The following is a 461,373-nucleotide window of genomic DNA, read 5'->3' on the forward strand; positions in this document are numbered from 1 at the left end:
GAACTCAGTAGTGAAACGATGCATCGCCGATGGTAGTGTGGAGTTTCTCCATGTGAGAGTAGGTCATCGTCAAGCACCTATACCAAACCCCCGATCTTCGCAAGAAGGTCGGGGGTTTGACTTTGGGCCGTGGAAAAGTTGGTGCAGCGGACGTCCTGGACGCAGTCTTAGGGCTATATCGTTTCATCTCGATCGGCTCCTTTTCTATGCAATCCCTACCTGCATGGCTATGATGCCTGCCTCATTCTGAGGCGGTGCGCGCATGCTTACCTTGTTGAAACTTCTACAGGATGGCCAGTTCCATTCCGGTGAGGCCTTGGGGCGTGTACTCGGCATAAGTCGCAGTGCTATCTGGAAACAGCTGCAGCAACTCGAACTCGATTACGACCTGCCGATTCATAAGCTCCGTGGCAAAGGGTATCGGCTTGCATCACCGCTCAGCCTTCTTGATCCTCTCAAGCTGAACGATGCTGTCCCTGGTTGGGCTAAAACCGTTGTGGAGACCATCGATTCCACGAATGCAGAAGTCATGCGACGGATTGCCGCTGAAGAAGAACCTCCCTTTGCTGTTCTGGCGGAGCATCAGAGTGGCGGTCGCGGCAGGAGAGGGCGGCAGTGGGTCAGTCCTTATGGCCAGAACCTTTACTGCAGTGTCGGGTTGCGGATCGAGGGTGGGGCGCGTCAGTTGGAGGGGCTCAGCCTTGTTGTGGGGCTTGCGGTCCTTCGAGCGCTACGTGCGAAAGGGCTTTCGGGAGTTGGGCTTAAATGGCCTAACGATATTCTGGTCGGTAATCGCAAGATCGCAGGAGTACTCCTTGAGCTCATAGGCGACCCTGCGGATATCTGTAGCGTCATCATCGGCATTGGCATTAACGTCAACATGCGCAGTCCTGATGTGCAGATAGATCAGCCCTGGACCTCAATGCTCCTTGAAGGAGGAGCGCTGGTCGATCGGAGCGAGCTGGCTGTGAGTGTCTTGGAGCAATTGGACCTTTGCCTGGCGCAGAGTGCCTATGGCGGATTCAAGACGCTGCGCGCTGAGTGGGAGGCTGATCATCTTTGGCAAGGGCGCAGCGCCTCTCTGGTGGCGGGACAGCGTCGTATCGATGGCGTGGTGTTAGGTGTAGACGATAGCGGCGCCCTACGTATGGATGTAGAGGGTGTTGAAAATGTTTTTAGTGGTGGAGAGCTCAGTTTGAGGCTGCGTGATGATTCTTGAGCTTGATTGCGGTAACAGCTTCATCAAATGGCGCGTGATATCTAATCCCGAGGCGCGCGTTGTGGCGGGAGGCGTAGTCGGTTCTGATGAAGAGTTGCTGCAGGTGCTGTCTTCATCTCCCGGGGTGGAGCTAAGTCGCTGCCGTCTAGTAAGTGTCCGTAGTGATGAAGAGACCCAGCAATTGACGGGCAAGCTTCAGCGGGCGTTCTCCATAGACTCGGTTTGTGCGGAGTCGGCGCAGGAGATGGCAGGGGTCCGTAATGGCTATGACGAATTCCAGCGTCTCGGCCTTGATCGCTGGCTTGCCGTGCTAGGCGCCTATCACTTGTCGGGGCGTGCCTGTTTGGTGCTGGATCTCGGCACTGCGGTAACTTCTGACTTCGTTACTGCAGAAGGCAGTCACCTAGGCGGCTTCATCTGTCCTGGCATGCCGCTCATGCGCAACCAGTTGCGCACACACACTCGCCGCATCCGGTATGGCGATGATGCTGCTGAACGGGCTTTGCAGAAGATGATGCCTGGACGCTCCACGGTTGAGGCCGTTGAGCGGGGCTGCCTGCTGATGCTGCAGGGGTTCGTGCAGACGCAGGTCGAGCAGGCCGAGGAGTGGTTGGGTGGGGCTTACGAGCTGTATCTAACAGGTGGAGACGCATTTATGGTTAGGGACGCGTTTCCTCAGGCAAAAGTTCTTCCGGATTTGGTGTTTGTTGGTTTGGCGATTGCCTGCCCGCTCTCTTGAGGTTAGTCATGCGCTGGATGTTTCTACTGCTCCTGGTTCTTAACCTTTTCTACTATGTCTGGCATCAGCAGCAGGCCCCTCTTCGCGCAAAGGAGGTGGAGACACTCTCTCTTTATAAGGGCGGGCAGCAAGACATTCGCTTGTTGAGTGAGTCGAAGGATGCAAAGCCTCGGCGCGAAGAGCTTCCTGGTTCTCCTGCTTCCGCTCCGGAGACCGCATGCCTCTTCTTGGGAAGTTTCGAGCAAGAAGCTCAGGCCAAGGAGGTTGAGCAGCGGCTCATTGCGCTGGATATCCAGAGCAAGGTGCAAGAGGTCGATGCGGCGGCAGGGGTCGATTATTGGGTATATCTCGCTCCCCTTGCTTCCCGGCAGGCCTCCTTGCGCCAGCTGAAGGAGCTCCAGGCTCGGAAAATTGATAGCTATATAATCAGCCAGGGTGACCTGCAGAATGGGATTTCACTCGGGATTTTCCCGCGAATGGATTCCGCCGAGAGCGTAATGGCTCGTTTGAAGGACGCAGGGTACGAGCCTGCAATGCGCGAATTGTCACGCTCGCATCGAGATTTCTGGGTCAGAATCGCCCCGGAAAGCAGGCGCCTTGCGGATGACGCGTTGCTCGGTGAGCTGGCTCGGGACTTCGGTGGATTGCAGCATAAAATAATGCCGTGCGAAAACGTTGCATCCTCTAGATAGTTTGAATAGAATGGCGCCCGCTTCGCAGGCAGGCTGAAAAAGTGGAACTGCGAAGCTGCTGTCAGAGTTAGCTAACCTCAAGATTTAAATGAGAAAAAGCTTGACAGTAGGGTGGCAGAAGTTGAAAATGCCGCCTCCCAAATGGAGGGATTCCCGAGCGGCCAAAGGGATCAGACTGTAAATCTGACGTCATAGACTTCGAAGGTTCGAATCCTTCTCCCTCCACCAGATTCAAGCGTGAGCGACAGGCTCCGCGGGTATAGTTCAGTGGTAGAACCTCAGCCTTCCAAGCTGATGATGCGGGTTCGATTCCCGCTACCCGCTCCAAGTTTGGCGTTTGTGCAATGTGTTTGGCTCATGTAGCTCAGCTGGTAGAGCACACCCTTGGTAAGGGTGAGGTCAGCGGTTCGATTCCGCTCATGAGCTCCATCTCAACAAAGGCAGATATGTAAATATCTGCCTTTGTTTTAATGGTGGCGTGACTCGCTCAACTCTTTGATGGGAGACGTTCTCGATGGCTAAAGAAAAATTTGAACGTAACAAACCGCACGTCAACGTTGGCACCATTGGTCACGTTGACCATGGCAAAACCACTCTGACCGCTGCTCTGACCAAGGTCTGCTCCGAGACCTGGGGTGGTTCTGCTCGTGCGTTCGATCAGATCGACAACGCGCCGGAAGAGAAAGCTCGCGGTATCACCATCAACACCTCCCACGTTGAGTACGATTCGGCGATCCGTCACTACGCTCACGTTGACTGCCCTGGTCACGCTGACTATGTGAAGAACATGATCACCGGTGCTGCTCAGATGGACGGCGCGATCCTGGTTTGCTCCGCTGCTGACGGCCCCATGCCGCAGACCCGCGAGCACATCCTGCTGTCCCGTCAGGTRGGCGTTCCTTACATCGTCGTGTTCCTGAACAAGGCYGACATGGTTGACGACGCCGAGCTGCTGGAACTGGTCGAAATGGAAGTTCGCGATCTGCTGAACACCTACGACTTCCCGGGCGACGACACTCCGATCGTTATCGGTTCCGCGCTGATGGCGCTGGAAGGCAARGACGACAACGAAATCGGCGTTTCCGCTGTTCGTAAGCTGGTAGAGACTCTGGATACCTACATTCCGGAGCCGGTTCGTGCCATCGACCAGCCGTTCCTGATGCCGATCGAAGACGTGTTCTCCATCTCCGGCCGCGGTACCGTGGTTACCGGTCGTGTTGAGCGCGGCATCGTCAAGGTCCAGGAAGAAGTGGAAATTGTTGGTATCCGTGATACCTCCAAAACCATCTGCACYGGCGTTGAAATGTTCCGCAAGCTGCTCGACGAAGGTCGTGCTGGTGAGAACGTTGGTATCCTGCTGCGCGGCACCAAGCGTGACGACGTAGAGCGTGGTCAGGTTCTGGCCAAGCCGGGCACCATCAAGCCGCACACCAAGTTCGAGTGCGAAGTGTAYGTACTGTCCAAAGAAGAAGGTGGTCGTCACACCCCGTTCTTCAARGGCTACCGTCCGCAGTTCTACTTCCGCACCACCGACGTTACCGGTAACTGCGARCTGCCGGAAGGCGTGGAAATGGTAATGCCGGGCGACAACATCAAGATGGTTGTCACCCTGATCGCTCCGATCGCCATGGAAGACGGTCTGCGTTTCGCGATTCGCGAAGGCGGCCGTACCGTTGGTGCCGGCGTGGTTGCCAAGATCTTCGAGTAATCGAAGATCCTGTTGAGGAAAGGGGCCCTTCGGGCCCCTTTTCTTTTGGTTGGTCAAAAGTTGACACCTTTCCGGAGCATCCGTACAATCACGCCTCCTTTTAACGGGCGTAGTCCGTCCGTTGGGGAAGCAGAGATAGAGTCTGAGGTCAAAATGCAAAACCAACAAATCCGTATTCGGTTGAAGGCTTTTGACCATCGCCTGATCGATCAATCCACCCAGGAAATCGTGGAAACCGCGAAACGTACTGGTGCTCAGGTGCGTGGTCCGATTCCTCTGCCTACTCGCAAAGAGCGGTACACCGTTCTGATTTCTCCGCACGTCAACAAAGACGCGCGCGATCAGTACGAAATTCGTACCCACAAGCGTGTTCTGGACATCGTCCAGCCGACGGATAAAACCGTCGATGCGCTGATGAAGCTCGACCTTGCGGCAGGCGTGGAAGTGCAGATCAGCCTCGGCTAATAACCTTCGGGTTCTTAGTCGTGTAACGCTCTGAAATGGGCGGCCATAGCGGGTGAAAGCCCCGTACACTCATGAGGTTTACAACATGACTATTGGTGTAGTCGGTCGTAAGTGCGGCATGACCCGCATTTTCACCGAAGAAGGTGTCTCCATTCCGGTTACGGTCATTGAGATCGAGCCGAATCGTGTCACCCAGTTCAAAACTGAAGAAAGCGATGGCTATCGTGCAGTGCAAGTCACTGTCGGTGAGCGTCGTGCTTCGCGCGTGACCGCCGCTCAGGCTGGTCATTTCGCCAAGGCAAACGTTGCCGCTGGCCGCAGTGTCTGGGAATTCCGTCTCGAAGACGGCGAATACCAGGCTGGCGATCAGATCACTGCCGAAGTTTTCCAGGCTGGTCAGCTGGTCGACGTTACCGGTCAGTCGAAAGGTAAAGGCTACGCCGGTACCATCAAGCGCTGGAATTTCCGTGGTCAAGACAATACCCACGGTAACTCCGTTTCCCACCGCGCCCCGGGCTCCATTGGCCAGTGCCAGACTCCTGGTCGTGTCTTCAAGGGCAAGAAAATGTCCGGTCATCTGGGCGCTGAGCGCGTGACCGTGCAGTCCCTGGAAGTTGTGCGTGTCGATGCAGAACGTAATCTGCTGCTGGTTAAAGGTGCCGTTCCCGGCGCTACCGGCGGTGATGTCGTTGTGCGTCCGGCTGCCAAGGCTCGCGGTTAAGAGGGGAAGCTGAGATGCAATTGAATGTAAATGGCGCTCAAGCTATCGAAGTTGATGAGCGCACTTTTGGCGGCGAGTTCAACGAGACCCTGGTTCACCAGGCTGTCGTCGCCTACATGGCTGGTGGTCGTCAGGGCACTCGTGCTCAGAAGACCCGTTCCGAAGTGTCCGGTGGCGGCAAGAAGCCCTGGCGTCAGAAGGGCACTGGTCGTGCCCGTGCTGGCACCATCCGCAGCCCCATCTGGCGTTCCGGTGGTACCACTTTTGCTGCCAAGCCGCAGGACCACTCCCAGAAGCTCAACAAGAAGATGTATCGCGCAGCTCTGCGCTCCATCCTCTCCGAGCTGGTTCGTCAGGACCGTCTGATCGTGGTTGCCGACTTCGCAGTTGAAGCGCCGAAAACCAAGGATCTGCTGGGCAAGCTGAATGGCCTGGGTCTGACTGACGTCCTCATCGTTTCCGATGATGTCGATCAGAACCTGTACCTGGCTGCTCGCAACCTGCCGCATGTTGATGTTCGTGACGTGCAAGGTTCCGACCCGGTAAGCCTGATCGCCTACGACAAGGTGTTGATCACCGTGTCCGCCGTGAAGAAATTCGAGGAGCTGCTGGGATGAACCAGGAACGCGTATTCAAAGTGCTGGTTGGTCCGCACATCTCCGAGAAGGCTACCGTCCTGGCGGATGGCAAAAGCCAATTCGTTTTCAAGGTTGCCACTGATGCAACCAAGCTGGAAATCAAGAAGGCCGTAGAAAGCCTGTTCAGCGTGAAGGTAGAAGCTGTCCGCACTGTCAACGTACAGGGCAAGACCAAGCGTACCGCTCGCGGCCTGGGCAAGCGCAACGACTGGAAAAAGGCGTACATCGCCCTCCAGCCGGGCCAAGATCTCGATTTCGCCAGCAGCGCTGAGTAAAGGGGTGCATCATGGCAATCGTTAAATGCAAACCGACTTCCGCAGGCCGCCGTTTCGTGGTCAAGGTTGTCAACCAAGAGCTGCACAAGGGCGCCCCCTACGCACCGCTGGTTGAGAAAAAGTCGAAGTCCGGTGGTCGTAACAACAACGGCCGCATCACCACTCGCCACATCGGCGGTGGTCACAAGCAGCACTATCGTCTGGTCGACTTCCGTCGCAACAAGGATGGCATTCCTGCCACCGTTGAGCGCATCGAATACGATCCGAACCGTACTGCTCACATCGCTCTGCTGAAGTATGCCGACGGCGAACGTCGCTACATCATCGCGCCGAAAGGCGTGAGCGCTGGCGACCAGCTGATCTCTGGTGCTCACGCGCCGATCAAGCCGGGCAACAGCCTGCAGCTGCGTAACATCCCGGTTGGTAGCACCGTTCACGGTGTTGAGCTGAAGCCGGGTAAAGGTGCTCAGATCGCCCGTTCCGCTGGTGCTTCGGCTCAGCTGGTCGCTCGTGAAGGTGCCTATGTAACCCTGCGTCTTCGCTCCGGCGAAATGCGCAAAGTACTGGCTGAGTGCCGTGCGACCCTGGGCGAAGTCTCGAACTCCGAGCACAGCCTGCGTTCGCTGGGTAAAGCTGGTGCCAAGCGCTGGCGTGGCGTTCGCCCGACCGTTCGTGGTGTTGCCATGAACCCGGTCGACCACCCGCATGGTGGTGGTGAAGGTCGTACCTCTGGTGGTCGTCATCCGGTGTCTCCGTGGGGCTTCCCGACCAAGGGCGCGAAGACCCGTGCGAACAAACGCACCGACAATATGATTGTCCGTCGCCGTAAATAATCGAGGATACGACAGTGCCGCGTTCTCTGAAAAAAGGTCCTTTTATCGATCTTCACCTACTGAAGAAGATCGAAGTAGCGGTAGAAAAGAACGATCGCAAGCCGGTGAAAACCTGGTCGCGCCGTTCCATCGTTCTGCCGCAGATGGTTGGTCTGACCATCGCTGTACACAATGGCCGTCAACATGTACCCGTTCTCGTGAACGAAGACATGGTCGGTCACAAACTGGGCGAGTTCGCCGCTACCCGCACCTATCGCGGGCATGCAGCTGACAAGAAAGCCAAGCGTTAAGGGGTAAGGAACGATGGAAGTAGCCGCTAAGCTGTCGGGCGCTCGAATCTCCGCCCAGAAAGCCCGCTTGGTCGCCGACCAGATCCGCGGGAAGAAGGTGGGCGAAGCGCTCAACCTGTTGACCTTCAGCAGCAAAAAAGCCGCTGAGATCATGAAGAAAGTGCTCGAATCGGCCGTGGCCAACGCCGAGCACAACGAAGGCGCAGACGTGGACGATCTCAAAGTCTCCACCGTTTTCGTCAACGAAGGGCGTTCGCTGAAGCGCATCATGCCGCGTGCCAAAGGCCGCGCTGATCGCATCGTCAAGCGGTCTTGCCATATCACTGTCAAGGTTGCGGACAAGTAACGGAGTCGATCAGATGGGTCAGAAAGTACATCCCACTGGCATTCGCCTGGGAATCGTCAAGGAGCACACCTCCGTTTGGTACGCAGATAAGCGCACTTATGCCGACTATCTGTTTGCCGACCTGAAGGTTCGTGAGTACCTCCAAGACAAACTAAAAAGCGCGTCCGTAAGCCGTATCGATATTCATCGCCCGGCTCAAACCGCACGCATCACCATCCACACCGCTCGTCCCGGCATCGTGATCGGCAAGAAAGGTGAAGATGTTGAGAAGCTGCGTCAGGACCTGACCAAGCAAATGGGTGTGCCCGTGCACATCAACATCGAAGAGATCCGCAAGCCGGAGCTCGACGGTATGCTGGTTGCGCAGAGCGTAGCTCAGCAGCTGGAGCGTCGCGTTATGTTCCGTCGCGCCATGAAGCGCGCTGTACAGAACGCCATGCGCATTGGTGCCAAGGGCATCAAGATCCAGGTAAGCGGTCGTCTTGGCGGTGCTGAAATCGCTCGTACCGAATGGTACCGCGAAGGTCGTGTGCCCCTGCACACCCTGCGTGCCGACATCGACTATGCAACCTACGAAGCGCACACCACCTACGGTGTGATCGGTGTGAAGGTTTGGATCTTCAAAGGCGAGGTCATCGGTGGCCGCCAGGAAGAGCTCAAGCCCCAAGCGCCCGCTCCTCGTAAAAAAGCTGCTAAGTAAGGAGTACGCAAAATGCTGCAACCTAAGCGTACAAAATTCCGCAAGCAGATGACTGGTCACAACCGTGGCCTGGCTCAGCGCGGTAGCAAGGTCAGCTTCGGCGAATTCGCCCTGAAAGCTGTCGCTCGTGGTCGTCTCACTGCTCGTCAGATCGAGTCCGCACGTCGTGCGCTCACTCGTCACGTTAAACGTGGCGGCAAGATCTGGATCCGTGTGTTCCCCGACAAGCCCATCTCCAAAAAGCCTCTCGAGGTTCGTATGGGTAAAGGGAAGGGCGCCGTCGAGTACTGGGTAGCCCAGATTCAACCGGGCAAAGTCCTGTACGAGATCGAGGGTGTTTCCGAAGAGCTGGCGCGTGAGGCATTCGCCCTGGCTGCTGCAAAGCTGCCGCTCGCCACCTCCTTTGTTAAGCGGACGGTGATGTGATGAAAGCGAATGAACTTCGTGAAAAATCCGTACAGCAGCTGAACGAGCAACTGCTCGGCCTGCTGCGCGACCAGTTCAACCTGCGTATGCAGAAAGCAACTGGCCAGTTGGGGCAGTCTCACCTGCTCTCGCAAGTGAAGCGCGACATCGCTCGCGTCAAGACTGTGCTGAACCAGCAGGCAGGTAAGTAATCATGGCTGAAGCTCAGAAAACTGTCCGTACGCTGACCGGTCGTGTCGTCAGCGACAAGATGGACAAAACCATCACCGTCCTGATCGAGCGCCGCGTAAAGCACCCGATCTACGGTAAATACGTGAAGCGCTCGACCAAGCTGCATGCTCACGACGAAACCAACCAGTGCCGTATCGGCGACAAGGTCACCATCCGCGAGACCCGTCCGCTGGCCAAGACCAAGTCCTGGGCACTGGTGGAAGTCGTAGAACGTGCCGTGGAAGTCTAAGGACTAAGGGTCGGAGAAAGATATGATTCAGACTCAATCCATGCTCGACGTCGCTGACAACAGCGGTGCTCGTCGCGTTATGTGCATCAAGGTCCTGGGTGGTTCGCACCGTCGTTATGCTGGTATCGGCGACATCATCAAGGTCACCGTCAAGGAAGCGATTCCGCGCGGCAAAGTGAAGAAAGGCCAGGTAATGACCGCTGTTGTGGTCCGTACCAAGCACGGCGTACGCCGTCCTGACGGCTCGATCATTCGCTTCGATGGCAACGCTGCTGTTCTCCTGAACAACAAGCAAGAGCCCATCGGTACCCGTATCTTCGGGCCCGTGACCCGTGAACTTCGTTCCGAGAAGTTCATGAAGATCGTCTCGCTCGCCCCCGAAGTGCTGTAAGGAGAAGCCGTCATGCAAAAGATTCGTCGTGACGACGAGATCATCGTCATCGCCGGCAAAGACAAGGGCAAGCGTGGCAAGGTGCTCAAGGTTCTCACTGACGACCGTCTGGTCGTTGGTGGGATCAACCTGGTGAAGCGCCACACCAAGCCGAACCCCATGTCCGGTGTACAGGGCGGTATCGTCGAGAAGGAGGCGCCTCTGCACGTCTCCAACGTCGCCATCTTCAATGCTGAAACCAACAAGGCTGATCGCGTTGGTTTCAAAGTAGAAGACGGTAAGAAAATTCGTGTCTTCAAGTCGACCCAAAAAGCGGTTGATGCTTGAGCACTGCTAGGTAGAAGACCATGGCACGACTAAAAGAGATTTATCGGAAAGAAATCGCGCCCAAGCTGAAAGAAGAGCTTCAGCTTTCCAACGTGATGGAAGTTCCGCGCATTACCAAGATCACCCTGAACATGGGTCTGGGCGAAGCGATCGGCGACAAGAAAGTCATCGAACACGCTGTAGCTGATCTTGAGAAGATCACCGGTCAGAAGGTCGTTGTGACCTACGCCAAGAAATCCGTTGCGGGCTTCAAAGTCCGTGAAGGTTGGCCGATCGGTGTCAAGGTAACCCTGCGCCGTGATCGTATGTACGAGTTCCTGGATCGTCTGCTGGCCATCTCCCTGCCGCGCGTGCGTGACTTCCGCGGCCTGAATGCCAAGTCCTTCGACGGTCGTGGCAACTACAGCATGGGCGTGAAAGAGCAGATCATCTTCCCGGAAATCGATTACGACAAAATCGATGCACTGCGCGGTCTGGACATTACCCTGACCACCACTGCCCGTAACGATGATGAAGGTCGTGCCCTGCTGCGCGCCTTCAACTTCCCGTTCCGCAACTGATTGGAGTAGGAACATGGCCAAACAGAGCATGAAGAACCGCGAGCTGAAGCGTCAGCAAACGGTTGCGAAGTTCGCTAAGAAGCGCGCTGAGCTGAAAGCTACCATTGCCAACCCGAACTCCACTCCGGAAGCTCGTTGGGAAGCACAAGTAGCTCTGCAGAAGCAGCCCCGTGATGCAAGCGCCTCGCGCCTGCGTAACCGCTGCCGCATCACCGGTCGTCCGCACGGCGTTTACCGCAAGTTCGGCCTCGGCCGTAACAAGCTGCGTGAAGCCGCCATGCGTGGTGACGTTCCCGGCCTGGTCAAAGCCAGCTGGTAATGTCGCTCTGGATGTCGGGATGCAAGTCCCGGCCTCCGCCGAGTGGTATCAATCAAGCCCCTTTTGGGGCTTGATTCGTTTTTGATCAATCTCTAGAATATTCGGCTCGCCGGAGTCAGGCCTTGTTTGCCTGCGCTTTGTCGCGATTCTAGTCGCAAGGCTATTTCTTTTGTATTTAGGAGCAACTAGCCCATGAGTATGCAGGACCCGTTAGCGGACATGCTAACTCGTATCCGTAATGCCCAGATGGCTGAAAAGTCTGTCGTAAGCATGCCGTCCTCCAAACTGAAGGTGGCAGTGGCCAGCGTTCTCAAGAACGAAGGCTACATCACGGGATACCAGATCAGCAGTGACATCAAACCTCTGCTGTCTATCGAGCTGAAGTACTTCGAAGGCCGTCCGGTTATCGAGGAACTCAAGCGCGTAAGTCGTCCTGGCCTGCGCCAGTACAAATCCGTCGATCAGCTGCCGAAAGTTCGTGGCGGCCTGGGCGTATCGATCGTTTCCACCAACAAAGGTGTGATGACTGATCGTGCTGCTCGCGCTGCTGGCGTTGGTGGCGAAGTGCTTTGCACTGTGTTCTAAGGGGGGATAAGCATGTCTCGCGTTGCTAAGAACCCCGTCAAGCTGCCCGCTGGCGTCGAAATCAAGATCGCCGGTCAGCAGCTTTCGGTGAAGGGTGCCAAGGGCGCTCTCGAACTGAACGTGCATCCGTCCGTGGAAGTTCTGCAGCAAGCTGGTGAGCTGCGTTTCGCTGCTCGCAACGGCGACCAACAGAACAGGGCCATGGCCGGTACCACCCGTGCGCTGGTCAACAACATGGTAGTCGGCGTCAGCCAAGGCTTCGAGCGCAAGCTCCAGCTGGTGGGCGTTGGTTACAAGGCGCAAGCCAAAGGTCAAGTGCTGTCCCTGGCTTTAGGCTTCTCGCACCCGGTGGATTACGAACTGCCGCAAGGCGTTACCGCCGAAACCCCCAGCCAGACCGATATCCTGATCAAAGGTATCGACAAGCAGCTGGTTGGTCAGGTGGCGGCCGAGATTCGCGACTTCCGTCCGCCGGAGCCTTACAAAGGCAAAGGTGTGCGTTACGCCGACGAAGTCGTCCGTCGTAAAGAAGCTAAGAAGAAGTAGGGCATAGCAAATGAGCGTAAAGAAAGAAACTCGTCTGCGTCGCGCTCGCAAGGCACGCCTGAAAATGCGCGAGCTGGAAACCGTACGCCTCTGCGTGTATCGCTCTTCCCAGCACATCTACGCCCAGGTCATTTCGGCCGACGGCGCCAAGGTTCTGGCCACCGCCTCGACCCTGGACAAAGAACTGCGTGACGGCGCCACCGGCAACGTCGACGCGGCCAAGAAGGTTGGTCAGCTGGTTGCCGAGCGTGCGAAAGCAGCTGGTGTCACTCAGGTGGCGTTCGATCGTTCTGGCTTCAAGTACCACGGCCGCGTCAAGGCGCTGGCTGATGCTGCTCGTGAAGGCGGGCTGGAGTTCTAAGTTATGGCAAATAACGAGCAAAAGCGCGACGAAGGCTACATCGAGAAGCTGGTTCAGGTTAATCGCGTTGCCAAGACCGTTAAAGGCGGCCGTATCTTCACCTTCACCGCGCTGACCGTGGTAGGTGATGGTAAAGGTCGTGTTGGCTTCGGTCGCGGTAAGTCCCGCGAAGTGCCGGCCGCTATCCAGAAAGCGATGGAAGCAGCTCGCCGCAACATGATCCAGGTAGACCTGAACGGCACCACCCTGCAGTACCCCGTAAAGTCCGCTCATGGCGCCTCCAAGGTGTACATGCAGCCGGCTTCCGAAGGTACCGGTATCATCGCCGGCGGCGCCATGCGCGCTGTCCTGGAAGTGGCTGGTGTGCAGAACGTTCTGGCCAAATGCTACGGCTCGACCAATCCGGTGAACGTGGTTTACGCCACCTTCAAGGGTCTGAAGAACATGCAGTCCCCGGAGTCCGTTGCAGCCAAGCGTGGTAAGAGCGTCGAGGAGATTCTCTAATCATGGCAACTGTCAAAGTAACGCTGATCAAGAGCGTTAGCGGCCGTCTGGCTAACCATAAAGCTTGCGTCAAGGGCCTCGGCCTGCGTCGCATTGGTCACACCGTTGAAGTTCAGGACACCCCTGAAAATCGCGGCATGATCAACAAGGCTTACTACCTTCTGCGCGTCGAGGGTTAATCCATGAAACTGAACGATCTGCGTTCCGCGCCGGGTGCCCGTCGCGAGAAGCACCGTCCGGGCCGTGGTATCGGCAGCGGTTTGGGCAAGACTGGTGGCCGTGGTCACAAAGGTCAGACCTCCCGCTCCGGTGGCACCATCGCTCCGGGCTTCGAAGGCGGTCAACAGCCGCTGCACCGCCGTCTGCCGAAGTTCGGCTTCGTTTCCCTGAAAGCCATGGATCGCGCAGAAGTGCGTACTTCCGAACTGGCCAAGGTTGAAGGCGATGTCGTATCCCTGCAGTCGCTGAAGGATGCCAACGTGATTAACCAGAACGTACAGCGTGTGAAAATCATGCTGTCGGGCGACGTTACTCGCGCAGTCACCCTGAAAGGTATCGCCGCCACCAAGGGTGCGCGTGCGGCTATCGAAGCAGCTGGCGGTAAGTTCGAGGACTAAATGGCTAAGCAAGGTGCTCTCTCCGCGCTCAGCAATGGCGGGTTATCCGAGCTCTGGGCTCGACTGCGTTTCCTGTTCCTGGCGATCATCGTCTACCGGATTGGCGCGCACATTCCAGTGCCCGGGATAAACCCTGACCGGCTGGCCGAGCTGTTCCGGCAGAACGAGGGGACCATTCTTAGCCTGTTCAACATGTTTTCCGGCGGCGCGCTGGAGCGCATGAGCATTTTTGCACTGGGGATCATGCCGTACATCTCGGCGTCGATCATCATGCAGCTCATGACCGCTATCAGCCCGCAGCTGGAGCAGTTGAAGAAGGAAGGTGAAGCTGGCCGTCGCAAGATCAGCCAGTACACCCGCTACGGCACTGTAGTCCTGGCACTGGTGCAGGCAGTCGGCATGTCCGTCGGCCTCGCCAGTCAGGGCGTCGCTTTCTCGACTGATTTCGGCTTCTACTTCGTGGCTGTCACCACCTTCGTGGCTGGTGCGATGTTCATGATGTGGCTTGGCGAGCAGATCACCGAGCGCGGTGTCGGCAACGGTATCTCGATGCTGATTTTTGCAGGCATCGTGGCCGGTCTTCCGAGAGCGATAGGGCAGTCTTTCGAGTCTGCACGTCAGGGCGATATCAACATCTTCGCCCTCGTCGCCATCGGTTTGCTGGCGGTAGCGATCATCGGTTTCGTGGTGTTCATTGAGCGTGGCCAGCGTCGCATTGCGGTGCACTACGCCAAGCGTCAGCAGGGCCGCAAGGTCTTCGCTGCGCAGACCAGCCACCTGCCGCTGAAGGTGAACATGGCGGGCGTAATCCCGGCCATTTTCGCCAGCAGCATCCTGCTGTTCCCTGCTTCGCTGGGAGCCTGGTTCGGTCAGTCCGAAAAAATGGGCTGGCTCCAGGACCTGTCGCAGGCGATCGCCCCCGGTCAGCCGTTGAACATTCTGCTGTTTAGTGCAGGGATCGTTTTCTTCTGCTTCTTCTACACAGCGCTGATGTTCAACCCGAAAGACGTGGCGGAGAACCTGAAGAAGTCCGGTGCCTTTATTCCGGGTATCCGTCCGGGTGAGCAGTCTGCACGCTATATCGATGGCGTACTGACCCGCTTGACCATGTTCGGTGCTCTGTACATGACGGCTGTTTGCCTGCTTCCCCAGTTCCTTGTGGTTGCAGCCAACGTTCCGTTCTACCTTGGCGGGACCTCGTTGCTGATCGTTGTCGTGGTTGTTATGGACTTTATGGCCCAAGTACAATCCCACCTCGTTTCGCACCAGTACGAATCCCTGATGAAGAAAGCCAACCTGAAGGGCTACGGCGGCGGAATGCTCCGCTGACCCGGTTCCGTAAGGTTCTAGGAGTTACTGATGAAAGTTCGTGCATCGGTGAAAAAGCTGTGCCGTAACTGCAAGATCGTTCGCCGCGAAGGTGTTGTTCGCGTGATCTGCAGCGCGGAACCGCGTCACAAACAGCGCCAAGGCTGAGTGTGATTCACGCGTTATGAGCCCGGCAGCTAGTGCGCTGCCGGGTTGATTATTCGTTTCTACAGCGTTAATATCGCGCGCCCTATTTCTTGGCTTCCGGGGCGTAGGTAGCTGTCAACTGGAGTTTCACTGAATGGCCCGTATTGCAGGCGTCAACATTCCAGATAACAAGCACACTGTTATCTCGCTGACCTACATCTACGGTGTTGGTCGCACCACTGCACAGAGCATCTGTGCAACCACCGGCGTAAATCCGGCGGTAAAGATCAAGGATCTCTCCGACGAGCAGATCGAACAGCTGCGTGGCGAAGTCGCGAAGCTCACCACTGAAGGTGACCTGCGTCGCGAAATCAACATGAACATCAAGCGTCTGATGGACCTGGGTTGCTATCGCGGCCTGCGTCACCGTCGTGGCCTGCCTGTTCATGGCCAACGTACCAAGACCAACGCGCGTACCCGTAAGGGCCCGCGTAAGCCGATCCGCAAGTAATTGCGCCCGCGAATCGACAGGAACTAAGTCATGGCTAAGCCTGCTGCTCGTCCCCGTAAGAAAGTCAAAAAGACAGTGGTTGATGGGATCGCCCACATCCACGCGTCTTTCAACAACACCATCGTGACCATCACTGACCGTCAAGGTAACGCCCTGTCCTGGGCCACCTCCGGTGGTTCTGGTTTCCGCGGCTCCCGTAAAAGCACTCCGTTCGCTGCCCAGGTAGCTGCTGAGCGTGCTGGTCAAGCTGCCCTCGAATACGGCCTCAAGAACCTCGACGTCAACGTCAAGGGTCCGGGTCCGGGTCGCGAATCCGCCGTGCGTGCTCTGAACGCCTGCGGCTACAAGATTGCCAGCATCACCGACGTGACGCCGATCCCGCATAACGGGTGCCGTCCGCCGAAGAAGCGTCGCGTGTAATAGGAGACAGTGAGAAATGGCTCGTTACATTGGTCCCAAATGCAAACTGTCCCGTCGTGAAGGTACTGACCTCTTCCTGAAGAGTGGTGCCCGCGCGCTCGAATCCAAGTGCAACATCGAATCGGCTCCTGGCCAGCACGGCGCTCGCCGTGGTCGCCTGTCCGACTACGGTACTCAGCTGCGCGAGAAGCAGAAAGTACGTCGTATCTACGGTGTTCTGGAGCGTCAGTTCAGCGGTTACTACAAGGAAGCTGCCAGCCGTAAGGGCGCTACCGGTGAGAACCTGCTGCAACTTCTCGAGTGCCGTCTGGACAACGTCGTATACCGCATGGGCTTTGGTGCTACCCGCTCCGAATCCCGTCAGCTGGTATCGCACAAAGCCATCAGCGTGAATGGTCAGACCGTCAACGTACCGTCTTTCCAAGTCAAAGCCGGTGACGTGGTAGCAATTCGCGAGAAGTCGAAGAATCAGCTGCGTATCGTTCAAGCCCTTGAACTGTGCGCCCAACGCGGTCGCGTTGAGTGGGTTGAAGTCGACAGCGAGAAGAAGTCCGGCGTGTTCAAAAGCGTTCCGGCACGTGCTGATCTGTCCGCCGACATCAACGAAAACCTGATTGTCGAGCTCTACTCCAAGTAAGGGCTAGAAAATAGGTGCATCCATGCAGAGTTCGGTAAATGAGTTCCTGACCCCCCGCCACATTGATGTGCAGGTGGTCAGTCCGACCCGCGCCAAGATCACGCTCGAGCCTCTCGAGCGCGGTTTCGGCCATACCCTGGGCAACGCGCTGCGTCGCATCCTGTTGTCCTCCATGCCTGGCTGTGCAGTAGTCGAGGCCGAAATCGACGGCGTACTCCATGAGTACAGTGCCATCGAAGGTGTTCAGGAAGATGTCATCGAAATCCTGCTCAACCTGAAAGGTCTGGCTGTCAAGCTGCACGGTCGTGACGAAGTAACGCTGAACCTGGTCAAGAAGGGTTCGGGCGTGGTCACTGCTGCCGATATTCAGCTGGATCATGATGTCGAGATCGTCAATGGCGACCACGTGATCGCTAACCTGGCGGAAAACGGCGCACTGAACATGAAGCTCAAAGTGGCTCGTGGTCGCGGCTATGAGCCGGCTGACGCGCGTCAGAGCGATGAAGACGAGAGCCGCAGCATTGGTCGCTTGCAGCTCGACTCTTCGTTCAGCCCGGTCCGTCGTGTTGCTTACGTGGTGGAAAACGCCCGTGTCGAGCAGCGTACCAACCTGGACAAGCTGGTCATTGATCTGGAAACCAACGGTACCCTGGATCCTGAAGAGGCCATTCGTCGTGCCGCTACCATCCTGCAACAGCAGCTGGCAGCGTTCGTCGACCTCAAAGGTGATAGCGAGCCCGTAGTAGTCGAGCAGGAAGACGAGATCGATCCGATCCTGCTGCGCCCGGTTGATGATCTTGAGCTGACCGTACGTTCGGCCAACTGCCTCAAGGCGGAGAACATTTACTACATCGGTGATCTGATTCAGCGCACCGAAGTGGAACTGTTGAAGACTCCGAACCTGGGCAAGAAGTCCCTGACCGAGATCAAGGACGTCCTGGCCTCCCGTGGTCTGTCCCTCGGTATGCGCCTCGACAACTGGCCGCCGGCAAGTCTTAAGAAGGACGACAAGGCGACTGCCTGATCGTCGTAATCACCGAACGTGAGTTTGGTAAGGAATTGAACCATGCGTCATCGTAAAAGTGGCCGTCACCTCAGCCGCACCAGCGCACACCGCAAGGCCATGTTCCAGAACATGGCGGTTTCGCTGTTCGAGCACGAACTGATCAAAACCACCCTGCCGAAAGCCAAGGAACTGCGCCGCGTTGCCGAGCCGCTGATCACCCTGGCCAAGGAAGACAGCGTTGCCAACCGTCGTCTGGCCTTCGACCGCACTCGTTCGAAAGCCATCGTGGGCAAACTGTTCAACGATCTGGGCAAGCGCTACGCCAACCGTCAGGGCGGCTACCTGCGCATCCTGAAGTGCGGTTTCCGCGCTGGCGACAACGCTCCGATGGCCTACGTTGAGCTGATCGACCGTCCGGTCGGCGGCGCAGCAGTAGAAGCTGCCGAGTAAGTCGTACGCTACAAGAGAAAACCGGGCCTAGTGCCCGGTTTTTTCGTTTCAGTCCTATGGTTTTCTTCTTTACGCATCCCGCCCGGAAGTGCTTCGGAACCTCGTTGGAAATAATCGATTCGGGCCTACAAGTCGAAAGATAATATCTATCGATCGCTTTCCCTTAATGCATTGGCTCTGCATCGCCGGCTGCTTCATCCTGTTCCTCGTTGGCTAGTAACTATCCGTGAGGAAGCAAGATGATGGACAAGAAGACCTACCTGACCACCGCCTCTGGCGCCCCTGCCGCCGACAACCAGAATTCCCGTTCTGCCGGTCCGCGTGGCCCGCTGCTGCTCGACGATTTCCACCTGATCGAGAAGCTCGCCCATTTCAACCGCGAGAACATCCCCGAGCGTCGCGTTCACGCCAAGGGATCGGGTGCTTACGGCACCTTCACCGTCACTCGTGACATCACTCGCTACACCAGCGCCAAGCTGTTCGACGCCGTCGGCAAGCAGACGCCAACCTTCCTGCGTTTCTCCACCGTGGGTGGCGAACGCGGCTCGGCAGACACCGAACGCGACCCGCGCGGCTTCGCCCTGAAGTTCTATACCGAAGAGGGCAACTGGGACATCGTCGGAAACAACACCCCGGTGTTCTTCATCCGCGACCCGCTGAAATTCCCCGACTTTATCCACACCCAGAAGCGCCTGCCGCAAAGCAACCTGAAGAGCGCGCAGATGATGTGGGACTTCTGGTCGCATTCGCCCGAGGCGCTGCACCAGATCACCATCCTGTTCTCCGATCGCGGCATCCCGGATGGCTACCGTCACATGCACGGCTTCGGCAGCCACACCTACAGCCTGGTCAACGCCCAGGGAGAGCGCCACTGGGTCAAATGGCACTACAAGACCCAGCAGGGCATCAAGAACCTGGCGCCGGCCGAAGCGGCCCGCCTGGCCGGGACCGATCCGGATTACGCCCAGCGCGACCTGTTCAACGCCATCGAGCGCGGTGAGTTTCCCAAGTGGAGCGTGTGCATCCAGATCATGAGCGAGGCCCAGGCCGAAGCGCACCACGAGAACCCCTTCGACGTGACCAAGACCTGGTCGCAGAAGGAGTTCCCGCTGATCGAGGTGGGTGAGCTCGAGCTCAACCGCAATCCGCTGAACTACTTCGCCGAGGTCGAGCAGGCCACCTTCGGGCCGAGCAACATGATTCCGGGCGTCGGCCTGTCGCCGGACCGTATGCTGCAGGGCCGCGTATTCGCCTACGCCGATGCGCACCGCTACCGCGTGGGCACCAACCACCAGCAACTGCCGGTGAACGCGCCGCGCTCGCCAGTGAACAGCTACCAGCGCGATGGCTCCATGGCGTTCGGCAGCAACGGTGGTGCTGCGCCCAACTACGAGCCCAACAGCTACGCGAATGCCCCCAAGCAGGCACCGCAGTACGCCGAGCCGCCGCTGCCGCTGAATGGCGCCGCTGCCCGCCACGATCATCGTGAGGACAGCGACTACTACAGCCACGCCGGCGCGCTGTTCCGCCTGATGGGCGCCGAGCAGAAGGCGTTGCTGATCAGCAACATCGCCGGCGCCATGGCCGGTGTCACCGAGGATGTGGTGCAGCGCCAGCTGCAGTACTTCTTCAAGGCCGACCCGGCCTACGGCGAAGGCATCGCCAAGGCGCTGGGCGTCCAGCTCGGCTAACCCTTCACCGGGCATGAAAAAGCCCCTGTCACCTCGCGGTGGCAGGGGCTTTTTCATTGCGTGCCGGACTCAGGCGCGATCACGCTCCAGCAGCGGCTTGAGGAAGTGCCCGGTGTGGGACTGCTTCATCTTCGCCACGTCTTCCGGCGTACCGGTGGCGATGATCTGGCCACCTTTGGAGCCGCCCTCGGGACCCAGGTCCACCAGCCAGTCGGCGGTCTTGATCACATCCAGGTTGTGCTCGATGACCACCACGGTGTTGCCGTGGTCACGCAGGCGGTGCAGCACATCGAGCAACTGCTGGATATCCGCAAAGTGCAGGCCGGTGGTCGGCTCGTCGAGGATGTACAGCGTCTTGCCGGTGTCGCGCTTGGACAGCTCGCGGGACAGCTTCACCCGCTGTGCCTCGCCGCCGGACAGGGTGGTCGCCGACTGCCCCAAGCGGATGTAGGACAGGCCCACGTCCATCAGCGTCTGCAGCTTGCGCGCGATGGCCGGCACGGCATCGAAGAACTCCCGCGCTTCTTCGATTGTCATGTCCAGCACCTCGGTGATGCTCTTGCCCTTGTAGCGCACCTCCAGGGTCTCGCGGTTGTAGCGCTTGCCCTTGCACACGTCGCAGGGCACGTAGATGTCCGGCAGGAAGTGCATCTCCACCTTGATCACGCCGTCGCCCTGGCAGGCCTCGCAGCGGCCGCCCTTGACGTTGAAGGAGAAGCGCCCTGGCCCGTAGCCACGGGAGCGCGACTCCGCCACGCCGGCGAACAGCTCGCGGATCGGCGTGAACAGCCCGGTGTAGGTCGCCGGGTTGGAACGCGGCGTACGGCCGATGGGGCTCTGGTCGATGTCCACCACCTTGTCCAGGTGCTGCAGCCCATCGAAGCTGTCGTGCGGCGCCGCCTCCAGCGTCGTGGCACCGTTCAACGCGGTGGCGGTGATGGGGAACAGGGTGTTGTTGATCAGCGTCGACTTGCCCGAGCCCGACACGCCGGTGATGCAGGTCAGCAACCCGACCGGGATCTCCAGGTTGACGTTCTGCAGGTTGTTGCCACGCGCACCCTTGAGCAGCAGCGACTTCTTCTTGTCGCGCGGGGTGCGCTTGGCCGGCACGGCGATCTTCACCCGGCCGGAGAGGTACTTGCCGGTCAGCGAGTCGGGGTGCGACATCACCTCGTCCGGGGTGCCCTCGGCGACCACGCGGCCACCGTGCACGCCCGCGCCCGGGCCGATGTCCACCACGTAGTCGGCCAGGCGGATGGCATCCTCGTCGTGCTCGACCACGATCACCGTATTGCCGATGTTGCGCAGGTGGGTGAGGGTGGCCAGCAGGCGCTCGTTGTCCCGCTGGTGCAGGCCGATGGAGGGCTCGTCGAGGATGTACATCACGCCCACCAGGCCCGCACCGATCTGGCTGGCCAGGCGGATACGCTGCGCCTCGCCACCGGAAAGGGTGTCGGCGCTGCGGTCCAGGGTCAGGTAGTCGAGGCCGACGTTGACCAGGAACTGCAAGCGCTCGCGGATCTCCTTGAGAATCTTGTCGGCGATCTCGCCCTTGCGGCCGGGCAGGCTCAGCTCGCCGAAGTAGTCGGCGGCATCGCCCACCGGCAGGCCGGTGACCGCCGGCAGGGTTTTCTCGCCCACCCACACATGGCGCGCTTCGCGGCGCAGGCGGGTACCCCGGCAGTCCGGGCAGGGCTGGGTGCTGAGGAACTTGGCCAGTTCCTCGCGCACGGTGTTCGATTCGGTCTCGCGATAGCGACGCTCCAGGTTGGGGATGATCCCCTCGAACGGGTGCGAACGCTTGACGATATCGCCACGGTCATTGAGGTAGCGGAAGTCCACGTCCTCGCGGCCGCTGCCGAAGAGGATCGCCTTCTGGTCCTCGGCGGGCAGCTCGTCGAAGGGCTTCTCCAGGCTGAAGCCGTAGTGCGCGGCCAGGGAGCCGAGCATCTGGAAGTAATAGACGTTGCGCCGGTCCCAGCCGCGGATCGCGCCTTCGGCCAGGGTCAGCTCGCCGTTGACCAGGCGCTTGGCGTCGAAGAACTGCTTCACGCCCAGGCCGTCGCAGGTGGGGCAGGCGCCGGCGGGGTTGTTGAAGGAGAACAGCTTGGGTTCCAGCTCGCTGATGGAGTGGCCGCAATGGGGGCAGGCGAAACGCGCGGAGAAGATGATCTCATCGCCCGGCTCGTCGTCCATGGGCGCCACCAGGGCGATGCCGTCGGCCAGGTTGATCGCCGTCTCGAAGGATTCCGCCAGGCGCTGCTGCAGGTCGGCGCGGACCTTGAAGCGGTCCACCACCACATCGATGGAGTGCTTCTTCTGCTTGTCCAGCTTGGGCAGCTCGTCCATCTCGTAGATGCGGCCGTTGACCCGGGCCCGCACGAAGCCCTGGGCGCGCAGTTCGTCGAACACCGCCAGGTGCTCGCCCTTGCGCTCGCGGATCACCGGTGCCAGCAGCATCAGCTTGCGGCCCTCGGGCATCGCCAGCACCTGGTCGACCATCTGGCTCACGGTCTGCGCTTCCAGCGGCACGTCATGGTCCGGGCAGCGCGGCGTACCGGCGCGGGCATAGAGCAGGCGCAGGTAATCGTAGATCTCGGTGATGGTGCCCACGGTGGAGCGCGGGTTGTGCGACGTGGACTTCTGCTCGATGGAGATGGCCGGCGACAGCCCTTCGATGGTGTCGACATCCGGCTTTTCCATCATCGACAGGAACTGCCGGGCATAGGCCGACAGCGACTCCACGTAGCGGCGCTGGCCCTCGGCGTAGAGGGTGTCGAAGGCCAGCGAGGATTTGCCGGAACCGGACAGGCCGGTGATCACGATCAGCTTGTCGCGCGGCAGGGTGAGATCGACGTTCTTCAGGTTATGGGTACGGGCCCCACGGATCAGGATCTTGTCCACTGCTGCCTCGTTTGGCGTGCGGGAAACCCGCGATTATACGGGGCGTGCCTAGCCTGCGGCAAAGGCGCGCGACTGTGCTGTAGACCATCGGGACTGTTAGAATGCGCGACATTTTTTGGCGCCGGCACAGGCCGGGCACCCAGGGTCGGGTGCGTGCGCCGCCGAGGGGCACGACGCATTTCCCCGTATCCGTTTCCCATGAGGAATCTATGCACGACTCCCATTCCGAACGCATGAGCGGCCGCGAGACCCGAGCGGCCAGCGGCCTCGCCCTGGTGTTCGCCTTCCGCATGCTCGGCATGTTCATGGTGCTGCCGGTCCTGGCCACCTACGGGCAGGACCTGGCCGGCGCGACCCCCGCGCTGATCGGCCTGGCCATCGGCGCCTACGGCCTGACCCAGGCGGTGCTGCAGATCCCCTTCGGCATCGTTTCCGACCGTATCGGCCGCCTGCCCGTCATCTATATCGGCCTGCTGATCTTCGCCGCCGGCGCAGTGCTCGCCGCCAACGCCGACTCCATCTGGGGCGTGATCGCCGGCCGCGTGCTGCAGGGGGCCGGGGCGATCTCCGCCGCCGTGATGGCCCTGCTCTCCGACCTCACCCGCGAGCAGCACCGCACCAAGGCCATGGCCATGATCGGCATGAGTATCGGCGTCTCCTTCGCCGTCGCCATGGTGGTCGGCCCGCTGGTCACCCGTGCCTTCGGCCTCTCCGGCCTGTTCTGGGTGACCGCCGTGATGGCCCTGGTGGGCATCGCCATCATCGCCCTGGTGGTGCCGCGCGCCGACCACCCGCTGCAGCACCGCGAATCCGGCGTCGCCCGCCAGGCGCTGCTGCCCACCCTCAAGCACCCCGACCTGCTGCGCCTGGACTTCGGCATCCTCGCCCTGCACGCCGTGCTCATGGCCAGTTTCGTCGCGCTGCCGCTGGCGCTGGTGGAGAAGGCCGGCCTGCCCAAGGAGCAGCACTGGTGGGTCTACCTCACCGCGCTGCTGGTGGGCTTCTTCGGCATGGTGCCCTTCATCATCTACGCCGAGAAAAAGCGCCGGATGAAGCGCGTGCTGCTTGGGGCCGTCAGCGTGCTGCTGGCCTGCGAGCTGTACTTCTGGGCCTTCGGCGACACCCTGCAGGCGCTGGTGATCGGCACCATCGTCTTCTTCACCGCCTTCAACCTGCTGGAAGCCTCGTTGCCGTCGCTGATCAGCAAGGTCGCCCCGGCCGGCGGCAAGGGCACCGCGATGGGCGTCTACTCCACCAGCCAGTTCCTCGGCGCGGCCCTTGGCGGCATCCTGGGGGGCTGGTTGTTCCAGCATGGCGGGCTGTCGGTGGTATTCATCGGCTGCGTCGTTGTCTGTGCGATTTGGCTCGCCATTGCTGTTACTATGCGCGAGCCTCCGTATGTCACCAGCCTGCGCCTGCCCTTGTCGGCAGCGGCCCTCGGCGATGCCGGGCTGGTGGCGCGATTGCTGGCATTGCCCGGAGTGGCGGATGCCGTGGTGGTCGCCGAAGAAGGCGCCATCTACATCAAGTTGGATACCGAACAATTGGACCGCACGTCCCTGGAGCGCCTGATCAACGCGGCGCCCGAACGTGCTGAAGCCTAGGAGAACGTTATGGCCCGTGGGGTTAACAAAGTCATTCTGGTTGGCAACGTCGGTGGTGATCCCGAAGTTCGCTACATGCCCAACGGCAATGCCGTGACCAACGTCACCCTGGCCACCAGCGAAAGCTGGAAGGACAAGCAGACCGGCCAGCAGCAGGAACGTACCGAGTGGCACCGCGTGGTGTTCTTCGGCCGTCTCGCCGAAATCGCCGGCGAGTACCTGCGCAAGGGCTCGCAGGTCTACGTCGAAGGCACCCTGCGCACCCGCGAGTGGGAAAAGGACGGCGTCAAGCGCTACACCACCGAGATCGTGGTCGACATCAACGGCCAGATGCAGCTGCTTGGCGGCCGTCCCGGCAACGATGGCGATTCCGCCCCGCGCGCGCCGCGCCCGCAGCGTGAGCCGCAACAGTCCGCCCCGCGTGAGCAACAGCAGCGCCCGGCTCCGCAGCCCGCCGCCCAACCGGCGCCGGACTACGACAGCTTCGACGACGACATTCCGTTCTGATTCGAGCCGTTCGGCACAGACAAAGGCGCAGCCCCCCGGCTGCGCCTTTTTCGTTTCGGGAGGAGGAAAACGGCACCCGACGCCTGGGTTATCCACAGCCGGCTTTCGGCTTCCGGATCAGCCTGCAGCCCGCGTGGGGCGGGACTTTGTGAATGCAACATCACATTCGGGCCGGGCTCTGGACGCTGGCAAACCGCCTCTATAGGCTTGCCCACCATTCCATCGACCGCCCTCCCGGAACCCACCATGAAACTCAACGGACTGACCGCCGTTCTGCTTCTGGCCGGCCTGCCCCTGTGCAGCATCGCCAGCCCCTACCAGACCCTCGCCCGTGACGCGGAAAGCAGTGCCCGCTGGGGCCTGCTCGGCAGTGCCGCCGAGCAGTACCGCGCCATCCTCGCCGACCCGAGCCTGAGCGCCAGCCACCCCCGCGCGCGCCTGGCCCTGGCCAAGGTCTATGCCGACGCCCTCGACTACCCGGCCGCCAAGGCCGAGCTGGCGCGGCTCAAGCAGGACGCCCCCGACTCCGCGGAGGCCAAGGAAGGCGCCAAGCTGGCCAAGCGCATCGCCAGGAAACTCAAGACCCACACCTTCGGCGGCCGCGTCGCCGTGGCTCGGGTGCATGACACCGACACTGCCAACGCCAGCGCGGGCATGACCCAGGACCCCTCGTTCGATGACGAGGACGACGAAGACATGGACGACATGGCCTTCGAGGACGACGACAGCCTCGACGACCTGCTCGACGACATCGACCTGGACGAGGACGACCTGGCCGACGACGGCGAGGAGGACGACGACACCGCGCCCACCCCGGTCGCCAAGCCCAAGTCCACCGTCCACGACAACCGCTGGCAGGCCGCCGGCAGCCTGCGCTACGGCTACGGCTTCGACGACCGTGGCAGCCGCTGGAACCTCGGCGCCAACATCGCCCAGGCCCGCCAGGACGACCGCGGCGAACTCAACCGGCAGACCTGGACAGTCTCCACCGGCCCCACCTTCGTCATCCCGGCCTGGCGCCTGAAGCTCAACGCCGCCGTCACCTACCTGCAGCTCTACAAGGACCACCAGTACGACCTCTCCAGCACCATCTGGTCACTGGGCGCCAGCCACAAGCTGAACCGCGTGCTGGAGCTGTACACCCGTTACAACTACGAGAACCGTGGCCTGGAAAACGACAGCCCGCTGGACATCGACGTCGACACCTTCAAGGTCGGCACCCGCTTCAAGCCCACCGGCAAGGACAGCTTCGACCTCAGCTACTCGCCCAAGGTGGAAGACAACGACACGCGCAACAAGGACAAGGAGCAGCAAGGCTGGAAGGTCAGCTACGCCCGCAAGCTGCCCTGGGACAGCTTCGCCAGCGTCGCCTACAGCCGCCGCCACACCGACTTCGAGCACGACCCCTCCGGCAAGGAAGAGGACGAGACCAAGCACGTCGTCACCCTCGGTCACAAGCTCACCAAGGACCTGGTGATGACCCTCAGCTACGAGCACAAGGACAAGGACTCCAACCTGCCCGGTCGTGACAAGAACAACGAAAGCACGGCCCTCGGCCTGAGCTATAAGTTCTGACCGAAAGCGGCTCGCCGCCCCTCGCGGGCGCGGGCCGCACTGGCGCGCCGGGCCTGCCGCTTGCGCCACCAGATGACCACGCCGGTGACGCTCAGCCCGGCGATGGCCAGCCCCAGCAGCGCGATCACGATGCGCCCCGGCAACCCCGCGATGCGCCCGCCGTGGATCGGTGCCTGCAGCCGGTAGAAGCGTTCACCCGGCGTGCCGCGCCCGGCGATCTCCTCGCCGATCAAGCTGCCGTCGGTGCCGTGGAAGAACAGCCAGGACTTATCCATCGGGTTGGCCTCGTGGCCCCCGAAACCGGCGCCGAAGAAGTTGTACTCGAAGCTGTAGTACAGCTCGCCGATCTCCCCCTCGATGCCCAGCCGCGCTCCTTCCGCCTGCGCCAGCCGGTAGATGCGCTGGTAATCCATCTGTGTCTCGCCCAGCTGTTCGCGGGGCATCTGGCTGCGCTGCTGGTAGGTGCTCGGTGGCGCCTCGGAGAACAGTGACACCACCGGCTTGAACACCTGCTCCGGCAGGTTCATCGCCACGCTGCTCACCGCCACCGGCAGGAGCAGCAGCCACAACCAGAGCCCACCGGCCCGGTGCAGGTCGAGGTTGCGCCGGTAGCGGCCGGCACCGCGTTTGAGCGTCCAGGCCGTCCACCATTTCTTCAGGAAGGGCCGGCCACGGGGCAGGGTCAGCCAGGCGCCAGCGAAGCAGTCGATGACCCAGAGGATCGCCACCAACCCCATCAGGATCAGCCCCCAGTTGCCCGGCAGCGCCAGGTTGTAGTGGAACTCCAGCAGGAAGGGGATGACGTTCTGCGCCTGCAGGCAGCAGGCGCCCCACTGGCGCATGCCCAGCTCGGCGCCGCTCACCGGGTCCAGGTAGATCACCCGGTGGTGCAGGTCGTAGGGCACACCGGTGGCCGGGTCGGTGCGCGGCACCGCGGCCATCAGCGCCGCATGGCCGGCCTCGTCCGGGTACTCCATGTACCAGACCTGCAGGCGCGGTTCGGCGCCCTCGATGCGCTGCACCAGTTCGCCGGGGGACAGCAGCGGCCCCTGCGCGGGGGCGTGGTAGAAGGCCGGGTTCAGCCATTCGTCGATCTCGTGCTGGAAGGCCAGCAGGCTGCCGGTGAGCCCGGCGAGGGCGAGGAACAGCGCGGTGGCCAGGCCGAGGTAGCGGTGTAGCAGGACGAGAAGAGGGCGCATGGATGCTCTCCTGTGGATAAGTCGATCACGCAAACGCACGAGCCCACCCCGGTGCCGGGGCGGGCTCGTTCAAGCACCGGTCAGAACTGGTAGCTGAGGGTGGCGGTGACGTTGCGCTGCTCGCCGAAGTAGCAGAAGTCCAGGCTGTAGCAGGAGGCGATGTAGTCCTCGTCCAGCAGGTTGTTGGCGTTCAGGCTGAGGTCCATGCCCTTCAACCCCACCTTGCCCAGGTCATAGCCCACCAGCGCATCGATCAGGGTGTAGGAGGGCACGTGCAGGGTGTTGGCCTTGTCCGCCCAGCTCTGGCCGACGTAGCGCGCGCCGAGGCCGGTGCGCAGGCCGTCCAGGGCGCCGGCGTCGAAGCTGTACTCGCCCCAGATGGAGGCCATGTGGCGCGGCGCCTGGTTCGGCGTATTGCCCTGGGTGCCGTCCAGCGACTTGGAGTAGGTGATGTCGGTGAAGGTGTAGCTGGCCAGCACTTTGAGGTTTTTGGCCACCTGGGTGTTGGCTTCCAGTTCCAGGCCCTGGGAGCGCACCTCGCCCACGGGGGTGTACCAATCCTGCTGCGGCAGCTTGGAGGCGACGTTCTGCTGGACGATGTGGAACAGCGAGGCGGTGTACAGGCTGTCGCTGCCCACCGGTTGGAACTTCACCCCGGCTTCCCACTGCGTGCCCTCGGTGGGTTCCAGCGGCTTGCCGGCCTGGTCCGAATAGGCGTTGGGGTTGAAGGATTCGGAATAGCTGATGTACGGCGCCACGCCGTTGTCGAACAGGTACAACGCGCCGAGGCGGCCGGTGAACTTGCTGCGGCGCTCGTCCGACTTGCTGCCGGCGGTCACGTTCTTGTCCGAGACCTCCACCCAGTCCTCGCGCAGGCCGATGGAGAAGCGCCACTGGTTCAGGTCGATCAGGTCCTGCAGGTAGAGGCCGGTCTGCTCCAGGCGGCGGTCGTGTTCCACCTGGCCGTAGCCCACCAGCGCATCGTTGCCATACACCGGGTTGAAGGCGTCGATCGGGGCGAGGGCGGCGGAGCCCCATTCCACGTTGGTCTTGCGGTTCTGGTAGTCCAGGCCCATCAGCAGGGTGTGACGCAGGGCGCCGGTGTCGAATTCGGCCTGGACCATGTTGTCGACGATGTAGGCCTTCAGGTCCTCGGTGGCATCGGTGTAGTAGCGGTTCAGCTCGGTGGGGGAGGCCCAGCCGTAGGCGTACGCCTGCTGCATGCTCACGTCGGAGCTGAGGTAGCGGAAGCTCTGGCGCGCGGTCCATACGTCGTCGAAGCGATGCTCCAGCTGATAGCCGAACATGCGCTGGGTGCGGTCGAAGGCTTCCAGGCTCGGCTCGCCGTCGAAGAAGTCACGGCCGATGCGCTGGCCGCTGCGCTGGTACAGGGTGCCCTCGGCCGGTACGCCGCCGTGGTAGCCGCCGTTCGGGTCGTGCTGCAGGTAGCTCTGCAGGGTCAGGCTGGTGTCTTCGCTGAAGTCGATGGAGAGGGTCGGCGCGATGGCGTAGCGCTCTTCCTTGATGTGGTCGAACTGGGTGTCCGACCCCTCGCCCAGGCCCACCACGCGATAGGCGATGCGCTTGTCCTCATCCAGCGGGCCGCTGAAGTCGAAGCCCGCGCCCTTCTGGCCCATGTTGCCCACGGTGGCTTGCACCTGGTGGTAGTCCTCGTAGAGCGGCTTCTTGCTGGTCAGTGCCACCAGGCCACCCGGCAGGCTGCGGCCATAGAGCACCGAGGAGGGGCCCTTGAGCACGTCGATGCGCTCGAGGAAGTACGGGTCCACCTGCAGCGAGCTGTAGGTGCCGCTGTCGCCCATGGTCTTCAGGCCGTCGAGGTAGACGTTGTCCACGCTGTTGTCGGCGAAGCCGCGCATGACGATGTAGTCGTAGCGGTTCGAGGCGCCCACCTGGCCGGTGAAGATGCCGGGTGTGTAGCGGATCGCCTGCTGCACGGTCTTCGAGCCCTGGTCCTCGATCTGCTCGTGGGTCACCACCGAGACGGTCTGCGAGGTTTCCAGCAGCGCCTTGCTGGTCTTGGTGGCGATCTGGCTGTGGGTGGCCAGGTAGCCCGCCTCGCTGCCCAGCGCGTTGCCCAGGGCGAACACCTGGGTGGAGGGCACCTCCAGCGCGCCCTGGGTCTTCACCTCGCGCAGCACATAGCTGCCATCGCCCAGGCTCTCGGCCTGCAGCGGCGTGTCGCCCAGCAGGCGGCCCAGCGCGCCGTCCACCGACCAGGTGCCGCTCAGGCCGGGGGACTGCAGGCCACGGGTCTGCTCCGGGGTGGCGGAGAGGTTGATCCCGGCCTCACGGGCGAAGCGGTTGAGCACCTCGTCCAACGGCCCGGCGGGGATGGCGTAGCTGCGGCTGGCGCTGGCCGCGGCTTCCTCGGCGAAGGCCGGTGCGCCCAGCAGCGGGGCGACCAGCGCGGCGGAAAGCAGGGCGCCGCGTACGGCAAGGGCGAGGCGGGAGGCGCGAGGTGCGGTCATGAAGGCTTCCGTGAAAGGCAAAGGTTAATGGGATTCATTCCCTTTGCCGGACGTTGCGGAAAAACCCGCCAAAAAAGATTTCAGGCCCTGGCCTGTACCGTCACCCACCAGCGGGTGCGGTAGTGCACCTCCACCGGCAGCGTGCGGCTCAGCAGCTCCAGCAGCTTGTCGGTGTCGTCCAGGCGGTACACGCCTGAGAGGCGCAGGTCGGCGATGGCCTCGCTGCAGGCCAGGCGGCCGTTGCGGTAGCGCGAGACTTCGGCGAGGAAGTCGGCCAGGCGCATGCCACGGGTGACGATCAGCCCATCGGCCCAGGCGGCTGCGTCCATGTCCGCTGCTTCCAGCGGGCGCGCGGCGTATTCGTTGATATCGAAGCGTTGCCCGGCGCGAGCGACCAGGGCGCCGGTGCCGGCCAATGGGGCGATGCTCACGGCCCCTTCGGCGACGCTCAGGCGGGTGGCGGCCTGCTCCTGGAGCACCACGAAGCGGCCGCCCAGGCTCTCCAGCAGGCCGTGGCGGGTGCGCACGCGCAGGGGGCGGGGGATGCCCGTCGTGGCGTCAGAGCCGCTGTCGACGAGGATCTCGCCACGGTCCAGCAGCAGCAGGCGCTGGTGCTCATCGAAGCGCACATCCACTGCGCTGTCGGTGTTCAGGTGCAGTTGCGTGCCATCGGCCAGCGCCACGTGGCGGCGCTCACCGACGGCGGTGCCGTAATCGGCGGTCAGGCGCGGCCAGGGCGTCAGGTCGCGGGCCAGCCACAGCGCAGAGCCGCTGACCATGGCCGCCGACAGCAGCTTCAGGGCCTGGCGGCGACGCAGGCGCTGGGCCGAGGTTTCCAGGGTCTCCATCACCGTGCCGGCGCCGGGCACGGCTTTCAGCGAGCTGGACAGTTCGTCGTCCAGCACCTGCACGCGCTGCCAGGCCTGTTCGTGGTCCTGGTGGGCGGCGCGCCAGTGTTCGCAGGCGCGCTGCAGCTCCGCATCACCGCTGGCGGAGCGCAAGCGCACCAGCCAGTGGATGGCCTGGCGCACCACCTGCGCATCGGTCTGGGGCGAGGCGCTCATTCGGCGAAGCGCAGCTGGTAGCAATGGAACAGGGCGTCGGCGACATGGCGCTCCACCGAACGCAGGGAGATGCCCATGCGCTCGGCCACCTGCACATGGGTCAACCCCTCGCACTGGGCCAGCAGGAAGGCGGTGCGCACCTTCGGCTTCAGGCCATCGAGCAGGCGCGCGATGCGCTCCAGCAACTCGAGGATCTGCTCGCGCTCCTCCAGGCTAGGCGTCTGCGCCTCCGGCAGGTGGGCGAGGGATTCCAGGTAGGCCCGCTCCAGTTCCTCGCGGCGCCAGTGGTCGATCACCAGCCCCCGCGCGACGGTGCGAAGGAAGGCGCGTGGCGTGGCGATCTCCAGCTGCTCACGGCGGGCGAGCAGGCGCAGGAAGGTGTCCTGGGCCAGGTCGGCGGCATCGGCGGCGTTGCCGAGGCGGCCGCGCAGCCAGTTCTTCAGCCAGCCGTGATGGTCGCTGTAGAGGCGTTGCACACTGAGGTGGGGAGACGACATGGGGTCACCGAAGAATCGGTAGCAAATGAAAATTAATCGCATTTTCTTGATGCGCGAAGGGATTTGCAACGTTGGCGTGCAGGAAAAGGGCGGCCGGTCATGCCGAACCGTCCGCCCTTGCTTCGCGTCCTGCCAGGTGCTGGTGCCGCCTCAGCGATACCAGCGCGGGGTGTACACCCAGTCCTGGCCGTTGGGGCGGGGAATGCGCCGGGTCAGTGACGAACCGATGATCACCAGGGTGCGCATGTCCACCTGTTCCGGGCGCAGCTCGCCGAGGCTGGTAAGCGTCAACGCCTCGGCCGGGCGGCCGATGTCGCGGCCCAGGACCACCACTGTTTCCGGGCGGCGGTGGCGGGCGACGATTTCCAGTGCGCGGGCCAGCTGCCAGGGGCGAGCCTTGGAAATGGGGTTGTAGAAGGCCATGGCCAGGTCGGCGGCGCCGGCGTGGTCGAGGCGCTGCTCGATCACTTCCCAGGGCTTGAGGTTGTCCGAGAGCGAGATCAGGCAGAAGTCGTGGCCCAGGGGCGCACCGGCCTTGGCGGCAGTGGCCAGGGCGGCGGAGACGCCGGGGAACACCTGCAGCTCCACCCGTTGCCAGTGCGGGTCGCGGTTGTCGTCCAGGGCTTCGAGCACGGCGGCGGCCATGGCGAACACGCCCGGATCACCCGAGGACACCACCACCACCCGGCGCCCGCTGGCGGCCAGCTCGAAGGCGTGGCGGGCGCGTTGCAGCTCCTCGCGGTTGTCGGTGCAGTGCACCACCTGCTCGGGACGGAAGGGCCCGGCCATGCGGATGTAGGTCTCGTAGCCCAGCAGGTCCTCGGCCTCGTCCAGGGCGCGGCGCGTGGCCGGGACCATGAACTCGGCGGCGCCCGGGCCCAGGCCTACCACCGTCAGGCGGCCACGGCGCTGGCCGATGCGCTCCACATCCAGCGGCCGCTCCGCGCGGTACAGGCGGACGCCGGAGAGGTGCTGGTGCAGGGGCGGCAGTGCCTGTTCGTTGACCACGAAGCGCAATGGCACGCCGAGTTCGTCGGCGCAGGCGGCCAGCGTGGTGTCGGTCATGCGCTCGGGGTCGGCCAGCAGGCAGGCGAGGGCGTCCTTGGCCAGCTTGGCATCGGTGAGGGTTCGGAGCACGACGCTGGCGTCCGCAGCCTCGTCGATGCGTACCGCCACCACGCGGGGGTGGATCAGCAGCTCGTCACCGGCATCGGGACGTTGCTCGGCGGTGATGTGGATAACCCGCTGCGCCTGTTCCGCCAGGGGCAGGTTGGCGCTCTCCAGCCAGGGCGCCTCGCCCTCGACGCGGACGGGCTCGCCGCCCAGCAGGTCGGAGACGAAGCGCTTGCCCTGCTCGATATCGGCCAGGGCATAGCCGGCTGGCGGTTCCAGCAGGCAGGTGCCGAAGCGCAGTTCGCCGCTGGTGGTGATGGCCGGGGCCACCTCCAGCTGCGCGGCGATCTCGCGGGCCATGCGGTTGACCCCGCCGAGCCCGCCCAGCAGCGGCACCACCGCGCTGCCGTCCTCGGCCACGGCCAGCACCGGCGGCTCGGCGCCCTTGCTGGCCAGTTGCGAGGCGAGGCTGCGGATAAGGATGCCGGCGGCGCACAGGGCGATGATCGGCCTGTCGTCGCGGTAGAGCCCGCGCAGGGTCTCGCCGAACTCGGTGTAGGTTTCGTCGGCGTCTTCCACGCGCCCGGCCAGGCCGAGCACGCGGGCCTGTGGATAAAGCGCCTGGATGCGTCGGGCTACGGGCAGGCCGCCCTGGCCGAGCAGCAGGATGGCCGGGGCCTTGCGCGCGTCCATCACCCTCTCCACTTCTGGCCGGGGACCAGGATCATGGAGAAGTAGGGCGAGGCCATCGGGTCCACCTCGTGCAGCGGCAGGATGCGTTGGTTGCCCATGGTGGCGCGCTCCACGTAATGGGCACGGCCATCCAGGCCCAGCTCGCCGAGCACCCGGCGCACCTTGTCGAAGTTGCGCCCGAGCTTCATCACCACCGCCGCCTCGGCGTCCGCCAGGCGCGCCTTCAGCTCCGCTTCCGGCAGCACGCCGGAGAGCACCGAAAGGCTCTGGTTGCGGTACACCAGCGGCACGCCGAGCACCGCGGCGCTGCCCAGCATGGAGCACACGCCCGGAACCACTTCGGCCTCGTAGCGCTCGGCCAGGCGGTCGTGCAGGTACATGTAGGAGCCGTAGAAGAACGGGTCGCCCTCGCAGATCACCGCCACGTCGCGGCCGGCGTCCAGGTGCTGGGCCACCTGCTGGGCGGCGGTGTCGTAGAAGTCGCTGATCACATCCTCGTAGGAAAGCGGCGGCTCCAGCTTCTCGGTGGTCACCGGGTAAACCAGGGGCATGCGCAGCTGCGACTCCACCAGGTGCTGCTCGATGATGCCGAAGGCATTGCCGCCCTGGCCCAGGTTGGCCTTCGCCTTGGCCACGAAGTAGCCGACTACTGGGGCCGACTGCAGCAGGCGCAGGGCCTTGAGGGTGATGAGTTCGGGGTCGCCGGGGCCCACGCCCAGGCCGATCAGCCGGCCTTTGCCGGAATGTTCCTGCGCACCCATCACTCTACCTCCGTGGCCAGGGCGTTGATCGCCGCCGCCGCCATCGCGCTGCCGCCACGACGACCACGCACGATCACGTAGGGCACGCCACGGCTGTCGGCGGCGAGCATGTCCTTGGATTCAGCCGCGCCGACGAAGCCCACCGGGAAGCCGAGGATCAGTGCCGGCTTCGGCGCGCCGGCATCGAGCATCTCCAGCAGGTAGAAGAGCGCGGTGGGTGCGTTGCCGATCACCACCACGCTGCCTTCCAGGTGTTCGCGCCAATGCTCCAGTGCCACCGCCGAACGGGTATTGCCCAGCTCGCGGGCCAGCTCCGGCACGCCGGCATCGTTGAGGGTGCAGATGACCTTGTTGTCCGCCGGCAGGCGCGCGCGGGTCACGCCCTCGGCCACCATGCGTGCATCACAGAGAATCGGCGCGCCAGCGGCGATGGCGGCACGGCCGGCGGCACCGGCACCGGGGGAGAAGCGCAGGTCCTGCACCACGTCGACCATGCCGCAGGCGTGGATCACGCGCACGGCGAGCTTCTCCAGGTCCGGCGGGATGGCGGTGAGGTCCGCCTCGGCGCGGATGATGGAGAAGGAGTGGCGATAGATCTCCTGACCATCGCGGATGTAATCGATCATTCGGTGGAGCTCCAGCTGTCAGGCGTGGCGGCCAGCCAGGCGGCCGCCGCGTGTATGTCCAGGTCGCGCGCCAGCGGGCGGCCGAAGCCACCGGCGCCGTCGTCGCGTCGATAGAGGTCGTAGTGGCCGTCGCCCGTGGCCAGCAGGGTCAGCGGCGCCACGTTGGCGGCGGCGCAGGAGCGCGGGCAGCCGCACAGGTGCACCTGGGCACCGTCGGGCAGCACGGCGGCCAGGGTCAGGGCGTCGGCTTTGGTGTCGGCCAGGCCCTTGGCGCAACCGGCGGAACCGGTGCAGGCCTGGATGCGCGCCAGGGGCGCGTCGATATCGGTGTACAGGCCCAGGGCCGCGAGCTCGGCCAGCAACGGAGCAGTTTCCTGCCCCGGCACGTTGGGCAGCAGCACGGATTGCCAGGGGGTCATGTGCAGGCTGCCGTCGCCGTGGCGCTGGGCCAGTTCGGCGAGGGTCAGCAATTGGCTGGCCTGCAGGCGCCCCAGGGGCGGGATGGCGCCCACCAGGTACAGGCCGGCCTGCAGTTGCGGCAGCACGCCGACGGGGCGCAGGTCGCTGGCAGCGCGGCGCCAGTTGCCCGCGTCGTGCAGCGGGAAGGGCAGGCGCTGGCGCAGTTCGGCCAGCAAGCGCTCGGCGCCGAGGCTGCCGAGCAGGTCGCGCATGCGGGCCTGCTGCGGCGTGGCCAATTCGAGGAACAGGTCCAGCAGCGCCTCCACCAGGGCCGGCACCCGGGCGCCGGGTACCGCCGCCAGGGCGGGGGCGTCGCCGGTTTCGCGGGGCGGGCAGCCGGCCAGGCCGAAGGCGAACAGGCCGTCCTTGCCGGGCTCCATGGCGGCCAGCCAGATGTCGTTGGGGTGGTCGAGCATCGCCAGGGCTTCGCCGCCGTCCAGCAGCAGGGCGAACTTCGGCGAAAGCACGTGGAAGCGCGAGTTGTCTTCCAGCAGGGCCAGCAGGCGCGTGGCCAGGGGGCGGATGTCCTGCAGCGCCTGCGGGTCGAGCCCGGCGGCGGGGCTGACCATCAGGTTGCGCACATCGTCCGCGCCCGGTGTGGCGGCGCCCAGGCCGATGGCCAGCAGCTCGGTGATCAGCGCCTGTTCGTTGCCCGGGGTCACGCCACGGATCTGCAGGTTGGCGCGGTTGGTGGCTTCCAGCACGCCGCCGGAATGGCCATGGGCGGCGATCGACAGGGCTTCGGCCGTGCCGGCCTGCAGGCGACCGCAGGGCAGCTTGATGCGGCAGATGCCGCCATCCTTCGCCGGGACGATACGCAGCAACCCCGGGCAGGCCGAGGGGCGGACGGATGGAGCGCTGGAGGGAGCCTGTTTCACCGTGGTCACCGGGTCAGTTGCCGCGGCGACCGTGTTCCCCGCACGGGGAACCCTGGCACCGAGACACCCCGCTCGATGCGTGCACACGCGACTGGTGTCACCGGCAGGTCTCCTGGCTGGCAGGTCAGTGTCCGTCGCGGCCTTCCCGGTTTCCCAGTGGCACGGATCGCGAGAACTCGCTGCATACAGTTGCGGGGGCAGCCACGGCGTGGACCGTGTTCCCTCTTAGGCCGGGCGCAGTGGGCGCTCCGGCAACCGGTGAAGGGCGCTATTATGCCCGCTTTGCGCGGCTGTGGGATGCGGCTGGTTGTCGGATGCCCAACGGACGCGGCACGGTCGGATACGAGGAAAAACGCATGCAGCCCTGGCTGACGCTGGTGGGGATAGGCGAGGACGGCTACGCCGGCCTGGGCAAGGCCGCGCGCCATGCGCTGCTGGCCGCCGAGGAGGTGGTGGGCGCCCCGCGCCAGCTGGAATTGCTGCCCCATTGCATTCGCGCCCAGCGCACGGCCTGGCCCAGCCCCTTCTCCCTGGAGCCGCTGCTGCAACGCCGTGGCGCGCCGGTCTGCGTGCTGGCCAGCGGTGACCCGATGCTGTTCGGCGTCGGCGCCAGCCTGGCGCGGCAGTTGCCTGCCGACGAGCTGCGTGTGCTACCCGCGCCCTCGTCCACCTCCCTGGCTGCCGCGCGCCTGGGCTGGCCGTTGCAGGACACCACCCTGGTCTCCCTGGTGGCGCGGCCCCTCGCTGCACTCAACCTGCACCTGCATGACGGCGCACGCCTGCTGGTGCTGAGTAACGACGGTGCAAGCCCCGCGGCCATCGCTGGCCTGCTGAACGAACGCGGCTTTGGCCCCAGCGCCATGACCGTGCTGGAGCACCTGGGCGGTCCGGCCGAGCGGCGCATCGACGGCATCGCCAGCGAGTGGCCGGCCATGGAGGTCGCCGCCCTCAACCTGGTGGCCATCGACTGCCGCGCCGGCGAACAGGCCCGGCGTCTGCCGCTCACCTGCGGCCTGCCCGATGACGCCTATCGCCACGACGGCCAACTGACCAAGCGCGACGTTCGCGCCATCACCCTCGCGCGCCTGGCGCCGCAACCCGGGCAACTGCTCTGGGACGTGGGCGCCGGCAGCGGCTCCATCGGCATCGAATGGATGCGCGCCCATCCCACCTGCCGCGCCATCGCCGTCGAAGCCGACGAGGGCCGCCAGGCGCACATCCGCCACAACCGCGACGCCCTCGGCGTGCCCGGCCTGCATCTGGTGGCCGGCCAGGCCCCCACCGCCCTCGACGGCCTGCCCGCGCCCGATGCGGTGTTCATCGGCGGCGGCGTCACCGAACCCGGCGTGCTGGAGCGGTGCTGGAGCCAGCTCAAGCCTGGCGGCCGCCTGGTGGCCAATGCCGTGACCCTGCAGAGCGAGGCGGTGCTGGTGGCCTTCCGCGAAGCCCATGGCGGCGAGCTGACCCGCATCGCCATCGCCCAGGCCCAGCCCCTGGGCGGGTTCGACACCTGGCGCTCGGCACTGCCCATCACCCTGCTCGAGGTGCTCAAGGATGCCTAGGTTGGCGCCGAGCGCCGCCGAGTCCTGCCCTGCACGACCCCGCCATGCGTGACGAAACCCCCGAACAGCCGGCGCCCCTGCGCAGCGGCTACACCACCGGCAGTTGTGCCACCGCCACCAGCCTGGCGGCGGCGCGCCTGTTGCTGGGCGGCGCGGCGAGCGATGCGGTGGAGATCGTCCTGCCCAAGGGCCAGCAGGTGCTTATGCGCCTGGAGTTCTGCCGCCTGATCGAGGGTGGCGCCGAGGCGGGCACCCTGAAGGATGCCGGCGATGACCCGGACGTGACCCACGGCGCGCTGATCTACGCCCAGGTGCGCCTGGCCGCCGAGCCGGGGGTGCGCTTCCATGCCGGGCCCGGCGTCGGCACCGTCACCAAACCGGGCCTGACCCAGGCGGTGGGCGAGCCGGCGATCAACCCGGTGCCACGGCGGATGATGACCGAGCACCTCACGAGCCTGGCCCAGGAGCGCGGTCACGCCGGCGGCTTCGAGGTCACCGTCTGCGTGCAGGGCGGCGCCGAGCTGGCGCTGAAAACCATGAACCCGCGCCTGGGCATCCTCGGTGGCCTGTCGATCCTTGGCACCACCGGCATCGTCCGGCCCTTCTCCTGCTCGGCCTATATCGCCTCCATCCACCAGGGCATCGACGTCGCCCGCGCCAACGGCTTCACCCACCTGGCCGCCTGCACCGGCAACGCCAGCGAGGACGCCATGCGCCACCGCTATGGTTTCGACGACACCGCGCTGATCGAGATGGGCGACTTCGCCGGCGCCGTGCTCAAGCACCTGCGCAAGGCACCGGTGGAAAAGCTCAGCCTCTGCGGTGGCTTCGGCAAGATCAGCAAGCTCGCCGCCGGCCATATGGACCTGCACAGCCGCAGCTCCAGCATCGACCTGCCACTGCTCGCCGAATGGGCCGCCGGCCTGGGCGCCGATGCCGAGCTGCAGGACGCCATGCGCGGCGCCAACACCAGCCAGCAGGCACTGGCGCTGGCCCACGCCGCCGGGGTGCCCCTGGGCGATACGGTCTGCGCCCACGCCCTGGCCTTCGCCCGTCGTACCGTACCCGCCGGCGTCAGCCTGGAAGTCTTCGCCATCGACCGCCAGGGCAACCTGGTGGGCCAGGCCCTGGAGCACCCATGACACGCATCCTGCTGCTGGGCGGGGTCACCGAGGCCCTGGCCCTGGCCCGGCGCCTGGGCCCCGAACACACCTACAGCCTCGCCGGCCTCGGCAAGGTGCCGGCCGACCTGAGCTGCCAGGTGCGCGTCGGCGGCTACGGCGGTGCCGAGGGGCTGGCGCGCTACATCGAGGACAACGGCATCGGCCTGCTGCTCGACGCCACCCATCCCTATGCCGCACAGATCAGCCACAACGCCGCCCGCGCTGCCGAGCTTGCTGGCGTGCCCTGCTGGGCATTGCGTCGCCCCGGCTGGCGCGCCGGCGAGGGTGACGATTGGCGCGAGGTTGCTGATTGGGCCGAGCTGCTCGACGCCCTGGCCGCTTTCCAACGCCCCTTCTTCACCCTTGGCCGCGAACCCCTGGAGCACCTGGGTGAAATCCCCGCCCACCAACACTGGACGGTGCGCTGCCTGCAAAGCCAGGCGCCCGGTGAGCGCTTCGAGGTGATCGGTGCCCGTGGCCCCTTCGCCCTGGATGAGGAGCGCGCGTTGTTCGATCGGCTGCGCAGCGACGTGCTGATCAGCAAGAACAGCGGCAGCCAGTCCACCGAACCCAAGCTGCAGGTGGCCCGCGAGCGTGGCCTGCCGGTGCTGATCCTCAAGCGCCCCGAGCTGCCCCCCGTCACCCGTGAATTCGACTCGCTCGATGGCCTCTGGCAGGCCCTCGTCCCCTACCTGGAAACACCATGACCGCTACTTCCTACGCTCGCGTGTTGTTCGCCGGGCCCGATCTCGATACCGGCTCCTTCGCCGAGCTGTTCCGCCGCCAACTGAGCGCCCTGCGTGGTGAGGCGGCACTCGCCGACATCGTCGACACCGGCGCCGGCCTCGATGCACTGTTGAGCGCCGTGCAGGCCAGCCCGCGCCCGCTGCTGGTGATCGACCTCGACCCGGAATCAACCGCTCAACACCTCGACTGGCTGCGCAGCGAAATGGGTCGCCTCGACGCCCCCGAGCAACTCTTCGTCGCCAGCCTGCTGGGCCAATACGACAGCGACCCGGCCGGCGCCGCCGTCGCTCTGGTCGAGCGCAGCGAGGTGCACCTGGCCTGCGTCGGCGTGCCGGAGCTGCCGGGCAGCCACGCCTGGTCCTGCATCCCGCCCCACGCCCGCCGCCTGCTGCTGTGCAACGGCCCGCGCTGCACCCGCCGTGGTGCGCTGCCGCTGTGGAAGAAACTGCGCGAGACCCTCAAGGCCGCCGGCAAGCTGGAGTGCGAAGGCGGCGTGCACATCACCCGCACCCAATGCCAGTTCCCCTGCGACCTCGGCCCCACTGCCAGCCTCTACCCGGAAGGCGAGTGGTACCGCATCCGCGATGAAGCGGAGGTGCTGCGCTGGGTGCAGGAACGAATAGTCGAAGAACGGGCGGTGCCGGAGATGCTGACCCACGCGGGCGGTTGATCTGGTTTCAGTTTTTCTGGCTTTTCACCGCGCGAAACGCCCCGCCGTCAGCGGTGCCGAGAGCATCAGCGCGCCGAGGATCATGAAGGCCGTGACCAGGCCCAGGCCCTGGGCGACGAAGCCCACCAGCGCAGGCCCGGCGAGTACGCCGGCGTAGCCGACGGTGGTCACGGCGGCCACCGCGAGGTTGGGCGGCATGGCGCTCTGGCGGCCGGCGGCGGTGAACAGCACTGGCACAATATTGGCCGCGCCCAGCCCGACCAGCAGGAAACCCGCCAGCGCCAGAGCGGTGTGCGGTGCCAGCAGCATCAGCGCGAAGCCGGCCGTGGCCAGCAGGCCGCCGCCCACCAGCACGCGGTACTCTCCCAGGCGGGCGATCACCCGGTCGCCCGTCAGCCGGCCGCTGAGCATCGCCAGGGAGAACAGTGCGTAGCCGATCCCTGCCTGGGCTGGGTCGAACTGGCGGGTTTCCACCAGCAGGATGGCGCCCCAGTCCAGCAGCGCGCCCTCGGCCAGGAACATGGCGAAGGTCAGCGCCCCCAGTAGCAGAACGATCCCGCGCGGCAGCACGAACAGCGGCCCTTCGCTGCCCGAGCGGGTGCGCAACAGGCGTGGTGCCGCGAGGGCGAGCCCGAGGATGACCACCAGCAGGGCGACGAGAATCGCCGGCAGCGGTGCCAGCCCGGCGGCCAGCAGCCCGGTCATGCCGAGGGAACCGACGAAGCCGCCGAGGCTGAACAGGCCGTGGAAGCCCGACATCAAGGGAACCGGTGCGTCGTTCGCCACCTCCACGGCGTGGATGTTCATCGCCACGTCCATGGCTCCCAGGGAGGCGCCGAACAAGGCCAGGGCCAGGGCCAGCACCGGGCTGGAGTCGGCACCGGCCAGCAGCGGCATGGCGCAGCACAGGCCCAGCCCGCCCACCAGGATCACCGGGCGTACGCCGATCCGCCCGGCCAGCACGCCGGCCACCGGCATGGACAGCATCGAGCCGGCCCCCAGGCACAGCAGCAACAGCCCCAGCACCGCCTCCTCGATACCCAGGCGCGCCTTGGCGTAAGGCACCAGCGGCGCCCAGCAGGCCATGCCAAAGCCGGAGACGAAGAACGCCAGGCGCGTGGCGAGACGGGTGGCTGAGCTGTCGGTGCAGGGCACGGCTTGGTTCATCGGGCATTCCGCAAAGAAAAGGGGCGGACCTTAACACGCGCCCGGGGCGGGCGACGTTCGACCATCTGGTTGATGGACGATCCAGGGCGCGGGTGGTTCAGGGGGGGCGGTGGAAAACTCAAGCCTGGAGAATGACGGGGGCTTCCCAGGCCAGGACGCTCAGGCACCTGTCCACGCCGGAGACCAGATACTCCTTCAGCGCCCGGTCGCCACTGAGGAAACCCGGGCGAAGGCGCTCCTGATCGAACCAGCCGCCGGCAGTGATCTCGTGCAGCCAGCCATCGGAACACTGCGGCCAGAACTCCAAGAGGTCGCCTTCATCCAGCATCCGGAAACCTTCCACCGCCGAGATACGGACCTGCACCACCCACTGTGTGCCAAGGTCCTGAAGCTGCAGTGTCAGGGTGTCGAGGTCGTAGTCGAGGTGGTGCAGCTCCATCCGTGACCCACCGGCTAGGCGGAACGCGGCCACCGCTCGCAACTGTTCGTCGTTACTCATGCTCATTCCTTGCTGTCGTGCTTGCCGAGTTGGCTCCCATTGGTGGACCGGTAAAGCGTGGTCCACCCGAAGTCGCATGCCATTCACGGGTTCCCCCGCGGGTAGGGTGGACATCGCTCTTTATGTCCACCAAGCGGTGCCTATTCCGAGCGCATCCGGCTCAGTCCGACAGCGCCTGGTATTCCGCACCCAGTTCCTCGGCCAATTGGCGGGCGCGGCCGAGGCGGATGGGGCCGCCTTCGATATCCACCAGCAGCGTGTCGCAGCCCAGCGGCTCCAGGGCGGGCCAGTCCTTGAGGCGGCCATCGGTGAGGATAAGCACGCGCTGGTGCTCCGCGGGCTTCTGTCGTTGGCGGCGCTGCAACCAGTCACGGGCCAGGTGCAGGGCCTCGATCAGCGGGGTGCCGCCACCGGCGCCGAGGCCGTCGAGCCATTGATGCAGTGGCGCCGAGGCCTTGCTGCCCTGCCACAGCCAGCGCGGTTCGCGGCCGGTGGCGTGGAGCACGGCGAGGCGGGCGCGCTGGCGGTAGGCGGATTCGAACAGCCCGGCCAGCAGGCCCTTGGCGCGGGACAGGGCGCCGTGGCGGCGGGTGGAGGCGGAGGCGTCCACCAGCACCAGCCAGAGCGCATCGGGGCGTTGGCCTCGGGGGCGGCGGACCAGGTCGTCAGCCTTGCGCGGGCGGCCGCGCAGCAGGGTCGGCAGCCACTGGATGGCACCGTCGCGCCCGCCACGGGCCGGGCCGCTGCGGCCGTTGGCGAGTGTCCCGGGGCCTGGTCTGGCATCCGCGCCCATGACCCGGCGCGGGCGGATGCTCAGGGCTTTTTTGGCCAGCCCGGCAGCTCGCGTCGGGTGTCGGTGGGCACGGGGTGCGCGGGCAACTCGCCCCACTGGCCTTCGGCGCCGGCGGCATCGCTGGGCGCCGGCGCGGAGGCGGGCGATTGTGCCGGCGGGGCCGAGGGTGGCGTTGCGTGGCGACGGCGATGGGCCAGGGCGAAGTGCTCGACGGCGTCGATATCCTCCGCCTCGATACGTGGCGCGCCACGCCAGGCGGCATGGGCGCGGGCGGCGCGCAGCCACACCAGGTCGGCGCGCAGGCCGTCGACGCCGGCGGCGAAACAGCGCTGGGCGATCCGGTCCAGGGCGCTGTCATCCAGGGGGATGGCGGCGAGGCGTTCGCGGGCGTCCTGGCAACGGCGCGCGAGGGCCTGCTGCGGGGGGTCCCACTGGGCGATGAAACCCTGCGGGTCGGCGTCGAAGGCCAGGCGGCGGCGCACGATCTCGGCGCGCTCGGCCGGTTGCGGCTGGCCATCGAGGGTGACCTTGAGGCCGAAGCGGTCCAGCAGTTGCGGGCGCAGCTCGCCTTCCTCGGGGTTCATGGTGCCGATCAGCACGAAGCGCGCGGCGTGGTGGTGGGACAGGCCGTCGCGCTCCACCAGGTTGACGCCGCTGGCGGCGACGTCCAGCAGCAGGTCCACCAGGTGGTCGGGCAGCAGGTTCACCTCGTCGACATAGAGCACGCCGCCGTGGGCCTTGGCCAGCACGCCGGGGGAGAACTGCGCACGGCCTTCGCCCAGGGCCGCGTCGAGGTCAAGGGTGCCGACGATGCGTTCCTCGCTGGCGCCCAGGGGCAGGGTGACGAAGATGCCTTGCGGCAGCAGGTCGGCGATGCCCCGGGCCAGGGTGGACTTGGCCATGCCGCGCGGGCCTTCGATCAGCACACCGCCGATGGCCGGGTCGATGGCTGCCAGGTACAGCGCGAGCTTCAGCTCGTCGGCGGCGACCACGGCGCTCAAGGGGAAGTGGGGGAGCTCGGACATGACGGGTTCCTGAAAACGCATCGCGGCATGGTAGCGAAAGGCCGAACGCGCCGATAGAAATCAGTGATTGAACGGCGGCCGGCGATGCAGTAATTTGGCCAGCATTCGCTTTGGAGATCGTCATGCCGCACCTCGCTTCCACTCCGCTCACCGCTTGCCAGGCCCAACGCCCGGCACGTGCGCGCGTGGCTGCTGCGGCCAGCTATTTCTATGGGTATTGGTTTAGCCACGGGCTGGCCTGATACCTGATCAGGCGGCCCACTCCAGCAGGGTCGCCAACCAAAGCTCCACAAAACCCCCGGTCGGCAACCCGCCCGGGGGTTTTTGTTTTTCCAGGGCCCACAAGGCCAAACGCACGTAATCCGAGGATCGCACCATGATCAGCTACCGCACCTACGCCACCTATTACCGCAACTCCGACTGGCGATTTAGCCGCTTCGCCGCCGCACTCACACCCCTGAATCGAACACCCAGTTAGAGCGCCGCGCGCGGACCGAACCGCGCCGGCCGAGGATGCCCGTCATGAATTCCGTTTCCGTATCGCCCATCGCCGCCCAGCCCCTCCACGCCCTGCCGCTGGAAAGCCTGGCGTCCCCCTCGCGCAGCACCCAACCGCTGCCCACTCCCGCCGAATTGCGCCAGCGCCTGCCGCTGCACGATGCCCTGGCCCGCCAGGTCCGTGCCCAGCGCGATGCCGTGCGCGCGGTGCTGGATGGCGACGACCCGCGCCTGCTGGTGGTGGTCGGCCCCTGTTCCATCCACGATCCCGAATCCGCCCTCGACTACGCCCGCCGCCTTGCCGCGCTGGCGCCGGAGGTGAGTGACCAGCTGCTGCTGGTGATGCGCGCCTACGTCGAGAAGCCGCGCACCACGGTGGGCTGGAAGGGGCTGGTGTACGACCCGCACCTGGATGGCAGTGGCGATATGGCGGCCGGCCTGGCCCTCAGCCGCCGGCTGATGCTGCAGATGATCGAACTGGGGCTGCCGGTGGCCACGGAATTGCTGCAACCCCTGGCCGCGGGCTACTTCGATGACCTGCTGGGCTGGGCCGCCATCGGTGCGCGCACCAGCGAATCCCAGGTGCATCGCGAGATGGTCAGCGGCCTCGACCTGCCGGTGGGCTTCAAGAACGGTACCGACGGCAGCCTCGGCATCGCCACCGACGCCATGCGCTCGGCGGCCCACGCACACCAGCACTTCGGCATCGACGACCAGGGCCGCCCGGCGCTGGTGCAGACCGCCGGCAACGCCGATACGCACCTGGTGCTGCGTGGCGGCCACCAGGGCCCGAACCATGACGCAGCCAGTGTCGCGGCGGCACGGGCGGGGCTGGAGAAGCTCGGCATCGCACCGCGCATCATGGTCGACTGCAGCCATGCCAACAGCGGCAAGGACCCGCTGCGTCAGCCGGCGGTGCTGGCGGACGTGATCGACCAGCGCCTGGCCGGCCAGGACGCCCTGCGCGGGGTGATGATCGAGAGCCACCTGTTCGACGGCGCGCAGTCGCTGTCCTGCGACCTGCGCTACGGCGTGTCCATCACCGATGGCTGCCTGGGCTGGGACGGCACCGAGCGCATCCTGCGGGAGGCGGCGGCGCGGTTGCGCGGGTGATAGGGGGGGCGGGGCGTTGCCCCGCTTGGCGACTGAAGTCGCCCCTACAGGTGCCTCGACGTACCGATGGACGAGCATCGCGAATGAATTCGCTCCCACCGGGCATCAGGCCGGGGGCTACTGCTCCTCGATATCCAGCAGCAGGTTCTCGATGGCTTCGCGGTAGTCGCCGGGGTGTTCCCAGAGGCCGCGTTGCTGGGCTTCCACCAGGCGCTCGGCGATATCGCGCAGTGCGTCGGGGTTGTGCTGCTGGATGAAGTCGCGGGTTTCGGCGTCCAGCAGGTAGGCGTCGGCCAGCAGTTGGTACTGGTGGTCGTCGATCAGCTCGCTGGTGGCGTCGAAGGCGAACAGGTAGTCCACGGTCGCCGCCAGCTCGAAGGCGCCCTTGTAGCCGTGGCGCTTCATACCGGCGATCCACTTGGGGTTGGCGGCGCGCGAGCGCACCACGCGGCCGAGTTCTTCCTTCAGCGAGCGGATGCGCGGCAGGTCCGGCTGGCTGTGGTCACCGTGGTAGCTGGCCACTTTCTCGCCGCGCAGGGTTTCGGCGGCGGCGAGCATGCCGCCCTGGAACTGGTAGTAGTCGTTGGAGTCGAGGATGTCGTGCTCGCGGTTATCCTGGTTCTGCAGCACCGCCTGCAGCCGCTCCAGGCGCTGGGCGAAGCGCGCCCGCGCGGGTGTGCCGGCATCTTGGGCGCCGTAGGCGTAGCCACCCCAGTTCAAATACACCTCGGCCAGTTCGGCGCGGTCCTGCCATTGGCGCTCCTCGATGGCGCCCTGCACGCCGGCGCCATAGGCACCGGGCTGGGCGCCGAAGATGCGCCAGCCGGCCTGCAACCGCGCATCGTCCACGGCCAGCCCCTCGGCGGCGAGACGGGCGCTTTCCAGTTTTACCCGCGCGGCCAGGGGGTTCATGTCCTCGGGCTCGTTCAGCTCGGCGACGGCCTGCACGGCGGCATCGAACAGGCGGATGAGGTTGGCGAAGGCATCGCGGAAGAAGCCCGAGACCCGCAGCGTCACGTCCACCCGGGGGCGGTCGAGCAGCGACAGCGGCAGGATTTCGAAGTCTTCCACGCGCTGGCTGCCGGCCTGCCACACCGGGTGCACGCCCATCAGCGCCAGGGCCTGGGCGATGTCGTCGCCGCCGGTGCGCATGGTGGCGGTGCCCCACACGGAAAGGCCGAGCTGGCGCAGGTGGTCGCCCTCGTCCTGCAGATGGCGTTCCAGCAGCAGGGCGGCGGACTGGAAGCCCAGGCGCCAGGCGGTGGGCGTGGGCAGATTGCGCACATCCAGGGTGAAGAAGTTGCGCCCGGTTGGCAGGGTGTCGAGTCGCCCGCGACTGGGTGCGCCGCTGGGGCCGGGCAGCACGAAGCGACCTTCCAGGGCGGCCAGCACGCCGCCGATCTCGGCGGGACCGCAGGCGTCCAGGGTCGGGGCGACGACCTGGCGCAGGCTGTGGATAACCAGGTCGCTGGCGGGGCCCACGGGCGGATGATCGGTCGCCCGGATCATCTCCAGGGCCAGCAGCTCCAGGCGCTCGCGGGTGTCGCCGTTGCTGCGCCAGGGATCGACGCTGACCCGCTCCAGCAGCGCCGGGCGCGGGCCTTCCCAGGCTTCGGCCCAGTTGCAGTCCAGTGGGTCGCGGCCCAGTTGCAGGTCGGTGGCGAGCGCACGCAGCAGGCTGGCGTTGGCGCCCTTGCCGTCGCCCCGGGGGATGCGCACCAGGGACAGCAGGGTGTCGTCGCGCAGGCCGCCGACGGGGGATTCGCCGAACACATGCAGGCCGTCGCGGATCTGCGACTCCTTGAGGTCGCAGAGGTAGGCGTCCAGCTGCGGCAGCCAGCTTTCGGGGTCCTCGCTGATGCTCAGCTCCAGCTCGCGGTCCAGCGCGGTGGCCTTCACCAGTTCGAGGATCTCGCCGCGCAGTTGCACGGCGCGGCGCGGGTCCAGCAGCGAGGCGTCGTAGTACTCGTCGGCCAGGCGCTCCAGGTCGCGCAGCGGACCGTAGTTCTCGGCGCGGGTCAGCGGCGGCATCAGGTGGTCGATGATCACCGCCTGGGCGCGGCGCTTGGCTTGGGCGCCTTCGCCGGGGTCGTTGACGATGAAGGGGTAGATGTTCGGCAGCGGGCCCATCACCGCATCCGGCCAGCACTCGGCGGAGAGGCCGACGCCCTTGCCCGGCAGCCATTCCAGGTTGCCGTGCTTGCCGACGTGCACCAGCGCGTCGGCGCCGAACACTTCACGCAGCCAGAAGTAGAAGGCCAGGTAGCCGTGGGGCGGCACCAGCGCGGCGTCGTGGTAGATGGCCGCCGGGTCCAGCTGGTAGCCGCGCGCCGGCTGGATGCCGATGAAGGCCAGGCCGAAGCGCAGGCCGGCGACCATCATGCGCCCGGCGCGGAACATCGGGTCCTGCTGCGGTTCGCCCCAGCGCTCCGTCACCGCCCGCTGGTTGGCCTCGGGCAGGCGGGCGAAGCAGGCGAGGTAGGCGTCCAGCGCCAGGCTTTGGGCGCAGGGGCGCGCGTCGAGGCTGTCGAGGTCGTTGCTGACGCCGCCCAGCAGGTTGTGGATAAGTGCCGTTCCGTTCTCCGGCAGGCCGGCCAGGGGGTAACCCTCGGCCTCCAGGGCGCGGAGGATGTTCAGCGCGGCGGCCGGGGTGTCCAGGCCCACGCCGTTGCCGATGCGGCCGTCGCGGGTGGGGTAGTTGGCGAGGATCAGCGCCACGCGCTTGTCGGCGTTGGCCTTGCGCCCCAGCAGCAGCCAGCGGCGCGCCAGTTCGGCGACGAAATCCATGCGTTCGAGGTGGGGCAGGTAGCACACCACATCGCTCTGGCTGCGCTCGCTGCGCCAGGCCAGGCCCTTGAAGCTGATGGGGCGGGTGATGATGCGCCCGTCCAGCTCCGGCAGGGCGATGTGCATGGCCAGGTCGCGCGGGCCGAGGCCTTGCGGGTTCTCTTCCCAGAGCGGCTGGTTGTCCAGCGAGCAGATGGCCTGCAGCACCGGCACGTCGCGGCGGAAGGGACGCTGGCCGGGTGAGTCGGGGTTGGATTGGGCGAAGCCGGTGGTGTTGATGATCAGCTCGGCGTCGGCGGCGTCCAGCCAGTCCTCGACCACGGCCAGGCACTCGGCTTCCTTGAGGCTGGCGACGGCGATGGGCAGCGGGTTGATGCCGACGGCGGCGAGGCGCTCGCAGAAGGCGTCGATGAAGGCGGTGTTCGCCGCCTGCAGGTGGGTGCGATAGAACAGCAGGGCCGCCACCGGCTGGCCCTCCCGCCAGTCGGCGCGCCAGTGGTCGAGATGAGCAGGGCGCTGGTGCGGGTGATGCACGGCAACGCGGGGCAGGGTGCTGGGCGCCTGCCAGGGGTAGTCGCGGCCCAGGCAGCGGCTGGCGAGGCTGGCGAACAGCTGGCGGGCGTTGTCCAGGCCGCCCTGGCGCAAGTACTGCCAGCAGCGCTCGGCGTCTTCTTCCGGGACGCTGCACAGGCGGGCCAGCTCCGGGTCGGGGCGGTCGTCGCCGGGCACCAGGATCAGCTGCGTGCCGCGCTCGGCCAGGGCCACCAGTTGCTCGATGCCGTAGCGCCAGTAGCCGACGCCGCCATGCACGGAGATGAGGATGACCTTCGCGTGCTGCAGCACCTCGTCGACATAAAGGTCCACCGAGGCGTGGTTCTGCAGCTGCATGGGGTTGGCCAGGCGCAGGCTGGGGTAGTCCGCCGGCAGCTCGCGGGCGGCCTCGGCCAGCAGCGCCAGGTGCGAATCACCGCTGCAGAGGATCACCAGCTCGGCGGGCGTCTGGGCCAGGTGGGCGATGCCGTCGTCGGGGACGAAGCCGCCAGGTTGGGTGCGCAGCAGGTGCATGGCTCGGGCCTTGGCTCGGTGGTGCGGCCCTCTCCCGGGGGAGAGGAGCCGGTTCGGCGGTTACGCCAGGGCGGTGCGCAGTTCGTTGGCGATGGTGGCCTGGTCCAGCTCCTGGCCGATCACCACCAGGCGGGTGGCGCGGGGTTCGTCGGCCAGCCACTTGCGGTCGAAGTGCTTGTCGAAGCGCTTGCCGACGCCCTGTACCAGCAGGCGCATGGGTTTGCCGGGGATGGCGGCGAAGCCCTTGATGCGCAGCACGTCGTGGCGCTCCACCAGTTGGCCGAGGGCGGCCAGCAGGGCGGCTTCCTCCACTTCCGGCAGGTCGACGTGGAAGGAGTCGAACTCGTCGTGGTCGTGGTCCTCGTGTCCTTCGTGGTCGTGGTGGGTGGCGCGGCTGTCGATGTGCGCCTCGGCTTCGGCGTTGAGGCCCAGCAGCACGGAGAGCGGCAGCTTGCCGGCGCTGGCTTCGACGATCTTCACCGCCGGCGGCAGCTCCTCGGCCACCTCGGCGCGCACGGCGGCCAGGGCGTCGGCGTCGAGCAGGTCGGCCTTGTTGAGGATCACCAGGTCGGCGCTGGCCAGCTGGTCTTCGAAGAGTTCGTGCAGGGGCGACTCGTGGTCGAGGTTCGGGTCCTGTTTGCGCTGCTCGTCCACCTGCTCGGGGTGGGCGGCGAAGGTGCCGGCGGCCACGGCTGGGCTGTCGACCACGGTGATCACCGCGTCCACGGTGCAGGCACTGCGGATCTCCGGCCACTGGAAGGCTTGCACCAGGGGCTTGGGCAGGGCCAGGCCGGAGGTCTCGATGAGGATTTGGTCGAGGTCGCCACGGCGTGCCACCAGTTCGCGCATCACCGGGAAGAACTCCTCCTGCACGGTGCAGCACAGGCAGCCGTTGGCCAGCTCGAAGACGCGGCCCACGGCCTCTTCCTCGCTGCAGCCGATGGAGCATTGCTTGAGGATTTCGCCGTCGATGCCCAGCTCGCCGAACTCGTTGACGATCACCGCGATGCGGCGGCCCTCGGCGTTGTCGAGCATGTGGCGGAGCAGGGTGGTCTTACCGGCACCGAGGAAGCCGGTGACGATGGTGACGGGGAGTTTGGCCAGGGTTTTCATGCGCGGCAGCCCTTTGCTGGGAGTCGATCGGATCGGCGGGCGCGCGGGACGAGGGCACGGAGGGCCCGATTCGCCACCGGATCACCCCGCCCGGTTGTATGGAAATTCGCCGAGGCAGGTCTCCTGGCTCACAGCCTGGCGCGGTGCGCCGTCCCTCCGCCTTCCCGCCCGGTGGGCAGTGGCTGTGGATGGGACCTCAGCTGTTCACAGTTGCGGGGGCAGCCACGGCTTGGCCGTGTTCCCTCTTAGCCGCGGCGCACGGCCGCGGAACCTCGAAGGGCCGAAGGCTACGCAGGGCGGGGGCGGCGGTCAATCGCGGCGGTTGACGGCCAGTCGGACTCGTGATGTTCTTGTGCGGTTTTTTCAGGTGTCTCGCGCCGTCGCGCGCGAGGTGAAACGGGAAGTCGGTGTGCTCCAGGGCGAGTCCGACGCTGCCCCCGCAACGGTAAGCGCACGTAGGGATCTGTAGGCCACTGTGTCCGGCGGACATGGGAAGGCAAACCCGACCAGCCATGGCTGGCGTCGCAAGCCCGGAGACCGGCCTGATCACTTTTTTGGCAACCCGCGGTGGGCGGGCGCACGCCGGAAATGCGGTCCCCGCGCGGCCGCTTTCTTCGCACGCGTTCCTCTTGCCGACTCACCCGCATCGCAGAGGAAGCACCATGTCCAGCAGCACACTGAGCCATTCGGCCGCCGCCGTCCCCCTGTCCAAACGCCTGGCCATCGCCATCGGTGCCAGCCTCCTGGGCCTGTCGCTGGTGTACTTCGCCGGCTTCTCGCACATCGAGGCGGTGCACAACGCGGCCCACGATACCCGCCACAGCTCCGCCTTCCCCTGCCACTGAGAGGCGCGACCGTGATCAAGCGCATCGCCCAGACCGCCGGGTTCGCCGGTCTCTTCGCCGCCATCGTGCTGACCCTGCTGCAAAGCCTGTGGGTCACCCCGTTGATTCTCCATGCGGAAACCTTCGAGAACTCGGCACCGGCCGAGCAGACCGAACACGCCCACGAGCACGCCGCCGGCGCGCCCGCCCATGAACACGACGCCGAAGCCTGGGCTCCCGCCGACGGCTGGCAGCGCACCCTGTCCACCGGTGGCGCCAACCTGGTGGTGGCCGTCGGCTTCGCCCTGCTGCTGGCCGCGCTGTTCAGCCTGCGCGGCCCGACCCGCGCCTGGCAGGGCCTGCTCTGGGGCCTGGCCGGTTTCGCCACCTTCGCCCTGGCGCCGTCCCTCGGCCTGCCGCCGGAGCTGCCGGGTACCGCAGCCGCCGACCTGGCCCAGCGCCAGGTCTGGTGGATCGGCACCGCCGCCTCCACCGCCGCTGGCCTGGCGCTGATCGCCTTCGGCCGCAACTGGGTCCTGCGCATCGTCGGCCTGGTACTGCTGGTGATCCCCCATGTGGTCGGCGCACCGCAGCCTGAAGTGCATGCGAGCCTGGCGCCGGAAGCGCTGGAGCACGAGTTCATCGCCGCCTCGCTGGTGACCAACGCGCTGTTCTGGGGCGCCCTGGGTTGGGCCGCTGCCTGGCTGTACCAGCGCTCCGCGAGCCAAGACCTGGCGTGAGCCGGGCTTCGCTGCCGATCGACCCCGCGCAGGGCCCGGCCCTTCGCGGGGTTTTGTTTTGTGAGGCCGGGCGATGACCCTGGTGGCCGGCCTCGGCTGCCGGCGCGGCTGCTCGCAGCAGGAGCTGCGCGCGTTGCTCGACGCTGCCCTGGCCGAGCTGGGACTCGTACCTGGCCATCTCAGCGCCCTGGCCAGTGTCGACAGCAAGGCCGATGAGCCGGGGTTGCAGGCCCTGGCGCTGACCCTTCGCTTGCCCCTGGCGCTGTTGCCGGCGGCGCAGCTGGCGGCCTGCGAGGGGCGCTTGTCCGGCCTGTCGGCCATCGCCCTGCGGGAAACCGGCAGCCCCGGCATCGCCGAAGCCGCCGCGCTGGTACAGGCCGAGGCCCTGGCTGGCCGCCCGGCGCGGTTGCTGGTGGAGAAACGCCGCAGTGCCAACGCCACCTGTGCGCTGGCCTGCACCCTTGAGGATGTGGATAACCCATGACGGTCTATTTCATCGGCGCCGGTCCCGGCGATCCGGAGCTCATCACGGTCAAGGGCCAGCGGTTGATCCGCAGTTGCCCGGTGATCCTCTACGCCGGTTCCCTGGTGCCGGAACCGGTGCTGGATGGGCATAGCGCCGAGCGGGTGGTGAATACCGCCGAGCTGCACCTGGAGGCGATAGTCGCCCTGTTGGCCGAGGCCCACGGGCGTGGCCAGGACGTGGCCCGGGTGCATTCCGGCGACCCCTCGCTGTATGGCGCCATCGGCGAGCAGATCCGCCACCTGCGCGCGCTGGGCATTCCCTATGAGGTGGTGCCCGGCGTCACCGCCACCGCCGCCTGCGCCGCGTTGCTCGGCACCGAGCTGACCCTGCCGGATATTTCCCAGACGCTGATCCTCACCCGCTTCGCCACTCGCACGCGGATGCCCGAGGGCGAATCCCTGGCGGAGCTGGCGCAGCACCGCGCGACCCTGGCCATCCACCTGGGCGTCAGCCACCTGCCGCGCATCGTCGAAGAATTGCTGCCGCACTACGGCGCCGATTGCCCCGTGGCCGTGGTGCACCGCGCCAGCTGGCCCGACCAGGACTGGGTGACCGGCACCCTGGCGGACATCGAGGCACGGGTGGCGCAGAAGGATTTCCGCCGCACCGCGCTGATCCTCGTGGGGCGGGTGCTGGCTGCCGAAGGTTTCACCGATTCCTCGCTCTACCACCCCGATCACGCCCACCTCTACCGCCCAACGGAGCCTCCGCAGAGCTGAAGTGGCGTGCCGCATGGCGCGCCACTAGTGACGCAGCGCCGGGAAATAAGCAGAATGCGTCTTTCCCGGTCGGAAACGGCCGCTGGCTTGCGTGCCCGATGTCCCCGTCACGGCGATCCTCCTGGTCACAGGGAGGGCGCTATCGCGGGACGACGGCTGATCGTTAACACCCACTGGCTTTAAGCGACCTTCTGTCTATGCGTATGCGCTTGATGCTCCTGGGCGGTGGCAATGCCCTTGGCCAGGCGCTTATCCGCCTGGGGGCCGAGGATGATGTAGGGTTCCTCGCCCCGCGCCCGCCCGAACAGGGCTGGGATGCCGCCAGCCTGACCCAGCTGCTCGATGACACCCGCCCCGATGCGGTGATCAACCTCGCCTACTACTTCGACTGGTTCCAGGCCGAAGAGGCCAGCGCGGGCCGCTTCGCCGCGCAGGAACGCGCGGTGGAACGCCTGGCCGAGCTCTGCCAGCACCACGGCATCGTCCTGTTGCAGCCTTCCAGCTACCGCGTTTTCGACGGCGCCCGGGCCACCGCCTACAACGAGAAGGACGAGACCATCCCCCTCAGCCTGCGCGGGCAGTCCCTGTGGCGCATCGAGCAGAGCGTGCGCGCGGTGTGCCCCAAGCACGTGCTGCTGCGTTTCGGCTGGCTGCTGGATGACAGCAACGAAGGCATCCTCGGGCGCTTCCTCGCCCGGGCCGAGCGGGACGACGAGCTGATGCTGGCCGACGACCGTCGTGGCAACCCCACGCCGGTGGATGATGCCGCGCGGGTGATGCTCGCGGTGCTCAAGCAGCTGGACTGCGCGGCGCCGCTCTGGGGCACCTACCACTATGGTGGCCACGAGGCGACCACCACCCTGGCGCTTGGCCAGGCGGTGCTGGCCGAAGCCCGCAACCTGCACACGCTGAAGGTGCAGGAAATCACCCCCCAGGCCCACGCTGCTCGTCCCGATGCAGCGGACGAACCGCAGCACGCGGTGCTGGCCTGCAAGAAAATCCTCCATACATTCGGCATCAAGCCCCGCGCCTGGCGCGCGGCGTTGCCCGCTCTCCTGGATCGTTACTACCGCCATGGCTGATTCCCCCATCCTCGTTACCGGCGGCGCCGGCTTCATCGGCTCCAACCTGGTGGACGCGCTGCTGGCGCGCGGGCATTCCGTGCGCATCCTCGACGACCTGTCCACCGGCAAGCGCGACAACCTGCCGTTGCACGATTCCCGCGTCGAACTCATCGAAGGCAACGTCGCCGACGCTGCGCTGGTAAGCCGTGCCATGGCCGGCTGCAAGGCGGTGGCGCACCTGGCCGCCGTGGCCTCGGTGCCGGCTTCGGTGGACGACCCGGTGGCTACCCACCAGGCGAACTTCATCGGCACGCTCAATGTGTGCGAAGCCATGCGCGAGCACGGCGTGAAGCGCGTGGTGTTCGCCTCCAGCGCCTCGGTCTACGGCCAGAACGGCGAAGGCCAGGCCATCGACGAAAACACTCCCACCGCGCCGCTGACCCCCTACGCGGTGGACAAGCTGGCCAGCGAGCAGTACCTGGATTTCTACCGTCGCCAGCACGGCCTGGAGCCGGCGGTGTTCCGCTTCTTCAACATCTTCGGCCCGCGCCAGGACCCGTCCTCGCCCTATTCCGGGGTGATCAGCATCTTCACCGAGCGCGCCCTGGCCGGCACGCCGATCACCCTCTTCGGTGACGGTGAGCAGACCCGTGACTTCGTCTATGTCGGCGACCTGGTGCAGGTGCTGGTGCAGGCCCTGGAAAACCCCAGCGTCGAAGCCGGCCCAGTGAACGTCGGCCTGCAGCGCTCCACCAGCCTCAAGGACCTGCTCGCCGCCATTGGCAGCGTGGTGGGCGAACTGCCGGCCATCAGCTACGCCGAAGCGCGCTCTGGTGACATCCGCCACTCCCTGGCGGACAACGGTCGCCTGCTGGAGCGCTTCGCCTTCCCCGAGCCGACGCCCCTGGCGGTCGGCCTGGCCCACTTGCTGGGCCGCTGAGCCGAATGGAAAAGGCGCCCGCGAGGCGCCTTTTTTCATTCCGCTTCAGCGAGCTGCGATACCAACGAAAAAGGCGCCCTAAGGCGCCTTTGTTCATTGCGGTCGGGCTTAGAACTTGTAGCCCAGGCCGACCATGTAGACCCACGGGTCGACATCCACGTCCACCTTGGCGCGTACGCCCAGGGCGGTGTTGTCGACGTAGGCGCGGGTGTCGATGTCGATGTAGCGCACCTGGGCGTTGACCATGATGCTGTCGGTCAGCATGTAGTCGGCGCCGACCTGCCAGGCCAGGCCCCAGGAGTTCTTCACGCGGAAGTTGTCGAAGCCGGCTGCGGTTGCGCCGCTGCCCACGTGCTCGTCATAGATCCAGGTGTAGTTGATGCCGGCGCCCACGTAAGGCTGGAAGGCCGACTGGGATTCCAGCGGGTAGTACACGACGCTCAGGGTCGGCGGCAGGTGCTTCAGCGAACCCAGGCTGCCGTTGGCGGCGTCGAGGGCGGTGCCCTTGAGCTTCACTTCGTGCTCGAAGGGGGTGGCGGCCAGCAGTTCCAGGCCGAAGTGGTCGGTCAGCATGTAGGCGAAGTTCAGGCCCAGCTGGGTGTCGCTGTCCATGGTCGCCTTGCCGCCCAGGTCGGCGCCGGCCAGGGGGCCGCGGTCTACCTTGACGCTGGAGCTGTCGGCTTTCGGGTTGACGGTGATGGCACCGGCACGAACGAGGATGTCACCCGCCTGGTGAGCCTGGGCCAGAGGGGCGGCCACAGCGAGGGCGAGAAGGGAGGCGGCTAGGAACGGCGTTTTCATTTATTGGCTCCGAGGTCATGAGCTTGTGTTGGCTGGGCTCAGTTTCGGGGAGCGCGAACCACGGCACCTTGATCTAGCTCAATGCCGTGGTGAGTTCGTTAGCAGGCTTGCTTATCAGCTCTCGGGGATCTCGTAGGGGTAGATCTTGCTGGCTTCCATCTGGTAGCCGGCCTCGGCCAGTTCGCTGGTGCTGGACTTCACCTGCAACGGCCCTTCGATCCAGAACGGCTGGTAGAGCGCGTCCATCAGCACGCCGAGTTCGCTGGTGACGTGGACGATCTGGTTCGACGGCGGTGGCGGCACGTGGATGCAGGCACCGAAGTAGGGGACCAGCAGGAAGTCGGTCACCCGGCCTTCTTCGGTCACGTCCAGCGGCACGATATAGCCGGGCAGCTTCACTTCCAGGCCATCCAGCGTCGGCACCACCGGAGCGGTCGGCGACTGCTGCATGGCGGCCGGGCCCGCCTCGGCGGCCAGGGAGTCGGCCAGTTGCGAGAGGTCGTGGATGGGCGCGGGGGGCGGTGGCGGCGGAGCGTCGGCGGGGATCAGCTCGGACCAGGTCAGTTCGCGGACCTCACCGGCCCAGAGGCCGGTGGCAGTCAGCAGGATCAGGGCCGGAAGGGCCAGCAGGGCGCGTTTCATCGTGGGCTCACAGGCGAATGGACAGGCCGTCGGCCAGGGATTGCCGATAGGCGCGCCAAGCCGGCACGGCGCCCATCAGCAGGGCGGCGGCCAGGATACCGCCCAGCAGCGTCCACTCATAGCGGCTTGGCAATGCCAGCGGCAGGTAGAGGCCGTAGTTGGCCTGCACGTAGCCCTGGGCGAGGGCGATGCCGAGGTACAGCACCACCAGGCCGAGCACTGCACCGGCCAGGGCCAGGGCGAAGGCTTCCAGCACCAGCAGGCTGGCGATATGCCAGGGCCGTGCGCCCACCGAGCGCAGGATGGCCATCTCGCGGCGGCGCTCGTTGAGGCTGGTGAGGATGGCGGTGAGCATGCCGATCAGCCCGGTGAGCACCACGAACAGCGAGACCACGAAGAGCGCCTTCTCGGCCGTGCCCATCAGGCTCCAGAGTTCCTGCAGGGCGACGCCGGGGAGGATCGCCAGCAGCGGCTCGCCACGGAATTCGTTGATCTCCCGTTGCACGGCGAAGGTGGCGATCTTGCTGTTGAGGCCGAGCAGGAAGGCGGTGATGGCCTTGGGTTGCAGGTCCAGGGCGCGGGCCTGCTCGGCGCTGACCTTGCCGGCACCGCGGGCGGGCACGCCGTTCTGCCAGTCGACGTGCAGCGCCTCCATCCCCGCCAGGGAGATGTGCAGGGTGCGGTCCACCGGCGTGCCGGTGCGTTCGAGGACGCCGACCACGGTGAAGGGTTTGTCGTCGTGCTGCACCAGGCTGACGGTGCTGACGCCGTGGGACAGCACCACCTTGTCGCCCAGCTTGTATTTCAGGGCTTCGGCCACTTCGGCGCCGAGCACCACGTCGAACATGTCGGCGAAGGGTTTGCCTTCGGCCAGCTTCAGCGGCTGGGCGCGGCCGTAGCGGTAGTGTTCGAAATAGGCCTCGCTGGTGCCCATCACCCGGTAGCCCTTGTGGGAGTCACCCAGGGAGATGGGGATGGCCCACTTCACCTTGGGGTTGTGGGCGAGGGTTTCGAAGCTGTCCCAGCGGATGTTGTTGGTGGCGTTGCCGATGCGAAACACCGAATAGAGCAGCAGGTTCACCGAACCGGAGCGGGCGCCGACGATCAGGTCGGTGCCGCTGATGGTGCTGGCGAAGCTGGCACGGGCCTCGGTGCGCACCCGCTCGACCGCCAGCAGCAGGCAGACGGAAAGGGCGATGGCGAAGACCGTGAGCAGGGCGGTGAAGCGGCGGTTGGCGAGGCTCGCCAGGGCCAGGCGGAACAGATACATCTCAGGCCTCCTGCGGGCGCGCGGCGCGGTTCAGTTCCAGCAGCGACAGGCTGCGATCGAAGAGCGGTGCCAGGCTCTGGTCGTGGCTGACGAACAGCAGGCTGGCACCCGCCTCGCGGCATTCGCCGAAGAGCAGCTGGAGGAAGCTTTCCCGGGCGTCGGCATCCAGGGCCGAGGTGGGTTCGTCGGCGATCACCAGTTCCGGCTGGCCGATCAGTGCGCGGGCGGCGGCGACGCGCTGCTGTTGGCCGATGGACAGGGCATCGGCGCGGCGTTCCAGCAGGCTGGCGGCCAGGCCCAGGTGGCCGAGCAGGGTGGTGGCGGCCTGGGCCACGCTGCCGTGGCGCTGCTGGGCGCGCTGGGCCCGCAAGCGCGAGAAGTGGCAGGGCAGCTCGACGTTCTCGCGCACGGAGAGGAAGGGCAACAGGTTGAACTGCTGGAAGATGTAGCCGGTGTGGTCGACGCGGAAGCGGTCGCGGGCGCCAGAGGCCATCTTGCCCAGGTCGCGGCCCAGCAGGTTGACGCTGCCACGGCCGGGGGTCTGCACGCCACCGAGCAGGCCCAGCAGGGTGGTCTTGCCGCTGCCGCTGGGGCCTTTGAGGAAGAGGGTCTCCCCGCTTTGCAGGGCGAAGGCGGGGATGTCGAGCAACTCGGCGTGGCCCGGCCAGGCGAAGCCCAGGTCGGTGATTTCGATCAGTGTCTGGCTCATGGGGTGCCGGCCGGGTTGCCCCGGCCGGTTCATCGGGTTCAGAAGCTCAGGGAAGGGCTGGCAGGGGTCAGTTCGGCGCCTTGCTGGCCCTGCGGGCCGATCAGTTGTACCTGAATTTTCTGGGTGGCGGGGAAGCGCGTGAACAGCGCCTTGAGGTCCAGGGTCTTGAGGTTTTCGGGCTTGGCGCATTCCAGCTGGTAGTGGGCGTGGATCTCGCTGTGCTCGTGGTGGTGCTCGTGGCCTTCCGTTTCATCGTGGTCGGCGTCTTCGTGTTCATGCTCGTGTTCCGGGGCATTGCCGAACAGCGGGCTTTCCAGCTCCTGGCCAGCCACCTTGCAACCGGCGACCAGGGGGATGGCGAACAGGTCCAGGGGCTTTTCCAGCTGGGCGCGGGCGGCGGCGACCTTGGCCTTGTCGGCGTCGCTGTTGGCGGCGTGCTCGAAGCCCACCAGGTTCATGGCCGGGCTTTCCAGCTCCAGCTCCAGGCTGTTGCCGTCCAGGGCGACGTTCATCCGCGCCACGCCGTGTTCGTGGGCGCCGAGGCTGCCGTGTTCCTCGTGTTCGTGGTCATGAGCCTGGGCGGCGGCCAGGGGCAGCAGGGCGAAGGGCAGGGCGAGCAGCAGGCGGCGCATGGGGCACTCCGGGGTGGGGGCTGAAATGAGGTGTTACGTTATAACAACTTTGCGTTGGCCATGCCAGTGCTGCTTGGCGCCTCGTGGAGGGGCGTGGGAGCATTGCCCGATTCAAACCCGGGGAACTGGACATGCTGCGAATTCGTGGACGGATCGGCGATTGGCCGGTCGACCTGACGGTGGAGATGGACGAGGAGGACTGGCAGCGCCTGGGCGGGCAATTGCAGGTCAGCGTCGAAGCGCCGTCGGCTCCTGCCCCTGTCGCCACGCCTGCCGCGCCGAAGCGCAACGATGCCCTGTGGGATGCCGCGCTGGGCCTGTTGCAGGGCGCCGGGCGCATCGAGGGGCCGCGCCTGCTGGTGGAGCTGGAAGCCCTGGCCGGTGGCGCCGCTGCCGGCAAACGCCTGCTGGTGCGGCTGCGCCACAGCGAGCAGGTGCAGCTGGAGATGGGCGGCGACGCGCCCGTCTATATCTGGAAGGGATAAGCGCCGTAGGTTGGCGCCGAGCGCAGCGAGGCCCAACGTGATGGATGTGGGCTCCGCTGCGTTGGGCTTCGTACCTCAGCCCAACCTACGTGGGTTAGGCGATCAGTAGATCGCCTGGTACAGCTTGCGGCGGTAGGTGGTGACCAGCGGGTGGTCGTTGCCCAGCAGGTCGAACACCTGCAGCAGGGTCTTGTGGGCGATGCCTTCGGCGTAGCTGCGGTTGCGCACGAACAGCTTGAGCAGGCCGTCCAGCGCCGGTTCGTACTGCTGGCGGGCCAGTTGCTGGATGCTCAGCTGGTAGCTGGCTTCGTCGTCCTCGGCGTTCTGTGCCAGGCGCGATTTCAGGTCGGCGGCTTCCGGCAGGTCGGCGGCCTGGCGCAGGAAGGTCAGCTGGGCGCGGGCACCGGCCAGGGCCTGCTTGTGCTCGTCGCTCTTCACCGCATCCAGTACCGCCTGGGCTTCGCCCAGCTCACCGCGCTCGGCCAGGCAGCGCGCGTAGAGGATCAGCGCGGCGGCGTTGCTGTTGTCTTCGGTCAGCACCTGCTTGAGCAGGGCCTCGGCATCGCCGATACGGCCTTCGGTGAACAGCGCCTGGGCGGTTTCCAGCGGGTCGGCAGCGGCCGGTGCGGGTTGCTGCACATGGGGTTCGAGCATGGCGCGGATCTGCGATTCCGGTTGCGCGCCGGCGAAGCCATCCACCGGCTGGCCGTCCTTGAACAGCACCACCGTGGGCAGGCTGCGGATGCCGAAGCGCATGACGATGTCCTGCTCGATGTCGCAGTTGACCTTGGCCAGCAGCAGCTCGCCCCGGTACGACTCGGCGATCTGCGCCAGCAGCGGCATCAGCGCCTTGCAGGGCGCACACCACTCGGCCCAGAAGTCCACCAGGACCGGCTTGTGGAAGGAGTTCTGGATCACCGCCTGGTCGAAGTCGGCGGCGGTGGTATCGAAGATATAGGGCGTGTCGCTCATCGGGGTTCTCGAGTGCGCAAGGGATGGGCGAATGATACGGCTGCCGCCTGCAGCCGCCTACCGGGGCTCGTCGTTATCTCACTGCGTGATACAGGCTCACGTGGCGGAATTCCTCGGGCTCGGCCAGGTCCGGCCAGGTGCAGGCTTCGAGCATGGCCAGGCGGTTGTAGTGCGGGTGGGCGAAGTCGCGGACGCGGGAGTCGGCCACCAGGGCTTCGCGGCCACGGCTGAGGAAGTGGTCGAGCAGGGGCAGGTTGGCGCGGTCGTAGAGCACGTCGGCGACCACGATCAGGTCGAAGCGGTCCGCTTCGGCGAAGAAGTCCTCGGAGTAGCCCAGTTCCACGCCATTGAGGGCCGCGTTGGCGCGGCAGGACTCCAGGGCCAGCGGGTCGAGGTCGCAGGCCACCACCTCCGCCGCACCGGCCTTGGCCGCGGCGATGGCGGCGACACCGGAGCCCGCGCCGAAGTCCAGCACGCGCTTGCCGGCCACCCAGTCGGGGCGCTCGGCGAACCAGCGCGCCAGGGCCAGGCCGCTGGCCCAGCAGAAGCACCAGTAGGGCGGCTCTTCGAGGATGCGCCGGGTTTCCTCGGGATCGAAGGCGCGATCCATGTTGGCGCCGTCGATCAGCCACAGGCGCAGGTCGGTGCCCGGCAGCGTCTCGGCACTGAGGCGGGCGTCGCCGAGCAGGTCGCCGAGGGCGCGCTGCAGGCCTTCGGGGGGTGTCATGGTGCGCGCTCCAGCTGCAATGGGCCGAGGGCCTGGCTCTCGGCCTGGAGGATGCGCTGCGGTGCCAGGCGCTGCACCAACTGGCCGGACTGGCTGACCCGGGCGCGCAGCTCGACGCGCCGGCCCTGGGGGAATACCTCGGGGTTGAAGGTCAGCTTGAAGGGCAGGGCCTGGCCGGTGCCGGAGAGGCGCAGGCTGGCCAGCAGCTGCTGCGGGCGGTCACGGTCGTCGATCACCAGCAGGGCCATTTCCACTTCGCTGCCGGCCGGGGCGCCGAGCAATTGGCCCCTGAGCTCGCGCAGGTGGGCGGGCGTGGGTTCTTCGGCCTGCTGGCGAGGCGCGGCCGGCTTGGAGGCTGACGTGGGCGCGACGGGCGGCTCGCTGGAGCAGGCGACCAGCAGGGCGGCGAGGGAAAGGACGGAAAGGGCACGCATGGATGACTCCTGGCCTTTGTTGCGGAGGGCTCTGGGCGGCCTTATAACGCAAAGCCCGCGGCTTGTCTTGCGGGGGAGATGCGCTACCATGTGGCCTTCTTTTTCCGCAGTTGTCGCCCACCATGCACTGTCCCTTCTGTGGCGCCCATGACACCAAGGTGATCGATTCGCGACTGGTCGCCGAAGGCGATCAGGTCCGCCGCCGCCGTGAATGCCTGGCGTGCGAGGAACGCTTCACCACCTTCGAGACCGCCGAACTGGTCATGCCCCGGCTGATCAAGCAGGACGGCAGCCGCCAGCCCTTCGACGAGGAAAAGCTCCGCGCCGGCATGCAGCGCGCACTGGAGAAGCGCCCGGTGAGCATCGAGCGCCTCGAAGAGGCCATCGCCCATATCAAGCACAAGCTGCGCGCCACCGGCGAGCGCGAGGTGAAGTCCCGCGTGCTCGGCGAGCTGGTGATGCTGGAGCTGCAGAAGCTCGACGAAGTCGCCTATATCCGTTTCGCTTCGGTCTACCGCCGATTCCAGGACCTCAACGAGTTCCGCGAGGAAATCGAGCGCCTGGCCCGTGAGCCCTCGAAAGACTAAGGCATGACCCAGAACGATCAGGCCTTCATGGCCCGCGCACTCGAGCTGGCCCGCAAGGGCCTGTATTCCACCCATCCGAACCCCCGCGTCGGCTGTGTGATCGTCCGGGACGGGCGCATCGTCGGCGAAGGCTGGCATGCCCGCGCCGGCGAGCCCCATGCCGAAGTCCACGCCCTGCGCCAGGCCGGCGACAAGGCCCGTGGCGCCACCGCCTACGTCACCCTCGAACCCTGCAGCCACCATGGCCGCACGCCGCCCTGCGCCGATGCCCTGGTCAATGCCGGTGTGGCGCGGGTGGTGGCGGCGATGCAGGACCCCAACCCAGAAGTCTCCGGCCGCGGCCTACTGCGCCTGATGCAGGCCGGCATCGCCGTGCAGAGCGGTGTGCTGGAAGCCGAAGCCCGTGCGCTGAATGCCGGCTTCATCAAGCGCATGGAACAGGGCCTGCCCTTCGTCCGCGTCAAGCTGGCGATGAGCCTGGACGGCCGCACCGCCATGGCCAGTGGCGAAAGCCAGTGGATCACCGGGCCCGATGCCCGCGCCGCCGTGCAGCGCCTGCGCGCCCGCGCCAGCGTGGTGCTGACCGGGGCCGACACCGTGCTCGCCGATGGCGCGCGCCTCACCGTGCGCCCGGACGAGCTGGGCCTGAATGCCGAGCTCACCGCCCTGGCGCTGGATCGCCCGCCGCTGCGCGTGTTGGTGGATGGCCGCCTGCGCGTGCCGCTGTCCGCCCCCTTCTTCCAGGCCGGGCCGGCGCTGGTGGCCACCTGCGCTGCCGCCGCCGCGCGCGACCGCTTCCAGGACGATGGCCACGAACTGCTGGCGGTGCCGGGCAGCAACGGCCACGTCGACCTCAAGCGCCTGCTGGCCGAGCTGGCCTCGCGCGGCGCCAATGAAGTGCTGGTGGAAGCCGGCCCCCGCCTGGCCGGCGCCTTCGCCCGTGCCGGGCTGGTGGACGAGTACCAGATATTCATGGCCGGGCGCATCCTCGGCTCCAGCGCCCGCCCGCTGCTGGACTGGCCCCTGGCACGGATGGCCGAGGCGCCGCAGCTGAAGATCGTCGAGATGCGCGCGGTCGGTGACGACTGGCGGATTATTGCGGTGCCGGTCGCAAGCTCGAAGCCTGAAGCCTGAAGCCTGAAGCCTGAAGCCTGAAGCCGGCACACTTGTCGCTTCCAGCTTCCAGCTTCCAGCTTCCAGCTTGGCGCTTTCCCCTCCTTGTGTTAAAAAACCGCCTCGGCTGCGCAAGTAGCCGAATCGTTCTCAGGGCGGGGTGAAAGTCCCCACCGGCGGTAATTGCGCATTGCGCATAGCCCGCGAGCGCTTGCTTAGTCGCAAGGTCAGCAGACCCGGTGTGATTCCGGGGCCGACGGTCATAGTCCGGATGAAGAGAGAACGGGATTGCCTGCCTGGGCGTGTTTCTGCGCGCCTGCGAAGTCCCTTTCGATCCAGCGTGCCCTGTTTTTTCATAAACAGGAGTTCAACGATGTCCCATACCTTTCTCCCGGCTCTCGCAGCATCGTCTGCGTGGATGACCGCGAGCGCATCCCGGATGCCTATAATGCGCTCCCGGGCCTTGCGCCCCGGCCATCCTGTTGCAGTGGAGGTTCCATGTTCACCGGCATAATCGAAGCGATCGGCAGCATCCGTGCGATCACCCCCAAGGGCGGTGACGTGCGCGTCTACGTGGCCACCGGCAAGCTCGACCTGGGCGACGTGAAGCTCGGCGACAGCATCGCCGTCAATGGCGTCTGCCTCACCGCGGTGGAACTGCCCGGCGACGGCTTCTGGGCCGACGTCAGCCGCGAAACCCTGGCCCGTACCGCCTTCATCGACCTGAAGACCGGCAGCAAGGTCAACCTGGAAAAGGCCCTGACCCCCACCAGCCGCCTCGGCGGGCACCTGGTCAGCGGTCATGTCGACGGCGTGGGCGAGATAGTGGCGCGGGAAGACAATGCCCGTGCCGTGCAATTCAGGATCCGCGCACCGCGTGAACTGGCGAAGTACATAGCCCTGAAGGGGTCGATCACCGTCGACGGCACGAGCCTGACGGTGAACGCGGTCAATGGCGCTGAATTCGAGCTGACCATCGTCCCGCACACCCTGGATGAAACCATCATGGCCGACTACCGGCCGGGCAGGCAGGTCAACCTCGAGGTCGACCTGCTGGCGCGTTACCTGGAGCGCCTGCTGCTGGGCGACAAGGCCGCCGAGCCCGCCGCCTTGGGCCTGACCGAAAGCTTCCTCGCCGAACACGGCTACCTCAAACACTGAATTCAAAAGGAGGGCCCATGGCTCTCAATAGCGTTGACGAACTGATCGAAGACATCCGCCAGGGCAAGATGGTCATCCTCATGGATGACGAAGACCGCGAGAACGAAGGCGACCTGATCATGGCCTCCGAGTGCGTGCAGGCCGAGCACATCAACTTCATGGCGCGCTTCGCCCGTGGCCTGATCTGCATGCCCATGACCCGCGAGCGCTGCGAGACCCTCAAGCTGCCGCTGATGGCCCCGCGCAACGGCTCCGGCTTCGGCACCAAGTTCACCGTTTCCATCGAGGCCGCCGAAGGCGTCACCACCGGCATCTCCGCCGCCGACCGCGCACGCACCGTGCAGGCTGCGGCCGCCAAGGGCGCCAAGGCCGACGACATCGTCAGCCCCGGCCACATCTTCCCGCTGATGGCCCAGCCCGGTGGCGTGCTGGCCCGCGCCGGCCACACCGAAGCGGCCTGCGACCTGGCGCGCATGGCCGGCTTCGAGCCGTCCGGGGTGATCTGCGAAGTGATGAACGACGACGGCACCATGTCCCGTCGCCCCGAGCTGGAGGCCTTCGCCGCCGAGCACGGGATCAAGATCGGCACCATCGCCGACCTCATCCACTACCGGCTGATCCACGAGCGCACCGTCGAGCGCATCGCCGAACAGCCGCTGGACAGCGAGCTGGGCCAGTTCAACCTGGTCACCTACCGCGACGCTGTCGAGGGCGACGTGCACATGGCGCTGACCCTGGGCACCATCAGCCCGGAAGAGGCGACCCTGGTGCGCGTGCACAACATGGACCCGCTGCGCGACCTGTTCATGGTCAACCAGGAAGGTCGCTGGAGCCTGCGCGCGGCGATGAAGGAAGTGGCCAAGGCCGGCAGCGGCGTCGTGCTGCTGCTGGGCAACCCGCTGACCGGCCCGCAGCTGCTGGCGCACCTGGAGCGCCAGCTGGGCAGCGATGCCAAGGTCACCAACCCCGCGACCTACAGCACCGTCGGGGCCGGCTCGCAGATTCTCCGCGATCTCGGTGTGCGCAAGATGCGCCTGATGAGTTCGCCGATGAAGTTCAATGCGATATCCGGTTTCGACCTGGAAGTTGTAGAATACCTGCCCGCTGAATGACCCGTAGGGCGCGTCACATGCCGTGAACGCGCCCTCGCTCTTTAATGAACGAGAACCCGCCATGACCCTGAAGACCATCGAAGGTACCTTCATCGCCCCCAAAGGCCGCTTCGCCCTGGTGGTCGGCCGCTTCAACAGCTTCGTCGTAGAAAGCCTGGTGAGCGGCGCCGTAGACGCCCTGGTACGCCACGGCGTGAATGAAAGCGACATCACCATCATCCGTGCCCCGGGTGCTTTCGAAATCCCGCTGGTGGCGCAGAAAGTCGCCCAGCGCGGCGAGTACGCAGCGATCATCGCCCTCGGCGCCGTGATCCGTGGTGGCACCCCGCACTTCGAATACGTCGCCGGTGAGTGCACCAAGGGCCTGGCCCAGGTGTCCATGGAGTTCGGCGTACCGGTTGCCTTCGGCGTGCTGACGGTCGACTCCATCGAGCAGGCCATCGAACGCTCCGGCACCAAGGCCGGTAACAAGGGCGCCGAAGCTGCCCTGTCCGCCCTCGAAATGGTCAGCCTGCTGGCGGCCTTGGAGGCCAAGTGAGTTTCAACAGCGACATCGACAACCCGGACGAAGCCAACAAGCCCGTCGCCAAGGGCAAGACCGCTGCGCGCCGCCAGGCCCGCAGCCTGGCCGTCCAGGCCCTGTACCAGTGGCATATCGCCGGCCAGACGCTCAATGAAATCGAGGCGCAGTTCCGCGTCGACAACGATTTCTCGGCGGTCGACGGTGCCTACTTCCACGAGATCCTCCATGGCGTACCGCGCCAGGTGACCGAGATCGACGAGGCCTTCACGCCTTGCCTGGATCGGCCCCTGGCGGAAGTCGACCCGGTCGAACTCGCGGTGCTGCGCCTCTCCACCTACGAGCTGCGCAACCGCGTCGACGTGCCCTACCGTGTGGTGATCAACGAAGGCATCGAGTTGGCCAAGGTCTTCGGCGCTACCGACGGACACAAGTTCGTCAACGGCGTGCTGGACAAGCTGGCACCGCTGCTGCGTGCCGCCGAGGTCCGTGGCGCCAAGCGCTGACCGAGGAATGGGTGAGTTCGAGCTGATCCGCCGTTACTTCGTCGCCGCTGCCTGTGCAGCGGCTGGCGAGGGCATCGCGCTGGGTATCGGTGACGACTGCGCCCTGCTGCAACTCCCCGCCGGTGAACAGCTGGCGGTCTCCACCGATACCCTGGTCGCCGGGGTGCATTTCCCCCTGGACTGCGACCCCTTCCTGCTCGGCCAGCGCGCCCTGGCGGTTTCCGTCAGCGACCTGGCCGCCATGGGCGCCACGCCCGTCGGCTTCACTCTCGCCCTGACCTTGCCGGCCGCCGATGCGGATTGGCTGCAGGGGCTCGCCCGTGGCCTCGACGCCATGGCCCGCGACTGCGCCATCGCCCTGATCGGCGGCGACACCACCCGGGGCCCGCTGAGCATGACCGTTACCGTGTTCGGCCGCGTGCCCGCCGGCCAGGCCCTGACCCGCGCCGGTGCCCGCCCGGGCGACCTGCTCTGCGTCGGCGGCAGCCTGGGTGACGGTGCCGGCGCCTTGCCCCTGGTGCTCGGCGAGCGTGATGACGACAGCCATGAAGCCCGCGCGCTGCTCGCCCACTACTGGTCGCCGCCGCCGCAGATCGGCCTCGGCATCGCCCTGCGTGGCAAGGCCAGCGCGGCGCTGGATATTTCCGATGGCCTGCTCGCCGATTGCGGGCACATCGCCGCCGCCTCCGCTGTCGCACTGATGGTGGAGCGCGAGCGCCTGCCGCTGTCCGCCGGCCTGCGTGCGCTCTACCCGCGCGAGCCGGCCCTGAACCATGCACTGGCCGGTGGCGACGACTACCGCCTGGCCTTCACCCTGCCGCCGCAGCACCTGGCCTCCCTGCAGGCCGCCTGGCCCGAGGTGGCCGTGATCGGCCGCGTCGAAGCGGGCCAGGGCGTGCACCTGCTCGACGCCGATGGCGGGGATATCCGGCCGCCGGCACGGGGCTTTCAACATTTCGGGAGTCAAGGTGACTGATCATCCGCAGCAAGAGCCGGTGCCACCGGCCCCGCCCTCGGTCTGGCGCAACCCCTGGCATTTCCTCGCCTTCGGCTTCGGTTCCGGGACCCTGCCCAAGGCCCCCGGCACCTGGGGTTCGCTGGTGGCGCTGCCGTTCATCCCGCTCTGGCAGATGCTGCCCGACTGGGGCTACTGGCTGATGCTCGGGCTGACCATGCTGTTCGGCTTCTGGCTGTGCGGCAAGGTCGCCGATGACCTGCGCGTGCACGACCACGAAGGCATCGTCTGGGACGAGATGGTCGGCATGTGGATCACCCTCTGGCTGGTGCCCGAAGGGTGGCAGTGGCTGCTGCTAGGCTTCCTGGTATTCCGGTTCATGGACATCCTCAAGCCCTGGCCGATCCGCTGGATCGACCGGCACGTCCACGGCGGCGTCGGCATCATGCTCGACGACGTGCTGGCCGGCGTCTTCGCCTGGCTGGCGATGCAACTGATCGTCTGGGGCGTGGGCTAGCCGCCAGACCTGGACTCGGCAGGGAGCGGAAGGGGAGTGATGATGCGCGGCTGGTTGGTCGGACTGCTGGCAATGATGCTGGCGCCCTGGGCGCTGGCGGTGGACGCATCCCCGGGCAACAAGCCCGAAGCGAGCGCGACGGAAGTCGTGATCGCCGCCGAAACCTGGGCCGCACACACCGACGCCGACGGCAGCGGCCTCGGCTGGGACATCCTGCGCAAGGTCTTCGAACCGGTCGGCGTGCACCTGCGCACGCGCTCGGTGCCCTACACCCGCTCCATCGGCCTGGTGAAGCGCGGCGAGGCCGACGCCTGGGTCGGCTCCTACCGTGACGAAGTGCCCTGGGCCATCTACCCCCACTGGAACTACGACGCCGACCGCATCAGCGCCCTGGCCCTGAAGGGGGCACCGGTGCCCACCCTGGCCAACCTCGGCGAACACCGCCTGGTGTGGATGCGCGGTTACGGCTACGAGCGCTACCTGCCGAACCTGGCGCATTTCCAGGAGATCGAGCGGCGCGGCGGCATCCTCTCGATGCTCGACCTCGACCATGCCGACTACTACATCGACGCCCGCACCGAGGTCGACGACGTCCTGCGGCAGAGCCCCAACCCGGAAAACTACCGCATCACCTACCTCACCCAGCTCAAGCTCTATGTCGCCTTCGGTGACACGGCACGCGGACGCGAATTCGCGGAGCTGTTCGACGAACGCATGGCGCGCCTGGTGGAAAATGGCGAGCTGCGCCCGGTCTTCGCCCACTGGGGGCAGCCGTACCCCTTCGACCCGGAACCGGAGAGCCACCATGCGTCGCCTTGATCTGTTCTGCGCCAGCCTGCTGCTGGCCTGCTGTGGTGCCCTCCATGCCGAACCCCAGGTGCAGGTGGTCGGCCTGTTCCCCAATGCCGCGGTGCTCAGCGTCGACGGCCAGCGCAAGCTGGTGAAGGTCGGCCAGACCGGCCCCGGCGGCGTCGAGGTGGTCAGTGCCAGCAGCCGGGGCGCGGTGCTGCGCATCGGCGGTATCGAACGCACCTACGAGCTTTCCCGCGAATACAACCAGGCCGGCGCCAGCGCCCCGCAGAAGACCCAGATGAGCATCGCCCGCGGCAACAATGGCCACTTCATGGTGGCCGGTGCCATCGAGGGCCACCCGGTGCAGTTCATGGTCGACACCGGTGCCTCCACCGTCGCCATGAGCGAGAACCAGGCGCGCATCCTCGGCCTCGACTACCGCGTCACCGGCAAGCCGATGACCGCCAGCACCGCCTCCGGCACCGTGCGTGCCTGGCGGGTGGTCTTCGACCGGGTCAAGGTCGGCCCGCTGGAAGTGCTCGGCGTCGAAGGCGCGGTGGTCGAGGGCGATGCCCCGGTCGACGTGCTGCTGGGCATGAGCTTCCTCAACCGCGTGCGTTGGCGCGAGGACCAGGGCGTGTTGCTGCTGGAATCGAAGATCTGAGGCTCGATCGTCCAAGCGTTTCGATCCTTATCCCCAACTATTCAGTCTGACCGGCCGGTTAATGCTGCTGATACAATGCCGGCCTTTCGAAATCCCAGGAGATCCGTGGTGTCCGTCGTCTTCGTCGCCGCCTCCCAACTGCCCACGCCCTTCGGCCTCTTCACCATGCATGGCTTCCTCGACCAGGCCAGCGGCAAGGAACACGTTGCCCTGACCATGGGCGAATTCGCCGATGGTGCCCCGGTGCTCGGCCGCCTGCATTCCGAATGCCTGACCGGCGACGCCCTGTTCAGCCTGCGCTGCGACTGTGGCTTCCAGCTCGAGGCCGCCCTGCGCGCCATCGCCGAGGAAGGCCGTGGCGTGCTGCTGTACCTGCGCCAGGAAGGCCGTGGCATCGGCCTGCTGAACAAGATCCGCGCCTATGAGCTGCAGGACGGCGGCGCCGACACGGTCGAGGCCAACGAGCGCCTGGGCTTCGGTGCCGACCAGCGCGACTACGCCATCTGCCTGCCGATGCTCGACCACCTGGGCATCTCCGGCATCAAGCTGATGACCAACAACCCGCGCAAGGTGAAGGCCCTCGAAGGCTTTGGCATCCGCGTCGCCGAACGCGTGCCGCTGCAGACCGGCCTCAACCCGCACAACAAGAAGTACCTGGCGACCAAGGCCGGCAAGCTCGGCCACATGCTCGGCAGCCTGCACCAGGGCGAAGTCGAGCTATGACCCGCAACCAGGTGCGCCGCAAGCTGGGCCTTGAATGGTGGGCCTACCTCGCCATCGCCCTGGCCCCGCTGTTCGTGCTCAACCTGCTGTTCGGCTCCGGCGAACCGGTGTTCGCCGCCCTGGAGATGCCGCTGTTCCTGGCGGCGCTGATCTCCATGTTCATCAGCCTGCCGCTGTTCCGCGGCTACAAGCGCGCCCTGATCGCCACCGAGGAAGCCCTCGACAGCGAAGAGGAGCCCGCCGCCTGGATCGCCCTGGCCCGCGCCCGCCGCGTGGCCTTCCTCGGCGCCGGCCTGCCGGCCTGGATCGGCGCCGTCGCCGTGTTCGCCGGCCTTAACGCCGTGGCCCTGGTGCTGCTGGCCCTCGGCAGCGTGGTGATCTTCAGCCTCTACCGCATCCCGCGCCAACTGGGCTGATGCGCAGCCTGCTGGGCGCTTTGCTGCTGTGCCTGGCGCTGCCCGCCATGGCGCAGCTGCGCGTGGTCAGCCTCGCCCCTTCCCTTACCGAACTCATGCTCGACCTGGATGCCGCCGACCTGCTGGTGGGCGTGCTCGATGGTGGCGAGCGCCCGGCCGCTCTGGCGGGGCTGCCCAGTGTCGGCCGCTACGGCCAGCTGGAAATCGAAAGCCTGTTGGCGCTGAAGCCCGACCTGGTGCTGCTGTGGCCCGACAGCGTCGGCGCTGCCGGCCGCGCACAGCTCAGGCGCACCCCCATCGAGCAGTTGCGGGTGGAGCCCCGGCAACTGGATGACCTGGCCGGGGTGTTCGCCGAAGTGGGCCAGCGTGTGGGGCGCGCCGAACAGGGCCGTGCCCTGAGTCAGCGCTTTGCCGCCGGGCTCGCCGAGCTGCGTGGGAAATACCGCCGCGAGGTGCCGCTGGCGGTGTTCTACCAAGTGTGGGACAAGCCGCTCTACACCCTCGGCGGGCGGCAGATCGTCAGCGACGCCCTGCGCGTCTGCGGCGCCGAGAACGTCTTCGCCGACCAGCGCCTGCCGGCGCCCCAGGTCAGCATCGAGTCCATCCTGCAGCGCCAGCCACGGGTCATCCTCGTCAGCGAACCGGCCCAGGCCGCCGCCTGGCAGGCCTGGCCGCAGCTCCCCGCCGTCGCCGCCGGCCAGGTGTGGCCGGTGCCCGACCGCGGCCTGGAGCGCCCCAGCTTCCAGATGCTCGACGCCACCCGCAAGCTCTGCGAACGCCTCGCCACCGCTCGTTGAGCGCCGCCTACGAAAGACGCCATCCGCAGCGAGCACCCAGCGGGCTGTAGGGTGGATGACGCTTCACCCATCCACCATGGGCAGGCAGGGATCTATGGACCTGGCACCGAGGCTGATCGGTACCTCGATGGTGGATGAAAAGAGCGTCATCCGCCCTACGCATCACCTATCTCATTCGCGATGCCGGCTCCGTGCCGGGCATCGATGGGTTTCGCTGCGCTCTACGCCATCCTACGAAAGCCGCCATCCGCAGCGAGCACCCAGCGGGCTGTAGGGTGGATGACGCTTCACCCATCCACCATTGGGCAGGGCAGGGGTCCATGGACCTGGCACCGAGGTTGATCGGCACCTCGGTGGTGGATGAAAAGAGCGTCATCCACCCTTGCATCGCCTGGCTTCAAAAGGAGCATCAACGCCCCGCCGACATGGCCACCGCCGCCGCTGCGGTGCGGGTTTCGACGCCCAGCTTTACGTAGACGTGCTCCAGGTGCTTGTTCACCGTGCGTGGGCTGAGGCCGAGGATGTCGCCGATATCGCGGTTGGTCTTGCCGCAGGCCACCCAGTGCAGCACCTCCATTTCCCGGCCGGTGAGCTGGAAGCGCGAGGCCAGCGCCTCCTGGGTCTGCTCGTCGTCCAGCGCCGGGCGTGACGCCGGGGCGTTGCGCACGGCCTGCAGGGCGCGGGCGGTGCGCAGGTGGGCGGCGACGCGGGCGAGCACCTCGTCGGGCTTGATCGGCTTGGTCACGTAGTCGATGCCGCCGGCGGCGAAGCCTTCCACCACGTGCTCGCTGTCGGTCAGCGCGGTCATGAACAGCACCGGGATGTCCGCCGTCTCGCCGGTGGCCTTGAGCCGCCGGCAGGTCTCGAAGCCGTCCATGCCCGGCATCATCGCGTCCAGCAGGATCACGTCCGGCTGGCTGCGCTGGGCGCGCTCCAGGGCGCTGGTGCCGTCCAGCGCCACCAGCACCCTGTAGCCGGCGGCGTCGAGGGCATCGCTGAGCAGGGCGAGGTTGTCCGGGGTGTCGTCGACGATCAGCACCACGGCGCTGTCACGGCTCGAGCTGTGCATGGGCTCCTCCTGTCGGGTCGCGCGCCATGTCGACGCGGGGGGTGGGGCTGCCGGCCGCTTTCAGCAGCGTATTGAATTCGTTGAGTTGGAAGCGCCGCGCGCGTTGTCGCAGGCCGGCGAGGACGGCGGTGCACCCGGGCTCCTCGCGCTCGATGGCGTCCAGGCGCTCGAGGATGCCCTTGACGTAGCCCATCTCGCTCAGCTCGCGCAGCGCCTCCAGGGCGGCGGGCGAGGGCCGCGCGCCGTCCGCTTCGGTACCGGGGGCCATGGGCGGACGCTTGAGCCATTCCAGGCCCAGGTGCTCCTTGATCTTCTCCAGCAGGGCCGGGGTGTGCACCGGCTTGGCCAGGTAGTCGTTGCAGCCGGCCGCCACGCTGCGCTCGCGGTCGTCGGCGAAGGCGTTGGCGGAGATGACGATGATCGGCGCCCGCGACTGCACGTTGCGGCGGATCAGGCGGCTGGTCTCCCAGCCGTCCATGTGCGGCATCGACAGGTCCATGAGGATCAGGTCCGGGTGCAGCAGGGCCACCTGGCGCACCGCCTCCTGGCCATCGGCGGCCTGGACGATCTCGAAGCCCAGCGGCTCCAGCATGCCGGCCAGCACCCGGCGGTGCTCGATATGGTCGTCCACCAGCAGCACGCGGCGGCGCGCGCCCTGGTAGCCGATGATGTCGTGCTCGACATGCACCACCGCCTGGGGCACGCGCACCTCGGACAGGAACAGGCGCACCTGGAACGAGGTGCCCTGGCCCGGCCGGCTGTGCACGCGGATATCGCCGCCCATCAGCGCGATGAGCATGCGGGTGATGGTCAGGCCGAGCCCGACGCCGTTGTCCTGGCGCAGCGGGTCGCCCCGTTCGAAGGGCTGGAAGATGCGCTCGATCTGGTCCGGCGCGATGCCGATGCCGGTGTCGATGATCTCGAAGGTGGCGGTTTCGCGCAGGTAGCTGACCCGCAGCCGCACCTCGCCGCTCTCGGTGAAGCGCACCGCGTTGCCCAGCAGGTTGATGAGGATCTGGCGGATGCGCTTCTCGTCGCCGCGCACCACCACCGGCAGGCGCCCGCTGGGCTCGTAGCGGAAGGCCAGGCCCTTCTCCTCGGCCTGCGGGCTGAACATGTGCTGCAACTGCTGGAGGAATTCGGGGAAGGGGATCTCGCTGGGCTCCAGTTGCAGCTTGCCGGCCTCGATCTTGGCCACGTCCAGCAGCCCGTCGATCAGCGACAGCAGGTGCGAGCCGCTGCGGAAGATGGTCGCCAGGGCCTCCTTGTGCGGCTCCGGGGTGAGGCCGTCGCGCTGCAGGATCTGGGTGTAGCCGAGGATGCTGTTGAGCGGCGTGCGCAGCTCGTGGGACAGCCCCGTGACGTAGCGGCTCTTCGCCGCGTTGGCCGCCTCCGAGGCTTCCTTGGCCTTCTGCAGCGCCTCGTCGGTCTTGCGGTGGGCCTCGATCTCCTGCATCAGCAGGGTGGTCTGGCGGTTCGACTCTTCCAGCGCCACGTGGCGGCTCTCGCGGGTCAGCACCACCCACCAGGCGAGTATCGCGGCGAACAGCGAAAGGGTCAGGAAGGCCTTGAGGAACGCCTGGTAGAGCGTCTGCGCGGCGTCCGCCGGGGCGTGTTCGAGGCCTTGGGAAACCTGGCTGTAGATCAGCGCCAGGGCACAGAACAGCAGGGTCACGATCACCACCAGCACACCCAGGTAGTGGGCCAGGCGCGTGTGCAGGCGCGGCACCGAGGCATTGGGCAGCAGCCAGCGCACCAGGTCGTCGAACTGCTCCGAGAGCCGCGCCCGGGGCTTGCAGGCATCGCCGCAGCGGGCGTCCAGCGAGCAGCACAGGGAGCAGATGGGCGCGCCGTAGGCCGGGCAGAAGGCGGTGTCCTCGCGCTCGAAATCGTTGCTGCACAGGGTGCAGGTGACCTTCTCGCGCAGCGGATGGAGCAGCGCCGGGTCGCTTTCCCGGGCGATGTAGTAGCGCCCGCCGGTGAGCCAGGCCAGCAGCGGCGCCACCGCCATCGCCGAGACCAGCGCCACCATGGGCGAGGCCGCCTGGGCGATGCTGCCGAGCAGCCCGGCATGGGCCAGCACCGAGAGCAGCGAGGCGATCAGCATGGCGCCGACGCCCACCGGGTTGATGTCGTAGAGGTGCGCGCGCTTGAACTCGATGTGCCGCGGCGACAGGCCCAGCGGCTTGTTGATCACCAGGTCCGCCACCAGGGCACCGATCCAGGCGATGGCGATGTTGGCGTAGAGCCCCAGCACCTGCTCGATGGCCTCGAACACGCCCAGCTCCATCAGCATCAGTGCGATGGCCACGTTGAACACCAGCCAGACCACGCGGCCGGGGTGGCTGTGGGTGATGCGGGCGAAGAAGTTCGACCAGGCCAGGGAGCCGGCGTAGGCGTTGGTGACGTTGATCTTCACCTGGCTGACGATGACGAACAGCACCATGGCGCCGAGCGCCCATTGCGGCGAGGCGAACACGTAGTTGAAGGCCACCAGGTACATCTGCGTCGGTTCGGCGGCGCGCTCCAGGGGGATCTCGTGCTGCAGGGCGAGGAAGGCGAGGAAGGCGCCGCCGAGCATCTTCAGTGCGCCGGGGATGATCCAGCCGGGGCCGGCCAGGAGCATTGCCGCCCACCAGCGCTTGCGGTTGGCGCGGGTCTTCTGCGGCAGGAAGCGCAGGTAGTCCACCTGTTCGCCGATCTGCGTCACCAGCGCCAGGGCCACGGTGCAGGCGGCGCCGAAGTGCAGTGGGTTGAAGGTGCCGGCCTCGCCGTCGCGCCCGGCGAAGCTGGCCAGGTCGCCGAGCGCCCCGGGATTCCTGGCGATGACGAAGACATAGGGCAGCAACAGCAGCACCAGCCACACCGGCTGGGTCCACATCTGCAGGCGGTTGATTAGGGTGATGCCGAAGGCCACCAGGGGAATGATGATCACCGAGCAGATGACGTAGGCCAGCGCCAGCGGGATGCCGAAGTACAGCTCCAGGGCCAGCGCCATGATCGCCGCCTCCAGGGCGAAGAACAGGAAGGTGAAGCTGGCGTAGATCAGCGAGGTGATGGTCGAGCCGATGTAGCCGAAGCCGGCGCCCCGGGTGAGCAGGTCCATGTCCACGCCGTAGCGTGCGGCGTAGTAGCTGATGGGCAGGCCGGTGAGGAAGATCACCAGGCTCACCGCCAGCACCGCCCACAGGGTGTTGGTGAAGCCGTAGCTGATGGCCAGGGCGCCGCCGATGGCTTCCAGGGCGAGGAAGGACACGGCGCCGAGGGCGGTGTTGGCGATGCGCAGTTCCGACCATTTGCGGAAGGAGCGCGGCGTATAGCGCAGCGCGTAGTCCTCCAGCGTCTCGTCGGCGACCCAGCTGTTGTAGTCGCGGCGGATCTTGGCGATGCGTTGCGTACCGGTCTGTTGCACGGCGGCGCTCCTGGGCGGCGATGGGCGTGTGCAGCAACTTCCATGCCCCGCCCCGGCCCCGGGGGCGCACCGCTCTGGCACGGCCTTCCCGGGCGGTCGCGCGCGTCCTTGCGCCTGTCTGCGAGCGCAGCATGCCCCAAGCTGGCGCAGCGGCCACTACGTCAGATGACGTATGCCGCTACGTCAATGTGCGTATACCCCCGCCCCCTGGCCGAACGCATCCTTGCCCCGAACCGAGGCCGGTACCCGCAAGGCGAGCCGACCACGCCAACCACAGAGGAGCAGGACCATGGATTCAAGCTTGATGACGGGTGCGAAACGCTTTCTTCCGCGCCGGCTGGCGCTGGGCGCCGCCGCGCTGTCGCTGATGGCCGCAGCGGTATTCGGCCAGCTGGCGGTGGCCGCCGACGCCAACACCACCGGCCTGGCCGTGACCGACACCGAAGTGACCGTGGGCCAGCTGCACTCGGCCACCGGCACCATGGCCATCTCCGAGACCGGCTCGATCCAGGCCGAGCGCCTGGCCATCGAGCAGATCAACGCCTCCGGCGGCATCCTCGGCCGGCAGATCAAGATCATCCAGGAGGACGGCGCCTCCGACTGGCCGACCTTCGCCGAGAAGGCCAAGAAGCTGCTGGTGAACGACAAGGTCGCCACCGTCTTCGGCTGCTGGACCTCGGCCTCGCGCAAGGCGGTGCTGCCGGTGTTCGAGAAGGAGAACGGCCTGCTCTACTACCCGACCTTCTACGAAGGCCTGGAGCAGTCGAAGAACGTCATCTACACCGGCCAGGAGGCGACCCAGCAGATCCTAGCGGGCCTGGACTGGGTGGCCAAGGAGAAGGGCGCCAAGACCTTCTACCTGATCGGCTCGGACTACATCTGGCCGCGCACCTCGATGAAGATCGCCCGCAAGCACATCGAGAACGTGCTCGGCGGCAAGGTGGTGGGCGAGGAGTACTACCCGCTGGGCAACACCCAGTTCGGCTCGCTGATCAACAAGGTCAAGCTGAAGAAGCCCGACGTGGTCTTCGCCGCCGTGGTCGGCGGTTCCAACGTCGCCTTCTACAAGCAGATGAAGGCCGCCGGCGTCACCGCCGCCAAGCAGACCCTGCTGACCCTCTCGGTGACCGAGGATGAACTGCTCGGCATCGGTGGCGAGAACATGGCCGGCTTCTACGCCTCCATGAAGTACTTCCAGAGCCTGGACAACCCCAACAACAAGGCCTTCGTCGAAGCCTTCAAGGCCAAGTACGGCAAGGACGCGGTGATCGGCGACGTGACCCAGGCCGCCTACCTAGGCCCGTGGCTGTGGAAGGCCGCCGTGGAGAAGGCCGGCAGCTTCGACGTCGACAAGGTGGTCGCCGCCTCCCCGGGCATCGAGTTGACCACCGCGCCGGAAGGCTACGTGAAGGTCCACGACAACCATCACCTGTGGAGCAAGACCCGCATCGGCGAGGTCCAGGCAGACGGCCAGTTCAAGGTGGTCTACGAGTCCGGCCTGATCGAACCCAATCCCTTCCCCAAGGGGTATCAGTGAGTGGAGAGCGGCAAGCGGCAAGTTTCAAGCTGCAAGAGGCAAGCGAGAAGCGAGAAGCGAGAAGCGAGAAGCAGCTTGAAGCTTGAAGCCTGAAGTGGGGTCGGGGTTTGTCTGACCCCCGTTTCACCCTGAATCCAAACCCCGGCGGGCGGCGAGGCTGTCGCCCGCTTCCGGAGAACCTTATGGAATGGCTATCTGAGTTCGGCGCCATTGCGGCCATGCAGGGCTTCAACGGGCTGTCGGTGTTCTGCGTCCTGCTGCTGATGGCCCTGGGGCTGGCGATCATCTTCGGCCAGATGGGCGTGATCAACATGGCCCACGGCGAGTTCCTCACCATCGGTGCCTACACCACCTACCTGCTGTCGGCACTGACCACCCACTACGCGCCGGCGATGCAGCCCTATTACTTCTTCTTCGCCATCGTGCTGTCGTTCTTCATCGCCGGGGCCATCGGCTGGCTGGTGGAGTGGGCAATGATCAGCAAGCTCTACCAGCGCCCGTTGGACACCCTGCTGGCCACCTGGGGCCTGTCCCTGGTGATGCAGCAGGCGTTCCGCTCGATCTTCGGTGCACGCGAGGTCAGCGCCACCCTGCCGGAATGGCTGATGGGCTCGTTCAACCCCACCGAGAGCATCGACATCCCGCGCAACGGCCTGTTCGTCATGGGCCTCACGGTGCTGCTCACCGCCACGCTCTTCCTCATGCTCTACCGCTCGCGCTGGGGCCTGCAGGTGCGCGCCACCATGCTCAACCGGGTGATGAGCCGCGCGGTGGGCATCAACACCAAAAGGGTTGACCGCATGACCTTCGCCCTCGGCTGCGGTGTCGCCGGGGTGGCTGGCGCGGCCTTCACCACCATCGGCTCCACCGGCCCGACGGCCGGCTCGCTGTACATCGTCGACACCTTCCTGGTGGTGGTCTTCGGCGGCGCCCAGAGCCTGTTCGGCACCATCGCCTCGGCCTTCACCATCGCCCAGACGCAATCCATCTCCGAGTTCTTCATGAGCGGCTCGATGGCCAAGGTGCTGACCCTGTCGGCGGTGATCCTGATCCTGATGCTGCGCCCCCAGGGGCTCTTCTCCATCAAAGTCCGTAAATGAGGGGCGGCAGATGAACGCAATCGACAAACTCCTCGGCGGGCGGCAGGGCACCATCGGCCTGCTGATCCTCGCCGCGCTGATCCTGGTGGTGTTCCCGCTGGTGCTGGATGCCTTCCGCTTGAACATGGTCGGCAAGTACCTCACCTACGCCTTCGTCGCCGTCGGCCTGGTGCTGTGCTGGGGCTACGGCGGCATCCTCAGCCTCGGCCAGGGGGTGTTCTTCGGCCTCGGCGGCTACTGCATGGCGATGTTCCTCAAGCTGGAGGCCTCCGACCCGGAGAGCACCAGGATCCAATCCACCCCCGGCATCCCGGACTTCATGGACTGGAACCAGATCACCGAGCTGCCGCTGCTCTGGCAGCCCTTCCACAGCTTCGGCTTCACCCTCGTCGCGGTGCTGGCGGTGCCCATGCTGCTGGCGGCGGTGATCGGCCTGGCGATGTTCAAGCGGCGCGTGGGCGACGTGTACTTCTCCATCGTCACCCAGGCCATCGCGATGATCCTCACGGTGCTGATCATCGGCCAGCAGGGGCTCACCGGCGGGGTCAACGGCATCACCGACCTGAAGACCCTGATGGGCTGGGACATCCGCACCGATGGCGCCAAGCTCGTCCTCTACTTCATCAGCGCCTTCCTGCTGCTGGGCTGCATCGTCATCGGCAGGTTCATCCTCGCCTCCAAGCTCGGGCGCCTGCTTATGGCCATGCGCGACAAGGAGGAGCGGGTGCGCTTCTCCGGCTACGACGTGGCCAGCTTCAAGATCTTCGTGTTCTGCGTTGCGGCCGGTTTCTCGGCCATAGGCGGGGCCATGTTCGCCCTGCAGGTGGGCTTCATGTCGCCGAGCTTCGTCGGCATCGTGCCGTCCATCGAGATGGTCATCTTCGCCGCCGTCGGCGGGCGCATGTCGCTGCTCGGCGCGGTGTATGGCGCGTTGCTGGTGAACTACGGCAAGACCTACTTCTCCGAGAGCTTCCCGGAGCTGTGGCTGTACCTGATGGGCGGCCTGTTCATCGCCGTGGTCATGTACTTCCCCAACGGACTCGCCGGGCTCTGGCAGAGCCATGGCCGCCCACGCCTGGAGCGCCTGCTGGCCACCCGCGCCAAGGCACCCGCCGCAACTGTGACGACGCCCGCCGCGAGCCCGAGCCCGGCCCCGAGCACCACCCGTGAACTGGAGCGCACACCATGAGCCCGAGCGGATTCGAAAGCCCGAAACCGGTGCTGGCCATCGAAGGCCTGACGGTGTCCTTCGACGGCTTCAAGGCGGTCAACGACCTCAACCTCTACCTGGACCGCAACGAGGTGCGGGTGGTGATCGGCCCCAACGGCGCCGGCAAGACCACGGTGCTCGACCTGATCTGCGGCAAGACCCGCGCCACCGCCGGCAGCATCCAGTTCGACGGCCGCGAGCTGACCCGCATGCGCGAGTACGACATCGTCCGCGCCGGCGTCGGGCGCAAGTTCCAGAACCCCTCCATCTACGAGAACCTGACGGTGTTCGAGAATCTGGAGATGTCCTACCCGGCCGGGCGCAAGGTGCTCGGCGCGCTGTTCTTCAAGCGCAGTGCCGAGGTCATCGCCCGGGTCGAGGCGGTGGCCGGGGAAATCTTCCTCAGCGAGCACCTGCACCGCCAGGCCGACCTGCTCTCCCACGGCCAGAAGCAGTGGCTGGAGATCGGCATGCTGCTGATGCAGGACCCGGAGCTGCTGATGCTCGACGAGCCGGTGGCGGGCATGAGTGTCAGCGAGCGCGCGCAGACCGCCGAGCTGCTCAAGCGCATCAGCCAGGGGCGTTCGGTGCTGGTCATCGAGCACGACATGGAGTTCGTCAAGAGCATCGCCCACAAGGTCACCGTGCTGCACCAGGGCAAGGTCCTGGCCGAAGGCAGCATGGAGGCGGTGCAGAGCAACCCGAAGGTGATCGAGGTGTACCTGGGGCATTGAGCCCCGGGCCAGCCATCAATGGAGTCCAGCATGTTCCAGATCAGCAAGCTCACCTCGGGCTACGGCCAGAGCCAGATCCTCCACGACCTCGACCTGAACGTGGCCAGGCAGGAAATCGTCGCCGTCATGGGGCGCAACGGCATGGGCAAGACCACCCTGTTCAAGAGCCTGATGGGCATCCTCCCGCAATGGGGCGGTGAGGTGCGCGTCGATGGCCAGGACGTGTCGGCCCTGGAGACCCACCAGCGCGTCGAACGCGGCATCGCCTACGTGCCCCAGGGGCGGATGATCTTCTCCCACATGACGGTGCTGGAAAACATCCAGACCGGCCTGCCGGCCTCGGCCAACGGCCAGGTTCCGGACGATCTCTACGCGCTGTTCCCGGTGCTCCACGACATGCGCTCGCGCAAGGGCGGCAACCTCTCCGGCGGCCAGCAGCAACAGTTGGCCATCGCCCGCGCCCTGGCCACCAACCCCAAGGTGCTGTTGCTGGACGAACCCACCGAGGGCATCCAGCCGTCGATCATCAAGGACATCGCCCGCAGCCTGAAGGAGATCCGCACCCTGCGCGACCTGACCATCGTCGTCTCCGAGCAGGTGCTGTCCTTCACCCTGGAGATCGCCGACCGCTTCCTGGTGATCGAGAAGGGCCGCTTCGTCATCGAGGAAACCCGCGACCGGGTCGACGAGGCCACCATCAGCCGCTACCTGTCGGTGTAGCCCGCAGCCGGGCCGCGGCCCGGAATCCCCGCCAAGCCGTCCCCGTGCCCGCGCACGGGCGACGGCTTTCGCGCGCCCGCCCGGGCGCTTCCCACCTACGTAATTCGACGTATTCCCGATCCCGGCCAGGCGGCCAAGACTAGCTCCCAGCGCGGCCCAGACCGCCCGTCCAACACTTGGTCCCAAGGAGCACCGTCATGACCGAAACGCTGATCAAGGTCGACCTCAACCAGGCCGCCACCGAGAACGAACAGATCCACAACCGCTGGCACCCCGACATTCCCATGGCCTGCTGGGTCAACCCGGGGGATGACTTCATCCTCGAGACCTACGACTGGACCGCCGGCGCGATCAAGAACAACGACGACGCCTCGGACGTGCGCGACGTCGACCTCTCCACCGTGCACTACCTCTCCGGCCCGGTGGGGGTGAAGGGCGCCGAGCCGGGCGACCTGCTGGTGGTGGACCTGCTGGACATCGGCGCCAAGCCGGATTCCCTGTGGGGTTTCAACGGCTTCTTCTCGCGGCAGAACGGCGGCGGCTTCCTCACCGACCACTTCCCCCTGGCGCAGAAGGCAATCTGGGATTTCCACGGCCTGTTCACCAGCTCCCGGCACATCCCCGGCGTGCAGTTCGCCGGGCTGATCCACCCCGGGCTGATCGGCTGCCTGCCTGACCACAAGATGCTCGCCGACTGGAACAGCCGCGAGCAGGCGCTGATCGACACCAACCCGACCCGCGTGCCGCCCCTGGCCAACCCGCCGATGGCGCCCACCGCGCACATGGGCAAGCTGCGCGGCGAGGCCCGCGACAAGGCGGCCATGACCGGCGCGCGCACCGTGCCGCCGCGCGAGCATGGCGGCAACTGCGACATCAAGGACCTGTCCCGCGGCTCGAAGATCTTCTTCCCGGTCTACGTCGACGGCGCCGGCCTCTCGGTGGGCGACCTGCACTTCAGCCAGGGCGACGGCGAGATCACCTTCTGCGGCGCCATCGAAATGGCCGGCTGGGTGCACATGAAGGTCGAGCTGATCAAGGGCGGCATGGCCAAGTACGGCATCAAGAACCCGGTGTTCAAGCCCAGCCCCATCGTGCCCAACTACAAGAACTACCTGATCTTCGAAGGCATCTCGGTGGACGAGTCCGGCAAGCAGCACTACCTGGACGTCAACATCGCCTACAAGCAGGCCTGCCTCAACGCCATCAACTACCTGACCAAGTTCGGCTACTCGCCGGCCCAGGGCTACGCGCTGCTTGGTTCGGCGCCTGTGCAGGGGCATATCAGCGGGGTGGTGGACATCCCCAACGCCTGCGCCACGCTGTGGCTGCCGACGGAAATCTTCGACTTCGACATCAACCCCAACGCCTCTGGCCCGACCCGCTTCCTCGACGGCAGCGTCGATCTGCCCATCGCGCCGGACAAGTGAGTTCACCGCCCCGGCGGGAGGTTGCTCTGGACGGCGTACCTCCCGCCGGGACGGCGGACATCGAACGAAGACGAGGACCCCAACATGCCCATCTACGAATACGACTGCACCACCTGCGGCGACTTCACCGCCCTGCGGCCCATGGCCGAGCGCGAGGCCCCCTGCGCCTGCCCGGTGTGCGACGAGCCGGCGCCGAGGGTCATCCTCTCCGCACCCGGCCTGGCCACCCTGGCCGGCAGCCAGCGCCGCGCCATCGCCGCCAACGAGCGCAGCGCCAACGCGCCGCAGACGGTCGAGGAGTACCGCGAGAACCGCAAGCACCCGAAAGGCTGCGGTTGCTGCACGCCGAACAAACCCCTGGCACCCACCAAGGCCCACCCCCACGCGCTGAAGACCAAGCCCAGCGCGCGGCCCTGGATGATCAGCCACTGAACGGAAGGAGAACCCCATGCGTCACGGTGATATTTCCAGCAGCCCGGATACCGTCGGCGTCGCCGTCGTCAACTACAAGATGCCGCGCCTGCACAGCAAGGCCGAGGTGCTCGACAATGCCCGGCGCATCGCCGAGATGATCAAGGGCATGAAGCTCGGCCTGCCCGGCATGGACCTGGTGGTGTTCCCCGAGTACAGCACCATGGGGATCATGTACGACCACGACGAGATGATGGCCACCGCCGCCAGCATCCCCGGCGAGGAGACGGCGATCTTCTCCGCCGCCTGCCGCGAGGCCGGGACCTGGGGCATCTTCTCCCTCACCGGCGAACGCCACGAGGAGCACCCGCACAAGGCGCCCTACAACACCCTGGTGCTGATCGACGACCGCGGCGAGATCGTGCAGAAGTACCGCAAGTGCATCCCCTGGTGCCCCATCGAGGGCTGGTACCCGGGCGATCGCACCTACGTCAGCGAAGGGCCCAAGGGTATGAAGATCAGCCTGATCATCTGCGACGACGGCAACTACCCCGAGATCTGGCGCGACTGCGCGATGAAGGGCGCCGAGCTGATCGTGCGCTGCCAGGGCTACATGTACCCGGCCAAGGAGCAGCAGGTGCTGATGGCCAAGACCATGGCCTGGGCCAACAACTGCTACGTGGCGGTGGCCAACGCCGCCGGCTTCGATGGCGTCTACAGCTACTTCGGCCACTCGGCGATCATCGGCTTCGACGGCCGCACCCTGGGCGAATGCGGCGAGGAGGAGATGGGCATCCAGTACGCCCAGCTGTCGGTCTCGCAGATCCGCGACGCGCGGGCCAACGACCAGTCGCAGAACCACCTGTTCAAGCTGCTGCACCGGGGCTACACCGGCGTCTACAACTCCGGCGGTGGCGACCGCGGCGTGGCCGATTGCCCCTTCGAGTTCTACCGCACCTGGGTGCTGGATGCGGAGAAGGCCCGCGACGATGTGGAAGCGCTCACCCGCCGCACCATCGGCGTGGCCGACTGCCCGGTGGGCGAACTGCCCCATGGTGGGCGCGAGCAGGTCGCGGGCTAGCGCGACGGCGCTCCGTGAACGGGGCGGCCTTCCGCCCGTGATTCCCTGAACCGAGGAGCCCGGATGCCCTTCGTCAACGACCTGATCGAGCACAACCGCGAGCACCTGGGGCGCGGCGAGGTGCCGGCGGCGCGCTTGCAGTCGCGCTTTCTCTTCGAGCCCGACACCGTCATGGCCCTGCTGCGCACCCGCATCGTCGGCCAGGACGCCGTGCTGGAGGCGGTGGAGGCCCTGCTCAAGGTGGTCAAGGCGGACATCGGCGACCGCGAGCGGCCCCTGGCGGTGAACCTGTTCATGGGCCCCACCGGCGTCGGCAAGACCGAGCTGGTGCGCCTGCTGGCGCTGGCCCTCCATGGCCGCGCCGACGCCTTCTGCCGCATCGACATGCAGACCCTGGCCCAGGAACACTACGTCGCTGCGCTCACCGGTGCGCCGCCGGGCTACGTGGGCAGCAAGGAGGGCGCCACGCTGTTCGACGCCGAGGCCATCCAGGGCAGCTTCGGCCGCCCCGGCATCGTGCTCTTCGACGAACTGGAGAAAGCCGGCAAGGAGGTGGTGCGCAGCCTGCTCGGGGTGCTGGAGAACGGCCAGCTGACCTTGAGCGCCGGCAGCCGCCGCCTCGACTTCCGCAACAGCCTGATCTTCCTCACCAGCAATATCGGCGCCCAGGAGGCCTGGCAGTTCCGTGAGCGCTATTCGCGTGGCTGGCGGCGCCTGTTCGGAGTCTCCCCACGGGACGAGGCGCGGGTGCTGGAGGCGGCCTTGCACCGCCACTTCGACCCGGAGTTCCTCAACCGGCTGGACCGCGTCGTCTGCTTCGAGCGCATCGGCGAGGACCACCTGGAGGCCTTGCTCGACATCGAACTGGCGCGCCTCAACCAGCGCCTGGCCCGCCAGGGGCGGACGCTGGTGCTGGAAGAGGACGCACGCAAACTGCTCTGCCTCGGCCATGACCCGCGCTACGGCGCCCGTGACCTGGGGCGGCGCGTGCGGGTGCTGCTGGAGCCGGCGCTGGCCGAGTGCCTGCTGGCGTCCCCCGGCGCGACCCGCCTGGTGGCGGGCTGCTGCGAGGGCGGCCTGCGGGTGAGCGCGGGCGAGGCAGCCTGACTAGAACTGCGGCGACCACTTGAGGGTCATCACCACCTTGCGGCCTTCGTCCTGGTAGCCGCCGTACTGCTCGATGGTCGGGTCGACGACGTTCACCGTGTTGCTGCTGGTGGGCGTGCCATCGCCGAAGGGGTAGGACGACGAGGGGTTGGAGCTGGAGACGTAGCGCTGCTCGGTGATCTGGCGGTTGCCGATGTTCTCGACCCGGGTCTCCACCTTCAGGCCCTTGAGGAAGCTCCAGCCGGCACGGATATCGATGCGTCCGTAGCCGGGGGTCTTCTCGGTGTTCTCGGCGTCCACGTAGCGGCTGGAAACCCCCGTCCAGCTGAAGCCGAAATTGTAGTCCCCGAATTTCTTGTCCACATCCAGCACCAGGGTGCGCCGTGAGCGGCCGGGCAGGGTATGACCGGTGTCCCGGTCGCGCGGGTCCACCAGGCCCAGGTTGAGGTGGGTGTTCCAGCCCATGAAGTCGCGGGATGCGCTGAGGTCCATGCCGTTGATGCGGGCCTTGCCGACGTTGCGCATCTCGTTGACGAAGAAGGGGTTGAAGTCCAGGACCGGGGAGATGAGGTCCTCGATGTCGGTGCGGTAGACGCCGAAGCTCCAGTCGGTGTCGTAGTGTGAACCGCGCAACTGTGCTTCCCAGGTCTTCGAGTGCTCGGGGTCGAGGTTCGGGTTGCCGGTGGGCTGGAAGGGCGCCGGCAGGTACAGCTCGACCATGTTGGGCACGCGGAAGCCCTCGGCGTAGCTCAGCACCAGCTGGGTGGACATCGGCAGGTCGAAGTCCAGGGCGGCCCCCAGGCTGTTCTCGCTGCCGTACTGGTCGCTGCTGTCGTGGCGCAGGCCCAGTTCGGTACCGAAGGGCGCGGCGCGATAGCGGTGCTGGGCGAACCAGGCCTGGTTGCGGCGCTCCATCTCGCTGAGCGTGCGATTGGCGGTCAGGCGCTCCTCGTACCACTCGGCGCCCAGCAGCACCTGTTGGTGCTCGTCCAGGCGCAAGGTGTTCTGCCATTCCACCGAGTCGCGATAGGTGGCGAATTCCTGATGGGTGGTGAAGAAGTTGCGCACCGTGTCCAGCTGGCTCCTGTTCTCCGCGTGGCCCAGTTGCAGGCGGCTGGTCCAGCGCGGGTCGAGGTTCGCCTCCAGGAACGCCGAGGTGCTGTTGAGGGTGAACTCGTCGGTGGGCTGGCCGGGGTACCAGAGAGCGTTCTCGTCGAGGTCGCTCTTGCCGCGCTGGTCCAGCAGGTTGAGGCCGGCACGCCACTGTTCGGTGAGGCGGTGTTCCAGGCTCAGGTTGAAGCCCCGGTTGCGGTAGGTGTCGTCGTCGGTGTTGGCGCCATCGATGTCGTCGGTGCGGTCGCTGTGCAGCTCCAGCAGGCTGGCGCCCAGGTCGAAGCGGGTCCGCTCGTCGCCGCCGGAGAGGCCCAGGCTGTGCTCGTTCTCGTCGCTGTCGCCGAGGCTGAAGTCGAAGCGCGGCTCCAGGCCGGCGCCCTCGCCACGGCGGGTGAACACCTGGATGACGCCGCCCATGGCATCCGACCCGTAGAGGCTGGAACGGGCGCCGCGGGTGACCTCCACGCGTTCAACCTGCTCCAGGTTCAGGTATTCGAGGCGTGACAGGCCATCGGAGAGCGAGCCGATGCGCACGCCGTCGATCAGCACCAGCGTCTGGTTGGCATTGGTGCCGCGCAGGTAGAGGCTGGTGCGGCTACCACGGCCGCCCTGCTGGGCGACCGACATGCCGGGTACACGGGTGAGCAGGTCCGGCACGCTCTTGGCTTTGAGCCGGGAGATGTCCTTGCGGGTGAAGATGCTGGTGGCGGCGGTGGCCTGGGAACGGGGCTCCAGCGCGTTGCCCGAAGTGGCCACCACATAGGGGCTCTTCAACGCGTCGAGGCTGTTCAGGGGGATTTCTTCGGCTGCCGCGAGGCAGGGGGCCATGGCGATGGCCAGGGCCAGACGGGAACGCATAATCGATGACTCCTCAAAAGATCCATGACTTTCGAGAAGGGCGGGACAAGAACGACTGCGCGATCCGGTGATCGCCTGTGCTTGACGGTGCAGCCCCTCCGCAACACACGTCGTACGACGAGAACCGTTTCCACGTGCCGCCCCGCACCGCGCCGACGACTCTCTGGTCGTTCGACGACATCCTGCACGTGAGGCCGGGAGCCGGAACCGCCTGTCGCGGGCTCCCCGTGGTGGGCTGGGCTGGTCGCTCTGCGGCGCCTGGCTCCTGGCCCTGGTGTCTCGGGCAAACAAGCGCCGCGCCCTGAGGCGCGGCTTATGGTTCCGGCAGTCTAGCTGGCGGAACGATCCAGCAAGGCCAGGCGTTCGCGGATCGAGGTTTCGATACCGCTGGCGTCCAGGCCGCACTCGGCGAGCATCTGTGCCGGTTTGGCGTGCTCGACGTAGTAGTCCGGCAGGCCCAGGTGCAGCACGGGCAGCAGGATGTTCTCGCGGGCGAGGAACTCGCTGACGGCGGCGCCGGCACCACCCATCACGCTGTTCTCCTCGACTGTCACCAGCAGCGTGTGGCTGCCGGCCAGTTCACGCACCAGGGCCTCGTCCAGCGGCTTGACGAAGCGCATGTCGACCACGGTGGCGCCCAGCGTCTCGCCCACCTGCAGGGCCTCGGCCAGTTGCACGCCAAAGGCGAGGATGGCGACGCGGGTGCCTGGGCGGCGAACCACGGCCTTGCCGATCTCCACCGGCACCAGCTCCTTGTCGATGCTGGCGTTGGGGCCGCTGCCGCGCGGGTAGCGCACCGCTGCCGGGCCGGGGAACAGGTGGCCGGTGGTCAGCAGCAGGCGCAGTTCGTTCTCGTCGCTTGGGGTCATCACCAGCATGCCGGGGATGCAGCGCAGGTAGGAGAGGTCGAAGCTGCCCGCATGGGTGGGGCCGTCTTCGCCCACCAGGCCGGCGCGGTCGATGGCGAACAGCACGTCGAGGTTCTGCACCGCGACGTCGTGGATCAGCTGGTCGTAGCCGCGCTGGAGGAAGGTCGAGTAGATCGCCACCACCGGCTTGGCGCCGTCGCAGGCCATGCCGGCCGCCAGGGTCACGGCGTGCTGTTCGGCGATGGCGACATCGAAGTAGCGATCGGGGAAGCGCTCGCTGAAGGCCACAAGGTCGGAACCTTCCTTCATCGCCGGGGTGATGCCCACCAGGCGCGGGTCCTGCGACGCCATGTCGCAAAGCCACTGGCCGAAGACGCTGGAGTACTTGGGCCCGGAGGCCTTCTTCGGCGCTGCCGGGGCGTTGATCGGCTCCAGCTTGGTGATGGCGTGGTAGCCGATGGGGTCGACTTCCGCCGGGGCGAAACCCTTGCCCTTCTTGGTCACCACGTGGAGGAACTGCGGGCCCTTGAGGTCACGCATGTTGCGCAGGGTGGCGACCAGGGTGGGCAGGTCGTGGCCGTCGATGGGGCCGATGTAGTTCCAGCCGAGTTCTTCGAACAGGGTGCCGGGAACCAGCATGCCCTTGGCGTATTCCTCGGTGCGACGGGCGATCTCCCAGGCGCCGGGCAGGCGCGAGAGCACCTTCTTGCTGCCTTCGCGCATGCTCGCGTAGGTGCGGCTGGAGAGGATCTTGGCCAGGTAGTTGGACAGGCCACCGACGTTGCGCGAGATCGACATGTCATTGTCGTTGAGGATCACCAGCATGTCGGCCTGCACGTCGGAGGCGTGGTTCAGTGCCTCGAAGGCCATGCCGGCGGTCAGCGCGCCGTCGCCGATCACCGCGATGGACTTGCGCTCCGAGCCCTGCATGCGGGCGGCGATGGCCATGCCCAGTGCAGCGCTGATGGAGGTGCTGGAGTGGCCGACGCCGAAGGTGTCGTACTCGCTCTCGGCGCGGCGGGGGAAGGCGGCGACGCCGTCCTTCTGGCGCAGGCTGCCCATCTGCTCGCGGCGCCCGGTGAGGATCTTGTGCGGGTAGGCCTGGTGGCCCACGTCCCACACCAGTCGGTCGTCGGGCGTATCGAAGACGTAGTGCAGGGCGATGGTCAGTTCGACCACGCCCAGCCCGGCGCCGAAGTGCCCGCCGGTCTGGCCAACGGTATAGAGCAGGTACTGGCGCAGTTCGTCGGCCAGGGTTTCCAGCTCCGCTTCACCCAGCCGGCGCAGCTCGTCCGGCGTCGCCGCGCGGTCGAGCAGGGGCGTGAGCGGGCGCTCGCGGGGGATCTCATGGAACGTCGTGGGCATCAGGCTAGTCGTTATGGGTGCAAAAAGATGCGGCAGTTTACCTGATGCCGCTTTGCCTGCCCAAGACATGGTGTCGGATGCCGTCGCGGTCCGGCAGGGTCACCCACCAGAAGGCCAGCGCCAGCAGGCTGAGAGCCGCGCCGAGCAGGCACACGGCGGCCCAGCCGGCCCAGGCATAGAGCTGCGTGGCAGCGAAAGCGCCCAGGGCACTGCCGGCGGCATAGAACAGCATGTAGAGGCTGATCAGCCGGCTGTGGGCGGGGTTGCCGCTGCTCAGCACCAGGCTCTGGTTGAGCACGTGCAGGGCCTGGCCGGCGGCGTCCAGCAGGAGGATGCCGAGCAGCAGCGCCCAGAGCGATTGCCCGGTGAAGGCCAGCGGCAACCAGGCCAGGGCCATCACCAGCAGCGCCAGGCCACTGGCCTTCTGCGCCTGGCCTCGGTCGGCCCAGGCGCCGGCCCGCGTCGCCGCCAAGGCCCCGGCCGCACCGACCAGGCCGAAGGCACCGATGGCGCTGTGGCTCAGTGCCAGGGGCGGTTCGCTGAGGGGCATCACCAGTGCCGCCCAGAACAGGTTGAACACGCAGAACAGCAGCAGCGCGAGCACGCCGCGCACTTGCAGCACGCGGTCCTCGCGCAGCAGGGTGAACATCGAGCCGAGCAACGCCGGGTAGCGCATCCGCGAGTGGGGCCGGGCCTCCGGCAGGCGCCACCAGAGCAGGGGCAGCAGCGCCGTCATCAACCCGGCTGAAAGCAGGTAGACCGCGCGCCAGCCGCCCAGGTCGGCCATCAGCCCCGCCAGGCTGCGGGCCAGCAACAGGCCCACCACCACGCCGCCCTGGGCGGCTCCCAGCACCCGGCCGCGCTCCCCGTCACTGGCCAGGCTGGCAGCGAAGGCCAGCAGGCCCTGGGTCATCGCGGTGCCCAGCAGGCCGAGGCCGAGCATGCCCAGCAGCACCAGGGCCGGCTGGTGGGCGAGGGCGACCAGCAGCAGCGAGCCCACCAGCAGGAGGAGTTGCCCCGCCATCAGCCGGCGCCGCTCCAGCAGGTCCCCCAGGGGCACCAGCACCAGCAGGGCCAGGGCGCTGCCCACCTGGGTGAGGGTGATCACCCCGCCAACAGCGGCACGGCCGATGCCCAGGTCAGTGGCGATCGCATCCAGCAACGGGTGGGCGTAGTAGACGTTGGCGACGCTCAGGCCGCAGGCCACGGCCAGCAGCCAGACCAGCGCCGACGGCATCGGGGAAAGGGTGGGCATGCCGAAAGTCCTCGTTGTGGTTTCAAAATGAAACCATTTGAAGGCTATCGATACAGGTTTTAAACTGCAACCACTTTTCGCGAGCCGGAGGTGGTGCATGAAAGACCCGCAAGCCGAGGAGCATTGCCCGGTGGCCCGGGCGCTGGACGTGATCGGGGACCGCTGGTCGATGATGATCGTGCGCGACCTGTTCGACGGCCTGCAGCGCTTCGGCGAACTGCAGAAAAGTCTCGGCGTGGCCAAGAACATCCTCAGCGACCGCCTGCGCAAACTGGTGGCCGACGGCGTCCTTCGCATTGAGCCGGCTGCCGATGGCAGTGCCTACCAGGCCTATGCGCTTACGCCCCGGGGCCATGACCTGTTCACCCTGGTCGTCAGCCTGCGCCAGTGGGGCGAAGCCCACTGCTTCGCCCCCGACGAGGTGCATTCCGAACTGCTCGACACCGCTGACCAGCCCCTGGCGCGGCTGCAGGTGTGCGACGCCGCCGGCCACCCCGTCAGCCCCGCCGACACCCGCGTGCGCAAGGTCGACGTCGCGGCGGGTTGACCGAGCAGCAGGACGTGGGAATTCATTCGCGATCGGGGGCAGCACCGGCGCCACGTCTGTGCATTGCAACGATAGGTTTCGCTTCGCTCTACACCATCCTACGGGGTCGGTTCACGGGCTTGGCATCGGAGCCGATCCATACCCCTCGTAGAAGGGGGCGGGCGGCGCTACGCGAGATTCGTAGGATGGGTAGAGCCGTGCGAAACCCATGCTGGGGGGCGGCACCCTGCCCGGGCGTTTCAGAGCCCTCGGTAACGCGGCACCTTGTCCCACTGCATCCACAGCTCACCTTGCCAATCCAGCAGCACCAGCCGGCGGGATTGCCAGTCCAGCATCACGCGCCGTGGCTGGTGACGGCAGCCCGTGTACTGGTCGCGCAGGGTGGGGACCACGTCGCGGGCGAGCCACTCTTCCAGGTGCTGCAACTCGGGGTGGCCGAAGCGGATCATGGCCTGGTAGAGGCCGCCTTCACTGACGAGATGGACCTCTTCCTCGCTGCCGGTGGCATAGGTGAAACGGGCGCTGCGAATCTGATAGGGGCGCAGGCGGCGGTGCAGCGCCTGGGGATGGTGCAACCCCAGCAGGCGGGCGAAATCGTAGGCGCAGAACCAGGGCTGGTCGTCGATCATCACGCCGCGCAACGGGCGGTTGTGGCGGTAGAAAAAGATCGGGGTGTAAGCGTCGTGCATGGCGTTACTCCGTTTGCCTGTCCATGCCTCCGTCATCGTCGTCATTCGATGGGTGGAGGATCGCGTGGGGTTGACGAACCGGGCAAACGGAGCCGGCAGACCGCAAGGGTCTCCCCACGCGATCCGCCATTAGATGATGCAGTCCTGAAAACTGCATGCGAGCCGGTTCCCGCTGGAAACGTACGTCGTTTCCCGCAAGCCCCGTAGGCGGCATCGCGCCGTTAGCTTCAGGTCGTCAAACCCGGCCGCGGATTGACCGCGACCGGGCGAACTTAGGGAGTGGGCTGGAGGCGAACAAGGGGTTGCGGCGGGTTTGGGAAATTTCCCTGCGATGAGCGGGCATTTGATGGGTTTCGCTGCGCTCTACGCCATCCTACGACCCCGCCTCTGCCCACAGTTTCTGTGGAACAGCCTGTGGATATCTTCTGGGTGGATCGCTGCGGAGCAGGCGGGGCGGTGGTTCGGCGTGGTCGCTCGAAAATTCGTCAAGCCTGGGCAGTGTGCTGCCGGGCGAAGTCGATGATGGCCTGGATGGCTGCCCGCGCCTGGGGGCTGTTGTGCCAGCAGGTGGAGCCCATCATCCGGGAAATCTGCAGGGTCAGGTCGACGGCTTCGCAGTGGGCCAGTTGCTCCAGGGTGTGCAAGCCGATTTGTTCCAGGCGGCTGACCACGGTCGAGCCGACGCCTTTGAGCGCGACCAGTTGGGCGCGGGTTTCCGGGGTGAAGCCCTGTGGTTGGGTCATGGCGCCTTCCTTCGCTTCATTCCGTCGTGGTCGTTGCGGCGGGCTCTTCCATCTCGGCCATGCGCTGGCGCAGTGCGGCGAGGTCGCGGGTGGGGATGACGAAGGTGTAGGCCCAGATATCGCCCAGGCGCTGGGCATTGCTGGACCAGATGACGGCGATGGCGGCCGGCAGCGAGCCGAGGATGAAGGGGTTGGTTTCCACCAGGCGGAAGGCGCTGCGGACCAGCACCTGCATCAGTTGCGGCGGCTCGCCGTTGGGGGCGATGACCCGGATCCGGCAGATCCATTTCCCTGGGGTGAAGCCACGCAGCAGCCACTCGCACAGCGGGAAGTACAGGAGCACCGGCAGCACGATCGCGAGCACGTGACGTGTCTGTTCGTAGAGGAGAGCGACCAGGCTGATGATCAGTGCCTTGTCGATGATGAAGGCGAGGCTGCGCAGGGCGAGCATGCGTGTGCGGGAAACGTCCATGTTGCTTGGAACCAGTGGTGAAAAGGGGCGGGCAGGATAAACCAATCCCGCTGGAGCGGTGGGGCGTGTGTCACGAGGGTGGCCTGGATTTCCCGGGCTGAAGCCCGGGCTACCCAAACACTGCCCACAATTTCTGTGGGGCAAGCTGTGGATAAGTTTTGGATGGATGGCTGTGGAGCCTGCCGCCTGGGAGGTTCAGGCGGCTGGTGGTTTTTCCGCCACTACTGGTATTCGCGGCACCAGGTTTCGCCGTACTCGGCCAGCATGGCCTGTTCCAGCACCTTGGCGTCGGCGGCTTCGGCGAAGCGGAACAGCACCCAGGCGAGGGAGCGCACGAGCTGGTCGCGGGTCTTGTAGTTGGGGATGTCGTGCATGGCGTCGGTGGCGTGCTTGAGCCAGGCGAACAGCTCGCGCTGGTCGGCTTCGTCGGCGCCGAGCAGGTAGATGAAGAGCATGCCGACCAAGGGCAGGCTGAGGTCGAAGTTGTCGCGGTTGAAGGTCAGGCGAGCGAAGGGAACCGCGCGCAGCACGCGGGCGATTTCGCCGTGCAGCCAGGCGTCGCCTCCGAACTCGGCCTTGAGCTTCTGCTTTTTCGCCAGCATGCCGGGCTGGTGGGCGAAGCGGCCGACCTGGGCCAGTAGCGCGAGGCGGCGGGCATGGGCGTCGAGGGTCATCTCGCCGTCGAACAGCAGGACCATTTCCCAGCGGTTGAGGCGGCAGCGCGGGTAACCGTGTTCGGCCAGCACCTGGGCGGCATCTTCTGCGGCACGGGCGAGCAGGCCGAGCTGGAGTTCGCTGGTGGTCGGCGGTGTGCCGCCATTGAGCAGCAGGTAGTAATAAAAGGTCTGCAGGGTGGCGTCATCGAGCTCCTTCGGCGGCTTCTTCACCAGCGGGGTGATGCGGGGGTGGTGGCTGCAGTAGTAGCTGTTGGAACTGTTGGCTTCGGCGAAGTCGGCTGCGCCGGAGGCGATGAACTGCTGGATGATTTCCGTCTTGCTGGACATGGGCGTTCCCCGGTTGGCGGCGCCAGGGAGCATAGAAGGGCTGGGGGGATTTTTCCGTGCGGCGGGTGGTGTTCCAAGGGGCAAGGCATCGCCCCGCAGGCCGCCGATGGGCGCGGCCGACAAGCGCGACGCCACGCTGATCGGTTGCCCGCTCAGCCGTACCGACGCCCTGGGTGCATGCCCACCCGGGGCAGAACTGCCGTTCGGCCTTCCTGGCTGCTGGGGGACGGCGCTGCTGGACAGGGGCGACCCTGCTGTCGGGCTTCGCCGAGCCCCGTCCAACCTACGCTTGATTGGCCAACTGGCGCTGTGCCCTCTCCAGTGCATCGAGAAAGCCTGCCAGGGTGGCCTTGGGGGCCTGGCCCTGGCGGGTGATGCAGTGGAAGGCCGAGCGATAGGCCAGTTGCCCGGGCAGTAACGCACGCAGTTGGTTTCGGTCCACCCAGTGAGCGGCGTAGTGCGTGGGCAGGTAGCCCAGGTAGGTGCCGGAGAAAATCAGGGTGGCGATGGCTTCCATCGCGTAGGCGCTGACCGTTTGGGTGAAGTGCAGGCCGTGGGGCCGCTGGTTTTCCGTCAGGTAGCCACGGCCTACGTACTCCGCCGCGCAAATGTCCGCCAGGCTCAGGTCCGCTTCGGCGCGGTGGAACAGGGGATGGCCGGCGGAGCAGTAGAGGTTCTGCTCTTCCTCGAACAGCGACTGGTAGTTGAGGCCTGACAACTGGTGATGGAACGCGCCGATGGCCAGGTGCAGGCGTTCTTCCAGGACCGCGCGTTCCAGTTCATCGGGGCGCAGCATGTGCAGGTTCAGGCGTACCTCGGGCAGGCGCTGGCGGAACAGCCTTATGGCCAGCGGCAGGGGGGCGCGCTCGAAGCTGATGAGGCTGTCCACCGTGCCGATCTGCAGGCTTTCCCTGGCCATCCCCCCGAGGCGGTTGGCCTGGGTACGGAAGCGTTCGATATCGCCGAACAGCAGTTGTGCCAGGTCGAACAGTTCCTGGCCTTCCTCGGTCAGCTGGAAGCCGCTGTTGCCGCGCCGGCACAGGGAGCATCCGAGGCGTTCTTCCAGATCGCGGACCACCACGCTCAGGCGCGACAGGCTGGTGTTGAGGCTGGCCTGGGCCGCTGTGAAGCCTCCCGCGTCGACGATGGCGCAGAAGACCCGCAGCATGCGGAGGTCGATATCGGAAATGTTGCCCAGCATGCCCACCTCCAGGCCGGTTGCCGGGGCCGTCTGTGGCGCGGTCCCGGCATGAGCCTACCAACTCGTGGCGGTGGGGTCAGCGGGTCGCGATGGCGTCGGCGAGGATGCACATCAGTTCGAACATCATGGTGGCGCCCACCAGGGCTGTCGCCCCGCCCTGGTCGAACGGCGGGGAGACTTCCACGACGTCGGCACCGATCAGGTTCAGGCCACGCAGGCCGCGGATCATTTGCTGGGCCTGGAGGGTGGTCATGCCGCCGATTTCCGGGGTTCCGGTGCCGGGCGCGAAGGCCGGGTCGAGGACGTCGACGTCGAAGCTGATGTAGGTGGGGCCGTCACCCACTACCCGGCGTGCCTCCGCCAGGGTGGCTTGGACGCCGAGTTCGGCGAACTCCTCCATGTGGATCACGCGGATGCCGCATTCCTCGGCGAAGGCTTCGTCCTCGGCAGAGTAGATGGAGCCGCGAATACCGATCTGCACGGTGCGCTTGGGGTCCAGCAGACCCTCCTCCACGGCGCGGCGGAAGGGGGTGCCATGGGTGTAGGGGTTGTCGCCGAAGTAGCGGTCGTTGGTGTCGGAGTGCGCGTCGAAGTGGATCATGCCGATGGGGCGATGGTGGGCCAGGGCGCGGAAGATCGGCAGGGTCACCAGGTGGTCTCCGCCCACCGACAGGGGCACGGTCCCCGCCTGGTGGATTTCACGGAAGAAGCCCTCGATGCGCTTGAGCGAATCGAGCAGGTCGATGGGGTTGACGGGGCTATCGCCGAGGTCGCCGATGCGCACCAGGTCATAGGGTGCGATGCGGCTGACGTGGTGCACCTTGCGCATCAGGCTGGACATGTTGCGCACTTCGCGCGGGCCGTGACGGGCGCCGGCGCGGTTGGTGGTGCCGCCGTCCCAGGGAACACCCACCAGGGCGAGTTGCAGGTCGGCCGGGTCGTCGAAGATCGGCAGGCGCATAAAGCTCGGGATGCCGGCGAAGCGTGGTATGAGCGCGGCATCGAGCGGCTGCGGGAAGTCATGGGTCATGGGCTCTATCTCACGGGTAGAGGGCGCCGCGTGGGCGCCCTGGATGGTTTCAATCGGTTGCGGTGCGCAGGGCAGGAGCGGGTTGGGTCAGCAGGCTGGTGGCCACGAAGGTCAGCAGGCTGACGAGGAGGCCGTAGTAAATGGGGGTGTTGGCCAGGATGCCGTCATGGACCATGAAGGCGATGACGGTGAGGCTGCCGGTGACCATGCAGGCCATCGCGCCCACGGCGGATGCGCGGCGCCACACCAGGGCGCCCATGATCGGTACGAGCAGGCCGCCCACCAGCAGGTTGTAGGCGATGGAGAGGCCGGCGATGACGTCGTTGACCAGGCAGGCCATGGCCAGCATCGCCGCGCCGAGGGTGAAGGTTATCCACCGGCTGCTGGCCAGGTGGTCTTCGCCGTTGCGACTGAGAAAGCGGCTGTATATGTCTTCCTTGAGTACGGTCGCTGCGGCCAGCAGGCAGGCGCTGGCAGTGGACATGATGGCGGCCAGGGCGGCAGCCACCACGAGGCCGCGCAGGCCGGCTGGGAGTAGGTTGCGGGTGATCTCGGCGAAGGCGTTCTCGGCCACCGACAGGTCCGGCAGCAGCAGCCGGGTGGCGGCACCGATGAGCGCGCAGGCGCCGCCATAGAGCATGCAGTAGACCCCTGCGCCGAGGCCTGCGTAGCGCACCACGCCCTCGCTGCGGGCGGTGAACAGGCGCTGCCAGATGTCCTGGCCGATAAGCGCGCCGAAGAAGTAGAGCAGGAAGTAGGCGGCGATGGTGTCCAGGCCGATGTTGCCCAGCTCGAAGAAGCCCGCCGGCAGGTTGGCCTGCATCGCCGCCAGGCCACCGGCCTCGCCCACGCTGATGGGCAGCAGGACGAAGAAGATGCCCAGCGTCATGATCACGAACTGGATGATGTCGGTGAGCGTCAGCGACCACATGCCGCCGATCACGGAGTAGAAGATCACCAGCCCGCCGCCGCAGAGGATGGCGGGGATGCGCGGAATGTCGAATACCACCTCGGTGACCGAGCCGATGGCGATGGTGGCGGTTACGGCCACCATCAGGTCGTAGGCCACCATGACGATGCCGCCGATCAGGCGCGAGGAGGCCTGGTATCGCTGTTCGAGGATCTGGGTGACGGTGAAGACCCTCAGCTGGGCTATCTGCCGCGAGAACACCAGGCTGAGTACGATGATGCCCAGCCCCAGCATGAAGACCAGCCAGAGACCGGATACCCCGTACTGGTAGCCCAGGCGCACCGAGCCGATGGTGGACGCCCCGCCCAGCATCACCGCCGAGAGCGTGCCGAGGTAGAGGACTGGCCCGAGGCGTCGCCCGGCCAGGAGAAAATCATCACGGGTCCTGGCCTTGCGCATGCCCCACCAGCCGAGGCCCGCCATCACCAGCACGTAAATCAACATCGTCACGTAGTCGACCGCCATGGTGCTGCTCCTTTGTTGTTTTTCTAGTTCGGGTCCGCCCTGACGGCGGGTCTGGCGAGGATAGGAGGGGTGGCGTGCGGAACAACATCACCGCGATGGCAAGCTGGGTTGCGCCAGGCGGCAAGTAGGGCAGGTGGTGAGTGGAAGAAGCGGGATTCAGCCGAGGCCAGGCTCCTACGAGCGCAGCGCGCGGGTGTTCCCGTGCGGGTCGTGCAGTGGGCCCGCGCGTTCGCGAGGGTGACGCCGTGAAGGTGCCGGGGCGCGGACCGGCTCGGCGGCGCTGGTTTTTCCCTGGGCGCTATGCGCAAATGCCTGCCGACTTCCCACACCATACGGCTCCTTTCCATGCGCAAGGCCGATCGCCTGTTCCAGGTCGTCAACCTGATCCGCACCCACCAGCCCATCACCGCCCAGCGCCTGGCGGAACGGCTGGGGGTTTCCACGCGCACCATCTATCGCTACGTGGACGACCTGTCCCTGAGCGGCATCCCGATCTACGGCGAGGCCGGCGTGGGGTATGCGCTGGACGAGCATTTCGAGCTGCCGCCCCTGGCACTCAACCGCGACGAGCTGGACGCCCTGCTGCTGGGCGTGGAGCTACTGTCGCGCACCGTGGGCGACGAGATGGCCGATGCCGCGCGCTCGCTGCTGAGCAAGATCCAGGCGGTGGTGCCCGAGCATGCCCTCGACCCGCAGAGCGCGCCGGTGCGGGCCTTCGTCAGCCCCTTCACCCCGGAGCAGCTGCGCCATTGGGACAGCCTGCGGCGTGCCATCGGCGAACAGGCGGCGGTGCGTATCGACTACCTGAGCCTGGACGACCGCGCTTCGCAGCGGGTGATCTTCCCACTCGGGTTGTTCTACTGGGTGGGCAAGTGGACGGTGGGTGCCTGGTGTGTGCTGCGTGGCGAGTACCGTGACTTCCGTGTCGACCGCATCCGCAACCTGGCGCGTCTGGCCGATGCACCGCCGGCGCCCGAGGGGCTGAGCCTGGCCAGCTACATGCGCCACCGCAGTTGCGAGGCGCAGTTGCAAGAGGCGCAGGCCACTGACAGAACGTTGTCAGCAGAGGAGGCATAGGCTGGGCCGTCTCAACCAACGGAAGGGCGATCGCCATGCAAGATTCTTCGGTATTGGAACTGGTGCTGTTCAAGACTAAACCCGGCCGCGAAGAGCGCATCGCCGAAATCCGTGCCGGTGTGCGCGAGGCGCTGAAGACCTGCGACGGCTTCATCGGCTTCCGCAGCTTCATCTCGGTGGAAGGCAGCCATGTGTTCGCCGACCTCGCCGAGTGGTCCTCCCATGAAAGCGCCCTCAGCGCGGCCCGTGCCTTCAACGGCGCCGACCCGCGCTTCCAGCCCTACATGCGGGAGATCAAGGAGGTGATCTTCATGGGGCATTTCAGCCCGGGCGAGTGACCTGGTGTTAAGACGGTGGTTACCGCAGGCATGGAAAAGCCCGGCATATGCCGGGCTTTTTGCTGCCTGAGAAGGGCTCAGACCTTGCGCACGAATTCCGACTTCAGCTTCATCGCGCCGATGCCGTCGATCTTGCAGTCGATGTCGTGGTCGCCATCCACCAGGCGGATGCCCTTGACCTTGGTGCCGACCTTCACCACCAGGGACGAGCCCTTGACCTTGAGGTCCTTGATCACGGTGATGGTGTCGCCGTCCTGCAGGACGTTGCCGACGGAGTCCTTGATCACCTTGCCTTCATCGGCCGGCGCGTCGGCGGCGTTGGCGGACCATTCGTGGGCGCACTCCGGGCAGACCAGGTTCTGGCCGTCTTCATAGGTGTATTCGGAGTTGCATTGGGGGCAGGGGGGCAGGGTGCTCACGGCGTATCTCGCAATCGGGTGAAAAAAAGACCGCAGATTATATAAGGTTTTAGTGGTCGCTGTCGGGGGTGGCGTAATGATGGCCCTTGTATCGGACTGCTTACCGGCTTGACCAAGGCTAAATATTTCCCGGCTGCCGCCTTGCTAGCCTGCCGCAGGTAAACCCATGCCCAGGACGTACAAGGCGTGGAACCAGTCCGATGGCGATGGAGTGCCTGCCGTTCCTGCGGGGGGGAATCGATGTTTCAACGTGTCCTGTGGAAGCTCATGCCGAAGTCGCAGCGGGCCTTCCTGCTGGGGCGGATGGCGGTGGTCGACCGCGCCGCCGTCAACCGCTCCATGTCGGGCAACCTGCGCTACCCGGAGCCCTTCCGGCGCCAGGGCTGCCTATTCATCCACGTGCCCAAGTGCGCTGGCTCCAGCGTGGGCGATGCGCTGTTCGGCGGCTGGCGCGCCGGGCACCTGCCGCTGTACTGGTACGAGCAGCAGTTCCCTACCGAATACGCCACGGCCTTCAAGTTCAGCTTCGTCCGCGACCCACTGGAGCGTGCCTTCTCGGCCTACGTCTACCTGCGTGGCAACGAACTGCGTCCGCGCCACCAGGCGGCCAAGCGGTTGGTCAGCAGTTACCAGGGCTTCGATGACTTCGTCGCCCGCTGGCTGCATGTGGATAACGTGCGGCGGCAGATCCACTTCGCCCCGCAGACCGACTTCCTGATGGATTCCCTCGGCCACCTGGCGCTGGATTTCATCGGCTATCAGGAACACCTGGAGCGCGATTTCACGGCGCTCTGCGAGCTGCTAGGCTGCAATCGGACGCTGCCTCACTCCAATCCCTCGCTACGGCGCGAGGCGCTGCCGGTGAAGGACATCTGCACGGCGCGCACGCGGGAGATCGTGCGCCGGGTTTACCAACGTGACTACGAGTTGCTCGGCTATGCATAAGCACGCACCTTCCGCCCTGTTGCCCTGGATCCGCCCCTACAACCTCGCCCTGCCGCGCTCGGCACGGGCGGCGATCAAGCACCAGAGGCCCTGCTGCATCTGGCTGACGGGGCTTTCCGGCTCCGGCAAATCCACCCTGGCCAACGCCCTGGAAGTGGAGCTGAACGCACGTAACCTGCACACCTTCGTGCTCGACGGCGACAACCTGCGCAACGGCCTGTGCCGTGACCTGGGCATGGACGATGCGGCGCGCCGGGAGAACGTGCGGCGCATCGCAGAGGTGGCGCGGCTGATGGTGGATGCGGGGCTGGTGGTGATAGTCGCCGCCATCTCGCCGTTCCGCGCCGACCGCGAGGCGGCACGGGCGCTGTTCAGCGTCGACGAATTCCATTGCGTCTACGTCAGCACGAGCTTCGAGACCTGCGCCCGCCGCGACCCCAAGGGCCTCTACCAGGCGGCGATGCAGGGCCGCATCAGCAACTTCACCGGCCTCGACAGCCCCTACGAAGCCCCCACCGACGCCGATTGCGAGATCGACACCGACGAGGTGGACGTGATCGAGGCGACCTCCTGGTTGATAGCGCTGGTGCTGGGGGAGTAGCCCCTCCCAGACGACAGCACCTTGGAGGGTGGATGACGCTCTTTTCATCCACCAGGCGAGGCCGCAGGCGGCACCCAGCTGGGCCTGCTTTGGCGACTGAAGTCGCCCCTACAGAAGAGCGCGCCGTTGCCGTTTGTGCGTTCCTTACCGTTGATCAATACACCGTTGCCGGTTCCGGCAGGCTGAGCAGGCCGGCTTCGTTGAAGCGCACGGTGTTCCAGAAGCCGCCGCCGAGCTTGCCGCGCACGGTGTAGGGGACGCCGGGTTGGCGGCCGGTGTCGTGGCTGTTGGCCAGGCCCCAGGCCTGGCGCATGGCGGAGAAGGCGGAGATGGTCACGGGGACGCTGACCAGGGCTTCGCTGAAGCGCGGGATTTCGCCGGCCTGGTCGCTGACGCCACTGGCCAGGGGCTGGTTGTTGATGTCGAGATCGAGGGCGATGCCGTTGTAGCGGATGGCGGTGTCGTTGGGGTTCTGCACCCGCAGCTTGACCATGAAGCGCATTTCCAAGCCTTGGCCGGGCACCGGCTCCATGCCCACCAGGTCGATGCGCACCGGGTCGCGCGGGGCCAGGGTGCTGCAGGCAGAGAGGCCCAGCATCAGCAGCAGGCAGCTGGCGAGGCGCAAGGTGGAGCGGATGATTGGGGTCATGGCGTACGTCCGATTTGTGCAGGTGGTGCACCGCTAGAGACCGGCGAAGACGCCGTTCATTCCGCGTTCTCCGACGAAAGTAGCCCACGGGACGGCGTCGCGAAGGGGCGTTCGGCCAGGTATTTCCGGCTGCCAAGCGGAGCGGCGGCGTCTATCCCAGGGGCTGCTGCCGTCCGTCGGAAGGCACGCGCCAGGCGCGTTGCCTGAACTCAAAGGCCGCTATGGCGTCCATTGCCCTTGTATGGGGATGAAAACAAGCGAGCAGGCAGATGATCCGTTCTCTGGGGTTGAGGAATGTCGGGTGGCGCACCATCGTGGTCCGCACCGTGACCGAGTTCATCGATGACGAGCTGCCGACCTATGCCTCGGCGCTGGCTTTCCAGATGTTTTTCTCGCTGTTCCCCTTCCTGTTGCTGCTGATCGCGGTGATCGGCTTCCTCGAGTTGCCCGAGTTCTTCGACTGGCTGCAGGCCCAGGCGACGCTGGTGCTGCCGGGGGCGGCGATGGACCTGGTGCTGCCGGCCATCGAGCAGTTGCAGACGCAGAAGCCGGGGTTGTTTTCCATCGGTGCGGTGGTGGCGCTGTGGTCGTCGTCATCGGCCATCCGCTCGAGCATGGATGCGATGAACCGCGCCTATGACGTGGAGGAAGGGCGCCCGACCTGGAAGCGCATCCCGCTGTCGGTGCTCTACACCGTGGGCGTGGCGGCCTTCCTGCTGGCGGCGGCAGGGCTGATGGTCACCGGGCCGCAGGTGATGAACTGGCTGGCCGGCCAGCTGGGCATCGAGGACGTGGTGGTGCTGCTGTGGAACTGGCTGCGCATCCCGGTGGCGGTGCTGCTGCTGATGATGGTGGTGGCGTCGGTCTACTACCTGCTGCCGGATGTGAAGCAGGAGTTCCGCTTCATCACGCCCGGCTCGGTGCTGGCGGTGCTGGTGTGGCTGGTGGCGTCCATGGGCTTCAGCTACTACGCGAAGAACTTCGCCACCTACAACGCCATGTACGGCAGCATCGGCGCCATCATCATCCTGCTGCTGTACCTGTACATCTCCGCCGCCGTGTTGCTGTTTGGCGCCGAGCTCAACGCGGTGATCGAGCACCATTCGCGCGAGGGCAAGAAGCCCGGCGAGAAGAAGGCCGACGAGGGGGCCGTTGTGCAGTTGCCCGAGTAGCGGTGCGCCGGTTCAGCCGCGCAGCAGGCCTTCCAGGCGCTCGCGCAGCCGGGGCTCTTCCTCTTCGCTGATGCCCAGCAGGAAGTAGTGGCGCAGCACGGCGATGGCTTCGTCCGCGCTTTCCAGCAGGCGCTGGTTCACCTGGCCGTCGGCACTGCGGCGGTTGAAGGTGCCGTTGCGCAGGGTGAAGCGCTCCGTGCCCTGGGTGCGGGCGGCCACCAGCATCTGGCGGAAGATGCTGTCCGGGTGGGTCGAGGTGTACCAGTTGCGGGGCACGTAATCGACCCAGTGCTGGGGCTGCAGGTCGAAGCGGTAGACCGGCATCCAGGCATCGCCCAGGAAGGTTTCCAACTGATGGTCATCGTGCCCGGCGTCCGGCGCCAGCAGGCGGAAGGGCAGCTCGCCGAGGTCCTCGTGGCCCTGCAGGGACAGCGAGCGGGTGGGGTTGGCGGAGCCGAAGCCGACATCGGCGATGACCGGGCCATCGTCCAGGTCCACCCGCAGCAGCAGGTGCGAGGTGATGGTCAGCGGCGCATCGTCCGGCAACCCCCAGCGCACCCGCGCCGCCAGCAGGGTGACGCGAAAGCCCAGGGCCAGCAACAGGCGCCCGAACAGGCCGTTGATCTCGAAGCAGTAACCGCCACGGCTGCGCTCCACCACCTTGGCGAACACCGCCTCGGCGTCGATGGATATGGGGCGGTCGAGCAGGACGTCGACGTTCTCGAAAGCGACCCGGTCCAGGTGGGCCTTGATCAGGCGGTCGAGGGTGGCGCGGTCGGTGAGGGTGGGGGCCGGCTGGTCGATGTGGGCCAGGTAGGCGCGGGTCTGCTCAGGGCTCAGGGCGTGCATGAAGAGGCTCCATGGATGACGGGAGGAGGCTAGCAGAGCTTTGGCGGGCTGGCTGCTGTTCTGCTTTTGCAACGCCTCCTGTAAAAAATAAGGAACTGATGGGTTGGCGCTGGCGAAGAAATGATTGGTGCATCAACGGGTTGTCCGACAATCCGAAGGCGCGCCTGTCGTTTTTTGTAGTCATTTGGCTTGTAACTGTTTGACATATTTGACGGCTTTGGCAGACTGCTCGCCCGTTGCGGCAGGAGGTCGCGGTTGCCGTGCAGGGCTCCTGAAGCCATGACGGATGATCCCGCCCGGTTGTGACGCGCCTAAAACAAAAATTCTGTCAGTCGCGGCGACCCTGGGTGGACACAGGTCCGGCAGGCCAGACGACGGGCGAGCCACTGGAACTCACACATGCTGATCTGGTTTGTTGCGGTCTACCTGCTGATCACCGTCGGTGTTGGCTTCTACGCCTCCACTCGCGTCAAGAACTCCAAGGATTTCGCGGCAGGCGGCCGCAGCATGTCCTTCCCGCTGGTGGCGGCCATGGTGTTCGCCACCTGGTTCGGCTCCGAAGCGGTGCTGGGCATCCCCGCCACCTTCATCGAGGAAGGCTTCGCCGGGATCATCGAAGACCCGTTCGGCTCCTTCGGCTGCCTGATGCTGGTGGGCCTGGTGTTCGCCCGCCCGCTGTACCGCATGAACCTGCTGACCATCGGCGACTTCTTCAAGAAGCGCTTCGGGCCCAATGTCGAGCTGATCACCAGCCTGGTGATCATCGGCTCCTACCTGGGCTGGGTGGCAGCGCAGCTCACCGCGCTGGGCGTGGTGTTCAACGTGCTCTCCGACGGCTCCATCACCACCACCCAGGGCATGCTCATCGGCACCGGCATCGTGCTGCTGTACACCCTGTTCGGCGGCATGTGGTCGGTGGCGCTGACCGACTTCATGCAGATGATCATCATCGTCGCCGGCCTGCTGTACCTGACCTGGCTGATCGGCGACATGGCCGGTGGCGCCGAGGTGGTGATCAGCCACGCTGCCAGCGAGGGCAAGTTCGCCTTCATGCACGGCTTCGAACCCCGTGACATCGTCGCCTTCCTCGGCGCGGCGGTGACCATGATGTTCGGCTCCATCCCGCAGCAGGACGTGTACGCCCGGGTGATGTCGGCCAAGACCGAAAACATCGCCGCGCGTGCCTCCATGGCCGGCGCCTGCTTCTACCTGGGCTTCTGCATGCTGCCGATCTTCCTCACCTATGCGGCCTCGATGATCGACCCGGCGATGGTGCAGAAGTGGCTGGCAGAGGATGCGCAGATGATCCTCCCGCACCTGATCATGGAACGCACCCCGCTGTTCGCCCAGGTGATGTTCTTCGGCGCGCTGCTCTCGGCCATCATGTCCACCGCCTCGGGCACCCTGCTGGCGCCTTCGGTGACCTTCACCGAGAACGTGCTCAAGCGCTTCCTGCCGAATATGGACGACCGCCAGTTCCTGCTCGCCATGCGCCTGAGCGTGCTGGGCATGACGGTGGCCACTTCGCTGTTCGCCCTGTATTCGGACGCGAGCATCTACGAGATGGTCGGCAATGCCTACAAGGTGACCCTGGTCGCCGCCGTGGTGCCGCTGTTCGCCGGGCTGTTCTGGAAGCGCGCCACCACCCAGGGCGCGCTGACCGCCATCGGCTTCGGCCTGGCCTCCTGGGTGTTCCTGGAGATGAATTACCAGGAAACCGACTTCTGGCCGCCGCAACTGGCGGGCCTGCTGTTCAGCGTGCTGGGCATGCTGCTGGGCTCCCTGCTGCCGCAGCTGAGCCGCCCGCGCGGTGAAAGCGTCGACGCCATGATGGCGCCCGCCGGCAACTGACCCATTCCGGGCCCTCCTGTTCTGGAGGGCCCGCCCTTCTTCCCCGTGCCGGTCCCGGCACACCCCGTACGGAAGCTGTGATGCAGTCGTGGTTTCTGACTGCTCGAACAGGTTCCGAACTGGTGCATCCCTTCCTGGCTGTCCTCCCGCATGACCGGCCCCGGGCGCTGGCAGCTGCCCGAGGGGCGAGGCCTGGCGGTGGATTTCTTCCTTTAGTTGACCTATGCGTCAATTTGGATGTGCGCTCACCATAATGGTGAGAAAAATATTATTTCGATGAAAATCAGTGGCTTGTGATTAATTCAGAGCCGCTTGCCAGCGTCGCACTCCTTGCTCTAGGTTTCACGAACCTGTCATTAGAGACAGGTTATCGTCTCCCCCGGTGACTGACCGGCTCGGTAGTGCTCCCCTGTGCTGCCGGGCCGCCAGTGCACCACCGTGCAGCCCACCGCACGGTGCGCCCGCCCTGGGCGCCTCGCCGTAGATCAATCGCAACAGACATCGCCTGGTTTCGTTTTTTCCACCCGAGCGCTTCCCGCCGTGGGAGGCCCGCACCTGCAAGGAAGAAAAAGCAATGAAACGTATCGCCCTCCTGCTGTCGCTTTGCTGCGTCCCTTTCACCTCGGCCTTCGCCGCCACCGTCACCCTGAGCAAGGGCGGCTACAACCTCACCTACGATTGCGACAACCACACCGCCTTGCGCTACGAGTACGTGCTGACCACCGACACCGGTTCGGCGGCGAGGCCTTCGTCCTTCTACCTGGATCCGGACCTGCCCAGCGGTTGCGCCGGCCAGACCAGCACCTCGTCCTACGCCAGCGTGGTATCGGGTTGGGACCGTGGCCACCTGGTGACCTCCAACCACATGGACTACAACGCCACCTACATCAAGCGCGCCAACTACATGAGCAACATCGTGCCGCAGGTGGCCAGCTTCAATCAGGGCATCTGGGTGGCGGCCGAGAATGTCGCTGAGTGCTACCGCGACCTGGCCACCGTCTATGTGTATGGCGGGGTGGTCTACAACGACACCTCCAACGACTACTTCCTGTCGTCCCACGGCATCCGCACGCCGGATTACTTCTGGAAGACCATCGTCACCACCGATACCGCCACCGGGCAGACCAAGGCCATCAGCTGGTACATCCCCAACCAGGCCGGCCTGGGCAGCCTGAACAGCTACATCAAGAGCATCTCCGAACTGGAAAGCCTGATCGGCACCAGTGCCGTGGGCATCAGCGTGCCGGCCAGCGTCAAGGCGCAGAAGCCCACCGCCACCTGGGCGACGCCGAGTGGCTGTGATTTGAGCTGATCATCGATTGGGTATTAGGTAGGGGGCGGGGAGGCTGGGCCCTTCTTCCAGCTTCACGCTTCCGGCTTCCAGCTATCCAGGCCCCTCACATGCATAGGCTGGGCACCCACTCCCAGCCACTCAGAGTAATGCGTAGGGTGGGCTTCAGCCCACCGCTCTTCGCTGCGCAGCCCTTGGTGGCTCACTGTGGATTTTGGGTGCGCGGGGCGTTCTCGGTGCGCGCGGCACACCCTACGCGGGGTTGTGGCTGCTGCGGCATTCTGGGGGGAGCGAAACCTATCGATGCGGTGCTTGGGCGCTACGATGTGACCATCCTGGCTCTTGCCCGACTCCGCCTTCAACCCACCGGTAACGTCGCTGGTGGGCTGAAGCGGAGCGCCGCCCGGCCCACCCTACGGGGGTCACCCACTCCCAGCCACGCTTGGGCTCTTCTTCCAGCTTCACGCTTCCAGCTTCCAGCTATCCAAGCCCCTCACATGCATAGGCCGGGCACCCACTCCCAGCCACTCAGGACCCTTTCTTGCCGCTTGCAACGTGAAGCTTGCCGCTGCTTCTAAGTCGCCAGGCCGATGCCGCGGAGGATGACGGCGGTGACGGTCTGCACGGCGCGTTCGAACTGCTGGTCGTTCAGCGGCTGGTGGTTGTTGAGCACCATCACCTGGTGGTCGAAGTCGGCGTAGTGCTGGGTCGAGGCCCAGATCATGTAGAGCAGGCTGGAGGGTTCGACCGGGAGGATGCGCTTGCTCTCGACCCACTGGCGGATCTTTTCTTCCTTGAGCTTGGCCCAGTCGTAGAGGGGGCCGTCGAGGGCTTCCTTGAGCTGCGGGGCGCCGTGGATGACTTCGGCGGCCCAGACTTTGGAGCCGTGGGGGCGGGTGCGCGAGCGGTTCATCTTGGCGCGGATGTAGCTGGTCAGCGCGACGCTGGGGTCGTCGAACATCTCGAAGCAGGTGCCGTCTTGCTCCCACTCTTCCAGCAGGCTTTGCAGCACGGCGCGGTAGAGGTCTTCCTTGGTCGCGAAGTAGTAATGCAGGTTGGACTTGGGCAGGCCGACTTCCTGGGCGATGTCTTGCATGGAGGTGGCGGCGAAGCCTCGCTCGGCGAAGACCTTTTCGGCGGCCAGGAGGATCTTCTCGGTGTTCTTGATGCGGATGCCGATCTTGCGGTTACTGCTCATCGATCCCTCGGGCTGCACGGACTGAAGCCGGGCAAACATATCACCGAACCCGGCGCGGGCACGAGCCCGACGCGCGAGGTGCCCCGCCGCCGTGGAGGCGGCGGGGCGGGGCTGGATCAGAAGTGCACTTTGACCAGCAGGCTGGCGGTGTTCTGGTCGGTGCCGCCGAGGATGTCGTCGCCGAGGAAGCTGTCGTCGTCGATGCCGTACTTGTTGCTCCAGTAGTCGTACTCGACGCCCACGTAGAGCTGCTTGGCGCCCAGGTTCATGGCCTTGCCCAGGTCGTACTTGATCTGCGGGTTGAAGTGCAGGTTGGCGTGCAGGTCGTTCGGGCGGCTGCTGGTGGCGTCCTTGTTGTTCCAGACCCAGTCCATGAAGCCGTCGATGAGGATGTCGGAGTCGCCCACCGGCAGGGTGTACGACCACACCGGGGTGACCTGCCACTGGCCGGACGGGTTGTTGGTGATGCCGTCGGGCTTGCGGTAGTAGAAGTTCAGCTGGAAGTAGTCGAAGCCGGGGATGGCCAGGTCGAAGCCCGGGCCCACCAGGTAGTTCTGGTTGCGGTTCTCGCCGCGCTCGTAGGTGGCGGCCAGCAGCACGTCGGTCACCGGGCCGAAGGCGATCTTCTGGTCGAACAGCTTGCCGAAGGACAGGCGCGGGGAGATTTCACCGTAGTAGGTGTTGTTGCCCGCGTTGGCGTCGGCCTTGCCGTTGTAGTTGATCTGGTCGGCGAAGATGAACAGGTCGCCCCAGGTCCAGCCACTGGCGTGCTCGAAGGTGAAGGTCTGCTGGATTTCCGGGTTGACCTTGAAATCCTTGCCATACAGGTAGGTGACGCTGTTGTTCTGCCACAGCAGGGGGCCGTCGGCCAGGGCTTGGCCGCAGGCCAGCAGGCCACCGGCGAGCGCGAGAGCGGAGAGGGTACGGTTCATTCGGGTTGGGCTCCTGGTGCTTGGTTATCTTTCTATCTGCGTAGAAGTTGTCTGATTGGTCAGGCTTGGCTGCCAGAGCAAGAAAGGAGCCAGTTTTCTCCGACACCTTCCCCGGGCGCGGGATTATCTGGATAAACCCCGATGTTTCAAGCGGTTGTTTCGTGACCAACGGGTTTTTCCGACTTGCGGGAGGCTTGCCCGTGCACGGTTATGGGCGCGCTTACCTGACCGATCGAACAGTCCTGCATCAACTTGGGGCGGCTGCGGGCGACGGGGGACGGAGCGTTCGGCGCCTGCTGCGGTTTTTCCCCAGCCCATAAAAAAGCCCCCATCAAGCTTGATGGGGGCCTCGCGCAGCAAGGGTGGCCCAATCCATGGGCCTGGACACGCGAATCAGGATTGCGGGTTGGCCGGTGCCGCCTGGGCGTTGCCGGTGCGTTCGTTCCAGCCACCGCCGAGGGCCTTGTACAGGTTGACCTCGCTGGTGAGCTGGTTGAGGCGGTCGCTGATCAGCTGCTGGCGCGCGCTGAACAGCTGGCGCTGGGCGTCGAGCAGGGTCAGGTAGCTATCCACACCGGTGCGGTAGCGGCGCTCGGCCAGGCGGTAGTAGTCCTCGGAAGTGCGCACCAGGTTGCGCTGGGCGGTGAGTTGTTCCTCGAAGGTGGTACGTGCGGCGAGGCCGTCGGCGACTTCCTGGAAGGCGGTCTGGATGGCTTTCTCGTACTGCGCCACCTGGATGTCCTTCTGCACCTCGGCGTAGTCGAGGTTCGCCTTGAGGCGGCCGGCGGTGAAGATCGGCAGGTTGATCTGCGGCTGGAACAGCCAGCTGCCGGAGCCACCGTCGAACAGGCCGGAGAGCTCGGCGCTCTTGGTCCCGGCATTGGCGGTGAGGCTGATGCTGGGGAAGAACGCAGCGCGCGCGGCACCGATGCTGGCGTTGGCGGCCTTGAGCTGGTGCTCGGCCTGGAGCACGTCCGGGCGGCGTTGCAGCAGCTCGGAGGGCAGGCCGGCGGGCACTTCGGCCAGTTGGTCGTCGCCCAGCACCTCGCCTTGCGGCAGGTCACCGGGTACGCCCCTGCCCAGCAGCAGCGCCAGGGCGTTGCGGTCCTGAGCCACCAGGCGGCTGTACTGCGCCAGGGTGACCTGGGCGCTTTCCACGGCGGTGCGCGCCTGGCTCAGGGCCAGGGCATCGGCGACGCCGACGTCGAAGCTGCGCTGGGTGAGGGCGAAGCTTTCCTGGTAGGTCTTCAGGGTGTCGCGGGTCAGCTTGAGCAGCGACTGGTCGGCCTGCAGGGTCAGGTAGGCATTGGCGACGCTGGCCACCAGGCTGATCTGCGTGCTGCGACGGGCTTCCTCGCTGGCGAAGTACTGCTCCAGGGTCTGCTCGTTGAGGCTGCGCAGGCGGCCGAAGAAGTCGATTTCCCAGGCGCTGACGCCCACCGTGGCCGCGTACTGGCCGCTGGTGGTGGCGCGGCCGCTGCTGGACAGGTCCGCCGGCAGGCGCTGGCGGGTGCCGCTGCCGTCGGCCGAGATGCTGGGGAACAGCTCGGAGCGCTGGATACGGTACTGCGCGCGGTAGGCGTCGATGTTCAGCGCGGCGACGCGCAGGTCGCGGTTGTTGGCCAGGGCGGTTTCCACCAGGCGTTGCAGCGCCGGGTCCTTGAAGAACTCGCGCCAGCCCAGGTCCACCGCAGCGGTGGTGGTTTGCGCGCCGCTGGCGTTGGCGGTGTAGGCCTCGCCCAGGGGCCAGGCGCCGTCCACCGGCGCCTCGGGGCGCTGGTAGTCGGGGATCAGCGAGCAGCCGCCGAGCAGGACGCTGGCGACCGCGAGGGACAGCAGGGACTGCCTCATTCGGCGGCCTCCTTGGTCAGTTCGTCTTTGCTGCGCTTGTCCTTGAACAGCGAGCAGACCAGTACGTAGAACAGCGGGACCCAGAAGATCGCCAGCACCGTTGCCGTAAGCATGCCGCCGATCACGCCGGTACCGATGGCGTGCTGGCTGCCCGAACCGGCGCCGCTGGAGATGGCCATGGGCACCACGCCGAGGATGAACGCCAGCGAGGTCATGATGATCGGACGCAGGCGCATGCGGCACGCCTCGATGGCCGCGTCGAACAGGCTCATGCCCTGCTCATGCAGCTCCTTGGCGAACTCGACGATGAGGATGGCGTTCTTCGCCGAGAGGCCGATGGTCGTGAGCAGGCCCACCTGGAAGAACACGTCGTTGGAGAGCCCGCGCATGCTGGTGAACAGCAGCGCGCCGAGGATGCCCAGGGGCACCACCAGCATCACCGAGAAGGGGATCGACCAGCTCTCGTACAGGGCCGCCAGGCAGAGGAACACCACCAGCAGCGACAGTGCATAGAGCGCAGGCGCCTGGGCACCGGAGAGGCGCTCCTCGTAGGACAGGCCGGTCCAGGAGTAACCGACGCCGGCCGGCAGTTGCTTGATGATCTCCTCGACCGCCGCCATGGCTTCGCCCGAGCTGTGGCCGGGCGCCGCTTCACCGAGGATCTCGATGGCCGGCACGCCGTTGTAGCGGGCCAGTTTCGGCGCGCCGTACACCCACTCGCCGGAGGCGAAGGCGCTGAACGGCACCATCTCGTTCTGGTCGTTGCGCACGTACCACTTGCCGAGGTCGTCGGGGTTCATCCGCGCCTCCGGTACGCCTTGCAGGTAGACCTTCTTCACCCGGCCACGGTCGATGAAGTCATTGACGTAGCTGGCACCCCAGGCGATGGACACGGTGTTGTTGATGTCCGCCAGGGAGACGCCATGGGCACGCGCCTTCTCGTCGTCGATCTGCAACTGGTACTGCGGCTCGTCGTACAGGCCGTTGGCGCGCACGCGGGTCAGCACCGGATTGTTGTTGGCCAGTTCGAGGAACTTGTCACGGGCGGCGTTGAGCTGCTCGTGGCCGACCCCGGCACGGTCCTGGAGGAAGAAGTTGAAGCCGGTGGCGTTACCCAGTTCCAGCACCGCCGGCGGGGCGAAGGCGAAGACCATCGCGTCGCGGAAGCTGAAGAAGTGCTGCTGGGCGCGCTGGGCCAGGGAGAACACGCTGTGCTCAGCGCCGGGGCGCTCTTCCCAGGGCTTGAGCATGATGAAGGCCATGCCCGAGCTCTGGCCGCGACCGGCGAAGTTGAAGCCGGTGACGGTGAACACGGATTTGACGGTGTCCTTCTCCTTGTCCAGCAGGTACTCGCGCATCTGGTCGACCACCACCTGGGTACGCTCGGCGCTGGCGCCGGCCGGGGTCTGCACCTGGGCGAAGAGCACGCCCTGGTCTTCCTCGGGGAGGAAGGCGGTGGGGATGCGGGTGAACAGCCAGGCCATGATCGCGACGATCACCAGGTACATCAGGATGTACGGCGTCTTGCGCTTGAGGATGGCGCGCACGCCCCGCTCGTAGCCGTTCACGCTGCGGTCGAAGGTGCGGTTGAACCAGCCGAAGAAGCCGCGCTTGGGGGCGTTGTGACCCTTGGCGATGGGCTTGAGCATGGTGGCGCAGAGGGCCGGGGTGAAGACCAGGGCCACCAGCACCGACAGCGCCATGGCGGAGACGATGGTGATGGAGAACTGGCGGTAGATCACGCCCGTGGAGCCGCCGAAGAAGGCCATCGGCAGGAACACCGCCGAGAGCACCAGGGCGATGCCCACCAGTGCGCCCTGGATCTGGCCCATGGACTTGCGCGTGGCTTCCAGCGGCGACAGGCCTTCCTCGGCCATCACCCGCTCGACGTTCTCCACCACGACGATGGCGTCGTCCACCAGCAAGCCGATGGCCAGCACCATGGCGAACATGGTCAGGGTGTTGATGGTGAAGCCGAACATCGCCAGCACGCCGAAGGTGCCGAGCAGCACCACCGGCACCGCGAGGGTGGGGATGATGGTGGCGCGGAAGTTCTGCAGGAACAGGAACATCACCAGGAACACCAGCACGATGGCTTCGCCCAGGGTGTGCACCACGCCTTCGATGGAGGCCGAGACCACCGGGGTGGTGTCGTAGGGGAACACCACTTCCATGCCGGCGGGGAAGAAGGGCTTCAGCTGGTCGATGGTTTCGCGGATCGCCTTGGCGGTGTCCAGCGCGTTGGCGCCGGTAGCCAGCTTGATCGCCATGCCCGAGGCCGCCTTGCCGTTGAACTGCGCGCTGATGGCGTAGTTCTCGCCGCCCAGCTCGACGCGGGCGACGTCGCGCAGGCGCACCTGGGAGCCGTCACGGTTGACCTTGAGCAGGATGGCGCCGAACTGCTCGGGCGTCTGCAGGCGGGTCTTGCCGATGATGGTGGCGTTGAGCTGGGTGCCGGGGGAGGCGGGCAGACCGCCGAGCTGGCCGGAGGACACCTGCACGTTCTGCGCCTGGATGGCGCTCTTTACGTCCACCGGGGTCAGCTGGTAGTTGTTCAGGCGCGAGGGGTCGAGCCAGATGCGCATGGCGTACTGCGAGCCGAACACCTGGAAGTCGCCCACACCTTTGGTGCGCGAAATCGGGTCCTGCATGTTGGAGACGATGTAGTTGGACAGGTCGTTCTTGTCCATGGAGCCGTCTACCGACACCACGCCGATCACCAGCAGGAAGTTCTTCACTGCCTTGGTCACGCGGATGCCTTGCTGCTGCACTTCCTGCGGTAGCAGCGGGGTCGCCAGCTGCAGCTTGTTCTGCACCTGCACCTGGGCGATGTCAGGGTTGGTGCCCTGCTCGAAGGTGGCGGTGATGGTCATGCTGCCGTCGGAGTTGCTCTCCGAAGAGATGTAGCGCAGGCCGTCGATGCCGTTGAGCTGCTGCTCGATCACCTGCACCACGGTGTCCTGCACCGTCTGCGCCGAGGCGCCGGGGTAGGACACCTGGATGCCGACGGCGGGCGCGGCGATGCTCGGGTACTGGTTGATCGGGAGCTTGAGGATGGCCAGGCCGCCCGCGAGCATGATCACCAGCGCGATCACCCAGGCGAAGATCGGCCGGTCGATGAAGAACTTCGACATGGAAGACGCTCCTTATTGGCTTTTCGCCAGGTCGGGATCCACCGACTTCGATTCGGCGACGTTGGTCGCGGGGGCGGTCTTCACTTCGGCGCCGGGGCGGACGAACTGCAGGCCTTCGGTGATCAGCTTGTCACCCGGGTTGAGGCCCTTGGTCACCAGCCAGCGATCGCCGACGGTACGGTCCGCTTCCAGCTGGCGCAGCTCCACCTTGTTCTCGGCGTTGACCACCAGCGCGGTGGCCTGGCCCTTGAGGTCGCGGGTCACGCCTTGTTGCGGCGCGAGGATGGCCTGCTGGTTCACGCCCGAGCTCAGCTGCGCGTGCACGAACATGCCGGGCAGCAGGCTGTGGTCGGGGTTGGGGAACACGGCGCGCAGGGTCACCGAGCCGGTGCCTTCGTCCACCGATACCTCGGAGAACTCCAGGGTGCCTTCGTGGCCGTACTCGCTGCCGTCTTCCAGCATCAGCTTGACCTTGGCGGCGTTGTCGCCGGCCTTCTGCAGCTGGCCGCTCTCCAGGTCGCGGCGCAGGCGCAGCAGGTCCTTGGTCGGCTGGGTGACGTCGACGTAGATCGGGTCGAGCTGCTGGATGGTCGCCATGGCGGAGGCCTGGCCGTTGTTCACCAGGGCGCCCTCGGTGACGCTGGAGCGGCCGATGCGGCCGGAGATCGGCGCCAGCACCTTGGTGTAGCGCAGGTCGATGCGGGCTTTCTCCAGGGCGGCCTCGGCCTGCAGGCGCGCGGCCTGGGCTTCGTCATAGGCCTGGCGGCTGACGGCCTGGTCGGTCACCAGGTCCTTGTAGCGGTCGGCCAGGGAGCGGCTGGAAGCGAGGGTCGCCTCGGCGCTCTTGAAGGTCGCCTGGTACACGGATTGGTCGATCTGGTAGAGCTGCTGGCCGGCCTTCACTTCCGAGCCTTCCTTGAACAGGCGCTTCTGGATGATGCCGTCCACTTGCGGGCGAACTTCGGCAATGCGGAACGCGGTGGTGCGGCCCGGCAGCTCGGCGATGAGCGTGAAGGGCTCGGATTTCAGGGTGACGATGCCCACTTGAGGTGTCTGCGCGGGCGGCGGCGCGGAGGCCTCCTTGCAGCCGGCGAGTGTGAGCGTAGCCAGAGCGACGGCGGAAACCATAGCTGCGAAGGCTGGCTTCTTCTGCATCTGAAAAGACCTCGTTCGATACGTTTGCCCGGGCGGGCGGTACCCATGCAGGGAGCGTGGGTGGATTGTTTAGTCAGCTAACGAATATACTTACGTACGTGAACGTTTGTAAACGAATCTTCTCATCTCTCTGTCAGATAATGTGTCGAGGGTGAGGCGTTCTTTCGCTGCTGTCCCCACTCTCAGAGTCACCTGCATGGCCAGACGAACCAAAGAAGAAGCCGAAGCGACCCGTGTCCAGATCCTGGATGCCGCCGAACAGGTGTTCTACGACAAGGGCGTCTCACGTACTTCCCTGGCGGATATCGCCGCCCGGGCGGGCGTCTCCCGCGGGGCCATCTACTGGCACTTCCAGAACAAGGTCGACGTCTTCCAGGCCATGCACGAACGCTTGCGCACCCCGCTGGAGGAGCTGGCCCGCGCCAGCGAGAGCGAGGACGAGCCCGACCCCCTCGGCCGCATGCGCCAACTGCTGGTGCGCCTGCTCAAGCGGGTGGAGCTGGACCCGCGCAGCCGGCGCATCAGCGAGATACTCCAGCACAAATGCGAGTTCACCGACGAACTGGGCGACCTGCGGCAGAAGATGCAGAGTTTCAGCCTGGAATGTGACCAACGCATTGCCCGCGCCCTCGCCAACGCGGTGGCCAGGGGGCAGCTCCCCGAGGGGCTCGACTGCACCCGCGCCGCGGTCACGCTGCACGCGTACATCGACGGCCTCCAGGCGCACTGGCTGCTGGCGCCCGGGCGCTTCCCCCTGGCCGAACAGGCCGAGCAACTGGTGGATGCGTTGCTGGACATGCTGCGCGGCAGCGTCGCGCTGCGCGGCTGAGAAGGGTCTGACAGACCCGGGGTTCATGGCTTTCGCGCCCCGGGAGCCGCGTCCCAAAGGCCGGTGGATCTGTGCTAGGCCCGGGCGCCGGTCAGGCGCGCCTGGATGAAGTCGAGAAAACACTGGATGCGCAGAGCCAGCTGCGAGTTGCGGTAGTACACCGCATGGATCGGCTGGCGATAGTCGCTCATGTGCTCGGCCAGCACCGCCACCAGGCGGCCCTCGGCCAGGTCCTGGTCGGTCATGAAACTGGCCAGGCAGGTGATGCCCTGGCCGGCCAGGGCCAGCTGGCGCAGGGTCTCGCCGCTGGAGGCGCGCAGGTTCGGCTGCACCGCTAGCTGCGTACCGCAGGCGTGGCGCACCGGCCACTGGTTGAGGCTTTCCGGCTGGGTGAACCCTAGCAGGCTGTGGGCCTTGAGCGCTTCCACGCTCTCTGGGGCGCCGTAGCGCGCCAGGTACTCCGGGCTCGCCACCAGGTGCAGGCGGCTGGCGCCCAAGGGCCGCGCATGCAGGGTCGAATCGCTCAGCGGGCCGATGCGGATGGCCAAGTCGGTGCGGTGCTCCAGCAGGTCGATGATCTGGTCGTTGGTGTTCAGCTCCAGCTGGATGTCCGGGAACAGCTCGCGGAAGTCGCCGATATGCGGCACCACCGCATGCAGCATGAACGGCGAGGCGGCGTTGATGCGCAGGCGCCCGGCGGGCTTCTGCTGGCGCAGGGCCAGGCGCTCCTCCAGGGCCTCCATCTGCTGGAGGATCTCCTTGGCGCTGTTGAAACAGAAGCGCCCTTCCTCGGTCAGCTCCATGCGCCGCGTGGTGCGGTTCAGCAGGGTGGTGGCCAGCTTCTCTTCCAGGCGCGACAGGGTGCGGCTCACCGCTGACGGCGTCAGCCCCAGGTGCTCGGCGGCGGCGCTGATGGAGCCGCACTCGACGACGCTGACGAAATGCTGGAGCTCATCGGAGGTGGCTTTCATGTCGGCCTCATTCTTGATCGGCAAGCAAGGCCGAAGGGCGGATAGCGCTTTTTTCTGCGGGGAATTGTAGGCCTCTCTGGGGGACTTATTCATTGCCCATGCGGTGCTAGCCGCCCCACGGAGCAAGAGGCTTCTGTCTATGGAGAGAGAGGTGAGCCCCAGCGATGTTGGGCCGACGACATGGATTTCGCGTTGCTAGCGGATAGGCGCCTGCTTCATGGCGAAGCCGGCCCATGTCCACCCGCAAAAAGGGCCGCATCGCGGCCCTTTTCCTTTACTTCACCAGCCGTGCATCCAGGCTGTTCTGCGCCAGGCGCCGGGCCTGTTCCTCGCTCATGCCCAGGTGTTCGTGCAGGGCGAAGAAGTTCTCGGTGACGTAGCCGCCGAAGTAGGCCGGGTCGTCGGAGTTCACCGTCACCTTCACGCCACGTTCGAGCATGTCGAGGATGTTGTGCTGGCTCATGTGGTCGAACACGCACAGCTTGGTGTTGGACAGCGGGCACACGGTCAGCGGGATCTGCTCGTCGATGATGCGCTGCATCAGGCGCTCGTCCTCGATGGCGCGCACGCCGTGGTCGATGCGCTCGATCTTCAGCAGGTCCAGGGCCTCCCAGATGTATTCCGGCGGGCCTTCCTCGCCGGCGTGGGCGACGGTGAGGAAGCCTTCGGCGCGGGCGCGGTCGAACACGCGCTGGAACTTGCTCGGCGGGTGGCCCATCTCGGAGCTGTCCAGGCCCACGGCGACGAAGGCGTCGCGGAAGGGCAGGGCCTGGTCGAGGGTCTTCTGCGCCTCGTCCTCGGAGAGGTGACGCAGGAAGCTGAGGATCAGCCCGGAACTGATGCCGAGCTGCTTGCGGCCATCGTCCAGGGCGTGGCGGATGCCATCGAGCACCACCTCGAAGGGAATGCCGCGATCGGTGTGGGTCTGCGGGTCGAAGAAGGGCTCGGTGTGGATCACGTTCTGCGCCTTGCAGCGCTGCAGGTAGGCCCAGGTCAGGTCATAGAAGTCCTGCTCGGTGCGCAGCACGTCGGCACCGGCGTAGTAGAGGTCGAGGAATTCCTGCAGGTTGCCGAAGTCGTAGGCGCGGCGCAGGGTTTCGACGTCATGCCAGGGCAGGGTGACCTTGTTGCGTTCGGCCAGGGCGAACAGCAACTCGGGCTCGAGCGAACCTTCCAGGTGCAGGTGCAGTTCGGCTTTGGGCAAGGCATTGAGCCAGTCGTACATGGTGGTTTCTCGTTATCAGGCAAGGTCGCCTGCAAGTTTAACTTCCCGGACAGGATTTCGCCGAGCAGCCACCTGAACGGTGTTGCCCCAGGGGCCACCCGGCGGCCCCTGGCGAACGGCACTCGCCCACGCGCTCAGGCGGTTTCTTCGCGGCGGTAGGCGTAGGTGTCGGCGAAGCGCGAAAGCAGGTACTCGGCGCTGGTCACCGCCGGGTATTTCGGCGGGTTGTCGGCGCTGGAGCAGTTGGGCAGGCAGCTGATTTCCGTATCCGGGTGCGGTTCGGCGAAGAAGGGCATGGAGTAGCGGTGCACACCCAGGGGGCTGATGACCCGGTGCGGGGTGGACTTGTACCGGTCGTTGCTCCAGCGCGCCATCATGTCGCCGATGTTGACCACGAAGCTGCCGGCGATCGGCGGTGCGTCGATCCACTGGCCGCGCACGTCCTGCACCTGCAGGCCGCCGGCGTCGTCCTGGTAGAGCAGGGTGACGCAGCCGTAGTCGGTGTGCGCGCCGGCGCCCTGTTGCTCGGCGGAGCTGGCGGTGTGGCGCGGCGGATAGTGGATCATGCGGAACACGCTGATGGGTTCGGCGAAGCGCTGGTCGAAGAATTCGCGGTCGATGCCCAGGGCCTGGGCGATGGCCCGCAGCAGGGTCTGCGCCAGGGCCTGCATGTCGGCGTAGTGCTGCTCCATCAGCGGCGCCCAGCCGGCCTGTTCGGGGTGGCGGTTGGGGCCGCGCAGGGGCTTGCCGGCCAGCACCTCGGGGTGGTTCGCGTCCATGTGGAAACCCATGTCGAAGGTCTCCTTCAGGTCGCTCGGCTTGCTCGGGTCGAGCTGCTCGGTGGCGATGGCGCCGTAGCCGCGATGGTGCGCCGTGCGGGTGATGTCGATCTTCAGCTTCTCCGCCTCGGGCTGGGCGAAGAAGGCCTTGGCCGCCGCCAGCAGTGCCTCGATGCGCGCGGGGGCAATGCCGTGGCCGGTGATGTAGAAGAAGCCCCAGTCGCGGCAGGCGGCGTCGATGCGCGCCGCGACCTGCTGCCAGGCCTGGTGGTCATCACCGTAGAGCGCGGTGATGTCGATGATGGGGAGCTGGTTCATCGGTGATCCTTGGATCCTGTGGGAGAACACCCTCTCCCCGGTGGGGGGAGAGGGGCTGCGCTTACTTCGGCAGTTCCGCCTTGATGCCTTCGACGTAGTAGTTCATGCCGGCCAGGTCGGCGTTGGTGGCGGTCACGCCGTCGGCCAGCTTGATGGCGCCGCTCTGGTCCTTGATCGGGCCGGTGAAGGGGTGGAACTCGCCGCTCTTGATGCTGGCGATGATCTTCTCCGCCTCGGCCTTCACGTCGGCCGGCACCAGGTCGCTGATGGGCAGCTGGATGGTGTCCTCGGCCAGGCCGCCCCAGTAGTCCTGGGATTTCCAGGTGCCGGCCATCACGCCTTCGGCGGCCTGGACGTAGTGCGGCCCCCAGTTGTTGACGATGGAGGTGAGCACGGCCTTCGGGCCGAAGTGGGCCATGTCCGAGGCGTAGCCCACGGAGTACACGCCACGGCGCTCGGCGGCCTGGATCGGCGCCGGGCTGTCGGTGTGCTGGAAGACCACGTCCACGCCCTGGTCGATCAGCGCGTTGGCGGCGTCGGCTTCCTTGCCCGGGTCGAACCAGGAGTTGACCCAGACCACCTTGATCTCGGCCTGCGGGTCGTACTTGTTCAGGGCCAGCTGGATGGCGTTGATGTCGCGGATCACTTCCGGGATGGGGAAGGAGGCGATGTAACCGATCTTGTGGCTCTTGGTCATCTTCGCCGCCAGGTAGCCGCCGACGTAGCGGCCCTCATAGGAGCGCGACAGGTAGGTGCCGAGGTTCTTGTCCTGCTTGTAGCCGGTGGCGTGCTCGAAGGTGACCTTGGGGAACTGCTTGGCCACCTTGGCGGTGGGGTTCATGTAGCCGAAGGAGGTGGTGAAGATCAGGTCGTAGCCGCCCTTGGCCATGTTGCGGATGACCCGCTCGGCATCAGCGCCCTCGGCGACGTTCTCGACGAAGCTGGTCTCGACCTTGTCGCCCAGCTTGGCCACCAGCGCCTTGCGGCCTTCCTCGTGCTGGTAGGTCCAGCCGTGGTCGCCGATGGGGCCGACATAGACGAAGCCGACCTTCAGCGGGTCGGCGGCGGAAGCGCCGAGGGTGGCACTGAAACCGATGGCGGCGACGAGCGTGCGCAGCAGGTTCTTCTTGGAATCGAACATGGTGGATGGGGCTCCTGGTCTGTTGTTCTTTGCTGTGCCCTGTGGGCTGACCAGGCGATTGCAAAAAATTGACCAACTGGACAAGCCGCGCGCAAAGCCGCGTGCCAGGCCCCTCGCTGCAGGCGTTGCGCACCATCCGCGAGCGCGGATGGTGCACGGCGAGCGCTGCCCGCCGCCTGCTGGTGCGTCACCAGGCAATGGTCTGGCCCTGGTAGTCGATGTAGTGATGGCCACCGCGACCGGCGAAGGCTTCGATCTGCTGCACCAGGCCCTGGACGCTGGTGCCGACGTCGATCTCGGCTGACTCGCCGCCCATGTCGGTCTTCACCCAGCCCGGGTGCAGGCTCAGTACCGTGGGCGACGCGTCGCCCCATTCGGCCACCAGGCTGCGGGTCATGGTGTTCAGCGCAGCCTTGCTGGCGCGGTACAGCGACAGGCCACCGGCGTCGTTGCCGGCCACGCTGCCCAGTATCGAACTCATGAAGGCCAGGGTGCCGCCGGGCAGCAGGTTGTCGCGCAGGCGCAGGGCCAGGCGGATGGGCGCCACGGCGTTGGTGAGGAACAGCTGGGCGATCTCGGCCTCGGTGGCCTGCACGGCGGACTGGTGCACCGGGCCATAGACGCCGGCGTTGACCAGGATGAGGTCGAAGGCGCGGCCGTCCAGCTCAGCGGCCAGGGTCTCCAGGCCGGCGACGCTGTCCAGGTCCAGGGTTTTCACCTCGACGCCCTCCAGCGCGGCCAGGTCGCCGGCGCCCTGCGGGTTGCGCACGGTGGCGGTGACCTGCCAGCCGGCGGCCTGCAGTTGCTTGACCAGGCCCAGGCCGATGCCCCGGGAGGCGCCGATGATCAATGCGGTTTGTGTGCTGCTCATGTGCGGTCCTCTGCATGTGAAGACCGGCAAGAGTAGCCGTTTATTGAGTGCGTGTGCCTGGGCTTCCCGGACTGAAGTCCGGGCTACGCTTCGCACGGCCCAACCCTGTAGCCCGGGCTTCAGCCCGGGAGTGATGTCCGGTCAGTGCCCACCCTTCCACGGCTGGCCCAGGGACACGGGGGCGAACAGGCGGGTGCGCACGGCATCGCGGGAGAGCAGCACCAGCACCAGGATGGTCGCCACGTAGGGCAGCATCGCCAGCAGGTTGGCCGGGATGGCCAGGCCGACGCCCTGGGCCACCAGGTGGAGGATGCTGGCCAGGCCGAAGAGGTAGGCGCCGAGCAGCACGCGGAACACCCGCCAGCTGGCGAACACCACCAGGGCGAGGGCGATCCAGCCGCGCCCGGCGGTCATGTTCTCCGCCCACATCGGCGTGTACGCCAGGGACAGGTAGGCTCCGGCCATGCCCGCCATGGCCCCGCCGAAGAGCACCGCCAGGGTGCGCACGCGCAGCACCGGCAGGCCCATGGCGCTGGCCGCATCGGGGTTCTCGCCCACGGCCTGGAGCACCAGGCCGATGCGGCTCTTGAGCAGCGCCCAGGCGATGAGCGCGAACAGCGCGAAGGACAGGTAGACCATCAGGTCCTGGCTGAACAGCATCTTGCCCAGCAGCGGAATGCCGCTGAGCAGCGGGATGGCCACCGGCTCGAAACCGGACAGCGGCTTGCCCACCCAGGCGGCGCCGACGAAGGACGACAGGCCGATGCCGAAGATGGTCAGCGCCAGGCCCGTGGCCACCTGGTTGGCGTTGCAGCCCAGGGCCACCAGGGCGAACAGGGCGGACAGCAGCATCCCGGCGGCCATCGCCAGCAGCACGCCAATCCACAGGTTGCCGGTGCTGATGGCGGCGATGAAGCCCACCACCGCACCGAACAGCATCATCCCTTCCTGGCCGAGGTTGAGCACGCCGCTCTTCTCGCACACCAGCTCGCCCAGGGCGACCAGCAGCAGCGGCGTGCCGCAGCGCACCATGGCGTAGAGGATGTTGGTCAGCAGATCTAGATCCATGGGGAAACCTCGGTTTTGTAGCGGGAAGCTGGATGCTCGAAGCTGGAAGAAAAAGCGCCGTTCATGTCTGTTGCACCGTCTTCAAGCTTCCGGCTCTCGGCTTCCAGCTCAACGCAAAGCGTGGCCGGTACAGAATCAGCACGTCGCAGGTGAGCAGGAGGGACAGCACYGGTTTTGTAGCGGGAAGCTGGAAGCTCGAAGCTGGAAGAAAAGGCGCCGTTCATGTCTGTTGCACCGTCTTCAAGCTTCCGGCTCTTTGCTTCCAGCTCCACGCGAAGCGTGGCCGATAGAGAATCAACACATCACAGGCGAGGAGGAAGAACAGCATCATTCCCTGGAACAGCTGGGTGATGGATTGCGGCAGGTTGAGGGCCATCTGCGCGTTCTCGCCGCCCAGGTAGAGCAGCGCCATCAGCAGCCCGGCAACGAGGATGCCGAAGGGGTTGAGGCGGCCGAGGAAGGCCACGGTGATGGCCGCGTAGCCGTAGCCCGGCGATACCTGCGGCACCAGCTGGCCGATGGGGCCGGTGACCTCGCCGACGCCGGCCAGGCCCGCCAGGCCGCCGCTGACCAGCAGCGCCAGCCACACCAGGCGCTTCTCGCGGAAGCCGACGAAGCCGGCGGCGCGCTTGTCCAGGCCCAGCACCTTGATCTGGAAGCCGAGGAAGCTCTTGTGCAGCAGCACCCACACCGCCACCAGGGCGAACAGGGCGAAGTACAGGCCGATGTGCAGGCGCAGGTCCTCGACCACCGGCGGCAGGCGCGAGGCATCGCCGAACATGGCCGACTCGGGGAAGTTGAAGCCTGCCGGGTCCTTCAGCGGGCCGTGCACCGCATAGAGCAGCAGGTTCAGGGCCACGTAGTTGAGCATGATGGTGGTGAGGATCTCGTTGGCGTTGAAGCGCGTGCGCAACCAGGCCGCCAGGCCGCCCCAGGCGGCACCGGCGAGCATGCCGGCGGCCAGCACCAGGGCTAGGGCCCAGCGGCTTTCCCAGTCGATGATGTGCACCGCCACGGCGCTGCCGGCCAGGGCGCCCATGAGCAGCTGGCCCTCGGCGCCGATGTTCCAGATGCGCGCCTGGTAGGCCACCGCCAGGCCCAGGGCGCAGAGCAGGATGGGCAGCGCCTTCACCAGCAGCTCGGAGATTCCGTAGAGGTCGCTGATGGGCGCCACCAGCAGGGCGTGCAGGGTTTCCAGCGGGTCATGGCCGAGGGCGACGAACAGCGCCGAGCCACAGGCCAGGGTCAGCAGGCCGGCCAGCACCGGGGACAGCAGGAGCATCGCGCGCGACTGCTGCGTGCGGGGTTCCAGGGATAGCAACATGAAAGGCTCCGGGCGCTCAGGCGGCTTGGGTCGAATCGAACTGGCCGGCCATCCAGCGGCCGACCTCCTGCGGGCTGGTGGCGACCACGGGCTTGAGCGCCGACAGCTCGCCGCTGCACAGGGCGCCGATGCGGTCGCTGATCTGGAACAGCTCGTCGAGGTCTTCGGAGATCACCAGGATCGCCGCGCCGGCATCGCGCAGGGCGATCAGCGCGCGGTGGATGGCGGCGGCGGCCCCTACGTCCACGCCCCAGGTGGGGTGGGCGGCCACCAGCAGCTTGGGTTGCTGGAGGATCTCGCGGCCGAGGATGAATTTCTGCAGGTTGCCGCCGGAAAGGCTGCGGGCGGCGGTGTGGGCGTCCGGGGTCTTCACCGCGAAGCGCTGGATGATCTCGTTGGCGAAGGCCAGCACCTGGCCGCGGCAGATCATGCCCCGGCTCAGCAGCCCGCGCTGGAAGCCGGTGAGCAGGGCGTTGTCGGCCAGGCTCATGTCCGGCACCGCGCCGTGGCCCAGGCGCTCGGCGGGGACGAAGGCCAGGCCGCGGGCGCGGCGGGCGTCCGGTGGCAGTTGGCCCACCGGCTGGCCGGCGAAGCGGATGGCACCGGCCTGGGCGGCGGGCAGGCGGCGCTCGCCGGAGAGCAAGGCGAGCAGTTCGTCCTGGCCATTGCCGGCGACCCCGGCGATGCCGACGATCTCGCCGCTGCGCACATCGAGGCCGAGGTGCTTCAGCGACATGCCGAACGGGTCCGGGTTATGCCAATCGAGCCCCCGCAGGCTGAGGAAGGGCGCGCCGCCGCTGGCCTTGGGGTAGCTGGCGGCCAGGCCTTCGGCGTCGCCCACCATCAGCCGCGCCAGTTCCAGGTCGCTGCATTCGGCCGGCACGCAGTGGCCGGAGACGCGGCCGCCACGCAGCACCGTGGCGCTTTGGCAGAGGGCGCGCACTTCGCCCAGCTTGTGGCTGATGAACAGGATGCTGCAGCCCTCGGCGGCCAGGCGGCGCAGGGTGACGAACAGCTCGTCGGCCTCCTGCGGGGTGAGCACCGAGGTGGGCTCGTCGAGAATCAACAGGCGGATGTCCTGCATCAGGCAGCGGACGATCTCCACCCGCTGGCGCTCGCCGATGGACAGCGCGTGCACCAGGCGCCCGGGCTCCAGGGCCATGCCATAGCGCTGGGACACCTCGCGGATGCGCGGCTCCAGTTGTTTGGGTGTGCCGGCCTCGCGGCCCAGGGCCAGGGCGATGTTCTCGGCCACGGTCAGGGTTTCGAACAGGGAGAAGTGCTGGAACACCATGCCGATGCCCAGGGCGCGGGCCTGGGCCGGGTCGCGCACGCGCAACGCCTCGCCCTGCCAGCGGATCTCGCCGGCATCCGGCTGTACCACGCCGTAGATGATCTTCATCAGCGTGCTCTTGCCGGCGCCGTTCTCGCCTAGCAGGGCGTGGATCTCGCCGGGCTCGATGCGCAGATCGACGCGGTCGTTGGCCAGGCAGCCGGGGTAGCGCTTGGTGATGCCGAGCATCTCCAGGCGCGGTGGGGGAGTGGGGCTGTTCATCGTGGTCTTTCCCGGAAAGAGAGCTGGCCAGACAAAGCAAAAAGCTGGCCACCGGGTCAGGAAGGCCCGCACGCGCTCGCGTGGCTGGGCGATGCGGGGGAAATGCAGCCGTCGATGGGCATTGCCGGGGCATTTTCCTGCACGCTTTCGGGGCGCCGTGGCTCCCGATGGCGCAGCGGCTATTGGACGAATTTCGACCACCGCCCCGCAGCGCCCGTGGCCACTGGCGCGGAGAAGTTGTTCCCAAGGTTATCCACAGGAATGTCCACGGCCCGTGTGGACAATGGCGGTGCACCGCGCCGGTATCCCGGCGCCCGGGTTTCTGGCAGGTGAAAATAAAGCTAGACCCTTCAGGTGCTTACGCGGTAGACACGGGTCCCCACGCGCACTGGTCACGAAACGAGCAGCTCCGGCGAAGCGGCGGCCGGCGGCGCTCCGGGCGATTGCTCAAAAGGTTATCCACAGGCTTGTCCACGCTTTATGTGGGTGGTTACAAGGCGGATTCCGGTCGCTCCCGTAGGTTGGCGCCAAGCGCAGCGCGGCCCAACGTTGTGGGGATAAGGGACGTGGCGGTGTGGATGGCTGAGACACCGCACGGTGGACCGGTGGAGCGGGGTCCACCCTACGAAGTCCCTCGCCTCCGGGAAGACGGTAGCCCGGGCTTCAGCCCGGGAGCAGGGGCAATCGTGTCGCGGGGGAGGGCCCGGCACCGAGTGGCGCCGGGCGGCGGGTCAGAAGCTGAATTCCATGTTCAGGGTCGGAGTGGAGGTGCGGCTGCCGCGACCGCCGTCGACGCCGAACTTGTTGTGCCAGTACTCGTAGCCAACGCCGAACCAGAGGTTGGGCTTGATGTTCTTGCCCGGGCGCGCGGCGACCATCAGCGAGGTGCGCATCAGCGTCTCGGCGGCGGTGTCCTTGTTGTTGTAGTCCTCGCCCTTCTCGCCCACGTGGTTGATGTAGCCCTGGAACTTGGCGGCGTGGTCGCCGACCTGGAAGGGGCGCAGCCAGGTGAGGTTGAGGTTGTAGGTGCCGTCGAAGGTCATTTCCTCGTGGCGCGCGCCGGGGATACCGGTCTGGTTGCGCTCGCGGTAGTAGAGCAGGCTCAGGTCAAGCACGCCGACGGTGTTGAACTTGAGGGTCGGGCCGAACACGATGGCGCGCTTGTTGGAGGAGGCGCGGTTGTTGTTGCGGTTGACGTCGAAGCCGGCGGTGAAGGCGTAGTCCTTGATCAGGCCGTCGCCCTGTTTCTGGTCGAACACCCGCGAGGCGAACAGCTGGTGGCGGTACACCGCGTAGACCTCGCTGCCACCGTGGTCGGTGCCCTTGCGCGGGTCGCGGTTGTCGGAGAGGAAGACGTCGAGGTTGAAGAAGTTGCTGCCGTACTGGTACCCGCTGGCGTGGGTGAAGCTGTAGATGCGCTTGGCGAACTTGTTCGGGTTGTTCGGGTTGGTGAACTGCTGGCCGTAGCGGAAGCCGACGCTGTTGTTCATCCATTCCAGTGCGGCCGCTTCGCCGGCCGAGAAGAGGGCGAGAGCGACCGTGGCTCCCTGCAGTGCTTTTTTCATTGTTATGGGCTCCTGTTCCTGGGTTCTCGATGCGTGGGCTCGGGCACCGAGGGGCGCAGTATCAGCACATCCGGATTGATCACCAAAGAACAGAATGTAGAGCATCCCGATGCCGATTCGGCATCACGCGACTGACTCAAAAGTCAGTATTTTCAGGGCTTTAGCGGGATTGTGTACAAACCGCAAAAGCCGATGGCTCTAGCGCGCGGGCTGCAGCCGGGCGCCCCGTCCAGAGCCTCGACAGGGACAGTCATGAAAAAGATAGTCGGGAATGCGGCCTACGGCCGGTTGCCGGGGGCACTGCGGGGTGGTGGCCGCTCTTCGCGCTCACGCAGGGTGATTTCCTCGGTCAGCTGGCGTGCCAGCGCATCCACCGCCACGGGCAGGTAGCGGCCGCCGCGCACGTAGAGCCCGAGGTCGTTGAAGATGCCGCCGTTGTCGGTCAGCGGCAGGTGCACCAGGTCGCCGGCCTCGAGGTCGGCCTCGATGCCGATGCGGGTCTGGAAGGCCACGCCCATGCCGCGTTTCACCAGTTGCCGGGCCAGCTCCACCGAGCTGCTTTCCAGCGCCGGCTTGCCGGGCAGGTTGAGGCGTTTCTGCAGCGGGCCGAGCAGGTGGTGGATGGACAGTTCCTGCTTGGCCAGGATCAGCCCGTGCTCGGCGCAGGTGGCGAAGCTCACCTCGTGCAGCGAGGCCAGCGCATGCCCGCGCGGCACGATGGCGCCGAGACGGAAGTGGCCGACGCTGAGCTGTTGCAGCTCGGCGCTGCGGGGCAGGAAGAAGGCCAGGCCGAGGTCGGCGGCGCCACTCAGCACCGCCTCGGGGATGGCCTGGGAGCCCATGGCGGTGACGCCAATGGTGACCCGTGGGTAGCGCTCATGCATGGCCTTGAGCACCCGGGGCAGCAGGTCGATGGTCACCCCTTCGACGGTGGCGATCTCCACGTGGCCGGTGCGCAGGCCCTGCATGGCATCCAGCTCCGAGCGCACCCGCTCGACGTCCTGCAGCACCACGGTGATGTGGCGGGTGAGGATCTCCCCGGCCGGGGTCAGGCGCAGGCCGGCGGGCAGGCGGTCGAACAGCGGCGCGCCGATCTCGTCCTCCAGCTTGAGGATCTGCCGGTTCACCGCCGAGGAGGCGACGTTGAGCCGGCGCGCCGCCTCGCGGATGGAGTTGCAGCGGCGCACCATGTCGAAATAGTGGATGGCCGGCGAGTGGATGCGCAGCTTGCCGGTCATGGCGTGTCGTCCTCGATGGCGGCGAGCTGGCTGCGCCCACGGCTGATGTCGCCGAGCAGGCGTTGCAGCGGTTCCCGCTGGGCCTCCGGCAGGGCCAGTTGCAGCCAGGCGCCTTCGGCGTCGTAGTCCTCGCCTTCGAGCTGCGCCTGGAGGTCGGCCAGGCGTGCCTTGAACAGCGCCAGTTCGGCGAAGGCCAGGTGGCAGCGGAAGCGCGACAGGCGCAGCAATGGCAGGCGCTCGCCGCCTTGCAGGCACTTGGCGGCGCTGCCTCCGTAGGCGCGGGCGAGGCCGCCGGTGCCGAGCTGGATGCCGCCGTACCAGCGGATCACCACTACCGCGACCTGGTCCATGTCCTGGCCCTCGATGGCCGCGAGCATGGGGCGCCCGGCGGTGCCGCCGGGTTCGCCGTCGTCGCTGAAGCGGTACTGCGTACCCACCTTCCAGGCCCAGCAGTTGTGCGAGGCGGCGGGGTCGCTGGCGCCGGCGATGAAGGCCTGCGCCTCGGCCGCGCTGGTGACCGGCGCGGCGAGGGCGATGAAGCGGCTCTTGCGGATTTCCTCGCGGTATTCGCAGGGCGCGGCAAGGGTGAAGGGCATCAGCTGGCGGGTGTCGGCGGGGTCAGGCCGCAGCCCTTGAGGATGATGTGGGTGAGGCTCTGTGCGGCGACTTCGAAGTCGTCCTTGGTCAGGCGCTTGCGGCCGCTGACGCGGCAGATCTGCGAGCCGAAGTCGGCGTAGTGCTGGGTGCTGCCCCAGAGCAGGAAGATCAGGTGCGTCGGGTCGATCGGGTCCAGCTTGCCGGCGGCGATCCAGGCTTCGAACACCCCCGCGCGGCCCTTGAACCAGTCGCGGTAGTCCTGATCGAAATACTTCTCCAGGCAGGCGCCGCCGCTGATCACTTCCATGGCGAAGATCTTCGAGGCCAGGGGGAAGCGCCGCGAGAACTCCAGCTTGGCGCGGATGTAGCGGGCCAGCGCCTCGGCGGGGTCGTCGTCCACGGTCAGGGTGTTGAAGGTGCTGTCCCACAGTTCGAGGATGTTGCTCAGCACCGCCACGTACAGCCCCAGCTTGTTGCTGAAGTAGTAGTGCAGGTTGGCCTTGGGCAGCCCGGCACGCACGGCGATGGTGTTCATGCTGGTGCCTTTGAAACCGTGCTTGGCGAACTCTTCCTCGGCAGCAGCGAGGATGGTCTCTTCGTTCTTCTGGCGGATGCGGCCGGCAGGCTTGCCGGTGGAGCTGGGGCTATGGGCGGGGACCAGGACAGTCATAGGTCATCCAGAGGGGTCAGGAAGCGGGCGAATGCACTGATAACCCAAGCGCGGGGCGGTCGACAAGCCAAAACTGTTGCGGCGGTCAGGTTATCCACAGGTTTTGTCGGGCCTGCACCATGATGGGTCGGTTTTTTCGTGCTGTGCACCGCGCCAAGCACCGCCCCGGGCCTGGCGCGGCGTGGTTCAGGCGCGCTCGGCGGCACCGTCCGTCCGGTTGGCGCGTTTCTCTTCCGGCAGCACCAGGCTCAGGACGATGGCGGTGATGCCGCCGCAGGTGATGGCCGAGTCGAACAGGTTCTGCACCAGCTGCGGCATCTGGTGCAGGAGGGTCGGTTGCGCGGCGATGCCCAGGCCGACGCCGAAGGAACCGGCGATCACCAGCAGGCTGCGGCGGTCCAGCGGCGCCTGGGCGAGGATGCGGATGCCGGCCGCCGCCACGCTGCCGAACATCACCAGGGTGGCGCCGCCCAATACCGGCTTGGGGATCTGCTGCAGCACCGCGCCGATCAGCGGGAACAGGCCGAGCACGAACAGCACGGCGCCGATGTACAGGCCGACATGGCGGCTGGCGACGCCGGTGAGCTGAATCACCCCGTTGTTCTGGGCGAAGGTGGTGTTGGGGAAGGCGCTGAAGGTGGCCGCCAGCATGCAGCTGACGCCATCGCCCAGCACGCCGCCCTTGAGCCGCGCCTCGTATTCCGGGCCCTTGAACGGCTTGCGCGAGATCATGCAGTTGGCGGTCAGGTCGCCCACGGTCTCGATGGTGCTGATGAGGTAGATCAGCGCCACCGGGATGAAGGCCGTCCAGTCGAAGCTGAAGCCGAACCTGAAGGGCACCGGAACGCTCACCAGGGGCAGGTCCGGCAGCGCCTGGGGCACCAGCTTGCCGCTGAAGAAGGCGGCCACGCTGCCCACGGCCAGGCCGATGAGGATGGACGACAGGCGCACCCAGGGGTTGCTCGAGCGGTTCAGCAGGATGATGGTCGCCAGCACCAGGCCGCCCAGGGCCAGGTTGCCCGGCGCGCCGAAGTCCGGGGCCTTGAAGCCGCCGCCGATATCGGTGATGCCGACCTTGATCAGGCTGACGCCGATCAGGGTGATGACGATGCCGGTCACCAGCGGGGTGATGACCCGGCGCAGGTGGCCGATGAAGCGGCTGAGCACGATCTGCACGAAGGCGCCGAAGAAGCACACGCCGAAGATCATCGCCAGGATGTCCTCCGGGCTGCCGCCACGGCTCTTCACCAGGAAGCCCGCCGACAGCACCGCACCGAGGAAGGCGAAGCTGGTGCCTTGCAGGCAGATCATCCCCGCGCCGATGCCGAACGGGCGCCGCGCCTGGAGGAAGGTGCCGACGCCGGACACCATCAGCGCCATGCTGATCAGGTAGGGCAGGTGCGCCCCCAGCCCCAGCGCGCCGCCGATCACCAGCGGCGGGGTGATGATGCCGACGAAGCTGGCCAGCACGTGCTGCAGCGCGGCACAGAACGCCAGCAGCGGTTTCGGCTTGTCGTCCAGGCCGTAGATGAGTTCGGAGTTGCGTTCTTCTTCAGCGTGCATGCTGGCCTCGGCAGGTTGGGGCGGCGAACCGGAGCGGCTCGCCGGGGCAGATGCCGGGCTATTGCAAAAAATTGACCAAGTGCGCAGGTTTTTTCGCTTTCCACTCTGCGAAGCCCAGGGTTGGTGGGCGCTACGGGATAGGTGTATGGGCTGCGCTAGGTATGACCGAAGGGGTTCTCCTGCACCAAATCGGGGTCGCCCGCTTCATTGCTGGGCGTTCGGTGGCGCTCATTCTCTCCTACGATTCAGTTCAGAGCGCGGCTTCGTAGGGTGGACCACGCTTCACCGGTCCACCAGGCGGAGTGGAAGGGGAACTCAAGCGCTCCGCCAGCCCGCTATCCCCCGCGAACACACCTCAGCCCGTCGCAGCCAATGCCTCCAGGAAGCTCTCCAGCACCAGGTGCGGGCGGCGGCCCTTGCGGGTCACGGTGGCGAGGCTGAGGTCGTAGAAGCGCTTGCTCGGCTTGAGCGCACGCAGGCGGCCCTGCTGCACCCAGAAGGTGGCGTAGTGGTCCGGCAAATAGCCGATGTAGCGCCCGGTGAGAATAAGGAAGGCCATGCCCTCGCGGTCCGAGGCGCTCGCGGTGCAATGCAGCGCCTGGTAGTGGGCCTGGATATCGGCCGGCAGGCGGAAGGTGGGGGCGATGGCCTCCTGCTCGTTCAGGCGCGCATCGCTGAGCTGGGCATCGTCGGCGTAGAACAGCGGGTGGCCCACGGCGCAGTAGAGCAGCGAGCGCTCGTCGTACAGCGGCTGGTACTCCAGGCCCGACAGCGCCACCGTCTGTGGCACCACGCCCACGTGCACGCGGCCGTCGAGCACGCCCTGTTCCACCTCGCTGGGCGGGGTCATGCGGATGTTGATCACCACGTCCGGCCCGCGCTCCTTCAGGCGCGACAGGGCATGGGTGATGCGCATGTGCGGCAGGGTCACCAGGTTGTCGGTGAGGCCGATGTTCAACTCGCCACGCAGGTGCAGGTGCAGGCCGTTGACCTCGGTACGGAAGCTCTCCAGGGCGCTGAGCAACTGCAGCGACGACTGGTACACCTCGCGCCCCTCCTCGGTCAGGGCGAAGCCGGCGCGGCCGCGCTGGCACAGGCGCAGGCCGAGGCGCTGCTCCAGGTCGCTCATCTGCTGGCTGATGGCCGAGCGACCGATGCCCAGCACGCTCTCGGCAGCGGAGAAGCCACCGCACTCGACGACGCTGCGGAAGATGCGCAGCAGGCGGATATCGAAGTCGCTGACCTGGGCCAGGGCTTCCGGGCGACGGGTGCTCATCAGTTTAGTAGTCCGTGATCTGAAGATATGAAAAGTTGAATTTTCATGACTTTATGCCCGTGGCAATGTCGACTGCAAGAACCACCGGGTTCTCCCCCACAACCCACGCCCCATCGCGAGGCAGACAAGAATGAACATGCCGCAGACCGCCACCCCCTCCCTGGCCAGCCAACTGAAGCTGGACGCCCACTGGATGCCGTTCTCCGCCAACCGCAACTTCCAGCGTGACCCGCGTCTGATCGTGGCCGCCGAAGGCAGCTGGCTGATCGACGACCAGGGCCGTCGCATCTACGACAGCCTGTCGGGCCTGTGGACCTGCGGCGCCGGTCACTCGCGCAAGGAAATCCAGGAGGCCGTGGCCAAGCAGCTCGGCACCCTCGACTACTCCCCGGGCTTCCAGTACGGCCACCCGCTGTCGTTCAAGCTGGCCGAGAAGATCGCCGACATGACCCCGGGCGAGCTGAACCACGTGTTCTTCACCGGCTCGGGCTCCGAGTGCGCCGACACCGCGGTGAAGATGGCCCGCGCCTACTGGCGCCTGAAAGGCCAGGCCACCAAGACCAAGCTGATCGGCCGCGCCCGTGGCTACCACGGCGTGAACATCGCCGGCACCAGCCTTGGCGGCATCAACGGCAACCGCAAGATGTACGGCCAGCTGATGGACGTCGACCACCTCCCGCACACCCTGCAACCGGGCCTGGCCTTCACCAAGGGCATGGCCGAGACCGGCGGCGTGGAGCTGGCCAACGAACTGCTGAAGCTGATCGAACTGCATGACGCGTCGAACATCGCCGCCGTGATCGTCGAGCCCATGGCCGGCTCCGCCGGCGCCCTGGTGCCGCCGGTGGGCTACCTGCAGCGCCTGCGCGAAATCTGCGACGCCAACAACATCCTGCTGATCTTCGACGAAGTCATCACCGCCTTCGGCCGCATGGGCAAGAACACCGGCGCCGAGTTCTTCGGCGTGACCCCGGACATCATGAACGTGGCCAAGCAGATCACCAACGGCGCCATCCCCATGGGCGCGGTGATCGCCAGCCGCGAGATCTACCAGACCTTCATGAACCAGGCGACGCCCGAATACGCCGTCGAATTCACCCACGGCTACACCTACTCCGCCCACCCGGTCGCCTGCGCCGCCGGCCTCGCCGCCCTGGAGCTGCTGGAGAAGGAAAACCTCATCCAGCAGGCCGCCGACCTGGCCCCGCACTTCGAGAAGGCCATCCACGGCCTGAAGGGTGCCAAGCACGTGGTCGACATCCGCAACTGCGGCCTCGCCGGTGCCCTGCAACTGGCCCCCCGTGACGGCGATGCCATCGTCCGCCCGTTCGAGGCCGGCATGGCCCTGTGGAAGGCTGGCTTCTACGTTCGCTTCGGTGGCGACACCCTGCAGTTCGGGCCGACCTTCAACGCCAAGCCGGAAGAACTCGACCGCGTGTTCGACGCCGTCGGCCAGGCCCTGCAAGGCATCAACTGATGAGTGCACGCCCCCAGGCCGTGCCCACCGTGCAGGTGGACAACGCCGACGTCATCGTCACCGAGTGGCGCTTCGCCCCCGGTGCCGAGACCGGTCGCCACCTGCACGGCCACGATTACGTGGTAGTGCCCATGACCGGCGGCACCCTGCTGCTGGAAACCCCGGAGGGCGAGAAACGCGCGCCCCTGGTGGCCGGGCAGAGCTACTTCCGCAAGGCCGGCGTCGAGCACAATGTGATCAACGCCAGCGACCACGAAATCGTCTTCATCGAAACCGAAATCAAATGACGTCCACCCTCTCCCCGTGAGGAGAGGGCGGGTGCGCAGCCGCTGCCCGCGCCCCAGGACCACCCCGACAAAGCCCTACAAGAGAGATGACCATGAGCACCATCCAGCACCTGATCCACGGTGAGCTCGTTACCGGCGAAGGCCGCACGGCCGACGTGTTCAACCCGGCCACCGGCGAATCCACCCGCAAGGTCGCCCTGGCCAGCCGCGCCACCGTGCAACAGGCCATCGACTCGGCCAAGGCCGCCTTCCCGGCCTGGCGCAACACCCCGCCGGCCAAGCGCGCCCAGGTGATGTTCCGCTTCAAGCAGCTGCTGGAGCAGAACGAAGCGGAAATCTCCCGCCTGATCAGCGAAGAACACGGCAAGACCCTCGAAGACGCCGCCGGTGAACTCAAGCGCGGCATCGAGAACGTCGAATACGCCAGCGCCGCCCCGGAAATCCTCAAGGGCGAATACACCCGCAACGTCGGCCCGAACATCGACGCCTGGAGCGACTTCCAGCCGCTGGGCGTGGTCGCCGGCATCACCCCGTTCAACTTCCCCGCCATGGTGCCGCTGTGGATGTACCCGCTGGCCATCGCCTGCGGCAACTGCTTCATCCTCAAGCCCTCCGAGCGCGACCCGAGCTCCACCCTGCTCATCGCCGAACTGCTGCATCAGGCCGGCCTGCCCAAGGGCGTGCTGAACGTGGTGCACGGCGACAAGGAAGCCGTGGACGCCCTGATCGAAGCGCCGGAAGTTAAGGCCATCAGCTTCGTCGGTTCGACCCCCATCGCCGAATACATCTATGCCGAAGGCACCAAGCGCGGCAAACGCGTCCAGGCCCTGGGCGGCGCCAAGAACCACGCCGTGCTGATGCCCGACGCCGACCTCGACAACGCCGTCAGCGCGCTGATGGGCGCTGCCTATGGCTCCTGCGGCGAGCGCTGCATGGCCATCTCCGTGGCCGTGTGCGTGGGCGACCAGATCGCCGATGCGCTGGTGCAGAAAATCGTCCCGCAGATCAAGGGCCTGAAGATCGGCGCCGGCACCAACTGCGGCCTCGACATGGGCCCGCTGGTCACCGCCGCCGCCCGCGACAAGGTGGTCGGCTACATCGACGACGGCGTCGCCGCCGGTGCCGAACTGGTGGTGGACGGCCGCGGCTACCGCGTCGCTGGCCATGAAGATGGCTACTTCGTCGGTGGCACCCTGTTCGACCGCGTCACCGCCGACATGCGCATCTACCAGGAAGAAATCTTCGGCCCGGTGCTGTGCATCGTCCGCGTCGGCAGCCTGGAAGAAGCCATGCAGCTGATCAACGACCACGAATACGGCAACGGCACCTGCATCTTCACCCGCGACGGCGAAGCCGCCCGCCTGTTCTGCGACGAAATCGAAGTGGGCATGGTCGGCGTCAACGTGCCGCTGCCGGTACCGGTCAGCTACCACAGCTTCGGCGGCTGGAAGCGCTCCCTGTTCGGCGACCTGCACGCCTACGGCCCGGACGGCGTACGCTTCTACACCCGCCGCAAGGCCATCACCCAGCGCTGGCCGCAACGCGCCAGCCACGAGGCCGCGCAGTTCGCGTTCCCGAGCAACAACTCCTGAGTGATCGGGTGAGATAAGAGAAAGGCCAGTCGAGAGACTGGCCTTTTTTGTTTCCCTTCCAATGCGGCATGTGCCTGCTCATTGGGTGATGGGTTTCGCCAAGCTCTACCCATCCTACGACGATGAATTGGCGCCGCCGTAGGATGGGTAGAGCCCGCGAAACCCATGCTGCCGGTCCGGCGCCTGAGCCAGGTCTGTGCCCGGAATTGATGGGTTTCGCTCCGCTCTACGCCATCCTACGGAGGTGCCTCGGTGTCTCGGTGTCTTCGTAGGATGGGTAGAGCACCGCGAAACCCATGCTGCCGGCCCTGTTCAGCCGGGATACATGGGTAACGCTTGTCGGGGGACATGGGTAACGGGTTGCTGGTCGTTACTTCTTCTCTCTCAGGTCGAACTGGCGGATTGTCTTATGGATGAAAATCACATCGTAGACACCATCCACACCGGTGGGGCGTATTGCGATTCGCTCGCCCAATAACCCACCACCGACGAACCGGCTTTTCCCTTTGAATTGCACCTGTCCGGTTCCCCCTACCTTGAGCACCTTGTCCTCCGGCTCGTACTCGATTTCCGGCAATTGCTCCGGGTACGCCCTTAGGCTTGGCTGATAGCGCGATATCGGTGGTAACTGGCCCAGTGCCTCATGAGGTCGTTGTTGGTTGTACTGGTCTCGCCATTGGTCCATCACGCGCTGGCAGTGCTCCATGTCACTGAAGCTGCGATGCAGCAGCTCACGCTTGAGGGTTTGATGGAAACGCTCGAGCTTGCCTTGCGTCTGCGGGTGATAAGGGCGGCTATGACTGACATCGATACCCAGGCGCATCAGCCAGACTTCCAGGGCGGATAGGCCGCCCTCGATGTTYGAGCCCCAGGGCGGGCCGTTGTCGGCCGTTATCCGGCATGGCAGCCCATAGCGACGGAAAACCGCGGCCAGCTTGGGGCGMACCAGTTYCAGGCGYTCCCCTTCACAGCCCTCCAGGCAGAGCGCAAAGCGTGARTGGTCATCGAGYACCGTCAGCGGGTGRCAACGTGGYGAGTTACGGTCCGAAAGRTGGAAGTTGCCYTTGAAGTCGATCTGCCAGAGCTCGTTGGGYYGCTTGTGCKCGAAGCGTTGGGTGGCCGGTGCCTGKGCGTCTTCGGCGTGATAGCGCACCTGGCAGCCATGGCGCCGGAGAATCGCATCGAGGGTGCTGTGATGAGGGCGATCCATRGCCTTTGGCAGCAGRTGRAGCAGCTTGCGAGCGCCCCAATAAGGGAATTGGTGATGCAGGCGCACCACCTCTCGCTCCARCTCGGCGYTGCTGCGTCCAGGACTCGTCAGMGGACGACGGGACTGATCCTGCAGGCCGGAATCACCCAGTTCTTGATATCGCTCCAGCCATTTGTAAGCCGTCTTGGGGCTGATGCCATAGCGTCGACAGAGCTCCCGGATGTTGCTCTGCGGGTGTTGGGCCAACAGTACGAATTCACGTCGTATCGACATGGTGGTGCACTCCTGCCACGGCATCGCTCGAACTCCTCTTCGAAGGATTCCGTAAGCCTAAATGCGTTACCTATGTCTCCCGACACCTGTCACCTATGTCCCCCGGCTGAACACACGGCACACCCTACGGCACGCGTTCATCCTGCCGAGTCCTCAGTTCTGTAGGAGCAGCCTCAGAGCGCCTTTTCGAAGATCTTCGAATTGCGCTGGTAGTTGTAGAGCGAGGCGCGCGCCGCCGGCAGGCTTTCCACGCCGCTGGGCTGGAAGCCGCGCTCGCGGAACCAGTGGGCGGTGCGGGTGGTGAGCACGAAGAGGGTCTTCAGGCCCAGGGCGCGGGCGCGGTCCTCGATGCGTTCCAGCAGCTCATCACCACGGCCGCCGTGGCGGTATTCCGGGTTCACCGCCAGGCACGCCAGCTCGCCGGCTTCGGAGTCGGCGATGGGATAGAGCGCCGCGCAGGCGATGATGTGGCCGTCGCGCTCGACGATGCTGAACTGGCCGATCTCGCGCTCCAGCACCTCGCGGGAACGGCGCACCAGGATGCCCTGGTCTTCCAGCGGGGTGATCAGGTCGATCAGCCCACCGACGTCCTCGATGGTGGCTTCGCGCAGGGATTCGAACTGCTCCTGGTCCACCAGGGTGCCGCCACCGTCGCGGGTGAACAGCTCGGTGAGCAGCGAGCCGTCCTCGGCGTAGCTGACCATGTGGCTGCGCTTGACCCCGCTGCGGCAGGCCTGGGCGGCGGCGTCCAGCAGCTCGGCCTGGTAGCTGTTGCCCAGGCGCACGAGGTGGCTGGGCACCTGCTGCGGGCGCAGTTCGCGCACCAGCTTGCCGGCTTCGTCGATCAGCCCGCGTTCGCTGCCGAACAGCACCAGCTTGTCCGCCCCCAGGTCGATGGCGGCGCGGGTGGCGACGTCTTCGCAGGCGAGGTTGAAGATCTCCCCCGTGGGTGAGTAGCCCAGGGGCGAGAGCAGCACGATGGAGCGCTCGTCCAGCTGGCGGCCGACGCCCTTGCGGTCGATGCGGCGCACTTCACCGGTGTGGTGGTAGTCGACGCCATCGACCACGCCAATGGGCCGCGCGGTGACGAAGTTGCCGCCGGTCACACGCAGGCGCGAGCCCTGCATGGGCGAGGCGGCGATGTCCATGGACAGGCGCGCCTCGATGGCGATGCGCAGCTGACCCACGGCGTCGATCACGCATTCCAGGGTGGGGCCGTCGGTGATGCGCAGGTCGCGGTGGAAGTGCGGAGTGAGCCCGCGCGCGGCCAGGCGTGCCTCGATCTGCGGGCGCGAGCCGTGCACCAGCACCAGGCGCACCCCCAGGCTGTGCAGCAGCACCAGGTCGTGGACGATGTTGCCGAAATTCGGATGGGCGACGCCTTCGCCGGGCAGCATCACCACGAAGGTGCAGTCCCGGTGGGCGTTGATATAGGGCGATGCGTGGCGCAGCCAGTTGACGTAGTCGTGCATGGATTCCGTGAGCCTGTGAACGTTGGCGAAATGAGCGGTGCTACTCCGGAGACGGAGTCGGGGGCGTCGCGTTTATCGTCGTCGCAGGAACATCAACGGATTCCCTCCACATCAGGCCTTGTCGGCGGGGTTCAGGCAGTAGTGCTGGATGAGCTGGCGCAACAGCGCCACGGTAGGTTCGATGCGTGACAGTTCGAGGTGTTCATCGGGCTGGTGGGCGCAGGCGATGTCGCCGGGGCCGAGCACCAGGGTCTCGCAACCAAGCTGCTGAAGATACGGGGCTTCGGTGCCGAAGGCCACCGCTTCTGCGGCATGCCCGGTAAGACGTTCGGCCAGGCGCACCAGATCACTTCCGGCGGGCTCCTCGAAGGGCGGCACGGCGGGGAACAGCGGTTGGTAGTCGATGGCCACGCCATGGCGCTCGGCGAGCGGCGCCAAGCGCTGCCGGATGGCCGCGCGGAGCATTTCCGGCTCCATGCCCGGCAGCGGGCGCAGGTCGAACTCCAGGCTGCACTGGCCGCAGATGCGGTTGGGGTTGTCGCCACCGTGGATGCAGCCGAGGTTGAGAGTGGGCTGGGGCACATTGAACAGCGGGTTGTTGAACGTGCGCTGCCACTCACCACGCAGGGCCACCAGCGCGGCGATGCTCTCGTGCATCGCCTCCAGGGCGCTGCGCCCCAGGCTCGGGTCGGAGGAGTGGCCGCTCTGCCCGAGGATGTCGATGCGCTCCATCATCACGCCCTTGTGCAGGCGGATCGGCTTGAGGCCGGTGGGCTCGCCGATCACCGCGGCGCGGCCCAGGGGCTGCCCGGCGGCGGCCAGGGCGCGGGCACCGGACATCGAACTCTCTTCGTCGCAGGTGGCCAGGACGATCAGCGGGCGGCGGAAGGGCTGGTCGCGCAGGGTGCGCACCGCCTCGATCACCAGGGGGAAGAAGCCCTTCATGTCACAGCTGCCCAGGCCGTACCAGCGGTCATCGGCCTCGGCGAGCTGCAGCGGGTCGGTCTTCCACAGCGCGGCGTCGAAGGGCACGGTGTCGCTGTGCCCCGCCAACACCAGGCCGCCGGGGCCGCTGCCCAGGGTGGCCAGCAGGTTGGCCTTGCCGGGCGCCACCTGCTGCACCTCGCAGCGGAAGCCCAGCTCGCCCAGCCAGGCCGCCAGCAGGTCGATCACCGCCTGGTTGGACTGGTCCCAGCCGGGCTGGGTGCAGCTCACCGAAGGGGCGGCGATCAGCGCGGCGAACTGGCTCTTCAGGTCTGGAATGGGCATCGGTTACCTCCACGGACGAGGGCTCATCATAGGGACAACGCTCCACCGGCGAAACCGCCCGGCAGGGCGCCTCGGCGTCCTGTAGACTTCACCGCCTCGGCAGCCATCCCGTGCTGCGACTGATAAAACTCCGGCCATGCAAAAAGAAACCGAAATCAAGCTCCGCGCCAGCCGCGAGACCCTCGAAGCCCTCCGCGACCACCCGCTGCTGAAGAAGCGCAACAAGAGCGGCTGGGAGAAGCGTGAGCTCTTCAACCAGTACTACGACACCCCCGAGCGGGATTTGTCGCGCGCCAAGGTCGCCCTGCGCCTGCGCCGCGACGGTGATCAATTCATCCAGACCCTGAAGAGCCGTGGCCAGAGCGTGGCCGGCCTCTCCGAGCGCAACGAGTGGGACTGGTACCTGACCAAGGCCAAGCTCGACCCGAAGAAACTCGGTGACGACTGCTGGCCCGCCAGCCTCGCCGAGCTGGACAAGAAGACCCTGGCACCGATCTTCACCACCGACTTCGTCCGCGAGCGCGCCGAGATCGCCTGGGGCCGTGGCAAGGCCAAGGTGGTGGTGGAAGCCGCCCTGGACCTGGGCAAGGTCATCGCCGGCAAGGCCGAGGAAGAAATCTGCGAGCTGGAGCTGGAACTGCGCCAGGGTGAGCCCGAAGCCCTGCTGGAGCTGGCCCGTGAACTGGCCGCCGACCTGGCCCTGATGCCCTGCGACATCAGCAAGGCCGAGCGTGGCTACCGCCTGTTCGACGCCAACAGCTACAGCGTCACCCTGCCGGCCCCGGCGCTGGACGCCGAGATGCCCCTGGACGACGCCATAGCCGCCATCGCCTGGTACCTGCTCGGCAGCAGCCAGCGCCTGGCCGAGCAATACCGTTTCAACGGCCACTGGAAGCTGCTCGGCGAATGGCTGCAGCAACTGATCGACCTGCGTGCCCTGCTCGGCAGCCTCGGCCAGGCCGCGCCGCGCGCCAGCAGCCACAGCCTGCGTGAAGCCCTGGACGCCCTGATCGGCGACTGGCGCCCGCGCCTGGCCGCCGGCCAGGACGACGAAGCCGCGCGCCAGGCCGCACCACAGCAGTTCGCCGACGAACTGGCCGGCACCCGCTGGGGCCTGTTCTCCCTCGAAGCCTCCAGCTGGCTGCTGGCCCGTGGCTGGGCGGCCAACCGCAACGACCGTGGCAACCGCCAGGGCAAGGCGGCGCTGGGCAAATGGCTGCCGCGCCTGCTGGGCGACGAAGCCCGCGACCTGCAGTTGGACCGCTACAAGCGCCAGCCCGAAGACCTCGCCGAGCAGCTGCCGCGCATCGAGCGCTTGCTGGTCTGGCTGCGCCTGGCCCGCAGCGTGCTGCTGGAAATCCCCGAGACCGACCGTTGCTACGGCGAGCTGAACAAGCTGGCCGAACTGGCGAGCCAGCCGATCGACGAGGAAGCCCTCGAAGCCCGTGTCACCCAGGCCCACCACGTGCTGACGCTGAAGAGCTGGAAACAGCTGCTCAAGTGATGCGACCCGGCACCGCGCGCCCGCGCGGTGCCGACGAGGAACCCACCCGATGTTCAAGCAAAGCTTCCGATCCCTGCTCGGCACCTGGCTGACCGGCCTGCTGGCCCTGCTGCCGCTGGTGCTGACCCTGGCGCTGCTGGCCTGGATCGTCAGCCTACTCAATCGCCTGGTGGGCCCCTCGACGCTGATCGGCCAACTGCTCGCCGTCCTCGGCCAGCCGTTCGCCAGCAACCCCTACCTCGCCTGGTTCGTCGGCACCCTGGTGCTGCTGGCCAGCCTCTATCCCCTGGGCCTGGCCGTGCAGCTGGGTCTGCGCCGGCCCCTGGCCTGGCTGTTCGACCAGACCCTGCGGCGCACCCCGCTGATCGGCAACGTCTACAACATCGCCGACCGCTTCGTCGGCATGCTCGACAAGGAAAAGAACGCCGACATCACCACCATGAAGCCGGTCTGGTGCTTCTTCGGTGGCGACGGCGCGGCGGTACTCGCCCTGCAGCCCAGCTCCGCGCCCATCGAGCTGGAAGGCCGGCCCTACTGCGCCATCCTGGTGCCCACCGCGCCCATCCCGGTGGGTGGCGGCCTGCTCTACGTGCCGGTGGACTGGGTGCGCCCGGCCGACATGGGCGTCGACGCGCTGACCAGCATCTACGTCTCCATGGGCCTCACTCCGCCGCCCACGGCCACACCGCCCGACGCCTCGCGGGGCTGATCCGCCGACGCGCTTGGCCAAGGCGCCACCACGCTGGTTACAATGCGCGCCCCGCTCTTCATTCGTCTGTCCGAGAGAGTCCGCCATGGTTTTCAAAGTGTTCGTAGATGGTCAGGAAGGCACCACCGGCCTCCGCTTGCTCGACTATCTGTCCGGCCGTGCCGACATCGAGCTGCTGCGCATCGCCGATGACAAACGCAAGGACCCGCAGGAGCGCGCGCGCTTCCTGAATGCCGCCGACGTCGCCTTCCTCTGCCTGCCCGACGTGGCCTCCCGCGAGGCGGTGTCGCTGGTGACCAACCCGAACACCTGCATCATCGACGCCAGCACCGCGTTCCGTACCGATGACAGCTGGGCCTACGGCCTGCCGGAACTGGCCGCCGGCCAGCGCGAGAAGATCCGCACCAGCAAGCGCATCGCCGTGCCCGGCTGCCACGCCAGTGCCTTCATCCTCGCCGTGCGCCCGCTGATCGACGCCGGCCTGCTGCCCGCCGACTACCCGCTGTCGACCTTCTCCCTCACCGGCTACAGCGGTGGCGGCAAGGGCATGATCGCCCAGTACGAAGCCGGCAACGACGCCGCCCTGATGAGCCCGCGCCCCTACGCCCTGGGCCTGGAGCACAAGCACCTGCCGGAAATGCGCGTCCAGGCCCGCCTGGCCCAGGCGCCGGTGTTCAACCCCATCGTCGGCCCCTTCCTCAAGGGCCTGGCGGTCACCGTGCCGCTCTACACCGAGCGCCTGGCGCGCAAGGCCAGCTCCGCCGAAATCACCGAGATCTACCGCCAGCACTATGCCGGCGAACAGTTCGTGCGGGTGATGCCGGCCGGTGACGAGGGCAACCTCGACGGCGGCTTCTTCGACGTCCAGGGCTGCAACGACACCAACCGCGTCGACCTCTTCGTCTTCGGCTCCGCCGACCGCCTCAACCTGGTCGCGCGCTTGGACAACCTCGGCAAGGGCGCCGCCGGTGCCGCGGTGCAGTGCATGAACGTGCACATCGGCGCCGACGAGGCCACCGGCCTCAACGCCTGATCCGCACCACCCAGAAAAAGCCCCGCCGATGCGGGGCTTTTTCATGGGTCAGTCCCGTGAATCGAGTGCATAAAACTCCTGGAGCTTGCGCTGCAGCAGCTCCTGATCCGGCAACTGAGTTCGATACTCGGCCACCAGCGCCGGAGACAGGGAACGGTTGAGGGCGTACTCCACCACCTCATCATCCTTGCTGGCACACAGCAGCACACCGATGGCGGGCTGCTCGTGAGGCTTGCGTTCATCCCGGTCCAGAGCCTCCAGTAGAAATCCAGCTTCCCCAGGTATTCCGGCTCGAAACGCCCCACCTTGAGTTCGATGGCCACCAGGCAGTTGAGGCCTCGATGGAAGAACAAGAGATCAAGAAAGAAGTCACGGCCACCGACCTGCAACGGGTATTCGGACCCAATGAAGCAGAAGTCCCGCCCCAGCTCGATCAGAAAGTCCCGCAGGCGGAACAACAAGCCACGATGCAACTCCGCCTCGCCGTGCCCAGGGGACAAATCCAGGAACTCGAAGACATAGGCATCCTTGAAGGCATCTATGGCATCCGGTTGCCGTTGCCGCAGGGTTTTCGATGCGCAGGCAGGCCGGTTCAGCGAGCGTTCGAACAATCCAGCCCGACACTGCCGCTCCAGCTCACGGCTTGACCAGCGTTCCCGTATCGCCAGTCGCAGATAGAAACCGCGCTCCTCGGGGGTACGGCACTGGCCAAGCACGAGCAGATTGTGGGTCCAGGGTATTTGTGTCAGCAGCGCTGACACTATTGCCTCATCCGGCCAGGCATCGTGGAACTGGCGCATGCGAAACAGGTTGCGCCGGGTGAATCCGCGTAGCCCCGGCTGGGTGCGAGCCAGGTACTTCGCCAGTTGCTCGACGACCCCTTCGCCCCACTCCGACGACTCCAGCTTCTCGCTGATATGACGCCCGATTCGCCAATAGAGCGTGATCAGCTCGGCATTGACCGATTGATAGGCACGCTGGCGGGCACTGGCGATCATCAGTGCGATGTCGCCAAAGGCGGTATCCAGCGTTGATCCTGGCGTGTTCATGACATGGCTCCTGGCTGATAAGCCAGTCACCATCGCGTACCTGTCATGGCATGAAAATCCGGCGCTCGCCGCGCCATGCCAAGGGAACCGTCCCATACCTCTCGCTGGATCGCGCAGCGGCCCCATCGTGACCTCGAGGGGCGGACCTACGGCCCGCTTGGCGACTGAAGTCGCCCCTACAAGGGTGCCCATGAAGGCCCCAGCACTACCCGCCCACCGGCAAGCGGGTGGTGGACTTGATCTCCGACAGGGCGACGATGGAGTTGACCTCCTGAATGCCCGGCACCAGTGACAGCTTCTCGAAGAAGAAGCGCTCGTAGGCCTCGATATCCTTGGTGACGATGCGCAGCATGAAGTCCACTGCGCCCATCAGCACGTGGCATTCCAGCACCTCGGGGAAGCCCTGCATGGCCTCGGCGAACTCGGTGAGGTTGGAGCGGCCGTGGGCGTTGAGCTTCACCTGGGCGAAGATCTGCGCGTTGAGGCCGATCTTGCGCCGGTCCAGCAGGGTCACCTGGCGGCGGATCACGCCTTCCTCCTTGAGCCGCTGGATGCGCCGCCAGCAGGGCGACTGGGACAGGCCGATGCGCTCGGCGATCTCGGCGGTGGCGATGCTGGCGTCCTCCTGCAGCAGTTCGAGGATGCGGCGATCGTAGGGATCGAGTTCGACAGGCATGAAAAACCCCAATATTCGGATATCGGGGAAATTCTATTCCTCAACAAGCCGAAAGGACCAATAAACAGGCAGAAATTCTCCGCTTGGCGCCCGGAAAATAGGCCGTCGCCTCCGGAGCCGCCAACATGCTCGATCTCGAAGAATCACCCCGCGTCACCCTGCCACCGCCCTTCACCGCCGCCCTGGCGTCGCGGGTAGACGTGTGGAGCAAGGCGCAGCTGCCCGGCCAGGCGCGCACCCTGAGCTTCACCATCCTCGCCGAGGCCGACGCGGACATCCTCAGCCGCCTGCTCGGCTACTTCGCCCAGCTGCAACTGGTGCCGCAGTGGCTGGAGTCCAGCCGCCAGGGCGACGAGCTGCTGCTGCGGGTGCGCCAGGACGGCCTGACCCTCCACCGCGCCGAGGTCATCGCGCAGAAAATGCGCTCCCTGGTCAGCGTGTTTTCGGTGGATGTGCAGCCTGCGGCATCCTGACCACGCCGTTCGGTGCACCCGATCACGCAATGCCCTTCGCCCCGAGGCGCCGATTCGGGCATCCTGTGCCCCCTCCACGGAAGAGTGCGTTGGCTACTCTTCCCTGACCGGGATCGCGTGACCAAGGAGCCTGCATGTCCGCTTTTGCCTCAGCCGCCCAGGATCGCTGGCTGGACCTCAACGACCTCCTGCGGGAGCTGGTGAACCAGGGCCGGATCGCCCAGGACACCGCCGAGCAGTGCATGGCGATTCGCCGCAGCGCGGTGAACAACCAGCAGCACCCGCTGGAATTCCTCGCCAGCCAGCAGGTCGACGACCTCAAACGCCCCGGCAAGAAGCTCGACCTCGAAGCCCTGACCGTGTGGCTCTCCGAGTACGCCGGCCAGCCCTACCTGCGCATCGACCCGCTGAAGATCGACGTCGCCGCGGTCACCCCGCTGATGTCCTACGCCTTCGCCCAGCGCCACAAGATCCTCGCCGTGGCTGCCGACAGCGAGAGCGTCACCATCGCCAGCGCCCAGCCCTTCGTGCACAGCTGGGAGGGCAACCTCACCCACGTGCTCAAGCGCCCGATCAAGCGCATCGTCGCCAACCCGGCAGACATCCAGCGCTTCACCGTGGAGTTCTACCGCCTGGCCAAGTCGGTCAGCGGCGCCAATGCCGTGGACCAGAAGATCAGCGGCGTCGGCAACTTCGAACAACTGCTGAAACTGGGGGCGAACGACCAGGAACCCGACGCCAACGACGCGCATATCGTCAACATCGTCGACTGGCTGTTCCAGTACGCCTACCAGCAGCGCGCCAGTGACATCCACATCGAGCCGCGCCGCGAACAGGGCACCGTGCGTTTCCGCATCGACGGCGTGCTGCACACCGTCTACCAATTCCCGCCCCAGGTGACGATGGCCATCGTCAGCCGCCTGAAGAGCCTCGGCCGCATGAACGTGGCGGAGAAGCGCAAGCCCCAGGACGGCCGGGTCAAGACCAAGACCCCGGAGGGCGGCGAGGTGGAACTGCGCCTGTCGACCCTGCCCACCGCCTTCGGCGAGAAGATGGTGATGCGAATCTTCGACCCCGAGGTGCTGCTGAAAAGCTTCGACCAGCTGGGCTTCTCCCAGGACGACCTCAAGCGCTGGCAGAGCATGACCAACCAGCCCAACGGCATCATCCTGGTCACCGGCCCCACCGGCTCGGGCAAGACCACCACGCTCTACACCACGCTCAAGCAGCTGGCCACCAGCGAGGTGAACGTCTGCACCATCGAAGACCCCATCGAGATGATCGAGGGCGCCTTCAACCAGATGCAGGTGCAGCACAACATCGACCTGACCTTCGCCAGCGGCGTGCGCGCCCTGATGCGCCAGGACCCGGACATCATCATGGTCGGCGAGATCCGCGACCTGGAGACCGCCGAGATGGCCATCCAGGCGGCGCTCACCGGCCACCTGGTGCTCTCCACCCTGCACACCAACGACGCCCCCAGCGCAATCACCCGCCTGCTGGAACTGGGCGTGCCCTACTACCTGCTGCGCGCCACCCTGCTCGGGGTCATGGCCCAGCGCCTGGTGCGCACCCTGTGCCCGCACTGCAAGGCGCCCATCGAGCTGGAAGAAGAGGACTGGCAGAACCTCACCCGCCCCTGGAGCGCACCGCTGCCCACCGGGGCGCACCGCGCCGTGGGCTGCCTGGAATGCCGCGACACCGGCTACCGGGGCCGCGCCGGGGTCTACGAGATCATGCTGCTGTCGGACTCGGTGAAGAGCTATATCACCGCCGACACCGACCTGGTCGGCCTGCGCCGCAACGCCTTCAAGGAAGGCATGCGCAGCCTGCGCCTGTCCGGCGCGCAGAAGGTCGCCGCCGGCCTCACCACGGTCGAGGAAGTGCTGCGGGTCACCCCGCAGAACGAACAGAAGTAACCACCGCCGCCCGGCGCAGAATCCGGGCGGATAACCGAGAAAGGCCGCTGCCGGCACTCACCTACAGGGAACAGTCATGGGCATCACCACAGTCGTACTCCTCTTCGTCGCGCTCGCCGTGGCCATCGTCTTCATGGGCTTCAAGGTCGTGCCGCAGGGCTACGAGTGGACGGTGGAGCGCTTCGGCCGCTACACCAACACCCTCAAGCCGGGCCTGAACATCATCGTCCCGGTGATGGACCGCATCGGCCGCAAGCTCAACGTCATGGAAGCCGTGCTGGACATCCCCCCGCAGGAAGCCATCAGCGCCGACAACGCCATCGTCGAGATCGACGCCGTGTGCTTCTTCCAGGTGATCAACGCCGCCCAGGCGGCCTATGAGGTGAACAACCTCGAGCACGCCATCCGCAACCTGGTGATGACCAACATCCGCACCGTGCTCGGCTCCATGGAGCTGGACGCCATGCTCAGCCAGCGCGACGCCATCAACGAGCGCCTGCTGCGCACCGTCGACGAGGCCACCGCGCCCTGGGGCATCAAGGTCACCCGTATCGAGATCAAGGACATCAGCCCGCCCGCCGACCTGGTGGAAGCCATGGCCAGCCAAATGAAGGCCGAGCGCCTCAAGCGCGCGCAGATCCTCGAGGCCGAAGGCTCCCGCTCCGCCGCCATCCTCACCGCCGAAGGCCACAAGCAGGCGGAAATCCTCCGCGCCGAGGGCGAACGCGCCGCCGCCTTCCTCGAAGCCGAGGCCCGCGAACGCGCCGCCCAGGCCGAAGCCGAGGCGACCCGCGTGGTCTCCCAGGCCATCGCCAACGGCAACGTGCAGGCGGTGAACTACTTCGTCGCGCAGAAATACGTCGAGGCCTTGGGCAGCCTGGCCAGCGCCAACAACAGCAAGGTGATCCTCATGCCGCTGGAGGCCAGCCAGGTGATCGGCTCGGTGGGCGGCATCGGCGAGATCGTCAAAGCCACCTTCGGCGACAAGAAGGTCTGACCATGCTCGGCTACCTGCAGACCCTGTCCTTCTGGGACTGGCTGGCCCTGGGCACCCTGCTGCTGATCCTCGAAGTCTTCGGCGCCGGCGGCTACCTGCTGTGGATCGGCCTCGCCGCCGCCGCGGTGGGCGTGCTCACCTTCCTCGTGCCGGGCATCCCGTGGGAGGTGCAGTTCATCCTCTTCGGCGTGCTCTCGGTGTGCACCGCCGTCTACTGGTGGCGCCGCCAGCGCAGCGCCGCCAAGCCCTCCGACCAGCCGGGGCTGAACCGCCGTGGCCAGGAATTCGTCGGCCGCCAGTTCGCCCTTCACCAGGCCATCGAAGGCGGGCGCGGCAAGATCAAGGCCGGCGACTCGGTGTGGCTGGTCGTCGGGCCCGACCTGCCCGTCGGCGCCCAAGTCCGCGTGGTCGGCCAGGACGGTGTGCTGCTCAAGGTGGAACCTGCCGGCGACAACTGACGCAAGCCTTGCACGGGCTCCCGCCCTGACGTCCAATAGCGCGTCGCCCAGGAGCCCGTCATGCCACGTCCCGCCACCACCCGCAAACCCCGCGCCAGCAGCCAGCTGCGCATCGCCGGGATTCTCGACGCCGCCCGCGCGCTGCTGGCCGAGGAAGGCGTGGCCAACCTGTCGATCTACAGCGTGGCCGAGCGCGCGGAGATGCCGCCCTCCTCCGTCTACCACTTCTTCGCCAGCGTGCCGGCGATCCTCGAAGGCCTCACCGCCGAAGTCCACGCCGCCTTCCGCGCCTGCCTGCAGGAGCCGGTGGAACACGGCCGCCTGGGCAGCTGGCGCGACCTCTCGCGCCTGGTGGAAGAACGCATGCTGGCGATCTACGCCGAGGACACCGCCGCACGCCAGCTGATCCTCGCCCAGCACGGCCTCACCGAAGTGACCCAGGCCGACCGCCAGCACGACATCGAGCTGGGCCGCCTGATGCACCGCCTGTTCGATCGCCACTTCGAACTGCCGGCGCTGCCGGATGACATCGACGTCTTCGCCCTGGCCATGGAGCTGGGCGATCGCGTCTATGCCCGCTCGGTGCAGCTGCACGGCGAGATCACCCCGCGCTTCGCCGAGGAAGGCATGCGCGTGTTCGATGCCTACCTCGGCCTCTACCTGCCGCCCTTCCTGCCCAAGCGGGCCATCGGGCTTGCCGATACCCCCTGAAATCGCTCGATTTTTATCCACCCTTAATCCGATAAACATCCGTTTTATTGGCGATAATTTTCTTTTTACCGATTTAAATCGCTTTTAAAGCAGATTTTTATCGATTATAAAGTCGCCATCCCCGGGCGACCTGCGCCCGTTCATCGACAGCAATCGTCCTGACGAGGTGTCTCCATGTCCCGCATCGTTACCGTCGCCGCCACCCAGATGGCCTGCTCCTGGGATCGCGCCGCGAACATCGCCAACGCCGAGAAACTGGTGCGCCAGGCGGCCGCCAGGGGGGCGCAGATCATCCTCATCCAGGAGCTGTTCGAGACCCCCTACTTCTGCCAGAAGCCCAACGCCGACTACCTGCTGCTGGCCACCGCCACCGAGGTCAACGCCGCCATCGCCCACTTCCAGAAGGTGGCCGCCGAACTGCAGGTGGTGCTGCCCATCAGCTACTTCGAGCTGGCCGGGCGCGCGCGCTTCAACAGCATCGCCATCATCGACGCCGACGGCAGCAACCTCGGCGTGTACCGCAAGAGCCACATCCCGGACGGCCCCGGCTACCACGAGAAGTACTACTTCAACCCCGGCGACACCGGCTTCAAGGTGTGGAACACCCGCTACGCGCGCATCGGCGTCGGCATCTGCTGGGACCAGTGGTTCCCCGAGTGCGCCCGCAGCATGGCGCTGCTGGGCGCCGAGATCCTCTTCTACCCCACCGCCATCGGCAGCGAGCCCCACGACGCCAGCATCACCTCGCGCGACCACTGGCAGCGCGTGCAGCAGGGCCACGCAGGCGCTAACCTGATGCCCTTGGTGGCGTCGAACCGCATCGGCCGCGAGGAGCAGGACGGCTACGACATCACCTTCTACGGCTCCTCCTTCATCGCCGATCAGTTCGGTGCCAAGGTCGAGGAGCTGAACGAAACCGAGGAAGGCGTGCTGGTGCACAGCTTCGACCTCGACGCACTGGAACGTACCCGCAGCGCCTGGGGCACCTTCCGTGACCGTCGCCCGAACCTGTACGGCCCGCTGAAGACCCTGGACGGCTCCCTGGAGTCCTGACACCCCTTTCCAGTGGCCCCCGCCAGCGCGGGGCCCACTCAACAGCCACCGCAGCGCCCCTCGCCGGGCGACCACAGGTAACCCCCATGAAACCTCTGAACAGCACCCCCCGCGCCGATGGCTTCCGCATGCCGGCGGAATGGGAAACCCACAGCCGCACCTGGATGGTCTGGCCCGAGCGCCCGGACAACTGGCGCCTCGGCGGCAAGCCCGCGCAGGCGGCTTTCACCGCCGTGGCCCGCGCCATCGCCCGCTTCGAGCCGGTGACCGTATGCGTCAGCGCCGGCCAGTACGAGAACGCCTGCCAGCGCCTGGACGAGCCGAACATCCGCGTGGTGGAAATCACCACCGACGACGCCTGGGTGCGGGACACCGGCCCCACCTTCGTGACCAACGACACGGGTGAAGTGCGCGGCGTGGACTGGGCCTTCAACGCCTGGGGCGGCTTCGACGGCGGCCTCTACTCGCCGTGGAACCGTGACGACCAGGTGGCCTCGAAGGTGCTGCGCATCGAAGGCTTCCAGGGCTACCGCACCGAAGGCTTCGTGCTGGAAGGCGGCTCCATCCACGTGGATGGCGAAGGCACCCTGATCACCACCGAGGAATGCCTGCTCAACCGCAACCGCAACCCGCACCTGGGTCGCGAGGAGATCGAGGCAGTGCTGCGCGACCACCTGGCGGTGGACAGCATCATCTGGCTGCCGGACGGCCTCTACAACGACGAGACCGACGGCCACGTCGACAACTTCTGCTGCTACGTGCGCCCGGGCGAAGTGCTGCTGGCCTGGACCGACGACCCGGCCAACCCCAACTACCCGCGCTGCCAGGCGGCGATGAAGGTGCTGGAGCAAGCCCGTGACGCCAAGGGCCGCCAGCTGGTGGTGCACAAGATACCGATCCCCGGCCCGCTCTACGCCACGGACGAGGAATGCGCCGGCGTCGACCTGGTGGCCGGCACCCAGGAACGCGACCCGTCGATCCGCCTGGCCGGCTCCTACGTCAACTTCCTCATCGTCAACGGTGGCATCATCGCGCCCAAGTTCGACGACCCCAAGGACGCCGAGGCCGAAGCCATCCTCAAGCGCCTGTTCCCGCAGCACGAAGTAGTGATGGTCCCCGGCCGCGAAATCCTCCTCGGCGGCGGCAACATCCACTGCATCACCCAGCAACAGCCGGCACCGCAGAAGCGCTGAGCCGAACCCGGATGAACGAAGCCCCGCGAAAGCGGGGCTTTTTCATTCCGACACAAGGCACCAGCTACCCGTAGGATGGGTAGAGGTACGAAACCCATCATTGGTGTGCCAGGAACCGTATGGGTTTCGCTTCGCTCTACCCATCCTACGAACCACGCCTCTGTGGGAGCGAATTCATTCGCGAAGGATCGCGCAGCGATCCCGGTCCTGCCGGGCGGCCCTGCGGTCCGCATCGCGAATGAATTCGCTCCCACACGTGCCCCCAAACGAACGAGCCCCCGCATGCGCGGGGGCTCTTCATGTCGGCACAAGGCAGCTGACGCAACCTCATCCAGCGGGTCACAGCTTGGCGATGGACACCTCGGTGGATTTCACGAAGGCGATCACTTCGGAGCCGATGCCCAGCTCCAGCTCGCGCACGGAACGGGTGGTGATCACCGAGGTGACGATGCCGGCGGCGGTCTGCACGTCGATTTCCGACAGCACCGGGCCTTCGATGATTTCCTTGATGGTGCCTTTGAACTGGTTGCGGACGTTGATGGCTTTGATGGTCATGGTGTTTTCTCCTGGGGTCGAAAATGAGCTGTAAGCCAGAAGCTGAAAGCTTGAAGAGGACTGCCTGCTTCAGGCTTCCGGCTTCGAGCTTCCGGCTGCTCTTAGAGCGCCCAACGCAACTGCGTGGGCAGGGGTGAAAAGGGTTCCGGCTCCGGTGGCGAGGCGGGTTGCGACAGCACCCGCTCCAGCACCTCGGCCCCCAGTGCCGCCAGCCGTGCCGAACCACGGGCGCGGGGGCGGTGCAGTTCCACGGCCAGGTCGAGGCCGACCTCGCCGTCTTCGATCAGGATCACCCGGTCGGCGATGGCCACGGCCTCGCTGACGTCGTGGGTGACCAGCAGCACGGTGAAGCCGTGCTTCTGCCAGAGGCGTTCGATCAGTTGCTGCATCTCGATGCGGGTCAGCGCATCCAGCGCGCCCAGCGGTTCGTCCAGCAGCAGCAGGCGCGGTTCGTGGATCAGGGCGCGGGCCAGGGCCACGCGCTGCTTCTGGCCACCGGACAGCGCCGCCGGCCATTCCTGGGCGCGGTCGGCCAGGCCCACGGCCTCCAGCGCTTCCAGGGCCTTGGGCCGCCAGTTGCCGGAGAGGCCGAGGCCGACGTTGTCGATCACCCGTTTCCACGGCAGCAGGCGGGCGTCCTGGAACATCAGGCGGGTGTCTTCGCATGCGTCTTCCAGCGGCGCGGAGCCGGCCAGCAGCTGGCCACGGCTGGGCTTGTCGAGCCCGGCCAGCAGGCGCAGCAGGGTGCTCTTGCCGCAGCCACTGCGGCCGACCACGGCGACGAACTGGCCGGCGGGGATCAGCAGGTCGATGTCCTTGAGCACTTCGCGCTCGCCGAAGGATTTGCCGATGCTGCGTATCGCCAGCGGGATGCCGCGCTTCAGGCGTTGCGGGGTGGACAGGGCATTCATGCCGCACCTCCCTTGGCCTGGTACGCCGGGTGCCAGCGCAGCCACAGGCGTTCGAGGCCACGGGCGGCGACGTCGGCCAGTTTGCCGAGTACCGCGTAGAGCAGGATCGCCAGCACCACCACATCGGTCTGCAGGAACTCGCGGGCGTTCATCGCCAGGTAGCCGATGCCGGAGCTGGCGGAGATGGTCTCGGCGACGATCAGGGTCAGCCACATGAAGCCGAGGGCGAAGCGCACGCCCACCAGGATCGAGGGCAGCGCGCCGGGCAGGATCACCTGGCGGAACAGGCCGAAACCGGAGAGGCCATAGCTGCGCGCCATTTCCACCAGTGCCGGGTCGACGTTGCGGATGCCGTGGTAGGTGTTGAGGTAGATGGGGAACAGGGTGCCGAGGGCGACGAGGAAGATCTTCGCCGACTCATCGATGCCGAACCACAGGATCACCAGCGGGATCAGCGCCAGGTGCGGCACGTTGCGGATCATCTGCACCGAGCTGTCGAGCAGGCGCTCGCCCCATTTCGACAGGCCGGTGATGAAGCCCAGCAGCAGGCCGATGCCGCCACCGATGGCGAAGCCGATACCGGCGCGCCAGCCGCTGATGGCCAGGTGGGTCCAGATTTCACCGCTGGAGAGCAGGTGCCAGCCCGCCGTCACCACGGCGCTGGGCGCCGGCAGGATGCGGGTGGAGAGCAGGCCGGTTTCCACGGCGATCTGCCAGACGGCCAGCAGCGTGAAGGGCAAGGCCCAGGGCGCCAGGCGCTGGAGGATGGATTGGAGGTTCATCTGCGCATCCTCAGCTCTGGGAGACCTTGAGGCGACGCTCGGGCAGCGCCTCGTTGGCGACCATCTCGCCGAAGGGGCTGACGAAGGCCAGGCCATCACCCGTCTGCGGGCGCGCCACGTCCAGGTGAGGGAACAGCAGTTCGGCCACGCGGTAGGACTCTTCCAGGTGCGGGTAGCCGGAGAAGATGAAGGTGTCGATGCCCAGGTCGGCGTATTCCTTGACCCGTGCCGCCACCGTGGGGCCATCGCCCACCAGCGCGGTGCCGGCACCGCCACGCACCAGGCCGACGCCGGCCCAGAGGTTGGGGCTGACCTCCAGCTGGTCGCGGCGGCCGTTGTGCAGGGCAGCCATGCGCTGCTGGCCGACGGAATCGAAACGGGCGAAGGCGGCCTGGGCCTTGGCGATGGTCTCGTCGTCGAGGTTGGCGATCAGGCGGTCGGCGGCGGCCCAGGCCTCTTCGTTGGTCTCGCGCACGATCACGTGCAGGCGGATGCCGAAGCGCACGCTGCGGCCGAGCTTGGCGGCCTTCTCGCGCACCTGCTCGATCTTCTCCTTCACCGCGGCCGGCGGCTCGCCCCAGGTCAGGTACAGCTCGACCTGCTCGGCGGCGAGGTCCTGGGCTGCTTCGGAGGAACCGCCGAAATACAGCGGCGGGCGCGGCTGCTGCAGCGGCGGGTAGAACAGCTTGGCGCCCTTCACCTGGATGTGCTTGCCGTCGTAGTCGACGGTCTCGCCCTCCAGTACGCGGCGCCAGATGCGGGTGAATTCGACGGAAGCCTCGTAACGCTCTTCATGGTTCAGGTGCAGGCCATCGGCGGCCAGCTCGTCCGGGTCGCCCCCGGTCACCAGGTTGAACAGGGCCCGGCCACCGGAGAGGCGGTCGAGGGTGGCGGCCTGGCGTGCGGCGACGGTGGGCGAAATGATCCCCGGGCGCAGGGCCACGAGGAACTTCAGGCGCTGGGTCACCGGGATCAGCGAGGCGGCGACCAGCCAGGAATCCTCGCAGGAACGGCCGGTGGGGATCAGCACACCGCCGAAACCGAGGCGGTCGGCAGCCTGGGCGATCTGCTGCAGGTAACCGTGATCGACAGCGCGGGCGCCCTCGGATGTGCCGAGGTAGTGGCCGTCGCCGTGGGTAGGCAGAAACCAGAAGAGGTTGAGGCTCATCGCAATAACTCCAGAGTGAGCGCGCCGGCGTGGCGTAGCCGCGCGATGATGGTTCGTTTACGGGTATCAGGACCTTCCCCGCGCCGTCCTGGCGCGGGGCAAGGCGCACATCACGGCTGCTGGGCGACCTTGGCGGGCGGCGTCCAGATCACGTCCTTGATGCTGAGTTTTTTCGGGATCAGCTTCAGGTCGGTGAAGGTGTCGGCGATCTTCTGCTGCGCGGCGACCACCTCCGGGGTGAGGAACTGCGCGCCGTAGCCCTGGCGCTTCACCGCGATGGCGGTGATGTCCTTGGGCAGGCCGAGCAGCGGCGCCACCTGTTCGGTGACCTTGTCCGGGTCGGCCTTGGAGTCCTCGCCCACCGCGCGCACTTCCTCCACCAGGGTGCTGATCACCTGCGGGTGCTGGGTCGCGTAGTCGCGGGTGGCCAGGTAGAACTGGTGGTTATCCACGAGCTGGCTGCCATTGCGCAGGGTGCGCGCCTGCAGTTGCTGCTCGGCGGCGGCCTGGAAGGGGTCCCAGATCACCCAGGCGTCGACGCTGCCACGCTCGAAGGCGGCGCGGGCATCGGCCGGGGGCAGGTACACGGGCTGGATGTCGCTGTACTTCAGGCCGGCGTCTTCCAGGGCACGGACCAGCAGGTAGTGCACGTTGGAGCCCTTGTTCAGGGCGACCTTCTTGCCGGCCAGTTCCTTGACCGACTGGATGGCCGAATCCTTCGGCACCAGGATCGCCTCGCTGGTGGGCGCCGGCGGCTCATAGGCGACGTAGAGCAGGTCGGCACCGGCGGCCTGGGCGAACACCGGCGGGGTCTCGCCGGTGACGCCGAAGTCGATGGAGCCGACGTTGAGGCCTTCCAGCAGCTGCGGGCCGCCGGGGAACTCGGTCCATTTCACCTCGATGCCCTGGTCGGCCAGGCGCTTCTCCAGCGAGCCCTTGGCCTTGAGCAGCACCAGGGTGCCGTATTTCTGATAGCCGATCCGCAAGGTCTCGGCCTGTGCCTGGGTGATGGCGCCGAAGGTGATGGCCGCTGCAAACAGGGCGACCAGGCTCCGACGCAAAGTGATGGTGCGCATGGCGCTCTCCTCGAACTCTGCTTTGGGTGTTGGTTGCGCCTGCTTGCCCGTTGGCGGGCGAGTAAGGCTTTGTTCTTGTCACCCCCGAGGGAGTGTCGTGTCGTCTTGCTCAGATGCTCCAGCGCGCATTGCGCAGGGCATCCGGGGCCAGGGGCCGCGGCCTTCTGGCCAGGGCCCGCTGGAACTGCTCCAGCGATTCATCCAGGCGCTGCTCCAGCGACGGAGCCAGCTGCACGCCACCGTTCTGGCGCTCCACCTGGCTGTCGTCGGCGAAGATGCCATGCAGCACTTCCTCGGCCTTGAGGGCCGTCAGAACGGGCCGCAGTGCGTAATCCACCGCCAGCATGTGGGCCTTGCTGCCACCGGTGGCGATGGGCAGCACGACCTTGTGTTCCAGGGCCCGCTCGGGCAACAGGTCGAGCAGGGTCTTCAGGGCACCGGCGAAGGACGCCTTGTACACCGGCGTCGCCACCAGCAGCCCGTCGGCGCGGCCGACCTGTTCGATCAGGTGCTGCACCTGCGGGCTGTCGAAGCGTGCGTGCAACAGGTCCTCGGCCGGGAAGTCCCGTACCGCGAAGCCCGCCAGTTCCACCCCATGCCGCTCCAGCCACTGGCGGGCGCGGGTCAGCAGGGCTGCCGAACGCGACTCCAGGCTGGGACTGCCGGAAAGGGTTACCACCAACATCGGGACTGTTCCTCTTCGATAAAAAACGGACCGGCGCACCGGTCCGAACCCTGCTCGTCAATCCATTCGCCCGGGCCTGCTCGTGCAGGGCTGGGCGCCCGCATCAGCGGTTGGGCTGCGGGGTCAGGCGCAGGTAGGGCTTGACCGCCTTGTAGCCACGGGGGAAGCGTTGCTTGATTTCGTCCTCGTCCTTCAGCGAAGGCACGATCACCACGTCATCGCCGTCCTGCCAGTTGGCGGGGGTGGCGACCTTGTGGCTGTCGGTGAGCTGCAGGGAGTCGATCACCCGCAGGATCTCGTTGAAGTTGCGCCCGGTGCTAGCCGGGTAGGTGATGATCAGGCGCACCTTCTTGTTCGGGTCGATGATGAACAGCGAACGCACGGTGAGGGTGTCGTTGGCGTTCGGGTGGATCAGGTCGTAGAGGCCGGAAACGGCGCGGTCGGCGTCAGCGATGATCGGGAAGTTGACCACGGTGCGCTGGGTCTCGTTGATGTCGTCGATCCACTTCAGGTGCGAGTCCACCGGGTCCACCGACAGGGCGATGGCCTTGACGCCACGGGCGGCGAATTCGTCCTTGAGCTTGGCGGTCAGGCCCAGCTCGGTGGTGCACACCGGGGTGAAGTCGGCGGGGTGCGAGAAGAGCACGCCCCAGCTGGCGCCCAGCCACTCGTGGAAACGGATGCGGCCTTCGCTGGATTCCTGCTCGAAGTCGGGGGCGATGTCGCCGAGTCTGATGCTCATCTGTGCAGCTCCTTGAGACTGAATTCGTCGTTCTGTGCGCCCACTATGCCCAGCCTCGAAGGAAATCAAAAAGAATAAATAAAAATTTATTTATAACTTTAAGAGCTATATATCCCCACCCACCCGAACACCTGACCAGCACGTGTAGCAGGGGTCGGGCGGCGTTCCGCGAGCGGCGCAAAACCCATGTGGTCGCCGGATACTCCGCCATGATGGGTTTCGTACCTCGCGGAACGCCGCCCGACCCATCCGACGAAAGCCGGAGCGACGCCCTTCTCCAAATCGCGCCCACAAAAAAGCCCCGCCTCCGCCAGGGGCGGAAGCGGGGCTCGGTGACGCTGCTTACAGCAGGGTCAGGGTGTAGCTCACGATCAGGCGGTTTTCGTCCTGGTCGCGGGTGGTGCCACCCACGTCGCTGCGGAAGGCAGCGTTACGCCAGGACAGGCCCAGGCCTTTCAGCGGGCCGTCCTGCAGGGTGTAGTCCAGGCGGAAGTCACGCTCCCACTCGCCGAGGTCGCCACCGGTGGCGTTGTCGATGCCGCTGCCCTTCAGGTAGGTAGCGATGGCCTTCAGGCCCGGCACGCCGGCCTTGGTGAAGTCGTAGCCGTATTCGGCCACCCAGGTGCGCTCGCCGGCGCTGAGGAACTTGCCGATCTGACGGTCGGTGATCAGGTACGCGGTACCACCGTCACCCTGGTTCAGGAAGGGGAAAGCGCTGTCGCCGGACACCTGCTGGTAGCCCAGGCTGGCGGCATGGCTGCCCAGGGTGTAGGTGAAGAAGCCGCTCCAGGTGCGGTTGTCCACTTCGCCACGCAGCGGATCGTTGCTGGCCCACTTGCCGGCACTGCGGTAACCCTGGCTACGACCGGCAGCGCTGGAGTTCAGGCCGTCGGAGGTGCTGTAGAAGTAGCGCAGGTCGGACTTCAGGGAGCCCGGGCCAACCGGCAGCACGTGGGTGAGGCCCAGGAAGTGCTGCTTGTAGAACTCGTCGAGGTTGCCGTAGTAGTACTGGGCGGTCAGGTCTTTGGTGACCTTGTAGTCAGCACCGGCGTAGTAGAACTTGTTCTCGAACTTGCCGGTCTGGGCGTTGTTGGCGCCACCGATGGACAGGCCACGGGCGTCGCTGGAGTTACGGCCCTTGGCGTGTTCGAGCTGGCCGCCGATCAGGGTCAGGCCGTCGATTTCGTTGGAGGTGACCTGGCCACCTTCGAAGGTCTGCGGCAGCAGGCGACCGTCGTTGAAGGTCACGACCGGCAGCTTGGGCTGCAGGGTGCCAAGGCGGCCTTCGGTCTTGGAGATACGGACCTTGCCGGTCACGCCGATGCTGCCGAAATCGTCCACGGCACGGCCATCGCTGTCCGACGGGAACACGATGCCGCCGTAGTTATCGCTGCCGGCGTTGTAGTGAGTGCCCTTGCCGGAATCCAGACGCACGCCCAGCAGGCCCAGTGCGTCGACGCCGAAGCCTACGGTGCCTTCGGTGTAGCCGGAGGTGTAGTTGAAGATGAAGCCCTGGCCCCACTCTTCCTGCTTGGAGGGGTTATTGGTCCCTTCGCGGTTGTCCTGGTTGATGTAGAAGTTACGCAGGCCGAGGGTGGCCTTGCTGTCCTCGATGAAACCGCCTGCGACGGCCTGTTGGGCCAGCAGGCCGCCAGCGATGGCCAGGGCCAGGGTAGATTTGTTCATGCAATGCTCCAGTGGTGCGTGTTTCTAGGTTGTTCTGATGGGTGAGGCGGACAACGCTATATACACAAGTAAATAGCGAAGCGGTATGACCCGCTGGTCATAAATTTTCCGTAGCGCCTTGCCAGCAGGCCTGCCTCAGGTGGCGGCCAATCTAGGACAAGGGATTTAATTCTTAAAAAGAATTTATCGTCACGTTCTTGTAACTAAATCGCATAAATAAGCCGATAACCTCCCTCTGGCGGGGAGCTGCCCCTGGGAGAGGCGACTTCGGTTACTCGAAAGGGCGCGCAAATTACCGACTTTGGCCGTCTTGCGCCATCCCCAATGACGCAGCAGCGGACGGAATTCGCAGTCCCACACCTCTCCTGGCCTGTAAAGGCGCCGGCACCCTGACGGCCGCTCATAAACTAATAACCAAATAGTATTTATTGAGAGGGTTTTTAGATCATTTAGATTTCGCTTCACCGGACCACCGGACACCCTGAGAAAACCCCGATTCCCGTCCCGTGGCCCGGCCTCCAAACCGGCCCGTCGCCTGTTTAGGAGCACCACCATGATCAGCTCTCTGTTCCCCCGTCGCCTGCTGGCGGCACTGACCCTCGGCGGCCTGGCCATCACCGCGCAGGCCGCGGACTTCACCGTCGCCTACCAGACCACCGTCGACCCGGCGAAGGTCGCCCAGGCCGATGGCGCCTATGAAAAGGCCAGCCACTCGAAGATCGACTGGCGCAAGTTCGATGGTGGCGCCGAAGTCATCACCGCCGTCGCCTCCGGTGACGTGCAGATCGGCTACGTCGGCTCCAGCCCCCTGGCTGCTGCCGCCACCCGCCAGCTGCCGATCCAGACCTTCCTCATCGCCACCCAGATCGGCGACGCCGAAGCCCTGGTCGCCCGCAACGGCGCCGGCATCAGCAAGCCCGAAGACCTGATCGGCAAGAAGATCGCCGTGCCCTTCGTCTCCACCGGCCACTACAGCCTGCTGGCCGCGCTCAAGCACTGGAAGATCGACCCCAGCAAGGTGACCATCCTCAATCTCGCGCCGCCGGCCATCATCGCCGCCTGGCAGCGTGGCGACATCGACGCCACCTACGTATGGGACCCGGCCCTCGGCGTGGCCAAGTCTTCCGGCAAGGTGCTGATCAGCTCCGGCGAGCTGGGCAAGCTGGGCGCGCCCACCTTCGACGCCTGGATCGTGCGCAAGGACTTCGCCGAGAAGCACCCCGAAGTGGTCAGCGCCTTCGCCAAGGTCACCCTCGACGCCTACGCCGCCTACCGCAAGGACCCGCAAGCCTGGCTGGCCGACAAGGCCAACATCGACAAGGTGGTGAAGCTCTCCGGTGCCAAGGCCGAAGACATCCCGCTGCTGCTGCAGGGCAACGTCTTCCCGCTGGCCGCCGATCAGGCCACCGCCCTCGGCGCGCCGACCACCCAGGCCATCACCGAGACCGCCACCTTCCTCAAGGAGCTGGGCAAGGTCGAGGCAGTGCTGCCGGATTACGCCCCTTATGTAAGCAGCCAATACGTCACCAACTGATCGGCTGCGCGTCGGCGGGGCGTTGTTGAAAACGACCTTGGCTTGCTCACTTACAGACGTAAGCTCCGCAGCCTCGGTCGTTTTCGCCTAGCCCCGCTCTAGCTCGCTCGATCAGACTCATTTAGAAGAGCGCAAAAGAAAATGGCCTTACTCCAGCTGGAGCGCATCAGCGCACAGTACCCCGGCACGGCCGAGCCGGTACTGACCGACATCTCCCTCAGCCTAGGGCCACAGCAACTGCTGGTCGCCCTGGGGCCTTCCGGCAGCTGCAAGACCACGCTGCTCAACCTCATCGCCGGCTTCGTGCCGCCCAGCGACGGGCAGATCAGCCTCGACGGCAAGCCCGTGCAGGGCCCCTCCGCCGAGCGCGGCGTGGTGTTCCAGGACGACGCCCTGCTGCCCTGGCAGAACGTGCTCGGCAACGTCGCCTTCGGCCTCGAACTGGCCGGCGTCCCCCGCGCCCGGCGTGAAGCCAAGGCCCGCGAGATGCTCGCCCTGGTGGACCTCGCCGGCTTCGACACGCGGCAGATCTGGGAACTCTCCGGGGGCCAGCGCCAGCGCGTCGGCATCGCCCGCGCCCTGGCCGCCGACCCGCGCGTGCTGCTGATGGACGAACCCTTCGGCGCCCTGGATGCCTTCACCCGCGAACAGATGCAGGAGCTGCTGCTGCAGGTCTGGCAGCGTGCCGCCAAGCCGGTGTTCCTGATCACCCATGACATCGAGGAAGCGGTATTCCTCGCCACCGACCTGATCCTGCTGTCGCCCAACCCGGGGCGCATCAGCGAGCGCCTGAGCCTCGACTTCGGCCGCCGCTACGCCGCCGGTGAAAGCGCGCGGGCGATCAAGTCCGACCGGCGCTTCATCGAAACCCGCGAACACGTCCTCGCCCAGGTCTTCGCCGAACGGCAAAGGAGAAGCGCATGAGCAGCCTCGACCTGCCCCTGCTGGAAAAAGCAGCGGCGCCCGCACCGCGCCCCTGGCGCCTCTCCACCTTCGCCATCAGCAGCCTGACCCTCGCCGGCCTGCTGCTGGCCTGGTGGGCCGTCACCACCGCCGGCCTGGTGGAGCCGCTGTTCCTGCCCAGCCCCCAGGCGGTGCTGCGCAAGGGCTGGCTGCTGGCCACCCAGGGCTATATGGATTCCAGCCTCTGGGCGCACCTGCTGGCGAGCCTCGCGCGCATCGGCACCGCCCTGCTGGCCGCCGTGCTCACGGCCATCCCCCTGGGCATCGCCATCGGCCGCAACCGCGTCGCCCACGGCATCTTCGACCCGCTGATCGAGTTCTACCGGCCGATCCCGCCGCTGGCCTACCTGCCGCTGATCGTCATCTGGTGCGGCATCGGCGAGCTGTCCAAGGTGCTGCTGATCTTCCTCGCGATCTTCGCGCCCATCGCCATCGCCACCGCCACCGGCGTGCGCAACGTCAACCCGGCGCGCCTGCGTGCCGCGCAGTCCCTCGGTGCCACCCAGGCGCAGCTGGTCCGCCACGTGGTCCTTCCCAGCGCCCTGCCGGACATCCTCACCGGCGTGCGCATCGGCCTCGGCGTCGGCTGGTCGACCCTGGTCGCCGCCGAGCTGGTGGCCGCCACCCAGGGCCTGGGCTTCATGGTCCAGTCGGCGGCGCAGTTCCTGGTCACCGACGTCGTGGTGCTCGGCATCCTCGTCATCGCCCTGGTCGCCTTCGCCCTGGAACTCGGCCTGCGGGCCCTGCAGCGCAAACTCGTGCCCTGGCACGGGCAGAACCACTGATTCGAGACAACCGCCATGAGCCTGCACATCACCCCCCTCAGCCCCGCCCTCGGCGCCCTTATCGGCGGCGTCGACCTGCGCGAGCCGCTGAGCACCGAACACCGCGACGGCATCGAAGCCGCCCTGCTCCAGCACCAGGTGCTGTTCTTCCGCGCCCAGCCCCTGGAACCCACCCAGCAGGCGCGTTTCGCCGCCCAGTTCGGCGACCTGCACATCCACCCGATCTACCCCAACATCCCCGAGCAGCCGGAAGTGCTGGTGCTCGACACCGCCGTCACCGACGTGCGCGACAACGCCCTCTGGCACACCGACGTCACCTTCATGGAAACCCCGGCGCTAGGCGCCGTGCTCAGCGCCAAGCTGCTGCCGCCGGTGGGTGGCGACACCCTCTGGGCCAGCAGCAGCGCCGCATTCGAGGCCCTCTCCGCGCCCCTGCAGCGGATGCTCGAAGGCCTCACCGCCACCCATGACCTGGCCCGCTCCTTCCCCGAGGAACGCTTCAGCCTGACGACGGACGAACGCGAGAAGCTGGAAGCGGCCAAGCGCAAGCACCCGCCGGTCAGCCACCCGGTGGTGCGCACCCACCCGGTCACCGGGCGCAAGGGCCTGTTTGTCAGCGAAGGCTTCACCCCCCGCATCAACGAACTCACCGCCGCCGAGAGCGACGCCCTGCTGCGCTTCCTCTTCGCCCACGCCACGCGCCCGGAATTCACCTTGCGCTGGCGCTGGCAGGAGAACGACGTGGCCTTCTGGGACAACCGCATCACCCAGCACTTCGCCGTCGACGACTACCGCCCCGCTCGCCGCGTGATGCACCGCGCCACCATCCTCGGCGACAAGCCGTTCTGACCCGCACCATGACCGATCCCTGCACGTTCACGTCCGTTCCCTGCAACCAATGGCCGCACCCGCTGGTCTAGGCTTTCCCCTGCCGGCAGAATGCGCGCCGGAATACCTCTGGAGAGCCCCATGACGGACCGCGTCCCCGACCATCTCGACCTGCCCGAACTGACCCTGCGCGGGCTGGTCCTCGGCGCGCTGATCACCCTGGTGTTCACCGCCTCCAACGTCTACCTCGGCCTCAAGGTCGGGCTGACCTTCGCCTCGTCGATCCCCGCTGCGGTGATCTCCATGGCGGTGCTGCGTTACTTCAAGGGTTCGAACATCCTCGAGAACAACATGGTGCAGACCCAGGCCTCGGCGGCCGGCACCCTGAGCTCGATCATCTTCATCCTCCCCGGCCTGCTGATGATCGGCTACTGGGCGGGCTTCCCCTTCTGGCAGACGGCGGCCATCTGCGCCATCGGCGGCATCCTCGGCGTGCTCTACACCATCCCCCTGCGCCGGGTGATGGTGGTGCAGAGCGAACTGCCCTACCCCGAAGGCGTGGCGGCGGCGGAAATCCTCCGCGTCGGCAGCGACGACGAAGCCGAAACCGACGGCAAGCCGACCACCCGTGACAAGAACGAGCCCGGCCTGCGCGACATCCTCGGCGGCGGCCTGGTGGCCGCGGCCTTCAGCCTGTGCAGCAGCGGCTTCAAGGTGCTGGGCGAAGGCATCAGCGTCTGGGCCACCGCCGGGCAGACGGCCTTCCGCTTCACCACCGGTTTCTCCTTCGCCCTGGTGGGCGCCGGCTACCTGATGGGCATCACCGCCGGCATCGCCATCCTCGTCGGCGTGCTCATCTGCTGGGGCGTCGCAGTGCCGCTGCTCACGGTCAACGCCACCCCGGCCGCCGGCCAGGCCATCAGCGAGCTGGCCACCCAGATGTGGAGCTCCCAGGTGCGCTTCCTCGGTGCCGGCACCATCGGCATCGCCGCGCTCTGGACCCTGGCCACCCTGTTCAAGCCCATGGCCCAGGGCGTGTGGACCTCGCTGCAGGCCGTTCGCGGCAAGGGCGAGATCAGCACCGAACGCACCGAGCGCGACATGTCGGCGCGGGCCATCCTGCTGCTGGCGGGCATCCTGCTGCTGGCGCTGTTCGGCGTGTTCGGCTTCTTCCTCCACGAGGCGGCGCCGGAACTCACCGGCCTCGGCTTCTGGGGCCTGGTGTCCGGCTGCGTGCTGTTCGCCTTCTTCTTCGGCTTCCTGATCGCCGCCGCCTGCGGCTACATGGCCGGCCTGGTGGGTTCCTCCAGCAGCCCGATCTCCGGCATCGGCATCATCGCGGTGATCCTCGTCTCGCTGCTGATCCTCGGCATGGGCAGCCTGGAATCCGGCCTGCTGCAACTGGCCGGCGGCAAGGTCGCCATCGCCCTGGCCCTGTTCACCACCGCCGTGGTGCTGGCCATCGCCGCGATCTCCAACGACAACCTGCAGGACCTGAAGACCGGCTACCTGGTGGGCGCCACGCCCTGGCGCCAGCAGGTGGCGCTGATCGTCGGCTGCCTGGCGGGCGCCCTGGTCATCCCGCCGGTGCTCGACCTGCTCTACAACGCCTACGGCTTCGCCGGCGCCCTGCCCCGTGAGGGCATGGACCCGCAGCAAGCCCTGGCCGCGCCCCAGGCGACCCTGCTCACGGCCATCGCCAGCGGCATTTTCAAGAACGCGCTGAACTGGAACATGATCCTCATCGGCGTGGTGCTGGGCGTCGCCCTGATCCTCGTCGACCTGGCCCTGCGCCGCACCAGCAAGGCCAGCCTGCCGGTGCTGGCGGTGGGCCTGGGCATCTACCTGCCGCCCACCATCGGCATGACCCTGGTGATCGGCGCCGCGCTGGGCTGGCTGATCGACAGCCGCCTGCAGAAGCGCGCCATCGCCGCCGGGCAGGACCCGGAGGCCTATGCCGAAGTCCCGCGTCGGCGCGGCGTGCTGCTGGCCTCGGGGCTGATCGTCGGCGAGAGCCTGATGGGCATCCTGCTCGCCGGGCTGATCGGCGGCAGCGGCAAGGACGCGCCCCTGGCCCTGGTGGGCGTGGGCTTCGCAAGCACCGCCGAGTGGCTTGGCCTAGTGATATTCGTCATCGTCTGCGTAGGCTTCTGTCGTCATGTGCTGAGGTCGCAACGCAGTTCCTGAAACGCGTGTGAACCCTTTGGCAAACCTGTTCGTTCCCCCCTTTTTCGGGGGGAACTGTCGCTATGCTGGCTGCCTAATCGGAGTGAGAGCCAACATAGACAGGGCCCGTCAGCCATGAGTGCAGCCATCTACATAGTTCCTGAAAAGCCCCTCGCGGGCATCGATGACTTCGTCAACGGCAAAGCCGTGGCCAGCGTGGACGAGGTCGAGCTCGACGAGCTGTGCAAACGGCTCAAGGTGAAATCCCTCTGGGCGTTCGTCAGCCAGGACCCGGGCGACTTCGCCGACCTGCTGGAAGAAGGCGAGGCGCTGGACCTCAGCGACAGCCTGCCCGACGAGCAATGGTTCGCCGCCGAGGACGGCCTCAAGACCGTGCGTGCCCTGCAGGGCCACCTGGTCACCGAGCCACGCGCGCTCTCCAATTCCACCGACGTCCTCGAAGACCTGCAGGAATACGAGTGGGTGCTCAACGCCCTCGCCGAGCAGGAAATCCGCTGGCACTTCGAAGTGGATTTTTAATTCACCCGGGAGCGCATGAACCGCTCCCGTAGCCCGTGGCCGCCAACCCACGCAGCTTTCGTAGGATGGGTAGAGGCACGAAACCCATCAATGCGGAGTGCCCGGCAGCAGCATGGGTTTCGCTTCGCTCTACCCATCCTACGAGCTTCAGTCGCCAAGGACCGCGCAGCGGTCCCATGCCCGACAGGGCAGACCTTCGGCCTGCTGGGCGAATGAATTCGCCCCTACATCGATCATTCCGCGCCCCACATTTTCTGTAGCCCGGGCTTCAGCCCGGGACCGTCGGCGCCTCGGCCAACCCCCGCAGGTATTCCCAGGGATAGATCCCGCGCTCGTGCCCGTCGCTGAACACCAGCTGCACGCCGTAGCCCTGTGGGTGGATGGCGGTGAGGCGCACGGCCTCGTCCACCAGGGCGATGGCGCCACGCAGGCGCGCCGCCTTGCACTGCGAGCAGGGGCAGGCGCCGCGCAGGCGGGCGTGGCTGATGGCCTGCTGCTCGCCATCGCGCCATTCCAGGGTCAGGCGCCCTTCGCTGCGGGCATTGCGCAGCCCGGCGGGGGCGTCCATCAGGCCGCCCCTTGCAGTTGCACCAGGGCGATGCGCACCGCCTTGCGCACTTCCGGGTCGCCGTCGGCTTCCGCCGCGCGCAGAGCCGGCACGGCCCAGGTATCCCCCAGCTCACCCAGGGCTAGCGCGGCTTCCTTGCGCAGGTTGGCGATGCCGTGCACCAGCAGCCCGGCGAGCCCCGGCCCGGCCGGGCGGTGGCGCAACCGGCCGAGGGCGCGGGCGGCGCGCAGGCGCACCTGCCAATAGGCGTCATCCAGGGCGGCGAGCAGGGCCGGGCCGGCCTCGTCCAGGCCCACCTTGCCGAGGGTGGTGGCGGCTTCTTCGCGCACCTGCCAGGCCTCGTCGGCCAGGGCCGCGCGCAGGGCCGGCAGCACGCTGGCGTCGCTGGCCAGGCCCAGGGCGCCGGTGGCGGCGCGGCGTACGTCGGTGTCCGGGTCATCGCTGGCCAGGCGCGCCAGGGCCGGCAGTGCATCACTGCGCTTGAGCCAGCCGAGGATGCCCACCGCCTCGCGGCGCACCCCGGCTTCGGCGTCGTCCAGGGCATACAGCGCCGGCGTGGCGGCGGCGTCCAGGCGCAGCTCGCGCAGGGCGCGCAATGCACTGGCGCGGACGAAGGCGTCGGCATGGCGCACCCAGGGCAGGATCAGTTCCCCCGCTTCCGTGCTCTTCAGTTCGCTCAGGCTCTGCGCGGCGGCCAGGCGCACGGCTTCGTCGCCATCGGCCAGGGCGGCGCAGAGGGCCTGCACCACATCGGGCTCTTCCCAGGCTTCCAGCAGGCGCGCGGCCTCGGCGCGCACCTCGGCGGCGGCGTCGGCCACCAGGGCGTCGGTGAGCCAGGGCAGGCCTTCGGGGTCTTCCAGGTCGGCCAGCTCGATCAGGGCGATGCGGCGCACGCCGGCGTCCTCATCGGCGAGGCGCGGCAGCAGGTCAAGAATCTCGGGGTTGTCGGTTTCACGGTGGGTCATAGGGCGACTCGCAAGGGCGGGTGGTCGGTGGGCAGGCCGAGGGGGGTCAGGCGCGGCAGTTCGCGGCCTTCCTCGTGGCGCAGCAATTCCAGGCAGTGGCGCTTGAGGTGGGTGAAGCCGGGGCTGGTCAGCAGGCTGGCGCGGCGCGGCCGTGGGAAGTCGAGGCGCAGGTCCTCGATAAAGCGGCCGGGGCGCGGGCTCATCACCAGGATGCGGTCGGCGAGGAACAGCGCCTCGTCGATGTCGTGGGTGACGAACACCACCGTGGTGCGGATGCGCGTCCAGATATCCAGCAGCAGCTCCTGCATGCGCGAGCGGGTCTGCGCGTCGAGGGCGCCGAAGGGCTCGTCCATCAGCAGCAGGCGCGGCCGGTTGATCAGCACGCGGGCGATCTCGGCGCGCTGCTGCATGCCGCCGGAGAGCTGCGCGGGCCAGCGCCCGGCGAAGTCGGCAAGGCCCACCAGGCCCAGGAACTCGGCGGCCTGGCGACGGCGCTCGTGCTTGCCGATGCCCTGCATCTTCAGGCCGAAGGCAACGTTGTCGAGCACGCTGCGCCAGGGCAGCAGGGTGTGGTGCTGGAACACCATGCCGCGCTCCGGCGAAGGCCCGGCCACGGCGCGCCCGTCCACTTCCAGGGTGCCGGTACGCGGCCGCAGGTGCCCGGCCAGGGCGCCGAGCAGGGTGGACTTACCGCAACCCGAGGGACCGAGAATGCAGACGAACTCCCCGGGGGCGATGGAGAAGTCCACCGCCTGCACGGCGTCGAAGGCCTGGGCGCCCTCGCCGAGGCGGATGGACAGCTGCCGGCCCTCGATGCGGCCGGATTCGACGACCTGTTCGAAGGCGCTCATCAGGCGTTCCTCCGCGTGCGGTACCAGGGCGTGGCGAGGCCGCCGAGGCGCTTCACCAGGCCGCTGCTGCCCATGCCCAGCAGGCCGATCAGCAGCATGCCGACGACGATGTCCGGGTAGTTCTGGATGGTGTAGGACTCCCAGGTGTAATAGCCGATGCCGAACTGCCCGGAGATCATCTCGGCGGTGACCAGGCAGAACCACGAGGTGCCCATGCCGATGGCCAGGCCGGTGACGATGCTCGGTGCGGCGCCGGGCAGGACCACCTCACGCAGGATGGCCAGGCGCCCGGCACCCAGGCTGCGCGCCGAGGCCACCAGGCGCGGGTCGACGCCTTCGACGCCGTGCACGGTGTTGAGCAGGATGGGGAACAGCGCGCCGGTGAAGGTGATGAACACCATCGACAGCTCCGAGGACGGGAACATCAGGATGGCCAGGGGAATCCAGGCCACCGCCGGGATCGGCCGCAACACTTCCAGGGGCGGCAGCAGGCTGTACTCGGCCCAGCGCGAACGGCCGATGGCCAGGCCCAGCAGCACGCCGACGATGGCGGCGGCCAGGTAGCCGGCGAACACCCGCGCCAGGCTGCTGGAAAGGTGCGCCAGCAGCTTGCTGGAATGCACCAGCTGCCAGGCGGCCTCCAGCACCGCGCCCGGCGTGGGCACGTAGCTGAAGGTGATCAGCCCCAGGTCCAGCCGCGCCGTGGCCGCCAGCTGCCAGAACAACAGGCAGGCGGCCAGGGAGGCGAGGCGCAGGGGCCAGCGAAAGAAGGATGTCATGGGCTTCTCCTGCAGGTTGGCGCCAAGCGGAGCGCGGCCCAGCAGGGCCCCGCTCAACACCGACCTACGTATTCAGCGGCTGGCCAGGGCCTGCTTCTGGTTGGCACTGGTGAAGTCCAGCGCGGTGCCGCCATTGGCCTGGGCGTAGCGCTCGGCCTGGTCCTTGAGCAGGAAGGCGGAAAGCTCGCCTTTGTCGTTGCGCACGAACCAGGCCTGGTTGGCCAGCAGCTTGATGCCGCTGTCGGTGGCCTGGGCGTAGATGGCGCGGATGTCCTTGCCCTCCTGCTCCAGCTGCGCCAGGGCAGCCAGGGCCGCTTCCGGGGAGGCGTAGTGGCGCACCTTGTCTTCGCCGCGCACCCAGATCTGCGCCAGGCGCTTGAAGTCGGTGATCGGCTGGCCGGTGGCGGCGTCCTTGGCCACCAGCGGCAGCGGGGCGTAGTTCTTCAACGCCTTGTCGTAGTCCTGCCCGGCGTCCTTGAAGGCCGCGCGGATGAAGCGGTCATCGATGAACTTGCCGGTGTCCAGGCCGCGGTCGGTCTTCTTCAGCAGCTTGAGGGTGTCGATGGAGGTGGCCACCGCCTGGCGGTATTCCGGCTTCCAGGTGAGGTCGCGGGTCTGCAGGCCGAGGGGGCCGTGGAACAGGTAGTTCACCTCGGCCTCGATGCCGGTGACCTTCTCGATCAGCTCGCTGTACTTCTCCGGCTCGGCGGCGAACAGGCGGTCGGCCTCCAGGCTGGCGCGCAGGTAGGCGGTGACCACTTCCGGGTACTTCTCGGCGTAGGCGGCGTCCACCAGCGCGCCGTGGAAGGTCGGCGCCTCGGCCTGGGAGCCGTCGTAGATCTTCCGCGCGAAGCCACGGTTGGGGAACAGCTCGGCGAAGGGCACGAAGTCGGCGTGGGCCTCGATGCGGTTGCTGCGCAGGGCGGAGCCGGCGATCTCCGGCGGCTGGGCGATGATGCGCACGTCCTTCTCCGGGTCCCAGCCCTGGGCGGCGATGGCGCGCAGCAGCATGCCGTGGGCGGTGGAGGCGAAGGGCACGGAGATGGTCTTGCCCTTGAGCTCGGCGATGGACTGCACGCTGGATGAGGCCGGCACCACGATGCCGTTGCCGCTGCCCCGGGTGCTGCCCGAAAGCACGCTGATGAACAGGCTGCGCTTGCCGGCGTCGAGGTGGGCGACGCCGTTGAAGGAGCCGGGGAAGTCGGCCATGGCGCCGAAGTCCAGCTTGCCGGCGACCATCTCGTTGGTCAGCGGCGCGCCGCTGGTGAAGTTCTTCCACTCCACCTCGTAGTGGGCGTCCTTGTACTTGCCGTCATGGGGCAGGTACTTCTCCAGCAGGCCCAGCTCGCGGATCAGCAAGCCGCCGGTGGCGCAGTTGATGGTGGTGTCCTGGGTGCCGATGGCGATGCGGATGGTCTCGGCGGAGGCGGACGCGGTGGTAACGTCCAGCGCGAGGCCGGCGATGGTTGCACGTAGGCTCATGGTTCCCCTCGAATCATTGGTCTGGTTGTCGTCTCCGCCACATCGTCGGTGGTGGGAAACGAGGGGTCTTGCAGGCAAGGCGTCCGGCGGCGGGCCGGATGGCGGGTGTCGTTTCTTGTGGGTGAAGCGGATCAGCGCAGCAGGTAGGGGATCTCCACCTTCACCGCGCCGGTCGGGCAATCCTTCTCGCAGGGCATGCAGTACCAGCACTCGTCGAAGGCCATGTAGGCCTTCTGGGTCGCCGGGTTGATGGCCAGCAGGTCCATCGGGCAGACCTCGACGCACACGGTGCAGCCCTTGTGGGCGATGCACTTGTCTTCGTCGACCGTCACCGGCGCGCTGCTGCGGAAGAAGATTTCCTGGGGTTGAAAGGCCATGTCACGGGTCCTTGGAGCCTTGGGCTCTCTGTTTTGTAGGGTGGGCTTCAGCCCACCGGGAAAGCCCTGCGTAGCGCCATTGGTGGGCTGAAGCCCACCCTACGGCTCGACGCCTCGTCAGGCGGCTTCGGTCTTCACCCGCAGGCGGTCGTAGGCGCTTTGTTCTTCCGCATCCAGGGCGATCAGGTAGGGCTCCACCGGTTTCTTGAAGCTGGTCATGGCGCCGTCATCGCCCTTCTTCAGGTGGCAGTGGCAGAACCACTCGGCGTCGTTGCGCTCGGGGTGGTCGACGCGGTGGTGGTAGAGGCCCCAGCGGCTTTCTTCGCGGAACAGCGAGGCGCGGGCGGCCATCTCGGCGCAATCGCGGATCACGCTGACTTCCATGGCACGCATCAGCTCGTGGGGGTTGTTGGCCTTCATCTGCCCGAGGTCGCGTTCGATCTCGGCGAAGCGGGTCAGGCCGATCTCCATCTTCCTGGTCACCTTGGGCGGCTGCAGGTAGTCGTTGACCATGCGCCGCAGCTTGTACTCCACCTGGGCCGGCGGCAGGCCGTGCTCGCGGTTCAGCGGTGCGTAGACCCGCTCGCGCTCGCGCTCCACCTGGGCCGGGTCGACGGCGGCGAAGTCACGACCGGCCACGTAGTCGGCGGCGTTGATGCCGGCGAACCAGCCGTAGGTGAAGGCGCCGAGCATGTAGTTGTGCGGCACGGCGGCCATGTCGCCGGCGGCGTAGAGGCCCTTCACCGAGGTCTCGGCCTTCTCGTTGACCCACACGCCCGAGGCGGAGTGGCCGGAGCAGAAGCCGATCTCGGAGATGTGCATCTCCACCATCTGCTGGCGGTAGTCGGTGCCCCGGCCGGCGTGGAACTGGCCACGGCTGGGGCGCTCGTTGCTGTGGAGGATCTCCTCGATGGTCTGGATGGTTTCCTCGGCCAGGTGGTCCAGCTTGAGGAACACCGGGCCGTTGCCGCCTTCGAGCTCCTGGTGGAACTCCCACATCATCTGGCCGCTCCAGTAGTCGCACTCGATGAAGCGTTCACCCTTGTTGTTGGCCGTGTAGCCGCCCAGGGGGCCGGTGACGTAGGCGCAGGCGGGGCCGTTGTAGTCCTTGATCAGCGGGTTGATCTGGAAGCACTCGAGGTTCGCCAATTCCGCCCCGGCGTGGTAGGCCATGGCGTAGCCGTCGCCGGCGTTGGTGGGGTTCTCGTAGGTGCCCATCAGGTAGCCCGAGGACGGCAGGCCCAGGCGCCCGGCGGCGCCGCAGGCGAGGATCACCGCCTTGGCGCGGATCACCTGGAAGTCGCCGCTGCGGCAGTCGAAGCCGAGCACGCCGCAAGCGGCGCCCGCCTCGTCCAGCAGCACGCGGGTGGTGACCAGGCGGTTGGTGATGTTCACCCGCGCACGCTTGAGCTGGCGGTAGAGCACCTTCTTGATGTCGTGGCCCTCGGGCATCGGCAGCACGTAGGCGCCCATGTGGTGGACCTTCTTCACCGCGTAGTCGCCGGTCTCGTCCTTCTCGAACTTCACCCCCCAGCGGTCCAGCTGCTCGATGGTCGCGAAGCTGTGGGTGGCATAGGCGTAGACGGCGGCCTGGTTGACGATGCCGTCGTTGGCCACGGTGATTTCCTTGGTGTACTGCTCGGGCGTCGCGTGGCCGGGGATGATGGCGTTGTTCAGGCCGTCCATGCCCATGCTGATGGCGCCGCTGCGCTTGACGTTGGCCTTGTCCACCAGCAGCACGCGCAGCTCGCGGTTCTTCTCCTTGGCCTTGATCGCGGCCATGGGGCCGGCGGTGCCGCCGCCGATGACGACGATGTCGTATTCCTGCTCCAGGGTGTTCATGCCTGTGCTCCCTTCTGGCGGTCGATGCGCAGGCGGTACTGGAAGGCATCGCCGCGGTAGTAGAGGTGTTCGAAGTCCAGCGGCGCGCCGTCGGCGGTGTGGGTTAGGCGCTCGATGCGCATGATCGGCGAGCCCTCCTCCACCTCCAGCGCCTGGGTCAGGTCGCTGTCGGCGAGTACGGCATCGATGGCCAGGTCGGCGTGGCCCAGGGGGATGCCGCAGTCGTTCTCGAGGATGAGGAAGATGTCGCGGGTGACCAGGTCGGCCTTCTCCAGCTTCTCGCCCACCGCCAGGGGCAGCCAGGTGAGTTCCAGGGACACCGGCTCGCGGTTGATCAGGCGCACGCGCTTGATCTCGATCACCGGGCTGCCCTCCTCCACCTGCAGCCGCTCGGCCACCAGCGCGCTGGCCGGCACCTGCTTGAAGCTGCGCAGGCGGTTGAGCACCTCGTAGCCCATCTGGGTCATGGACTCGGCCAGGCCCTGCAGGGTGGAGACGTTCTGGAAGGCCTTGGGCTTGGCGACGAAGGTGCCCTTACCGTGGATCTTGAAGATCAGCCCTTCCTTCTGCAGGTCGCCCAGTGCCTGGCGCACGGTGATGCGGCTGACGTCGAAGGCCCTGCCCAGCTCGCTTTCCGAGGGCATGCGACTGTGGGGTGGATAAGTGCCATCGAGGATGCGCCCGCGCAGCAGCTCCTTGAGCTGGCTGTAGAGGGGCACCGGGGAAAGGGGAAGCAGTTCGGACATGTCGTTCGCTCGCGATCCTTACTTGTTATAACAAGTCATGGCGCGAGGATAGCGAGCATAAGGACCGCAGCGGAAATACCGTTATCGAATAAGAATAGAAGCCGGCCAACACGCTTTTTGTAGGGGCGACTTCAGTCGCCAAGCAGGCCGAAGGCCTGCCCTGCCTGGCTCCCAAGGGGCGGCTGTGCCGCCCTGGGCGAATGAATTCGCCCCTACAGGTTCAGCGTTCCCCGCCTCGTCAGAGGCTATCCAGCGCCTGCACGAAGTCGGCGACGATGTCCGCCGCATCCTCGATGCCCACCGACACGCGGATGGTGCCGTCGTGGATGTCCAGCTCGGCCAGGGCGTCCTGGGAGAGGGCGCGGTGGCTGGTCTTGCCGGGGTGGGTGATGCTGCTGGCGACACCGGCCAGGGACGGCGCGAAGGCGGTGTTGCGCAGGGCGCGGATCAGGCCGTCCACCTCCGCCAGGCCGCCCTTGAGGGTGAAGGCGAGCATGCCCGAGGCCCCCTTGGGGAACAGCCGGCGGGCCAGTTCGAAGTCCGGGTGCGAGGGCAGCCCCGGGTAGAACACCTTCGCCACCTTCGGGTGGGCCTCCAGCGCTTCGGCCAGGGCCTGGGCGTTGGCGGAGTGGGCCTTCATGCGCAGGGCCAGGGTCTTGGCGCCACGGAAGGTCAGCCAGGCTTCGAAAGGGCTGGAACTGCCACCGGCATTGATCTGGAAGCGCCGCGCCTGGGCGATCCACTCGGCGTCGCCGACGAGGATGCCGCCGGTGGCGTCGCTGTGGCCGTTGAGGTACTTGGTGGTGCTATGCAGCACCAGGTCGGCGCCGGCGGCCAGGGGGTTGTAGAGCGCCGGCGAGAGGAAGGTGTTGTCAACCAGCAGCTTCAGCCCACGCGCCTTGGCCAGCCTGGCCAGGGCGGGGATGTCGCTGACCCGCACCAGCGGGTTGGACGCGGTCTCGGTGTAGATAAGCCGAGTGGCCGGGGTGATGGCCGCCTCCACCGCCGCCAGGTCGTTGATCTCCACCAGGGTGGCGCTGATGCCGAAGCGCGCCAGCTCCTTCTCGATCAGGCTCTGGGTGGTGCCGTACAGCTCGCGGCTGGCGATCAGGTGGTCACCGGCACTCAACCGGCCCAGCAGTGCGGCGCTCACCGCGGCCATGCCGGAGGCGGAGAACAGCGCCGCCTCGCCGCCTTCCAGGTCCCGCACCAGGTGCTCCAGGGCCGCCTGGTTGGGGTTGGCGATGCGCGTGTACATGTAGTTGTCGGGGTTGCCGGCGAGGAAGTCGTCCACCTGCTCCAGGTTGTCGTAGACGAACACCGAGGATTCGTAGATCGGCAGGCTCTTGGGCCGGGTGACCATCTTGCGGTCGACGTCGTTGCCGCTGTGCACCGCGCGGGTGGAAAGGCCGGGTTTGGATTCGGGCATGGTTGCCTCCGAGGAGTCGTGCGGATGTAGGGGCGAATTCATTCGCCAAGGACCGCGCAGCGGTCCCAGGCCTTGCAGGGCGCGCCTGCGGCACGCATTCGCGGATGAATCCGCTCCCACGGGCCTGTCGCCCACCACAAAAAAGAACGCCGACGATAGTCGAGACTCGTCGGCGTGAGGAGAGGCGTGGGCACAGGCGGTGCCCACACCATCGTGGCTCTGGGGTCGATCAGAAGGCCGGGACTACCGCGCCGGAGTACTTCTTCTCGATGAAGGCTTTGACTTCCGGGCTGGTCAGCGCGGCGGAGAGTTTCTGGATGGCGTCGCTGTCCTTGTTGTCCGGGCGGGCGACCAGGTAGTTCACGTAGGGCGAGGTGCGGTCTTCCAGCACCAGCGCGTCCTTGGACGGGTTGAGCTTGGCTTCCAGCGCGTAGTTGGTGTTGATCAGGGCCAGGTCGACCTGGTCCAGCACGCGCGGCAGCAGGGCCGCTTCCAGTTCCTTGAACTTGAAGTTGTGCGGGTTCTCGGCGATGTCCTTCGGGGTCGCCAGGGCGTTGCTCGGGTCCTTGAGTTTCAGCAGGCCGGATTTCTGCAGCAGGAGCAGGGCACGGCCGCTGTTGCTGCCTTCGTTGGGGATGGCGATGGTGGCGCCGTCCGGCAGTTCCTTCAGGGATTTGTACTTGCTGGAGTAACCGCCGAAGGGCTCGACGTGCACGCCCTTGACGATGACCAGGTGGGTGCCCTTGCCGCTGTTGAAGTTGTCCAGGTAGGGCTTGGTCTGGAAGTAGTTGGCGTCCAGGTGCTTCTGGTCCACCTGCAGGTTGGGCTGCACGTAATCGGTGAAGACCTTCACTTCCAGATCCACGCCTTCCTTCGCCAGCTGCGGCTTGATCAGTTCGAGGATCTCGGCATGGGGCACCGGGGTGGCGGCGACGGTGAGTTTCTCGGCGGCGCTGGCCAGGGAGGCGAAAAGGGCGGCGGCCAGGGCGGTGAGGAGCAGGGTCTTCTTCATGGTGGTCCTTGGTGTTGGCAGGCTCCGGCTGGATCGTCAGCCGCGAGCGATGTGTCGGTTTCCCGGTCTGGGTGTAGCCGGGTTGGAAGCGACACTACGGTGAATTCTTATAACCAACAAATACCGTTTTATTATTCTCATATTCCATAAAAACAGGTCTCACCAGGGCCGGCCGGTCGCCTGCGTACGCACTGGATGTCGCCTCTGAGAATTGCTCTCAAAGCCGTCGCTCACTAGAGTGTTGCCCCATCCCCCGTAACACGAAGTCCCGCCATGATCGCCGCCGCCCTCGCCCGCTTCCCCCGCCTCGAACTGGTCACCGCGCCCACCCCGCTGGAGAAGCTCGAACACCTCTCGCGCCGGGTCGGCCGCGACATCTGGGTCAAGCGCGACGACATCACCCCCTTCGCCCTCGGCGGCAACAAGGTGCGCAAGCTCGAATACCTGGCCCAGGACGCGCTGGCCCAGGGCGCGGACGTGCTGGTCACCGCCGGCGCCATCCAGTCCAACCACGTGCGCCAGACCGCCGCCCTCGCCGCGCGCCTGGGCCTGGGCTGCGTGGCCCTGCTGGAAAACCCCATCGGCACCGCCGACCGCAACTACCTGGAGAACGGCAACCGCCTGCTGCTGGACCTGTTCGGCACCGAGGTGCAACTGGTGCCCAACCTCGACACCGCCGACCAGCTGCTGGCCGAGGCCGCCGAGCGCCTGCGCGCCGCTGGCCGCACCCCCTACGTGGTGCCCATCGGTGGCTCCAATGCCCTGGGTGCCCTGGGTTACGTGCGCGCCGGCCTGGAGCTGGCCGAACAGATCAAGGCGAGCGGCCTGCAGGGCGCCGCCGTGGTGCTGGCCTCCGGCAGCGCCGGCACCCACGCCGGCCTCGCCCTGGCCCTGGAACACGCCCTGCCCGGCACCCGGGTGGTGGGCGTCACGGTGTCGCGCCCCGATGCCACCCAGCGGCCCAAGGTGGAAGGCCTGCTGCAACGCACCGCCGACCTGCTGGGCGCCCCGCTGCCCGCGGCCCTGCGCGTGGAACTCTGGGACCAGTACTTCGCCCCGCGCTACGGCGAGCCCAATGCCGGCACCCTCGCCGCCATCCGCCAGGTCGCCTCCAGCGAAGGGCTGCTGCTCGATCCCGTCTACACTGGCAAGGCCTTCGCCGGTCTGCTCGATGGCCTGGAAAACGGCGCCTTCGAGGGGAATGGCCCGGTGATCTTCCTGCACACCGGCGGCTCGCCCGCGCTCTTCGCCTATCACCCCGCACAGGGGGCCGGAGCCTGAGCGCTGCTTATTCCCGAAATAACCGCAAACCAAACTTATTATTATTTTATTGAATAAAGCGACATCCCCAGAATTGCCACACTTTCGCCACCTGTCTCGTGAGGCTCACCCATGAAATTCGCAACCCTGCGTCGTCAATTCCTCATCGGCACCCTGGGCCTGGCCCTTGGTGCCAGCTTCATCGGCAACAGCGCCGTGGCCGGTGAACTGCTGCAGCAGATCAAGGACAAGGGCTCGGTCAAGGTCGGCCTGGAAGGCACCTACCCGCCCTTCAACTTCCAGGACGAGAGCGGCAAGCTCACCGGCTTCGAAGTCGAGTTCGCCGAAGCCCTGGCCAAGGAGCTGGGCGTGAAGGTCGACTTCCAGCCGAGCAAGTGGGACGGCATCCTCGCCGCCCTGGAATCCAAGCGCCTGGACCTGGTGATCAACCAGGTGACCATCTCCGACGAGCGCAAGAAGAAGTACGACTTCTCCACCCCCTACACCGTCTCCGGCATCCAGGCACTGGTGCGCAAGGGCAACGAAGACAGCATCAAGAGCGCCGCCGACCTCGCCGGCAAGAAGGTCGGTGTCGGCCTGGGCACCAACTACGAGCAGTGGCTGAAGGAAAACGCGCCGAAGGCCGATATCCGCACCTACGACGACGATCCCACCAAGTTCCAGGACCTCAACGTCGGCCGCATCGACGCCATCCTGGTGGACCGCCTGGCCGCCTTCGAAATGGTCGAGAAGACCGGTGGCCGCCTGGCCGTGGCCGGCGAGCCCTTCTCCCGCCAGGAGGCCGGCATCGCCCTGCGCAAGGGCGACCCGGAACTGCTCGCCGCCCTCGACAAGGCCATCGCCAAGCTGAAGGCCGACGGCACCCTCAAGGCGATCTCCGAGAAATGGTTCAAGGCTGACGTGACCCAATGATCGAAACCAGCCTGCAACTGGCGCTGGACTCCGCACCCTTCCTTCTCAAGGGTGCGGTCTACACGGTGATACTGAGCCTCGGCGGCATGTTCTTCGGACTGCTGCTGGGCTTCCTCCTCGCGCTCGCCCGCCTCTATGGCTTCGCCCCCCTGCGCTGGGCCTCGCGCATCTACGTATCGTTCTTCCGCGGCACCCCGCTGCTGGTCCAGCTGTTCATGATCTATTACGGCCTGCCGCAACTGGGCATCCAGCTCGACCCGCTGCCCGCCGCACTGATCGGCTTCTCGCTGAACATGGCCGCCTACACCTCGGAGATCCTCCGCGCCGCCATCGCCTCCATCGATCGCGGGCAGTGGGAAGCCGCCGCCAGCATCGGCATGAGCCGCAGCCAGGCGCTGGTCCGCGCCATCCTCCCGCAGGCCGCGCGCACCGCCCTGCCGCCGCTGGGCAACAGCTTCATCTCCCTGGTCAAGGACACCGCGCTGGCCGCCACCATCCAGGTGCCGGAGCTGTTCCGCCAGGCGCAGCTGATCACCGCGCGCACCTTCGAGATCTTCACCATGTACCTGGCCGCCGCGCTGATCTACTGGGTACTCGCCAGCGTGCTGTCGCACTTCCAGAGCCGCCTCGAAGCGCGGGTCAACCGCCATGAACAGGACACCTGATGATCACCGTCCGTAACCTGACCAAGTCCTTCAAGGAGCAGGCGGTGCTCAAGGGCATCGACCTGACCATCGAGCCGGGCGAGGTGGTGGCCATCATCGGCCCCAGCGGCTCGGGCAAGACCACCCTGCTGCGCTGCCTCAACCTGCTGGAAGAACCCAGCGGCGGCAGCATCCGCGTGGGCGACATCGAGATCGACGCCAGCAAGCCGCTGAAGCCCCAGCAGGCGCTGATCCGCCGGTTGCGCCAGCACGTGGGCTTCGTGTTCCAGAACTTCAACCTGTTCCCCCACCGCACCGCGCTGGAGAACATCACCGAAGGCCCGGTGGTGGTGAAGAAGGAACCCCGCGAGCGCGCCACCGAACGGGCCCGCGCCCTGCTGGCCAAGGTCGGCCTGGCGGGCAAGGAAGACGCCTACCCCAAGCGCCTCTCCGGCGGCCAGCAGCAACGGGTGGCCATCGCCCGCGCCCTGGCCATGGAGCCCGACGTGATCCTCTTCGACGAACCCACCTCCGCCCTCGACCCCGAGCTGGTGGGCGAGGTGCTGGCGACCATCCGCGGCCTGGCCGAGGAGAAGCGCACCATGGTCATCGTCACCCACGAGATGAGCTTCGCCCGCGACGTGGCCAACCGCGCGATCTTCATCGACAAGGGCGTGATCGTCGAACAGGGCGACGCCAAGACCCTGTTCAGCGCCCCGAAGGAAGAACGCACCCGGCAATTCCTCGCCAAGTTCCTGGTGGGGTGAGCTGGAGGGTGAGCTGGAACGCCTGAACCTGCTCGACTGTCAGGTCATTGCAAGGGAAAGCGCGTAGAATCCGCGCCCCTCGCAAAACGCCCCACCACCGGAAACACCATGAATCCAGGCACCCTCCTCTCCCTGCCGCTGCTGGCACTGGCCCTTGGCGGCTTCGTCGTCGGCAGCAGCGAATTCATCATCATGGGCCTGCTGCCCGAAGTGGCCCAAGACCTCTCCGTGAGCCTCTCCGACGCCGGCCTGCTGGTCAGCGCCTACGCCATGGGCGTGGTCATCGGCGCCCCTCTGCTCGGCCCGCTGCTGGGTCGCCTGCCACGCCGCCAGGCCCTGCTCTGGCTGATGGGCGCCTACGCCCTGGGCAACCTCGGCTGCGCTCTGGCACCGAACTACGAATGGCTGATGGCCGCGCGCATGTTCACCGCCTTCAGCCACGCCGGCTTCTTCGGCTGCGCCACCCTGCTGGCCGCCGAACTGGCGCCGCCCCACCGCCGTGCCTCGGCCATGGCCCTGGTGCTCAGCGGCCTGACCATCGCCAACGTCCTCGGCGTCCCGGCGGGCGCCTGGCTCGGCCAGGCCACCAGCTGGCGGGTGACCTTCATGGTGGTGGCGGCCCTGGGCTTCCTCACCCTGCTGGCGCAGTTCCTCTGGCTGCCGGCCACCGCCAAGCCGCAACCCAGCGCGGCCGGTGCCTGGGACGGCATCTTCCGCCGACCGGTGCTGCATGCGCTGGGGGTGTGCAGCCTGTCGTCGGTGGCGCTGTTCGGCGTGTTCACCTACATCAGCCCGCTGCTGCGTGATGTTTCCGGCTTCAGCCCCGAGCATGCCAACTTCGCCCTGCTGCTGTTCGGCATCGGCCTGACCCTCGGCAACCTGCTGGGCGGCCGCCTGGCGGACAAGGGCTTCCGCTTCGCCCTGCCCGGCGCCTTCGCGGTGAGCACCCTGTGCCTGCTGGGCCTGTTCGTCTTCGCCCAGGTGCCGGTGCTGGCCCTGGCCTGCCTGTTCCTCTGGGGCGTGGCCAGCTTCGCCATCTCCTCGCCGCTGCAGTTGCTGCTGGTGGAGCAGGCCGGCGAATCCGCCAGCCTCGCCGCCACCCTCAGCCACGCGGCCTTCAACCTCGGCAACGCCAGCGGCGCCTTCGTCGGCGGCCTGTGGCTGAGCACCGGGATGGGCCTGGCCAACCTGCCGCTGATGGGCGTGGGCGTGCTGGTTGCCACCCTGCTGGTATGCCTGCCCCTGCCGCGCCTGCGCGCCACCCGCGAGCGCCTCCAGGCGGCCGGGCAGATCCATTGACCCAGGCCCCGTGAGATGAAGCGCCCGTAGGTGGGTCGCGCGTCTCCGATCCACCGTCCAGCCCCGAGCCGCGCCGCGCATCGGGGCGATGGGCGTTATGGCGGTTGGGAGGGTTCGCGGTACGGAACATCGGGAGCTGCGGTATCGGTCCGGGCGGGCTAGGCTCTGGCCTTTCCCACGCGACAGGAGCACGGACATGGAAGCGGAACGCCAGGCCATCGAGGCGGTGGTACGGGATTACGTGGAAGGCATGGTGCGGGCGGACGCGACGCTGTTGCGCAGCGCCTTCCACCCCGACAGCCGCATCGTCGGGCACTTCGGCCCGGACCTGCAGTGGCTCTCGCCGGAAGCCTTCATCGCCGGCCTGCAGGCCAGGGGCCCGGTGGTGGCCGAGGGCGAAGCGCCGGTGTGGCGTCTGGAGTCCCTGGACCTCACCGGCGACACCGCCCTGGCCAAGGTCACCGACGTCTACGCCGGCCTGAACTTCACCGATTACCTCTCGCTGCTGAAGATCGACGGCCGCTGGCGCATCGTGCACAAGCTGTTCCACCTGCACGGCTAGGGCCTGCCTCCGGGTGGGGCACAGCTCGTCGGTCCAGCCCTCGACGCCCTACCCCGCCAGCACCTCGGCGAACAGCTGCCGCAGGTTATCCACATCGTTGGCGGCAAGCTGGCGCAGCTGCAGCGCGAGCTGTGCATAACTCGGCGCGGGCGGCAGGTTGAGGTGCTGCGGTAGCACCTCGTCGCCGTCGCTCACCAGCAGCGCGAAGTGCACGCTGTTCTCCAGCTCGCGGGTGTTGCCCGGCCAGGGGTAGCTCTCCAGCGCGGCCTGGGCGGCGGTGCTGATCAAGGGCAGCGGCAGGTCCAGGCGCTGGGCGTAGATGCCGAGGAAGTATTCGGCCAGGGGCAGGATGTCGTCCGGGCGCTCGCGCAGCGGCGGCAGCTCGACGCGGCCTTCATCCAGGTACTGGTACAGGCGCTCGTTGAACTTGCCGGCGGCCACCGCCTTGGCCAGGTCGATGCTGGTGGCGGCCACCAGGCGGGCGTCCACCGGGGTCGGCTGGGCAGCGCCGACGCGGGTCACCTCGCGGCTTTCCAGGGCCGCCAGCAGCTTGGCCTGCAGGGGCAGCGGCAGGTCGCCGATCTCGTCGAGATAGAGGGTGCCGCCGTTGGCCGAGCCGAACCAGCCGGCGCGGCTGCTGGCCGAGCCCGCATGGGCACCCGGGGCGTGGCCGAAGAGTTCGGCCTCGGCGTAGACCTTGCTGATGGCGCTGCAGCTCACCGCCACGAACAGCCCCGGGCGTTCGCTGCCCTTGTGGATCTGCCGCGCCAGCAACTCCTTGCCGGTGCCGGTCTCGCCCTGGATCAGCACCGGCACGGTGGCCGGTGCCAGTTGCTCCACCTCCTCGCGCAGGCGCCGCGAGCGGGCGTCGACGAACACCAGCGCGCGGGCGCGGATGCTCAGGGGGCTGCGGTCGGCATCGGCGAAGCTCAGCAGGGGCTGGCCGGTATGTTCCTGGGTCATGAACGAAATCTCCCGCCGGGCCCTGGCTGCGAAGCAGCGGGCCCTGGCGTCACATTGAAAAATGAACCTGTTCGGGATCGAGCGAGCTGGAGAAGAACAAGGCGAAAACAGCCGGGGGCGCGAAGTTCACGAGCTGCAAATGGGCAAGCCGATCCTGGGCAGGTGCTCAGGCGCGCTTGCGGGTCAGTTGCTCGATGCGACCCTGCAGCCGGTAGAGGTAGGCGAACCCCTGCTCCCAGAGATGGTGGCCGGACTTCACGTTGATATGCCCGGCACCGGCGAGGATGGCCGGCTCGGCGCCCCACTGGCGCGCCAACTCCAGCGCACGCGGGGTGCTGGCGGCGTGGTCGTTGTCCGAGCCCACCAGCAGCGTGGGGAACGGCAGCGAAGCCCGGGGAATCGGGGCGAAGCCCTGCAGCGGTTCGGGGCAGCCGGGGCGCTCGACGTCGGCCGGCGCCACCAGCAGTGCACCGCGTACCCGGCGCAGCACGTCCGGGTCGGCCTGCCGGGCCCAGTGGGCGACGGTGACGCAACCGAGGCTGTGGGCGATGAGGATCACCGGCGTGCGCTCGGCATCGATGGCGCGCTCCAGCGCCGCGACCCAGGCGTCCCGCTCGGGCAGGTCCCAATCGGCCTGCTCGACGCGGCTGGCGTTGGGCAGGGTGCGTTGCCAATGGCTCTGCCAATGCTCGTCTGGCGAGCCCTGCCATCCCGGCAGAATCAGGTAACGAATGGCCTGGCTGCGCATGGCGAGCCCTCCTTGCAATGTTTCGACAGGGAGGAGTCTAGGGGCTGCCCATATATCTGTTAAGGAATAAGAATTTATTTACTTATGCATTATTAGCTTATTCACTAAAGGTCCCATCGGGTTCGCGGGCGCGAACTTGTAGGATGAGGGCTTCGCTCAATCACCCGGACCGGGACGCGGTGCCATGCAGATCGACGACGAACTCACCCTGAAGAAGCTGCAGACCTTTCTCGCCTTCATGCGTAGCGGCAACCTCTCCCGCGCAGCGGCCGAGCTGAACACCAGCAACGTCAGCGTGCACCGCGCCATCCACTCCCTGGAGAGCGCCCTGCGCTGCCCGCTGTTCAAGCACGAGGGGCGCAACCTGACACCGCTGGAGAGCGCCTTCGTGCTGGAGGAGCGTGCGCAGAAGCTGGTGCAGGACGTGCTCGAGACGGTGCGCCTGACCCGTGAAGCGGCAGGCTTCTCGGCCGAGCGCTTCAAGCTCGGCTCGCTCTATTCGCTGACGGTGAAGACGGTGCCGCAGCTGATCATGGGGCTGAAGCTGCGGCGCAGCGAGCTGAACATCGACCTGATCCTCGGCTCCAACGTCGATCTTTTCTACAAGCTGAAGAACATGGAGCTGGACGCCATCCTGGTGTCCCTCGACGAGGGCGTGAGCGATGGCGATTGCGAGCAGCTGCCGCTGTTCTCCGACGACATCTTCCTCGCCGTGCCCACCGACTCGCCCTTCGCCGGCCAGCCCGAGGTGGACCTGGCGGACCTGGCCGACTCCACCTTCATCACCCTGACCCAGGGCTTCGCCACCCACCGCGACGGCGGCCGGGTGTTCCAGCAGGCGGGCTTCGAGCCGAAGGTGGCGATGCAGGTGAACGACATCTTCACCCTGCTCAGCATGGTCAGCTCCGGGGTGGGCTACGCCCTGCTGCCGGGGCGCATCGCCGCGGTGTACGAGAACCGCGTGAAGCTCATCCCGCTGCAGGCGCGCTACCGCCTGCAGCAGCACATAGGCGTGGTCTTCCTCAAGGCCAAGGAGCGCGACCCGAACCTGCTGGCGCTGCTGGCCGAATGCCGGATGTACAGCCTGGCGCGCGGGGGTTGAAGGCGGCGCCAGAGACGTAGCCCGGGCTTCAGCCCGGGAGCGCCGAGCGCCCCCTTAGAGCATCACCCACTGCAGCACCGCCAGCAGCGGCAGCAGCACGGCGCAGGACCAGAGCAGGTAGCCGAAGAAGCTCGGCATCTTCACGCCGCGCTGCTCGGCGATGGCCTTGACCATGAAGTTCGGCGCGTTGCCGACGTAGGTCATGGCGCCCATGAACACCGAGCTCATGGAGATCGCCAGCAGGGTCTGTGGCAACTGCTCCATCATCACCTGAGCGTCGCCGGAGGCGAGGTTGAAGAACACCAGGTAGGTGGGTGCGTTGTCGAGGAAGCTGGACAGCACCCCGGTCATCCAGAAGTACATGGTGTCCAGCGGTTGGCCATCGGCACCGGTAACGGCGGCGACCACCGCTGCCAGGTGTCCGTCGCGGCCGGCGCGAAGGATGGCGATCAGCGGGGTGAGGGTGATGAAGATGCCGGCGAACAGCTTGGCCACCTCGACTATCGGCCCCCAGTTGAATTCGTTGCCCTTGCGTGCCCAGCGCGGGGTCAGCCACAGCGACAGCCCCGCCAGGGCCAGCAGCAGGCCGTCGCGTACCAGGTTCTGCAGTTCCACGCGGGTGCCCAGCAGGTCGAAACCGATGCCCGGCTTCCACACCCCCGAGAGCAGCACCGCACCGACCACGCCGGCCAGCAGCAGGAAGTTGAACTGCCCATGGACATAAAGCGGCGCATCGGGGGTGGGGTCGGCGGGAGCCAGTTCGTCTTCGCGGCTGAAGAGGTAGCGATCGATCACGTAGAAGATCGCCAGCAACGGCAGCGCCATGGCCAGCACCGGTACGGCCATGTGCTTCAGGGTCCAGAAGAAGTCCACGCCCTTGAGGAAGCCGAGGAACAGCGGCGGGTCGCCCAGGGGTGTTAGGCCGCCCCCGACGTTGGCCACCAGGAAGATGAAGAACACCACCACATGGGCGTTGTGCCGGCGGTTGTCGTTGGCGCGCAGCAGCGGGCGGATCAGCAGCATGGCCGCGCCCGTGGTGCCCATCACCGAGGCCAGCAGCGTGCCCAGGGCCAGCAGCCGGGTGTTGAGCCCGGCCGAGCCGTGCAGGTTGCCCTGCACCAGGATGCCGCCGGAGATGGTGAACAGCGCCAGCAGCAGCACGATGAAGGGCAGGTACTCGCCGAACAGCACGTGCACGCCCATGGCCAGCGTCGCGTGGGCGCCGAAGCTGGCGACGAAGGGCACCAGGAACAGCAGCGTCCAGCCGGCAGTGATCTTGCCGAAATGGTGGTGCCAGAAGTCACTGGCGATGATCGGCAGCAGCGCGATGCTCAGCAGGATGCCGGCGAACGGCAGCGCCCAGAGCAGGCTCAGGCTGGCGCCGTCAACCTCGGCGGCCTGGGCGATGGCGGGTAGAAGCAGCAGGGGGATGAGCAGGCATGCACGCAATGAAGGCATCGGAAGCAACCAGGCTGGGCGAGAGGAAAACGGCGCGGTGCTCCAGCGGGCCGCCGCACCCCGAAAGACGCGGGATGCTAAACCAAAGCGGCGCCCGACCCCAGCGCCGCTTGTAGGACAAGGCTTCAGCCCATCAGCCCACGCATGGCGAAGAACAGCACCGACGGGCCCATCAAACAGCCCAGCGCGGTGTAGAAGGCGGCGGTCAGGCAGCCATAGGGCACCAGCTTCGGGTCGGTGGCCGCCAGGCCGCCGGCCACGCCGCTGGAAGTGCCCATCAGGCCGCCGAAGATCACCGCCGTGCGCGGGTTGTTGAGGCCGATCAGCGGCGCCACGAAGGGCGTCGCCACCATCACCAGGATGGCCTTCACCAGGCCGGCGGCGATGGACAGCGCCATCACCTCGGAGCTGGCACCGATGGCCGCACCGGTGACCGGCCCGACTATGTAGGTGACCGCCCCGGCGCCGATGGTGGTGAGGCTGACCACGTCCGTGTAGCCGAAGGCCAGGGCCACGCCGACACCGGCGACGAAGGAAGTGCCGATGCCGACGAACAGCGAGATCACCCCGGAAACACCAGCGCGCTTGAGCTCCTCGATGTTCACCCCGAAGGCCGTGGCGACGATGGCGAAGTCGCGCAGCATGGCGCCCCCCAGCAGGCCGATGCCCGACAGCAGGGAGATGTCCACCAGGCCCTTCTGCCCACCGGTGACCACGCCACCCACATAGGACAGCACCAGGCCGAGGAAGATGGCGATGGCCGAGCCGTGCAGGCGCCCACGGGTGAGCTTGTCGGAGAGCCAGTAGGACAGCCACATGGTCACGCCGATCACCGCGAAGCCGCTGATCAGCCCGTAGCCGTTGATCACTTTCAACATGGATTCGTACATGGCGGTCACCGTTGCGCTTGGGTCAGGGGCTCAGCGGGGGCCGCCGAGGGCTTCTTTTGTCCGAGCCTGTCCAGCACCGGAACCATGGCGAAACCCAGCACCACCGCAGCGACGCCGGCGAGGATCGCCATCGGCCCGCCGGAGAGCGCGCCGAGCACGTTCTGCTGGGCGGCCATGGCGACCACGATGGGGATGTAGACCGCGCTCCAGAACTCCACGCCCTGTTCGGACTTGGCGCTCATCAGGCCGCGTTTGTTGAGGTAGCTGCCGATGAAGATCAGCAGCAGCATGGCGATGCCCACGCCGCCGACGTTGGCGGGGACACCGAGCAGTTTGCCCAGCAGCTCTCCGATGAAGAGGCCTGCCAGGGTGCACAGGGCGAGAAAGGCGACACCGTAGATGATCATTGTTGTTGTCCTCGGTTCTGTCGAAGTTGTTGTTCTTGTGCTTCGAAACGCGCGGGGGGTCAGGGCGTTCGACCTACCTCCCGACGCAGCAGGGCGTCCAGCGTATCGCGGCGGGTGCCCTGGAAAGCGATCACCGTACCTTGGTCGAATACGCGCCGCGCCAGGCCGCTGAGCACGGCACCGGGGGGCAGTTCGATGTGCAGGCGCACGCCGCGTTCGTAGGCGTTGCGCAGGGTGCCGTGCCAGTCGACGACGCGGCACATGTTGAAGGCGAGGTCGTCGCGCAGGCGTTCGGGGTCGTGGATCGGCCGCGCGGTGGTGCCGCTGAGGTAGCCGATGGCTGGCCGGCGCAGCTGCACCTCGGCGAAGGCCACAGCCAGCTCGCGGGCCGGTGCCTCCAGCAGCGCGCAATGGGACGGCACGCTGACCGCCAGGCGCTTCGCCAGGCCGGCGCCCAGGCCGCGGGCGCGCGCGGCGACGGCGGCCATGGCGGCGTCGCTGCCGGCAATCACCTGCTGGTTGTCGGCGTTGATATTGGCCAGAAACACCGGGCCTTCGGCCTCCGCGATCAGGCGTTCGAGGGTGCCCAGGTCGAGCCCGCCGATGGCGGTCATGCCGAAGCCCTGTGGATAAGCCTGCTGCATCAGCTCGCCGCGCAGGGCCACCAGGCGCAGCGCATCTGCGAATTCCAGGGCACCGGCGACCACCGCCGCCCCGTAGGCGCCGATGGACAGGCCGGCCACGTAATCCGGCGCCGGGCTTTCCTCCAGCAGCAGGCGTGCGCAGGCAACGCCGGTGATCAGCAGGCACAGCTGTACGGCACGGGTGCCTTGTAGCGCCTCGGCCGAGTCCAGCGCCAGCACGTCTTCGCCCAGCGCTGCGCTGGCCTCGTCCAGGCAGGCGCGTGCCTCGGGGGGCAGCTGGTGGAGCATGCCCACCTGCTGCGCGCCCTGGCCGGGGAAGGCGAAGAGGCTGCTCACGCCGCGTGCTCCAGGGCCTGCCAGGGGTTATCCACAAGGCGCGCGCCCTCTGCGCACTTGAGCAGCACGCGGCGGGAATCGCCGGCCCATTCACGCAGGGCGACGGCACCGAACGGGGTTTCCAGTTGCAGGTCGATGCGGCAGCAGGCGCGGTCGAGCAGCGCCAGCAGCTCACGGGCACGCTGGCGCACGAAGGGTTCGGGGGTGCGCAGCAGCAGGTCGAGATCGCTCTCGGCATGCAGCACCGGCACGCCGGTGGCCAGCTCGAACCCGACGCCGCCGGTGGGGCCCCAGGTGAGGCCGGTGGCCTCCAGCACGGGGGCAACCTCCACCAGCGCGCGCAGCGCCGGCCAATGCCCGGCTGTACGCGGGCGCAGCTGTTCCGGGCTGACGCAGCGCTGGATGGCGGCAAGGGGCATCAGCGTGGCGAAGCGCTGTTCGCGGCTGGCGCCACGCACACCCACGGCAACCCGGCCCGGCTCGCACAGGGCGCGGCGCACCACCACCGGCAGGCCGGCGGCGAGCACCTGCCGCGCCCAGGCCGGGGCCTCGGCGGGCAGCTGCTCCGGGGCGAGGCCCCAGAGAAGATCGTGAGGATGATTGGCCTTCATGGTCCGCTCCTGTGCGAGGGCCTTACCACTGCGCCCGCAGCATCGCCCGCACCTTCGCCGAGGCCGCGCGGTTCTCGGCGCCGAGGCGCCCGCGCAGGTCGGTGGTGGTGCCGATATCCGCCACCGCCCGCACCAGGCAATCGCGCACCCGGGCGACATCGGCGGCAGCGGGCTGCTCGACGTTATCCACAGCCAGGCGCTCCCAGAGCAGCCCGAGGGAGGCGTAGTTGTCCAGGTCGTAGGCCATGGGCGGGATGGTGGCGGCGAGGGCTTCGAGGTCGTCGACGCTGCGCAGGGTGATGCGCGCGGCGGCGGCCTTGCCCATGGCGTGGACCATCACCCCGGCGTCATCCAGGGCGATCAGGCGCTGGGCCTGGTAGCCGTGGGCGAGGAAGGCGCCGGACATGGCCTTGCCCACCAGCAGGCCGATCACCGGGTGCCCGGCGAGACGGGCGCGGGCGTAGGCGTCCACCGCGCCGGCCAGGGCCTGGTGGATGCCCAGGGCCTCCTCGCGGCGGCCGTAGGCCTGGCTGGGTACGTCCACCACCGCCACCAGCACGCGCTTGGTGCCGCGCCCGGCATCGGCCTCGATGGCGTCATCCACGGCCTTGGCCAGGCCCCAGCCTTCCAGCAGCCCCACCTCGCCGTTGCGGGCGCGGGGGAAGGGGTTGGCGGCATCCGCCACCACGGCGATGAAGCGCGCCGCGCGGCTGCCCACCTCGCCATCGATGACCTTCACCGAAGCCGGATAGCCGGCTTGTTCGCTGTCGCCTGCCAGGGCGTGCAGCCACTGCATTCCACGGCTCATTGCGGTTCTCCCGTGTAGAGGGCGCGCACGGCGGCGGCGTCCAGTTGTGCACAGTCATCGCCCAGGCGCGCCAGGCGTTCGAGGAACCAGGCGTGCCGGCGGCTGCGGGGCAACGGCGGCTCGTCGCTGGCCAGCAGGCCGCCGAGGGCCTCGCGGATGGCGTCGATATCGTCGGCGACATAGCCATCCACCAGCTCGCTGGCCATGCGCTGCTCGCCACCGGTGAGGCTCCAGATGAAGGGCCGGTCGCGGGAGTCGTATTCCTCGATGCCGGCTTCCTGCTCGATCACCTGCGGGCCGTTGAGGCCCAGGCGCGCTTCGCGGGTCACCAGCAGGTGGCTGCACAGCCCGGCGGCGATGGACATGCCGCCGAAGCAGCCCACCGGCCCGGCCACCAGGCCGACCACCGGCTGGTACTGGCGCAGCTCGACGATGGCGGCCTGGATCTCGGCGATGGCCGCCAGGCCCAGGTTGGCCTCCTGCAGGCGCACGCCGCCGGTTTCCAGCAGCAGCACGGCGCAGGTGGGAATGCCCTTGCGGTTGTCCTCGGCGGCCAGCTCCAGCAGGCCGGCGATCTTGGCGCCGCCCACCTCGCCCATGCTGCCGCCCTGGAAGGCGCCCTCGATGGCGGCGATCACCGCCGGCAGGCCATTGATGCTGCCCTTGGCCACCACCACGCCGTCGTCGGCCTGGGGCACGATGCCCTGGCGCGGCAGCCAGGGGGAGACCAGCCGCTCGAAGGGCCCCACCAGCTCGCGGAACGAGCCCGGGTCGAGCAATTCGCGGGCGCGCTGGCGGGCGCCCAGTTCGACGAAGCTGCGGGTGGCCAGCAGGCGTGCGTTGTCAGTCATGGGTCACCTCCTCCAGGGCCTGCTCCAGGCGCAGGCGCACCACGCCGGGGGTGGCGCCGAAATCGTGGATGTCGATGCACAGGGCCGGCAGCGACTGGCCGGCGAACATGCGCTCGAACAGGTGCCGCCAGCGGGCTTCGCTGCCGTTCACCGAGGTCACCACCTGGATCGACAACTTGCCGGCGAGGCCGGGCTCCAGCAGCACTTCCAGGTCGCCGGAGCCGACGCAGCCCACCAGCGCGCGGCCAAAGGCGGGTTGCCCGGCGGGGAATTCGAAAGACAGGGTTTCCATGGTCAGCTCCCGACTCGGTCGATGAACAAACAGGCGGCGAGCAGATCGGCCGCGCCGCCCGGCGAGGCATTGAGCCCCAGCAAAGAGGTTTCCAGTTCGCGCAGTCGGCGGCGCCCGTCGAGGCTGGCGCAGCCCCCGGCGTCGAGCACCGCGCGGGCGCCCTGCTGCATGGCGGCGAGCCCTTCCGGGCCGGCGCGCCAGAGCACGCAGGTGTCGGCCAGCTCGGCCATGATCGCCAGCAGCGCATCGAGCCGGGCGTTCTGCTCGCCGCTGCCCTGGGCGCGGCTGCGCTGCAGCTGCGGCAGGCCGTGCAGGCGCACGGCGGGGAAGCCGAGCTGGGCCTCCTCCCGCGCGCCCCGGGCGCCGTAGCGCTGGGCGACACGACTGCCGTGGCTGTCTTGCCGGGGCGCAGCGCGGTCGTCGATCAGGGCGATGCGTGCGGCGCGGGTGGCGATGGCGGCGGCGTCGGCCTGGCCCGGCTCCAGCGCGACGGCGGCCACCAGCAGGCCGAGGGCCCAGATGGCGCCACGGTGGGTATTCACTCCTCCGGTAACGGCGAGCATGGCGGCCTCGCCTTCACGGCCGATGCGGCCCAGCGCCTCACGCAGCGGCTGGCCGACTTCGCCGAACGCCACCGCCGCCTCGGCCATGGCCTTGAAGGCCGGCCACAGCGACAGCGCCGAGGCGTGCATCAGGCCCAGGTGCAGGTCGCTGTGGGCGCCGCTGCCACGCCGGTCCACCAGCGCGGGCTTGGGCGAGAGATCGGCTTCGTCGATCAGCGCATCGACGGCCTGGTCCGCCAGCCACTCGGCCAGGGGCAGCCCGGTGCTTTTCGCGATCAGTGCACTCATCACCAGCTCCTGAACTTGGCCGGGGGGTTGTAGAGGCCGCCGGACCAGTCCACCAGCTCGGCGATGCTCTTGGCGGCGAGCAGTTCGCGGGTCGCATCGGTGCGGCGGATGCCAAGGTCCTCGGGCAGGGCGATCAGCCCTTCGCGACGCATGCGCTCGGTGTCCTTGGGGTCGTGGCGCAGGCCGATGGCGGTGACCCCGGCAACGGCGGCGATCATGGCGCGGCGCTCTTCCACCGTGCGTGCCTTGTACAGGTAGGCGATGCCTTCCTCGGTGAGCAGGTGGGTGACGTCGTCGCCGTAGATCATGATCGGCGCCAGGGGCATGCCGCTCTTCCTGGCCACATCAACGGCGTCCAGGGTCTCGACGAAGGTGGGTTTGCCGCCCTCCTGGAAGGTCTCGACCATCTGCACCACCAGCTTCTTGCCCCGCGCCAGCAGGGCCTCGGGTTCGGGGCGCATGTCCAGCCAGGCCGGGGTGGAATGACGACGGCCGCGCGGGTCGTGGCCCATGTTCGGCGCGCCGCCGAAGCCCGCCAGGCGACCCCGGGTGACGGTGGAGGAATGGCCGTCGCCGTCCACCTGCAGGGTGGCGCCGATGAACAGGTCCACCGCGTACTGCCCGGCCAGCTGGCACATCATGCGGTTGGAGCGCATGGAGCCGTCGCGGCCGGTGAAGAACACGTCCGGACGCTGGGCGATGTAGCCCTCCATGCCCAACTCGGTGCCGAAGCAGTGCACGCTTTCCACCCAGCCGGTCTCGATGGCGGGGATCAGCGTCGGGTGCGGGTTGAGCGTCCAGTTGCGGCAGATCTTGCCCTTCAGCCCCAGGGATTCGCCGTAGGTGGGCAGGATCAGTTCGATGGCGGCGGTGTTGAAGCCGATGCCGTGGTTGAGCGACTGGACCTTGTGCTTCTCGTAGATGCCGCGGATCGCCATCATCGCCATCAGCACGTGCACCGGCTTGATGTGGCGCGGGTCGCGGGTGAACAGCGGCTCGATGTAGAAGGGCTTGTCGGCTACGACCACGAAATCGACCCAGGAGGCGGGGATGTCCACGCGCGGCAGGTCGCCGACGTCATCCACCAGCTCGTTGACCTGGACGATGACGATGCCGTCGGAGAAGGCCGTGGGCTCCACCAGGGCGGGGGTGTCCTCGGTGCTGGGGCCGGTGTAGATGTTGCCGTGGCGGTCGGCCATGAAGCCGGCCACCAGCGCGACGTTGGGGATCAGGTCCACCAGCAGGCGCGAGTACAGCTCGATGTAGGTGTGGATGGCACCGACTTCCAGCAGGCCGTCTTCCAGCAGCTGGCTGATGCGCAGGCTCTGCGGGCCGGCGAAGGAGAAGTCGAGCTTGCGGGCGATGCCGCGTTCGAACAGGTCCAGGTGCTCGGCGCGGCTGACGCTGGGCATGATCATGTGCAGGTCGTGCAGGCGCCCGGGGTCGGCCTTGGCCAGGGAGCGGGAGAGGAAGTCCGCCTGCTTCTGGTTGTTGCCTTCGAGCACCACCCGGTCACCGGGGGCGATCAGCGCCTCCAGAGCGGCGACGATGCGCTCGCTGGGCAGCACCACGCCGTCGGCGAGGGATCGCACCTGGTCGAGGCGACGCTGCTTTTCCGCACGCCGACGCGACCATTGCGGCGGTGGGGAGATTGTCGTTGTCATTGGATGCTCCACGGGTTCCGCTGTCGTGGAGCGAACCTTAGGAGCGCGACCGGTGGGTCATCAATCAAGCCCGGGGACGGATCGTTACGGCGAGGTTAACGATCCGCTGCGGTGCGCCTTGTTGTTGTGGGAGCGGATTCATCCGCGATGGAGCGCAACGCGCTCCCGCTTTTTTACGGCGCCTTGCATGCGGCGAGGTCGATCGGTACTCCGCTGGTGGACGTGAAGAGCGACGTCCACCCGCAGGCCTTCAACTGCTTGTGCAGAGGGTTCGGGATCGCCGTGTTGGGCCTCGCTGCGCTCGGCGCCAACCTACGGTCATGCACCGTGCTCGGTGTGATGCCGGTGGACCCCGCTTCACCGGTCCACCGTGCGGGGCTGATCGGGGCTTAGAACTCCAGGGTGCTGGAGAGCTGCACCAGGCGCGGGTCGCCGACCGAGACGTTCCACTGGTTCACCGAGGAGCTGTAGTAGGTCTTGTCGAAGATGTTCTTCAGGTTCAGCTGCAGCTTGAGACGCTTGTCGTTACCCAAGGGCGTCTCGTAGGCGGCGAAGGCGTCGGCTACTGCGTAGTGAGGCAGGTTGAAGCTGTTGGCGACATCGCCCTCACGGGAGCCGATGTAGCGACCACCAAAGCCAGCACGCAAACGATCACCCTCGAACACCTGGCCGAAGTCATAGACCGCCGACAGCGAGCCACTGCGCTTGGCAACGTTCTGCAGTTCGTTGCCCTTGTAGAGCGGGTCCTTGGTCAGCTCCGCATCCAGCCACGCAAAGGTGCCGATCAGGCTGAGGTTGTCCGTGACCTGGCCGGTGACATCCAGCTCAATGCCACGTGAGCGGACTTCACCCACTGCTCGGTTGGAGCCATCGAGTTCGGTCACGGCGACGTTCTCCTTGACGATATCGAACAGCGCCAGGGTGCCGGTGATGCGGCCCGGCATATCCAGCTTGGCGCCGATCTCCCAGCTCTTGCCCTCCTCCGGAGCCATCGCGTTCACCGATCCGGTCCCGCTCAGCGGCGCAATGGTGGAGTTCGGTTTAAAGGACTCGGTGTAGCCACCGTAGAGGGACAGCTCGTCGGTCATCTTGTAGACCAGGCCAACACGGGGCACCCAGAGCTGACCGTCGATATCGGTGTTCTTGGTGAACGGACGGCCGCGACCGGCGAGCTGGTCGTAGAGCTGGTAGCGAGCACCGGCGATGAAAATCCATTGGTCATTGAGGTGTACCGAGTCCTGGAAGAAGGCGGACTGGCTCACCACGCGATCGGTCTGGTCGCTGTCGCTGGCCACGACAGTGGTGGGCACGGGTACCTGGCCGTAGACCGGGTTGTAGGGGTTGAAGCTGACGCTGGTGTTCTGGCGGATCAGGTCCTCGCGGTAGAACTTGCGGTACTCGTGATCCACGCCCATCAGCAGGTCGTGCTGCATGCCGGCCAGTTGCACCTTGCCGTCCAGGTCGAAGGTGGCGAAATGCTCGGTGCTCACCGCGCCCCGGGTGCCATCCAGGCGACGCCTCAGCGTGCCGTTGGCGTTCTGGCTTTGCACCCGCGCCTGGTAGTCGTCGTAGGTGTCGCGGTTGTAGCTGTAGGCGAAGTGGGCTTTCCAGGCCTGGTTCAACTGGTGTTCGAGGTCGAGGATCATCAAGTCCGAGCGGCCCTCGGTGACGTTGTAGGGCTCGTCCAGGCGGCGGGTGGCCGGCACTGCCAGGGGCTTGCCGTTGATGAAGACCGTGCCGCGGTCGAAGGGCACCGAGTACTCGCGGTGCTCGAAGCTGAGGTTCACCGTGGTGTCTTCGCCATACCAGGCGAAGGACGGGGCGAAGGTCTTGTCGCGGTTGTGACCGAAGTTGCGCCAGTAGTCGGCGTCGTCGTAGTCGGCGATCACCCGGTAGGCCAGGCCGGAATCCCCCAGGGGGCCGGTGACGTCGAGGGTGCCGCCGCTGCCGTTCTTGCCATCGCCATAGGTGGAGGCGCGGCCGGTGATGGCGCGGTAGTCCTCCAGCAAGGGCTTCTTGCTGACCACGTTGATCACGCCGCCCGGGTCGAGGATGCCGTAGAGCATCGACGAGGGGCCCTTGAGCACTTCCACGCGCTCGGCGGTGGCGGTGAAGTTGCGGCCCTGGATGGTGCGCATGCCGTCGCGCAGGATCGAGCCGTCGCGGTTGTCGCCGAAGCCGCGCTTCATCACCGCATCCTGGGTGCTGCCGAGGGTGTTGGCCTGGGTGATGCCACTGACGTTGGCCAGGGCGTCGTCGAGGTTCTGCGGCTGCTGGTCGAGCAGCGCCTGCTGGGGCACCACGGCCACCGCCTGGGGGATCTCCAGCAGCGGCGTTTCCGAACGCATCAGGCGCGTGGTGGGTGGCGGCTGGTAGCTGGTGGCGACCAGCTGGCGGGAGTTGATGTTCACCGCATCGAGGTTCAGCGCGCCGTCGTTGGCGCGGGGCACCAGGGTGAGGGTGCCGGGGTTGACCTGTGCATAACCCAGCCCGCTGCCGGCCAGCAGCTGCGCCAGGGCCTGCTCGGCGCTCATGCGGCCGTTCACCGCCGGCGCCTGGACCTGGTAGGCGGCATCCTCGGTGTAGACCAGCGCCAGCCCGGTGACGCGGGTGAAGGCGGCCAGGGCCTGGGGCAGCGGCTGCGCAGCGATGGCGAACTCATGCACGCTGGCCAGCGCGGCGGCGGGCGCCTCGGCATCGGCGGCATGGGCCAGCGGCAGCACGCCCACGTGGCCGAGGGCGAGCAATGCCGAAACCAGACTGAGGCGCTTGAATGCGCCGCCCTGCAACCGCGATGTCCTGTACTTCATGGGTATGACCTGCCCCCTGGCTGATGGGTTTCTTTGCGAATAAATCGCATTCCACCTCCTACACGGAGCCCGCGCGCGGATACCTCACCTGAAATTGAAAATATTTTTCAAATAATGGAACAGGCCGGCTCGGTGCACCGGCGAGCGGTGCCTCCAATAAGCGAATAGCCGAGTAGGAACCGTGGGAGCGAATTCATTCGCGAAAGGGTCGCGAAGCGTCCCCAGGCCTCAACCCCGGGGGCAGCCTTGCAGGCTGCTTCGCGAATGAATTCGCTCCTACAGGAAGGCGCCCCTGCGGCTTCCCCGCCAATCAGCGCAACACGATCAACCGGCCCAGCACCTCGTGCTGGCGGAAACCGACCACGGCGCGCAGGGAGTCGAGGATGGCGTGGGGGTCGTTGCTGGGGAAGCTGCCGCTGATGCGCCGCGCGGCCAGTTCGTCATCCAGCAGGACGATGCGCCCCGGGTAGTAGCGCGCCAGCTCAGCCAGCACATCGGCCAGGGGCGTCTTGTAGAAAGTCAGCCGCCCTTCCCGCCAGGACAGCTGCGCCTGGGCGTCCACCGTCCAGGTCTCACCGGCCTTGCCTTCGCCATAGACCAGCTGCTGGTTGGCGGCGAGCACGTCCTGGGGCTGGCCGGGCGCGGCGGTGACGCCCACCCTGCCCTGCTCCACCGTGACCCGCGCGCCGCCGTGGCGCAGCCGCACGCCGAAGCGGGTGCCGAGCACCCGGGCTTCGCCACCGGCGGCGTAGACCACGAACGGCACCTCGCCATGGCTGACCTGGAAGAAGGCCGCACCGCGACGCAGTTCGACATGGCGTTCGTCCGCGCGCAGCTCGACGCTCACCGCGCTGTCGGCATCCAGGGTGATCACCGAGCCGTCGGCCAGTTCCACCGTGCGCACCTCACCGGGCGCGGACACGTAGTCGGCGCCCAGGTCCTGCAACCAGTCGACGGGCTTCCAGCCGCCGCCCCAGACCACCAGGGCCAGGCTCGCGGCCATCGCCAGCAGGGCGCCCCAGCGCCGCCCACGAGCAGGCGGCACGGCCATGCGCTCCAGGTACTGGCGCAGGCGCGCGTCTTCCTCGGCGGCGATGGCATGGGCCGCGGGCCAGGTACGGCGCCACAGCTCCTGGGCCTGGGCGTAGGCCTCGATATGGGTGACATCGGCATAGAGCCAGCGCTCGAAGGCTTCGCGCTGGGCCGGCGAAGGCCGCCCCTGCATGCGCCCGATCCACAGCCAGGCCGCCTGCTCGACGGCATGCTGGCTGCTGGTGGCGGCGACGGGCCGCTGCTGATCGAGACTCATGGTTTCGCGCTCCCCGGCGAGATGGTGGCCGGCCTGTCCTGCAGGCTGGCCTTGCAGGCTTCCAAGGCACGCATCATATGTTTTTCCACGGCGGACTGGGAAAGCCCCATGGCGCGCGCGATGTCGCCATAGGTGCTGCCGTGGATGCGGTTGAGCAGGAAAATGTGGCGTGTGCGCTCCGGCAACGAGCGCAAGGCCGCTTCAACGTGACGCAGGTCGTTGCCGGCCTCCAGCGCCGCTTCCGGGGGCGGCGCCTCGTCCTGTTCGAGCAGCAGGCCGGCCTCGTTGCGGGTGCGCGCGCCTTCGCTGCGCATGTGGTCGATGGCCAGGTTGTGGGCACTGCGCAGCAGGTAGGTGGCCAGATCCTCCACCGGTGCCGCCGGGCGGCGCCAGAAGCGCAGGAACAGGTCCTGGACCAGGTCCGCCGCCGTGGCGCGGCACCCTACGCGGCGGCTGACCAGCGCCTCCATCCGCTCCCGCTGGGCGAGGAACACGCGCAACAGATCCTCGCGCCGCACGGGCTCGTCAGGAGAGTGCGGCCGGGGTTCGGCCAGGGCGTCGGGTTCGGACATCGGATCACTGCTGAGGGACGCGCCCCGGATATGACCGGGGCGTCGAATGGCAGCGAATGATAATTCTTATCAAGAAGCCTGCATAGAAAACCGCCGCGCCGGCCGTCCAGCGGTGCGGCGAATCCTCAGGCCAACCCTTCTGCGGCCAGTGCTTCGCGCACGGCCGGCCGGGCGAGGAAGGCCTGGCGCAGGCGCGCGACGGCGGTGAGCTGCTCGAACTCGCCACCGATGCGGGCGATCCACAGGCTGAACACACCCAGGTAGGCGTCGGCGAGGGTGAAGCGCTCGCCCACCAGCCACTGGCGGTCCTCGAGGTGGCGTTCGATGTGCTCGAACGCGCGGTACAGCTGGACCCGTGCCTGGGCGCGGATGCCGTCGTGGGCGCCGGTGTCGGCGGAATAGCGTTCGGGGCGGTTCAGCGGGCGGAAGGAGGCGGTGTGCACCTCCGCAGCCAGGTAGCCGAGCCAGCCCTGGATCTGAGCACGCTCGACGCTGCCGGCCGGGGCGAACAGCGGAGTGCCCGGCACCTGGTCGGCGAGGTACGGAAGGATCGCGCTGTTCTCGGTGAGCACGGTGCCGTCGTCCAGTTGCAGCGCCGGTACGCGGCCCAGGGGGTTGATGGCGTGGATGGGCGAGTCCGCGGTACGCAACGCCACGCGCTCGACCTGGATCGGCAGCCCCAGCTCGCGCACTGCGATGTGGGAAGCCAGCGAGCAGGCGCCCGGGGAAATGAACAGGGTGGTCATTGCGGTTCCTCGAATAAAAAGGCCACCTCCCCCCTGCCTGAAGGGAGGCGGCCAAAGCTGTCAGCGGGCGGTGATCACCGCCAGCTTGGTGATCCCGGCGCGTTCGATGGAGGCCATGGCCTTGGCCACCGCGCCGTAGTCGACCTTGTCGTCCGCCTGCAGCTGCACGCGCAGCTCCGGGTCCTTGGCCTTGGCGGCCTCCAGGTTGCTTTGCAGCAGGTCGGGCTGGATCTCGTCCTTGTTGATGAACAGCTTGCCTTCACCGTCGATGCTCACCACCAGCGGGTCCTTCTGGTCCGGCGGGGCGACCGCTTCGGTCTTCGGCAGGTTGATCGGGATGGCGTTGGTGAGCAGGGGCGCGGTGACGATGAACACCACCAGCAGCACCAGCATCACGTCCACCAGCGGGGTGACGTTGATCTCGGAAAGAACCTCGTCGCTGTCCTGTGTGGAGAAGGCCATGTCAGGACGCCTCCTTCACTTTCTGCGCGGCGCCGTGCTTGCCGGCGCTCGGGGAGACGATGACCTTGAAGGCGCTCTTCTGGGCCAGGCTGTAGAAGTCGTGGGCGAAGTCGTCGAGGTCCGCAGCGGTGAGCTTGAGGCTGCGCAGGAAGTAGTTGTAGACCAGCACCGCGGGCACCGCGACGGCGATGCCGACGCCGGTGGCGACCAGGGCCGCGCCGATGGGGCCGGCCACGGTTTCCAGGCTGGCGGAGCCGGCCAGGCTGATGCCCTTGAGCGCTTCCATGATCCCCCACACGGTGCCGAACAGGCCGATGAAGGGCGAGGTGGAGCCGATGGAGGCGACCACCGCCAGGCCGGATTCCAGGGAGCGGCGCTCACGCTGGATCTGCTGGCGCAGGGCACGTTCCAGGCGGTCCTGGTGGTTGATCGCCTGGCTCAGGTCGCCCGGCTGGCTGCCGTCGATCACCTGGATCGCGGCGAAGCCGGCCTGGGCCACGTGGGCGGCGGCGCCGTTGTTGCCCTGGACCAGGTCAGCGGCGCTGTCGAGGCTGGTGGCGCTCCAGAACAGCTTCTGGAACTTGCGGTCCTGGTGCTTGAGGCGGGCGAACTGGATGGCCTTGACCAGGGCCAGGCCCCAGGTGATGACCGAGAAGCCGATCAGCAGCCAGATGACCACGTGTTCGACCGATGCGAAGGGGTTGGTAAGCAAGTCCATGGGGCAATCCTCTGTGTTGCGCTAACGCGTGAATTCGGTCTGTGTTCAGTTCAATTTGAAGTCGATCGGGACGCTGACCCAGCCATCCAGCGCCTGGTCGCCGCGCTTGGAGGGCACAAAGGTCCAACGCTTGACGGCCTTGACCGCCGCTTCGTCCAGCAGGTCGCGCCCACTGGTTTTCTGGATCTGGATCTCGCTGGGCAAGCCGCTGGCCAGTACATGCACCCGCAGCAGCACCGTGCCTTCCCAACCGCGCCGCTGGGCGAAGGAGGGGTATTCCGGCGCCGGGTTGCGCAGGTAGCCGGCGTTGGCCGACGGCGGCGTGACCGGTGCCGGCGCGGGCGGAGCCGGGGGCGCGGGCGGGGCTTCGGCCTTGGGCGGTGCGGGCGGCGGTGGCTCGACCGGTTTCGGCGCGGGCTTGGGCACCGGCTTCGGGGGTTGCGGCTTGGGCTTGGGCACCGGTTTGGGCGGCGGCGGCTTGACGGCCAGTTCCTCCACCACCGGCGGTGGCGGCTCGATCACGGGCGGCGGCGGCTCAGGCGGTGGCGGCTCCACCACGGGCGGTGCCGGGGTGGTGAATTCGATGGTCATGGGCGGAATCTGCGGCGGCACTTCCGGCAGCGGCGGCGTGGACTTCTGGCTCGCCCAGTAGAGAACGCCGGTGTGCAGCACCAGGGCGAACACACCGAGCAGCACCGCTTCGCGGCGCCCCAGTACACGCGAGCCCGGTCGCTGGAAGCGCCCGAGCCCCAGGGCATGCCGCAACGGCACACCGAGGTCGAGCACCTCACCGGGGCTGCGTACTTCACGCCACAGCACGTTGCCTGCGCTGTCGGCTTTAAGGACATTGCCCATCGGCAAGACTCCTGGATAAAAAAGTCCGGCCTGTGCACCGGACATTGAACGGGTTGCAGCCTCCGGGGCTGCATGAGGGCCGTCCCAGAGCGGTCGGCCACGGAGAGATGATTGGTTTTTGGGCTTATCTCTTAAAGTAATTTTTAACGATTCATTAATTACTTTAAGGAATATAAATTTCTAACTGATTGAAAAATAAGGGTTTATAAATCGTGATGCTTGGAAGGCATTGAAAATATGCCTGTAAGGCATTGAAAGCGGCGGGATGGAGGCGGTGCTGCGCACAAACCCGTAGGTTGGCGCCGAGCGCAGCGAGGCCCAACGCGGCGGCGTCGATTTCTTCGCGAGTAAACATCCACGTTCTTAGAACCTGGCTTTGCTTTTGGCTCCCTAGAAGGGGGCGCAATCAGACCTCGGAACATGCAGCCGCCACTCACTCCGGCACGCGTTCATCCTGCTGGGTTTTCAATTCAAATCGCCACAGGCAGAGCCGATGACTCATGACCACGCCCTAAGAACGTGGTTTCCCACGTTCAGATGAAGGCGCACCCACGGGGACAGGTGTGGCGGGAGGGCGAGCCCCGATGGCGGGCCATCGGGGCGGGGGATCAGAAGGGGCGGCTGCCGCTGAGGCTGATGCGCTTCATGCGGCGCTTTTCGGTGGCGGGGAAGCCGTTGCGGGCGTGGAGGACGGCCTGGTTGTCCCACCAGACGATGTCACCCGGCTGCCAGGCGTGGGCGTAGTGGAAGCGCGGGTTCTCCAGGTGCTCGCGCAGCCGGCCGATCAGCGCCTTGCCGTATTCCGGGTCGGCGCCGGGGATTTCCACTTCGGTGTGCACGCCGAGGAACAGCAGGCGCTTGCCGCTTTCCGGGTGGGTGCGCACCAGCGGGTGCTCGGTGCCCTGGATGGCGGGGATGTCCGGGGTGCGGTAGGTGACGAAGCCGCCGTTGTAGCCGCCGCTCTTGAGGCGGATGAAGGGGTTGTAGTTGATCAGCCGCAGCGGGTCGATCTCGCGGCGGGTGGCCTCATCCAGCGCGCTGTAGGCCAGAGCCAGGTTGGTGAAGCGGGTCTCGCCGCCCTTGGAGGGCACCTCCAACGCGTAGAGGAAGGAGCCGGAGGACGGCGTCGGCGTCCAGTGGTGGTCGACGTGGGCGGGAATGGCGGTGTTGCCCAGCTCGCCATCCTCGGTGTTGGCCACCTTGACGATCTCCGGCGCCTTGCCGTCGGCACCGGAGGACAGCACCGGGATGTCCGCCGGCGGCTGGAACACCGCGCCGAAGTGGGTGGCGAAGGCCAGGTACTGGGCGTCGTCCAGGTGCTGGTCGCGGAACACCAGGATGTGATGCTCACGCTGGGCCTGCTTGAGGGCCAGCACCTGCTCGGGGGTGATGCGGGTGGCGTCGAAGCCGCTGACCACCGCGCCCAAGGGCGCGGCCAGCGGGGTGATGGTGAAGGGCTGCTCGGGGTGGATCGATGGGGCGGGCTCGTCGTGGCGCTGGGCGGCCAGGGTCATGGTGGTTCTCCTGATTCGGGGTGTTCGGTCAACGGGGCGCGGCGGGTGGCCGCGCCCCGGGCATTCGGAAGTTGGCCTTCAGCCCTTCCTCGTGGTGCGGCTGAGCTGGCCGTCGATGCCCACCGGCACTTCGCCGGCCAGGGTCACGCGGCGCACGATGCGCGGCTGGGTGTCGTAGTCGTCCACGGCGTAGTGCTGGGTGGAGCGGTTGTCCCAGATGGCCACGTCGCCCTGCTGCCAGCGCCAGCGCACGGTGTTTTCCAGGCGCGTCACGTGGCTTTGCAGCACGGCGAAGATGTGCGCCGAATCGGCCTGGGAGAGGCCCTTGATGCGTTTGACGAAGTGCCCCAGCAGCAGGCTGCGCTCGCCGCTGATGGGGTGCACGCGCACCACCGGGTGCTCGGTCTCGTAGACGGTGGAGGCGAACACCTTGCGGTATTCCTCGAGTTTCTCCACGGACACGCTGGGGCGCACGCCGGCGTAGTCGTATTCGTTGCTGTGCACGGCCCAGAGCGTGTCGGCCAGCGCGCGCAGCGGCTCGGGCAGGTCGGCGTAGGCGCTGGCGGTGTTGGCCCAGACGGTGTCGCCGCCGGCGGCCGGGGCCACCACGCTGCGCAGGATCGAGGCCTTGGGGTAGGCGTCGACGAAGGTCACGTCGGTGTGCCAGGAGTTGGCCCGCTGGCCTTCGGCGCCGTCGAGCTGAAGCAGGTAGCGGGTGCCTTCGCGCACCGGCACGGTGGGGTGGGCGATGGGGTCGCCGAGAAGCTTGGCGAAGGCTTCCTGGCCCTGGTCGTCGAGGTGGGCCTGGCCGCGGAAGAACACGACTTTGTGTTGGACCAGGGCGGCCTGGATGGCCGCGACCGTGGCGGCGTCCAGGTCGCCGGAGAGGGTCACGCCGCGGATTTCGGCGCCGATGCGCCCGGCGATGGGGTGGATGTCCAGCTGGAGCTCGGTCTGCTGGGTGGCCAGTGCTGCGTTGCTCATGGTGCGGTCCTCGCGTTGGGGTGGGTGCTGCTGGGGGTCAGAAGTCGTAGCGCAGGGAGACGCCGGCGGTGCGCGGGGCGCCCACCGAGGCCGTGTAGGCGCCGTTCAGGTAGGCGAAGGCGCTGAGGTAGTAGTCGGTGTCGGTGGCGTTGCGCACCCAGATGGAGGCGTCCACCTGGCCGTCGCCCAGGTCACGGCGCACGCCGGCCGAGAGGTTGACCAGGCCGTAGCCGTCGATCTTCGAGAGGTCGGAGTTGTCCAGGGTGCCTTCGGCTTCGGAGCGGTACGAATAGCTGGCGGTGAGGTAGGGCTCGATGCGGTTCTCCAGCTGCCACTTGTATTCGCCGCTGAGGTTGGCGATCCATTTCGAGGCGCCGACCACGCGCTCGCCGGTGAGGTCGCAGGTGGCCGGGGCGCCGGGGGCGGTGCTCACCTCGCCGGGGCACGGGGCGTCCTTGAAGCTGAGGTAGGTGACGTCGTTGTAGGAGCCGTTGAAGTTCAGGGTGAGGCCGCGCACGGGCAGTGCGGTGGCTTCGAACTCCAGGCCGCGCGAGCGCACGCTGCCGGCGTTGGCCAGCACCTGCACGACGTTGGTGGAGCCCGGCGCCTGGTACAGGGTGGTGGCCTGGTAGCCGTGGATGCCGGTCCAGAACAGGTTGGCGTTGAGCAGCAGGCGACGGTCGAGCAGCGTGCTCTTGAAGCCCAGCTCAGCGTCGTTGGCGCGCTCCGGCCCGACCAGCAGCGAGTCGGCGCCGGCCACCGGGGCCGAGCCCACCGCCAGGTTCACCCCGCCGGATTTCTCGCCATGGGCCAGGGAGGCGTAGCCCAGCAGGTCCTCGTCGAACTTGTAGGCCAGGCTCAGCAGGAAGGACGGCGCGGCGTTGTGCAGGCTGAGGTCGCCCGAGTCATAGGCGCCCAGTTGCCCGGCACGGATGGCCGCGGCCTGGCCGGTGACGGCAGCGCCGCCCACGGGAGCGAAGCGCTTGATGTTGGCGTCCTTCTCCTCGTAGGTGCCGCGCAGGCCGGCGGTGAAGTCGAGGCGGTCGGTGAGGTGCCAGGTGCCCTGGGCGAACAGCGCGTAGCTGTCGGTCTCGATCTTGCCGTTGGCCTTGGTGCTGAGGTTGTTGATGGCATCGAGGTTGGCGCCGAGCAGGAACAGGTCGGCCTGGGAGCCATAGTCGGTGAAGGTCTTGTTGCCCAGGTTCTGGTTGAACACGTAGGCGCCGAGCACGTAGTCGAACGCGCCGCCGGTGGGCGAGGCCAGGCGGATCTCCTGGGAGAACTGGCGGTCGTGCACCTCCACCCCGGTGTTGAGCAGCGCCGGCACGTTGAGGCTCTCGTCGTTGGCCGGGGTGAAGTGCCAGTAGCGGTAGGCGCTGATGGAGGTGAGCGTGTAGCCGCCGGCGAGGTTCCAGTTGGCCTCTACCGAGCTGCCGCCCTGGTGCACGCTGACGCTCTGGCGGCCGTCGATGTTGACCTTCTTGTCGTCCGGGTCACGCACCGGTGATGCACCCACCAGGGCCGCGCGCTGCCAGTAACGCGCCGGCGCGCCGTAGACGACCATGGTGCCGGTGCTGGAATCCTCCTCGTTGTAGTCGTTGATCCAGCGCAGGCTGAAGTCCTCGTTGGGCTCGAAGAGGAACTGCCCGCGCACGCCCTGGCGCTCGCCGCCGTTGAGGTCGTCGCCGTTGTGGATGTTCTTGATGAAGCCGTCGTCGCGGGTGCGGTAGGCCGACAGGCGCGCGGCGAGGGTTTCGGTGAGGGCGCCGTTGACCGTGCCCTTGGCCTGGAAGTAACCGTCCTGGCCACCGGAGACCTCCACCGTGCGCTCGGGGCTGAAGGTGGGTGCGCGGGTGCTGATGTTGAGCACGCCGGCGGTGGTGTTCTTGCCGAACAGGGTGCCCTGGGGGCCACGTAGCAGTTCCAGCTGCTCGATGTCCAGCAGGTCGAACACCGCCATGCCCGGGCGGCCGAGGTAGACGTTGTCCAGGTAGACCCCGGCGCTGCCTTCGAGGCCATCGCTGGCCGGGTTGTTGCCGATGCCGCGCACCGCGACGCTGGACTGGCGCGCGTGGATGAAGGCGACGTTGACGCTGGGCAGCACCTGCTGCAGGTCCTGCACCTTGTACACGCGCTGGGTTTCCAGGGTGGCGCCGCTGAGGGTGGTGATGGGCGTGGGCACGTCCTGCACGTCTTCCTCGCGGCGGCGGGCGGTGACGGTGACCTTCTGCAGGGCGACATCCTTGTCCACTTGCTGCTCGGTGCCGCTGTCGGCGGCCCAGGCGCTCCCCGCGCCCAGGGCCAGCAGCAGGGTCAGTGCATAGTCCACGGCGGCCAGGCGCTGCAGGGCGAGCGGCCGGGCGAGGGACGAGGGGAAAGCGGTACGGCGGTGGCTCATGGGGCGGTCCTTGTTCGGGGCCCGGCTTTTTCCGGGCAGAGCGGGCCCGCATCGCACGCAGGGCGACGGTCGGGGCGGCGTGGGTTCGGAGGAGCGTCAGGTGGCGCGCAGGGCCACCGGGCTCAGGGTTCGGCTGTCAGCGACAGCGGCGCATGAGCGGCGCGAGAAGCCGGGTCATGGCGGAGACGGGAAGTCGGGCTGGCGTGGTCATCGGGTGTCCCCCTTCGGGCTGGGCCATATACTTATTCCTTTTTAATCTTATTTATCTAAACAAGCTTCGTTGACGGAATAAGAGCCTGCATTTAAAACCAGCACCCATACGCGGGCAAATGCCTTCGACCTATATTTTCGATGCCGGTAAAGCATGATGGATCTGCGCCAACTCCGTTACTTCATCGCCCTGGTGGAACACCGCAGTTTCGTTCGTGCGGCCGATGCCATGGGCATCACCCAGCCGGCGTTCAGCCGCAGCATCCAGGGCCTGGAGCAGGCCTTCGGCTGCCAGCTGGTGGACCGGGGCAACAAGGACCTGCGCCCCACGCCGGAAGGCCAGGTGGTGCTACAGCACGCCTTGCGCCTGGTGCAGGGCGCAAGCAACCTGACCCGCGAAATCAACCAGATGACCAAGCTGGATGCCGGCGAGCTGCACTTCGGCTGCGGGCCGGCACCGGCGGCCAAGCTGGTGCCCGACGCCCTGGCCGCCTTCATCAGCCGCCACCCGCGCATCACCACCCGCTTCGAGGTGAACAATTGGGAAGCCCTGGGTCGCCTGCTGGCCCGGGACGAGATCGAGTTCTTCATCGCCGACATCCGCCAGTTCGAGATCGACCCGAACTTCCAGACCCGCGAGCTGACCCCGCGCAACGGCCGCTTCTTCTGCCGCCGGGGGCACCCGTTGCTAGCCAAGGAAAGCCTCTCCACCAACGACATGTTCGACTACCCGCTGGCCGCCACCCGGCTGCCGGCGGGCATCCGCAAGCTGCTGGCGGGCTTCAGCGGCAAGGCGGATTTCGACCTCAACCTGGAATGCGAGCACGTGCCGGCGCTGGTGCAGGTGGTGCGCCAGACCGATGCCGTGGGCGTGGGCATGCTGGAGACCCTGGCACCGCTGCTGGAAAGCGGTGAGCTGGCGCTGCTGAGCTTCCGCAACCTGCCGGAGAACCTGGAAAGCCTCTCCGCCCGCTGCGGCATCGTCACCCGCACCGGTTACCGCCTCTCCCCCGCCGCCCGGGCGCTGATCGAGCTCATCGTCGAGTTGGACGGAATCGAAGCGGAAGAAGCGCGGCGCAGCGCCTGAGTCGGCAACCGAGGGATCGGTCCATCAACAAGGGTTGCCGGGCACTCCGCTGGTGGACGTAAAGAGCGACGTCCACCCTACGCAGCGGTCGGGCTTTTCGTGGGAGCGAATTCATTCGCGAATAGGGCCGGCACCGTTGTGTTGGGCCTCGCTGCGCTCGGCGCCAACCTACGATGCACGGAGTTGCCGGGGGCTCCGCTGGTGGACGTGAAGAGCGACGTCCACCCTACACAGCGGTCGGGCTTTTCGTGGGAGCGAATTCATTCGCGAACAGGGCCGGCACCGTTGTGCTGGCGGCCTTAACGCGATGCCTGCACCGGCTCTTTCAAGGCAGCGTCGAGGAAGCGCGGTTCGTTCCAGTCGGCCACCTTGAACGGCTTGCGGATCAGCCGTTGTTCGGCGGCGAAGTCGACGCCTTTCTGCAGACGGGCGAGGAAGTCGGCATCCAGCTGCGGGTCGAAGATGGTGTTGAAGCTTTCATCCTTGAGGTCGGTGCCGAGGATGCCCACCGGGTAGCTGGCCAGGCTGGACACCAGTTCGACGTAGGCCTGCTTGTTCTCATCGTCGCGCAGCCATTGCACCGCCTGCTGCTGGGCCTTGATCAGCCGTGCCGTCACTTCCGGGTAGTCGCGGACGAAGGCGCCGGTGCCCACCAGCACTGCCTGGGTGCTGCCGGCGCCGCCCAGGTCGCGGGTACTCAGGGGCAGTTCGGCGAGGCCCTTGTCGCGCAGGGCGATCAGCCCGGCCAGGCCCCAGGAGGCATCCACCTGCTTGGCCGCCAGGGCCGCGTTGGCGGCGTTGAAGTCGAGGTTGATCACCTTGAAGTCGCGTTCGGAGAGGCCGCGGCTGGCCAGGGCGTTGGCGAAGGACAGCTGGTTGGCGGTGCCGCGGAACACCGCGACGCGCTTGCCCTTGAGGTCTTCCAGGGTCTTGATGCCGGAGCCGGGCACCACGCCCAGGTAGCTTTTCACCCCGCGCGCGGTGGCGCTGAGCAGGCGGGTATCCAGGCCGCTGGCCTTGCCGATGATGGCGGCCAGGTCGCCCAGGTAGGCGAAGTCCACCTGGCCGTTGGCGAGGGCTTCGTTGACCACCGGGCCCGCGCCCTTGAAGAACAGCCACTGGACCTTGATGCCGTCCTTGGCGAATTCCTGTTCGAGGATGTTCCGGCTGCGCAGCACGTCCACCACGCCACCGCCGCTGTGCTGGCTGCCGGCACTGAGGTCGGGCACGGCGATGCGGATTTCCTTCGGCGCCTCGGCGGCCTGGGCCAGCAGCGGGGCGGCACCGAGCACGCCCGCCAGCACGGTGGGGGCGAACAGCCCGAGGACGCTGTTGATCAGGGTTTTCATGGGAGGCGCTCCTGCGCTGGGGGTCATGTGGCGGCTAGATAGGCACAGGGGCTCTCGGCAAGAAAATAATAAAAATTCATTTTTTGATAACCCGAATGCATAAATCAGGCGAGCCGCGCCCTGTGGGCCGCTATGCAGGGAATGCATAAAAAATATTCAACAAAGGCATTTGCCGCTGCCCCGGCCCTCCCCCACAAATGACGCTCTTATCCATAAATAAATGGATATTCGAATTTTATATTCCACACGGAAATAACATTAGAGCCCAAGCGCCGGGAGACCCGATGAGCAAGATCCAGACGCTGCCCGCCCTCCAGCCGGCCCCCCGCTTCACGTTGCCGACCCCGAGCCTGCACGGCTTCGCCTGGGCCCTGCCCTGGCTGCTGCCCCTCGGCCTGTTCCTGCTCTGGTGGGTGGCCTCGGAGCGGCTGTGGATGTCCGAGCAGATCCTTCCGGCACCGGCGGTGGTCTGGCAGAGCGCCCTGGAGTTCGGCTCCGGCGAGCTCTGGGGCCACCTGTGGATAAGTCTGCAGCGCCTGCTCTGGGGGCTGCTCGCCGGTGTCGCCGGTGGCGTGCTGCTGGGCAGTTGGCTGGGGCTTTCGCGGCGGGCCGAGGCGCTGGTCTACCCGACCTTCGTGGCCCTGGCGCAGATTCCTACCCTGGCCTGGATCCCGCTGTTCATGCTGTTCTTCGGCATCGGCGAGACCCTCAAGCTGGTGGTGCTGATCAAGGCGGTGGTGGTGCCGGTGACCCTGCACGTGCTGGTGGGCGTGCGTGATGCCCAACCGCGCCTGCGCGAAGCCGCTGCGGTGCTGCGCCTGCCGCCGCACCTGCTGTTCTGGCGCCTGGTGCTGCCCGGCGCCCTGCCCGCCTTCATGGCCGGGCTACGCCTGGCCCTGGCCACCGGCTGGACCTCGCTGCTGGCGGTGGAGCTGCTGGCCTCCAGCGAAGGCATCGGCTACCTGATGGTCTGGGGCCGCCAGCTGTTCATGCTCGACCTGGTGTTCGTCTGCATCCTGGTGATCGGCCTGGTGGGCGCGCTGATGGATCGCGGCATCAACCGCCTCGACGCCCTGCTGCTGTTCTGGCCCCACCCGGCCACCGGCCAGCAACCCCGGGGCCCGCGCCTGCAGGGCTGGCAACGTTTGCAGGCCGGGTTGCTGCCCCTGGCCATCGTCGTGCTGTGGCAGGCCACCGCCGGCTTTGGCTGGGTCGACGCCAATATCCTCGCCTCGCCGCTGGACGTGCTGCGCAGCCTGCAGCAGGGCCTGGCCGACGGCAGCCTGCCCACGGCCATGGGCGCCAGCCTGAAACGGGCCCTGCTCGGGCTGCTGATCGGCGGTGCCTCCGGCCTGCTGCTGGGCTTGCTGCTGGGGCTTTCCACCCTGGCCGAGCGCCTGACCGGGCCGAGCCTTTCGGCGCTGCGCCAGGTGGCGATCTTCGCCTGGGTGCCGCTGCTCACCGCCTGGTTCGGCCTGGGCGAGGCGGCCAAGCTGGCCTTCGTCAGCCTGGCGGCCTTCTTCCCCCTGTTCATCGCCACCCAGCGCGGCGTCGCCGGGCTTTCGCCGCAACTGGGCGAGGCCGCGCAGGTGCTGCGCCTGGGCCTGGGCAAGCGCCTGCGCCTGCTGGTGCTGCCGGGCGCCGCGCCGGCCATCTTCGCCGGCCTGCGCCTGTCGCTGATCTACGCCTGGCTGGGCACCATCGGCGCCGAATACTTCATGCCCTCGGACGGCGGCATCGCCAGCTACATGCTCGGCGCGCAGCAGCTGTTCCGCATGGACCAGGTGATGGCGGCCATGCTGCTGGTGGGCCTGGTCGGCGCCCTGCTGGGCACCCTCGGACAACGCATCGAAACCCGCGCCACGCGCTGGAGAACCGCATGAACGCCTTCAACCGCAGTGCCGCCGAAGCGGCCAACCAGCCCGTCTCCGCGCCGCCCACCCTGAGCTTTGCCGGGGTCGGCAAGGTGTTCCAGGTGGACGGCCAGCCCTTCCAGGCCATCGAGGACTTCAGCCTGGATGTCGAGGAGGGCGAGTTCATCGCCATCGTCGGCTCCAGTGGCTGCGGCAAGTCCACCCTGCTGCGCCTGCTGGTGGGGCTGGATACCGACTTCAGCGGCCGTATCGAGGTGGACGGCAAGCCGGTGCGCGGCATCGGCGGCGAACGCGGCATCGTGTTCCAGGAGCACCGCCTGTTCCCCTGGCTGACGGTCACCCAGAACATCGGCCTGGGCCTGGTCAACGAACCCATCGAGCAGGGCGAGCGCGCCCGGCGCATCCACCAGTTCGTGCAGCTGGTGGGGTTGAGCGGCTTCGAAAGCGCCTACCCGCACCAACTGTCCGGCGGCATGGCCCAGCGCGTGGCCATCGCCCGGGGCCTGGTGGCGAGCCCGCGCATCCTGCTGCTGGACGAGCCCTTCGGCGCCCTCGACGCCCTCACCCGCCAGCAGATGCAGGACGAGCTGCTGGCCATCCGCAAACGCCAGCGCATCACCACCCTCCTGGTCACCCACGACGCCGAGGAAGCCATCTACCTGGCCGACCGCGTGGTGGTGATGGCGCCGCGCCCGGGGCGCATCAAGCAGGTGGTGGACATCGACCTGCCGCGCCCGCGCCAGCGTACCGGCCACGACTTCCACCGGGTGCGCGAAGCCCTGCTGCACCAACTGACCGGCGAAGGTGACTACCAGCCACCGGTGCCGCCGCGCGTCGCCGACCTGCCCCTCGAATTCATCGCCCTGTAGCCCCTTTGGAGAACGCTGGATGAGCAAACGCCCCAACTTCCTGGTGATAGTCGCCGACGACCTGGGCTTCTCCGACCTCGGTGCCTTCGGCGGCGAGATCGCCACGCCGAACCTGGACCGCCTGGCCTTCGACGGCCTGCGCCTGACCGATTTCCACACCGCGCCCACCTGCTCGCCGACCCGCTCGATGCTGCTCACCGGCACCGACCACCATATCGCCGGCATCGGCACCATGGCCGAGGCGCTGACCCCGGAGCTGATCGGCAAGCCGGGCTACGAGGGTTACCTCAACGACCGCGTGGTGGCGCTGCCGGAACTGCTGCGCGAGGCCGGCTACCAGACGCTGATGTCCGGCAAGTGGCACCTGGGCCTGACCGCCGAGCGCGCGCCCCATGCGCGGGGCTTCGAGCGCTCCTTTTCGCTGCTGCCGGGCGCGGCCAACCACTACGGCTACGAGCCGCCCTACGACGCCAGCACGCCGGGCATCCTCAAGGCGACGCCGGCGCTGTACGTCGAGGATGACCGCTTCATCGACCAGCTGCCGGAGGGCTTCTATTCCTCCGATGCCTTCGGTGACAAGCTGATCCAGTACCTCAAGGAGCGCGACCAGAGCCGGCCCTTCTTCGCCTACCTGCCCTTCTCCGCCCCGCACTGGCCGCTGCAGGCACCCGCCGAGGTTGTGGATAACTACCGCGGCCGCTACGACGCCGGCCCCGAGGCGCTGCGCCTGGAACGCCTGGAGAAGCTCAAGGCCCTGGGCCTGGTGGCGCAGGACGTGGAGGCACACCCGGTGCGCGCCATCAGCGCCGAGTGGGAGGCACTGAGCGACGAGGAAAGCCAGGTGTCGGCGCGGACCATGGAGGTCTACGCGGCCATGGTGGAGCGCATGGACTGGAACATCGGCCGGGTGCTGGACTACCTGCGCCAGCAGGGGCTGGAGGACGACACCTTCATCCTCTTCATGTCCGACAACGGTGCCGAGGGCGCGCTGCTGGAGGCCTTCCCCAAGTTCGGCCCGAACCTGAAGAGCTTTCTCGACCAGCACTACGACAACAGCCTGGAGAACATCGGCCGCGCCAACTCCTATGTCTGGTACGGCCCGCGCTGGGCCCAGGCGGCCACCGCGCCGTCACGCCTGTACAAGGCCTTCACCACCGAGGGCGGCATCCGCGTGCCGGCCCTGGTGCGTTATCCACAGCTGCAGCGGCAGAAGCAGGTCAGCTCGGTGTTTTCCACGGTGATGGACATTACCCCCACGGTGCTGGACCTGGCCGGCGTGCGCCACCCGGGCACCCGCTGGCAGGGCCGCGAGGTGGCACCGGTGCGCGGGCGCTCCTGGCTGGGCTACCTCTCGGGCGAGACGCCCCAGGTGCATGACGAGAAAACGGTCACCGGCTGGGAGCTGTTCGGCATGCGCGCCATCCGCCAGGGCCACCTCAAGGCGGTGTACCTGCCCGCGCCGGTGGGCCCGGAAACCTGGCAGCTCTATGACCTGGAAAAGGACCCGGGGGAAATCCACGACCTGGCCCAGGAACGGCCGGAAGCCCTGGCCGGGCTGATCGAGGCCTGGCAGCGCTATGTGGACGAGACCGGGGTGATCCTCAGCGAATCGCCGTTCCAGCCATAGGGGCAACAGCAGAGCGTGCTTGTGGGGGAATTCATTCGCGAAAGGGGAGCGCCGTTGCACCTCGGCTCGCCCTTGCCCCAAGGCTCCGGTGAACCACCTGCGGTGGGCTGAAGCCCACCCTACGGAAGGCCGCCCAACACGGCGAGGTTGCAGGCCGCTGCGTTGGGCCTCGCTACGCTCGGCACCAACCTACGGTGCAGCGTGCAACCGGGGCAGCTACACCGGGACGATGCGGTTCTTGCCGCTGCGCTTGGCGCTGTACATGGCTTCGTCGGCGCGGGCGTAGAGGTGTTCCAGGGTGTCGCCGGGGCGCAGGGTGGTCAGGCCCTGGCTGAGGGTGACGCTGAAGATCTGGCCGGCGGCGCTGAACGACAGGCGCTGCACTTCACGCTCCAGGCGTTCGGCCACCTGAAGGGCCTGGGCCGGGTCGCAGCCGGGGAATACGGCGGCGAATTCCTCGCCGCCAATGCGCCCGAAATGGTCGACCCGGCGCAGGGCGCCGGCGCCGCACTGGGCGATGCGCTGCAGCACCAGGTCACCCACCTGGTGGCCGTAGGTGTCGTTGATCTTCTTGAAGTCATCGATATCCAGCAGCAGGAAGGCCAGGGGCCGTTCGTAGCGCTCGGCCACATCGAATTCGCGCTGGGCGCATTCGAAGAAGTGCCGGCGGTTGCTGGTGCCGGTCAGCACGTCGGTGGTGGCCAGGCGTTGCAGCTCGGCCTCCAGGGTCTTCTTCTCGGTGATGTCCTCGGCGATGCCCACCACCAGGGTGCTCTGCCCGGCCTGGCCCTGGCGGCTGACGAAGCATTTGTCGCTGAGCCAGCGCACCTGGCCGTCACCGCGGATGATGCGGTACTCGCGCACTTCCACCGCGCCCTTGGTGAGCACCTCGGCAAGGCTGCGTGCGGCGTACTCGACGTCGTCGGGGTAGATGCAGTTGCGCCACTCGTTGAAGTCCACCATCAGCAGCTCGGCCGGGCGGCCGAACATGCGCTCGTAGTGGGGGCTGACGTAGATGATCTTCTGCGCGTCCCAGTCGAAGGCCCAGAGCACGGCGTTGACGCTGCCCAGCAGGCTGTTGAACAGCAGTTCGCGTTCGCGCAGGCGCTCCACCTCGCCACGGCTGTGCAGCAGTGCCAGGGTGAGCTTCTCCAGCTCGCTGGGTGTTTCCTCGAAGTTTTCCATCCGGCCCATAGCCTGCCTTCGCGTATTCGGGTCACGTTACGCCCGCAACGAAGCGGCGGGCATGGGTGGCCGCGGTCAGGCATGACTCTGGTGACGAATGGCTGCAAAACGGTTGAACAGGCGGTGCAGAACGAACACCGCAAGCAGGGTGATGAAGACCGCAACGCAAACCGAACTGAGCCGATAGGCCAGGCTGAACATCATGTCGTGACTCGGCGTCAGGTATTGACCGAAAACAATCGCCAAAGTTGTCAGCGCGCCGAAGCCGATTCCCTGCGCCCCCTCCAATACGTGCACTCGGGCACAGAAAAACGCGGCTATCCAGTACAGCGAGGCGACGAGCGGTAGCACGTCGTAGTGGTCGTAGAGCAGCAGTTGCAGCACCAGCCCGATGAGGCAGCCGAGCATGGTGCCGAGGGCGCGGATGCGCCCGGCGAAGCGGATGCCGTTCCAGTGCATGGGGAAGAGCACCAGGATCGAGGCGATCTGCGCGGACAGCGAGTCCTTCAGGTCGAAGGTCTGGAAGAGGATGAACGACAGGGTGGCGATGCAGGCGCCGAGCAGCGCTTCGTGGCGCTGGCTGGGCAGGTCCTTGGGCGGCGGAGTGCGCGGCTCGCGGGGCTCGGCATCGGGGAAGAGGAAGAACATCAGCCAGGCGATCAGCACCGTGAGGCAGGCGGCCACCAGATTGCTGGCCACCAGGTCGTAGAGGTGGGTTTCGGGGTAGCTGGCGAAGTGCAGCTGCATGGAGAGGAACACGCAGCCCAGGGCGCCGAACATGAACAGCGGGCCGCGCGCCATGAGGCTGAAGCGCCAGAGGAAGGCGGCGAAGACCAGGGGCACGATGAGCATCGGGCGGTCGCCGAACAGCCCGTAGATGACCAGCGTCTCCAGGCTCACCAGCACCGCCTGGGCGAGGAACTGGCGGATCACATGGGCGTTGATGGTGGGCACCAGGCCCAGCAGCAGCATGGGGTAGACGCAGAAGAACGAGCCGTTGTCCCAGTCCATCAGCTTGCACACGAACAGGCCGAGGGTGCCGCCGCAGGCCAGGCGCAGGCACTGACGCAGGCCGTTCTCGCTGAGGGCCGGGCGCGTCATCAGTAGATGTAGTGCAGCAGGCTGATGAGGCGGATCTGCACCCGGCCGAAGAAGGTGGCCAGGGGCGATTCGTGGGGGTAGAGCTGCACCGTGGCCTTGGCGCCGCTGGGCAGGGGCGCTTCCGGGGGCGCCTCCAGCAGCACGTGCAGGCGCTGGCGCTGGGCGTCGCGCACCCAGCGGTCGGAAGTGGCGGGGGCGGCGAGGTCGCCGTTGGCGTCCAGCTGGCCTTCCTTGACGCCGGCGTCGATGGCGCTGACCCGCGCCGCGAAGATGCGCCCGGGCAGGGCGTCGAACACCACGCTGGCGCCATCGCCCAGGCCCACGTAGCGCAGGGCCTTCTCGCGGAAGTCGGCGCTGACATCGGCCTCATCGGCCACCAGCGCGGCCACCGGGCTGCCGGCGGCGACGAAGGCACCCGGGGACAGCTGCAGGTTGCTCAGGGTGCCGGCGCGCTCGGCGCGGACTTCGCTGTACTGCAGTTGCAGGCGGGCCTGGTCGAGGGCGTTGCGAGCCTGGCGCAGGCGCAGGTTGTCGTCGCCCGCCGCACCGCGCTCGGCGGCCAGCTGGTGGATGCGCGCACTGGCGGCGGCCACCTTGGCGCTGGCGGCGGCACGCTGGGATTGGGTCTGTTCGAACAGCTGGCGGGAGACGTGCTGGCTGGCCACCAGCTTGCCGAGGCGCTCGGTCTCGCGCGCCAGCTCCTGGGCCGAGGCGTCGGCGGCGAGTTTGTCGGCACGGGCGGCGGCGAGGCTGGCATCGAGCTCGGCGTTGTCCTGGGCGGCCTGCTCCAGGGCCAGCTCGGCGGCGTTGACGGCAAGGCGGAAGGGCTCGGGGTCGAGGCGGAACAGCAGCTGCCCGGCCGGCACATGGGCGTTGTTGCCGACGACGATGTCCAGCACCTGGCCGCTGACCCGGGGCGCCAGGCGCAGCACCGGGCGCGTCAGCTGGGCTTGGGGGGTGATGGGCATCCACAGGTCGGCCGCGAGGAAGTAGACGAACAGCAGCACGAAGGCCGCAATGGCGCTCCGCACCCGGCGGGCGAACCTTTGATCGGGGGTCATGGATACCTCGGAAGTACAGGGCGGACCGGTGTTGCCGCGATGCCCGCGAACGGGGCGATGGGCGGTGATCCGGTAAAACGGCAAACAGCTCAGGGCTGGCAGTATATTTACCGGCGTTTCCTGGATAATCAGCGCCCTTCGAGAATCAGCCTTGCGCGAGGAGTAACAATGGACACCCTGAACAGCATGCGTGTGTTCGTTCGCGTCATCGAGACCGGCAGCTTCACCGCGGCGGCGCAGGCGCTGGACCTCTCCACCGCGCAGGTCTCGCGGCTGGTTTCCGAACTGGAGCAGCAGCTGCAGGCACGCCTGCTGCACCGCACCACCCGGCGCCTGGCGCTGACCGAAGTGGGCGAGCGCTACCTGCAGCGCAGCCGCTCCATCCTCAATGAAGTGGACCAGGCCGCCGCCGAGGCGCGCGGCGCACACCTCAAGCCCAGCGGCCGGCTGCGGGTGCACACCATGACCGGGCTCGGCCTGCAGCACCTCACCGGCCTGGTGGCGCGCTACACCGAGCTGTACCCGGAGGTGGTGGTCGACCTGACCCTGTCGCAGCGCAACCCCGACCCGCTGGAGGACGGCCAGGACGTGGTGCTGACCTTCGCCCGCGAGCTGCCGGACTCGCAGATGGTGGCGCAGTCCCTGGGGCAGATGTACAGCGTGGTCTGCGCGGCGCCCGCCTACCTTGAGCAGCATGGCGTGCCCAAGGGGCCGGCGGACCTGCGCCATCACCGCTACCTGCGCCTGCTGGACCCGCTCTACCAGGACAACTGGGTGCTGCAGGGCACGGATGGCGAGTTCGACGTGCTCCCGGCGGAGGCCTTCCAGGTCAACGTCGCCGAATCCCTGGCCCGCGCCGCCCAGGCGGGCATGGGCTTCTGCCTGCTGCCCTCCTTCGTCGCCTGCCAGCCGCTGCGCGACGGCACGCTGTTGCGCCTGCTGCCGGAGCACCGACTGCGCGAGCGCAACATCTATGCGATCTACCCGTCACGGCGCTTTCTCGACGCCAAGATCAGGACCTGGGTGGACTTCCTCAAGGCCGAGCTGCCGCCGCTGTTCGCCCAGGACGACGCCGTGCTGGACGACCCGCGCCACTGGGCCGTGCGCACACAATTGTTGCGCTAGAAGCAATTGTGATTCACCTGGGCCGTGGTTTTTCGCCGCCGGCCCCCCGCCTAAGATGGCCTCGGTCTCCAGATGCATCCCGCCGAGGATCACGCTATGCAACGCAATCTCTTTGTTACTGCCGCTTTCACCGCTTTCGCCCTGTCCTTCACCCAGTTCTCCTTCGCCGAAGAGTCGTCCGCCTTTGTTGCGCGAAATGCGCAGTATGAGCAACGCGCCCAGGACGCCGCCCAGCAGCAGGCCATCGCCAAGCAAGGCACCGAGCGCAAGGCCGAGTCCGGCCAGGACAGCTGATCGACCCGCTCCACCTCCTCCTTACCTCCTGACGTCGATGTGATTGCTCCTTTCGACGTCTTGTTCCAGCCGCCCTCCCCCGGGCGGTTTTTTTTGGCCGCGTTTCAGAACCAGGCGTGTGTGGGCGGTGCAGGTGGGAGTGGGAGGGTAGGAGCGAATTCATTCGCGATGGAGTGTCCAGCCACACGCAGCAGGGGGACGGCGGTGAGTCTTTCGCGGCTGAAGCCGCTTCTACAGATGGCACGGGCCCAACCCCGCAGCGGTGGACCGGTGAAGCGGGGTCCACCCTACATCGCCTGGCAGCTCGTGCCCGCACGGACTTCCCCGCTGGGTAGGGTGGATAGCGCTCTTCTATCCACCAAGCGGACTCGCCCCACACACCAACACCTCGCCCCTCTCCCGGAGAAGCGAATTCATTCGCGAAGGGGCGGGCACGCATCGTTGGCCCTCGCGGGCTCGGCACCAACCTGCGGACAGGCCCATGAAAAAGGCCGGCAATGGCCGGCCTTCTTCGGGGTCGTTGCGATCAGGCCGTGGCGGCCGGGCGCAGCGAGTAGGTCTTGAGCTGCTCGGCGAAGTCGCGCAGCGACTGGATGCCGCTGGCCTCGGCCTCGTGTACCCATTGCTTCATGGCTTCGAGCATGTCGTGGCCGTTGGCGCTGGTCTTGACCCAGATGTGCTGCAGGGCGAGGCGCTTCTCGTAGATCACCTTCAGCGCCTGGCTCTGCTCCAGCATGGCGGCGATGCGCGCATGGTGGCGTTCGTCCAGCAGGCTGGTCTCGCGGGACAGCAGGCGCTTGGCGCGGCGGAACAGGTGGCGCACCGACTCGTCGGCCTTGGCCAGTTCCTGCTTCACCAGGGGCGCGATCACCAGCTTGCGGTACTGCGCCATGATCTGGAAACGGTTGTTGAGGATGGCCATGGCGGTGTCCATGTCCAGGCTGCCCTTGCCTTCCACGCGGTGGGCGATGGGCGCCACGCGCTGCACCTTGGCCAGGCGCAGGAAGCTGAACAGCTTGATCCAGGCCCAGCCCAGGTCGAATTCCCACTTCTTCACCGACAGCTTGGCCGAGTTCGGGTAGGTGTGGTGGTTGTTGTGCAGCTCTTCGCCACCGATGAGGATGCCCCAGGGCACCAGGTTGGTGGCGGCGTCGCGGCATTCGAAGTTGCGGTAGCCGACGGCGTGGCCGAGGCCGTTGATGACGCCTGCGGCCCAGACCGGGATCCACATCATCTGCACGGCCCAGATGGTGATGCCGGCGACGCCGAACAGGGCGAGGTCGATGGCCGCCATCAGGAACACGCCACCCAGGGGGTAGCGGGAGTAGACATTGCGTTCGAGCCAGTCATCCGGGCAGTTCTTGCCGTAGATGCGCAGGGTCTCTTCGTTTTCGGCTTCCTCGCGGTACAGCTCCGCGCCGCGGCGCAGTACGGTACCCAGGCCCTTGATCACCGGGCTGTGCGGGTCGTCGACGGTTTCGCACTTGGCGTGGTGCTTACGGTGGATCGCGGTCCATTCGCGGGTGTTCATCGCGGTGGTCAGCCACAGCCAGAAGCGGAAGAAGTGCTTCAGCGCCGGGTGCAGTTCCAGGGAGCGATGGGCGGAATAGCGGTGCAGGTAGACCGTGACGCCGACGATGGTGATATGCGTCATCACCAGGGTGGCTGCCACCAGTTGCCACAGCGACAGATCGAGAAAACCGTTGTACCACATGGAGTGCGTAGCCTCGGGGGAAGGAAGGGCGAGGTTGTCGGACAAACACCGGCATTATCCCCATGAATTGTGAGAAAACCATCCTGTTCTTTAGATAAGAAAGAGATGAATCTCCATTCATCTATAATGCGAAACCGATCACATCTGGCATGGCCTCGACTCACCTATGAAACCCAAGCTCAGCGCCGTGAAACTGGTGCTGCCCTACTTCCTCCTCGCCAGCGCCTGGATACTCTTCAGCGACCATCTGCTGCCCCTGCTGAGCCCCGATGGCAGCCGCCTGGAACTGCTGCAGTCGGCCAAGGGGCTGCTCTTCGTGGCGGTCACCAGCGGCCTGCTGTACCTGCTGGTGTGCCTGCACATGCGCCGCCTGCGCGCCTACCTGCAGGCCCGCCGCGAGCAGGAGAGCAGCCTGCGCCAGGCCGCTGCGGTGTTCGACGCCACCCAGGAAGGGGTGCTGGTCACCGATGCCGAGCAGCGCATCGTCCACGTCAACCGTGCCTTCGCCCGCATCACCGGCTTCGAGGAGAGCGAGGTGCTGGGGCAGACCCCGGTCCTGTTCAAGTCCGGCCGCCACGACGAGGCCTTCTACCAGTCGATGTGGAACGCCCTGAAGAACCGCCATGCCTGGAGCGGCGAGGTGTGGAACCGCCGGCACAACGGCGAGGTGTACCCGCTGTGGCAGAACATCCGCGCCATCCACGACGAAGACGGCCTGCTGACCCATTACGTGGCGGTGTTCTCCGACGTCAGCGCCATCAAGCGCTCGCAGAACGAGCTGGACTACCTGGCCCACCACGACCCGCTGACCAACCTGCCCAACCGCCTGCTATTCACCGAGCGCGTCGAGCACGCCCTGGAGCGCGCCCGCCGGGAAGGCAGCGAGGGCACGGTGATCCTGCTGGACCTCGACCACTTCAAGCACATCAACGAAAGCCTCGGCCACAACCACGGCGACCTGCTGCTCAAGGCGGTGGGCGAGCGCCTGGCCACCCTGATGACCGGCGGCATGACCCTGGCGCGCCTGGGCGGCGACGAGTTCGGCCTGCTCTGCGAGGGCTCCGGCCCGGAACAGGCGGCGGACCTCGCCGGGCGCATCCAGCAATGCCTGGCCGCGCCCTTCCACCTGGCCGAGCAGAACCTGTTCATCAGCGCCAGCCTGGGCATCAGCCTGTTTCCGGGGGATGCCGAGAACGTCGAGCAGGTGCTGCGCAACGCCGACTCGGCACTGTTCAAGGCCAAGAGCGTGGGCCGCGAGACCTTTGCCTTCTATAGCCAGGAGCTGACCGAGCAGGCGCGCCAGCGCGTCGAGCTGGTCACCGCGCTGCGCCAGGGCCTGGAGCAGGACGAGCTGCGCCTGGTGTTCCAGCCCATCCACGACCTGGCCGATGGCCGCCTGATCGGCGTCGAGACCCTGGTGCGCTGGCAGCACCCGCAGCGCGGCCTGGTGCCGCCGGCGGAGTTCCTGCCGGTGGCCGAGGAAAGCGGCCTGATCGGCGCCATCGACGCCTGGGTGCTGGAGCGTGCCTGCCGGCAGATGCGCGACTGGACCGAGCGCGGCCTGCAGCTGTCGTTCATCGCGGTGAACGTGTCCTGCCGGCTGTTCAGCCGTGGCGAACTGGACACCCGCGTCGCCCGCGTGCTCGCCGACACCGGCCTGGAACCGGGGCGCCTGGAGCTGGAGATCACCGAGAGCGCGGTGATGGAGGACCCGGACACCGCCCTGGAGCTGCTCGACCGCCTGTGCAAGCTCGGCGTGCGCCTGGCCATCGACGATTTCGGCACCGGCTATTCGTCCCTGCAGCGCCTCAAGCGCCTGCCGGTGCACAAGCTGAAGATCGACCAGAGCTTCGTGCAGAACCTGCCCGACGACCGCGACGACATCGCCATCGCCAAGGCCGTTACCGCGCTGGGCCACAGCCTGGGCCTGGAGGTGCTGGCCGAAGGCATCGAGCACCAGCGCCAGGCCGACTTCCTCCGTGGCCTGGGTTGCGACCATGGCCAGGGCTACCTGTTCAGCCGCCCGCAGCCGGCCCAGCAGCTCGAGGAAGCCTGGCAGCTTTCGCCCTCGGGCGGCGCCACCCCGCAACAGATCAGCCTGCTCTGACCCCTTCTCTCCGGTGGGCCAACGCCCGCCGCGCGTCACTCCGCCCGGAGCGGGCGAACCTCTGGCCAGCAGAGCGCCGAGCGATCCGGCTCAATCTAACCATTGGTTATATAAAAATTCTTAAACAGTATTTTTAAGAATATTCATGCCCTGATTAAGATGCGCCCAAGCCACGCGAACCCCCTGTTCACCGACGCGGGCATCCCATCCAAGGAGCATGACCATGAGCGCAACACTCCGCAGCCTCGAAGGCCAGGACGAAGCCAGCATCCTGCGTGAAATCCAGAGTGCCCTGCACGGCCTGCGTTTCGGTGCCGTCGAGATCACCGTGCACAACGGCCAGGTGGTGCAGATCGAGCGCAAGGAAAAATTCCGCCTGCAACCGCCCGCCGGCAAGAACAGCTGACCCGAACACCCGACCGAGTCGCCGGAGGGGTCAACCCGATACGCGAACCGAGTCGACTGCGACGTGCGCCGTGAACGCCCGCCGCGCCTGAAAGACAACCTAGCCAACAGCATAAAAACTCAGAATTCAGGAGCTTCATCCATGTCGATTCGCCGCTTCGCCCTGGCCACCCTGGCCAGCGCCCTGCTCACCACCCTGGTCGCCGGCCCGGTCGCCGCCGCCACCGAACTGCTCAACGTCTCCTACGATCCGACCCGCGAGCTGTACCAGGAGTACAACGCCGCCTTCGCCAAGCACTGGAAGGCCCAGGGCGGTGAAGACCTCAAGGTCCAGCAATCCCACGGCGGTTCCGGCAAGCAGGCGCGCGCGGTGATCGACGGCCTCAAGGCCGACGTGGTGACCCTGGCCCTGGCCGGCGACATCGACGAGCTGCAGAAACTCGGCAAGCTGATCCCCGAAAACTGGCAGACCCGCCTGCCGCAGAACAGCACCCCCTACACCTCGACCATCGTGTTCCTGGTGCGCAAGGGCAACCCCAAGGGCATCAAGGACTGGGGCGACCTGACCAAGGCCGGCGTGGAAGTCATCACCCCGAACCCGAAGACCTCCGGCGGCGCCCGCTGGAACTTCCTGGCCGCCTGGGCCTGGGCCAAGAAGCAGTACGGCAGCGACGCCAAGGCACAGGAATACGTACAGGCGCTGTACAAGCAGGTTCCGGTTCTCGACACTGGCGCCCGCGGTTCGACCATCACCTTCGTCAACAACAACATTGGCGACGTGCTGCTGGCCTGGGAAAATGAGGCCTTCCTGGCACTCAAGGAACAGGGCGGCGAGAACTTCGAAATCGTTGCGCCGAGCCTGTCGATCCTCGCCGAGCCGCCGGTTTCGGTGGTCGACAAGAACGTCGACAAGAAGGGCACCCGCAAGGTCGCCGAAGCCTACCTGCAGTACCTGTACAGCGAGGAAGGCCAGCGCATCGCCGCGAAGAACTTCTACCGCCCCCGTGACGAGAAGGTCGCCGCCGAGTTCGCCAAGCAGTTCCCGAAACTGGACCTGGTGACCGTCGACAAGGACTTCAACGGCTGGAAGGAAGCGCAACCGAAGTTCTTCAACGACGGCGGCATCTTCGACCAGATCTACCAGGCGCAATAAGCCGAAGCTGCAAGCTGCAAGCTGCAAGCTGCAAGAAAATGGGTGGGGCGCAGGCCCCGCCCGGACAAGGGGAAGCGCGAGCTTCCCTTTGCCGTGCCCGGGCCGGTGATATTCCGGTGGCGGGCTTGAGCGTTCCAACGCAGAAAAAGGACAGATGATGTCTCGACGTATCTCCCCGGTCATACCCGGCTTCGGGCTGACTCTGGGGTACACCCTGGTGTATCTCAGCCTGTTGGTGCTGATTCCCCTGGGCGCCATGTTCCTCAAGACCTTCGACCTCACCTGGGTGCAGTTCTGGAACATCATCAGCGCACCCCGCGTAATTGCCGCACTCAAGCTCAGCTTCGGCACCGCGCTCGCCGCCGCCGTGCTCAACGGCCTGATCGGCACGCTGCTGGCGTGGGTCCTGGTGCGCTACGACTTCCCCGGCCGCAAGATCATCGACGCGATGATCGACCTGCCCTTTGCCCTGCCCACCGCCGTGGCCGGTATCGCGCTCACCGCGCTGTACGCGCCGGCCGGCCTGGTGGGCCAATTCGCCACCGACCTGGGCTTCAAGATCGCCTACACCCCGCTGGGCATCACCCTGGCGCTGACCTTCGTCACCCTGCCCTTCGTGGTGCGCACGGTGCAGCCGGTGCTGGCCGACATCCCCCGCGAGGTGGAAGAGGCCGCCGCCTGCCTGGGCGCCAAACCACTGCAGGTGTTCCGCCACATCCTCCTGCCGGCGCTGCTGCCCGCCTGGCTGACCGGCTTCGCCCTGGCCTTCGCCCGCGGCGTGGGCGAGTACGGCTCGGTGATCTTCATCGCCGGCAACATGCCGATGAAGACCGAGATCCTGCCGCTGCTGATCATGGTCAAGCTGGACCAGTACGACTACACCGGCGCCACCGCCATCGGCGTGCTGATGCTGGTGGTCTCCTTCATCCTGCTGCTGCTGATCAACCTGCTGCAGCGCCGCATCGAAACCCCTTGAGGAGGCCAACGTCATGAGTAGTGCAACCCTGACCGCCGCCACCTCCGCCAACGCAGCCCGCCGTGGCAACCTGTGGGGCCGGCGCGCGCTGATCGCCGGCGCCTGGCTGGTGTTCGGCATCTTCCTGCTGCTGCCGCTGTACATCGTGCTCAGCGAAGCACTGAAGCAGGGCTTCGGCACCTTCTTCACCGCCATCTTCGAGCCCGATGCCCTCGCCGCGCTGAAGCTGACGGTGATAGCCGTGGCCATCTCGGTGCCGCTGAACCTGGTGTTCGGCGTCGCCGCCGCCTGGTGCGTGAGCAAGTTCGAGTTCCGCGGCAAGAGCATCCTGGTCACCCTGATCGACCTACCCTTCTCGGTCTCGCCGGTGATCGCCGGCCTGATCTACGTGCTGCTGTTCGGCGCCCAGGGCTACTTCGGCGAGTGGCTGTCGGACCGTGATATCCAGATCGTCTTCGCCCTGCCCGGCATCGTCCTGGCCACCGTCTTCGTCACCGTGCCCTTCGTCGCCCGTGAGCTGATCCCGCTGATGCAGGAACAGGGCACCCAGGAAGAAGAGGCCGCGCGCCTGCTCGGCGCCAACGGCTGGCAGATGTTCTGGCACGTGACCCTGCCCAACATCAAATGGGGCCTGATCTACGGCGTGGTGCTGTGCACCGCGCGCGCCATGGGCGAGTTCGGCGCGGTGTCGGTGGTTTCCGGCCACATCCGCGGCGTCACCAACACCCTGCCGCTGCACGTCGAGATTCTCTACAACGAGTACAACCACGTCGCTGCCTTCAGCGTCGCCAGCCTGCTGCTGATCCTCGCGCTGGTCATCCTGCTGCTCAAGCAGTGGAGCGAGGCCCGTTTGTCCCGTCTTAAATCCAGCGCTGATGAGGAGTGAGTCATGAGCATCGAAATCCGTAACGTCAGCAAGAACTTCAACGCCTTCAAGGCGCTCAACGACATCAACCTGGATATTCACAGCGGCGAGCTGGTGGCCCTGCTCGGTCCGTCCGGCTGCGGCAAGACCACCCTGCTGCGCATCATCGCCGGCCTGGAGACCCCGGACGCCGGCAACATCGTGTTCCACGGCGAGGACGTATCCCAGCACGACGTGCGCGATCGCAACGTCGGCTTCGTGTTCCAGCACTACGCCCTGTTCCGCCACATGAGCGTGTTCGACAACGTCGCCTTCGGCCTGCGCATGAAGCCCAAGGGCGAACGCCCCAGCGAGCCGGAGATCGCCGAGAAGGTCCACGAGCTGCTCAACATGGTGCAGCTGAACTGGCTCTCCGACCGCTACCCGGAGCAGCTCTCCGGCGGCCAGCGCCAGCGCATCGCCCTGGCCCGCGCCCTGGCGGTGAAGCCGAAGATCCTGCTGCTGGACGAACCCTTCGGCGCCCTCGACGCCAAGGTGCGCAAGGAGCTGCGCCGCTGGCTGGCGCGCCTGCACGAGGAGATCAACCTGACCTCCGTGTTCGTCACCCACGACCAGGAAGAAGCCATGGAAGTGGCCGACCGCATCGTGGTCATGAACAAGGGCGTGATCGAGCAGATCGGCTCCCCGGGCGAGGTCTACGAGAAGCCGGCGAGCCCCTTCGTCTACCACTTCCTCGGCGACTCCAACCGCCTGCAGCTGGGCGATGACCGCCACGTGCTGTTCCGCCCCCACGAAGTCTCGCTGTCCAAGGAGGCCGAGGACGAGCACCAGGCCGCCGAAGTCCGCGACATCCGCCCCCTCGGCGCCATCACCCGGGTGACCCTGAAGGTGGATGGCCAGGACGAGCTGATCGAAGCCGAAGTGGTCAAGGACCACGACAGCCTGGTCGGCCTCGCCCGTGGCGAGACCCTGTACTTCAAGCCCAAGGCCTGGCAGCCCGTCGCCCACGGCTGATCGTCGCGACGCAACGACAAAGCCCCTCATCCGAGGGGCTTTTTCATGGGCGCGGAACGCAGGAATGTAGGTTGGGCCGAAGCATGAGGCCCAACGCAACGGACCGGACCCTGGCACCGTTGGGCCTCGCAAGCTCGGCACCAACCTACGGCCCCGCCCTGCCAGCCCGACACATCTCCACCCGGCCCGGCATCGCGGTGGACGTAAAGAGCGACGTCCACCCATACACGACCCCGCCCTCTGGTGGGAGCGAGTTCATTCGCGAAAAAGGCAGGATGTCCGAGTTATCCACAGACCGCTTCGGTGGAGCGCTTGAGCCCGAAGAACTGCAGTTCGGCGAACAGAACCACCGCCAGCGCCTGGGCGATCACGAAGGTCTGGCCCAGCAGGGTCGGCTGCACCCAGCCGCTGACCAGCAGCAGGAGGCTGTCCACCACCCAGACGGCGTTGACCGCGATCACCGCCCACACTGCGCGGCGGTCCAGGGTTTCGCGGCGGGCCAGCCACAGCAGCACGGCGCACCAGGGCAGCATCGACAGGCCGGCACCGATGAGCAGCGCGGCGGGCAGCGCCAGCAGGGACGACAGCGGGCCGGCGCCCAGGGTCATCAGCAGGCCGGCGCCGCCGCTGACCAGGGCATCGAGTTGCAGGGCGCGGCGCAGCAGGGGGGAGGGTTGCACGGTGGTCATGGCGAATCTCCTGGGTATGAGCGGCCCGGCGGTTGCCGGTGCCTGGTCGCCAGGATTCATCGAGCGGAGAATCGCGTCGATTACCTGCCAGGTAATGGCCGTGCCTCACCGGCTCGACTATCGTCGCTGCCATGAACGCACCCACCCATCCCGTCGGCGCCCTGTTGCGCCAATGGCGCCAGCGGCGCCGACTCAGCCAGCTCGACCTCGCCTGCGACGCGGAGATTTCCACGCGCCACCTGAGCTTCGTCGAAACCGGGCGCGCCCAGCCCAGCCGCGAGATGCTCCTGCACCTGGCCGAGCAGCTGGACATTCCCCTGCGCGAACGCAACCGCCTGCTGGCCGCCGCCGGCTATGCGCCGCTGTTCCCCCAGCGCACCCTGGACGACCCGGCCCTGGCCGGTGCGCGCCAGGCCATCGAGCAGCTGCTCAAGGCCCACGAGCCGAACCCGGCGCTGGCCATCGACCGCCAGTGGAACCTGCTGGCGGCCAACGGCGCGGTGATGGCGCTGATCGCCGGCGCGTCCCCAGCCCTGCTCGCCCCGCCGCTCAACGTGCTGCGCCTGACCCTGCACCCGGAGGGCCTGGCACCGCGCATCGTCAACTTCGGCCAGTGGCGCGCCCACCTGCTGGAGCGGCTGCTGCACGACATCGAGGTGAGCGGCGATGCAGAGCTGCAGGCCCTCTACGACGAACTGGCCGCCTACCCGGCACCGCCCGCGACCGCCCCCCTGCCCACCGACGGCGTGCTGGTGCCCCTGCAGCTGGATACGCCCCTGGGGGTGATCAGCTTCATCAGCACCATCACGGTGTTTGGCACTCCGGTGGACGTGACCCTGTCCGAGCTGGCCCTGGAGACCCTGTTCCCCGCCGACCCGGAAAGCGCCGAGCGGCTGCGGCAGATCCTCCGGATGGGATGATTTGTCGCCCGGTGGTCATAAATCACTCTTTCGGGTAATACCCTCCAGCCCCCGGCGCAGTAGGCTGGGCGCGCACCGATTGGTGCCCACACACCTCATCGCTTTGTCTGCTCACAACAACAACAAAAGGAGCACGCCGGGATGCTTTCAGACGCTCTAGCACGCGCTTTTATCGGATTGGCGCTCAGCCTGGTCGGGGCCGGGATGACCCTCGCCGCCGAGCTCGCGCCCATCGACCAGGTACAGATCCACGCCTGCCGCGCCACCAGCAGCCTGTTGCTGTATCGCGGCGAAGGTTTCCAGGAAACCCACAAGACCCGCTTCGACGCCGACATCAAGGCGCTGGAAGCTGCGTTCCAGAGCGTGCCGCAGCCCAGCGACGGGTTCCGGCAGAAGTACCGCGCCCTTGTTACCCAGTTGCAGCAGGGTGTTTCCTACGGCCACAACGAGGACGACGTGCCCTGGCGCTTCCCCCAGGAACTGGCCAAATCCCTGCGTGAACTGCTCATCGCCGCCCGCTCCACCCCCGGCAACACCGCCGATGGCGAGCTGCCGGCCAAGGTGGAATACCTGGCGGTGCAGTACCTCAGCCGCGCCTACATCGGCACCTTCGAGATCGCCCGGGAAAGCAACGACACCTACATCGGCCAGGACGAACGCACCCTGCTGCCGGCCATCGATGCCCAGTTGCAGCCAATGGACAAGAACGACCCGGCGGTGGGCAAGCTGAAGACCCGCTGGAGCTTCCTCAAGACCGCCCTCAGCGACATGAACAGCCAGAGCAACACCCTGGTCAGCGCCTCCGGCCGGCCCTATGCACCCATGATGGTCGACCGCCACGCACGCTCGATGAGTGCGCAGTTGTTGACCAAGGGAGGCTGAAGGAAAGGGGTAGCGCGGGTTATCCACAGGGCGGAGCCAGGCTCAACACCGCAGCGGTGGACCGGTGAAGCGGGGTCCACCCTACAGCGCCTGGCGCATCGTGCCGGCACAGGCTACCCCGCTGGGTAGGGTGGATAACGCTCTTTTATCCACCAGGCGGACTCACCCCATACACCGAAGCCTGGCCCCTCTCCCGTGGGAGCGAATTCATTCGCGATGGTGTTTCCAGCCACTCGCAGCCGAGAGCCGGCGGTGAGCCTTTCGCGGCTGAAGCCGCTCCCACAGGTGGCACGGAGCGGAACGAGGCACGACTGTGTGGAGGTCAGGTCCGCCATGTTGGGCCTCGTACCTCGGCCCAACCTACGAAGAACAGAACGAGCTTGCCCCATATATCGAAGCCTCGCCCCTCTCCCGTCGGAGCGAATTCATTCGCGATGGGGTTTCCAGCCACTCGCAGCCGAGAGCCGGCGGTGAGCCTTTCGCGGCTGAAGCCGCTCCCACAGGGGGAGCCGGCCCAGCCGCGCATCACCTCAGGCGGTGGCTTTTTTCTCGCGGATGCAGGTCGGGCCGGCGCGGTGTTCGATGGCCTGTTCCACGTCCTTGCGCATGCCGAGCATGAAGGCCAGCTCGGCGACCACGAACAGCGGGCCGACCACCAGGCCCATGAGGTCGTCGACGAAAGCGGGCTTGCGGCCTTCGTAGTAGTGGCCGACAAACTGGATCACCCAGCCCACCACGAACAGGCCGAGGCCGGCGCTGAGCCACAGGGCGGTGGATTGCACGGCCAGCGCGGTGCCGACCCAGAGGCTGAGCCAGAGCAGCGCGGTCATCACCAGGCCGAAGCGCAGGTCGAGGCGGAAGTAGAAGACGGCAGAGGCCAGCGCCACCAGGGCTGCAGGAGATATCCACAGGCCGGCGACGACCAGGCCCGGGCGCGACAGCAGCACGGCCACGGCGACCACGATCAGCGGGATGCCGATGAAGTGGCTGAAGATATTGCGCCGGTCACGGTGGTATTCGGCGTACTGGGAAAGATGATCGACGAGGGTTTTCATTGTTATGTCCTCAGGTTGCAGGCAGTTGCACCGATAATGGCGCCTGTACTGACCTATCCTCTGTCAGCTAGCCGACAAAGCCCATCACCCGATGCCCGAACTTTCCGACTGCCGTACCCAATTGCTCACCGGCCACTGGTTCGCCGGCCTGCCCGCGCCCCTGCAGGATGCGCTGGTGGAGCAAGCACGCCCGCTGAGCCTGGCCCCCGGCGAGTGCCTGTTCCGCCGGGGCGACCCGCCATGCGGGCTCTATGCCGTGCTCGAAGGCGCGGTGCGCATCGGCGTGAGCGCGGAGAACGGCAAGGAGGCGTTGCTGATCCTGGAGGAGCCGCCGCACTGGTTCGGCGAGATCTGCCTGTTCGATGGCCAGCCGCGCACCCACGACGCCTTCGCCGAAGGCCCGACACAGCTGCTCAACGTGCCCCAGGCGGCCTTGCAGAAGATGCTGGAGGCGGAGCCGGCCTGGTGGCGCGAGCTCGCCCTGCTGATGAGCCAGAAGCTGCGCCTGGCCTTTATCGCGCTGGAGGAAATGAGCCTGCTGCCGGCACCGCAACGCCTGGCGCGGCGGCTGTTGATGATCGCCGAGGGCTACGGCGAGACCAGTGGCCAGCGCCGGGTCATCCACCTGGCCCAGGAACAGCTGGCGTTGATGCTGGCGGTGTCGCGGCAGACCACCAACCAGATTCTCAAGGAGCTGGAAGCCCAGGGCGTGGTGCACCTGAACTATGGCGAGATCGAAATCCTCGACCTCGCCGGCCTGCGCAAGGCGGCACGGCTGTAGCGATTCAGGCCGGCCCGCGCAGGGCCTCGGCGAGCTGACGGCCCACCGTCACCGCCTCCTCCAGCTGCGCTTCCAGGCGCACCATCTCTTGCCGCCAGGCCTGCTGGCTTTCGTGCTGCAGCGCCCAGTGATCCGGCAAGGGCGCCAGCGCGTCGCGCAGCTGCGCGCCCTGCTCGTCCAGCCCGGCCATCAGCCCGCCAAGGGGCTCCAGCGCGGCCACGCCTGCGGCCAGCCCGGCGTCCTGCCCAGCCAGGTGGGCCACGGCGGCGGCGGTCTGCTGCTGGATGTCTTCGGCCATGCGCCCCACTTCCTCGGTGGCACCGGCGGTGCGGGCGGCAAGGTTGCGCACCTCGTCGGCGACCACGGCGAAACCACGCCCGGCATCCCCGGCGCGGGCGGCTTCGATGGCGGCGTTGAGGGCCAGCAGGTTGGTCTGGCTGGCGATGGACTGGATGCTCTGGGCGACCTTCTGGATCTCGCCGCTACGCTCGGCCAGGGCCTGCACGCGCTCGCGGCCGGTGCCGCTCTCGGCGAGCAGCGCGGCGAAGGCCTGGCGCGCCTTGTCCAGGTCGGCGCGGCCTTCGGCACCGGCCTGCTGCAACTGTGCGGCGAGCTGTTCGAGGCGATCGAGATCGGGCGGTACGACGCCCGCGTCATGGCGTTGCAGCCAGATGGCGCCCTCGTCCAGGCGCTGGCGCAGCAGGGTATCGAGCTGGCTGGCGACGCCTTGCAGACGCAAACGCTCGGCAGCGTTGCGATCAGCCTGCACCGCCAGCTCCGCCAGGCGCGGGGCCTGGTCTTCCAGGGGTTCGTCGCGGGGCTCTTCCGGTACCTTCCAGGGCCCCAGCCAGGGCCACAGCGCCAGCACCAGGTAGGCGGGGATGCTCCAGGCGAGCGGCACCTGCCAGCGGCTGTAGACCAGCATCAACAGGGCCAGGCCCAGGGTGTGGAACGCGACGGCATAGGGATGGCGGGCGTAGGCAGGACGCATGGGCTTCTCGGGGTGGTTCTTGTAATGGGGCAATTCTGGCGGCTCGGCTGGCGACTGGCCAGTTCTAGCGCACCAAGCTTTCGCGGTACTGACTCGGTGCCTGGCCGGTCCAGCGCTTGAAGGCGCGGCTGAAGCTGCTGGTATCGGCGAAACCGAGCAGGTAGGCGATTTCGCTGATGGAGCAGCGTGGGTCGCGCATGTGCACCAGCGCCAGGGCCTGGCGGGTGTCGCTGAGCAGTTGCTCGTAGCTGCTGCCCTCCTCCGCCAGGTGCCGCTGCAGGCTGCGCAGGCTCAGGTGCAGGGACTGGGCAATGCGCTCGGCCGAAGGTTCGCCATTGGGCAGCTGGGCCTCCAGGCAGGCGCGCACCTTGCGCGCCCAGGTGGGCACCTGCAGCTGCTCCAGGGTGCGCTTGAGCACCGTTTCGTTGTGCTCGGCCAGCTCGGGGTTGGCGTCTTCCAGGCGGCGTTCGAAGTCCGCGCGGGCGAATTCGATCAGGTCTTCCGGGGCGCCGAAGTGCAGCGGGCAGCGGAACACCTGGTGCCAGGGCGCGGGGTCGGCCGGCTGCGGGCGGCGCAGGTGCACGGCCAGGGGCGCGTAGTCACGGCCCAGGCGGTTGCGGCAGGTGCGCACGTAGATGGCAGCGAAGGCGTCCACCGCCTCGGGGGCCGGTGCGGGGCCCTCCTCGGGGACGCGCAGGCGGAACTCATAGCGCTCGCCGTGCAGGGTCAGCTGCAGGGCCAGGGCATCACTGACCACCTGGTGGTAGCGCTCGATGCGTTCGAAGATCTCCCGCAGGGTGGCGCTGGCCACCAGCGCGTAGCCCAGGGCGTGGAAGGTGGTGGGGCTGAGGTAGCCGGAAATCTTCAGGCCCAGCGCCGGGTCACCGCTGGCCGTGACCGCCAACTGCCACAGGCGCGTGGTGGCGGAGAGCGGGTAGCGCGCGTTGGGGTCGTCCATCAACGCTGGGTCGAGGCCGGCCTGGCGGCAGAGGCCGTCGCTGTCGAGGCCGAGCGCGTCCAGCTGCTTGCGCAGGGCTCGGGTCCAGCTGGCGAGGGTGGAGGGCTCGTCGCTCATGCAGGTTGGCGTATCCGGTCAACAGGTTGGCGTTCAAGGTCAGGCGTGGCGCGCACCGCCTCGGCAGAGTGGGCACACGACGAACAAGAGGATGTAAGCATGTCCCCGACGACCGCAAGCCCCGCAAAGCTGAATGATCAACAGCGATCAGCCCATATTCGTGAAGTGGTGATGGCCCATGGCGTGGAGCTGCGCCAGCGCTACCCGATCCTCAACCGCCAGGACCTGCTCGGCGCCAGCATCCTCGCCTTCGCCCTCGCCGGCATGGTCGGCTCGGCGGCGCTCTACCTGAACGGCACGATCGCCTGGTGGGCGTGCCTGCTGGTCAACGCCTTCCTCGCGTCGCTGACCCACGAGCTGGAGCACGACCTTATCCACAGCATGTACTTCCGCAAGCAGCGGGTAGCGCACAACCTGATGATGGCGCTGGTGTGGCTGGCGCGGCCGAGCACCATCAACCCCTGGGTGCGCCGCCACCTGCACCTGAACCACCACAAGGTCTCCGGCACCGAGACCGACATGGAGGAGCGCGCCATCACCAACGGCGAGCCCTGGGGCCTGGCGCGGCTGCTGATGGTGGGCGACAACCTGATGTCCTCGCTGATCCGCATGCTGCGGGCCAAGAGCTGGGCGCACAAGAAGTTCATCCTGGTGCGCACGCTGAAGGTCTATGCGCCGCTGGCGCTGATGAACTGGAGCGCCTGGTACGTCTTCCTCGGCTTCCACGCCATCAATGGCGTGAGCGCGCTGCTGGGTGCGCCGGTGGCCTGGTCGGAGACCACCCTGGCGATGATGCAGGGCATCGACATCGTGGTGGTGGTGCTGGTGGGCCCCAACGTGCTGCGCACCTTCTGCCTGCACTTCGTCAGCTCCAACATGCACTACTACGGCGACGTCGAGCTGGGCAACGTGATCCAGCAGACCCAGGTGCTCAACCCCTGGTGGCTGTGGCCGCTGCAGGCGTTCTGCTTCAACTTCGGCAGCACCCATGCGATCCACCACTTCGTGGTAAAGGAGCCCTTCTACATCCGCCAGATGACCGCCCCGGTGGCGCACAAGGTGATGCGCGAGATGGGCGTGCGCTTCAACGACATCGGCACCTTCGCCCGCGCCAACCGCTGGCAGGCGCAGCCGCAACCGGTGGCCGAGCGCGCACAGACCGCCTGACGCCTGCCGCGCGTCCCCGAACCCCACGCCCCAAACCTAAGATGGGCCGCCTCGCGGCCCTTCTGCGCCTACTATCGCCGCCATTCCGCCCACGACAGCGCCCCGAGGCCCCCACGGCCCGGCGGGCGTTGCGCCGCGGAAAATCCGCTCAACCGTGAAGAACAAGAGGTACCGGCATGAAAACCTGGATCTGTGTGGTCTGTGGCCTGATCTACGACGAAGCCAAGGGCTGGCCCGACGAGGGCATCGCCGCCGGCACCCCCTGGGCCGATGTGCCCGAGGACTGGATCTGCCCCGACTGCGGCGTGGGCAAGCTGGATTTCGAGATGCAGGAAATCTGAGGCGCGGCCTCAGTACTTCAGGCTCATGCGCAGGGCCAGGCCGTTGTCCCGCGACTCGGTGGCCCAGTCGCCCTCGTAGGCCAGGCCCAGGCTCAGGGCCTGGTCCAGCTGCCAGTCGAGCATCAGGCCGAGGTGGATGACGTCGCGGGCGAGCTGCGCCTCGCCGGCGCCGTCTTCATCCCCGAGCTGGCGATCGCCGCTGTTGCGCCGCCAGGCCGGGATCACCCGTGCCACCAGGCGCTGGTCGGGGCCGAGGGTCCAGGCGGTGGTGCCGCGCAGGCCGAAGGTGGCCTGCAGCAGCTCGTCCCGTTGTGACCCCACATCAGCCTGGCGCTCGCTGTCCTGGCGTAGCCAGGCGAGTTCGCTGAAGCCTTCGAGGCTGAAATCGCGGTAATCCAGCGAATAGCTCAGTTCGCCGAACAGCTGCCCGCCCCGGGCATCGGCGGCGCGCGCGCGGCCGTCCACCCGGTGGCTGTCCAGCAGCAGGCCGGTCTTTAAGCCGATCTGGTTGTAGAACTTGGTGCCGAGGTAGGCGCCGAGCTGGTAGCCGTCGAGGCGCGCATCGGCGCTGCCGGCCTCCAGTTCCGTGCGGGACAGCCCGGCCGTGGCGCCCAGCACCCAGTCGCCCACCCAGCGCTCACTGCCCAGGGCGATGCCGGCGACAGTCCGCTCGCGGCTCGGCGCCGCACCCGGCCCATCGGCCGAGCCGTGGCTGGCATAGGTGCGCACCCAGTAAGGCTGCTGCCCGTCTTCGGGTTCGCCCTCGCGGAAGGAGAAACGCAGCTGCTGGATGCGGTCGAGCACCGCCTCACGGGTGAAGCGCGCGTCCTCCAGCAGCGTGGCGCGGGTGGCCTGGTGCAGGTCGCCGGCGAATACCGAAGGGGCCAACAACAGGCAGGTGAACAGGGATGCGCGCATGGGTTCTCCGAGGACGGGCGGCTGTGGATAACGCTAGCCGCGCCGCTCCAGCGCTTGCATCAACAAGGTGCGACCGGCACTGAGCACCTCTTCCTGGCGCGATTCGCTGGCGAGCATGCGCGCGATCACCAGGGCGCCGACGCATTGGGAAATCACCGCCCAGGCCAGCTCGCCGTCTTCGAGTATCTCGGCCCAGGCCTGCTGCAGTTGCAGCATCCAGTGCTCGGCGGTCTCGCGCACCGGCAGGTCGGCGCGGGCGATCTCCGCGCCCAGGGCGGGAATCGCGCAACCGCCTTCGGCGTTGTGAACATGGGCCATGCTCAGGTAGTGCTCGAGGCAACGCTGCAGGCGTGCCTGGTCGAAGCCTTCGCCCTGGGCGACCTGGCCGATCAGGCTGCGCGACAGCTCGCGCTCGACGATGGCGGTGAACAGGTCGTCCTTCGACGGGAAGTGGCTGTAGAAGGCGCCACCGGTGAGGCCGATGGCCTTCATCAGGGCGTCTACGCCGGTGCTGGAGAAGCCGCCAGCCTTGGCGATCGAGCCGCTGCTCTCCAGCAGTTTCTGCCGGGTTTCTTCCTTGTGAGTGGGGGAATAGCGCATGTCGACCTCCATAAAACGCACTGCTTGACGCGGGTTGGACTGTAGCATAACGTCCGTTCAGCTAACGACCGTTTAGTTAAAGGTGACTGCCATGAATACCGAATCGAACAACAACAAGGTGGTGCTCGTGATCGGCGCCGGTGATGCCACCGGCGGCGCCATTGCCCGGCGTTTCGCCCGTGAGGGCTATATCGCCTGCGTGACCCGGCGCAGCGCGGACAAACTGCAACCCCTGGTGGACAGCATCCGCGCGGAAGGCGGCCAGGCCCACGGCTTCGCCTCCGACGCGCGCAAGGAAGAGGACGTGACCGCGCTGGTGGAGCAGATCGAGAGCGAGATCGGCCCCATCGAAGCCTTCGTCTTCAACATCGGCGCCAACGTGCCCTGCAGCATCCTCGACGAGACCGCGCGCAAGTACTTCAAGATCTGGGAGATGGCGTGCTTCTCCGGCTTCCTCACCGGCCAGGCGGTGGCGCGGCGCATGGTCACCCGTGGGCGCGGCACCATCCTCTTCACCGGCGCCACGGCGGGCCTGCGCGGCGCGGCCAACTTCGCCGCCTTCGCCGGCGCCAAGCACGGCATCCGCGCCCTGGCGCAGAGCATGGCGCGCGAGCTGGGGCCACGGAACATCCACGTCGCCCACGTGGTGGTGGACGGTGCCATCGACACCGACTTCATCCGCGACACCTTCCCCGACATCTACGCCCGCAAGGAGCAGGACGGCATCCTCGACCCGGAGCACATCGCCGAGAACTACTGGTTCCTGCATAGCCAGCCGCGGGATGCCTGGACATTCGAACTCGACCTCCGCCCCTGGATGGAACGCTGGTGATTACTGACGGCCGGCTGCGCGATGCTCGCTCGGCCTCGACTCCGCAGAGTTATTCGAAGGACAAAAAATGAACAAGAGCGTCGAATTCTTCTTCGATCTGGGCAGCCCGGCCAGTTACCTGGCCTGGACCCAACTACCTGCCCTCTGCGCCCGCAAGGGTGCGACCCTGGTGTACCGGCCGATGCTGCTGGGCGGGGTGTTCCAGGCCACGGGCAATGCCTCGCCCAATGCGGTGCCGGTGAAGGGCCGCTACTCGATGATCGACCTGGACCGCCATGCGAAGCGCTATGGCGTGCCGCTGGTGTTCAACCCGCATTTTCCCATCAACACCCTGACGCTGATGCGCGGTGCCATCGGTGTGCAGCTGCACCAGCCGGAGCGCTTCGAGGCCTACCTGGAGGCGATGTTCAAGGCGATGTGGCAGGAGCGGCGCAACCTGGGCGACCCGGCGATCCTCGGGGCGACCCTGGTGGAAGCCGGTTTCGATCCCCAGGCGCTGCTGGCGCTGGTGGGCGACCCGGCGGTGAAGGACGCGCTGAAGGCAGCCACCGAGGAGGCGGTCAAACGTGGCGTGTTCGGGGCGCCGACCTGCTTCGTCGGCAGCGATATGTTCTTCGGCCAGGACCGCCTGGACTTCATCGAGGAAGCCCTGGGCTAAGCCTCAGGCCTGCAGCAACCGCGCCGGCAGGCGCCGCAGCAGGTCGGGGTCGAGACGCAGCAGGCGTGCGGCGCGCTCTTCCAGCAGTTCGCCCACGTCCTGCCCCACGGGCAGGCGCAGCAGGCTGGCGCAAAGGTTCATCGCCAGCGCTTCACGGGAGAAGACCCCGGTACCCAGGCCGTAGAAGGCCGCCACCAGCTCGCGCAGGCCGAAGGGCAGGCGCCAGCGGATGCGCAGCGCGGAGCCGAAGCTGGCGGCGCGCTTGCGCAGGGTTTCCAGCAATTCCTCGTCGCTCAGCCCGCCACCAGCGTCCTGCCAATCCTGCAGGCTGCGCAGCAGGGCCAGTTCACCCATGTTGTGCAGCAGGCCGGCGGTGTAGCAGAGCTCGGCATCGAGATCGAGTTCGCTGGCCATCCAGTAGCCCAGCTCGGCGCTGCGCTGGGACGATTTCCAGGCGATCTCGGCCAATTCGGCCAGGCGCGGGTCATGCAGGTGGGCGTTGCGCTCCAGGGCCATGCCCAGCACCAGGTTGAGCACCCGGGTGACACCCAGGCGGTGCAGGGCCTGGCCGAGGGTCTGGCAGGGCACGCCGAGGTGATGGGCCGCGCTGTTGGCGGCGGCGATCAGCTTGGCGGTGATCTGCGGGTCACGGGAGAAGACGTCGTCGAGGTCACGCAGGTCGACATCGCTGGCCTGCAGGCACTGGCTGACGGCGTCGCGCACATCGCTGAGCAAGGGCGCGCCCTGCCCTTCCTCGCGCACGCTGTCGAGGTATTCCCTGAGGGTGCCGACCAGCAGCGGGGCCACCGTGCCACCGGCCTTTGCTGCGCCGGGCAGCAAAGTGCCCAGGCGCTGGCGCAGGCCCTCGGCGTTGAACGGCTTGCCCAGGTAGGCCGTGGGCGCCAGGGGCAGCGCGGCGCGCACGCTGCTGGCGTCGACCTTCTCGCTGATGAGGATGAAGGGCAGCACCGGCGTACGCGGGTGGCGCCTGAGCTGGCGCAGCAGTTCCAGGCCGCCGCCGCCCTGCAACTCGCCGTCGGCGATCACCAGGTCGGGCAGGCGCCGCTTGCAGCGGGCCAGGGCGGCCTGGGTATCGGGCACGCGCACCACGCTGGCATCGCCACGTACATCCAGCACCAGTTGCGCGAGCAAGTCCGCCGTCCAGGGGTCGGCCTCGGCAATCAGGATTTCCGGGACCTTGGCGTGGGCGGGCATGTGAACCTCGAAGGGCAGCGCGATCCAGGGGCGTGGCCTGGAAGCCGGGAATGCGATGGAGTTGGCAAAAAAGTGAGCGCGCAGTCTAAACCGCACCCCACGGACTGGATAGTGGCCTTTTGGGGGTATTGACCACTTGGATAGGAACGGCTTGACGCAAGGCAAAAAAAGGCCCGCCGAAGCGGGCCTCAAATACGCCTGGCTGGTGAGCCTCAGGCGAGTTCGTCGAAGCACTCGGCGACAATGGCCAGGCCCTTGTCGAGCTGTGCATCGGGAATGGTGACCGGCATCAGGAAGCGGATGACGTTGTAGTAGGTGCCGCAGGACAGCAGGATCAGGCCCTTGTCGCGCGCCTTGGCAACGATCTTGCCGACCAGCTCGGCGGCTGGCTTGCTCTCGTCGCCGCCTTCGAACAGCTCGATGGCGACCATGGAGCCCAGGCCGCGGACGTCGCCGATGACCTTGTGCTTGGCAGCGATGTCACGCAGGCCGGCCTTCAGGCGCTCGCCCACGGCCTGGCTGCGCTCCAGCAGTTTCTCTTCGTCGAAGACCTTGAGCACGGCCAGGGCCGCGGCGCAGGCGATCGGGCTGCCGGCATAGGTGCCGCCCAGGCCGCCGGGAGCGATGGCGTCCATGATCTCGGCCTTGCCGCACACGCCGGAGATGGGGAAGCCGCCGCCAACGGATTTGGCGAAGGTGGTCAGGTCCGGGATCACGCCCAACTGCTCGGTGGCGAAGAAGGTGCCGGTACGGCCAGCGCCGGTCTGCACTTCGTCAGCGATCAGCAGGATGCCGTGCTGGTCGCACAGGGCGCGCAGGCGCTGCATGAAGGGCTTGGAGTTGACGTAGAAGCCGCCTTCACCCTGCACCGGCTCGATGATGATCGCGGCGATGTCCTGGGGCTGGGCGTCGTTCTTGAAGATGCGCTCGATGCTGGCGATGGAGTCGTCTTCGCTCACGCCGTGCAGCTCGCACGGGGCCAGGGCGCGGAACACGCCACCGGGCATCAGGCCCATGCCGGCGGAGTACGGAACCACCTTGCCGGTCAGCGACAGGGTCATCATGGTGCGGCCGTGGTAGGCGCCGGTGAAGGCGATCACGCCGGCGCGGCCGGTGGCGGCACGGGCGATCTTCACGGCGTTCTCGACGGCTTCGGAGCCGGAGGTGACCAGCAGGGTCTTCTTGGCGAAGTCACCCGGCACGCGCTTGGCGATTTCTTCGCAGAGTTCGATGTAGGGCTCGTAGGCCAGCACCTGGAAGCAGGTGTGGGACAGCTTGGTCAGCTGCTCCTGGACGGCGGCGACCACTTTCGGGTGCAGGTGGCCGGTGTTCAGCACGGCGATGCCGCCGGCGAAGTCGATGTACTCGCGGCCTTCCACGTCCCAGACGGTGGCATTCTCGGCGCGCTCGGCGACGACCGGGTGGATCTGGCCCACGCCACGGGGAACAGCGGCGGCACGGCGTTGCAGGATGGATTCGTTGGTCTTGCTCATGGTTTCCTCACGGCCGCTCATCGGGCGGCGCAGCTTCAAGGATGAATGCCCCCGGCAGGTTGCAGCGCAGCATTCGATGATCGACTGCGCAGGCCTGTCGGAGGCTCGACGTGGTTCATGTGGTACCGCTGGGGCGCCGCGCGCTCTTTCGCGCCTTGCCCCGTCTTTACATCAGATTCAGATACCGCCGAGGCAGAGATACTTGATCTCCAGGTAGTCCTCGATGCCGTATTTGGAGCCTTCGCGACCCAGGCCCGAGGCCTTGATGCCGCCGAAGGGCGCCACTTCGTTGGAGATCAGGCCGGTGTTGATACCCACCATGCCGTACTCCAGGGCCTCGGCCACGCGGAACACGCGGCCCAGGTCACGGGCGTAGAAGTAGGAGGCCAGGCCGAACTCGGTGTCGTTGGACATGGCGATGACTTCGGCCTCGTCCTTGAAACGGAACAGCGGAGCCAGCGGGCCGAAGGTTTCTTCCTTGGCCACGGCGGCGGTCTTCGGTACGTCGACCAGGATGGTCGGCTCGAAGAAGGTGCCGCCCAGGGCGTGGGGCTTGCCGCCGGACACGACCTTGGCGCCTTTGCTCACCGCGTCCTGGATGTGCTCCTGGACCTTGGCCACGGCCTTCTCGTCGATCAGCGGGCCGGTGGTGATGCCGTCTTCCAGGCCGTTGCCGATCTTCAGCTTGGCCACGGCCACTTTCAGCTTCTCGACGAAGGCGTCGTACACGCCGTCCTGCACGTACAGGCGGTTGGCGCAGACGCAGGTCTGGCCGTTGTTGCGGTACTTGGAGATCAGCGCGCCGTCGACGGCGGCGTCCAGGTCGGCGTCATCGAAGACGATGAAGGGCGCGTTGCCGCCCAGCTCCAGGGACACCTTCTTGATGTCCTTGGCGCATTCGGCCATCAGCTGGCGACCGATCTCGGTGGAGCCGGTGAAGGACAGCTTGCGCACGATGGGGTTGCTGGTCAGCTCGCTGCCCACTTCGCCGGCGCTGCCGGTCACCACGCTGAACACGCCTTTCGGGATGCCGGCGCGCTCGGCCAGTTCGGCCAGGGCCAGGGCGGAATACGGGGTCTGCGAGGCAGGCTTGAGCACCATGGTGCAGCCGGCGGCCAGGGCCGGGCCAGCCTTGCGGGTGATCATCGCAGCGGGGAAGTTCCACGGGGTGATCGCCGCGGTAACGCCGATGGGCTGCTTGATGACGATCAGGCGCTTGTCCGGCTGGTGGCCGGGAATGACGTCGCCGTAGATGCGCTTGGCTTCTTCGGCGAACCATTCGATGAAGGAGGCGGCGTAGGCGATCTCGCCCTTGGCCTCGGCCAGCGGCTTGCCTTGCTCGAGGGTCATCAGGCGACCGAGGTCGTCCTGGTTCTCGATCATCAGCTCGTACCAGCGGCGCAGCTTGTTGGCGCGTTCCTTGGCGGTCAGCGCACGCCAGGCCGGCAGGGCCTTGTCGGCCGCCTCGATGGCACGGCGGGTCTCGGCGGCGCCCATCTTCGGCACGGTACCGAGAATCTCCCCAGTGGCCGGGTTGTTGACCTTGATGGTCTGGCCGCTGTCAGCGTCCAGCCAGGCGCCGTCGATGTAGGCTTTCTGGCGGAACAGGGTGGCATCTTTCAATTGCATCGCTGTCTCCTTCACACCGGTTACAAGGAGCCGGGGGCACGTTGTTTTTGTTCGGCCAACACGGGATTGGCCAGGAGGGGGATCCGATTGGAACGGCCTGACTTGGCGTTTGCAAGGGGCGTTTGAAATCTCAAACGAATCCTAGGGCCAGAGGGGGTAAAGGGCAATAGGCTGTTCGATAAAACAGACGAAAACTGGAAATATTTGCGTGTTTTACTGTGCAGAATCGAGCACGAGCGTCATTTTCGTTCGAAATCACGAACATTCGTGCCAGCGTGGACGCTGGCAGCCCTTGCAGGTATCATTGCGCGCCTCTTCAAGCATCCGTAGCTCAGCTGGATAGAGTACTGCCCTCCGAAGGCAGGGGTCGTGGGTTCGAATCCCGCCGGATGCGCCAGATCGATGTCCCGACCGTCCCATGACGGTCGCGGCACCCCGGAAAGCCCGCCTCGCGCGGGCTTTTTCGTTTCCGCCGTTCGGCGCGCGCGTCGCGGCGCTCACGCGCGGCCCGGTTCGGTGCGGGTCTGCTCGCGCAGCAGTTCGAGGTAGCGCCTGGCCGCCAGCCCGAGCGGGCGCTTCTTCAGCCAGACCGCATCGACCCACAACCGCATCTGGTTGGCCATGTCGGCAAAGGCGACGTGCTCCAGCGCACCGGATGCGATCAGCGGCTGCACCAGCGGCTGGGGCAGGTAGGCCCAGCCGATGCCCGCCTGCACCAGGCCCAGCGTGGCCAGGTAGCTGTCGGTCAGCCAGACCCTGTGGGACAGCACGATCTGCGGATCCGACGCCTTGGGGTCGCCAAGCGCGACGACGATCTGCCGGAGCTCGGCCAGGCGGGATTCGCTCAGCGCCGCCTGGCTGTAACCAGGCGCGGCGACGGCCGCCAGCAACTGGCTTCCCGCCTCGACGAAGGCCTCGCGCTCGTCGATCCCCGGGCGTTCGAACACCAGCGCCAGCTGCACGCTGCCCTCATGCAGCATGCGCGTGGCATCGGCCTGGGCAGCGGAGCGGACTTCGATCTCCAGCGTGGGGAACTCACGCGCCAGCGTCGACAGCGGCTGGCTCCAGGCGCCGCTCTGCAGCTCCGGCGCCATGGCCAGCACCAGGCGCGGCTCGAGCCCGGCATGCAGCTGCAGGGCGTGCGCGTCCAGCAGGTTGAGCTGGCCCGCCACCTGCCGCGCCTGGGGCTCCAGCGCCCTGGCCGCAGCCGTCGGCAGCGCCCGGCGGGAGGAGCGGTCGAACAGTTCCAGGTCCAGCTCGGCCTCCAGTTGGGAAATCGCCATGTTCACCGCCGACGGCACGCGCCCCAGGGCCCTGGCGGCCGCCGAGAACGAGCCGGCATCCAGCACGGCGAGGAAGACTTTCAGGGATTCGCTGCTAAAGGCCATGGTGTTGTCAGTTCTGCTGATAACGGTTGTCTTTTTCTATCAGCAAAACGCCTTTAGCTTCCAGCTCAACACAGCCATGCAGGAGAAAAACCATGTCCGAACCAGTATTGATGGGCCAGGTAGCCCTGGTCAGCGGGGCCGGCAGCGAATCGGGGATCGGCATGGCCATCGCACGGCGCCTGGGGCGTGCCGGCGCGAAGCTGATCGTCACCGCCAGCAGCGCGCGCATCGCCGACCGGGTGACCGAGTTGCGCGCGGAGGGCTTCGACGCGCACGGCCAGGCCGCGGACCTCACCGATGAAGCCGCCGTGCACGAACTCCTCACCTGGGCGCAGGCGCAATGGGGGCGCATCGACATCCTGGTGAACAACGCCGGCATGGCGATGCAGGGCAGCCCGGAACCCTTCGCCGAGGTGGCGGGCATGAGCCTGGAGATGTGGAACCTGTCGCTCACGCGCAACCTCACCACCGCCTTCCTGCTGACCCGGGGCGTGCTGCCGGGCATGCGCGCCCGTCGCTACGGCCGCATCGTCAACATCAGCTCCACCACCGGAACCCGGGGCAGCAACCCGGGTGAGGCCGCGTACAGCGCGGCCAAGGCCGGGATGCTGGGGATGAACATGGGGCTGGCGCTGGAGGTCGCCCGGGAGGGCATCACCGTCAACTCGGTAGCCCCGGGGTGGATCGCCACCGGTTCGAGCACGCCCGAAGAGCAGCACGCGGCGCAGTTCGTCCCCATCGGCCGGGCCGGACGCCCCGAGGAGATCGCCGCGGCCGTGGCCTTCCTCGCCTCACCCGAGGCCAGCTACATCACCGGCGAAGTGCTGGTGGTCGACGGCGGCAACTGCCTCGTGGAAAACAAGGCGCCCTGATCGCAGCCCTTAGCCATGCGAGAGAACAGCCCATGAATCCTGTAGTCCTGATCACCGGTGCCGCCGGCGGCGTCGGCCGCGCGCTGGTGGAACGCTTCATCCAGGGCAGCTGGCGCGTGTTCGCCACCGACCAGAACGCGCCCTCACTCCAGGCCCTGGCCAGCGAACAGCCCCTGGCCGGCCACCTGGCCGTGGACATCCGCCAGCCCGGCGCCTGCCGCGAGGTGGTCGAGGCCGCCACCTCGGCGACGGGACGGCTGGATGCACTGGTGAACGCGGCGGGCGTGTGGCGTGAGGGGCCGGTCGAAGCCTGTTCGGAGGAGGATTTCGACCTCGTCCTGGACGTGAACCTGAAAGGCACCTTCTTCATGTGCGCGGCCGCCATCCCACCGCTGCGCCAGAGCCGGGGCTGCATCGTCAACATCTCCAGCGACGCCGGCCGCCAGGGCAACCGCAACGCGGCCGCCTACTGCGCGAGCAAGGGCGGCGTCACGCTGCTGACCAAGACCCTGGCGCTGGACCTCGCGCCCGATGGCGTGCGCTGCAATGCGATTTCACCGGGCGACATCGAAACGCCGATGCTGAAGTTCCAGGCGCAGCGCTACGGCAACGGCGACCCACAGGGCTACTACCGCGAGCTGCTGGCCAAGTACCCGCAAGGCGCCGACGCGCGCTTCATACAACCGGCCGAAGTGGCCGAGCTGGCCTACTTCCTCTGCCAGCCGGCAGCCGCCTCGATAACGGGCGCCGACATGGCCATCGACCGTGGGGTGTCGGCGGGGAACTGAATGGCATGACCTCGGCTAGGGATGGGGCAGGGTTCTTTTACACATCGACTGCGCTAACGCGCTCAGTCAAATGACCGCCAAATGAATAACGCAGTGCCAGGCCCCAAAATAGGCTGAGGCTATGTCTTGGAAGGCGGGATAACGCCCGCCCAGTCAAATGACCGTCAAATGAACTCAGGCCCACCAAGGTACATAGCGATATGTCCTGCGGTTGGCTGCAGGATCATAGAGGCGGATCAGCCCGGCCTCGATGGTCTGCTTGATGACACGACTGACCATGGCGCTATTGCCCTCGTCGATCTGGAAGCGCAAGCGTAGCGAGGTGTTGTTCATCGGCTCGCGGTTCACATACTTCAAGCAGCAGTGCTGGTAACAGGCACGAATACGATCTTCTTGGCCCATGTTGCGGTAGTCCTGATGGGCGAAGAGCACCACGCGGGTGTGCTCCTCTGTCTGCTCGAAAATCGGAGCCGGCAACTGGTACAACTCGGTCTGCGCCACCACCTTGTCGATGCCACTGCCACGCTCCTCGCATATGCCGATACGGCGCATGAAGGAGGCCAGCCCCTCGTTGCGGCTGCGCGGCGGGCTGTCGAGAAAGCGCTGCGGATCGACCAGCGGCACGCCGGGATTGGTTATTTCCAGACGCTGCTCGAACAATTCGATCATAGGTCCGGTGCCGCTGAGGTTGAAATCCTGGTGAATGATGGCGTTGGCCACTAACTCTCGCAGGGCCAGCTCCGGGTACATCGGAACCTCTTGGCGGAATGCCTTGCCGATTTCCTCGTTGGCCGGCAGCAGTGCTTTCAGGGTATCGATCAAGCCCTCGAACCCCAGGGCATAGCCCTTGTTGCCGGGCAGCTCGCGCAACGTCTCCAGCTTGCCGTTGCCCTTGTAATGAATCAGCCGCACTGCCTTGCGCCCCAGAACGGGGAAATCCTGCAAGCGCTTGGCGAATAGGATCGCGCCCAGGTTGCTGATATGCCATTGCCCACTGTCGCTGCGCTGGATCATGCGATCGGCGGCCAGAGCGGCGAGTATCGCTTCTCGGCCTTCGGGTAAGGGCTGAAGTGTGAGATCGAAGTAGGCGGAATAGTTGAGCAATTTGAGCACCTGGTCGACATCAAGGTTTTGCAGGGCCGCTTGCTGCTCGAAGGGTACGCGGTCGAAGACGCGCCAGAGCGCCCGCTCCTTTTCTGGAAACTCGCGCAGCTTCTTCTTGTAAGAACCAACGCGGATATATTCGACCCCGTCGAACTGGACCGGCGTATGGCGGGCAGCCTGGACTTCCAGGATCACAACCGGCATGCCCTCGAGGGCCGTGAATTCGAAGAAGCGGAAGTGGATCTTCGGAGCGGTCTTCTGCAGCAGCCAGCTTTCCAGTTCCTGTTGCTTGTAGCGCGCGGTGGAAGGCCTGAAGGCAGTACCGATCACGGCATGGCTGGCGTCGTCGATCCCCCAAAGCAGGTAGCCGTACTCCTTGCCAAGCAAGGCGGCGGCATTGGCCAGCGCTGAAATGTATTCGCCAATCAGCGGCACATCGTCGTTGTTCTGCTTGAACTCTACCCACTCGGTTTCCTGCGGCAGCGCACATAGCTCCCGCAATAGGGACTGCAGATAGCTCAGGTCGCGCTCCACGCTCATTTGACGATCTCCTGTTCCTCGAACTCAAAGATTGCTGTGAATCCTCTGGTTCACAGCAGCAACTCCGCGTCAGAAACCCACCGACCTCGCATGCCGGACAGAAGCAGCATCTTAATCAAAGGGATTCGCAGCGAGCTAACGATGACGAACAGGTTCAGGCGGCCGTAACCGAGCCGCTGTGCATGACGACCGCCACCCTCAGCCCCCCTGCCCCGCCACCATCAGCGTCAGCCGCGCATCCACCTTGCCGGTGGCCACCTTGTCGAGGCTGGCTTCGGTGAGGGTCACGCCGCGTTTATCCAGCTCGGCCAGCCACTTCAGCATCGATTCGAACGAGGCCTGGGTCAGGGTGACCAGCAGGCCGCCGTTGCCTTCGTTGTCGAAGCGCTCCAGGGTCAGCCCCTGCTTCTGCGCGGTGCTGGTGACCAGGCCCTGGAGTTGCTCGGGGGCCAGCTCCACCTGGGCGCTGGCAGCCTGGCGGCGGGCCTGGCCGGCGTTGGCCTGGATGTAGGTGAACAGCGCCTGCTGCTGTTGCTGGTAGGCGCGGGCACGCTCGACCCGGGCGGCCACTGGCGACCAGACCGCCAGGTAGAACAGCGCCAGGGCGAGGAAACCGCCCAGCAGCTGCAGGGCCAGGCGATCACGCGGCGGCAGCTGCTGCCAGCGCTGCCACAGCGGGGACTGCTCCAGCCCTTCGCGCAGGCGCGTGCGGATGTCCGTCAGGGCGTTCATGCGCCACCTCCCAGTACGACGCGGGCGGTCACGCCCCCTTCTTCACGGCTGGCCGAACCCAGCTGCACGCTGAGGCCGGCCTTGACCAGACGCTTGCGCAGCTTCTCCAGGTCGGCGAAATCCTTGGCACGGACCTGCAACGCCAGGTCGCCACGGGTCTGGCTGTAGTCGACGTTGGTCACCGTCAGCGCCGCCTGGGCTTCGGCTATGGCGCTGGAGGCCTGGTCCAGCAGGCTGATGAAGCCCCCCTGCGCGCGGGTGCCCTGGCTGAGGTGCTCGGCGAATTGGGCCTTGAGGTTGACGATGCGCTTGTCCTCGGGGAACAGCTGGCGATAGAGGGCGTGGCTGGATTCGACATAGGCATCGCCACTGCGCTCCAGCAGCCAGGCCTGCACCAGGTTGAAGGCCAGGAACAGCACCACGCTGACGCCAGCGAGGGCCGCGAGGGGGCGCCAGGCCACCCAGGCGCGGCTTTCGGTGCGCGGGGCGAATTCGCCCTGGGCCAGGTCGATAGCGCCTGCACGGCCGGCAGCCAGCAGGCGATAGGGCTCGGCCTCTTCCCGTGGCTGGGTCTCGGGGGCGCACAGGGCACCGAGGGATGGCCAGTGGGCCAGGGGGAAGGCCAGGCGCGTGTCACAGGCACCGCCCAGCAGCGCCCGCTCGCCGATCACCAGCAACTGCTCGCCATCGCGGGGCAGGAGGTCGGCGTCCACATGGATGGCGGCGACCTTGATGCCGAAGTCTTCCAGCTCTTCCAGCCACCCGGTCAATTGAGCGCGGCGCAGCACCAGCACCGGGTAGCGGCCATCGGCCAACTGGGCGCCCAGGGCCAGATGGAACAGCTCTACGTCCTCGGCGAGCATTTCCTCCACCGCATAGGGCAGCGCCTGGTGCATCAGCCGCGCCTTCTGCGTCGGCAGGCCCACCACGAAGGCACTGGCCATTTCCATGGGCAGCACCAGCGCCACCGGCCGCCCCTGGAGCAGCGCGGCGCATTCGGCCAGCGGCAGGCTGCGGCCTTCGCCGGTCGCTTCCTGCCAGTGCACCTGGCAGGCGGGGCCGAGGACCGCCCCGCCGACGGGCGGGATGAATAGGCAATCCATGGTCATTCTTCCTGTGGTTCGAGGGGCGCCTGGGCCAGGTAGCCCGGCTGCCCGAGATCACGCTTGAGCACGCGGACCACGCCTTTCGGGTCGCGTTGCAGGGTGCTGAGCAATACCACCTTGCGCTCCCCCAGGCGCACTTCGCTGCGCACCTGGAAATAGGCGCTGCCCACCCCCAGCCCCGCCGCGCGCACGCCGGTGCCGGCCATGGCCGGTTGGTCGAGGAAGGCGCGGATGTCCGGGTAGCCTTCACGCCCGCGCCCGCTGACCAGCGATTGGGCCGCGCCCGGGTCGAGGTTGTCGGCGAGGCAGGAGAGCACCATGGGGCTGGCGGTGTTGACGTTGAGCGGCACCTTGGCCGGCAGCGTGGAGACCCAGGGGGCGAGCAGGCGGTAATCCTCCTCGCTCATGTCCAGCAGCAGGCGCAGTTCGGAGACGTCCTGCAGCTCGCGGCCAGCAGTGCGGTAAGGGGGTTGGGCCAGCAGGTACTGGTTGTCTTCGGCGCCGTATTCGCCGCTGGGCTCCTGGTCCTTGTCCAGCCAGTCCACCAGGCGGTCGGCGTAGGGCATCTCGATCTTCAGGCGCAGCAGCAGGCGGTTGAAGCGCTCGACGGAGAGCTTGTCCACCTTGTCGCCCTGCACCAGGCTGTTGAGGTTGAAGCGCCCGGCCAGGTCTTCGATGTGCACGCCGATCTCGCCCTGGTCGATGGGGAATACCGGCAGCGGGCGGGCCCAGTCCTCCAGGGGGTGGTCGATGGGTGCACGCGGGTCGCTGCCCGGTTTCTTCAGGTCGCGCAGCAGCACCGACTGGCCCAGGGCCTCGCCGCCCAGGGCGTAGTGCCAGGCCTGCTGGATGGCGATGCGGTTGGCGGCGCCACGGATCGACAGCTGCTGGCGGAGGATGAGCCCCGCGCAGATGACGGTGACGATGGAGACCACCAGCAGCACGGTGACCAGGGCGACGCCCCGCTGGCGGGTCATGCGCCCTTCTCCTTGCCAGCGTCGGGCTTGGGTTCGGGCTCGGGGGTTGGCTTCTTGTCGTCGTCGGGCGTGGTGCCGCCTTCGCTGGGCTGTTCTTCCACGCCCATCTCCGGCAGCCGGTAGAGCCGGGTCAGCCCGCCGTAGTGGCGTTGCTCCAGCTTGAATTCGACCGCCACCGGCAGGCGCCCACGGGCCTTGGCCGGATCGGAGTCGCCCAGGCTCGGCGGCCACTGTTCCTGCCACTGGCCCTTGTCGTCGAGGTAGCGCAACTCCACCGAGCTGACGCCTTCGAGCACCTTCTGCACCCGGGGCGGGCTGTCCACCGCCTGGTCGAGCACGGACCAGTACACGCGCTCCAGGGTCGAGCCGGCCAGGCGCCAGCGCACCCGCTGCAACTGGGAGCGGGTGCTGCCCAGCGGGTTGCGCCAGCCGGCACGGCTGAATTCGAGGGCGGCGGTGCCGTCGGTGGCACCCAGCTCACCCACCAGGGCACCGCGTTCGTCACCGTAGGCGTCGCGCACCACGCGCGGCAGTGCCTGGCCCAGGTCACGGTCGATGGAGGCGAAGGCACGGCCCAGTTCGCGCAGGGATTTCTCATGCTCGCGGGTCACCTCGTCGGCCTTCATCACCGTTTCCAGCATGCGGTAGGTGCCGAGGCCGAGCAGGGCGAAGATGCCGATGGCGATCATCACCTCCAGCAGGGTGAAGCCGCGCTGCCGGCTCATCCACGCACCGCCAGGAAGCCGGTGAGGCTGAACACCGAGCGCTCCTTGATCGGCGCGCTGGCGCCGCGCTCGGGCTTGGGCGCCACCCAGACGGTGACGCGGCGCAGGCCCTTGTCGCTGGTGGCTTCGATCTCGCTGTGGGTTTCCCACTGGCGGCCGCCGTATTCCAGCACCTTGTCCTCGCGGCCTTCACCCGGGGTGGGCTGCTTGATCTGCAGTTCGGTGACGCGGTTGTCGGCGATCCAGCCGGCCAGGGTCTTGTCTTCCAGTTGCCCGGCGACGATCAGGCTGCGGCTGGCGGCAGTCAGCACCGAGGCAGCGACCGTGGCGAAGATGGCCAATGCCACCAGCACCTCCAGCAAGGTGAAGCCACGGGCACGGCGCATGCTCATCGCTCCTTGGCCTGCTCGGCGCTGGGCAACTGGTAGCCATCGCTGGCCAGGGCGTAGGCGTTGCCATCGGCACGGCGTTCTTCCAGGCGCAGGCTGAAGGGCGTGAGCTCGCCGCTGGAGAGGATCAGCACCTGGGGCACGGGCTTTTCCTTGCGTTTGTCCTTCTCCGGCTCGTCCTTGGCCAGGCCGGGGCGGCTTTCTTCCTTCACCTTGGGCTCGGGCAGCTTGAGGGCCTCCCCTTCCAGCTCCAGGCTCAGGCGCATCCAGGCGGCGGGGCGGCGTTCCGGGCGGGTGGCGTCATCGGTCCAGGTGCCGGAGGCGTTGTCGTAGGCCAGCACCCGGTAGCTTTCGGCCGTCACCAGCAGGCCGTATTCGCGGCCATCCAGCACCGCTTCGTCGGCGAGGATGGCGATGGTCGCGGCCAGGCGCTCGGCCTCGTCGCGCAGCTCGCGACCGCTGCTGGCATTGCCGTTGGCGAGCACGGCCACGCTGACCAGGCAGCCGATGATCACCAGGACCACCAGCAGCTCGATCAGGGTGAAGCCACGCCCGCGCCCCATCAGTTTTCCCAGTTACCAATATCGGCATCGGCGTCGGTGCCGCCTTCCTTGCCGTCGGCGCCGAAGGAGTACAGGTCGTAGGCACCCTTGGTGCCGGGGGCCAGGTACTGGTAGGGGTTGCCCCAGGCGTCGACCGGCAGGCGCTTGAGGTAGCCGTCCTTGTTCCAGTTCTTCGGCTGCGGGTTGCCGCTGGGCTTCTTCACCAGCGCTTCCAGGCCCTGCTGGGTGCTGGGGTAGGCGAAGTTGTCCAGCTTGTACATGTCCAGCGCGGCGCCGATGGCCTTGATGTCGCCCTTGGCGACCGTGACCTTGGCCTGGTCCGGACGGTTCATCACCTGGGGTACAACCAGCGCGGCGAGGATGCCGAGGATGACCACCACGACCATGATTTCGATCAGGGTGAAGCCTGCTTGCGTACGGCCTGATTTCACGCGGTTACCCCACGAGCTGGTTGAGGGAAAGGATGGGCAGGAGGATGGCGAGGACGATGACCAGCACCACCGCGCCCATGAACACCAGCATGAAGGGCTCGAACAGCCCGACCAGCATGGCGATACGGGCAGCCAGGTCGTTCTCCTGGTTGCGCGCGGTGCGGGCCATCATCTGGTCCAGTTCACCGGATTTTTCACCGCTGGCGATCATGTGCAGCATCATCGCGGGGAACTCGCCGCTCTGCTCCAGGGCGCGGGTCAGGCTGCTGCCTTCGCGCACCTTCTGCGCCGCCACTTCCACCTTGGCGCGGATGGCCCGGTTGGCCACCACCTGGGCGGCGATGCCCAGCGCCTCCACCAGGGGCACGCCGCTGCGGGCGAGAATCGCCAGGGTGGAAGCGAAGCGCGCGGTATCGGTGGCGCGTACCAGGCGCCCCACCAGCGGGATGCGCAGCAGGATGATGTGGAAGCGCAGGCGCGCGCCGTCCCGACGCAGTGATGCCTTGAGCGCGCTGATGCCGGCCACCGCCAGCAGCAGGATCAGCCAGCCCCAGTGCTTGACCACCTCGCTGGTGGCGATCAGGCCACGGGTCAGGGCCGGCAGCTCCTGCCCGGTGTTGACGAAGACCTTGACCACGTCGGGCACCACGTAGCCCAGCAGGAAGCCGACGATGCCGAGGGAGGCGCACATCAGGATCACCGGGTAGAGCAGCGCGAGCTGGACCTTCTGCCGCGATTGCTGGCGTTGCTCGGTGTAGTCGGCCAACTGCTCCAGCACCGGGCCGAGGTGGCCGGCGTGCTCCCCCGCCGCGACGGTGGCGCGGTACAGGTCGGGGAAGGCACTGGGGAATTCCTTGAGGGCACCGGCCAGGCTGTGGCCTTCCAGCACCTTGGAGCGCACCGCCAGCATCATGGCCTTGACCCGGCCACTCTCGCTTTGCGCGGCGACGGCGCCGAGCGCCTCCTCGATGGGCATGGCGGCCTGCACCAGGGTGGCCATCTGCCGGGTGAGCAGGGCCAGCTCCATGGCCGAGAGCCCGCGCTGGAAACTCCAGCGGCTGCCCACCGATTCCTGGCGGGTGCGGGTGGGTTTCACGTGCAGCGGGGCGAGCTGACGGTCACGCAGCAGCTGACGCACCTGGCGGGCGCTGTCGCCCTCCATCACGCCCTTCTTCTGCTGGCCCCGGCTGTCCAGGGCGATGTATTCGAAGGCGGCCATTTATTCTTCCCGGGTCACGCGCAGCACTTCTTCCACCGTGGTCACGCCTTCGAGGATCTTGCGCCGGCCGTCATCGCGGATGCTGGGGCCGCTGGTGCGGGCGTGGCGGGTCATCTCCTGTTCGGAGGCGCCGTTGTGGACCAGGGTGCGCATGTGGTCGTCGAAGACCACCAGTTCGTAGATGCCGGTGCGGCTGCGGTAGCCGGACTGGTTGCATTCGGCGCAGCCGCGCGCGCGGTGGAGCGTCGGCGGTTGCGCCGGGTCGAGCCCCAGCACGTCGCACTCGGCGGCGTCCGCCTGGTAGGGCTCCTTGCAGTGGGAGCAGAGCACGCGCACCAGGCGCTGCGCGAGCACGCCGAGCAAGGAGGACGACAACAGGAAGGGCTCGACGCCCATGTCCACCAGGCGGGTGATGGCGCCGATGGCACTGTTGGTGTGCAGGGTGGAAAGCACCAGGTGACCGGTGAGCGACGCCTGCACGGCGATCTCGGCGGTCTCGCGGTCACGGATCTCGCCGACCATCACCACGTCAGGGTCCTGGCGGAGGATGGCGCGCAGGCCGCGGGCGAAGGTCATGTCGACCTTGGCGTTGACCTGGGTCTGGCCGATGCCTTCGAGGTTGTACTCGATGGGGTCTTCCACCGTGAGGATGTTGCGGGTGCCGTTGTTCAGCGTCACCAGGCTGGCGTAGAGGGTGGTGGTCTTGCCCGAGCCGGTGGGCCCGGTGACCAGCAGGATGCCGTGGGGCTTGCGCACGGTCTCCTCCATCTGCGAGCGGTCGCGCGCGCTCATGCCCAGGTGCTGCAGGGTCAGGCGGCCGGCCTGTTTGTCCAGCAGGCGCAGCACCACGCGCTCGCCGTTGGCGGACGGCAGCGTGGAGACGCGGATGTCCACTTCACGCCCGGCCACACGCAGGGAAATACGGCCGTCCTGGGGCACGCGCTTTTCGGCGATATCCAGCTTGGCCATGACCTTGATCCGCGACACCAGCAGCGCTGCCAGCTCACGCCGAGGCTGCACCATCTCGCGGAGGATGCCGTCGATGCGGAAGCGCACCACGAGACGCTTCTCGAAGGTCTCGACATGGATGTCGGAAGCGTTCTCCTTGATGGCCTCGCCGAGGATGGCGTTGATCAGGCGGATGATCGGCGCATCGTCCTCCTGCTCCATCAAGTCCTCGGTTTCCGGCACCCGTTCGGCCAGGCTGGCGAGGTCGAGCTCATCGCCCAGGCCCTCCACCATCTGCATGGCGGCCGAGGAGTCGTGCTGGTAGGCCAGGCTCAGCGCGGCATCGAAGGTCGCCGCGTCCAGCTCCTGGAACGCCAGGGGCCGCCCGACGAAACGCAACGCCTCCCCCACCGCCGCCAGGGCCGTGCCCGGCCGATACACCAGCCGCGCCCCATCCGCCCCGACCTGGACCAGCACGCCGTGGCGCTTGGCATAGGCGAACGGCAACCGACGCAGGCTGACGGCCTCGGCAGGGGAGTCGACGGAATCGAGAGGGCTGGCGCTGGGCATCGCAGAATCCATTGCGTTGGAGGCCGACGGACAGCAGGCGGGGTCCCGGCCTGCTAAAGCCTTGAGCACCACCGCAACCCGGACGGGGAGCGATGGCACGGTGCAATTAAATCACAGGTGGAGGGGCGATTTGGTGCGGGAGTGCGCAGGGAAAGGGTGCCGTTCGGCGGGCACTTGTGTTTAAAGACGCTTCGGCATCGTGAAGGGGAATCGGTGAGAACAATATGGTGCCCTTGGCGGTTGGCCGAGCACCCAAGATGCCTCAGAACTCACCGATATAGAACGGATCCCTCTGCTTGTATGCATTCAAGTCAATACGCTCAAGATTAGACTTTGCCTGGCGCCACATTGTTTGTAGAGGCTCCAGCAAGGGGCCAGTATCCAGTAATTGGCGTAGCTCATGACAATAGGCTGCGCGCTGATCATCGACTCCCTTCTCGGGACAGCGAGCTACCAGTACAAGGAAGCAGCTTAGATAAAACTGGATCGCTTGATCCGCTTCAATTTCCGTCATGTACGCGGCCGTCAAGGAATCAAACCAATGTTTCCCCATGTAGTTATATATGCAATAGGGATTTGTTGGTGTTTTGCCGTCCAGCCATAGGCAGGAGTCATAATAAAAGAGATGCCCAAAATAAGAGCTGGGCTCGAAAAGCTTCTTGCCCTTGTAGCTAAGGGATTCACTACCAGGCGTCCGGCCGGTAAGGAAATGGTAGAGCTTCTTTTCGGTGCCTCCCATAAAACCCAACGGAGGAACGACGTCGGAGCCTTCATAAGGAGTTGCACCGTCATAATGCCGAGCACTGGCGTGCTGCATCAGTATCTCATACGAGTCACGCAGGCTTCTGTCGATCTGCCACCCCCATGAGAGCCCTTTGCAGAGTTCTCTCCATGACTGACCATCGCCAGTGGGCTCGATACTCACATGGGTTGTCCACGCCTCAGGGCCCGCGAGAAAGCGCTTGGTTATCTCGACCCAGGATTCGGTGCTTTGATCGGGAGAAAGCCAGAGACGGTAGACCAAGGGGATGGGGTCGTTTTCCATGGGGCGCAAGTTAGGCTCTTTACCTTTGAGAAAGTAGGCCTCGAAAACCTTAAACGCCACTTTCTGCCCGGCATACGTCAGGCGAAATTTTATATCCTCCCAAGCCGCCTTTCGCGCATCAGTCATGGGCTGCACTTTACCACTCATATCAGTCTAGACCTCCGACCTCTTCCAGTATTTTCTTGAACTGCTCGGAAAATTCTTTCGATTTCAAAATATCGACAATAATCGTTCTATTCGTCATCAATTCGACACTTTGCGACGTCTTACAAGCCGTCTCCAGAACAGACTCCTTCCACTTTGCGCCCAGTGTTTCCGTTGAGGAAACTCCTTTCATAGGCTCGCATAGATGCTTGCGTGGATTGAATTTGTTGAACTCGGCGGACGTGGGACTCCTGCTGCCATCTTTGGCTTTAAACGAATGAAAGCGCCAATATGCATTAACTTTTTTGCCAGCACTAGTAAGTAGACCATAAGAGGCCGCCAGGTCAGCATAAAACTCACGGTGGTAGCCACTTCCCGCCCCAAAGTTACTGCCTATATAACGTGCATTGAGCAATGATTTCACTTCGTACCACCGCTGATCCGCCGGCGTTCCGATAACGATGTCAACGCGTCGAGGATAGCTGGGCATTGGCTTCCCAAGACTGGTTTTGTAGACGATGTTCTGAGTCGCTTCGAGATCCAGTACCGCCGGGTTCCCACCATACTCATGCAACGCTTGGAGATACGCGAGCATGATGAGCTGAAAGGTCCCCCCCTGACGCTGAGTTTCATTGTTGGACACCAACGCCAACCCATATAGAGTCCAGATCTTGAGTTCCATACCCGAGAATGCACCCTCGACCTCGCGAGCTTGGATATAGGTAATGACCGCAGCCAGTAAAACCCGACTTACCCTGTCATCCGGACGCGAGCGAATCAAATTACGAACAGCATTTACGCCTGCCCCTTTGACAACACCCAGCCCCGCCATGATCAAGGCCTTCGAGTGCGCCAGTGGGCGGAGCTTCGCGGCACTTGGATCTTTCAGCGACAGCACCAGCTCTTTAAACAATGCACTAAAATTCTTGGGCGAACCTGCAACTTTTGCAGCCGCAGCAATCGCATCGGCTGCCTCTTTGCCTTTCAGGCGATTGCGGGAGATCTTTCTGGCAGCCTGCGCGCTCGGTATCAGGAACTCAATTGCGGAAGCGGCCACGCTCTGCGCTTCTGGCAGCTCATCGGTATACAGGGCGACTGAAGGGATCTCACCATCTTCCCATCCGTCGGAAGGTAGGCTGAAGAATTCGATCCAAGTCCAAAGATCATCTGGGCTCTCGATAGCTTCAACCATTGACAATATGGCTTTGGGGCCATCGGGCGATTCAAGCATCTCGACTACGATCAAGAAATAGGGAAGCAGCGACACCAGTTTCTCAGTCCGCCCCTTCGCCGCCTCCTCTGCAGCCCTGCCCACCACTGCTGCAAGCGCTTTTACGATTGGATTTTTCCCGTACAACCGAACGAATCGTTGTAGCGGCGCCAAAACCAGCTTCAGTGGCTTCATTACAGGGAACACTGTCGACACACCCAACGCAGCCAGTGTCAGCTGCATCGCATCGAATTTTTCCCAGTCTCCAGTAGCCAAGTAATACAGCTGCTCGCCAAGTACCTTGAAGTCTTCCAGCGGTATGAGGAAGTTAACCGCTGCCTTCAAAAAACCCCATGCGCCAGAAGAACCCTCGGCATGGGCTTTAGGAATCATGTATTCCAGCGGAGCGATGGTCAGCCCTACATACCAAGGAACAGGCTGGTAGTTAAGCTCAGTGACGACAATCCCCGAAGCGTCCGCACTGAGGGTATCAAGGTATTGGCCAGCCAACTCCATATAGCCCTTGGTAGAAAGCACGGAAACGAATTGACGCGTGCCATCGACCGTCACGGCCACTCGAACCATGCGCAAACCCGAGCCAGCCTGCAGTGCACCCAACTGACCGGTACTCTCGACTACTGTAGTGGTGGTTCCAGCCGTAGGTATCGGCAAGCTGAGCTGCTGAACGCCCCCTGACAGTTGCAATAGCGGCTGCGCTGCCCAGTCATATAACTTGAAACTGTTGAGGTTGCCTTTGAACCCTTGCCCTACCAGCAGGGTGCTACCGCTATATTGCAGGGCCCCAGAGGCCGCAACAGATACGAGATCGCCATCAACTTCAAGCTGCAATTGCCCGTCGATGTAGCGTCCACCCACGCGATGCCAGGCACCCAACGAAACATTCGCTTTCTCGACACTGTACGTGCCGCTCTCGGTCTCAACTTCGTAGCGTAATCTGGAGCCGTTGAAACTTAGGCGCTGCCCACCACCGAAGTTGAATATTTCACCGTTGCTTAAGGCTTTGAAATCAAGCCTGAACCCAATGTTCTCGGCTTTCTGCAAGGGTGAGGTGGATTTAAGTTCAATCTTTGAATCACCATTGAACTCATAACTGCTTCCCCGGCCAAGCGGATTATCCCTGACCACCGTTACATCGAAGCCAGTGCCAGTATGTAAGCCTACTTCGTCTGGAACATCGCTCAAGAGCCGATTGGGATGATCCTGATCCGGACCGACGTCCTCCAAGTCATTCATGTAGTAGGCAAGCAGCGGCTCCAGGTTGGGATCGCTCAGATCGCCAAGCCCCACCTGGACTGATGAACCGGCCTTGCCGGTCACTTTCAACTCTCCCTGGGTCTGGTACTCCAGATCGATCGCTGTACCGTCATAGCGGTTATGGGTTATTACGCCGCCGTTCGGCCGGTCCCCCAATACCATGGCGTCACGCACATCCGCCTGCGCCCCGCCGCCGCCGAGGCTCTTCACAGCAAAGCTATGCTCGGTCCCGCCCGCAAAACCAGCACGCACTTTCCACTTACCTGAGCCAACCATCTGCCCAGCAATAAAAGTAGGCGTGATTCGTCCATTAGCATCAGTCTCGTACTGGCTCTCCTTGAAGTAGCCAAGGTCACTCGAAACCGTCACAAGCACACCAGCTGCAGGTTTGCCGGAACTGGTTTTGACCACCGCCTGAATGGGGCTTTCCTGACCTAACAGGAACTCGCTTGGGCTGCCGTCAAGCGTGACCGTCAAGCCTTCAACAGCGAAATCGAAGTCTTTGGTAATGCTACCTGCCTTAACCGTTACCTTCGCATCCGGTACCGCGAAGGCATTACCGGTAAGGGTCAGGGTGGCAACACCATTAACGGTGCCAGGTTCATACTCCGGCATCAGAGCATCCTGGTTAACTGACATATTGACGCTGGTGCCATCCGCTACGGGGTTGCCGCTGGAGTCTTTCACCGTAATGGTCAGCGATAGACGATCCGACTCCATGGCCGCTGCCTTGCCGATGGCGGTGATATCGATAGTTGCCGGCTTGCCTGGCACCACTACGATCTTTTTGAATGCTGCTTCGGTATTGCTATCACGCAATAGAGCTCTGACACGCGCACTACTTCCAGCCTTGGCCGGCATGGTCAAGGTATTGCTGAATATCCCAAGGTCACTGTCGTTCTGTATCGCCTCGGCCATACTGCCGTCGCCCTCGACCTTCCAGCTAAGGGTGAGCGGTTTTTTAATCTTTGGATTGCGATCGGCATAGCCAAGAAGCGTCGCTCGCAGCGGCACCTTGGGATCATCAGCACTGACATACCAAATTTCGTCGGTCTGATTGTTGTAGCCAAGCAAGGAAGACTGTAAATCGAGATGCTCAAAAGCGAACTCGAACAAGACGTTGTTCACATCATTATTCGCGTACAAGCGCATCGACAGGAAATCCTCAGGATCGAGTTTTCCAAGATGTGCAATATTTTCGAACTCTAGGCTCTGGCTCTTGCCGATTGTGGCTTTTACTTCCTGCTCGCCAAACGCAAATACAAGCTCCTGCTCACCTTTGAATGCCCATGACTCCAGAGCACCTACGCTCGATTTGAGCAGGTCGTAAATGATGCCAATGTATGTATCACTGCTGGCGAACGAAGGCGTTTTCTGGTTGAGGACGTTACTGACCTGATTGGCATAGTCCTTTCTGCGGACCTCAGTGAGGTTCAGCTCATACAAACTGAACTGCAACTCTGGCCGAGAGACCCATTGATAAATCGGCTCCGGCTTTTTCAGGTCAAGTTTCGGGTTAGCGTCCCGGACCTTGCGATAAGCCTGGCGGCTGAGTTCACTGGCCTCCTCGTCGTTAACCGGTACCTTCACCGGCACATAGCGTTTGGGCCGGTACTGCAAGATGCCTTGACCGCCCCCCGAGGAAAAGTCCGGATTACGGTTCTCGGGCTGACCAGCAACCTGCAAATAGAGATGCTGCTTGCCCAGGACCTGCTCCGGCAGGCGGATGACCTGAACCTGCTGCCCAGGCTTGATCTTGAACTGCGACAGACTATTGGCGCCGACTGGAAGAAATTGATTGGCCGCTACCAATGTGGCCATGCGCCCGGTATAGCCATAATCCGCCAGCTCCTCCGGCAAAGGCTCATCGTTGCGGTCCCGCCAATCGGTATAGATGGCGATGCTCACGTCATTGCCCAGGCCAGCACCTTCATTACCAATGAGCTGCTTCTTCAGCTCGCCCTTGGTCATGCCCTTTTCGATCTTGTTCTTGCGCTCGGCCCAAACCTTGAGGTTCGGCGGCGCCAGCTCGATGCGCTGATCGGCGAAGTTCAGCAGATTGCCGCTGGCCACGGCGGACTCGAGCTTGACCTTGACGCTACCGATATAGCCGGTGGGACGGTTGATGGCGATGATACGCACCGTCTCGCCGGCCTTGAGGTGGTTGGCCGCGCGCTTCTGGAATTCTTCCTTGAAGCCGCCGGCGCTTTGCCATTTGCTGAAGGCCGCCTCGCCGGTACGGCCGGACATGGCGAGGTAATTTTCCTTCGAGCCGCGCAGTTGGATGGTGTAGCGGAAGCTGCCGGACTTCTCGTCGACGCCGGAGTAGTTCTTGTACAGCTCGTCCTCGTGCAGCCCGCGCCGCTCGGCCACGAGCTGGCCGTTGGATTCGCGGAACACGTAGATATCCGTGTCCTTCAGGTCGTCCTTGCTGATGCTTTCCAGCAGGCCACGGTCCTCCATGTCGGGAGCGACGTCGATCAGGCGGGTGAAATCGGGGGCGGTTTCCTCAGTGTTCGCCGGAACGCTGTCGAAGCGGCTGGAGAGGTAGATGCCCTGCAGCTCCGCCTCCTCCAGGGAGGTCTTCACGAAGACTTCCTTCGGCTTGCCGTCGACCGTCTTGGTCACCTTCTTGCCAGGCACCACCCAGTCCGGTTTCTCGTCGCCGTCGAAGTCGTACTTCTCCTGCAGGTAGTGGTCACGCTTTCCGGTCTTGTCGCTGTAGGCGGTCTTGTCGCCGAGTTTCACGCCGCCACCGAACTGCGCGGAACCGTCCAGCACCATCAGGTCGATGGGGAAGTCCATGGCCTGTTTCATGGGCGTCGCGGCGGTCAGCACGATCATTGCCGCCTCCAGGCTCCACAAGCCCATGCCGTTGCAGGTGTCGTAGTCCGGCCGGGTCAGGTAGTAGGGCATGTTGGAGCTGCCCCGGGGGTTGAAGCGCTTGTAGTAGAGCTCCAGATAGGCCGGGGTGGTGTATTCGAAGAAGAACCCGGGGCAAGGCGGCAGGAAGTAGTTCATCTTGTACTTGCCGTCGTCGTCCGTCAGGGCATAGCCGCCGGTGACATGGCTGCCCAGGGTGACGCCCACACCCGGTAGCGGGCCGTAGATCTTGGCGTCGCGGTCGCGGGTGTTCTTGTCGTCGACCTTGCCGTCCTTGCCGAAGAAGCCGGCGCGGAAGCCGATGCTGTTGGTGCCCTGGTGGAGGATCTGCCCTTCCTTGGACAACAGCAGGGCCTTGCTGCTGGAAGACGGCGTGACATTGCTGTCGATGGGCATCTGCAGCAGCAGCAGCTCATCGCCCTTGGTGCTGAAGCGTTCCTTCTCGCCGCGCACCAGTACGGTCAGGCTGCTCGGGCTCAGGCTGGGCTTGTCGATGGTCTTGCCGTCCACCGTCTTGAAGGCCGTGCCCCGGTAGGTTGCGGCCGTCATCACTTCGCTCTGTGGATAACGTTCGCGGGCGTCCTTGAGGCGCTGCAGGTAGGCGCGATAGATATCGCCGGACATCACCTGGGCCTGCTCCAGCGGCCCGGTGGCTTCTCCTATTTCGCGAGCTTCCTTGCCGTCGCTGCCGTACTCCACCCAGACCTTGTTGCCATTGGCGTTGAGCACGATGGCGCGGGTGTAGACGGCGCCGAACTTGTAGTAGGTCTGCGGGACGTAGATCCCGGGAATCAGCCCGAAGCCGAAGAACGCCTGGGCCGTGGCGGTCCAGCCGGCCAGCAGTGCACCCAGGGCCAGGCCCAGCCATGCGCGACTGCGGCGTTTCGATACGGAAGGCATGACCAACATATCCATCTGTCAGAGATTCCCTTGGCCGCCTCAGCGGCCTTTATTCAAGCGATAGAGTTCGGCCTGCAGCTGGCGCAGGTTGAGCTCGCCGTTGGCATAGGCCTTGAGCGCGGGTTGCGCTTCGAGGCCGGCCAGGGCGAAGCCGAAGAGGTCGAGGTTGTCCTGGGCCAGCACACCCTGGCTGCGGATGCGGCCGTTGCCGATCAGGCCGACGCCCACCGGAACGATGCTCGCGGCCTGGCGATCCAGGCCCACCATCACCACGTAGGAGCCGTCCGGCGGCAGGTAGTCGAGGGTGTTGCCCAGGCGCAGGGCGGCGAGGTCGACGCCGATGGCGCCCTGGACGCTGACCCCGGCGGGTTGCAGCGCATACATCCAGTAGGGCATCGCCAGCGGTTCGACCGGGTACGGCAGCTCGCTGAACTGCAACATCTGCACATGCAGGTCACCCTCCTGGCGGCCATCGGGGAACTGCAGGCGCGCGCCACTGAGGTCGAGCTTGAGCTCGCCTTCCAGCAGGCTCAGCTGGCTGCCCCCCTTCACCGGCACGTAGGGCAGCGTGGTGTTGAGCTGCGCCAACTGCATCTGGCCGAAGTCGTTGCGCTGGCCGCCCTGGACGGTGACAGCGCGGCTGTCGGCGCCGTACCCGCGGTTGCCCGAACCCGGGTTGAGCAGCAGCCGGTACTGGCCACCGGGGATGGTCTGCTCGGCAGTGTCGCCGAAGCCGAAGTTGAAGGCGCCGTCACGGTTGGTGCGCACGCTGCGGTTCAGCTCTTCCAGGCGCACTTCGATGTTCGCCACCGGCTCCTGCAGCTGATCCAGCACCACGCCGGAGATGAAGGTCGGCAGTGCGCGGGTGCGATAGCGCAGGCGTTCCAGCTCCTGGCCGTCGTAGCGCACCTCCACCGACACCTCGGCGTCATAGGCCAGGTCCTTCTCCGGGTAGAAGGCGATCACCTGGCTGCCCGGCAGCTCGGAGAGGGCGCCGACCACGTTCTGATGGTCGAAGTCCACCCGCACCAGTTGGTAGCCCTGGGCCTTGAGCGCACTGGTGCCCAGGCCGTCGAGGTCGACGTAGGACATGCCGTGGGCAGTCTGGTGGACATCGAGTTCCAGCTTGGCGAGGTCGATGGCCTGGTTGAAGTAGAGGCTGATGAAGCCGTTGGGCTCGACGAAACGGGCATTGTTCGCCGGCTCGACGCGCTCCAGGGCCACCGGCACCTGTTGCGGGGTGACCAGGGTGATGCTCCGCGCGCTCTGCGCCACTACTTGGCCATTTGCGCCCTGGAGAACCGCCAGCAGCTGGTACTGGCCGCTCTGCGGCGGGATCTGCAGCGTGGCGCTCTTCAGCGTGGTGTCGCCGGTCAGCGGGGCATCGGCGATCAGGTCGCCATTGGCCGCCAGCAGCATGGCCCGAGGCGCCAGCAGGCCACTGAGGTCCTCGATGCGCGCCGCCACCTGCAGGGAGACCGGTTCGCCCAGGTTGAGCAGTTCGGTGCCCTCGGTGGGGATGACCCAGCTGATGGCCGCCTGGGCCGAGAGCTCCAGGCTGTACTCGTGGCGCAGCTGGTTGCCGGCCTGGTCGCGGGCGTCCAGGGTCACGCTCACCGGCTGGCCGATGGGCAACGCGATGCGGCTGGCGAAGCGGAACTCGCCGGCCTGGGCGCCGGGCTCCAGGGTCACGTCGGTGCCGTTGATCTGGAAGCTCGACAGGTTGGTTTCGCGCAGGGTGCCCTTGAGGGGATAGGGCTGCTCGCTGACGCGGTTCTTCGCTGGCAGCTCCACCAGGGGCTGGTCGAGGGTGATCTGTGGCGGCACCTGGTCCAGCTTCCAACTGAGGGTCTGGCGGGTCTCCTGGCCGCTGCGGTCGCGGGCCAGCAGTTCGACGGAGTAGCTGCTCTGCCCCACCGGTACGTTCAGTGCCTCTTTCAGGTCATGCAGCTGGGCGCCCGGCTCGCGCAGGGCCAGGTTGCGGCCACCGACGCTGATGCGCTCCAGGCCGGCCTCGGCGAACACCTGGCCGGCGAGCATGAAGCCGTTGCCCGGCAGCAAGCTGCCATTGGCGGGCGAGAGGTTGTCGAAGCGCGGCGGCTTGAAGCTGGCCTGGGGCGGCTGGTAGGTCACCACCAGGCTGCGCTGGATGCTGCGCTGGTCCACCCAGGCCTGGATGGTCAGGGTGTTGGAGCCCGACTGCAGGGTGATGGGCGTGGATTGGAAGCCGAACAGCGTGACCTGGCCAGTGGCCGACAGGCTGGCCGGCACGCCGTTGACCAGAACTTCCATGCGCTGGGCGGCCTTGTCGCTGCGCAGTTGGCCGCGCACCACCAGGTTGGCGTCCTTCACCGTGGCGCCCGGCAGCGGGTAGTCCACCGTCAGGGCGATATCGCTGGCCAGCGGCTGGCGCTCCACCGTGCGTGCCAGGCTCGCCTGGTTACCGGCCTTGTCGAAGGCGGTCAGGGTCAGCCGGTTGGTGCCTTCCAGCACCGGTACGCTGGCGGTCCACTGGCTGCCTTGCAGGGTCACGGCGAAGCGGGTGCCGGGGAAGCGGTCGGAGGTGAACTCCAGGCGCGCCATGCCGGAAGCGCTGTCATTGGCGTTGCCGCGCAGGGTGACGCTGTCTTCGTTGACGCTGATGACTTCAGGGCCCTCGATGGCCACGACCGGCGGCTGGCGATCCGGGAAGCTGGTGGGGTCGTTCGGGTTGGTGCCGGCAGCCACTTCGTCGTCGTTGCTGACGCCATCGCCGTCGCGGTCCGGGTCCGAGTTGTCGCCGATCTTGTCGCCGTCGAGGTCGCTGCTCTCGGTGGGATCATCCGGGAAAGCGTCCTGGGCGTTGGGCACACCGTCGCCGTCGCGGTCRTCGTCCAGCGCATCCGGGATGCCGTCCTTGTCCAGGTCCGGCGGCGTGCTGKTCTTGTCRTTGGGGTCGAAGCCCAGCTGGATCTCGATGTCGTTGGCAATGCCGTCGCCRTCGCGRTCGGTGTCGGCGTTGTCGCCGATCTTGTCGCCGTCGAGGTCGCTGCTTTCCGTGGGGTCGTCCGGGAASGCGTCCTKRKCGTTGGGYACRCCGTCGCCATCGCGGTCGTCGTCCAGCGCATCCGGGATGCCGTCCTTRTCSAGGTCCGGCGGGGTGCTGKTCTTGTCGTTCGGGTCGAAGCCCAGCTGGGTTTCGTAGTCGTTGGAGATGCCGTCGCCATCGCGATCCAGGTCGGCGTTRTCGCCGATCTTGTCGCCGTCGAGGTCGCTGCTYTCSGTGGGRTCGTCCGGGAAGGCGTCCTGGGCGTTGGGMACGCCRTCKCCRTCRCGGTCGTCGTCCAGGGCATCCGGGATGCCGTCCTTGTCCAGGTCCGGCGGCGTGCTGGTCTTGTCRTTGGGGTCGAAGCCCAACTGGGTTTCGTAGTCGTTGGAGATGCCRTCGCCATCGCGGTCGGTRTCGGCGTTGTCGCCGATCTGGTCACCGTCGAGGTCGCTGCTTTCCTTGGGATCGTCCGGGAAGGCGTCCTGGGCATTGGGTACGCCGTCGCCATCGCGGTCGTCGTCCAGGGCGTCCGGGATGCCGTCCTTGTCCATGTCCGGCGGGGTGCTGTTCTTGTCGTCCGGGTTGTAGCCGAGCTGGATCTCGTAATCGTTGGAGATGCCGTCGCCGTCGCGGTCCGGGTCGAGGTTGTCACCAATGCCGTCGCCATCCAAGTCGCAGAGCAGGCCGAAGTCGACCTTGCCCAGCGCGGCCAGGTCCTGGCGCGCCTGGGCCTGGGTTTCCAGGCTCAGGTTCGCCGCCACGGCGCCACCAGTGAGCTGGGAGGCGTACTGCTGGGTCAGGTTGCCACGGGCGTAGACGAAGCCGGCCACCGTGGTGTTGGAGCCCAGCACGACGTTGCCTTCGGCCAGCACCACCAGCTGCGAGGGATCACGGGCCTGGCCGGAGGCCTCGGCATTGAGGCGGGCCTGCCAGGGCAGCTCGAGGTTCTGTGCCACGTGCAGACGCACGGTGCCTGCACCGCGCGGGACGATACGCGCCTCGCTGGCCAGGGTGAGTTTCTCGATCCAGTAGTCACCGGCGGACAGCTCCAGGGTGCCGCGGTAACCCACTTCCAGTTCCCGCAGGCGGTACGCGCCCGGCTTGGTGAAGCGTGCCGTGGCCATGCCGGCGACATTCAGCCGGCGCCACTCGGTGCGGCTGCCGTCCATCACCTGCGTGGCGCCGTAGCCCAGGTCCTGGTTGAAGCTGGAGCCGGTCTTGAGGAAGGCCGGCAGTTGCGGCACGGGGGCAGGCGTGTAGCTGGGCTGGCAATCCTGGGTGCCGCAGCTGCGGGCTAGGGAAGCGAAGCTGCTGTCGACCCGGCTCGCCGGCAGGTAGGCGGAAACGCCATCACGCAGCTGGGCGTTGAGCCCGAAGCTGATGCGGCCGCCAGCGGTATGGCTTTGCAGGCCCTTGGCGAAGGCCGCGGTGCACTGGCTCGGCTGCGTGGTGGGCGGCGTCACCTGGGGCACGCTCTGACCATTGCGCGGGTCGCTGCCCGCCAGGCGCTCGGCTTCGTCGTCGTAGCCGTCGCCGTCGGTATCCTCATCGAACAGGTCGAGCACGCCGTCGCCATCCAGGTCGCGGCGCTCGCTGCATTGGGTGTTCCAGCCCAGGGTGGCGATGGCGTCCATGCGCGTTTCGATGCGCGCGGCGGTGTCCACCACGGCGTTGCGGGCGTTGAGGCCGCCGCGCAGGCGCGAGGCGAAGGCCCCACGGAAATCCCCTTCCACATAGGCCAGGGCGCCGACGGTGGCGGACGACTCCAGGTTCAGGTTGCCGCGAACGAAGAGCTGCAGCGCTTCGGCGCTGCCCTCGCCGTTGACGCTGGCCTGGTAGGGCAGGTTCAGCGATGAGCCGAGCATGACCCTGGCGTTGCCGCCGGCGACCAGCAGCTGGCTGTTGGAGGCCATGTCCAGCTGGCCGATCCAGTAGCGCCCGGGGGCCAGGGTGACCTTGGCGCCATAGCCGATGCTCAGGCGCTGGATGTAGTAGGCCTGGTGGCGGGCGTTGAAGGTCAGGGTGCCGCCGGCGTCGACGTTGACTGTGCGGTAGCGGTTGAGTTCGCCGCCGCCCGCTTCGCCCACGCCGAGATAGCCCAGGTTGAGGTCATGCTCGCCCTTGATGGCGGGCAGGGTCAGGCCGGCGAAGCCGGCGGCCTCCAGGCCGCTGGCCTGGCAGTCGCGGCTGCCGCAGCTGGGGGCGCCCCAGGGGTTCTGTACGCGGGGGGTGTCGATCAGTTGGCTAGGGTTGCCTTGCAGCGTGCCGCCCCACTGGAAGACGACGCCGCCGGCGCCATGGGTCTGCAAGCCACCGGTGAACAGGGCGCGACAGGACTCGGCCGCCTGCGCCAGGCCGCCACTGGTCAAAAGGAGCCATGCCAGCCCCGCCAGCAGCTGGCACCGCTTGCCCTGCCCCCCCAGCATCCCCATAGTTCGTCCGTCCACTGTTGTACAGGCTGCCCTGCCGTTTCCCTATGCCGGCACCTATCGGCCGGCTCTTCGCAATCGGCTCATCTAGCGCGAGCTGTATTGCACCTTCACCTGGCGCGTCGCCTCTTCACTCAGGCTTTTCACCGCCTGTTTGAGGGCCTGCGGCGCCAGTTTCTCGCGTATCTCGCCACTCACTTCCGACAGCGGCCTGGCCGGCAGGCGCTCCTCGGCCGTTACCCGCACCAGCAACATCTGGCCGTCCACATAGAGCGGCGCGATGCTGCCTGCCGCGGTGGGTTCCACCAGGCTGCGCAGGGGCTGCTCCAGCAGTTCGGGCTTGATGCGGTTGCTGCGGTATTCCAGCGGCTTGCCGGCGGCGCGCCAGGCGGCCACCCGCTTCTGCCAGTCGTTGCCCTGCACCTCGGCACCGCTGAGCAGTGCGATGAGTTCGGCGCGCTGGGTTTCATCCAGCTCCTGGTCGCTGGTGATGATTTCGAAGCTCTTTTCCACGCCGCCGCCGAATTCCTCGGGGTGGCGCTGGTAGTAGTCGGCCACCTGCTCGCTGGTCACCGGCTCCGGCGTGGCGTGCTGCTCCAGGTAGTGGCGCACCAGCAGTTCTTCGCGGTAGGCCTGGGCCTTGAGGTCCAGCTGGGCGCGCTCGCCGGCATCCAGTTCGCGCTCGGCGAGCAGGGCCATGGCGCGGCTGGCCACCAGGCTGTCGAGGATCTTGCGTTCCACTTCGTCGTTGGCGAACAGCGGTGCCGACTCGCCCAGGGTGCGCTCGACGGTCAGCTCCAGCTGGGCCCGGGTGATAGGGCTTTCGTCCACCGTGACCAGGGTCGCCGACGGCTCGATCGGTACCTGCGCCAGGGCCTCGGCACCGTCGTCGTCACGGCAGCCGGCCAGCAGCAGCGCCGCCAGCAGGCAACCCAGCGTCCACTCAACCCGCGGCACGGTCTTCGCCTTCCTTGGCGGCAGTGCCCTCGGCAGGGGCCGGGGGCGTCTTGCGGTCGATCTTCGCCGCCTTGGCCAGGCGCTCCAGTTCGGCCTGCTTGGCCTCCTGGCGCAGTCGATAGCGGATGTCGCCACTGACCGCTTCGAACGGCTGCTTCACCACCTGCGGCCCTTCGATCACCTTGATCACGTGGAAGCCGAAGGGAGTGACCACGGGCTCGGACAGCTCGCCCGGCTTCATGGCGAATACCTTGCCGCTGAACGCCGGGTCGATGGCGCCTTCCTGCAGCCAGCCAAGGTCACCGCCCTGCTTGGCGGACAGCTGGTCCTCGGAGAAGGTGGCGGCCAGCGCGGTGAAGTCTTCACCGGCGTTGATCCGCGACTGCACTTCCTGGGCCTTGCTCAGCAGGGCCTGGCGCTCGTTCTCGCTCATGCCGGGGTTGGTGCGCAGGAGGATATGGGCGACATGCACCTTGCGCGCCTGGAACTGGTCGGGGTTGGTGGCGTAGAAGTTGCGCACCGCTTCGTCGGTCACCCGCTCGCGGAGGAACTCCTCGAAGTAGCGGCTGATCAGCATCTGCTTGCGGAACTCGGCCACCTCGGTCTCCACCTGCTCGGCGGGGAGCAGGCCCTGGGCTTCGATCTGGCCGGCCAGGCCTTCGCGCTCCAGGTACTCGTCCAGCTCGCGGCTGACCCATTCGGCGTTCTGCGCCGGAACCCGCTTGAACTTGAGGAAGGCGTCGAACTGCGCCTGGGTGACCGGCTTGCCGTTCACCTCGGCGATGGAATCGCTGGAGGAATCACAGCCCGCCAGGAGCAGGGCCAGGATCGAGGACGCCAAGGCGAGGCGTGGGAACTGCTTCATGGATCACCACCTTTATAAGGTCAAATTCCTTTTATCGCGGGTGCGATATACAGGTCGGCCACAAACAGGGGTGTGACTCGACTCACAAATCAGCTAGGAACGATATCAATTGGCCATTTCGGCTGGTTCTGGAAGCCCCGGAACTTCACCGAGATCGCCTTCACGCCGATCGGTACCTCGCCCAGGCGTTTCACCTGCCCGGTCTTCAGGTCGACGAAGCCGAGGCTGCGACGCACATTACCGTCCACTTCATCCTCCACCAGCAGCATGGCGCCGCCGGCCTGGGGCATGTCGTCCATGGAGAGCACTTTCGGGGCGCTGCCGAAGCCATCGCCGAAGGTAAGCTCGGCCAGGGTCACCCAACCATTGTTCGCACTCAGGCGGCTCAGCGAGCAGCCGTTCAGCAACAGGGGCTCGCCCTGCCACTGGGCCAAGCCGGCGCCGCAACGGAGGTCCGCCTCGTGCTGGGAGAGGACCTGCACCTCGTTCTGGCCCCAGGAGGTGCGACGGAGCTGGCTCAGCGTGAGGAAATCCTGGTCATCGATGTTCTCGGACATGAGCATATAGGCCAGGTTGCCCCGGGCATCGTCCAGCAGCTGCCCGCTGTGACTGGCCCAGGCGTTGTCGTCGAGCCGCGCCAGGGAGGGCAGCTCATACGCCTCGTAGCCGAAGCCTTCCGAAGAACCGGAGGTCGCCGTCCAGAGGTCGCCGTTGTTATCCACGTCCAGGCTGACATACCAGCCATTGAGGTCACCGGCCGTCGTCATCGGCCCGGTGAAGCCGGACTGTTTCAGCACGCGGCTGGTTTCCATGCCGTCGGCATCTTCCAGCCCGAAGACCTCGAATTCCGGCAGGGACGCGGGGTCGCTCGGGTCGCTGCCCACCTGCACTTCCAGGGCATCGTTGAAACCGTCGCCATCGCTGTCCGGGTTGCTGTCGCTGGAGCCGTGCTGGGCTTCGGCGGCATTGCACAGCAGGTCCAGGTCGTCGTCGCGGCACGGTGTGAAGTTGACGAGACGCTCACGATCGGCGGCAGAGATGCCCTTGAGCGCGTTCTCGCTCAATCCCTGAAGCACACTGGCCATGTCCTGGGCGCCGGCTTCGGCGTTTTCAACGGCCAGGAACGACATCACCACGCGGTGCTCGTTGGCAGGTATCTCGAAGCGATAACCGATGCGCCAGCTGTAGTAGGCATCGCTGTACAGCTCGTCGCTGTTGAGCGAGGCGCGCCCGGCCTGGTCCGCGAAGACATGCACGGTGGAAATCGGACCCGGTACGTCACCCTGCTCTCCATAAGTCCGCTTGCGCAGGCTGAGCCAGCTGTCGTCGGCGGTGAGCTGGTCGTCGCCGCTGGACGTCTGCTGCAGGTTTCCGGGCCCCCAGTAGTACGGGCGCGAACCGAGGGTCGGAGTGACGGTCATGGCCTGGCCGCTGACGTTGTAGTAGCGGTCCAGCACCCGCAGGAAGCTGCGACCGGTAGCCGGTGCGTAGTACTCGCGGCTGACCAGCAGGCCCGCATTCACCGCTTTCAGCGGCGAGCGCCAGATCGGCTCGTCACCCATGCGGCTATAGAGCTGGGGCTGCAGCGGTGCGGCATGCACTCGCGCCGCCACCCCCGCCTGCGAGTTGCCGAGGCCCTCGAGCTCCAGGGCATAGTCCACGCCGATGTTGCCGGACCCATCGGTACGCTGGATGTGCACGCGGCCATTCTGCTCGACGAACAGGCTCAGGCCGGCCTCCATCTGCATGGAGGGGGAATCGCCCTGGCCCAGCGGGAGGCGGTCGTCGGCACGGTTCTCGGGGTCGGTGCCGTCCGCGAACAGCTCGTCACCGTCGCCACGGCCGCCGCCATCGCTGTCGAATTTGTTCGGCGACAGGCCCAGCTCCAACTCCAGCTTGTCAGGCAGGCCGTCACCGTCGCCGTCCAGCAGGCGCGGGTGAGTGCCCTGGCGGAATTCCTCGATATTGCTCAGGCCGTCGCCGTCCTCGTCGCCATCCGGGCTGGTGCCGTCCATGCCGTACTCGACCTCGAAGGGGTCCTCCATGCCGTCATCGTCGCTGTCGCGCTTGTCCGGGCGGGTGCCGTACTGGCGCACTTCCTGGTAGTCGTTGAGTCCATCGCCGTCGGTGTCCGCCTTCAGCGGGTCGGCGTTGTTCTCCACTTCTTCGCGGTCGTTCAGCCAGTCACCGTCGGTATCCTGGCGGGTCGGGTCGGTGTGGTGCAGGCGCACCTCGTCGGCATCCGACAGGCCCTCACCGTCGGTGTCGGAGCTGTAGGGGTCGGTACCGTGCTCCTGCTCTTCCAGGTTGCTCAGGCCATCATCGTCCCAGTCTTCGCCGGCCGCTTCCGGGTTGGCTTCCAGCGGCGCCGGGCCGTAGTTCAGCTCGAAGTAATCATCCAAGCCGTCGTTGTCGCTGTCGATCACGTCCAGGCGAGTGCCGAGCAGGGTCTCGCGGATGTCCGACAGGCCATCGCCGTCGGTGTCCGCGTGGCCCGGCAGGCGGTCGACGTCCATTCGGTAGTTGCCTTCGGCCGTGGGCACGTAGGTGACGGTGTAGCCATGCAGGTCGAAGTTGCAGTAGCCGCTCTGCTGGATGGCGTAGTCCGGGTAGACCAGACGGCCATTCACACTCGGCAGGTTCTGCGAATCCACGGCGCCGTACCACTCGCCATGGGCGAAGCGGGTACGGGTCTGCAGGCCGCAATGCCAGCCGTTGAGCGGCAGCTTGTAGTAACGGTTTTCGATGCGGCCGTCACGGTGGATCACGGTCTGCACGTCTACCAGTTCGTCGCTGCTCACGCCCTCGCGACCCCAGTCGGTCCAGGTGAGGACCAGGCGGTCCGGCAGCGTGGCCAGGTGGAAGGCCTGGCTGCCCTGGTCGTTCTCCACCAGGCGCTGCAGCGGAATGTCCTGGATGCCGTTGCTGCCGCCGATCTCCACCTGCTGGTCATGCACACGGATCGTCAGCGCCTTGTCGGCGAAGGCGAAGTCAGCGGGCAACTGCAGGTCGAGCTGGGTGTTGGGGTCGTCGTAACGCTGGCCGAGGTCGCCGCTCAGGGGCTCGACGTAGTTGTCCTCGCCACCCAGCATCACATCACCGGCGTCGTAGGGCCCGTCGATGTTCAGCTGCACGGCCTGTTCGGCGTGCACCGGGTAACCCAGCACGTCCTTGTCGAGCTTGATCAGCCACTGCGCATTCTCGCGGCGGTTCAGGTCCTCGAAGAGGAAGCGACCATCGGCACCCGTGGTCACGGTGCTGGAGTCGCCCAGCAGGCGCGCCATGAACGCCGGGACTTCGCCGCCCTGATCCTGGTTGCGACTGAGGCTGACCTGGACATCCGCCAGGGGCACGCCCAGTTCGTTGACCACGCGACCGGCGATGCTGCTCGGCGGCACTGCCACCACGTCAAGCTCCAGGGTCTGGCGACCAACGTTGTGGTTGCTGTCGGTGGCACGAACCTCGAAGCGCACGGTGCCCTCGCCCGGCAGGGTCAGCTGCTGCTGGTGCTGGCCGACGCCGTTGAACACGGCCTGCTGCTCGCCGTCCATGAGCAGCTCGACTTCACCGACGATGCCGGCGTCCTGCACGTCGAAGGTCAGGGTGATCGGGTCGCCCGGGTAGAACGGGCCTTCGCTGTGGGCGATGCTCACGCTGGGCGCCTGGGTGTCGGGCACGCTCGGCTCGGGGTCGCGGCCATCGGGGATGCCGTCGCCATCGACGTCCGGGTTTTCCGGGTCGAGGCCCAGCGGAATCTCGTCGGCGTCCGGCAGGCCGTCGTTGTCGGAGTCCACCAGGTCGCTGAGGTTGACCAGGTCCTGGACCTCTTCCTGGGTCACCCCGACGTCTTCGAAGGTGGCCGACGCCAGTTCACGCAGCACACGCTCGGCTTCGGCACGGCTGTAGTTCTGCACGGCGTAGTGCATCAGCACCTGGCGGCTATGGGGCTTGAGCGTCAGGTTGTACGTCACCGCGTAATCGTCGCCACTGCGCATCACGAAGGTCGGGCGCACCTTGGCACTGGCGCTGCTGAACAGCAGGCCCACGGCCGGGTCGCCACCGCCATTGCTGCCGTCGTCGGTCAGCAGCCAGTTGTCGACCGTGGTGAAGGCCTGGTCGCCGCTGGACGTAGCGATGGTGTAGGTGGAGCCATCGGAGCCGAGGTTGCCGTTGATCCGCACCGGGATGGTCAGTTCCTGGTCGCCGGTGTTCTCGATGCGCTCGATGAAGCGCGCGTAGCTGCCGCTCTCCGGTACGTAGATGCTGCGGCTGACCTTGAGTACGCCGTTGCCCATGGCCTGCGCAGGCAGCGTCACTTCGCGGCCGGCCAGGCGCAGCAGGCCCGTGCTGATGGAGGGGAAGCCCTGCTCGTTCACCGTCAGGTACTGGCCGCCGTCATAGGCGTCGCTGGTGCCGTCGTTGATCGTCCCGTTGCCCTGGATATCCCAGCGGTAGCCGTTGTTGAGGTTGTAGGCGAACCCGACGTTGCCCTCGTAGCTCAGCTCCGCGTCGGTGATGGGGTCACGGACCTGGCGAGGCAGGGCCTTGAGCACCAGCGGTTCGACGCGAACGTCTTCCGAGTCCACCGGCACCTGCGCCAGCACCTGGGCGAACATGGGTTGCTTGCCGAACAGCGCGGTGGCCTGGACCTTCAGCGCCGTGTCGGTGGTCAGCACCTGGAGCTGGTAGTGGCCCTGGGCGTCGGTGGTGGTCTCGATGCCTTTCACCCGTACCAGGGCGCCGGCGATGCCTTTGCCCAGCACGTCCTGCACGCGGCCGGAAACCTGCAGCTCGGGCACGGTGGCGACGGCCACGGTCAGGTCCGCGGTGCGTACGTTGCCGTTGCTGTCGGTGGCACGGACCTGCAGCAGGGTGCTGTCCTGGTTCGGCAGGATCACGGTGAAGGTCTGGGTGCCGCCGCTGGTGCGGGTCTCGCGAAGCAGGCCGTCCTGCAGCAGCTCGACCTTGGCCACCAGGCCGTTGTCGCTGATCAGCGCGGTCACGTCCAGCGGCTGGCCGCCGTAGCGACGGGCCGGTTCCAGGGGCTGGAAGGTGACGTTGGGCGCGGTGGCGTCAGGCACCAGCGGCTCGCTGTCCTTGCCGTCCGGGATGCCGTCGTGGTCGCTGTCCGGGTTGGCCGGGTCGGTGCCCAGGCGCGCTTCGTCGGCGTCGCTCAGGCCGTCTTCGTCCTGGTCGTAGAAGGCGAAGAAGTTCACCACCTTGCCGGCCAGGGTCGGGTCGAGGTTGTCCAGGCCCAGGCCCTTGAGGCTGCGCAGGCGGGCGCCGGTCTGCATGGCGGCATCGGCCGAGCCTTCCAGGGTGGAGAAGTGCATGACCACGCGGCGTTCGCCCGCCGGGATGCGCACCTGGTACTCCGCCAGCCATTGACGGCCGTTGCGACTGACCAGGCTGGTGCCCTGGCGACGGTTGGCGTTACCGCCCAGCACCTGCAGCAGCACCGGACGGGTCGGCGTGGCAGTGTCGCGCAGCGCCAGGTAGTCGTCGGCGGTGGTCAGCTGGTCGTCGCCACTGCTGGTGACGATGGCGGTCTGGGCGTCGTTGGCACCGTAGTAGGACTGCAGGCGCAGGGTGACCACCTGCTCGGTGCTGCCCGGGTTGTCGAGGATCTCCAGGTAGCGGGCGTAGGCACCGCCGACGCTGGGCACCAGCACGCGGCGGCTGACCACCAGGTTGCCCAGGCGGCGCCCTTCGTAGTGGTACTCGCGGCCGTTGGCGCTGCTGGTGGCATGGTTGTAGGAGTAGCCGTACTGGTTGCCGTTGACGAACAGCTGGTTGGCCCAGTAGTTCGGGTCCACCGCGCCGCCGGTGGTGGAGCGCAGATCGCCACTGTAATAGAAGTTCCAGTCGCGGTTGTTCTCGTCCTTGGCGGTGCGATAGCCATTGATGTTCGGACGATCGTCGCCGGCCACCTTGGGATCGGTGCCATCGACGAAGCGTTCGTTGATGTCGCGGCGGCCGCCGTTGTCGCCGTCGGCCTTGAGCGGGTCGCTCGGCGGCGTGCCCAGCACTTCCCAGCCGTCCAGCAGCTCGTCGCCATCGGTGTCGACGTTGCGCGGCGAGGTGCCGGCCTGGAATTCGGCCAGGTTGCTCAGGCCGTCGCCGTCGGTGTCGTCCTGAGCGCCGACGTTGAGCAGGTTGTTGTCCACCTCGTACTTGTCGGGCAGGCCGTCGTCGTCGCTGTCCGCCTTGAGCGGATCGGTACCGTGGTTGAAGAGCTCGGCGTAGTCGCTGAGGCCATCGCCATCGGTGTCAGCCAGGTCCGGACGGGTGCCACGCGCGACTTCATCGGCATCGAGGACGCGATCCAGGTCGGTGTCGCGGGTCAGCGGGCTGGAATGATGCACCAGCACCTCGGCACCGTCGGTGAGCCCGTCGCCGTCGGTATCGGCCACGCGCGGGTGGCTGCCGGCGTCCTGCTCCTGCAGGTTGTTCAGGCCGTCGCCGTCGGTGTCTTCGACCGCTTCGCCGTTGGCGAGCTTGGCCGCGAAACCATAGCGCTGCTCGAAGCCGTCACGCAGGCCGTCACCGTCGCTGTCGGCCTTGAGCGGGTCGAGGCCCAGCAGGTATTCGAGGGCATCGGCCAGGCCGTCGCCATCGCTGTCCGCCTGGGTGGTCCAGTTGACGATGCCGCGCTGCTCTTCGAGGGTCAGGTTCGGTTCCTGGACATCGCTATTGGCCAGTTGCTCCAGGGTGCTGCGCGCACGTTCGCGGCTGGCATCCTGCACCAGGTACTGCACCAGCACCTGACGGCTGCGCGGCGCCAGGGTGACCTGGTAGTTGGCACGGTACTGGTTGCCGCTGAGCCAGGTGGAAACCGGGCGCAGGGGTGCATCCGTGCCTCCGATGACCACGCCGGCAGCGTACAGGCCACTGTCTGGGGCCACGTCGTCGGTCAGCAGGTAGCTGTCTTCCGGGTCGAAGCCGGCGTCACCGGACGAGGTCTGTACCACGGGGCGGGTCGCGTAGAAGTTGCCGTACACATAGAAGGGCACGGTCACCGGCTGGTCGCTGGGGTTCTCCAGCACGTTGATGAAGCGGGCGTAATTCTGGTTCGCCGGCACATAAACCTTGCGGCTGACCATGACATTGCCGAGCTGCTTGGCCGGGTAGATCAGCTCGCGGCCATCCAGACGGGTGCGATAGGTGTTGCTGTTGTAGTTGGTGCCATTGACGACGAGGTACTGGGCGCCGCTGAAGGTCCAGTTGGAGGCGTAGGTGCCGTTGTTGATACCGCCATAGGTGTTGAAGTCCCAACGGACGCTGTTGTTCACCTCACGGTTGAAATAGGTGCTTTCTTCAGCGGCAGCCACATGGCGCTCTTCGATCGGCTCGAACGCGGTACGGCCGTGAGCGGCCAGCACCAGGTCACCGATATCGGAACTGCTGCCACGGGCCAGCTCGAACACCTCGCTGGTGGCGGAGACCAGCTGGTTGCCGAAGCGTGCCTCGGCCTTGACCCGTGGTTCCAGCGCCAGGGTGGAGGCAGACAGGGTGAAGCGGCCCTGGCTATCGCTGGTGACGGTGGCCGAGGACGGCATCGGGCCGGTGCCATTGCTGAAGGCCACTTCGTCCACCAGGGTCCAGGGACCGTTGGCGCGGAAGCTGACACGGACGTAGCGGCTGTTGATGTTCAGCCCGGACAGAGTCAGTTGGGCATGGGCGTCGAGGGACATCCGATCGCGGTTGTTGGCATTGCTCGGGACGGTGTTCAGCGTGCCGACCGGCACCCAGTCGTTGCCCACTTTCTGCAGCACGTCGAAGGACGGCAGCACGTAGTCCGACAGGGTGTTCTGGGTCGCGCCGACCTTGAGGCTGGTCAGGCTGACCACACGGCCGAAGTCGAAGTCGACGTTCATGGTGCGGTCGCTCCAGCCCAGCCACTCGTAGGCACCGCCTGCGCCCAGGTCAGCGGCGTAGCCGGCCACACCCTGCTGGCCGTCGATCAGTTGACGGCCGTAGTCGTCGCCGTAGCAGTAGTGCCAGCAGTCCGTACCCTGGTCCAGGGTGTAGGAGACCGGCTTGATGCGCGCGGCTTCGTAACCGTCGATCAGGGTCACCTGGGCGCCTTCCACGGTTTGGCCGTTGGCGTCGAGCACGCGGCCGGTGACCTGGGTGCCGGCGTCGTCCACCAGGCTCAGGCGGCGCACGCCGCTGCGGCTTTCGTTGCCGTTGGTGTCGCGGGCGCTGGCTTCGATATCCAGTTGCGCGCCAACGGCCGGCACGCGGATCACATGCTGGTAGGGCGCGCGGTCATAGGTGGCCACGGCCACGCCGTTGACATAGAAGGTCACGCTGGCCACGCGGCCATCGTCGCTGGCATCGGCACGCAGGCGCAGTTGCTGGCCGTGGGCCAGGCTGGCGCCGGCCGCCGGGGAGACCAGGCTCACGGTCGGCGCCTGGGTGTCCTTCTCGGTGGGCGCGCTGTCTTCGCCGTCGAGCAGGCCGTCCTTGTCCATGTCCGCGTCCAGCGGGTTCAGGCCACGGGCCACTTCCACGCCATCGGACAGGCCATCGCCGTCGGTGTCCGCCACCTTCGGATTGGTGAGGGTCTCCAGCAGCTCCTGCTTGTTGCTCAGGCCGTCATTGTCATAGTCCTGGCCGGCGTCCTGGGCGTTGCGCGGGTTGAGGATGTCGGCGTAGGGGCCCTTCAGCTCGATGAAGTCGGAGAGGCCATCGCCATCGGTGTCCGCCAGGTCCGGGCGGGTGCCGTAATTGTTGATCTCTTCGTAGTCCGGGATGCCGTCGTCGTCGCTGTCGGCCTTGCGCGGGTTGGCCTTGTACTGGACTTCCTGGGCGTCGAGCACACGGTCGTAGTCGCCGTCCTCGCTCAGCGGGTCGCTGTTGTGCTGGTTGACCTCGGCGCCATCGGTCAGCCCGTCCTCGTCGCTGTCGACCTGACGCGGGTGAGTGCCCAGCTCCTGCTCGCGCAGGTTGCTCAGGCCGTCGCCGTCGCTGTCCAGGTTCTGCTCGCCCGCCACCAGCGGGTTGAAGCCGTACTTGACCTCGAAGCCGTCCAACAGGCCGTCGCCATCGCGGTCGGCGATGAAGGCGCTGGTGCCGTTGGCGTATTCATAGACGTCCTTGAGGCCGTCGTTGTCGCTGTCCTTGAGGGTCAGCTCGTGCATCATCACCAGGATGCCCGGGTGGTAGAGGGTGAACAGCGGGTCGTTGTCGCCCGGGCGGCCCGACTCGGTCGGCGTGAAGCCGAAATAGACCTGGCCGGCGCCATAGGCGTAGCGGATGGCGACCACGCGTTTTTCCGCACGGGTGCCGGTGAACATCAGCGGTGCGGTACCGGGCGCCAGCTTGTCCATCGGCATGTAGGCGTGGCCGGAATAGCTGGTGTTGCGATAGGGCCACCAGGAACCGACGCGGCTTTCACTGGCATCGGACCAGCGCAGCACCGGCGTCAGGCGGATCGAGCTGCCCGTCCACACCGACTCCGCAGGCTGGCCGGGCACATCCGCCAGCACGGCATTGGAGCTGGTGTTGTAGTTCTCGCTGAACAGCAGCGTGCCGCCGTTCTGGACGAAGGCGAAGACCTTGGCGCGGTTGCTGGAGTAGTTGCCGTTGCCGTAGTAGTCCCGCGAGCTGTCCACCATCAGCATGTCGACTTGCGACAGGTCGAAGCTGGCCAGGTTGCTCACCTGCACCGGCTCGTAGCCGGCACGCTCGATGATCAGCCGCTGCGAGGGCTGGCCGGCGTTGAAGCGGGCGTTGAAGTAGCCCACCCGCACCTTCGGTTGCTGCAGGGTGATGGTGCCGACGTCCGTGGTGCCGCCCCAGACCGGGTCGGTGGGTGCGGAGACGGCGGTCACCGCCTGGTTGCCCAGCAGGCCGCTGGCGATGACCGAGACCACGCCCGGAGCCACCGGCACGCGGGTGATGACGAAGCTGCCGTCGCCGCCGCTGACCGCGGTCTGGCCGCCGACGTCGAGCTGGGCGCCCACCACCGGCTGGCCGTTGCTGTCGAGCACGCGGCCGATCACGGTGGTCAGCGGGTCCTGCACCAGGGCGAAGCTGTGCTCGCCACTGCTGCCGACGTTGTTGTTGGTGTCGGTGGCGATGATTTCCAGGCGCAGGCTGTCGGCGTCGCTCGGCAGGTTCAGGCTGTAGGTGAAGGGCGCGGCGTTGAGCAGCGCGATCTGGGCACCGTTGAGGCGGAACGCCACCTTGGTGACCCGGCCATTGTCCTGCAGGGTCGGCACCAGGGTCATGCGCAGGCCCTTGATCAGGGTCTGGCCGACCTTCGGAGTGTCCAGGCCCACGCGGGGCGCCTGGGTGTCCTTGACCAGGGGCTCGGCGTCTTCGTCGTCGCGCAGGCCGTCGCCGTCGGTGTCGGCCTTCAGCGGGTCGGTGCCCTTCTGGTCCACTTCGACGCCGTCCAGCAGGGTGTCGCCGTCGCTGTCCGGGTTGTTGATCAGGGTGCCCAGCTGCGCCTCACGGGCGTTGCTCAGACCGTCGTTGTCCTTGTCGGCCTGGCCGTCGGCCGGGTCGCTGGGGTTCAGGCCCATCTGCAGTTCGAGCGGGTCGGGGATGCCGTCGCCGTCGGTGTCTTTCTTCAGCGGCGAGGACGCCGGGATGTTGCTGACCTCGGCGCCGTCGGACAGGCCGTCTTCGTCGGTGTCGACCTTCAGCGGGTCGGTGTGGTGGGTGCGCACTTCGGCGCCGTCGGAGAGGCCGTCGCCGTCGGTGTCGGCCACCCGCAGCTTGGTGCCCAGGGCGGCTTCTTCCAGGTTGGTCAGGCCGTCGCCGTCGAGGTCCTCGGCGCCGTCGTCGATGCCGTTGCCGTCGGAGTCGCGCAGCGCCGGGTCGAGGCCCTGGGTTTCCATTTCCAGCTTGTTGCTCAGGCCGTCGCCGTCGAAGTCACCGGCCGGGTCGAAGACCTGCAGTTTCAGGGCGTTGCCCAGCACCACCGGCTTGACCGGCGTGCCCGGCAGGGTGCCGCTCAGGGTCAGGGGCAGCAAGGCGCCGTCGGCGATCGGCTCATTGGCCGCACCGAAGAGGGCCGGAACGGTGAGGGTGCGGGTCGGGCTGTAGTACCAATTGAAGCCCTGGCTGGTGCCAGCCAGCTCGGCGCGGCCGTTGGCGACGTTGTACCAGCTGATGTTGTCGGCCAGGGTCAGCGGGATCTGGATGCTCTGGCCGGCCAGGACCTTGAGCGGCCCGGCGACGCTGAACAGCGCATGGGGCGCGCACAGCTCGGCGCCCTGCTCGCGGACCTGGTCGTCGCGGGCGACGCCACGCAGACCGGAGCCGGTGGTGTCGTAGCGGTAGCAACGGCCCAGCGCCAGGGCGGGCTGCGCGTCGAAGGTCAGGGTGCGGCCGTCGCTGCTGAGGGTGGCGCTGCCGCCACGGGCCGCGTTGCCTTCGAAGAACTTGAGGGCATCGCCGCTGGACAGGCGCACCGGCTCGTCGAAGTCGAAGTAGGCGCGCAGCGCGGTGCCCTGGCGGGCCTCGATCAGGGCGCGGACGACTTCCGGCGGCTGCACGGTGAAGCTGATGCGGAAGCGACTGGTCAGGTCCAGGTTCGGCAGGGCCTGCACCGGGCCGGCCAGGCTGACGGTGACTTCTTCGAAGGTCTCGTCGCTGATGGCCATCCAGCCCTGGCCTGCGCTCAGTTGCACGGTGGTGCCACCGGCCTTGCCGTCCACCAGGGCGGAGCCGCTGGCCTGGACGTTGACCGCCAGATTGGCGGGCTTGCCGTCGACCTGGGTGATGGGGTTGCCGAAGCGGTCCTGCAGCATCAGTTGCAGGCGCACGTCCTGCTTGATGCCACGGGTGAGCACCGCGCCGTCGTCCTGCACCCGGCCCTGGTCGTTGAGCAGGCGCAGGTGGCTGGCCAAGGCCGGCAGCACAGTGAGGTCGAGGTTGCTGTAGCAGCAGTTAACGTTGCCGCGGGCGTCGTAGGTGTAGCGGATGCTGTTGCCGTTGCTCGACAGCGGCAGGCTGAACTGGCCGGCCTTGTGCCCGACCTGCAGGTTCAGCCGCGCACGGCCGTCCTTCACGGTCACCTGCACCCGCTCTACGGTCTGGCCGTTGAGGGTGGTGCTGCCGATCTGGATGCCGGCGCCGGGCTGGGCGTGGTAGTCGGCGGCCGGCAGGGTCACAACCAGCAGGCTGCTCTGGTCGTCGGTGACCGGGTTGAGCACCAGGTCCTGGGACTGGATGTCCAGGGTCAGGGTCTCACCCGCCGCCACCGGCGGCAGGTAGCTGAGCAGCAGGTTGCGGGTCGGGCCGGCGAGCAGGCCGATGGCCGTCTCGGCGCGGGCCACCTGGGTGAACTGCGGCAGGTCCGCCCACAGCTGGTAGTCGCCCAGGCTGCGGTCGGCGTTTAAGGTCAGGCTGGCGTAGCCGCCGCTGTCGCTGGTGCTGGTGCCGAGGTTTTCCACATAGCCGTCGGCCAGGCGGCGCAGGCGCCATTGCACCGGCTGCTCCGGCACCGGGCGCGCGGCGGCGTCGAGCACCTGCACGCGGTAGATCGGACGCTCCTGGACCCGCGTCTGGGCGGGGTTGTCGCTGCCCTGCACGGCCTTGAAGCGCAGCTGGTTCGGCGACTGGGTCAGGGCCACGGCGTATTCGCGGCTGAGGGTCTGCTGGCCGATGCGGTCGGTGAGTTCCACCTGCACGCGGAAGCTGTCGCCCGGCAGCGCGGCTTCGGGCATGCGCAGGTCACGGCTGTGGCCGTTCCAGTAGGTGCCATTGCCGCAACGGAAATTGCCGCTGTCCTCGCGCAGGCAGCTAAACAGTTCCTTGCGCTCGCTGCCCACCAGCTGCAGCACGCGCAGACCGAGGCCGCCGGTGTCGTCCAGGGCGTTGAGGTTGTTCAGTTGCAGGGTGACCAGGCCACCGTAGACGCCACGGGCCGGCAGGCTCACCTGCAGGGCGGTGGCATCCGGCGCGCGGTCACGGACCACGCGCAGGTTCTGTGCCGGGGACTCGCTCACCTGGCCGCGGCTGTCGGTCAGGCGCACCTTGAACGGCTGGTTGACGCTGCTGGCGACGCGCTCGGTGCGGCGGTCCTGGACGCTGAAGCTTCGGTTCAGGGTGGTGCCGGTGACATCGTAGTGGTCGGTGAAGCCGTTCCACAGCAGGTCGACGCCCTTCAGGCCGACATCGTCGCGGGCGGCCAGCTGGATGTCGAAGCGGCCGCGCTCGATCACCTCGGCCGGCAGGCTCAGGGTGGTGACTTCGGGGAAGGCGTCGTCGATGACGGTGACGCGCAGATCGGCGCTGCTGACGTTGCCGGCGCGGTCACGCACCTCGACGTTGTAGACCTGCTCGCCAAGGCTGGTGGCGGCGTCCTGGTAGCTCAGCTGGTTCTGGCCGAAGGCCACCGCCACCACCTGGCCGTTGCGCATCAGCGTGGCCTTGTCGAGGGCGCCCTCCTCGTCCGCCATCTGTGCGGTGACGGTGAAGGGATAGCCGCGCACGGCACGGTTGTTGTCCTTGAACACCGCGCTGCCCTGGTAACCGAGGCTCACGGTGGGCGCCTTGGTGTCCTGATGACGGTAGAAGCGCTTGGCCGCCGATTCGGCGCTATTGCCGAACACGTCCACCGCGCGGGCCTTGAGGTACTGGCCGCTGAAGCTACTGTCCAGGGCCAGGCTGGCCTGGTAGGGCTGGGCGCTGCGCAGGGCGACGCGCTGCCAGGGCCCGTTGCTGCCGGCGGCGACCAGGAATTCCACCTGGGCCAGGGGCTGCTGGCTACCGCTCACCTGGGCGCTGACGGTCAGCGGCAGGGGCAGCCAGGAATGTTCGTCGGCCACCAGGGCGATGCTGAAGGGGTTGGCCACGCCGTCGCCCGGTTCCAGGAACAGGTCGCGGGCAGTGCCCTGGCGGATCACGCCATAGGCATCTTCCAGGCGCAGGCCCAGTTCCATGGACTGGCCACCCGGCAGGCTGGCGGGCAGGCGCAGCTGGGTCGCGCCAAGGCCCTGGCCGAGGGTGCCGGCCGGTTGGCCGTTGATGCTGAATTCGACGCCGCGCAGGCCGTCTTCGGCCAGGCCGAGGGCCAATGCCTGGGCCGCCTGCAGGTGGCTGCCGGCCAGGGGCTCGAGCAGCGAGGTGGTGCTGGCGCCGAGGCCATAGGGCAGCTCGTAGACCAGCACGCCCTGGCTGCCGAGGCCGACGGCCAGGCGGTTGTTTTCCACGGCCAGGGCACTGATGCGCTGGGCGAGCAGCAACTCGCCGTTGGCCATGGCCTGGCCGCTGGCCGGGTCCAGGGCCAGCAGGCGCACGCCCTGGGCCTGGGGTTGTTCGATCCACAGCAGGTTGCCACCCAGGTACAGCTGGCTGGCGCTGGCGCCGGCCAGCAGTTCGCTGCGCTGGCCGCTGCGCAGGTCGTAGCGCCAGGCACGCTCGGCGGAGATGTAGAACAGCGCGTCGCCGGTGAAGGCCAGTTGACGGACTTCGCCACCCAGCTGGGCGCTCAGCTCGCTGACCGGCTGGCGGGCGTCGCTGCGCAGGTCCACCAGGAATACGCGACCGCTCTCGCTGAGGGCGACCACACGGCTGCCGTGGGCCGACAGCTGGCGCAGGCTTTCCTGGGCGTTGACCAGCAGGCTGCGGCGGCTGGCCGGGTTGGTCAGGTTGTCCAGGGGGGCGATCTGCAGGCTGCCGCCGCTGGCCACCAGCAGTTGGCCACGGGCGATGGCCAGGTCGTTCACCGGGGTCTGGGCGAAGACGGTCTGGGCCGCCAGGCTGGAGCGCGACAGCGCCACCACTTGCTGTTGCTGATCCTGGGCGAGGAACCACAGGTCACCGGCGCTGGCCACCTGGCTGGCGGCCTGGGTGAAGGCCTGGCTCGGGTAGAGGGTGGACTGCCAGCTGCCGGCGTCGTCCTGACGCAGCAGCTGGGCACCGAAGTTGTCGGCGGCGACCAGCACCTGGCCATCACGCAGGCCCAGGTCTTCCACGCTGCCACGGGTCGGGGTGGCCAGGCTGCGGCTGTCGTGCAGCAGGTGGAAGCCGGCGCTACCGGCCTGCGGACGCAGCACCAGGCCTTCGCTGCCGCCCAGCCAGAGGCGGCCGCCGGTCCATTGGGCCGCGGCCACGGGCGCGTTGCCCAGGCTCCAGTCGGCGATGCGCTGGCGGGTGGCCAGGTCGATCAGTTGCAGGCGGCCGTCGGCCAGCGCCAGCAGTTGGCCCGGCAGGGCGAACAGGCGCTTGGCGGCGGTGCCCAGCTGTACGGAGGTGCCCTTCAGGGCGACGTCCAGGCGCCACAGGCGGCCGGCGGCGTCCGACACCTGCAGCTGGTCGCCGCTGCGGGCCATGGCCAGCAGGTTCTCGCCATTGAAGCTGGCGATGACCTGGCCGCTGGCGGACAGGCGCAGGACCTGGCCGGCGGTGAGCACCAGGAAGCCGTCGTCGCGGGCCAGCAGCTGGCGGACCTCGGCGCCCAGGGTCTGGGTGCCGCTGGCCTTGAGCTGGCCGCCCAGGGCGTCGAACCAATGGAGGTCGCGGCCACTGGCGCCGAGGACGCGTTCGCCCTGCACCGCCAGGTGGTTGATCGGGGCGGCCACGGCCAGGCTGCCGGCGCTGCGCAGGCCGTCCTGCGGGTCCAGCAGGGTCAGGCCGAAGCCCTTGATGCTCAGCAGCAGGTAGCGCTGCAGGTTGTCCATGGCGGCGATGGGGCCGTCCAGGCGCTGGCGCAGGCCCTGGGCGTCGTGCAGTTCGGCGCCGCGTGCCAGCCAGTAGCCGCCCACCTGGGGCAGCATCAGGTCGAAGGGCAGGCGCGCGCTTTCGCTCTGCAGGTTCCAGGCGTCCACCACCGGCGCGCTCCAGCGCTGTTCCTGGCGGTTGCCCAGCTCGTCGTCGATCAGGGCGCGCACGCGCAGTTCGCGGATGCCGGCCGGCAGGCGCAGGCCGAGGCTGCCGGCGCCGCTGGCGAGCAGGCGGTCGTTCTGGTCCAGGGCTTCCAGGCTCATGCGGAAGCGCGCGGCGTCCACGCCGTTGAGGCTCAGGTCCACGCGGCTGCCGGCATACAGCAGGCTCGGCAGGCCGGCGAGTTGCGGCTGGGGCAGTTGCTGGGCCGGCGCGACGCGCAGGTTCAGTTGCTGTTCGCTGTAGTGGAAGTCGCCGGCGAAATAGGCGCGGGCGCGCAGTACATAGCTTTCCTGCACGGCCACCTGGGGCAGGCGCAGGCTGAAGCGGCCCTGCTGGCCGGCGTCGAGGATGCGCTGCACGGACTGGCCGTTGAAGCTCAGCAGTTCGAGTTCCACCCAGGCCGGGACGTCGCCCACCTGGTAGGCCAGGGACAGGCTGGAGCCTTCGGCGAACACCTGGTTGTTGCCGGCGCCGCTCAGGGTGATGGCGCTGGTGGATTGGTTGGCCTTGGTGAACAGGCCGATCTCGCGGGCACCGGCGGCGTCCTGCCAGCCGTAGCGGGCTTCGCCGCTGGCCGGCAGGCCGATCCAGCTGAAGCGCTGGCGCAGGCCGTTGACGGCGGGTTGCGCCTGGCCTTCACGGGTCAGGCTGGCGCCCGCGCCTTCGCTGCCGGCAGCAAACGCGGCGGCCAGGGGCAGGCGGGCACCGGCGACAAGCACCGCGCCCTGGTCGGGCACGAGGTCGGCGGCGGCCACGGTGGCGGCGGGTACGGCCAGGTCCAGGCTCTGCTCACCGGCGTGGTCCTGCAGCACCAGGCGCAGGGTGGCCGGCGGGTTGGCCAGCAGCCAGGCGCGGCCTTGGGGGAAGGCCTCGCCGAGGTAGGTGTCCAGTTCGCCCTGGTACCAGAAGGCCTGGGCGGCCAGGGGCTTGTCGGCGCCATCGCGCAGGCTCAGGTCGGCCTGGCCGAGGGCGGTTTCAGCCGCGGCAGGCAGGCCGCCCACCAGCACGCCGAAGGGCAGGCGCACGGCCTTGGCGGCCAGGGTGACGGCCGGTGCGGCGGCCACTTTCAGCGGTTCGACCACCAGTTGCTGCACGCCGTCGCGCAGTTGCAGGGACACCAGGCGGCCAGCGGTGAAGGCCAGGTCCTGGCGTTCGCCCGCCAGGGCACCCAGGCGCTCGCCGTCACGCCAGGCCTGCCAGCTGTCGCCGTGCAGGTCGTTGCTGACCCGCAGCCAGGCCAGCTCGCCGTCGAAGCGGGCACGTTGTACCTGGCCGTCCACGGCCAGCACGGTGGCATCGCCCAGATGCCAGCCATCGGCATCCAGCAGCGGTTTGAAGCGGGTGGCTTCAGTCGCGGTCCAGGTCACCAGGCGCTCGCCGTCGAGGGCGAAGCCCAGGCGGCCCGGCAGGGCCAGGCTGGCACGGCGCACCAGTTGCGGCAGGCGGCTGTCATCCAGCTGCAGCCATTCCAGGCCCTTGTCGGTCAGCACCAGCAGGCGCTGGCTATCCAGCTGCACCTGGCGGATTTCGTCGGCGAGGCTCAGGCCCACCAGCTCGGCCATGGCGCCGCCGTCGACGGCGTAGCCGCCCAGTTGCTGGCCATGACGGACGAACAGCAGGTCGCCACTGCCACCCAGCAGGGTGCCGGCGATGGGTTGTTCCACGGCGGCCAGCCAGGCGTCGCCCTGCCAGCGCCAGAAGCGCAGGTAGTCCTGGCCATCGCGGCGGACCTGGGCCACCAGGCCGGTGCCGGTGAAGGCCAGTTGGCGGATACGGCCGCTGTCACGGCTTTCCACCTGGCCACCGAGGGTGCGGATGCGGTAGCCGTCGCGCTGGGCGTTTTCGGCCCAGGCAGCGCCGTCCGCCAGGCCCGGCAGGCGGGTCAGGTGGCTGGCCTGGTAGCCGGTCTCGATGGCTTCGCGACGGCTTTCGGCTTGCAGGTAGCCCAGCTTGGTCAGGCTGCGCTCCAGTGCCTTCTCGTGGCCGGAACGGTCACGCAGGGTGGCGGCCAGGCGCAGGCCGGTACCCTGGGTGAGGCTGTTCCAGACCTGGCGCTGGTCGCTGAAGGCCAGGCGCGCGGCGGCGCTGCCGGCATCGGCCGGGTCGAACAGGTCGAGGGTCGAGTCGCGGCTGAAGTCGTTCATGCCCGCCGGCGGCGGTGCATCGATCCACAACTGGGTGCCCGCCAGCAGGGTGCTGGCCGGTTGCAGCAGCAGGCCCACGTCCTGGTCGATGCCGTTGTCGGCATGCAGGTTGAGGATGCGCTGGCTGCGCAGGGTCTGGCCCTGCCAGGTGGCTTCGAGGCGCAGCACCAGCACGCCATCGGCGGCGACCTGGGGCATGGGCACGGCCAGTTCCACCACCTCGTCGCCGTCGGCGGCGCGGGTCAGGGTACGGGCTGCCGGGTTGCCAGCATGTTGCGGGTTGCCGGCGATATCCAGGTTCAGGGTGGCCTGTTCCAGTTTGCGCATGCGCACCCGCACCGGGATGGTTTCGCCGGCCTGGACATCGAGGCCGTCGGCCGGAACCAGGAAGCTCAGCTCCGGCGCGCCGGCACGGCTGTCGTAGGGCTGCAGGGTGACGCTGGCCGGCGCACTGGCCAGGCCGTTGAGGTCGATGGCGCGGGCCACCACGCGGATCGGCTGGGTGGCGTCGGCGGCGATCGGCAGGCGCAGGCGGCTCGGGTCGGCCAGGCGCTGGCAGGCCTGGGCGTCGGCGAAGGGATCGGTGCTGCGGCTGTCGACGCAGGCTTCGACACGGTCGATGCCGTAGCGGTCGTAGCTGCGCAGGATGATCTCGGTGGTCTCGCCACGGGGCACGAACTCGCCGTCCAGCGGGGCGATGATGGACAGCTGCGGCGGGGTGTGATCCGGCTGCAGGTCGTAGCCCACCGGGAAGTAGCGGTAGCTTTCCTGGCCGGCCAGGCCGAAGCCCACGCGCAGTTCGGCAGTGATCGGGGTGGCCGTGGTCGGCGCGCCCGGCAGGTCACGCAGACGCGGGTGCGGCAGGCTCAGGCTGGCCAGGCCGCTGGCGCGGTCGAAGCTGGCGGCCTGGTAGCGGCCGTCCAGCAGGCGCACTTCGGTGCTGCGTACCAGGTCCAGGTCGCCGCTGATGGCGAAGCGCAGCTCGGCCGGAGTGCTCTCTTCCACCGGTGTGGGCGCGGTGCTGAAGGAAGCCAGGGTCAGGTCCGGGGCGCTGATCTCGGCGTCGAAGCGGCGGTCGATGCTGTTGCGGCCGTCACTGGCGCGCAGCAGCAGGCTGAAGCCCTGGTACTCGCCGTTGAGGTCGAGGCTGAACTCGCCCTTCTGCACCGGTACCCAGTCGGTCTTCCAGGTCTGGCCGCCATCGGCGGACAGGCGATAGGCGAAGGCGATCTTGTCGGCGGCCAGCAGGTTGTCCTGGGCGCTGACCAGGAAGCCGTAGCGGCTGCCGGTTTTCAGGCGTACCGCCGGGCTCAGCGCGCGGCCGTCCTGCAGCTTGATCTGCAGCGAGTCGTAGCGCGGGGCCAGGCGGTCTTCGGCCTGGAACACGCCGTTGTAGGCGCCGGCCTTGATCAGCGCGTTGTCGCGGGCGGTGTTGCCGGCGGCGTCGCGAATACCGGTCAGGGCGATCTGGTAGAGGGCGTTGGCCTCCAGCTGGGCGTCGGCGCGCAGGCGCAGCTCCAGGCGGTTGCCCTGGGTGATGAGCGGCTGGAAGCGCGCGCTGACGTCTTCGCTCGGCTGGGCGTGGGTCTCGTAGTCCTTGAACACCTTGGTGACGCTGACGCCCTGCACCTGCAGCGGTTCATCGGCTTCCAGCACCAGCGGCTGGGACGCGCCCAGGGCGGCGATCAGGCGCACGCTCGGGGCGCTGTCGTCCACGGCGGTGAGCCATTGGGCCGGGGCGCTGTCGACGCGCTCGCCACTGGATTCGCGGAGGACGGAAACCTGGTACTGCCAGCCCGGCTGGCTGGCCGGGGTGACGAAGTTCAGGCCGTCGTCGGCCAGGGTGAAGGCCACGCGGTTGCTGGCGGTGGGCTGGATGCCCTGGCCGGCCGGGTACCAATGCAGGCTGAGGCCTTCGGACAGGCCCTGGGCGGCGATGTGCACCTGGGTGCCACCGGCGTCGCTGACCACCTGGCCGGCGGCATGGGCGGACTGCACCGCGTCGATGGCCAGCGGGGTGACCACGGCCAGGGCGGTGGGCAGGGTGGCGCGTTCGTCGCCGTAGCGGGCCTGCAGGCTGTAGAGGCCGGCCTGGTCCATCTGCAGGCGGAAGCTCAGCTGGTCGCCGGCGGCGTTGGCGCGCAGCTGGCTGCGGCCGAGTACGCGGTCACCGACCTGGAGCTCGTCGATCAGTTGCAGCTGGCGACCCTGCAGCACGTAGTCGCGCGGCACGCCGCTGATGCTGCGGTTGGGTTGCAGGCTGTCCAGGCGGACCTGAGCGGCGCCGAAGAAGTCCACGGCATCCACCAGCCACGGCAGGTCGATGTGCACCTCGGCGCCTTGCAGCCAGTCCAACGGCGCCTGGCTCAGTTGCAGGCGGTAGAGGCCGGCCGGCTGGAAGCTCGGCTGCTGCACCAGGGCGCGCAGTTCGCGGCCCAGCAGCTGGGATTCGCTGGCGATGCTGTCGCCGCTGGCCGAGGACAGCGCCAGGCGCGCCTCGCGCCAGGCGTATTCGGCACCGGCCAGACGCAGGCCCAGCGGCTCGTCGGCGGCGGCCAGGCTTTCCGGGGCCAGGCCCCAGGCGTTGTTCATCGGCACGCTGGCGTTGAAGTAGTTGCCGCCGTTGCTCCATTCCAGCAGGTCGCCGTGCAGCTCCAGCTGCCCCAGGGAGCCCACGGTATCGCTGGCGACGGTGATCGCGGCCACTTCACGGGCCACCAGGCGGCGCTGGTCGTCCAGGTCGAGGTCAAGGATCTGCAGGCGGCCGTTGTCCAGCCAGGCCAGCAGTTCGCCCTGGCTGGCGAGCTTGGTGATGCGTGCGGGGATTTCCAGCTCGCCCAGCACCGGCTCGCCACGGCCACGCAGCAGGGCGGCGCGTTGCAGCACCTGCAGCCCGGAGGTGCCTTGCAGGTAGAGACGCGAGCCGTCGAGCCACAGGGACTTGGCGCCGGCCAGGCCATGCACCTGGGTGGCCAGTAACTGGGCCGGGTCACGGACGTTGCGCACTTCCAGGCGGTCGCCGTAGAGCAGGTAGAGGGCGCGGCTATCCAGCGCCAGGTCCACCAGCGTGCCACTGCCGAGGGTCAGCTCCTTGAGCTCCGGTCCCTGGACCTGGCCATGGAATACCCGGTTGCCGGCCTTGACCAGCAGCAGGTCACCGGCAATGCGCACCTTGTCGTACTGGACCTGGCGGCTGTTGGCCAGGGCCGGCAGCGCCTGGGGCGAATAGAGGTTGGCCAGGTCGTAGACCTGCAGGCGGGTCTTGTCGCCCAGCACGGCGGCGTAGCGGTCGCCCAGGGCCAGGTCCAACACGTTGGCGGCGGCCTGCCACTTGGCCAGCAGTTGCGGGGTGCTGCCATCGCGCAGGCTGTAGAGCTGCACGTCGCGGCTGCTGCCGGTGAGCAGCAGGTCGCCCTGGCGGCGGAACTGCTGGACGCTTTGCAGCTGGCGGCGGGCCGGCAGTTCGATGCGCAGGCTGGCGTCGCTGGAGAGGTCACCGGCGAAGCCTTGGTTGCTCACTTCCACCAGCAGTTGGCCGAGGCTGTTCTCCGGCACGGCGAAGCTGATGAGGTCGGCGCGCTCGAGGCGGGTGCTGGCGATCTGGCGACCGTTGACCCGGACCACGGTGGACTCGCCGAAACCACGGCCTTGCAGGCCGACGATCTCGCCGGCGTTGTAGATGAAGCGCTTGGCCTGGACGTTGAGGGTACCGGTCAGGCGGTCGTAGAGGCCGGTCTGGTCGATGCGCGGGTCGGCGACATAGGTCAGCGCGGCGCCCAGGAAGACTTCCTGGCCGCCCTGTTTCAGGCGCAGGCCCACCGGCAGGTTGCGGTCCGGCGAGGCCACCAGGCCCGGGACGCGGAAGCGCAGCTGGTTGTCGTCGCGGTAGAGCACGTCCGCCGCCGGCACGCGCTGGCCACCCACTTCGATGTCCAGGGCTTCGGCGAAGTTGCGACCGCGCAGGGTGACTTCGGCACCGCCACGCCAGCTGGCCTGGCGCGGCGAGACGCTGTCGAGCGCCGGCTGTTGCTGGTCGTCGGCGATGAAGCCGAAGCGGTAGTCGTGGCCCAGGGTGCGGCCTTGCTGGTCACGCAGGGCGGCGCCCAGCTGGACCTGGTATTGCTTGCCGGCCTGCAGCGCCGCCGGGCGGATCACCAGGCGGCCGACGCCGACCTGGGCCACCTGGGCCGGAACCGGGGTGCCGCTGAGCAGCAGCTGCACCAGCTGGGTGCCCTGGTCGCGCAGCTGGGCGTTGTCCAGCAGGCGGTTGAATTGCACTTCGATGGCGCCGTCGCGCGGCAGGCGGCCGGAGGGCAGCGGCTGCTGGGACAGGATCGCGAGGTTCTGGTAGGCCAGGGTGTTGAGGCTGCCGCCCAGGTAGTTGGCGGAATCCAGGCTGGGCAGCGGGTTCTCGGCGGGCACGCCGTCCAGGTAGACGAAGGCGCTGCCGGCATACAGGGCCTGGCTGCCCAGGGACAGGCTGTTGACGTTGCCGAGCACGCTGAAGTAGTCGCGCAGGCCGATGCTGGCGCGGGCGTCGCCGTTGAGCCACGGCGAGATATCGAACAGCTGCACGTCGCCCTGGCCGCCGGCCACGTAGAGGGTCTGCCCGGCCAGTTGCAGTTGGCCGGCGAACAGGTCACCACGGCTGACCAGGTAGGTGAGCTTGAGGTCGGCCACCGGGGTGGCGTCGTCGCTGCGGTCCAGGTTGAACAGCTGCACGGTGGCGTTCTTGCCACTGGAGACCAGCAGGCGCTCGGGCGCGACCAGCAGGTCTTCGGGGACGAAGGGGTTGCCGGCCTGGTCGCGGGTGGCGACGCGGCGCACCACGCGGAATTCGCCGCTGGCCAGTTCCACTTCCACCAGCTGGCGCTGCTGCGGCAGGGTGGCCCAGAGGCTGGAGCCGGCCAGGCGCAGGCGACCGGGTACGCCACCCAGTTGCTGCACGCTGATCAGGCCGAGGTCGGTGAGCTTGAGGTCCTGACCGATGCGGTATTGGCGCACGCCGTCCTTGTAGCCGACGTAGAGCAGGTCGTCGCGGCTGGCCAGGGCGTTGATCTCGCCGGCCATGTCCAGTTCGGCGAGCTTCTCCGGCGCGGCCGGCAGGGTCAGGTCGAATTGCAGCAGCTTGCGGCCGCCGGCGGCGAACAGCTGGCGATCGTTGATGGTCAGGTCGACGAAGCCACGGGGCGACAGGCCGTTGGCGGCTTCGTAGTGGTAGGACTTGGTCTGGCCGGCGAATTCACGGGTGACGATCACCGGGTGCACCGGGTCGCTGATGTCGGCCACCAGCAGGCGCGCGGCGTTGCTGGTCAGGGTGGCGACGCGGCCCTGGCTGTCGAGCTTGTCGAAGCTGCCGCCGGTGACGGCGTAGAGCAACTGGCTCTCGGCGCCGTCGAGGCGGGCGATGGCGGAAACCGGGCTGGCCATTTCGGCCGGCAGGTTGACCGAGCCGGTGGGGATGCCGGTGTAGAAGTAGTCCACCGGCGAGTCGCTCTGCTCACCCGGGAACAGCTGGCTGATGGCGCTGACCTTGGCCTTGCCGAAGCTGCCGGCGGGGGCACGGACTTCGGCGCGGTTGCTGCTGAGGATCTTCAGGTCGCCGGCCAGGGCGCCGGCGAAGCGCACCTGCATGTAGTGGTTGAAGCCACGGCCGTGCAGGGTGACCAGGTTGCCGCCCTGGGGCGGGCCGGTCTGCGGTTGCAGGTCGTCGATCTCGATCTGCGGCAGCACGGTCATGGCGCCCTGGCGCAGGTAGGAGAGGCGCTGGTCGATGCGCTCGACCTTGACCGCCAGGCTGGCGCTGATGCCGGCCAGTTGCAGGTCCGGTACGTCGACGCGCAGTTGGGTGTCAGTGACTTCCAGCACTTGCTGGGGCTGCAGGCGGGTTTCGCCCAGCCACACGGCGAGCTGGTCGGCGGCGATGCCGAAACCGCTGCCCTTGATCACGGCGACTTCGCCACCGGCGGCGTGGAAGTAATGCAGGCCGGCGACACCGGCGACTTCACGCTGGACCTGGGTGATCTGCGGACGGATGCCGGTGAGGCGCTCCAGTTGCAGCACGAAGGCCTGACGCAGGGCGTGGCCGGCCAGGTCGGTGAGCGCGGTGCTCACTTCGATGCGCAGCGCGCCCTGGTAGTCGCCCTTGAAGGCGATCTGCACCTGGCCGCCACGCAGGGTGTTGGTGCCGGTCATCTCGAAGGCACCGGCCGGCAGCGGCTGGCCGCCCTCGCCCAGCACGCGGATGACCTGGCCCAGGTGCGCCGGGTCGGTGTTGATCAGGTTGTTGAAGGCGATCAGTACCGATTCGCCGCTGCCCAGCACGGCGCCGTTGCCCGGGGTGGCGGAGGCGACGGCGAGGTAGGGCGAGGTGTTGATCTGCACGCCCTTGCCGTTGCCCTGCATGACCTGCCCGCCGACGCCGAGCAGTTCGCCACCGGTCTTCTGGTTCTGCCAGTAGATGGTTTCGTACTGGCCCTGGGCGTTGGCTTCCAGCAGCAGGTAGGTGTCGCCGGTGCCGACGCTGATCAGGCCCTGCTGGACCTGCAGGGTCGGACGGCTGAGGGTGGCGCTGATGGAGCCGCCGGTGACGGTGCCGCGCTCGATGGCCTGGACGCGGTAGTCGAGCTTGTCGCCGAAGTCCTTGAAGGTGGCGAGGTGCAGCTGCTTGTCGCGCAGGAACAGCACGTACAGCTGGCCGTTGAGCCATTGCAGGTCCACCGGTGCACCCAGCAGGTCGGCGCGCAGGCTGCCGTCGAAGGGAATGCTCGGCAGCGGCGCCTGGGCGCCCAGTTCGTTGCGGCCCAGGGGCAGGAAGCGCACATAGCCGGTGCCCAGGTCGTTGGCGGCGGCCACGGCCAGGGCGCCACGCTCGCTCTCCACCGCCAGGTCGAGGGCGCGGTGGTTGGGCAGGGTCAGGCTGGAGACCAGCAGCGGGCGGCCGAGGTCGTTGACGTCCACCACGCGCACGCCGTCGCGGTCGTTGGCCAGGTACACCAGGCTGCCCAAGGTCTCCAGGCCCAGCACCGGCTGGTCGAGGCGCAGCTGGGACAGGCGGATCGGCCGTTCCCACAGCCCGATGTCGTAGATCTCCAGGCCGGCCGGCATCAGGAAGCGGTTGGAACTGGTGGGCGCGGAGCCCGCCTTGACGCCGACGAACAGGGTGTCGCCCACCACCTGGGCAGCACCGATCTGCATCGGCGGGTAGTTCGGCAGCACGATGCCCAGGCCCTGCGGCAGGGTGTAGGACAGCGAGCCCACCTTGATTTCGCGGGTGCTGGCGCCACTGGGGATGCGCAGGAAGACGTCGTAGATATCCGGGTCGATGACGCCCGGGAGGATGAATTTGAAGGCGCGCTGGGTCTCGACGTTGTCCTGCAGGTCGATGGCGGCGCGGCCGGGCTCTTCGACGATGGGGCTGCGGCCGGTGTAGATCTCGGTGGCGCCGTGGCGGGCACGCAGGACCACGCGGGTGCCCGGCAGCAGCACGTCGGCGGAGGCGTCGATGCTGACCAGGGTGCCGCCGGTCTTGCTCGCGGAATCCGGGCTGACGCGGTATTTGACCTGGTTCAGCGCCTGCTCGGCACCGATCACCAGGGCACCCAGGTAGTCCTCGCGCAGGCCGCCGTCGTCCAGGCGCAGGTGCCACTGGCCCGGGCCGAGGGGCAGCATGTCGAGGGCGTTCGGGGCGATTTCCAGGCGCTCGGCGCTGACCCATTGCAGGGCCACCGGGTATTGGTTGACGTAGCCTTTGACGGTGCTGGAGAAGCCGCTGCCGTTGATCACCACGCGGTCCTGGGCGCCACGGTGGAAGCGGGCGTTCTCCAGGTTGCGGATGCGCGGCTGGGTGGCACCGGCGGCGGCGACCTTGAAGTCCACCTGGTAGGGCGCCCACAGGCCGCTGCCACGCAGGTTGCGGGCGTCGCTCAGTTGCAGGCGCAGGGTGGCGCCGGCAGTGGGGGTGAAGCGCAGGGTGACGCGGGTCGCGGAGCGGCCATCGCCGCCCACGGCCTCGATGCTCGGGGCTGCCAGCACCTGCTCGCCGTTGCTGATGTCCAGCAGGCGCAGGGCGCCCGGGGCACGCAGGGATTCCAGGGTCACCGGCTCGTTGAAGCTGAGGCTCAGGGCCTGTTCGCTGGCCGGGATCACGCCACCCTGGGCGACGCTGGCATCGAGCACCAGGGCGCCGGGCAGTTCCAGCACGGTCAGGCCCTGCTTGCCGGAGCCGGCCACCAGGCGGTTGTTGAAGAGGTCCAGGGCTTCGATGCGCTCCTGGTTACCGGCGGAGACCACACGGGGTTGCAGGGGCTGGGCCAGGTCCAGCACCACCACGCCGCTTTCCGCCGAGACGAACAGCAGGTTGCCGGCCATGCGCAGTGAGACGCCACGACCGGCGACGGCTTGCAGTTGCTTGTCGAGGCTGAACAGGACGCGCTCTTCCGGCTCGTCGCGGTTGATGATTTCGATGCCGCGGCCGCCGACGGCGACCACCAGGTAGCGCCCGTAGACCAGCACGTCCTGCGGGTTGGCGGTGAAGCTGTAGGTGCGGGTCTGGCTCGGGTCGAACAGGTTGAGGCTGCGGATCTCGCCCTTGTCCATGTCGACGGCCTTGGCCAGGGATTCGTCCCAGCCCGGGCAGTTGACCCATTTGGCGCCCTGCACCAGACCGCCGCTGAGCAGCCAGCCGTTGTCGAGCTTGAGCAGGCCGGCGCCTTTCAGGCCGTCCGGCGCGGCGACCCGTACCGGGTCTTCGCCATCCTGATAGTTCAGTGCCGCCAGGCCGAGGCCGCTGGAGCCGCCGATCTTGAAGGCGCAGGTGTCGCTGTTCGGCGGGTCGACATCCACCGAGGCGGTGGCGGCGAACAGGCCGTCACCCTGCTTGACCAGGCGGCTGACGAGGCCGTCGAGCTTCTCTTCCTGGATCACCTGCAGGCCGTTCTGCTCGTCCAGGTTGAGGCGTGCCACGCCGCCATTGCCGCTGGCCACGTAGAGGCGTTTGCGCCAGGTGCTTTCTTCCCATTCACGGGTCGGGGCGATCTGCAGGGAATCGAGGCCGATGGTGAAGTCCTGGGCGGCCTGGCGATTGAGGACCTGCTGCTCTTCCTCGGTGGGCTCCATTTCGCCACTGGCGCCGAAGTCGTCCGACAGGCGCTCGTTGATGGCCATCGCCTGGAGCTTCAGGGACAGGCGCTGGGTGTCGCTGGGCAGGGCCGGCGAGCCGCCCACGAGCAGGGGCTTGGAGGCGTCCTGCACGGAGAAGGTGGCGGCGCGGTAGTTCTCCGGCAGCCAGCCGCCGGAAACGAGTTTCTGCGCGCCATAGCCCTCGACCATGAGGCCGCCGTTGCTGATGGCGACGCCGGTGTCGCGGTCGATCCACAGGTCGCTGGGGAAGATCAGCGAGGGGTGCAGTTCCGCCAGCTTGCGCAGGCCGTAGCCGAAGCTGCGTTCGCCGTTGAGGCGCGCCTGGTTGCCGTAGCGGTCTTCGCCCAGCACTTCCACCTTGCCCGGGGCGCCACGGGGCGTGGTGACGCGCATGCGGTTGGTGGAGAGCACCTGGACGCGGCCGACCGGCAGGCCGCCGAAGCGCACCTTGAGGCCGTCCATGACGCTGTTGCCCGGCTCGAAGCCATCACCGCTGATGGTGACGGTGGTGTCGCCGGTGATCGGGCCCCAGAGTGGCGCCAGGGCGTCGAAGCGGATCGGTGCATCCACCAGCAGCGCGCCTTCCAGCACCGCCTGCTGCCAGACGCCGTCGCGCAGCACGGTCAGGGTCAGGTTGTACTGGCCGGGGCGCGGCATGCCCGGGACGCTGACCTTGAGCACCGCCGGGGCGGTGTCGCTGTCACGGGTGACGCCTTCGATCTGCAGGGCACGGTCGCCGAGGAACAGGCGCACCTGGGCCAGGTTGGCCGGGATGCCACGGGCGCTGACGGTGATCAGGCTGGTGGCGTTCTGGGCGATGCGACGCGGCACCACGGCCTCGAGGCTGAGGGTGTCGTCGCGGGCGCCACGGTAGGTGAGGCCGACTCGCTGGTCCTGGGCCAGGCGCTGGAGCACCACGGTGTCGGTGGCGGACAGCGGCTTGACCGAGGCGATGCCGGCCTTGGCCAGCAGGGTGAGGCGGTCGCCGGCCTTGAGGCTGTCGGCGACGCTGGCGGCCAGGGTCAGGCGGGCGTCGTTGTTGAGGATCTGCACGATGGCCGGCAGGGTTTCGCCCTGGGGCCCGAGCACGCTGAACAGCGCGGCGTTGGCCGGGTACAGGTCGATGGCCTTGTTGAAGCGGGCGATGACCTGAAGGCTGCCGTCCACCTGGCGGTCGAGGATGCCGTTGCGCGGGTCGACGGTGTGCAGCTTGAGCACCACGTCCGGCACCACTTGCAGCACGCTGCCCTTGGCGTCGACACCACCGGCGTGGGCGGCGTATTCGCTGGCCACGACGCTTTCCACGGTGCCGCCCTCGGGGGCCTGCATGCTGCGGCTGGGTTGCGGACGCAGCGGGTCGGTGACATCGATGCTGAGCACGCCCTTGTCGCCACGGGCGACGTAGAGGGTGTTGCCGTTGTAGTCGAGGTCGTAGACGTAGCCGATGTCGTTGACGCGGGCGACCACCTGCGGACGGTTCGGGTCCTGCAGGTCGACCACGGCGACGCCGCTGGCGCCGGCGGCCACGTAGCCATAGCGGCCCTGCAGCACCACGCGGGTGCCCGGCAGGTCGAGGTGGCCGAGGCGTTGCAGGCCCTGGCCGCTGCTCTGGCCGTAGACCTGGAAGCCGCCACTGCCGTTTTCTTCCTTGGTCAGCAGGCGGTTGTTGGGGAAGTCGAAGGCGCCGCCGACGGTGACCAGCAGGCCGCTCTCGCCGGCAGCGGCGTCACGGGTGGCGACGTCGAGCATCGGCACACGCGGGTCGGTGGGCAGGCTTTCCACCAGGTAGGTCTTGTTGGGCAGGAAGGCATCGACCACGCCCAGGCCTTCTTCGCCCATGGCCAGCAGCACCCGCGCATTGCGTACCCGCAGGCCGCGCACGGCGCTGGACGGCAGCTCCAGGGAGCCGATCAGGGTGGTGCGCGACGGGTCGAGGCTGTCGAAGGCCACGGTGAACAGTTGCGCGGCGTCGGGCTTGCCGCCACTGAGGTGCACGGCGGTGACGTAGACGCGGTCGGAACCGCGCTCGAAGTAGGGTTCGACGCCCACGGCGATGTAGCCGGACGGCAGGCTGATGGAAGAGATGACGCGGTCGTCGCGGCCATCGCGGTTGCGGTCGATCAGGCGCAGCAGGTCGTCCGGGTTCAGCGGTTTCTGCGGGTCGGCGGTGTAGTTGCCGGCGTTGAGGTCGTAGACCAGCACGCCATTGCTGCCCTGGGCGGAGAACAGGTAGCTGCCGCTGGGGTCCAGCGCCAGGTCGTAGACCCGGCCCTTGTCGCGGATCTGCGACTGCGGCGGCTGCTGGAAGGTGAAGGACTGCGCCAGGGTGCCCTGTTGGCCGTTGGCCAGGCGGATGCGCACATCCACCGTGCCGATGGGGCCGGGCGGGGTGATGACTTCGAGGGTTTCGCCGTCGAGCACCTTGAACTGCTCGGCGAGGATGTCGCCGAAGCTGACGGTCATGGCGCCCAGTTCGCTGCGGAAGCCCTGGCCCTTGATCAGCACGCGGGTGCCGCCGTTGAGGGAGCCCTGGGCCGGGGACAGCGAGCGCAGCAGCAGCGGTTCGACGAATTGCACGGCGCCGACGCGGGTGGCCTTGCTGCCGTTGCCGGCGACCACTTGCAGGCTGGCCGGGCCGGGCAGGCTGGAGGGCGCCTGGACGCGGTAACGGGCGCTGCCGTCGGGCAGGGATTCGGCAAGGGTGCCGGTGGCGCTCTGGCCGGAGACGGTGAACTGCGGCTGGCCGGTGACGCCGGACAGGTGCACGGTGATCTCGCCACCGCCGACGTCGAGCATGGCGGGACGGCTGTCGAGGATGGCCACCTGGGCACCGCCGGCCAGGCCGCTGCGGAAGTGGATGGCGTGTTCCATCAGGCCACGGCTGCGGCGGCTGGCCAGGTCACCCTTGAGGATGAGCTGGTGGCTGGCATTGGCCAGCAGCGCCTGTTCGGGCACCAGGGTGAGGGTGCGCTGGTCGGTGCTGCGTTGCAGGGCGAAGGGCAGGCGGGTGGCCGGCTGGTCACCCTGGGCGTCACGCTGCAGCACCAGGAACTGGCGCAGCTGCTCGTCGCTCATGGCGGCGAGGGAGCGGGTGAAGCGCAGCTCCAGGGGGCTGTCCAGGGGCACGCCGTCGGCCTGGTCGCGGGGCGTGGAGCCCACCAGTTCCAGGGTCAGCAGGTCCACCAGGCCGAGGTGGGAGACTCTGCCAGCCGTGGCGTCGGCGCGCAGTGCGAAGCCGGCGATGCCCTGGTCGGTGATGACCAGCGGCTGGGTGCGCCAGGGCTTCTTCAGCAGGCCGTCGTATTCGTACTGATAATCGGCGGGACGTACGCAATAAGGCAGGCTGAGGGCGTCCAGCAGGCCGATTTCCGCGGTGCGGCTGAAGTCGTAGAAGCCCAGGTAGGCCTGCAGGCCCTTCTCGCAGGCGGCGAGGTCGTCGCTGCCGGTGTAGGTCAGGTTGAGGCCGGCGGTGGCCTGGGCGGCGATGCCACGGCTTTCGCCCGGCACGCTGAAGCCGCTGGAGAGGTAGCGACCCTGCTCGCGGATGAAGGCCGGGCGGCTGGCGTCGTAGAGGTTGAGGCCGTTGCCGGTGACGAAGCGGCTGCCGTCGGCGGTGAGGCCGATGTAGCCGCCCACGCGGGATTCGCCCAGCTGCGGCAGGGACGGACGCGACAGGTCGAAGACCACGCGGCTGGTGCCGTTGACCACGTGCAGGCTGTCGCCGATGACGGCGATGTCCTGGACATTGCTCAGGGTCTGGGCGCGACCGTCGATGCTGGCCTGGGTGATGCGGCGGACCACGGTGGGACGCAGCGGGTCGGCGACGCTGACCACGGCGATGCCTTCGCCGGTGGTGGCGATCAGTAGCAGCCCCTGGTGGGCGACGACCTTCTCCGGCACGGCCTGGGTGAAGGGCAGCGGCAGGCTGTAGCGGATGCCGCGGTCCTTGCCCGGGGGCTGTTCGGTGAGGTCGTCGGGGTCGCGGATTTCGCGGTCGTAGACCAGCAGCACGCTGCGGCTTTCGTATTCGGTGTCGATGTAGGGGAAGTCGTAGCCGCGACCCACCACATACAGCTGCTTGTCAGCCAGGGCCATGGCGCTGGGCTTCATGTCCTGGGGCAGGTTGTAGTAGCCCAGGCCATGGCGCGGCGAGGCTTCGCCGACCTTGGCCGGGTCGTATTTCACCAGGCTGATCCAGCCCGGGGCGTAGTAGTGCTCGAGCTGCTCGCGGCTGAACACCTGGCTGGGTCCAGGCGAGCCCTCGCCCAGTTCGCCACGGCCGAGCACGTAGAACAGGTGCAGCTGGCTGTCGACGGCGAGGTCGACGATCTGGCCCGGCGGCAGCTTGAGCGGGTCCGGCACGTAGTCGGTGATGCCGCCCTTCTCCAGGGTTTCCAGGCGCTTGTCGATGTCCTTGGCGCTCATCGGCTTCTCGCTTTCGAGGCTGCGGTTCAGCTCCAGGCGACCGTAGAACAGGGCGTTGCGCTGGACGTAGTGGCGGCCCAGGTCGTCGTCCAGTTCGAGGTCGACGAAGCCGCGGTAGCCGTTGCCGTTTTCGTCGCGGAAGTCCGGCACCAGCAGGCTCATGCGTTCCGCGCTGTAGAGGCGCAGGTCGTCGGAGCCGACCTTGATGACCTTCTTCTCGGGGTTCGGCTCGCCGCTCTTGTAGGCGGTGAGCCGGAGGCCGGCGTGGAAGCCCTTGCCGACCAGGTCGACGCGGTCGTTCTTGCCGCTCTGGGCCACGCGCACCACGGCCGGGGCCAGGTGCGAGATGGACAGTTCGTCGACGAACACGAAGCCGCCGAGCACGGTGTCGGAGAGGCCGGCTTCGGTGTACAGGCTGACCGCTGCCGGGCCCGGGTAGTTGGGCACGGTGCGGGCGTAGAGGCTGATCACGCCGCTGGCGGCATCCACCACGCGGCGCTCGATCACCAGCGGTTCGCCACCCACCAGCAGGCGCGGCTGGTCGCCGAAGTTGAGGCCACGGACGATGAGCTCGGTACCGCCGCGCACGTCGCCGACGTTGACGCAGGCACTGCGCTCGGCGCTTTCGCGGGTGCAGATGCTCTGGATGTCCGGGTAGGCGGCGTCGGCCGGCGCGGTGCTGAAGCTGAAGACGTAGTCGGACGCCAGCGGTTGGCCGGTGATGGGCGCCAGGCCCTGCTTGATGCGCACGTAGTAGCGCTGGCGCGGCTGCAGGCTCTGGCCGTCCTTGCGGGTGAGCTGGATGCGGCGCTTGGTGGTGTCGGTGCCACGGGCGGCGAAGGACAGGTCGAACAGGCCGGTGACGTCGCGGCCGATCTGGGCATCGCCTTCGAGCACCTGGACGAAGTCGGCCAGGCGGGTCTGCTCCGGCAGCACCGCCGACAGCTCGATGAGCATGGCCGGCAGCTGGGTGCTGACGTCGCTCTCGCCCACCTGCGGGTTGTGTTGCAGCACGGTGAGGGCCGGCAGGTCGATGCGGCCGATGCCGCCCTTGCCGGCGGCGACCTGGATGGCGCCACGGGCGAGGGTCACGCCACGGATGGCGAAGTTGTCGGTGGTGGCGTTGCGCTGGACCATGACCGGGACGCTGGCGTCCAGGCCGCTTTCACCGATGCGGGCCAGGTCGAGGATCTGCACCAGGCTCTGGGTGGGCTTGTCTTCCTGGTCGGAGAGCAGCTCGGTGACGTAGGCCAGGTTGCCGGAGACGTGCACGTCGTAGAGGCCGTCGGCGGCCTGGTCGGGACGGTGCGGCTTGATCTCCACCACCTGGACCAGGCGCGGCTGGTCGGGCTCGCTGATGTCGATGCGGGTCAGGCGGGCGCTGTCGCCGCTGCCGGCCATGTCGGTGACGTAGAGCTGGTTGCCCACCAGGTGCAGGCGGTTGGCGACGCCGAGGGTGTCGATGCGCGCCACCTGGGGCATGGCCGGGGTGCTGAGGTCGGCCACCACCACGCCCTCTTCGGAGGCGGCGATGTAGGCGTAGTGGCCACGCACCTTGACGTCACGGGCGAAGCCGTTGGGCTTGATGTAGCCGACGTGGTAGGGCGCGGTCATGTTGGTGATGTCGATGACCTGCACGCCGCCGGCGCCGTTGGCCACCAGGGCCAGGTTGCCGCTGCGGGTGAGGCCGTAGACATCCGGGTAGGGCATGTCGACGCGACCCATCTTCAGGTAGGGCAGGCCGAACTGGCCGTCACCGTTGCGCTGGCCGAACAGCAGCAGCTCGCCGGCCTTGTTGTCCAGGTAGAGGGCGCCGGTGCCTTCGCTCGGGGTGTCGCCGCCGTGCCAGTCCTTGCGGATCTCTTCGCTGAATTGGCTGACGAACTGGCAGCCCGGGTCGTTCGACTGGCAGCTACCCGGGGCGGTGACGCCGGACTTGCCGGCGAGGACGATGTTCTCGTCGGTGACCAGCTCACCGATGGTGCCGGTGAAGATTTCGGCGGCGCCGTTGAGCAGCGGCGAGTAGGCGAAGTAGTCGCCCTTCTGGTTGCCCTGGGTTTCGTCCACGGCGTCCATGATGAAGATGCCGGTGCGGGGCTCGGAGAGGCCGCGCAGGGCGTCTTCCTTGCTCAGCAGGCCGAGGCCCTGTTCGACGCGCAGCGGGTCGACGCTAGCCCAGGCGGCGATCATCGCGCCGGTGCGGTCGAGGGCACGGTACTGGTCGATGGCGGTGTAGTGCACACCCTTGGCGGACGCCTGGGCACCGGCCTGGGGCGCGATGAAGCGGCGCTCGCTCAGCGGCCAGCCCACTTCGTGGTAGGTGTCGCGGGTGACGGTGTGGTTCGGCGTGACCACCTTGGTGAGCACGTGCAGGCGCTCGTTGCGCAGGCCGGTACGGCGCAGCACGTTGCCCTGGCTGATGTCGGCCCAGTAGATGAAGTAGTGCTTGTCGGGGTCGCTGACCGGCGTGGTGTCGCCCGGCTGACGCTGGTCATCGCGGAACAGCGACAGCGGGTATTCGTCCGCCACCTTCCATTCGCCGGCGTCGTTCTGGTACTCGCGACGCCAGAGCATGCTGACGCTCTGGATGGCACCGCCCATGTCTTCGATGGACACCACCGCCCGCAGGCTTTCGCCCATGGTCAGTACGTCCTTGTCGATCGGGTAGAGCACGCCCAGGCGCGGCACCACGGTGTCTTCCAGCTTGCCGACGCGGACCACCTGGGTTTCCCCCGCCTGGCCCAGCGTGTCGTAGGCGATGGCCTGGACGGTGAAGCCCTGGACGCCCGCCGGTGCGGCGAGGCGCGCGCGGTAGACGTGGTCCTGGGCGTGGCTGCCGACCTGCTGGCCGTAGCTCTGTTCGGTGGTGGTGACCGGTACGCCGTTGACATAGAAGGTGACGTGGTCGATGCCTTCGGGGCCGAGGTCGTCGAAGGCTTCGACGAAGACTTCCAGGTCCTGGCCGTCGATCACCACCGAGTTGTCGTTGTCGGGCTTGACGATGCGCGCCTGCGGCGGCTTGTCGGCCTTGATCAGGATGCTGCCGGGCAGGTCCACCATGGCGGATTCGTAGCCATCGAGGTCACGGGCCTTGGCGCGGAAGCGCAGCACCTGGTCGACGCGGCCGGTGGGCACCTTGAACTGGAATTGGTAGGGCGCGGCGGAGTCTTCGCCCAGGGCCTGGTACTTGGGCGCCGAGCCGGCCGGACCGATGGCGTAGTAGAGCGCGGCGCTGTCGACGCCGACTTCGGGGTCGCTGGCCTGGACCTGGACCACCACGCCGCGGCCTTCGGTCAGCTCGGTGACCTCGCCCATGGCGAAGCCGCGGGCATCCAGCAGCTTGATGGCGTTGATCTCCGGCGGCTGGTTGCGCAGCAGGTTGACCGGGATGATTTCCTTGGCCTCGTTGCCGGCCGGGTCACGGGCGGTGATCTGCAGCTGCATCGCGAGGGACTCGGGCAGCGTTTCGGTGCGACCGAGGTAGTCGGCGATGCTGGCCACCGGCAGGCTGCCGATGAAGGGGCCGGTGAGCAGCAGGCGGTCGGAGACGCGCTCTTCGGGGGCGAAGGTGCCGTCGCCGTTGCGGTCGACATAGAGGCCCAGGCTCACGGAGCCGACCCTGACGTTATCGCTGACTTCGAGCTGGTACGGCAGGTTGCGTTTCTCGGCGATGCTGGCGCCGTTGGCCACCGGCAGCTTGACCAGCAGCTGCGGTGCCTTGTCGTCCTTCAGTACGCGCACCCGCACCGCTTGCGGCGTGGTGACGTTGCGGCCCTTGCCGTCGGCGCGGCGTTCCAGGGCGCTGGCGGTGAGGCTGAGGTCGGTGCCGGCCTGGCCATAGGGCACTTCGATGAGGAATTCGTAGGGGAAGACCATGTCGGTGAGGCTGCGGTCGCCGCCCTTGAGGCCGCCGATGTTGAGCACCACGCGGTCGATGCCGACGTCGTCCACAGCGTTGATTTCCACCAGCAGCAGCTGGCCTTCGGTGGTCTCGCTGTTGTTCAGCGGCGCGCCGACTACCACGCTGGGCAGTTGGTCACGGGTGACTTCCACCGTCAGGTGTTCTTCGGCGCGGTGGGCGTCCAGGTCGCCGTGGGCGACGCCGTAGGTGTCCACCGCTTCCAGGCTGAGCTGCACCTGGTTGGCCTGGGGGTTGTCCGGGTCGAAGGCCAGCATCGGCACGGAGAAGTTGTAGGGCGACTGGCGCAGGCGGATCTCGTAGGGCGCCTGGCCGTTGCCGTAGGTGGCGCGCAGGTGCACGTACTCGACGCCGACGTCGTCGAAGGCCTTGGCGTTGACGTACAGCGGGTTGCCTTCCACCACCTTGGCGCCGGGCACCGGCTCGACGACGTCGATCACCGGGCGGGCGTCGATGTTGATCGGGTAGCTGTTGGTGAGCACCGCGTTGTTGGCGGCGTCGAAGCCTTCCAGGCGCACGCGCACGCTGACCCGCTCGATCTGGTCGCTGGTCAGGCCGAAGGCGCGAACGATCTCGGCCAGGCGGTCGACGTGGATCAGCTGGCTGTATTCGGGGGTGTCGATGTCGACCGTGGTGACCGGCTCGTAGTCCTCGGACGGAATGCCGTCGATGGTGCGGACCACTGTGAAGGGTTGCTCGCGGTCCTGGGCTTCGCCACGGACGCGCACCGAGTAACCGCGGGACAGCACCAGGCGGTTGACCTTGACGTTGTCGAAGGCCTGGTAGACCAGGGTGAAGTCGCTGTCTTCGATGGCGCCGAAGCCGAGGGTGGGACGCTTGAACAGCAGTTTCGGGCTGATGGTATCGGCCATCACCTTGATCGTGCGTTCGTAGAGCCCGACCGCACCGTCGGAGTCTTCGATCTGGGCGGTCAGCTTGAGGTCTTCGTTGTAGCGGATCAGGCCCTGCGGCACTTCCAGCACGAAGGTGCGCTGCATCGCGTAGGGGCTGTCCTTGCGGCCGAAGTCGTCGGCCATGGACTTGTCGTAGCGGCCATGGATGCTGTCGTGGATGCTGGCGAAGGCGGCTTCCACCACCTTGTCGCCACCGGCGGCGCCGTCGGCGCTGGCGATCACCGGCAGCGGCACGCCATTGGCGAAGACCTTGAGGCGGCTGGCGGTGATCTTGCGGTCGTCGGCGGCCACCAGGCCCACGCGGATGCGGAAGGTGCCGGCGGCGATTTCCTGGGTATCACCCGGGGCGGTGATGCGCACCTCGGGGACCATGTTGGTCAGCGGGTGGACCAGGATGGTGCGGTCACTGACATGACCGTAGGTGTCGGTCAGTTCGATGCGGTATTCGGTGGGTTCGGTCTGGTCGAAGAGGATCTCGGCCTGGTCGAGCGCCTGCAGCGGCGGCGCGGTGGGGCAGTTGACCTGGAAGCCGCGCTCGTAGACCACGGCGGCGATGCTGCCGTCGCGCTTGAGACGCAGGATGCGGTAGGCGGCGAGGCCGGCGTCGTCGCGCAGGTCGGTGTCGAGGCGGAAGCGTTCCTGGGTGCGTACCCAGAACTCGCCGTAGTTGATGCGTGCCGGGTCGGTGAGGGCTTTTTCGTACTTGCCGTCGACCCAGTAGGAGTTGAAGCCAGTGAGGCTGAGCTGGGGCTTTTCGTTGGCCGCCAGGGGGTAGCGCAGGCTGTGCTCGGTGGTGCGGCCGCTCCAGTCCTCGGCCACCAGGGTGAGCTCCAGCTCGCCGCTGGAGAACTCGCGGGGCACCTGGTAGGGCAGTTGCAGGCCGGTCTGGCCGAGGATGACGCCGAGGTCGTGGACGGTACGGCCACGGTTTTCCAGCAGGCGCAGGCTCTTCAGGCCCAGGCTGTCGTCACCGAAGGTGGTCTTCAGGTCCAGCTGCTGCATGGGCACCACGACGCTGCCGGCCACCGGGCTGACGATGCGCGACTGGGGCGCCTGCTCGTCGAACCGCAGGGGTTGTTGCAGCAGGGTGCCGAGCACCAGGTCGCCACGCTCGTGGGAGAGACGGTCGGTGGCGTGGCCGATCAGGCTGAGGCTGTTGCTTTGCACCTCGGCGGGCACCGGCAGGAGCAGGTTGTAGCGGTCTTCCGCACGGTTCTGGGAGGCACTGCCACCCAGTTGCAGGAAGGCGGTCTGGGCGTTGCCGTCGAGGCCGTCCTGGAGCAGCAGGTTGAGGGCGTAGCGACCCGGTACACGGGTGCCGCCGTCGGTGCTGACATCCGCCAGGGCGGTTTCCAGTTGGGTGAACTGCAGCTCGCGGATGAAGGTCGGCGCGCCGCTGCGGGGGCGCAGCACCAGGCGGGTGGCGTCGGGGCCGCCCAGGGCGGTGAGGTCGAGCAGGCCGTTGGTGGCCTGTACGTCACGCAGGGCCGGGCGTACCTGGCAGAGGCTGCGGGAGTAGGTTTCCAGCTGCCAGGTGCTGGTCTGGTCGCCCACCTTGAGCAGGCGCGGCTGATAGAACTGGTCGCTGCCGGCGACGATCAGGCGACCGTCCTTGACCTGCAGGAAGGGTTTTTCGTTGAGCAGCAGGTTGCCCTGCCAGCCCTGGGCTTCGGGGTAGGCGATGCTGATCAGCGGGCTGTTCTGCTTGCTGGTGGGCTCGACCTGGTTCAGGCCGCGCACATCACGGGCGCCGCCGAGGTCACGCAGGGAGCTGGCCAGCAACAGGTAGCGTGCGGTGCTTTCCGGCACGCCATCATTGAAGTCGTCCTGCACCAGCAGGCTGCCGCGCAGGGGCATGCCGCGCTGCTGCTGGGCGGAGGGGGTGCTGTCCTTCCAGCTGAGCAGCGGCGCCATGTCGCGCTGGACCAGCAGGCGGCGGGTGACCTGGCTTTCGTTGCCGAGCAGGTCCTTGGCCTTGACCACCAGGGTGAGGCCGATGGGCTCGGCCTGGGGACGGTAGCGTTCGATGTCGAGCTCGACGGTGGCGCCGTTCGCGGGCACCTCGACCTGCGGCAGGCTGAGGCCTTCGGCCTTGGTCAGCAGATCGTCGCGGCCCTGGTCGTCCAGCAGGCGCACTTCGTAGGAGGCGACGGCGGTGTCGTCCTGCAGGCTGATCTTCAGCTTGGTCTTCTGCCGCTCGAAGAGGCGCTCGATGGGCGACTGGATGTTGATCTGCGGGCCGGTCTCGTCGCCGAGGACCTTGATGTTGATGGCCGGGGAACGGGTTTCGTTGATGCCCCGGTCACGGGCACGCAGCACCAGCTGCAGCACCTTGCCGGCGTAACGGCGGGCGAGCTCGGGGGTGAGGCGCAGGCGGCCGTCGAAATCGGCGTAGAAGCGCTGGCCCACGAGGATGGCGCCGAGGGTGCCGGGGTTGGGCACCTTGACGGTTTCGACGCGGTCCTTGCGGCTGAACAGTTCCCAGGCGATGGCGTGTTCTTCGTGGGTGTCCGGGTCGATCAGCACCGGGTCGAGGCTGTCGACGTACTGGTTGTCGCCGGCACTGCCCTGGATCTGGAAGCTGGTGCCCGGGGGCAGGCTGAAGTCGCCTTCCGGCTTGCTCAGCTGCAGGGTCGGGGGCTCGGTGTCGTCGATGATTTCCAGTTCCAGCGAGGCTTCGCTGACCTGGTTGGCGCTGTCGTAGGCGCGCACCGCGATATCGGTATCGGCACCGGCCTTGTTGGGCACGCGCAGGGCAGCACCGACGTAGCCTTCCTTGGATTTGGCTATGTCAGCGCCGCTGACGGTCTTGAGCACCTGCACCTGGCCGCCCTGGCGCAGGATGAATTCGACGCGGTTCACTTCGCGGTCGTCGGTGACCAGGGCCTGGGCGGTGAAGGCTTCACCTTCGTAGAGGCGCGAACCGGGAGCCGGGGCGCGGACGCTGATCGTCGGCGGCAGGTCCTTGCTGATGGGGAAGCGCCAGAGGGTGGGCTGGGCGGCGTTGTCGTACTGGTCGGTACCACGCAGCTCGATCACCAGCTCTTGCTGGTCCGAGGGCACGTCCATCTGGAAGCTGTCTTCGAAGCTGGCGACCTGTTGTTTCTCGCCGAAGGTCTTGGCGTACAGCTCCTTAGTGCCGCTGTGGGCGCTGAAGGTCACCAGGCGGGTGTCGTCGACGCCACGCAGGCGGACCTGGATGCGGTTGCCGGCATAGAGCGGCGCGCCCTGGATCGGGGAGACCACGGCCAGGCGCGGGCCGAGGGTGTCGGCCATGACCTGCACGGGCAGTTCGCGGTCGTCGCCCTGCTGGCCGCCGTCGTCGATGGCGGCGACCTTCAGGCGCAGGGCGCGGTCCTGGTTGCCCAGGTTGAGGGGCTTGAGGTCCACCACCAGGCGGTTGACGGTGTCCGGGCCGATGTTGAGGCCGCCCTGCTGGTCGAGGCGCTTGTGCCAGAGCGGGGCGCTGCCGCCTTCGGCCCAGAGGCTGGCTTCGAGGGCGTGCACGGCGCGGTCGTCGTGGGCGACCACGTCCACCTGCAGGCTGTCCTTGCTGTAGACCCGGCTCTGCACCGGGTTGAGGGCGCGGACTTCGGGTTTGGTGTCGTCGGCGATGCCGATCAGCACCTTCACTTCGCTGTCGTTGCCGGCACCGTCGGTGGCCACGGCGCGAATCGGGTAGCGATCGTAGCGCACGCCGTCGAGGTGCTTGAACTTGGGCGCGGCGACCACCTTGAGGGTGGAGAAGGCCTTGAGGGCACCGGGAATGGCTTGCACCGAGAGGCTGCCGTCGGCGCTGCTCAGGTGGTCGCTGGGGTTGCCGGTGAGGTAGAAGCCGACGCCTTCCTTCTTGGCGACGCCGTAGAGGTCCAGGCGCTCGACACCGACGTTGTCGTAGCCGGTGACCTTGAGCACGAAGGTGCTGTCTTCCACCACCGGGGCGAGGTCGTCGCCGGCATCGCTGACGGTGATGGAAGGGGACGCCAGGTTGATGACCGGGTCTTCCTCGTCCTTGCCCAGGGTGACATTGACCGGGGCGCTGCGGGCCAGTTGGCCGGCGCTGTCGGTGACCTCCGCGTGAATGGTCAGCGGGGTTTCCTTGTCGACGCCGGCCGGTGCCGGGTAGATCACCGCGAAGGGCGCCTTGAGGTCGGTGCCCACCAGCTTGCCGTTGACGTAGAAGTCGACCTGGCGCAGGCCCAGGTCGTCGGTGGCGTTGGCCCGCAGCTCGACCGGCTGGCCGGAGACCAGGTGCGCGCCTTCCACCGGGTGGCTGAGGGCGACGGTGGGGGCCTGGTCGCCCTTGACCGGGAGGATCAGGGGCTCGGACAGGTTGGATTGCTGGTGCAGGTCAACCACGCGGGCGCGCAGTTCGAGGGTGCGGCCGAGCCAGTCCTGCTTGATCGGCAACTGGAAGCTGTGGCTGGTGCTGCGCAGGCCGAGCTTGGAGCCGTCGTAGTCGCGGTCCTGGTGGCGGTAGGACTGCACTTCTTCGCCGTTCACCAGCAGGAAGATGTCGGTGCCGCCTTCGAGGGTGTCGTCGGTGGCTTCGACCGTGACGCTGATGGTCTGGCCCACGGTGGCGATGCTGCCGGCCGCGGGCTGGGTGATGCGGGAGGTGGGCCGCTGGTTTTCCAGAACCCGCAGCAGGCGGGCCGGGGCGTCGACCACGGCGCCGTTCTGGGCGTGCACGCGGGCGGAGAGCGCCATGCTGGTTTCCCGCAGGGCGATCTCGGGAACCTGCAGCGTGACCTGCCAGACCTCGAACAGTTGCTTCTGCTTCGGGTCACTCTCCAGCGGGCGCTGCTCGAAGATGGGGAAGCGGGTTTCGCCGACCTTGCGGCCGTCGAGGAAGTATTCGACCTGGCTGATGCCGCTCTGGTATTCCACGTCCGGGAGCACGCCCAGGTTGACGCTGATGGCGGCGCGCAGCGGGCTGTTCTCCACCACGCGCTGGGCATCCACCGGGGATTCGAAGATGAAGTCGGGGGCCTTGGGATTGCTCTTGGCCACGACCTGCACCGCGCGCTCGGGGCTGCTCTGGCTCTTGCCGGTTTCATCGAAGGCGACGGCGCGTACGCGCAGGGTGCGGCCTTCCAGTTCCTGTTCGATGGGCAGGCTGAGGGCATAGGGCGGGGACAGGCGACGGCCGACCATGCTGCCGTCGAGCCAGAATTCCACGCTCTTCACGCCAACGTCGTCGCTGGCGCTGGCCTGGAGCTCCAGTACCGAGCCGACGGCGATGCTGGCTTCGGGTTGCAGGTCGACCATGGGCGCGGCGTCCTGGGCGGCGACCGGCAGGTCGACGCCGATATCCGGGTAACGCTGCAGGCGGGCATGCAGCTGCATGGGGCTCTGCTCGGGCACCTGGGCCCGGGCGCGCAGTTGCAGCTGGTCGTTGCTGTCGAGGATGCCTTCGCTGCCGTTGGGCAGTTGCAGTTCGACGACAAGGCTGTCGGCCAGGGGCGACTCACTGCCATCGTCGAATACCGCCAGCAGCGCCGGCAGCGATTGGTAGTCGTTGAGGCGCGGCAGGACCAGGGGCTGGCCGGCGGTCTGGCCTTCGAAGCGCAGGGCGGTGAGGCGGCGGCTGTAGTCGACCTTCACCGGCAGGCTGACTTCGGGCAGGCCGGGGTAGCTCACATAAACAAAGACCGCCTCGGCGGCGGTCTCTTGCAATGGATAGACAACGCCTTCGGCGCTGACCCAGACCGCGTCCGGATTGGAAGAGCGGTAGCTGATGCCGTTGCCCAGGCCGGCCAGGGGGGTCGGCCCGCGGAATTCGAAATCGACCTCGGGGATCAGGCGGGCCGACTGCAGGGCATCGCTGAACACTAGGCGGTCGGGGTGCACGGCGATGGAGCGGGCGGCTTCTTCGACGCTGTCGCCGATGAAGCGGATGTCGGAGAAGCTGCTCTGGTTGCCGGAGGCATCGACGGCGACGGCCTGGACCATGACCAGGGCGTTGCGCGCCACTTCCTCGGCGCTGAGGGGAGCATCCAGGCGCTGGCGCAGGGTGTAGCGCTGCTGGCCATCCACCTTGGGGAAGACGCGGAGCGCTTCGGGCATGCGCAGGAAGGCGCGGCGCTCGGCCTGGCTGACCACGCCACCGGCGGCGCGCAGATCGGACGCGCGCAGGCCGGTGAGGGAGAGGCTGAGGTAGCTGAGGTCGATGTCGTCCTGGGCGTCGAAGCTGGCGACCAGGTATTGGTTGCCGTCCTGGTTTTCGATGGCCAGCTGGGCGAGTTCCAGCTGCGGGGCGACGTTTTCCTGCTGGAAGGTTTCGCTGTAGTCCTGGATGCGGCCATCGGCGAAGACTACCTTGACGGCGGGCTGCAGGACGTCGGTGCCTTCGAGGCGGAAGCTGAACGAGCAGGCGACGCTGGAATCGATGTCGCGGGCGGCGTCGGTAGGCAGGAAGCGCTTGCCGGTGGCGGGCACGCTGACTTCAGCGAGGTCGCGGCAGTCGTCGATGGAGAGAACGTAGTCGGCGGCGTTGCCGGAAGAACCGAGGGCGGAGGCGGTGCGGATGTCTATTTCGGATGCAAAGGCTTCAGGGGCTGCCAGCGCGATAAGCGCAGCGAGCACCCGGCGAAACCCTGTATGGCGGCATCCTTGCAGCATCTTGGGGAAAGTTCCATTTACTTTGCTTATAAAGGCGTAGGACGTCGATAGCCTTAGCCTTTCCAATGGCAGAATGCTATACACGGAAAAATCTTATTTCAAGACAGATACAAATGCCGAACGGGCATAAACGGTGGGGAACGTGATCGACATCAAAGAACGCCATCATGTGCCACCACCCGTCCTGACCCGGCTTTGCACCCGTTAGGGCAACCGATAGTATTGCCGCGCCATTACAGGGAAGAGTCCATGGCCACCATCCTCCACACGCTGACCCGGCTCGCGGGCGCTCGCTCAGTCAAGCTGTCGGCGCTCTCCCTGTGCTTCCTCCTCGTGCTCGCCGCCCTCGTGTGGCAAGGCCTGCAGCTTCGAGCTGCCCTGCAACCGCCTGTACTCGCGCCTACCGAGGCGAGCGAGCCCGGCCCGCAGGATGGCCCGACGCAACTCGGCAAAGGCCTGCTCGGTTTGTTCGGTTCCAGCGCCGATGCCGAATCCGTGGCCGCCGAGGCGCTGGAGAAGCTGCCTGAAAGCAACCTGGATCTGCAGGTTTCGGCGATTTTCTTCGTGGTCCCGGCCGAACAGAGCACGGCGATCCTGGAAGACGGTGATCGCACCCTCATTCTCAAGCCCGGGGAGGAAGTCCGCCCCGGCATTGCCGTGCAGCGCATCGAGAGCCACCGGATCACGCTGAAGCGCAACGGCAAGCTGGAACAGATCACCTTCCGCGGCTATGGCGATATACCGGGGGCCAGCCCCGCCCCGGAAAGCCCGATGCCCATGCCCGTTGCCCAGAACATCGAACCGGTGACCGACACCCTGGCCAGCTCGCTGCCCGCCGTGGCGGAGCCGGTACCTGCGAGCCAGGGTGTGCCCACCGCTTATCAGCAATACATTCAGCGCAAACTCGCGCAGAACAAGTAGTCGAGTAATGGAAGTGTCCACCAGAGCCCCGTCGTGCCTATTGCTCAGCCTGTGCCTGCTCTTCCCCTTCACCCTTGCCCACGCCGATGAAAAACCGGTAGCGGCCGAGGCGCCTGCGGCGTCCAGCGATGTGAAGATCAACATGCAGGACACCAACATCCGCTCCTTCATCGAGTGGATCGCCAAGACGACCGGCAAGAACTTCATCATCGACCCACGGGTGACCGGCAAGGTGACGGTCATTTCCAACGAGTCGATGAAGCCGGAAGAGGCCTACCGGGTGTTCCTCTCGGTGCTGCAGGTGCACGGTTTCTCGGCCATCGAGTCGGACAGCGCGGTGAAGGTGATTCCCGACGCGAACGCCAAGCAGAGCGGCGTACCGCTGGTGGACGACGACAAGCTGAACGATGACCAGCAGGTGGTGCGGGTGATCCGCACGCAGCACGTGCCGGCGACACAGCTGGTGAACATCCTGCGGCCGATGGTGCCGCAGGTGGGGCACCTGGCGGCGTACCCCGATAGCAATGCGCTGATCATTTCCGACCGGGCGTCGAACATCAGCCAGCTGCTGAAGCTGATCTCGGAGATCGACCGCGCCGGGCAGTTCGAGATCGATGTGATCCCGCTGAAGTTCGCCAATGCCAAGGAGCTGTCCAGCATGCTTGGCACCCTGGTGCCCCAGGGTGGCGGCGCCGAGGGTTCGAGCAAGATGAGCGTCTCGGTGGACGAGCGCACCAACAGCATCCTGATCTCCGGTGACCCGAGCAAACGCCAGCAGTTGCGCGATGTGCTGGCCAATCTGGATCGCCCGGGGAACATCATCCGCGACACCCAGGTGATCTACCTGCATTACCTGAAGGCGTCGGAAGTCGCGCAGATCCTGCAGAACGTAGCCACCAGCCTGCAGAAGCAGGACAAGGATGTGGGCATCAGCGGGGCGGAGATTTCCATCCAGGCCAACGACACCACCAATGCCCTGGTGATCAGTGCGCCGCCGGCGATCATGAAGACCGTGGAAGGCGTGGTGCAGCGCCTGGATATACGCCGCGCGCAGGTGCTGGTGGAGGCGGTGATCGTCGAGGTCTCGGACAGCAAGGTCAACGAACTGGGCGTGCAGTGGAAGACCTCGGATGGCGCCATCGGCGGTGACGGTTTCTACGGCGGCTTCAAGTCTTCGCTCAAGGGCAATACGGTCGATACCTTCCCCGGTGGCACGCCTCCCAAGCTGGATGCCGGTCTGAGCCTGGGCTTCTACAGCAACGGTTCGCTGAGGGCGCTGATTCGCACGCTGTCCACCGATGACTCGATGAACATCCTGTCGACGCCCAACCTGGTCACCCTCGACAACGAGGAAGGCAAGATCGTGGTCGGCCAGAACGTGCCCTTCGTTACCGGGAGCTCGACCAGCGCTTCGAACCCGTCCACCAACCCGTTCCAGACCATCGAGCGCCAGGACGTGGGTATCACCCTGAAGATCAAGCCGCAGATCAACGAGGGAGACTCGGTGACCCTGAACGTCTACCAGGAGATCTCCAGCGTCACCAACGACACCAGCGCGGCCGACATCGTGACCAACAAGCGCTCGGTGGAAACGCGGGTACTGATCAAGGACAACATGACCCTGGTGCTGGGCGGGCTCATCTCGGATGAGGTACGGGACTCGGGCGACAAGGTGCCCTTCCTCGGCAAGATCCCCATCATTGGCCAGCTGTTCCGCAGTGACCGCAAGGAAGTGAGCAAGAAGAACCTGATGGTGTTCATCAAGCCCACCATCATCAACGACTTCGAACACGCTGACCAACTGACTGAAGGCAAGTACAACTTCATCCGGGAACGCCAACTGCGCTACGCCGACCAGGACATCGCCAAGGGTGTGCCCACGCTGCCGGAACGCGTCAACAGCGCGGAGAAGGAGCTGAAGATCAAATCCGTACCACTACCGCCGCAGTAGCAGGGATTGACGGTTCATAAAGCCACCTGCGGGTGGCTTTTTGTTGGGCAGCCGCTGAGGCTCTTCGGCATGCCGGAGTGCCGGCAGGGGTATAAGGGCTTCGCGCAAGCGCATGGGAACCGAGCCTGGACCTGGGCGCGCCGGCAGCCAAGGCATGACATCCCCGGCCTGGAGAACCCCACCAGCGAAGTGCTCGCCACATGGATCTGGCAACAGCTCAAGCCGCTGCTTCCCGAGCTCAGCCGCGTGCGCATCCACGAGACCTGCACCAGTGGTTGCGAGTATTGGGGCGACTGACTCTTCTCCTGCGCAAATACAAAAGGCCACCCTTGGGTGGCCTTTTTGTTGTGTGCAGATCCTGTCGATTGCATCGCCTGTGTAGTCGGACGTAGACCGGATGTAGCCCGGACTTCAGTCCGGGGCTTTTCCAGGGTTAGCCAGGAAGGGAGGAGTCACATGAGGGTCGTGGGATTAGCAGCCCTTCGGCCTGCTTGGCGACTGAAGTCGCCCCTGCAAGTCGTCCTGGCAAGCCGTGCCATTGCACCTTGGCCTCCATTCTTGGGCCGTCCGCGTTGCCAGGGCTTTATATCGCCGCACCAACTTTTCTGCCGCGCAAAGTCAAACCCCCGACCTTCTTGCGAAGATCGGGGGTTTGGTATAGGTGCTTGACGATGACCTACTCTCACATGGAGAAACTCCACACTACCATCGGCGATGCATCGTTTCACTACTGAGTTCGGGATGGGATCAGGTGGTTCCAACGCTCTATGGTCGTCAAGCAATTCGGTTGGGGTATCGTCTAGGACGCGACCCCGAATGGGTATGTGATAAGGCTTTGCAAGTTCTGGCCAATTTTCGGCTAAGTCGACTTCACCTTATAACAACAATCGTCAGATTGTTTGGGTGTTATATGGTCAAGCCTCACGGGCAATTAGTATTGGTTAGCTCAACGCCTCACAGCGCTTACACACCCAACCTATCAACGTCGTAGTCTTCGACGGCCCTTCAGGGAGCTCAAGGCTCCAGTGAGATCTCATCTTGAGGCGAGTTTCCCGCTTAGATGCTTTCAGCGGTTATCTCTTCCGAACGTAGCTACCCGGCAATGCCACTGGCGTGACAACCGGAACACCAGAGGTTCGTCCACTCCGGTCCTCTCGTACTAGGAGCAGCCCCTCTCAAATCTCAAACGTCCACGGCAGATAGGGACCGAACTGTCTCACGACGTTCTAAACCCAGCTCGCGTACCACTTTAAATGGCGAACAGCCATACCCTTGGGACCGGCTTCAGCCCCAGGATGTGATGAGCCGACATCGAGGTGCCAAACACCGCCGTCGATATGAACTCTTGGGCGGTATCAGCCTGTTATCCCCGGAGTACCTTTTATCCGTTGAGCGATGGCCCTTCCATACAGAACCACCGGATCACTAAGACCTACTTTCGTACCTGCTCGACGTGTCTGTCTCGCAGTCAAGCGCGCTTTTGCCTTTATACTCTACGACCGATTTCCGACCGGTCTGAGCGCACCTTCGTACTCCTCCGTTACTCTTTAGGAGGAGACCGCCCCAGTCAAACTGCCCACCATACACTGTCCTCGATCCGGATAACGGACCAGAGTTAGAACCTCAAGCATGCCAGGGTGGTATTTCAAGGATGGCTCCACGCAGACTGGCGTCCACGCTTCAAAGCCTCCCACCTATCCTACACAAGCAGGCTCAAAGTCCAGTGCAAAGCTACAGTAAAGGTTCACGGGGTCTTTCCGTCTAGCCGCGGATACACTGCATCTTCACAGCGATTTCAATTTCACTGAGTCTCGGGTGGAGACAGCGCCGCCATCGTTACGCCATTCGTGCAGGTCGGAACTTACCCGACAAGGAATTTCGCTACCTTAGGACCGTTATAGTTACGGCCGCCGTTTACCGGGGCTTCGATCAAGAGCTTCGCTTGCGCTAACCCCATCAATTAACCTTCCGGCACCGGGCAGGCGTCACACCCTATACGTCCACTTTCGTGTTTGCAGAGTGCTGTGTTTTTAATAAACAGTCGCAGCGGCCTGGTATCTTCGACCGGCATGGGCTTACGGAGCAAGTCCTTCACCCTCACCGGCGCACCTTCTCCCGAAGTTACGGTGCCATTTTGCCTAGTTCCTTCACCCGAGTTCTCTCAAGCGCCTTGGTATTCTCTACCCAACCACCTGTGTCGGTTTGGGGTACGGTTCCTAGTTACCTGAAGCTTAGAAGCTTTTCCTGGAAGCATGGCATCAACCACTTCATCGTCTAAAAGACGACTCGTCATCAGTTCTCGGCATTAAGCGCCCGGATTTACCTAAGCACTCTGCCTACCACCTTAAACTTGGACAACCAACGCCAAGCTGGCCTAGCCTTCTCCGTCCCTCCATCGCAGTAACTAGAAGTACAGGAATATTAACCTGTTTCCCATCGACTACGCTCTTCAGCCTCGCCTTAGGGACCGACTAACCCTGCGTCGATTAACGTTGCGCAGGAACCCTTGGTCTTTCGGCGTGCGAGTTTTTCACTCGCATTGTCGTTACTCATGTCAGCATTCGCACTTCTGATACCTCCAGCAAGCTTCTCAACTCACCTTCACAGGCTTACAGAACGCTCCTCTACCGCATCACTTACGTGATACCCGTAGCTTCGGTGTATGGTTTGAGCCCCGTTACATCTTCCGCGCAGGCCGACTCGACTAGTGAGCTATTACGCTTTCTTTAAAGGGTGGCTGCTTCTAAGCCAACCTCCTAGCTGTCTAAGCCTTCCCACATCGTTTCCCACTTAACCATAACTTTGGGACCTTAGCTGACGGTCTGGGTTGTTTCCCTTTTCACGACGGACGTTAGCACCCGCCGTGTGTCTCCCATGCTCGGCACTTGTAGGTATTCGGAGTTTGCATCGGTTTGGTAAGTCGGGATGACCCCCTAGCCGAAACAGTGCTCTACCCCCTACAGTGATACATGAGGCGCTACCTAAATAGCTTTCGAGGAGAACCAGCTATCTCCGAGCTTGATTAGCCTTTCACTCCGATCCACAGGTCATCCGCTAACTTTTCAACGGTAGTCGGTTCGGTCCTCCAGTCAGTGTTACCTAACCTTCAACCTGCCCATGGATAGATCGCCCGGTTTCGGGTCTATTCCCAGCGACTAGACGCCCTATTAAGACTCGCTTTCGCTACGCCTCCCCTATTCGGTTAAGCTCGCCACTGAAAATAAGTCGCTGACCCATTATACAAAAGGTACGCAGTCACCCAACAAAGTGGGCTCCCACTGCTTGTACGCATACGGTTTCAGGTTCTATTTCACTCCCCTCTCCGGGGTTCTTTTCGCCTTTCCCTCACGGTACTGGTTCACTATCGGTCAGTCAGTAGTATTTAGCCTTGGAGGATGGTCCCCCCATATTCAGACAAGGTTTCTCGTGCCCCGTCCTACTCGATTTCATGACTAAGAGATTTTCGCGTACAGGGCTATCACCCACTATGGCCGCACTTTCCAGAGCGTTCCGCTAATCTCAAAGCCACTTAAGGGCTAGTCCCCGTTCGCTCGCCACTACTAAGGGAATCTCGGTTGATTTCTTTTCCTCAGGGTACTTAGATGTTTCAGTTCCCCTGGTTCGCCTCTTGCACCTATGTATTCAGTACAAGATAACCATCTTATGATGGCTGGGTTCCCCCATTCAGAGATCTCCGGATCAAAGTCTGTTTGCCGACTCCCCGAAGCTTATCGCAGGCTACCACGTCTTTCATCGCCTCTGACTGCCAAGGCATCCACCGTATGCGCTTCTTCACTTGACCATATAACCCCAAGCAATCTGGTTATTGTCTCTAACGTGAAGACGACATTCGCCGAAAATTCGCGCTTGAACTCGCAAATTTTACCTTGACTTGAATAATCACCAGTGAAAGAGATTATTCAGTCTACTTCTATCACATACCCAAATTTTTAAAGAACAGTTCTGGCGCAAAGACCAGAAATCAATGCCATTCTCAAGGCACTCATTTCTGAGCTTTCAGCGATTATCAGAGTGGATGGTGGAGCCAAGGAGGATCGAACTCCTGACCTCCTGCGTGCAAAGCAGGCGCTCTCCCAGCTGAGCTATGGCCCCTCGAAGACCTGCCACGCCCATGACAATTGGTGGGTCTGGGCAGATTCGAACTGCCGACCTCACCCTTATCAGGGGTGCGCTCTAACCAACTGAGCTACAGACCCAATCGTCTTACTCTCGGGTCTAACAACCCAATCGCTTTTCGCAAGTGAATCAAGCAATTCGTGTGGGAGCTTATGAAGAAGCTGATGTCTTCGATTAAGGAGGTGATCCAGCCGCAGGTTCCCCTACGGCTACCTTGTTACGACTTCACCCCAGTCATGAATCACTCCGTGGTAACCGTCCCCCTTGCGGTTAGACTAGCTACTTCTGGAGCAACCCACTCCCATGGTGTGACGGGCGGTGTGTACAAGGCCCGGGAACGTATTCACCGTGACATTCTGATTCACGATTACTAGCGATTCCGACTTCACGCAGTCGAGTTGCAGACTGCGATCCGGACTACGATCGGTTTTATGGGATTAGCTCCACCTCGCGGTTTGGCAACCCTTTGTACCGACCATTGTAGCACGTGTGTAGCCCTGGCCGTAAGGGCCATGATGACTTGACGTCATCCCCACCTTCCTCCGGTTTGTCACCGGCAGTCTCCTTAGAGTGCCCACCATAACGTGCTGGTAACTAAGGACAAGGGTTGCGCTCGTTACGGGACTTAACCCAACATCTCACGACACGAGCTGACGACAGCCATGCAGCACCTGTGTCTGAGTTCCCGAAGGCACCAATCCATCTCTGGAAAGTTCTCAGCATGTCAAGGCCAGGTAAGGTTCTTCGCGTTGCTTCGAATTAAACCACATGCTCCACCGCTTGTGCGGGCCCCCGTCAATTCATTTGAGTTTTAACCTTGCGGCCGTACTCCCCAGGCGGTCGACTTATCGCGTTAGCTTCGCCACTAAGATCTCAAGGATCCCAACGGCTAGTCGACATCGTTTACGGCGTGGACTACCAGGGTATCTAATCCTGTTTGCTCCCCACGCTTTCGCACCTCAGTGTCAGTATCAGTCCAGGTGGTCGCCTTCGCCACTGGTGTTCCTTCCTATATCTACGCATTTCACCGCTACACAGGAAATTCCACCACCCTCTACCGTACTCTAGCTCAGTAGTTTTGGATGCAGTTCCCAGGTTGAGCCCGGGGCTTTCACATCCAACTTGCTGAACCACCTACGCGCGCTTTACGCCCAGTAATTCCGATTAACGCTTGCACCCTTCGTATTACCGCGGCTGCTGGCACGAAGTTAGCCGGTGCTTATTCTGTCGGTAACGTCAAAACAGCAAGGTATTAACTTACTGCCCTTCCTCCCAACTTAAAGTGCTTTACAATCCGAAGACCTTCTTCACACACGCGGCATGGCTGGATCAGGCTTTCGCCCATTGTCCAATATTCCCCACTGCTGCCTCCCGTAGGAGTCTGGACCGTGTCTCAGTTCCAGTGTGACTGATCATCCTCTCAGACCAGTTACGGATCGTCGCCTTGGTGAGCCTTTACCTCACCAACTAGCTAATCCGACCTAGGCTCATCTGATAGCGCAAGGCCCGAAGGTCCCCTGCTTTCTCCCGTAGGACGTATGCGGTATTAGCGTTCCTTTCGAAACGTTGTCCCCCACTACCAGGCAGATTCCTAGGCGTTACTCACCCGTCCGCCGCTGAATCATGGAGCAAGCTCCACTCATCCGCTCGACTTGCATGTGTTAGGCCTGCCGCCAGCGTTCAATCTGAGCCATGATCAAACTCTTCAGTTCAATACTGCTTGGGTTTTGAGAAAACCCTAAACTTGGCTCAGCAATCGCAAATAAACTCTCGAATTCACGAGTGTTACTTGTGTTGCTGATAATCAGTCGACTACCAGTCTTACATCACAAGCACCCACACGAATTGCTTGATTCAAATTGTTAAAGAGCAATTTCGATTAAGTCTTTCGTCTCAACCGAGGCCGCGCATTCTACAGCAGCCTTTCTATCTGTCAAGCTGTTTTTCGAAGAATTTTTTCTTTCTACTCAACGACTTGCGCTTTCCGCGAATCTTTCGCTTCACATCAGCGGGAGGCGAATTCTACAGCGTTTCAACTCGCTGTCAACACCTCTTTTTCAGCTTCTTTCGAACTCATCCGGAAGAGGCTGGCGACACCAAAACCCAACCTGGCACCACCCCTCCACTGCATCGATTCGACCTAGATCAAATCACTCTACCATTACTTAACCTTTTGATTTACAAGAGGTTTTTCTTGGCTTCTGCTGTGGAAGTGGTGCGCATTATAGGGATCAGAAACGGCACGTCAACACTTTATTGAAATCTTTTCGTCATCTTCTCTACAGGCCCCGGAACTGGCCGCTTGAGCCTCCGGGAGATTACCGACAGACGCAGCACAAGAAGCGCGCTCCCGGCAATGGCATAGCCCGCCCACTCCGCCATATCCGCACGCACCACCCAAAGCATATGCAACAAGGCCAGCCCGAGAATGAGGTAGACGAGCCGATGCAGCTGCTTCCAGCGCCTACCGAGCTTCCGAATGCTGAACCGGTTCGACGTTGCCGCCAGGACAAGAAGCATGAAGAAGGCCAGTGCGCCCACGATGATGTAAGGCCGCTTACTCAGGTCTTTCGCCAACTGGCCCAGATCCAAACCCAGCAGGAAAACCGCGTAGGCACTTATATGGAGTACCACATAGGTGAAGCACCAAAGCCCCAACTGACGGCGAACGGCGATCCAGCCGCCCCACCCCGTCAGCTTTTGCAGGGGCGTCATCCCAAGCGTGATGAGCAGGAGCCAAAGCGCGCCGAGCCCAAGCCGATCGACAAGCGTCTTCCCCGGGTCCGGGCCCAGGTCAAAGATCCAGGCCTGATACACCCACAGAGAAGGAGGAACCAACGCCGCCAGGAAAACCGCCACGCGCCACAGTCGATAGCGCATCAGTAGTACTTCCGCAGATCTAGGCCGCCATAGAGAGTGGCCACTTCGTCATAGCCATTGAACATCCGCGTCGGAATCACGTTAGGGCTGAACAAGCCACTGGGAAGACGCCGCTCATGAGCCTGGCTCCAACGTGGATGATCCACTTCAGGATTCACATTGGAATAGAAGCCGTACTCGTTGGGCGCAATAGCCTCCCAGGTCGTCTTCGGCTGCTCGGCCACCAGGCTGATGCGCACAATGGATTTGATGCTCTTGAAGCCATACTTCCACGGCACCACCAAACGCAACGGTGCCCCATTCTGGTTAGGCAGCACACGTCCATACATGCCAACAGCCAGCAGCGTGAGCGGATGCATCGCCTCATCCAAACGCAGCCCTTCTATATAAGGCCAATCGATCAACGAGAAGCCCGAACGAACGCCGGCCATCTCATCAGGAGCCAGTCGTGTCTCGAAACGCACGAACTTCGCATTCCCGTTGGGCTCCACCAATTGCAAAAGATCCGCCAGCGGGAAGCCCAACCAGGGGATGACCATCGACCACCCCTCCACGCAGCGCAGCCGGTAGATGCGCTCTTCGAGTCGATGAGGCTTCAGCAGGTCTTCAAGCGAGTAAGCGCCTGGTTTACCCACTTCACCATCGATCTTCACCTGCCAGGGTTCGACGCTGAGCTTGTCTGCGTAGCGGGCAGGGTCACCCTTGTTGGTGCCGAACTCGTAGAAGTTGTTGTAGTGGGTGGCATCCTTGAAGGGCGTCACCGCCTCGTTCCCGGCGGTGATCGCCTGCCAACGGGCATCCTGCAACTTGCCCGAGAACCAGGCAGGCGCGTTAGCCGGCTCGACATCGGCATAGGCTGCTGCCTCGGCGGCCTGACCAGGAAGGGAAGAAAGTGCGGCGGCAGCCCCCACTCCCGCCATGAAGGCGCGACGCGAGAGGTAGATGGATTCGGGGGTCACTTCATCTTCACGGGAGGAAGACGCGGCGGGAGTTCTGATCAGCATGACGGCTCCACAGTTACGGCATGGGTTGCCCAGTAGACTGCGGAGCCGGGAGGAAATTACATCACTCGACGCGCTTGCGGCGACGCAGTTGCAGCAAGTATTGCACTGGGCCGGAGGCTGCGTAAGCAAGGAAGATCAGCAGCAGGATGCGCGGTGGATCGCTGAACACCACGGCGAAAGCCAGCACCACCACCAGGATGGCCACGAACGGGACGCGCCCCTTCAGGTCAAGGTCCTTGAAGCTGTAGTACTTGACGTTGCTGACCATCAGCATGCCGGCAGCCGCTACCAGCAGGGCGACGATGAAGGACATGTTCGAGCCCTTGATACCGAAGTCGCTGAACGCCCACACCGTACCAGCAACAACACCGGCAGCGGCCGGGCTGGCCAAACCAATGAAGTAGCGCTTGTCGGCCTTGCCGATCTGGGTGTTGAAGCGCGCGAGGCGCAGAGCCGCACCTGCCACATAGATGAAGGCAACCGTCAGGCCAACGCTGTTGAGCCCACTCAGTGCCCATTCGAATGCCAACAGCGCGGGTGCGACGCCGAAGGCGACCATGTCCGAGAGCGAGTCGTACTCGGCGCCGAATGCACTCTGGGTGTTGGTCAGGCGCGCAACCCGCCCATCGAGACTATCGAGCACCATGGCAACGAAGATGGTGGCAGCCGCGACGGAGAAGTTTCCGTTCATGGCGTTGATGATCGCGTAGAAGCCGGCGAACAGGTTGGCAGTCGTGAACAGGTTGGGCAGCAGATAGATGCCGCGATGACGGACCTTGCGACCCTCATCATCGTGCCCCTCTTCGACATGCTCGTCGATCGGCAGCAGGCTTTCGGCGTCGGGAGCCTCGTTCGGCTCTTCGGGACGGTCACTCATGAACAACATCCTTGCGAGGTATGCGAATGAATTTGACCGGGATGCAACAGGCTGGTTCGCGTCACGTGCCCGGTAATCAGGCTTTATACCAGAAGCGGGAGCACCATGAAAAAACGCGGCCGTAGCCGCGTTTCTTCTTCAACCGCGCGAGACCTTAGTTCTTGGTCTTGTCGACGATCTTGTTGGCGGAGATCCACGGCATCATCGCACGCAGACGCTCACCAACCTGCTCGATCGGGTGAGCAGCGTTGTTGCGGCGGTAGGCGGTCATCGACGCGTAGTTCGAAGCACCTTCCTGAATGAACATCTTGGCGTATTCGCCGTCCTGGATGCGCTTCAGAGCGTTGCGCATGGCCTGACGGGATTCGGCGTTGATGACTTCCGGACCGGTCACGTACTCGCCGTATTCGGCGTTGTTGGAGATCGAGTAGTTCATGTTGGCAATGCCGCCTTCGTACATGAGGTCAACGATCAGCTTCAGCTCGTGCAGGCATTCGAAGTAGGCCATTTCCGGCGCGTAGCCAGCTTCGACCAGGGTTTCGAAACCGGCTTTCACCAGCTCGACGCAACCGCCGCAGAGAACGGCTTGCTCACCGAACAGGTCGGTTTCGGTCTCGTCCTTGAAGGTGGTTTCGATGATGCCGGTACGGCCGCCGCCAACGCCGCAGGCGTAGGACAGGGCAACGTTCTTGGCATTGCCAGAAGCGTCCTGGTAGATGGCGACCAGGTCAGGGATGCCGCCGCCCTTGACGAACTCGGAGCGTACGGTGTGGCCCGGAGCCTTCGGCGCGATCATGATCACGTCGAGGTCGGCACGCGGGACGACCTGGTTGTAGTGGATGGCGAAGCCGTGGGCGAAAGCCAGGGTGGCGCCTTTCTTCAGGTTCGGCTCGACTTCGTCCTTGTACAGCTTGGACTGGAATTCGTCGGGGGTCAGGATCATGACCAGGTCAGCGGCGGCAACGGCTTCCGGCACGCTCTTCACGGTCAGGCCATGGGCTTGAGCCTTGGCGACGGTGGCGGAGCCCGGGCGCAGGCCGACGGTTACGTCGACACCGGAGTCTTTCAGGTTGCAGGCATGAGCATGACCCTGGGAGCCGTAACCGATGATGGCTACTTTCTTGCCCTGGATGATCGAGAGGTCACAGTCTTTGTCGTAATAAACTTTCATGTTCATGACTCTTCTAAAACGAAAGGGATGGGGTGCGCGCACCGCGACAGAGGCACATTAAGCGATCGGACCCGTTGCGTAAAATGATATATTCGCAACGTCATGTGCCTGTAAATGAAACACTCATGGACAACCACTCGCTCAGGCTCTTCCTTTCCCTGGCAGATAACCTGCACTTCGGCAAAACCAGCCGCGAACAGCATGTCAGCCCCTCTGCACTCAGCCGAAGCATCAAGCAGCTCGAAGACGAAGTCGGCGCGCCCCTGTTCGTACGCGACAACCGTTCGGTCCAGCTGACCCGAGAGGGGCAGCAGTTCCGCGAGTATGCCAGCGAGGTCATGAGCGGCTGGCACGCCATCCGCCAGCGGTTCATGCAGGACCAGGTGGACCTGCACGGCGAGCTCTCCCTGTATTGCTCGGTGACGGCAAGCTACAGCTTCCTCTACGACATCCTCAGCAGCTTCCGCCAGGACTACCCTCGCATCGAAATGAAGCTGCACACCGGCGACCCCGCCAAGGCGGTCGAGCGGGTACAACAGGGGCTGGAGGACCTCTCCATCGGCGCCCGGCCCGACAACCTGCCAGCCGGCATCGACTTCCAGTCAATCACCCGTTCGGAGCTGCGCTTCATCGGACCACAGTCACCTCAGTTACTGAGCGAGGAACAGCTGAGGCAGCCCACAGCGCAAAGCTGGAAGGACGTGCCGATGATTCTCTCGGAAGAAGGCCTGGCCCGAACGCGCACCGAGCGCTGGCTGAAAAGCCACAGCATCAAGCCGCGTATCTACGCCCAGGTGGCGGGGAACGAAGCCATCGTCAGCATGGTGAGCCTGGGGTTCGGCATCGGCGTGGTTCCGCAGATCGTGCTCGACAACAGCCCGCTGACCGAGCGCATCCGCATCTACGACATCCAGCCTCCATTGACCGCCTACGACATCGGCCTGTTCGCCCTGGAAAAACGCCTCAAGGATCCGCTAATCGCCGCCTTCTGGAATCGTCGCCAGTAAATCCGAGCAATAAAAAACCCCGCACAAGGCGGGGCTCTTCAACACAGCATGGCGATCAGATGCTCAGCACCTTGTCCCCACGGGCAATGCCGGTAACGCCACTGCGCACGGTCTCGAGGATCGACGCGGTGCCGATCGCCTGGATGAAGCTGTCCAGCTTGTCGGACGTACCGGCCAGCTGGATGGTGTAGACGCTACTGGTCACATCGACGATCTGCCCGCGGAAGATGTCGGTGGTGCGCTTGACCTCGGCGCGCTGGGCGCCAGTAGCCTTCACTTTTACCAGCATCAGCTCGCGCTCGATGTGAGCGCTCTCCGACAGGTCCACCAGCTTGACCACTTCGATCAGCTTGTTGAGGTTCTTGGTGATCTGCTCGATCACATCGTCCTGGCCAACGGTGGTCAGCGTCAGACGCGACAGGGTCGGATCCTCGGTGGGCGCTACGGTCAGGCTTTCGATGTTGTAGTTGCGTTGGGAGAACAGGCCGACGACACGGGACAGCGCACCGGGTTCGTTCTCCAGCAGCAGGGAAATGATGTGTCGCATGTTCAGGTCCGCTCCGTCTTGCTCAGCCACATATCGCGCATGGCGCCATCCCGGATCTGCATCGGGTAGACGTGTTCGCTCGGATCGACCTGGATATCGAGGAACACCAGGCGATTCTTCAGCGCGAACGCTTCTTCCATCTTCGGCTTCAGATCCTTCAGGTCGGTGATGCGCATGCCAACGTGGCCATAGGCTTCAACCAGCTTGACGAAGTCCGGCAGCGACTCCATGTAGGAGTGCGAGTAACGGCTGTTGTACTGCATGTCCTGCCACTGGCGGACCATGCCCAAGGCACCGTTGTTGAGGTTAATGATCTTCACCGGCAGGTCGTACTGCAGGCAGGTGGACAGTTCCTGGATGTTCATCTGGATGCTGCCTTCACCGGTCACGCACGCCACATCGGCATCCGGGAAGTTGAGCTTCACGCCCATCGCCGCCGGGAAGCCGAAGCCCATGGTGCCGAGGCCACCGGAGTTGATCCAGCGATTGGGCTTGTTGAAGCGGTAGTACTGCGCCGCGAACATCTGGTGCTGGCCCACGTCGGACGCCACATAGGCATCACCCTTGGTGACATCGCACAGGGTCTCGATGACGGTCTGCGGCTTGATGATGCTGCCGTCGCCCATTTCATAGGGGAACAGGCCGCGGTCACCGCGCCACTCTTCGATCTGCTTCCACCAGCTGGCGACGGTCTCCTTGTTCGGGGTCTCGCCAATTTCCTTGAGGATGGCGACCATCTCGGTGAGGACGCTGTCCACCGGCCCCACGATCGGGATATCGGCCTTGATGGTCTTGGAGATCGAAGCCGGGTCGATGTCGATGTGGATGATCTTGGCGTTCGGGCAGAACTTGCTCGCGCCGTTGATCACACGGTCATCGAAACGCGCGCCGACAGCCAGGATCACGTCAGCGTGGTGCATCGCCAGGTTGGCGGTGTAGCTGCCGTGCATGCCGAGCATGCCAACGAACTGGCGATCCATGCCCGGGTAGGCGCCGAGGCCCATCAGGGTGTTGGTCACCGGGAGGTTGAGCATCTTCGCCAGTTCGGTCAGAGGCTCGGAAGCGCCGCCCATGATCACGCCGCCACCGGCGTACAGGATCGGACGTTTGGCAGCCAGCAGCATCTCGGCCGCCTTGCGGATCTGGCCGGAATGGCCACGAACGGCAGGGCTGTACGAGCGTAGCTTGACCTTCTTCGGGTAGCTGTATTCGAACTTCTGGGTCGGATCGCCCATGTCCTTCGGAATATCGACCACGACCGGGCCAGGACGGCCGGACTGGGCGAGATAGAAGGCCTTCTTGATCACTTCGGGGATTTCCGAAGGATGCTTGATGATGAAGCTGTGCTTCACGATCGGACGGGAGATACCGACCATGTCGGTTTCCTGGAAGGCATCGGTGCCTACCATGCCGCTCGGCACCTGACCGGACAGCACGACCATCGGGATGGAGTCCATATAGGCGGTGGCGATGCCGGTGATGGCGTTCGTCGCACCGGGGCCGGACGTCACCAGCACCACGCCGGGCTTGCCGGTAGCGCGGGCATAGCCGTCGGCCATATGGGTAGCAGCCTGCTCATGGCGCACCAGGATATGGGTGACGTCACTTTCCTTGAACAGGGCATCGTAGATATGCAGGAGGGCACCACCCGGGTACCCGTAGATGTACTTAACGCCTTCGTCACGCAACGAGCGGACGACCATTTCAGCGCCAGATAAAAGCTCCACGTTGTTCACCTCTAAAACGCCAGTAAACCGCCCGCACCGGACGGCCTGAAATAGGTTTGCTTGCAAGCAGTGACGTGCACGACGGGTAGTCGAACTCCATCAGCTACTGACTGAGCAAGCATCGGGTCGGCCCCTGAGAGTTGTTGCGGGACTTTCCCACCCAGCGCGAGGTAACGCGTTGCGGGTGTAACAGGTCGGCGCGGGTATGCACCTCATCGACTGCGGCAGCTACCGACTTGCGGCCGGCCCACTGAAACAGCGAACCACGGATTCTTCGGATAAGCGTGCGACAAGTCAAGTAATCCATCAGTGTTTCTTGCATCACAAGCCTGTGACACGTAGCAGCATGACGATAGGCGGGTTTTGGTTATAGTAATTGCCAGGTCTCGAGTCGATCACAAGGAAACAACATGCGTCGCATCATTCTCACAGGCAGCCTGCTGCTCGCCCTGAGCGGTTCTGTCATGGCCAGCCAGGTCTACAAATGGGTGGACGCGCAAGGTGTAACCCACTTCGGCGCGCAGCCGCCCCAAGGGCAGGATGCCACGTCGGTCAGCACCGGCGCCGCGCAGTCCAAGGAAGTCAAACCCACGTTCGAGAACCCCTACCCCGTCCAGCCCAAGACCGAGGAAAAGGCCGCTACGCCAGCGCCCGCCAAACCTGGCAAGGCCAGCAGCGATGAGCAGCAGAAGGCGCTGGACGAGAAGGTGAAAAGCGACGTCGCCAAGCAGGAAGCCGAGCGCAAGAAGTACTGCGACACCATGCGCACCAACCTCGCGCAGCTGCAGAACAACCCGCGCGTGCGCGTGGAAGAGAACGGTCAGCTGCGTTTCCTGGGCGAAGAAGAACGTCAGGCCAAGATGGCAGAAACCAAGAAGTCGATAGACGAGAACTGCAACTGACCCATAGAACTGCGGCGCCTCTCGGCGCCGCATTCATGTCTCAACCGATCAACCGATCGAACTCCCCGAGCGACTCCAGCAAGGCTCGCACCTCCACCGGACGCTCACGGAAGGCCATCTCGGCCATCGGGCGAATCCCCGACGCCTGGGGCAGATCAGCCCCGGATTCCAAGATGATTTTCATCTTCGGCAGGAAGATCCACTGCAACCACTCTTCGAACGCCAGCGTATCGACGCAAAACGGCTCCGGGCTGGAAAGCGCTTCTGCGCTGGGCGCGGCGTCCGCCCACCAACCGAGCACGCGCAGTTCGCGCTCGATCAGCAGCAACTGCTCAGCCACCTCGGAGAGGCGCGGATCCATCAGGAGCTGACCTTGGCGCGCTGACGGGCCTGGGCGGCACCGGACGGGTCGCCCTGGCGCTCGCGGGATTTGGCGACCAACTCCCACAAACTCGCCTGCAACGCCGGGCGGCCATTGGAAAGGCTCAAGCCACGACGAGCAAGCTGCTCGGCCTGGGCGGCATCGCCCTGGGCCAGGCGCACTTCAGCGAGGCGATAAAGCACCTGCGGCTCGCGCGGGGCGATGCGCTGGGCACGCTCCAGACTGGAGGACGCACCATTGAGATCGCCACCGCCCTGTTGCTGCTGGGCGGTGGTCAGTAGCGCCAGCACGGGGCCGTCCAGCTGCTCGTCAGCGGCAAGGCTGCCGCCGCTGGGAATGCCGCTCGGCGCGGAAGGCATGCTGTAGCTGCCAGTGGAGATCGGTGCGGAGCTCGAAGGTCCCGGGGTGATCGGGCCGGGCGTGATGGGGCCGGAACTGATCGAGCCGCTGATGGGCGCGCTCGGCGCCGGCATCGCCTGGGCGGAACTGCCGCTGGCACCCGGCACCATCACCACCACACCGGAATCCTGGGAATCGTATTGAGGCTGCTGGGCCGCGACCGGGGCGCGGTAGCCGCCGGAGCCTTCTTCCTGTTCGGACATCGGGCCACCGGAGTCGACCACCGGGATGGCACTTCGCTGAGGAGTCGCACAACCGGTCAGCATGACCGCAACGGTCAAGGCAGGAATCCACCCTTTATTCACATCAGATCCTCTTCGGTTCATTGCATCCAGCCACGGACCCAGTCCATCACCGAGTCCACTGGCGCACCCATGCCACAGGACTGGCCCGGCGCCGGCTCGCTGCCGCGAATATACGGCATCTGTACCGCGCCCGGGCAGCTGGAGTCAGAGCCCTGGCCACTGTGCGGGTCGATCCATGCTTGCACCACGTTATCCGGCATCGGCATGTCCAGCGGCAGCGGATCAGCCTTGCGCATGAAGCCTGTCCAGACCTGCAGCGCACCCGTCGCGCCGGTGAGTGGCGTCTTGCCGTTATCGTCGCGGCCCAGCCACACCACTGCCAGCAAATCCTGGCTGAAGCCGGCGAACCAGCTGTCACGGGAGTCGTTGGTGGTACCGGTCTTGCCGGCCAGGGTCAGCGAGCTGGGCAGCTGGTTATAGACCGAGCGCCCGGTGCCCTCACGCATCACCCGCTGCATGGCGTTCTGCACCAGGTAGATGGCGCCCGGATCGAAGCGTTGCTGGATCTGGAACGGGTAGCGCTTGAGCGGCTCGCCTTCGGCGGTCAGCACGCTGCGGATACCCCGCAAGGGCGTATTGAAGCCGCCATTGGCCAGGGTCTGGTACATGGTCGCCACCTCCATCGGGCTCAGTGCACCCGCACCCAGCAGCATCGACGGGAAGGCCGGCCACTCGCGGGAGACGCCGAGTCGTTCGAGGGTTTTGAGTACATTCGGCACGCCCAGTTCCAGGCCCAGCTTGGCGGTCGACAGGTTGTACGAGTTCGCCAGCCCCTGGTACAGGTAGATGCTGCCGTGGGCCTGGCGGTCATAGTTCTGCGGCGTCCACACCTGGCCGTCCTGGCCCTTCACCGAGAAGGGCTCATCCTGCACCCAACTGGTCAGCGTGTACTGGCTGGGGCGCTCCAGGGCGGTGAGGTAGACGGCGGGCTTGATCAGCGAGCCGATCGGGCGCACGGCATCGATGGCGCGGTTGAAACCGGCGAAGCGCGGCTGGCGGCTACCGACCAGCGCCTGCACTTCACCCGTCTCGGGGTTGCTGACGACCATGGCGGACTCGACCTCGTCGACACCCTTGCGGCCGGACAGGCGCTTGAGGGTTTCATCGAGGGCGGACTCGGCCTTGAGCTGCAGGATCGGGTCGAAGCTGGTGAAGATGCGCAGCCCTTCCTCGGTAAGGTCTTCGTCACGGTAGTCCTGGCGCAGCTGGCGCTTGACCAGGTCGAGGAAGGCCGGGAACGAACTGTCCGCCAGGCTGCCGCGCTGGGTCACGCCCAGCGGCTTGGCCTTGGCCTCGGCGGCCTCTTCCGGCGTGACGATGCCCTGCTCGGCGAGCAGGTCCAGCACCAGGTTGCGGCGCTCCAGCGCACGCTCCGGGTTGCGTCGCGGGTTGTACTGCGACGGGCCCTTGACCATGCCCACCAGCAGCGCGACCTGATGCAGCTTCAGCTCGGAAAGCGGCTGGCTGAAGAAGTACTGGCTGGCAAGACCGAAGCCGTGCACGGCGCGCTGGCCGTCCTGGCCGAGGAACACCTCGTTGAGGTAGGCCTCGAGGATCTCGCGCTTGTCGTAATGCACCTCGAGCAACACCGCCATCATGGCCTCGGTGGCCTTGCGGCTGATGCTGCGCTCGTTGGTCAGGTAGAAGTTCTTCACCAACTGCTGGGTCAGGGTACTGCCGCCCTGGCGCAACTGGCCGGCGGTGGCGTTGACCCAGATCGCACGCGCGATGGACTTGAGCGAAACACCCCAATGGTTGAAGAACTCACGGTCCTCCACCGCCACCAGTGTCTCCACCAGATAGGCCGGGACCTGGTCCAGCTTGATCAGCACCCGGTCCTCATGATGGGCAGGATAGAGGCCACCGATCAGCAGCGGCTCGAGGCGCGCGACCGCAAGGTTGCTGCCGTTGGCCTGGGTCAGGCCCGCCACGTAATCGCCGGAGAAACGCACCTTGATCCGCTGCGCAGGCTCGGGGCCTTCATAGAACTGGAAGCCGCGGGTGTTGAGCTCTACCGCCGCGCCGGCCACCGACGCGGAGCCCGGGCCGTTGGATGCGCTTTCGCGGCGGTAACCCAACGCATCGAGTTCCTTGAGGAAATCATCCTTGGCCAGCTTCAGGCCAACGAACAATTCCAGCGGTCGCGCATAGACCTTGGCCGGAACCGTCCAGCGCTTGCCGGAGAATTTTTCCTGGACGATAGCGTCGAGGTAGATGGCGAATCCCGCCAGCACGACCAGGCCCACCAGGCCGAGCTTCAAGCCCCAGCCAAATAGGGTACGGAGGCCGCTGGAGCGGGGCTTTTTACGGGAGCGGGGGGATCGGGGACGAGTCATGGCGGCGCATTATACGCACTTTATCCACAGCCAGAAGGCGCCTCCTGACGGTTTGCAGAGTGGTGCACAGCGGCCATAATCCCCCGCTCTGCCAGCACCTCCAGCAAGGAAAGACCGTGAGCCAAGCACTGATTACCGCCCTGCAAGACCCCGCCCTCTATCCGCATCCCGTGGAAGGCTTCAAGGTCATCGAGACGCACATCTCCTGGGTGCTCCTCACCGGTCCCTACGCCTATAAGATCAAGAAGCCCGTCAACTTCGGCTTCCTCGACTTCACCGACCTCGCCGCCCGCGAGCGCTTCTGCGGTGAAGAGGTGCGTCTCAACCAACGCCTCACCCACGACCTGTATCTCGACGTGCTGCCGATCACCGGCAGCGAAGCCGCCCCGAAGCTGGGCGGCGAAGGCCCGGCCATCGAATTCGCCATCCGCATGGCGCAGTTCCCCCAGGCCAACCTGCTGAGCGAAGTGCAGTCGCGTGGCGAACTCACGCCCGCCCACATCGACGCCCTGGCCGTACAGATCGCCCAGTTCCACATGGAGTCGCCCCAGGTCGCCATCGAGCACCCGCTGGGCACCCCGGAAATGGTCATGGCCCCGGTGCAGCAGAACTTCGACCAGATCCGCCCGATGCTGAGCAACAAGACTGACCTGCAGCAACTCGACGCCCTCGAAGCCTGGGCCCAAAGCAGCTACGAGCGCCTGCTGCCACTACTGGCCGAGCGCAAGAAAAATGGTTCGATCCGCGAATGCCATGGCGACATCCACCTGGGTAACGCCACCCTCATCCAAGGCGAGGTGGTGCTGTTCGACTGCATCGAATTCAACGAACCCTTCCGCTTCACCGACGTCTATGCCGACATCGGCTTCCTGGCCATGGACCTGGAGGACCGCGGCCTCAAGTCGCTGTCCCGCCGCCTGGTCAGCCGCTACCTGGAAGAGACCGGCGACTACAAGGGCCTGGAGGTGCTGAACTTCTACAAGGCCTACCGCGCCCTGGTCCGCGCCAAGATCGCCCTGTTCAGCCTCGCCCACCAGAGCGACGCCGTGCAGCAGGCCGCCACCCTGCGCCAGTACCGCAACTACGCCAACCTGGCGGAAAGCTACAGCGCCATTCCCTCGCGCTTCATGGCCATCACCCATGGCGTATCGGCCGTCGGCAAGAGCCATGTGGCGCTGCGCCTGGTGGAAGCCCTCGGCGCCATCCGCCTGCGCTCCGACGTCGAGCGCAAGCGCCTGTTCGGCCAGCAGCAGGGCGAGCAGAACGACCTCTACAGTGGCATCTACAGCGCCGAGGCCACCGCCCGCACCTACGAGCACCTGCACCAGTTGGCGGAAACCGTGCTGCACGCCGGTTTCCCGGTGGTGATCGACGCGGCCTACCTCAAGCAGGCCCAGCGCCAGGCCGCCCAGGATGTCGCCGAGCAAGTGGGCACACCCGTCGTCATCCTCGACTGCCACGCCCCGGAAGCCGTCATCGCCGGCTGGCTGGAACAGCGCAAGCAGCAAGGCGGCGACCCCTCCGACGCCACGCTAGAAGTGGTGCATGCCCAGCAGGCGAGCCGCGAAGCCCTGACGGCGGAAGAACAGACCCACAGCAAGCGCATCGACACCCACGACGCCAGCAGCCTCGACAGCCTGGTCGAGCGTATCCGTCAGCACCTGCCCGGCCTCTGATCGGACGATGCCCTAAGGCCTATGGCGGGCATTGCTCGCCATGGGTTCTATACTCCCGGTGAACTCTCACCGGATGAGTACCCATGACCACACCACACCAACTCGATAGCCCCCTCTACCGCCTGCTGCACAACGACGATGTCGTCGGCTTCAATGACCAGAAGCCCAAGGAAGGCTCAATCAACCTGGCCTCCGGCGACTTCCGCGGGCTCGACCTGCGCACCCTCGATGCCGCGCGCATCGACTTCACCGACGCCTATTTCCGCGGCGCCGACCTGCGCGGCGTAGACCTGCGCGAAGCCAGCCTGGAAGGCGCCAGCATCGCCCACGCGCAGATATCCGGCGCCTACTTCCCCACCGAACTGGCGGCCGACGAGATCCTCATGTCGGTCAATTTCGGCACCCGCCTGCGCTACAACACCCACAAGTAGCCACGCCCAACCTGTGATCGGCCCCGCTCGGTTAGCGCCCACGCGGATGCCGTCTACGCTGATATCCGGGCGCGAACTCCGCAGAAGCGGATTGGAGGGGCCAACGCCCGTCGGGCGCGGGACAGGGATGATGCCACCGGGCCACGCAATAGCAGATGGCCGCTACACTTCCCGGATGAACCGGGTAATGAGTCCTTCGCGCCCCACCAACGCAAGGAGGCTGGATGAACGACGAACTGCAACACCTGAAGAATCTTGGCAAGACCTCGGCGCAGTGGCTGCATGCGGTGGGCATCCACAGCGCCTCGGACCTGCGCCGCCTGGGTGCGGTCGGGGCCTATCGTGCAGTGCGGGCACGGGGCTTTCGCGCATCCAAGGTCCTGCTCTACGCGATCGAAGGTGCGCTGCTGGATGTGCACTGGAACGACCTGCCGCCCAGCCACAAGGCTGAACTCAACGGTCAACTGGACGCACTGCAGCCCCACAACAAGAGCTAGCTCACAACCTGGGCGTTGGAGGATTTACTGCGATAGCAATGCGCCCTATTGTTTCAGGGACGTTCGTGCGTCCAAGCCGCCCAGCCAGTTCAAGGAATTACTGTCATGTACCTACTCGGGGAGCAACCTGCTTACGCCGACCAGCTGATCAACCGACTGCAAAGCATTCCCGGCCAGCTGCTCGATGGGCTAGAACCCTCGGGCCCGCCCCTGCGCCTCGATGCAGTGGAGGACCTGGCCAAGGTGCTGCCCGGCAATCAGCTGTTCCTCATCGAGAACGGCCTGCTCCACGCCCTGGTCGACGAACGCCCGCTGTTCTACCTCCAGGAAGGTGACCTCGTAGGCCTGCGCCAAGGCATCGAACTGCCCAGCTGCCGCTACCGCAGCGACGAGCCGCTGAGCCTGATCCCCTATGCGCGCGGCGACGTGTTCAAGCACATCTATGGCAGCGAGAAAGGCCAGGAGCTGTTCATCCAGTACCTGATCGGCCACACCGCGCTGCTGTCCGACGCCCTCGCCCGCCTCAAGCAGCCCGAAATCCGCCCCGCCACCGGCTTCCAGCACTTCGCCGCCGGCGAGGAGCTGATCCACCAGGGCGACGAGGCCGATCATGTGTTCATCATCATCGAAGGGCACGCCGAAGCCTTCGTCGACGGGCAGAAGGTCGGTGACGTGCAGAAGGACGAAATCTTCGGCGCCATGGCCGTGTTCACACGCGAGAAACGCAGCGCCACCGTGGTTGCCAGCGAGCCCTGCACGGTGATGGTGATCCCCAAGGACCAGTTCCTCAGCCTGATGCAAAGCAACCCGCGCATCGCTCACAGCCTGATCGAGAGCATGGCTCGACGCATCGACCTGCTGAACAAGGAAGTCACCCAGCAACGCCTGGCCAAGCCGGCGGAGTGACCTCCGGCCTCCCAACGAAAACCCCGGCCAAGTGCCGGGGTTTGTGCTTTACAGCCTACCTCGACGAGCGAGATGAAAATAATTCGCAGAAAGCGTTGACAGTGAAATGAGAATTGTTATTATTACCACAACTGGTCGCGAGATCAGCCGGTAAGCTGGGAGACCAAGCAGTCGGACTCTTCAGATTATCTCCTCATCAGGCTAATCACGGTTATTGACCCGGCACTTTTGCCGGGTCTTTTTTTGCCTGTGAGAAAGTGCCGCCGCTTCACTCCCGCGGCACCGCCCCTTACTTCTTCGGCGCGCCATCCGGCAGGTTGGCGTTGAGCAACAGCGCCAGGCGGATGCCCGCTTCCTGCACGCGGCGCTCGGCCAGGGGCAGGAATTTCTTCAGGTAACGGCGATCCAGGGTGTCCTGGTTGCCCCCTGCCTCGCCATCCTCGTCACCCCCCTGGGTGCCACGACGGGCCCACTCCTCGCTCTTCGACTGCTTGAAGGCATCAGGCTTGAAGGCCTTCTTGCCGCCGGTCTTCGGGTACAGGTCGTCGTCACGGACGATGGCGCAGGACTCCCCCGACCAACTCGCCGGAGTGCCCACCTCGGGTTTCGGCAGGTCCTCGGACAGCTTCGCCGTATAGGCTGCCTGGTCCAGGCGGCGGCTCGCCAACAGGTAGCTGTCCCAGACGCTGTGCAGGTTGTAGTCACGCCCGCCGACCACCACCGGGAAGTCGTTGCCGCCCTTGTCCAGGCGGTAGCTGTTGTGCAGAGGCTGGTGGATATCACCCACGAAATGCACCACGAACATCAGCGCCATGACCTTCTGGTTGTCATTCGCCTTGGGGTCGGCCAGCAACGCCGCGTTGCGCTCGATGGCCGCCACCACGCACTGGCCGTCCGGGCAGTCACGCGGAGCCTGGTAGGTGCAGTCGTCGGTCTTGTAGTTGATGTAGTGCTGCGCGCGGGTCTGCTCCCAGAGCGCCTGGAAGTCCGGCATGTTGCGCAGGTTGTCCGCCCAGCTGGCGACAGCGGAAAGGTGCTGCTGCCGTACCAGCGCCAGCAGGCGATCGGCCTCGGCCTTGGCCGCTGGCGTCAGTTGCGTCTCGGCGATATCCGCGACCACCGCGTGGCCCAGCTGGCCCCAGGCCCCTGCCTGCGCGCCCCAGAGCAGGCTGCCGATGAAGAGACCGGCGCCCAGCGCCCGACGAAATCCGTTGTGCTGCATGTTTCCCCCTAATGGCTGTGCCCAGGCATGAAGCGCCCCCGGGCGCGCCTGGACGTCGCACCCACGCGCAAAGAAATGACTCAGTGATCGAGGGTCATGGCGTCCAGTGTCAGCCGCACCATGTCGTGGAAGTCTTCCTGGCGCTGCTCGGCGGTCAGCTTCTCGCCGCTGATCAGGTGGTCGCTCACCGTCAGCACCGCCAGGGCCTGGCGCCCCAGCTCCGCCGCCACGCCATAGAGCCCGGCGGCCTCCATTTCCACCGCCAGTACGCCCATGCCCGTCATGCGCGCGGCCCAGGCCAGGTCCGGCTCGTAGAACAGGTCAGCGGAGAAGACGTTGCCCACGTGCACGGGCTGCCCGCTTTCGTCAGCACGGCGCACGGTGCGCTCCAGCAACCGGTAGTCGGCCAGGGCGGCAAAGTCGAAGCCGCCGAAACGCTTGCGGTTGACCACCGAATCAGTGGACGCGCCCTGGGCGATCACCAGGTCGCCCACCTTCACGCCGTCCTGCAGCGAGCCGCAGCTGCCGACGCGGACGATACGCTGCACGCCGTACTGGCTGAACAGCTCGTGGGCGTAGATCGACAACGAGGGGATGCCCATCCCCGAGCCCATCACGGAGATGCGCTGGCCCTGGTAGAAGCCGGTGAAGGCCAGCATGTTGCGCACCGCATTCACCTGGCGGACGTCCGTCAGGTAGGTGTCGGCGATCATCTTCGCCCGCAGCGGGTCGCCCGGCATCAGCACGGTTTCGGCGAAGTCACCCGCAAGGGCGGTGATATGGGGAGTGGCCATCTACAGGTTCCGGATTCAGGATGAATGAAGGATTCGCCGTGCTCGCAGGCCGGCAATTCGAAGAAGGTGGCCAGGCTCTGGCCGATGTCGGCGAAGCTGCCGCGCTCGCCCAGGCTGCCGGGCGTGATGCCGGCACCGAAGGCCAGCACCGGGATGTGCTCGCGGGTGTGGTCGCTGCCTGGCCAGCTCGGGTCGCAACCGTGGTCGGCGGCCAGCATCAGCACATCGCCCTCCCCCATCACCGCCAGCAGCTCCGGCAGGCGACGGTCGAAGGTTTCCAACGCCAGCGCATAGCCGGCGATATCGCGGCGGTGGCCGAAGAGCATGTCGAAGTCGACGAAGTTGGCGAACACCAGGGTGCGTTCCGGCGCTTCCGCCACGGCCTGCAAGGTCGCCTCGAACAGCGCCTCGTTGCCGTCGCCCTTGTACAGCCGGCTGATGCCCCGGTGGGCGAAGATATCGCCGATCTTGCCCACCGCGAACACCTGGCCGCCGGCATCCACCAGGCGATCCAGCAGGGTCGGTGCGGGAGGCGGCACGGCGTAGTCGCGGCGGTTGCCGGTGCGGCGGAAATCGGCGGCGGAGGTGCCGACGAAGGGCCGCGCGATCACCCGGCCGATGTTCCAGTCATCGCACAGCTCACGGGCGATCTCGCACAGCTGATAGAGCCGCTCCAGGCCGAATGCCTCCTCGTGGGCGGCGATCTGGAACACGCTGTCCGCCGAGGTGTAGCAGATGGGTTTGCCGCTCTGCAGGTGCTCCTCGCCGAGCGCCTCGAGGATGGTGGTGCCCGAGGCGTGGCAGTTGCCGAGGATGCCCGGCAAGCCGGCGCGTTCGATCAGCGCATCCAGCAGCTCGGGCGGAAAGCTCTGCTGTTTCTCGGCGAAGTAGCCCCAGTCGAACAGCACCGGCACACCGGCCATCTCCCAGTGGCCGGACGGCGTGTCCTTGCCGCTGGACAGCTCGCGGGCATGGCCATGGGCACCGATGACGGGCGCCTCGGGGTCGAAGCCCGGCGCATAGGCACCGGCACTGGCTGCCGCCGCGTGGCCCAGCCCCAGGCGCTCCAGGTTGGGCAGATGCAACGGGCCGCTGCGCAGGGGACCATCCGCTTCGCCACGGGCACAGGCTTCGGCGATATGCAGCAGCGTGTTGGCGCCCTGGTCGCCGAAGCGCGTGGCATCCGCCGTGGCACCGATACCGAAGGAGTCGAGGACCAGCAACAAGGCTCTGCCCATGGTCCGCTCCTAGTAACGCTGGCCGATCAGCTCGGCGACCTGCGCCTCGCCATCGCCCAGTTGGTAGGCCGCGCGCAAGGCCGCTGCTGCACGCTCGGCGCTGGCGGCATCCCGCGCATGCACCAGCCCCAGCGGCTGCTCGTCTCCGACCCTTTCCCCGGGCAGCGCCAGCGCGCTGAAGCCCACCGCCGGATCGACCTCGTCTTCCGGGCGCTTGCGACCGCCGCCCAGGGCGACCACCGCGAGGCCGATGGCGCGGGTATCCACCGCCTGGACGATACCGCCGCGCTCGGCATGCACCGGGTGCACCACCGGCGCCCAGGGCAGGTGGCGCCAGGGCTCGCGATGCAGGCCCCGGGGGCCGCCCAGGGCATCGACCATCAGGTTGAAGCGTTGCAGTGCCGCGCCGTCGCGCCAGGCCTGCAGCAGGCGCTCGCGGGCCTGGGCGCAGTCCTCCGCCAACCCGGCGGCCACCAGGGTTTCCTCGGCCAGCACCAGGGTCACTTCCCACAGGCGCGGGCTGCGCACCTCGCCCTTGAGCAGGGCCAGCGCCTCTTCCACTTCCAACGCGTTGCCGGCGCTACGGGCCAGCGGCTGGTTCATGTCGGAGATCACCGCGCGGGTGCGCACGCCAGCGCCATTGGCCACTGCCACCAGGCTGCGTGCCAGCAGGTCGGCCTGTTGCGGGTCGCTCATGAAGGCGCCATTGCCGCTCTTAACATCCATGATCAGCACATCGAGCCCGGCGGCGAGCTTCTTCGCCAGGATGGACGCAGTGATCAAGTCCACCGACTCCACCGTGCCGGTGACATCGCGGATGCCGTACAGGCGCTTGTCCGCCGGCGCCAGGTCGGCGGTCTGGCCGATGATCGCGCAGCCCACCTCCGCCACCACCGTGCGCAGGCGCTCGGGGTCGGGCCGGGTGCAGTAGCCGGGGATGCTTTCCAGCTTGTCCAGGGTGCCACCGGTGTGGCCCAGGCCGCGCCCGGAGATCATCGGCACGTAGCAGCCACAGGCCGCCAGCAGCGGCGCCAGCACCAGGCTGACCAGGTCGCCGACACCGCCGGTGGAATGCTTGTCCACGACCGGGCCAGGCAGGTCCCACGCCAGCACCTGGCCGGAGTCGCGCATGGCGGTGGTGAGGGCGATGCGCTCGTCCAGGCTCATGCCCTTGAGCAGCACCGCCATGGCGAAGGCCGCCACCTGGCCTTCACTGAGGCTGGAATCACTGATGCCCTCGACGAAGCGGCGAATATCCTCACCCGCCAGCTCCTGGCCATCGCGCTTGCGACGGATCACTTCCTGCGCCAGCCACATATCAGTAGCCCTCCGCAACAACGGCATCGGCCTGGCCAAGCACCCGCAGCAGGTCGCCAAGCAGGCTGGAGGCACCCAGACGCAGGTGACGGGCATCGATCCAGTCCAGGCCCAGCTCAGCGGCCGCCAGTTCGATATAGCAGCGTGCATCGGCCAAGGTACGAATCCCCCCTGCCGGCTTGAAGCCCACCCGGCCGCCCGTCTCGCGGATCACATCGAGCATCAGCGCCGCGGCCTCGGGCGTGGCGTTGACCGCCACCTTGCCGGTGCTGGTCTTGATGAAGTCGGCACCGGCGGCGATGGCGTCGCGGCTGACCTGGCGGATCAGCTCCGGGTCGGTCAGTTCGCCGGTTTCGAGTATCACCTTGAGCAGCACCCGCTCCCCGCACGCGGCCTTGCAGGCAGCGACCATCTCTCGGCCACGCTCGGCATCGCCAGCCAGCAGCGCGCGATAGGGGTAGACCAGGTCCACTTCATCCACGCCATCGACCACCGCTGCAGCGGTCTCGCGCACGGCGGCGGCGATGTCGTCGGCGCCCTGGGGGAAGTTGGTCACGGTAGCGATACGCAGGTCGCCGGCACCCAGTTCCTCCAGGGTCCGTCGGGCGAAGCCGATGAAGCGCGGGTAGATGCACAGCGCCGCCACCCGCCCCTCTGGGGTCAGTGCGCGCTGGCAGAGAGCGGCGATGGCGGCCTCGTCGTCATCGTCGTTGAGCGAAGTCAGGTCCAGCAGGCCGATGGCCAACCGGGCCAGTTCGGTATCCGTCAATTGAGTCATTCAGAACATTCCCCAGGGATGCGCCATGAGCCGGCATCCCGTTGCAGTGATTCAGAGCGAAACGAACAGTCCGGCCAAAGCCGCACTCATCAGGTTAGCCAGGGTGCCGGCGATCATCGCGCGCACCCCGAGCCGGGCGAGGTCCTTGCGGCGGTTGGGCGCCATCACCCCCATGCCGCCCAGCAGGATGCCGATGGAGGACAGGTTGGCGAAGCCGCACAGGGCGAAGGTGACGATCACCTGGGTGTGGGCGCTGAGCACCTCGACACCGGCGGCCGACGCCTGGATCGGATTGATGTAGCGGGCGAAGTCGACATAGGCGACGAACTCGTTGAGCACGATCTTCTGCCCGATGAAGCCGCCGGCCTGGATGGCTTCGGCCCAAGGCACGCCAAGCAGCCAGGCCACCGGAGCGAAGGCGTAGCCCAGCAGCAATTGCAGGGTCACGCCGGGGTAGCCGACGAAGCCGCCGAGCCAGCCCATCAGGCTGTTGAGCACCGCCACCAGAGCGATGAACACCAGCAGCATGGCGCCCACGTTCAAGGCCAGTTGCAGGCCGCTGGACGCACCGGCGGCGGCCGCGTCGAGCACGTTGGCCGGACGGTCGTCGGCGTAGCCCTCGATCAGGTCCGGACGGTCCTGTGGCGTCTCGCTTTCAGGCTCCATCAGCTTGGCCATGAGCATGCCGCCGGGCGCCGACATCAGGCTCGCGGCAATCAGGTACTTGAGGTCAACACCGAGGCTGGCGTAGCCGATCATCACCGAGCCGGCGGTGGAGGCCAGGCCACAGACCATCACCGAGAACAGCTCGGAGCGGGTCATGTGCGGGATGTAGGGGCGCACCACCAGCGGCGCCTCGGTCTGGCCGAGGAAGATGTTGGCGGTGGCCGACAGGGATTCGGTGCGGCTGGTGCCCATGGCACGCTGCAGGGCGCCACCGATCACCGAGATGATCACGTCCATGACACGCAGGTAGTAGAGCACCGCAATGAAGGCGCTGAAGAACACGATCACCGGCAGCACCTTGATGGCGAAGACGAAGCCGCCGCCACCAAACAGGTCGAACATCTTGGCGCTGTTCAGCCCGCCGAAGAGGAAGTCGATGCCCTTGGTGGCGCTGTCTTCCAGGCTGCTGACGACGTTGGACATGGCCGCCAGGGAGTTCTGCCCCCAGGGCACGTAGAGCACGAAGGCGGCGAACCCCGCCTGCAGCACGAAGGCGGTGCCGACCGTGCGCAGGTTGATGGCGCTGCGCTTGGACGACAACAGGTACGCGATTACCAGCAACATCAGGATGCCGAGCATGCCGATCATGAAATGGATTCCCCAGAAGAAAGGTGCGTCGTTGTTCTTGTCGTTGTTCTAGAGGGCGAAGGCGCCGGGCAGCAGCTCGTCGACGCGCCACTGGCGGGTCGATTCCGGGTCGCTGCCGCAGCAGATCACCGGGCAGTCGGCCGCCATCAGCTCGCTGATCACCTGACGGCAAGCGCCGCAGGGGCTGATCACCGGAACCTCCGGGGCGAACACCAGCAACGCCTTGAAGCTGCGCGGCGCATGGCCCTGGCTGATGGCGGCGAACAGCGCACTGCGCTCGGCGCAGTTGGTCAGGCCGTAGGAGCCGTTTTCCACGTTGCAGCCGAGGATCACCTGACCGTCATGGGTGAGCAGCGCCGCCCCGACGGGGAATCGGGAATAGGGACTGTAGGTGCGTGCCGCAGCCTCGATGGCCTGGGGCAACAACCGCTCGCACAGAGCGGATCGAGCAACATCGTTCATGGGTACCGTCCGGGACTCTGGGTCGCCTTCTTTATGGTTATCGGGCGCCCGTCATGCAGGCGCCTCCTTGTTGCAAGCCGCTATTCCCGTTGGCTGACCGCCATATCCACACGGCGGATGCGCCCCGCGCCTTCGGCCGCACCCGCCGGCTTGCCGGCCTGGTCCTGGGCCACCAGGTAGTCGATCAGCGCGTCCAGGTCGGAGATGCCGCTGTCGCGATGCTCCGCCCCTTCGCGGAACAGGCTGAAGCCATCGCCGCCCTCCGCGAGGAAGGCATTGGAAACCACCCGGTAGCGTCCATCCGCCTGCACCGGCTGGCCATCGACACGCAGGCTGTCGACCCGCACGTGCTGCCCCACGGGGCGCCCCGCATCCCATTGGTAACTGAAGGACGAAGACACCTGCAGCGGCTTGAAGGCACCCTCGGCGTTCCACTGCTGCTCCAGCAGCGCCACCAGCTGCGCGCCGCTGAGGGTCAGCAGGTGCAGGGTGTTGTTAAAGGGTTGCGAGCTGGCCACCTGGGAATAGCTGACCGTCTCCAGCCCCCGCTCCAGTGCCAGGTCGCCACGGATGCCGCCCGGGTTCATCAATGCCAGCTGTGCGCCCTGCGAGCGGGTCGCGGCCAGCTGTGCATCGGCGATCAGATCACCCATGGCCGATTCGCCCGCCTCGTTCACCTCGCGACGCACCTCCGCAGCCGCCAGCCGGGCGATGGGCCGCGCCAGCACCGCATTGCTGCGCGCCTCGATCTCGCTTTGCAGCGCCGCGAGCTTTTCGTCGGCGGCATAACGCGCCGGGTCGGCCAGCAGGTTGCGGCTCTCGACGCGGGTCACCTTGTGGGTCCCCGGCGTCACGTCCAGGGTGAGCTGGGTGAGTAGGTGGCCGTAGGAGGAGCCCTGGGTCACCGGCAGCTTACCCACCTGGCACAGATAGCCCTGGTGGCTGTGGGCACTGAGCAGCAGGTCCACCGCCGGGTCCAGGCGCTTGGCCACATCGACGATCTCGCCGCCCAGTTGCTGGCAGGCGGGCTTGTCGAAGGGCTCAGGCGTGCTGCCACCCTGGTGCACCACGGCGACGATGGCGTTGGCACCGGCGGCCTTGATCTCGGGGATCAGCGCGTTGATCGAATCAGCCTCGTCGCGCACCTCCAGCCCGGCCAGGCCGCTGGGGCGGACCACGCTGGCGACGTCGCGCAGGATGGCGGCGACGAAGGCCACCTTGACCCCCTTCACCTCCTCGATGCGGTAGGCCGGCAGCAACGGCTTGCCGGTGGCGCTGTCCACCAGGTTGGCGGCAAGGTAGTCGAACCCGGCGCCCTTGTAGTCACCGCGGAAGCTGCAGGCCTTCTCCGGGCGTGGTGATTCACAACCGCCGTGGATCTGCCGCAGCAGCTCGGCCTTGCCCAGGTCCAGCTCGTGGTTGCCCACGGCGGTGAAGCGCAGGCCCATGGCCTTGAGCGCCTCCAGGCTGGGCTCGTCGGCCCACATGGCGGAGATCGGCGGGCTGCCGCCCACCAGGTCGCCAGCGCCGATGAACAGCAGCTGCGGGTCCTGCTTGCGCAGCTCCGCCAGCATGCCGCCAAGGGTGGCGATGCCGCCGGCGTTCACCGACAGCGTCTTGCCGGGGTTGGCCGGGTCCGGGTAGCGGAAACTGCTGCCCTGGATGTAACCGTGGAAATCGTTGATCGCCACCAGGTTCACCGCCACCGGCTGCGCGGCTTCCTGCCCGCAACCGGCCAGGCCGGCGAGCAGGAGTGCGCCCAGCAAGCGGCTGCGGGCAAGGGAACGGGACATGCGTGACTCCCCTGCGCGCATCAGGCCGGCTGCAACTGGCCGTTGACGACCGGCGCCGCCGTGCGGACCACGGTGCCCATGCCGGCGCGCAGCAGAAGAATCTTCAGGTGGTCGGTGATGCGCTCGACACGGTCCTGGAAGTGGTTGTGGAAGATCATCGCGATCAGGGCGATGGCGATACCCAGCGCGGTGGCGAACAGCGCGGTGCCGATGCCCTTGGACACTTCGCCCGGGTCGGAAACACCCGCCTCGGCCAGGGCGCGGAAGGTGTCGATGATGCCGAGAATGGTGCCCAGCAGGCCCAGCAGCGGCGCCGCGGTGACCACGGTCTCGAGGATCCACAGGCCGTGCATCAGCTTGCCGCGGGTGGCGATGTAGATGGATTCGCTGAGGTCTTCCAGGTCCTTGTGGGAGCTGACCGCGCCCTTCTGCTCGAACAGCTGGTCGATCATCTCCAGCGGCAGGCTCTTGCGGCTGTTCAGCGCGGCCGGCAGCTCGTCGATGCCGTGCATGCTCGGCACCAGCGCCGCTTCCAGCTTCACCGCCTGGCGCAGGCTGTAGGCGAAGAAGATGCCGCGCTCCACGGCGATGAAGGCCGCCAGCGCGGCGGCGCCGTACATCACGTAGAAGGTGATGTCGTGCAGCAGATCCATATTCATGTGGTACCTCCAGCGAACTCAGGGTGTGCCGGAGGGCCCGAAGGCCCTGCGGACTTCGGGGTGGATTAGAAGGAGCCTTCGAAGCTGACCGAAACGGTGCGTTCCTCGCCGATGGTGTAGTACGGCGAGCTGCCGAACGCCGAGGCGCTGCCCTGGGAGTAGGTCACAGCGTTGAACTGGGTGGTGCGCACGCCCGACAGGTATTCCTTGTCGAACAGGTTGTTCACCGACAGGCGTACCGCCGCGCTCTTCAGCGCCGTGCCCTGCACCGGCAGGTGCACGCCCAGGTTGAGGTCGGCGATGGCGTAGTCCGGAATGCTCTCGTCGTTGGTCAGGTCGCCGTACTGGCGGCTGACGTACTTGCCGACGATATTCCCGTAGTACAGGCCGTCGTCGTAGCCCAGGCTCAGGTTGAGCATGTTCTTCGGCACACCGGCCACGGTCTTGCCCTCGGTGGGCAGGTCCACGCCGCGGTAGCGCACGCTGTCCTTCTGCTCGGCCTCGGTATAGGTGTAGGAGGCGTAGTAGTTGAAGTTGTGCGGCAGCAGGCCGCTCCACTCCAGCTCAAGGCCCTGGTTGACCACGTCGCCGACGTTGAGCATCACGTAGTCGCCGGCCTCGTCGCGGCTGGAGACCTGGCGGTTCTCGAAGGTCAGGTAGAACAGGGTGGCGCTGAGGGCCATGTCCTCGACGGCATAGCGCCAGCCGAATTCATGGTTCCAGCTCAGCTCGGGCTCGAGGCTGATGGAGTCGCCCTTGTTGTAGAGCACGTAGTTCGGCGGCGTGCGCATGTTGCGGGTGAGGTTGTAGAAGACCTGGTTCTCGTCATCCAGCAGGTACTGGGCGCTGAAGCTCGGCAGCAGCTCGTGGTAGGTCTTGTTGCGCTTCTCTTTCTTCTCGGTGAGGCTGCCGCGGTTGTCGCCCTTGCGCTCGGAGTAGTCGTAGGCGATGCCGGCGGTCAGGGTCAGGTCCGGGGTCACCGACCAGACGTCCTGGGCGAACAGCTTGTGCGCCGGGGTCACAGTGAAGTAGTTGCGGCCCTGGATCACGTTGCCGTTGGCGTCCCGTGCCTGCTCGGAGTCGTGGTAGCCGGCCCAGATATCCACAGGCTTGCCATCGGGGGTGAGCGGCACGAAGGGCTGGGTCTGGCGCTGACGGGCGCGCTCGTACCAGTAGCCGGTGCTGAAGCTGTGCTCGTCGTTGATGTCCCACTTGATGCTGGTGTTGATGCCGGGGCGCCAGGTCTCGGTGATCGAGGGGCGGTAGTAGAGGCCGCTGTTGGGCGTGCCATCGGCGTTGATCTGGCCGGAGGTCGGCAGGTTGCCCAGGTCGTAGTTGCCACCGGTGTTGCTGGTGCCACGGTTCAGCGAGTAGGGGCCGGTGAAGCTGCCGAAGCTGCCGCCGTTGGCCCAGTAGTAGTAGGGCGCCACGGTGAGCAGCACGTCGTCGCGCAGCTGGAAGCGGCCGGTCAGCGAGGCGGTGACGTTCTCGAAGGGGTTGCGCATCAGCACCGAGTAACCGGTGCCACGGGTCACGCCGTTCAGCGAGCTGCCGCTGCCGGTCATGATCTTGCCGTTGCTGTTGTAGCGCGGGTCGGCCAGGTAGTCGAAGTCGCGACCGTAGGTCTTGAACTGGGCCTTGCTGGGGTTCGAGTAGTTGTAGTTTTCCTGCTTGTGGTAGTTGATCACCGCATTCAGGGAGTTGCCTTCGCCATCTTCGAACAGGCTGTTGAGGGTGACCTTGTCGGCACGCAGCACGCCTTCGCCGCGCCACTTGTCACCCTCGGTGTGGGACGCCGAGATGTAGTTGCTGAAGCCGTTGTACTTGCCGGTATTCAGGCGCACGAAGGTCTTGCGCAGGTTGTTGCTGCCGATGGTCTGCTTGCCGAAGACGCCGAAGTCCTTCTCGGGGCGCAGGGTCACCAGGCCGACGTTGCCGCCGGAGGAGCCGATATGCGGTGCGTCGATCTCGGAAGAGCCCTGGGTGGCGAACACTTCGCCGAGGTTCTCCGGGTCGCCCAGCAGGTTCGGGTAGAGGTTGTAGTTACCCGAGTCGTTCACCGGGATGCCATCGAGGGATACGCCGACCTGGTCGGAGTTCATCCCGCGCATGGTGAAGTTGAAGCCGCTGAGGCCGCTGGAGTCGTCACTGGAGACGTTGACCCCCGGCGTGTACTTCAGCTTGTCGATGGCGTTGCCGGTGGCGCTCATCTTGTCCAGCGCCTCCTTGGTCACGGTCGAGCGTGACTTGGGCGCGGACTCAACCACCATCTGGCCATTGCCCAGGTTCTGCCCGGTGACCTTCACCTTGCCCACATCAACGGAATCTGCGGACTCTTCAGCGGCCAGCGCCGCCATCGTCCATCCCCCCAGGCCAGCGGCCAGGAACATTGCAAATAACTTATTAAACTTCACGGACCAAACTCCTCGATAAAAAGGAACGCCTTCGTTTATTTGATTAGTTATGGGTACTTGATCACTCGACGTTGTAACTAAAGGTCGCCGTAAATCGTTGTTTGTCTTTTCCCTGGAAGGCTTCGCTCGGGAACGGCGAAACTTTTTCCAATCGACGCAAACTTGTTTGTGCAGCCTTGTTCAGCAACATGTTCGTTGCCTTGCTTTCAATGCCTGCATCCAGGACATTCCCCACTCGGTCCACCAACAGCCAGACCACCACGTTGCCTTCGGGGCGCTGCAACGAAGCCTCGCGACCACGCGGGTATTGCTTGTATTTCTCCAGCTCCTTGCGCAGGGCGGCGGTGTAGACGCCCTCCATCGCCGCGCTGTTGTCGCGGGGTGCGGGCGGCGCCACCGGCACGCTAACCGGGGCCGGTGCGGGCGTCGGAGCCGGGGCTGGCGCTGCCTTGGCCACCACGGGCGGCGCGGGCTTGGGCGCCTGCTTGACCACCTGCGGCTTGGGTTTCTCGACCTGTTTCACCACAGGCTTGGGCACCGGTTTGGGGACGGGCTTGGGCTTCGGCGGCTCGATCACCACCGGCTCCTCGACTTCGGGCTCGGGTTCCGGCTGCGGCGCTTCGACCACGGGTTCCGGCTCGGGCGGTGGCGGCATGAAATCGGCCGGATCCACCAGCGCGATTTCCACGGCGCTGTCGTCGTACTTGGGTTTCATCTGCAAGCTCTGCGAACTGGCGGAATAAACGAATACGAGAAGCAGGCAAGCCGCCGGCACACACGCAATGAACTTGCGAGTTCGATAGATAGGAAACATGGCGTCAGGATTTACGCGTGGCGATGGAAACGGAAGAGAAGCCATTGCCCTTGAGCAAGTCCATCACCGCCACCAGGCGCTTAACTTCCACGCCCTGGTCGCTATTGATGATGATGACCAACTTCTCGGCCGTGCCTTCCAGCACTTTCAACTGTTCGACCAGCAGGCTCTCGCTGACATCCTGGCCATCGAGCTGCAACTTCTCGTCGAGGCCCAGGGTGATCACCGCCTTGTTCTGCGGCTTCAACTGCTGGGCATGGGCGGCCGTGGGCAACTGCGTCTTGATGCCTACGGCGGGAATCACGTTGAGACTCACCAGCACGAAAAACACCAGCAGGAACATCATCACATCGATCATCGGGATGATCTCGATGTGGGCCTTCTTCTTCTTCGCAACGTCCCAGCTACGCATGAGGACACAACCTCCCACAGTCATCAGCGATGGGCGGCCGCAACCTGCCCTCATTTGATCCTGACCATCAACGCAGGATTGGCGCGAATGATGGCGAGTTCATGTAACGCTTTGATGACAGCACGGAGCGTGCCAGGAACTGACTTCACAATCAGAATTGAAATAAGCGTTTGATTGGCGGGCCCCGCAGCAGAGCCGCAGGCCTCTGAGCGGCGAACACACTCACATCGGCCAATGCCCCAATCTGGCGACTTCATCGAGAAGGCCGCACCAAGTTGTCTCAACAGACAGGATCAAGAGCTGATCGTCCGACAATTTATCAACTTGTCATCTGCGTCAGGTTTCATGGGGGCAGCCGCCGCCCGTGCCGGACGCCGTGCCGGGCCCGTGGCGGCATGCCGGTTGCTAGCCAACCGACGAGCAAACCCATCGATGGAGTACGCAATGCGCAAGACGATCCACGCCCTGGCCCTCGCTGTCGCGACAGCTTTCCCTACCGCCCTGCTTGCGGAGGAGGTTCTGCCTTCGGAGGTGCACTGGGTTTCGGTCGATGAGATCGGCGGTAGCCTGTCGGGGCAGGCGCCCATCAGCGTCGGTTTCGATATCGACGACACGCTGCTGTTTTCCAGCCCCTGCTTCTATCACGGCAAGCAGAAGTACTCGCCAGGCAGTGACGCCTACCTGCACGACATGCGCTTCTGGCAGGAAACCAATGGCGGTTGCGACCGCTACTCGCTGCCCAAGGAGGTAGGGCGCAGGCTGATCGACCTGCACCAGGCCCGGGGCGACCGCATCTTCTTCATCACCGGCCGGCCGAGCACGTCCGGGGAGAAGCTCAGCGAGATCCTCCAGCAGACCTTCGCCATCAAGGCGATGAACCCGGTGATCTTCTCGTCCGGCCCGGAGAAGGCCGCGTTCATCCGCCAGCAGGGCATCGCGCTCTACTACGGCGATTCGGACAGCGACATCCGCTCGGCGCGGGACGCCGGCATCCGCGGCGTGCGGGTGATGCGCGCCGCCTCCTCGACCAACCAGCCGCTACCGGAGAACGGCGCGCTGGGCGAGGAGGTGATCATCGATTCGGATCACTGAGCCGGCTTCATCCGCTCGCGCAGCTCGGCGCAGTGATCCTTGGCCGGCAGCGCGGCGGTGTACCAGACGTAGTCGGCGCTGCCGGGCTCCACGGTCTTGCCGGCCTCGGCGAGGATCAGCACAGCACTCCCCTCCCCCGCGCCAAGGTCAGCCAAGTGCAGCGGCACGCCCAGGTCGCGGCGTACATGGAAGGCACCGGCGAACAGCAGCGCCGGTTGCGGGGCCGCCAGCAGGCGCTCGGCCATGCGCCGATCACGCTGCTGCTGCACGGCGAGCATGGCCGGGAACTGGCTCTCCGGCAGCAGCCCGCAATGGGATTCGCGGATCTGCTCGCGCAGGGCGCCCTGCACCGTGGCCGTGGTCGAGGCGGTGCCGCTGAGCGCTGGCTGCTCACCATAGATGCGCATGATCTCGCTGCGATCCAGGTTCGCCGCCAGCAGCGGGTAAGGCTGGGCCAGCGCATGGCGCACGATCGGGCCGTACAGCGCCCAGTCCCAGTTCTTCTGCCAGGCCAGCGCGCTTTCCAGCTCACCTTCGCCGGCGCCGGAACGGATGCGTGCGTGCACGGCATCCACCTTGGCCTGCTGGTCGGGGTTGAGCATTTCCAGCAGCAGGCTGCCCTGGCTGCGGCGGCCTTCCAGCGCCTGCAGCAGCCACAGCTGCAAGGCGTGGTGGTCGGGGTTGTCATGCTGCTCGCCCACCAGCACGCGCGGCGCCTCGGCGAGACGGTCGAGCAATTGCTGCGGGCTCAGGGTTTCGCCACTGCGCAGGTCGCGGATCACACCGAGATCAGCGTGCTGGCGGCCCTCCGGGCTCTGCCACTGCGGCAAGGGCGGGGTGGCCTGGCACGCCGCCAGGGACGCGATGACAAGCAGGAGAAGCAGACGCATGGATGGATTCCTCGGGTTCGTTCAGCGCGCGACGATCAGGGGATGGCCGCGTTCCGGGTGGCGCTGCACCAGCACGTCGAGACCGAACACGGCCTTCAGCGGCTCGGGTTGCAGCACCTCGTCCGGCGTGCCCAGCACATGGGGGCGCCCGTCGCAGAGCAGCAGCAGGCGGTCGCAGTAGCGCGCTGCCAGGTTGAGATCATGAAGGATCACCAGCACCGCGGCGCCACGCCCGGCGAAATCGCGCACCGCCTGCAGGGTGGTGTGCTGGTGCAGGGGGTCGAGCATGGAGGTGGGCTCGTCCAGCAACAGGTGCTGCCCTTCCGCGCCCGGCCACAGCTGCGCCAGCACCCGTGCCAGATGCACACGCTGGCGCTCGCCGCCGGAAAGCGCGAGGTAGCTACGCCCGGCCAGGTGCGCGGCATCGGCCGCCTCCAGGGCTTCGCCGATGATTTCCGCATCGCGCACGCGGCCCGTGGCGTGGGGCAGGCGGCCCATGCCGACCACTTCCTCGACGCGGAAGCCGAAGTTAAGGGTGGAGCTCTGCGGCAACACTGCCAGGCGCTGGGCACGCTGCGGGCCGGTCCATTCGGCAAGCGGGCGCTGCTCCAGGCTGACCTGGCCAGCGGCCAGGCCCAACTCGCCGCTCAGGGCGCCGAGCAGGGTGCTCTTGCCCGCGCCGTTGGGGCCGAGCACGCCCAGCACTTTGCCGGGGCGCAGCTCCAGGTCCACGCCCGCCAGCACCACGGTGCTGCCACGGTGCACTTCAAGCTGTTCGACACGCAGCATCAGTGACGCCCCCGCAGCAGCAGATAGAGGAAGAAGGGCGCACCGATCAGCGCGGTGACGATGCCGATGGGCATCTCCGCCGGCGCCAGCACCAGGCGCGCGGCCAGGTCGGCGAACAGCAGCAGGCTGGCACCGGCCAGCGCCGAGGCCGGCAGCAGGACGCGATGATCCGGCCCGGCGACCAGGCGCACCAGGTGCGGCACCACCAGGCCGATGAAGCCGATCAGCCCCGCAGCGGCCACCGCAGCACCGACGCCCAGCGCCGTGCACAGCACCAGTTCGCGCTTGAGCTTCTCGACTTCGAAGCCCAGGTGACGCGCCTCGGACTCGCCCAGCAGCAAGGCGTTCAGCGCCTTGGCCCGGCGCGGCAGCCACAGCGCCACCGCCCCGGTGATCAGCAGCAGCGGCCACAGCCGCGCGTAGCTGGCGCCGTTGAGGCTGCCCAGGTTCCAGAAGGTCAGGGTGCGCAGGGTGGCATCGTCCGCCAGGTAGGTGAACAAACCGATGCAGGCGAAGGCCAGGGCGTTGAGGGCGATGCCGGCGAGCAGCATGGTCACCACGCTGGTCTGCCCGTCGCGACGGCCGAGGCGATAGACCAGCGCCGTTACCCCCAGGCCACCGGCGAAAGCGCAGGCGGAAAGCAGGTAGGGCGCGATGTTCTCGGACAGCCCGCCGATGGCCGCACCGCCGACGATGGCCACCGCCGCGCCGAGGGCCGCACCGCTGGAAACGCCGACCAGGCCGGGGTCCGCCAGCGGGTTGCGGAACAGGCCCTGCATCGCCACGCCGGACAGCGCCAGCACCGCGCCAACGGCAAGGCCCAGCAAGGTACGCGGCAGGCGGATCTGCCCGAGGATCAGTTCGGCCTGCTCCAGGCCTGCGGGCGCGAGCGGCATCCCGGCCAGGCGCAGGGCCGCGCGCAGGGTGTCGCCCAGGGGCAGGCTCACCGGGCCGAGGGCCAGGGACAGCCACAGGGCGAGCGCGAGCAAGGCGCCCAGTGCGATGAACAGGGGGCGCGAATGTACAGCTGGGGTCATGGCTGGTTCTGGCTGTTGGCGGTCAGGGCTGGAGCCTGAGGATAAAAGCCCGCGGACAGCGCGGCCACCCCATCCGGCAGGCGCGGGCCGAGGCCGCCCACCAGCAGGGTCGGGTCCAGCGGCAGCAGGCGGCCCTGCTTGCCGGCGCGGGTCATGGCTAAGGCGGGGTTCTGCTTGAGCAGCGCGGCCTTGGCTTCCTCGCCTTCGAGACGGCGATCGGCGAACACCACCACGTCCGGGTCCAGTGCCGCCAGCGCCTCATTGGAGATCGCCTTGTAGCCGAGGTGATCGGTGATGTTCTGGCCACCGGCCTGTTCGATGATCCAGGCGGCGGCGGTGTCCTTGCCGGCGGCCATGGGGTTGCTGCCGGCATGGCCGAGCAGCAGCAGGACGCGCGGCGCCTTCTGCGTGCGCTGGGTCTCGGCGACCCATTTGGCCTGCTGCTCGAAGCGCTGGCTGTAGTCGGCGAAGACCTTTTGCGCACGGGCCTCGTCACCCAGCAGGCCGCCGATCAGCGTGAGGTTCTTCTCCAGCACCGGCAGCTCGGCCTTGGACGGCAGCAGCTCGATGCGCACACCCGCGGCCTTGACCTGCTCGATCACCGGCGGCGGGCCCATTTCCTCGGTGCCCAGCAGCATGTCCGGGCGCAGCGAGAGAATGCCCTCCGCGGCCAGCTGGCGCTGGTAGCCGATGCTCGGCAGCGACTTCAGCGAGGCGGGGTTGAGGCTGGTGGTGTCGACGCCCACCAGCTTGCTTTCACCACCCAGCGCCACCACCCACTCACTGAGGGAGCCGCCGGCACTGACCCAGCGTTGCGGTAGCGGATCGGCGGCCAGCGCCACTTGGCTCAGGAACAGGCCAGCGCACAGGCCGGCAAGGGAAACAGCAACACGCATCCTATGACTCCTTCAGATTCAGGCGGAACGACGCCCCGGCATGGGCGGGGCGTCGGGGTGGATCGGGCCGGGGCTCGGCCAGGCGTCAGAGCGCCGGGGCGGTCTCGGCCAGGGCACGCCAGTCTTCACGCTCCGGGATGCCCGGTTTGCGCGCGCCGAACAGTTGTACCACCAGTTCGCCCTCGGCATCGAAGGCTTCCCAGCTGGTGATCACGCCGTCGCTGCTGGGCTTGCGCACGCGCCAGAGCTCGGCCACGCCCGGGGTCTTCAGGTGCAGGTTGAACTCGGGGTCGAGCACGTTGAACCAGGTGTCCATCCACTTCAGGTTCTGCACCGGGCCGCTGTGGATCTGGATGCAGTGGCGGTTGCCGACGAACACCATGATCGGGATTTCCTTCTCGCCAGCCGCTTCCAGCAGGCGCGGCAGTTCGGCGGTGTCCAGCTTCTCGGCCCATTCGGTGCCGGCCAGGCGCAGGGCCTGCGTGCGTGCCGCGCCGTGCTTCTTCAGCAGGGCGAAGAAGTGGTGGGTGTCCTTCAGGGTGGACCAGCCTTCACGCAGGCCGGCGACGTCGATCTCGGCATCGGGCTTGACCGGCTCGGCGGCGGGCAGCGGCTGCAGATCCAGCTCGGTGCTCTGCTCCTCGGCCTGGAAGCGCTCGACCAGCGGCGCCCAGGCAGCGACTTCGCTGCGCTCGGTGAGGAACACCTTGTGCACGGCCACGCCCTGCTTGTCGAAGATCTGGATGCTGCGCTGGGTGCCGCGCGGGGTCTCTTCGGCGACGGCGAACACGCTGGACCAGCCACCGAGGAACAGGCGCAGGTCGATGTCGGCGGACACCACCAGGCCCATCTGCCCGTTGGCCATCACCGACACGTCGCGGTAGACGCCCTTGCGCTCATGCACGCAATGCTCGTTGCGGGTCAGCGCCATGATGTGGCCCAACTCGCCCATCGCGGGCAGCAGGCTCGCCCACTCGGGGCGCAGGCGCACGGCATCCACGCCCAGGCGGCTTGCAGTGAGCTCGCCCTCGCTGACCGAGAGGCGCTCGGCGGCGTCACGGGCACGCAGGCGCGGCTCTTCGCCACGCAGCGTCTGCCAGGCCTGGTACAGGGCGGGGCCCGCCGTGGCGGTTTGGTTGAGGGCAGTCATGGTGTCACTCCTTCAGGATCAACGGCTCGCCGTAAGGGCGAATTCAATGGGTATTCTCACGCGGCTCGGCACCGGCTCGCCGTCCTGGACCTCAGGACGGAAGCGCCAGCTGGCGACCGCGCTCATGGCCGCTTCGTCGAGGCTCTCGATGCCTGACGAGCGCAGCAATTTCAGGTCCCGCAGCCCACCGCGCTCGTCCAGGCGCACCTCCACCAGGACCACGCCCTGCTGGTTGCGACGGCGCGCCTGGGCCGGGTAGATCGGGGGCTTGGGCGGTGTGAGGAAGGAAGGCTGGTCGATGACCACCTCGGCCTTCGGCAACTTGGCGGCGATGGCGACCTGCTGGGCGGGCGCCGGCTGCGGTGCCGCGCTGGGCGCCGACGCTGCGGCTTGCGCCACGCTCGGCTCGCTGCTGGGGCGGGATTGCAGGCGCGGCTGCGGCTTGGGCTCGGCGCGAGCGACCTTGCGCGCGGAGGCTTCGGGGCTGACCAGGCGCGGCTTGACGACAACGGGCTTGGCCTCCGCGACCGGGCGGCTCTGCGGCTCCACCTTACGGGGAACCGGTGCCGGACGTGCCACGGGCTCAGCCACGGCAGGCGCCGGTTCGGCCAGGCTGACCAGGTGCACCACTTCCTCCCGGGCCTCTCCCCGGGCGATAGCCGGCTCCGCCCGCAGGTCGTGCAGGAGCCATGCAAGCCCCGCGTGCGCGACGAGCGACAGCGCAAGGCAAAGTGGAATACGCGGCATTTTCAGCCCTGATCATTTAAATGCGAATCCATTTGATAATTGTTTGCATTTGCCTGTCAACCTCATTATGTTCTGCGCCGATGCCAATCTGCGATCACCAGAGAGGCCGGCGAAAGCGATGGTCAGGATGACCATCAGGAAAGGCACCAGAGGCATGACGCCCGTGGCTTCCAGCCACACCAGAAGTGCCCGGCCGGCCCCTGGTTGCGCCTTGAACCCGGGAGTCCATCCATGTCGCTTCGCCCCCCCTTCGCCCGCCGCCCCTGGCTGGCCTTGCTTCTTCTTTCCCCCTCTCTAGCCCTGGCTGCGGAAAAAACCGCGACCCAGTTCGACACCGTCACCGTTACCGCCACCCGCAGCGAGCAGACGCTCGACCAGGTGCCAAACACGGTGTCGGTAATGACTGAACGAGAGATCGACCAGAAGAACGTAAAAAATATTCAGGATCTGGTGCGTTACGAGCCGGGGGTATCCGTTGGCGGAACGGGCAGCCGCTTCGGCCTGTCCGGTTTCACCATCCGCGGCATCGGTGGCAACCGCGTACTGACCCAGGTGGACGGCGTGAGCATGCCGGACGCCTTTTCCTTCGGCGGCTTCCTGAGCGCTCAGCGCGATTACGTGGACCCGGACACCCTCAAGCAGGTGGAGATCATCCGCGGCCCGGCCAGCTCGCTGTACGGCAGCGACGCCATCGGCGGCGCGGTGAGCTTCCTCACCAAGGATGCGGCCGACTACCTGGACGAGGGCGATGACGCCTACGCCCGCCTGAAGACCGGCTACGACGGCTCCGACGACAGCTGGCTGCGCAGCACCACCCTCGCCGCCCGCCAAGGCAACGTCGATGGCCTGGTGCACATCGGCCGCCGCACCGGCCAGGCACTGGACACCCAGGGCGACATCAGTGGCATAGGCGCGACCCGCGAGGAAGCCAACCCGGTCGACTACACCACCGACAACCTGCTCACCAAGCTCGGCTGGAACTACGCCGAAGGCCAGCGCCTGCAGCTGACCTACGAGCGTTACCAGGACGACACCGACACCAAGGTCCTGAGCAACTACAGCAACACCGCCACCATCCGTACCCAGGATGCGCGCGACAGCGTCGACCGCGAACGCTATTCCCTGCTGCACACCCTGCAGCTGGACAGCCCCATAGCGGACAACGTGCAGAACCAACTCAGCTACCAGGACAGCCAGACCCGCCAGCGTACCTACGAGAACCGCGTCGTCACGGGTTCGGCGCGCTTCCGTACCCGCGATTCCCACTACGAGGAAAAGCTCTGGGTGCTCAACAGCAAGCTGGACAAATCCTTCAGCATCGCCGGCAGCCGGCACACCCTGGTCTACGGCACCGACCTCAAGCGCCTGAAAAACACCGACCTGCGCGAAGGCGGCGAGACCGTCATCGCCACCGGGGTCAACACGCCGGTCCTGCCGACCAGCGACTTCCCGGACCCGACCACCAACGAGTACGCGGCTTTCGTCCAGGACAGCATCGAGATCGGCCGCTGGACCCTGCTGCCGGGCCTGCGCTACGACTATTACGAAATGAAGCCGCACGCCACCGCGCGCTACCTCAACAGCCAGGCGACCGACGCCAACCCAAGCAACTTCACCGACTCGGCCGTATCGCCCAAGTTCGGCGTGACCTACCAGGTCGACGACCAGCACAGCGTCTACGGCCAGTACGCCGCCGGCTTCCGCGCCCCTCAGGCGATCGAGATCTTCGGTGAGTTCGTCAACCCGGGCATGTACCGCACCCTGGCCAACACCAACCTCAAGGCCGAGACCAGCGACAGCTTCGAACTGGGCCTGCGCGGCAAGTACGAGATCGGCAGCTTCGGCGCCGCGCTGTTCTACAACCGCTACGACGACTTCATCGAGCAGGTATCCCGCGCCTCCAGCGTGCCGGGCTTCCCCTTCGGCGAGTTCCAGTACGTCAACCGCGACCGTGTGACCATCCGTGGCTTCGAAGCCAAGGGCGAGCTCTTCCTCGACAAGCTCGGCATGCCGGCCGGCTGGCGCGCCATGAGTTCCGTGGCCTACGCACGGGGCAAGGACGAAGGCACTGGCCAGCCGATCAACAGCGTCGACCCGCTCAAGGGGGTCTTCGGCCTGGGTTATGCACAGCCCAGCGGCAAGTTCGGCGGTGACCTGAGCTGGACCCTGGTGGCGGCCAAGGAACGTATCGACCGCACCCAGACCGCCGGCCAGTACCAGCCCTCGGGCTACGGCCTGCTGGACCTGAACGGCTGGTGGCAGGTCACCGAGGAGTTTTCGGTCAACGCCGGCCTGTTCAACATCACCGACAAGGACTACTGGCAGTGGGGCGATGTACGCGGGCTAACCGAGAACAGCCCCAGCCTGCAGCGCTACACCCAGCCCGGCCGCCACGCCGCGGTCAACCTGGTCTGGGAGATCTGACCCCTTTCAGCGCAAGGACGCGCACCCTCTTGGCAATCCACGGCAGCGCGGGATAATGCCCGCCTGCCGTGGAGACGCCGATGATCCTGCTATGCCGCCCCGACGAACTGGCCGAAGGCCAGAGCCGGGGCTTTCTGATCGATGACCTGAAGCTGCTGCTGGTTCGCCGGGAGGGCCGGGTCCATGCCTACGAAAACCGCTGCCCGCACCGGGGCATTCCCCTGGAATGGCAACCGGACCGCTTTCTCGACGACAGCGGCAGCCTGATCCAGTGCGCCACCCACGGCGCACTGTTCCTTATCGAATCCGGTGAATGCGTGGCCGGGCCTTGCGCCGGCGAGTCACTGCGCGCCCTCGACTGCAGCGAGGACGAGCACGGCATCTGGCTGGCGCGTTAGGCTGCTGAAAAACTAACTGCGTTGCCGCTGCGGCGTTGAAAACGCCCTCAAATGCTCATTTACCCTACGTAAACTGCGCTTTTTCGGCCGTTTTCGCCTTGCGTCGGCTGCCTCGTATACGTTTTTCAAAGGCCTGCTAGCCGAGCACCTGCAGCCTGCGCTGCAGCACCAGCCCTTCAGGGCTGACCTCGGTGCCATAGGCCAGCACCTCCACCCCGGCAGCCTTGGCGTCGGCCAGTGCTGCGGCGTAGGCCGGGTCGATCTCCTCGGCTGCGCGCACGGCCTCGATGCCGGAGAGGTTGACGCAGTAGAACTGCACCGCGCGCATGCCCTGGCGCGCCAGCGCCGCCAGCTCGCGCAGGTGCTTGCTGCCCCGCAGGGTGACCGCATCGGGGAAGGCCGCCACAGCGGTGCCGTCGAAGCCCAGGGTCACGCTTTTCACTTCCACGAACACCTCGCCCGTCGGGTAGTCCAGGCGGAAGTCGGCGCGGCTGTTTTCCACGCCGTAGGCGACCTCGCGCTTGAGCGCGGTGAAGCCGGCCAGTTCGGGAATCAGGTCGGCGCGCAGGGCTTCCTCGACCAGGGCGTTGGCCCGCGCGGTGTTCACACAGGCCAGGCGCCCCTGGGGCGTTTCGGTGATTTCCCAGGTGCCGGGGAGCTTGCGCTTGGGGTCGTTGGAGCGGCTGAACCAGACCCGGCAGCCTTCGCTCATGCAGTTGAGCATCGAGCCGGTGTTCGGGCAGTGGATGGTCAGCAGCTCGCCGTCGAGGGTCTCGATATCGGCGAGGAAGCGCTTGTAGCGGCGCAGCAGGCGGCCCTGCTCCAGGGGCGGCTCGAACTTCATGCCGTCAGCGCCGCCCAGGTCTTCAGGCCACGGGCGATGCGCTGCACCGCCTCTTCCAGGCGAGGCAGGCTCTGGGTGTAGGCGAAACGCACATGCTGGTTGGCCAGGTGGCGACCGAAATCCAGGCCCGGGGTGAAGGCCACGTGCTCGGTTTCGATGAAGTGCCGGCAGAAGGCGTAGGCGTCCTGGGTGAAGGCGGAAACATCTGCATATAGATAGAAGGCGCCTTCCGGCTCGACGGCGATGCGGAAGCCCAGCTCACGCAGGGCGGGCAGCAGGTAGTCGCGACGGCGGGCGAACTCGATGCGCCGCTCTTCGAGTATCGCCAGGGTATCCGGCTCGAAGCAGGCCAGGGCAGCGTGCTGGGCCATGGACGGGGCGCTGATGTAGAGGTTCTGCGCCAGCTTCTCCAGCTCAGGCACCGCGTCCGTCGGCGCCACCAGCCAGCCGAGCCGCCAGCCGGTCATGCCGAAGTACTTGGAGAAGCTGTTGAGCACGAAGGCGTCGTCATCCACCTCCAGCACACTGGCGGCATCCACACCGTAGGTGAGGCCGTGGTAGATCTCGTCGACCACCAGGTGCCCACCCTTGGCCTTCAGCGCGGCGGAAAGGCCACCCAGCTCATCACGGGTGAGCAGCGTGCCGGTGGGGTTGGCGGGCGAGGCGACCAGGGCGCCGACGCTGTCGCCATCCCAGTAGCGCTCCACCAGGTTCGGGGTGAGCTGGTAGCGGCTTTCGGGGCCGACCGGCACCAGTTGCGCCGCGCCTTCCACCAGGCGCAGGAAGTGACGGTTGCAGGGGTAGCCCGGGTCGGCGAGCAGCCAGTGGCGGCCCGGGTCGACCAGCAGGCTCGCGGCCAGCAGCAAAGCCCCTGAACCGCCGGGAGTAATCAGGATGCGTTCGGGGTCGATATCCAGGTCGTAGCGATCGCCATAGAACCCGGCGATGGCGCTGCGCAGTTGCGGCAGGCCCCGTGCGGCGGTGTAGCGCGTGTGGCCGGCAGCCAGGGCAGCCTGCCCCGCCTGGACGATGGGCGCGGCGGTGGTGAAGTCCGGCTCGCCGATCTCCAGGTGGATGACGTCATGCCCCTGGGCCTGCAACTCGTTGGCACGAGCCAGCAGGGCCATCACGTGGAAGGGTTCTATGGCACGGCTGCGTGCACTGTATGACTGGGCCATCGGCCTTCCTTTATTAACGCAAAGAGCGGATTCTACCGAATGGTCCGGGAAGGCTGCAGCAACCAAGATAACTGGGAGTAGCGTGCCCGGAGTCGATCTGGTAAGTTCGCCCGCTTGCAGTCGCAGGGCCGGGTTACCGGCGATGGACCAGAACCTGCGCAATGGATTAGAGAAAGTGAGAGGCGGCCATTCATGCCCACCAAAGCTAAGCAACAGAGCAGCCAACTGATCCGTGGTTTCGAGCCCTATCAGGAAACCAAGGGTGAGGAATACATGAGTGATCGCATGCGCGCTCACTTCACCAGCATCCTCAACAAGTGGAAGGTTGAGCTGATGGAAGAAGTGGATCGTACCGTGCACCACATGCAGGACGAAGCCGCTAACTTCCCCGATCCGGCCGACCGCGCCAGCCAGGAAGAAGAATTCAGCCTGGAACTGCGTGCCCGCGACCGCGAGCGCAAGCTGATCAAGAAGATCGACGAGACCCTGCAGCTGATCGAAGACAACGATTACGGCTGGTGCGACTCCTGCGGCGTCGAGATCGGCATCCGCCGCCTCGAAGCACGCCCCACCGCTACGCTCTGCATCGATTGCAAGACGCTGGCGGAGATCAAGGAAAAGCAACTCGGTTCCTGATCCCAGAACGGGGCGCTTCGGCGCCCCGTTTCGTTTCAGCAGGCCCGCATCCCAATGAGCTCCCCCGCCTACATCGGCCGCTTCGCTCCCACGCCCAGCGGTTATCTGCACTTCGGCTCCCTTGTCGCCGCCCTCGCCTCCTACCTCGACGCCCGCGCCGTGGGTGGCCGCTGGCTGCTGCGCATGGAGGACCTCGACCCACCCCGTGAAGTGGCCGGCGCCCAGGACGCGATACTGCGCACCCTGGAAAGCTACGGCTTCGAGTGGGACGGTGAACGGGTGCGCCAGAGCGACCGCCACGACGTCTATGCCCAGGTGATCGACCGCCTGTTCGACCAGGGCCTGGCCTATGCCTGCACCTGCTCGCGCAAGCAGCTCGAAGGCCATCAGGGCGTCTACCCCGGTTTCTGCCGCAATGCACTGCATCCCCAGCACGACGCCGCGATCCGCCTGCGCGTGCCGGAACTCATCTATGGCTTCACCGACCGCGTGCAGGGCGAGTTCCGCCAGCACCTGGGGCGCGAAGTCGGCGATTTCGTCATCCGCCGACGCGACGGCCTCTACGCCTACCAGCTGGCGGTGGTGCTCGATGACGCCTGGCAGGGCATGACCGATGTGGTGCGCGGCGCCGACCTGCTCGACTCCACGCCGCGCCAGCTGTACCTGCAGGAACTGCTGGGCCTGCCGCAGCCACGCTACCTGCACGTGCCGCTGATCATCCAGCCGGATGGCCACAAGCTGGGCAAGTCTTACCGCTCCCCACCGCTGCCGGCCGACCAGGCCGCGCCGCTGCTCAACCGTGCGCTGCGTGCACTGGGCCAACGCCCCCCGCAGGAACTCGCCGACGCCAGCGCCCGCGAGGTGCTGGACTGGGGCATCGCCAACTGGGACGCCACGCGCATCCCCGGCAGCCGCACCCTGGCCGAAGCGCAATTGCGCTAGGCGCCATCCCCCCTCGCACCGGCATCGGGCATTCGCTACCATCGCCGCACTCCCGACGTGAGATGCGGCATGTATATCTACCGACTGGTCCTGCTCCTGGTGGTGGGGATCTACCTGTTCTCCCCCGCCATCATGGATTGGTGGATCGACCCCAATGGGGCCTGGTACCGCCCCTACCTGCTCTGGCTGATCCTGATCGTGGTGACCTTCATCCTCCAGAGCCAACGCGATGCTGACGAGCTTTAGCCTGAGCCAGCTGATCCTAATCAGCGCGGCTTACCTGTTCACCCTGTTCGGCGTCGCCTGGCTCAGCGACCGTGGTTTCGTACCGCGGCGCATCGTCCGCCATCCGTTGACCTACACCCTGTCGCTGGGCGTCTACGCCAGCGCCTGGGCCTTCTATGGCACGGTCGGCCTGGCCTACCAGTACGGCTACGGCTTCCTCGCCAGTTACCTGGGCATCTCCGGCGCCTTCCTCCTCGCGCCCGTGCTGCTCTACCCGATCCTGCGCATCACCCGCACCTACCAGCTGTCTTCGCTGGCGGACCTGTTCGCCTTCCGCTTCCGCAGCACCTGGGCCGGCGCGCTGACCACGCTGTTCATGCTGGTGGGAGTGCTGCCGCTGCTGGCACTGCAGATCCAGGCGGTGGCGGATTCCATCGGCATCCTCACCCGCGAGCCGGTGCACGACCGCGTGGCCCTGAGCTTCTGCGCACTGATCACGCTGTTCACCATCCTCTTCGGTGCACGCCACATCGCCACGAGGGAGAAACACGAGGGCCTGGTGTTCGCCATCGCCTTCGAATCCCTGGTCAAGCTCACCGCCCTGGGCGGCATCGGCCTCTACGCGCTGTACGGCGTGTTCGGTGGCCCGCATGAACTGGAGCTGTGGCTGCTGCAGAACCAGGCAGCGCTCTCCACCCTGCACACGCCACTGCAGGAAGGCCCCTGGCGCACGCTGCTGCTGGTGTTCTTCGCCTCGGCCATCGTGATGCCGCACATGTATCACATGACCTTCACCGAGAACCTCAACCCCCGCGCCATGGTCAGCGCCAGCTGGGGCCTGCCGCTGTTCCTGCTGCTGATGAGCCTGGCGGTGCCGCTGATCCTCTGGGCCGGCCTCAAGCTCGGCGCCACCACCAACCCGGAATACTTCACCCTGGGCCTCGGCATCGCCGTGAACAGCGACGCCCTGGCACTGCTCGCCTATGTCGGCGGGCTGTCGGCGGCCAGCGGCCTGATCATCGTGCTGACCCTGGCGCTGTCGGGAATGGCGCTGAACCACCTGGTGCTGCCGCTCTACCAGCCGCCGTCGGAAGGCAACATCTACCGCTGGCTGAAATGGACGCGCCGGGCGCTGATCGTCGCCATCATCATGGCCGGCTACGGCTTCTATCTATTGCTGGGTGCCGAGCAGGACCTTTCCAACCTGGGCATAGTCGCCTTCGTCGCCACCCTGCAGTTCCTTCCCGGCGCCCTGTCGGTGCTTTACTGGCCGACCGCCAACAGCCGTGGCTTCATCGCCGGCTTGCTGGCCGGCATCGGCGTCTGGCTGTTCAGCATGCTGCTGCCGCTGGTGGGCAACCTGCAGGGCATCTACCTGCCGTTGTTCAACGCCATCTACGTGCTCGACGACACCAGCTGGCACATCGCGGCCATCGCCTCGCTGGCCGCCAACGTGCTGGTCTTCACCCTGGTCTCGCTGTTCACCGATGCCAGCGCCGAAGAGCGTGGTGCCGCCGAGGCCTGCGCCGTGGACAACGTGCGCCGCCCGCAACGCCGCGAACTGGTGGCCGGCTCGCCCCAGGAATTCTCCGCGCAGCTGGCCAAGCCGCTGGGTGCCAAGACCGCGCAGAAGGAGGTGGAGCAAGCCCTGCGCGACCTGCACCTGCCCTTCGACGAGCGCCGCCCCTATGCGCTGCGTCGCCTGCGCGACCGCATCGAAGCCAACCTTTCCGGGCTGATGGGGCCCAGCGTGGCCCAGGACATGGTCGAGACCTTCCTGCCGTACAAGTCCGGCAGCGAAAGCTACGTCACCGAAGACATCCACTTCATCGAGAGCCGCCTGGAGGACTACCACTCCCGCCTCACCGGCCTGGCCGCCGAGCTGGATGCCCTGCGCCGCTACCACCGCCAGACCCTGCAGGAACTGCCGATGGGCGTGTGCTCGCTGGCCAAGGACCAGGAAATCCTCATGTGGAACCGGGCCATGGAGGAGCTCACCGAAATCCCCGCCCAGCGCGTGGTCGGCTCGCGCCTCTCGGCCATCGCCGAACCCTGGAAGGGGCTGCTGGAAAGCTTCATCAACCTGCCCGACGAGCACCTGCACAAGCAGCGCCTGCAGCTGGAGGGCCAGACCCGCTCGCTGAACCTGCACAAGGCGGCCATCGACGAGCCCCTGGCCCCCGGTAACAGTGGCCTGGTACTGCTGGTGGAAGACGTTACCGATACCCAGTTGCTGGAAGACAAACTGGTGCACTCCGAGCGCCTGGCGTCCATCGGTCGCCTCGCCGCCGGCGTCGCCCACGAGATCGGCAACCCCATCACCGGCATCGCCTGCCTGGCGCAGAACCTGCGCGAGGAGCGTGAGGGCGACGGCGAGCTCACCGAGATCAGCAGCCAGATTCTGGAGCAGACCAAGCGCGTGTCACGCATCGTCCAGTCGCTGATGAGCTTCGCCCATGCCGGCGGCCGCCAGCAGGCCACCGAGCCGGTGTGCCTGGCCGACGTGACCCAGGACGCCATCGGCCTGCTGTCGCTGAACAAGCGCAGCGTCGATGTGGAGTTCTTCAACCTGTGCGACCCGGAGCACGTCGCCGAGGGCGACCCGCAGCGCCTCGCCCAGGTGCTGATCAACCTGCTCTCCAACGCCCGCGACGCCTCCCCGCCCGGTAGCGCGATACGCGTGCGCAGCGAGATATCCGACCACGCGGTCGACCTTATAGTGGAGGACGAAGGGAGCGGGATTCCCAAGGCGATCATGGACCGCCTGTTCGAGCCGTTCTTCACCACCAAGGACCCGGGCAAGGGGACCGGCCTGGGCCTCGCGCTGGTCTATTCGATCGTGGAAGAGCATTATGGCCACATCACCATCGAAAGCCCGGCCGACCCCGAACAACAGCGCGGCACCCGAATCAGGGTGACGTTGCCACGATTTGTCGAAGCGACGTCCGCTGTGATCTGAGACCGTCGAGAGAGCTGAATTTAATGCCACATATTCTCATCGTCGAAGACGAAACCATTATCCGTTCTGCCTTGCGCCGCCTGCTTGAACGTAACCAATACCAGGTCAGCGAAGCAGGTTCCGTCCAGGAAGCCCAGGAGCGTTACAGCATCCCCGGCTTCGACCTGATCGTCAGCGACCTGCGCCTGCCTGGCGCACCGGGCACCGAGCTGATCAAGCTCGCCCAGGGCACCCCGGTGCTGATCATGACCAGCTACGCCAGCCTGCGCTCGGCCGTGGACTCGATGAAGATGGGCGCGGTCGACTACATCGCCAAGCCCTTCGACCACGACGAAATGCTGCAAGCCGTCGCGCGCATCCTCAAGGAGCGCCAGGAAGGCAAAGGCGCCCCGGCCGAACGCAGCGGTAACGCGCGCGGCACGGAAAAAGCCGCAGCGAGCAGCAGCGCCGCAGACGGCGAAATTGGCATCATCGGTTCCTGCGGCGCGATGCAGGAGCTGTACAGCAAGATCCGCAAGGTCTCGCCCACCGACTCCACCGTCCTGATCCAGGGCGAATCCGGTACCGGCAAGGAACTGGTGGCCCGCGCCCTGCACAACCTCTCCCGCCGCGCCAAGGCGCCGCTGATCTCGGTGAACTGCGCCGCGATCCCGGAGACCCTGATCGAGTCCGAACTCTTCGGCCATGAAAAGGGCGCGTTCACCGGCGCCAGCGCCGGGCGTGCCGGCCTGGTCGAGGCGGCCGATGGCGGCACCCTGTTCCTCGATGAAATCGGCGAGCTGCCGCTGGAAGCCCAGGCGCGCCTGTTGCGCGTGCTGCAGGAAGGCGAGATCCGCCGGGTCGGCTCGGTGCAATCGCAGAAGGTCGATGTGCGCCTGATCGCCGCGACCCACCGCGACCTGAAGACGCTGGCCAAGACCGGCCAGTTCCGCGAAGACCTTTATTACCGCCTCCATGTGATCTCGCTGAAGCTGCCCGCCCTGCGCGAGCGCGGTAACGACGTGATCGAGATCGCCCGCGCCTTCCTCGCCCGCCAATGCACACGCATGGGGCGCGAAGACCTGCGCTTCGCCCACGATGCGGAGCAGGCCATCCGTCACTACCCCTGGCCGGGCAACGTTCGCGAACTGGAGAACGCCATCGAGCGCGCGGTGATCCTGTGCGAGAGCCCGGACATCTCCGCCGAGCTGCTGGGCATCGACATCGAGCTGGACGACCTGGATGACGACGTCTTCCTCGATTCGCCCATGCAAAGCGCCAGCAGCAGCCACGAGCCGACCGAAGACCTGTCCCTGGAAGACTACTTCCAGCACTTCGTCCTCGAGCACCAGGATCATATGACCGAGACCGAGCTTGCCCGAAAACTGGGCATCAGCCGCAAATGCCTATGGGAACGTCGCCAGCGCCTCGGTATCCCCCGCCGCAAATCGGGTGCAGCCACCTCCTGAGGCGGCGAACCTCAGGAGTAGAGCGGTGCGGGCGGATTGCATCGCTTTGTTACCGCGTTAATCTCTCGTAACAAAAGCCGGGTCTTAAGGTAACGAAAGCCCGGCTTTTTTGTACCTGCCGCTCCACCCCGAATCCCCGCAAGCCCTTGATTTACAAGGAATCACAAAAGTTGGCACGGCAACTGCTTTATCTCCAGTACAACAACAATAACAAACGTGTAACCCCACAATAAAAACAAGACGTATCGACTCCAGCACAACAAAAACAAAACCGCGGAGGCGCAGCTAACTGATTCTTTTGGAGAGGAGTTGCCTTTGGGGCTCGCCCCACAGCCAGGCTGAGAACAACAAAACTGCCCTAAGGCAGCGCCGGAACTGGTTGGATCACGGAATGATCATGGCACCGTCAGCGTCCAAAGCAATCCGTTTGCTATTGACCCTCGATTCGAGGGCATTTTCAGAGGCCAAGAGCCTGCTGGAACGGGTCAAACAACAAAAACACCAAGCCCGACACAACAATAAAAACAAAGCACGCACCAATTTGGGGGGGAGCTTCGGCTCCCCCAGTAGCTTTGACACACCCCCGCCGCTTCCTTCACCATCTCCCGACCCAGTGCTAGAATCCGCGTCCATCGTGCGGTCTTGTTCAATTCTGGCCGTCCATTCCGCAAAACAGTGCATCCCATGCTGAAGAAGCTGATCCAGTCTTTTCGCTCTCCCCTGCGCCGCGCGCAGCATCACCGCAGCACACCCGAAGTATTGAGCAATCGCCAACACTCGCTTGAGCGTGCGGATATCAGCCGCAACGCGGTGAACGTGGTCGAGCGCCTGCAAAAGGCCGGGTACCAGGCGTACCTGGTCGGTGGCTGTGTACGCGACCTGCTGCTGAACCTGGAGCCCAAGGACTTCGACGTGGCCACCAGCGCTACGCCCGAGCAGGTCCGCGCGGAGTTCCGGAATGCCCGCGTCATTGGCCGCCGCTTCAAGCTGGTCCACGTGCACTTCGGCCGCGAGATCATCGAGACCGCGACCTTCCGCGCCAACCACCCCCAGGGTGCCGACGAGGAAGACAGCAACCAGTCCTCGCGCAACGAGAGCGGCCGCATCCTGCGGGACAACGTCTACGGCAACCAGGAAGAAGACGCGCAACGCCGCGACTTCACCATGAACGCCCTCTACTACGATCCGGTCACCGAGCGCATCCTCGACTACGCCCACGGCGTACATGACATCCGCAACCGCCTGATCCGCCTGATCGGCGATCCCGAGCAGCGCTACCTCGAAGACCCGGTGCGCATGCTTCGCGCCGTGCGCTTCGCCGCCAAGCTCGGCTTCGAGATCGAGAAGCACAGCGCCGCGCCCATCCGCCGCCTGGCGCCGATGCTGCGGGATATTCCCTCCGCCCGCCTGTTCGACGAGATCCTCAAGCTGTTCCTAGGCGGCAAGGCCGAGTGCACCTTCGAACTGCTGCTGGAATACGACCTCTTCGCCCCTCTGTTCCCGGCCGCTGCAGCGTCCCTGGAGCGCGACCCGGAATACGCTGGCGCGCTGATCCGCCAGGCACTGGCGAATACCGACGAACGCATCCGCCAAGGCAAGCCGGTAACCCCCGCCTTCCTCTTCGCCGCCATGCTCTGGCCGGCCCTGCCTGCCCGTGCAGCGCTGCTGCAGGAACGTGGCATGCCGCCGATCCCGGCCATCCAGGAAGCGGCCCACGGCCTGATCCTCGAACAGTGCCAGCGCACCGCCATTCCCAAGCGCTTCACCATCCCGATCCGCGAGATCTGGGACATGCAGGAGCGCCTACCGCGCCGCAGTGGCAAACGTGCCGACCTGCTGCTGGAGAACCCGCGCTTCCGCGCCGGCTACGACTTCCTCCTGCTGCGTGAAAGTGCAGGCGAGCAAACCGACGGCCTGGGCGACTGGTGGACCGACTACCAGGAAGCCAGCGACAGCGAGCGTCGCGCCATGATCCGCGACCTCAGCAGCAAGGACGACGGCAGCGGCGCACCGCGCAAGCGCCGCCGTGGCGGCAGCCGTCGCAAACGCGGCCCGCGTGAAGGCTCGGCTCTAGCCAGCGAGTGATGATGGAACGCATCTATATAGGGCTCGGCAGCAATCTCGCCGAGCCCGCGGCACAGCTGGCCAGCGCCCTGCAGGCCATGGCCGCCTTGCCACGTACCCGCCTTGCGGCCGTCTCGTCGCTCTACAGCAGCGACCCGCTCGGCCCGCCCGACCAGCCCCGCTATGCCAATGCCGTGGCCGCCCTCGACTCCGAACTCATGCCCCTGGAACTGCTCGACGCCCTGCAGGCGATCGAACTCGCCCAGGGCCGCGTGCGCAAGGACGAGCGCTGGGGCCCGCGCACCCTCGATCTGGACATCCTGCTGTTCGGCGAGCGCACGCTCGACGAGCCACGCCTGCAGGTTCCGCACTACCACATGCACGCTCGCGCCTTCGTTCTCTATCCCCTCGCGGAGATAGCCGGCGGTGGCCTGAAGCTCCCCAGCGGCCAGCCCCTGCAAGCACTTCTGGACGCCTGTCCCTTCGAAGGGCTCGAGGTCGTGGGGCGCCTTCCGGGCATGGCGGTAACGCCGTAACAGATCGGTAACACCTGCAATTGACACCATGCCCCACCATCGGGACTATAAGCGTCCCGTTGCCCCGTGCCGGTGCAGAATCGGTACCGATGAGGACGTTTTCATGCCTGATGTGACCCTGACCACCCTTCAAGAGCTGAAGCAGAAAGGCGAGAAGATCGCCATGCTAACGGCCTATGACGCCACCTTCGCCCAGGCCGCGAGCCAGGCCGGTGCCGATGTGCTGCTGGTGGGCGATTCCCTTGGCATGGTCCTGCAAGGCCATGACAGCACCCTGCCGGTGAGCGTCGCCGACATGGCGTACCACACCGCCGCCGTGAAGCGCGGCAACCAGGGCGCGCTGATCATCGCCGACCTGCCCTTCATGGCCTATGCCACCCTGGAACAGACCTTCGCCAACAGCGCCGCCCTGATGCAGGCCGGCGCGCACATGGTCAAGCTGGAAGGCGCCGCCTGGCTGGCCGAGCCCATCCGCCTGCTGGCCGAGCGCGGCATTCCCGTCTGCGCCCATCTTGGCCTCACCCCGCAAGCGGTGAACATCCTCGGTGGCTACAAGGTGCAAGGCCGCCAGGAAGCCCAGGCCCGCCAGCTGCGCGCCGACGCCATGGCCCTGGAACAGGCCGGCGCCGCCATGCTGCTGCTGGAATGCGTGCCCAGCGAGCTGGCCGCCGAAATCACTCAGTCGGTGAAGATCCCGGTCATCGGCATCGGTGCCGGTAGCGCCACCGATGGCCAGGTCCTGGTGATGCACGACATGCTCGGCCTCTCCCTCACCGGCCGCGCGCCCAAGTTCGTGAAGAACTTCATGGAAGGCCAGCCCAGCATCCAGGCCGCCATGGCCGCCTACGTGAAGGCCGTCAAGGACGTCACCTTCCCGGCCGCCGAACACGGATTCTCCGCATGATCACCGTCAAGACCGTCCGCGAGCTGCGGGCCGCCGTGGCCCGTGCTCGTGGCGAAGGCAAGCGCATCGGCCTGGTGCCGACCATGGGCAACCTCCACGCCGGCCACGCCGCGCTGGTGGAGAAAGCCGCCCAGCGCGCCGATTTCGTCGTCGCCAGCATCTTCGTCAACCCGCTGCAGTTCGGCCCCAGCGAAGACCTGGCCAAGTACCCCCGCACCCTGCAGGCCGACCAGGAAAAGCTGGTCGCTGCCGGCTGCCACCTGCTGTTCCACCCGGACGTCGAGGAGATGTACCCCGACGGCATGAACGACCAGACCCGCGTCAGCGTTCCCCTGGTCTCCGAAGGGCTCTGCGGCGCCAGCCGTCCCGGCCACTTCGAGGGCGTGGCCACCGTGGTCAGCAAGCTGTTCAACATGGTCCAGCCGGACCTCGCCCTGTTCGGCGAGAAGGATTTCCAGCAGCTCGCGGTGATCCGCAAGCTGGTCCGCGACCTCAACATGCCGATCCAGGTCATGGGCGAGGCCACGGTCCGCGCCGAAGACGGCCTGGCGCTGTCCTCGCGCAATGGCTACCTGGACGAACAGCAGCGTGCCGCCGCCCCTGCCCTGTACCGCATCCTCAAGCAGCTGGCAACCTCCGTAGCCAGTGGCAACAGCGACTTCGCCGCACTGGAAGCCCAGGGCCGTGACGCGCTGAGCAAGGCCGGTTTCCGCCCTGATTACCTGGAAGTCCGCGAGGCCTCCAGCCTGCGTCCGGCGCAGCCCGGCGAGCGCGACCTGGTGATACTGGCCGCCGCCTACATGGGCAGCACGCGACTGATCGACAACCTCGCCTTCAGCCTCGAAAAGCAGGCCTGAAACCCGCGCCCGGCACGGCTTGCCCGCCCCTCGTGGTTCGGGCAAACTCTGCCGCCGCCAGCGTCCAGACAAGGAAAACGCCATGCACGCCATCATGCTCAAGGCCAAGCTGCACCGCGCCGAAGTCACCCACGCCGTACTCGACTACGAAGGCTCCTGCGCCATCGATGGTGAGTGGCTGGACCTCGCCGGCATCCACGAATACGAGCAGATCCAGATCTACAACGTCGACAACGGCGAGCGCTTCACCACCTACGCCATCCGCGGTGAAAACGGCTCGCGCATGATCTCGGTCAACGGCGCTGCCGCGCACAAGGCCAAAGTAGGCGACCGGGTCATCATCTGCGCTTACGCCCACTACAGCGAAGCCGAACTGGCCAGCTTCAAGCCGCGCATGCTTTACATGGCGCCGGGCAACGAGCTGAGCCACACCAGTAACGCCATTCCGGTACAGGTCGCCTAAGCCCTGACCCGCTAGACTGGAAGCCCGGAACACTCCGGGCTTTTTCATGTTCATAACCAAGTTGATTGCTTGAAGGCACGCCATGAACCACCACCTGACTCCGCTCGACGTAACCCAACTGCCCAGCTGGGGCGCGCTCTCCGCGCACCGTGAGGAGCTGGCCGGTTTCAAGATGCGCCAGGCCTTCCAGGATGACGCCGAGCGTTTCAAGCGCTTCACCCTCAGCGCCTGCGGGCTGCTGCTGGACTTCTCCAAGAACCTGATCCGCGACGACACCCTGGCCCTGCTGGTGAAGCTGGCTGAAGAAGCCCAGCTCAGCGAAGCGATCAAGGCGATGTTCCGGGGCGAGGTGATCAACGCCTCCGAACAGCGCCCGGTGCTGCACACCGCACTGCGCCGCCCCATCGGTGACAAGGTCCGGGTCGACGGCACCGACGTGATGCCCGAGGTGCACCGCGTGCTGCACCAGATGACCGAACTGGTGGGCTACGTGCACAACGGCCTGTGGCGCGGTTACACCGAGAAGCCCATCACCGACGTGGTGAACATCGGCATCGGCGGCTCCTTCCTCGGCCCGCAGCTGGTTTCCGAAGCCCTGCTGCCCTTCGCCCAGAAAGGCGTGCGCTGCCACTACCTGGCCAACATCGACGGCAGCGAGTTCCGCGAGCTGGCCTGCAAGCTCAACGCCGAAACCACCCTGTTCATCGTTTCCAGCAAGTCCTTCGGCACCCTGGAAACCCTGAAGAACGCCCAGGCCGCCCGCGCCTGGTACCTGGCCCAGGGCGGCAGCGAGGAAGAGCTCTACCGCCACTTCATCGCCGTTTCCAGCAACAAGGAAGCGGCCATGGCCTTCGGCATCCGTGAAGAGAACATCTTCCCCATGTGGGACTGGGTGGGCGGCCGTTACTCGCTGTGGTCGGCCATCGGCCTGCCCATCGCCATGTCCATCGGCATCTCCAACTTCAAGGAGCTGCTGTCCGGCGCCTACAGCATGGACCAGCACTTCCAGACCGCGCCCTTCGAGCGCAACATCCCGGTGATCCTCGGCCTGCTGGGCGTCTGGTACAGCGACTTCTGGGGCGCCCGCAGCCACGCGATCCTGCCCTACGACTACTACCTGCGTAACTTCACCGACCACCTGCAGCAGCTGGACATGGAATCCAACGGCAAGAGCGTGCGCCAGGACGGCAGCCCGGTCACCGCCGGCACCGGCCCGGTGATCTGGGGCGGCGTCGGCTGCAACGGCCAGCACGCCTACCACCAGTTGCTGCACCAGGGCACCCACCTGATTCCGGCCGACTTCATCGTCCCGGTGTCCAGCTACAACCCGGTGGCCGACCACCACCAGTGGCTGTTCGCCAACTGCCTGTCCCAGAGCCAGGCGATGATGCTCGGTAAATCCCGCGAGGAAGCCGAGAGCGAGCTGCGCGCCAAGGGCCTGCCCGAGGCCGAGGTGCAACGCCTGGCACCGCACAAGGCGATCCCCGGCAACCGCCCCAGCAACACCCTGGTGATGGAGCGCATCAGCCCTCGCCGCCTGGGCGCGCTGATCGCCATGTACGAGCACAAGGTCTACGTGCAGAGCGTGCTCTGGGGCATCAACGCCTTCGACCAGTGGGGCGTCGAACTGGGCAAGGAGCTGGGCAAGGGCGTCTACTCGCGCATCGTCGGCAGCGAGGAAACCCCCGCCGAGGACGGCTCCACCCAGGGCCTGATCGACTTCTTCCGCGGCCGTCACCGCGGCTGATGCAGCTGCCGCACCCGCCCCGGGTGCGGCACTCCCCCGCCAGGTACCCGCCGCTGCTAGCGGCAGAAACGCTGGCGGTACTCACTCGGCGTCACCCCCAACTCCAGCACGAACGCCCTTCTCAGGTTGTACTCGCTGATGAAGCCGGTGCGTTGCGCCGTGCGCTTGAGCGAGGCCGCCCCCGACTCCAGCAACCGACAGGCCGCTTCCAGGCGCATCTGGAACAGCAGCCGCGCAGGCCCCATGTCCAGCTCCTCCTTGCAGCGTCGATGCAGGGTGCGGGGCGACACTGCCAGCGCCGCCGCCATCGCCTCGATGTCCAGGTCCTCCTGCAGGTGCTCCCGCAGCCAGGCCGATAGTTGCTCCACCAGCCCGCCCACCGGCGCCTGCTGGGCCAGCAGCTCGGCGCTGAACTGGCGCTGCCCGCCAGGGCGCCGCAGGTACATCACCAGCCCCTTGGCCACCTGCAGCGAAACACCACGCCCCAGGTCCTCCTCCACCAAGCTCAGGCACAGGTCGATGCCCGCGGTAACACCCGCGGAGCTGTAGAAGGCCCCGTCACGCACGAAGAGCGCGTCCTCCAGCACCCGCACCGTCGGAAACAGCCGTTGCAAAAGCGCCGCGTAGCGCCAGTGGGTCACCACCTGGCGCCCATCCAGCAGCCCCGCGCGCGCCAGCAGAAAGGCGCCGGTGCAGACCGAACAGCAACGCCGCGCAACCTGCGCCACCTCGGCCAGCCAGCGCACCAGCCCCTCCGTCCCCATGGCCCGCTGCACGCCATGGCCGCCGGCCACCAGCAAGGTGCAGCCCACGAGCTCGGAGGGTGGCGGCAGCGCCTCGGCCTGCAACTGCAACCCGGTGGACGACGCCACCAGCCCCGCCTCAGGCGCCACCGTGCGCAAGCGATAAGGCGCCGCACGGCCGCCCGGCAGGTGCTCGCCGACAGCAGCGAACACATCCGCCGGGCCACTGGCGTCGAGCAACTGGAAATCGGCGAAGACCAGCAAGACGACGAGATGGGGCGGCGATTCGGGGGCTACGGACATGGGCCACCTGGCAGGCACTGACGAGGATTGGCGGAGTTTCATCCATCACTGTCATTCGCGCCAGGCTGGCACGATTAACACTCCAGGCAACCCGCCCGCCAAGGAGTCCCCCATGTCCCGCCTAGCCACCCTGCTGCTCGCCTGCCTGTTTTTCTGCCATCCCCTGCCCCTGAGGGCCGACGAAGCGCCCGAGCGTCTGCCCACCTACCAAAAGCGCTTCGAGCGCGAACGGCCGCTGGTGGCGGTGATCGGAGAAAACAGCATGACGGAACTGGTCGATTACGTTCTCCCCTATGGGCTGTTGAAGCGCTCGGGCGTCGCCGAGGTCGTCGCGCTTTCCACCCGGCCAGGGCCGATGCAGATGATGCCGGCGCTGCACCTGCTGGCCGACGGCAAGGTGATCACCACGGCCGGCGTCAGCGCCGCGATGCCCGTCTCCATTGCCCTGGTGGAGGCCATCGCCGGCACCGACCGAGCACAGGCGCTGGCCACGGGCATCGGCCTGGCGGACTGGTCGCCCCGCCACGACGGCGATGCCTTCGCCCTCGGCGCCGGCGGCTACCTGGCCGCCGCCGGCAATCTGCTGTCGTTCTGGCGTCACGAGGAGCTGGGGCTGGAGGTGCGACAAGGCGAAGACGAACTGGCCCTGGCCCTGCGTGCAGACGCCTGGTCGCGCACCTTCCGCTCCGAGGTCCTGGCACTGGCGGCGGATGCATCGCCCATCCGCACGGCCAGCGGCCTGGTCCTGCTACCGGAGCCCATGGCCGCGCACCCGGGTATCACGCACCTGCAGCCCACCGACGCACCGCTGGCCCGCCTCTTCGACCAGACCCTGGGCGCCATCGCCGAGCGTTACGACCAAGCCACCGCCGCACTGGTAGCAGCCCAGCTCGAGTACGCCCCTGCGCTGAACGAATAACCTTGGGGCGGGCTCAAACGCCTGTGCAAAGCCCGCGGACACTTGAACCGAGCAACTGCTTGGGTGCACCCTAGCCGGCATTGCGGCAACACAAAAACAAGGACCCGCCTCATGTACGAAATCAGCCTTCACGCCGTGCCCGAGGACGTGCGCAAGCGCGCCTTCCTGGATAACGATGCCTACCTGCGCCTGTACCAGCAGTCGGTGGATAACCCCGAGGAGTTCTGGAGCGAGCAGGCCACCACCTTCCTCGACTGGTTCCAGCCCTGGGACCGGCTGCACAGCAGCGACCTGCGCCAAGGTCAGGCCGAATGGTTCAAGGGCGGCAAGCTCAACGTCAGCTACAACTGCATCGACCGCCACCTGGAAAAACGCGCCGAGCAGGTCGCCATCATCTGGGAAGGCGACAACCCGGCCGAATCCGCGCAGATCACCTACCGCAAGCTGCACCAGCACGTCTGCCGTCTGGCCAACGTGCTCAAGGATCGCGGCGTGAAGAAGGGCGACCGGGTGTGCATCTACATGCCGATGATCCCCGAGGCGGCCTACGCCATGCTCGCCTGTTCGCGCATCGGTGCCGTGCACTCGGTGGTGTTCGGCGGCTTCTCCCCCGACGCCCTGCGTGACCGCATCCTCGACGCCGACTGCCGCGCCGTGATCACCGCCGACGAAGGCGTGCGCGGCGGCAAGTACGTGCCCCTCAAGCAGAACGTCGACAAGGCGCTGAAGGATTGCCCCGATGTCTCCACCGTCGTCGTGGTCGAGCGCACCCAGGGCGAAGTCGCCTGGGTCGAAGGCCGCGACATCTGGTACCACGAGGCCCTGCGCGGCGCCTCGGAGGAATGCGTACCGGAGTGGATGGACGCCGAGGACCCGCTGTTCATCCTCTACACCTCCGGCTCCACCGGCAAACCCAAGGGCGTGCTGCACACCACCGGCGGTTACCTGCTGGGCGCGGCGATGACCCACAAGTATGTCTTCGACTACCACGAGGGCGATATCTACTGGTGCACCGCCGATGTGGGCTGGGTCACCGGCCACAGCTACATCGTCTACGGCCCGCTGGCCAACGCCGCCACCACCCTGATGTTCGAGGGTGTGCCGAGCTACCCCGATGCCTCGCGCTTCTGGCAGGTGATCGACAAGCACCAGGTCAACATCTTCTACACCGCGCCCACCGCCCTGCGCGCGCTGATGCGTGAAGGCGAAGCCGCCGTGCGCAGCACCTCGCGCGCCAGCCTGCGCCTGCTCGGCAGCGTCGGCGAGCCGATCAACCCGGAAGCCTGGGAGTGGTACTTCAACGTCGTCGGCGAAAAGCGCTGCCCCATCGTCGACACCTGGTGGCAGACCGAGACCGGCAGCATCCTCATCACCCCGCTGCCCGGCGCCACGGCGCTGAAGCCCGGCTCGGCCACCCGCCCCTTCTTCGGCGTGCAACCGGTGCTGCTGGACGAACAGGGCAAGGAGATCGAAGGCGCCGGCTCCGGCGTGCTCGCCATCAAATCGAGCTGGCCGAGCCAGATCCGCAGCGTCTACGGCGACCACAAGCGGATGATCGAGACCTACTTCTCCGCGTACCCCGGCTACTACTTCACCGGCGACGGCGCGCGCCGCGACGAGGACGGCTACTACTGGATCACCGGCCGCGTGGACGACGTGATCAACGTCTCCGGGCACCGTATCGGCACCGCCGAGGTGGAAAGCGCCCTGGTGCTGCACGACGACGTGGCCGAGGCTGCGGTGGTCGGCTACCCCCACGATGTAAAGGGTCAGGGCATCTATGCCTTCGTCACCACCATGAAGGGCGTGGAACCCAGCGACGAGCTGAAGAAAGAACTGCTGGCCCTGGTCGGCAAGGAAATCGGCAGCTTCGCCAAGCCCGAGCTGATGCAGTGGGCACCCGGCCTGCCGAAGACCCGCTCGGGCAAGATCATGCGGCGCATCCTGCGCAAGATCGCCTGCAACGAGCTGGACAGCCTGGGCGACACCTCCACCCTGGCCGACCCCTCGGTGGTCGAGAGCCTTATCGACAAGCGCTTGAACCAGTAGATAAAGCTTGAAGCTGGGAGCTGGAAGCCGGAAGAATCACCGGGCGCCAGCTCCCGGCCTGCCTCGAACGCCTGACGATGAACCTTATCCGCAACCGCATCGAAAGCCAGATCCTCAGCCTCACCGGAGCCTCCCTCGGGCAGATCGACCTGGACAGCCCCAAGGGCGACCCGGGCTTGTTCGGCCCGGACTCCATGCCCTGGAAGGTCCACGGCGACTTCACCTCGATGATGATCGGCGGCATCAGCGCCCTGCTGTTGCAGATGCTGCACCCCCTCGCCCTCGCTGGCGTGTGGGACCACTCCAATTTCCGCCAGGACATGCTCGGCCGCCTGCGCCGCACCAGCCTGTTCATTTCCGGCACCACCTATGGCAACCGCCACGACGCGGAATGGCTGATCGACAAGGTACGCACCATTCACCTGCAAGTGGTCGGCAACGCGCCGGATGGGCGCCCCTATGCGGCCAGTGACCCGGAGCTGCTCACCTGGGTGCATGTCGCCGAGGTCAGCAGTTTCCTCGGCGCCTACCTGCGCTACCTCGACCCGCAGATGCCCGGCGCCGACCAGGACCGCTACTACGCGGAAATCGCCCTGGTGGCCGAACGCCTTGGCGCCCGCAACGTGCCCAAATCGCGCCAGGCCGTCGCCGACTACCTGGAAGCGATGCGCCCGCAGATGCTGTGCGACGAGCGCACCCTCGAAGTGGTGCGCCTGCTGCGCGATGCCCCCGCGCCCAGCGCCCTGGCGAAGCCCTTCGGCAACCTGATGATGCAGGCCGGCATCGAATTGCTTCCCACCTGGGCCCTGGCCATGCTCGGCCTGCGCCTGCCCGACTGGCAGCGCCCGTTGATCCGCGCCGGCGTGCAGCGCACCGCACCGATGCTGCGCTGGGCCCTGCGCAACGGCGCCTCCGTCCGCGCCCGCCGGCGCATGGGCCTGCCCACCCGCTGAGTGGCTGGCCGGTCACACGGGCCTGTGCGACCATCGGCCACTTTCCGGTCACAGCCTGAACCGATTACCCGCTTCGAGGACAGAAACCATGCAAGACGTCGTCATAGTCGCCGCCACCCGCACCGCCGTCGGCAGCTTCCAGGGCTCGCTGGCCCACATCCCCGCCCCCGAGCTGGGCGCTGCGGTGATCCGCCAGCTGCTGGCCCAGACCGGCCTCGATGGCGCCCAGGTGGATGAAGTCATCCTCGGCCAGGTGCTCACCGCCGGCTCCGGGCAGAACCCCGCGCGCCAGGCCGCCATCCTCGCCGGCCTGCCCAATGCCGTGCCGGCCATGACCCTGAACAAGGTCTGCGGCTCCGGCCTCAAGGCCCTGCACCTGGCTGCCCAGGCCATCCGCTGCGGCGACGCCGAGGTGATCATCGCCGGCGGCCAGGAGAACATGAGCCTCGCCCCCTACGTCATGCCCGGCGCCCGCACCGGCTTGCGTATGGGCCACGCCAAACTGGTCGACACCATGATCCAGGACGGCCTGTGGGACGCCTTCAACGACTACCACATGGGCATCACCGCCGAGAATCTGGTGGAGAAGTACGGCATCAGCCGTGAAGCCCAGGATGCCTTCGCCGCTGCCTCCCAGCAAAAGGCTTCCGCCGCCATCGAAGCCGGCCGCTTCGTGGCTGAGATCACCCCGATCCTGATCCCGCAGAAGAAGGGCGACCCCGTCGCCTTCGCCACCGACGAGCAGCCTCGCGCCGGCACCACCGCCGAGTCCCTGGCCAAGCTCAAGCCGGCCTTCAAGAAGGACGGCAGCGTCACCGCCGGCAACGCCTCCAGCCTCAACGACGGCGCCGCCGCCGTGCTGCTGATGAGCGCCGAGAAGGCCAAGGCCCTGGGCCTGCCGGTGCTGGCGCGCATCGCCGCCTACGCCAATGCCGGCGTCGACCCGGCGATCATGGGCATCGGCCCGGTTTCCGCCACCAAGCGCTGCCTGGAGAAGGCCGGCTGGAACCTCGGCGAGCTGGACCTGATCGAAGCCAACGAAGCCTTCGCCGCCCAGGCCCTGTCGGTGGGCAAGGAGCTGGGTTGGGACGCCGAGAAGGTCAACGTCAACGGCGGCGCCATCGCCATTGGCCACCCCATTGGCGCCTCGGGCTGCCGCGTGCTGGTGACCCTGCTGCACGAGATGATCAAGCGCGATGCGAAGAAGGGCCTGGCGACCCTGTGCATCGGCGGCGGGCAGGGCGTGGCCCTGGCCATCGAGCGTTAAGCCACTCGCCACGCCATCGAGACCCTGCGCGAGGCCCACACCGGCCTCGCCGCACTCGGCGCCAAGCCGTTCCCGCTTTGTTAAACTGCACGCCCTTTCCTCCGAGACGCCGCGCATGCCTTCCGATCTCCCCCAGGCGCTGCGCGCCGCACTCGACGCCCGCCAGCCCCTGCTCGCCGACCTGCATGCGCAAGGCACCGACTGCTACCGCCTGTTCCATGGCAGCCAGGAAGGCGCCTCCGGCCTGACCATCGACCGCTACGGCCCGCAACTGCTGGTGCAGAGCTTCCACCAGACGCTGCAGCGCGACGAGCTGCTGCAGGCCGCCACCCAGGTGCAGGAACGCCTCGGCGAGCCACTGCTGCTGGTCTACAACGACCGCTCCCAGGGCAATTCGCGCATCGATCGCAGCGACCCCGTGTACCAGGCCGAGCCAGACGCACTGGTCGACCTCGTCGGCCACGAATGGGGCCTGAACTACCGGGTACGCGGCCGTCATCCCGGTCAGGACCCGCTGCTGTTCCTCGACCTGCGCAACGCCCGCGGCTGGGTAAAGCGCCACGCTGCCGGCAAGTCGGTACTCAACCTCTTCGCCTACACCTGTGGCGTCGGCCTGGCTGCCGCAGCGGGAGGAGCCAGCGAGGTGTGGAACCTGGATTTCGCCGAGGGCAACCTGGCCGTCGGCCGCGAAAACGCCGTGCTCAACCCCGGGCTTGCGCCCATGCGCTTCGTGCAGTCGGACTATTTCCCGGCGATCCGCCAGTTGGCCGGCCAGACCATCGCCCGGCGCCACGGGCAGAAACTGCCCAGCTACCCACGCCTGGAACAGCGCCCGTTCGACCTGGTATTCCTCGACCCGCCCGCCTGGGCCAAGAGCGCCTTCGGCACCGTCGACCTGCTGCGTGACTACCAGAGCCTGCTCAAGCCGGCGATCCAGGCCACCGCCGAGAACGGCACGCTGATCTGCTGCAACAACCTGGCGAAGGTGGCTATCGAGGACTGGCGCGAACAGGTGCTGCGCTGCGCCAGCAAGCTCGGCCGTCCGGTGCGGGAATGGGAGCAGCTGCTGCCGGCAAGCGACTTCCCCTCCCTCGACGGGCGCCCGCCGCTGAAGACCCTGGCGCTGCATTTCTGAAGCGAGAACCGCCCTACGAAACCATCAGCAACCGTCTGTCGGAACCTTGTGGCCGTGCCATACTCCAAGCCACCTCCGCCGGGATAGTCGACGCCTCACCATGCACAAAGGATTGAAACGCGCCGTCAGCGCCTTGCTGATCGTCATCGCTCTGTACAGCCTGCTCGGCTTCCTGATCATCCCCGGGGTCGCCCTGCGCGTGGTCAACCAGCAACTGGCCCAGTATGCGAAGGTTCCCGCCCGGCTCGAGCGCATCCAGCTCAACCCCTTCAGTCTCGAACTGACCCTCTGGGGCCTGCACATCGGCGAGGCGGACAAGGAACAGATCGGCTTCCAGCGCCTGCACGCCGACCTGCAGCTGGACAGCCTGTGGACCGGCGCCCTGCACCTGGCCGAGGTGGAGCTGGAGAAGTCCACCACCGAGGTGCTGTTCGCCAAGGACGGCACGCTCAACCTGGCCCAGCTGTTCCAGCTGCCGCCCAGCGAACCCAAGGCCGAAGAACCGGCCGGCGATCCCTTCCCCGTGCGCATCGATAGCGTCCGCCTGGTGGAAGGCGGCCTGCACTTCCAGGACCTGCGCCCCAGCGATGCCATCGAGTTCGTCTACGACTCGTTGAACCTCGAACTGAAGAACCTCAGCACCATCCGCGACGACAACACCGACATGGTGCTGGTCGCCACCGGCCCCCACGGCGGCAGCATCGACTGGCAGGGCAGCCTGAGCCTGGTGCCCTTCGTCTCCAAGGGCGAGCTCAAGGTCACCGAAGGCAACATGAAGGCCTTCTGGCCCTACGTGCGTGACGCCGTGCCCCTGGTATTGGAGAAAGGCACCATCAGCCTCGCCACCCAGTACCACCTGAGCCTGGCCAAAGGCACCGAACTGAAACTGGAACAGACCTCGATCAAGGTGGCGCCCTTCGCCATCAAGGCCCCGGACGGGCGCCCGCTGGTGAACCTGGAGAACCTGGAAGTCAGCGAAAGCTCGCTGGACCTGGCCAAGCAGCAGGTGGTGGTCGGCAAGATCCGCAGCCAGAACCTGGAGACCTGGGCCGCCCGCGAAGCCGATGGCCAGCTGGACTGGCAGAAGCTGTTCGCCAGCGAAGCCAAGGCCCCCGCCAAGAACGCCAAGGCCGAGCCGGCGAAGCAGGAAGCGAAAGCTCCCGAACAGGCCTCGGCGGTCCAACAGGCAGACGCCAAGGCGAAGCAGGACGAACCCGGCAAACCCTGGCAGGTGCTGCTGCGCGATACCCAGCTGCGCGGCTACAAGGTGCACCTGGCCGATCGCGTGCCGAAGAGCCCCGTGCAGATCGACGTCGGCCCGCTCAACCTCGACCTCAAGGACTTCGACAGCCTCGGCGAATCGCCCTTCCAGCTCGCCATCGACACCGCCCTCGGCAAGCAAGGCAAGCTCAAGGCCGAAGGCCAGGTACAGCTGAAGCCGACCACCGCCAAGCTGCAGGTGGAAACCCGCGACATCGACCTGCGCGTGGCCCAGGCCTACATGGAGCCCTTCGTGCGCCTGGAGCTGCGCAGCGGCATGCTCGACAGCAACCTCGACGTCGCCCTCACCGGCACCGAACCGCTGGCCCTGACCATCACCGGTCGTGCCCTGGTCAACCAGTTGCACACCCTGGATACGCTCAAGGAGCGCGACTTCGTCAAATGGCAGCAGTTGCTGGTGGAAGGCCTGGCCTACCGCCACGGCGATAGCCTGTCCATCGACAAGGTCGGCATCACCCAGCCCTATGCGCGCTTCATCATCAACGAAGACCTGACCACCAACGCCAGCGACCTGGTGATCAAGCAGCCCGTCGATCCGAACGCCAAGCCCGAGCCCGCCGGCAAACCGCTGGATATCCATGTCGGCGCAGTGAGCATCAGCAACGGATCGGCCAACTTCGCCGACTTCAGCCTCACCCCCAATTTCGCCACCGCCATCCAGCAGCTCAATGGCGAGATCGGCACCCTCGACACGCGCACCCGCACACCGGCCACGGTCAATATCAACGGCAAGGTCGACCGCTACGCGCCGGTCACCATCAAGGGCAGCCTGACCCCCTTCGACCCGCTGGAGTCCCTGGACATCGCCACCAGCTTCAAGCGCGTCGAGCTGACCACCCTCACGCCCTACTCCGGCAAGTTCGCCGGTTACCGCATCCGCAAGGGTCGCCTCAACCTCGACCTGCACTACCAGATCGAGAAGGGCCAGCTGAAGGCCCAGAACCGCCTGGTGCTGGAGCAGTTGCAACTGGGCGAGCAGGTCGAGAGCCCCGATGCAGTGGACCTGCCCATCAAGCTGGCGGTCGCACTGCTCAAAGACACCGAAGGCAAGATCGACATCGAGCTGCCGGTGGCCGGCAACCTCAAGGACCCGCAGTTCAGTGTCGCCCCCATCGTCTGGCAGACCCTGCGCAACCTGGTGCTGCGTGCGGCCCAGGCGCCCTTCAAGTTCGTCGCCGGGCTGGTGTCCGGCGGTGGCGACCAGGACCTCAGCAACGTGCCCTTCGCCGCCGGCAGCAGCGAGCTTTCCGCCGATGCGCAACGCGCCTTGGATACTCTCTCGGCCGCGCTCAAGGAGCGCCCGGCACTGCGCCTGGAAGTGGAAGGCATGAGCGCCAAGTCCAGCGACGGCCCGCTGCTGGCCGCCCAGCGCCTGGAGCGCGAGTACCAGAGCACCTACTACAAGATCGCCCAACGCCGTGGCGACAAGGTCCCCGCCGAGCCGGCCCAACTGGAAGTGCCGGACGACGAGAAGCCGCCGATGCTCGAAGGCATCTACCGCACCCGCCTCAAGCAGCAGCCGCCTGCCGAATGGAAGGACCTCAGCGACGAGGAACGCACGGCGAAGATGCGCGACGCGGTGATCGGCTCCTGGGCGCAGAGCGAGCTGCTGTTGCGCCAGCTGGCCCAGGCGCGCGCCGCCAACGTCAAGGATTACCTGGTGGACCGCGGCGGCCTGCAGGACGAGCGGGTCTACATGCTCGATGTCAGCCTTGGCGAAGCGGATGCGGACGGCAAGGTCGACACGCCCCTGCAACTGGGCAGCGAATAGCTGCCCAGCCCCCTGGAATTCCCCCTCTTTCCACCTGTCCAAACGGCTGTGTTGCACGAGTTTTCGTGCGGCACCCGGCCCTGCTGACAGCCGCGCCTCGGCGGCGTAGGCTGAAATCCCAAACTGAATGACGGAAGCATTCGTGAAGATCCTCCCCCTGCTCGCCCTGCCCCTGTTCCTGGCCGCCGCATCTGCCCAGGCCTCCTCCACGCTGCGCTGCGAAGGCGGTGGCCTGATCAGCCAGGACGACAGCACCTCACAGGTACAGCGCAAGTGCGGTGAGCCCGCCAGCCGTGCCAGCCTGGGCTACCGCGAGAAGGTCGATCGCTACGGCAACACCAGCGAAGTGCTGGTGGAAGAGTGGGTTTACGGGCCGCGCAACGGCATGTACCAGTACCTGCGCTTCGAAGGGAACAAGCTGATCAAGATCGAGAGCAAGCGTGGCGACTGACAGCCATGAATCGGCAGTGCTAGGCTCTGCCACCCATTTTTCCCGGACAGGACGCCCACCCATGAAAAGACTGCTTTCCCTGCTCGCGCTGCCGGCCCTGCTGCTGGCCCATGAAGCCTCCGCTGCCACCTTCCGCTGCGGCAGTGCGCTGGTCAGCGAGGGCGACCGCGCCGTCGAAGTGCAGCGCAAATGCGGCGACCCGGTCAGCCGCAACCTCATCGGCTACTCCGAAACCCGCAGTGGCCGCCAGGAGATGCAGGTGGAGGAATGGGTCTACGGGCCGGTCAACGGCATGTACTACTACCTGGACTTCACCGGTGGCCGCCTGACGTCGGTTGAAAGCAAACGCAACTGACCCACCCTGAACCCGATCCGCGACAAGGACGTCCCGCTTGATCATCCTCCCCGCCGAACACCCGCTGGACTGGAAACGACCGCCCGTCATCACCCTGTTGCTGGTGATCCTCAACACGCTTATCTACCTCGCCTACCAGGGCGGTGACGAAGCGCGCACGGACGCCGCCGTGCATCTCTACCTCGATGGCGGCCTGCTCAATCGTGAGCGGGCGCTGTTCATCGACAGCCTGGCCCAGCGCCACGAACTGGACGCCGACGAGCGCCGCGGCATCGACGCCGCGCGCCGCCAGGACCTGGCTGGCTACGTGCTGCGTGACCTCGAATTCGAAGACCAGCTGCACCGCTCCCCCGCCTACCAGGCCGACCCGGCCTGGCAGAAGGCGCGCGCCCCGGCCGAGGCCGCCCGCGACCAGATCAGCAGCTACCGCTTCGGCTTCGTGCCCAAGCGCTTTACCGTCGAAGGCCTGTTCGGGGCGATGTTCCTCCACGGCAGCTTCGATCACCTGCTGGGCAACATGATCTTCCTGTTCATCTGCGGCTTCGCCCTGGAGCGCGCGCTCGGGCGCGGCGCCTACCTGGCGCTGTACATCGCCAGCGGCCTGGCCTCGCACCTGCTCTGGTGGGCGCTGGACCCGGGCTGGGTACCCGGCATCGGCGCATCGGGCGCAGTGGCGGGCCTGATGGGCATGTACATCGGCGTCTACGGGCTGCGGCGGATCAACTTCTTCTACTGGCTCGGCCCGCTGATCGGCTACTTCAAGGCGCCGGCGCTGTGGATCCTGCCGATCTGGATGGGCAAGGAGCTCTACGGCCTGTTTCTGGCCAACGACCACGTCAACTACTACGCGCACCTCGGCGGCCTGGGCTTCGGCTTCATCGGCACCTGGCTGCCACGCCGCCTGGGCGGGTTGAAGGTGGATGAGCAATACCTGGCCAAGGAAGACCCGGACGCGCCCTTCAAGCGCGAACTGGCGGCACTGGACCAGCTCATCGGCCGCTTCGCCCTGGACCAGGTCCCTGCCCGTGGGCAGGACCTGCTCACCCGCTACCCGGGACGGCTGGAACTGCTCGAACGCCTTTACCCGGTTGCCAGGACCCGCAACGACGCGCCGCTGATGAGCGCGGTGCTCAAGCAGCTCTTCGCCCTGCCCGACCCAAAGCTCGCCCGCACCCTGCTGTGCCGCCTGGCCGATGACGCCGGCGATGCGCAGTACCGCCTCCTGCAGCACCCGGCCATCCAGCTGCACCTGCTGCAGGGCCTGCTGAAGATCGGCGAAGGCCCGAGGGCTCTGGCACCATGGCGCGTGCTCGGCCGTGCGGCCACGCCGCCGGCTCAGTTGCCCGGCCTCACCCTGATGCTCGCCAAGCAACTGGGCCAACGTCAGGACCTGCGCGGTGTCGCCGAACTGGGCGCCTACCTGCGCAAGGCGTTTCCCGACGCCGAGCAAACCCACCAGTTGGGGCTGTACCAGCAGCACCTGGCGCGCTGATCCGCCCGGGTTTCTGCCGGTGAACCTGTACGGCAGCGCCCCTGCAGAACACCCACAACGAAAAACCCCGGGTGGCGGCCCGGGGTTTTTCGTGAATCCTGTGGATCAGAGCTTGCTGCTGAAATCGCGCAGCTCGTCCTGGGCCTTTTCCTTGGTCCAGCCATAGCGCTCCTGCAACTTGCCGACCAAGTATTCGCTGTGACCCTCGGCCACGTCGATATCGTCGTCGGTCAGATTGCCCCAGCGCTCCTTGAGTCGGCCGCTGAGCTGTTTCCATTTGCCTTTGATGATGTCGGAATTCATGGCGTTCTCCTTAGGGGTGGCACGCCGGGCCGCCCGGGTACGGGCGGCCGGCTGCGAGGGTTACTCGGCGGATTTCAGGCCGTCGGCCGATACCGCGGTAACACCCTTGATGGATTTGGCGGTGGTCACTGCCAGGTCACGCTCGGCATCACTGGCGACGACACCGGAGAGCGAGACGACGCCCTTGTTGGTTTCGACCTTGATGTCCAGGGCGCTGAGATTCTTGTCGGCCAGGAAGCTGGATTTCACTTTGCTGGTGATCCAGGTATCGGAAACGGCCTCTTCAGCCTTGTTCACGGTTTCGCTGGCAGCCAGCATGGTCGGTTGCGCCGCGAAGGCGGTGCCGGCCAGGGGCAGGCTCAGGGCGGTGGCAGCTACAGCGGCAAGGGTCCACTTGTTGAAAGACTGTTTCATGAGTTGTTCTCCTGTGCTCTTAGATAATCTGCAGCGTTGTCCTAATCTGCAGTCACTGTAGATATCGCAAGGCCTGTGCCAAGCTTTGAAGGAAAATTAAACTCAATAAAATCAGTTACTTACAATTAAATCGTACCGCTTACCTGCTTGCAGATTGCAATTTCCAGCCAAGCGGCACGTGCACTTTGCACGATCGAGGCCGTCAGGGCGTCGCCAGCCGTTCGAGGGTCGCTTCCAAAGCCCTCACATCCTCGAGCAGGGGGGAAGCTGGGTAGCGCGCGCGGATATAGCCCAGCAACTTGCGCGCAGGCTCGACCTGCCCCAGGCCCTCGGCGAAGCCGCGCGCGGCCAGCAGGTAGGCGCGCGGGATGAAGGGATAGTCGGGGAAGCGTTGGTGCAGGTTGCGTAGCAGGCTGAGGCCCTCGCGCACCTTGTGCCGGTCGATCAGTGCCGCGGCAATGCGTTCGCAGACCTGGGCATCGCTCGGCAGGTAGTCCGCCTGCAACTGCCGGGCGTTGAGCAGCGCCGTGGCCCCCAGCGGCGCATTCAGGCGCGCGGCCAGGGGCAGGTAGTGTTCGAGATGGCGCAGGCAGCGCGAGCGCTCATTGAGGCCGAACAGCAACTGGTGGAAACGCTCATTGAGCTTGAGGTCGTCAGGGTCACGCTGCAGGGCCTGGGTCAGGGTTTCCAGGGCCGTGCCGCTCTGGCCTTCCTTGATACGCACCTCGGCCTCGGCCAGGGCACGACGACGGCGCCACTCGGCAGCGGGAAGGCCTTCCTGGGCGCCCTCCTCGGCGATGGCGAAGCCCAGGGCACCCTGATATTGGAAGACGGCGTAGCCCATCATGGCGCACATCACCACGCCGAAATAACCGAACAGGAAGGCGGCGATGGGCAGCAGCACCACGCGCGGCAGGCCGTGGGAGAGCAGGTAGGTGACGTAGTCCGGCGACTGCCAGAGGGCGAAAAGGAAGATGCAGAGGATGAGGTAACGCCAGCCCATGGCCTTGATCACCTCCCCCAGCTGCTCGGGGCTCAGCGCCGCTCCCAGCTCCTTGTTCAGGGCCAGGCGGATGATGCTCGCCGGCATCAGCAGCATCAGGCCGATGTTCACCGCCCAGAACAGTGCCTCGCTGTGGAAGTCGGCGGCGAGCCAGAGCACGCCGAAGGCGACGAGGAACACCACCAGTTGCTTGATGAACAGCGAGAAGCCCTCGCCGACGAAGGCCGTGGCCAGGCCGGGAGCCTCGCGCCCGCCTTCGCTGGCCGCCTCGATGACGCTGTGGAAGTACTTGGTGGCGACGCTGAACAGGACGATCCAGAGGATCAGCGAACGCGGCATGAACAGGCTGGCCAGGGCCAATAGCCCGGCGAAGGCCAAGGGGCCGGTCTGCAGGCCAAAGAGGAAGAACTGGGGGATGCGCTCCCAGAAGGGCTGCGCGGTATTGGCCGCGCCAAGGAAATGCAGCGGCGCCCGGCACAACGGGCAGGTGGGCGACTCGTTGGGCTCGTCGGCGTTGAGCGGAATGCAGCAGTCGCCGAAATGACGCTCGCAAGGCGGGCAATGCCAGGTGGCGGGTTGGCTCTGGTGGTACTTGCAGTAGGTCTTGTCCATGACCCGGTTTCCTTGGGCTGATTCTGGCGGCGCGCCATTTTCCGGGAAAAAAAAGAGGGCCCGCAAGGGGCCCTCTCTCATTAGCCTTGACCGGGGATCAAACGCCCGAAGCCTCAGCTGCATCCACGTCTTTCATGGACAGCTTGATGCGGCCGCGGTTGTCCACGTCCAGCACCAGTACCTTCACTTCCTGGCCTTCCTGCAGGACGTCGGTGACCTTGTCGATGCGCTTGTCGCTGATCTGCGAGATGTGCACCAGGCCGTCTTTGCCCGGGAGGATGTTGACGAAGGCGCCGAAGTCGACGATGCGCTCGACCTTGCCCACGTAGACCTTGCCGATCTCGGCTTCTGCGGTGATGCCCAGTACGCGCTGACGCGCAGCCTCGGCAGCTTCCTTGGTTTCGCCGAAGATCTTCACGCTGCCATCGTCTTCGATGTCGATGGAGGCCTTGGTCTCTTCGCAGATGGAGCGGATGGTGGCGCCGCCCTTGCCGATGACGTCACGGATCTTGTCGGTGTCGATCTTCATCGCGATCATGGTCGGAGCGTTGGCCGACAGCTCGGTACGGGACTGACCGATGATCTGGTTCATCTGACCGAGGATGTTCAGGCGTGCTTCCAGTGCCTGCTCCAGGGCGATCTCCATGATCTCTTCGGTGATGCCGTTGATCTTGATGTCCATCTGCAGCGCGGTTACGCCTTTGGCGGTACCGGCTACCTTGAAGTCCATGTCGCCCAGGTGGTCTTCGTCACCGAGGATGTCGGTCAGAACGGCGAACTTGTCACCTTCCTTGACCAGACCCATGGCGATACCAGCGACCGGTGCCTTCATCGGCACGCCAGCGTCCATCAGGGCCAGGGAGGCGCCGCAGACGGAAGCCATGGAGCTGGAGCCGTTGGACTCGGTGATTTCCGACACTACACGGATGGTGTAGGGGAACTCATCGCTCTTCGGCAGCATGGCGGAAACGCCACGACGGGCCAGGCGACCGTGGCCGATCTCGCGACGGCCGGCGCTGCCCATACGGCCGCACTCGCCCACCGAGAAGGGCGGGAAGTTGTAGTGCAGCATGAAGCCGTCTTTGCGCTCGCCTTCCAGGGTGTCCAGCAGCTGGGCATCACGGGCGGTACCGAGGGTGGCAACGACCAGAGCCTGGGTTTCGCCACGGGTGAACAGGGCGGAACCGTGGGTCTTGTCGAGCACGCCGACTTCGATCTTCAGCGGACGTACGGTGCGGGTGTCGCGGCCGTCGATACGCGGTTTGCCGTTGACGATGTTCTCGCGCACGGTGCGGTATTCCAGGAGGCCGAAGGCGTCCTTGACTTCACCGGCCGGGAATTGACCGGCTTCTTCGCCAGCGAAGCGGGCGACGACCTGGTCACGCAGCTCGCCGAGGCGGTTGTAGCGGTCTTGCTTGATGGTGATGGTGTAGGCCTGGGAGATGGCCTCGCCGAACTCGGCCTTGATGGCGCCGAGCAGAGCGGTGTTCTCGACCGGAGCGGTCCAGTTCCAGGTCGGCTTGCCGGCTTCGGCAGCGAATTCCTTGACGGCGTTGATCACGGCCTGGAATTCCTGGTGGGCGAACAACACGCCACCGAGCATCTGGTCTTCGGTCAGTTCCTGGGCTTCGGACTCAACCATCAGCACGGCGTCCTGGGTACCGGCAACGACCATGTCCAGGCTGGAAGCCTTGAGCTGCTCGTAGTTCGGGTTCAGCAGGTAGCCAGTGCTCTCGTGGTAGGCCACGCGAGCGGCACCGATCGGGCCGGCGAAGGGAATGCCGGAGATGGCCAGGGCAGCGGAAGTACCGATCATCGCGGCGACGTCCGGATCGGTCTTCTTGTTGGTGGAGACCACGGTGCAGATGACCTGCACTTCGTTGAGGAAACCTTCCGGGAACAGCGGGCGGATCGGACGGTCGATCAGGCGCGAGGTCAGGGTCTCTTTCTCGGAAGGACGGCCTTCACGCTTGAAGAAACCACCGGGGATGCGGCCGGCTGCGTAGGTTTTTTCCTGGTAGTGGACGGACAGCGGGAAGAAGCCCTTGCCCGGGTCGGCTTGCTTGGCGCCGACCACGGTCACCAGTACGGTGACGTCTTGGTCCATGGTGACCAGAACGGCACCGGAAGCTTGACGGGCGATACGGCCAGTCTCGAGGGTTACGGTCGACTGACCGAACTGGAATTTCTTGATTACCGGGTTCACGGTGTCTTTACCTTCTGTAGTTGCCTTTGGGGGAAATCTGCGGAAGGCACGGGAATCGGCCCGTCGTCTTCCTCAAAAAGCCTGAAGCTGGAAGCCCGAGGCTGGAGCAAGAACGATGCCTTGCTGCCAACCCCCGACTTCCAGCTTCCAGCTTGAGTGCGTCTTAGCGACGCAGACCCAGACGACCGATCAGGGTGCTGTAACGAGTGGTGTCCTTACCCTTCAGGTAGTCCAGCAGCTTGCGGCGCTGGTTGACCATGCGGATCAGACCACGACGGGAGTGGTGGTCTTTGCCGTTGGCCTTGAAGTGATCCTGCAGCTTGTTGATGTTGGCGGTCAGCAGTGCAACTTGCACTTCCGGAGAACCGGTGTCGCCTTCAGCTTGCTTGTACTCGTTAACGATCTGGGCTTTCTCAGTAACGCTCAGTGCCATGATGGGCTTCCTCTGAGGTAATAGGCCGGGAACCTGTCCCGTGTTTTAAAAGGAGGAGTGACCGTGCCTATTAACAGCCACCCTCGAATCGGTCATTCCGACCGAATCAGTCGACGCGGCGCTACGCGCCCGTCATCGCTCACTTCACCGATACCGATGAAGCGACCGTTGTGATCCTGCACCCGCAGCATGCCGAACTTCGGCGCTTCGGGAGCCCTTACCGGTTGGCCATGCAACCAGTAGTAGGCACTGTGTTCGCTCAACTGGATCAGGGGCCAATGTTCCAGGCCGCTGTCTTCCGGCAACAGGAACTGGTCCAGCGCCTCGTTGCCACCTTCGGCATGGGCCTTTTCCAGCGCTTCCAGGGTGATCGCCTGGGCCAGGACGAAGGGGCCTGCCTGAGTGCGGCGCAGTTCCGCCACGTGAGCCCCGCAACCCAGCACCTGCCCGAGGTCTTCGACCAGCGTGCGAATGTAGGTGCCTTTGCTGCAGGCCACGGCGAGCCTCGCCTGGGCGGACTCGAAGGCCAGCAATTCCAGGCGCGCAATAGTAACAGAACGCGCTTCGCGCTCCACTACCTCGCCCGCACGCGCCAGCTTGTACAGCGGCTGCCCGTCTTTCTTCAGGGCCGAGTACATGGGCGGTATCTGCTTGATTTCGCCACGGAAGTCGTCGAGACGCGCTTCGATATCGGCACGACCGACGGTCACCTCACGGCGCTCGAGAATCTCGCCCTCGGCATCGCCCGTGGTGGTGGTGACGCCCAGCTGCGCCAGGGTCTCGTAGCCCTTGTCGGCATCCAGCAGGTACTGGGAGAACTTGGTCGCCTCGCCGAAGCACAGCGGCAGCACGCCGGTGGCCAGGGGATCGAGGCTGCCGGTGTGGCCGGCCTTCTCGGCGTTGAGCAACCAGCGCACCTTCTGCAGGGCCTGGTTGGAGCTCATGCCGCGAGGCTTGTCGAGGATCAGAATGCCGCTGACGTTGCGGCGGATGCGTTTCACCTGGGCCACGGTTATTCCTCGCCGTCGTCCTGGTGCTTGCGATCCTCGGCCACGGCGCGCTCGATCAGCGCCGACAGCTCGACACCACGACGGATGCTGGCGTCGTAGTTGAAGTGCAACTGCGGCACGGTGCGCAGCTTCATCGCGCGGCCCAGCTGCATGCGCAGGAACCCGGCGGCATCGTTGAGGATGGCGGTGTTCTGCTTGATGACTTCGGGGTTGTCGTCCTGACCCATCACGGTGATGAACACCTTGGCGTGGGACAGGTCACGGGCCACGTCGCAGCCGGTGATGGTGACCAGGCCAAGACGCGGATCTTTGATTTCACGTTGGATCAGCGAGGCCAGCTCACGCTGCATCTGATCCCCGATACGTTGGGTACGGCTGTATTCTTTTGCCATTTCCTGCTACCTGCACTCTCCCCCGGGGCCAGAAACCACAGGGTTCAAAAGCGGCAAACGCCCGGCCGAGCGGAAGCTGGACCGGGCGTTGCGTATTGCAGCTCGCGCTTAGAGGCTGCGAGCCACTTGGACCTTCTCGAACACTTCGATCTTGTCGCCGACCTTGACGTCGTTGTAGCTCTTCACGCCGATACCGCACTCCATGCCGGCACGCACCTCGGACACGTCGTCCTTGAAGCGGCGCAGGGATTCCAGTTCGCCTTCGAAGATCACCACGTCGTCACGCAGTACGCGGATCGGACGGTTACGGTGGACCATGCCCTCGGTAACCATGCAGCCTGCGACCGCGCCGAACTTCGGCGAGCGGAACACGTCGCGCACTTCGGCGATACCCAGGATGTTCTCCCGGACGTCGCTGCCGAGCATGCCGGACAGTGCTTTCTTAACGTCTTCGATGATGTCGTAGATGATGTTGTAGTAGCGCAGGTCCAGACCTTCCTGCTCGACGATCTTCCGGGCGCCCGCATCGGCACGCACGTTGAAGCCGAACAGTACGGCGTTGGAGGCCAGCGCCAGGTTGGCGTCGCTCTCGGTGATACCACCGACGCCGCCACCGACCACACGCACCTGGACTTCGTCGTTGCCAAGATCCGCCAGCGCGCCCTGCAGGGCCTCCAGCGAACCACGAACGTCGGACTTGAGGACGATATTGAGCGTCTTCTTCTCGTCCTGGCCCATGTTCTCGAAGATGTTTTCCAGCTTGCCGGCATGCGCGCGGGCCAGCTTGACCTCGCGGAACTTGCCTTGACGGAACAGGGCCACTTCACGGGCCTTCTTCTCGTCGCCGATCACGGTCAGCTCGTCACCCGCATCCGGGGTGCCGTCCAGGCCGAGGATCTCGACCGGGATCGAGGGGCCGGCTTCCTTGATCGGCTTGCCGTTCTCGTCGAGCATGGCACGGACGCGACCGAAGTTGACGCCGCAGAGAACCATGTCGCCTTGGCGCAGGGTACCGTCCTGAACCAGAACGGTAGCCACCGGGCCACGGCCCTTGTCCAGGCGGGACTCGACCACGACACCACGGCCAGGGGCCGACGGGGTGGCTTTGAGTTCCAGGACTTCAGCCTGCAGCAGTACGGCTTCCAGCAGTTCGTCGACACCGGTACCGACTTTCGCCGAGACGGGTACGAACTGGGTGTCGCCGCCCCACTCTTCCGGGATCACGTCGCGACCGGCGAGGTCGTTCTTGATGCGGTCGAGGTCAGCTTCGGGCTTGTCGATCTTGTTCACCGCGACCACGATCGGCACGCCAGCCGCTTTCGCGTGCTGTACGGCTTCTTCGGTCTGCGGCATCACGCCGTCGTCCGCTGCCACCACGAGGATGACGATGTCGGTCGCCTTGGCACCACGGGCACGCATTGCGGTGAACGCAGCGTGGCCGGGGGTGTCGAGGAAGGTGACCATGCCGCGGTCGGTTTCGACGTGGTAGGCGCCGATGTGCTGGGTGATGCCGCCGGCTTCGCCAGCAGCCACCTTGGCACGACGGATGTAGTCGAGCAGCGAGGTTTTACCGTGGTCGACGTGGCCCATGACGGTCACGACCGGCGCGCGGTGAATGGCTTCACCTTCGAACTTCAGGGATTCGGCCAGTTGTTCTTCCAGCGCGTTCTCGCTGACGAGCTTGACCTTGTGGCCGAACTCTTCCGCGATCAGCTGGCCAGTTTCCTGGTCCAGTACCTGGTTGATGGTCACCGGGGTGCCCATCTTGAACATGAACTTGACGATCTCTGCGCCCTTGACGGCCATCTGAGCAGCCAGTTCGGCCACGGTGATGGTCTCGCCGATATTCACATCACGCACAATCGGTCCTGTCGGGCTCTGGAACCCGTGCTGGTTGCGCTTCTTGAGCTTGGATTTGCCACGACCACCACGACGGTAGCCATCGCTTTCCTCGTCGGTGCTGCGAGGTGCCACGCGCGGGGCGGGAACCTTTTCCTTCTCTTTGACCGAAGGACGGTGCTGCGTGTGCTTGCGATCGCGGCGCTCGTCTTCGTCGCGGGCCTTTTCAGGGCGACGCGGCTCTTCCTTCTTGCGATCATCGGCGCCAGCAGGAGCGGCGGCGGCGTTCGCAGCGGCAGCCGGTGCGGCAGCTTCGCCGACAGCAGCGGCAGCAGGCGCGCCGGCTTCACCACCGCGAGCGGCTTCGAGAGCACGGGCGTCGGCTTGGCGACGGGCCTCTTCCTCGGAGCGGCGCTTGGCCTCTTCCTCGGTCTTCAGGCGTGCAGCTTCTTCGGCAGCGCGCTGCTCTTCGAGCTCGCGCTTCTTCTCGGCCTCGATCTCGTCGGGGCTGCGCTTCACGTAAGTCTTCTTCTTACGTACTTCAACACTGATGGTCTTGCTACCGGCAACTCTCAGCGTAGTGGTGGTCTTGCGCTGCAAGGTGATCTTGCGGGGCTCTTCCAGCCGCTCGCCGTGACTGCCCTTGAGATGCGCCAGCAGCGCTTGTTTCTCATTGTCAGTCACAACTTGTTCGGCGCTGGTGTGCGGCAACCCTGCCTCACGCATCTGCAACAGCAGGCGTTCCACCGGTGTGTCGACCACTTGGGCCAGTTCTTTCACCGTGACTTGCGTCATGCACTTCTCTCCTCAGGCCGCGACTGCTTACTCGAACCAATGGGCTCGGGCGGCCATGATCAGCTTGCCGGCACGCTCTTCGTCCATGCCGTCGATGTCGAGCAGGTCGTCGATAGACTGCTCGGCCAGGTCTTCGCGGTTGACTACGCCACGTACTGCCAGCTCAACAGCCAGCTCTTTGTCCATGCCTTCGAGAGCAAGCAGGTCGTCCGCCGGCTGAGCGTCAGCCAGTTTTTCTTCAGTGGCGATAGCCTTGGTCAACAGGCGATCCTTGGCGCGGGCACGCAGCTCGTTGACGATGTCTTCGTCGAAGCCGTCGATGCTCAGCATCTCTTCCATCGGTACGTAGGCGATCTCTTCGAGGCTGGTGAAGCCTTCCTCGACCAGTACCTGGGCCAGCTCTTCATCGACTTCCAGCTCGTCGACGAAGGCCTGCATGATGTCGCCGGTCTCAGCCTGCTGCTTGGCCTGGATGTCGGCCTCGGTCATCACGTTCAGGGTCCAGCCGGTCAGCTGGCTCGCCAGGCGCACGTTCTGACCGCCACGGCCGATGGCCTGGGCCAGGTTGTCTTCGCCTACGGCGATGTCCATGGCATGGGCATCTTCGTCGACGATGATCGCGGCCACTTCGGCCGGAGCCATGGCGTTGATCACGAACTGAGCGGGGTTGTCATCCCACAGGACGATGTCGACACGCTCGCCACCCAGCTCGCCGGAGACGGCCTGGACGCGCGAACCGCGCATGCCGATGCAGGCGCCTTGCGGGTCGATACGTTTGTCCTTGGAGCGAACGGCGATCTTGGCGCGGGAACCCGGGTCACGGGAGGCGGCCATCACTTCGATCAGCTCTTCGGCGATTTCCGGCACTTCGATGCGGAACAGCTCGATCAGCATCTGCGGCGCAGTGCGCGACAGGATCAGCTGAGGGCCACGGTTCTCGGTGCGGATTTCTTTCAGCAGCGCACGAACACGAGCGCCTACGCGGAAGGTCTCACGGGAGATGATGTCTTCGCGGGCCAGCAACGCCTCGGCGTTGTTACCCAGGTCGACGATCACGTTATCGCGGGTGACCTTCTTAACGGTGCCGGAAATGATGTCGCCCAGCTTCTCGCGATAGGCTTCGACCACTTGGGCACGCTCGGCTTCGCGAACCTTCTGCACGATCACCTGCTTGGCGGTCTGTGCAGCGATGCGGCCGAACTCGATGGATTCGATCTTTTCTTCGACGAAATCACCGACCTTGGCACCCGGTTGTTTTTCCTGGGCTTCTTCGACGGTCAGTTCGGCCGCCGGGTTTACCTGATCGTCTTCTTCGACGACCGCCCAGCGACGGTAGGTGTCATAGCTACCGGTGTGGCGATTGATCTCCACACGCAGCTCGACTTCTTCTTCGAAGCGTTTCTTGGTAGCAGTGGCCAGTGCCAGCTCCAGTGCTTCGAAGATCACGCCAGCCGGTACGCCTTTTTCGTTGGATACCGACTCAACAACCAGCAGTACTTCTTTGCTCATCGTACGCCTCGCCTTTCGCAATCCATTGGATCCGCGGGATCCGCGTCTCAGTCAAAACGGGGAATGATGTTGGCCTTGTCGATCAGATCGATCGGCAGCAGGTACTCGTGATCCTCAACAAGAACCACCACATCCTGTTCCTCCACCCCGCGGAGGAGCCCCTGGAAATTGCGTCGCCCATCGTAGGGAGAGCGCAACTTGATCTTCACCAGTTCGCCAGCGTGCGCCGCGAACTGCTCAAGAGTGAACAGCGGTCGATCCATGCCGGGCGAAGACACCTCGAGGGTGTACTCACTGGCGATGGGATCTTCCACGTCGAGAACACCACTGACCTGACGACTGACTTTCTCGCAGTCGTCGACCTGGATGCCATTCTCATGATCGATGTATACCCGCAGCAGCGAATGCCGCCCTTGGGACAGGAACTCGACACCCCAGCATTGATAGCCAAGGGCCTCGACTACCGGGGCCAGCAAGGCCTGCAACTGTTCTAGCTTGCTCGACACCTGATTGCCCTCGCATGCTGTGCAAATAAAAAATGGGCGAAACGCCCATCCATTCGAACCAGTCGGCCAAAAGCCGTTGGTTAACTGTCCAGCTAGCAAAAAGCCCCTAAAAAGGGGCTCCGCTACTACTGGTTGCGGGGGTTGGATTTGAACCAACGACCTTCGGGTTATGAGCCCGACGAGCTACCAAGCTGCTCCACCCCGCGTCAAAGCTGGGGCGGAAGTATACGGCCTACGCGCCTTAACGGTCAACCGAACACTCCGCCAGCAAAAAAGCCCGCATGCAGCGGGCTTTCTTGCATTGTATGGTACCGAGGAGGGGACTCGAACCCCTACAGCCTATGGCCACTACCACCTCAAGGTAGCGTGTCTACCAATTCCACCACCTCGGCAAAACTTGCCTTTTTACTTCTGCTCTGGAGCCTGAGGTATATCACCTGCGCTTTCAGCAGGCTTTTGCTCTTCGAGCACCGGCACATCGTCAGCTGCCGGCTTTTGCTGCTGAACCTCGAGAACGGCCGGATCCGGCAGACCTACGTGACTCAGAGCTTCAGCCTTTTCTTTAGCGAAGAACGCTAAGCCCAGGCTGGTTATGAAAAAAACCGCGGCGAGTATACCAGTAACTCGACTCAGAAAGGTAGCAGAACCTTGACTACCGAAAACGGTACCCGAAGCTCCAGCACCGAACGAGGCGCCAGCATCCGCACCCTTACCTTGCTGCAGCAGCACCAGAGCAACGACACCAAGGGCGCCGAGCAGGTGAACCACGATAACGACAGTTTCCAGCATCTCGTCAGCTTCCTGCGGCGCGACAGATCGCACCGAACTCATCCGCATTCAGGGAGGCGCCACCAACAAGCCCCCCGTCGATATCCGGCATGCCGAACAACTCGGCCGCACTGGCGGCCTTGACGCTGCCGCCATAAAGAATCCTTACACCGCGCGCCACCTCGGCATTTTCCGCCGCCAGTTGCGCCCGTATTGCAGCATGCACTTCTTGTGCTTGCTGCGGAGTTGCCGTGAGCCCTGTACCGATAGCCCAGACCGGCTCGTATGCGATCACTGCTTTCGCGAATGCTCCCACACCAAGCTCTTCGATCACACTACCGAGCTGACGCCCGACAACTTCAAGAGTCTTGCCCGCTTCACGCTGCTCTTGGGTCTCACCGACGCAGAGCACCGGAACAAGACCACAAGACTGAGCCGCAGCGAACTTGCGACTAACCACTTCGTCACGCTCACCAAGAATCAGGCGGCGCTCGGAATGACCAACGAGAACCAGGGTGCAACCGGCATCAGCCAGCTGACTCGCAGCAACCTCACCCGTGAGCGCACCCTGAACGGGTTCGACTGCACAGTTCTGCGCACCGACGGCAATCGACTTGCCATCCAGGCCTTGCATCACCTGATTGATGTACAGACAGGGCGGGAATACCGCGACTTCGACGCCAGCATTCAATGCCAACTGACGAAGCCCTTTGATCAGCTCTGCGACGCTGGCGCGGGTACCGTGCATTTTCCAGTTACCAGCTACCAGGGGGCGACGCATGCTTTACCTCGTCGATCAAAGTGGGCGCAGATGTTACCCAAGGTTTTTTGAAGTAGCAAGAGAAATCAAGCACATACCTCGGTTACGACTTTAACCAGCTCTTCCGCGTAGCCACGGACCTGGTTTTCATCATCACCCTCGACCATCACGCGGACCAGCGGCTCGGTACCGGACTTGCGCAGCAGCACACGCCCACGCCCCGCCATCTTCTCGGTGACACGAGCGCAGGCATCTTTCACCGCCGGGTGCTCGACCGGATCGATATCACCACCAGCGAAGCGCACGTTCAGCAGCACCTGCGGGCATTTGCGCATCCCCTGACGAGCCTCCGCCAGCGACTGGCCACGACGCTGAAGCGCCAGCAGCACCTGAAGCGCGGCAATCAGGGCGTCCCCTGTCGTGGTGAAATGACTGCAGAGGATATGCCCCGAATTCTCGCCGCCCAGACTCCAGCCGCGCTCCTGCATGTCCGCGATGACATAGCGATCGCCGACCTTGGCCCGCGTGAAGGGCACACCCAGCTCACCCAGGGCCAGCTCGAGCCCGAGGTTGCTCATCAGAGTTCCAACCACACCGCCACCCTGGAGCTTGCCTCGCTCATGCAAGTCACGAGCGATGATGAACAGCAGCTCGTCGCCATCTACAACGGCGCCGGTATGGTCGACCATCAGCACGCGGTCGCCATCGCCATCGAAGGCAATGCCGATATCGGCATGGTGGGCCACCACTTCGGCCTGCAGCGACTCCATGTGCGTCGAGCCGCATTTGTCGTTGATGTTCAGGCCGTTCGGCTGGGCAGCCAGTACCGAGACATTGCCGCCGAGCTCGCGAAAGACGCTGGGAGCGACCTTGTAGGTAGCGCCATGCGCGCAGTCCACAACGATCTTGAGGCCGGCCAGGTCGGTGCTCATGGGCACCGTACTCTTGCAGAACTCGATGTAGCGGCCGGCAGCATCGTTGATACGCGAAACCTTGCCGAGATTGGCCGACTCGACCACCACCATGGGCTGGTCGAGCAGCTCTTCGATCATCAGCTCAACTTCGTCAGAGAGCTTCACACCCTGCCCGGAGAAGAACTTGATGCCGTTGTCGTTATGCGGGTTGTGCGAGGCGCTGATAACAATCCCCGCCTCAGCCAGGAAGGTGCGGGTCAGGTAGGCGATAGCCGGAGTCGGCATCGGCCCCAGCAGCATCACGTCTGCACCAGCAGCGGAAAGACCAGCCTCCAGGGCCGATTCGAACATGTACCCGGAAATACGGGTGTCCTTGCCCACCAGGATGCGGCACTTGCCTTGCTTGCGGAACGCCATGCCCGCCGCCCAGCCAAGCTTGAGCATGAAATCAGGGGTGATGGGGAACTGGCCAACGTGGCCACGAATACCATCGGTGCCGAAATACTTTCTGCTCATGAATGCTCCGTGTTTCTTATTCCGCCGAACTTACCGCGGCGATCATACGTACGACATCGACAGTCTCGACCACATCATGCACCCGCAGGATGCATGCACCCTTGGCCACCGCCAGGGCGGCCAGGGCCAGACTGCCGTAAAGCCGCTGGTCGACATCTCGACCCAGCGCCTGCCCAACCATGCTCTTGCGCGAAACGCCGACGAGCAGGGGGCGCCCGAGCCTCAGCAACTCTTCGAGGTGCTTGAACAGGCTCAGGTTGTGTTCAAAGGTTTTGGCGAAGCCGAAACCCGGGTCCAGCACGATGCGCTCAGCAGGGATGCCCACCGCCGCACAGGCCGCCATGCGCGCAGCAAGGAACTCACCCACCTCGCCGATCACATCACGATACTGAGGATTCTGCTGCATGGTGCCCGGCTCGCCCAACATGTGCATGAGGCAGATCGGCAGGCCGGTATCGGCCGCCGCATCCAGCGCCCCATCACGCTGCAGCGAACGCACATCGTTGATCAGGCCAGCGCCAAGCCGCGCGCCCTCGCGCATGACTGCAGGCGTGGAGGTATCCAGGGAAACCACCACGTCCAGCTCGCGGGATATCGCCTCCACCACGGGGGCGACACGCTCCAGCTCCTCGGACGGTGATACCGCCCGCGCGCCCGGCCGAGTCGACTCGCCACCCACATCGATGAGCGTAGCACCGGCCGCCACCATCTCGGCAGCGTGGCGCAGCGCCGCATCGCGCTGGCTGAAGCGCCCGCCGTCGGAGAAGGAATCAGGGGTGACATTGAGAATGCCCATCACGTGCGGGCGGCTCAAATCAAGAACCCGGCTGCCGCAAGGCAACCGGGTCAGGTACTGCGTGGAGCTCATCTAGGAACCTTAGTGTTCGCCAGCAGGGCCGCCGATCGGGTTCTCCGGACGCGGCGCTTCCTCACGGGGAGCAGGCTTGCCGGAGGAGGCACCCGGGCCACCCTCCCAATCCTTGGGCTCACGAGCCGGACGGCCCGCCATGATGTCGTCGATCTGCTCGGCATCGATGGTTTCGAACTTCATCAACGCCTCGGCCATCATGTCCAGCTTGTCGCGGTTCTCCACGAGAATCTGCTTCGCCGTGGCGTAGCAGTGGTCGATGATGCTGCGCACTTCCTGGTCGATCAGTTGCGCGGTCTGCGCCGACACACTGGAGTGCTGGCCACCCGCGCTACGGCCGAGGAAAACTTCACCCTCTTCTTCCGCATACATAAGCGGGCCGAGTTTCTCGGACAGGCCCCACTTGGTCACCATGTTCTTGGCGATCTGGGTGGCGCGCATGATGTCGTTGGAGGCACCCGTGGTCACACCGTCGAAGCCCAAGGTCATCTCCTCGGCGATACGACCGCCGAACAGCGAGCAGACCTGGCTGATCAGTGCACGCTTGGAGAGGCTGTAGCGATCCTCCTCCGGGAGGAACATGGTCACACCCAGGGCACGACCGCGCGGGATGATGGAAACCTTGTAGACCGGGTCATGCTCGGGAACCACACGCCCGACGATGGCATGGCCAGCCTCGTGGTAAGCAGTGTTGAGCTTCTCTTTCTCGGACATGACCATGGATTTGCGCTCGGCGCCCATCATGATCTTGTCCTTGGCCAGCTCGAATTCCTTCATCTCGACGATGCGCTTGTTGACGCGCGCAGCGAAAAGCGAGGCCTCGTTGACCAGGTTGGCCAGGTCAGCGCCGGAGAAACCGGGAGTACCACGAGCGATTACACCAGCGTCGACGTCATCGCCCATCGGCACCTTGCGCATGTGCACTTTGAGAATCTGCTCGCGACCACGGATGTCCGGCAGGCCGACCACCACCTGACGGTCGAAACGGCCCGGGCGCAGCAGCGCCGGGTCCAGGACGTCCGGGCGGTTGGTCGCGGCGATCACGATGATGCCGTCGTTCATCTCAAAGCCGTCCATCTCTACCAGCAACTGGTTGAGGGTCTGCTCGCGTTCGTCATGACCGCCACCCAGGCCAGCACCACGATGACGACCGACTGCGTCGATCTCGTCGATGAAGATGATGCAGGGAGCATGCTTCTTGGCCTGGTCGAACATGTCGCGGACACGGGATGCACCCACGCCGACGAACATCTCGACGAAGTCGGAACCGGAGATGGTGAAGAACGGCACCTTGGCTTCACCCGCAATGGCCTTGGCCAGCAGGGTCTTACCGGTACCGGGCGGGCCGACCATCAGCACGCCGCGGGGGATACGGCCACCCAGGCGCTGGAACTTGCCCGGGTCACGCAGGAACTCGACCAACTCGCCCACTTCTTCCTTGGCTTCGTCGCAGCCAGCGACGTCGGCCAGGGTGGTTTTCACCTGGTCTTCCGAGAGCAGGCGCGCCTTGCTCTTGCCGAAGCTCATGGGGCCGCCGCGGCCGCCTGAACCGCCCTGCATCTGCCGCATGAAGAACATGAATACCGCAATGATCACCAGGATCGGGAAGCTGGCAACGAGCAACTGGGTCCAGATGCTCTGCTGCTCGGGCTGCTTGCCTTCGATGATCACGTTGTTGTCGATCAGGTCGCCGATCAGCCCGCCATCCTGGATGGCCGGACGAATGGTCTTGAAGGAGTCGCCGTCATTCCGCTTACCGGTAATGACGAAGCCGTCGACCGTGACACGCTCGACCTTGCCTTCCTTCACCTGACCGATGAAGTCGGAATAGTTCAGCGTCTGCGGTTCGCTCGGGCTGGAGAAGTTGTTCATCACCGTGACCAGCACGGCGGCGATGATCAGCCACAGGATGAGATTCTTTGCCATATCGTTCAATTAGCTACCCTCTGGAGCAGATCCCGTCCTGGGACGCGCCCCGCATGACGGCTGGTTATCAACCGGCCTAACTTACTATACAACCCCCACCCCTGGCAGGCGCCGTCTGTAACCCTTTATGAAGCCATGGCGCTCGTCACACACCCGAGCCCGTGCATTGAGACCGAAAAACAGGCCGACCGTTGCAGTCTATTCCCCGCAAAAGCCGCGCGCGAGCACCTATTGCTCACTGGAGCGCCGACACGACAAAAGCCGCTTGCACGTCCACCCACTGCCAACTACCTCAACACCCGTAGGCGGACGTCGAGACAGATGCACCTCAAGCGCAGCGCCACGACCCTGCACCCGATATTGGGGCCATAACGAAAATCACAAGGCCCGCCGGAGACTTTCCCACCAACCCGGGGCTTCCGGGAAAGCCACACCTTCAGTGGAAATGCCCCAAACCGGCAACATGCTCTTTCAGCCAACGCTGACTAGTCTTGGAGCGGGCCACAGGAGACTCGCATTCGGCTGTGCGCCCCGAAGTCACTCGGGTAAACTGGCAGCCTTTTTTCGCAGGGGTCTGATTATGGCGCTCTCTCAGGAGCACAAGAAGCAATACAAATCTATCGGCCACCACCTGAAACCGGTATTGATCGTGGCTGAAAATGGTTTGACCGAAGGCGTGCTCGCCGAGCTGGATCGCGCACTCAACGATCACGAGCTGATCAAGGTGCAGTTCCGCATCACTGAGCGTGACGATCGCCGCGCGCTGATCGAAGAACTCTGCAGCACTGGAAAATGCGAGCTGGTCCAGATTATCGGCAAGATGGCGCTGGTCTATCGCCGCAACCCCAAGCCGAACCGCAACCTCTCCAATATCAGCCGCTACAGCGGGCTCTGATAGCCCAGGCTGATGCCCGTGGCGCGCTCAGCGCGCCCGAGCTTTATCACCCGGCACCGGCTGGATGACCAGCAAGGCGCCGCAAAATGCCAGCACCAGGTAGTTGAACGCCAACCAGCGCATGGCGCCGGGTTGCACCTGGTTCACCAGCATGAACACCACCGACATCGCCAGAACGGCTATCAGCAGCTGCCCACGGGAGTCACGCTGCAGACTGCGCACACCTTCGATCTGGACCAGAACCACACCCTGAACCAGCACGCAGAAAGCGGTGAAGGCCACCAGCAACGGCGTGAGGCTGCGCGAGACCTCCTCCACCAGCAGTGGCGCAAGACCAACGCGCTCCAGGGTGGGTATCACGACGAAGTGCAAAAGCCAGAGGCCGCCGACCCAGAATGTCTGGGCCAGCTGCCAACTGGCTGAAGCCGCGCGAAACCGCCGACGATCAGATATGACGGACCTCGACGATCTCGTACTCGATCAGGCCGCTCGGGGTTTTCACCACGACGATGTCGCCTTCTTCCTTACCCACCAGCGCGCGGGCGATGGGCGAGCCCACCGACAGCTTGCCTTGCTTGATGTCGGCTTCGTCTTCACCAACGATCTGGTAGGTCACGGTCTCGTCGGTTTCCACGTTGGCGATATCCACCGTGGTACCGAAGATCACCTTGCCGGTGTGGGCAATGGTGGTGACGTCGATGATCACCGAGTTCTGCAGGCGCCCCTCGATATCACGGATACGCGCCTCGACCATGCCTTGCTGCTCGCGCGCGGCGTGGTACTCGGCGTTCTCCTTGAGGTCGCCCAGCTCGCGCGCTTCACCGATAGCCTGGCTCAGTTGCGGGCGCATGACCTTGGTCAGATGCGCCAACTCCTCTTCCAAGGCGCGAGCGCCCTGGACAGTCATGGGGTACTTGTTCATGCCTTGATCCCTGCATGCAGATCCTGCAGCCGGCGAACGGTCTTCTCGGGACCGAACTTGAGCGCTTCACAGACCGCCTGCCCCGCCGCGATGGTGGTGGTGCAGTAGATCTTGTGCTGCAGGGCGTTACGACGAATCGAGTAGGAGTCAGCAATCGACTGGCGCCCCTCGGTGGTGTTGATGATCAGGGTAACCTCATCGTTCTTGATCATGTCAACGACATGGGGACGACCCTCGGTCACCTTGTTGACACGGCGCACCGGCAGGCCGGCAGCCTCGATCACCTTGGCGGTACCGGCGGTCGCGACCACTTCGAAGCCCAGCGCGACCAGGTCACGCGCCACCTGAACGGCTTCCGGCTTGTCGTCTTCGCGGACGCTGATGAACGCGCAACCGGAGTTCGGCAGAATCTCGCTGGCACCCAGCTGCGCCTTGGCGAAGGCCTCGCCGAAGCTGTCGCCTACGCCCATCACTTCACCGGTGGACTTCATTTCCGGGCCGAGGATCGGGTCGACGCCCGGGAACTTGGCGAACGGGAAGACCGCTTCCTTGACACTGAAGAACGGCGGGATGATCTCTTCCTGGTAGCCGGCCTCGGCCAGGCTCTTGCCCGCCATGACGCGTGCAGCCACCTTGGCCAGGGACTCGCCCACGCACTTGGAGACGAACGGCACGGTACGGGAAGCGCGCGGGTTCACTTCGATCACGAAGATGTCTTCGCCCTGCACGGCCATCTGCACGTTCATCAGGCCGACCACACCCAGCTCCAGGGCCATTTTCTTGACCTGGTCACGGATTTCGTCCTGGATGTGCTTGGGCAGCGAGTAAGGCGGCAGCGAGCAGGCGGAGTCACCGGAGTGCACGCCAGCCTGTTCGATGTGCTGCATGATCGCGCCGATCACGACGCTCTCGCCGTCGCTCACCGCATCCACGTCCACTTCGATGGCGCAATTGAGGAAGCGATCCAGCAGCACCGGGCTGTCGTTGGAGACCTTCACCGCTTCACGCATATAGCGCTTGAGTTCTTCTTCCTGGTAGACGATTTCCATCGCCCGGCCGCCCAGTACGTAGGACGGGCGCACCACCATCGGGTAACCGATGTTCTTCGACAGGGCCAGGGCCTCGTCTTCACTGCGGGCAGTGGCGTTGGCCGGCTGGCGCAGGCCGAGACGCTGGACCATCTGCTGGAAGCGCTCGCGGTCCTCGGCACGGTCGATGGCCTCGGGGCTGGTACCGATGATCGGCACGCCGGCTTCTTCCAGGGCGCGGCAGATCTTCAGCGGAGTCTGGCCGCCGTACTGGACGATCACGCCCTTCGGCTGCTCGACACGGACGATTTCCAGCACGTCTTCCAGGGTCACCGGCTCGAAGTACAGGCGGTCGGAAGTGTCGTAGTCGGTGGAGACGGTTTCCGGGTTGCAGTTGACCATGATGGTCTCGTAACCGTCTTCACGCATGGCCAGTGCCGCGTGTACGCAGCAGTAGTCGAACTCGATGCCCTGGCCGATACGGTTGGGGCCACCACCGAGGATCATGATCTTCTCGCGGCTCGACGGGTTGGCTTCGCACTCTTCCTCGTAGGTCGAGTACATGTAGGCGGTATCGGTGGCGAACTCGGCGGCGCAGGTGTCCACGCGCTTGTACACCGGCAGCACTTTGAGCTTGTGGCGATGGGCCCGCAGGCTCTTCTCGGAAACGCCGAGCAGCTTGGCCAGGCGCGCATCGGAGAAGCCCTTGCGCTTGAGCTTGAACATCAGGTCGCGGTCGATGGCGGACAGGCCGAGGGTCTGCACGGTCGCCTCATCCTTGACCAGGTCCTCGATCTGCACCAGGAACCACTCGTCGATACGGGTCAGCTCGAACACTTCGGCGATGGTCTTGCCAGCACGGAAGGCGTCGGCCACGTACCAGATACGGTCGGCGCTGGGCACGGTCAGTTCGCGACGCAGGGTGCTTTCGGCTTCCGGGTCGTTCAGGTCCAGCTTCGGATCGAAACCGGCAACGCCGACTTCCAGGCCGCGCAGGGCTTTCTGCATGGACTCCTGGAAGGTACGGCCGATGGCCATGACTTCACCGACGGACTTCATCTGGGTGGTCAGGCGGGCGTCGGCCTTGGGGAATTTCTCGAAGGCGAAGCGCGGCACCTTGGTGACCACGTAGTCGATGGCCGGCTCGAAGGACGCCGGGGTACGGCCGCCGGTGATGTCGTTGGACAGCTCGTCCAGGGTGTAACCGACGGCCAGCTTGGCGGCGATCTTGGCGATCGGGAAGCCGGTGGCCTTGGAGGCCAGTGCCGAGGAACGCGATACGCGCGGGTTCATCTCGATCACGACCATGCGGCCGGTGTTCGGGCAGATGCCGAACTGGACGTTGGAACCACCGGTCTCGACGCCGATCTCGCGCAGTACGGCCAGGGAGGCGTTGCGCAGGATCTGGTATTCCTTGTCGGTCAGGGTCTGGGCCGGAGCCACGGTGATGGAGTCACCGGTGTGCACGCCCATCGGGTCGAAGTTCTCGATGGAGCAGACGATGATGCAGTTGTCCTTCTTGTCGCGGACCACCTCCATCTCGTATTCCTTCCAGCCGATCAGCGATTCGTCGATCAGCAGCTCGCTGGTCGGCGACAGATCCAGGCCGCGGGCGCAGATTTCCTCGAACTCTTCACGGTTGTAGGCGATGCCGCCGCCGGTGCCACCCATGGTGAAGGACGGACGGATGATGCAGGGGAAGCCCACCTTCTCCAGCACGCCGTAGGCTTCTTCCATATTGTGGGCAATGCCGGAAACCGGGCAGGCCAGGCCGATGTCCTTCATCGCCTTGTCGAAGCGCGAGCGGTCTTCGGCCTTGTCGATGGTGTCGGCGTTGGCACCGATCATCTCGACGCCGAACTTCTCCAGTACGCCGTGCTTTTCCAGGTCCAGCGCGCAGTTCAGCGCGGTCTGGCCACCCATGGTCGGCAGCAGCGCATCGGGACGCTCCTTCTCGATGATCTTGGCCACGGTGGCCCACTTGATCGGCTCGATGTAGGTGGCGTCGGCCATGGCCGGGTCGGTCATGATGGTGGCCGGGTTGGAGTTCACCAGGATGACGCGGTAACCCTCTTCCTTCAGGGCCTTGCAGGCCTGAGCGCCGGAGTAGTCGAACTCGCAGGCCTGGCCGATGACGATCGGGCCGGCGCCGAGGATCAGGATGCTTTTGATATCTGTACGTTTAGGCATTTTTACTCACTCGAATCCTTGGGTCAGTCGGCAGGCTTAGCGGCGCTTGGCCATGGCTTCGATGAAGCGATCGAACAGCGGGGCCACATCGTGGGGGCCGGGGCTCGCCTCCGGGTGTCCCTGGAAGCTGAAGGCTTCCTTGTCGGTACGCTCGATACCCTGCAGGGTGCCGTCGAACAGCGACTTGTGGATGGGGCGGACATTGGCCGGCAGGCTGGTCTCGTCCACGGCGAAACCGTGGTTCTGGCTGGTGATCATGACCACGCCGCTGTCCAGGTCCTGGACGGGGTGGTTGGCACCATGGTGGCCGTGGCCCATCTTCAGGGTCTTGGCGCCGGACGCCAGGGCCAGCAGCTGGTGGCCGAGGCAGATGCCGAAGACCGGAATCTCGGTCTCGAGGATTTCCTTGATCGCCGCGATGGCGTAGTCGCAGGGCTCGGGGTCACCAGGGCCGTTGGACAGGAACACGCCATCGGGATTCAGTGCCAGCACTTCGCTGGCCGGGGTCTGCGCGGGGACCACGGTCAGGCGGCAGCCACGGTCGACCAGCATGCGCAGGATGTTCAGCTTCACGCCGTAGTCGAACGCCACCACGTGGTAGGGCAGTTCGCTGGCGGGGATTTCCGGGTGGCTGTCGGTCTTCAGGTCCCAGATGCCGGAACGCCACTCATAGCGCTCGGTGCAGCTGACCACCTTGGCCAGGTCCATGCCCTTCAGGCCAGGGAAGCTGCGCGCCAGCTCTAGTGCCTTCTCGGCAGTGGCGCCTTCACCGGTGAGGATGCAGCCGTTCTGCGAACCTTTCTCGCGCAGGATGCGGGTCAGGCGGCGGGTGTCGATACCGGCGATGGCGACGGTGCCATTGGCTTCCAGGTAGTCAGGCAGCGATTGCTTGTTACGCCAGTTGCTGGCCAGCAGCGGCAGATCACGGATGATCAGGCCGGCAGCCCAGACGCGATCGGACTCGGCATCTTCCGGCGTGGTGCCGGTGTTGCCGATATGGGGATAGGTCAGGGTAACGATTTGCTGGGCATAGGAAGGATCGGTGAGGATTTCCTGGTAGCCGGTCATGGCGGTGTTGAACACCACCTCTCCGATGGTCTGGCCGTCGGCCCCGATGGATTCACCGAGGAAAATGCTGCCGTCGGCAAGCGCGAGTATGGCTGGCTTAGTCAAGAAGACCTCCCGTAGATCAAGGCTGAAGCAAACGCAGGTTGTAAAAAAGCGGGATGACGTTTTGAACCGTCACCCCGCTTTTTTATCTGAGCCATTCTGCGTAACTTTTAGTGGACACACTAAAGCTGCAGCTTACAGGAAAGGCCTTTTACGGTCCACCGTGGAGTAGGACCTTTCGGCAGTCTCAGCGCAGGCCGAGTACATCCTGCATATCGTAGAGGCCCGCTTCCCGCCCTTCCAGCCAAGCGGCCGCGCGAACCGCGCCACGGGCGAAGGTCATGCGGCTCGAGGCCTTGTGGGTGATCTCCACGCGCTCGCCGTCGGCGGCGAACAGCACGGTGTGATCACCGACCACATCGCCGGCGCGCACGGTGGCGAAACCGATGGTTTCGCGCGGACGGGCACCGGTCTGACCCTCGCGACCGTAAACGGCCACTTTTTCCAGATCACGACCCAATGCACTGGCGACGACCTCACCCATGCGCAGCGCGGTGCCGGACGGCGCATCCACCTTGTGCCGGTGGTGGGCTTCGATGATCTCGATATCCACATCGTCACCCAGCACCCGGGCAGCCGTGTCGAGCAGCTTCAGGCAGAGGTTCACGCCCACGCTGTAGTTGGCGGCGAAGACGATCGGGATTTCCTTCGCCGCAACACTCAGCAGTTCCTTTTCCTGAGCACTGAAACCGGTGGTGCCGATGACCATGGCCTTGCCCGCCTTGCGGCAGACTTCCAGGTTCTTCAGGGTCACGGTCGGGTGGGTGAAGTCGATCAGCACGTCGAACTCGTCGATCACCTTGGCCAGGTCGCCCGACAGCGGCACACCGATACGGCCCAGGCCGGCCAGCTCGCCGGCATCGGCACCCACCAGGGTGCTGTCCGGGCGATCGATCGCCGCGGTCAGACCAGCGCTACCGCCGGTCTGCTGCACCGCCTCGATCAGGATCTTGCCCATGCGCCCGGCGGCGCCCATCACTGCAATACGTCGCATAACCAAAGCTCCAAGCTGCAAGCCCCGAGCCGCAGGCGCCGCCCCTGGAGCCTGCGCCTGCAGCTGGGGCCGGGATATCAAAGATCGCCGAAGAAGCGCTTCATGCCTTCGAACCAGCTGCTGGCCTTGGGCGAGTGGGAGCCGTCGTTCTGCAGGCTCTTGCGGAACTCTTCAAGGAGCTCGCGCTGGCGCTTATCGAGGTTCACCGGCGTTTCGACCACCACGCGACACATCAGGTCGCCCGCACCACCACCGCGCACCGGGGCCACGCCCTTGCCGCGCAGGCGGAACAGTTTGCCGGTCTGGGTCGCCTCGGGAATCTTCAGCTTCACACGACCGTCGAGGGTCGGCACTTCCAGCTCACCACCCAGGGCGGCGTCGGCGAAGCTGATCGGCACTTCGCAATAGAGGTGCTTGCCGTCGCGCTGGAAGATCGGGTGCTCGCGCACATTGACCACGACATAGAGATCACCAGCCGGGCCGCCCATTGCGCCCGCCTCGCCTTCACCCGAAAGACGGATGCGATCGCCGGTATCGACGCCAGCCGGCACTTTCACCGACAGGGTCTTGTGCTCTTCCACACGCCCCTGGCCGTGGCAGCTGCCACAGGGGTCGGAAATCATCTTGCCGGTGCCATGGCAACGCGGGCAGGTCTGCTGCACCGAGAAGAAGCCCTGCTGCATCCGCACCTGGCCGATACCGCCACAGGTGGTGCAGGTCACCGGGCTGGTGCCCTTCTTGGCGCCGGAGCCTTCACAGGTCTTGCAGTTGACCAGGGTCGGCACGCGAATGGTGACGGTGGTACCGCGAACCGCTTCTTCCAGGTCCAGCTCCAGGGTGTAGCGCAAGTCGCTGCCACGCTGGGCACCGCCACGCTGACCACCGCGCTGGCCGCCGAAGAAGTCGCTGAACACATCGCCAAAGATGTCGGAGAAGCTGGCGCCGCCGAAGCCTGCGCCACCACCTGCCCCCATCTGCGGATCGACGCCGGCGTGGCCGTACTGGTCGTACGCGGCACGCTTGCTGGCGTCGGAGAGCACTTCGTAGGCCTCGTTGGCCTCCTTGAATTTCTCTTCAGCCGCCTTGTCATCCGGATTGCGGTCCGGGTGGTATTTCATGGCCAGACGACGATAAGCCTTCTTCAGCTCAGCCTCGCTGGCGCCCCGCTCGACACCGAGGATTTCGTAAAAGTCACGTTTAGCCATTGGTTCTCACACTCTTCAAATTTTGCGCCCTCCAGACACGCCGACGCGGGAGCAAGCTCCCGCGCGGCGCATCAACCTGCGGGGCCAGGCCCCGCAGGCAGGAGAGCAAGCAAGCCTGATGCTTACTTGTTGTCCTTGACCTCTTCGAACTCGGCGTCGACGGCATCGTCGGATGCCTTGTCGTCGCCGGCCGGAGCACCTTCGCCAGCCTGGGGCTGTTCGGCGTACATCTTCTGCGCCAGCGGAGTGGAAGCCTGGGACAGGGCGTTCATCTTGGCTTCGATGTCGGCCTTGTCGTCGCCCTTGACGGCAACTTCCAGCTCACCCAGTGCCTTCTCGATGGCAGCCTTCTCGTCGGCAGTGGCCTTGTCGCCCGCCTCGGTGACCATCTTGCGGGTCGCATGGACCAACGCATCACCCTGGTTACGGGCGGCGGCCAGCTCCTCGAACTTGCGATCCTCCTCGGCATTGGCCTCGGCGTCACGCACCATCTGCTGGATTTCGTCCTCGGACAGGCCGGAGTTGGCCTTGATCACGATGGACTGCTGCTTGCCGGTGGCCTTGTCCTTGGCGGACACGTGCAGGATGCCGTTGGCGTCGATGTCGAAGGTCACCTCGACCTGCGGCACACCACGGGGAGCCGGCGGAATCTCGGCCAGGTCGAACTTGCCAAGGGACTTGTTCTGCGCGGCCTGCTTGCGCTCGCCCTGCAGCACGTGGATGGTCACGGCGGACTGGTTGTCGTCGGCGGTCGAGAACACCTGCGACTTCTTGGTCGGGATGGTGGTGTTCTTCTCAATCAGCGCGGTCATCACGCCACCCAGGGTTTCAATACCCAGGGTCAGCGGGGAAACGTCGAGCAGCAGCACGTCCTTCACGTCACCGGACAGTACGGCGCCCTGGATGGCGGCACCGATGGCCACGGCTTCGTCCGGGTTGACGTCCTTGCGTGCTTCCTTGCCGAAGAAATCGGCAACCTGCTTCTGCACCAGCGGCATGCGGGTCTGGCCGCCGACCAGGATCACTTCGTGGATATCACCCACATCCAGGCCAGCATCCTTCAGCGCGATACGGCACGGCTCGATGGTACGAGCGACCAGGTCTTCGACCAGGGCTTCCAGCTTGGCGCGGGAAATTTTCACGTTCAGGTGCTTCGGACCGGTCTGGTCTGCAGTGATGTACGGCAGGTTGACGTCGGTCTGCTGGCTGGAGGACAGCTCGATCTTGGCCTTCTCGGCAGCCTCTTTCAGGCGCTGCATGGCCAGGGGATCGCCCTTCAGGTCCATACCGGACTCTTTCTTGAACTCGTCGACGAGGTAGTCGATCAGGCGGATGTCGAAGTCCTCACCACCCAGGAAGGTGTCGCCGTTAGTGGCCAGAACCTCGAACTGGTGCTCGCCGTCGACTTCGGCGATCTCGATCACCGACACGTCGAAGGTACCGCCGCCCAGGTCATAGACGATCACGGTGTGGTCGCCCTTGGCCTTGTCCATGCCATAGGCCAGCGCAGCCGCAGTCGGTTCATTGATGATGCGCTTGACGTCCAGACCGGCGATACGACCGGCGTCCTTGGTAGCCTGGCGCTGGCTGTCGTTGAAGTAGGCCGGAACGGTGATCACCGCTTCGGTCACGGTCTCGCCGAGGTAGTCTTCGGCGGTCTTCTTCATCTTCTTCAGCACTTCCGCGGAAATTTGCGGCGGCGCCATCTTCTGGCCCTTCACTTCGACCCAGGCGTCACCGTTGTCGGCCTTGGCGATCTTGTAGGGAACCATCTTGATGTCTTTCTGCACGACGTCTTCTTCGAAGCGACGACCGATCAGGCGCTTCACGGCGTACAGGGTGTTGTGCGGGTTGGTTACCGCCTGGCGCTTGGCGGACTGGCCGACAAGGATCTCGCCATCGTTGGTGTAAGCGATGATCGACGGAGTGGTGCGAGTGCCTTCGGCGTTCTCGATCACCTTGACGTTACCGTTCTCCAGGATAGCCACGCAGGAGTTGGTGGTCCCCAGGTCGATACCGATGATTTTGCCCATATTCTCTCTCCCGAAACTTTGGATTTGCCGAGGCCCCGTTTCACTGGCCGCGGCAGCATAAAAACGCTTGAACTAACAAATGGGGGCCGGAGGCCGGATTTCAAGCCTGCTCGTCGATGGACGGCGGCGCTTCACTCGGAGCCTTGCTGACCACCACCATGGCGGGGCGCAGCAGGCGACCGTTCAGCAGGTAGCCCTTCTGGAACACCTTCAGCACGCTGCCGGGCTCCACGTGGGTGCTTTCCTGCATTGCCATGGCCTGGTGGTGCTCCGGATTGAACGGCGCACCGTGCGGGTCGACCGCTTCCAGCTGGTAGCGCTTGAGGGTGTCGTGGAACAGCTTGAGCGTCAGTTCCATGCCCTCGCGCACCGGCTTGATCGACTCGTCGTCGGCCGCAGTCAGCTCCAGGCCACGCTCGAGGCTGTCCACCACCGGCAGCAGGTCATTGGCGAATTTTTCCAGCGCGAACTTGTGCGCCTTTTCCACATCCTGCTCGGCACGGCGGCGGATGTTCTGCAATTCGGCGGCAACGCGCAGGGACTGATCCTGGGCGGCAGCCAGTTGCTCTTCCAGCGTCTGCACACGAACCGCCAGATCGTCGCCAGCGGCGCCTTCGGCAGCAGCGTTCGCTTCAGGGTTCTGATTATCCAGGGTCTGTTCGTCAGCCATGCGTTCCTCCTTTCAAAAACGGGCCGGGGCATAACCCGGCGATCTGTCCGCCTATATGGGGTCGCAATTTGTCGGTTCAAGGGGGAGAGGTGATTGTCAGGCGGAAAACAAACACTGTATAAATACCCAGCCATCGCCCTGGGAGTGCCGCCATGCTGGTCCACCTTTCCGTTCACAACTACGCCATCGTCGAACACCTCGATCTCGAACTCGCCGGCGGCATGTCGGTGATCACCGGCGAGACCGGTGCAGGCAAGTCGATCATGCTCGACGCACTCGGCCTGACCCTGGGCGACCGCGCCGACAGCGGCGTGGTGCGCCCCGGCGCGGACAAGGCCGACATCCTCGCCAGCTTCGACCTCCACGACATCCCCGAGGCCCGCACCTGGCTCGCCGAGCGCGACCTGGACAACGACGGCCCCTGCATCCTGCGCCGGGTCATCACCGCCGAAGGCCGTTCGCGCGCCTATATAAATGGCACCCCCTGCCCCCAGGGCGACCTCAAGACCCTGGGCGAGCTGCTGATCGACATCCACAGCCAGCACGAGCACCAGTCGCTGCTCAAGCTCGACACCCACCGCCGTCTGCTCGACGAGTTCGCCAGTGCCAGCGAACTGGCCCGCCAGGTCCAGCTCGCCGCGCAGCGCTGGAAGCAGACCCGCCAGGAGCTGGAGCGCCTGTCCCGCAGCGGCGAAGAACAGCGCGCCCGCCACCAGCTGCTCAGCTATCAGTTGGAGGAGCTGGAAAACCTCGCCCTCGGCGAATCCGAACTCGACCAACTGGAGCAGGAGCACAAGAACCTCTCCAACGCCGAAAGCCTGCTCGCCGGCTGCCGCCAGGTGCTGGACATGTGCAGCGAAAGCGACGCCGGCAACGTACTCAGCGCGCTCACCTCCAGCCTCAACCGCCTCACCGCCTTCAACACCCAGCAGGGCGCCATCGCCGAAGCCGTCAACCTGCTGGCCAGCGCCCAGATCCAGGTGGAGGAAGCGGTTGGCGAGATCAACCGCTTCATCGACCACTTCGACGCCGACCCGCAGCGCCAGCAGCAACTGGAAGAGCGCCTCGACAGCATCTATACGCTGGCACGCAAGCACCGCGTACACCCGAGCGAGCTGGCCAACCTGCAGCAATCCCTGCTGGAAGAGATCGAAGCACTGAATGCCGACGACGAAGCCGTCGAGCGCCTGACCGAGGAGCTCGAGTCCTACACCCGCCACTACCAGACCAAGGCGGCGGAGCTGAGCAAGCTGCGCGGCAAATCCGCCGGCAAGCTGGCCAAGGCCGTGGAAGTCGAGATGCAGCGCCTGGGCATGCCCGGCGGGTGCTTCACCATCGAACTGCACCCGCTGCAGGCACAGGATCCGCAGGCTAACGGCATGGAGCAGGTCGAGTTCCTGGTCAGCGCCAACCCCGGCCAACCCCTCAAGGCACTGGCGAAGGTCGCCTCGGGTGGCGAACTCTCGCGTATCAGCCTAGCCATCCAGGTGATCACCGCCCAGACCTCACGGGTACCGACCCTGGTCTTCGACGAAGTGGACGTGGGCATCGGCGGTCCCACCGCCGAAGTGGTCGGGCAACTGCTGCGCCGCCTCGGCGAGCGCGGCCAGGTGCTCACCGTCACCCACTTGCCGCAGGTAGCAGCACAGGGTCACAACCACCTATTCGTGCACAAGCTGCGCGGCAGCAAGGAAACCCGCACCGCCGTCTCCAACCTCACCGAAGCCGCGCGTATCGAGGAGATCGCGCGCATGCTTGGCGGACTCGACCTCACCGACGAATCCATCGCCCACGCCAGGAAGATGGTCACCAGCGCCCAGGGCTGATTTCCGGCAAGCGAAAACGAAGAAGGCGACCCGAGGGTCGCCTTCTTTCGCTTCTGGCTGGCAGCGTGCTTATTTTTTCTTGCGCACGTACAGCACCAGATTGTGATCGACCAGCTCGAAGCCATGCTCCTTGACGATCTCTTTCTGGCGTTTCTCGATCTCGGTATCGAAGAACTCGATCACCTCACCGCTATCGACGCAGACCATATGGTCGTGGTGGCCGCCATCGGCCAGCTCGAAGACGGCATGACCGCCATCGAAGTTGTGGCGCACCACGAGACCGGCAGCCTCGAATTGGGTCAGCACGCGGTAGACAGTCGCCAACCCCACGTCCTCACCCGCCTCCATCAGCGCCTTGTAGACATCTTCGGCACTCATGTGGCGCTGCTCGGTGGAGTCAAGCATCTGCAGGATCTTGACTCGAGGCAGGGTCACCTTGAGGCCGGCTTTGCGAAGTTCGTTATTTTCAACCATGGTCAGCTTTCTCGTGGACGCTGCTTCGCAGCTTCCCTTAATGCGGGTATGATCGGATTTTCGTTGCCCAGCCAAGATAGTGGAAGTCACCCACCGATGCAAAACACCAAGCTCTTGCTGACCAGCCTCACCTTCGCAGGTCTGGTCGCACTCGCCGGCTGTTCATTCCCCGGGGTTTACAAAATCGACATCCAGCAGGGCAATGTCGTGACGCAGGACATGATAGACCAGTTGAAGCCCGGAATGACCCGGCGGCAAGTGAGGTTTATCATGGGCAACCCGCTGATCACCGACACCTTCCACGCCAACCGTTGGGACTACCTCTACAGCATCCAGCCCGGCGGCGGTGAACGCCAGCAGGAGCGCGTCAGCCTGGTGTTCGACGGCAGCGACCAACTGGTCGGCCTGGCCGGTGACTTCATGCCTGGCGTGAGCCGCGACGAAGCCATTCTCGGCAGCGACGGCAGCACCGAAGTGAAAAGCGAGAAGCCTGCCCAGCAACAGCAGGAAGAGAAGCCGAAGCCCGGCTCGCTGCTCGAGCAGATCCAGAAGGAAGTGGACCAGGTGGAAACCGTACCGGTGCCCACGCCCGAGCCGCTGGAAACCTCGCCGCAGTAATCACTGCGCAGAAAAAAGCCCGGACTGGTTCCGGGCTTTTTCATGGGCGCCTGCCATGCAACTCGCCGCGTTATTCCTCTCCCGACCGCGCCTGGGCGGCACGGGCCGCGCGAAGCTTGCGCACTTCCTTCGGGTCGGCGAGCAGCGGGCGGTAGATCTCGATGCGATCCCCCTCCTCCAGCACCCGCGCCTCGGGATTGGCCAACGCCTTGCCAAAGATGCCCAGCGGGCAGGTGGCCAGATCCAGCTCGGGAAACTCCGCCGCCAGCCCTGACGCCATCACCGCCGTACGCACCGTAGCGCCCACGGCCACCTCCAGGCTCAGCAAGCGCTGACGATCGGCCAGCGCGCAGACGACTTCGATACCGATCGACTCAGCCATGAAGCTGCTTGGCTCGCTGACAGAAAGCATCGACCAGGGTGTTAGCAGCCTGATTGAACAGCGGCCCGAGGGTCGCCTTGACGATGGGCCCCGCGTAATCGAACGACAGGTCCAGGCTGATCTTGCAGGCCTTCTCACCCAGCGCCTTGAAGTTCCACACGCCATGCAGCTCGCTGAATGGGCCTTCTTCCAGGTTCATTTCGATCACCTGCCCCGGCACCAGCCGGTTGCGGGTGACGAAGCGCTGACTGAGCCCGCCCTTGGCCACGCCGAGACTGGCCACCATCTCGGTTTCGCTCGTTTCCAGCACTTCGCTGGAGGAGCACCAGGGCAGGAACTCGGGGTATCTCGCCACGTCGTTGACCAGATCGTAGAGCGCCTGCGCAGGGTACGGCAGCAGAGCGGAGCGCTGGATATGGGTGGTCATCTGGGCCTCTGAACGTCGGTCAGTCGGCTGCGCCGGAGCGAGCAACACGGCTGGTCAAAAAAAGAGCGCGCATTGTCAGGGATTCACCCCTCGCGCTCAAGCCTACGCCGCCGTAGCGGCCTCGCCTGGGACTCCCTATAATGCCGCGCCTATGGCTAAGCAAAAGAAACATCCCCAAGGCACCATCGCGCAGAACAAGAAGGCTCTGCATGACTACTTCGTCGAACAGCGCTTCGAGGCCGGCATGGCGCTCGCAGGCTGGGAGGTCAAGAGCCTGCGCGCCGGCAAAGCCCAACTGGTGGACAGCTACGTGTTGCTCAAGGACGGCGAAGCCTGGTTGCTCGGCAGCCACTTCACGCCCCTGAAAACCGCCAGCACCCACGTGATCGCCGACCCGGTCCGCACCCGCAAGCTGCTGCTGCACAAGCGCGAGCTGGGCAAGCTGATCGGCGCGGTCCAGCAGAAGGGTTATGCCTGCGTGGCACTGTCGCTCTACTGGAAGGCCCACCTGGTCAAGTGCGAGATCGCACTGGTCAAGGGCAAGAAGGAATTCGACAAGCGCGCCACCGAGAAGGAACGCGACTCCGATCGCGAGATCGCCCGCGTCATGCGCACCAAAGGCAAGGAAGACTGAGCGCCGACCCATGCCGGTCACCGCTCCAGCCGCAAGGCTGATGCTTCAGATTCCCTGCCTGCGTTGCGCGCGCTCCATCCGTAGCGCCTCCAGCTGCCCTTCCGCCAGGACCTCCTGCACGTAATCGATGTGCTGGTGCGAGATTTCCCGCGCCTCCTCGGCACGTCGCTCGACGATCGCCTCGAACAAGGCCCGGTGCTGCCTCATCAGCATGTCGCGGGTCTCGCCGCGCTGCAGGTACATGCCTCCAATATTGGTGACCACGTTGTGCTTGAGCAGTTCGAACAAGCCGCGGATGGTGTGCAGCAGCACGGCGTTGTGGCTGGCCTCGGCGATCGCCAGGTGGAAGCGCGCATCGGCGGCGCCCTCTTCTTCCCGGGTCGCCTTGCTGCCGGGCATGTAGCAGGCCTGCAGCGTCTCGAAGGCGTCGCGCAGGCGCTCGTGATCGACCGAGGTCGCGCGCTGCGCCGCATAGAAGGCGCATGAACCCTCCAGCGTGTGGCGGAACTCCAGCAGGTCGCGCTGGGCATCCGGGTTGCCTTCCAGCAGCGACAGCAACGGGTCGCTGAAGGTGGAGCCCAGCTCGGCGGACACATAGTTGCCCCCGCCCTGGCGGCTGATCAGCAAACCCTTGGCCACCAGCTTCTGGATCGCCTCGCGCAGCGACGGCCGGGACACCCCGAACTGCTCCGCCAGCAGGCGCTCCGCCGGCAGCCGCTCACCGGCCTTCAGGGTGCCCTCGAGGATCATCGACTCCAGGTGACTGACGATGTCATCCGACAGACGGCGCTGACGCACCTTACCAAATCCCATACCCCTCCCGCCTCTTTTCCACAGCCCATCCGGGCAGTCTGGCGCGGCAGTCCGCGCATATCCGGCGGCAGCCTAACCAGCCCCCGTCCGGCGCACAAGAAAAGCTCGATCGCCGCCCTCTCGACCAAAGTTGTAGGACAGGAAATTGACATGCGCACGGTAAGACTTTTACCCTGAGCCGTCGATTTTGTAAATTGGTATTACCAATTTCGACGAAGTACGCCAGATCCGGCCAATGCCTGCTGCGACGCCAAAAGCATCGCGCCCACCCGGACGGCCCACAGGCACTCCAAAAACAATTACGGAGCCAACCACCATGCAAGCATGGCAACAGATCTACACCCCTCTCGGCAGCCTCGGCCTGTCCGCTGCCGTCGCCGTGATCCCGATCGTGTTCTTCTTCCTCGCCCTCGCGGTGTTCCGCCTCAAGGGCCATATCGCCGGCACCATAACCCTTGCCCTGGCGATCGCCGTTGCCATCTTCGCCTTCAACATGCCCGCCGACATGGCCTTCGCCGCGGCCGGCTACGGTTTCGCCTACGGCCTCTGGCCGATCGCCTGGATCATCGTCGCGGCGGTGTTCCTCTACAAACTCACGGTCAAGAGCGGCCAGTTCGAAGTGATCCGCAGCTCGGTGCTGTCGATCACCGGCGACCAGCGCCTGCAGGTGCTGCTTATCGGCTTCTCCTTCGGCGCCTTCCTCGAAGGTGCGGCCGGCTTCGGCGCCCCGGTGGCCATCACCGCCGCGCTGCTGGTGGGCCTGGGCTTCAACCCGCTCTACGCCGCCGGCCTGTGCCTGATCGCCAACACCGCACCGGTGGCCTTCGGCGCCCTGGGCATTCCGATCATCGTCGCGGGCCAGGTCACCGGCATCGACGCGTTCAAGATCGGCGCCATGACCGGCCGCCAACTGCCCTTCCTGTCGATCCTCGTGCCCTTCTGGCTGGTGGCGATGATGGACGGCTGGCGCGGCGTGAAGGAAACCTGGCCCGCCGCCCTGGTGGCCGGCGGCAGCTTCGCCATCACCCAGTACTTCACCTCCAACTTCATCGGCCCGGAACTGCCGGACATCACCTCCGCCCTGGTCAGCCTGGTTTCCCTGACCCTGTTCCTCAAGGTCTGGCAGCCGGCCGGCGCGCAGAGCGCCGAAGTGGCCGGCGTATCCGGCGGCGCAGCGGTTCTCGGCGGCTTCGGCGACCCGCGCAGCACCGAGCCTTCGCCCTACAGCTTCGGCGAGATCCTCAAGGCCTGGTCGCCCTTCCTGATCCTCACCGTGCTGGTGACCATCTGGACCCTCAAGCCCTTCAAGGCGATGTTCGCCCCGGGTGGCGCGCTGGAGCAGTTCGTCTTCATGTTCGCCATCCCGCACCTGGACCAGCTGGTCCTCAAGGGCGCACCGATCGTTGCCGCCACCACGGCCATGCCGGCGGTGTTCAAGCTGGACCCGATCTCCGCAACCGGCACCGCGATCTTCTTCTCCGCGCTGCTGTCGATGCTGGTACTCAAAGTCAATGTTAAAAATGGTCTGACCACTTTTGGTGAAACCCTGGTCGAGCTGAAGTGGCCGATCCTGTCCATCGGCATGGTGCTGGCCTTCGCCTTCGTCACCAACTACTCGGGCATGTCCACCACCCTGGCGCTGGTCCTGGCCGGCACCGGTGCGGCCTTCCCGTTCTTCTCGCCCTTCCTCGGCTGGCTGGGGGTCTTCCTGACCGGCTCGGACACCTCGTCCAACGCCCTGTTCAGCTCCCTGCAATCCACCACTGCGCACCAGATCGGCGTCAACGACACCCTGCTGGTGGCCGCCAACACCAGCGGCGGCGTGACCGGCAAGATGATCTCGCCGCAGTCCATCGCCGTGGCCTGCGCCGCCACCGGGATGGTCGGCAAGGAATCGGACCTGTTCCGCTTCACCCTGAAGCACAGCCTGATCTTCGCCGCCTTCGTCGGCCTGATCACCCTGGCGCAGGCCTATGTCTTCACCGGCATGCTGGTCCACTAAGCCGGATCGGCTGCGCGTCGGCGATACGGCGTTGGAAATGGCCTCGGAGATGCTCACCTACAGTCGTAGGCTCCGCTCCCTCGGCCATTTCCGCCTTGTCTCGCTCTAGCTCGCTCGACCCTCGCAACGTGCCACGCTTCTTTCATTCAACGGTAGGGACCCCATGATCATCTCCGCCTCCACCGACTACCGCGCCGCCGCCCAGCGCAAGCTGCCGCCCTTCCTGTTCCACTACATCGATGGCGGCGCCTACGCGGAGTACACGATGCGGCGCAACGTCGAGGACCTCTCCGGCATCGCCCTGCGCCAGCGCGTGCTGAAGAACATGTCCGAGCTGAGCCTCGAGACCCAGCTGTTCGGCGAGACCCTCGCCATGCCGGTGGCCCTGGCCCCGGTGGGCCTCACCGGCATGTACGCCCGTCGCGGCGAAGTGCAGGCGGCCAAGGCGGCGGCGGACAAGGGCATCCCCTTCACCCTCTCGACCGTCTCGGTGTGCCCCATCGAGGAAGTGGCCCCGGCCATCCAGCGCCCCATGTGGTTCCAGCTCTACGTGCTGAAGGACCGCGGCTTCATGAGGAACGCCCTGGAGCGCGCCAAGGCCGCCGGCGTCACCACCCTGGTGTTCACCGTCGACATGCCCGTGCCCGGCGCCCGCTACCGCGACGCCCACTCCGGCATGAGCGGCCCCAACGCCCCGCTGCGCCGCGTGCTGCAAGCCATGACCCACCCCGCCTGGGCCTGGGACGTCGGCCTGCTGGGCAAGCCCCACGACCTCGGCAACATCTCCGCCTACCGTGGCGACCCCACCGGCCTGGCCGACTACATCGGCTGGCTCGGCGCCAACTTCGACCCGTCCATTTCCTGGAAGGACCTGGAATGGATCCGCGAATTCTGGGACGGCCCCATGGTCATCAAGGGCATCCTCGACCCCGAGGACGCCCGCGACGCGGTCACCTTCGGTGCCGACGGCATCGTCGTCTCCAACCACGGCGGCCGCCAGCTCGACGGCGTGCTCTCCAGCGCCCGCGCCCTGCCGGCCATCGCCGACGCGGTGAAGGGCGAGCTGAAGATCCTCGCCGACTCCGGCATCCGCACCGGCCTCGACGTGGTGCGCATGCTCGCCCTCGGCGCCGACACCGTCATGCTCGGCCGCGCCTTCGTCTACGCCCTGGCCGCGGCCGGTGGCGCTGGCGTCAGCAACCTGCTGGAGTTGATCGACAAGGAAATGCGCGTGGCCATGGTGCTCACCGGCGCCAAGAGCATCGCCGAAATCAGCGCCGACTCGCTGGTACGCGAGCTCGGTCGCTGACCCGCTGCACCTGATAGAGAACCGACGAGGCCGCCCGAGCGGCCCGCACCCACCGTTGATGACAGGACCCGACCGATGAGCCTGCCCGCCGCCTTCCTGCACACCGTCGAGCGCCTGATCCCCCGCGACCGGCGCTTCGACGATGCGCTTTCCACCCTCGCCTTCGGCACCGACGCCAGCTTCTACCGCCTCATCCCCAAGCTGGTGGTGCGGGTCGAGAGCGAAGCCGAAGTCATCACCCTGCTCAAGGCCGCCCACGCAGAACAGGTGCCCGTGACCTTCCGCGCCGCCGGCACCAGCCTCTCCGGCCAGGCCATCAGCGACTCGGTGCTGATCGTCCTCGGTGACAACTGGAACGGCCGCGACATCCGCCAGGGCGGCGCGCAGATCCGCCTGCAGCCCGGTGTCATCGGCGCCCAGGCCAACGCCTGGCTCGCCCCCTACGGCCGCAAGATCGGCCCCGACCCGGCCTCGATCAACGCCTGCAAGATCGGCGGCATCGTCGCCAACAACGCCAGCGGCATGTGCTGCGGCACCGCCCAGAACAGCTACCACACCCTCGCCGGCCTGCGCCTGGTGCTGGCCGACGGCACCCTGCTCGACAGCGAGGACCCGGTCAGCGTCGCCGCCTTCCATGCCACCCACGGCGAGTTGCTGGAGCAACTCGGCGAACTGGGCCGGCAGACCCGCGCCAACTCCGAACTGGCCGCGAAGATCCGCCACAAGTACCGCCTCAAGAACACCACCGGCCTGTCCCTCAACGCCCTGGTGGACTACGACCAGCCGCTGGACATCCTCACCCACCTGCTGGTGGGCTCCGAAGGCACCCTCGGCTTCATCAGCGCGGTGACCTACGACACCGTGCCCGAGCACCCGCACAAGGCCTCGGCGCTCATCGTCTTCCCCGACGTCGAAACCTGCTGCCGCGCCGTGCCCGTGCTCAAGACCCAGCCCGTCTCCGCCGTCGAGCTGCTCGACCGCCGCAGCCTGCGCTCGGTGCAGGAGAAGCCCGGCATGCCCGCCTGGGTCAAGGGCCTCTCCGCCAGCGCCTGCGCCCTGCTCATCGAATCCCGCGCCGCCAGCGGCAGCCTGCTGCACGAGCAGCTCGCGCAGATCACGGCCTCCATCGCCGACTTCCCGGTGGAGCAGAAGGTCGACTTCAGCGAAGACCCGATCGTCTACAACCAGCTGTGGAAGATCCGCAAGGACACCTTCCCCGCCGTCGGCGCCGTGCGCCAGACCGGCACCACGGTGATCATCGAAGACGTCACCTTCCCCGTCGAACAGCTGGCCGCCGGGGTCAACCGCCTGATCGAGCTGTTCGACAAGCACCGCTACGACGAGGCGATCCTCTTCGGCCACGCCCTGGAAGGGAACCTGCACTTCGTCTTCACCCAGGGCTTCGACAGCCCCGAACAGGTCACCCGCTACGACGCCTTCATGCAGGACGTCGCCCAACTGGTGGCAGTGGAATTCGGTGGCGCCCTCAAGGCCGAGCACGGCACCGGGCGCAACATGGCGCCCTTCGTCGAGCTGGAATGGGGCAGCGACGCCTATCAACTGATGTGGCAGCTCAAGCGCCTGCTCGACCCACGCGGCATCCTCAACCCCGACGTGGTGCTCAGCGAGGACCGCGAGTTGCACCTGAAGAACCTCAAGCCGCTGCCCGCCGCCGACGAAATCGTCGACAAGTGCATCGAATGCGGCTTCTGCGAGCCGGTCTGCCCCTCCAAGGGCCTGACCCTCAGCCCACGCCAGCGCATCGTCATCTGGCGCGACATCCAGGCCCGCAAGCGCGCCGGCATCGACACCCGCGAGCTGGAAGAAGCCTTCGCCTACCAGGGCGTCGACACCTGCGCCGCCACCGGCCTCTGCGCCCAGCGCTGCCCCGTCGGCATCAACACCGGCGACCTGGTGCGCAAGCTGCGTGGCAACGCGGCCCACCACGCCGGCAGTGCCGACTGGCTCGCCGGCCACTTCGCCACCGCACTCAAGGGCGCACGCCTTACCCTGCGCCTGGCCGACGGCGCCCGCCGCCTGCTCGGCGCGCCGCTGCTGGAAAAAACCTCCGGCACCCTGCGCCGCCTCTCTGCCGGGCGCCTGCCGCAATGGACGCCCGCCCTGCCCCAGGCCGCCAAGCCCATCCAGTTCACCCCACCGGCCAACGACGCCCGCCCCCGCGTGGTCTACCTGGCCGCCTGCGTATCCCGCGCCATGGGCCCCGCCGCCAGCGATGGCGAACAGGTGCCGCTGGTGGACAAGACCCGCATGCTGCTGGAAAAGGCCGGCTACCAGGTGGTCTTCCCCAGCCAGCTGGAGAGCCTCTGCTGCGGCCAGCCCTTCGCCTCCAAGGGCTACGCCGAGCAGGCCGAAAGCAAACGCCGCGAGATGATCGACGCCCTGCTGGAAGCCAGCCGCGGCGGCCTCGACCCCATCTACTGCGACACCAGCCCCTGCACCCTGCGCCTGGTGCAGGACGGCCTCGATTCGCGCCTGGACCTGTTCGACCCGGTGCGTTTCATCCGCACCCACCTGCTCGAGCGCCTGGAGTTCACCCCCCAGGACAAGCCCATCGCCGTGCACGTCACCTGCAGCACCCAGCACCTGGGCGAGGCCCAGGGCCTGATCGACCTGGTGCGCCGCTGCACCCGCGAAGTGGTGGTGCCCGAAGGCATCCACTGCTGTGGCTTCGCCGGCGACAAGGGCTTCACCACCCCGGAACTCAACGCCCACTCGCTGCGCAGCCTGAAGGACGCCGTGCAAATCTGCGAGGAAGGCATCTCCACCAGCCGCACCTGCGAAATCGGCCTCACCCAGCACGGCGGCATCGACTACCACGGCCTGGTCTACCTGGTGGACCGCGTCACCCGCCCACGGGCCATCTGAACCTCAAGCTGCCGTGCACCGCACGGATTGCGCCCCGCCCAGTGCGGGGCTTTTTTTGCCCGGCAAAAACGCCTCCCCCCGTCTCCCGGCCAAGCGCAACGGCAAGCGAAACGGCAACCCGGGCGCAATCCGCACTCGGTTTCATCCCGCCTCCCCTTCCCGACGAAATGTCAGCCCTGGAGCCCGCGAAACCCGGTACGCGAAAACCCCTGAAAACACCGTGCAGCCCATCTAGCACGGCGCCTCCAGCCTGGCCATCATGGCTTCGAAAAATGATGGCCAATTGTCAGCATTGCTCAGTTTCGGCCCAGGGACCCGCTCATATACTCGCGCCCAAACCCTTTCCCTGGCCCGCACTCCGCTGGCACTGCCCGACACCCGCTCGGCAGGCCGCTGTGGCCCTCATCAAGGATCGCGCCATGAACCACGTCTATCGCACCATCTGGAACCACGCCAAAGGTGTCTGGCAAGTCGTTGGGGAGCACACCACGCGACAGGGCAAGACCAAATCGAGCAAGGCCGCCAGCGGTGCCGGCCTGCTGGCCATAGGCGCCCTGCTGAGCCCCGGCCTCTATGCCCAGGGCATAGTCACGGACGGGCGCACGGCCACCAGCGTCGTGCAGAACGGCGCGGTCACCGACATCCGCACCGAGACCATCCGCAACGGCAATGGCTTCAACTCCTTCTCGCAGTTCAACGTGGCCAGCGGCGAAACCGCCAACCTTTATGTACCGGACTCGGCCAACGCCCTGATCAACATCGTTCGCGACCAGCGCAGCGAGATCAACGGCATCCTCAACGGCTACAAGAACGGCCAGATCGGCGGCGACATCTATTTCGCCAACCCCCACGGCATGGTCGTGGGCGAGTCCGGCGTGATCAACGTCGGCTCCCTTACCGTCACCACCCCCGACAGCGCCTCCCTTGAGCGCCTGATCGGCGCCGACGGCAAGATCGACGACCTCGCCGTGGCCCAGCTGAAGTCCGGCAACCTGCCCCTTTCCGAATCCGGCCTGGTGTCCATCCGTGGCCAGGTCAACGCCAAGGGCGCCGTCACCCTCAGCGCCCGCGACGTCGGCATCGGCGCCAGCGGTCGCGTCACCGCCGGCCAGCAGGCCATGCCGCGCATCGAGCAACTGGTGAACATCGACGGCCTCGACAGCGCCGCCGCCATCACCGAGGTCAACGGCGAGATCCGCATCATCGCCGAGAACGATGTGCTGATCGCCGGCCAGGTGAACACCGACGGTGTCGCCGGCAAGTCCGCCGGCGAGATCGAAATCCGCGCCGGCCACGACATCACCATCGCCGACGGCGGCAAGGTCTCCGCCTCGGGCCAGGGCGCCCATTCCGACGGCGGCAAGGTCGTGATCAAGGCCAAGCAGCAGAGCACCCTGGCCAAGGGCGGCACCGTGGCGGCCAACGCCGGCACCAGCGGCAACGGCGGCCAGGTCGAGCTCTCCGCCGACGAAAGCGTGACCTGGGCCGGCACCCTGGAAGCCAAGGCCGGCCAGGGCGGCGCCGTCGGCCACGTGCTGATCGACCCGCGCGAAATCAACCTCACCCAGGACCAGCGCCTGGGCGGCACGAACTACAGCCTGCAGGCCTCGGAGAAGATCAACGTCGCCGACGGCGTGATGATCTCCACCCGCAACATCGCCAACTACCAGACCGCCAGCCAGCAGGAACACCGCGACGCAGTCTCCGTCGGCGATTCCGGCGACATCACCCTGGAAGCGCCGACCATCGTCCTCGGCCAGAACGCCAAGCTCTACGCCCACACCAACAACGCCGCCTTCGAGGCCGGCGACGTCACCCTCAAGGCCATCGCCGCCGAGGGCGCCCTGCTCACCCCCGGCATCCTCGTCGGCGTGGGCAGCAACAAGACCGAAATCACCCTGGGCGCCGGCGCCGAGATCCGTGGCGGCCAGGTCACCCTCAGCGCCGAATCCTCCACCGCGCTGACCGACAGCCTGTCCAGCGACGGCCTGTACAACGGCGTCGATGAAAACGGCCACCCCATCGCCCAGGTCCTCGACGACGACGAGCTGGAAGAACAGCGCCAGGCCCTGGCCGATGCCGGTGTGCAGACCGATGACGACGGCGGCAGCGACTTCTTCGGCGGCCTGCTCGACACCCTCGCCAGCAGCGGCCTGCTGGCCTCGGTGCAGGTGCTCGACGCCCAGTCCAAGGTCAACATCGGCAACGGCGTGAGCATCATCGGCAGCAACGATGTGAACATCTCGTCCCACGCCAGCACCAACGCCCAGGCCGAGGTCGCCGACCTGCCGGTGGGCGCCGTGGTCTCGGTGACCAACACCGACGCCCAGCTCAACGTCGGCCAGAACGTCCGCATCGAATCCCTGGGCGGCAACGTCAACCTCAAGAGCCAGTCCGACACCACCGTGGAAACCGCGGTGGAAGCCGGCGCCCTCGAAGGCCTGCCGATCACCCTCACCGCCAACGTCACCTCGGCCAAGGGCCGCGCCACCACCACCGTCGGCAGCGGCAGCCTGATCAAGGCCGCCTTCGACGCCAGCGTCAGCGCCGAGCAGGTCAAGGTGTTCGACGTCAGCGCCCAGGCCGGCGACGCCGAGGGCGCCATCGGCGTCTCGGCGCTGGTCGCCCTCTCCGACCTGCAGGCCCGCAACGACTTCAACGGCACCCTGGAGGCCGGCGGCAACGCCACCCTGGAAGCCAAGGTGGACACCCAGTCCAACAGCCACGAAGCCTCGGTGATGCTCGGCGACGAGAACAAGATCGTCGCCACCCTGGAAGAGAAGATCGGCGAAGCCGGCGAAGACCCCAAGGAGCTGCTCCAGGCCAAGACCAAAGACGGCATCAAGGAGCTGCTGAAGAAGCTCGTCGAGAAGGGTGAGGAAGAAGAAGGCGAGAAAGGCGGCAGCGAGCAGAGCAAGGGCTTCCTCGATGAGCTGGGCGCCGCCGGTGCCCTGGCCTACATCAACCACGACAACCAGGCGCTGCTGAACCTGGGCGGCCAGGCCAAGGTCAAGGCCGGCCAGGATGCCAGCCTCAACGCCGAGGTCACCGACCTGCTGGACTCCACCGTGTCCTCGGTGATCTCCGACAAGAAGAACGCCGACAAGCCGTTCGACTTCAGCACCGAAAGCACCGGCAAGAAGAACGGTGTGGGCGTCGCCATCCTCATCAGCAACCAGGACAACGACGCGGTGCTGACCGTGCGCCCGGGCGCCGAACTGGACGCCATGCAGGCCCTCAGCCTCAACGCCAAGACCAGCCTGCCGTGGCTGGACCAGAGCCGCCTGTCCAACCTGATCAAGGCCTTCAGCGCCGACAACCTCAGCGACTTCCTGCAGACCATCAACGAAGGCCAGATGTTCAGCACCTGGGTCAACGCCGCCACCGCCGTCTCCGGCGAAGGCGCCCAGGACAGCGGCACCACCCTCAGCGGCATGGTCGACATCAACCACGTCGGCCTCAACGCCAAGGTGGACGTCGCCGACGGCGTCAACATCAACCAGGACCTGGCCTACCGTGGCCAGGAGCAGACCGTCGACATCGAAGCGCGCACCGAGTCGCAGATGGTCAACGTCGCGGCCGACCCGGGCCTGTTCAACAACGAAGGCGGCAAGAACGGCTTCGGCGCCGGCCTCATCGCCGGCATCTACAACAACAGCGCCCAGGCCACCGTCGGCGCGGTGAACCTCTACGCCAGCGAACTGAACGTCAACGCCGTCACCGACGTCGACATCCTCAACTACGCGGTGGCCGGCTCCAAGGGCGGCACCAACGCCCTCAGCGGCTCGGTCTCCGTCTCCGTGCTGGACAACGTCACCCGCGCCGGCATCGACGACGGCGCCCACCTGGTGGTGACCGACGAGAACGGCGGCAGCGGCGACATCACCATCAACGCCAGCGATGAAACCGACAGCCTGACCATCACCGGCGGCGTGGTGAAATCCACCAGCAAGGCCGCCGGCGTCGCCGTCGGCGTGCACGCCTTCGACCGCACCACCGAAGCCTGGCTGGGCAGCCGCGACACCCAGCTCGCCGCCGGCTCCGTGGCCGCGTCCGGCGGCCTCAAGGTCGGTGCCAGCGCCGATGGCCGCATCGGCAACTACGCCCTGTCCGTAGCCCTGACCGCACCGCCGGCACCCAGCACCCAGCCCGCCGCGCAGTCCCGCGAGGGCACCGGTTCCTTCGGCATCAACGTCTCCGGTTCGGCGGCGGTGAACACCCTGGACAACCTGGTTCGCGCGCGCATCACCGACAACCTCGACATCGATGCCGGCGCGGTCAACGTGCAGGCCAGCGACGACACCGCGCTGCACGCCATCGCCGGCGGCGCCGCGGTCTCCAGCAACACCGGCAACGGCGTCGGCCTGGCCGGTGCCTACACCCAGAACACAGTCGACTCCCTGGTGGAGGCCGAGCTGGCCGCCACCGGTGACGTCACCGCGCGCCGCCTCGACATCAGCGCCGACAACGAAGCCAGCGCCCTGTCGATCTCCGCCGGCGTATCCGCCAGCGCCTCGGCCAGCAGCTACCAGGTGGCCGGCTCGGTGAGCGTCAACTCGATCGACAGCACCACCCGCGCGCGCCTCGCCGACGGCGCCATCGATGCCGTCGACGGCGTCACCGTCAGCGCCCGCGACGACTCCAGCATCCACGCCGTGGCCGGCGCCGCCAGCTTCGGTGGCAAGGCCGGCGTCGGTGCGGGCCTGTCGATCAACAGCATCGACGGCGCCACCGAAGCCGTGGCCGACGGCCTGCGTCGCCTAGACAGCAACGCCGGCCTCAGCCTCAACGCCAGCAGCGACGCCGACCTGGTCTCGGTGGCCGCCGCCATGGGCTACTCCAACAAGTACGCCTTCGACGGTGCCGTGGCCATCAACCAGTTGGACCACGACACCCTCGCCGCCCTGCGTGGCAGCCACGACCTCAACCTCGGTGGCGCCCTGGCGGTGAACGCCGGCAACACCAGCAGCATCTGGACCGCCTCCGGTTCGGCCGCCATCGGCAACGACGGCGCCATGGGTGCCAGCTTCGGCTACAACACCATCAGCGACCGAGTCAGCGCCGAGATCCTCGACAGCGACGCCGAAGCCGCCAGCATCGCCGTACAGGCGAACCAGCAGAGCGACATCAACGCCCTGGTCGCCGGTGGCGCCGTGGCCGCACGCTCCTCCGCCGTGGCCGGCTCCATCGCCATCAACACCATCGACAACCGCACCAGCGCCCGTACCGACGACTCCAGCCTGACCAGCCACGGCTCGCTGCTGGTGAACGCCCAGGACGCCTCGCGCATCCGCAGCCTCACCGGTGCCCTGGCCTACGGTGGCCAGGGTGCAGGCATCGGCATCGCCGGTTCCTACAACCAGATCTCCGGCGCGGTCTATGCCGGCATCAACGGCGGCAACCTCCAGGCCGGCGACCTGCTGCGCGTCAGTGCCCTGCGCAACCAGCAGCTGCAATCCCTGGCCGCCGGCGCCGCAGTGGGCAACAACGTCGGCGTCGCCGGCTCGGTGGCCGTCAACATGGTCGGCGGCTCCACCCTGGCCGAGATCGGTGACGGTGCCCAGGTCCACAGCGACGGCAGCCTGCTGCTGACCGCACGCTCCGACAGCGACATCGAAACCGTGGCCGGCGCCCTGGGCGTGGGCCTGTCTGGCGTCGGCCTGTCCGGCGCGGTGGCGGTCAACCAGCTCGAAGGCACCACCACCGCCCGGGTCACCGGTGCGTCCACCCACCTGAGCGCCGACGGCCAGGGTGCCGCCCGCGCCATCGACAACGGCCAGCTCAACGGCAACATGGGCAGCGACCTGCGTGATCGCACCCTGCTGGACAGCATCAAGGGCATCGGCGTCGTCGCCAGCAGCACCGATGAGATCGACACCGTTTCCGTCAGCGTCGGCGGCGGTTCCAGCGTCGGCGTGGCCGGCGCGGTCACCGTCAACAGGGTCGGCGGCGCCACCCTGGCCCAGGTCAGCGGCGCCACCCTCGACAGCGACGCCGCCACCCAGGTCGGCGCCTACCACCACACCCGCGCCACCACCGGCAACGGTGCAGGCGCGGGCGGTGGCACCGCCGGGGTCGGCGTCTCCACCACCACCAACATCCTCGACCACGACACCCAGGCCCTGGTCGCCAACGCCACCCTCGGCAGCGACGCCGGCATTGGCGTGAACGCCCGCGCCACCCACGACCTCAACGCCGTGGTCGTCGGCGCCGCCATCGGCGGTACCGCCGGGGTCAACGGCTCGGTGGCCGTCACCACCCTGGCCGGCACCGTGCGCAGCAACGTGCAGGGCTCCAACCTGCGCAGCGACGCCGGTGGCATCGAGATCGCCGCCGACGCCGACAACGACCTCGACATCATCGCCGGTGGCGTAGCAGGCGGCGGTGTGGCCGGCGTCGGTGCCACCATCATCGTCACCGACCTCAACCAGCGCACCGAAGCCTCCACCTTCGGCGCCACCCGCCTGGACGCCAGCGGCCTCACCGCCATCGACGCCAGCGCCGCCCAGGACGTGACCATCGTCGGCTTCACCGGCGCCGGTGGCGGTACCGCCGGCGTGGCCGGCACCGTCAACGTGCTGGTCGCCAAGGGCCAGACCCTCGCCGGTGTCGGCGCGGGCAGCCAGATCAACACCCAGCTGGGCGGCGCCCAGCAGGACGTGCGCGTGCACGCCCAGGACAGCCTCGAAACCACCGACGTGCTCGGCACCGCCGGTGTCGGCGGCGTGGCCGGCGTCGGTGCCGGTGCCGACGTGCAGGTGGTGCGCAGTGGCGCCATCGCCAGCGTCGGCGACGGCGCCACCGTCAAGGCCGGCCGCGACATCACCGTCGAAGCCGAGAACAGCCGCGACATCGACTCCGTCTCCATCGCCGCCGCCGGCGGTGGCTACGTCGGCGCGGGCGCCGGCGTCTCGGTGGTCAGCGTCGCGTCCGGCGCCTCCTCCCAGGCCACCAGCAGCCTCGACAACAGCATCCGCAACGCCCAGGGCGTCGCCCGCAACTCCGGCCTCAACGGCCAGATGGGCAACGGCTTCGCCGGCTCCAGCCAGCTGCAGGCCGACATCAACGCCAACCAGCAATCCATCAGCCCCAACGACACCTTCCTCAGCACCCCGGACGGCACCGCCTACTCCGCCGCTGCGCGGGTCGGCAACGCCACCCTGGACGCCGGCCGCAACGTCACCGTCAGCGCCCACAACAGCACCGATGCCCTCAGTGAGGCAGCCGGTGTAGCCGGCGGCCTGGTGGGCGCCGGCGCCGGCGTCTCGGTGATCAACGTCGGTGACCGCAGCCTCGCCGAACTGGGCGGCACCCTGCGTGCCGGCGGCAACGTGCGCATCAGCGCCGAAGACGGCCAGGACGGCACCACCCAGGCCCTCGCCCAGGCGGGCGGTGGCGGCCTGGTGGGCCTCGGCGCCGCCGTGGCGGTGAGCGAGAAATCCAGCCAGACCACTGCGCGCATCCTCGACGGCGCCAACATCACTGCCGGCGGCGCCCTCAGCGTCGACGCCGACCTCGACCACGCGCTCAAGGCGCAGACCATCGGCCTCAGTGCCGGCGGCGTGGCCGTGGGCGCCAGCATCGCCACCTCCAGCAGCACCGGCCAGGCCCAGGCGCTGGTGGGCAAGAACGTGCAGGTCAACGCCGGCAGCCTCGCCGTCGATGCCAGCGCGCGCTCCAGCAACAACGTCGACGCCGTTGGCGTCAGCGGCGGCATCGTCGCCGGCAACGCGGTGGTCGCCACCGCCAGCGACCGCACCAGCGCCCGCGCCTGGGTCGACGATGGCAGCCGCGTCACCACCCAGGGCGCCATCGGCATCCGCGCCAGCACCGACCCGATGACCCGCGCCTTCGCCATTGGCGCCTCCGTGGGCGCCGGCGCCATCGGTGCCAGCGTCGCCACCGCCTCGGTGGACAACAGCGTGCAGGCCGGCACCGGCGCGGTGAACCTCACCGGCGGCTCGCTGGACGTGGACGCCGCCGCCCAGCGCACCCGCAGCCAGAGCGCCGAAGCCCAAGCCGTGGGCGCCAGCGGGGGTGCCCTGATGGGCCTCAACGCTACCGTTGCCAGCGCCAACCTGGACACCAACGTGCTCGCCGATATCGGCCAGGGCACCCAACTCGCCATCACCGGCAACGCCGCGGTGAAGGCCAGCGACGCCACCCGGGTCAAGACCGACGCCACCGGCATAGCCGTCGGCGGCCTGCTGGCCGTGGGCGCCAACGTTGGCCTGGCCGACATCGACGCCACCCAGCGCGTGCGCTTCGGCGCCACCGGCCTGGTGGGCGGCACCCTGGCCCTCTCCGCCACCGGCAGCAACGGCATCAGCGGTGATGCGGTGGCCGGCAGCGGCGGCGTGGTCGCCGGCAGCGCCTCCACCCTCAACCTCGACGCCACCAGCGCCACCACCGTGGACGTGCTGGGCAACACCAACATCCTCACCGGCCGCACCGACGTGCTGGCCGAGCACCGCCTCGACTACGCCGCCGACAGCGACTCGATCCAGGCCGCCATGGTCGGTGCCTCGGGCACCTTCATCGACCTCGACCTGGGTGCCACCACCCAGGTGCTGGTGCGCGACGGTGCTCGCGTGGCCGCCCTCGACGGCCTCGACATCGAAGCCCACACCATCACCCAGGGCGGCGCCGAGGCCTTCTCCGGCTCGGGCGGCGTGATCAGCGGCAGCGCCGTGCTGGTCGACAACACCATCCGCGACACCACCCGCATCCAGGTCGGCAACAACGTCGGCCTGGCCACCGTGGGCAGCCCGCTGGACATCGAAAAGGGCCACCTGCGCCTGAGCGCCCACAACACCATGCGCGCCGCCGACACCGGCAAGCTGTCCGCCGGTGGCGCCATCGCCGCCCCCTACGCCGGCACCGAGATGGACGTGGACGTCACCAACCAGGTGACCTTCGGCGACAACCTGAGCATGACGAGCAGCGGCCTGCTGCAGGTCGGCGCGTACAGCGACACCCGCGCCAGCACCAATGCCCGCGTGGACGTCTACGGTCTGGTGGGCGCCGGCGGCGGCGACTCCAAGATCGACCTGACCGCTGCGCAGCTGATCCGCTTCGGCGCCAACGCCAACCTGCTTGGCTACGGCAACCTCGGCCTGCGCGCCGGCCAGAGCGCCGATGGCAACCTGGCCAACGACATCCGCGCCAGCGCCAGCACGGTGGTGGTCAACAACACCCTGATCCCGGTGACTGCGGTTCTCGATGCCGATGCCACTGCGACCACCACCAACGACCTGGTGTTCGGCACCGGCGCCCTGCTGCGCTCGGTGCGCAACGTCGACCTGATCGCCACCAACGGCGCGGTCAGCGCCAGCGGCGGCGGCGTGGGCAAGAACCCCTACCTGGCGCTGTTCTCCAGCGAGCAGACCACCCGCTCCGACCGGGTCAACCAGTTGGCCAGCCTGAACCTCGCCAACAGCCGTGTGGTGGCGGGCGCGGGCAACCGCCAGGAGGTCTACTGGGACGGCAACCAGCTGCGCACCGTGTCCTCGCTGAACGACCTGACCGTGCAGTACAAGGCCGCCGGCAGCGCCAACGCGTTCCGCCCGCTGGCCGAGATCGACGCCACCCTGGCCAGCCTCAACCAGCAGCTCGCCGGCCTCACCCCGGGCTCGGCCGCGTACACCAGCCTGAGCGACCAGATCGCCCTCTACACCCAGATGCGCGCCAGCACCGCGCAGTCCCTGGGCGCCGGCGCCAACGGCAACACCACCGTGGACACCCTGGTGATCGGCGATATCATCGCCGGCGCCGGTGACATCCGCGTCGGTGCCGACCGCATCCAGCAGTCCGGTGCCAACCTGACCGCCTACGGCGCGCCGACGGTGATCATCCACAACAGCTCCGACGACTACCTGGTGACCAACGGCATCCTGGTCTCCGCCGCGGGCACCGGCAGCATCACCTCCACCGGCGCCGCCAAGCTGGCCAACAGCGGCGCCACCCTGACCGAGGTGAAGCGCTCGCAGTCCGACTACTACGACGCCACCCAGCGCCCGAGCGTGCCCTCGATCGTCATCGAGAACACCTACGACACCAACCTGGCGGGTAACACCAGCCCGGCCCCGGGCATCCTGGTGCTCGGCGACATCGAGAACCTCAAGGGCAACACCTCGCTGAGCAACACCTCGGGCAACGTCTCGCAGTTCGCCACCATCGAGAGCTACCAGCTGAGCATGAACGTGCCCAACGGCGACCTGTTCGTCAGCCTGCCGGGCCGCAGCTGGAACCTGGCTTCGGTGCAGTCGGAGTGGGCCAACGTCATCAACGGCCTGAACCCGAGCAGCCTCAGCGGCCGCAACGTGCCCGACTCCATCGCCGAGTTCGCCGCCAACGTGGTCTACAACGGCTCCTATGCCTTCACCAGCAAGGAAGCCTTCACCGACTACCTGATCCGCAACTACGGCAGCGGCAACGGCACCGACCAGCAGATCATCCTCGACGGCATGGTCCGCGGTTACTGGGAAACCGACGACGACAACACCGCCAACCGCGTCTGGTACAAGGACACCCGGTACGAGTACAGCGGCAACATGTCGGCCAGCGACCACAACTGGCTGACCAACAACACCGGTGTGTGGGATTGGCGCTACACCATGATGCAGGCCTACAAGACGCAGAACAGTGCGGCCCTGGGCCAGTCCGACACCAGCGGCTCCACCGCCAGCGCCCTGCGCGTGGGCGGCGCCCTGGCGATCAACGCCAAGAACATCAACATCAACGCCGGCATCGAAGTGGGCGCGCGCACCGACTGGTCGCTGAACCTGGGCGCCGCCGCGGCCGCCGAGATCGCCAGCATCGCCAACGGCAACGGCCTGGTGCGCCTGAACAACGTCAGCGGCATCGCCGACGGCAACGGTGCCGACGAGGTGCCGGTGGTGTACTGGGATTCGGACAACCAGCGCATCCAGGTGCAGCGCATCAACGCCGCCGGCGGCGGCTCGGTGTCGCTGACCGGCAACATCATCAACACCAACACGGTGGGCAACATCGTCGTCAACTCCGGCTACGGCGATGTCGAGATCAACAACACCACCGGCCGCGACCTGATGCTCACCGACATCGACCTGGGCAACGGTGGCCAGAGCGTGGTGCGCATCACCGACACCCTCAAGCACTGGGGCGACGGTCGCGCGCAGACCTGGTGGTACGTCAACCAGGCCGGCCAGGACAGCGTCTCGGTCTACAACAACGCCAACGGCGCCACCGCCCTCACCGGCGCCAGCCTGGCGAGCGTGATCGGCCGCGACTTCACCTACAACCCGCAGGCCGGCGCCCGTTACGAGTGGACCCAGGACTACCACATCACCCGCACCTACACCGGCCCCACCAGCATCTCGGGCAAGAGCGACGAGATCCCCGGCAACCTGGGCAACTGGGTGAGCGAGATCGCCACCGCCGACGGCAAGGCCTACCTGACCAGCGCCGGCGACGTGGTGGTCCGTGCCGTCACCGGTGACGACAAGGCCTTCATGCAGTGGGCCGACGCCAACATCGGCTACACCACCGTGCGCGCCACCTCCAACGGCGACGAGTGGGGCGGCTACTACGCCGGCGCCACCTTCGACCTGGCCACCGACATCCAGATGACCGTCACCAACAGCGTGAAGGCCGACCACGCCATCCCGATCCGCTTCGTCGGCAACAGCGAGTCGCGCCTGCAGGTGGATTCCGGCTCCAACGTGCTGATCGGCGGCACCATCCGCAACGACGTCGGTACCAGCACCTTCGACGTCACCGGCTCGCTGCTGCAGGCCGGCGGCTCGCTGCAAGGCAAGGACCTGGTGCTCAACGCCAGCGCCGGCATCGGCAGCGCCAGCGACGCGCTGAAGCTGATCGACTCCCGCGTCGCCGGTGCCTCAGTCAGCGCCAGCAGCCAGGGCGACATCTTCCTGGCCAGCAGCGGCGACTTCTACGCCAAGTCGATCCAGACCACCGGCGACGTCACCGTCAACGCGGTCGGCGGCATCTACCAGCACGCCAATGCCGTGGGCGTCTCCATCGGTGGTGATGTGCTCAACCTGCACTCGGGCTCGGGCAGCTCCATCGGCGGCGTGAACAGCCCGCTGGTCACCCAGAGCAACGAGATCAACGCCTCCGCCCCGGGCAGCGTCACCCTCACCCAGGGCAGCGGCAACATGAACGTCGGCTACATCGAGTCGCTGTTCGGCAACGTCGAGCTCAACACCCCGAGCGGGCAGATCCTCGGCGCCGCGCCCAAGGGCGAGGACCAGGACGCCAAGCTGCAGGAGAAGATCGCCGAATGGGAGGCCATGGGCCTCACCGACGCCAACCACGCGCAGAGCACCATCAATGGCTACGAGAATCGGGTGGAGCGCTACTACAGCGACTACTGGACCATTCGCGAGCGCGCCAGCAACCCGGATGGCAGCTTCAGCCTGACCAGCGCGGGCCTGGACCTCTACCGCGAACAGGTCAGCGCCAGCCTCGGCCACAGCGCCAGCGACGCCGAGATCAACAGCACCATGAGGGCCCGCTACCTGGAGGCGAAGAGCTTCCTGGCCGGCGCGCCGGGCGTCGACCAGGGCCTGCTGCAGACCCGTGCGGCCGACTTCCAGTACAGCCTGGACACCGGCTCCGAGCTGTACGCGCAGATGACCCACGGCGCGGTCTGGGACAAGAGCATGCTGGGCACGGTGATCAACGCCGGCTCGGTGGCGGGCGACCGTCCCTCCACCGGCGCGCTGCCCAACGTCTCCGCGACCCAGGGCTCGATCCGCCTGAACAACGACCCGACCCAGGCCCTGCCCGAGGCGGAGACCCTGGTCTTCACCCTCAAGCGCACCGACGGCTACCTGCCCATCGTCACCCAGCTCTCCTCCTCGGAAGGCAACAGCTACAGCTCCAGCCAGCTGATGGCCTTCCTCGCCGAGGCCAAGCCGGGCACGCTGCAGGCCGACCAGGTGGACGGCGACACCGTGCGCATCACCCTGCGCCCGCGCTACGACCTGGCGGTGGAAGCCAAGGACCCGGTGGTCATCGACGCCAAGGGCGACTACCACGTGGGCACCTCCCAGGACGTGATCCTCAAGGACATCACCGTGGGCGGCACCCTCTACGTCTACGCCGGCCGTGACGTGATCAACCAGACCGCCACCGGCGTCGCCGGCGCCGTCACCGGCGGCCTGTACATCGACGCCGGCCGCAACATCGGCTCGCCGGACAACCCCATCCAGGTCACCAACAACGGCACCGACCCGGTCACCGTGTACCGCCTGGTCGCCCCCGGCACCGCCAACGTGGTGGTGCTCAACGGCAACGTGGTGGTCGGCAAGATCGACGTGAAGGGCGAAACCAACCTGGTGGCCAACAACGGCGACTTCTACTCCCTGGGCGACCACGCCACCTTCGATGGCGGCCTGGTCAACCTGCGCGCCGTGGACGGCAACGGCCTGACCTCGGGCTACATCGGCACCACGCTGAACCCGTTCAACGTCGTGCAGAAGCAGGGCGCCCTGGGCCTGTTCGGCCTCGGCGCCAACGTGGTCGCCACGCAGAACGACCTGGTGATGTCCAATGGCGTACTGGACGGCCTGGTGTCGCTCACCTCGAGCTTCGGCTCGATCCTCATGGACGACGAGGACTCGGTGATCCGCACCACCGACGAAGGCACCGGCCAGGTCGACCTGGTCGCCGCCACCGGCATCGGTGCAACCGGCGCCGCCATCCGCCTGGACACCGGCCACTTCAACGCCGAGACCCCGGTGGGCGACGTCAACCTGCACCTGCACCGCGAGGCCCGCGCCGAACGCGTGCACGCCCTGACCGGTTCCGCCCACCTGGTGGGCGACGGCGACGGCGTGCTCGGCACCACCGACCTGGACCTGGCCGACGTGCGCATCGCCCGTGACCTGGAGCTGCGCGCCGAAAGCATCCGTGGCCAGGTCACCCAGACCGTGCAGGCCACCCCGCTGCGCCTGTGGGCCACCAACCTGCAGGGCGGCGTGGCCGACCGCATCGACCTGGGCATCACCGCCGCGCCCTACGTGCTCAACGAGCAACTGGCCGCCCGCGTCGCGGACATCCGCTCCAACGCCACGCGCTTCAACATCGTCAACGGCCACATCGGCGAAGAGCTGAAGCTCACCACCGGCTACGTCAGCGCGCTGATGGACAACACCACCCCGGCGCTGCGCTACGCCAGCGACTTCCAGTACTACATCCCCTGGAAGGGCTTCTCGCTGGACCTGGAGACCCGCGGCGCCACCGGCTCCCGCGCGCCCATGTGGTTCAACTCGGCCCGTGGCGTGTTCACCCGCAACATGGTCACCAGCGGCCACGCCACCTTCGACCTGGCCCGCCCGCACTTCAGCACCGACCTGCGCCAGGCCGGCGGGGAGGCGATGCCCGCCTTCTCCGCGGCCTACCCCGTGCGCCCGGCGCTGCAGCGTGCCAATGCCATCTCCACCGCCCCCCTGGCGGTCAACCTCGGTACCCAGAGCAGTGACGATGACTCCATCTAAGACCCTCACCAGCGGCGGCCTGCGGGCCGTCGCCAGCCGCGCGCCCTTCCTGCTCGGTGCCGCCGGGCTGCTGTTCGCCGCCTGCGCCAACGCCGAGGCGCTGCCCTCCGGTGCGCTGCCCGGCGCCATCAGCTCGGAGCTGCTGCGCCAGCCGCAGCGCGCCCAGGAGCGCCAGGAAGCCCGCCCGCAGGACGACACGCCGGTGCTCGACGTGCCGGTGGTGGGCGACCAGAAGCTGCCGGACAACCCCAACGTCGCCTTCCAGCTGGACGCGGTGGTGTTCAGCGAGACCGCCATCCTCGACGCCCAGCAGTTGCAGGAGATCGCCAGGCCCTACCTCGGCCGCAAGGTGGGCTTCGCCGACCTTCAGCAGCTGATCTCGGCGGTGAATCGCCTGTACGACGAGAAGGGCTACGTCACCGCCCGCGCCATCCTGCCGCCCCAGCGCATCGAGCAGGGCCGCGTGCGCATCCAGCTGGTGGAAGGCCGCGTCGGCGAGCTGGTGCTCGAAGGCAACAGCTACATGAACGAGGACTTCATCCGCGAGCGCCTGGACATCGGCAACGGCGAGCTGGTGGACCCCAAGCGCCTGGAGGCCGAGCTGTCGCGCTTCAACCGGGTGAGCAACGGCACCCTCTCCGCCTCGCTGCAGCCGGGCAAGGGCTACGGCCTCACCGACGTCTACGTGAACGTCAACGAGCCGCCGCAGAACAGCCTCGACCTGTTCGCCAACAACCACGGCTACGAATCCACCGGTGAAGAGACCGGCGGCATGATGTACCGCCACTACGGCGCCCTCGGCCGCGACGACGTGTTCTCCGCCTTCCTCTCCGGCTCGCGGGGTTCGGGCGTGGGCATGCTGTCCTACGACGCGCCCTTCAACACCCTGGGCGGGCGCATCGGCGGGCGCCTGGGCAAGAGCAAGGCGAAGGTGATCTACGGGCCCTTCCGCAGCCTGGATTCGGAGAGCGACTCGAAGAACGGCTCGCTGTTCATCAGCCACCCGCTGTGGAGCAACCAGGACTGGCTGCTCACCGGCCAGCTGACCTACGGCGAGCAGCGCACCAAGAACTACATCGCCGATGTCTTCCTCAACGAAAACCGCGTGCGCACCACCCAGGCCGACCTCACCGCGCTGTACCTGGCGCCGGGCCGCTCCCTGCGCGTGGGCCTGGGCTACCAGGATGCCCGCAGCGAGCTGGAAGGCACCGCGATCCGCGAGAACTACGGCCTCTGGGTGGGCTACTGGCAGTTCTACCAGGCCCTCAGCGCGGACTGGTACCTGAACGCCACGGGCGCCTGGCAGTACGCCAACCGCGAGGGCGTGCCCTCCAGCCAGCTGTTCCAGATCGGCGGCGCCTCCACCGTGCGCGGCTACCGCCAGGGCGAGCTGGCCGGCGACGGCGGCCTGTACTCCAACCTGCAGGCCAACTACCGCATCACCCAGGCCCTCACCGGCTTCGGCTTCTACGACTACGGGCGCATCGACTCCTCGTTCCGCCAACCGGAGAAACTGGACAGCGTGGGCGGCGGCTTCAACTGGCAGGCCACCTCGCGCCTGAGTGGCGAGGTGACCCTCGGCGTGCCCCTGACCAAGGTGCGCTCCGACCAGGACAACGCCTACGTCAACCTGCAAGTGGTGTTCAAGGTCCTCTGACGCCACGCCCCGAATCCGCTCCCGTGCTGAAGCCCGGCCCATGTGACCCCATCTCGTGGGCAGGGCTTCGGCGCCGGGGCGGCCCCGTCGATCCTCTCTGCCGTAGCCCGGGCTTCAGCCCGGGGCCTGAGGCGGCCTGCTCTAGAAAAACACTGAACCGTGCGTTTCACCGGGCAGTCCATCCTTACAAGCCCGTCGGCAAGCCCGGGCTTATCCGTCTCGGACGTCATTGCTCCACTCGGCCTCTACAAAGGGCCTATCCGAGTGCCAAAGAACGAGAGAGGAGACTCCCCTCATGAAACGCACCGCCCTGTTGATCACAGCCGCCCTGATGGCTTCCCCGGTGTTCGCCGATGACCTCTGCACCATCAACCTGCAGAAGATCAGCGACACCATGGCCACCAACACCACCCTGGGCGACCCGCTGAAGAAAGAAGTGGAAGACCTGCGCATGAAGGCCGAACAGGCCAAGACCGCCGGTGACACCGAAGCCTGCATCAACTCGTCCAACATGGCGCTGCAGCGCCTGCAAGGGCCGAACAAGGAAGGCGGTAGCGACGGCGCCAGCCAGTGACCCGCCCCGCGTGAACAAGCCAGCCTCGTGCTGGCTTTTTCATGCCCCGCGCAACGCCTCGCCCCTGCCTATACTCCTGGACACCCCCGCCAGGAGCCTCGCCATGCGCCGCCTCGCCGCCTTTATCGCCGCCGCCCTGATCAGCACCCCGCTCTGGGCCATGCACTGCCCCCAGGACATGGCCAGGATCGACGCAATGCTCAAGACCGACCCGCCCTCCGATGCCGCCCTGCTGGCGGAAGTCCAGCGTCTGCGCGCGGAAGGCGAAGAGCTGCACAAGGCCGGCAACCACGAGGAATCGGCCAAGGTGCTCAAGGAAGCCATCGACATGCTGCAAGCCAGCGAATGAGCCTGGCCCGCCACCCGTATACATCCACGCGCTTGGAACGTGGCTTTGCTTTTAGTCACCGGTAAAGGGGCGCAACGAGACCTCGGAGCATGCAGCCGCCGCTCAGTCCGGACGTAGGGTGTGCTGCGCGCACCTGGAGCTGACCGGAAGCACCGTGCGGCGGTGCGCGCGGCCCCCCCTACGGCACGAGCTCATCCTGTCAGCTCTCAGCTCGAATTATCACCAGCAGGATGACCATGACCACGTTCTAAGGACGTGGCTTCTCACGCTCAAATGAAAAAGGGCTGCGCATGGCCTGCGCAGCCCTGGTAGCCCGGGCTTCAGCCCGGGAGCAGCTCACCCACCTCAGAAGGCCGGCGGCTCCCGCTCCAGCAGCGACAGCGCCAGGCGGCGCACCTGCTGCAGGTCCACCGGCTTGGTCAGGCAGGCATCGGCACCGCGACGGCGCGCTTCCGAAAGGCTCGCCTCATCCACCGCGGCGCTCACCACCATCACCGGCATGCTGCGCAGGCGCGGCGTGCGTCGCACGTAATCGAGCACTTCCAGGCCATCGCCATCCGGCAGGTCCAGGTCCAGCAGCAGGAGCGCCGGCGTCTGTGCCTCCAGGGTCGACAAGGCACGACCGACCGACCCCGCTCCGCGCACCTCGGCCATGTCGCGCAGGCCTTCCTTGAGCACCTTGAGGCAGGCCGGGTGGTCCTCGACGCAGAGCACCTGGGCCAGCACCGGCGCCGGCGGGCTTTCCTGGATGCCGGCGTCCGCCTGGTTCGGCGGCGCGGCGCTGGGCAGGTCGATCCAGAAGCGGCTGCCGATGTCGCGGGTGCTGCTGAAGCCGATCTCCCCGCCCATCAGCTCCGCCAGCTCGCGGCACAGCACCAGGCCGATGCCGGTACCGGGGATGGTGGAGTTCTCCCGGCCCAGGCGCTGGAAGGGCTGGAACAGCATGGCCTGCTGCTCCTCGCTGAGCCCCGAGCCGCTGTCCGCCACCCACAGGCGCACGCCGGCCGAGCGCAGCTCGTAACCGAGGCTGACCATGCCTTGCGGGCTGTTGTACTTCACCGCGTTGGATAGCAGGTTGAGCAGCACCTGGCGCAAGCGTCGGGCATCGGCCAGCACGAAGAGCGGCGGCTCCGGCGGCGCCATCATCTGCAGGTGCAGCTGGCGGGTCTGCAGCTCGGGCTGGATCAGCTCGGCGCAGCCGGCCAGCAAGGGGCCGATCTCCACCGGTTTGAGCTGCAGCTGCTGGCGGCGGTTCTCGATGCTCGACAGGTCGAGGATGTCGTCGACCAGGGAGGTCAGGTGGCGGCTGGCGTTGACGATCTCCTGGGCGTACTCGGCCTCCTCGCGACGTTCTTCCTTGCCCTCGGTCTCCAGCCCGATGAGCTGGGCGAAGCCATGGATGGCATTGAGCGGTGTGCGCAGCTCGTGGCTCATGCTGGACAGGAAACGGCTCTTCGCCTGGCTCGCAGCCATGGCCTCGCGGCTGGCACGGCGCAGCTCATCCTCCACCTGCTTGAGGCGGGTGATGTCCACATGGGTGCCCGCCACCAATTGGGCGCGGCCTTCACTGTCACGCTCCAGCACCTTGCCGCGGCTCAGCAGCCAAGCGTACTGACCATCGGCATCGGCGAAGCGGTATTCGGCATCGAAGTTGTCCTGGTCGCTGTCGGCGAAGAACAGCCGCAGCCGGCGCACGCGCTCCACATCGTCGGGGTGCACGCGGTCGTTGAAGTCGTTGAAGCTGAGCTCGTCGGAAGGCAGGCCGAAGCGTTTCACGAAGCGCCCGCTCATCTTGATCGACAGGGTGCGTGCGTCCACTTCCCAGAGGCTTTCGGTGGTGCTCTCCAGCACCAGCTCCAGGTTGCGCTGGGCCTCGACGCGTTCTTCCTCGCTGGCGCGCAACTGGTCGCCGGTCTGCTGCACCGCCAGGGCCATGGACTCCAGTTCCATGATCCGGCTGCTCGGCGCATCGGGGCTGAAGTCACCCTGGCCGATGCGCTGCATCATCCCGGAGATACCGGCCAGCGGCACCGAGAGCTCGTCGCTCAGGCGCCGCGAACGGGCCCACATCCAGGCGAAGAACAGGGCATAGAAGAAGGCCAGGCCGGCGATCAGCAGGTAGCCGATCTGCAGGTAGCGCTCGGCGAGGCGGTTGGTCTCGCGGAAGATGTTGGCCTCGTCCACCACCATCATCAGGCGCCAGCCGGTCTGCGGGATCTCGGTCCAGGCCACCAGCTGCTTGCGCCCGCCCAGCAACACTTCCTTCATGTTGCCCTCGCCGGACTTCATCGCCTGCAGGATGGGCTGCATCTCGGCGTGCTTGGCCAGGTTGAAGTCCTCGGGCTTGAGCACCTCGCGGCGCACCGCCTCCTCGTAGGAATAGCGGGTCAGCTCGCGCAGGCCGAAATCACGCTCCCCCGCCGCCGGCAGCGCCATGATGCTGTTATCGCGGCTCACCAGCATCGCGTAGCCCTGCCACGGCACCTTGAGATTGCTGATGGCGCCGAGCATCTGCCCCACGGTGATATCCAGGCCGACCACGCCTTCGAGGAAGTCATCGCGGTACACCGGCGAGATCGCCGACATCATCCAGCCCTGCCCGGCCGGGTCGAGGTAGACGTCGGTCCAGACCACCTTGCGCCCCGGGTTATGCCCGGCGTCGGCGAGGTAATAGAAGTTGTAATCGGGTATCACCATGTCATGGGGATACTGCTCGGGCGTCATGAAGAAGGGGTAGATGCGGTTGTAGCTGTCCCAGCTGTTGAAATACACCGCCGCCATCAGCGGGTCGCTCTCGCGGATCGAGCGCATCAAGGGGTCCAGCTGCGACAGGCGCAGGGCCTTCTCGTGGTCCTGGCGCTCCACCGGCGTGCTGTTGGCATAGAAGGACGCCGAGCGCCCATCGTCGCTCTGGGTGTAGAACACCCCATCCTCGCTCAGGCGATGGCGCGAATGCTCCAGGGCATCCGGCTGGTAGCTGCGATCGAGCAGCGCGCGGCTGGCGCTGTCACGGAACAACCGCACCAGCACCTCGATGCTCTGCAGCCGCCCATCGATGATCTTGCCCTCGCGGCGCACGGCGCTGCCCAGGTCCTCCAGCGCGCTCTGCTGCAGGTAATCGACCTGCGCATCACGGATCGCACTGTTGGTCAGCAGATAGATGGCGATCAGCACCGACTCCACCAGAATCAGTGGGATCAGCGCGCTTTGCACGAACGCACGCCAAATCCACTGGCGCAACGGATAACGGGGGGAGCGCGGCATTCGGAGGACTCGTTTGAGGGACATCCTGACAATAGCTGGCAATCATAAGCGAAGCCGGCGGACAGCCCAATTGTGCACTGAAGGTCGACGCGGCAACGCCTTTGGCGTACCATCGCCCGTCTAGCTTTACCACTAGAAGCTTTTGGGGCCGATTAGGATTCGACGCCGGTAACAAAACTCTAGGGGCATGCCGAGCTGGTAGCAGACCTCGTAAATCAGCTGCTGCAAACTTATAGTTGCCAACGACGACAACTACGGGGCGGCCCTCGCGGCCTAACCCTTCTGGTGGCTTCGGCCGCCAGCAGTCATAAGGGGATGCCTGTAAACCCGAAATGACTGTCAGATAGAACAGGATCGCCGCCAAGTTCGCTGTAGACGTAACGGCTAAAACTTATACAGCTCGCTCTGAGCACCCTGCCAGTCGGGCCGCAAAGAGCTAACTCAGTAGACTTGGCTAAGCATGTAGTCCCGAAAGCGGCGCACTGGCGGACGGGGGTTCAAATCCCCCCGGCTCCACCAAACGCAAAGCCCCTGAAGATCGCGAGATCTCCAGGGGCTTTTCTTTGGGCGCGGATCAACCCAACTCCTCCGTAGCCCGAGTGCCGATCCGGGAAGCCTTCGGCACTATTCCGACCTGCATGCCGAATGGATTGAACACACTGTTGAGCGTCTGCAACGTGGGATTACTTTCGTCGTGCTCCAGTTGCCGCAGGGCTCGCAACGACAACTTGCACATCTGCGCAAATCTAGCCTGCTGCAACCCGGTCACCTCCTTTCGCAGGCGCCGGACAGCTTTCCCAATGGTGATCTCACCGGAAGCCAGTTGCTGCTGCAGCTCATTCAAGATGCGATTGCGTTCGAGGATATCCATTAGACAAGCCCCCATTTAGCCAGCCGCTGCTGGAGGTTCTTCAGCGCTATCCGAGGGTGATTCATGGTCTTCGCAGGAAGCCCTTCAGCATTCAGCAGATCAGGCAGCGCCAGAAACTCCTGCGCCGCAACTCTCAGCCTCTGGAACAGCTCATCCGGATCAAGCCACTCCGACGCCTCGGCACAAGCCGCTCTCCAGTCGACCTCCCCAGCCAGCTCGACGCTTTTCGGCCATTTCGTCGTACGGGTTATGCCTTCCTCATCCATGACCATGGGCGCCAGGTCATAGATGGGGGCCAATTGGACGCCCTGAGCGGTTCTGAGAATGGAAGTGTTGCGCCCATGGTTGTCCGAATTGCCCAGAATCTGGTTCAACAGGTCACGTCGAAGGTATTCAAATACCAATTCTCCAACGTGCTGCTCCTGACCCACGCCCCGCCATAGCTCAACCAGATTCCGCAGTACCTCGGAGTGCCGCATGTAGCTCCCCGCCTCGGTCACTCCAGATAACGAATACATCGACTCCACCGCAATTCGGCCAACACCCTCAGCATTGACCTCCCGGTCGAAACGGTGCATCCAGAGGCTGGGCTTGTCGCCCTCCTCCAACGCCAGCCCCTCCACGGCAATCGTATTCATACCCAGTTGCTGGATAGCCCGATAAAAGCAGTATTCGCTACGCAGGATGTCCTGATCGGTCTGGCCGGCGTTGTTACGTGCGAACTTCACAAACCAGTGCTGAATAGCCTCTGCATCCGGCAACACCGCATCCGGGTGCAAGGCGCCATGCCTATCCTCCGTCAGCAGCAGCTTGGGGGCTTCACCACCCGCCCCCGTCGCACCACCAATGGCAGCGCCTTGCTCGTATGCGTATTCAAGGAATTTCGCATCCCGAGTGACGACCTCGTCTCGCGCAAAGCCCAAAACCGGGCTGCCGGCGATAGCCTCGACAGACTCCTTGATACGCAGGTTGCCAATAGGTGCGGGCACACAGCGCCCCAATAGATACAGGTCCAGGCTCAAGCCTTCTGGCCGCTTATTTCCCAAACGCTTGAGCAGAAAGCGTCTCGCAGCACCGGATGGCAGGATGTCGAAGAGAAAAGCAGGGGCCTTCCTGCCTCTCCAAGAGTCCCAACCAACGGGGCACGTCGCGCTGACGGATGTGTTCAGTCGGCTGCCGACGGCCTCTAACGAGTCGACCAGATAATCCTGCCGATATCCGTAGGCACAACTGCCCTCCAGCCCCTCGTCCGGTTGCTCGAAGCAGAGCTCCATGGCATCACGCCATTGGCCGTCTGTATGAATCTGGAGTGTGAGGTTGTGCATATCCATCACCGGCATTTTGATGCCGAAAACTTTAGGTGTTATGCCAATAAAAGGCAATTTAATGCCTAAAAACATCTTTAAAGCCATAAATCGGCATTAAAATACCCAAATCATGAAAACGTAGCGCGCGTTGTACCCCACCCCTTACCCCGCGAAACTGCAATGAATAATCCCTAGATATCAACTGGTTATTGGCCGGCCTCAAACGACCTCGACCCACCAAGCGCAAAGCCCCTGAAGATCGCGAGATCTCCAGGGGCTTTTCTTTGGGAGTCGACAAGCCCACCTATCGCGACAGCAAGAAGTCGCGAATACGGGGAAAAACCCAGCTCCTCCACAATCAGCATCCCGCTTGGCGCTCTCACCGCCAGCTTCACCGAATCGCCCCGAACCTCCAGCACCTCGACCTCAATCCCCTGGGTCAGCAACAGTCGCATCACCTGCGTCCCCAGCTGCCCGTCGAGTAGGTTGATCGACACCACATCGCCCGACCGGCAGACACCTTCATGTAATTGCACGTGATGTACCTCCGATTTTTCCTGAGGTGGAGGACAGCACAGAGGAAGTGCCAGGGCGAGAGCGGGTAGATGGCTTCGGAGAATTCTCTGTCACCAAGGACGGCATCTCTATACCCGGGTGCATAGGCGCATGCACATGGCGAAGCTCGTGCAATGGCATTTCAGCGAGCATTTCTCGGGCCCTGAGTTCAATACGCTCATTGGCCTCGGGCCCCAGCTTCGAGCGTAACGCTTGGAATTTTCTAGCCATCGATCAGCCCTCCTCCGTATGGGCGATCAGCGAAGGGGTAATCCATCGACCCCGACCGCCCGTCATTCCTCCTGCTCCCTCTGCATCTCCAGCAACCGCGAAAAATCTTCAAGATTGCTACGCGACAGCTGCACCACCGCATCCATCAGTGCCCCCTCCCGGTACTCGCCGAACCAGGGCCCGGGGAAGCCTTCCCGAAACGCGGCGTTATCCAGAATGATCTCGGCGATCACCTGAACCGTGTGCAACCGCGACTCTAGTCGCTCACGCAGTTCGCGAAGGCGACGTTGCTGATGGGTCAGTGAGAGCGAATCGGGATCGTTCACTGCGAAACCTCCTTGGTTTGGCCATATATCTGCAGCAGCGCCTCCAGCACAGAAATAACCCATTTTGGGATAAACCTGAAATAGGTTTATTCAAACCACCGGCCCTCGTTCCGGTGACCCCATGAAAACCATCAACTCCCCGCCCTACCAACGTCTGCTCGAGTTGCTCATAGCAGCGCGCAATGAGTCGGGTATGACTCAGCAGCAACTGTCAGAGAAGCTGCTGCGTCCTCAGTCGTACGTATCCAAATACGAGCGCGGCGAAAGGCGGCTCGATGTGGTCGAGTTCCTGCTGGTCGTACAGAGCCTCGGTGCGGAGCCCTTTGCGCTTTTGCGAGAGATTCAGCCGCTGCTCGATCAATTCGACAGGCGTCAGGAAAACGATATCGACTGACCCCAAAAGCAAAAAAACGGGAGCCCCAAAAGGCTCCCGCTCTTCATTTCAGTCCTGCTTCACCCCATCACTTATTCCCAGTCAACGCCGCATAGCTGGTCATCAGGTTGCGGTAGTCCGGGATGTGGTTGGAGCACAGGGCGGCCAGGCCTTCCACATCGTTGCGCCAGTCGCGGTGCAGTTCGCAGGCCACGCCGAACCAGTTCATCAGCTGCGCACCGGCCTGGCTCATGCGGTTCCACGCCGCGTTGCGGGTCATCTCGTTGAAGGTGCCGGAGGCGTCGGTCACCACGAACACYTCGAAGCCTTCCTCCAGGGCGGAGAGGGCCGGGAAGGCCACGCAGACCTCGGTCACCACGCCGGCGATGATCAGCTGCTTCTTGCCGGTGGCCTTGATCGCCTTGACGAAGTCTTCGTTGTCCCAGGCGTTGATCTGGCCGGGGCGGGCGATGTAGGGCGCGTCCGGGAACAGCTCTTTCAGCTCGGGAACCAGCGGGCCGTTGGGGCCGGTTTCGAAGCTGGTGGTGAGGATGGTCGGCAGCTTGAAGAACTTGGCGAGGTCGGCCAGGGCCAGGACGTTGTTCTTGAACTTGTCCGGCTCGATATCGCGAACCAGGGAGAGCAGGCCGGCCTGGTGGTCCACCAGCAGGACGGCGGCGTTGTCTTTGTCGAGACGGTTGTAGGTGAAGTTGGTCATGGTGCGTTCCTCGCTTTTCGATGTTTGGGTGCCGGTTCGGCGTTGGTTTCTTTCGCTTCGTTGCAGTGGCTGACTGCATGGAGGAAAGATTAAATTCGGCACCCCTTCACCGCCAGACTCCAAAAATCAGCTCTAGCGTTCTATTTCAGGAACGACAACGACACAGGCATAAGGGAGAACGGGCCGGCAGTGGCTGCTGGCCCGGAAGGGCTCTAAGCCCACATCAGAGGGTGAACACCAACCGCGATGCCGTGGCCCGGTTCCAGGCGGATTCCACCTCGGCCAGCGGCACGGCCTCGGCGTCTATGGTCAGGCCCGCAGCAGGTACAGCGGCCAGCAGTTGGCCGACCACCCGCACCAGCCCGGCGTTGGAGAGGCTGCCCAGGCCGCTGCCCATCAGTTCCAGGCCGGAGCTGCGCAGCACGGCGCCGGGGAAGTCGATGCTGTTGCCGGAGATCGAGCCGATCTGCACGAAGCGCACGCGCGGCTCGGCCTCGCGGCTGCCGTGGCCGGACGCAGCGGCGAGGAAGGTGGCGGCCGAGGCGCCCCAGAGGTAGTCGAGCACCACGTTGGCGCCATCGCCCTGGATGACCTCGCGGAAGCGCGCCTTCAGCTCGTCCGCCGGCAGGTCCAGCGGGATGGCCGCATCGGTGCCGAGGCCGCCCAGGGTGCGCAGGCTGTCGGCGTTGCGCCCGGTAACGGTGATGCGACCAGCACCGAGGTGACGGGCCACCTGGATCGCCAGGCGCCCGGAGGCACCTGTGGCGCCGTTGATCAGCACGCTCTCGCCGGGCTGGAAATGCGCCCGGTCGATCAGCGCCGCCCAGGACGACATGCCGGGGTTGGCGATGGCGGCGGCAGTGACGTCATCCACCCCATCGGGCACCTCAACCAGGTTCGCTGCAGGCACCACGCTGTACTGGCCCATGGCGCCGTAAAGCGGGCGCGGGAAGGCGAAGTACACCCGCCGCCCATCCTCCAGCTCCCCGACCCCGTCCACGCCCGGCACCAGCGGCAGCACCTTGCCGCTGCTGTAGTGCCGGCCGGAAGCCTGCGCCTTCACCAGTTGGCTCAACGCTGCTGCACGGACCCGCACCCGAACTTCCCCCTCGCCCGCCTCGGGGGTGGCGAAATCGGCGTAGCGCGGTGCTTGGTTGAAGTCATGGACGACGGCGGCCTTCATGGCGGGCTCCGGAGCGGGTTGGAAAACCGGAATGCTACCCCTCACCCGCCATCGGTGGCACGCAGGTCGTACGCCGAATATAAGCAGCGGTGCCCCTGAGAAAGGCCTCGTGTGCAACCTACCGGGCCAAGAACTTTCAACAGGTTTGGCGCAAATTCCTCCTACGCCAAAACAGCAGTCCAGGCAGATCCGCCCCGCTTGGCTACCCCTATCCTCTCCCTGCTTTTCTCCCCGGGGTCAGCCTGCACGTATAGAGCGCGAGCCCGCCCCGCCACCAGGCGACAGGAGCCCCCCTATGCCGTACATGACCATCAGAACCGGTCGAACGAATCGCTACGCCCGGTTCTACCCCTCGCGATTCCAGTTGGACCTGTACGGGAATGGCGCGGAGGAGCGCATCGACCTCGGGGTTTCCGGCAGCCGCGTGCTCGAACTGCTGCTCAACGCGCCCGGCAAGGTGGTGCCGCGCGAAGCGCTGCTCAACCATGCCTGGTCAGATCGCATCGCCAGCCAGGGCAGCCTAACCCAGCAGATCGACACACTGCGCCAGGTGCTCGCGGACGAGACGCAGCACGAAATCATTCAGACGCTGCCACGGCGTGGTTACAGGTTCAATCCACTATTCCTGATCAGCACCGCGAGCGGCATTGCGACCAGTGACACGCAGGAAGAACGACTCCTGCCGATAGCTGCCACGCCACCCTATGCCACCGGGGGCAAGCCGACGCCAGACTGGACCCGACCCTGGCTGATAGCCCTGTGCTCCCCCATCGCCATAGGGCTCTGTATCACCGGGCTGTTGTGCTTCCAGCTCTCCGAGCAGCGGCTTCATACCCAGGACATGCAACTGGGAACGCTGACCATCACCTACCTCGATGAGCGCGAAGAGGCGCTCCGCGAACTGGTCCGCGACACGGCCGTGCTCAACCCGCGCCTGCAATCGTTGGTCAGCGCTTCCTCTCACTTGCTGGTGTTTCGCAGCGCCGACTTCTACGAGATCGTCTGTCTGCACGATGGGCGCAGCGCCAGTTAGGTTGATGGTGCAACGCAACATCGTGGACTCGGTCCCCGAGGCCCAATTGGCGAGGTGCCTGCAATGACGCTTCAGCGTCTTCGCCAGCGGCCCCGCCGCCATTTGCTGGTGCTGCTCTCGGTGCTGGCCTCGGGCCTGGCGCCAGCTTCGCTGTGGTATGGCACGCACTCGACCCAGATGATCGACGGCCAGTACGCCGCCAACGGCCAGGTGGTGCTCGAAAGTGGCCAGGTGCTGGACATCGTCCACTGGACCCTCTTCCGCGACGGCCGCTTTTATACGATGACCCGCTACGGACGCAGCCTGCTGGAAACATCCGGGCGGGTGGAGCGCGACCTCATCGGCCACCTCAGCCTGCTGGTCGAGAGTGGCGGCCCGACCGATGCCCTGCAGACCAGCGGCAACGATGACGAGGTGATGCTCAACCTGCTCTACAGCAACCAACGCGGCTCACGAATCCGCATGGAGCCCCTGGGTGATTGCTTCTGGGCCGTGGAAACACGGCACATCTTCTGCCCGCAGAAGAGCCGGGGGCCCTTCAGGCGCGCCAACGAAGCCCTATGAACCAGGGCTGCCCGGCCCGCTCACCCGCACAACAACACTGAAAGCATGGCCGGTAGTGCCTCTATCCGAAGCAAAGAAAAATGCATTCAGAAGATTCAGAACCACACCGCGGGATGGAGCAGAGCGCAGCGAAAGCCATCACCTACTCGACTCGACCCGAACGTTTTCGCAGTGTCTGCGAGGGTTTAGGCCGGGCGTTCGCTGCGCGGGGTGATGGCCCGCAGGATGCCGTTGAGCAGCACGCCGTAGAGCGGCACGAACAGCACCAGGCTGACGCTGAGCTTGACGCCGTAGTCCACCGTGGCGATCTCCACCCAGTGTTCGGCCATGAAGGGGTTGTCGCTGTGCCAGAAGGCCACCGAGAAGAAGGTGAAGGTGTCCAGCAGGTTGCCGGCGATGGTGGAGACCACCGGGGCGATCCACCACTGGCGCATCTTGCGCAGGCGGTCGAAGACCTGGATGTCGAGGATCTGCCCCAGCACGTAGGCGAGGAAGCTGGCCAGGGAGATGCGGGCGACGAACAGGTTGAACTCGCCCAGGGCGGCGAAACCCTGGAAGGCCGCGTCCTGGAACAGCACGGAGACCACATAGGAGGCCGCCAGCGCCGGCAGCATCACGCGGGCGATCACCTGGCGCGCGGCCTGTTTGCCGAGCAGGCGCACGGTCAGGTCGGTGGCGAGGAAGATGAACGGGAAGCTGAACGCGCCCCAGGTGGTCTGCCAACCGAACAGGGTCATGGGCAGCTGCACCAGGTAGTTGCTGGCGATGATGATCAGGATATGGAAGGCGATGAGGCCAGTCAGCGCGGGGCGCCAGACCGTGGGAAGAGCTGCGGGCATGGTGATTCACATCCTTTTTGCCGATGGGGTTAGGGAACCCATGTCGCAGCCCCATGGCCACGACGGCGCGCATTCTAACTTGACCCGCGCGTCAAAAAAAGACGTCGAGCCAGTGCTTTCGTCGGCGGCCGGGCCTCAGCCGTGCGCTAGCGCCTCGGCGTACACCGCCAGGCGACCGCGCCCACCGTTCTTGGCCTGGTAGCAAGCGATATCGGCCTGGCGCAGCAGCTCGGCCGGCTCGCTGTTGCCGGCCCGCAGGGTGGCCAGGCCAACGCTGGCGCCGACCTGGAAGACCTGCCCCTCCCACTCGAAGCGCAGCGCCTGGATGTGCTCGATCAGCCGCGCGGCGAGCATCTCCGCCTGGACCAGGGGGCAGCTGCGCAGGATCATCGAGAACTCGTCGCCGCCCAGGCGCGCCAGCAGGTCGCCGCTGCGCACCAGGTCCTGCATCAATCGCGAGATGCGCCGCAGCAGTTCGTCTCCGGCGGCGTGACCAGCGTTGTCGTTGACCTGCTTGAAGTGGTCCAGGTCGATGAAGAACAGCACGCTGTGCCCGGCGTTCTGCTCCACCTCGCGGCAGCTCTCCGCCAGGGCGTCCTCGAAGGCCGGGCGGTTGAGCAGCCCGGTCAAGGCATCGTGGGTGGCGGCGTAGCGCAGGTGCTTCTGCATGGCCCGCGCCTCGCTGACATCGGTGAACACCAGCACGCTGCCGAGCAGCTCGCCTTCGGCACTGCGCACCGGGGCCGCCTGGCCACGCAGGGCGATGAGGCCACCGGCGCCATGGCGCAGGGACGAGTGCCCGGGAATGCTTTCCACCGTGCCCAGTTCCAGGCAGGGCCGCACCGGGCTGGCCACCGGCCGCCCCTCTTCGCTTTCCAGGGGCAGCACGCGCTCGATGGCCTGGCCACGGGCCGCGGCGGTGCTCCAGCCGCTGAGGCGTTCGGCCACCGGGTTGAGAAAGCGCACACGGCCGTCCAGGTCGGTGGTGATCACCCCGTCGCCGATGGAGTTGAGCGTCACCTGCAGGCGCTCGCGCTCGTCGTTCAGGCGTTCGGTGAGTTCGCGCAACTGGGTCACGTCCCAGTTGGTGCCGATCATCCGGGTGGGCTTGCCCTCGGCGTCCAGGGCCAGGCTGCCGTGGCCACGCAAGGCGCGGACATCGCCATTGGGCAGGGTGACGCGGAACTCCACGTCCAGCTGCGCCAGGCCTTCGCGCACACGCTGTAGCTCACGTTGCATGGCGTCGATATCGCCGGGGTGGACGAAGCGCGCCCACTCCTCGTAACTCACCGGCCGCCCCAGCGGACGCATGCCGTAGAGGCGGAACAGGCTGTCGTCCCAGATCATGTCGTCGCTGATCAGGTCCCAGTCCCAGACACCCACGCCGCTGGCGCCGGTGGCCAGGGAATAGCGCTGGGCCAGCTCGGCCAGTTCGGCCTCGGCGCGCTTGCGCCGGTCGATGTCTTCGATCTGCGCGATGAAGTACAGCGGCCGCCCTTCCGCATCGCGCACCAGCGACACCGCCAGCAGTGCCCAGACTGCGGAGCCGTCGCGGCGCAGGTAGCGCTTCTCCAGCCGATAGTTGTCGCGACGGCCGGCGAGTGCGTCCTGCACCAGTTCCAGGTCGCCGGAGAGGTCATCGGCATGCGTGATGCCCTGGAAGCTCTGCGCGCTCAGCTCGTCCGGCAAGTAGCCGAGCATCTCGCACAGGGCGCGGTTGACCCGCTGCAAGCGGCCATCCAGCCCCACCAGGGCCATGCCGATGGCCGAGTGCTCCATGGCATCGCGGAAGCGCGCCTCGCTGGCCGCCAGTTCGCGCTGGCGTCGCCGGCCCTGCTCCACGGCGGCGGCCAGCAGCAACGGTGGCAGCAACGACAGCAGCAGCGGCAGGTAGAGCGTGATTTCCTGCCACAACGGCGTTACCGGCGGCAGCTCCAGCCCGCCCATGGCGACCATCAGGCCGCCGCTGAAGGAGGTCAGGGTCACCAGCAGCGCCGTGCCGGCGAAGGGCAGCCGCACCGCCGCCAGCAGCAGCGGCAACGACAGGTAGACGAAGGGCGAAGGCAGCAGGCGCAGGGCCACCAGGGTCACCAGCAGCACCAGCGGCACGTAGAAGAACAGTTCGTTAGGGCGCTTCGGCGAGCGCAGGGACTGCAGGCCGTGCTGCTGCAACTGCACCGTCAGCGGCAGGATCGACAAGGTGCCCAGCACCGCGCCCTCGTACCAGGACAGCCAAACCCGGCCAAAGCCGGCATAGCCGATGCTCTGCACGATCAGCGCACCCAGGGTGGAGCTGACCAGCGGCGGCACCATGGCCCCGAGCAGGATGAAGCGGAGGAAGGCCGACGGGCTGCGGCTCATGTTCAGCGCCACGCCGGTGCGTCGCAGCAGGGTGGCGGCGAGAATCATCTCCAGCGTGTTGGCCGGCAGGAAGCTGGCGGACATGGCCAGGGTGTCGCCCATCAGCTGCCCGGCGATCATGTTGGCCACCAGCATCGCCCCTAGCAGCGCCGGCCAGCGCCGCAGCGGCTGGGCCCAGAGGAAGGTGATGCCGAAGGCGTTAGCGTACCAGAGGGTGGCGATGGTGCCCGGCTGCCGCGCTAGCCACACGGCGCCCAGGGCCAGCAGCAGGTAGCCGAGGAACACCAGCAGCAGGGTCGCGCCGAAGCGCCCGGGAACGACCGGGGCGGTACTCAAGGCCGGGCGCATCGGAAAGCGGATGGGGCTGGACAGCTGGTGAGCACGGCTCATCTCCGGGCAGTCTGCGATTCGTCGGGGACGCTCCATCACAATAGCGAATGGCGCGCCCCGCACAACAGCGGGCTGTGACGCTCAGCGCGGCGTCTGGGCCACCCCCTGCCAGGGTGCGCCGAGGAGCAGCTCGCCGCAGCGCTGGCGGAGGAACTCGCGCAGCAGGTTCACCGGCTTGCTCAACTGGGCGCGGTGCGGGCAGATCAGGTTCAGCGGCGTGGGCTCGCCGAGGTAATCCTCCAGGGCCAGCTGCAGGCGCCCGGCACGCACGTCGGCGGCCACGTCCAGCCAGGATTTGTACACCAGCCCCTGCCCCGCCACCGCCCAGCGCCGCACCACGTCGGCGTCATCGCAGACCCGGTCGCCGGCCACCGTAACCACTTGGCTGCGGCGCCCTTCGTGGAAGGTCCACTGGTCATGCACGCGGCCACCGAGCAGGTACAGCAGGCAGTTGTGCCGGTGCAGTTCCTCCGGCGTGCGCGGCCGGCCATGGCGGGCGAAGTAATCCGGCGCACCACAGAGCACGCGGCGATTGCCCGGTGCCAGGGGCAGCGCCACCAGGCTGGAATCCTCCGGCTCGCCGGAGCGGATGGCGATGTCCACCGGCTGGCGGAACAGGTCGGCCACCTGGTCGCTGAGGAACAGGCGCACGCTGAGGCGCGGGTGCTCGGCCTGGAATTCGTCCAGCCAGGGCAGCAGCACGTTGCGGCCGAAATCCGAGGGCGCCGAGAGCTGCAGCAGCCCGCCGATGTCGCTCTTGCCGCCGGCCAGCTGCTGGCGGCCCTCGTCCAGGCTCTGCAATGCGGCGCGGGCGTGCACCAGGTACTGCTCGCCCTCGGCGGTCAGGCGCAGGCTGCGGGTGGAGCGGGCGAACAGGCGGGCGTCGAGGCGCTGCTCCAGGCGCTTGAGGGCGGCACTGGCCACGGCCGGGGAGATCTCCAGCTCGCGGGCGGCGGCGGAAAGGCTGCCACGGTCGGCGGTACGGACGAAGACGGTGAGGTCGTCGAGGCGCAGCATTTTCAAAAATCCTTTGAAAGACTGTCGTCTTCTAGCTGATTTTTCTTCGCCGCGAAATGGCTCAACCTATGCGCCATCGACCCCGGAGAAGCCGCCATGACCCCCTCGCTCCACCTGATCGCCCATATCGATGCCCTCCCCGGCCAGGCCGAGGCGGTGGAAGCCGCCCTGCGCGAGCTGGTGGCCGCCAGCCGCAGCGAACCCGGCTGCCTGCAGTACGACCTGCACCGCGACCGCGCCGACGCGCTGCGCTTCGTCATGCTGGAAACCTGGCGCGACGACGCCGCCCTGGAGGCCCATAAGGCCACCGCCCATTACCGCCATTTCGGCGATGCCCATGGCAGCCGCCTCAAGGGCGTCACCCTCACCCTTCTCGATCGCCTCGCCTGAACCCAGGAGCCCACGATGAAAGCCGTTGCCTATTACCAGTCCCTGCCCATCGACCACGTCGATGCGCTGCAGGACGTCGAACTGCCCGCCCCCACCCCGGGCGCCCGTGACCTGCTGGTGGAGGTCCGCGCCATTTCGGTGAACCCGGTGGACACCAAGATCCGCCGCAACGTGCAGCCGGAGAACGGCCAGGCCAAGGTGCTGGGCTGGGACGTGGCCGGCGTGGTCAAGGCCGTGGGCAGCGACGTGACCCTGTTCCAGGCGGGCGACGAGGTGTTCTACGCCGGCGCCCTGACCCGCCCGGGCGGCAACGCCGAGCTGCACCTCGTTGACGAGCGCATCGTCGGCAAGCGCCCCCGGAGCCTGGACTTCGCCAAGTCCGCCGCCCTGCCGCTGACCGCCATCACCGCCTGGGAGCTGCTGTTCGACCGCCTGGGCATCGCCGAAGGCAAGGCCGACCAGGGCCAGAGCCTGCTCATCGTCGGCGCCGCCGGCGGTGTCGGCTCCATCCTCGTGCAGCTGGCCCGCCAGCTCACCGGCCTGACCGTGATCGGCACCGCCTCGCGGCCGGAAACCCAGGCCTGGGTCCGCGAGCTGGGCGCCCACCACGTGATCGACCACAGCCAGCCCCTGGCCGCCGAACTCAAGCGCATCGGCCTCGACAGCGTCACCCACGTCGCCAGCCTGACCCAGACCGACCAGCACCTGGAACAGCTGGTGGAAGCCCTGGCGCCCCAGGGCAAGCTGGCGCTGATCGACGACCCGGCCGGCCTCGACGTGCTCAAGCTCAAGCGCAAGAGCATCTCGCTGCACTGGGAGTTCATGTACACCCGCTCGATGTTCGAGACCGCCGACATGATCGAACAGCACAGGCTGCTCAACCGCGTCAGCGAGCTGATCGACGCCGGCGTGCTGAAGACCACCTTCGGCGAACACTTCGGCCGCATCGACGCCGCCAACCTCAAGCGCGCCCACGCGCTGCTGGAAAGCGGCAAGGCCAAGGGCAAGATCGTGCTCGAGGGGTTCTGAGAGCGTCGCCTGCCGATGGGGTGTCCACCTGGGCGCCCCATCGCGAATGAATTCGCTCCCACCGGCGGCGCTGCGCGCCGCTTGGCGACTGAAGTCGCCCCTACAGAAGCGCCGAGCCACCCTTCAAACGCCAGTGTCCGCCCGTAGGGTGTGCCGCGCGCACCGAGCAAGCCGATGCGCACCTCGCCATGACCATCGAGCAATGAAGGCGGGGCAGCAAACGCCACCTGCAGAACGACGATGACGAGCGACAAGCCTGGCGACAGCTGAGCCACAGGAAGCGGCCCAGCGCCCTCCGCCGAACGGTCGTCCACCACCAGTCGGCAATTTGATCCGGGTCATTTTCTGTCATCTACCCGGGTCTACACTGGGGGCTCACTTTCTCAGGGAGAGGGCACCATGAACGTCATAGTCCGACCACTCCGTACCACCCAGGGCAACAGTTGGCAGGTCTGCATGGACCAGCACGCGGTGAGCTTCCGCAGCGAGGCCGAGGCGCAACGCTTCGTTGCCACGCTGGAGGCGCGGCTCAAGGCGCCGCACGTGCTGCCCGAGCTGAAACAGCGGGCTGCGGGCTAGCCGAGCACCGACGGCTGGCCCCGGGTCAGCCGCCAGGTGACCAGCGACGCACACACGGCACCGACGCCGCACAGGCAGATCACCATCGCCATCGGCATCGCCGATCCATCGTGCAACACCCCCACCAGCGCGGCGGCACCCGCCGCCACGCTGAATTGCAGGCTGCCCATCAGCGCCGAGGCGCTGCCGGCATGGCGGCCCTGGCCGGCCATGGCGCTGGCCGAAGCGTTGGGGATGATGATGCCGAGGCTGGCGATGCAGCCGAACAGCGGCACCAGCAATGGCCACAGCGCCTCGGTATGCGCGTGGGCCACCGCCAGCAGCGCCAGCGCGCACGCCAGGTACAACCACACCACCCGCCGCATCCAGTAGGCCGGCCCGCCGAAGCGCATCAACCAGGCGTTGACCTGGGCCACCAGGATGAAGCCCAGGGCGTTGCCGCCGAACAGCCAGCCGTAGTGCTCCGCCGGCACGCCGTAGAGCTCGATGAAGACGAAGGGCGAGCCGGCGATGTAAGCGAACATGCCGGCCATGGACAGCCCGCCGGTCATGGCGTAGCCGATGAACACCCCATCCCCCAGCAGGCGCTTGTACTGGCCCAGGGCGCCGCGCAACGGCGGGCGCTCGTCGCCGCTGGTGAGGGTTTCCGGCAGCCAGAGGTAGACGCCGGTCAGCACCAGGGCGCTGAACAGAGTCAGCCCGAAGAAGATCGACGGCCAGCCGAACAGGTCCAGCAGCAGGCCGCCGCCCAGGGGCGCGAGGATCGGCGCCAGGCCCATCACCAGCATCAGTTGCGAGAACACCTTGGCCGAGGTGATGGGGTCGCAGAGGTCGCGCACCACCGCCCGTGACACCACCATCCCCGCGCAACCGCCCAGGGCCTGGACGAAACGCGCGCCGATCAGCCATTCCAGGCTCGGCGCCAGGGCGCAGGCCACCGAGGCCAGGGTGAACAGGCTCACCCCCACCAGCAGCGGGATGCGCCGGCCGAAGCGGTCGGCGATGGGGCCGTAGAGCAGCTGCCCAATGGCCAGGCCGATGAAATAGGACGCCAGGCTCAGCTGCACGTGCTCGACGTCAGTGGAGAAGGCCTGGGCCAGTGCCGGGAAGCTCGGCAGGTAGAAGTCGATGGCCATGGGGCCGAAGGCACTGAGCGACCCGAGGATCAGCAGGATGCGGAAATTCATGGTTCACCTGAAAACAGGGCGCCGCCCCGAGGGCGGCGCCGTGGACTGCAAAAGACCGTGGAGCGATCGCGCGGTTCGATGTTCAGCGAGGCGGGCGCGTCACTCGGCCGCCGGCGCCTTCTTCTTGCGCCCCAGCTTGTCGGCGGCGGATTCCACCAGCAGATAGAACATCGGGATGAGGAAGGTTGCCAGCAAAGTGGCGGCAAGCATACCGCCAATCACCCCGGTACCGATCGAATGTCGGCTCGCCGAGCCCGCACCGGTGCTGATGGCCAGGGGCACGCAGCCGAGGATGAAGGCCAGCGAGGTCATGACGATGGGGCGGAAGCGCAGCTTGGCCGCCTCCAGCGAGGACTCGAAGATGCCCTTGCCCTCCTCGCGGCAGAGCACGGCGAACTCGATGATGAGGATGGCGTTCTTCGCCGCCAGGCCGATCAGCGTCACCAGCCCCACCTGGAAGTACACGTCGTTGGACAGCCCGCGCATCCACACCGCAAGGATGGCGCCGAATACCGCGAAGGGCACCGCGGTGACCACGGCGATGGGCAGGGTCCAGCGCTCGTACTGGGCGGCGAGGATGAGGAACACCAGCACCAGGCCGAAGATGAAGGCCTTGCTGCCCGAGCCCTGGGTGGCCAGTTCCTGGTAGGCCGAGCCGATCCAGCCGATGCTGTAGTCCTCGCCCAGCACCTCGTCCGCCACCTCCTGCATGGCCGCCAGGGCCTGGCCGGAGCTGTAGCCCGGCGCCGGGCCGCCGAGGATCTTGGCCGCCGGGTAGACGTTGAAGCGCGCGTAGGAGTCCGGGCCGAGGATGCGCTGCACCCGCACCAGGGACGACAGCGGCACCAGGTCGCCGGAAGCCGAGCGCACGTAGACCTGGCTGAGGTCCTCGGGCTTGCGGCGGAACTCGGACTCCGCCTGCAGGCTGACCTGCCAGGTGCGCCCGTAGAGGGTGAAGTCGTTGACGTAGTAGCTGCCGAAGGTGGACTGCATGGCGGTGAACACATCGTTCACCGCCACGCCCAGGGCGCGGGCCTTGGTGCGGTCGAGGTCGACGTAGTACTGCGGCACGTTGGCGTTGAAGGTGGTGTTCACCCCCACCAGTTCCGGGCGCTTGGAGATGGCGCCGATGAACTTGGTGACCGTCTCTTCCAACTGCTGGACGCTGCCGCCGGAGCGGTCCTGGATGTAGGCCTCGAAGCCGCCGGTGGTGCTCATGCCGGTGATCGGCGGCGGGTTGAAGGTCATCACCACGCCGTCCTTCTGCCCGGCGCCCATGGCCATGAAGCTGGGCGGCAG

Annotated in this window: 375 protein-coding genes, 8 tRNA genes, 3 rRNA genes, 1 other RNA gene, 4 pseudogenes and 4 riboswitches (1 of these 395 only partly in view); of the genes and pseudogenes, 181 read left to right on the forward strand and 210 right to left on the reverse strand. The window is 66.2% G+C overall.

What is annotated here, in order from left to right:
• Positions 1-262 precede the first annotated feature (262 nt).
• The 37 genes and pseudogenes from birA to RTW82_RS04375 all read left to right on the forward strand — a co-directional run bounded on the left by birA (position 263) and on the right by RTW82_RS04375 (position 19,892).
• Complete coding sequence (gene birA, locus RTW82_RS04200) at positions 263-1,219, forward strand: bifunctional biotin--[acetyl-CoA-carboxylase] ligase/biotin operon repressor BirA (RefSeq protein WP_316924347.1); 957 nt, start codon at positions 263-265, stop codon at positions 1,217-1,219.
• On the forward strand, positions 1,209-1,958 hold the full coding sequence (locus RTW82_RS04205) for a pantothenate kinase (protein ID WP_316924348.1): 750 nt from the start codon (positions 1,209-1,211) through the stop codon (positions 1,956-1,958). The genes birA and RTW82_RS04205 overlap by 11 nt, the downstream gene beginning before the upstream one ends.
• A gap of 17 nt (positions 1,959-1,975) precedes the next feature.
• Positions 1,976-2,374: pseudogene (locus tag RTW82_RS31610) on the forward strand (SPOR domain-containing protein); the annotation flags it as partial.
• Positions 2,375-2,519: 145 nt separating this feature from the next.
• Positions 2,520-2,618: a hypothetical protein gene (locus RTW82_RS31615; protein ID WP_350448701.1), complete on the forward strand. Its 99-nt coding sequence runs from the start codon at positions 2,520-2,522 to the stop codon at positions 2,616-2,618.
• A 175-nt stretch (positions 2,619-2,793) separates the two neighbouring features.
• Positions 2,794-2,878, forward strand: a tRNA-Tyr gene (locus RTW82_RS04215).
• Positions 2,879-2,903: 25 nt separating this feature from the next.
• Positions 2,904-2,977, forward strand: a tRNA-Gly gene (locus RTW82_RS04220).
• Between the two features lie 26 nt (positions 2,978-3,003).
• A tRNA-Thr gene (locus RTW82_RS04225) sits at positions 3,004-3,079 on the forward strand.
• Positions 3,080-3,164: 85 nt separating this feature from the next.
• Entirely contained in the window at positions 3,165-4,358 is a 1,194-nt protein-coding gene (gene tuf, locus RTW82_RS04230; protein WP_184492125.1) for an elongation factor Tu, read from the forward strand.
• Positions 4,359-4,511: 153 nt separating this feature from the next.
• Positions 4,512-4,823 (forward strand): 30S ribosomal protein S10, encoded by a 312-nt coding sequence (gene rpsJ / locus RTW82_RS04235; RefSeq protein ID WP_003243886.1) that lies wholly within the window; start codon positions 4,512-4,514, stop codon positions 4,821-4,823.
• Between the two features lie 85 nt (positions 4,824-4,908).
• Positions 4,909-5,544: a 50S ribosomal protein L3 gene (rplC, locus tag RTW82_RS04240; RefSeq protein WP_021219591.1), complete on the forward strand. Its 636-nt coding sequence runs from the start codon at positions 4,909-4,911 to the stop codon at positions 5,542-5,544.
• A gap of 14 nt (positions 5,545-5,558) precedes the next feature.
• Positions 5,559-6,161, forward strand: a complete 603-nt coding sequence (gene rplD, locus RTW82_RS04245) for a 50S ribosomal protein L4 (RefSeq protein WP_021219592.1) — start codon at positions 5,559-5,561, stop codon at positions 6,159-6,161.
• A complete protein-coding gene (rplW, locus tag RTW82_RS04250) occupies positions 6,158-6,457 on the forward strand; it encodes a 50S ribosomal protein L23 (protein WP_021219593.1) in 300 nt (99 codons plus the stop codon). The genes rplD and rplW overlap by 4 nt, the downstream gene beginning before the upstream one ends.
• Before the next feature lie 11 nt (positions 6,458-6,468).
• Positions 6,469-7,290 carry a 50S ribosomal protein L2 gene (rplB, locus tag RTW82_RS04255; protein ID WP_031287737.1) on the forward strand — a complete coding sequence of 274 codons (822 nt, stop codon included), beginning with the start codon at positions 6,469-6,471 and terminating at the stop codon, positions 7,288-7,290.
• 14 nt (positions 7,291-7,304) lie between these two features.
• A complete protein-coding gene (gene rpsS / locus RTW82_RS04260; protein WP_016490535.1) occupies positions 7,305-7,580 on the forward strand; it encodes a 30S ribosomal protein S19 in 276 nt (91 codons plus the stop codon).
• A 13-nt stretch (positions 7,581-7,593) separates the two neighbouring features.
• Positions 7,594-7,926: a 50S ribosomal protein L22 gene (gene rplV, locus RTW82_RS04265; RefSeq protein WP_007161246.1), complete on the forward strand. Its 333-nt coding sequence runs from the start codon at positions 7,594-7,596 to the stop codon at positions 7,924-7,926.
• A gap of 13 nt (positions 7,927-7,939) precedes the next feature.
• On the forward strand, positions 7,940-8,626 hold the full coding sequence (gene rpsC, locus RTW82_RS04270) for a 30S ribosomal protein S3 (protein ID WP_016490536.1): 687 nt from the start codon (positions 7,940-7,942) through the stop codon (positions 8,624-8,626).
• A 12-nt stretch (positions 8,627-8,638) separates the two neighbouring features.
• Complete coding sequence (gene rplP, locus RTW82_RS04275; protein ID WP_021219596.1) at positions 8,639-9,052, forward strand: 50S ribosomal protein L16; 414 nt, start codon at positions 8,639-8,641, stop codon at positions 9,050-9,052.
• The gene (gene rpmC, locus RTW82_RS04280) at positions 9,052-9,243 is read left to right on the forward strand and encodes a 50S ribosomal protein L29 (RefSeq protein ID WP_016490538.1); all 192 of its coding nucleotides are present in this window, start codon (positions 9,052-9,054) and stop codon (positions 9,241-9,243) included. Before rplP ends, rpmC begins: the two co-directional genes overlap by 1 nt.
• Before the next feature lie 2 nt (positions 9,244-9,245).
• Positions 9,246-9,512 (forward strand): 30S ribosomal protein S17, encoded by a 267-nt coding sequence (rpsQ, locus tag RTW82_RS04285; protein ID WP_021219597.1) that lies wholly within the window; start codon positions 9,246-9,248, stop codon positions 9,510-9,512.
• 22 nt (positions 9,513-9,534) lie between these two features.
• The gene (rplN, locus tag RTW82_RS04290) at positions 9,535-9,903 is read left to right on the forward strand and encodes a 50S ribosomal protein L14 (protein WP_003448734.1); all 369 of its coding nucleotides are present in this window, start codon (positions 9,535-9,537) and stop codon (positions 9,901-9,903) included.
• A 12-nt stretch (positions 9,904-9,915) separates the two neighbouring features.
• Entirely contained in the window at positions 9,916-10,230 is a 315-nt protein-coding gene (gene rplX / locus RTW82_RS04295) for a 50S ribosomal protein L24 (protein ID WP_021219598.1), read from the forward strand.
• A 20-nt stretch (positions 10,231-10,250) separates the two neighbouring features.
• Complete coding sequence (gene rplE / locus RTW82_RS04300; protein WP_021219599.1) at positions 10,251-10,790, forward strand: 50S ribosomal protein L5; 540 nt, start codon at positions 10,251-10,253, stop codon at positions 10,788-10,790.
• A 13-nt stretch (positions 10,791-10,803) separates the two neighbouring features.
• Positions 10,804-11,109, forward strand: coding sequence for a 30S ribosomal protein S14 (gene rpsN, locus RTW82_RS04305; RefSeq protein ID WP_021219600.1), 306 nt, complete (start codon positions 10,804-10,806; stop codon positions 11,107-11,109).
• A 192-nt stretch (positions 11,110-11,301) separates the two neighbouring features.
• Positions 11,302-11,694 carry a 30S ribosomal protein S8 gene (gene rpsH, locus RTW82_RS04310; protein WP_021219601.1) on the forward strand — a complete coding sequence of 131 codons (393 nt, stop codon included), beginning with the start codon at positions 11,302-11,304 and terminating at the stop codon, positions 11,692-11,694.
• 12 nt (positions 11,695-11,706) lie between these two features.
• Positions 11,707-12,240: a 50S ribosomal protein L6 gene (rplF, locus tag RTW82_RS04315; protein WP_316924350.1), complete on the forward strand. Its 534-nt coding sequence runs from the start codon at positions 11,707-11,709 to the stop codon at positions 12,238-12,240.
• Between the two features lie 10 nt (positions 12,241-12,250).
• A complete protein-coding gene (rplR, locus tag RTW82_RS04320; protein ID WP_021219603.1) occupies positions 12,251-12,601 on the forward strand; it encodes a 50S ribosomal protein L18 in 351 nt (116 codons plus the stop codon).
• Between the two features lie 3 nt (positions 12,602-12,604).
• Complete coding sequence (gene rpsE, locus RTW82_RS04325) at positions 12,605-13,105, forward strand: 30S ribosomal protein S5 (protein ID WP_021219604.1); 501 nt, start codon at positions 12,605-12,607, stop codon at positions 13,103-13,105.
• Between the two features lie 2 nt (positions 13,106-13,107).
• Positions 13,108-13,284, forward strand: coding sequence for a 50S ribosomal protein L30 (gene rpmD / locus RTW82_RS04330; protein ID WP_021219605.1), 177 nt, complete (start codon positions 13,108-13,110; stop codon positions 13,282-13,284).
• Positions 13,285-13,287: 3 nt separating this feature from the next.
• Positions 13,288-13,722 carry a 50S ribosomal protein L15 gene (gene rplO / locus RTW82_RS04335; protein ID WP_021219606.1) on the forward strand — a complete coding sequence of 145 codons (435 nt, stop codon included), beginning with the start codon at positions 13,288-13,290 and terminating at the stop codon, positions 13,720-13,722.
• Positions 13,723-15,051: a preprotein translocase subunit SecY gene (gene secY, locus RTW82_RS04340; RefSeq protein WP_021219607.1), complete on the forward strand. Its 1,329-nt coding sequence runs from the start codon at positions 13,723-13,725 to the stop codon at positions 15,049-15,051. It abuts the gene before it with no gap.
• 30 nt (positions 15,052-15,081) lie between these two features.
• Positions 15,082-15,198, forward strand: a complete 117-nt coding sequence (gene rpmJ, locus RTW82_RS04345; protein ID WP_014854209.1) for a 50S ribosomal protein L36 — start codon at positions 15,082-15,084, stop codon at positions 15,196-15,198.
• A 133-nt stretch (positions 15,199-15,331) separates the two neighbouring features.
• A complete protein-coding gene (gene rpsM / locus RTW82_RS04350) occupies positions 15,332-15,688 on the forward strand; it encodes a 30S ribosomal protein S13 (RefSeq protein WP_021219608.1) in 357 nt (118 codons plus the stop codon).
• 30 nt (positions 15,689-15,718) lie between these two features.
• Complete coding sequence (rpsK, locus tag RTW82_RS04355) at positions 15,719-16,108, forward strand: 30S ribosomal protein S11 (RefSeq protein ID WP_003093689.1); 390 nt, start codon at positions 15,719-15,721, stop codon at positions 16,106-16,108.
• Between the two features lie 16 nt (positions 16,109-16,124).
• Positions 16,125-16,745 carry a 30S ribosomal protein S4 gene (rpsD, locus tag RTW82_RS04360; protein WP_184492124.1) on the forward strand — a complete coding sequence of 207 codons (621 nt, stop codon included), beginning with the start codon at positions 16,125-16,127 and terminating at the stop codon, positions 16,743-16,745.
• A 22-nt stretch (positions 16,746-16,767) separates the two neighbouring features.
• Positions 16,768-17,769: a DNA-directed RNA polymerase subunit alpha gene (locus RTW82_RS04365; protein ID WP_021219610.1), complete on the forward strand. Its 1,002-nt coding sequence runs from the start codon at positions 16,768-16,770 to the stop codon at positions 17,767-17,769.
• Positions 17,770-17,811: 42 nt separating this feature from the next.
• Positions 17,812-18,201: a 50S ribosomal protein L17 gene (gene rplQ, locus RTW82_RS04370; RefSeq protein WP_021219611.1), complete on the forward strand. Its 390-nt coding sequence runs from the start codon at positions 17,812-17,814 to the stop codon at positions 18,199-18,201.
• A 242-nt stretch (positions 18,202-18,443) separates the two neighbouring features.
• Entirely contained in the window at positions 18,444-19,892 is a 1,449-nt protein-coding gene (locus tag RTW82_RS04375) for a catalase (protein WP_316924633.1), read from the forward strand.
• Positions 19,893-19,961: 69 nt separating this feature from the next.
• On the opposite strand, the gene uvrA is transcribed toward RTW82_RS04375, so the two are convergent.
• Positions 19,962-22,796 (reverse strand): excinuclease ABC subunit UvrA, encoded by a 2,835-nt coding sequence (gene uvrA / locus RTW82_RS04380; RefSeq protein WP_316924351.1) that lies wholly within the window; start codon positions 22,794-22,796, stop codon positions 19,962-19,964.
• Positions 22,797-23,005: 209 nt separating this feature from the next.
• Here uvrA and RTW82_RS04385 point away from each other — a divergent pair, with 209 nt between their 5' ends.
• The 3 genes from RTW82_RS04385 (at position 23,006) to RTW82_RS04395 (ending at position 26,482) form a co-directional block, all read left to right on the forward strand.
• The gene (locus RTW82_RS04385) at positions 23,006-24,400 is read left to right on the forward strand and encodes an MFS transporter (RefSeq protein ID WP_316924352.1); all 1,395 of its coding nucleotides are present in this window, start codon (positions 23,006-23,008) and stop codon (positions 24,398-24,400) included.
• A 9-nt stretch (positions 24,401-24,409) separates the two neighbouring features.
• On the forward strand, positions 24,410-24,907 hold the full coding sequence (locus RTW82_RS04390) for a single-stranded DNA-binding protein (RefSeq protein WP_021219615.1): 498 nt from the start codon (positions 24,410-24,412) through the stop codon (positions 24,905-24,907).
• 246 nt (positions 24,908-25,153) lie between these two features.
• A complete protein-coding gene (locus RTW82_RS04395; protein ID WP_316924353.1) occupies positions 25,154-26,482 on the forward strand; it encodes a hypothetical protein in 1,329 nt (442 codons plus the stop codon).
• Here RTW82_RS04395 and RTW82_RS04400 read toward each other — a convergent pair.
• The 8 genes from RTW82_RS04400 to cobG all read right to left on the reverse strand — a co-directional run bounded on the left by RTW82_RS04400 (position 26,470) and on the right by cobG (position 36,261).
• The gene (locus RTW82_RS04400; RefSeq protein WP_316924354.1) at positions 26,470-27,681 is read right to left on the reverse strand and encodes a PepSY domain-containing protein; all 1,212 of its coding nucleotides are present in this window, start codon (positions 27,679-27,681) and stop codon (positions 26,470-26,472) included. The genes RTW82_RS04395 and RTW82_RS04400 overlap by 13 nt on opposite strands.
• A gap of 80 nt (positions 27,682-27,761) precedes the next feature.
• Positions 27,762-30,170: a TonB-dependent siderophore receptor gene (locus RTW82_RS04405; protein WP_316924355.1), complete on the reverse strand. Its 2,409-nt coding sequence runs from the start codon at positions 30,168-30,170 to the stop codon at positions 27,762-27,764.
• Positions 30,171-30,250: 80 nt separating this feature from the next.
• Positions 30,251-31,234 carry a FecR family protein gene (locus tag RTW82_RS04410; protein WP_316924356.1) on the reverse strand — a complete coding sequence of 328 codons (984 nt, stop codon included), beginning with the start codon at positions 31,232-31,234 and terminating at the stop codon, positions 30,251-30,253.
• A complete protein-coding gene (locus RTW82_RS04415; RefSeq protein ID WP_111261942.1) occupies positions 31,231-31,731 on the reverse strand; it encodes a sigma-70 family RNA polymerase sigma factor in 501 nt (166 codons plus the stop codon). The genes RTW82_RS04410 and RTW82_RS04415 overlap by 4 nt, the downstream gene beginning before the upstream one ends.
• A 150-nt stretch (positions 31,732-31,881) precedes the next feature.
• Complete coding sequence (cobJ, locus tag RTW82_RS04420) at positions 31,882-33,537, reverse strand: precorrin-3B C(17)-methyltransferase (protein ID WP_316924357.1); 1,656 nt, start codon at positions 33,535-33,537, stop codon at positions 31,882-31,884.
• Positions 33,537-34,298 (reverse strand): precorrin-2 C(20)-methyltransferase, encoded by a 762-nt coding sequence (locus tag RTW82_RS04425; RefSeq protein ID WP_021219621.1) that lies wholly within the window; start codon positions 34,296-34,298, stop codon positions 33,537-33,539. Before RTW82_RS04425 ends, cobJ begins: the two co-directional genes overlap by 1 nt.
• Positions 34,298-34,924, reverse strand: a complete 627-nt coding sequence (locus RTW82_RS04430) for a precorrin-8X methylmutase (protein WP_263401584.1) — start codon at positions 34,922-34,924, stop codon at positions 34,298-34,300. Before RTW82_RS04430 ends, RTW82_RS04425 begins: the two co-directional genes overlap by 1 nt.
• Positions 34,921-36,261 (reverse strand): precorrin-3B synthase, encoded by a 1,341-nt coding sequence (gene cobG / locus RTW82_RS04435; RefSeq protein ID WP_410478754.1) that lies wholly within the window; start codon positions 36,259-36,261, stop codon positions 34,921-34,923. Before cobG ends, RTW82_RS04430 begins: the two co-directional genes overlap by 4 nt.
• 84 nt (positions 36,262-36,345) lie before the next feature.
• Positions 36,346-36,536: riboswitch (cobalamin riboswitch) on the reverse strand.
• An 81-nt stretch (positions 36,537-36,617) separates the two neighbouring features.
• Between cobG and cbiE the strand changes: the two genes are divergently transcribed.
• Genes cbiE through RTW82_RS04455 form a run of 4 tightly spaced genes read left to right on the forward strand, consistent with a single transcriptional unit; the run spans position 36,618 to position 40,403 of the window.
• A complete protein-coding gene (gene cbiE, locus RTW82_RS04440; protein ID WP_316924359.1) occupies positions 36,618-37,823 on the forward strand; it encodes a precorrin-6y C5,15-methyltransferase (decarboxylating) subunit CbiE in 1,206 nt (401 codons plus the stop codon).
• A 44-nt stretch (positions 37,824-37,867) separates the two neighbouring features.
• Positions 37,868-38,965, forward strand: a complete 1,098-nt coding sequence (locus RTW82_RS04445) for a cobalt-precorrin-5B (C(1))-methyltransferase (RefSeq protein ID WP_316924360.1) — start codon at positions 37,868-37,870, stop codon at positions 38,963-38,965.
• Positions 38,962-39,693 carry a cobalt-precorrin-6A reductase gene (locus RTW82_RS04450; protein ID WP_316924361.1) on the forward strand — a complete coding sequence of 244 codons (732 nt, stop codon included), beginning with the start codon at positions 38,962-38,964 and terminating at the stop codon, positions 39,691-39,693. Before RTW82_RS04445 ends, RTW82_RS04450 begins: the two co-directional genes overlap by 4 nt.
• A complete protein-coding gene (locus tag RTW82_RS04455; protein ID WP_316924362.1) occupies positions 39,690-40,403 on the forward strand; it encodes a (2Fe-2S) ferredoxin domain-containing protein in 714 nt (237 codons plus the stop codon). Before RTW82_RS04450 ends, RTW82_RS04455 begins: the two co-directional genes overlap by 4 nt.
• Before the next feature lie 24 nt (positions 40,404-40,427).
• On the opposite strand, the gene RTW82_RS04460 is transcribed toward RTW82_RS04455, so the two are convergent.
• The 4 genes from RTW82_RS04460 to RTW82_RS04475 form a co-directional block, all read right to left on the reverse strand.
• On the reverse strand, positions 40,428-41,570 hold the full coding sequence (locus tag RTW82_RS04460; protein WP_316924363.1) for an MFS transporter: 1,143 nt from the start codon (positions 41,568-41,570) through the stop codon (positions 40,428-40,430).
• 118 nt (positions 41,571-41,688) lie between these two features.
• A complete protein-coding gene (locus tag RTW82_RS04465; RefSeq protein WP_316924364.1) occupies positions 41,689-42,069 on the reverse strand; it encodes a hypothetical protein in 381 nt (126 codons plus the stop codon).
• Between the two features lie 160 nt (positions 42,070-42,229).
• A complete protein-coding gene (locus tag RTW82_RS04470; RefSeq protein ID WP_316924365.1) occupies positions 42,230-42,862 on the reverse strand; it encodes a vWA domain-containing protein in 633 nt (210 codons plus the stop codon).
• Between the two features lie 20 nt (positions 42,863-42,882).
• A complete protein-coding gene (locus tag RTW82_RS04475) occupies positions 42,883-43,887 on the reverse strand; it encodes an ATP-binding protein (protein ID WP_316924366.1) in 1,005 nt (334 codons plus the stop codon).
• Positions 43,888-44,409: 522 nt separating this feature from the next.
• On the opposite strand from RTW82_RS04475, the gene RTW82_RS04480 reads away from it, so the two are divergent.
• Positions 44,410-45,498, forward strand: coding sequence for a 3-deoxy-7-phosphoheptulonate synthase (locus tag RTW82_RS04480; RefSeq protein WP_316924367.1), 1,089 nt, complete (start codon positions 44,410-44,412; stop codon positions 45,496-45,498).
• A 117-nt stretch (positions 45,499-45,615) separates the two neighbouring features.
• Here the strand turns inward: RTW82_RS04480 and cobN are convergent, their stop codons facing one another.
• Entirely contained in the window at positions 45,616-49,350 is a 3,735-nt protein-coding gene (gene cobN, locus RTW82_RS04485; RefSeq protein WP_316924368.1) for a cobaltochelatase subunit CobN, read from the reverse strand.
• A 60-nt stretch (positions 49,351-49,410) separates the two neighbouring features.
• On the reverse strand, positions 49,411-50,463 hold the full coding sequence (gene cobW / locus RTW82_RS04490; RefSeq protein WP_316924369.1) for a cobalamin biosynthesis protein CobW: 1,053 nt from the start codon (positions 50,461-50,463) through the stop codon (positions 49,411-49,413).
• Positions 50,464-50,558: 95 nt separating this feature from the next.
• Positions 50,559-50,753, reverse strand: a riboswitch (cobalamin riboswitch).
• Between the two features lie 58 nt (positions 50,754-50,811).
• A riboswitch (cobalamin riboswitch) is annotated at positions 50,812-51,024 on the forward strand.
• Between the two features lie 101 nt (positions 51,025-51,125).
• Between cobW and RTW82_RS04495 the strand changes: the two genes are divergently transcribed.
• From RTW82_RS04495 to RTW82_RS04520, 6 genes are all read left to right on the forward strand, one after another.
• Positions 51,126-51,308: a CbtB domain-containing protein gene (locus tag RTW82_RS04495; protein ID WP_021219636.1), complete on the forward strand. Its 183-nt coding sequence runs from the start codon at positions 51,126-51,128 to the stop codon at positions 51,306-51,308.
• 11 nt (positions 51,309-51,319) lie between these two features.
• Positions 51,320-52,027 (forward strand): CbtA family protein, encoded by a 708-nt coding sequence (locus RTW82_RS04500; protein WP_271659859.1) that lies wholly within the window; start codon positions 51,320-51,322, stop codon positions 52,025-52,027.
• A 73-nt stretch (positions 52,028-52,100) separates the two neighbouring features.
• Positions 52,101-52,511, forward strand: coding sequence for a cobalamin biosynthesis protein (locus RTW82_RS04505; protein ID WP_316924370.1), 411 nt, complete (start codon positions 52,101-52,103; stop codon positions 52,509-52,511).
• Positions 52,508-53,272, forward strand: a complete 765-nt coding sequence (cobM, locus tag RTW82_RS04510) for a precorrin-4 C(11)-methyltransferase (protein WP_316924371.1) — start codon at positions 52,508-52,510, stop codon at positions 53,270-53,272. The genes RTW82_RS04505 and cobM overlap by 4 nt, the downstream gene beginning before the upstream one ends.
• Before the next feature lie 197 nt (positions 53,273-53,469).
• Entirely contained in the window at positions 53,470-54,354 is an 885-nt protein-coding gene (locus RTW82_RS04515; RefSeq protein ID WP_021219640.1) for a sugar nucleotide-binding protein, read from the forward strand.
• Positions 54,347-55,276, forward strand: coding sequence for an NAD-dependent epimerase/dehydratase family protein (locus RTW82_RS04520; protein WP_021219641.1), 930 nt, complete (start codon positions 54,347-54,349; stop codon positions 55,274-55,276). The genes RTW82_RS04515 and RTW82_RS04520 overlap by 8 nt, the downstream gene beginning before the upstream one ends.
• 108 nt (positions 55,277-55,384) lie before the next feature.
• On the opposite strand, the gene RTW82_RS04525 is transcribed toward RTW82_RS04520, so the two are convergent.
• The 5 genes from RTW82_RS04525 to RTW82_RS04545 form a co-directional block, all read right to left on the reverse strand.
• Entirely contained in the window at positions 55,385-56,077 is a 693-nt protein-coding gene (locus RTW82_RS04525) for an OmpW/AlkL family protein (RefSeq protein ID WP_263401569.1), read from the reverse strand.
• Between the two features lie 114 nt (positions 56,078-56,191).
• Complete coding sequence (locus tag RTW82_RS04530; RefSeq protein WP_316924372.1) at positions 56,192-56,719, reverse strand: DUF3299 domain-containing protein; 528 nt, start codon at positions 56,717-56,719, stop codon at positions 56,192-56,194.
• A gap of 7 nt (positions 56,720-56,726) precedes the next feature.
• Complete coding sequence (locus RTW82_RS04535) at positions 56,727-57,989, reverse strand: ABC transporter permease (protein ID WP_021219644.1); 1,263 nt, start codon at positions 57,987-57,989, stop codon at positions 56,727-56,729.
• 1 nt (position 57,990) lies between these two features.
• Positions 57,991-58,698, reverse strand: a complete 708-nt coding sequence (locus RTW82_RS04540; RefSeq protein ID WP_316924373.1) for an ABC transporter ATP-binding protein — start codon at positions 58,696-58,698, stop codon at positions 57,991-57,993.
• Positions 58,699-58,736: 38 nt separating this feature from the next.
• The gene (locus RTW82_RS04545; RefSeq protein ID WP_316924374.1) at positions 58,737-59,330 is read right to left on the reverse strand and encodes a DUF2796 domain-containing protein; all 594 of its coding nucleotides are present in this window, start codon (positions 59,328-59,330) and stop codon (positions 58,737-58,739) included.
• Positions 59,331-59,461: 131 nt separating this feature from the next.
• Here RTW82_RS04545 and RTW82_RS04550 point away from each other — a divergent pair, with 131 nt between their 5' ends.
• Positions 59,462-59,815, forward strand: a complete 354-nt coding sequence (locus RTW82_RS04550; protein WP_021219647.1) for a hypothetical protein — start codon at positions 59,462-59,464, stop codon at positions 59,813-59,815.
• Positions 59,816-59,917: 102 nt separating this feature from the next.
• On the opposite strand, the gene trxA is transcribed toward RTW82_RS04550, so the two are convergent.
• The 3 genes from trxA to RTW82_RS04565 all read right to left on the reverse strand — a co-directional run bounded on the left by trxA (position 59,918) and on the right by RTW82_RS04565 (position 61,948).
• Positions 59,918-60,787 (reverse strand): thioredoxin, encoded by an 870-nt coding sequence (gene trxA / locus RTW82_RS04555; RefSeq protein WP_263401563.1) that lies wholly within the window; start codon positions 60,785-60,787, stop codon positions 59,918-59,920.
• A gap of 73 nt (positions 60,788-60,860) precedes the next feature.
• Positions 60,861-61,514, reverse strand: a complete 654-nt coding sequence (locus tag RTW82_RS04560) for a class I SAM-dependent methyltransferase (protein ID WP_316924375.1) — start codon at positions 61,512-61,514, stop codon at positions 60,861-60,863.
• Positions 61,511-61,948: a YbaY family lipoprotein gene (locus tag RTW82_RS04565; RefSeq protein WP_021219650.1), complete on the reverse strand. Its 438-nt coding sequence runs from the start codon at positions 61,946-61,948 to the stop codon at positions 61,511-61,513. Before RTW82_RS04565 ends, RTW82_RS04560 begins: the two co-directional genes overlap by 4 nt.
• Positions 61,949-62,070: 122 nt before the next feature.
• Here RTW82_RS04565 and nrdR point away from each other — a divergent pair, with 122 nt between their 5' ends.
• The 13 genes from nrdR to RTW82_RS04630 all read left to right on the forward strand — a co-directional run bounded on the left by nrdR (position 62,071) and on the right by RTW82_RS04630 (position 71,811).
• Entirely contained in the window at positions 62,071-62,535 is a 465-nt protein-coding gene (gene nrdR, locus RTW82_RS04570; RefSeq protein WP_031287756.1) for a transcriptional regulator NrdR, read from the forward strand.
• 3 nt (positions 62,536-62,538) lie between these two features.
• Entirely contained in the window at positions 62,539-63,669 is a 1,131-nt protein-coding gene (gene ribD, locus RTW82_RS04575; RefSeq protein WP_021219652.1) for a bifunctional diaminohydroxyphosphoribosylaminopyrimidine deaminase/5-amino-6-(5-phosphoribosylamino)uracil reductase RibD, read from the forward strand.
• A gap of 121 nt (positions 63,670-63,790) precedes the next feature.
• Positions 63,791-63,936, forward strand: a riboswitch (FMN riboswitch).
• 210 nt (positions 63,937-64,146) lie between these two features.
• A complete protein-coding gene (locus RTW82_RS04580; protein WP_316924376.1) occupies positions 64,147-64,809 on the forward strand; it encodes a riboflavin synthase in 663 nt (220 codons plus the stop codon).
• A gap of 17 nt (positions 64,810-64,826) precedes the next feature.
• The gene (ribBA, locus tag RTW82_RS04585; protein WP_021219654.1) at positions 64,827-65,921 is read left to right on the forward strand and encodes a bifunctional 3,4-dihydroxy-2-butanone-4-phosphate synthase/GTP cyclohydrolase II; all 1,095 of its coding nucleotides are present in this window, start codon (positions 64,827-64,829) and stop codon (positions 65,919-65,921) included.
• 61 nt (positions 65,922-65,982) lie between these two features.
• Positions 65,983-66,459, forward strand: a complete 477-nt coding sequence (gene ribE, locus RTW82_RS04590; RefSeq protein ID WP_111260678.1) for a 6,7-dimethyl-8-ribityllumazine synthase — start codon at positions 65,983-65,985, stop codon at positions 66,457-66,459.
• Positions 66,456-66,947, forward strand: coding sequence for a transcription antitermination factor NusB (gene nusB, locus RTW82_RS04595; protein ID WP_021219656.1), 492 nt, complete (start codon positions 66,456-66,458; stop codon positions 66,945-66,947). Before ribE ends, nusB begins: the two co-directional genes overlap by 4 nt.
• A 7-nt stretch (positions 66,948-66,954) precedes the next feature.
• Positions 66,955-67,923: a thiamine-phosphate kinase gene (thiL, locus tag RTW82_RS04600; RefSeq protein ID WP_316924377.1), complete on the forward strand. Its 969-nt coding sequence runs from the start codon at positions 66,955-66,957 to the stop codon at positions 67,921-67,923.
• Complete coding sequence (locus tag RTW82_RS04605) at positions 67,916-68,419, forward strand: phosphatidylglycerophosphatase A (RefSeq protein ID WP_031287757.1); 504 nt, start codon at positions 67,916-67,918, stop codon at positions 68,417-68,419. Before thiL ends, RTW82_RS04605 begins: the two co-directional genes overlap by 8 nt.
• Before the next feature lie 42 nt (positions 68,420-68,461).
• Entirely contained in the window at positions 68,462-69,238 is a 777-nt protein-coding gene (locus RTW82_RS04610) for a transporter substrate-binding domain-containing protein (protein WP_316924378.1), read from the forward strand.
• On the forward strand, positions 69,225-69,875 hold the full coding sequence (locus tag RTW82_RS04615) for a TIGR02281 family clan AA aspartic protease (protein WP_316924379.1): 651 nt from the start codon (positions 69,225-69,227) through the stop codon (positions 69,873-69,875). Before RTW82_RS04610 ends, RTW82_RS04615 begins: the two co-directional genes overlap by 14 nt.
• Positions 69,876-69,983: 108 nt before the next feature.
• Entirely contained in the window at positions 69,984-70,598 is a 615-nt protein-coding gene (ribA, locus tag RTW82_RS04620; protein ID WP_021219661.1) for a GTP cyclohydrolase II, read from the forward strand.
• Positions 70,595-71,014 carry a hypothetical protein gene (locus RTW82_RS04625; protein WP_021219662.1) on the forward strand — a complete coding sequence of 140 codons (420 nt, stop codon included), beginning with the start codon at positions 70,595-70,597 and terminating at the stop codon, positions 71,012-71,014. Before ribA ends, RTW82_RS04625 begins: the two co-directional genes overlap by 4 nt.
• Positions 71,014-71,811 (forward strand): cobalamin-binding protein, encoded by a 798-nt coding sequence (locus tag RTW82_RS04630; RefSeq protein WP_316924380.1) that lies wholly within the window; start codon positions 71,014-71,016, stop codon positions 71,809-71,811. The genes RTW82_RS04625 and RTW82_RS04630 overlap by 1 nt, the downstream gene beginning before the upstream one ends.
• 409 nt (positions 71,812-72,220) lie before the next feature.
• On the opposite strand, the gene RTW82_RS04635 is transcribed toward RTW82_RS04630, so the two are convergent.
• Both RTW82_RS04635 and RTW82_RS04640 read right to left on the reverse strand, forming a co-directional pair.
• A complete protein-coding gene (locus tag RTW82_RS04635) occupies positions 72,221-72,880 on the reverse strand; it encodes a response regulator (RefSeq protein WP_316924381.1) in 660 nt (219 codons plus the stop codon).
• Complete coding sequence (locus RTW82_RS04640; protein WP_316924382.1) at positions 72,861-76,292, reverse strand: ATP-binding protein; 3,432 nt, start codon at positions 76,290-76,292, stop codon at positions 72,861-72,863. The genes RTW82_RS04635 and RTW82_RS04640 overlap by 20 nt, the downstream gene beginning before the upstream one ends.
• A 304-nt stretch (positions 76,293-76,596) precedes the next feature.
• On the opposite strand from RTW82_RS04640, the gene urtA reads away from it, so the two are divergent.
• The 9 genes from urtA (at position 76,597) to RTW82_RS04685 (ending at position 85,619) form a co-directional block, all read left to right on the forward strand.
• A complete protein-coding gene (gene urtA / locus RTW82_RS04645) occupies positions 76,597-77,829 on the forward strand; it encodes an urea ABC transporter substrate-binding protein (protein WP_021219666.1) in 1,233 nt (410 codons plus the stop codon).
• Between the two features lie 182 nt (positions 77,830-78,011).
• Complete coding sequence (gene urtB / locus RTW82_RS04650) at positions 78,012-78,929, forward strand: urea ABC transporter permease subunit UrtB (RefSeq protein ID WP_111260688.1); 918 nt, start codon at positions 78,012-78,014, stop codon at positions 78,927-78,929.
• A 10-nt stretch (positions 78,930-78,939) separates the two neighbouring features.
• Complete coding sequence (gene urtC / locus RTW82_RS04655; RefSeq protein WP_316924383.1) at positions 78,940-80,118, forward strand: urea ABC transporter permease subunit UrtC; 1,179 nt, start codon at positions 78,940-78,942, stop codon at positions 80,116-80,118.
• Positions 80,115-80,873, forward strand: a complete 759-nt coding sequence (gene urtD, locus RTW82_RS04660; protein ID WP_021219669.1) for an urea ABC transporter ATP-binding protein UrtD — start codon at positions 80,115-80,117, stop codon at positions 80,871-80,873. Before urtC ends, urtD begins: the two co-directional genes overlap by 4 nt.
• Positions 80,874-80,903: 30 nt before the next feature.
• Positions 80,904-81,593 (forward strand): urea ABC transporter ATP-binding subunit UrtE, encoded by a 690-nt coding sequence (gene urtE / locus RTW82_RS04665; protein ID WP_043245943.1) that lies wholly within the window; start codon positions 80,904-80,906, stop codon positions 81,591-81,593.
• Positions 81,594-81,790: 197 nt separating this feature from the next.
• Positions 81,791-83,020 carry a formamidase gene (gene fmdA / locus RTW82_RS04670; protein ID WP_271659872.1) on the forward strand — a complete coding sequence of 410 codons (1,230 nt, stop codon included), beginning with the start codon at positions 81,791-81,793 and terminating at the stop codon, positions 83,018-83,020.
• 84 nt (positions 83,021-83,104) lie between these two features.
• On the forward strand, positions 83,105-83,452 hold the full coding sequence (locus RTW82_RS04675) for a zinc ribbon domain-containing protein (RefSeq protein WP_316924384.1): 348 nt from the start codon (positions 83,105-83,107) through the stop codon (positions 83,450-83,452).
• Positions 83,453-83,468: 16 nt separating this feature from the next.
• Positions 83,469-84,512, forward strand: coding sequence for an aliphatic amidase (locus tag RTW82_RS04680; RefSeq protein ID WP_316924385.1), 1,044 nt, complete (start codon positions 83,469-83,471; stop codon positions 84,510-84,512).
• A gap of 63 nt (positions 84,513-84,575) precedes the next feature.
• Positions 84,576-85,619 carry an AAA family ATPase gene (locus RTW82_RS04685; protein WP_316924386.1) on the forward strand — a complete coding sequence of 348 codons (1,044 nt, stop codon included), beginning with the start codon at positions 84,576-84,578 and terminating at the stop codon, positions 85,617-85,619.
• Here RTW82_RS04685 and RTW82_RS04690 read toward each other — a convergent pair whose 3' ends face one another.
• The 3 genes from RTW82_RS04690 to RTW82_RS04700 form a co-directional block, all read right to left on the reverse strand.
• A complete protein-coding gene (locus tag RTW82_RS04690) occupies positions 85,620-87,590 on the reverse strand; it encodes a TonB-dependent receptor plug domain-containing protein (protein WP_316924387.1) in 1,971 nt (656 codons plus the stop codon).
• A 329-nt stretch (positions 87,591-87,919) separates the two neighbouring features.
• On the reverse strand, positions 87,920-89,824 hold the full coding sequence (gene dxs, locus RTW82_RS04695) for a 1-deoxy-D-xylulose-5-phosphate synthase (protein ID WP_316924388.1): 1,905 nt from the start codon (positions 89,822-89,824) through the stop codon (positions 87,920-87,922).
• A 37-nt stretch (positions 89,825-89,861) separates the two neighbouring features.
• Positions 89,862-91,079 carry an MFS transporter gene (locus RTW82_RS04700; RefSeq protein ID WP_316924389.1) on the reverse strand — a complete coding sequence of 406 codons (1,218 nt, stop codon included), beginning with the start codon at positions 91,077-91,079 and terminating at the stop codon, positions 89,862-89,864.
• 97 nt (positions 91,080-91,176) lie between these two features.
• Between RTW82_RS04700 and RTW82_RS04705 the strand changes: the two genes are divergently transcribed.
• A complete protein-coding gene (locus RTW82_RS04705; protein ID WP_316924390.1) occupies positions 91,177-91,626 on the forward strand; it encodes a helix-turn-helix domain-containing protein in 450 nt (149 codons plus the stop codon).
• Between the two features lie 239 nt (positions 91,627-91,865).
• Here the strand turns inward: RTW82_RS04705 and RTW82_RS04710 are convergent, their stop codons facing one another.
• From RTW82_RS04710 to RTW82_RS04740, 7 genes are all read right to left on the reverse strand, one after another.
• On the reverse strand, positions 91,866-92,315 hold the full coding sequence (locus RTW82_RS04710) for a Bro-N domain-containing protein (protein ID WP_043245950.1): 450 nt from the start codon (positions 92,313-92,315) through the stop codon (positions 91,866-91,868).
• 485 nt (positions 92,316-92,800) lie between these two features.
• Complete coding sequence (locus RTW82_RS04715) at positions 92,801-93,058, reverse strand: DUF4332 domain-containing protein (RefSeq protein ID WP_316924391.1); 258 nt, start codon at positions 93,056-93,058, stop codon at positions 92,801-92,803.
• 16 nt (positions 93,059-93,074) lie between these two features.
• Positions 93,075-93,530 carry an RDD family protein gene (locus RTW82_RS04720; RefSeq protein WP_316924392.1) on the reverse strand — a complete coding sequence of 152 codons (456 nt, stop codon included), beginning with the start codon at positions 93,528-93,530 and terminating at the stop codon, positions 93,075-93,077.
• A 221-nt stretch (positions 93,531-93,751) separates the two neighbouring features.
• Complete coding sequence (locus tag RTW82_RS04725) at positions 93,752-94,534, reverse strand: hypothetical protein (protein WP_316924393.1); 783 nt, start codon at positions 94,532-94,534, stop codon at positions 93,752-93,754.
• Positions 94,535-94,817: 283 nt separating this feature from the next.
• Positions 94,818-95,735, reverse strand: a complete 918-nt coding sequence (locus RTW82_RS04730; RefSeq protein WP_316924394.1) for a LysR family transcriptional regulator — start codon at positions 95,733-95,735, stop codon at positions 94,818-94,820.
• Between the two features lie 76 nt (positions 95,736-95,811).
• Complete coding sequence (speB, locus tag RTW82_RS04735) at positions 95,812-96,765, reverse strand: agmatinase (RefSeq protein WP_021219685.1); 954 nt, start codon at positions 96,763-96,765, stop codon at positions 95,812-95,814.
• 49 nt (positions 96,766-96,814) lie between these two features.
• Entirely contained in the window at positions 96,815-98,200 is a 1,386-nt protein-coding gene (locus RTW82_RS04740) for a sodium:solute symporter (RefSeq protein WP_316924395.1), read from the reverse strand.
• A 345-nt stretch (positions 98,201-98,545) separates the two neighbouring features.
• Here RTW82_RS04740 and RTW82_RS04745 point away from each other — a divergent pair, with 345 nt between their 5' ends.
• Positions 98,546-99,277, forward strand: a complete 732-nt coding sequence (locus RTW82_RS04745; protein ID WP_271659884.1) for a helix-turn-helix transcriptional regulator — start codon at positions 98,546-98,548, stop codon at positions 99,275-99,277.
• 35 nt (positions 99,278-99,312) lie between these two features.
• The gene (locus RTW82_RS04750; protein ID WP_271659885.1) at positions 99,313-99,615 is read left to right on the forward strand and encodes an antibiotic biosynthesis monooxygenase family protein; all 303 of its coding nucleotides are present in this window, start codon (positions 99,313-99,315) and stop codon (positions 99,613-99,615) included.
• Positions 99,616-99,692: 77 nt separating this feature from the next.
• Here the strand turns inward: RTW82_RS04750 and RTW82_RS04755 are convergent, their stop codons facing one another.
• Positions 99,693-100,034 carry a zinc ribbon domain-containing protein YjdM gene (locus RTW82_RS04755; RefSeq protein WP_021219689.1) on the reverse strand — a complete coding sequence of 114 codons (342 nt, stop codon included), beginning with the start codon at positions 100,032-100,034 and terminating at the stop codon, positions 99,693-99,695.
• A 240-nt stretch (positions 100,035-100,274) separates the two neighbouring features.
• On the opposite strand from RTW82_RS04755, the gene RTW82_RS04760 reads away from it, so the two are divergent.
• Positions 100,275-100,979: a sulfotransferase family 2 domain-containing protein gene (locus RTW82_RS04760; RefSeq protein WP_184489561.1), complete on the forward strand. Its 705-nt coding sequence runs from the start codon at positions 100,275-100,277 to the stop codon at positions 100,977-100,979.
• Entirely contained in the window at positions 100,972-101,580 is a 609-nt protein-coding gene (cysC, locus tag RTW82_RS04765; protein WP_316924396.1) for an adenylyl-sulfate kinase, read from the forward strand. The genes RTW82_RS04760 and cysC overlap by 8 nt, the downstream gene beginning before the upstream one ends.
• A gap of 154 nt (positions 101,581-101,734) precedes the next feature.
• Here cysC and RTW82_RS04770 read toward each other — a convergent pair whose 3' ends face one another.
• On the reverse strand, positions 101,735-102,229 hold the full coding sequence (locus tag RTW82_RS04770; protein WP_043245959.1) for an LEA type 2 family protein: 495 nt from the start codon (positions 102,227-102,229) through the stop codon (positions 101,735-101,737).
• Between the two features lie 269 nt (positions 102,230-102,498).
• Between RTW82_RS04770 and RTW82_RS04775 the strand changes: the two genes are divergently transcribed.
• Positions 102,499-103,401 carry a YihY/virulence factor BrkB family protein gene (locus RTW82_RS04775; protein ID WP_043245960.1) on the forward strand — a complete coding sequence of 301 codons (903 nt, stop codon included), beginning with the start codon at positions 102,499-102,501 and terminating at the stop codon, positions 103,399-103,401.
• Between the two features lie 12 nt (positions 103,402-103,413).
• Here the strand turns inward: RTW82_RS04775 and RTW82_RS04780 are convergent, their stop codons facing one another.
• Positions 103,414-104,250, reverse strand: coding sequence for an arylamine N-acetyltransferase (locus RTW82_RS04780; protein ID WP_316924397.1), 837 nt, complete (start codon positions 104,248-104,250; stop codon positions 103,414-103,416).
• Positions 104,251-104,649: 399 nt separating this feature from the next.
• Here RTW82_RS04780 and RTW82_RS04785 point away from each other — a divergent pair, with 399 nt between their 5' ends.
• Both RTW82_RS04785 and RTW82_RS04790 read left to right on the forward strand, forming a co-directional pair.
• Positions 104,650-106,101, forward strand: coding sequence for a sodium:solute symporter family protein (locus RTW82_RS04785; protein WP_316924398.1), 1,452 nt, complete (start codon positions 104,650-104,652; stop codon positions 106,099-106,101).
• 574 nt (positions 106,102-106,675) lie between these two features.
• Positions 106,676-107,413, forward strand: a complete 738-nt coding sequence (locus RTW82_RS04790) for a DNA/RNA non-specific endonuclease (protein WP_316924399.1) — start codon at positions 106,676-106,678, stop codon at positions 107,411-107,413.
• A gap of 553 nt (positions 107,414-107,966) precedes the next feature.
• Here the strand turns inward: RTW82_RS04790 and RTW82_RS04795 are convergent.
• The 5 genes from RTW82_RS04795 to RTW82_RS04815 form a co-directional block, all read right to left on the reverse strand.
• On the reverse strand, positions 107,967-108,590 hold the full coding sequence (locus tag RTW82_RS04795) for a TetR/AcrR family transcriptional regulator (protein ID WP_043247406.1): 624 nt from the start codon (positions 108,588-108,590) through the stop codon (positions 107,967-107,969).
• A gap of 116 nt (positions 108,591-108,706) precedes the next feature.
• Complete coding sequence (locus tag RTW82_RS04800; RefSeq protein WP_271659890.1) at positions 108,707-109,522, reverse strand: outer membrane protein OmpK; 816 nt, start codon at positions 109,520-109,522, stop codon at positions 108,707-108,709.
• Positions 109,523-109,915: 393 nt separating this feature from the next.
• On the reverse strand, positions 109,916-111,373 hold the full coding sequence (locus tag RTW82_RS04805; protein WP_316924400.1) for an AdeC/AdeK/OprM family multidrug efflux complex outer membrane factor: 1,458 nt from the start codon (positions 111,371-111,373) through the stop codon (positions 109,916-109,918).
• Positions 111,370-114,507: an efflux RND transporter permease subunit gene (locus tag RTW82_RS04810; protein ID WP_316924401.1), complete on the reverse strand. Its 3,138-nt coding sequence runs from the start codon at positions 114,505-114,507 to the stop codon at positions 111,370-111,372. The genes RTW82_RS04805 and RTW82_RS04810 overlap by 4 nt, the downstream gene beginning before the upstream one ends.
• Before the next feature lie 12 nt (positions 114,508-114,519).
• Entirely contained in the window at positions 114,520-115,662 is a 1,143-nt protein-coding gene (locus RTW82_RS04815) for an efflux RND transporter periplasmic adaptor subunit (RefSeq protein WP_316924402.1), read from the reverse strand.
• A 196-nt stretch (positions 115,663-115,858) separates the two neighbouring features.
• Here RTW82_RS04815 and RTW82_RS04820 point away from each other — a divergent pair, with 196 nt between their 5' ends.
• Positions 115,859-116,491, forward strand: a complete 633-nt coding sequence (locus tag RTW82_RS04820) for a TetR family transcriptional regulator (RefSeq protein ID WP_021222359.1) — start codon at positions 115,859-115,861, stop codon at positions 116,489-116,491.
• 74 nt (positions 116,492-116,565) lie between these two features.
• On the opposite strand, the gene RTW82_RS04825 is transcribed toward RTW82_RS04820, so the two are convergent.
• From RTW82_RS04825 to RTW82_RS04895, 15 genes are all read right to left on the reverse strand, one after another.
• Positions 116,566-117,462 carry a LysR family transcriptional regulator gene (locus tag RTW82_RS04825; RefSeq protein WP_316924403.1) on the reverse strand — a complete coding sequence of 299 codons (897 nt, stop codon included), beginning with the start codon at positions 117,460-117,462 and terminating at the stop codon, positions 116,566-116,568.
• Positions 117,463-117,736: 274 nt separating this feature from the next.
• The gene (locus RTW82_RS04830; protein ID WP_111262003.1) at positions 117,737-118,687 is read right to left on the reverse strand and encodes an adenosine deaminase; all 951 of its coding nucleotides are present in this window, start codon (positions 118,685-118,687) and stop codon (positions 117,737-117,739) included.
• 134 nt (positions 118,688-118,821) lie between these two features.
• The gene (locus tag RTW82_RS04835; protein WP_316924404.1) at positions 118,822-119,784 is read right to left on the reverse strand and encodes a 2-oxoglutarate and iron-dependent oxygenase domain-containing protein; all 963 of its coding nucleotides are present in this window, start codon (positions 119,782-119,784) and stop codon (positions 118,822-118,824) included.
• A gap of 61 nt (positions 119,785-119,845) precedes the next feature.
• Positions 119,846-120,925 (reverse strand): BMP family ABC transporter substrate-binding protein, encoded by a 1,080-nt coding sequence (locus tag RTW82_RS04840; protein ID WP_316924405.1) that lies wholly within the window; start codon positions 120,923-120,925, stop codon positions 119,846-119,848.
• A gap of 187 nt (positions 120,926-121,112) precedes the next feature.
• A complete protein-coding gene (locus RTW82_RS04845) occupies positions 121,113-121,796 on the reverse strand; it encodes an SDR family oxidoreductase (RefSeq protein ID WP_316924406.1) in 684 nt (227 codons plus the stop codon).
• 141 nt (positions 121,797-121,937) lie between these two features.
• Positions 121,938-122,864, reverse strand: a complete 927-nt coding sequence (locus tag RTW82_RS04850; RefSeq protein ID WP_043247085.1) for an ABC transporter permease — start codon at positions 122,862-122,864, stop codon at positions 121,938-121,940.
• Positions 122,855-123,088 carry a hypothetical protein gene (locus tag RTW82_RS04855; RefSeq protein WP_316924407.1) on the reverse strand — a complete coding sequence of 78 codons (234 nt, stop codon included), beginning with the start codon at positions 123,086-123,088 and terminating at the stop codon, positions 122,855-122,857. Before RTW82_RS04855 ends, RTW82_RS04850 begins: the two co-directional genes overlap by 10 nt.
• A complete protein-coding gene (locus RTW82_RS04860; protein WP_316924408.1) occupies positions 123,085-124,188 on the reverse strand; it encodes an ABC transporter permease in 1,104 nt (367 codons plus the stop codon). Before RTW82_RS04860 ends, RTW82_RS04855 begins: the two co-directional genes overlap by 4 nt.
• 16 nt (positions 124,189-124,204) lie before the next feature.
• A complete protein-coding gene (locus RTW82_RS04865) occupies positions 124,205-125,743 on the reverse strand; it encodes an ABC transporter ATP-binding protein (protein WP_316924409.1) in 1,539 nt (512 codons plus the stop codon).
• Between the two features lie 731 nt (positions 125,744-126,474).
• Positions 126,475-127,308: a hypothetical protein gene (locus tag RTW82_RS04870; RefSeq protein WP_043243755.1), complete on the reverse strand. Its 834-nt coding sequence runs from the start codon at positions 127,306-127,308 to the stop codon at positions 126,475-126,477.
• Between the two features lie 278 nt (positions 127,309-127,586).
• A complete protein-coding gene (locus RTW82_RS04875) occupies positions 127,587-128,546 on the reverse strand; it encodes a LysR family transcriptional regulator (protein ID WP_271659901.1) in 960 nt (319 codons plus the stop codon).
• A complete protein-coding gene (locus tag RTW82_RS04880) occupies positions 128,543-129,142 on the reverse strand; it encodes an IMPACT family protein (protein WP_316924410.1) in 600 nt (199 codons plus the stop codon). The genes RTW82_RS04875 and RTW82_RS04880 overlap by 4 nt, the downstream gene beginning before the upstream one ends.
• On the reverse strand, positions 129,142-129,813 hold the full coding sequence (locus tag RTW82_RS04885; protein WP_021216784.1) for a TetR/AcrR family transcriptional regulator: 672 nt from the start codon (positions 129,811-129,813) through the stop codon (positions 129,142-129,144). The genes RTW82_RS04880 and RTW82_RS04885 overlap by 1 nt, the downstream gene beginning before the upstream one ends.
• A 186-nt stretch (positions 129,814-129,999) precedes the next feature.
• Positions 130,000-131,376 carry a nucleobase:cation symporter-2 family protein gene (locus RTW82_RS04890; RefSeq protein ID WP_316924411.1) on the reverse strand — a complete coding sequence of 459 codons (1,377 nt, stop codon included), beginning with the start codon at positions 131,374-131,376 and terminating at the stop codon, positions 130,000-130,002.
• Between the two features lie 355 nt (positions 131,377-131,731).
• Entirely contained in the window at positions 131,732-132,652 is a 921-nt protein-coding gene (locus tag RTW82_RS04895) for a LysR family transcriptional regulator (protein WP_021216782.1), read from the reverse strand.
• A 130-nt stretch (positions 132,653-132,782) separates the two neighbouring features.
• Here RTW82_RS04895 and RTW82_RS04900 point away from each other — a divergent pair, with 130 nt between their 5' ends.
• The 3 genes from RTW82_RS04900 (at position 132,783) to RTW82_RS04910 (ending at position 136,008) form a co-directional block, all read left to right on the forward strand.
• Positions 132,783-134,129, forward strand: a complete 1,347-nt coding sequence (locus tag RTW82_RS04900; protein ID WP_043243759.1) for an aspartate aminotransferase family protein — start codon at positions 132,783-132,785, stop codon at positions 134,127-134,129.
• Positions 134,129-134,416 (forward strand): cupin domain-containing protein, encoded by a 288-nt coding sequence (locus RTW82_RS04905; protein ID WP_021216780.1) that lies wholly within the window; start codon positions 134,129-134,131, stop codon positions 134,414-134,416. The genes RTW82_RS04900 and RTW82_RS04905 overlap by 1 nt, the downstream gene beginning before the upstream one ends.
• Positions 134,417-134,508: 92 nt before the next feature.
• Positions 134,509-136,008, forward strand: a complete 1,500-nt coding sequence (locus RTW82_RS04910; protein WP_043243761.1) for a CoA-acylating methylmalonate-semialdehyde dehydrogenase — start codon at positions 134,509-134,511, stop codon at positions 136,006-136,008.
• Positions 136,009-136,378: 370 nt separating this feature from the next.
• Here RTW82_RS04910 and RTW82_RS04915 read toward each other — a convergent pair whose 3' ends face one another.
• The 3 genes from RTW82_RS04915 to argE all read right to left on the reverse strand — a co-directional run bounded on the left by RTW82_RS04915 (position 136,379) and on the right by argE (position 140,232).
• Complete coding sequence (locus RTW82_RS04915) at positions 136,379-137,515, reverse strand: IS481 family transposase (RefSeq protein ID WP_316924412.1); 1,137 nt, start codon at positions 137,513-137,515, stop codon at positions 136,379-136,381.
• A gap of 149 nt (positions 137,516-137,664) precedes the next feature.
• A complete protein-coding gene (gene argA, locus RTW82_RS04920; protein WP_021218597.1) occupies positions 137,665-138,963 on the reverse strand; it encodes an amino-acid N-acetyltransferase in 1,299 nt (432 codons plus the stop codon).
• Between the two features lie 111 nt (positions 138,964-139,074).
• Positions 139,075-140,232, reverse strand: a complete 1,158-nt coding sequence (argE, locus tag RTW82_RS04925) for an acetylornithine deacetylase (protein WP_316924413.1) — start codon at positions 140,230-140,232, stop codon at positions 139,075-139,077.
• A gap of 136 nt (positions 140,233-140,368) precedes the next feature.
• Here argE and RTW82_RS04930 point away from each other — a divergent pair, with 136 nt between their 5' ends.
• From RTW82_RS04930 to argC, 3 genes are all read left to right on the forward strand, one after another.
• Positions 140,369-141,736 (forward strand): inorganic triphosphatase, encoded by a 1,368-nt coding sequence (locus tag RTW82_RS04930; RefSeq protein ID WP_316924414.1) that lies wholly within the window; start codon positions 140,369-140,371, stop codon positions 141,734-141,736.
• Between the two features lie 49 nt (positions 141,737-141,785).
• A complete protein-coding gene (locus RTW82_RS04935; RefSeq protein WP_316924415.1) occupies positions 141,786-142,445 on the forward strand; it encodes a DUF502 domain-containing protein in 660 nt (219 codons plus the stop codon).
• A gap of 85 nt (positions 142,446-142,530) precedes the next feature.
• Positions 142,531-143,478, forward strand: coding sequence for an N-acetyl-gamma-glutamyl-phosphate reductase (argC, locus tag RTW82_RS04940; protein WP_316924416.1), 948 nt, complete (start codon positions 142,531-142,533; stop codon positions 143,476-143,478).
• A 48-nt stretch (positions 143,479-143,526) separates the two neighbouring features.
• Here the strand turns inward: argC and RTW82_RS04945 are convergent.
• Positions 143,527-144,527 (reverse strand): annotated as a pseudogene (locus tag RTW82_RS04945) (PDDEXK nuclease domain-containing protein).
• A gap of 205 nt (positions 144,528-144,732) precedes the next feature.
• Entirely contained in the window at positions 144,733-145,203 is a 471-nt protein-coding gene (locus tag RTW82_RS04950) for an Lrp/AsnC family transcriptional regulator (RefSeq protein ID WP_021222855.1), read from the reverse strand.
• A 125-nt stretch (positions 145,204-145,328) separates the two neighbouring features.
• On the opposite strand from RTW82_RS04950, the gene RTW82_RS04955 reads away from it, so the two are divergent.
• The 7 genes from RTW82_RS04955 to aguA all read left to right on the forward strand — a co-directional run bounded on the left by RTW82_RS04955 (position 145,329) and on the right by aguA (position 152,007).
• Complete coding sequence (locus RTW82_RS04955; RefSeq protein WP_316924417.1) at positions 145,329-145,676, forward strand: hypothetical protein; 348 nt, start codon at positions 145,329-145,331, stop codon at positions 145,674-145,676.
• Positions 145,677-145,810: 134 nt separating this feature from the next.
• Entirely contained in the window at positions 145,811-147,595 is a 1,785-nt protein-coding gene (locus RTW82_RS04960) for a GspE/PulE family protein (RefSeq protein WP_316924418.1), read from the forward strand.
• Between the two features lie 76 nt (positions 147,596-147,671).
• A complete protein-coding gene (locus RTW82_RS04965; RefSeq protein ID WP_021222852.1) occupies positions 147,672-148,592 on the forward strand; it encodes an SPFH domain-containing protein in 921 nt (306 codons plus the stop codon).
• A gap of 2 nt (positions 148,593-148,594) precedes the next feature.
• Complete coding sequence (locus tag RTW82_RS04970; RefSeq protein WP_316924419.1) at positions 148,595-149,050, forward strand: NfeD family protein; 456 nt, start codon at positions 148,595-148,597, stop codon at positions 149,048-149,050.
• Positions 149,051-149,110: 60 nt separating this feature from the next.
• Entirely contained in the window at positions 149,111-149,761 is a 651-nt protein-coding gene (locus RTW82_RS04975; RefSeq protein WP_316924420.1) for a TetR/AcrR family transcriptional regulator, read from the forward strand.
• A 174-nt stretch (positions 149,762-149,935) separates the two neighbouring features.
• Entirely contained in the window at positions 149,936-150,814 is an 879-nt protein-coding gene (gene aguB / locus RTW82_RS04980; protein ID WP_316924421.1) for an N-carbamoylputrescine amidase, read from the forward strand.
• An 86-nt stretch (positions 150,815-150,900) separates the two neighbouring features.
• Positions 150,901-152,007, forward strand: a complete 1,107-nt coding sequence (gene aguA, locus RTW82_RS04985; RefSeq protein WP_316924422.1) for an agmatine deiminase — start codon at positions 150,901-150,903, stop codon at positions 152,005-152,007.
• A gap of 339 nt (positions 152,008-152,346) precedes the next feature.
• Here the strand turns inward: aguA and RTW82_RS04990 are convergent, their stop codons facing one another.
• The 8 genes from RTW82_RS04990 to RTW82_RS05025 all read right to left on the reverse strand — a co-directional run bounded on the left by RTW82_RS04990 (position 152,347) and on the right by RTW82_RS05025 (position 159,612).
• Positions 152,347-152,562 (reverse strand): molybdopterin-binding protein, encoded by a 216-nt coding sequence (locus RTW82_RS04990; RefSeq protein ID WP_003455791.1) that lies wholly within the window; start codon positions 152,560-152,562, stop codon positions 152,347-152,349.
• Positions 152,563-152,663: 101 nt separating this feature from the next.
• Positions 152,664-153,473 carry an aliphatic sulfonates ABC transporter ATP-binding protein gene (gene ssuB, locus RTW82_RS04995; protein ID WP_316924423.1) on the reverse strand — a complete coding sequence of 270 codons (810 nt, stop codon included), beginning with the start codon at positions 153,471-153,473 and terminating at the stop codon, positions 152,664-152,666.
• Complete coding sequence (gene ssuC / locus RTW82_RS05000) at positions 153,470-154,255, reverse strand: aliphatic sulfonate ABC transporter permease SsuC (RefSeq protein WP_316924424.1); 786 nt, start codon at positions 154,253-154,255, stop codon at positions 153,470-153,472. Before ssuC ends, ssuB begins: the two co-directional genes overlap by 4 nt.
• A gap of 10 nt (positions 154,256-154,265) precedes the next feature.
• Entirely contained in the window at positions 154,266-155,423 is a 1,158-nt protein-coding gene (gene ssuD, locus RTW82_RS05005) for an FMNH2-dependent alkanesulfonate monooxygenase (protein ID WP_021222845.1), read from the reverse strand.
• A 110-nt stretch (positions 155,424-155,533) separates the two neighbouring features.
• Positions 155,534-156,499 carry a sulfonate ABC transporter substrate-binding protein gene (locus tag RTW82_RS05010; protein ID WP_316924425.1) on the reverse strand — a complete coding sequence of 322 codons (966 nt, stop codon included), beginning with the start codon at positions 156,497-156,499 and terminating at the stop codon, positions 155,534-155,536.
• A 109-nt stretch (positions 156,500-156,608) separates the two neighbouring features.
• Positions 156,609-157,184 (reverse strand): NADPH-dependent FMN reductase, encoded by a 576-nt coding sequence (gene ssuE / locus RTW82_RS05015; protein WP_021222843.1) that lies wholly within the window; start codon positions 157,182-157,184, stop codon positions 156,609-156,611.
• Between the two features lie 103 nt (positions 157,185-157,287).
• Positions 157,288-157,926 carry a peroxiredoxin gene (locus tag RTW82_RS05020; RefSeq protein WP_316924426.1) on the reverse strand — a complete coding sequence of 213 codons (639 nt, stop codon included), beginning with the start codon at positions 157,924-157,926 and terminating at the stop codon, positions 157,288-157,290.
• A gap of 342 nt (positions 157,927-158,268) precedes the next feature.
• Positions 158,269-159,612: an OprD family porin gene (locus RTW82_RS05025; RefSeq protein ID WP_316924427.1), complete on the reverse strand. Its 1,344-nt coding sequence runs from the start codon at positions 159,610-159,612 to the stop codon at positions 158,269-158,271.
• Positions 159,613-160,165: 553 nt separating this feature from the next.
• On the opposite strand from RTW82_RS05025, the gene tauA reads away from it, so the two are divergent.
• The 6 genes from tauA (at position 160,166) to RTW82_RS05055 (ending at position 166,428) form a co-directional block, all read left to right on the forward strand.
• Complete coding sequence (gene tauA, locus RTW82_RS05030; RefSeq protein ID WP_316924428.1) at positions 160,166-161,146, forward strand: taurine ABC transporter substrate-binding protein; 981 nt, start codon at positions 160,166-160,168, stop codon at positions 161,144-161,146.
• 141 nt (positions 161,147-161,287) lie between these two features.
• Positions 161,288-162,070: a taurine ABC transporter ATP-binding subunit gene (tauB, locus tag RTW82_RS05035; protein WP_316924429.1), complete on the forward strand. Its 783-nt coding sequence runs from the start codon at positions 161,288-161,290 to the stop codon at positions 162,068-162,070.
• Entirely contained in the window at positions 162,067-162,894 is an 828-nt protein-coding gene (gene tauC / locus RTW82_RS05040; protein ID WP_316924430.1) for a taurine ABC transporter permease TauC, read from the forward strand. Before tauB ends, tauC begins: the two co-directional genes overlap by 4 nt.
• Before the next feature lie 15 nt (positions 162,895-162,909).
• On the forward strand, positions 162,910-163,743 hold the full coding sequence (gene tauD, locus RTW82_RS05045; RefSeq protein WP_316924431.1) for a taurine dioxygenase: 834 nt from the start codon (positions 162,910-162,912) through the stop codon (positions 163,741-163,743).
• Positions 163,744-163,863: 120 nt separating this feature from the next.
• Complete coding sequence (locus tag RTW82_RS05050) at positions 163,864-165,909, forward strand: OPT family oligopeptide transporter (protein WP_316924432.1); 2,046 nt, start codon at positions 163,864-163,866, stop codon at positions 165,907-165,909.
• A gap of 114 nt (positions 165,910-166,023) precedes the next feature.
• Entirely contained in the window at positions 166,024-166,428 is a 405-nt protein-coding gene (locus RTW82_RS05055) for a hypothetical protein (RefSeq protein ID WP_316924433.1), read from the forward strand.
• Between the two features lie 268 nt (positions 166,429-166,696).
• Here the strand turns inward: RTW82_RS05055 and RTW82_RS05060 are convergent, their stop codons facing one another.
• The 10 genes from RTW82_RS05060 to RTW82_RS05105 form a co-directional block, all read right to left on the reverse strand.
• On the reverse strand, positions 166,697-166,996 hold the full coding sequence (locus RTW82_RS05060) for a DUF971 domain-containing protein (protein ID WP_021222834.1): 300 nt from the start codon (positions 166,994-166,996) through the stop codon (positions 166,697-166,699).
• Entirely contained in the window at positions 166,996-167,961 is a 966-nt protein-coding gene (locus RTW82_RS05065; RefSeq protein ID WP_316924434.1) for a HEAT repeat domain-containing protein, read from the reverse strand. The genes RTW82_RS05060 and RTW82_RS05065 overlap by 1 nt, the downstream gene beginning before the upstream one ends.
• On the reverse strand, positions 167,958-168,812 hold the full coding sequence (locus RTW82_RS05070) for an ABC transporter ATP-binding protein (RefSeq protein WP_263401039.1): 855 nt from the start codon (positions 168,810-168,812) through the stop codon (positions 167,958-167,960). The genes RTW82_RS05065 and RTW82_RS05070 overlap by 4 nt, the downstream gene beginning before the upstream one ends.
• Complete coding sequence (locus tag RTW82_RS05075) at positions 168,812-169,591, reverse strand: ABC transporter permease (protein ID WP_410478756.1); 780 nt, start codon at positions 169,589-169,591, stop codon at positions 168,812-168,814. The genes RTW82_RS05070 and RTW82_RS05075 overlap by 1 nt, the downstream gene beginning before the upstream one ends.
• A 72-nt stretch (positions 169,592-169,663) precedes the next feature.
• Positions 169,664-171,073 (reverse strand): ABC transporter substrate-binding protein, encoded by a 1,410-nt coding sequence (locus RTW82_RS05080; RefSeq protein WP_316924435.1) that lies wholly within the window; start codon positions 171,071-171,073, stop codon positions 169,664-169,666.
• Between the two features lie 131 nt (positions 171,074-171,204).
• Positions 171,205-171,450: a ferredoxin family protein gene (locus tag RTW82_RS05085; protein WP_021222829.1), complete on the reverse strand. Its 246-nt coding sequence runs from the start codon at positions 171,448-171,450 to the stop codon at positions 171,205-171,207.
• Between the two features lie 117 nt (positions 171,451-171,567).
• Positions 171,568-173,292: a fumarate reductase/succinate dehydrogenase flavoprotein subunit gene (locus RTW82_RS05090; protein ID WP_043240355.1), complete on the reverse strand. Its 1,725-nt coding sequence runs from the start codon at positions 173,290-173,292 to the stop codon at positions 171,568-171,570.
• On the reverse strand, positions 173,289-174,038 hold the full coding sequence (locus tag RTW82_RS05095) for a GntR family transcriptional regulator (RefSeq protein ID WP_316924436.1): 750 nt from the start codon (positions 174,036-174,038) through the stop codon (positions 173,289-173,291). Before RTW82_RS05095 ends, RTW82_RS05090 begins: the two co-directional genes overlap by 4 nt.
• Positions 174,039-174,276: 238 nt before the next feature.
• Entirely contained in the window at positions 174,277-175,467 is a 1,191-nt protein-coding gene (locus tag RTW82_RS05100; RefSeq protein WP_316924437.1) for a PLP-dependent aspartate aminotransferase family protein, read from the reverse strand.
• A gap of 229 nt (positions 175,468-175,696) precedes the next feature.
• Positions 175,697-176,479, reverse strand: a complete 783-nt coding sequence (locus RTW82_RS05105; RefSeq protein WP_316924438.1) for a MetQ/NlpA family ABC transporter substrate-binding protein — start codon at positions 176,477-176,479, stop codon at positions 175,697-175,699.
• A gap of 273 nt (positions 176,480-176,752) precedes the next feature.
• Here RTW82_RS05105 and RTW82_RS05110 point away from each other — a divergent pair, with 273 nt between their 5' ends.
• The 6 genes from RTW82_RS05110 to RTW82_RS05135 all read left to right on the forward strand — a co-directional run bounded on the left by RTW82_RS05110 (position 176,753) and on the right by RTW82_RS05135 (position 181,944).
• Positions 176,753-177,760 (forward strand): D-cysteine desulfhydrase, encoded by a 1,008-nt coding sequence (locus RTW82_RS05110; protein WP_316924439.1) that lies wholly within the window; start codon positions 176,753-176,755, stop codon positions 177,758-177,760.
• Positions 177,761-177,871: 111 nt separating this feature from the next.
• Positions 177,872-178,672, forward strand: a complete 801-nt coding sequence (gene tcyJ, locus RTW82_RS05115) for a cystine ABC transporter substrate-binding protein (RefSeq protein ID WP_316924440.1) — start codon at positions 177,872-177,874, stop codon at positions 178,670-178,672.
• Positions 178,669-179,337, forward strand: coding sequence for a cystine ABC transporter permease (gene tcyL, locus RTW82_RS05120; protein ID WP_316924441.1), 669 nt, complete (start codon positions 178,669-178,671; stop codon positions 179,335-179,337). The genes tcyJ and tcyL overlap by 4 nt, the downstream gene beginning before the upstream one ends.
• Positions 179,337-180,083: an L-cystine ABC transporter ATP-binding protein TcyN gene (gene tcyN, locus RTW82_RS05125; protein WP_265170053.1), complete on the forward strand. Its 747-nt coding sequence runs from the start codon at positions 179,337-179,339 to the stop codon at positions 180,081-180,083. Before tcyL ends, tcyN begins: the two co-directional genes overlap by 1 nt.
• A 108-nt stretch (positions 180,084-180,191) precedes the next feature.
• A complete protein-coding gene (locus RTW82_RS05130; RefSeq protein WP_021221762.1) occupies positions 180,192-181,382 on the forward strand; it encodes an MFS transporter in 1,191 nt (396 codons plus the stop codon).
• Between the two features lie 196 nt (positions 181,383-181,578).
• Positions 181,579-181,944 carry a nuclear transport factor 2 family protein gene (locus RTW82_RS05135; protein ID WP_316924442.1) on the forward strand — a complete coding sequence of 122 codons (366 nt, stop codon included), beginning with the start codon at positions 181,579-181,581 and terminating at the stop codon, positions 181,942-181,944.
• 48 nt (positions 181,945-181,992) lie between these two features.
• On the opposite strand, the gene RTW82_RS05140 is transcribed toward RTW82_RS05135, so the two are convergent.
• Together RTW82_RS05140 and RTW82_RS05145 are read right to left on the reverse strand one after the other, a co-directional pair.
• On the reverse strand, positions 181,993-182,907 hold the full coding sequence (locus RTW82_RS05140) for a sigma-54-dependent transcriptional regulator (protein WP_316924443.1): 915 nt from the start codon (positions 182,905-182,907) through the stop codon (positions 181,993-181,995).
• Between the two features lie 166 nt (positions 182,908-183,073).
• Positions 183,074-183,655, reverse strand: a complete 582-nt coding sequence (locus tag RTW82_RS05145) for an RBBP9/YdeN family alpha/beta hydrolase (protein WP_316924444.1) — start codon at positions 183,653-183,655, stop codon at positions 183,074-183,076.
• A 184-nt stretch (positions 183,656-183,839) separates the two neighbouring features.
• Between RTW82_RS05145 and RTW82_RS05150 the strand changes: the two genes are divergently transcribed.
• Complete coding sequence (locus tag RTW82_RS05150) at positions 183,840-184,757, forward strand: LysR substrate-binding domain-containing protein (RefSeq protein WP_021221766.1); 918 nt, start codon at positions 183,840-183,842, stop codon at positions 184,755-184,757.
• Positions 184,758-184,811: 54 nt separating this feature from the next.
• Here RTW82_RS05150 and RTW82_RS05155 read toward each other — a convergent pair whose 3' ends face one another.
• The 20 genes from RTW82_RS05155 to RTW82_RS05250 form a co-directional block, all read right to left on the reverse strand.
• Positions 184,812-186,215: a sodium:proton antiporter gene (locus RTW82_RS05155; RefSeq protein WP_031287138.1), complete on the reverse strand. Its 1,404-nt coding sequence runs from the start codon at positions 186,213-186,215 to the stop codon at positions 184,812-184,814.
• A gap of 125 nt (positions 186,216-186,340) precedes the next feature.
• Entirely contained in the window at positions 186,341-187,105 is a 765-nt protein-coding gene (gene madM / locus RTW82_RS05160; protein WP_021217719.1) for a malonate transporter subunit MadM, read from the reverse strand.
• Between the two features lie 5 nt (positions 187,106-187,110).
• The gene (gene madL / locus RTW82_RS05165; RefSeq protein WP_021217720.1) at positions 187,111-187,512 is read right to left on the reverse strand and encodes a malonate transporter subunit MadL; all 402 of its coding nucleotides are present in this window, start codon (positions 187,510-187,512) and stop codon (positions 187,111-187,113) included.
• Positions 187,513-187,571: 59 nt separating this feature from the next.
• Positions 187,572-188,492 carry a malonate decarboxylase subunit epsilon gene (mdcH, locus tag RTW82_RS05170; protein WP_316924445.1) on the reverse strand — a complete coding sequence of 307 codons (921 nt, stop codon included), beginning with the start codon at positions 188,490-188,492 and terminating at the stop codon, positions 187,572-187,574.
• Positions 188,489-189,103: a malonate decarboxylase holo-ACP synthase gene (locus tag RTW82_RS05175; RefSeq protein WP_316924446.1), complete on the reverse strand. Its 615-nt coding sequence runs from the start codon at positions 189,101-189,103 to the stop codon at positions 188,489-188,491. The genes mdcH and RTW82_RS05175 overlap by 4 nt, the downstream gene beginning before the upstream one ends.
• Positions 189,104-189,125: 22 nt before the next feature.
• Positions 189,126-189,911: a biotin-independent malonate decarboxylase subunit gamma gene (gene mdcE / locus RTW82_RS05180; RefSeq protein WP_184489812.1), complete on the reverse strand. Its 786-nt coding sequence runs from the start codon at positions 189,909-189,911 to the stop codon at positions 189,126-189,128.
• Positions 189,908-190,762, reverse strand: a complete 855-nt coding sequence (locus tag RTW82_RS05185; protein ID WP_184489813.1) for a biotin-independent malonate decarboxylase subunit beta — start codon at positions 190,760-190,762, stop codon at positions 189,908-189,910. Before RTW82_RS05185 ends, mdcE begins: the two co-directional genes overlap by 4 nt.
• Entirely contained in the window at positions 190,755-191,054 is a 300-nt protein-coding gene (locus tag RTW82_RS05190) for a malonate decarboxylase subunit delta (RefSeq protein ID WP_111263021.1), read from the reverse strand. Before RTW82_RS05190 ends, RTW82_RS05185 begins: the two co-directional genes overlap by 8 nt.
• Before the next feature lie 2 nt (positions 191,055-191,056).
• Positions 191,057-191,905 (reverse strand): triphosphoribosyl-dephospho-CoA synthase, encoded by an 849-nt coding sequence (locus RTW82_RS05195; protein ID WP_316924447.1) that lies wholly within the window; start codon positions 191,903-191,905, stop codon positions 191,057-191,059.
• Positions 191,905-193,569, reverse strand: a complete 1,665-nt coding sequence (gene mdcA / locus RTW82_RS05200) for a malonate decarboxylase subunit alpha (protein ID WP_316924448.1) — start codon at positions 193,567-193,569, stop codon at positions 191,905-191,907. The genes RTW82_RS05195 and mdcA overlap by 1 nt, the downstream gene beginning before the upstream one ends.
• A gap of 389 nt (positions 193,570-193,958) precedes the next feature.
• Positions 193,959-196,379, reverse strand: a complete 2,421-nt coding sequence (locus RTW82_RS05205) for a TonB-dependent receptor (RefSeq protein ID WP_316924449.1) — start codon at positions 196,377-196,379, stop codon at positions 193,959-193,961.
• 310 nt (positions 196,380-196,689) lie between these two features.
• Entirely contained in the window at positions 196,690-197,688 is a 999-nt protein-coding gene (locus tag RTW82_RS05210) for a FecR family protein (RefSeq protein WP_316924450.1), read from the reverse strand.
• Positions 197,685-198,260 (reverse strand): RNA polymerase sigma factor, encoded by a 576-nt coding sequence (locus RTW82_RS05215; RefSeq protein ID WP_316924451.1) that lies wholly within the window; start codon positions 198,258-198,260, stop codon positions 197,685-197,687. Before RTW82_RS05215 ends, RTW82_RS05210 begins: the two co-directional genes overlap by 4 nt.
• A gap of 125 nt (positions 198,261-198,385) precedes the next feature.
• Positions 198,386-199,006, reverse strand: coding sequence for a glutathione binding-like protein (locus RTW82_RS05220; RefSeq protein ID WP_316924452.1), 621 nt, complete (start codon positions 199,004-199,006; stop codon positions 198,386-198,388).
• Between the two features lie 60 nt (positions 199,007-199,066).
• A complete protein-coding gene (locus RTW82_RS05225) occupies positions 199,067-199,468 on the reverse strand; it encodes an ExbD/TolR family protein (RefSeq protein WP_263402462.1) in 402 nt (133 codons plus the stop codon).
• A 1-nt stretch (position 199,469) separates the two neighbouring features.
• Positions 199,470-200,186, reverse strand: coding sequence for a MotA/TolQ/ExbB proton channel family protein (locus RTW82_RS05230; protein ID WP_021217907.1), 717 nt, complete (start codon positions 200,184-200,186; stop codon positions 199,470-199,472).
• Positions 200,187-200,231: 45 nt separating this feature from the next.
• Positions 200,232-201,041: an energy transducer TonB gene (locus RTW82_RS05235; RefSeq protein WP_021217908.1), complete on the reverse strand. Its 810-nt coding sequence runs from the start codon at positions 201,039-201,041 to the stop codon at positions 200,232-200,234.
• A gap of 608 nt (positions 201,042-201,649) precedes the next feature.
• A complete protein-coding gene (locus tag RTW82_RS05240; RefSeq protein WP_263402464.1) occupies positions 201,650-202,555 on the reverse strand; it encodes a TauD/TfdA dioxygenase family protein in 906 nt (301 codons plus the stop codon).
• Positions 202,556-202,633: 78 nt separating this feature from the next.
• Positions 202,634-203,539 (reverse strand): TauD/TfdA family dioxygenase, encoded by a 906-nt coding sequence (locus tag RTW82_RS05245; protein ID WP_316924453.1) that lies wholly within the window; start codon positions 203,537-203,539, stop codon positions 202,634-202,636.
• Between the two features lie 37 nt (positions 203,540-203,576).
• On the reverse strand, positions 203,577-205,937 hold the full coding sequence (locus RTW82_RS05250; protein ID WP_316924454.1) for a TonB-dependent receptor: 2,361 nt from the start codon (positions 205,935-205,937) through the stop codon (positions 203,577-203,579).
• A 367-nt stretch (positions 205,938-206,304) separates the two neighbouring features.
• Between RTW82_RS05250 and RTW82_RS05255 the strand changes: the two genes are divergently transcribed.
• Positions 206,305-207,234, forward strand: coding sequence for a LysR family transcriptional regulator (locus RTW82_RS05255; protein WP_043245269.1), 930 nt, complete (start codon positions 206,305-206,307; stop codon positions 207,232-207,234).
• Positions 207,235-207,533: 299 nt separating this feature from the next.
• Here the strand turns inward: RTW82_RS05255 and RTW82_RS05260 are convergent, their stop codons facing one another.
• Positions 207,534-208,583 (reverse strand): ABC transporter substrate-binding protein, encoded by a 1,050-nt coding sequence (locus RTW82_RS05260; protein ID WP_271659396.1) that lies wholly within the window; start codon positions 208,581-208,583, stop codon positions 207,534-207,536.
• Positions 208,584-208,867: 284 nt separating this feature from the next.
• On the opposite strand from RTW82_RS05260, the gene RTW82_RS05265 reads away from it, so the two are divergent.
• Genes RTW82_RS05265 through RTW82_RS05275 form a run of 3 tightly spaced genes read left to right on the forward strand, consistent with a single transcriptional unit; the run spans position 208,868 to position 212,953 of the window.
• Entirely contained in the window at positions 208,868-210,466 is a 1,599-nt protein-coding gene (locus RTW82_RS05265; protein WP_316924455.1) for an ABC transporter permease, read from the forward strand.
• Complete coding sequence (locus RTW82_RS05270) at positions 210,463-211,326, forward strand: ABC transporter ATP-binding protein (protein ID WP_316924456.1); 864 nt, start codon at positions 210,463-210,465, stop codon at positions 211,324-211,326. The genes RTW82_RS05265 and RTW82_RS05270 overlap by 4 nt, the downstream gene beginning before the upstream one ends.
• Positions 211,327-211,345: 19 nt before the next feature.
• On the forward strand, positions 211,346-212,953 hold the full coding sequence (locus RTW82_RS05275; protein WP_316924457.1) for an arylsulfatase: 1,608 nt from the start codon (positions 211,346-211,348) through the stop codon (positions 212,951-212,953).
• 216 nt (positions 212,954-213,169) lie between these two features.
• On the opposite strand, the gene RTW82_RS05280 is transcribed toward RTW82_RS05275, so the two are convergent.
• From RTW82_RS05280 to RTW82_RS05290, 3 genes are all read right to left on the reverse strand, one after another.
• Positions 213,170-214,138 carry a sensor domain-containing diguanylate cyclase gene (locus RTW82_RS05280; protein WP_316924458.1) on the reverse strand — a complete coding sequence of 323 codons (969 nt, stop codon included), beginning with the start codon at positions 214,136-214,138 and terminating at the stop codon, positions 213,170-213,172.
• A gap of 75 nt (positions 214,139-214,213) precedes the next feature.
• Entirely contained in the window at positions 214,214-215,239 is a 1,026-nt protein-coding gene (locus RTW82_RS05285) for a DUF2955 domain-containing protein (RefSeq protein WP_184491833.1), read from the reverse strand.
• A complete protein-coding gene (locus RTW82_RS05290; RefSeq protein ID WP_316924459.1) occupies positions 215,239-216,300 on the reverse strand; it encodes an HlyD family secretion protein in 1,062 nt (353 codons plus the stop codon). Before RTW82_RS05290 ends, RTW82_RS05285 begins: the two co-directional genes overlap by 1 nt.
• Before the next feature lie 168 nt (positions 216,301-216,468).
• Between RTW82_RS05290 and RTW82_RS05295 the strand changes: the two genes are divergently transcribed.
• Positions 216,469-217,425 carry a LysR family transcriptional regulator gene (locus RTW82_RS05295; protein ID WP_184491837.1) on the forward strand — a complete coding sequence of 319 codons (957 nt, stop codon included), beginning with the start codon at positions 216,469-216,471 and terminating at the stop codon, positions 217,423-217,425.
• A gap of 96 nt (positions 217,426-217,521) precedes the next feature.
• Positions 217,522-217,719 (forward strand): hypothetical protein, encoded by a 198-nt coding sequence (locus tag RTW82_RS05300; protein ID WP_021217921.1) that lies wholly within the window; start codon positions 217,522-217,524, stop codon positions 217,717-217,719.
• 526 nt (positions 217,720-218,245) lie between these two features.
• Here RTW82_RS05300 and desA read toward each other — a convergent pair.
• Positions 218,246-219,433, reverse strand: coding sequence for a delta-9 fatty acid desaturase DesA (desA, locus tag RTW82_RS05305; protein ID WP_316924460.1), 1,188 nt, complete (start codon positions 219,431-219,433; stop codon positions 218,246-218,248).
• A 166-nt stretch (positions 219,434-219,599) separates the two neighbouring features.
• On the opposite strand from desA, the gene dibA reads away from it, so the two are divergent.
• The 6 genes from dibA to RTW82_RS05335 all read left to right on the forward strand — a co-directional run bounded on the left by dibA (position 219,600) and on the right by RTW82_RS05335 (position 225,953).
• Entirely contained in the window at positions 219,600-221,540 is a 1,941-nt protein-coding gene (gene dibA / locus RTW82_RS05310; protein ID WP_316924461.1) for a phosphodiesterase DibA, read from the forward strand.
• Positions 221,541-221,763: 223 nt separating this feature from the next.
• A complete protein-coding gene (oscA, locus tag RTW82_RS05315) occupies positions 221,764-221,946 on the forward strand; it encodes a sulfur starvation response protein OscA (RefSeq protein WP_021217924.1) in 183 nt (60 codons plus the stop codon).
• Between the two features lie 141 nt (positions 221,947-222,087).
• The gene (locus RTW82_RS05320; RefSeq protein WP_021217925.1) at positions 222,088-223,098 is read left to right on the forward strand and encodes a sulfate ABC transporter substrate-binding protein; all 1,011 of its coding nucleotides are present in this window, start codon (positions 222,088-222,090) and stop codon (positions 223,096-223,098) included.
• 157 nt (positions 223,099-223,255) lie between these two features.
• Positions 223,256-224,074: a sulfate ABC transporter permease subunit CysT gene (cysT, locus tag RTW82_RS05325; protein WP_263402476.1), complete on the forward strand. Its 819-nt coding sequence runs from the start codon at positions 223,256-223,258 to the stop codon at positions 224,072-224,074.
• Between the two features lie 13 nt (positions 224,075-224,087).
• Positions 224,088-224,960 carry a sulfate ABC transporter permease subunit CysW gene (gene cysW, locus RTW82_RS05330; protein ID WP_021217927.1) on the forward strand — a complete coding sequence of 291 codons (873 nt, stop codon included), beginning with the start codon at positions 224,088-224,090 and terminating at the stop codon, positions 224,958-224,960.
• Positions 224,961-224,963: 3 nt separating this feature from the next.
• Positions 224,964-225,953, forward strand: coding sequence for a sulfate ABC transporter ATP-binding protein (locus tag RTW82_RS05335; RefSeq protein WP_316924462.1), 990 nt, complete (start codon positions 224,964-224,966; stop codon positions 225,951-225,953).
• A gap of 284 nt (positions 225,954-226,237) precedes the next feature.
• Here the strand turns inward: RTW82_RS05335 and RTW82_RS05340 are convergent, their stop codons facing one another.
• Complete coding sequence (locus RTW82_RS05340; RefSeq protein ID WP_316924463.1) at positions 226,238-226,642, reverse strand: hypothetical protein; 405 nt, start codon at positions 226,640-226,642, stop codon at positions 226,238-226,240.
• A gap of 131 nt (positions 226,643-226,773) precedes the next feature.
• Here RTW82_RS05340 and RTW82_RS05345 point away from each other — a divergent pair, with 131 nt between their 5' ends.
• Both RTW82_RS05345 and RTW82_RS05350 read left to right on the forward strand, forming a co-directional pair.
• Positions 226,774-227,562, forward strand: coding sequence for a helix-turn-helix domain-containing protein (locus RTW82_RS05345; RefSeq protein ID WP_316924464.1), 789 nt, complete (start codon positions 226,774-226,776; stop codon positions 227,560-227,562).
• 141 nt (positions 227,563-227,703) lie between these two features.
• Entirely contained in the window at positions 227,704-228,444 is a 741-nt protein-coding gene (locus RTW82_RS05350; RefSeq protein WP_316924465.1) for a hypothetical protein, read from the forward strand.
• Positions 228,445-228,974: 530 nt separating this feature from the next.
• Here RTW82_RS05350 and RTW82_RS05355 read toward each other — a convergent pair.
• Positions 228,975-229,499, reverse strand: coding sequence for a DUF962 domain-containing protein (locus RTW82_RS05355; RefSeq protein ID WP_021220465.1), 525 nt, complete (start codon positions 229,497-229,499; stop codon positions 228,975-228,977).
• Between the two features lie 91 nt (positions 229,500-229,590).
• On the opposite strand from RTW82_RS05355, the gene RTW82_RS05360 reads away from it, so the two are divergent.
• Entirely contained in the window at positions 229,591-230,280 is a 690-nt protein-coding gene (locus RTW82_RS05360) for a Crp/Fnr family transcriptional regulator (RefSeq protein ID WP_316924466.1), read from the forward strand.
• A 4-nt stretch (positions 230,281-230,284) separates the two neighbouring features.
• On the opposite strand, the pseudogene RTW82_RS31620 reads toward RTW82_RS05360, so the two are convergent.
• Positions 230,285-230,734: pseudogene (locus tag RTW82_RS31620) on the reverse strand (methyl-accepting chemotaxis protein); the annotation flags it as partial.
• Between the two features lie 601 nt (positions 230,735-231,335).
• Positions 231,336-232,346: an AraC family transcriptional regulator gene (locus RTW82_RS05370; RefSeq protein WP_316924468.1), complete on the reverse strand. Its 1,011-nt coding sequence runs from the start codon at positions 232,344-232,346 to the stop codon at positions 231,336-231,338.
• 99 nt (positions 232,347-232,445) lie between these two features.
• Here RTW82_RS05370 and RTW82_RS05375 point away from each other — a divergent pair, with 99 nt between their 5' ends.
• Both RTW82_RS05375 and RTW82_RS05380 read left to right on the forward strand, forming a co-directional pair.
• Positions 232,446-233,513: a fatty acid desaturase gene (locus RTW82_RS05375; RefSeq protein ID WP_316924469.1), complete on the forward strand. Its 1,068-nt coding sequence runs from the start codon at positions 232,446-232,448 to the stop codon at positions 233,511-233,513.
• 176 nt (positions 233,514-233,689) lie between these two features.
• Positions 233,690-233,854: a rubredoxin gene (locus RTW82_RS05380; RefSeq protein WP_316924470.1), complete on the forward strand. Its 165-nt coding sequence runs from the start codon at positions 233,690-233,692 to the stop codon at positions 233,852-233,854.
• Between the two features lie 9 nt (positions 233,855-233,863).
• Here RTW82_RS05380 and RTW82_RS05385 read toward each other — a convergent pair whose 3' ends face one another.
• The gene (locus RTW82_RS05385) at positions 233,864-234,772 is read right to left on the reverse strand and encodes an autotransporter outer membrane beta-barrel domain-containing protein (protein WP_316924471.1); all 909 of its coding nucleotides are present in this window, start codon (positions 234,770-234,772) and stop codon (positions 233,864-233,866) included.
• Positions 234,773-234,805: 33 nt separating this feature from the next.
• A complete protein-coding gene (locus tag RTW82_RS05390) occupies positions 234,806-235,372 on the reverse strand; it encodes a TetR/AcrR family transcriptional regulator (protein WP_021220458.1) in 567 nt (188 codons plus the stop codon).
• 91 nt (positions 235,373-235,463) lie between these two features.
• Between RTW82_RS05390 and RTW82_RS05395 the strand changes: the two genes are divergently transcribed.
• Both RTW82_RS05395 and RTW82_RS05400 read left to right on the forward strand, forming a co-directional pair.
• On the forward strand, positions 235,464-236,204 hold the full coding sequence (locus RTW82_RS05395) for an SDR family oxidoreductase (RefSeq protein WP_263402486.1): 741 nt from the start codon (positions 235,464-235,466) through the stop codon (positions 236,202-236,204).
• A gap of 67 nt (positions 236,205-236,271) precedes the next feature.
• Positions 236,272-236,862: a 2-hydroxychromene-2-carboxylate isomerase gene (locus tag RTW82_RS05400; RefSeq protein WP_316924472.1), complete on the forward strand. Its 591-nt coding sequence runs from the start codon at positions 236,272-236,274 to the stop codon at positions 236,860-236,862.
• Between the two features lie 3 nt (positions 236,863-236,865).
• On the opposite strand, the gene RTW82_RS05405 is transcribed toward RTW82_RS05400, so the two are convergent.
• The 3 genes from RTW82_RS05405 to gabD all read right to left on the reverse strand — a co-directional run bounded on the left by RTW82_RS05405 (position 236,866) and on the right by gabD (position 241,199).
• Entirely contained in the window at positions 236,866-238,077 is a 1,212-nt protein-coding gene (locus RTW82_RS05405; protein ID WP_316924473.1) for an HDOD domain-containing protein, read from the reverse strand.
• Positions 238,078-238,289: 212 nt separating this feature from the next.
• Complete coding sequence (gene gabT, locus RTW82_RS05410; protein WP_271659414.1) at positions 238,290-239,570, reverse strand: 4-aminobutyrate--2-oxoglutarate transaminase; 1,281 nt, start codon at positions 239,568-239,570, stop codon at positions 238,290-238,292.
• A 177-nt stretch (positions 239,571-239,747) separates the two neighbouring features.
• The gene (gabD, locus tag RTW82_RS05415) at positions 239,748-241,199 is read right to left on the reverse strand and encodes an NADP-dependent succinate-semialdehyde dehydrogenase (protein ID WP_263402490.1); all 1,452 of its coding nucleotides are present in this window, start codon (positions 241,197-241,199) and stop codon (positions 239,748-239,750) included.
• Between the two features lie 320 nt (positions 241,200-241,519).
• Here gabD and RTW82_RS05420 point away from each other — a divergent pair.
• A tRNA-Arg gene (locus tag RTW82_RS05420) sits at positions 241,520-241,596 on the forward strand.
• Positions 241,597-241,696: 100 nt separating this feature from the next.
• On the opposite strand, the gene RTW82_RS05425 is transcribed toward RTW82_RS05420, so the two are convergent.
• The gene (locus RTW82_RS05425; protein WP_316924474.1) at positions 241,697-242,587 is read right to left on the reverse strand and encodes a LysR family transcriptional regulator; all 891 of its coding nucleotides are present in this window, start codon (positions 242,585-242,587) and stop codon (positions 241,697-241,699) included.
• Positions 242,588-242,679: 92 nt separating this feature from the next.
• On the opposite strand from RTW82_RS05425, the gene RTW82_RS05430 reads away from it, so the two are divergent.
• On the forward strand, positions 242,680-243,459 hold the full coding sequence (locus tag RTW82_RS05430) for an SDR family NAD(P)-dependent oxidoreductase (RefSeq protein WP_316924475.1): 780 nt from the start codon (positions 242,680-242,682) through the stop codon (positions 243,457-243,459).
• Positions 243,460-243,491: 32 nt separating this feature from the next.
• The gene (locus RTW82_RS05435; RefSeq protein ID WP_316924476.1) at positions 243,492-244,247 is read left to right on the forward strand and encodes an SDR family oxidoreductase; all 756 of its coding nucleotides are present in this window, start codon (positions 243,492-243,494) and stop codon (positions 244,245-244,247) included.
• 174 nt (positions 244,248-244,421) lie between these two features.
• On the opposite strand, the gene RTW82_RS05440 is transcribed toward RTW82_RS05435, so the two are convergent.
• The 16 genes from RTW82_RS05440 to RTW82_RS05515 all read right to left on the reverse strand — a co-directional run bounded on the left by RTW82_RS05440 (position 244,422) and on the right by RTW82_RS05515 (position 311,267).
• The gene (locus RTW82_RS05440) at positions 244,422-245,891 is read right to left on the reverse strand and encodes an ATP-binding protein (RefSeq protein ID WP_316924477.1); all 1,470 of its coding nucleotides are present in this window, start codon (positions 245,889-245,891) and stop codon (positions 244,422-244,424) included.
• Positions 245,892-246,089: 198 nt separating this feature from the next.
• Entirely contained in the window at positions 246,090-246,623 is a 534-nt protein-coding gene (locus RTW82_RS05445; RefSeq protein ID WP_316924478.1) for a type II secretion system protein M, read from the reverse strand.
• Positions 246,620-247,726, reverse strand: coding sequence for a type II secretion system protein GspL (gene gspL / locus RTW82_RS05450; RefSeq protein ID WP_316924479.1), 1,107 nt, complete (start codon positions 247,724-247,726; stop codon positions 246,620-246,622). Before gspL ends, RTW82_RS05445 begins: the two co-directional genes overlap by 4 nt.
• 2 nt (positions 247,727-247,728) lie before the next feature.
• Entirely contained in the window at positions 247,729-248,706 is a 978-nt protein-coding gene (gene gspK, locus RTW82_RS05455) for a type II secretion system minor pseudopilin GspK (protein WP_316924480.1), read from the reverse strand.
• Positions 248,703-249,431, reverse strand: coding sequence for a type II secretion system minor pseudopilin GspJ (gene gspJ, locus RTW82_RS05460; protein WP_316924481.1), 729 nt, complete (start codon positions 249,429-249,431; stop codon positions 248,703-248,705). Before gspJ ends, gspK begins: the two co-directional genes overlap by 4 nt.
• Positions 249,428-249,817 carry a type II secretion system minor pseudopilin GspI gene (gene gspI, locus RTW82_RS05465; RefSeq protein ID WP_148304336.1) on the reverse strand — a complete coding sequence of 130 codons (390 nt, stop codon included), beginning with the start codon at positions 249,815-249,817 and terminating at the stop codon, positions 249,428-249,430. Before gspI ends, gspJ begins: the two co-directional genes overlap by 4 nt.
• A 2-nt stretch (positions 249,818-249,819) precedes the next feature.
• On the reverse strand, positions 249,820-250,386 hold the full coding sequence (gene gspH / locus RTW82_RS05470) for a type II secretion system minor pseudopilin GspH (RefSeq protein ID WP_316924636.1): 567 nt from the start codon (positions 250,384-250,386) through the stop codon (positions 249,820-249,822).
• Positions 250,383-250,814: a type II secretion system major pseudopilin GspG gene (gene gspG / locus RTW82_RS05475; protein WP_031288110.1), complete on the reverse strand. Its 432-nt coding sequence runs from the start codon at positions 250,812-250,814 to the stop codon at positions 250,383-250,385. Before gspG ends, gspH begins: the two co-directional genes overlap by 4 nt.
• A 4-nt stretch (positions 250,815-250,818) precedes the next feature.
• Entirely contained in the window at positions 250,819-252,033 is a 1,215-nt protein-coding gene (gene xcpS / locus RTW82_RS05480) for a GspF family T2SS innner membrane protein variant XcpS (protein ID WP_316924482.1), read from the reverse strand.
• Positions 252,034-253,551, reverse strand: coding sequence for a type II secretion system ATPase GspE (gspE, locus tag RTW82_RS05485; RefSeq protein ID WP_316924483.1), 1,518 nt, complete (start codon positions 253,549-253,551; stop codon positions 252,034-252,036).
• A 262-nt stretch (positions 253,552-253,813) separates the two neighbouring features.
• Complete coding sequence (locus RTW82_RS05490) at positions 253,814-254,722, reverse strand: hypothetical protein (RefSeq protein WP_316924484.1); 909 nt, start codon at positions 254,720-254,722, stop codon at positions 253,814-253,816.
• 22 nt (positions 254,723-254,744) lie between these two features.
• Complete coding sequence (locus RTW82_RS05495; RefSeq protein WP_316924485.1) at positions 254,745-261,023, reverse strand: hypothetical protein; 6,279 nt, start codon at positions 261,021-261,023, stop codon at positions 254,745-254,747.
• 24 nt (positions 261,024-261,047) lie between these two features.
• The gene (locus RTW82_RS05500) at positions 261,048-266,405 is read right to left on the reverse strand and encodes a hypothetical protein (protein ID WP_316924486.1); all 5,358 of its coding nucleotides are present in this window, start codon (positions 266,403-266,405) and stop codon (positions 261,048-261,050) included.
• A gap of 147 nt (positions 266,406-266,552) precedes the next feature.
• Positions 266,553-267,422 (reverse strand): peptidyl-prolyl cis-trans isomerase, encoded by an 870-nt coding sequence (locus RTW82_RS05505; protein ID WP_021217674.1) that lies wholly within the window; start codon positions 267,420-267,422, stop codon positions 266,553-266,555.
• A complete protein-coding gene (locus tag RTW82_RS05510) occupies positions 267,409-268,287 on the reverse strand; it encodes a peptidylprolyl isomerase (protein WP_081711565.1) in 879 nt (292 codons plus the stop codon). Before RTW82_RS05510 ends, RTW82_RS05505 begins: the two co-directional genes overlap by 14 nt.
• Positions 268,288-268,376: 89 nt before the next feature.
• Positions 268,377-311,267 (reverse strand): Ig-like domain-containing protein, encoded by a 42,891-nt coding sequence (locus RTW82_RS05515; RefSeq protein WP_316924487.1) that lies wholly within the window; start codon positions 311,265-311,267, stop codon positions 268,377-268,379.
• Between the two features lie 285 nt (positions 311,268-311,552).
• On the opposite strand from RTW82_RS05515, the gene RTW82_RS05520 reads away from it, so the two are divergent.
• The 3 genes and pseudogenes from RTW82_RS05520 to RTW82_RS05530 all read left to right on the forward strand — a co-directional run.
• The gene (locus RTW82_RS05520) at positions 311,553-312,224 is read left to right on the forward strand and encodes a type II secretion system protein N (RefSeq protein ID WP_316924488.1); all 672 of its coding nucleotides are present in this window, start codon (positions 311,553-311,555) and stop codon (positions 312,222-312,224) included.
• Between the two features lie 13 nt (positions 312,225-312,237).
• The gene (gene gspD, locus RTW82_RS05525; protein ID WP_158480972.1) at positions 312,238-314,175 is read left to right on the forward strand and encodes a type II secretion system secretin GspD; all 1,938 of its coding nucleotides are present in this window, start codon (positions 312,238-312,240) and stop codon (positions 314,173-314,175) included.
• 153 nt (positions 314,176-314,328) lie between these two features.
• Positions 314,329-314,472: pseudogene (locus RTW82_RS05530) on the forward strand (6-pyruvoyl trahydropterin synthase family protein); the annotation flags it as partial.
• Between the two features lie 366 nt (positions 314,473-314,838).
• Here RTW82_RS05530 and rrf read toward each other — a convergent pair.
• The 9 genes from rrf to ilvC form a co-directional block, all read right to left on the reverse strand.
• Positions 314,839-314,954, reverse strand: a 5S ribosomal RNA gene (rrf, locus tag RTW82_RS05535).
• A gap of 131 nt (positions 314,955-315,085) precedes the next feature.
• Positions 315,086-317,977, reverse strand: a 23S ribosomal RNA gene (locus RTW82_RS05540).
• A 235-nt stretch (positions 317,978-318,212) separates the two neighbouring features.
• Positions 318,213-318,288 (reverse strand) — tRNA-Ala (locus RTW82_RS05545).
• A gap of 27 nt (positions 318,289-318,315) precedes the next feature.
• A tRNA-Ile gene (locus RTW82_RS05550) sits at positions 318,316-318,392 on the reverse strand.
• Positions 318,393-318,487: 95 nt separating this feature from the next.
• A 16S ribosomal RNA gene (locus RTW82_RS05555) occupies positions 318,488-320,024 on the reverse strand.
• The 16S, 23S and 5S rRNA genes sit together here with 2 tRNA genes alongside, the layout of an rRNA operon.
• 541 nt (positions 320,025-320,565) lie before the next feature.
• Entirely contained in the window at positions 320,566-321,192 is a 627-nt protein-coding gene (gene msrQ / locus RTW82_RS05560) for a protein-methionine-sulfoxide reductase heme-binding subunit MsrQ (RefSeq protein ID WP_316924489.1), read from the reverse strand.
• The gene (gene msrP, locus RTW82_RS05565) at positions 321,192-322,196 is read right to left on the reverse strand and encodes a protein-methionine-sulfoxide reductase catalytic subunit MsrP (RefSeq protein WP_043244425.1); all 1,005 of its coding nucleotides are present in this window, start codon (positions 322,194-322,196) and stop codon (positions 321,192-321,194) included. The genes msrQ and msrP overlap by 1 nt, the downstream gene beginning before the upstream one ends.
• 61 nt (positions 322,197-322,257) lie before the next feature.
• Positions 322,258-323,073, reverse strand: a complete 816-nt coding sequence (gene pssA, locus RTW82_RS05570; protein ID WP_271659044.1) for a CDP-diacylglycerol--serine O-phosphatidyltransferase — start codon at positions 323,071-323,073, stop codon at positions 322,258-322,260.
• Between the two features lie 154 nt (positions 323,074-323,227).
• Positions 323,228-324,244, reverse strand: coding sequence for a ketol-acid reductoisomerase (gene ilvC / locus RTW82_RS05575; protein ID WP_021219283.1), 1,017 nt, complete (start codon positions 324,242-324,244; stop codon positions 323,228-323,230).
• 125 nt (positions 324,245-324,369) lie between these two features.
• On the opposite strand from ilvC, the gene ilvY reads away from it, so the two are divergent.
• Positions 324,370-325,251, forward strand: coding sequence for an HTH-type transcriptional activator IlvY (ilvY, locus tag RTW82_RS05580; RefSeq protein ID WP_021219284.1), 882 nt, complete (start codon positions 324,370-324,372; stop codon positions 325,249-325,251).
• Between the two features lie 55 nt (positions 325,252-325,306).
• On the opposite strand, the gene ilvN is transcribed toward ilvY, so the two are convergent.
• Both ilvN and RTW82_RS05590 read right to left on the reverse strand, forming a co-directional pair.
• Complete coding sequence (gene ilvN / locus RTW82_RS05585) at positions 325,307-325,798, reverse strand: acetolactate synthase small subunit (protein WP_021219285.1); 492 nt, start codon at positions 325,796-325,798, stop codon at positions 325,307-325,309.
• Positions 325,799-325,800: 2 nt separating this feature from the next.
• Positions 325,801-327,525 carry an acetolactate synthase 3 large subunit gene (locus RTW82_RS05590; protein ID WP_043244472.1) on the reverse strand — a complete coding sequence of 575 codons (1,725 nt, stop codon included), beginning with the start codon at positions 327,523-327,525 and terminating at the stop codon, positions 325,801-325,803.
• A 410-nt stretch (positions 327,526-327,935) separates the two neighbouring features.
• Here RTW82_RS05590 and RTW82_RS05595 point away from each other — a divergent pair, with 410 nt between their 5' ends.
• Positions 327,936-328,427, forward strand: a complete 492-nt coding sequence (locus tag RTW82_RS05595) for a DUF4124 domain-containing protein (RefSeq protein WP_316924490.1) — start codon at positions 327,936-327,938, stop codon at positions 328,425-328,427.
• A 40-nt stretch (positions 328,428-328,467) separates the two neighbouring features.
• Here the strand turns inward: RTW82_RS05595 and RTW82_RS05600 are convergent, their stop codons facing one another.
• The 3 genes from RTW82_RS05600 to mrcB are packed head-to-tail and all read right to left on the reverse strand — an operon-like array spanning position 328,468 to position 331,849.
• Positions 328,468-328,788: a YqcC family protein gene (locus RTW82_RS05600; protein WP_021219288.1), complete on the reverse strand. Its 321-nt coding sequence runs from the start codon at positions 328,786-328,788 to the stop codon at positions 328,468-328,470.
• Positions 328,788-329,513 carry a tetratricopeptide repeat protein gene (locus RTW82_RS05605; protein ID WP_316924491.1) on the reverse strand — a complete coding sequence of 242 codons (726 nt, stop codon included), beginning with the start codon at positions 329,511-329,513 and terminating at the stop codon, positions 328,788-328,790. The genes RTW82_RS05600 and RTW82_RS05605 overlap by 1 nt, the downstream gene beginning before the upstream one ends.
• Before the next feature lie 17 nt (positions 329,514-329,530).
• Entirely contained in the window at positions 329,531-331,849 is a 2,319-nt protein-coding gene (gene mrcB / locus RTW82_RS05610; RefSeq protein WP_316924492.1) for a penicillin-binding protein 1B, read from the reverse strand.
• Positions 331,850-331,965: 116 nt separating this feature from the next.
• On the opposite strand from mrcB, the gene RTW82_RS05615 reads away from it, so the two are divergent.
• The 4 genes from RTW82_RS05615 to RTW82_RS05630 all read left to right on the forward strand — a co-directional run bounded on the left by RTW82_RS05615 (position 331,966) and on the right by RTW82_RS05630 (position 335,359).
• On the forward strand, positions 331,966-333,525 hold the full coding sequence (locus RTW82_RS05615) for an AAA family ATPase (protein ID WP_316924493.1): 1,560 nt from the start codon (positions 331,966-331,968) through the stop codon (positions 333,523-333,525).
• Between the two features lie 83 nt (positions 333,526-333,608).
• Positions 333,609-333,956: a pentapeptide repeat-containing protein gene (locus tag RTW82_RS05620; RefSeq protein ID WP_021219292.1), complete on the forward strand. Its 348-nt coding sequence runs from the start codon at positions 333,609-333,611 to the stop codon at positions 333,954-333,956.
• Between the two features lie 224 nt (positions 333,957-334,180).
• On the forward strand, positions 334,181-334,453 hold the full coding sequence (locus tag RTW82_RS05625) for a TfoX/Sxy family protein (RefSeq protein WP_021219293.1): 273 nt from the start codon (positions 334,181-334,183) through the stop codon (positions 334,451-334,453).
• A 105-nt stretch (positions 334,454-334,558) separates the two neighbouring features.
• Entirely contained in the window at positions 334,559-335,359 is an 801-nt protein-coding gene (locus RTW82_RS05630) for a cyclic nucleotide-binding domain-containing protein (RefSeq protein ID WP_043244433.1), read from the forward strand.
• 289 nt (positions 335,360-335,648) lie between these two features.
• Here the strand turns inward: RTW82_RS05630 and RTW82_RS05635 are convergent, their stop codons facing one another.
• From RTW82_RS05635 to RTW82_RS05690, 12 genes are all read right to left on the reverse strand, one after another.
• Entirely contained in the window at positions 335,649-336,581 is a 933-nt protein-coding gene (locus RTW82_RS05635) for a S1/P1 nuclease (protein WP_316924494.1), read from the reverse strand.
• Between the two features lie 80 nt (positions 336,582-336,661).
• A complete protein-coding gene (gene deoD / locus RTW82_RS05640; RefSeq protein ID WP_316924495.1) occupies positions 336,662-337,375 on the reverse strand; it encodes a purine-nucleoside phosphorylase in 714 nt (237 codons plus the stop codon).
• Positions 337,321-338,613 (reverse strand): phosphopentomutase, encoded by a 1,293-nt coding sequence (locus RTW82_RS05645; protein WP_316924496.1) that lies wholly within the window; start codon positions 338,611-338,613, stop codon positions 337,321-337,323. Before RTW82_RS05645 ends, deoD begins: the two co-directional genes overlap by 55 nt.
• A 9-nt stretch (positions 338,614-338,622) precedes the next feature.
• Entirely contained in the window at positions 338,623-339,930 is a 1,308-nt protein-coding gene (gene deoA / locus RTW82_RS05650) for a thymidine phosphorylase (protein WP_316924497.1), read from the reverse strand.
• Position 339,931: 1 nt separating this feature from the next.
• The gene (gene deoC / locus RTW82_RS05655; RefSeq protein WP_316924498.1) at positions 339,932-340,708 is read right to left on the reverse strand and encodes a deoxyribose-phosphate aldolase; all 777 of its coding nucleotides are present in this window, start codon (positions 340,706-340,708) and stop codon (positions 339,932-339,934) included.
• Positions 340,709-340,759: 51 nt separating this feature from the next.
• Positions 340,760-342,022 carry a NupC/NupG family nucleoside CNT transporter gene (locus RTW82_RS05660; protein ID WP_021219300.1) on the reverse strand — a complete coding sequence of 421 codons (1,263 nt, stop codon included), beginning with the start codon at positions 342,020-342,022 and terminating at the stop codon, positions 340,760-340,762.
• Between the two features lie 48 nt (positions 342,023-342,070).
• Positions 342,071-342,484, reverse strand: a complete 414-nt coding sequence (cdd, locus tag RTW82_RS05665) for a cytidine deaminase (RefSeq protein WP_184490961.1) — start codon at positions 342,482-342,484, stop codon at positions 342,071-342,073.
• Between the two features lie 80 nt (positions 342,485-342,564).
• Positions 342,565-344,277 carry a bifunctional metallophosphatase/5'-nucleotidase gene (locus tag RTW82_RS05670; protein WP_316924499.1) on the reverse strand — a complete coding sequence of 571 codons (1,713 nt, stop codon included), beginning with the start codon at positions 344,275-344,277 and terminating at the stop codon, positions 342,565-342,567.
• A 20-nt stretch (positions 344,278-344,297) separates the two neighbouring features.
• Complete coding sequence (locus RTW82_RS05675) at positions 344,298-344,936, reverse strand: MotA/TolQ/ExbB proton channel family protein (protein ID WP_316924500.1); 639 nt, start codon at positions 344,934-344,936, stop codon at positions 344,298-344,300.
• Positions 344,937-345,001: 65 nt separating this feature from the next.
• On the reverse strand, positions 345,002-347,350 hold the full coding sequence (locus RTW82_RS05680) for a TonB-dependent receptor family protein (protein ID WP_316924501.1): 2,349 nt from the start codon (positions 347,348-347,350) through the stop codon (positions 345,002-345,004).
• 61 nt (positions 347,351-347,411) lie between these two features.
• Positions 347,412-348,164, reverse strand: coding sequence for a TonB family protein (locus RTW82_RS05685; RefSeq protein WP_316924502.1), 753 nt, complete (start codon positions 348,162-348,164; stop codon positions 347,412-347,414).
• Positions 348,165-348,168: 4 nt separating this feature from the next.
• On the reverse strand, positions 348,169-348,576 hold the full coding sequence (locus RTW82_RS05690; protein ID WP_021219306.1) for an ExbD/TolR family protein: 408 nt from the start codon (positions 348,574-348,576) through the stop codon (positions 348,169-348,171).
• Between the two features lie 444 nt (positions 348,577-349,020).
• Between RTW82_RS05690 and aphA the strand changes: the two genes are divergently transcribed.
• Positions 349,021-349,668 carry an acid phosphatase AphA gene (aphA, locus tag RTW82_RS05695; RefSeq protein ID WP_316924503.1) on the forward strand — a complete coding sequence of 216 codons (648 nt, stop codon included), beginning with the start codon at positions 349,021-349,023 and terminating at the stop codon, positions 349,666-349,668.
• Here aphA and RTW82_RS05700 read toward each other — a convergent pair.
• The 6 genes from RTW82_RS05700 to RTW82_RS05725 form a co-directional block, all read right to left on the reverse strand.
• Positions 349,662-350,558, reverse strand: a complete 897-nt coding sequence (locus RTW82_RS05700) for a ChaN family lipoprotein (protein WP_316924504.1) — start codon at positions 350,556-350,558, stop codon at positions 349,662-349,664. The genes aphA and RTW82_RS05700 overlap by 7 nt on opposite strands.
• A 21-nt stretch (positions 350,559-350,579) precedes the next feature.
• The gene (locus RTW82_RS05705; protein WP_316924505.1) at positions 350,580-351,347 is read right to left on the reverse strand and encodes a heme ABC transporter ATP-binding protein; all 768 of its coding nucleotides are present in this window, start codon (positions 351,345-351,347) and stop codon (positions 350,580-350,582) included.
• The gene (locus RTW82_RS05710) at positions 351,347-352,384 is read right to left on the reverse strand and encodes a FecCD family ABC transporter permease (protein WP_316924506.1); all 1,038 of its coding nucleotides are present in this window, start codon (positions 352,382-352,384) and stop codon (positions 351,347-351,349) included. The genes RTW82_RS05705 and RTW82_RS05710 overlap by 1 nt, the downstream gene beginning before the upstream one ends.
• Complete coding sequence (locus tag RTW82_RS05715) at positions 352,381-353,280, reverse strand: hemin ABC transporter substrate-binding protein (protein ID WP_316924507.1); 900 nt, start codon at positions 353,278-353,280, stop codon at positions 352,381-352,383. Before RTW82_RS05715 ends, RTW82_RS05710 begins: the two co-directional genes overlap by 4 nt.
• Positions 353,281-353,365: 85 nt before the next feature.
• Positions 353,366-354,430: a hemin-degrading factor gene (locus RTW82_RS05720; RefSeq protein ID WP_316924508.1), complete on the reverse strand. Its 1,065-nt coding sequence runs from the start codon at positions 354,428-354,430 to the stop codon at positions 353,366-353,368.
• A gap of 18 nt (positions 354,431-354,448) precedes the next feature.
• A complete protein-coding gene (locus RTW82_RS05725) occupies positions 354,449-355,057 on the reverse strand; it encodes a TonB family protein (RefSeq protein ID WP_316924509.1) in 609 nt (202 codons plus the stop codon).
• Positions 355,058-355,408: 351 nt separating this feature from the next.
• Between RTW82_RS05725 and RTW82_RS05730 the strand changes: the two genes are divergently transcribed.
• Both RTW82_RS05730 and RTW82_RS05735 read left to right on the forward strand, forming a co-directional pair.
• On the forward strand, positions 355,409-357,601 hold the full coding sequence (locus tag RTW82_RS05730) for a TonB-dependent hemoglobin/transferrin/lactoferrin family receptor (RefSeq protein ID WP_316924510.1): 2,193 nt from the start codon (positions 355,409-355,411) through the stop codon (positions 357,599-357,601).
• A gap of 80 nt (positions 357,602-357,681) precedes the next feature.
• A complete protein-coding gene (locus tag RTW82_RS05735; protein ID WP_265169762.1) occupies positions 357,682-357,999 on the forward strand; it encodes a Rieske (2Fe-2S) protein in 318 nt (105 codons plus the stop codon).
• A gap of 136 nt (positions 358,000-358,135) precedes the next feature.
• On the opposite strand, the gene sfsA is transcribed toward RTW82_RS05735, so the two are convergent.
• Together sfsA and RTW82_RS05745 are read right to left on the reverse strand one after the other, a co-directional pair.
• Entirely contained in the window at positions 358,136-358,843 is a 708-nt protein-coding gene (gene sfsA / locus RTW82_RS05740) for a DNA/RNA nuclease SfsA (protein ID WP_316924511.1), read from the reverse strand.
• Positions 358,840-360,021, reverse strand: a complete 1,182-nt coding sequence (locus tag RTW82_RS05745) for a pyridoxal phosphate-dependent aminotransferase (protein WP_021219317.1) — start codon at positions 360,019-360,021, stop codon at positions 358,840-358,842. The genes sfsA and RTW82_RS05745 overlap by 4 nt, the downstream gene beginning before the upstream one ends.
• A 192-nt stretch (positions 360,022-360,213) precedes the next feature.
• Between RTW82_RS05745 and dksA the strand changes: the two genes are divergently transcribed.
• From dksA to pgi, 11 genes are all read left to right on the forward strand, one after another.
• Entirely contained in the window at positions 360,214-360,657 is a 444-nt protein-coding gene (gene dksA / locus RTW82_RS05750) for an RNA polymerase-binding protein DksA (RefSeq protein ID WP_015478905.1), read from the forward strand.
• Between the two features lie 54 nt (positions 360,658-360,711).
• Positions 360,712-361,599 carry a tRNA glutamyl-Q(34) synthetase GluQRS gene (gluQRS, locus tag RTW82_RS05755; RefSeq protein WP_316924512.1) on the forward strand — a complete coding sequence of 296 codons (888 nt, stop codon included), beginning with the start codon at positions 360,712-360,714 and terminating at the stop codon, positions 361,597-361,599.
• Between the two features lie 69 nt (positions 361,600-361,668).
• On the forward strand, positions 361,669-361,845 hold the full coding sequence (locus RTW82_RS05760) for a hypothetical protein (protein WP_003095129.1): 177 nt from the start codon (positions 361,669-361,671) through the stop codon (positions 361,843-361,845).
• Positions 361,829-364,783 carry a sensor histidine kinase gene (locus tag RTW82_RS05765; RefSeq protein ID WP_031287630.1) on the forward strand — a complete coding sequence of 985 codons (2,955 nt, stop codon included), beginning with the start codon at positions 361,829-361,831 and terminating at the stop codon, positions 364,781-364,783. The genes RTW82_RS05760 and RTW82_RS05765 overlap by 17 nt, the downstream gene beginning before the upstream one ends.
• A gap of 23 nt (positions 364,784-364,806) precedes the next feature.
• Positions 364,807-366,231 (forward strand): sigma-54-dependent transcriptional regulator, encoded by a 1,425-nt coding sequence (locus RTW82_RS05770; protein ID WP_021219320.1) that lies wholly within the window; start codon positions 364,807-364,809, stop codon positions 366,229-366,231.
• A gap of 684 nt (positions 366,232-366,915) precedes the next feature.
• Positions 366,916-368,316: a polynucleotide adenylyltransferase PcnB gene (locus RTW82_RS05775; protein ID WP_316924513.1), complete on the forward strand. Its 1,401-nt coding sequence runs from the start codon at positions 366,916-366,918 to the stop codon at positions 368,314-368,316.
• 2 nt (positions 368,317-368,318) lie between these two features.
• Positions 368,319-368,831 carry a 2-amino-4-hydroxy-6-hydroxymethyldihydropteridine diphosphokinase gene (gene folK / locus RTW82_RS05780; RefSeq protein ID WP_316924514.1) on the forward strand — a complete coding sequence of 171 codons (513 nt, stop codon included), beginning with the start codon at positions 368,319-368,321 and terminating at the stop codon, positions 368,829-368,831.
• A gap of 103 nt (positions 368,832-368,934) precedes the next feature.
• Positions 368,935-369,735 carry a 3-methyl-2-oxobutanoate hydroxymethyltransferase gene (panB, locus tag RTW82_RS05785; protein WP_263404323.1) on the forward strand — a complete coding sequence of 267 codons (801 nt, stop codon included), beginning with the start codon at positions 368,935-368,937 and terminating at the stop codon, positions 369,733-369,735.
• Positions 369,732-370,592, forward strand: a complete 861-nt coding sequence (panC, locus tag RTW82_RS05790; RefSeq protein WP_316924515.1) for a pantoate--beta-alanine ligase — start codon at positions 369,732-369,734, stop codon at positions 370,590-370,592. Before panB ends, panC begins: the two co-directional genes overlap by 4 nt.
• An 82-nt stretch (positions 370,593-370,674) precedes the next feature.
• Positions 370,675-371,055, forward strand: a complete 381-nt coding sequence (gene panD, locus RTW82_RS05795; protein ID WP_021219325.1) for an aspartate 1-decarboxylase — start codon at positions 370,675-370,677, stop codon at positions 371,053-371,055.
• Positions 371,056-371,137: 82 nt separating this feature from the next.
• Entirely contained in the window at positions 371,138-372,802 is a 1,665-nt protein-coding gene (gene pgi / locus RTW82_RS05800) for a glucose-6-phosphate isomerase (protein ID WP_184491017.1), read from the forward strand.
• Between the two features lie 56 nt (positions 372,803-372,858).
• On the opposite strand, the gene RTW82_RS05805 is transcribed toward pgi, so the two are convergent.
• Complete coding sequence (locus RTW82_RS05805; protein WP_316924516.1) at positions 372,859-373,848, reverse strand: GlxA family transcriptional regulator; 990 nt, start codon at positions 373,846-373,848, stop codon at positions 372,859-372,861.
• Between the two features lie 112 nt (positions 373,849-373,960).
• Here RTW82_RS05805 and RTW82_RS05810 point away from each other — a divergent pair, with 112 nt between their 5' ends.
• The 9 genes from RTW82_RS05810 to RTW82_RS05850 all read left to right on the forward strand — a co-directional run bounded on the left by RTW82_RS05810 (position 373,961) and on the right by RTW82_RS05850 (position 385,521).
• The gene (locus RTW82_RS05810) at positions 373,961-374,767 is read left to right on the forward strand and encodes a hypothetical protein (protein WP_316924517.1); all 807 of its coding nucleotides are present in this window, start codon (positions 373,961-373,963) and stop codon (positions 374,765-374,767) included.
• Between the two features lie 111 nt (positions 374,768-374,878).
• Positions 374,879-376,816 carry an acetate--CoA ligase gene (gene acs, locus RTW82_RS05815; protein WP_316924518.1) on the forward strand — a complete coding sequence of 646 codons (1,938 nt, stop codon included), beginning with the start codon at positions 374,879-374,881 and terminating at the stop codon, positions 376,814-376,816.
• Between the two features lie 77 nt (positions 376,817-376,893).
• The gene (locus RTW82_RS05820) at positions 376,894-377,769 is read left to right on the forward strand and encodes an oxygenase MpaB family protein (protein WP_316924519.1); all 876 of its coding nucleotides are present in this window, start codon (positions 376,894-376,896) and stop codon (positions 377,767-377,769) included.
• A gap of 88 nt (positions 377,770-377,857) precedes the next feature.
• Complete coding sequence (locus RTW82_RS05825) at positions 377,858-379,036, forward strand: acetyl-CoA C-acetyltransferase (protein ID WP_316924520.1); 1,179 nt, start codon at positions 377,858-377,860, stop codon at positions 379,034-379,036.
• A 115-nt stretch (positions 379,037-379,151) separates the two neighbouring features.
• Positions 379,152-380,171: a class I SAM-dependent rRNA methyltransferase gene (locus RTW82_RS05830; RefSeq protein ID WP_316924521.1), complete on the forward strand. Its 1,020-nt coding sequence runs from the start codon at positions 379,152-379,154 to the stop codon at positions 380,169-380,171.
• Between the two features lie 100 nt (positions 380,172-380,271).
• Positions 380,272-383,223, forward strand: coding sequence for a DUF748 domain-containing protein (locus RTW82_RS05835; RefSeq protein WP_316924522.1), 2,952 nt, complete (start codon positions 380,272-380,274; stop codon positions 383,221-383,223).
• A gap of 127 nt (positions 383,224-383,350) precedes the next feature.
• Positions 383,351-383,674, forward strand: a complete 324-nt coding sequence (locus tag RTW82_RS05840) for a DUF2845 domain-containing protein (protein WP_031287191.1) — start codon at positions 383,351-383,353, stop codon at positions 383,672-383,674.
• A gap of 61 nt (positions 383,675-383,735) precedes the next feature.
• Positions 383,736-384,029 carry a DUF2845 domain-containing protein gene (locus tag RTW82_RS05845; protein ID WP_316924523.1) on the forward strand — a complete coding sequence of 98 codons (294 nt, stop codon included), beginning with the start codon at positions 383,736-383,738 and terminating at the stop codon, positions 384,027-384,029.
• Between the two features lie 37 nt (positions 384,030-384,066).
• The gene (locus tag RTW82_RS05850) at positions 384,067-385,521 is read left to right on the forward strand and encodes a rhomboid family intramembrane serine protease (protein ID WP_316924524.1); all 1,455 of its coding nucleotides are present in this window, start codon (positions 384,067-384,069) and stop codon (positions 385,519-385,521) included.
• 105 nt (positions 385,522-385,626) lie between these two features.
• Here the strand turns inward: RTW82_RS05850 and RTW82_RS05855 are convergent, their stop codons facing one another.
• The 17 genes from RTW82_RS05855 to ftsH all read right to left on the reverse strand — a co-directional run bounded on the left by RTW82_RS05855 (position 385,627) and on the right by ftsH (position 402,295).
• Complete coding sequence (locus RTW82_RS05855; RefSeq protein WP_021217892.1) at positions 385,627-385,824, reverse strand: CsbD family protein; 198 nt, start codon at positions 385,822-385,824, stop codon at positions 385,627-385,629.
• A 60-nt stretch (positions 385,825-385,884) separates the two neighbouring features.
• A complete protein-coding gene (locus RTW82_RS05860; RefSeq protein WP_021217893.1) occupies positions 385,885-386,238 on the reverse strand; it encodes a BON domain-containing protein in 354 nt (117 codons plus the stop codon).
• Between the two features lie 202 nt (positions 386,239-386,440).
• Positions 386,441-387,853, reverse strand: coding sequence for a hypothetical protein (locus tag RTW82_RS05865; RefSeq protein ID WP_316924525.1), 1,413 nt, complete (start codon positions 387,851-387,853; stop codon positions 386,441-386,443).
• A gap of 97 nt (positions 387,854-387,950) precedes the next feature.
• On the reverse strand, positions 387,951-390,059 hold the full coding sequence (pnp, locus tag RTW82_RS05870) for a polyribonucleotide nucleotidyltransferase (RefSeq protein ID WP_021217895.1): 2,109 nt from the start codon (positions 390,057-390,059) through the stop codon (positions 387,951-387,953).
• Between the two features lie 163 nt (positions 390,060-390,222).
• Positions 390,223-390,492: a 30S ribosomal protein S15 gene (gene rpsO, locus RTW82_RS05875; protein ID WP_021217896.1), complete on the reverse strand. Its 270-nt coding sequence runs from the start codon at positions 390,490-390,492 to the stop codon at positions 390,223-390,225.
• Positions 390,493-390,584: 92 nt separating this feature from the next.
• Positions 390,585-391,502, reverse strand: a complete 918-nt coding sequence (gene truB / locus RTW82_RS05880; protein WP_021217897.1) for a tRNA pseudouridine(55) synthase TruB — start codon at positions 391,500-391,502, stop codon at positions 390,585-390,587.
• A gap of 2 nt (positions 391,503-391,504) precedes the next feature.
• Entirely contained in the window at positions 391,505-391,894 is a 390-nt protein-coding gene (gene rbfA / locus RTW82_RS05885; RefSeq protein WP_031287192.1) for a 30S ribosome-binding factor RbfA, read from the reverse strand.
• Positions 391,895-392,002: 108 nt separating this feature from the next.
• A complete protein-coding gene (gene infB, locus RTW82_RS05890) occupies positions 392,003-394,528 on the reverse strand; it encodes a translation initiation factor IF-2 (RefSeq protein ID WP_043245240.1) in 2,526 nt (841 codons plus the stop codon).
• 27 nt (positions 394,529-394,555) lie between these two features.
• Positions 394,556-396,037, reverse strand: coding sequence for a transcription termination factor NusA (gene nusA, locus RTW82_RS05895; RefSeq protein WP_021217900.1), 1,482 nt, complete (start codon positions 396,035-396,037; stop codon positions 394,556-394,558).
• A 47-nt stretch (positions 396,038-396,084) separates the two neighbouring features.
• A complete protein-coding gene (rimP, locus tag RTW82_RS05900) occupies positions 396,085-396,543 on the reverse strand; it encodes a ribosome maturation factor RimP (protein ID WP_021217901.1) in 459 nt (152 codons plus the stop codon).
• Positions 396,544-396,672: 129 nt separating this feature from the next.
• Positions 396,673-396,749, reverse strand: a tRNA-Met gene (locus RTW82_RS05905).
• A 100-nt stretch (positions 396,750-396,849) separates the two neighbouring features.
• Positions 396,850-396,935: transfer RNA gene (locus RTW82_RS05910), tRNA-Leu, on the reverse strand.
• 13 nt (positions 396,936-396,948) lie between these two features.
• Entirely contained in the window at positions 396,949-397,332 is a 384-nt protein-coding gene (secG, locus tag RTW82_RS05915) for a preprotein translocase subunit SecG (protein ID WP_316924526.1), read from the reverse strand.
• 4 nt (positions 397,333-397,336) lie between these two features.
• On the reverse strand, positions 397,337-398,092 hold the full coding sequence (gene tpiA / locus RTW82_RS05920; RefSeq protein ID WP_263401484.1) for a triose-phosphate isomerase: 756 nt from the start codon (positions 398,090-398,092) through the stop codon (positions 397,337-397,339).
• Positions 398,093-398,157: 65 nt separating this feature from the next.
• Positions 398,158-399,501, reverse strand: a complete 1,344-nt coding sequence (glmM, locus tag RTW82_RS05925; protein ID WP_316924527.1) for a phosphoglucosamine mutase — start codon at positions 399,499-399,501, stop codon at positions 398,158-398,160.
• Between the two features lie 16 nt (positions 399,502-399,517).
• A complete protein-coding gene (gene folP, locus RTW82_RS05930) occupies positions 399,518-400,369 on the reverse strand; it encodes a dihydropteroate synthase (protein ID WP_316924528.1) in 852 nt (283 codons plus the stop codon).
• Positions 400,370-400,378: 9 nt separating this feature from the next.
• The gene (gene ftsH, locus RTW82_RS05935) at positions 400,379-402,295 is read right to left on the reverse strand and encodes an ATP-dependent zinc metalloprotease FtsH (RefSeq protein WP_021222234.1); all 1,917 of its coding nucleotides are present in this window, start codon (positions 402,293-402,295) and stop codon (positions 400,379-400,381) included.
• A gap of 580 nt (positions 402,296-402,875) precedes the next feature.
• Here ftsH and RTW82_RS05940 point away from each other — a divergent pair.
• The gene (locus RTW82_RS05940) at positions 402,876-403,190 is read left to right on the forward strand and encodes a YhbY family RNA-binding protein (RefSeq protein ID WP_021222233.1); all 315 of its coding nucleotides are present in this window, start codon (positions 402,876-402,878) and stop codon (positions 403,188-403,190) included.
• A gap of 27 nt (positions 403,191-403,217) precedes the next feature.
• Here the strand turns inward: RTW82_RS05940 and RTW82_RS05945 are convergent, their stop codons facing one another.
• From RTW82_RS05945 to grpE, 8 genes are all read right to left on the reverse strand, one after another.
• Positions 403,218-403,643, reverse strand: coding sequence for a hypothetical protein (locus RTW82_RS05945; protein ID WP_043245232.1), 426 nt, complete (start codon positions 403,641-403,643; stop codon positions 403,218-403,220).
• Positions 403,636-404,112, reverse strand: a complete 477-nt coding sequence (greA, locus tag RTW82_RS05950) for a transcription elongation factor GreA (protein ID WP_031288836.1) — start codon at positions 404,110-404,112, stop codon at positions 403,636-403,638. Before greA ends, RTW82_RS05945 begins: the two co-directional genes overlap by 8 nt.
• Entirely contained in the window at positions 404,109-407,330 is a 3,222-nt protein-coding gene (gene carB / locus RTW82_RS05955) for a carbamoyl-phosphate synthase large subunit (protein ID WP_043245229.1), read from the reverse strand. The genes greA and carB overlap by 4 nt, the downstream gene beginning before the upstream one ends.
• A gap of 36 nt (positions 407,331-407,366) precedes the next feature.
• Positions 407,367-408,503, reverse strand: coding sequence for a glutamine-hydrolyzing carbamoyl-phosphate synthase small subunit (carA, locus tag RTW82_RS05960; RefSeq protein ID WP_021222327.1), 1,137 nt, complete (start codon positions 408,501-408,503; stop codon positions 407,367-407,369).
• Between the two features lie 184 nt (positions 408,504-408,687).
• A complete protein-coding gene (gene dapB, locus RTW82_RS05965) occupies positions 408,688-409,494 on the reverse strand; it encodes a 4-hydroxy-tetrahydrodipicolinate reductase (RefSeq protein ID WP_184491072.1) in 807 nt (268 codons plus the stop codon).
• 77 nt (positions 409,495-409,571) lie between these two features.
• The gene (dnaJ, locus tag RTW82_RS05970; protein WP_021222329.1) at positions 409,572-410,699 is read right to left on the reverse strand and encodes a molecular chaperone DnaJ; all 1,128 of its coding nucleotides are present in this window, start codon (positions 410,697-410,699) and stop codon (positions 409,572-409,574) included.
• Positions 410,700-410,821: 122 nt separating this feature from the next.
• Positions 410,822-412,732, reverse strand: a complete 1,911-nt coding sequence (gene dnaK / locus RTW82_RS05975; protein ID WP_316924529.1) for a molecular chaperone DnaK — start codon at positions 412,730-412,732, stop codon at positions 410,822-410,824.
• 100 nt (positions 412,733-412,832) lie between these two features.
• A complete protein-coding gene (gene grpE, locus RTW82_RS05980; RefSeq protein WP_021222331.1) occupies positions 412,833-413,402 on the reverse strand; it encodes a nucleotide exchange factor GrpE in 570 nt (189 codons plus the stop codon).
• A 152-nt stretch (positions 413,403-413,554) separates the two neighbouring features.
• Between grpE and recN the strand changes: the two genes are divergently transcribed.
• Entirely contained in the window at positions 413,555-415,228 is a 1,674-nt protein-coding gene (gene recN, locus RTW82_RS05985; protein WP_316924530.1) for a DNA repair protein RecN, read from the forward strand.
• A gap of 69 nt (positions 415,229-415,297) precedes the next feature.
• Here the strand turns inward: recN and fur are convergent, their stop codons facing one another.
• Positions 415,298-415,702 carry a ferric iron uptake transcriptional regulator gene (gene fur / locus RTW82_RS05990; protein WP_021222333.1) on the reverse strand — a complete coding sequence of 135 codons (405 nt, stop codon included), beginning with the start codon at positions 415,700-415,702 and terminating at the stop codon, positions 415,298-415,300.
• Positions 415,703-415,798: 96 nt separating this feature from the next.
• Between fur and RTW82_RS05995 the strand changes: the two genes are divergently transcribed.
• A complete protein-coding gene (locus tag RTW82_RS05995; protein ID WP_043245389.1) occupies positions 415,799-416,320 on the forward strand; it encodes an outer membrane protein assembly factor BamE in 522 nt (173 codons plus the stop codon).
• Between the two features lie 70 nt (positions 416,321-416,390).
• On the opposite strand, the gene RTW82_RS06000 is transcribed toward RTW82_RS05995, so the two are convergent.
• Together RTW82_RS06000 and RTW82_RS06005 are read right to left on the reverse strand one after the other, a co-directional pair.
• Positions 416,391-416,702 carry an RnfH family protein gene (locus RTW82_RS06000; protein WP_316924531.1) on the reverse strand — a complete coding sequence of 104 codons (312 nt, stop codon included), beginning with the start codon at positions 416,700-416,702 and terminating at the stop codon, positions 416,391-416,393.
• The gene (locus RTW82_RS06005; RefSeq protein WP_316924532.1) at positions 416,695-417,129 is read right to left on the reverse strand and encodes a type II toxin-antitoxin system RatA family toxin; all 435 of its coding nucleotides are present in this window, start codon (positions 417,127-417,129) and stop codon (positions 416,695-416,697) included. Before RTW82_RS06005 ends, RTW82_RS06000 begins: the two co-directional genes overlap by 8 nt.
• Positions 417,130-417,280: 151 nt before the next feature.
• On the opposite strand from RTW82_RS06005, the gene smpB reads away from it, so the two are divergent.
• Positions 417,281-417,763: an SsrA-binding protein SmpB gene (gene smpB / locus RTW82_RS06010; RefSeq protein ID WP_316924533.1), complete on the forward strand. Its 483-nt coding sequence runs from the start codon at positions 417,281-417,283 to the stop codon at positions 417,761-417,763.
• A 45-nt stretch (positions 417,764-417,808) separates the two neighbouring features.
• Here the strand turns inward: smpB and RTW82_RS06015 are convergent, their stop codons facing one another.
• Positions 417,809-418,576: an FCD domain-containing protein gene (locus RTW82_RS06015; RefSeq protein WP_316924534.1), complete on the reverse strand. Its 768-nt coding sequence runs from the start codon at positions 418,574-418,576 to the stop codon at positions 417,809-417,811.
• A gap of 316 nt (positions 418,577-418,892) precedes the next feature.
• On the opposite strand from RTW82_RS06015, the gene RTW82_RS06020 reads away from it, so the two are divergent.
• The 7 genes from RTW82_RS06020 to RTW82_RS06050 all read left to right on the forward strand — a co-directional run bounded on the left by RTW82_RS06020 (position 418,893) and on the right by RTW82_RS06050 (position 441,857).
• On the forward strand, positions 418,893-420,578 hold the full coding sequence (locus RTW82_RS06020) for a lactate permease LctP family transporter (RefSeq protein WP_316924535.1): 1,686 nt from the start codon (positions 418,893-418,895) through the stop codon (positions 420,576-420,578).
• Between the two features lie 163 nt (positions 420,579-420,741).
• A complete protein-coding gene (gene lldD, locus RTW82_RS06025) occupies positions 420,742-421,887 on the forward strand; it encodes an FMN-dependent L-lactate dehydrogenase LldD (protein ID WP_316924536.1) in 1,146 nt (381 codons plus the stop codon).
• A gap of 75 nt (positions 421,888-421,962) precedes the next feature.
• Positions 421,963-424,773: an FAD-binding and (Fe-S)-binding domain-containing protein gene (locus tag RTW82_RS06030; RefSeq protein ID WP_316924537.1), complete on the forward strand. Its 2,811-nt coding sequence runs from the start codon at positions 421,963-421,965 to the stop codon at positions 424,771-424,773.
• Between the two features lie 419 nt (positions 424,774-425,192).
• A complete protein-coding gene (locus RTW82_RS06035; protein WP_316924538.1) occupies positions 425,193-439,277 on the forward strand; it encodes a leukotoxin LktA family filamentous adhesin in 14,085 nt (4,694 codons plus the stop codon).
• On the forward strand, positions 439,264-440,934 hold the full coding sequence (locus tag RTW82_RS06040) for a ShlB/FhaC/HecB family hemolysin secretion/activation protein (protein ID WP_173179028.1): 1,671 nt from the start codon (positions 439,264-439,266) through the stop codon (positions 440,932-440,934). Before RTW82_RS06035 ends, RTW82_RS06040 begins: the two co-directional genes overlap by 14 nt.
• Before the next feature lie 295 nt (positions 440,935-441,229).
• The gene (locus RTW82_RS06045) at positions 441,230-441,508 is read left to right on the forward strand and encodes a hypothetical protein (protein ID WP_316924539.1); all 279 of its coding nucleotides are present in this window, start codon (positions 441,230-441,232) and stop codon (positions 441,506-441,508) included.
• A 103-nt stretch (positions 441,509-441,611) separates the two neighbouring features.
• A complete protein-coding gene (locus RTW82_RS06050; RefSeq protein ID WP_316924540.1) occupies positions 441,612-441,857 on the forward strand; it encodes a hypothetical protein in 246 nt (81 codons plus the stop codon).
• Positions 441,858-442,202: 345 nt separating this feature from the next.
• On the opposite strand, the gene RTW82_RS06055 is transcribed toward RTW82_RS06050, so the two are convergent.
• Positions 442,203-445,121, reverse strand: a complete 2,919-nt coding sequence (locus tag RTW82_RS06055) for an ATP-binding protein (RefSeq protein WP_316924541.1) — start codon at positions 445,119-445,121, stop codon at positions 442,203-442,205.
• Between the two features lie 144 nt (positions 445,122-445,265).
• On the opposite strand from RTW82_RS06055, the gene ssrA reads away from it, so the two are divergent.
• Positions 445,266-445,640: a transfer-messenger RNA gene (gene ssrA / locus RTW82_RS06060) on the forward strand.
• A 55-nt stretch (positions 445,641-445,695) separates the two neighbouring features.
• Here ssrA and RTW82_RS06065 read toward each other — a convergent pair.
• The 4 genes from RTW82_RS06065 to RTW82_RS06080 form a co-directional block, all read right to left on the reverse strand.
• The gene (locus RTW82_RS06065; protein ID WP_316924542.1) at positions 445,696-445,992 is read right to left on the reverse strand and encodes a helix-turn-helix transcriptional regulator; all 297 of its coding nucleotides are present in this window, start codon (positions 445,990-445,992) and stop codon (positions 445,696-445,698) included.
• Positions 445,992-447,317 (reverse strand): type II toxin-antitoxin system HipA family toxin, encoded by a 1,326-nt coding sequence (locus RTW82_RS06070; RefSeq protein WP_316924637.1) that lies wholly within the window; start codon positions 447,315-447,317, stop codon positions 445,992-445,994. The genes RTW82_RS06065 and RTW82_RS06070 overlap by 1 nt, the downstream gene beginning before the upstream one ends.
• A gap of 188 nt (positions 447,318-447,505) precedes the next feature.
• Positions 447,506-447,835 (reverse strand): hypothetical protein, encoded by a 330-nt coding sequence (locus RTW82_RS06075; protein WP_316924543.1) that lies wholly within the window; start codon positions 447,833-447,835, stop codon positions 447,506-447,508.
• Positions 447,836-448,147: 312 nt separating this feature from the next.
• On the reverse strand, positions 448,148-448,411 hold the full coding sequence (locus RTW82_RS06080) for a hypothetical protein (protein ID WP_316924544.1): 264 nt from the start codon (positions 448,409-448,411) through the stop codon (positions 448,148-448,150).
• A 121-nt stretch (positions 448,412-448,532) separates the two neighbouring features.
• Here RTW82_RS06080 and RTW82_RS06085 point away from each other — a divergent pair, with 121 nt between their 5' ends.
• Entirely contained in the window at positions 448,533-448,805 is a 273-nt protein-coding gene (locus RTW82_RS06085; RefSeq protein ID WP_316924545.1) for a helix-turn-helix transcriptional regulator, read from the forward strand.
• 67 nt (positions 448,806-448,872) lie between these two features.
• On the opposite strand, the gene ycaC is transcribed toward RTW82_RS06085, so the two are convergent.
• Together ycaC and RTW82_RS06095 are read right to left on the reverse strand one after the other, a co-directional pair.
• A complete protein-coding gene (gene ycaC, locus RTW82_RS06090) occupies positions 448,873-449,502 on the reverse strand; it encodes an isochorismate family cysteine hydrolase YcaC (protein WP_265168064.1) in 630 nt (209 codons plus the stop codon).
• Between the two features lie 223 nt (positions 449,503-449,725).
• The gene (locus RTW82_RS06095; RefSeq protein WP_316924546.1) at positions 449,726-450,685 is read right to left on the reverse strand and encodes a zinc-binding alcohol dehydrogenase family protein; all 960 of its coding nucleotides are present in this window, start codon (positions 450,683-450,685) and stop codon (positions 449,726-449,728) included.
• Between the two features lie 295 nt (positions 450,686-450,980).
• Here RTW82_RS06095 and RTW82_RS06100 point away from each other — a divergent pair, with 295 nt between their 5' ends.
• On the forward strand, positions 450,981-451,718 hold the full coding sequence (locus RTW82_RS06100) for a transcriptional regulator (RefSeq protein ID WP_316924547.1): 738 nt from the start codon (positions 450,981-450,983) through the stop codon (positions 451,716-451,718).
• A 63-nt stretch (positions 451,719-451,781) separates the two neighbouring features.
• Positions 451,782-452,282: a hypothetical protein gene (locus tag RTW82_RS06105; RefSeq protein ID WP_316924548.1), complete on the forward strand. Its 501-nt coding sequence runs from the start codon at positions 451,782-451,784 to the stop codon at positions 452,280-452,282.
• Between the two features lie 185 nt (positions 452,283-452,467).
• Here the strand turns inward: RTW82_RS06105 and RTW82_RS06110 are convergent, their stop codons facing one another.
• The 3 genes from RTW82_RS06110 to RTW82_RS06120 form a co-directional block, all read right to left on the reverse strand.
• A complete protein-coding gene (locus RTW82_RS06110; RefSeq protein ID WP_316924549.1) occupies positions 452,468-453,121 on the reverse strand; it encodes a 7-cyano-7-deazaguanine/7-aminomethyl-7-deazaguanine transporter in 654 nt (217 codons plus the stop codon).
• A gap of 135 nt (positions 453,122-453,256) precedes the next feature.
• Entirely contained in the window at positions 453,257-455,872 is a 2,616-nt protein-coding gene (locus RTW82_RS06115; protein ID WP_316924550.1) for a PAS domain S-box protein, read from the reverse strand.
• A gap of 81 nt (positions 455,873-455,953) precedes the next feature.
• Positions 455,954-456,889: a LysR family transcriptional regulator gene (locus RTW82_RS06120; protein WP_316924551.1), complete on the reverse strand. Its 936-nt coding sequence runs from the start codon at positions 456,887-456,889 to the stop codon at positions 455,954-455,956.
• A gap of 96 nt (positions 456,890-456,985) precedes the next feature.
• Between RTW82_RS06120 and RTW82_RS06125 the strand changes: the two genes are divergently transcribed.
• From RTW82_RS06125 to RTW82_RS06135, 3 genes are all read left to right on the forward strand, one after another.
• Positions 456,986-457,279 (forward strand): putative quinol monooxygenase, encoded by a 294-nt coding sequence (locus tag RTW82_RS06125; protein ID WP_021216798.1) that lies wholly within the window; start codon positions 456,986-456,988, stop codon positions 457,277-457,279.
• Between the two features lie 15 nt (positions 457,280-457,294).
• Positions 457,295-458,308 carry a zinc-binding alcohol dehydrogenase family protein gene (locus RTW82_RS06130; RefSeq protein ID WP_316924552.1) on the forward strand — a complete coding sequence of 338 codons (1,014 nt, stop codon included), beginning with the start codon at positions 457,295-457,297 and terminating at the stop codon, positions 458,306-458,308.
• 399 nt (positions 458,309-458,707) lie between these two features.
• Positions 458,708-458,887 carry a hypothetical protein gene (locus tag RTW82_RS06135; RefSeq protein WP_021217162.1) on the forward strand — a complete coding sequence of 60 codons (180 nt, stop codon included), beginning with the start codon at positions 458,708-458,710 and terminating at the stop codon, positions 458,885-458,887.
• Here the strand turns inward: RTW82_RS06135 and RTW82_RS06140 are convergent.
• Positions 458,884-460,074 (reverse strand): multidrug effflux MFS transporter, encoded by a 1,191-nt coding sequence (locus tag RTW82_RS06140; RefSeq protein ID WP_316924553.1) that lies wholly within the window; start codon positions 460,072-460,074, stop codon positions 458,884-458,886. The genes RTW82_RS06135 and RTW82_RS06140 overlap by 4 nt on opposite strands.
• Before the next feature lie 99 nt (positions 460,075-460,173).
• Positions 460,174-461,373, reverse strand: partial view of an efflux RND transporter permease subunit gene (locus RTW82_RS06145; RefSeq protein ID WP_316924554.1) — the 3' portion only. 1,929 nt of this gene lie beyond the right edge of the window; only the last 1,200 of its 3,129 coding nucleotides appear in the window; the start codon falls outside the window, past its right edge; its stop codon occupies positions 460,174-460,176.

The sequence above is a fragment of the Pseudomonas sp. zfem005 genome (genome assembly GCF_032621735.1).
GTDB classification, from domain to species: domain Bacteria; phylum Pseudomonadota; class Gammaproteobacteria; order Pseudomonadales; family Pseudomonadaceae; genus Metapseudomonas; species Metapseudomonas solani.

Excerpts from the sequence above, each read along its gene's own strand:
- birA (WP_316924347.1), top strand. The coding sequence starts at position 263 with ATGCTTACCTTGTTGAAACTTCTACAGGATGGCCAGTTCCATTCCGGT.
- RTW82_RS04205 (WP_316924348.1), top strand. The coding sequence starts at position 1,209 with ATGATTCTTGAGCTTGATTGCGGTAACAGCTTCATCAAATGGCGCGTG.
- rpsJ (WP_003243886.1), top strand. The coding sequence starts at position 4,512 with ATGCAAAACCAACAAATCCGTATTCGGTTGAAGGCTTTTGACCATCGC.
- rplC (WP_021219591.1), top strand. The coding sequence starts at position 4,909 with ATGACTATTGGTGTAGTCGGTCGTAAGTGCGGCATGACCCGCATTTTC.
- rplD (WP_021219592.1), top strand. The coding sequence starts at position 5,559 with ATGCAATTGAATGTAAATGGCGCTCAAGCTATCGAAGTTGATGAGCGC.
- rplW (WP_021219593.1), top strand. The coding sequence starts at position 6,158 with ATGAACCAGGAACGCGTATTCAAAGTGCTGGTTGGTCCGCACATCTCC.
- rplB (WP_031287737.1), top strand. The coding sequence starts at position 6,469 with ATGGCAATCGTTAAATGCAAACCGACTTCCGCAGGCCGCCGTTTCGTG.
- rplV (WP_007161246.1), top strand. The coding sequence starts at position 7,594 with ATGGAAGTAGCCGCTAAGCTGTCGGGCGCTCGAATCTCCGCCCAGAAA.
- rpsC (WP_016490536.1), top strand. The coding sequence starts at position 7,940 with ATGGGTCAGAAAGTACATCCCACTGGCATTCGCCTGGGAATCGTCAAG.
- rplP (WP_021219596.1), top strand. The coding sequence starts at position 8,639 with ATGCTGCAACCTAAGCGTACAAAATTCCGCAAGCAGATGACTGGTCAC.
- rpmC (WP_016490538.1), top strand. The coding sequence starts at position 9,052 with ATGAAAGCGAATGAACTTCGTGAAAAATCCGTACAGCAGCTGAACGAG.
- rpsQ (WP_021219597.1), top strand. The coding sequence starts at position 9,246 with ATGGCTGAAGCTCAGAAAACTGTCCGTACGCTGACCGGTCGTGTCGTC.
- rplN (WP_003448734.1), top strand. The coding sequence starts at position 9,535 with ATGATTCAGACTCAATCCATGCTCGACGTCGCTGACAACAGCGGTGCT.
- rplX (WP_021219598.1), top strand. The coding sequence starts at position 9,916 with ATGCAAAAGATTCGTCGTGACGACGAGATCATCGTCATCGCCGGCAAA.
- rplE (WP_021219599.1), top strand. The coding sequence starts at position 10,251 with ATGGCACGACTAAAAGAGATTTATCGGAAAGAAATCGCGCCCAAGCTG.
- rpsN (WP_021219600.1), top strand. The coding sequence starts at position 10,804 with ATGGCCAAACAGAGCATGAAGAACCGCGAGCTGAAGCGTCAGCAAACG.
- rpsH (WP_021219601.1), top strand. The coding sequence starts at position 11,302 with ATGAGTATGCAGGACCCGTTAGCGGACATGCTAACTCGTATCCGTAAT.
- rplF (WP_316924350.1), top strand. The coding sequence starts at position 11,707 with ATGTCTCGCGTTGCTAAGAACCCCGTCAAGCTGCCCGCTGGCGTCGAA.
- rplR (WP_021219603.1), top strand. The coding sequence starts at position 12,251 with ATGAGCGTAAAGAAAGAAACTCGTCTGCGTCGCGCTCGCAAGGCACGC.
- rpsE (WP_021219604.1), top strand. The coding sequence starts at position 12,605 with ATGGCAAATAACGAGCAAAAGCGCGACGAAGGCTACATCGAGAAGCTG.
- rpmD (WP_021219605.1), top strand. The coding sequence starts at position 13,108 with ATGGCAACTGTCAAAGTAACGCTGATCAAGAGCGTTAGCGGCCGTCTG.
- rplO (WP_021219606.1), top strand. The coding sequence starts at position 13,288 with ATGAAACTGAACGATCTGCGTTCCGCGCCGGGTGCCCGTCGCGAGAAG.
- secY (WP_021219607.1), top strand. The coding sequence starts at position 13,723 with ATGGCTAAGCAAGGTGCTCTCTCCGCGCTCAGCAATGGCGGGTTATCC.
- rpmJ (WP_014854209.1), top strand. The coding sequence starts at position 15,082 with ATGAAAGTTCGTGCATCGGTGAAAAAGCTGTGCCGTAACTGCAAGATC.
- rpsM (WP_021219608.1), top strand. The coding sequence starts at position 15,332 with ATGGCCCGTATTGCAGGCGTCAACATTCCAGATAACAAGCACACTGTT.
- rpsK (WP_003093689.1), top strand. The coding sequence starts at position 15,719 with ATGGCTAAGCCTGCTGCTCGTCCCCGTAAGAAAGTCAAAAAGACAGTG.
- rpsD (WP_184492124.1), top strand. The coding sequence starts at position 16,125 with ATGGCTCGTTACATTGGTCCCAAATGCAAACTGTCCCGTCGTGAAGGT.
- RTW82_RS04365 (WP_021219610.1), top strand. The coding sequence starts at position 16,768 with ATGCAGAGTTCGGTAAATGAGTTCCTGACCCCCCGCCACATTGATGTG.
- rplQ (WP_021219611.1), top strand. The coding sequence starts at position 17,812 with ATGCGTCATCGTAAAAGTGGCCGTCACCTCAGCCGCACCAGCGCACAC.
- RTW82_RS04375 (WP_316924633.1), top strand. The coding sequence starts at position 18,444 with ATGGACAAGAAGACCTACCTGACCACCGCCTCTGGCGCCCCTGCCGCC.
- RTW82_RS04385 (WP_316924352.1), top strand. The coding sequence starts at position 23,006 with ATGCACGACTCCCATTCCGAACGCATGAGCGGCCGCGAGACCCGAGCG.
- RTW82_RS04390 (WP_021219615.1), top strand. The coding sequence starts at position 24,410 with ATGGCCCGTGGGGTTAACAAAGTCATTCTGGTTGGCAACGTCGGTGGT.
- RTW82_RS04395 (WP_316924353.1), top strand. The coding sequence starts at position 25,154 with ATGAAACTCAACGGACTGACCGCCGTTCTGCTTCTGGCCGGCCTGCCC.
- RTW82_RS04400 (WP_316924354.1), bottom strand. The coding sequence starts at position 27,681 with ATGCGCCCTCTTCTCGTCCTGCTACACCGCTACCTCGGCCTGGCCACC.
- RTW82_RS04405 (WP_316924355.1), bottom strand. The coding sequence starts at position 30,170 with ATGACCGCACCTCGCGCCTCCCGCCTCGCCCTTGCCGTACGCGGCGCC.
- RTW82_RS04410 (WP_316924356.1), bottom strand. The coding sequence starts at position 31,234 with ATGAGCGCCTCGCCCCAGACCGATGCGCAGGTGGTGCGCCAGGCCATC.
- RTW82_RS04415 (WP_111261942.1), bottom strand. The coding sequence starts at position 31,731 with ATGTCGTCTCCCCACCTCAGTGTGCAACGCCTCTACAGCGACCATCAC.
- cobJ (WP_316924357.1), bottom strand. The coding sequence starts at position 33,537 with ATGGACGCGCGCAAGGCCCCGGCCATCCTGCTGCTCGGCCAGGGCGGC.
- RTW82_RS04425 (WP_021219621.1), bottom strand. The coding sequence starts at position 34,298 with ATGGGTGCGCAGGAACATTCCGGCAAAGGCCGGCTGATCGGCCTGGGC.
- RTW82_RS04430 (WP_263401584.1), bottom strand. The coding sequence starts at position 34,924 with ATGATCGATTACATCCGCGATGGTCAGGAGATCTATCGCCACTCCTTC.
- cbiE (WP_316924359.1), top strand. The coding sequence starts at position 36,618 with ATGCAGCCCTGGCTGACGCTGGTGGGGATAGGCGAGGACGGCTACGCC.
- RTW82_RS04445 (WP_316924360.1), top strand. The coding sequence starts at position 37,868 with ATGCGTGACGAAACCCCCGAACAGCCGGCGCCCCTGCGCAGCGGCTAC.
- RTW82_RS04450 (WP_316924361.1), top strand. The coding sequence starts at position 38,962 with ATGACACGCATCCTGCTGCTGGGCGGGGTCACCGAGGCCCTGGCCCTG.
- RTW82_RS04455 (WP_316924362.1), top strand. The coding sequence starts at position 39,690 with ATGACCGCTACTTCCTACGCTCGCGTGTTGTTCGCCGGGCCCGATCTC.
- RTW82_RS04460 (WP_316924363.1), bottom strand. The coding sequence starts at position 41,570 with ATGAACCAAGCCGTGCCCTGCACCGACAGCTCAGCCACCCGTCTCGCC.
- RTW82_RS04465 (WP_316924364.1), bottom strand. The coding sequence starts at position 42,069 with ATGAGTAACGACGAACAGTTGCGAGCGGTGGCCGCGTTCCGCCTAGCC.
- RTW82_RS04470 (WP_316924365.1), bottom strand. The coding sequence starts at position 42,862 with ATGGGCGCGGATGCCAGACCAGGCCCCGGGACACTCGCCAACGGCCGC.
- RTW82_RS04475 (WP_316924366.1), bottom strand. The coding sequence starts at position 43,887 with ATGTCCGAGCTCCCCCACTTCCCCTTGAGCGCCGTGGTCGCCGCCGAC.
- RTW82_RS04480 (WP_316924367.1), top strand. The coding sequence starts at position 44,410 with ATGAATTCCGTTTCCGTATCGCCCATCGCCGCCCAGCCCCTCCACGCC.
- cobN (WP_316924368.1), bottom strand. The coding sequence starts at position 49,350 with ATGCACCTGCTGCGCACCCAACCTGGCGGCTTCGTCCCCGACGACGGC.
- cobW (WP_316924369.1), bottom strand. The coding sequence starts at position 50,463 with ATGAAAACCCTGGCCAAACTCCCCGTCACCATCGTCACCGGCTTCCTC.
- RTW82_RS04495 (WP_021219636.1), top strand. The coding sequence starts at position 51,126 with ATGTCCAGCAGCACACTGAGCCATTCGGCCGCCGCCGTCCCCCTGTCC.
- RTW82_RS04505 (WP_316924370.1), top strand. The coding sequence starts at position 52,101 with ATGACCCTGGTGGCCGGCCTCGGCTGCCGGCGCGGCTGCTCGCAGCAG.
- cobM (WP_316924371.1), top strand. The coding sequence starts at position 52,508 with ATGACGGTCTATTTCATCGGCGCCGGTCCCGGCGATCCGGAGCTCATC.
- RTW82_RS04515 (WP_021219640.1), top strand. The coding sequence starts at position 53,470 with ATGCGTATGCGCTTGATGCTCCTGGGCGGTGGCAATGCCCTTGGCCAG.
- RTW82_RS04520 (WP_021219641.1), top strand. The coding sequence starts at position 54,347 with ATGGCTGATTCCCCCATCCTCGTTACCGGCGGCGCCGGCTTCATCGGC.
- RTW82_RS04525 (WP_263401569.1), bottom strand. The coding sequence starts at position 56,077 with ATGAAAACGCCGTTCCTAGCCGCCTCCCTTCTCGCCCTCGCTGTGGCC.
- RTW82_RS04530 (WP_316924372.1), bottom strand. The coding sequence starts at position 56,719 with ATGAAACGCGCCCTGCTGGCCCTTCCGGCCCTGATCCTGCTGACTGCC.
- RTW82_RS04535 (WP_021219644.1), bottom strand. The coding sequence starts at position 57,989 with ATGTATCTGTTCCGCCTGGCCCTGGCGAGCCTCGCCAACCGCCGCTTC.
- RTW82_RS04540 (WP_316924373.1), bottom strand. The coding sequence starts at position 58,698 with ATGAGCCAGACACTGATCGAAATCACCGACCTGGGCTTCGCCTGGCCG.
- RTW82_RS04545 (WP_316924374.1), bottom strand. The coding sequence starts at position 59,330 with ATGCGCCGCCTGCTGCTCGCCCTGCCCTTCGCCCTGCTGCCCCTGGCC.
- RTW82_RS04550 (WP_021219647.1), top strand. The coding sequence starts at position 59,462 with ATGCTGCGAATTCGTGGACGGATCGGCGATTGGCCGGTCGACCTGACG.
- trxA (WP_263401563.1), bottom strand. The coding sequence starts at position 60,787 with ATGAGCGACACGCCCTATATCTTCGATACCACCGCCGCCGACTTCGAC.
- RTW82_RS04560 (WP_316924375.1), bottom strand. The coding sequence starts at position 61,514 with ATGACACCCCCCGAAGGCCTGCAGCGCGCCCTCGGCGACCTGCTCGGC.
- RTW82_RS04565 (WP_021219650.1), bottom strand. The coding sequence starts at position 61,948 with ATGCGTGCCCTTTCCGTCCTTTCCCTCGCCGCCCTGCTGGTCGCCTGC.
- nrdR (WP_031287756.1), top strand. The coding sequence starts at position 62,071 with ATGCACTGTCCCTTCTGTGGCGCCCATGACACCAAGGTGATCGATTCG.
- ribD (WP_021219652.1), top strand. The coding sequence starts at position 62,539 with ATGACCCAGAACGATCAGGCCTTCATGGCCCGCGCACTCGAGCTGGCC.
- RTW82_RS04580 (WP_316924376.1), top strand. The coding sequence starts at position 64,147 with ATGTTCACCGGCATAATCGAAGCGATCGGCAGCATCCGTGCGATCACC.
- ribBA (WP_021219654.1), top strand. The coding sequence starts at position 64,827 with ATGGCTCTCAATAGCGTTGACGAACTGATCGAAGACATCCGCCAGGGC.
- ribE (WP_111260678.1), top strand. The coding sequence starts at position 65,983 with ATGACCCTGAAGACCATCGAAGGTACCTTCATCGCCCCCAAAGGCCGC.
- thiL (WP_316924377.1), top strand. The coding sequence starts at position 66,955 with ATGGGTGAGTTCGAGCTGATCCGCCGTTACTTCGTCGCCGCTGCCTGT.
- RTW82_RS04610 (WP_316924378.1), top strand. The coding sequence starts at position 68,462 with ATGCGCGGCTGGTTGGTCGGACTGCTGGCAATGATGCTGGCGCCCTGG.
- RTW82_RS04615 (WP_316924379.1), top strand. The coding sequence starts at position 69,225 with ATGCGTCGCCTTGATCTGTTCTGCGCCAGCCTGCTGCTGGCCTGCTGT.
- RTW82_RS04625 (WP_021219662.1), top strand. The coding sequence starts at position 70,595 with ATGACCCGCAACCAGGTGCGCCGCAAGCTGGGCCTTGAATGGTGGGCC.
- RTW82_RS04630 (WP_316924380.1), top strand. The coding sequence starts at position 71,014 with ATGCGCAGCCTGCTGGGCGCTTTGCTGCTGTGCCTGGCGCTGCCCGCC.
- RTW82_RS04635 (WP_316924381.1), bottom strand. The coding sequence starts at position 72,880 with ATGCACAGCTCGAGCCGTGACAGCGCCGTGGTGCTGATCGTCGACGAC.
- urtA (WP_021219666.1), top strand. The coding sequence starts at position 76,597 with ATGACGGGTGCGAAACGCTTTCTTCCGCGCCGGCTGGCGCTGGGCGCC.
- urtB (WP_111260688.1), top strand. The coding sequence starts at position 78,012 with ATGGAATGGCTATCTGAGTTCGGCGCCATTGCGGCCATGCAGGGCTTC.
- urtC (WP_316924383.1), top strand. The coding sequence starts at position 78,940 with ATGAACGCAATCGACAAACTCCTCGGCGGGCGGCAGGGCACCATCGGC.
- urtD (WP_021219669.1), top strand. The coding sequence starts at position 80,115 with ATGAGCCCGAGCGGATTCGAAAGCCCGAAACCGGTGCTGGCCATCGAA.
- urtE (WP_043245943.1), top strand. The coding sequence starts at position 80,904 with ATGTTCCAGATCAGCAAGCTCACCTCGGGCTACGGCCAGAGCCAGATC.
- fmdA (WP_271659872.1), top strand. The coding sequence starts at position 81,791 with ATGACCGAAACGCTGATCAAGGTCGACCTCAACCAGGCCGCCACCGAG.
- RTW82_RS04675 (WP_316924384.1), top strand. The coding sequence starts at position 83,105 with ATGCCCATCTACGAATACGACTGCACCACCTGCGGCGACTTCACCGCC.
- RTW82_RS04680 (WP_316924385.1), top strand. The coding sequence starts at position 83,469 with ATGCGTCACGGTGATATTTCCAGCAGCCCGGATACCGTCGGCGTCGCC.
- RTW82_RS04685 (WP_316924386.1), top strand. The coding sequence starts at position 84,576 with ATGCCCTTCGTCAACGACCTGATCGAGCACAACCGCGAGCACCTGGGG.
- RTW82_RS04690 (WP_316924387.1), bottom strand. The coding sequence starts at position 87,590 with ATGCGTTCCCGTCTGGCCCTGGCCATCGCCATGGCCCCCTGCCTCGCG.
- dxs (WP_316924388.1), bottom strand. The coding sequence starts at position 89,824 with ATGCCCACGACGTTCCATGAGATCCCCCGCGAGCGCCCGCTCACGCCC.
- RTW82_RS04700 (WP_316924389.1), bottom strand. The coding sequence starts at position 91,079 with ATGCCCACCCTTTCCCCGATGCCGTCGGCGCTGGTCTGGCTGCTGGCC.
- RTW82_RS04705 (WP_316924390.1), top strand. The coding sequence starts at position 91,177 with ATGAAAGACCCGCAAGCCGAGGAGCATTGCCCGGTGGCCCGGGCGCTG.
- RTW82_RS04710 (WP_043245950.1), bottom strand. The coding sequence starts at position 92,315 with ATGCACGACGCTTACACCCCGATCTTTTTCTACCGCCACAACCGCCCG.
- RTW82_RS04715 (WP_316924391.1), bottom strand. The coding sequence starts at position 93,058 with ATGACCCAACCACAGGGCTTCACCCCGGAAACCCGCGCCCAACTGGTC.
- RTW82_RS04720 (WP_316924392.1), bottom strand. The coding sequence starts at position 93,530 with ATGGACGTTTCCCGCACACGCATGCTCGCCCTGCGCAGCCTCGCCTTC.
- RTW82_RS04725 (WP_316924393.1), bottom strand. The coding sequence starts at position 94,534 with ATGTCCAGCAAGACGGAAATCATCCAGCAGTTCATCGCCTCCGGCGCA.
- RTW82_RS04730 (WP_316924394.1), bottom strand. The coding sequence starts at position 95,735 with ATGCTGGGCAACATTTCCGATATCGACCTCCGCATGCTGCGGGTCTTC.
- speB (WP_021219685.1), bottom strand. The coding sequence starts at position 96,765 with ATGACCCATGACTTCCCGCAGCCGCTCGATGCCGCGCTCATACCACGC.
- RTW82_RS04740 (WP_316924395.1), bottom strand. The coding sequence starts at position 98,200 with ATGGCGGTCGACTACGTGACGATGTTGATTTACGTGCTGGTGATGGCG.
- RTW82_RS04745 (WP_271659884.1), top strand. The coding sequence starts at position 98,546 with ATGCGCAAGGCCGATCGCCTGTTCCAGGTCGTCAACCTGATCCGCACC.
- RTW82_RS04750 (WP_271659885.1), top strand. The coding sequence starts at position 99,313 with ATGCAAGATTCTTCGGTATTGGAACTGGTGCTGTTCAAGACTAAACCC.
- RTW82_RS04760 (WP_184489561.1), top strand. The coding sequence starts at position 100,275 with ATGTTTCAACGTGTCCTGTGGAAGCTCATGCCGAAGTCGCAGCGGGCC.
- cysC (WP_316924396.1), top strand. The coding sequence starts at position 100,972 with ATGCATAAGCACGCACCTTCCGCCCTGTTGCCCTGGATCCGCCCCTAC.
- RTW82_RS04770 (WP_043245959.1), bottom strand. The coding sequence starts at position 102,229 with ATGACCCCAATCATCCGCTCCACCTTGCGCCTCGCCAGCTGCCTGCTG.
- RTW82_RS04775 (WP_043245960.1), top strand. The coding sequence starts at position 102,499 with ATGATCCGTTCTCTGGGGTTGAGGAATGTCGGGTGGCGCACCATCGTG.
- RTW82_RS04780 (WP_316924397.1), bottom strand. The coding sequence starts at position 104,250 with ATGCACGCCCTGAGCCCTGAGCAGACCCGCGCCTACCTGGCCCACATC.
- RTW82_RS04785 (WP_316924398.1), top strand. The coding sequence starts at position 104,650 with ATGCTGATCTGGTTTGTTGCGGTCTACCTGCTGATCACCGTCGGTGTT.
- RTW82_RS04790 (WP_316924399.1), top strand. The coding sequence starts at position 106,676 with ATGAAACGTATCGCCCTCCTGCTGTCGCTTTGCTGCGTCCCTTTCACC.
- RTW82_RS04795 (WP_043247406.1), bottom strand. The coding sequence starts at position 108,590 with ATGAGCAGTAACCGCAAGATCGGCATCCGCATCAAGAACACCGAGAAG.
- RTW82_RS04800 (WP_271659890.1), bottom strand. The coding sequence starts at position 109,522 with ATGAACCGTACCCTCTCCGCTCTCGCGCTCGCCGGTGGCCTGCTGGCC.
- RTW82_RS04805 (WP_316924400.1), bottom strand. The coding sequence starts at position 111,373 with ATGAGGCAGTCCCTGCTGTCCCTCGCGGTCGCCAGCGTCCTGCTCGGC.
- RTW82_RS04810 (WP_316924401.1), bottom strand. The coding sequence starts at position 114,507 with ATGTCGAAGTTCTTCATCGACCGGCCGATCTTCGCCTGGGTGATCGCG.
- RTW82_RS04815 (WP_316924402.1), bottom strand. The coding sequence starts at position 115,662 with ATGCAGAAGAAGCCAGCCTTCGCAGCTATGGTTTCCGCCGTCGCTCTG.
- RTW82_RS04820 (WP_021222359.1), top strand. The coding sequence starts at position 115,859 with ATGGCCAGACGAACCAAAGAAGAAGCCGAAGCGACCCGTGTCCAGATC.
- RTW82_RS04825 (WP_316924403.1), bottom strand. The coding sequence starts at position 117,462 with ATGAAAGCCACCTCCGATGAGCTCCAGCATTTCGTCAGCGTCGTCGAG.
- RTW82_RS04830 (WP_111262003.1), bottom strand. The coding sequence starts at position 118,687 with ATGTACGACTGGCTCAATGCCTTGCCCAAAGCCGAACTGCACCTGCAC.
- RTW82_RS04835 (WP_316924404.1), bottom strand. The coding sequence starts at position 119,784 with ATGAACCAGCTCCCCATCATCGACATCACCGCGCTCTACGGTGATGAC.
- RTW82_RS04840 (WP_316924405.1), bottom strand. The coding sequence starts at position 120,925 with ATGTTCGATTCCAAGAAGAACCTGCTGCGCACGCTCGTCGCCGCCATC.
- RTW82_RS04845 (WP_316924406.1), bottom strand. The coding sequence starts at position 121,796 with ATGAGCAGCACACAAACCGCATTGATCATCGGCGCCTCCCGGGGCATC.
- RTW82_RS04850 (WP_043247085.1), bottom strand. The coding sequence starts at position 122,864 with ATGGATCTAGATCTGCTGACCAACATCCTCTACGCCATGGTGCGCTGC.
- RTW82_RS04860 (WP_316924408.1), bottom strand. The coding sequence starts at position 124,188 with ATGTTGCTATCCCTGGAACCCCGCACGCAGCAGTCGCGCGCGATGCTC.
- RTW82_RS04865 (WP_316924409.1), bottom strand. The coding sequence starts at position 125,743 with ATGAACAGCCCCACTCCCCCACCGCGCCTGGAGATGCTCGGCATCACC.
- RTW82_RS04870 (WP_043243755.1), bottom strand. The coding sequence starts at position 127,308 with ATGAAAAAAGCACTGCAGGGAGCCACGGTCGCTCTCGCCCTCTTCTCG.
- RTW82_RS04875 (WP_271659901.1), bottom strand. The coding sequence starts at position 128,546 with ATGACCGGCAAGCTGCGCATCCACTCGCCGGCCATCCACTATTTCGAC.
- RTW82_RS04880 (WP_316924410.1), bottom strand. The coding sequence starts at position 129,142 with ATGCCCTTCACCCTTGCCGCGCCCTGCGAATACCGCGAGGAAATCCGC.
- RTW82_RS04885 (WP_021216784.1), bottom strand. The coding sequence starts at position 129,813 with ATGACTGTCCTGGTCCCCGCCCATAGCCCCAGCTCCACCGGCAAGCCT.
- RTW82_RS04890 (WP_316924411.1), bottom strand. The coding sequence starts at position 131,376 with ATGCACGCTGAAGAAGAACGCAACTCCGAACTCATCTACGGCCTGGAC.
- RTW82_RS04895 (WP_021216782.1), bottom strand. The coding sequence starts at position 132,652 with ATGAGCACCCGTCGCCCGGAAGCCCTGGCCCAGGTCAGCGACTTCGAT.
- RTW82_RS04900 (WP_043243759.1), top strand. The coding sequence starts at position 132,783 with ATGAACATGCCGCAGACCGCCACCCCCTCCCTGGCCAGCCAACTGAAG.
- RTW82_RS04905 (WP_021216780.1), top strand. The coding sequence starts at position 134,129 with ATGAGTGCACGCCCCCAGGCCGTGCCCACCGTGCAGGTGGACAACGCC.
- RTW82_RS04910 (WP_043243761.1), top strand. The coding sequence starts at position 134,509 with ATGAGCACCATCCAGCACCTGATCCACGGTGAGCTCGTTACCGGCGAA.
- argA (WP_021218597.1), bottom strand. The coding sequence starts at position 138,963 with ATGCACGACTACGTCAACTGGCTGCGCCACGCATCGCCCTATATCAAC.
- argE (WP_316924413.1), bottom strand. The coding sequence starts at position 140,232 with ATGCCCATTCCAGACCTGAAGAGCCAGTTCGCCGCGCTGATCGCCGCC.
- RTW82_RS04930 (WP_316924414.1), top strand. The coding sequence starts at position 140,369 with ATGCAAAAAGAAACCGAAATCAAGCTCCGCGCCAGCCGCGAGACCCTC.
- RTW82_RS04935 (WP_316924415.1), top strand. The coding sequence starts at position 141,786 with ATGTTCAAGCAAAGCTTCCGATCCCTGCTCGGCACCTGGCTGACCGGC.
- argC (WP_316924416.1), top strand. The coding sequence starts at position 142,531 with ATGGTTTTCAAAGTGTTCGTAGATGGTCAGGAAGGCACCACCGGCCTC.
- RTW82_RS04950 (WP_021222855.1), bottom strand. The coding sequence starts at position 145,203 with ATGCCTGTCGAACTCGATCCCTACGATCGCCGCATCCTCGAACTGCTG.
- RTW82_RS04955 (WP_316924417.1), top strand. The coding sequence starts at position 145,329 with ATGCTCGATCTCGAAGAATCACCCCGCGTCACCCTGCCACCGCCCTTC.
- RTW82_RS04960 (WP_316924418.1), top strand. The coding sequence starts at position 145,811 with ATGTCCGCTTTTGCCTCAGCCGCCCAGGATCGCTGGCTGGACCTCAAC.
- RTW82_RS04965 (WP_021222852.1), top strand. The coding sequence starts at position 147,672 with ATGGGCATCACCACAGTCGTACTCCTCTTCGTCGCGCTCGCCGTGGCC.
- RTW82_RS04970 (WP_316924419.1), top strand. The coding sequence starts at position 148,595 with ATGCTCGGCTACCTGCAGACCCTGTCCTTCTGGGACTGGCTGGCCCTG.
- RTW82_RS04975 (WP_316924420.1), top strand. The coding sequence starts at position 149,111 with ATGCCACGTCCCGCCACCACCCGCAAACCCCGCGCCAGCAGCCAGCTG.
- aguB (WP_316924421.1), top strand. The coding sequence starts at position 149,936 with ATGTCCCGCATCGTTACCGTCGCCGCCACCCAGATGGCCTGCTCCTGG.
- aguA (WP_316924422.1), top strand. The coding sequence starts at position 150,901 with ATGAAACCTCTGAACAGCACCCCCCGCGCCGATGGCTTCCGCATGCCG.
- RTW82_RS04990 (WP_003455791.1), bottom strand. The coding sequence starts at position 152,562 with ATGACCATCAAAGCCATCAACGTCCGCAACCAGTTCAAAGGCACCATC.
- ssuB (WP_316924423.1), bottom strand. The coding sequence starts at position 153,473 with ATGAATGCCCTGTCCACCCCGCAACGCCTGAAGCGCGGCATCCCGCTG.
- ssuC (WP_316924424.1), bottom strand. The coding sequence starts at position 154,255 with ATGAACCTCCAATCCATCCTCCAGCGCCTGGCGCCCTGGGCCTTGCCC.
- ssuD (WP_021222845.1), bottom strand. The coding sequence starts at position 155,423 with ATGAGCCTCAACCTCTTCTGGTTTCTGCCTACCCACGGCGACGGCCAC.
- RTW82_RS05010 (WP_316924425.1), bottom strand. The coding sequence starts at position 156,499 with ATGCGCACCATCACTTTGCGTCGGAGCCTGGTCGCCCTGTTTGCAGCG.
- ssuE (WP_021222843.1), bottom strand. The coding sequence starts at position 157,184 with ATGTTGGTGGTAACCCTTTCCGGCAGTCCCAGCCTGGAGTCGCGTTCG.
- RTW82_RS05020 (WP_316924426.1), bottom strand. The coding sequence starts at position 157,926 with ATGAGCATCAGACTCGGCGACATCGCCCCCGACTTCGAGCAGGAATCC.
- RTW82_RS05025 (WP_316924427.1), bottom strand. The coding sequence starts at position 159,612 with ATGAACAAATCTACCCTGGCCCTGGCCATCGCTGGCGGCCTGCTGGCC.
- tauA (WP_316924428.1), top strand. The coding sequence starts at position 160,166 with ATGATCAGCTCTCTGTTCCCCCGTCGCCTGCTGGCGGCACTGACCCTC.
- tauB (WP_316924429.1), top strand. The coding sequence starts at position 161,288 with ATGGCCTTACTCCAGCTGGAGCGCATCAGCGCACAGTACCCCGGCACG.
- tauC (WP_316924430.1), top strand. The coding sequence starts at position 162,067 with ATGAGCAGCCTCGACCTGCCCCTGCTGGAAAAAGCAGCGGCGCCCGCA.
- tauD (WP_316924431.1), top strand. The coding sequence starts at position 162,910 with ATGAGCCTGCACATCACCCCCCTCAGCCCCGCCCTCGGCGCCCTTATC.
- RTW82_RS05050 (WP_316924432.1), top strand. The coding sequence starts at position 163,864 with ATGACGGACCGCGTCCCCGACCATCTCGACCTGCCCGAACTGACCCTG.
- RTW82_RS05055 (WP_316924433.1), top strand. The coding sequence starts at position 166,024 with ATGAGTGCAGCCATCTACATAGTTCCTGAAAAGCCCCTCGCGGGCATC.
- RTW82_RS05060 (WP_021222834.1), bottom strand. The coding sequence starts at position 166,996 with ATGGACGCCCCCGCCGGGCTGCGCAATGCCCGCAGCGAAGGGCGCCTG.
- RTW82_RS05065 (WP_316924434.1), bottom strand. The coding sequence starts at position 167,961 with ATGACCCACCGTGAAACCGACAACCCCGAGATTCTTGACCTGCTGCCG.
- RTW82_RS05070 (WP_263401039.1), bottom strand. The coding sequence starts at position 168,812 with ATGAGCGCCTTCGAACAGGTCGTCGAATCCGGCCGCATCGAGGGCCGG.
- RTW82_RS05075 (WP_410478756.1), bottom strand. The coding sequence starts at position 169,591 with ATGACATCCTTCTTTCGCTGGCCCCTGCGCCTCGCCTCCCTGGCCGCC.
- RTW82_RS05080 (WP_316924435.1), bottom strand. The coding sequence starts at position 171,073 with ATGAGCCTACGTGCAACCATCGCCGGCCTCGCGCTGGACGTTACCACC.
- RTW82_RS05085 (WP_021222829.1), bottom strand. The coding sequence starts at position 171,450 with ATGGCCTTTCAACCCCAGGAAATCTTCTTCCGCAGCAGCGCGCCGGTG.
- RTW82_RS05090 (WP_043240355.1), bottom strand. The coding sequence starts at position 173,292 with ATGAACACCCTGGAGCAGGAATACGACATCGTCGTCATCGGCGGCGGC.
- RTW82_RS05095 (WP_316924436.1), bottom strand. The coding sequence starts at position 174,038 with ATGTCCGAACTGCTTCCCCTTTCCCCGGTGCCCCTCTACAGCCAGCTC.
- RTW82_RS05100 (WP_316924437.1), bottom strand. The coding sequence starts at position 175,467 with ATGCCCGAATCCAAACCCGGCCTTTCCACCCGCGCGGTGCACAGCGGC.
- RTW82_RS05105 (WP_316924438.1), bottom strand. The coding sequence starts at position 176,479 with ATGAAGAAGACCCTGCTCCTCACCGCCCTGGCCGCCGCCCTTTTCGCC.
- RTW82_RS05110 (WP_316924439.1), top strand. The coding sequence starts at position 176,753 with ATGATCGCCGCCGCCCTCGCCCGCTTCCCCCGCCTCGAACTGGTCACC.
- tcyJ (WP_316924440.1), top strand. The coding sequence starts at position 177,872 with ATGAAATTCGCAACCCTGCGTCGTCAATTCCTCATCGGCACCCTGGGC.
- tcyL (WP_316924441.1), top strand. The coding sequence starts at position 178,669 with ATGATCGAAACCAGCCTGCAACTGGCGCTGGACTCCGCACCCTTCCTT.
- tcyN (WP_265170053.1), top strand. The coding sequence starts at position 179,337 with ATGATCACCGTCCGTAACCTGACCAAGTCCTTCAAGGAGCAGGCGGTG.
- RTW82_RS05130 (WP_021221762.1), top strand. The coding sequence starts at position 180,192 with ATGAATCCAGGCACCCTCCTCTCCCTGCCGCTGCTGGCACTGGCCCTT.
- RTW82_RS05135 (WP_316924442.1), top strand. The coding sequence starts at position 181,579 with ATGGAAGCGGAACGCCAGGCCATCGAGGCGGTGGTACGGGATTACGTG.
- RTW82_RS05140 (WP_316924443.1), bottom strand. The coding sequence starts at position 182,907 with ATGACCCAGGAACATACCGGCCAGCCCCTGCTGAGCTTCGCCGATGCC.
- RTW82_RS05145 (WP_316924444.1), bottom strand. The coding sequence starts at position 183,655 with ATGCGCAGCCAGGCCATTCGTTACCTGATTCTGCCGGGATGGCAGGGC.
- RTW82_RS05150 (WP_021221766.1), top strand. The coding sequence starts at position 183,840 with ATGCAGATCGACGACGAACTCACCCTGAAGAAGCTGCAGACCTTTCTC.
- RTW82_RS05155 (WP_031287138.1), bottom strand. The coding sequence starts at position 186,215 with ATGCCTTCATTGCGTGCATGCCTGCTCATCCCCCTGCTGCTTCTACCC.
- madM (WP_021217719.1), bottom strand. The coding sequence starts at position 187,105 with ATGTACGAATCCATGTTGAAAGTGATCAACGGCTACGGGCTGATCAGC.
- madL (WP_021217720.1), bottom strand. The coding sequence starts at position 187,512 with ATGATCATCTACGGTGTCGCCTTTCTCGCCCTGTGCACCCTGGCAGGC.
- RTW82_RS05175 (WP_316924446.1), bottom strand. The coding sequence starts at position 189,103 with ATGAAGGCCAATCATCCTCACGATCTTCTCTGGGGCCTCGCCCCGGAG.
- mdcE (WP_184489812.1), bottom strand. The coding sequence starts at position 189,911 with ATGAGCCGTGGAATGCAGTGGCTGCACGCCCTGGCAGGCGACAGCGAA.
- RTW82_RS05185 (WP_184489813.1), bottom strand. The coding sequence starts at position 190,762 with ATGACTGACAACGCACGCCTGCTGGCCACCCGCAGCTTCGTCGAACTG.
- RTW82_RS05190 (WP_111263021.1), bottom strand. The coding sequence starts at position 191,054 with ATGGAAACCCTGTCTTTCGAATTCCCCGCCGGGCAACCCGCCTTTGGC.
- RTW82_RS05195 (WP_316924447.1), bottom strand. The coding sequence starts at position 191,905 with ATGAGTGCACTGATCGCGAAAAGCACCGGGCTGCCCCTGGCCGAGTGG.
- mdcA (WP_316924448.1), bottom strand. The coding sequence starts at position 193,569 with ATGACAACGACAATCTCCCCACCGCCGCAATGGTCGCGTCGGCGTGCG.
- RTW82_RS05205 (WP_316924449.1), bottom strand. The coding sequence starts at position 196,379 with ATGAAGTACAGGACATCGCGGTTGCAGGGCGGCGCATTCAAGCGCCTC.
- RTW82_RS05210 (WP_316924450.1), bottom strand. The coding sequence starts at position 197,688 with ATGAGTCTCGATCAGCAGCGGCCCGTCGCCGCCACCAGCAGCCAGCAT.
- RTW82_RS05215 (WP_316924451.1), bottom strand. The coding sequence starts at position 198,260 with ATGTCCGAACCCGACGCCCTGGCCGAACCCCGGCCGCACTCTCCTGAC.
- RTW82_RS05220 (WP_316924452.1), bottom strand. The coding sequence starts at position 199,006 with ATGACCACCCTGTTCATTTCCCCGGGCGCCTGCTCGCTGGCTTCCCAC.
- RTW82_RS05225 (WP_263402462.1), bottom strand. The coding sequence starts at position 199,468 with ATGGCCTTCTCCACACAGGACAGCGACGAGGTTCTTTCCGAGATCAAC.
- RTW82_RS05230 (WP_021217907.1), bottom strand. The coding sequence starts at position 200,186 with ATGGACTTGCTTACCAACCCCTTCGCATCGGTCGAACACGTGGTCATC.
- RTW82_RS05235 (WP_021217908.1), bottom strand. The coding sequence starts at position 201,041 with ATGGGCAATGTCCTTAAAGCCGACAGCGCAGGCAACGTGCTGTGGCGT.
- RTW82_RS05240 (WP_263402464.1), bottom strand. The coding sequence starts at position 202,555 with ATGACCCTGGCCGCCCAGCGCCACGACGAGCCCGCCCCATCGATCCAC.
- RTW82_RS05245 (WP_316924453.1), bottom strand. The coding sequence starts at position 203,539 with ATGAGCAACGCAGCACTGGCCACCCAGCAGACCGAGCTCCAGCTGGAC.
- RTW82_RS05250 (WP_316924454.1), bottom strand. The coding sequence starts at position 205,937 with ATGAGCCACCGCCGTACCGCTTTCCCCTCGTCCCTCGCCCGGCCGCTC.
- RTW82_RS05255 (WP_043245269.1), top strand. The coding sequence starts at position 206,305 with ATGGATCTGCGCCAACTCCGTTACTTCATCGCCCTGGTGGAACACCGC.
- RTW82_RS05260 (WP_271659396.1), bottom strand. The coding sequence starts at position 208,583 with ATGAAAACCCTGATCAACAGCGTCCTCGGGCTGTTCGCCCCCACCGTG.
- RTW82_RS05265 (WP_316924455.1), top strand. The coding sequence starts at position 208,868 with ATGAGCAAGATCCAGACGCTGCCCGCCCTCCAGCCGGCCCCCCGCTTC.
- RTW82_RS05270 (WP_316924456.1), top strand. The coding sequence starts at position 210,463 with ATGAACGCCTTCAACCGCAGTGCCGCCGAAGCGGCCAACCAGCCCGTC.
- RTW82_RS05275 (WP_316924457.1), top strand. The coding sequence starts at position 211,346 with ATGAGCAAACGCCCCAACTTCCTGGTGATAGTCGCCGACGACCTGGGC.
- RTW82_RS05280 (WP_316924458.1), bottom strand. The coding sequence starts at position 214,138 with ATGGAAAACTTCGAGGAAACACCCAGCGAGCTGGAGAAGCTCACCCTG.
- RTW82_RS05285 (WP_184491833.1), bottom strand. The coding sequence starts at position 215,239 with ATGACGCGCCCGGCCCTCAGCGAGAACGGCCTGCGTCAGTGCCTGCGC.
- RTW82_RS05290 (WP_316924459.1), bottom strand. The coding sequence starts at position 216,300 with ATGACCCCCGATCAAAGGTTCGCCCGCCGGGTGCGGAGCGCCATTGCG.
- RTW82_RS05295 (WP_184491837.1), top strand. The coding sequence starts at position 216,469 with ATGGACACCCTGAACAGCATGCGTGTGTTCGTTCGCGTCATCGAGACC.
- RTW82_RS05300 (WP_021217921.1), top strand. The coding sequence starts at position 217,522 with ATGCAACGCAATCTCTTTGTTACTGCCGCTTTCACCGCTTTCGCCCTG.
- desA (WP_316924460.1), bottom strand. The coding sequence starts at position 219,433 with ATGTGGTACAACGGTTTTCTCGATCTGTCGCTGTGGCAACTGGTGGCA.
- dibA (WP_316924461.1), top strand. The coding sequence starts at position 219,600 with ATGAAACCCAAGCTCAGCGCCGTGAAACTGGTGCTGCCCTACTTCCTC.
- oscA (WP_021217924.1), top strand. The coding sequence starts at position 221,764 with ATGAGCGCAACACTCCGCAGCCTCGAAGGCCAGGACGAAGCCAGCATC.
- RTW82_RS05320 (WP_021217925.1), top strand. The coding sequence starts at position 222,088 with ATGTCGATTCGCCGCTTCGCCCTGGCCACCCTGGCCAGCGCCCTGCTC.
- cysT (WP_263402476.1), top strand. The coding sequence starts at position 223,256 with ATGTCTCGACGTATCTCCCCGGTCATACCCGGCTTCGGGCTGACTCTG.
- cysW (WP_021217927.1), top strand. The coding sequence starts at position 224,088 with ATGAGTAGTGCAACCCTGACCGCCGCCACCTCCGCCAACGCAGCCCGC.
- RTW82_RS05335 (WP_316924462.1), top strand. The coding sequence starts at position 224,964 with ATGAGCATCGAAATCCGTAACGTCAGCAAGAACTTCAACGCCTTCAAG.
- RTW82_RS05340 (WP_316924463.1), bottom strand. The coding sequence starts at position 226,642 with ATGACCACCGTGCAACCCTCCCCCCTGCTGCGCCGCGCCCTGCAACTC.
- RTW82_RS05345 (WP_316924464.1), top strand. The coding sequence starts at position 226,774 with ATGAACGCACCCACCCATCCCGTCGGCGCCCTGTTGCGCCAATGGCGC.
- RTW82_RS05350 (WP_316924465.1), top strand. The coding sequence starts at position 227,704 with ATGCTTTCAGACGCTCTAGCACGCGCTTTTATCGGATTGGCGCTCAGC.
- RTW82_RS05355 (WP_021220465.1), bottom strand. The coding sequence starts at position 229,499 with ATGAAAACCCTCGTCGATCATCTTTCCCAGTACGCCGAATACCACCGT.
- RTW82_RS05360 (WP_316924466.1), top strand. The coding sequence starts at position 229,591 with ATGCCCGAACTTTCCGACTGCCGTACCCAATTGCTCACCGGCCACTGG.
- RTW82_RS05370 (WP_316924468.1), bottom strand. The coding sequence starts at position 232,346 with ATGAGCGACGAGCCCTCCACCCTCGCCAGCTGGACCCGAGCCCTGCGC.
- RTW82_RS05375 (WP_316924469.1), top strand. The coding sequence starts at position 232,446 with ATGTCCCCGACGACCGCAAGCCCCGCAAAGCTGAATGATCAACAGCGA.
- RTW82_RS05380 (WP_316924470.1), top strand. The coding sequence starts at position 233,690 with ATGAAAACCTGGATCTGTGTGGTCTGTGGCCTGATCTACGACGAAGCC.
- RTW82_RS05385 (WP_316924471.1), bottom strand. The coding sequence starts at position 234,772 with ATGCGCGCATCCCTGTTCACCTGCCTGTTGTTGGCCCCTTCGGTATTC.
- RTW82_RS05390 (WP_021220458.1), bottom strand. The coding sequence starts at position 235,372 with ATGCGCTATTCCCCCACTCACAAGGAAGAAACCCGGCAGAAACTGCTG.
- RTW82_RS05395 (WP_263402486.1), top strand. The coding sequence starts at position 235,464 with ATGAATACCGAATCGAACAACAACAAGGTGGTGCTCGTGATCGGCGCC.
- RTW82_RS05400 (WP_316924472.1), top strand. The coding sequence starts at position 236,272 with ATGAACAAGAGCGTCGAATTCTTCTTCGATCTGGGCAGCCCGGCCAGT.
- RTW82_RS05405 (WP_316924473.1), bottom strand. The coding sequence starts at position 238,077 with ATGCCCGCCCACGCCAAGGTCCCGGAAATCCTGATTGCCGAGGCCGAC.
- gabT (WP_271659414.1), bottom strand. The coding sequence starts at position 239,570 with ATGAGCAAGACCAACGAATCCATCCTGCAACGCCGTGCCGCCGCTGTT.
- gabD (WP_263402490.1), bottom strand. The coding sequence starts at position 241,199 with ATGCAATTGAAAGATGCCACCCTGTTCCGCCAGAAAGCCTACATCGAC.
- RTW82_RS05425 (WP_316924474.1), bottom strand. The coding sequence starts at position 242,587 with ATGGCCTTTAGCAGCGAATCCCTGAAAGTCTTCCTCGCCGTGCTGGAT.
- RTW82_RS05430 (WP_316924475.1), top strand. The coding sequence starts at position 242,680 with ATGTCCGAACCAGTATTGATGGGCCAGGTAGCCCTGGTCAGCGGGGCC.
- RTW82_RS05435 (WP_316924476.1), top strand. The coding sequence starts at position 243,492 with ATGAATCCTGTAGTCCTGATCACCGGTGCCGCCGGCGGCGTCGGCCGC.
- RTW82_RS05440 (WP_316924477.1), bottom strand. The coding sequence starts at position 245,891 with ATGAGCGTGGAGCGCGACCTGAGCTATCTGCAGTCCCTATTGCGGGAG.
- RTW82_RS05445 (WP_316924478.1), bottom strand. The coding sequence starts at position 246,623 with ATGAACGCCCTGACGGACATCCGCACGCGCCTGCGCGAAGGGCTGGAG.
- gspL (WP_316924479.1), bottom strand. The coding sequence starts at position 247,726 with ATGGATTGCCTATTCATCCCGCCCGTCGGCGGGGCGGTCCTCGGCCCC.
- gspK (WP_316924480.1), bottom strand. The coding sequence starts at position 248,706 with ATGACCCGCCAGCGGGGCGTCGCCCTGGTCACCGTGCTGCTGGTGGTC.
- gspJ (WP_316924481.1), bottom strand. The coding sequence starts at position 249,431 with ATGAGCCGGCAGCGCGGCTTCACCCTGCTGGAGGTGATGATCGCCATC.
- gspI (WP_148304336.1), bottom strand. The coding sequence starts at position 249,817 with ATGCGCCGTGCCCGTGGCTTCACCTTGCTGGAGGTGCTGGTGGCATTG.
- xcpS (WP_316924482.1), bottom strand. The coding sequence starts at position 252,033 with ATGGCCGCCTTCGAATACATCGCCCTGGACAGCCGGGGCCAGCAGAAG.
- gspE (WP_316924483.1), bottom strand. The coding sequence starts at position 253,551 with ATGCCCAGCGCCAGCCCTCTCGATTCCGTCGACTCCCCTGCCGAGGCC.
- RTW82_RS05490 (WP_316924484.1), bottom strand. The coding sequence starts at position 254,722 with ATGACTGATGCGCGAAAGGCGGCTTGGGAGGATATAAAATTTCGCCTG.
- RTW82_RS05495 (WP_316924485.1), bottom strand. The coding sequence starts at position 261,023 with ATGGATATGTTGGTCATGCCTTCCGTATCGAAACGCCGCAGTCGCGCA.
- RTW82_RS05510 (WP_081711565.1), bottom strand. The coding sequence starts at position 268,287 with ATGAAGCAGTTCCCACGCCTCGCCTTGGCGTCCTCGATCCTGGCCCTG.
- RTW82_RS05520 (WP_316924488.1), top strand. The coding sequence starts at position 311,553 with ATGGCCACCATCCTCCACACGCTGACCCGGCTCGCGGGCGCTCGCTCA.
- msrQ (WP_316924489.1), bottom strand. The coding sequence starts at position 321,192 with ATGCGCTATCGACTGTGGCGCGTGGCGGTTTTCCTGGCGGCGTTGGTT.
- msrP (WP_043244425.1), bottom strand. The coding sequence starts at position 322,196 with ATGCTGATCAGAACTCCCGCCGCGTCTTCCTCCCGTGAAGATGAAGTG.
- pssA (WP_271659044.1), bottom strand. The coding sequence starts at position 323,073 with ATGAGTGACCGTCCCGAAGAGCCGAACGAGGCTCCCGACGCCGAAAGC.
- ilvC (WP_021219283.1), bottom strand. The coding sequence starts at position 324,244 with ATGAAAGTTTATTACGACAAAGACTGTGACCTCTCGATCATCCAGGGC.
- ilvY (WP_021219284.1), top strand. The coding sequence starts at position 324,370 with ATGGACAACCACTCGCTCAGGCTCTTCCTTTCCCTGGCAGATAACCTG.
- ilvN (WP_021219285.1), bottom strand. The coding sequence starts at position 325,798 with ATGCGACACATCATTTCCCTGCTGCTGGAGAACGAACCCGGTGCGCTG.
- RTW82_RS05595 (WP_316924490.1), top strand. The coding sequence starts at position 327,936 with ATGCGTCGCATCATTCTCACAGGCAGCCTGCTGCTCGCCCTGAGCGGT.
- RTW82_RS05600 (WP_021219288.1), bottom strand. The coding sequence starts at position 328,788 with ATGGATCCGCGCCTCTCCGAGGTGGCTGAGCAGTTGCTGCTGATCGAG.
- mrcB (WP_316924492.1), bottom strand. The coding sequence starts at position 331,849 with ATGACTCGTCCCCGATCCCCCCGCTCCCGTAAAAAGCCCCGCTCCAGC.
- RTW82_RS05620 (WP_021219292.1), top strand. The coding sequence starts at position 333,609 with ATGACCACACCACACCAACTCGATAGCCCCCTCTACCGCCTGCTGCAC.
- RTW82_RS05625 (WP_021219293.1), top strand. The coding sequence starts at position 334,181 with ATGAACGACGAACTGCAACACCTGAAGAATCTTGGCAAGACCTCGGCG.
- RTW82_RS05630 (WP_043244433.1), top strand. The coding sequence starts at position 334,559 with ATGTACCTACTCGGGGAGCAACCTGCTTACGCCGACCAGCTGATCAAC.
- RTW82_RS05635 (WP_316924494.1), bottom strand. The coding sequence starts at position 336,581 with ATGCAGCACAACGGATTTCGTCGGGCGCTGGGCGCCGGTCTCTTCATC.
- deoD (WP_316924495.1), bottom strand. The coding sequence starts at position 337,375 with ATGGCCACTCCCCATATCACCGCCCTTGCGGGTGACTTCGCCGAAACC.
- RTW82_RS05645 (WP_316924496.1), bottom strand. The coding sequence starts at position 338,613 with ATGGGCAGAGCCTTGTTGCTGGTCCTCGACTCCTTCGGTATCGGTGCC.
- deoA (WP_316924497.1), bottom strand. The coding sequence starts at position 339,930 with ATGTGGCTGGCGCAGGAAGTGATCCGTCGCAAGCGCGATGGCCAGGAG.
- deoC (WP_316924498.1), bottom strand. The coding sequence starts at position 340,708 with ATGACTCAATTGACGGATACCGAACTGGCCCGGTTGGCCATCGGCCTG.
- RTW82_RS05660 (WP_021219300.1), bottom strand. The coding sequence starts at position 342,022 with ATGATCGGCATGCTCGGCATCCTGATGTTGCTGGTAATCGCGTACCTG.
- cdd (WP_184490961.1), bottom strand. The coding sequence starts at position 342,484 with ATGAACGATGTTGCTCGATCCGCTCTGTGCGAGCGGTTGTTGCCCCAG.
- RTW82_RS05670 (WP_316924499.1), bottom strand. The coding sequence starts at position 344,277 with ATGTCCCGTTCCCTTGCCCGCAGCCGCTTGCTGGGCGCACTCCTGCTC.
- RTW82_RS05675 (WP_316924500.1), bottom strand. The coding sequence starts at position 344,936 with ATGAATATGGATCTGCTGCACGACATCACCTTCTACGTGATGTACGGC.
- RTW82_RS05685 (WP_316924502.1), bottom strand. The coding sequence starts at position 348,164 with ATGTTTCCTATCTATCGAACTCGCAAGTTCATTGCGTGTGTGCCGGCG.
- RTW82_RS05690 (WP_021219306.1), bottom strand. The coding sequence starts at position 348,576 with ATGCGTAGCTGGGACGTTGCGAAGAAGAAGAAGGCCCACATCGAGATC.
- aphA (WP_316924503.1), top strand. The coding sequence starts at position 349,021 with ATGCGCAAGACGATCCACGCCCTGGCCCTCGCTGTCGCGACAGCTTTC.
- RTW82_RS05700 (WP_316924504.1), bottom strand. The coding sequence starts at position 350,558 with ATGCGTCTGCTTCTCCTGCTTGTCATCGCGTCCCTGGCGGCGTGCCAG.
- RTW82_RS05705 (WP_316924505.1), bottom strand. The coding sequence starts at position 351,347 with ATGCTGCGTGTCGAACAGCTTGAAGTGCACCGTGGCAGCACCGTGGTG.
- RTW82_RS05710 (WP_316924506.1), bottom strand. The coding sequence starts at position 352,384 with ATGACCCCAGCTGTACATTCGCGCCCCCTGTTCATCGCACTGGGCGCC.
- RTW82_RS05715 (WP_316924507.1), bottom strand. The coding sequence starts at position 353,280 with ATGCGTGTTGCTGTTTCCCTTGCCGGCCTGTGCGCTGGCCTGTTCCTG.
- RTW82_RS05720 (WP_316924508.1), bottom strand. The coding sequence starts at position 354,430 with ATGACTGCCCTCAACCAAACCGCCACGGCGGGCCCCGCCCTGTACCAG.
- RTW82_RS05730 (WP_316924510.1), top strand. The coding sequence starts at position 355,409 with ATGTCGCTTCGCCCCCCCTTCGCCCGCCGCCCCTGGCTGGCCTTGCTT.
- RTW82_RS05735 (WP_265169762.1), top strand. The coding sequence starts at position 357,682 with ATGATCCTGCTATGCCGCCCCGACGAACTGGCCGAAGGCCAGAGCCGG.
- sfsA (WP_316924511.1), bottom strand. The coding sequence starts at position 358,843 with ATGAAGTTCGAGCCGCCCCTGGAGCAGGGCCGCCTGCTGCGCCGCTAC.
- RTW82_RS05745 (WP_021219317.1), bottom strand. The coding sequence starts at position 360,021 with ATGGCCCAGTCATACAGTGCACGCAGCCGTGCCATAGAACCCTTCCAC.
- dksA (WP_015478905.1), top strand. The coding sequence starts at position 360,214 with ATGCCCACCAAAGCTAAGCAACAGAGCAGCCAACTGATCCGTGGTTTC.
- gluQRS (WP_316924512.1), top strand. The coding sequence starts at position 360,712 with ATGAGCTCCCCCGCCTACATCGGCCGCTTCGCTCCCACGCCCAGCGGT.
- RTW82_RS05760 (WP_003095129.1), top strand. The coding sequence starts at position 361,669 with ATGTATATCTACCGACTGGTCCTGCTCCTGGTGGTGGGGATCTACCTG.
- RTW82_RS05765 (WP_031287630.1), top strand. The coding sequence starts at position 361,829 with ATGCTGACGAGCTTTAGCCTGAGCCAGCTGATCCTAATCAGCGCGGCT.
- RTW82_RS05770 (WP_021219320.1), top strand. The coding sequence starts at position 364,807 with ATGCCACATATTCTCATCGTCGAAGACGAAACCATTATCCGTTCTGCC.
- RTW82_RS05775 (WP_316924513.1), top strand. The coding sequence starts at position 366,916 with ATGCTGAAGAAGCTGATCCAGTCTTTTCGCTCTCCCCTGCGCCGCGCG.
- folK (WP_316924514.1), top strand. The coding sequence starts at position 368,319 with ATGGAACGCATCTATATAGGGCTCGGCAGCAATCTCGCCGAGCCCGCG.
- panB (WP_263404323.1), top strand. The coding sequence starts at position 368,935 with ATGCCTGATGTGACCCTGACCACCCTTCAAGAGCTGAAGCAGAAAGGC.
- panC (WP_316924515.1), top strand. The coding sequence starts at position 369,732 with ATGATCACCGTCAAGACCGTCCGCGAGCTGCGGGCCGCCGTGGCCCGT.
- panD (WP_021219325.1), top strand. The coding sequence starts at position 370,675 with ATGCACGCCATCATGCTCAAGGCCAAGCTGCACCGCGCCGAAGTCACC.
- pgi (WP_184491017.1), top strand. The coding sequence starts at position 371,138 with ATGAACCACCACCTGACTCCGCTCGACGTAACCCAACTGCCCAGCTGG.
- RTW82_RS05805 (WP_316924516.1), bottom strand. The coding sequence starts at position 373,848 with ATGTCCGTAGCCCCCGAATCGCCGCCCCATCTCGTCGTCTTGCTGGTC.
- RTW82_RS05810 (WP_316924517.1), top strand. The coding sequence starts at position 373,961 with ATGTCCCGCCTAGCCACCCTGCTGCTCGCCTGCCTGTTTTTCTGCCAT.
- acs (WP_316924518.1), top strand. The coding sequence starts at position 374,879 with ATGTACGAAATCAGCCTTCACGCCGTGCCCGAGGACGTGCGCAAGCGC.
- RTW82_RS05820 (WP_316924519.1), top strand. The coding sequence starts at position 376,894 with ATGAACCTTATCCGCAACCGCATCGAAAGCCAGATCCTCAGCCTCACC.
- RTW82_RS05825 (WP_316924520.1), top strand. The coding sequence starts at position 377,858 with ATGCAAGACGTCGTCATAGTCGCCGCCACCCGCACCGCCGTCGGCAGC.
- RTW82_RS05830 (WP_316924521.1), top strand. The coding sequence starts at position 379,152 with ATGCCTTCCGATCTCCCCCAGGCGCTGCGCGCCGCACTCGACGCCCGC.
- RTW82_RS05835 (WP_316924522.1), top strand. The coding sequence starts at position 380,272 with ATGCACAAAGGATTGAAACGCGCCGTCAGCGCCTTGCTGATCGTCATC.
- RTW82_RS05840 (WP_031287191.1), top strand. The coding sequence starts at position 383,351 with ATGACGGAAGCATTCGTGAAGATCCTCCCCCTGCTCGCCCTGCCCCTG.
- RTW82_RS05845 (WP_316924523.1), top strand. The coding sequence starts at position 383,736 with ATGAAAAGACTGCTTTCCCTGCTCGCGCTGCCGGCCCTGCTGCTGGCC.
- RTW82_RS05855 (WP_021217892.1), bottom strand. The coding sequence starts at position 385,824 with ATGAATTCCGACATCATCAAAGGCAAATGGAAACAGCTCAGCGGCCGA.
- RTW82_RS05860 (WP_021217893.1), bottom strand. The coding sequence starts at position 386,238 with ATGAAACAGTCTTTCAACAAGTGGACCCTTGCCGCTGTAGCTGCCACC.
- RTW82_RS05865 (WP_316924525.1), bottom strand. The coding sequence starts at position 387,853 with ATGGACAAGACCTACTGCAAGTACCACCAGAGCCAACCCGCCACCTGG.
- rpsO (WP_021217896.1), bottom strand. The coding sequence starts at position 390,492 with ATGGCACTGAGCGTTACTGAGAAAGCCCAGATCGTTAACGAGTACAAG.
- rbfA (WP_031287192.1), bottom strand. The coding sequence starts at position 391,894 with ATGGCAAAAGAATACAGCCGTACCCAACGTATCGGGGATCAGATGCAG.
- infB (WP_043245240.1), bottom strand. The coding sequence starts at position 394,528 with ATGACGCAAGTCACGGTGAAAGAACTGGCCCAAGTGGTCGACACACCG.
- nusA (WP_021217900.1), bottom strand. The coding sequence starts at position 396,037 with ATGAGCAAAGAAGTACTGCTGGTTGTTGAGTCGGTATCCAACGAAAAA.
- secG (WP_316924526.1), bottom strand. The coding sequence starts at position 397,332 with ATGCTGGAAACTGTCGTTATCGTGGTTCACCTGCTCGGCGCCCTTGGT.
- tpiA (WP_263401484.1), bottom strand. The coding sequence starts at position 398,092 with ATGCGTCGCCCCCTGGTAGCTGGTAACTGGAAAATGCACGGTACCCGC.
- glmM (WP_316924527.1), bottom strand. The coding sequence starts at position 399,501 with ATGAGCAGAAAGTATTTCGGCACCGATGGTATTCGTGGCCACGTTGGC.
- folP (WP_316924528.1), bottom strand. The coding sequence starts at position 400,369 with ATGAGCTCCACGCAGTACCTGACCCGGTTGCCTTGCGGCAGCCGGGTT.
- ftsH (WP_021222234.1), bottom strand. The coding sequence starts at position 402,295 with ATGGCAAAGAATCTCATCCTGTGGCTGATCATCGCCGCCGTGCTGGTC.
- RTW82_RS05940 (WP_021222233.1), top strand. The coding sequence starts at position 402,876 with ATGGCGCTCTCTCAGGAGCACAAGAAGCAATACAAATCTATCGGCCAC.
- greA (WP_031288836.1), bottom strand. The coding sequence starts at position 404,112 with ATGAACAAGTACCCCATGACTGTCCAGGGCGCTCGCGCCTTGGAAGAG.
- carB (WP_043245229.1), bottom strand. The coding sequence starts at position 407,330 with ATGCCTAAACGTACAGATATCAAAAGCATCCTGATCCTCGGCGCCGGC.
- dapB (WP_184491072.1), bottom strand. The coding sequence starts at position 409,494 with ATGCGACGTATTGCAGTGATGGGCGCCGCCGGGCGCATGGGCAAGATC.
- dnaJ (WP_021222329.1), bottom strand. The coding sequence starts at position 410,699 with ATGGCTAAACGTGACTTTTACGAAATCCTCGGTGTCGAGCGGGGCGCC.
- dnaK (WP_316924529.1), bottom strand. The coding sequence starts at position 412,732 with ATGGGCAAAATCATCGGTATCGACCTGGGGACCACCAACTCCTGCGTG.
- grpE (WP_021222331.1), bottom strand. The coding sequence starts at position 413,402 with ATGGCTGACGAACAGACCCTGGATAATCAGAACCCTGAAGCGAACGCT.
- recN (WP_316924530.1), top strand. The coding sequence starts at position 413,555 with ATGCTGGTCCACCTTTCCGTTCACAACTACGCCATCGTCGAACACCTC.
- fur (WP_021222333.1), bottom strand. The coding sequence starts at position 415,702 with ATGGTTGAAAATAACGAACTTCGCAAAGCCGGCCTCAAGGTGACCCTG.
- RTW82_RS05995 (WP_043245389.1), top strand. The coding sequence starts at position 415,799 with ATGCAAAACACCAAGCTCTTGCTGACCAGCCTCACCTTCGCAGGTCTG.
- RTW82_RS06000 (WP_316924531.1), bottom strand. The coding sequence starts at position 416,702 with ATGGCTGAGTCGATCGGTATCGAAGTCGTCTGCGCGCTGGCCGATCGT.
- RTW82_RS06005 (WP_316924532.1), bottom strand. The coding sequence starts at position 417,129 with ATGACCACCCATATCCAGCGCTCCGCTCTGCTGCCGTACCCTGCGCAG.
- smpB (WP_316924533.1), top strand. The coding sequence starts at position 417,281 with ATGGCTAAGCAAAAGAAACATCCCCAAGGCACCATCGCGCAGAACAAG.
- RTW82_RS06015 (WP_316924534.1), bottom strand. The coding sequence starts at position 418,576 with ATGGGATTTGGTAAGGTGCGTCAGCGCCGTCTGTCGGATGACATCGTC.
- RTW82_RS06020 (WP_316924535.1), top strand. The coding sequence starts at position 418,893 with ATGCAAGCATGGCAACAGATCTACACCCCTCTCGGCAGCCTCGGCCTG.
- lldD (WP_316924536.1), top strand. The coding sequence starts at position 420,742 with ATGATCATCTCCGCCTCCACCGACTACCGCGCCGCCGCCCAGCGCAAG.
- RTW82_RS06030 (WP_316924537.1), top strand. The coding sequence starts at position 421,963 with ATGAGCCTGCCCGCCGCCTTCCTGCACACCGTCGAGCGCCTGATCCCC.
- RTW82_RS06035 (WP_316924538.1), top strand. The coding sequence starts at position 425,193 with ATGAACCACGTCTATCGCACCATCTGGAACCACGCCAAAGGTGTCTGG.
- RTW82_RS06040 (WP_173179028.1), top strand. The coding sequence starts at position 439,264 with ATGACTCCATCTAAGACCCTCACCAGCGGCGGCCTGCGGGCCGTCGCC.
- RTW82_RS06045 (WP_316924539.1), top strand. The coding sequence starts at position 441,230 with ATGAAACGCACCGCCCTGTTGATCACAGCCGCCCTGATGGCTTCCCCG.
- RTW82_RS06050 (WP_316924540.1), top strand. The coding sequence starts at position 441,612 with ATGCGCCGCCTCGCCGCCTTTATCGCCGCCGCCCTGATCAGCACCCCG.
- RTW82_RS06055 (WP_316924541.1), bottom strand. The coding sequence starts at position 445,121 with ATGCCGCGCTCCCCCCGTTATCCGTTGCGCCAGTGGATTTGGCGTGCG.
- RTW82_RS06065 (WP_316924542.1), bottom strand. The coding sequence starts at position 445,992 with ATGGATATCCTCGAACGCAATCGCATCTTGAATGAGCTGCAGCAGCAA.
- RTW82_RS06070 (WP_316924637.1), bottom strand. The coding sequence starts at position 447,317 with ATGCACAACCTCACACTCCAGATTCATACAGACGGCCAATGGCGTGAT.
- RTW82_RS06085 (WP_316924545.1), top strand. The coding sequence starts at position 448,533 with ATGAAAACCATCAACTCCCCGCCCTACCAACGTCTGCTCGAGTTGCTC.
- RTW82_RS06095 (WP_316924546.1), bottom strand. The coding sequence starts at position 450,685 with ATGAAGGCCGCCGTCGTCCATGACTTCAACCAAGCACCGCGCTACGCC.
- RTW82_RS06100 (WP_316924547.1), top strand. The coding sequence starts at position 450,981 with ATGCCGTACATGACCATCAGAACCGGTCGAACGAATCGCTACGCCCGG.
- RTW82_RS06105 (WP_316924548.1), top strand. The coding sequence starts at position 451,782 with ATGACGCTTCAGCGTCTTCGCCAGCGGCCCCGCCGCCATTTGCTGGTG.
- RTW82_RS06110 (WP_316924549.1), bottom strand. The coding sequence starts at position 453,121 with ATGCCCGCAGCTCTTCCCACGGTCTGGCGCCCCGCGCTGACTGGCCTC.
- RTW82_RS06115 (WP_316924550.1), bottom strand. The coding sequence starts at position 455,872 with ATGAGCCGTGCTCACCAGCTGTCCAGCCCCATCCGCTTTCCGATGCGC.
- RTW82_RS06120 (WP_316924551.1), bottom strand. The coding sequence starts at position 456,889 with ATGCTGCGCCTCGACGACCTCACCGTCTTCGTCCGTACCGCCGACCGT.
- RTW82_RS06125 (WP_021216798.1), top strand. The coding sequence starts at position 456,986 with ATGACCCCCTCGCTCCACCTGATCGCCCATATCGATGCCCTCCCCGGC.
- RTW82_RS06130 (WP_316924552.1), top strand. The coding sequence starts at position 457,295 with ATGAAAGCCGTTGCCTATTACCAGTCCCTGCCCATCGACCACGTCGAT.
- RTW82_RS06135 (WP_021217162.1), top strand. The coding sequence starts at position 458,708 with ATGAACGTCATAGTCCGACCACTCCGTACCACCCAGGGCAACAGTTGG.
- RTW82_RS06140 (WP_316924553.1), bottom strand. The coding sequence starts at position 460,074 with ATGAATTTCCGCATCCTGCTGATCCTCGGGTCGCTCAGTGCCTTCGGC.